The sequence below is a fragment of the Flavobacteriales bacterium genome (genome assembly GCA_016715895.1).
Lineage (GTDB): Bacteria > Bacteroidota > Bacteroidia > Flavobacteriales_F > PHOS-HE28 > PHOS-HE28.
Window position 1 is genome coordinate 1,148,656 of sequence record JADJXH010000004.1, and the last position, 458,657, is coordinate 1,607,312.

The 458,657-nt window shown below is 65.6% G+C and carries 414 protein-coding genes, 4 tRNA genes and 6 pseudogenes (2 of these 424 only partly in view); 183 read left to right on the top strand and 241 right to left on the bottom strand.

The features are described 5' to 3' along the window. The 4 genes from IPM49_13525 to IPM49_13540 form a co-directional block, all read right to left on the bottom strand. Window positions 1-103: the beginning of a methyltransferase domain-containing protein gene (locus tag IPM49_13525; protein MBK9275541.1), read on the bottom strand. It extends 521 nt beyond the left edge of the window; the window shows 103 of its 624 coding nt (coding positions 1-103); its start codon is at window positions 101-103; its stop codon lies beyond the left edge, outside the window. A gap of 158 nt (window positions 104-261) precedes the next feature. Next, window positions 262-501 (bottom strand): type II toxin-antitoxin system HicA family toxin, encoded by a 240-nt coding sequence (locus tag IPM49_13530; protein ID MBK9275542.1) that lies wholly within the window; start codon window positions 499-501, stop codon window positions 262-264. Continuing rightward, a complete protein-coding gene (locus IPM49_13535; GenBank protein MBK9275543.1) occupies window positions 498-704 on the bottom strand; it encodes a 2-oxoisovalerate dehydrogenase in 207 nt (68 codons plus the stop codon). Before IPM49_13535 ends, IPM49_13530 begins: the two co-directional genes overlap by 4 nt. Before the next feature lie 21 nt (window positions 705-725). Then, entirely contained in the window at window positions 726-1,082 is a 357-nt protein-coding gene (locus IPM49_13540; protein MBK9275544.1) for a VOC family protein, read from the bottom strand. Between the two features lie 105 nt (window positions 1,083-1,187). Here IPM49_13540 and IPM49_13545 point away from each other — a divergent pair, with 105 nt between their 5' ends. Beyond that, window positions 1,188-1,589, top strand: a complete 402-nt coding sequence (locus IPM49_13545; protein MBK9275545.1) for a hypothetical protein — start codon at window positions 1,188-1,190, stop codon at window positions 1,587-1,589. Between the two features lie 45 nt (window positions 1,590-1,634). Here the strand turns inward: IPM49_13545 and IPM49_13550 are convergent, their stop codons facing one another. Continuing rightward, entirely contained in the window at window positions 1,635-2,045 is a 411-nt protein-coding gene (locus IPM49_13550; GenBank protein ID MBK9275546.1) for a helix-turn-helix transcriptional regulator, read from the bottom strand. 153 nt (window positions 2,046-2,198) lie between these two features. Here IPM49_13550 and IPM49_13555 point away from each other — a divergent pair, with 153 nt between their 5' ends. The 3 genes from IPM49_13555 (at window position 2,199) to IPM49_13565 (ending at window position 4,298) form a co-directional block, all read left to right on the top strand. Next, entirely contained in the window at window positions 2,199-2,897 is a 699-nt protein-coding gene (locus IPM49_13555; protein MBK9275547.1) for an NAD(P)-binding domain-containing protein, read from the top strand. A gap of 141 nt (window positions 2,898-3,038) precedes the next feature. After that, complete coding sequence (locus tag IPM49_13560; protein ID MBK9275548.1) at window positions 3,039-3,959, top strand: aldehyde dehydrogenase family protein; 921 nt, start codon at window positions 3,039-3,041, stop codon at window positions 3,957-3,959. A gap of 3 nt (window positions 3,960-3,962) precedes the next feature. Next, window positions 3,963-4,298, top strand: coding sequence for a tRNA-binding protein (locus tag IPM49_13565; protein ID MBK9275549.1), 336 nt, complete (start codon window positions 3,963-3,965; stop codon window positions 4,296-4,298). On the opposite strand, the gene IPM49_13570 is transcribed toward IPM49_13565, so the two are convergent. Continuing rightward, window positions 4,299-5,324 (bottom strand): T9SS type A sorting domain-containing protein, encoded by a 1,026-nt coding sequence (locus IPM49_13570; protein MBK9275550.1) that lies wholly within the window; start codon window positions 5,322-5,324, stop codon window positions 4,299-4,301. It lies immediately after the preceding gene. Window positions 5,325-5,429: 105 nt separating this feature from the next. Between IPM49_13570 and IPM49_13575 the strand changes: the two genes are divergently transcribed. Next, window positions 5,430-6,758, top strand: a complete 1,329-nt coding sequence (locus IPM49_13575; protein MBK9275551.1) for a hypothetical protein — start codon at window positions 5,430-5,432, stop codon at window positions 6,756-6,758. Window positions 6,759-6,795: 37 nt separating this feature from the next. Continuing rightward, window positions 6,796-7,224, top strand: a complete 429-nt coding sequence (locus tag IPM49_13580; protein MBK9275552.1) for a DedA family protein — start codon at window positions 6,796-6,798, stop codon at window positions 7,222-7,224. Between the two features lie 4 nt (window positions 7,225-7,228). On the opposite strand, the gene IPM49_13585 is transcribed toward IPM49_13580, so the two are convergent. Beyond that, window positions 7,229-7,981: a TIGR00730 family Rossman fold protein gene (locus tag IPM49_13585; GenBank protein MBK9275553.1), complete on the bottom strand. Its 753-nt coding sequence runs from the start codon at window positions 7,979-7,981 to the stop codon at window positions 7,229-7,231. Between the two features lie 59 nt (window positions 7,982-8,040). On the opposite strand from IPM49_13585, the gene IPM49_13590 reads away from it, so the two are divergent. The 5 genes from IPM49_13590 to IPM49_13610 all read left to right on the top strand — a co-directional run bounded on the left by IPM49_13590 (window position 8,041) and on the right by IPM49_13610 (window position 15,794). Then, window positions 8,041-9,282, top strand: a complete 1,242-nt coding sequence (locus IPM49_13590) for a hypothetical protein (GenBank protein MBK9275554.1) — start codon at window positions 8,041-8,043, stop codon at window positions 9,280-9,282. 141 nt (window positions 9,283-9,423) lie between these two features. Further along, the gene (locus IPM49_13595) at window positions 9,424-9,729 is read left to right on the top strand and encodes a hypothetical protein (protein MBK9275555.1); all 306 of its coding nucleotides are present in this window, start codon (window positions 9,424-9,426) and stop codon (window positions 9,727-9,729) included. 187 nt (window positions 9,730-9,916) lie between these two features. After that, complete coding sequence (locus tag IPM49_13600) at window positions 9,917-11,086, top strand: efflux RND transporter periplasmic adaptor subunit (GenBank protein MBK9275556.1); 1,170 nt, start codon at window positions 9,917-9,919, stop codon at window positions 11,084-11,086. Window positions 11,087-11,109: 23 nt separating this feature from the next. Then, entirely contained in the window at window positions 11,110-14,349 is a 3,240-nt protein-coding gene (locus tag IPM49_13605; GenBank protein ID MBK9275557.1) for an efflux RND transporter permease subunit, read from the top strand. Window positions 14,350-14,363: 14 nt separating this feature from the next. After that, window positions 14,364-15,794, top strand: coding sequence for a TolC family protein (locus IPM49_13610; GenBank protein MBK9275558.1), 1,431 nt, complete (start codon window positions 14,364-14,366; stop codon window positions 15,792-15,794). Between the two features lie 23 nt (window positions 15,795-15,817). Here the strand turns inward: IPM49_13610 and IPM49_13615 are convergent, their stop codons facing one another. From IPM49_13615 to mfd, 3 genes are all read right to left on the bottom strand, one after another. Then, entirely contained in the window at window positions 15,818-16,780 is a 963-nt protein-coding gene (locus tag IPM49_13615; GenBank protein MBK9275559.1) for an NAD(P)-dependent alcohol dehydrogenase, read from the bottom strand. A 408-nt stretch (window positions 16,781-17,188) separates the two neighbouring features. Continuing rightward, window positions 17,189-18,064 carry a hypothetical protein gene (locus IPM49_13620; GenBank protein ID MBK9275560.1) on the bottom strand — a complete coding sequence of 292 codons (876 nt, stop codon included), beginning with the start codon at window positions 18,062-18,064 and terminating at the stop codon, window positions 17,189-17,191. A 56-nt stretch (window positions 18,065-18,120) separates the two neighbouring features. Continuing rightward, window positions 18,121-21,702, bottom strand: coding sequence for a transcription-repair coupling factor (gene mfd, locus IPM49_13625; protein ID MBK9275561.1), 3,582 nt, complete (start codon window positions 21,700-21,702; stop codon window positions 18,121-18,123). Between the two features lie 196 nt (window positions 21,703-21,898). Between mfd and IPM49_13630 the strand changes: the two genes are divergently transcribed. Together IPM49_13630 and IPM49_13635 are read left to right on the top strand one after the other, a co-directional pair. Further along, window positions 21,899-22,198: a hypothetical protein gene (locus IPM49_13630; GenBank protein ID MBK9275562.1), complete on the top strand. Its 300-nt coding sequence runs from the start codon at window positions 21,899-21,901 to the stop codon at window positions 22,196-22,198. A 21-nt stretch (window positions 22,199-22,219) separates the two neighbouring features. Beyond that, entirely contained in the window at window positions 22,220-22,576 is a 357-nt protein-coding gene (locus tag IPM49_13635) for an RNA polymerase sigma factor (protein ID MBK9275563.1), read from the top strand. A 57-nt stretch (window positions 22,577-22,633) separates the two neighbouring features. On the opposite strand, the gene fbp is transcribed toward IPM49_13635, so the two are convergent. Further along, complete coding sequence (gene fbp / locus IPM49_13640; GenBank protein ID MBK9275564.1) at window positions 22,634-23,596, bottom strand: class 1 fructose-bisphosphatase; 963 nt, start codon at window positions 23,594-23,596, stop codon at window positions 22,634-22,636. A 34-nt stretch (window positions 23,597-23,630) separates the two neighbouring features. On the opposite strand from fbp, the gene IPM49_13645 reads away from it, so the two are divergent. The 3 genes from IPM49_13645 to IPM49_13655 all read left to right on the top strand — a co-directional run bounded on the left by IPM49_13645 (window position 23,631) and on the right by IPM49_13655 (window position 25,964). Continuing rightward, complete coding sequence (locus IPM49_13645; GenBank protein MBK9275565.1) at window positions 23,631-24,113, top strand: GNAT family N-acetyltransferase; 483 nt, start codon at window positions 23,631-23,633, stop codon at window positions 24,111-24,113. A 162-nt stretch (window positions 24,114-24,275) separates the two neighbouring features. After that, window positions 24,276-24,638 carry a four helix bundle protein gene (locus tag IPM49_13650; protein ID MBK9275566.1) on the top strand — a complete coding sequence of 121 codons (363 nt, stop codon included), beginning with the start codon at window positions 24,276-24,278 and terminating at the stop codon, window positions 24,636-24,638. Window positions 24,639-24,707: 69 nt separating this feature from the next. Further along, window positions 24,708-25,964 carry an aspartate kinase gene (locus IPM49_13655; GenBank protein MBK9275567.1) on the top strand — a complete coding sequence of 419 codons (1,257 nt, stop codon included), beginning with the start codon at window positions 24,708-24,710 and terminating at the stop codon, window positions 25,962-25,964. Window positions 25,965-25,988: 24 nt separating this feature from the next. On the opposite strand, the gene IPM49_13660 is transcribed toward IPM49_13655, so the two are convergent. The 12 genes from IPM49_13660 to IPM49_13715 form a co-directional block, all read right to left on the bottom strand. Continuing rightward, window positions 25,989-26,885 carry a glycerophosphodiester phosphodiesterase gene (locus IPM49_13660; protein ID MBK9275568.1) on the bottom strand — a complete coding sequence of 299 codons (897 nt, stop codon included), beginning with the start codon at window positions 26,883-26,885 and terminating at the stop codon, window positions 25,989-25,991. After that, window positions 26,872-27,807, bottom strand: a complete 936-nt coding sequence (locus IPM49_13665; GenBank protein ID MBK9275569.1) for a hypothetical protein — start codon at window positions 27,805-27,807, stop codon at window positions 26,872-26,874. Before IPM49_13665 ends, IPM49_13660 begins: the two co-directional genes overlap by 14 nt. 2 nt (window positions 27,808-27,809) lie before the next feature. Beyond that, on the bottom strand, window positions 27,810-29,177 hold the full coding sequence (mgtE, locus tag IPM49_13670; protein MBK9275570.1) for a magnesium transporter: 1,368 nt from the start codon (window positions 29,175-29,177) through the stop codon (window positions 27,810-27,812). A 64-nt stretch (window positions 29,178-29,241) separates the two neighbouring features. Beyond that, entirely contained in the window at window positions 29,242-30,015 is a 774-nt protein-coding gene (rsmA, locus tag IPM49_13675) for a ribosomal RNA small subunit methyltransferase A (GenBank protein ID MBK9275571.1), read from the bottom strand. 12 nt (window positions 30,016-30,027) lie between these two features. Then, window positions 30,028-30,336, bottom strand: coding sequence for a DUF4286 family protein (locus IPM49_13680; GenBank protein ID MBK9275572.1), 309 nt, complete (start codon window positions 30,334-30,336; stop codon window positions 30,028-30,030). Next, complete coding sequence (locus IPM49_13685; GenBank protein MBK9275573.1) at window positions 30,333-32,192, bottom strand: tetratricopeptide repeat protein; 1,860 nt, start codon at window positions 32,190-32,192, stop codon at window positions 30,333-30,335. The genes IPM49_13680 and IPM49_13685 overlap by 4 nt, the downstream gene beginning before the upstream one ends. Beyond that, the gene (locus IPM49_13690) at window positions 32,189-32,740 is read right to left on the bottom strand and encodes a hypothetical protein (GenBank protein MBK9275574.1); all 552 of its coding nucleotides are present in this window, start codon (window positions 32,738-32,740) and stop codon (window positions 32,189-32,191) included. The genes IPM49_13685 and IPM49_13690 overlap by 4 nt, the downstream gene beginning before the upstream one ends. Then, on the bottom strand, window positions 32,737-34,011 hold the full coding sequence (gene serS, locus IPM49_13695; protein ID MBK9275575.1) for a serine--tRNA ligase: 1,275 nt from the start codon (window positions 34,009-34,011) through the stop codon (window positions 32,737-32,739). The genes IPM49_13690 and serS overlap by 4 nt, the downstream gene beginning before the upstream one ends. Before the next feature lie 126 nt (window positions 34,012-34,137). After that, entirely contained in the window at window positions 34,138-34,407 is a 270-nt protein-coding gene (gene rpmA, locus IPM49_13700) for a 50S ribosomal protein L27 (protein MBK9275576.1), read from the bottom strand. A gap of 38 nt (window positions 34,408-34,445) precedes the next feature. After that, a complete protein-coding gene (rplU, locus tag IPM49_13705; protein MBK9275577.1) occupies window positions 34,446-34,973 on the bottom strand; it encodes a 50S ribosomal protein L21 in 528 nt (175 codons plus the stop codon). A 170-nt stretch (window positions 34,974-35,143) separates the two neighbouring features. Then, complete coding sequence (locus IPM49_13710) at window positions 35,144-35,563, bottom strand: four helix bundle protein (protein MBK9275578.1); 420 nt, start codon at window positions 35,561-35,563, stop codon at window positions 35,144-35,146. 169 nt (window positions 35,564-35,732) lie between these two features. Next, window positions 35,733-36,992: a methionine adenosyltransferase gene (locus tag IPM49_13715; GenBank protein ID MBK9275579.1), complete on the bottom strand. Its 1,260-nt coding sequence runs from the start codon at window positions 36,990-36,992 to the stop codon at window positions 35,733-35,735. 160 nt (window positions 36,993-37,152) lie between these two features. Between IPM49_13715 and IPM49_13720 the strand changes: the two genes are divergently transcribed. Continuing rightward, on the top strand, window positions 37,153-37,737 hold the full coding sequence (locus tag IPM49_13720; protein MBK9275580.1) for a hypothetical protein: 585 nt from the start codon (window positions 37,153-37,155) through the stop codon (window positions 37,735-37,737). 13 nt (window positions 37,738-37,750) lie between these two features. On the opposite strand, the gene gldA is transcribed toward IPM49_13720, so the two are convergent. Further along, window positions 37,751-38,659 carry a gliding motility-associated ABC transporter ATP-binding subunit GldA gene (gldA, locus tag IPM49_13725; protein ID MBK9275581.1) on the bottom strand — a complete coding sequence of 303 codons (909 nt, stop codon included), beginning with the start codon at window positions 38,657-38,659 and terminating at the stop codon, window positions 37,751-37,753. A 120-nt stretch (window positions 38,660-38,779) separates the two neighbouring features. Between gldA and rsgA the strand changes: the two genes are divergently transcribed. Genes rsgA through IPM49_13740 form a run of 3 tightly spaced genes read left to right on the top strand, consistent with a single transcriptional unit; the run spans window position 38,780 to window position 41,081 of the window. Further along, a complete protein-coding gene (gene rsgA, locus IPM49_13730) occupies window positions 38,780-39,805 on the top strand; it encodes a ribosome small subunit-dependent GTPase A (protein MBK9275582.1) in 1,026 nt (341 codons plus the stop codon). Window positions 39,806-39,816: 11 nt separating this feature from the next. Continuing rightward, the gene (locus IPM49_13735; protein MBK9275583.1) at window positions 39,817-40,626 is read left to right on the top strand and encodes a 5'-nucleotidase, lipoprotein e(P4) family; all 810 of its coding nucleotides are present in this window, start codon (window positions 39,817-39,819) and stop codon (window positions 40,624-40,626) included. 2 nt (window positions 40,627-40,628) lie between these two features. Continuing rightward, window positions 40,629-41,081 (top strand): D-tyrosyl-tRNA(Tyr) deacylase, encoded by a 453-nt coding sequence (locus tag IPM49_13740; GenBank protein MBK9275584.1) that lies wholly within the window; start codon window positions 40,629-40,631, stop codon window positions 41,079-41,081. On the opposite strand, the gene IPM49_13745 is transcribed toward IPM49_13740, so the two are convergent. Both IPM49_13745 and IPM49_13750 read right to left on the bottom strand, forming a co-directional pair. Further along, window positions 41,071-42,843 carry a hypothetical protein gene (locus IPM49_13745; GenBank protein MBK9275585.1) on the bottom strand — a complete coding sequence of 591 codons (1,773 nt, stop codon included), beginning with the start codon at window positions 42,841-42,843 and terminating at the stop codon, window positions 41,071-41,073. The genes IPM49_13740 and IPM49_13745 overlap by 11 nt on opposite strands. Next, window positions 42,840-43,211, bottom strand: coding sequence for a hypothetical protein (locus IPM49_13750; protein MBK9275586.1), 372 nt, complete (start codon window positions 43,209-43,211; stop codon window positions 42,840-42,842). Before IPM49_13750 ends, IPM49_13745 begins: the two co-directional genes overlap by 4 nt. 37 nt (window positions 43,212-43,248) lie before the next feature. On the opposite strand from IPM49_13750, the gene IPM49_13755 reads away from it, so the two are divergent. Beyond that, the gene (locus tag IPM49_13755) at window positions 43,249-43,578 is read left to right on the top strand and encodes a nucleotide pyrophosphohydrolase (protein ID MBK9275587.1); all 330 of its coding nucleotides are present in this window, start codon (window positions 43,249-43,251) and stop codon (window positions 43,576-43,578) included. Window positions 43,579-43,591: 13 nt separating this feature from the next. On the opposite strand, the gene IPM49_13760 is transcribed toward IPM49_13755, so the two are convergent. From IPM49_13760 to IPM49_13790, 7 genes are all read right to left on the bottom strand, one after another. After that, complete coding sequence (locus tag IPM49_13760) at window positions 43,592-43,966, bottom strand: hypothetical protein (protein ID MBK9275588.1); 375 nt, start codon at window positions 43,964-43,966, stop codon at window positions 43,592-43,594. 3 nt (window positions 43,967-43,969) lie between these two features. Further along, window positions 43,970-44,119, bottom strand: a complete 150-nt coding sequence (locus IPM49_13765; protein MBK9275589.1) for a hypothetical protein — start codon at window positions 44,117-44,119, stop codon at window positions 43,970-43,972. Window positions 44,120-44,123: 4 nt separating this feature from the next. Further along, window positions 44,124-45,206 (bottom strand): SGNH/GDSL hydrolase family protein, encoded by a 1,083-nt coding sequence (locus IPM49_13770; GenBank protein ID MBK9275590.1) that lies wholly within the window; start codon window positions 45,204-45,206, stop codon window positions 44,124-44,126. Between the two features lie 2 nt (window positions 45,207-45,208). Then, window positions 45,209-47,074, bottom strand: coding sequence for a carbamoyltransferase (locus IPM49_13775; protein MBK9275591.1), 1,866 nt, complete (start codon window positions 47,072-47,074; stop codon window positions 45,209-45,211). A gap of 72 nt (window positions 47,075-47,146) precedes the next feature. After that, window positions 47,147-48,148, bottom strand: coding sequence for a hypothetical protein (locus IPM49_13780; protein MBK9275592.1), 1,002 nt, complete (start codon window positions 48,146-48,148; stop codon window positions 47,147-47,149). A gap of 3 nt (window positions 48,149-48,151) precedes the next feature. Next, window positions 48,152-49,426 (bottom strand): 3-deoxy-D-manno-octulosonic acid transferase, encoded by a 1,275-nt coding sequence (locus IPM49_13785; protein MBK9275593.1) that lies wholly within the window; start codon window positions 49,424-49,426, stop codon window positions 48,152-48,154. Beyond that, window positions 49,426-50,187: a hypothetical protein gene (locus IPM49_13790; protein MBK9275594.1), complete on the bottom strand. Its 762-nt coding sequence runs from the start codon at window positions 50,185-50,187 to the stop codon at window positions 49,426-49,428. The genes IPM49_13785 and IPM49_13790 overlap by 1 nt, the downstream gene beginning before the upstream one ends. Window positions 50,188-50,310: 123 nt before the next feature. Between IPM49_13790 and IPM49_13795 the strand changes: the two genes are divergently transcribed. The 9 genes from IPM49_13795 to IPM49_13835 all read left to right on the top strand — a co-directional run bounded on the left by IPM49_13795 (window position 50,311) and on the right by IPM49_13835 (window position 59,789). After that, window positions 50,311-51,438 (top strand): DegT/DnrJ/EryC1/StrS family aminotransferase, encoded by a 1,128-nt coding sequence (locus IPM49_13795; protein MBK9275595.1) that lies wholly within the window; start codon window positions 50,311-50,313, stop codon window positions 51,436-51,438. A 36-nt stretch (window positions 51,439-51,474) separates the two neighbouring features. Beyond that, window positions 51,475-52,809, top strand: coding sequence for a UDP-glucose/GDP-mannose dehydrogenase family protein (locus IPM49_13800; protein MBK9275596.1), 1,335 nt, complete (start codon window positions 51,475-51,477; stop codon window positions 52,807-52,809). 8 nt (window positions 52,810-52,817) lie between these two features. After that, a complete protein-coding gene (locus tag IPM49_13805) occupies window positions 52,818-53,810 on the top strand; it encodes an SDR family oxidoreductase (GenBank protein ID MBK9275597.1) in 993 nt (330 codons plus the stop codon). Between the two features lie 76 nt (window positions 53,811-53,886). Further along, the gene (locus tag IPM49_13810; protein ID MBK9275598.1) at window positions 53,887-54,750 is read left to right on the top strand and encodes an ABC transporter substrate-binding protein; all 864 of its coding nucleotides are present in this window, start codon (window positions 53,887-53,889) and stop codon (window positions 54,748-54,750) included. 115 nt (window positions 54,751-54,865) lie between these two features. After that, window positions 54,866-55,438 (top strand): N-acetyltransferase, encoded by a 573-nt coding sequence (locus IPM49_13815; GenBank protein ID MBK9275599.1) that lies wholly within the window; start codon window positions 54,866-54,868, stop codon window positions 55,436-55,438. Window positions 55,439-55,442: 4 nt separating this feature from the next. Beyond that, a complete protein-coding gene (locus IPM49_13820) occupies window positions 55,443-56,483 on the top strand; it encodes a Gfo/Idh/MocA family oxidoreductase (GenBank protein MBK9275600.1) in 1,041 nt (346 codons plus the stop codon). After that, window positions 56,476-57,765: a nucleotide sugar dehydrogenase gene (locus tag IPM49_13825; protein ID MBK9275601.1), complete on the top strand. Its 1,290-nt coding sequence runs from the start codon at window positions 56,476-56,478 to the stop codon at window positions 57,763-57,765. Before IPM49_13820 ends, IPM49_13825 begins: the two co-directional genes overlap by 8 nt. A gap of 96 nt (window positions 57,766-57,861) precedes the next feature. Further along, complete coding sequence (rfbB, locus tag IPM49_13830) at window positions 57,862-58,959, top strand: dTDP-glucose 4,6-dehydratase (protein MBK9275602.1); 1,098 nt, start codon at window positions 57,862-57,864, stop codon at window positions 58,957-58,959. A gap of 80 nt (window positions 58,960-59,039) precedes the next feature. Beyond that, window positions 59,040-59,789, top strand: coding sequence for a capsular biosynthesis protein (locus IPM49_13835; GenBank protein MBK9275603.1), 750 nt, complete (start codon window positions 59,040-59,042; stop codon window positions 59,787-59,789). Window positions 59,790-59,792: 3 nt separating this feature from the next. Here IPM49_13835 and fabD read toward each other — a convergent pair whose 3' ends face one another. From fabD to IPM49_13855, 4 genes are read right to left on the bottom strand one after another with little or no spacing between them, the layout of a single operon-like run. Then, window positions 59,793-60,683, bottom strand: a complete 891-nt coding sequence (gene fabD, locus IPM49_13840) for an ACP S-malonyltransferase (GenBank protein MBK9275604.1) — start codon at window positions 60,681-60,683, stop codon at window positions 59,793-59,795. 26 nt (window positions 60,684-60,709) lie between these two features. Continuing rightward, a complete protein-coding gene (locus tag IPM49_13845; GenBank protein ID MBK9275605.1) occupies window positions 60,710-61,435 on the bottom strand; it encodes a Bax inhibitor-1/YccA family protein in 726 nt (241 codons plus the stop codon). 2 nt (window positions 61,436-61,437) lie between these two features. Beyond that, window positions 61,438-62,112 carry a GTP cyclohydrolase I FolE gene (gene folE / locus IPM49_13850; protein ID MBK9275606.1) on the bottom strand — a complete coding sequence of 225 codons (675 nt, stop codon included), beginning with the start codon at window positions 62,110-62,112 and terminating at the stop codon, window positions 61,438-61,440. After that, a complete protein-coding gene (locus tag IPM49_13855; protein ID MBK9275607.1) occupies window positions 62,102-62,521 on the bottom strand; it encodes a 6-carboxytetrahydropterin synthase in 420 nt (139 codons plus the stop codon). The genes folE and IPM49_13855 overlap by 11 nt, the downstream gene beginning before the upstream one ends. A gap of 90 nt (window positions 62,522-62,611) precedes the next feature. Between IPM49_13855 and rfaD the strand changes: the two genes are divergently transcribed. Further along, window positions 62,612-63,604, top strand: a complete 993-nt coding sequence (rfaD, locus tag IPM49_13860) for an ADP-glyceromanno-heptose 6-epimerase (protein MBK9275608.1) — start codon at window positions 62,612-62,614, stop codon at window positions 63,602-63,604. Window positions 63,605-63,612: 8 nt separating this feature from the next. On the opposite strand, the gene IPM49_13865 is transcribed toward rfaD, so the two are convergent. After that, window positions 63,613-63,966, bottom strand: a complete 354-nt coding sequence (locus tag IPM49_13865) for a MerR family transcriptional regulator (GenBank protein MBK9275609.1) — start codon at window positions 63,964-63,966, stop codon at window positions 63,613-63,615. Between the two features lie 5 nt (window positions 63,967-63,971). Next, window positions 63,972-64,943: a M23 family metallopeptidase gene (locus IPM49_13870; GenBank protein ID MBK9275610.1), complete on the bottom strand. Its 972-nt coding sequence runs from the start codon at window positions 64,941-64,943 to the stop codon at window positions 63,972-63,974. 89 nt (window positions 64,944-65,032) lie between these two features. Between IPM49_13870 and alaS the strand changes: the two genes are divergently transcribed. After that, the gene (gene alaS, locus IPM49_13875; protein MBK9275611.1) at window positions 65,033-67,639 is read left to right on the top strand and encodes an alanine--tRNA ligase; all 2,607 of its coding nucleotides are present in this window, start codon (window positions 65,033-65,035) and stop codon (window positions 67,637-67,639) included. 105 nt (window positions 67,640-67,744) lie between these two features. Here alaS and IPM49_13880 read toward each other — a convergent pair whose 3' ends face one another. Then, window positions 67,745-68,200, bottom strand: coding sequence for a hypothetical protein (locus IPM49_13880; GenBank protein MBK9275612.1), 456 nt, complete (start codon window positions 68,198-68,200; stop codon window positions 67,745-67,747). A gap of 305 nt (window positions 68,201-68,505) precedes the next feature. Beyond that, complete coding sequence (locus IPM49_13885; GenBank protein MBK9275613.1) at window positions 68,506-69,681, bottom strand: sigma-54-dependent Fis family transcriptional regulator; 1,176 nt, start codon at window positions 69,679-69,681, stop codon at window positions 68,506-68,508. Window positions 69,682-69,839: 158 nt separating this feature from the next. Between IPM49_13885 and IPM49_13890 the strand changes: the two genes are divergently transcribed. Continuing rightward, window positions 69,840-71,288 (top strand): hypothetical protein, encoded by a 1,449-nt coding sequence (locus IPM49_13890; protein ID MBK9275614.1) that lies wholly within the window; start codon window positions 69,840-69,842, stop codon window positions 71,286-71,288. Window positions 71,289-71,320: 32 nt separating this feature from the next. Beyond that, window positions 71,321-72,721, top strand: coding sequence for a hypothetical protein (locus IPM49_13895; protein ID MBK9275615.1), 1,401 nt, complete (start codon window positions 71,321-71,323; stop codon window positions 72,719-72,721). Here the strand turns inward: IPM49_13895 and IPM49_13900 are convergent. Both IPM49_13900 and IPM49_13905 read right to left on the bottom strand, forming a co-directional pair. Further along, on the bottom strand, window positions 72,718-73,611 hold the full coding sequence (locus IPM49_13900) for a pirin family protein (GenBank protein MBK9275616.1): 894 nt from the start codon (window positions 73,609-73,611) through the stop codon (window positions 72,718-72,720). The genes IPM49_13895 and IPM49_13900 overlap by 4 nt on opposite strands. Before the next feature lie 91 nt (window positions 73,612-73,702). Further along, window positions 73,703-74,299 carry a hypothetical protein gene (locus IPM49_13905; protein ID MBK9275617.1) on the bottom strand — a complete coding sequence of 199 codons (597 nt, stop codon included), beginning with the start codon at window positions 74,297-74,299 and terminating at the stop codon, window positions 73,703-73,705. Between the two features lie 77 nt (window positions 74,300-74,376). On the opposite strand from IPM49_13905, the gene IPM49_13910 reads away from it, so the two are divergent. Then, window positions 74,377-76,116, top strand: coding sequence for a hypothetical protein (locus IPM49_13910; protein MBK9275618.1), 1,740 nt, complete (start codon window positions 74,377-74,379; stop codon window positions 76,114-76,116). Window positions 76,117-76,128: 12 nt separating this feature from the next. On the opposite strand, the gene IPM49_13915 is transcribed toward IPM49_13910, so the two are convergent. From IPM49_13915 to IPM49_13940, 6 genes are all read right to left on the bottom strand, one after another. Then, a complete protein-coding gene (locus IPM49_13915) occupies window positions 76,129-77,127 on the bottom strand; it encodes a YitT family protein (protein MBK9275619.1) in 999 nt (332 codons plus the stop codon). Continuing rightward, window positions 77,091-78,035 (bottom strand): hypothetical protein, encoded by a 945-nt coding sequence (locus IPM49_13920; GenBank protein MBK9275620.1) that lies wholly within the window; start codon window positions 78,033-78,035, stop codon window positions 77,091-77,093. The genes IPM49_13915 and IPM49_13920 overlap by 37 nt, the downstream gene beginning before the upstream one ends. A 177-nt stretch (window positions 78,036-78,212) precedes the next feature. Next, entirely contained in the window at window positions 78,213-79,535 is a 1,323-nt protein-coding gene (locus IPM49_13925) for an ABC transporter permease (GenBank protein ID MBK9275621.1), read from the bottom strand. Between the two features lie 13 nt (window positions 79,536-79,548). Next, window positions 79,549-80,484, bottom strand: a complete 936-nt coding sequence (locus IPM49_13930) for an ATP-binding cassette domain-containing protein (GenBank protein MBK9275622.1) — start codon at window positions 80,482-80,484, stop codon at window positions 79,549-79,551. 93 nt (window positions 80,485-80,577) lie between these two features. Continuing rightward, window positions 80,578-81,573 (bottom strand): fatty acid desaturase, encoded by a 996-nt coding sequence (locus IPM49_13935; protein ID MBK9275623.1) that lies wholly within the window; start codon window positions 81,571-81,573, stop codon window positions 80,578-80,580. A 45-nt stretch (window positions 81,574-81,618) separates the two neighbouring features. After that, window positions 81,619-82,491, bottom strand: coding sequence for a lysophospholipid acyltransferase family protein (locus tag IPM49_13940; protein ID MBK9275624.1), 873 nt, complete (start codon window positions 82,489-82,491; stop codon window positions 81,619-81,621). A 69-nt stretch (window positions 82,492-82,560) separates the two neighbouring features. Between IPM49_13940 and IPM49_13945 the strand changes: the two genes are divergently transcribed. Further along, on the top strand, window positions 82,561-84,774 hold the full coding sequence (locus tag IPM49_13945) for a hypothetical protein (protein ID MBK9275625.1): 2,214 nt from the start codon (window positions 82,561-82,563) through the stop codon (window positions 84,772-84,774). Between the two features lie 19 nt (window positions 84,775-84,793). Here the strand turns inward: IPM49_13945 and IPM49_13950 are convergent, their stop codons facing one another. Further along, window positions 84,794-85,636 (bottom strand): T9SS type A sorting domain-containing protein, encoded by an 843-nt coding sequence (locus tag IPM49_13950; GenBank protein MBK9275626.1) that lies wholly within the window; start codon window positions 85,634-85,636, stop codon window positions 84,794-84,796. A 64-nt stretch (window positions 85,637-85,700) separates the two neighbouring features. Further along, entirely contained in the window at window positions 85,701-86,093 is a 393-nt protein-coding gene (locus IPM49_13955; GenBank protein ID MBK9275627.1) for a hypothetical protein, read from the bottom strand. A gap of 104 nt (window positions 86,094-86,197) precedes the next feature. Here IPM49_13955 and IPM49_13960 point away from each other — a divergent pair, with 104 nt between their 5' ends. Genes IPM49_13960 through IPM49_13970 form a run of 3 tightly spaced genes read left to right on the top strand, consistent with a single transcriptional unit; the run spans window position 86,198 to window position 88,716 of the window. Continuing rightward, entirely contained in the window at window positions 86,198-86,968 is a 771-nt protein-coding gene (locus IPM49_13960) for an ABC transporter permease (GenBank protein ID MBK9275628.1), read from the top strand. Next, window positions 86,968-87,729, top strand: a complete 762-nt coding sequence (locus IPM49_13965) for an ATP-binding cassette domain-containing protein (protein ID MBK9275629.1) — start codon at window positions 86,968-86,970, stop codon at window positions 87,727-87,729. Before IPM49_13960 ends, IPM49_13965 begins: the two co-directional genes overlap by 1 nt. Window positions 87,730-87,732: 3 nt before the next feature. Next, the gene (locus tag IPM49_13970) at window positions 87,733-88,716 is read left to right on the top strand and encodes an MCE family protein (GenBank protein ID MBK9275630.1); all 984 of its coding nucleotides are present in this window, start codon (window positions 87,733-87,735) and stop codon (window positions 88,714-88,716) included. Between the two features lie 24 nt (window positions 88,717-88,740). Here IPM49_13970 and IPM49_13975 read toward each other — a convergent pair whose 3' ends face one another. The 4 genes from IPM49_13975 to IPM49_13990 all read right to left on the bottom strand — a co-directional run bounded on the left by IPM49_13975 (window position 88,741) and on the right by IPM49_13990 (window position 93,612). Beyond that, window positions 88,741-90,534 (bottom strand): hypothetical protein, encoded by a 1,794-nt coding sequence (locus IPM49_13975; protein ID MBK9275631.1) that lies wholly within the window; start codon window positions 90,532-90,534, stop codon window positions 88,741-88,743. Window positions 90,535-90,686: 152 nt separating this feature from the next. Further along, window positions 90,687-91,568 (bottom strand): T9SS type A sorting domain-containing protein, encoded by an 882-nt coding sequence (locus IPM49_13980; protein MBK9275632.1) that lies wholly within the window; start codon window positions 91,566-91,568, stop codon window positions 90,687-90,689. A 244-nt stretch (window positions 91,569-91,812) separates the two neighbouring features. Beyond that, window positions 91,813-92,046 carry an ATP synthase F1 subunit epsilon gene (gene atpC / locus IPM49_13985; protein ID MBK9275633.1) on the bottom strand — a complete coding sequence of 78 codons (234 nt, stop codon included), beginning with the start codon at window positions 92,044-92,046 and terminating at the stop codon, window positions 91,813-91,815. A 54-nt stretch (window positions 92,047-92,100) separates the two neighbouring features. Next, window positions 92,101-93,612 carry a F0F1 ATP synthase subunit beta gene (locus IPM49_13990; protein MBK9275634.1) on the bottom strand — a complete coding sequence of 504 codons (1,512 nt, stop codon included), beginning with the start codon at window positions 93,610-93,612 and terminating at the stop codon, window positions 92,101-92,103. Between the two features lie 150 nt (window positions 93,613-93,762). Between IPM49_13990 and IPM49_13995 the strand changes: the two genes are divergently transcribed. The 3 genes from IPM49_13995 to IPM49_14005 are packed head-to-tail and all read left to right on the top strand — an operon-like array spanning window position 93,763 to window position 95,981. After that, the gene (locus IPM49_13995) at window positions 93,763-94,707 is read left to right on the top strand and encodes a bifunctional riboflavin kinase/FAD synthetase (protein ID MBK9275635.1); all 945 of its coding nucleotides are present in this window, start codon (window positions 93,763-93,765) and stop codon (window positions 94,705-94,707) included. A 13-nt stretch (window positions 94,708-94,720) separates the two neighbouring features. Continuing rightward, window positions 94,721-95,389, top strand: coding sequence for a leucine-rich repeat domain-containing protein (locus IPM49_14000; protein ID MBK9275636.1), 669 nt, complete (start codon window positions 94,721-94,723; stop codon window positions 95,387-95,389). 13 nt (window positions 95,390-95,402) lie between these two features. Further along, a complete protein-coding gene (locus IPM49_14005) occupies window positions 95,403-95,981 on the top strand; it encodes a nicotinamide mononucleotide transporter (protein MBK9275637.1) in 579 nt (192 codons plus the stop codon). Window positions 95,982-95,994: 13 nt separating this feature from the next. Here the strand turns inward: IPM49_14005 and IPM49_14010 are convergent, their stop codons facing one another. The 3 genes from IPM49_14010 to IPM49_14020 all read right to left on the bottom strand — a co-directional run bounded on the left by IPM49_14010 (window position 95,995) and on the right by IPM49_14020 (window position 100,749). Next, entirely contained in the window at window positions 95,995-97,371 is a 1,377-nt protein-coding gene (locus tag IPM49_14010) for a carotenoid biosynthesis protein (protein ID MBK9275638.1), read from the bottom strand. Next, complete coding sequence (gene crtI, locus IPM49_14015; protein MBK9275639.1) at window positions 97,371-98,852, bottom strand: phytoene desaturase; 1,482 nt, start codon at window positions 98,850-98,852, stop codon at window positions 97,371-97,373. Before crtI ends, IPM49_14010 begins: the two co-directional genes overlap by 1 nt. A 64-nt stretch (window positions 98,853-98,916) precedes the next feature. Continuing rightward, window positions 98,917-100,749: a T9SS type A sorting domain-containing protein gene (locus IPM49_14020; protein MBK9275640.1), complete on the bottom strand. Its 1,833-nt coding sequence runs from the start codon at window positions 100,747-100,749 to the stop codon at window positions 98,917-98,919. 90 nt (window positions 100,750-100,839) lie between these two features. Between IPM49_14020 and IPM49_14025 the strand changes: the two genes are divergently transcribed. From IPM49_14025 to IPM49_14050, 6 genes are all read left to right on the top strand, one after another. After that, window positions 100,840-101,421, top strand: coding sequence for an ATP-binding protein (locus IPM49_14025; protein MBK9275641.1), 582 nt, complete (start codon window positions 100,840-100,842; stop codon window positions 101,419-101,421). A gap of 20 nt (window positions 101,422-101,441) precedes the next feature. Continuing rightward, window positions 101,442-101,837, top strand: a complete 396-nt coding sequence (locus IPM49_14030) for a nucleotidyltransferase substrate binding protein (protein MBK9275642.1) — start codon at window positions 101,442-101,444, stop codon at window positions 101,835-101,837. Next, complete coding sequence (locus IPM49_14035; GenBank protein ID MBK9275643.1) at window positions 101,830-102,120, top strand: nucleotidyltransferase domain-containing protein; 291 nt, start codon at window positions 101,830-101,832, stop codon at window positions 102,118-102,120. Before IPM49_14030 ends, IPM49_14035 begins: the two co-directional genes overlap by 8 nt. A 178-nt stretch (window positions 102,121-102,298) precedes the next feature. After that, complete coding sequence (locus tag IPM49_14040; GenBank protein MBK9275644.1) at window positions 102,299-104,689, top strand: TonB-dependent receptor; 2,391 nt, start codon at window positions 102,299-102,301, stop codon at window positions 104,687-104,689. Window positions 104,690-105,177: 488 nt separating this feature from the next. Beyond that, window positions 105,178-106,035 (top strand): T9SS type A sorting domain-containing protein, encoded by an 858-nt coding sequence (locus IPM49_14045; protein MBK9275645.1) that lies wholly within the window; start codon window positions 105,178-105,180, stop codon window positions 106,033-106,035. A gap of 159 nt (window positions 106,036-106,194) precedes the next feature. After that, the gene (locus IPM49_14050; protein ID MBK9275646.1) at window positions 106,195-107,514 is read left to right on the top strand and encodes a T9SS type A sorting domain-containing protein; all 1,320 of its coding nucleotides are present in this window, start codon (window positions 106,195-106,197) and stop codon (window positions 107,512-107,514) included. A gap of 6 nt (window positions 107,515-107,520) precedes the next feature. Here the strand turns inward: IPM49_14050 and IPM49_14055 are convergent, their stop codons facing one another. Beyond that, complete coding sequence (locus tag IPM49_14055) at window positions 107,521-109,470, bottom strand: tetratricopeptide repeat protein (GenBank protein ID MBK9275647.1); 1,950 nt, start codon at window positions 109,468-109,470, stop codon at window positions 107,521-107,523. Between the two features lie 101 nt (window positions 109,471-109,571). On the opposite strand from IPM49_14055, the gene IPM49_14060 reads away from it, so the two are divergent. Continuing rightward, window positions 109,572-110,459: a T9SS type A sorting domain-containing protein gene (locus tag IPM49_14060; GenBank protein ID MBK9275648.1), complete on the top strand. Its 888-nt coding sequence runs from the start codon at window positions 109,572-109,574 to the stop codon at window positions 110,457-110,459. Here the strand turns inward: IPM49_14060 and IPM49_14065 are convergent, their stop codons facing one another. Beyond that, window positions 110,460-111,200, bottom strand: a complete 741-nt coding sequence (locus tag IPM49_14065) for a geranylgeranylglyceryl/heptaprenylglyceryl phosphate synthase (GenBank protein ID MBK9275649.1) — start codon at window positions 111,198-111,200, stop codon at window positions 110,460-110,462. Between the two features lie 124 nt (window positions 111,201-111,324). Between IPM49_14065 and IPM49_14070 the strand changes: the two are divergent. Beyond that, window positions 111,325-112,642, top strand: a pseudogene (locus IPM49_14070) (adenosylhomocysteinase). A gap of 126 nt (window positions 112,643-112,768) precedes the next feature. Here the strand turns inward: IPM49_14070 and IPM49_14075 are convergent. After that, window positions 112,769-113,209 carry a hypothetical protein gene (locus tag IPM49_14075; GenBank protein MBK9275650.1) on the bottom strand — a complete coding sequence of 147 codons (441 nt, stop codon included), beginning with the start codon at window positions 113,207-113,209 and terminating at the stop codon, window positions 112,769-112,771. Window positions 113,210-113,254: 45 nt separating this feature from the next. Here IPM49_14075 and IPM49_14080 point away from each other — a divergent pair, with 45 nt between their 5' ends. The 7 genes from IPM49_14080 to IPM49_14110 all read left to right on the top strand — a co-directional run bounded on the left by IPM49_14080 (window position 113,255) and on the right by IPM49_14110 (window position 123,744). Further along, a complete protein-coding gene (locus IPM49_14080; protein ID MBK9275651.1) occupies window positions 113,255-113,539 on the top strand; it encodes a hypothetical protein in 285 nt (94 codons plus the stop codon). 680 nt (window positions 113,540-114,219) lie between these two features. After that, entirely contained in the window at window positions 114,220-117,564 is a 3,345-nt protein-coding gene (locus IPM49_14085) for a TonB-dependent receptor plug domain-containing protein (GenBank protein MBK9275652.1), read from the top strand. Window positions 117,565-117,583: 19 nt separating this feature from the next. Then, window positions 117,584-119,053, top strand: a complete 1,470-nt coding sequence (locus tag IPM49_14090; GenBank protein ID MBK9275653.1) for a hypothetical protein — start codon at window positions 117,584-117,586, stop codon at window positions 119,051-119,053. Next, window positions 119,037-121,688, top strand: coding sequence for a T9SS type A sorting domain-containing protein (locus IPM49_14095; GenBank protein ID MBK9275654.1), 2,652 nt, complete (start codon window positions 119,037-119,039; stop codon window positions 121,686-121,688). Before IPM49_14090 ends, IPM49_14095 begins: the two co-directional genes overlap by 17 nt. A gap of 32 nt (window positions 121,689-121,720) precedes the next feature. After that, on the top strand, window positions 121,721-122,779 hold the full coding sequence (locus tag IPM49_14100) for a PorV/PorQ family protein (protein ID MBK9275655.1): 1,059 nt from the start codon (window positions 121,721-121,723) through the stop codon (window positions 122,777-122,779). 69 nt (window positions 122,780-122,848) lie between these two features. Continuing rightward, complete coding sequence (greA, locus tag IPM49_14105; protein ID MBK9275656.1) at window positions 122,849-123,322, top strand: transcription elongation factor GreA; 474 nt, start codon at window positions 122,849-122,851, stop codon at window positions 123,320-123,322. 32 nt (window positions 123,323-123,354) lie between these two features. Continuing rightward, complete coding sequence (locus IPM49_14110; GenBank protein ID MBK9275657.1) at window positions 123,355-123,744, top strand: HIT family protein; 390 nt, start codon at window positions 123,355-123,357, stop codon at window positions 123,742-123,744. 3 nt (window positions 123,745-123,747) lie between these two features. On the opposite strand, the gene ruvC is transcribed toward IPM49_14110, so the two are convergent. After that, window positions 123,748-124,377 carry a crossover junction endodeoxyribonuclease RuvC gene (ruvC, locus tag IPM49_14115; protein MBK9275658.1) on the bottom strand — a complete coding sequence of 210 codons (630 nt, stop codon included), beginning with the start codon at window positions 124,375-124,377 and terminating at the stop codon, window positions 123,748-123,750. On the opposite strand from ruvC, the gene IPM49_14120 reads away from it, so the two are divergent. From IPM49_14120 to IPM49_14130, 3 genes are read left to right on the top strand one after another with little or no spacing between them, the layout of a single operon-like run. Next, window positions 124,354-125,313 (top strand): flippase-like domain-containing protein, encoded by a 960-nt coding sequence (locus IPM49_14120; protein ID MBK9275659.1) that lies wholly within the window; start codon window positions 124,354-124,356, stop codon window positions 125,311-125,313. The two genes, ruvC and IPM49_14120, sit on opposite strands and share 24 nt — an antisense overlap. Continuing rightward, window positions 125,310-125,816: a glycosyltransferase gene (locus IPM49_14125; GenBank protein MBK9275660.1), complete on the top strand. Its 507-nt coding sequence runs from the start codon at window positions 125,310-125,312 to the stop codon at window positions 125,814-125,816. The genes IPM49_14120 and IPM49_14125 overlap by 4 nt, the downstream gene beginning before the upstream one ends. After that, window positions 125,795-126,445: a glycosyltransferase gene (locus tag IPM49_14130; protein ID MBK9275661.1), complete on the top strand. Its 651-nt coding sequence runs from the start codon at window positions 125,795-125,797 to the stop codon at window positions 126,443-126,445. The genes IPM49_14125 and IPM49_14130 overlap by 22 nt, the downstream gene beginning before the upstream one ends. Before the next feature lie 6 nt (window positions 126,446-126,451). Here the strand turns inward: IPM49_14130 and IPM49_14135 are convergent, their stop codons facing one another. Then, window positions 126,452-126,838: a DUF3127 domain-containing protein gene (locus tag IPM49_14135; GenBank protein ID MBK9275662.1), complete on the bottom strand. Its 387-nt coding sequence runs from the start codon at window positions 126,836-126,838 to the stop codon at window positions 126,452-126,454. A 14-nt stretch (window positions 126,839-126,852) separates the two neighbouring features. Beyond that, complete coding sequence (locus IPM49_14140; GenBank protein MBK9275663.1) at window positions 126,853-127,749, bottom strand: flavin reductase family protein; 897 nt, start codon at window positions 127,747-127,749, stop codon at window positions 126,853-126,855. A 63-nt stretch (window positions 127,750-127,812) separates the two neighbouring features. Here IPM49_14140 and IPM49_14145 point away from each other — a divergent pair. From IPM49_14145 to IPM49_14170, 6 genes are all read left to right on the top strand, one after another. Next, a tRNA-Leu gene (locus IPM49_14145) sits at window positions 127,813-127,894 on the top strand. A 57-nt stretch (window positions 127,895-127,951) separates the two neighbouring features. Further along, window positions 127,952-129,307 (top strand): hypothetical protein, encoded by a 1,356-nt coding sequence (locus tag IPM49_14150; protein ID MBK9275664.1) that lies wholly within the window; start codon window positions 127,952-127,954, stop codon window positions 129,305-129,307. Window positions 129,308-129,345: 38 nt separating this feature from the next. Continuing rightward, window positions 129,346-130,011 carry an ATP-dependent Clp endopeptidase proteolytic subunit ClpP gene (gene clpP / locus IPM49_14155; protein MBK9275665.1) on the top strand — a complete coding sequence of 222 codons (666 nt, stop codon included), beginning with the start codon at window positions 129,346-129,348 and terminating at the stop codon, window positions 130,009-130,011. Window positions 130,012-130,036: 25 nt separating this feature from the next. After that, entirely contained in the window at window positions 130,037-130,705 is a 669-nt protein-coding gene (gene clpP, locus IPM49_14160; GenBank protein ID MBK9275666.1) for an ATP-dependent Clp endopeptidase proteolytic subunit ClpP, read from the top strand. Window positions 130,706-130,800: 95 nt separating this feature from the next. Further along, window positions 130,801-132,042, top strand: a complete 1,242-nt coding sequence (gene clpX / locus IPM49_14165; protein MBK9275667.1) for an ATP-dependent Clp protease ATP-binding subunit ClpX — start codon at window positions 130,801-130,803, stop codon at window positions 132,040-132,042. 50 nt (window positions 132,043-132,092) lie between these two features. Then, a complete protein-coding gene (locus IPM49_14170; GenBank protein MBK9275668.1) occupies window positions 132,093-132,929 on the top strand; it encodes a DUF2911 domain-containing protein in 837 nt (278 codons plus the stop codon). 58 nt (window positions 132,930-132,987) lie between these two features. Here IPM49_14170 and IPM49_14175 read toward each other — a convergent pair whose 3' ends face one another. The 20 genes from IPM49_14175 to IPM49_14270 form a co-directional block, all read right to left on the bottom strand. Next, entirely contained in the window at window positions 132,988-133,713 is a 726-nt protein-coding gene (locus IPM49_14175) for an SDR family oxidoreductase (GenBank protein MBK9275669.1), read from the bottom strand. A gap of 77 nt (window positions 133,714-133,790) precedes the next feature. Further along, a complete protein-coding gene (locus IPM49_14180; protein ID MBK9275670.1) occupies window positions 133,791-135,704 on the bottom strand; it encodes a T9SS type A sorting domain-containing protein in 1,914 nt (637 codons plus the stop codon). A 163-nt stretch (window positions 135,705-135,867) separates the two neighbouring features. Next, window positions 135,868-137,619 (bottom strand): sodium:solute symporter, encoded by a 1,752-nt coding sequence (locus IPM49_14185; GenBank protein ID MBK9275671.1) that lies wholly within the window; start codon window positions 137,617-137,619, stop codon window positions 135,868-135,870. A 72-nt stretch (window positions 137,620-137,691) separates the two neighbouring features. Beyond that, window positions 137,692-138,063 (bottom strand): four helix bundle protein, encoded by a 372-nt coding sequence (locus IPM49_14190; GenBank protein MBK9275672.1) that lies wholly within the window; start codon window positions 138,061-138,063, stop codon window positions 137,692-137,694. Window positions 138,064-138,130: 67 nt separating this feature from the next. After that, window positions 138,131-140,662 (bottom strand): PIG-L family deacetylase, encoded by a 2,532-nt coding sequence (locus tag IPM49_14195; GenBank protein MBK9275673.1) that lies wholly within the window; start codon window positions 140,660-140,662, stop codon window positions 138,131-138,133. Window positions 140,663-140,767: 105 nt separating this feature from the next. Further along, entirely contained in the window at window positions 140,768-141,850 is a 1,083-nt protein-coding gene (locus tag IPM49_14200; protein ID MBK9275674.1) for a DUF2911 domain-containing protein, read from the bottom strand. Between the two features lie 90 nt (window positions 141,851-141,940). Then, the gene (locus tag IPM49_14205) at window positions 141,941-142,717 is read right to left on the bottom strand and encodes a response regulator transcription factor (GenBank protein ID MBK9275675.1); all 777 of its coding nucleotides are present in this window, start codon (window positions 142,715-142,717) and stop codon (window positions 141,941-141,943) included. Continuing rightward, entirely contained in the window at window positions 142,714-143,841 is a 1,128-nt protein-coding gene (locus tag IPM49_14210; protein ID MBK9275676.1) for a histidine kinase, read from the bottom strand. The genes IPM49_14205 and IPM49_14210 overlap by 4 nt, the downstream gene beginning before the upstream one ends. Window positions 143,842-144,036: 195 nt before the next feature. Next, window positions 144,037-144,834 (bottom strand): hypothetical protein, encoded by a 798-nt coding sequence (locus tag IPM49_14215; protein MBK9275677.1) that lies wholly within the window; start codon window positions 144,832-144,834, stop codon window positions 144,037-144,039. Between the two features lie 56 nt (window positions 144,835-144,890). Then, entirely contained in the window at window positions 144,891-145,406 is a 516-nt protein-coding gene (locus tag IPM49_14220; GenBank protein MBK9275678.1) for a dihydrofolate reductase, read from the bottom strand. Beyond that, complete coding sequence (locus IPM49_14225) at window positions 145,403-146,197, bottom strand: thymidylate synthase (protein ID MBK9275679.1); 795 nt, start codon at window positions 146,195-146,197, stop codon at window positions 145,403-145,405. Before IPM49_14225 ends, IPM49_14220 begins: the two co-directional genes overlap by 4 nt. An 11-nt stretch (window positions 146,198-146,208) precedes the next feature. Beyond that, window positions 146,209-147,705 carry a chloride channel protein gene (locus IPM49_14230; protein ID MBK9275680.1) on the bottom strand — a complete coding sequence of 499 codons (1,497 nt, stop codon included), beginning with the start codon at window positions 147,703-147,705 and terminating at the stop codon, window positions 146,209-146,211. Between the two features lie 79 nt (window positions 147,706-147,784). Next, entirely contained in the window at window positions 147,785-149,401 is a 1,617-nt protein-coding gene (locus IPM49_14235) for a hypothetical protein (GenBank protein MBK9275681.1), read from the bottom strand. 41 nt (window positions 149,402-149,442) lie between these two features. After that, window positions 149,443-150,840 (bottom strand): Na+ dependent nucleoside transporter, encoded by a 1,398-nt coding sequence (locus IPM49_14240; protein MBK9275682.1) that lies wholly within the window; start codon window positions 150,838-150,840, stop codon window positions 149,443-149,445. A 4-nt stretch (window positions 150,841-150,844) separates the two neighbouring features. Beyond that, the gene (locus IPM49_14245; protein MBK9275683.1) at window positions 150,845-151,909 is read right to left on the bottom strand and encodes a flippase-like domain-containing protein; all 1,065 of its coding nucleotides are present in this window, start codon (window positions 151,907-151,909) and stop codon (window positions 150,845-150,847) included. Window positions 151,910-151,936: 27 nt separating this feature from the next. Then, window positions 151,937-152,077 carry a hypothetical protein gene (locus tag IPM49_14250; protein ID MBK9275684.1) on the bottom strand — a complete coding sequence of 47 codons (141 nt, stop codon included), beginning with the start codon at window positions 152,075-152,077 and terminating at the stop codon, window positions 151,937-151,939. A 12-nt stretch (window positions 152,078-152,089) separates the two neighbouring features. Further along, window positions 152,090-153,628: a sodium-dependent transporter gene (locus tag IPM49_14255; protein ID MBK9275685.1), complete on the bottom strand. Its 1,539-nt coding sequence runs from the start codon at window positions 153,626-153,628 to the stop codon at window positions 152,090-152,092. Window positions 153,629-153,785: 157 nt separating this feature from the next. Next, window positions 153,786-154,379 (bottom strand): bifunctional nuclease family protein, encoded by a 594-nt coding sequence (locus tag IPM49_14260; protein MBK9275686.1) that lies wholly within the window; start codon window positions 154,377-154,379, stop codon window positions 153,786-153,788. 224 nt (window positions 154,380-154,603) lie between these two features. Next, on the bottom strand, window positions 154,604-155,542 hold the full coding sequence (locus IPM49_14265) for an electron transfer flavoprotein subunit alpha/FixB family protein (protein MBK9275687.1): 939 nt from the start codon (window positions 155,540-155,542) through the stop codon (window positions 154,604-154,606). 97 nt (window positions 155,543-155,639) lie between these two features. Beyond that, window positions 155,640-156,383: an electron transfer flavoprotein subunit beta/FixA family protein gene (locus IPM49_14270; protein MBK9275688.1), complete on the bottom strand. Its 744-nt coding sequence runs from the start codon at window positions 156,381-156,383 to the stop codon at window positions 155,640-155,642. 118 nt (window positions 156,384-156,501) lie between these two features. Between IPM49_14270 and IPM49_14275 the strand changes: the two genes are divergently transcribed. From IPM49_14275 to IPM49_14290, 4 genes are all read left to right on the top strand, one after another. Continuing rightward, window positions 156,502-157,866 carry a LamG domain-containing protein gene (locus tag IPM49_14275; protein MBK9275689.1) on the top strand — a complete coding sequence of 455 codons (1,365 nt, stop codon included), beginning with the start codon at window positions 156,502-156,504 and terminating at the stop codon, window positions 157,864-157,866. 47 nt (window positions 157,867-157,913) lie between these two features. Next, window positions 157,914-158,897: a pyruvate dehydrogenase complex E1 component subunit beta gene (locus IPM49_14280; GenBank protein ID MBK9275690.1), complete on the top strand. Its 984-nt coding sequence runs from the start codon at window positions 157,914-157,916 to the stop codon at window positions 158,895-158,897. Between the two features lie 260 nt (window positions 158,898-159,157). Continuing rightward, the gene (locus tag IPM49_14285; protein ID MBK9275691.1) at window positions 159,158-161,398 is read left to right on the top strand and encodes a sodium-translocating pyrophosphatase; all 2,241 of its coding nucleotides are present in this window, start codon (window positions 159,158-159,160) and stop codon (window positions 161,396-161,398) included. A 62-nt stretch (window positions 161,399-161,460) separates the two neighbouring features. After that, complete coding sequence (locus IPM49_14290) at window positions 161,461-161,871, top strand: hypothetical protein (protein MBK9275692.1); 411 nt, start codon at window positions 161,461-161,463, stop codon at window positions 161,869-161,871. Between the two features lie 9 nt (window positions 161,872-161,880). On the opposite strand, the gene IPM49_14295 is transcribed toward IPM49_14290, so the two are convergent. From IPM49_14295 to IPM49_14305, 3 genes are all read right to left on the bottom strand, one after another. Beyond that, complete coding sequence (locus tag IPM49_14295) at window positions 161,881-162,582, bottom strand: deoxynucleoside kinase (GenBank protein MBK9275693.1); 702 nt, start codon at window positions 162,580-162,582, stop codon at window positions 161,881-161,883. 71 nt (window positions 162,583-162,653) lie between these two features. After that, window positions 162,654-163,478 (bottom strand): hypothetical protein, encoded by an 825-nt coding sequence (locus tag IPM49_14300; GenBank protein MBK9275694.1) that lies wholly within the window; start codon window positions 163,476-163,478, stop codon window positions 162,654-162,656. Beyond that, on the bottom strand, window positions 163,478-164,989 hold the full coding sequence (locus tag IPM49_14305) for a GH3 auxin-responsive promoter family protein (GenBank protein ID MBK9275695.1): 1,512 nt from the start codon (window positions 164,987-164,989) through the stop codon (window positions 163,478-163,480). The genes IPM49_14300 and IPM49_14305 overlap by 1 nt, the downstream gene beginning before the upstream one ends. A 67-nt stretch (window positions 164,990-165,056) precedes the next feature. On the opposite strand from IPM49_14305, the gene IPM49_14310 reads away from it, so the two are divergent. After that, window positions 165,057-165,869: a DUF2797 domain-containing protein gene (locus tag IPM49_14310; GenBank protein MBK9275696.1), complete on the top strand. Its 813-nt coding sequence runs from the start codon at window positions 165,057-165,059 to the stop codon at window positions 165,867-165,869. A gap of 139 nt (window positions 165,870-166,008) precedes the next feature. Here IPM49_14310 and sppA read toward each other — a convergent pair whose 3' ends face one another. Continuing rightward, on the bottom strand, window positions 166,009-167,808 hold the full coding sequence (gene sppA, locus IPM49_14315; protein MBK9275697.1) for a signal peptide peptidase SppA: 1,800 nt from the start codon (window positions 167,806-167,808) through the stop codon (window positions 166,009-166,011). A gap of 116 nt (window positions 167,809-167,924) precedes the next feature. Between sppA and folK the strand changes: the two genes are divergently transcribed. The 3 genes from folK to IPM49_14330 all read left to right on the top strand — a co-directional run bounded on the left by folK (window position 167,925) and on the right by IPM49_14330 (window position 170,845). Continuing rightward, window positions 167,925-168,389 carry a 2-amino-4-hydroxy-6-hydroxymethyldihydropteridine diphosphokinase gene (gene folK, locus IPM49_14320; protein MBK9275698.1) on the top strand — a complete coding sequence of 155 codons (465 nt, stop codon included), beginning with the start codon at window positions 167,925-167,927 and terminating at the stop codon, window positions 168,387-168,389. A gap of 19 nt (window positions 168,390-168,408) precedes the next feature. After that, window positions 168,409-169,038: a deoxynucleoside kinase gene (locus IPM49_14325; GenBank protein MBK9275699.1), complete on the top strand. Its 630-nt coding sequence runs from the start codon at window positions 168,409-168,411 to the stop codon at window positions 169,036-169,038. 103 nt (window positions 169,039-169,141) lie between these two features. Further along, window positions 169,142-170,845, top strand: coding sequence for a hypothetical protein (locus IPM49_14330; GenBank protein MBK9275700.1), 1,704 nt, complete (start codon window positions 169,142-169,144; stop codon window positions 170,843-170,845). Between the two features lie 415 nt (window positions 170,846-171,260). On the opposite strand, the gene IPM49_14335 is transcribed toward IPM49_14330, so the two are convergent. Together IPM49_14335 and IPM49_14340 are read right to left on the bottom strand one after the other, a co-directional pair. After that, a complete protein-coding gene (locus IPM49_14335; protein ID MBK9275701.1) occupies window positions 171,261-172,232 on the bottom strand; it encodes a hypothetical protein in 972 nt (323 codons plus the stop codon). A gap of 138 nt (window positions 172,233-172,370) precedes the next feature. Beyond that, entirely contained in the window at window positions 172,371-172,904 is a 534-nt protein-coding gene (locus tag IPM49_14340) for an RNA methyltransferase (protein ID MBK9275702.1), read from the bottom strand. A gap of 86 nt (window positions 172,905-172,990) precedes the next feature. Between IPM49_14340 and mutS the strand changes: the two genes are divergently transcribed. From mutS to IPM49_14360, 4 genes are all read left to right on the top strand, one after another. Next, window positions 172,991-175,645, top strand: coding sequence for a DNA mismatch repair protein MutS (gene mutS, locus IPM49_14345; GenBank protein MBK9275703.1), 2,655 nt, complete (start codon window positions 172,991-172,993; stop codon window positions 175,643-175,645). A gap of 68 nt (window positions 175,646-175,713) precedes the next feature. After that, window positions 175,714-175,786: transfer RNA gene (locus tag IPM49_14350), tRNA-Gly, on the top strand. Window positions 175,787-175,862: 76 nt separating this feature from the next. Then, window positions 175,863-175,948: transfer RNA gene (locus tag IPM49_14355), tRNA-Leu, on the top strand. 9 nt (window positions 175,949-175,957) lie between these two features. After that, entirely contained in the window at window positions 175,958-176,839 is an 882-nt protein-coding gene (locus IPM49_14360) for a tRNA glutamyl-Q synthetase (GenBank protein MBK9275704.1), read from the top strand. On the opposite strand, the gene IPM49_14365 is transcribed toward IPM49_14360, so the two are convergent. The 7 genes from IPM49_14365 to IPM49_14395 form a co-directional block, all read right to left on the bottom strand. Next, complete coding sequence (locus IPM49_14365) at window positions 176,814-177,587, bottom strand: acyl-CoA desaturase (GenBank protein MBK9275705.1); 774 nt, start codon at window positions 177,585-177,587, stop codon at window positions 176,814-176,816. The genes IPM49_14360 and IPM49_14365 overlap by 26 nt on opposite strands. Window positions 177,588-177,654: 67 nt before the next feature. Beyond that, window positions 177,655-178,266 (bottom strand): hypothetical protein, encoded by a 612-nt coding sequence (locus IPM49_14370; protein MBK9275706.1) that lies wholly within the window; start codon window positions 178,264-178,266, stop codon window positions 177,655-177,657. Window positions 178,267-178,301: 35 nt separating this feature from the next. Further along, a complete protein-coding gene (dnaJ, locus tag IPM49_14375) occupies window positions 178,302-179,432 on the bottom strand; it encodes a molecular chaperone DnaJ (protein ID MBK9275707.1) in 1,131 nt (376 codons plus the stop codon). A gap of 34 nt (window positions 179,433-179,466) precedes the next feature. Further along, complete coding sequence (locus IPM49_14380; GenBank protein MBK9275708.1) at window positions 179,467-180,138, bottom strand: nucleotide exchange factor GrpE; 672 nt, start codon at window positions 180,136-180,138, stop codon at window positions 179,467-179,469. Window positions 180,139-180,242: 104 nt separating this feature from the next. Next, a complete protein-coding gene (locus IPM49_14385) occupies window positions 180,243-180,797 on the bottom strand; it encodes a TlpA family protein disulfide reductase (protein ID MBK9275709.1) in 555 nt (184 codons plus the stop codon). Between the two features lie 130 nt (window positions 180,798-180,927). Next, on the bottom strand, window positions 180,928-182,232 hold the full coding sequence (gene murA, locus IPM49_14390; protein ID MBK9275710.1) for a UDP-N-acetylglucosamine 1-carboxyvinyltransferase: 1,305 nt from the start codon (window positions 182,230-182,232) through the stop codon (window positions 180,928-180,930). A 106-nt stretch (window positions 182,233-182,338) separates the two neighbouring features. Next, on the bottom strand, window positions 182,339-182,998 hold the full coding sequence (locus IPM49_14395) for a DUF4290 domain-containing protein (GenBank protein ID MBK9275711.1): 660 nt from the start codon (window positions 182,996-182,998) through the stop codon (window positions 182,339-182,341). A 158-nt stretch (window positions 182,999-183,156) separates the two neighbouring features. On the opposite strand from IPM49_14395, the gene IPM49_14400 reads away from it, so the two are divergent. Beyond that, complete coding sequence (locus tag IPM49_14400) at window positions 183,157-183,849, top strand: hypothetical protein (GenBank protein MBK9275712.1); 693 nt, start codon at window positions 183,157-183,159, stop codon at window positions 183,847-183,849. 9 nt (window positions 183,850-183,858) lie between these two features. On the opposite strand, the gene IPM49_14405 is transcribed toward IPM49_14400, so the two are convergent. The 38 genes from IPM49_14405 to IPM49_14590 form a co-directional block, all read right to left on the bottom strand. Next, window positions 183,859-186,243 (bottom strand): UvrD-helicase domain-containing protein, encoded by a 2,385-nt coding sequence (locus IPM49_14405; protein MBK9275713.1) that lies wholly within the window; start codon window positions 186,241-186,243, stop codon window positions 183,859-183,861. Window positions 186,244-186,275: 32 nt separating this feature from the next. Beyond that, window positions 186,276-187,091: a hypothetical protein gene (locus tag IPM49_14410; protein ID MBK9275714.1), complete on the bottom strand. Its 816-nt coding sequence runs from the start codon at window positions 187,089-187,091 to the stop codon at window positions 186,276-186,278. 36 nt (window positions 187,092-187,127) lie between these two features. Continuing rightward, window positions 187,128-188,414 (bottom strand): phosphopyruvate hydratase, encoded by a 1,287-nt coding sequence (eno, locus tag IPM49_14415; protein MBK9275715.1) that lies wholly within the window; start codon window positions 188,412-188,414, stop codon window positions 187,128-187,130. A gap of 39 nt (window positions 188,415-188,453) precedes the next feature. Beyond that, window positions 188,454-189,590, bottom strand: a complete 1,137-nt coding sequence (gene carA / locus IPM49_14420; protein ID MBK9275716.1) for a glutamine-hydrolyzing carbamoyl-phosphate synthase small subunit — start codon at window positions 189,588-189,590, stop codon at window positions 188,454-188,456. A 70-nt stretch (window positions 189,591-189,660) separates the two neighbouring features. Further along, window positions 189,661-191,832, bottom strand: a complete 2,172-nt coding sequence (locus IPM49_14425; GenBank protein ID MBK9275717.1) for a PQQ-dependent sugar dehydrogenase — start codon at window positions 191,830-191,832, stop codon at window positions 189,661-189,663. A gap of 127 nt (window positions 191,833-191,959) precedes the next feature. Then, a complete protein-coding gene (gene rplQ, locus IPM49_14430) occupies window positions 191,960-192,451 on the bottom strand; it encodes a 50S ribosomal protein L17 (protein MBK9275718.1) in 492 nt (163 codons plus the stop codon). Between the two features lie 53 nt (window positions 192,452-192,504). Beyond that, window positions 192,505-193,497, bottom strand: a complete 993-nt coding sequence (locus tag IPM49_14435) for a DNA-directed RNA polymerase subunit alpha (GenBank protein ID MBK9275719.1) — start codon at window positions 193,495-193,497, stop codon at window positions 192,505-192,507. 29 nt (window positions 193,498-193,526) lie between these two features. Further along, on the bottom strand, window positions 193,527-194,132 hold the full coding sequence (gene rpsD, locus IPM49_14440) for a 30S ribosomal protein S4 (protein ID MBK9275720.1): 606 nt from the start codon (window positions 194,130-194,132) through the stop codon (window positions 193,527-193,529). Between the two features lie 84 nt (window positions 194,133-194,216). Then, a complete protein-coding gene (gene rpsK, locus IPM49_14445) occupies window positions 194,217-194,624 on the bottom strand; it encodes a 30S ribosomal protein S11 (GenBank protein MBK9275721.1) in 408 nt (135 codons plus the stop codon). Between the two features lie 73 nt (window positions 194,625-194,697). Further along, entirely contained in the window at window positions 194,698-195,075 is a 378-nt protein-coding gene (gene rpsM, locus IPM49_14450) for a 30S ribosomal protein S13 (GenBank protein ID MBK9275722.1), read from the bottom strand. Window positions 195,076-195,088: 13 nt separating this feature from the next. Further along, complete coding sequence (rpmJ, locus tag IPM49_14455) at window positions 195,089-195,205, bottom strand: 50S ribosomal protein L36 (GenBank protein MBK9275723.1); 117 nt, start codon at window positions 195,203-195,205, stop codon at window positions 195,089-195,091. Window positions 195,206-195,216: 11 nt separating this feature from the next. Then, window positions 195,217-195,438 (bottom strand): translation initiation factor IF-1, encoded by a 222-nt coding sequence (infA, locus tag IPM49_14460; GenBank protein MBK9275724.1) that lies wholly within the window; start codon window positions 195,436-195,438, stop codon window positions 195,217-195,219. 57 nt (window positions 195,439-195,495) lie between these two features. Continuing rightward, window positions 195,496-196,323: a type I methionyl aminopeptidase gene (gene map, locus IPM49_14465; GenBank protein MBK9275725.1), complete on the bottom strand. Its 828-nt coding sequence runs from the start codon at window positions 196,321-196,323 to the stop codon at window positions 195,496-195,498. A 3-nt stretch (window positions 196,324-196,326) separates the two neighbouring features. Beyond that, window positions 196,327-197,649, bottom strand: a complete 1,323-nt coding sequence (gene secY, locus IPM49_14470) for a preprotein translocase subunit SecY (protein MBK9275726.1) — start codon at window positions 197,647-197,649, stop codon at window positions 196,327-196,329. Window positions 197,650-197,652: 3 nt separating this feature from the next. Further along, the gene (rplO, locus tag IPM49_14475) at window positions 197,653-198,120 is read right to left on the bottom strand and encodes a 50S ribosomal protein L15 (GenBank protein MBK9275727.1); all 468 of its coding nucleotides are present in this window, start codon (window positions 198,118-198,120) and stop codon (window positions 197,653-197,655) included. 23 nt (window positions 198,121-198,143) lie between these two features. Further along, window positions 198,144-198,326, bottom strand: coding sequence for a 50S ribosomal protein L30 (gene rpmD, locus IPM49_14480; GenBank protein MBK9275728.1), 183 nt, complete (start codon window positions 198,324-198,326; stop codon window positions 198,144-198,146). 21 nt (window positions 198,327-198,347) lie between these two features. Then, window positions 198,348-198,866, bottom strand: coding sequence for a 30S ribosomal protein S5 (gene rpsE / locus IPM49_14485; GenBank protein MBK9275729.1), 519 nt, complete (start codon window positions 198,864-198,866; stop codon window positions 198,348-198,350). Between the two features lie 6 nt (window positions 198,867-198,872). After that, entirely contained in the window at window positions 198,873-199,226 is a 354-nt protein-coding gene (locus IPM49_14490) for a 50S ribosomal protein L18 (GenBank protein ID MBK9275730.1), read from the bottom strand. 8 nt (window positions 199,227-199,234) lie between these two features. Next, a complete protein-coding gene (gene rplF, locus IPM49_14495) occupies window positions 199,235-199,789 on the bottom strand; it encodes a 50S ribosomal protein L6 (protein ID MBK9275731.1) in 555 nt (184 codons plus the stop codon). Window positions 199,790-199,803: 14 nt separating this feature from the next. Then, complete coding sequence (rpsH, locus tag IPM49_14500; GenBank protein MBK9275732.1) at window positions 199,804-200,202, bottom strand: 30S ribosomal protein S8; 399 nt, start codon at window positions 200,200-200,202, stop codon at window positions 199,804-199,806. Window positions 200,203-200,221: 19 nt separating this feature from the next. After that, the gene (gene rpsN / locus IPM49_14505; GenBank protein MBK9275733.1) at window positions 200,222-200,491 is read right to left on the bottom strand and encodes a 30S ribosomal protein S14; all 270 of its coding nucleotides are present in this window, start codon (window positions 200,489-200,491) and stop codon (window positions 200,222-200,224) included. 22 nt (window positions 200,492-200,513) lie between these two features. Beyond that, window positions 200,514-201,071 carry a 50S ribosomal protein L5 gene (gene rplE / locus IPM49_14510; protein MBK9275734.1) on the bottom strand — a complete coding sequence of 186 codons (558 nt, stop codon included), beginning with the start codon at window positions 201,069-201,071 and terminating at the stop codon, window positions 200,514-200,516. Next, on the bottom strand, window positions 201,071-201,394 hold the full coding sequence (rplX, locus tag IPM49_14515) for a 50S ribosomal protein L24 (protein ID MBK9275735.1): 324 nt from the start codon (window positions 201,392-201,394) through the stop codon (window positions 201,071-201,073). Before rplX ends, rplE begins: the two co-directional genes overlap by 1 nt. Before the next feature lie 13 nt (window positions 201,395-201,407). Beyond that, window positions 201,408-201,776: a 50S ribosomal protein L14 gene (gene rplN / locus IPM49_14520; protein MBK9275736.1), complete on the bottom strand. Its 369-nt coding sequence runs from the start codon at window positions 201,774-201,776 to the stop codon at window positions 201,408-201,410. Between the two features lie 12 nt (window positions 201,777-201,788). Beyond that, window positions 201,789-202,043 carry a 30S ribosomal protein S17 gene (gene rpsQ / locus IPM49_14525; GenBank protein ID MBK9275737.1) on the bottom strand — a complete coding sequence of 85 codons (255 nt, stop codon included), beginning with the start codon at window positions 202,041-202,043 and terminating at the stop codon, window positions 201,789-201,791. Window positions 202,044-202,046: 3 nt separating this feature from the next. After that, window positions 202,047-202,256 (bottom strand): 50S ribosomal protein L29, encoded by a 210-nt coding sequence (gene rpmC / locus IPM49_14530; protein ID MBK9275738.1) that lies wholly within the window; start codon window positions 202,254-202,256, stop codon window positions 202,047-202,049. 8 nt (window positions 202,257-202,264) lie between these two features. After that, window positions 202,265-202,687, bottom strand: a complete 423-nt coding sequence (gene rplP / locus IPM49_14535; protein MBK9275739.1) for a 50S ribosomal protein L16 — start codon at window positions 202,685-202,687, stop codon at window positions 202,265-202,267. A gap of 5 nt (window positions 202,688-202,692) precedes the next feature. Further along, the gene (gene rpsC, locus IPM49_14540; GenBank protein ID MBK9275740.1) at window positions 202,693-203,481 is read right to left on the bottom strand and encodes a 30S ribosomal protein S3; all 789 of its coding nucleotides are present in this window, start codon (window positions 203,479-203,481) and stop codon (window positions 202,693-202,695) included. Between the two features lie 17 nt (window positions 203,482-203,498). After that, a complete protein-coding gene (gene rplV, locus IPM49_14545) occupies window positions 203,499-203,897 on the bottom strand; it encodes a 50S ribosomal protein L22 (GenBank protein MBK9275741.1) in 399 nt (132 codons plus the stop codon). 9 nt (window positions 203,898-203,906) lie between these two features. Further along, window positions 203,907-204,173 carry a 30S ribosomal protein S19 gene (rpsS, locus tag IPM49_14550; GenBank protein MBK9275742.1) on the bottom strand — a complete coding sequence of 89 codons (267 nt, stop codon included), beginning with the start codon at window positions 204,171-204,173 and terminating at the stop codon, window positions 203,907-203,909. 9 nt (window positions 204,174-204,182) lie between these two features. Then, on the bottom strand, window positions 204,183-205,022 hold the full coding sequence (gene rplB, locus IPM49_14555) for a 50S ribosomal protein L2 (protein MBK9275743.1): 840 nt from the start codon (window positions 205,020-205,022) through the stop codon (window positions 204,183-204,185). Between the two features lie 22 nt (window positions 205,023-205,044). After that, complete coding sequence (gene rplW, locus IPM49_14560; protein MBK9275744.1) at window positions 205,045-205,338, bottom strand: 50S ribosomal protein L23; 294 nt, start codon at window positions 205,336-205,338, stop codon at window positions 205,045-205,047. Between the two features lie 3 nt (window positions 205,339-205,341). After that, window positions 205,342-205,971 carry a 50S ribosomal protein L4 gene (rplD, locus tag IPM49_14565; GenBank protein MBK9275745.1) on the bottom strand — a complete coding sequence of 210 codons (630 nt, stop codon included), beginning with the start codon at window positions 205,969-205,971 and terminating at the stop codon, window positions 205,342-205,344. 1 nt (window position 205,972) lies between these two features. Beyond that, window positions 205,973-206,590 carry a 50S ribosomal protein L3 gene (gene rplC / locus IPM49_14570; protein MBK9275746.1) on the bottom strand — a complete coding sequence of 206 codons (618 nt, stop codon included), beginning with the start codon at window positions 206,588-206,590 and terminating at the stop codon, window positions 205,973-205,975. Window positions 206,591-206,610: 20 nt separating this feature from the next. Further along, entirely contained in the window at window positions 206,611-206,916 is a 306-nt protein-coding gene (gene rpsJ / locus IPM49_14575; protein ID MBK9275747.1) for a 30S ribosomal protein S10, read from the bottom strand. A gap of 13 nt (window positions 206,917-206,929) precedes the next feature. After that, window positions 206,930-209,035: an elongation factor G gene (gene fusA, locus IPM49_14580; protein MBK9275748.1), complete on the bottom strand. Its 2,106-nt coding sequence runs from the start codon at window positions 209,033-209,035 to the stop codon at window positions 206,930-206,932. A gap of 18 nt (window positions 209,036-209,053) precedes the next feature. Continuing rightward, the gene (gene rpsG / locus IPM49_14585; protein ID MBK9275749.1) at window positions 209,054-209,524 is read right to left on the bottom strand and encodes a 30S ribosomal protein S7; all 471 of its coding nucleotides are present in this window, start codon (window positions 209,522-209,524) and stop codon (window positions 209,054-209,056) included. A 6-nt stretch (window positions 209,525-209,530) separates the two neighbouring features. Beyond that, a complete protein-coding gene (locus tag IPM49_14590; protein MBK9275750.1) occupies window positions 209,531-209,929 on the bottom strand; it encodes a 30S ribosomal protein S12 in 399 nt (132 codons plus the stop codon). Between the two features lie 307 nt (window positions 209,930-210,236). Here IPM49_14590 and IPM49_14595 point away from each other — a divergent pair, with 307 nt between their 5' ends. Then, window positions 210,237-211,205 (top strand): Fic family protein, encoded by a 969-nt coding sequence (locus IPM49_14595; GenBank protein ID MBK9275751.1) that lies wholly within the window; start codon window positions 210,237-210,239, stop codon window positions 211,203-211,205. Between the two features lie 6 nt (window positions 211,206-211,211). Here the strand turns inward: IPM49_14595 and IPM49_14600 are convergent, their stop codons facing one another. After that, window positions 211,212-213,641 carry a M1 family metallopeptidase gene (locus IPM49_14600; GenBank protein MBK9275752.1) on the bottom strand — a complete coding sequence of 810 codons (2,430 nt, stop codon included), beginning with the start codon at window positions 213,639-213,641 and terminating at the stop codon, window positions 211,212-211,214. A 164-nt stretch (window positions 213,642-213,805) separates the two neighbouring features. Here IPM49_14600 and IPM49_14605 point away from each other — a divergent pair, with 164 nt between their 5' ends. Next, complete coding sequence (locus IPM49_14605) at window positions 213,806-215,350, top strand: hypothetical protein (GenBank protein ID MBK9275753.1); 1,545 nt, start codon at window positions 213,806-213,808, stop codon at window positions 215,348-215,350. A gap of 32 nt (window positions 215,351-215,382) precedes the next feature. On the opposite strand, the gene IPM49_14610 is transcribed toward IPM49_14605, so the two are convergent. Together IPM49_14610 and IPM49_14615 are read right to left on the bottom strand one after the other, a co-directional pair. Next, the gene (locus IPM49_14610) at window positions 215,383-217,341 is read right to left on the bottom strand and encodes a histidine kinase (GenBank protein ID MBK9275754.1); all 1,959 of its coding nucleotides are present in this window, start codon (window positions 217,339-217,341) and stop codon (window positions 215,383-215,385) included. A 145-nt stretch (window positions 217,342-217,486) separates the two neighbouring features. Further along, entirely contained in the window at window positions 217,487-218,032 is a 546-nt protein-coding gene (locus tag IPM49_14615) for a hypothetical protein (GenBank protein MBK9275755.1), read from the bottom strand. 54 nt (window positions 218,033-218,086) lie between these two features. On the opposite strand from IPM49_14615, the gene IPM49_14620 reads away from it, so the two are divergent. Next, window positions 218,087-220,174 (top strand): hypothetical protein, encoded by a 2,088-nt coding sequence (locus tag IPM49_14620; protein ID MBK9275756.1) that lies wholly within the window; start codon window positions 218,087-218,089, stop codon window positions 220,172-220,174. A 30-nt stretch (window positions 220,175-220,204) separates the two neighbouring features. Here IPM49_14620 and IPM49_14625 read toward each other — a convergent pair whose 3' ends face one another. Next, entirely contained in the window at window positions 220,205-220,846 is a 642-nt protein-coding gene (locus IPM49_14625; GenBank protein ID MBK9275757.1) for a response regulator transcription factor, read from the bottom strand. Window positions 220,847-220,855: 9 nt separating this feature from the next. Then, window positions 220,856-224,023: a hypothetical protein gene (locus IPM49_14630; protein ID MBK9275758.1), complete on the bottom strand. Its 3,168-nt coding sequence runs from the start codon at window positions 224,021-224,023 to the stop codon at window positions 220,856-220,858. A 247-nt stretch (window positions 224,024-224,270) separates the two neighbouring features. Here IPM49_14630 and IPM49_14635 point away from each other — a divergent pair, with 247 nt between their 5' ends. Together IPM49_14635 and IPM49_14640 are read left to right on the top strand one after the other, a co-directional pair. Further along, the gene (locus tag IPM49_14635; GenBank protein MBK9275759.1) at window positions 224,271-225,980 is read left to right on the top strand and encodes a pre-peptidase C-terminal domain-containing protein; all 1,710 of its coding nucleotides are present in this window, start codon (window positions 224,271-224,273) and stop codon (window positions 225,978-225,980) included. A gap of 100 nt (window positions 225,981-226,080) precedes the next feature. Continuing rightward, complete coding sequence (locus tag IPM49_14640; GenBank protein ID MBK9275760.1) at window positions 226,081-226,521, top strand: KTSC domain-containing protein; 441 nt, start codon at window positions 226,081-226,083, stop codon at window positions 226,519-226,521. Between the two features lie 259 nt (window positions 226,522-226,780). On the opposite strand, the gene IPM49_14645 is transcribed toward IPM49_14640, so the two are convergent. The 11 genes from IPM49_14645 to IPM49_14695 all read right to left on the bottom strand — a co-directional run bounded on the left by IPM49_14645 (window position 226,781) and on the right by IPM49_14695 (window position 249,722). Continuing rightward, window positions 226,781-228,679, bottom strand: coding sequence for a PD40 domain-containing protein (locus tag IPM49_14645; protein ID MBK9275761.1), 1,899 nt, complete (start codon window positions 228,677-228,679; stop codon window positions 226,781-226,783). 2 nt (window positions 228,680-228,681) lie between these two features. Next, window positions 228,682-229,605, bottom strand: coding sequence for a type IX secretion system membrane protein PorP/SprF (locus IPM49_14650; protein ID MBK9275762.1), 924 nt, complete (start codon window positions 229,603-229,605; stop codon window positions 228,682-228,684). A 35-nt stretch (window positions 229,606-229,640) separates the two neighbouring features. Then, on the bottom strand, window positions 229,641-241,973 hold the full coding sequence (locus IPM49_14655) for a choice-of-anchor L domain-containing protein (GenBank protein MBK9275763.1): 12,333 nt from the start codon (window positions 241,971-241,973) through the stop codon (window positions 229,641-229,643). 5 nt (window positions 241,974-241,978) lie between these two features. Then, entirely contained in the window at window positions 241,979-242,341 is a 363-nt protein-coding gene (locus IPM49_14660; GenBank protein MBK9275764.1) for a hypothetical protein, read from the bottom strand. A 138-nt stretch (window positions 242,342-242,479) separates the two neighbouring features. Further along, entirely contained in the window at window positions 242,480-243,199 is a 720-nt protein-coding gene (gene rlmB / locus IPM49_14665; GenBank protein ID MBK9275765.1) for a 23S rRNA (guanosine(2251)-2'-O)-methyltransferase RlmB, read from the bottom strand. A gap of 29 nt (window positions 243,200-243,228) precedes the next feature. Further along, window positions 243,229-244,512 carry a GWxTD domain-containing protein gene (locus IPM49_14670; GenBank protein ID MBK9275766.1) on the bottom strand — a complete coding sequence of 428 codons (1,284 nt, stop codon included), beginning with the start codon at window positions 244,510-244,512 and terminating at the stop codon, window positions 243,229-243,231. Continuing rightward, window positions 244,509-245,909: a DNA recombination protein RmuC gene (gene rmuC / locus IPM49_14675; GenBank protein MBK9275767.1), complete on the bottom strand. Its 1,401-nt coding sequence runs from the start codon at window positions 245,907-245,909 to the stop codon at window positions 244,509-244,511. The genes IPM49_14670 and rmuC overlap by 4 nt, the downstream gene beginning before the upstream one ends. A 27-nt stretch (window positions 245,910-245,936) precedes the next feature. Then, window positions 245,937-246,461, bottom strand: a complete 525-nt coding sequence (locus tag IPM49_14680; GenBank protein MBK9275768.1) for a L,D-transpeptidase — start codon at window positions 246,459-246,461, stop codon at window positions 245,937-245,939. 109 nt (window positions 246,462-246,570) lie between these two features. Further along, window positions 246,571-248,274 (bottom strand): BamA/TamA family outer membrane protein, encoded by a 1,704-nt coding sequence (locus tag IPM49_14685; GenBank protein ID MBK9275769.1) that lies wholly within the window; start codon window positions 248,272-248,274, stop codon window positions 246,571-246,573. A 32-nt stretch (window positions 248,275-248,306) separates the two neighbouring features. Beyond that, window positions 248,307-248,999, bottom strand: a complete 693-nt coding sequence (gene ung, locus IPM49_14690; GenBank protein MBK9275770.1) for a uracil-DNA glycosylase — start codon at window positions 248,997-248,999, stop codon at window positions 248,307-248,309. 315 nt (window positions 249,000-249,314) lie between these two features. Beyond that, window positions 249,315-249,722: an OsmC family protein gene (locus IPM49_14695; GenBank protein ID MBK9275771.1), complete on the bottom strand. Its 408-nt coding sequence runs from the start codon at window positions 249,720-249,722 to the stop codon at window positions 249,315-249,317. A gap of 49 nt (window positions 249,723-249,771) precedes the next feature. Here IPM49_14695 and IPM49_14700 point away from each other — a divergent pair, with 49 nt between their 5' ends. From IPM49_14700 to gap, 4 genes are all read left to right on the top strand, one after another. Further along, entirely contained in the window at window positions 249,772-250,518 is a 747-nt protein-coding gene (locus tag IPM49_14700) for a hypothetical protein (GenBank protein ID MBK9275772.1), read from the top strand. Then, window positions 250,515-251,387, top strand: coding sequence for a lipoyl synthase (lipA, locus tag IPM49_14705; GenBank protein ID MBK9275773.1), 873 nt, complete (start codon window positions 250,515-250,517; stop codon window positions 251,385-251,387). Before IPM49_14700 ends, lipA begins: the two co-directional genes overlap by 4 nt. Before the next feature lie 118 nt (window positions 251,388-251,505). Continuing rightward, window positions 251,506-254,370: a T9SS type A sorting domain-containing protein gene (locus IPM49_14710; protein ID MBK9275774.1), complete on the top strand. Its 2,865-nt coding sequence runs from the start codon at window positions 251,506-251,508 to the stop codon at window positions 254,368-254,370. 85 nt (window positions 254,371-254,455) lie between these two features. Continuing rightward, window positions 254,456-255,454, top strand: coding sequence for a type I glyceraldehyde-3-phosphate dehydrogenase (gene gap / locus IPM49_14715; GenBank protein ID MBK9275775.1), 999 nt, complete (start codon window positions 254,456-254,458; stop codon window positions 255,452-255,454). A gap of 63 nt (window positions 255,455-255,517) precedes the next feature. On the opposite strand, the gene IPM49_14720 is transcribed toward gap, so the two are convergent. From IPM49_14720 to lpxK, 6 genes are all read right to left on the bottom strand, one after another. Next, on the bottom strand, window positions 255,518-256,318 hold the full coding sequence (locus IPM49_14720; GenBank protein ID MBK9275776.1) for a UDP-2,3-diacylglucosamine diphosphatase: 801 nt from the start codon (window positions 256,316-256,318) through the stop codon (window positions 255,518-255,520). An 81-nt stretch (window positions 256,319-256,399) separates the two neighbouring features. Continuing rightward, window positions 256,400-259,447 (bottom strand): M1 family metallopeptidase, encoded by a 3,048-nt coding sequence (locus tag IPM49_14725; protein MBK9275777.1) that lies wholly within the window; start codon window positions 259,445-259,447, stop codon window positions 256,400-256,402. A gap of 23 nt (window positions 259,448-259,470) precedes the next feature. After that, entirely contained in the window at window positions 259,471-260,619 is a 1,149-nt protein-coding gene (locus IPM49_14730; protein ID MBK9275778.1) for a TlpA family protein disulfide reductase, read from the bottom strand. An 11-nt stretch (window positions 260,620-260,630) separates the two neighbouring features. After that, window positions 260,631-262,124 (bottom strand): Asp-tRNA(Asn)/Glu-tRNA(Gln) amidotransferase subunit GatB, encoded by a 1,494-nt coding sequence (gene gatB / locus IPM49_14735; protein ID MBK9275779.1) that lies wholly within the window; start codon window positions 262,122-262,124, stop codon window positions 260,631-260,633. Further along, complete coding sequence (locus tag IPM49_14740) at window positions 262,124-262,936, bottom strand: purine-nucleoside phosphorylase (protein ID MBK9275780.1); 813 nt, start codon at window positions 262,934-262,936, stop codon at window positions 262,124-262,126. The genes gatB and IPM49_14740 overlap by 1 nt, the downstream gene beginning before the upstream one ends. After that, window positions 262,908-263,969 (bottom strand): tetraacyldisaccharide 4'-kinase, encoded by a 1,062-nt coding sequence (lpxK, locus tag IPM49_14745; GenBank protein MBK9275781.1) that lies wholly within the window; start codon window positions 263,967-263,969, stop codon window positions 262,908-262,910. The genes IPM49_14740 and lpxK overlap by 29 nt, the downstream gene beginning before the upstream one ends. A 41-nt stretch (window positions 263,970-264,010) precedes the next feature. Between lpxK and IPM49_14750 the strand changes: the two genes are divergently transcribed. Then, window positions 264,011-265,105, top strand: coding sequence for a Nif3-like dinuclear metal center hexameric protein (locus tag IPM49_14750; protein ID MBK9275782.1), 1,095 nt, complete (start codon window positions 264,011-264,013; stop codon window positions 265,103-265,105). A 2-nt stretch (window positions 265,106-265,107) separates the two neighbouring features. Next, entirely contained in the window at window positions 265,108-265,947 is an 840-nt protein-coding gene (locus IPM49_14755; protein ID MBK9275783.1) for a hypothetical protein, read from the top strand. A gap of 58 nt (window positions 265,948-266,005) precedes the next feature. Here the strand turns inward: IPM49_14755 and IPM49_14760 are convergent, their stop codons facing one another. Continuing rightward, window positions 266,006-267,505, bottom strand: coding sequence for a hypothetical protein (locus IPM49_14760; GenBank protein MBK9275784.1), 1,500 nt, complete (start codon window positions 267,503-267,505; stop codon window positions 266,006-266,008). 3 nt (window positions 267,506-267,508) lie between these two features. Beyond that, on the bottom strand, window positions 267,509-268,489 hold the full coding sequence (locus IPM49_14765; GenBank protein MBK9275785.1) for a hypothetical protein: 981 nt from the start codon (window positions 268,487-268,489) through the stop codon (window positions 267,509-267,511). Between the two features lie 89 nt (window positions 268,490-268,578). Here IPM49_14765 and IPM49_14770 point away from each other — a divergent pair, with 89 nt between their 5' ends. From IPM49_14770 to IPM49_14780, 3 genes are all read left to right on the top strand, one after another. Continuing rightward, window positions 268,579-270,048: a proline--tRNA ligase gene (locus IPM49_14770; GenBank protein MBK9275786.1), complete on the top strand. Its 1,470-nt coding sequence runs from the start codon at window positions 268,579-268,581 to the stop codon at window positions 270,046-270,048. A 68-nt stretch (window positions 270,049-270,116) separates the two neighbouring features. Continuing rightward, complete coding sequence (locus IPM49_14775; GenBank protein MBK9275787.1) at window positions 270,117-270,773, top strand: hypothetical protein; 657 nt, start codon at window positions 270,117-270,119, stop codon at window positions 270,771-270,773. A gap of 71 nt (window positions 270,774-270,844) precedes the next feature. Continuing rightward, a tRNA-Glu gene (locus tag IPM49_14780) sits at window positions 270,845-270,916 on the top strand. 264 nt (window positions 270,917-271,180) lie between these two features. On the opposite strand, the gene IPM49_14785 is transcribed toward IPM49_14780, so the two are convergent. Both IPM49_14785 and IPM49_14790 read right to left on the bottom strand, forming a co-directional pair. Continuing rightward, entirely contained in the window at window positions 271,181-271,681 is a 501-nt protein-coding gene (locus tag IPM49_14785; GenBank protein ID MBK9275788.1) for a hypothetical protein, read from the bottom strand. Window positions 271,682-271,683: 2 nt separating this feature from the next. Continuing rightward, a complete protein-coding gene (locus IPM49_14790) occupies window positions 271,684-271,908 on the bottom strand; it encodes a hypothetical protein (GenBank protein ID MBK9275789.1) in 225 nt (74 codons plus the stop codon). A 151-nt stretch (window positions 271,909-272,059) separates the two neighbouring features. Here IPM49_14790 and IPM49_14795 point away from each other — a divergent pair, with 151 nt between their 5' ends. From IPM49_14795 to IPM49_14830, 8 genes are read left to right on the top strand one after another with little or no spacing between them, the layout of a single operon-like run. Next, a complete protein-coding gene (locus tag IPM49_14795) occupies window positions 272,060-272,860 on the top strand; it encodes a polysaccharide export protein (GenBank protein MBK9275790.1) in 801 nt (266 codons plus the stop codon). Continuing rightward, window positions 272,860-275,208: a polysaccharide biosynthesis tyrosine autokinase gene (locus tag IPM49_14800; GenBank protein MBK9275791.1), complete on the top strand. Its 2,349-nt coding sequence runs from the start codon at window positions 272,860-272,862 to the stop codon at window positions 275,206-275,208. The genes IPM49_14795 and IPM49_14800 overlap by 1 nt, the downstream gene beginning before the upstream one ends. A gap of 13 nt (window positions 275,209-275,221) precedes the next feature. Continuing rightward, window positions 275,222-276,541, top strand: a complete 1,320-nt coding sequence (locus IPM49_14805; GenBank protein ID MBK9275792.1) for a flippase — start codon at window positions 275,222-275,224, stop codon at window positions 276,539-276,541. A 4-nt stretch (window positions 276,542-276,545) separates the two neighbouring features. Further along, entirely contained in the window at window positions 276,546-277,793 is a 1,248-nt protein-coding gene (locus IPM49_14810; GenBank protein MBK9275793.1) for a hypothetical protein, read from the top strand. Between the two features lie 5 nt (window positions 277,794-277,798). Then, window positions 277,799-278,791 (top strand): nucleotide-diphospho-sugar transferase, encoded by a 993-nt coding sequence (locus tag IPM49_14815; GenBank protein MBK9275794.1) that lies wholly within the window; start codon window positions 277,799-277,801, stop codon window positions 278,789-278,791. Between the two features lie 11 nt (window positions 278,792-278,802). Next, a complete protein-coding gene (locus IPM49_14820) occupies window positions 278,803-280,101 on the top strand; it encodes a hypothetical protein (GenBank protein MBK9275795.1) in 1,299 nt (432 codons plus the stop codon). After that, a complete protein-coding gene (locus tag IPM49_14825) occupies window positions 280,089-280,928 on the top strand; it encodes a glycosyltransferase (GenBank protein ID MBK9275796.1) in 840 nt (279 codons plus the stop codon). The genes IPM49_14820 and IPM49_14825 overlap by 13 nt, the downstream gene beginning before the upstream one ends. Before the next feature lie 6 nt (window positions 280,929-280,934). After that, the gene (locus tag IPM49_14830; GenBank protein MBK9275797.1) at window positions 280,935-281,447 is read left to right on the top strand and encodes a serine acetyltransferase; all 513 of its coding nucleotides are present in this window, start codon (window positions 280,935-280,937) and stop codon (window positions 281,445-281,447) included. A 68-nt stretch (window positions 281,448-281,515) separates the two neighbouring features. Here IPM49_14830 and IPM49_14835 read toward each other — a convergent pair whose 3' ends face one another. Next, window positions 281,516-284,242 (bottom strand): right-handed parallel beta-helix repeat-containing protein, encoded by a 2,727-nt coding sequence (locus IPM49_14835; GenBank protein ID MBK9275798.1) that lies wholly within the window; start codon window positions 284,240-284,242, stop codon window positions 281,516-281,518. A 125-nt stretch (window positions 284,243-284,367) separates the two neighbouring features. Between IPM49_14835 and IPM49_14840 the strand changes: the two genes are divergently transcribed. The 13 genes from IPM49_14840 to IPM49_14900 all read left to right on the top strand — a co-directional run bounded on the left by IPM49_14840 (window position 284,368) and on the right by IPM49_14900 (window position 296,125). Beyond that, the gene (locus IPM49_14840; protein ID MBK9275799.1) at window positions 284,368-285,486 is read left to right on the top strand and encodes a glycosyltransferase family 4 protein; all 1,119 of its coding nucleotides are present in this window, start codon (window positions 284,368-284,370) and stop codon (window positions 285,484-285,486) included. 11 nt (window positions 285,487-285,497) lie between these two features. After that, entirely contained in the window at window positions 285,498-286,499 is a 1,002-nt protein-coding gene (locus IPM49_14845) for an NAD(P)-dependent oxidoreductase (GenBank protein ID MBK9275800.1), read from the top strand. 13 nt (window positions 286,500-286,512) lie between these two features. Then, window positions 286,513-287,325 (top strand): WecB/TagA/CpsF family glycosyltransferase, encoded by an 813-nt coding sequence (locus tag IPM49_14850; GenBank protein ID MBK9275801.1) that lies wholly within the window; start codon window positions 286,513-286,515, stop codon window positions 287,323-287,325. A 149-nt stretch (window positions 287,326-287,474) separates the two neighbouring features. Next, a complete protein-coding gene (locus IPM49_14855) occupies window positions 287,475-288,626 on the top strand; it encodes an undecaprenyl-phosphate glucose phosphotransferase (GenBank protein MBK9275802.1) in 1,152 nt (383 codons plus the stop codon). A gap of 69 nt (window positions 288,627-288,695) precedes the next feature. Beyond that, entirely contained in the window at window positions 288,696-288,950 is a 255-nt protein-coding gene (locus IPM49_14860) for a 30S ribosomal protein S20 (GenBank protein MBK9275803.1), read from the top strand. Window positions 288,951-289,015: 65 nt separating this feature from the next. Continuing rightward, the gene (radC, locus tag IPM49_14865; GenBank protein ID MBK9275804.1) at window positions 289,016-289,726 is read left to right on the top strand and encodes a DNA repair protein RadC; all 711 of its coding nucleotides are present in this window, start codon (window positions 289,016-289,018) and stop codon (window positions 289,724-289,726) included. A gap of 2 nt (window positions 289,727-289,728) precedes the next feature. Further along, window positions 289,729-290,883, top strand: a complete 1,155-nt coding sequence (gene wecB, locus IPM49_14870; protein ID MBK9275805.1) for a UDP-N-acetylglucosamine 2-epimerase (non-hydrolyzing) — start codon at window positions 289,729-289,731, stop codon at window positions 290,881-290,883. A 3-nt stretch (window positions 290,884-290,886) separates the two neighbouring features. Continuing rightward, a complete protein-coding gene (locus tag IPM49_14875) occupies window positions 290,887-292,068 on the top strand; it encodes a terpene cyclase/mutase family protein (GenBank protein MBK9275806.1) in 1,182 nt (393 codons plus the stop codon). A 70-nt stretch (window positions 292,069-292,138) separates the two neighbouring features. After that, window positions 292,139-293,377 (top strand): polysaccharide deacetylase family protein, encoded by a 1,239-nt coding sequence (locus IPM49_14880; GenBank protein MBK9275807.1) that lies wholly within the window; start codon window positions 292,139-292,141, stop codon window positions 293,375-293,377. Further along, window positions 293,374-294,291, top strand: a complete 918-nt coding sequence (locus IPM49_14885) for a GNAT family N-acetyltransferase (protein MBK9275808.1) — start codon at window positions 293,374-293,376, stop codon at window positions 294,289-294,291. Before IPM49_14880 ends, IPM49_14885 begins: the two co-directional genes overlap by 4 nt. After that, complete coding sequence (gene upp / locus IPM49_14890; GenBank protein ID MBK9275809.1) at window positions 294,288-294,938, top strand: uracil phosphoribosyltransferase; 651 nt, start codon at window positions 294,288-294,290, stop codon at window positions 294,936-294,938. The genes IPM49_14885 and upp overlap by 4 nt, the downstream gene beginning before the upstream one ends. A gap of 45 nt (window positions 294,939-294,983) precedes the next feature. After that, entirely contained in the window at window positions 294,984-295,424 is a 441-nt protein-coding gene (locus tag IPM49_14895; GenBank protein ID MBK9275810.1) for a hypothetical protein, read from the top strand. Beyond that, window positions 295,424-296,125, top strand: a complete 702-nt coding sequence (locus IPM49_14900; protein MBK9275811.1) for a noncanonical pyrimidine nucleotidase, YjjG family — start codon at window positions 295,424-295,426, stop codon at window positions 296,123-296,125. The genes IPM49_14895 and IPM49_14900 overlap by 1 nt, the downstream gene beginning before the upstream one ends. On the opposite strand, the gene IPM49_14905 is transcribed toward IPM49_14900, so the two are convergent. The 6 genes from IPM49_14905 to rsfS all read right to left on the bottom strand — a co-directional run bounded on the left by IPM49_14905 (window position 296,111) and on the right by rsfS (window position 300,786). After that, window positions 296,111-296,464 carry a hypothetical protein gene (locus tag IPM49_14905; protein ID MBK9275812.1) on the bottom strand — a complete coding sequence of 118 codons (354 nt, stop codon included), beginning with the start codon at window positions 296,462-296,464 and terminating at the stop codon, window positions 296,111-296,113. The two genes, IPM49_14900 and IPM49_14905, sit on opposite strands and share 15 nt — an antisense overlap. A 203-nt stretch (window positions 296,465-296,667) precedes the next feature. Beyond that, on the bottom strand, window positions 296,668-297,333 hold the full coding sequence (locus IPM49_14910; protein ID MBK9275813.1) for a phosphatidylserine decarboxylase family protein: 666 nt from the start codon (window positions 297,331-297,333) through the stop codon (window positions 296,668-296,670). A gap of 42 nt (window positions 297,334-297,375) precedes the next feature. Beyond that, window positions 297,376-298,179 (bottom strand): phosphatidate cytidylyltransferase, encoded by an 804-nt coding sequence (locus IPM49_14915; GenBank protein MBK9275814.1) that lies wholly within the window; start codon window positions 298,177-298,179, stop codon window positions 297,376-297,378. Next, entirely contained in the window at window positions 298,176-298,418 is a 243-nt protein-coding gene (locus IPM49_14920) for a DUF2007 domain-containing protein (GenBank protein ID MBK9275815.1), read from the bottom strand. Before IPM49_14920 ends, IPM49_14915 begins: the two co-directional genes overlap by 4 nt. Next, window positions 298,387-300,393, bottom strand: a complete 2,007-nt coding sequence (gene ftsH, locus IPM49_14925) for an ATP-dependent zinc metalloprotease FtsH (GenBank protein MBK9275816.1) — start codon at window positions 300,391-300,393, stop codon at window positions 298,387-298,389. The genes IPM49_14920 and ftsH overlap by 32 nt, the downstream gene beginning before the upstream one ends. 15 nt (window positions 300,394-300,408) lie before the next feature. Then, a complete protein-coding gene (gene rsfS / locus IPM49_14930; protein ID MBK9275817.1) occupies window positions 300,409-300,786 on the bottom strand; it encodes a ribosome silencing factor in 378 nt (125 codons plus the stop codon). A 79-nt stretch (window positions 300,787-300,865) separates the two neighbouring features. Between rsfS and IPM49_14935 the strand changes: the two genes are divergently transcribed. Together IPM49_14935 and rpmH are read left to right on the top strand one after the other, a co-directional pair. Continuing rightward, window positions 300,866-301,603 (top strand): biotin--[acetyl-CoA-carboxylase] ligase, encoded by a 738-nt coding sequence (locus IPM49_14935; GenBank protein ID MBK9275818.1) that lies wholly within the window; start codon window positions 300,866-300,868, stop codon window positions 301,601-301,603. Window positions 301,604-301,662: 59 nt separating this feature from the next. Continuing rightward, window positions 301,663-301,821, top strand: coding sequence for a 50S ribosomal protein L34 (gene rpmH, locus IPM49_14940; protein MBK9275819.1), 159 nt, complete (start codon window positions 301,663-301,665; stop codon window positions 301,819-301,821). A gap of 59 nt (window positions 301,822-301,880) precedes the next feature. Here rpmH and IPM49_14945 read toward each other — a convergent pair whose 3' ends face one another. The 4 genes from IPM49_14945 to IPM49_14960 form a co-directional block, all read right to left on the bottom strand. Next, complete coding sequence (locus IPM49_14945; protein ID MBK9275820.1) at window positions 301,881-302,708, bottom strand: alpha/beta fold hydrolase; 828 nt, start codon at window positions 302,706-302,708, stop codon at window positions 301,881-301,883. A 27-nt stretch (window positions 302,709-302,735) separates the two neighbouring features. Next, window positions 302,736-303,500 carry a glycosyltransferase gene (locus IPM49_14950; protein ID MBK9275821.1) on the bottom strand — a complete coding sequence of 255 codons (765 nt, stop codon included), beginning with the start codon at window positions 303,498-303,500 and terminating at the stop codon, window positions 302,736-302,738. Further along, window positions 303,501-305,072 (bottom strand): glycosyltransferase family 39 protein, encoded by a 1,572-nt coding sequence (locus IPM49_14955; protein MBK9275822.1) that lies wholly within the window; start codon window positions 305,070-305,072, stop codon window positions 303,501-303,503. Window positions 305,073-305,235: 163 nt separating this feature from the next. Next, a complete protein-coding gene (locus IPM49_14960) occupies window positions 305,236-306,066 on the bottom strand; it encodes a SprB repeat-containing protein (protein MBK9275823.1) in 831 nt (276 codons plus the stop codon). A 364-nt stretch (window positions 306,067-306,430) separates the two neighbouring features. Here IPM49_14960 and carB point away from each other — a divergent pair, with 364 nt between their 5' ends. Next, on the top strand, window positions 306,431-309,241 hold the full coding sequence (gene carB / locus IPM49_14965; GenBank protein ID MBK9275824.1) for a carbamoyl-phosphate synthase large subunit: 2,811 nt from the start codon (window positions 306,431-306,433) through the stop codon (window positions 309,239-309,241). A 140-nt stretch (window positions 309,242-309,381) separates the two neighbouring features. Here the strand turns inward: carB and IPM49_14970 are convergent, their stop codons facing one another. Continuing rightward, window positions 309,382-310,872 (bottom strand): WG repeat-containing protein, encoded by a 1,491-nt coding sequence (locus IPM49_14970; GenBank protein MBK9275825.1) that lies wholly within the window; start codon window positions 310,870-310,872, stop codon window positions 309,382-309,384. A 78-nt stretch (window positions 310,873-310,950) separates the two neighbouring features. On the opposite strand from IPM49_14970, the gene IPM49_14975 reads away from it, so the two are divergent. The 6 genes and pseudogenes from IPM49_14975 to IPM49_15000 all read left to right on the top strand — a co-directional run bounded on the left by IPM49_14975 (window position 310,951) and on the right by IPM49_15000 (window position 315,166). Continuing rightward, entirely contained in the window at window positions 310,951-311,391 is a 441-nt protein-coding gene (locus IPM49_14975; protein MBK9275826.1) for a hypothetical protein, read from the top strand. Window positions 311,392-311,491: 100 nt separating this feature from the next. Next, window positions 311,492-311,926, top strand: a complete 435-nt coding sequence (locus IPM49_14980; protein MBK9275827.1) for a hypothetical protein — start codon at window positions 311,492-311,494, stop codon at window positions 311,924-311,926. Between the two features lie 42 nt (window positions 311,927-311,968). Continuing rightward, window positions 311,969-312,124, top strand: a pseudogene (locus IPM49_14985) (carbamoyl-phosphate synthase large chain). Between the two features lie 302 nt (window positions 312,125-312,426). Beyond that, window positions 312,427-313,467, top strand: a complete 1,041-nt coding sequence (locus IPM49_14990) for a DUF1016 family protein (protein MBK9275828.1) — start codon at window positions 312,427-312,429, stop codon at window positions 313,465-313,467. Next, a pseudogene (locus IPM49_14995) lies at window positions 313,467-313,610 on the top strand (carbamoyl-phosphate synthase large chain). Before IPM49_14990 ends, IPM49_14995 begins: the two are co-directional and overlap by 1 nt. A gap of 484 nt (window positions 313,611-314,094) precedes the next feature. After that, a pseudogene (locus tag IPM49_15000) lies at window positions 314,095-315,166 on the top strand (IS3 family transposase). A gap of 25 nt (window positions 315,167-315,191) precedes the next feature. On the opposite strand, the gene IPM49_15005 reads toward IPM49_15000, so the two are convergent. Together IPM49_15005 and IPM49_15010 are read right to left on the bottom strand one after the other, a co-directional pair. Beyond that, entirely contained in the window at window positions 315,192-316,166 is a 975-nt protein-coding gene (locus IPM49_15005; GenBank protein MBK9275829.1) for an IS630 family transposase, read from the bottom strand. A gap of 872 nt (window positions 316,167-317,038) precedes the next feature. Continuing rightward, entirely contained in the window at window positions 317,039-318,661 is a 1,623-nt protein-coding gene (locus IPM49_15010) for a tetratricopeptide repeat protein (GenBank protein MBK9275830.1), read from the bottom strand. A gap of 78 nt (window positions 318,662-318,739) precedes the next feature. Between IPM49_15010 and IPM49_15015 the strand changes: the two are divergent. Further along, window positions 318,740-319,775, top strand: a pseudogene (locus tag IPM49_15015) (IS630 family transposase). Here IPM49_15015 and IPM49_15020 read toward each other — a convergent pair. Then, window positions 319,763-320,431: a hypothetical protein gene (locus IPM49_15020; protein MBK9275831.1), complete on the bottom strand. Its 669-nt coding sequence runs from the start codon at window positions 320,429-320,431 to the stop codon at window positions 319,763-319,765. The pseudogene IPM49_15015 and the gene IPM49_15020 overlap by 13 nt on opposite strands. A 207-nt stretch (window positions 320,432-320,638) precedes the next feature. Between IPM49_15020 and IPM49_15025 the strand changes: the two genes are divergently transcribed. After that, window positions 320,639-320,776 (top strand): hypothetical protein, encoded by a 138-nt coding sequence (locus IPM49_15025; GenBank protein MBK9275832.1) that lies wholly within the window; start codon window positions 320,639-320,641, stop codon window positions 320,774-320,776. Between the two features lie 110 nt (window positions 320,777-320,886). Here the strand turns inward: IPM49_15025 and IPM49_15030 are convergent, their stop codons facing one another. The 10 genes from IPM49_15030 to IPM49_15075 form a co-directional block, all read right to left on the bottom strand. After that, window positions 320,887-321,783 carry an IS3 family transposase gene (locus tag IPM49_15030; GenBank protein ID MBK9275833.1) on the bottom strand — a complete coding sequence of 299 codons (897 nt, stop codon included), beginning with the start codon at window positions 321,781-321,783 and terminating at the stop codon, window positions 320,887-320,889. A gap of 23 nt (window positions 321,784-321,806) precedes the next feature. Then, on the bottom strand, window positions 321,807-322,073 hold the full coding sequence (locus tag IPM49_15035) for a transposase (protein MBK9275834.1): 267 nt from the start codon (window positions 322,071-322,073) through the stop codon (window positions 321,807-321,809). A 149-nt stretch (window positions 322,074-322,222) separates the two neighbouring features. Further along, entirely contained in the window at window positions 322,223-323,110 is an 888-nt protein-coding gene (locus IPM49_15040) for a hypothetical protein (GenBank protein ID MBK9275835.1), read from the bottom strand. Window positions 323,111-323,269: 159 nt separating this feature from the next. Further along, entirely contained in the window at window positions 323,270-323,767 is a 498-nt protein-coding gene (locus IPM49_15045) for a hypothetical protein (GenBank protein ID MBK9275836.1), read from the bottom strand. A gap of 186 nt (window positions 323,768-323,953) precedes the next feature. Continuing rightward, window positions 323,954-324,292: a n-acetylglutamate synthase gene (locus IPM49_15050; GenBank protein MBK9275837.1), complete on the bottom strand. Its 339-nt coding sequence runs from the start codon at window positions 324,290-324,292 to the stop codon at window positions 323,954-323,956. Between the two features lie 6 nt (window positions 324,293-324,298). Next, window positions 324,299-324,706 (bottom strand): GNAT family N-acetyltransferase, encoded by a 408-nt coding sequence (locus tag IPM49_15055; protein ID MBK9275838.1) that lies wholly within the window; start codon window positions 324,704-324,706, stop codon window positions 324,299-324,301. Further along, window positions 324,687-325,211: a GNAT family N-acetyltransferase gene (locus IPM49_15060; GenBank protein MBK9275839.1), complete on the bottom strand. Its 525-nt coding sequence runs from the start codon at window positions 325,209-325,211 to the stop codon at window positions 324,687-324,689. The genes IPM49_15055 and IPM49_15060 overlap by 20 nt, the downstream gene beginning before the upstream one ends. A gap of 201 nt (window positions 325,212-325,412) precedes the next feature. Then, a complete protein-coding gene (locus IPM49_15065; GenBank protein MBK9275840.1) occupies window positions 325,413-325,643 on the bottom strand; it encodes a type II toxin-antitoxin system HicA family toxin in 231 nt (76 codons plus the stop codon). Further along, entirely contained in the window at window positions 325,640-325,867 is a 228-nt protein-coding gene (locus IPM49_15070) for a type II toxin-antitoxin system HicB family antitoxin (GenBank protein MBK9275841.1), read from the bottom strand. The genes IPM49_15065 and IPM49_15070 overlap by 4 nt, the downstream gene beginning before the upstream one ends. 72 nt (window positions 325,868-325,939) lie before the next feature. After that, window positions 325,940-326,140: a hypothetical protein gene (locus IPM49_15075; protein ID MBK9275842.1), complete on the bottom strand. Its 201-nt coding sequence runs from the start codon at window positions 326,138-326,140 to the stop codon at window positions 325,940-325,942. Between the two features lie 178 nt (window positions 326,141-326,318). On the opposite strand from IPM49_15075, the gene IPM49_15080 reads away from it, so the two are divergent. Next, window positions 326,319-326,558: a hypothetical protein gene (locus IPM49_15080; protein MBK9275843.1), complete on the top strand. Its 240-nt coding sequence runs from the start codon at window positions 326,319-326,321 to the stop codon at window positions 326,556-326,558. Between the two features lie 8 nt (window positions 326,559-326,566). Here IPM49_15080 and IPM49_15085 read toward each other — a convergent pair whose 3' ends face one another. Further along, on the bottom strand, window positions 326,567-327,325 hold the full coding sequence (locus IPM49_15085; GenBank protein ID MBK9275844.1) for a class I SAM-dependent methyltransferase: 759 nt from the start codon (window positions 327,323-327,325) through the stop codon (window positions 326,567-326,569). Between the two features lie 181 nt (window positions 327,326-327,506). Next, complete coding sequence (locus IPM49_15090; GenBank protein ID MBK9275845.1) at window positions 327,507-328,076, bottom strand: DUF4287 domain-containing protein; 570 nt, start codon at window positions 328,074-328,076, stop codon at window positions 327,507-327,509. A gap of 189 nt (window positions 328,077-328,265) precedes the next feature. Between IPM49_15090 and IPM49_15095 the strand changes: the two genes are divergently transcribed. Then, entirely contained in the window at window positions 328,266-329,171 is a 906-nt protein-coding gene (locus IPM49_15095) for a clan AA aspartic protease (protein MBK9275846.1), read from the top strand. A gap of 160 nt (window positions 329,172-329,331) precedes the next feature. Here IPM49_15095 and IPM49_15100 read toward each other — a convergent pair whose 3' ends face one another. Then, window positions 329,332-331,014: a hypothetical protein gene (locus IPM49_15100; protein ID MBK9275847.1), complete on the bottom strand. Its 1,683-nt coding sequence runs from the start codon at window positions 331,012-331,014 to the stop codon at window positions 329,332-329,334. Window positions 331,015-331,118: 104 nt separating this feature from the next. On the opposite strand from IPM49_15100, the gene IPM49_15105 reads away from it, so the two are divergent. Further along, window positions 331,119-331,658: a dihydrofolate reductase gene (locus IPM49_15105; GenBank protein MBK9275848.1), complete on the top strand. Its 540-nt coding sequence runs from the start codon at window positions 331,119-331,121 to the stop codon at window positions 331,656-331,658. A gap of 37 nt (window positions 331,659-331,695) precedes the next feature. Here IPM49_15105 and IPM49_15110 read toward each other — a convergent pair whose 3' ends face one another. Next, window positions 331,696-332,313 carry a DUF4386 domain-containing protein gene (locus IPM49_15110; GenBank protein ID MBK9275849.1) on the bottom strand — a complete coding sequence of 206 codons (618 nt, stop codon included), beginning with the start codon at window positions 332,311-332,313 and terminating at the stop codon, window positions 331,696-331,698. Window positions 332,314-332,524: 211 nt separating this feature from the next. Between IPM49_15110 and IPM49_15115 the strand changes: the two genes are divergently transcribed. Then, window positions 332,525-333,271 carry a hypothetical protein gene (locus IPM49_15115; GenBank protein ID MBK9275850.1) on the top strand — a complete coding sequence of 249 codons (747 nt, stop codon included), beginning with the start codon at window positions 332,525-332,527 and terminating at the stop codon, window positions 333,269-333,271. An 11-nt stretch (window positions 333,272-333,282) separates the two neighbouring features. Here the strand turns inward: IPM49_15115 and IPM49_15120 are convergent, their stop codons facing one another. Further along, window positions 333,283-334,206, bottom strand: coding sequence for a hydrogen peroxide-inducible genes activator (locus tag IPM49_15120; GenBank protein ID MBK9275851.1), 924 nt, complete (start codon window positions 334,204-334,206; stop codon window positions 333,283-333,285). A gap of 163 nt (window positions 334,207-334,369) precedes the next feature. Between IPM49_15120 and katG the strand changes: the two genes are divergently transcribed. Together katG and IPM49_15130 are read left to right on the top strand one after the other, a co-directional pair. Continuing rightward, window positions 334,370-336,622, top strand: a complete 2,253-nt coding sequence (katG, locus tag IPM49_15125; protein ID MBK9275852.1) for a catalase/peroxidase HPI — start codon at window positions 334,370-334,372, stop codon at window positions 336,620-336,622. Window positions 336,623-336,738: 116 nt separating this feature from the next. Beyond that, window positions 336,739-338,322, top strand: a complete 1,584-nt coding sequence (locus tag IPM49_15130; protein ID MBK9275853.1) for a T9SS type A sorting domain-containing protein — start codon at window positions 336,739-336,741, stop codon at window positions 338,320-338,322. A 6-nt stretch (window positions 338,323-338,328) separates the two neighbouring features. Here IPM49_15130 and IPM49_15135 read toward each other — a convergent pair whose 3' ends face one another. The 3 genes from IPM49_15135 to IPM49_15145 form a co-directional block, all read right to left on the bottom strand. After that, window positions 338,329-339,090: a hypothetical protein gene (locus IPM49_15135; protein MBK9275854.1), complete on the bottom strand. Its 762-nt coding sequence runs from the start codon at window positions 339,088-339,090 to the stop codon at window positions 338,329-338,331. Window positions 339,091-339,223: 133 nt separating this feature from the next. After that, a complete protein-coding gene (locus IPM49_15140; protein MBK9275855.1) occupies window positions 339,224-340,396 on the bottom strand; it encodes a DUF11 domain-containing protein in 1,173 nt (390 codons plus the stop codon). A gap of 159 nt (window positions 340,397-340,555) precedes the next feature. Next, entirely contained in the window at window positions 340,556-341,545 is a 990-nt protein-coding gene (locus IPM49_15145; protein MBK9275856.1) for a hypothetical protein, read from the bottom strand. A gap of 118 nt (window positions 341,546-341,663) precedes the next feature. On the opposite strand from IPM49_15145, the gene IPM49_15150 reads away from it, so the two are divergent. The 4 genes from IPM49_15150 to IPM49_15165 all read left to right on the top strand — a co-directional run bounded on the left by IPM49_15150 (window position 341,664) and on the right by IPM49_15165 (window position 344,330). Further along, window positions 341,664-342,275, top strand: coding sequence for an SUMF1/EgtB/PvdO family nonheme iron enzyme (locus tag IPM49_15150; GenBank protein ID MBK9275857.1), 612 nt, complete (start codon window positions 341,664-341,666; stop codon window positions 342,273-342,275). A gap of 101 nt (window positions 342,276-342,376) precedes the next feature. After that, a complete protein-coding gene (locus IPM49_15155; GenBank protein ID MBK9275858.1) occupies window positions 342,377-343,072 on the top strand; it encodes a DUF2490 domain-containing protein in 696 nt (231 codons plus the stop codon). Window positions 343,073-343,092: 20 nt separating this feature from the next. Then, complete coding sequence (locus IPM49_15160; protein ID MBK9275859.1) at window positions 343,093-343,638, top strand: TIGR00730 family Rossman fold protein; 546 nt, start codon at window positions 343,093-343,095, stop codon at window positions 343,636-343,638. Beyond that, window positions 343,635-344,330 carry a DNA alkylation repair protein gene (locus IPM49_15165; GenBank protein MBK9275860.1) on the top strand — a complete coding sequence of 232 codons (696 nt, stop codon included), beginning with the start codon at window positions 343,635-343,637 and terminating at the stop codon, window positions 344,328-344,330. Before IPM49_15160 ends, IPM49_15165 begins: the two co-directional genes overlap by 4 nt. Before the next feature lie 4 nt (window positions 344,331-344,334). Here IPM49_15165 and IPM49_15170 read toward each other — a convergent pair whose 3' ends face one another. Further along, window positions 344,335-346,074, bottom strand: a complete 1,740-nt coding sequence (locus tag IPM49_15170) for a DEAD/DEAH box helicase (protein ID MBK9275861.1) — start codon at window positions 346,072-346,074, stop codon at window positions 344,335-344,337. Between the two features lie 120 nt (window positions 346,075-346,194). On the opposite strand from IPM49_15170, the gene IPM49_15175 reads away from it, so the two are divergent. Genes IPM49_15175 through IPM49_15215 form a run of 9 tightly spaced genes read left to right on the top strand, consistent with a single transcriptional unit; the run spans window position 346,195 to window position 357,194 of the window. After that, window positions 346,195-346,446: a hypothetical protein gene (locus IPM49_15175; protein MBK9275862.1), complete on the top strand. Its 252-nt coding sequence runs from the start codon at window positions 346,195-346,197 to the stop codon at window positions 346,444-346,446. 12 nt (window positions 346,447-346,458) lie between these two features. Then, the gene (locus IPM49_15180) at window positions 346,459-349,272 is read left to right on the top strand and encodes a hypothetical protein (protein ID MBK9275863.1); all 2,814 of its coding nucleotides are present in this window, start codon (window positions 346,459-346,461) and stop codon (window positions 349,270-349,272) included. Then, complete coding sequence (locus IPM49_15185) at window positions 349,269-350,576, top strand: glycosyltransferase family 4 protein (GenBank protein MBK9275864.1); 1,308 nt, start codon at window positions 349,269-349,271, stop codon at window positions 350,574-350,576. The genes IPM49_15180 and IPM49_15185 overlap by 4 nt, the downstream gene beginning before the upstream one ends. A gap of 11 nt (window positions 350,577-350,587) precedes the next feature. After that, window positions 350,588-351,601, top strand: a complete 1,014-nt coding sequence (gene neuB, locus IPM49_15190) for an N-acetylneuraminate synthase (GenBank protein MBK9275865.1) — start codon at window positions 350,588-350,590, stop codon at window positions 351,599-351,601. Window positions 351,602-351,604: 3 nt separating this feature from the next. Then, window positions 351,605-352,888, top strand: a complete 1,284-nt coding sequence (locus tag IPM49_15195; protein MBK9275866.1) for a GNAT family N-acetyltransferase — start codon at window positions 351,605-351,607, stop codon at window positions 352,886-352,888. After that, window positions 352,885-354,351: an aminotransferase class I/II-fold pyridoxal phosphate-dependent enzyme gene (locus IPM49_15200; protein MBK9275867.1), complete on the top strand. Its 1,467-nt coding sequence runs from the start codon at window positions 352,885-352,887 to the stop codon at window positions 354,349-354,351. Before IPM49_15195 ends, IPM49_15200 begins: the two co-directional genes overlap by 4 nt. Further along, the gene (locus IPM49_15205) at window positions 354,348-355,070 is read left to right on the top strand and encodes an acylneuraminate cytidylyltransferase family protein (GenBank protein ID MBK9275868.1); all 723 of its coding nucleotides are present in this window, start codon (window positions 354,348-354,350) and stop codon (window positions 355,068-355,070) included. Before IPM49_15200 ends, IPM49_15205 begins: the two co-directional genes overlap by 4 nt. Beyond that, window positions 355,067-356,419, top strand: coding sequence for a glutamate-1-semialdehyde 2,1-aminomutase (locus IPM49_15210; GenBank protein MBK9275869.1), 1,353 nt, complete (start codon window positions 355,067-355,069; stop codon window positions 356,417-356,419). Before IPM49_15205 ends, IPM49_15210 begins: the two co-directional genes overlap by 4 nt. 1 nt (window position 356,420) lies before the next feature. Further along, a complete protein-coding gene (locus IPM49_15215) occupies window positions 356,421-357,194 on the top strand; it encodes an SDR family oxidoreductase (GenBank protein ID MBK9275870.1) in 774 nt (257 codons plus the stop codon). Here IPM49_15215 and IPM49_15220 read toward each other — a convergent pair whose 3' ends face one another. Both IPM49_15220 and IPM49_15225 read right to left on the bottom strand, forming a co-directional pair. Continuing rightward, window positions 357,195-358,337, bottom strand: coding sequence for a hypothetical protein (locus tag IPM49_15220; GenBank protein ID MBK9275871.1), 1,143 nt, complete (start codon window positions 358,335-358,337; stop codon window positions 357,195-357,197). 6 nt (window positions 358,338-358,343) lie between these two features. After that, a complete protein-coding gene (locus tag IPM49_15225; protein MBK9275872.1) occupies window positions 358,344-359,819 on the bottom strand; it encodes a polysaccharide biosynthesis C-terminal domain-containing protein in 1,476 nt (491 codons plus the stop codon). 61 nt (window positions 359,820-359,880) lie between these two features. Between IPM49_15225 and IPM49_15230 the strand changes: the two genes are divergently transcribed. Together IPM49_15230 and IPM49_15235 are read left to right on the top strand one after the other, a co-directional pair. Further along, window positions 359,881-360,774 carry a class I SAM-dependent methyltransferase gene (locus tag IPM49_15230; protein ID MBK9275873.1) on the top strand — a complete coding sequence of 298 codons (894 nt, stop codon included), beginning with the start codon at window positions 359,881-359,883 and terminating at the stop codon, window positions 360,772-360,774. Continuing rightward, window positions 360,675-362,114 carry a hypothetical protein gene (locus IPM49_15235; protein MBK9275874.1) on the top strand — a complete coding sequence of 480 codons (1,440 nt, stop codon included), beginning with the start codon at window positions 360,675-360,677 and terminating at the stop codon, window positions 362,112-362,114. The genes IPM49_15230 and IPM49_15235 overlap by 100 nt, the downstream gene beginning before the upstream one ends. 8 nt (window positions 362,115-362,122) lie before the next feature. On the opposite strand, the gene IPM49_15240 is transcribed toward IPM49_15235, so the two are convergent. The 5 genes from IPM49_15240 to IPM49_15260 are packed head-to-tail and all read right to left on the bottom strand — an operon-like array spanning window position 362,123 to window position 367,986. Next, complete coding sequence (locus IPM49_15240) at window positions 362,123-362,521, bottom strand: DUF2147 domain-containing protein (GenBank protein ID MBK9275875.1); 399 nt, start codon at window positions 362,519-362,521, stop codon at window positions 362,123-362,125. Window positions 362,522-362,563: 42 nt separating this feature from the next. Then, window positions 362,564-365,758: a M1 family metallopeptidase gene (locus IPM49_15245; protein ID MBK9275876.1), complete on the bottom strand. Its 3,195-nt coding sequence runs from the start codon at window positions 365,756-365,758 to the stop codon at window positions 362,564-362,566. Window positions 365,759-365,779: 21 nt separating this feature from the next. Then, window positions 365,780-366,733: a YihY/virulence factor BrkB family protein gene (locus IPM49_15250; protein ID MBK9275877.1), complete on the bottom strand. Its 954-nt coding sequence runs from the start codon at window positions 366,731-366,733 to the stop codon at window positions 365,780-365,782. Between the two features lie 6 nt (window positions 366,734-366,739). Then, the gene (gene nadC / locus IPM49_15255) at window positions 366,740-367,588 is read right to left on the bottom strand and encodes a carboxylating nicotinate-nucleotide diphosphorylase (GenBank protein ID MBK9275878.1); all 849 of its coding nucleotides are present in this window, start codon (window positions 367,586-367,588) and stop codon (window positions 366,740-366,742) included. Then, window positions 367,585-367,986, bottom strand: a complete 402-nt coding sequence (locus IPM49_15260; GenBank protein ID MBK9275879.1) for a DUF4783 domain-containing protein — start codon at window positions 367,984-367,986, stop codon at window positions 367,585-367,587. Before IPM49_15260 ends, nadC begins: the two co-directional genes overlap by 4 nt. An 89-nt stretch (window positions 367,987-368,075) precedes the next feature. Between IPM49_15260 and IPM49_15265 the strand changes: the two genes are divergently transcribed. Continuing rightward, window positions 368,076-368,537 carry a 23S rRNA (pseudouridine(1915)-N(3))-methyltransferase RlmH gene (locus IPM49_15265; protein MBK9275880.1) on the top strand — a complete coding sequence of 154 codons (462 nt, stop codon included), beginning with the start codon at window positions 368,076-368,078 and terminating at the stop codon, window positions 368,535-368,537. On the opposite strand, the gene IPM49_15270 is transcribed toward IPM49_15265, so the two are convergent. Next, complete coding sequence (locus tag IPM49_15270; protein ID MBK9275881.1) at window positions 368,531-369,412, bottom strand: class I SAM-dependent methyltransferase; 882 nt, start codon at window positions 369,410-369,412, stop codon at window positions 368,531-368,533. The two genes, IPM49_15265 and IPM49_15270, sit on opposite strands and share 7 nt — an antisense overlap. 77 nt (window positions 369,413-369,489) lie before the next feature. Here IPM49_15270 and IPM49_15275 point away from each other — a divergent pair, with 77 nt between their 5' ends. The 3 genes from IPM49_15275 to IPM49_15285 all read left to right on the top strand — a co-directional run bounded on the left by IPM49_15275 (window position 369,490) and on the right by IPM49_15285 (window position 372,930). Continuing rightward, entirely contained in the window at window positions 369,490-370,968 is a 1,479-nt protein-coding gene (locus IPM49_15275) for a hypothetical protein (GenBank protein ID MBK9275882.1), read from the top strand. Continuing rightward, on the top strand, window positions 370,965-372,212 hold the full coding sequence (locus tag IPM49_15280; GenBank protein MBK9275883.1) for a hypothetical protein: 1,248 nt from the start codon (window positions 370,965-370,967) through the stop codon (window positions 372,210-372,212). The genes IPM49_15275 and IPM49_15280 overlap by 4 nt, the downstream gene beginning before the upstream one ends. Before the next feature lie 76 nt (window positions 372,213-372,288). Continuing rightward, window positions 372,289-372,930 (top strand): methyltransferase domain-containing protein, encoded by a 642-nt coding sequence (locus tag IPM49_15285; GenBank protein MBK9275884.1) that lies wholly within the window; start codon window positions 372,289-372,291, stop codon window positions 372,928-372,930. Between the two features lie 6 nt (window positions 372,931-372,936). Here IPM49_15285 and IPM49_15290 read toward each other — a convergent pair whose 3' ends face one another. Genes IPM49_15290 through IPM49_15310 form a run of 5 tightly spaced genes read right to left on the bottom strand, consistent with a single transcriptional unit; the run spans window position 372,937 to window position 378,463 of the window. Further along, the gene (locus tag IPM49_15290; protein ID MBK9275885.1) at window positions 372,937-373,755 is read right to left on the bottom strand and encodes a glycosyltransferase family 2 protein; all 819 of its coding nucleotides are present in this window, start codon (window positions 373,753-373,755) and stop codon (window positions 372,937-372,939) included. Then, window positions 373,752-375,080, bottom strand: a complete 1,329-nt coding sequence (locus tag IPM49_15295) for a glycosyltransferase (protein ID MBK9275886.1) — start codon at window positions 375,078-375,080, stop codon at window positions 373,752-373,754. The genes IPM49_15290 and IPM49_15295 overlap by 4 nt, the downstream gene beginning before the upstream one ends. Next, window positions 375,077-376,222, bottom strand: a complete 1,146-nt coding sequence (locus tag IPM49_15300) for a glycosyltransferase (GenBank protein MBK9275887.1) — start codon at window positions 376,220-376,222, stop codon at window positions 375,077-375,079. The genes IPM49_15295 and IPM49_15300 overlap by 4 nt, the downstream gene beginning before the upstream one ends. A gap of 6 nt (window positions 376,223-376,228) precedes the next feature. Then, complete coding sequence (locus IPM49_15305; protein ID MBK9275888.1) at window positions 376,229-377,020, bottom strand: class I SAM-dependent methyltransferase; 792 nt, start codon at window positions 377,018-377,020, stop codon at window positions 376,229-376,231. Window positions 377,021-377,053: 33 nt separating this feature from the next. Continuing rightward, window positions 377,054-378,463 (bottom strand): lipopolysaccharide biosynthesis protein, encoded by a 1,410-nt coding sequence (locus IPM49_15310; protein ID MBK9275889.1) that lies wholly within the window; start codon window positions 378,461-378,463, stop codon window positions 377,054-377,056. A 70-nt stretch (window positions 378,464-378,533) separates the two neighbouring features. On the opposite strand from IPM49_15310, the gene rdgB reads away from it, so the two are divergent. Next, window positions 378,534-379,109: an RdgB/HAM1 family non-canonical purine NTP pyrophosphatase gene (gene rdgB / locus IPM49_15315; protein ID MBK9275890.1), complete on the top strand. Its 576-nt coding sequence runs from the start codon at window positions 378,534-378,536 to the stop codon at window positions 379,107-379,109. On the opposite strand, the gene IPM49_15320 is transcribed toward rdgB, so the two are convergent. Then, window positions 379,106-380,113 carry a D-alanine--D-alanine ligase gene (locus IPM49_15320; protein ID MBK9275891.1) on the bottom strand — a complete coding sequence of 336 codons (1,008 nt, stop codon included), beginning with the start codon at window positions 380,111-380,113 and terminating at the stop codon, window positions 379,106-379,108. The two genes, rdgB and IPM49_15320, sit on opposite strands and share 4 nt — an antisense overlap. Window positions 380,114-380,201: 88 nt before the next feature. On the opposite strand from IPM49_15320, the gene IPM49_15325 reads away from it, so the two are divergent. Genes IPM49_15325 through IPM49_15335 form a run of 3 tightly spaced genes read left to right on the top strand, consistent with a single transcriptional unit; the run spans window position 380,202 to window position 384,308 of the window. Beyond that, complete coding sequence (locus tag IPM49_15325; GenBank protein ID MBK9275892.1) at window positions 380,202-381,020, top strand: PASTA domain-containing protein; 819 nt, start codon at window positions 380,202-380,204, stop codon at window positions 381,018-381,020. Further along, complete coding sequence (locus tag IPM49_15330; protein ID MBK9275893.1) at window positions 381,007-383,226, top strand: T9SS type A sorting domain-containing protein; 2,220 nt, start codon at window positions 381,007-381,009, stop codon at window positions 383,224-383,226. Before IPM49_15325 ends, IPM49_15330 begins: the two co-directional genes overlap by 14 nt. After that, a complete protein-coding gene (locus IPM49_15335) occupies window positions 383,226-384,308 on the top strand; it encodes an RluA family pseudouridine synthase (GenBank protein MBK9275894.1) in 1,083 nt (360 codons plus the stop codon). The genes IPM49_15330 and IPM49_15335 overlap by 1 nt, the downstream gene beginning before the upstream one ends. Here IPM49_15335 and IPM49_15340 read toward each other — a convergent pair. From IPM49_15340 to IPM49_15370, 7 genes are read right to left on the bottom strand one after another with little or no spacing between them, the layout of a single operon-like run. After that, complete coding sequence (locus IPM49_15340) at window positions 384,298-385,362, bottom strand: AMP-binding protein (GenBank protein MBK9275895.1); 1,065 nt, start codon at window positions 385,360-385,362, stop codon at window positions 384,298-384,300. The two genes, IPM49_15335 and IPM49_15340, sit on opposite strands and share 11 nt — an antisense overlap. Continuing rightward, window positions 385,359-386,408 carry an o-succinylbenzoate synthase gene (locus tag IPM49_15345; protein MBK9275896.1) on the bottom strand — a complete coding sequence of 350 codons (1,050 nt, stop codon included), beginning with the start codon at window positions 386,406-386,408 and terminating at the stop codon, window positions 385,359-385,361. The genes IPM49_15340 and IPM49_15345 overlap by 4 nt, the downstream gene beginning before the upstream one ends. Window positions 386,409-386,410: 2 nt before the next feature. Then, window positions 386,411-387,322: a 1,4-dihydroxy-2-naphthoate polyprenyltransferase gene (locus tag IPM49_15350; protein MBK9275897.1), complete on the bottom strand. Its 912-nt coding sequence runs from the start codon at window positions 387,320-387,322 to the stop codon at window positions 386,411-386,413. Beyond that, window positions 387,319-388,140, bottom strand: coding sequence for a 1,4-dihydroxy-2-naphthoyl-CoA synthase (gene menB, locus IPM49_15355; GenBank protein MBK9275898.1), 822 nt, complete (start codon window positions 388,138-388,140; stop codon window positions 387,319-387,321). The genes IPM49_15350 and menB overlap by 4 nt, the downstream gene beginning before the upstream one ends. A gap of 52 nt (window positions 388,141-388,192) precedes the next feature. After that, complete coding sequence (gene menD, locus IPM49_15360; GenBank protein MBK9275899.1) at window positions 388,193-389,884, bottom strand: 2-succinyl-5-enolpyruvyl-6-hydroxy-3-cyclohexene-1-carboxylic-acid synthase; 1,692 nt, start codon at window positions 389,882-389,884, stop codon at window positions 388,193-388,195. After that, window positions 389,881-391,008: a chorismate-binding protein gene (locus IPM49_15365; protein ID MBK9275900.1), complete on the bottom strand. Its 1,128-nt coding sequence runs from the start codon at window positions 391,006-391,008 to the stop codon at window positions 389,881-389,883. The genes menD and IPM49_15365 overlap by 4 nt, the downstream gene beginning before the upstream one ends. Then, window positions 391,005-391,442 carry a hotdog fold thioesterase gene (locus IPM49_15370; protein MBK9275901.1) on the bottom strand — a complete coding sequence of 146 codons (438 nt, stop codon included), beginning with the start codon at window positions 391,440-391,442 and terminating at the stop codon, window positions 391,005-391,007. The genes IPM49_15365 and IPM49_15370 overlap by 4 nt, the downstream gene beginning before the upstream one ends. A 34-nt stretch (window positions 391,443-391,476) precedes the next feature. On the opposite strand from IPM49_15370, the gene IPM49_15375 reads away from it, so the two are divergent. Both IPM49_15375 and IPM49_15380 read left to right on the top strand, forming a co-directional pair. Further along, a complete protein-coding gene (locus tag IPM49_15375) occupies window positions 391,477-392,175 on the top strand; it encodes a response regulator transcription factor (protein ID MBK9275902.1) in 699 nt (232 codons plus the stop codon). Between the two features lie 320 nt (window positions 392,176-392,495). Further along, complete coding sequence (locus IPM49_15380; protein MBK9275903.1) at window positions 392,496-393,272, top strand: T9SS type A sorting domain-containing protein; 777 nt, start codon at window positions 392,496-392,498, stop codon at window positions 393,270-393,272. Between the two features lie 57 nt (window positions 393,273-393,329). On the opposite strand, the gene IPM49_15385 is transcribed toward IPM49_15380, so the two are convergent. Further along, entirely contained in the window at window positions 393,330-396,017 is a 2,688-nt protein-coding gene (locus IPM49_15385; GenBank protein ID MBK9275904.1) for a PD-(D/E)XK nuclease family protein, read from the bottom strand. Between the two features lie 38 nt (window positions 396,018-396,055). On the opposite strand from IPM49_15385, the gene IPM49_15390 reads away from it, so the two are divergent. Both IPM49_15390 and IPM49_15395 read left to right on the top strand, forming a co-directional pair. Further along, window positions 396,056-396,298, top strand: a complete 243-nt coding sequence (locus IPM49_15390) for a hypothetical protein (protein MBK9275905.1) — start codon at window positions 396,056-396,058, stop codon at window positions 396,296-396,298. Between the two features lie 69 nt (window positions 396,299-396,367). Continuing rightward, window positions 396,368-398,491: a PKD domain-containing protein gene (locus IPM49_15395; protein ID MBK9275906.1), complete on the top strand. Its 2,124-nt coding sequence runs from the start codon at window positions 396,368-396,370 to the stop codon at window positions 398,489-398,491. Here IPM49_15395 and IPM49_15400 read toward each other — a convergent pair. After that, entirely contained in the window at window positions 398,475-398,936 is a 462-nt protein-coding gene (locus IPM49_15400; GenBank protein MBK9275907.1) for a GNAT family N-acetyltransferase, read from the bottom strand. The two genes, IPM49_15395 and IPM49_15400, sit on opposite strands and share 17 nt — an antisense overlap. Continuing rightward, complete coding sequence (locus tag IPM49_15405) at window positions 398,933-402,040, bottom strand: UvrD-helicase domain-containing protein (protein MBK9275908.1); 3,108 nt, start codon at window positions 402,038-402,040, stop codon at window positions 398,933-398,935. The genes IPM49_15400 and IPM49_15405 overlap by 4 nt, the downstream gene beginning before the upstream one ends. Before the next feature lie 294 nt (window positions 402,041-402,334). On the opposite strand from IPM49_15405, the gene IPM49_15410 reads away from it, so the two are divergent. From IPM49_15410 to IPM49_15420, 3 genes are read left to right on the top strand one after another with little or no spacing between them, the layout of a single operon-like run. After that, on the top strand, window positions 402,335-403,087 hold the full coding sequence (locus IPM49_15410; GenBank protein ID MBK9275909.1) for a hypothetical protein: 753 nt from the start codon (window positions 402,335-402,337) through the stop codon (window positions 403,085-403,087). A 26-nt stretch (window positions 403,088-403,113) separates the two neighbouring features. Continuing rightward, a complete protein-coding gene (locus IPM49_15415) occupies window positions 403,114-404,097 on the top strand; it encodes a c-type cytochrome (protein MBK9275910.1) in 984 nt (327 codons plus the stop codon). Beyond that, window positions 404,094-405,230, top strand: a complete 1,137-nt coding sequence (locus IPM49_15420; GenBank protein ID MBK9275911.1) for a cytochrome-c peroxidase — start codon at window positions 404,094-404,096, stop codon at window positions 405,228-405,230. The genes IPM49_15415 and IPM49_15420 overlap by 4 nt, the downstream gene beginning before the upstream one ends. On the opposite strand, the gene IPM49_15425 is transcribed toward IPM49_15420, so the two are convergent. After that, on the bottom strand, window positions 405,231-406,712 hold the full coding sequence (locus IPM49_15425; GenBank protein MBK9275912.1) for an NAD(P)/FAD-dependent oxidoreductase: 1,482 nt from the start codon (window positions 406,710-406,712) through the stop codon (window positions 405,231-405,233). It abuts the gene before it with no gap. A 98-nt stretch (window positions 406,713-406,810) separates the two neighbouring features. On the opposite strand from IPM49_15425, the gene IPM49_15430 reads away from it, so the two are divergent. From IPM49_15430 to IPM49_15440, 3 genes are read left to right on the top strand one after another with little or no spacing between them, the layout of a single operon-like run. Beyond that, entirely contained in the window at window positions 406,811-411,340 is a 4,530-nt protein-coding gene (locus tag IPM49_15430; protein ID MBK9275913.1) for a PKD domain-containing protein, read from the top strand. Between the two features lie 11 nt (window positions 411,341-411,351). After that, window positions 411,352-412,950: a PD40 domain-containing protein gene (locus tag IPM49_15435; protein MBK9275914.1), complete on the top strand. Its 1,599-nt coding sequence runs from the start codon at window positions 411,352-411,354 to the stop codon at window positions 412,948-412,950. After that, complete coding sequence (locus tag IPM49_15440; GenBank protein MBK9275915.1) at window positions 412,940-413,944, top strand: type IX secretion system membrane protein PorP/SprF; 1,005 nt, start codon at window positions 412,940-412,942, stop codon at window positions 413,942-413,944. The genes IPM49_15435 and IPM49_15440 overlap by 11 nt, the downstream gene beginning before the upstream one ends. Window positions 413,945-413,950: 6 nt before the next feature. Here IPM49_15440 and IPM49_15445 read toward each other — a convergent pair whose 3' ends face one another. Genes IPM49_15445 through IPM49_15470 form a run of 6 tightly spaced genes read right to left on the bottom strand, consistent with a single transcriptional unit; the run spans window position 413,951 to window position 420,474 of the window. Further along, window positions 413,951-415,858 carry an ABC-F family ATP-binding cassette domain-containing protein gene (locus IPM49_15445; protein MBK9275916.1) on the bottom strand — a complete coding sequence of 636 codons (1,908 nt, stop codon included), beginning with the start codon at window positions 415,856-415,858 and terminating at the stop codon, window positions 413,951-413,953. Window positions 415,859-415,874: 16 nt separating this feature from the next. Then, entirely contained in the window at window positions 415,875-416,849 is a 975-nt protein-coding gene (locus tag IPM49_15450) for a phytanoyl-CoA dioxygenase family protein (protein ID MBK9275917.1), read from the bottom strand. A 48-nt stretch (window positions 416,850-416,897) separates the two neighbouring features. Then, window positions 416,898-417,548, bottom strand: a complete 651-nt coding sequence (locus tag IPM49_15455; protein MBK9275918.1) for an SCO family protein — start codon at window positions 417,546-417,548, stop codon at window positions 416,898-416,900. 25 nt (window positions 417,549-417,573) lie between these two features. Beyond that, entirely contained in the window at window positions 417,574-418,281 is a 708-nt protein-coding gene (locus IPM49_15460) for a DUF2490 domain-containing protein (protein ID MBK9275919.1), read from the bottom strand. Then, window positions 418,278-418,676 (bottom strand): carboxypeptidase regulatory-like domain-containing protein, encoded by a 399-nt coding sequence (locus IPM49_15465; protein MBK9275920.1) that lies wholly within the window; start codon window positions 418,674-418,676, stop codon window positions 418,278-418,280. Before IPM49_15465 ends, IPM49_15460 begins: the two co-directional genes overlap by 4 nt. A 34-nt stretch (window positions 418,677-418,710) precedes the next feature. Beyond that, window positions 418,711-420,474, bottom strand: a complete 1,764-nt coding sequence (locus IPM49_15470; protein MBK9275921.1) for a long-chain fatty acid--CoA ligase — start codon at window positions 420,472-420,474, stop codon at window positions 418,711-418,713. 102 nt (window positions 420,475-420,576) lie between these two features. Here IPM49_15470 and IPM49_15475 point away from each other — a divergent pair, with 102 nt between their 5' ends. Beyond that, window positions 420,577-421,896, top strand: a complete 1,320-nt coding sequence (locus IPM49_15475; protein MBK9275922.1) for an amidohydrolase family protein — start codon at window positions 420,577-420,579, stop codon at window positions 421,894-421,896. A gap of 6 nt (window positions 421,897-421,902) precedes the next feature. Here IPM49_15475 and IPM49_15480 read toward each other — a convergent pair whose 3' ends face one another. Then, the gene (locus tag IPM49_15480; protein ID MBK9275923.1) at window positions 421,903-422,601 is read right to left on the bottom strand and encodes a DUF4918 family protein; all 699 of its coding nucleotides are present in this window, start codon (window positions 422,599-422,601) and stop codon (window positions 421,903-421,905) included. A gap of 107 nt (window positions 422,602-422,708) precedes the next feature. Between IPM49_15480 and IPM49_15485 the strand changes: the two genes are divergently transcribed. The 5 genes from IPM49_15485 (at window position 422,709) to IPM49_15505 (ending at window position 433,051) form a co-directional block, all read left to right on the top strand. Next, entirely contained in the window at window positions 422,709-424,121 is a 1,413-nt protein-coding gene (locus tag IPM49_15485) for an MBL fold metallo-hydrolase (protein MBK9275924.1), read from the top strand. 343 nt (window positions 424,122-424,464) lie between these two features. Beyond that, window positions 424,465-426,813, top strand: coding sequence for a T9SS type A sorting domain-containing protein (locus tag IPM49_15490; protein MBK9275925.1), 2,349 nt, complete (start codon window positions 424,465-424,467; stop codon window positions 426,811-426,813). A 142-nt stretch (window positions 426,814-426,955) separates the two neighbouring features. Next, complete coding sequence (locus IPM49_15495; GenBank protein MBK9275926.1) at window positions 426,956-427,348, top strand: hypothetical protein; 393 nt, start codon at window positions 426,956-426,958, stop codon at window positions 427,346-427,348. Between the two features lie 95 nt (window positions 427,349-427,443). Further along, window positions 427,444-431,814 (top strand): CusA/CzcA family heavy metal efflux RND transporter, encoded by a 4,371-nt coding sequence (locus IPM49_15500; GenBank protein MBK9275927.1) that lies wholly within the window; start codon window positions 427,444-427,446, stop codon window positions 431,812-431,814. Window positions 431,815-431,827: 13 nt separating this feature from the next. Then, entirely contained in the window at window positions 431,828-433,051 is a 1,224-nt protein-coding gene (locus tag IPM49_15505) for an efflux RND transporter periplasmic adaptor subunit (GenBank protein ID MBK9275928.1), read from the top strand. Here the strand turns inward: IPM49_15505 and IPM49_15510 are convergent. Next, on the bottom strand, window positions 433,006-433,839 hold the full coding sequence (locus tag IPM49_15510) for a DUF2490 domain-containing protein (protein MBK9275929.1): 834 nt from the start codon (window positions 433,837-433,839) through the stop codon (window positions 433,006-433,008). The genes IPM49_15505 and IPM49_15510 overlap by 46 nt on opposite strands. Window positions 433,840-433,916: 77 nt before the next feature. On the opposite strand from IPM49_15510, the gene IPM49_15515 reads away from it, so the two are divergent. After that, a complete protein-coding gene (locus tag IPM49_15515; GenBank protein ID MBK9275930.1) occupies window positions 433,917-434,360 on the top strand; it encodes a 6-carboxytetrahydropterin synthase in 444 nt (147 codons plus the stop codon). Window positions 434,361-435,021: 661 nt separating this feature from the next. On the opposite strand, the gene IPM49_15520 is transcribed toward IPM49_15515, so the two are convergent. Further along, a complete protein-coding gene (locus IPM49_15520) occupies window positions 435,022-435,942 on the bottom strand; it encodes a hypothetical protein (GenBank protein ID MBK9275931.1) in 921 nt (306 codons plus the stop codon). 175 nt (window positions 435,943-436,117) lie between these two features. Beyond that, window positions 436,118-436,735, bottom strand: a complete 618-nt coding sequence (locus tag IPM49_15525) for a fibronectin type III domain-containing protein (GenBank protein MBK9275932.1) — start codon at window positions 436,733-436,735, stop codon at window positions 436,118-436,120. A 695-nt stretch (window positions 436,736-437,430) separates the two neighbouring features. On the opposite strand from IPM49_15525, the gene IPM49_15530 reads away from it, so the two are divergent. The 4 genes from IPM49_15530 (at window position 437,431) to IPM49_15545 (ending at window position 441,582) form a co-directional block, all read left to right on the top strand. Next, window positions 437,431-438,027, top strand: coding sequence for a hypothetical protein (locus tag IPM49_15530; GenBank protein ID MBK9275933.1), 597 nt, complete (start codon window positions 437,431-437,433; stop codon window positions 438,025-438,027). Window positions 438,028-438,363: 336 nt separating this feature from the next. Then, the gene (locus tag IPM49_15535) at window positions 438,364-438,516 is read left to right on the top strand and encodes a hypothetical protein (GenBank protein ID MBK9275934.1); all 153 of its coding nucleotides are present in this window, start codon (window positions 438,364-438,366) and stop codon (window positions 438,514-438,516) included. A gap of 698 nt (window positions 438,517-439,214) precedes the next feature. Further along, on the top strand, window positions 439,215-440,360 hold the full coding sequence (locus IPM49_15540) for an SAM-dependent DNA methyltransferase (protein MBK9275935.1): 1,146 nt from the start codon (window positions 439,215-439,217) through the stop codon (window positions 440,358-440,360). 211 nt (window positions 440,361-440,571) lie between these two features. Beyond that, a complete protein-coding gene (locus tag IPM49_15545) occupies window positions 440,572-441,582 on the top strand; it encodes an IS110 family transposase (GenBank protein ID MBK9275936.1) in 1,011 nt (336 codons plus the stop codon). A gap of 47 nt (window positions 441,583-441,629) precedes the next feature. On the opposite strand, the gene IPM49_15550 is transcribed toward IPM49_15545, so the two are convergent. Together IPM49_15550 and IPM49_15555 are read right to left on the bottom strand one after the other, a co-directional pair. Next, window positions 441,630-442,490 carry a hypothetical protein gene (locus IPM49_15550; GenBank protein ID MBK9275937.1) on the bottom strand — a complete coding sequence of 287 codons (861 nt, stop codon included), beginning with the start codon at window positions 442,488-442,490 and terminating at the stop codon, window positions 441,630-441,632. After that, window positions 442,477-442,764 (bottom strand): helix-turn-helix transcriptional regulator, encoded by a 288-nt coding sequence (locus tag IPM49_15555; protein ID MBK9275938.1) that lies wholly within the window; start codon window positions 442,762-442,764, stop codon window positions 442,477-442,479. The genes IPM49_15550 and IPM49_15555 overlap by 14 nt, the downstream gene beginning before the upstream one ends. A 47-nt stretch (window positions 442,765-442,811) precedes the next feature. Here IPM49_15555 and IPM49_15560 point away from each other — a divergent pair, with 47 nt between their 5' ends. The 3 genes from IPM49_15560 (at window position 442,812) to IPM49_15570 (ending at window position 446,073) form a co-directional block, all read left to right on the top strand. After that, window positions 442,812-443,684 (top strand): Dam family site-specific DNA-(adenine-N6)-methyltransferase, encoded by an 873-nt coding sequence (locus IPM49_15560; GenBank protein ID MBK9275939.1) that lies wholly within the window; start codon window positions 442,812-442,814, stop codon window positions 443,682-443,684. A 9-nt stretch (window positions 443,685-443,693) separates the two neighbouring features. Beyond that, window positions 443,694-444,176, top strand: a complete 483-nt coding sequence (locus IPM49_15565; GenBank protein ID MBK9275940.1) for a hypothetical protein — start codon at window positions 443,694-443,696, stop codon at window positions 444,174-444,176. Between the two features lie 217 nt (window positions 444,177-444,393). Next, entirely contained in the window at window positions 444,394-446,073 is a 1,680-nt protein-coding gene (locus tag IPM49_15570; protein MBK9275941.1) for a DUF262 domain-containing protein, read from the top strand. A 38-nt stretch (window positions 446,074-446,111) separates the two neighbouring features. Here IPM49_15570 and IPM49_15575 read toward each other — a convergent pair whose 3' ends face one another. Then, on the bottom strand, window positions 446,112-446,333 hold the full coding sequence (locus IPM49_15575; protein ID MBK9275942.1) for a hypothetical protein: 222 nt from the start codon (window positions 446,331-446,333) through the stop codon (window positions 446,112-446,114). Window positions 446,334-446,394: 61 nt separating this feature from the next. Here IPM49_15575 and IPM49_15580 point away from each other — a divergent pair, with 61 nt between their 5' ends. Both IPM49_15580 and IPM49_15585 read left to right on the top strand, forming a co-directional pair. Next, window positions 446,395-447,258, top strand: a complete 864-nt coding sequence (locus IPM49_15580) for a hypothetical protein (protein MBK9275943.1) — start codon at window positions 446,395-446,397, stop codon at window positions 447,256-447,258. A 39-nt stretch (window positions 447,259-447,297) separates the two neighbouring features. Beyond that, a pseudogene (locus tag IPM49_15585) lies at window positions 447,298-448,519 on the top strand (IS256 family transposase). Between the two features lie 154 nt (window positions 448,520-448,673). On the opposite strand, the gene IPM49_15590 reads toward IPM49_15585, so the two are convergent. The 7 genes from IPM49_15590 to tgt form a co-directional block, all read right to left on the bottom strand. Beyond that, the gene (locus IPM49_15590) at window positions 448,674-450,155 is read right to left on the bottom strand and encodes an MFS transporter (GenBank protein ID MBK9275944.1); all 1,482 of its coding nucleotides are present in this window, start codon (window positions 450,153-450,155) and stop codon (window positions 448,674-448,676) included. After that, window positions 450,152-451,186 (bottom strand): ACR3 family arsenite efflux transporter, encoded by a 1,035-nt coding sequence (arsB, locus tag IPM49_15595; protein ID MBK9275945.1) that lies wholly within the window; start codon window positions 451,184-451,186, stop codon window positions 450,152-450,154. Before arsB ends, IPM49_15590 begins: the two co-directional genes overlap by 4 nt. Window positions 451,187-451,287: 101 nt before the next feature. Further along, window positions 451,288-451,857: a protein-tyrosine-phosphatase gene (locus IPM49_15600; protein MBK9275946.1), complete on the bottom strand. Its 570-nt coding sequence runs from the start codon at window positions 451,855-451,857 to the stop codon at window positions 451,288-451,290. Window positions 451,858-451,984: 127 nt separating this feature from the next. After that, window positions 451,985-452,905 (bottom strand): arsenite methyltransferase, encoded by a 921-nt coding sequence (locus IPM49_15605; protein MBK9275947.1) that lies wholly within the window; start codon window positions 452,903-452,905, stop codon window positions 451,985-451,987. 81 nt (window positions 452,906-452,986) lie between these two features. Further along, window positions 452,987-453,316: a winged helix-turn-helix transcriptional regulator gene (locus tag IPM49_15610; GenBank protein MBK9275948.1), complete on the bottom strand. Its 330-nt coding sequence runs from the start codon at window positions 453,314-453,316 to the stop codon at window positions 452,987-452,989. A gap of 84 nt (window positions 453,317-453,400) precedes the next feature. Beyond that, window positions 453,401-454,480 (bottom strand): LptF/LptG family permease, encoded by a 1,080-nt coding sequence (locus tag IPM49_15615; GenBank protein MBK9275949.1) that lies wholly within the window; start codon window positions 454,478-454,480, stop codon window positions 453,401-453,403. Between the two features lie 48 nt (window positions 454,481-454,528). After that, entirely contained in the window at window positions 454,529-455,659 is a 1,131-nt protein-coding gene (tgt, locus tag IPM49_15620; protein ID MBK9275950.1) for a tRNA guanosine(34) transglycosylase Tgt, read from the bottom strand. A 119-nt stretch (window positions 455,660-455,778) separates the two neighbouring features. Here tgt and IPM49_15625 point away from each other — a divergent pair, with 119 nt between their 5' ends. Genes IPM49_15625 through rsmG form a run of 3 tightly spaced genes read left to right on the top strand, consistent with a single transcriptional unit; the run spans window position 455,779 to window position 458,143 of the window. Continuing rightward, complete coding sequence (locus IPM49_15625) at window positions 455,779-456,882, top strand: glycosyltransferase (protein ID MBK9275951.1); 1,104 nt, start codon at window positions 455,779-455,781, stop codon at window positions 456,880-456,882. Then, entirely contained in the window at window positions 456,873-457,481 is a 609-nt protein-coding gene (locus IPM49_15630; GenBank protein ID MBK9275952.1) for a sigma-70 family RNA polymerase sigma factor, read from the top strand. The genes IPM49_15625 and IPM49_15630 overlap by 10 nt, the downstream gene beginning before the upstream one ends. A gap of 53 nt (window positions 457,482-457,534) precedes the next feature. Further along, window positions 457,535-458,143, top strand: a complete 609-nt coding sequence (gene rsmG, locus IPM49_15635; protein MBK9275953.1) for a 16S rRNA (guanine(527)-N(7))-methyltransferase RsmG — start codon at window positions 457,535-457,537, stop codon at window positions 458,141-458,143. A 69-nt stretch (window positions 458,144-458,212) separates the two neighbouring features. On the opposite strand, the gene IPM49_15640 is transcribed toward rsmG, so the two are convergent. Beyond that, on the bottom strand, window positions 458,213-458,657 hold the final stretch of the coding sequence (locus IPM49_15640) for an ATP-binding cassette domain-containing protein (GenBank protein ID MBK9275954.1). 1,373 nt of this gene lie beyond the right edge of the window; the window shows 445 of its 1,818 coding nt (coding positions 1,374-1,818); its start codon lies off the right edge, out of view — the gene reads right to left on this strand; it ends in the stop codon at window positions 458,213-458,215.

A 458,657-nucleotide genomic window follows, 5' to 3' on the forward strand; every position in this document is an offset into this window, starting at 1 on the left:
TCAGGAAATGCGCGTTCGGTGGACGATGCGCAAGGACGTGGGCGTGTTCTTGCACCGCCTTGTTCCAGAGCCTTTCCCAATGTTCGCGGTCGTATACCGGCATGTTCTCAACTGCTGATTTGATAGTTCCTTCCATTGGCTGTTCACCCTTTCGGCTCCCACAGCTCGATCTTGTTCCCTTCGGCATCGTACACCCACGCGAAGCGGTCGTAGTCCTGGTCTTGGCGCTTGCGGTCGAAGCGATCACGACCCAGTGGGGCTTCAGAAGAGCAAAGTCAGCAACTCTTCACGCGTCATCTGGTGGTGCGCAGCGATGTCGCTCAGGATGCCGGACAACGTACCGACCTTGATCGGCCGATGGTCCGGAATGGTGACGTGGTGCGTCCCGTTGAGTGAGGTGGTCAACCGGATATGGCTTCCTCTCTGTCGGGTCACCTCGTAACCCAGCTTGCCCAGTGCCTTTATCAGTTCCTGTCCCGTGAGATCGCGCGGGATCCTCATGCGGCGATCACGATCTCTTTCACCATGTGCAGGCGGATCACCTTGGGCATTTGATCGGCCTCGAAGTGCGTGGCCACGGCATCCTTCACGTTCGCTTTCAGCTGCTCCAGGTCATCACCATCCGTGAAGATGGAATGGTCCAGCGCGCGGGCCTCGTAGCCACCTTCCGGCGACTCTTCCACAACGAAGATGATCTCCTTCATGCCCACGAAGTTAGGCACGGGTTATTTCGGCTCCCACAATTCGATCTTGTTCCCCTCCGGGTCGTACACCCACGCGAAGCGGCCGTAGTCCTCGTCCATGCGCTTGGGGTCGATGCGCACGCCGGCCGCCTCGAGCTTCTGCAGCAGACCATCGATGTCCTGCACACGCAGGTTCAGCATGAACTGCTGTTCGTCGCTCCCGAAGTAGTCGGTGTCCTTCTTGAACGGCGAGAACACCGTGGGCCCGGCATCCTGCTGCCAGATCCAGCCGTGCGACTCGTCGTTGATGCCGAAGTGGTCGTTGTACCACTTGGCCAGGGCCTTGTGGTCGTTGGCGCGGAAGAAGAGGCCGCCGATGCCGGTGACGTGTCGGGACATGGGACTGCTGTTGGTACTGCCAAGGTAGGCCAACATGTGCAGCCGGTTCCCGGATGTAGGTTTGTCAGGGAAGAGGGTCCGCGTATCCAAAGGCCCCCGCATTCCATGGAAAAGCGCAGCAAAGACCAGCCTTGGAAATTGAGGACCCCGCCGGGCACGTCCGAGTACACCATGCACGTGGAGGAGAAGGACGGCAGGGAAGTGCTCGTATGCACAGTGGGCAAGACCGTGCTGCTGTATGACATCCGTTGCATCAATGACCTGCACGCCATGCTGAAGAAGCACGGCGACTGGATGGAGCTCGGTGGCGCCGATGAACAGAAGCCCGCAAGAGAGGGCACCGTGGAAGCCTGTGGACGCAGCGAGAAGAACCCGGTGAAAGGCTGGTACGGCCTGAAGAAGGGGCTGCGGGGCCGCTTTGGCGTTTACCTGCCGCCCTTGATGGAAGCGCTTGGCCTGGCCGAACTGACGCACGAGGCCAAGGGGAACCGGATGCGTGCGAAATAGCGGCGGCCGACGCTCGACAGCTTTCTTGCACGTGCGGCGCAGGCACTACACGCGCAACGACTGCCGCGCCTTCTTCTTCACCGGCCGCACCACCTTCTCGATGGTACCGTACTTCTTCCCCATCATGCGGCCCCATGCGGCGATCTCCTCCAGCAGGGGCAGCAGCGTGCGGCCATGCGCCGTCAGTTCGTATTCCACGCGCGGCGGAACCTCGGGGTAAACCGTGCGGCGCACGAGGCCGTCCTGCTCCAGCTGGCGCAACTGCATGGAGAGCATCTTCTCGGTGATGCCCGGGATCAGCCGGCGCAGCTCGCTGAAGCGCTTCTTGTCCTTGCGGAGGTACCACAGCACGATGGTCTTCCACTTGCCGCCGACCAGCTCCATGGTCACGTCCAACGCGCAGTGGTAGAGCTGTTCGTTCATCCGGATCCGGTACTCGTCGCCGTCGATGATCATGATCGTTGAAAAAATGATGTCGGTCCGGTGCCCCTTCCACGCCCCAAGGCCGTTGCCGGCGGTAGGCACTATCCTTTGTGATAGTACTTGTGGAAAGTATATGGACCCGCCATGTTTGCAGTGGCTAAGAAAAGGAAACCAACCCACATTCCCATGAAGATCGGTGTATTCGGAACGGGGGTGGTCGCACAGACCATCGCCGAGAAACTGGACAGCCTGGGGCACACGGTGGTGCTCGGCACACGCAGCGTGGAGCAGAGCATGGCCCGGGCGGACAAGGACGGCTTCGGGCGACCCCCGCTGAAGGACTGGCTGGCCGCGCACCCCACGGTGAAGCTCGGCACCTTCGCCGAGGCGGCCGCGCACGGCGAGCTGCTGGTGAACGCCACCAGCGGGCACGGCTCCATGGAGGCGCTGAAGCACGCCGGCGAGGCGCACCTCAGCGGCAAGGTGATGCTGGACATCGCCAATCCGCTCGACTTCTCGAAGGGCTTTCCCCCGAGCCTCTCGGTGTGCAACACGGACTCGCTGGGCGAGCAGCTGCAGCGCGCCTTCCCGCAGCTCAAGGTGGTGAAGGGCCTCAACACGCTCACCTGCTTCCTGATGGTGGCCCCGCGCCTGCTGCCGGAGGAGCATCACATGTTCCTCTGCGGCAACGATGCCGGCGCCAAGAGCGAGGTGCGTGCCCTGCTGCGTTCCTTCGGCTGGACCGATGCGGAGATGATCGACCTGGGCGACATCACCATGGCGCGCGGCACCGAGCAGCTGCTGCCGATCTGGGTACGGCTGTACGGCACCCTGCAGGACGCCATGTTCAACTTCCGCGTGGTGCGCATGGCGAAACAAGCGTGACCCTTGTGGTGCAGGTCGTGATGCGGTGATCGACAGGCCGTAGCTTTGGCTTCGCAAGCGAACCCGATGGCCAAGACCCTTTCCAAGCCCGCATCTGTAAAGGCTGACCTCAACGGCCACCCCTCGAACGGTTCAGCCAAGATGGCGGATGTGTCCGCAAAGGCCGGCACGGTCAAGGCTGGGCGCCTCCCGGTGATGAAGACCTACAAGATCTTCATCGGGGGCAAGTTCCCGCGCACCGAGAGCGGCCGCTACTACCAGCCCAAGGGGACGGATGGCAAGCCGCTGGCCAACGTGTGCCGCAGCAGCCGCAAGGACGTGCGCGATGCCGTGGTCGCCGCGCGCGGGGCCGTGGGTGGCTGGGCTGGACGCAGCGCCTTCAACCGCGGGCAGATCCTCTACCGCATCGGCGAGATGCTCGAGGGCCGTAGCGCACAGTTCGCGCATGAGCTGGTGCTGCACGGCGCCACGCCCAAGCAGGCCGAGGCCGAGGTGGCCGCCGCCATCGACCGTTGGGTGCATTACGCGGGCTGGTGCGACAAGTACCAGGCGCTCTTCAGCAGCGTGAACCCCACGAACACCAGCCACTTCAACTTCAGTGTGTACGAACCCACCGGTGTGGTGGGCATCCAGTGCGCGGGGAGCAACGGCCTGCTGGAGCTGGTGAGCCTGACCGCCCCGGTGATCGCCGGCGGCAACACGTGCGTGGTGGTGGCCAGCGAGAAGCACCCGCTGGCGGCCGTCACCTTCACCGAGGTGCTCGCCACTAGCGACCTGCCCGGCGGCGTGGTGAACCTGATGACCGGCTTCCGCAGTGAGCTCCTCAAACCGCTCGTGGCGCACATGGACATCAACGCCGTGGTGGTGGCTGATGCGTCGAAGGAGGAGCGCACGATGCTCGACCAGGAGGCCACCTGCAACTTGAAGCGGGTGGTGTACCCGAAGGTGAAGGACTGGATGAGCGAAGAAGCGCAGTCTCCCTACGCCATCCTCGACACCCAGGAGGTGAAGACCACCTGGCATCCGATCGAGAAGGGGCCGGGCGGGGGTGGGGGCTATTGAGCCATGCAGCCCCTTACCTGGCCCGACTTCGAAAAGGTCCACCTCTTTGTGGGCACCGTGCTCGCTGCAGAGGACCTGCCCAATGCCCGCAAGCCGGCTTATGTGCTCACGATCGACTTCGGTCCGCACGGGGTGAAGCGCAGCAGCGCACAGATCACCAGGCACTATACCAAGGAGGAATTGATCGGACGCCAGGTGGTGGCGGTGATCAACTTCCCGCCGAAGCAGATCGGCAGCGTGATGAGCGAGTGCCTCGTCACGGGCTTCCCCGACGCGAACGGCGACATCGTGCTCACGGCGGTGGAGCGCCCGCTGCCGAACGGGGCGCGTTTGGCCTGATCAGCGCATTACCTGAAAGCGAGCTGCAGAGGTTCCGACCTTGACGGTGTAGGTGCCGGGTGCCCAGTCCGCAACGTTCACCGTACTGCGATCCTTGTTCAGGGTGCCGGTCGCGACCGGCTTCCCATGGGCATCGAACACCGTGTATGGCTGTGCAGCACCTGCCGTCAAGTGCAGGGTCACCGCATCGCTCGCTGGTGAAGGATGCACGCGCACTTCCTTCGCCTCTTCCCGTGCGAAGATCGCGGTGTTCAGGTCGAAGGCGTAGGTGAAGATGGTCTGATAGGCGAAGGCGCTGCCACCCTGCCGGTTGGCCACCAGATGGAGGAACCCACCGTCGTAATGCATACCCTGCGGCCGCTGGTCGTTGTCGATGGGCGTGTCCGGCAGCTCGATCCAGCCCAGGTCCTGCTCGTTGGAGAGGTCGTATGCGTAAATGCGTTCCTGGTCGCCGTTCAGGTTGTCCGTGACATAGAGGAGCGTGTCGCCCTTGAGCGCGATGCCGTAGGGTTGTTCGCCCTGGAGCGGCACGGTATCCATCGGGGCGGGGTCGCCCGGCACCCACTTGTAGGCGTAGGCGAACGGATAGGTGTTGAAGTCGGGGAAGTACATGGTGTACCACACGGCATTGCCATCGGCCTCCAGGTCGCCGATGCCGGAGGAGGGGCCGCCGATGACGTTCGGGAAGGTCCAGGAGCCCAGCAGGTCGCCTGCCAGGTCGATCTCGTAGAGGCCGGCGCCGTTGGTGGTGTAGTCCTCGGCGATGAGGTACGAGGTGGGACGGCGGATCAGGCCGTGGTTGAAGTTGAAGGGGGTGGTGAGCTCCCCGAGGATGACCCCGTTGTGGTCGCTGAAGCGGATGTTCCCCGTGAGGTCGCTGCCCAGGAAGATGGTGTCCGTGGTGACATGGATGCCCCAGACGCCGGTGCCCTGGCCGGGGTAGGGGATGCTGTCGACCAGCACCTGGCCCCGAGCGATCGGCAACAGGAGGAAGAGAGGGAACGTGAGGATGAGCGGACGTAGCATGATCGATGGAGTGGAACGTGAAGGTAGCCAGTTCGCTCATGCACAGATCCCGAACCCTGTTCGGGCGGTCGGCGTATACCGCGCACACGACCGGTACACGAAGCCATGATCCGTTCCTTCCTCACGCTCACCTGCAGCATCACGCTGCTGCACCTGCATGCCCAGGTGCCGGCGAACGGCCGCCGCATCGGCTACCTGATGAACACGGCCGAGGACGGGAACATGGGCGCGGCCCTGGGTCTGGCGGAGGCGGCCTGTGTGGAAGGCGCGCACAAGACCATCCTGTGGTCCGCCGTTCAGCCGGCCATCGGGACCTGGGATGCGGGGCAGCTGATGGCCCTGGACATGCTGAACCTGCAGTCGGCGGTGCAGAGTGTGCCGCGCTCGCTGCAGATCGCCGTCACCAACACGGCGCGCAACGAGGTGCCGGCCGAACTGAACGGGTATCCCTACGACCATCCCGCCATGGTGGCGGCGTTCACGGTCTTTCTGGACACGCTCTTCGCCCACATTCCCGACATGCCCCTGGTGTACCTGAACATCGGCATGGAGAGCGACATCATGTGGGGCGGCGAAGCGTTGCAGTACCAGCGGTTCGGAGCCTTCCTGGCGCAGGTGATCCCGCACGCGAAACAGCGGTACCAGGCCCTGCACGGCACGGACCTGAGCGTGGGCACCACCATGACGTGGGCGGGCCTCACCAACCCGGTGAGCGCTACGCTGTGCCAGGGGCTGAACGCACCGCTCGACCACATCAGCCTCACGTACTATGGCGTGGTGTTCGGGTTCACGGTGAAGCCGCCCGCCCAGGTGATCGCGGACTTCGATGCCCTGATGACCCTGTACCCAGGGACCAAGCCGGTGATGGTGCAGGAGTGCGGTTACCCGACGAGCCCGTTCAACGCGAGCAGCGAAGCGTTGCAGAGCGAGTTCATCAGCGCGATGTTCACGGCGTGGGACGACCACTGGAACCGGATCCCCTACCTCTCGGTGAGCATGTTGACGGATGTGGACAGCACCACGGCCCTGGACCTGGCGGCTTACTATGGCCTGACCACCACGCCGTACGTGGAGTTCCACCGCACGCTGGGCTTGCGCACGTGGCCGGGGAGCGGCGCGTTGAAGCCGGCCTACGAGACGCTGCTGTGCGAGCTGCGCGATCGCGGTTTCTGCACCACCACATGCACGGCCTCGCTGCCGGAGGTGCCCGACGCGGACGAGCCGCTGTTCCACCTGATCCTGGACCGTACGGCCGGTACGGTGCGCGTGCAGGTGGAGCGCGGTCCTGTGCGCCGGGTGTCGGTGCACGCCGTTGACGGGCGCATGGTGGCCCGGGGTCGCAGCGGGGAACCGCTGTCGATCGAGGGCCTCTCGCCGGGCGTGCATGTGCTGCGCGTGGAGGGGCTGGGGGCGCGCCGGTTCGTGCTCGACTGAGCCGATCGCCGTTCTTCGCGGCATGGAGCTGGGACCGATGTGGGAAAGCCTGGGGCTGCCGGGCCTGTTCCTGGCAAGCTTCCTGGCGGCCACCATCCTGCCCTTCAGCAGTGAGGCGCTGCTGGCGGCCATGGCGTTGGGCCCGTGGTCGTGGACGGCCCTCTGGCTGACGGCGAGCATCGGCAATACGCTCGGTGGGGTGAGCAGCTATGCGCTCGGGCGCCTGGGCCGTCGGTTCACTGCGCGGGGCGTTTCCGCGGGGGATCGCGATGCGGCATGGGTGGTGCGGACGCGGCGCTGGGGGCCTTGGGCGGCCCTGCTCACCTGGCTGCCCGTGGTGGGCGATGCCATCGCGGTGGCCTTGGGCGTGGTGCGTGCACCGTGGGTGCCCACCGGCGTGCTCATGTTCGTGGGCAAGGCGGCACGCTATGCGGTGCTGCTGGGGGCGCTGCGGTCGGTCGTGTGAGCGCTCAGGCGCGACGGCCGTTCACCCGCTCCTCCAGGAACCACCACTTGGGGGCGTCCTGCCGTTTCCTGGCCTGTTGCCACATCACCACCAACCGGTCCTGGAGCAGGTCGGTGGCCTCCTCCACACTGTCGGCCACGAAGACGAACTCGAGTTCCTTGCGGCCGATGGTCCCCTCCGCCACCATGCGGTCGATCTGGGCCAGCAGGGGCCCCCAGTAGTCGCGGCCGTAGAGCAGGATGGGGAAGTCCTTCACCTTGCCGGTCTGGATGAGGGTGATGGTCTCGAAGAGCTCATCGACCGTGCCGGCGCCCCCGGGCATCACCACGAAGCAGATGCTGTACTTCACCAGCAGCACCTTGCGCACGAAGAAGCGTTCGAAGGTGAGGCTGACATCGAGATAGGGGTTGGCCTTCTGTTCGTGGGGCAGCACGATGTTGCAGCCGATGCTGCGGGCCCCCACATCGCGGGCACCCCGGTTCGCGGCCTCCATGATGCCGGGCCCCCCGCCGGTCATGATGCTGAAGCCCACACGCCCGATGCGCCGGGCCAGTTCGCGGGCCGCCTCGTAGTAGGGATGATCCTCCTGGAAGCGGGCGCTGCCGAAGAAGGTGACGCAGGGCCCCACGAAGTGCAGCTTGCGGAAGCCGCGGATGAACTCGCGCAGGATCGAGACCACGCTCCTGAACTCCCGCCACCGCGAGCGCGGTCCCTCCAGAAAGCGCAGGTCGATGTGCTTGGGGTCCTGGGGGGGCATGGCCGGCGAAGGTAGCCCTGTGGGAAGCTGTGCTATGTTCACGCCCTCATTCACCGCACATGCGCCACACGACCCTCGCCTTCACCCTCCTCGCCACCCTGCCGTTGATCGCCCAGCCCCAGCTCGACAACCCCGGCTTCGAGGCTTGGCAGAACGTGGGTACCGGCACCGAGGAGCCCACGGAATGGAGCTCGGTGAAGACCAGCGATGGCGGTACGCTCATCAACAACCTCGCGCCCCAGATGGTGTGGCAGAGCAACGATGCGCACAGCGGGTCGTATTCGGTGAACATCCGCACGGTGTCGTCCTTTCTGGGGCCGGCCACGGGGCTGCTCACCAACGGCCGCGTGCACGCCGAGCTTCAGGTGGAGAACAGCTATGTGTTCACCGACACGCTCAACGCGGACTGGAGCACGCCCTGCGCCTCGCGGCCCGACAGCCTGATCGGCTGGTACAAGTACACCCCGCAGCCGGGCGACCAGGCGGTGATCGGGGTGCTGATGCATGTGGATGATGCCCGGCTGCCGGCCTTCGGAACGGAGTTGAACTGGGTGGGCGGGGCTGATTGGACCTCGCCGAGCGCGACCGTGGGCGCGTGGACGCGTTTCGCGACGCCCTTCGTGTACACCGACAATCGTGAACCGGAACACATCCTGATGATCATGACCAGCGGGGACAGCACCTCAAGCCAGGTGGGCACGGAGGTCTGGTTCGATGACCTGGCGCTCATCTACAACCTGGCCGCCGTGCCGGATGCGGCGGTGGCCACCGTGACGGCGCAGGACGGGTTCGACCTGAACGTGGCGTACAGCACCGGCGGCGTGCCCACATCCGCCTTGGACTTCACGGCCGAGCTGAGCGATGCGAACGGCGATTTCAGCGCCCCGGTGGCCATCGGCACGCTTAATAGCGACCAGCCGACGGGCGTCATCGCCTGCACCATTCCTGCCGGCACGGTGCCGGGTACCGGATATCGGATCCGCGTCACCACGCCCTCGCCCTACTATGCACCGGTGGATTCGGGCATCGTGGTGGAGGTGAGCACGGGCCTGGCCGCCGCCGGCACCGCGGACGGCCTGAGCGCATGGTGCGATGCCGGAGGGGTGTGGCTGGACCTGCGCGCGAGCGTGCTGCAGGGTGCCCGCTACGAGGTGCTGGATGCGCGGGGAGCCCTGCTGGCCGAAGGCCTGCCGGTGCCCACTTCGCTGACGCACATCGCCCTGGACACCCGCGCAGGCATGGTGCTGGTCCGTGTGATCCACGCGGACGGTGCGGCTTCGATGCGCTTGGTGCGGCCCTGATCGGTGAGGCCCGAAGGCGGTGCCCGCGTGGGCGATGTGCGTACCTGGTCACGGCTTCCCGGCCGTTGAAATGATAATGAACTGTTAACGGCGCAGCGCCAGGAAGGGCGGTGCGGTAGATTCGCGGCCGATCGCGTCGATATGGCCCGCCAACCCCGGATGAACCTGCTGATCGCCTGCATCGTGTTGCTGGCGATGCAGTTCATCCACCCGCCCGCTGCACGGGCCGGTCATGGGGCGCCCATGACGGAGTTGAGCCTCCCCTTGGCGGAGGATGCGTTCGGCGACACCGATCCGGAGGATCCCCTGGGGGCCGAAGGGGCCCTGGTCCTTGCACTTCTGGCGGGGCACTGGTCGGATGGACCCATCGCACCGCGGTCGAGCGACGCGGACAGGCCGGGTTGCGCGCTGCTCCCGGTCGCGGGACTGCAGCCTTCGGCACCCTGATCCCCCTGTTCCGGCCGTGAGCCGGTCCTGGTGCGATGCGTGAGCCGCGCGCACCATGCACGCACCCCGTGTGGCCTGCTTCCACCGCGTGCGCTCCGCATCGCATCGGTCCCGTGGCGTGCGCCTTCCGCACCTCCTTTCGTTCAACGATCACGATCCTCCCATCATGTTGCATGTCTTCGGCCCCATGGGCCCAGCTGTCGCCCTTCGGGGAACCCGGGACCACGGGCTCCCCCTGTTCCCTCTCGCTGTGCGGCGGTCGGTCGCGCACGCCTCCCTCCTGCTGCTGATCGGTTGCGTTCCGCTCCTGGTGGGATGCGGAGGTCATGCGGAGCATCGAGCGCACGAGGGGCACGCGCAGGGCCGCTATCCGGCCACCACCCCCTTGTTCACGGATACGGTGGTCCAGAAGGACTACGTGTGCCAGGTCCATTCCATCCAGCACATCGAGGTGAGGGCACTGGAGAAGGGTTACCTGCAGGACATCCTGGTGGACGAGGGCCAGTTGGTGCGGGAGGGTCAGGTGATGTTCCGGATCAGGCCGGTGCTGTACCAGGCCGAGGTGCAACGGGCCCAGGCGGAGGCCGAGTTCGCCCGCATCGAGTACCGCAACACGCAGGTGCTGGCGGACAGCAACGTGGTATCACCCAATGAGCTGGCCCTGGCCAGGGCCCGGTACGACAAGGCGCTGGCCGAGCTGAACGCGGCCCAGGCGCATCTCGGCTTCACGGAGATCACCGCACCCTTCGCCGGCATCGTAGGTCGATTCCATGTGAGGAAGGGCAGTTTGCTGGATGAAGGCGAGCTGCTCACGGAGCTCTCGGACAACAGTGAGATGTGGGTCTACTTCAACGTGCCGGAGTCCGAGTACCTGGAGTACAGGAAGCGCTCCCTGGCCGGCACCGGCACGAAGGTGGGCCTGTTGATGGCCAATGGCGAGCGCTTCGATCAGGAGGGCGAGATCACCGCCATCGAGAGCGACTTCAACAACACCACGGGCAACATCGCCTTCCGGGCCACCTTCCGCAACCCGCAGGGATTGCTGCGGCACGGGGAGACGGGCAACATCCTGATGGACTCCCGGCTGAAGGGCGTGCTGCTCATCCCGCAGAAGGCCACCTTCGAAGTGCTTGACCACCGCTACGTGTTCAAGCTGGAGGAGGACGGCACGCTGCGCACCACGCGGATCGAGGTGGGGCCGGAACTGCAGCACCTCTTTGTGGTGGAGAAGGGCCTGACCAAGGACGACCGCTTCCTGCTGGAAGGCCTGCGCAAGGTGAAGGACGGCGACAAGCTCGAATGCGAGCTGCTCGCCCCGGATTCGGTGGTCAAGCACCTGGACCTGTACGCCGAGTGACCGGCCGGTAATCTTCTCCGACCATGTTCAAGAACTTCATTCAGCGGCCGGTCTTCGCCATCGTCATCTCGGTACTGATCCTCTTCGTGGGCGGCCTGGCCATGAAGCAGCTGCCCACCGCACAGTTCCCGGAGATCGCGCCCACCACGGTGAACATCTTCATCGCCTACCCCGGGGCCAGCGCGGACGTGCTCACCAAGAGCACCATCATCCAGCTGGAGACGGCCGTCAACGGGGTGCAGGGCATGCGCTACCTGGCCAGCGATGCCACCAGCGCGGGCGAAGGCACCATCCGCGTGATCTTCGAACCAGGTACCGATCCCGATGAGGCCGTGGTGCGCGTGAAGACGCGGGTGGACCAGGTGATGCCCAACCTGCCCCTGCTCGTGCAGCGGGAGGGCGTGATCATCACCCCGGTGCAGCCCAGCATGCTCATGTACGTGAACCTCTACGGCAACGGGGAGGATGCGGACGAGCTGTTCCTGTACAACTACGCGTACACGCAGCTCATCCCGGAGATCCAGCGCATCACCGGTGTGGCGCAGGCGCAGATCCTGGGCAGCCGCAAGTACGCCATGCGCGTGTGGCTGAAGCCCGACCGCATGCGCGCTTACGCCATCAGCGCGGAGGAGGTGATGAAGGCCATGGAGGAGCAGAGCCTCATCGCGCGTCCGGGTCGCCTGGGCCAGAGCTCGGGCATCAATGCGCAATCGCTCGAGTATGTGCTCGTCTACCAGGGCCAGTTCAACAAGCCCGAGCAATACCGGGACATCATCGTCCGCGCCAACGAGGAAGGCGAGCTCATCCGGCTGAAGGACATCGCCGAGGTGGAGCTGGGCAGCGAGTTCTTCGACATCTACTCGAATCTCGACGGTCGTCCCTCAGCGTCGATCATGCTGAAGCAGACGCTGGGCAGCAATGCCAGCGATGTGATCGCGGAGGTGAAGGAGAAGCTCAGGGAGCAGGCCGAGTTCATGCCGCCAGGGGTGGACTACAAGGTGAGCTACGACGTGAGCACCTTCCTGGACGCGTCCATCGAACAGGTGTTGCACACCCTGCGCGATGCCTTCATCCTCGTGGCGCTCGTGGTCTTCATCTTCCTGGGCGACTGGCGCAGTACGCTGATCCCCATCCTGGCCGTCCCCGTGTCCCTGATCGGCGCCTTCTTCGTGATGCAGCTGTTCGACCTGTCGATCAACCTCATCACGCTGTTCGCGCTGGTGCTCGCCATCGGCATCGTGGTGGACAATGCCATCGTGGTGGTGGAGGCCGTGCACGCCAGGATGGAGGCGGATCATTTTCTGACACCGTACGCTGCGGTGAAGCAGGTGATGGGCGAGATCGGCGGCGCCATCATCGCGATCACGCTGGTGATGGTCTCGGTGTTCATCCCCATCTCTTTCATGACCGGACCGGTCGGCGTGTTCTACCGGCAGTTCTCCATCACCATGGCGGGGTCCATCATCATCTCGGCCATCGTGGCCCTCACGCTCACGCCGGTGCTGTGCGCCATGCTCATGAAGCCGCACCACGGCGCGCGGAGGAGGTCCGTACTTGATCGCGGCATCGATGCCTTCAACCGCTGGTTCGAGCGGCTCACCGGCGGGTATGTGGCGGTGCTGAACCGGATCGTCGTCCGCCGGCTGCTCACCTTCGGTCTGCTCGCGGGCTTCTGCGCAGCGATCGTTGTGAGCAACGAGGTGCTGCCGGCGGGTTTCATCCCGAGCGAGGACCAGGGCACCATCTACGCCATCGTGCAAACGCCGCCGGGCTCCACCTTGGAGACCACGAACGAGGTGGCGCGTGAGCTGCAGCGGATCTGCGAGGAGATCCCCGAGGTGGAGTCGGTGTCATCGCTGGCCGGGTACGAGATCATGACGGAAGGGCGCGGCTCCAATGCGGGCACCTGCCTGATCGACCTCAAGCGCTGGGACGAGCGCGACAAGAACGTCAATGAGGTGATGGAGGAGCTGGAGGAGAGGACGAAGGACATCGGCGCGGTGATCGAATTCTTCGAACCGCCCGCGGTGCCCGGCTTCGGCTCGTCCGCCGGCTTCTCGCTGCGCATGCTCGACAAGACGAACGGCACGGACTACCATGAGTTCGAGCGCATCAACAACGAATTCATGGACGCGCTGCGGAAGCGAAAGGAGCTCACCGGCCTGTTCACCTTCTATGCGGCCAACTTTCCACAGTACGAGATGATCATCGACAACGACCTGGCCATGCAGAAGGGCGTGAGCATCGGCAAGGCGGTGGAGAACCTGAACATCCTCATCGGCAGCACCTACGAGCAGGGCTTCATCCGCTTCGGCCGGTTCTTCAAGGTGTACACCCAGGCCGGTCCGGAGTACCGCCGCTACCCGTCCGACCTCACCGGGCTGTTCGTGAAGAACGAGGCGGGGGAGATGGTGCCTTACTCCTCCTTCATGCGCTTCGAGAAACGGCTTGGTCCGAACGAGATCACGCGGTACAACATGTACAACTCGGCCACCATCAGAGGGCTTTCGGTGGAAGGGTACACCAGTGGCGATGCGATCAAGGCGATCCAGGAGGTGGCCCGGGAGACGCTGCCCCGGGGCTACGACATTGCGTGGGAGGGCCTGTCCTATGACGAGGCCCGGCGGGGCAACGAGGCCGTGTACATCTTCATCGTGGTGCTCATCTTCGTGTACCTCGTGCTTGCAGCGCAGTATGAGAGCTTCGTGCTGCCCCTGGTGGTGATCCTCTCCCTGCCGGTCGGCGTGCTCGGATCCTTCCTGATGCTGAAGGCGATGGGCCTGGCGAACGACGTGTACGCGCAGATCGGCATCATCATGCTGATCGGTCTGCTGGGCAAGAACGCGGTGCTGATCGTGGAGTTCGCGGTGCAGAAGCAACGCGCGGGGGCCACCGTGCTGGAGGCCGCCATCGAAGGCTCCAAGGCGCGTTTCCGGCCCATCCTGATGACCTCGTTCGCCTTCGTCGCGGGGCTGATCCCGCTCGTGGTGGCCAGCGGGGCCGGGGCCATCGGCAACCGCACCATCGGGTCATCGGCGCTTGGTGGCATGCTGTTGGGCACCATCATCGGCGTGCTGGTGATCCCAGGTCTCTACTATGTGTTCGCCACGCTGATCAAGGGCCGCAAGCTCATCGGCGACGAACGCGATGAGCCGATGTCCGAGCAGTACGTGCGTCACGCGCAGGAGGAGAGCGAGGCCAAGGAGACCATCCGCACGCTGCGGGACCGGGTGAACGAACTGTTGAAACGCAGGAAGGACTGATGCCGACGCGGACCATGCAACGACCGATCCATTCCCTGCTCGCATCGGGCCTGTTCCTGATGCTTGCGAGCACCTCCTGTGTGCCGGCCCTGAAGGTGCGGGACGTCCGGAAGAACACGCCGGCCACCTACGCGGGAAGTGCCGACACGACGAACAGCGGGTCCCTGCCGAGGGGGCTCCTCTTTGCCGATCCGGACCTGCGGGCGCTGATCGACACGGCTCTGGCGAACAACCAGGAGCTGAACATCCTGTTGCAGGAGGTGGAGGTGCTGCGCAACGAAGCGCGGGCGCGCAAGGGGGAGTATCTGCCCTTCGTGGGCCTCGGGTTGGGCGCCGAGGTCGAGAAGGTCGGCGAATTCACCCGCAACGGCGCCGTGGAGCACAACCTCGACGTGAAGGAGGGAAGGCACTTCCCGGAGCCACTGCCCAACTACGGGGCCGGCCTGCGCGCCAGCTGGGAGCTGGATGTGTGGAAGCGACTGCGCAATGCCCGGAAGGCGGCCACGCTGCGCTACCTCGGCGGGATGGAGGGCCGGAACTTCATGGTGACCAACCTGGTGGCGGAGATCGCGAACAGCTACTATGAGCTTCTCGCCCTGGACAACCAGCTGGAGATCCTGCAGGCCAACATCGCCATCCAGCAGGATGCCTTGGAGGTGGTGAGGCTGGAGAAGCAGGCGGCGAAGGTGACCGAGCTGGCGGTGCGGCGCTTCGAGGCCGAAGTGCTCAAGAACCGGAGCGCGCTGTTCGATGTGCAGCAGCGCATCACGGAGACGGAGAACCGGATCAACTTCCTGGTGGGACGCTATCCGAGGCCGGTGCAACGCCGGAGGGACGCGTTCGCCGGGCTTTCCCCGGCGACCCTGCAGAGTGGGCTTCCGTCGCAGTTGCTCACCAACCGACCGGACATCCGGCAGGCCGAACTGGAGCTGGAGGCGGCGAAGCTGGATGTGAAGGCGGCACGGGCGAGCTTCTACCCGTCCGTGGGGATCCGTGCGGGTGTGGGCTTCAACGCCTTCGACCCGATGCTGCTGCTGGAGTCGCCCGCTTCGCTGATGTACGGCCTTGCCGGCGATCTGGTGACACCCCTGGTGAACCGCAACGCCATCAAGGCGCAGTATGCGAGCGCCAGCGCCCGTCAGTTGCAGGCCGTCAACGCCTACGAGCGCACCCTGCTGAACGCCTATGTCGAAGTGGCGAACCAGCTGTCGAACATCAGGAACCTGCAGGGCAGCTACGACCTTCGCCGGCAGCAGGTGGATGCCCTCAGCAGCTCCATCACGATCTCGAACAACCTGTTCCGCTCGGCCCGGGCCGACTACATGGAGGTGCTGCTCACCCAACGTGAGGCCCTGGAGTCGAAGGTGGAGCTGGTGGAGACGCGCAGGCGGCAGATGAACGCGATGGTGGACATGTACCGCGCGCTGGGCGGGGGGTGGCGGTAGGCCCAGACATGTCGCAGTGGGGGTCAGGGGAGCGTGATCACCACGTTCCCCACTTTCCGTCCGCTCTCCGCCAACGCGTGCGCCTCACGGATCCGCTCCAGTGGGAAGGTGCTGTCGATCACCGGATGGATCTCCTCGCGCTGCCAGAGGTCCGCGAGCAGCTGCATGTCGGCTGCGCTCTCTGCCGCCGTGCCACCGATCACGGTCACCTGCTTGCCGCCCTTGCCGCTGAACGCACGCTTCAGCATCTGTCCGGGCATTTCGGACCCGGTGATGATGGTGCCTTGCGGCTTCACCAACTTCAGGCTGTCCTTGAACGGCAGCTTGCCCACCGTTTCGAAGACCACATCGTAGCGATCGCGGTGGGCGAGGAGGTCATCCTTGGTGTAGTCCAGCACTTCGACGGCGCCGAGCGAGCGCACCAGCTCCACGTTGCGGGTGCTGCACACGCCGGTCACATCCGCACCCATGGCCCGGGCCAGCTGCACGGCCGCGCTGCCCACCGCGCCCGAGGCACCGTAGATGAGCACGCTTTGCCCTTTGCCCACCCTGGCCTTGTGCAGGAAGTGCCGTGCCGTGCCGAAACCGAAGGGGATGGCAGCGGCATCGGTGTAGGACATGCCGTCGGGCATGGGGGCGAAGGCGCCGTTCTCCTTCAGCGCGATGAACTCGGCATGGCCGCCCAGTCCCATGATGCTCGTCCAGCCGAAGAGACGGTCGCCCTTCTTGTACTTGCTCACCGCAACACCAGCTTCCGCCACTTCACCGGCGAACACCACGCCCAGGATTGCCCGGCGAGGTTTGAATGGCCCGAAGACCAGCCGCACGAACCACGGGTTGGCGCTGCGCAACCGCCAATCCGCTGCGTTCACCGCCGAGGCATGGATGCGGATGAGCACTTCGTTCTTCTTCGGCGACGGGTTGGGAACCTCGGCAATGCGGATCACATCGGGACCTCCGTAGGCGGTGGCGAGGGCGGCTTTCATGGGGATGGGCGCCGAAGCAAAGGCGAAGGCGGCTGTCAAAGGTCCAGCGGTCCGGCCATGGTTCCGCCCCGCTCATGGATCGATGGGCTCGTCCATCCCAAGCGGAAAGCTCAGACAGGCACTTGGGTGCCCACCACCCCCTCCATCACCCCCTTCGCCGCGCGCACAGCCTACCCCGCGCTTTTGGCGGGGTTCTTCACGACCTGTCCCACTTTGGCGGGATCCTGTACGCTGATCCGCAGCGTTCCCCATCTTCTCCTTTGATCTTGGACTTCTACGGTTAACTCCCACTGGCGCACGATATCGCACGCAGGACAACCCGCACGTGTCGACGGTCGATCGTGAAGTTCCGCACGTTAACGTACCATGCCACTGGGTGACCATGGTCCGTGGTACGCTTACGCTCTATCAGTGCACAAGTACTCGTCCCATGATCACGGCACCGAGGATCGTCGAGAGCCTCAATGAATAGATGCCGGGTCGATCAAGCGAAATGGTCCGATCGCCATTGATCGAGTGCATGCTCAACTGCCGCCCGGTGGCGTCAAGGACGGCCACGGACCCTACAGTGGCCGTGATCGTGATGGGCTCGCCCGCACGTACCACGGTAGGGCGGATCTCCATTTGGGGCCCAGCGTGCTCGTCGAGCCCCACGCCCAGCGAGCATTGCGCGACCTGTGGGCTCTGCCATGCGATATCCGCATCCTCGTAACACCGAAGGCCCGCGAAGATCTCGCCGTCGCACACGCCATAGAGCCAGGCGAAGGGTGCCACCGCGTTTCCGAGCCGCTCCGTGATGGTGCCTCCGAATCCGAAGCTGGACCATTGTCTGGACCCGACGTCCACCTCAAGGCTGCGCAGCAAGAACCCATCCACCATCACCATGCTCGTATCCAGCACCGTCCAATCCAGGGTATCCTGCTGGCCGAACTGGACGACCGGAGTGGACCACGAATCTCCGATACCCGCGTCCCACCTGAAGACCAGATGATGCTGACCTGTGGCCGATGCGAAGTAGAACAAAGAATCCTGTGATTCCGAAAGGAACATGGCGAGTTGATGGCAACCGAGATACCAGCCCTGGTTGATGTGGAGCGTTCTGCATGTTCGGCCTTCAATGAGCGTGTCGTAGGCCGCCTCGATCACCATCAGGTTGGTATCAGGCCCGCCCCATTGCGATTGCTTGTAATACCATTTCGCACCGATCGGCGCGTATGTGGTCTGCGCAAGCAGCGAGGCGGCGAAGAGCGCGCTGCTGATCACGAGGCTCGGCCTGATGTTCATCGCAAGGTGAAAATACATCAACTGGACGCGGCTCAAGGGTGAACCGCTGCCGCGGATCAGGCTGGAACTCCCACCACCCCCTCCAAGGCCTCCTTCGCTGCGTGCACATTCTTCACATCCTGCACGCTGATCCTCAGCGTTCCCGCCTTCTCGTACACCTTGAAGCGCCTCGGTTGCGCCTGCACCGCCCGCAGCACGGCGTTGAAGCCATCGCCCTCGAAGAACGGATGCTTCTGGTCGGCGATGAAGGTGCCGATGAGCGTGCCTTTCTTCAGCACCATCTTCTCCAGGCCCATGCGTTGTCCCAGCCAGCGGAGGCGGATGGCTTCGAGCAGCTCGTTCACCAGCGGCGGGATGGGACCGAAGCGGTCGGTGACCTCGGCGGTGAACTTCTGCAGCTCGGCTTCATCCTTGATATCGTCCAGGCGGCGGTAGAGGGCGAGGCGTTCGGCGGTCTCGCTCACGTAGCTGTTGGGGATCAGCATGGTGAGGTCGGTCTCGATGATGCAGTCGTCGCTCTGGTCGCGGCGTGAACCGCGGGCGAGGGCATGGCTGCCCTCCTGCGCATCGGCGAAGAGTTCCTTGAAGTGCTGGTCCTTCAGTTCGCGCACGGCCTCCTCCAGGATCTTGTGGTAGGTCTCGAAGCCGATGTCGTTGATGAAGCCGCTCTGCTCCGCGCCGAGCAGGTCGCCCGCACCGCGGATGTCGAGGTCCTTCATCGCGATGTGGATGCCGCTGCCCAGGTCGCTGAACTGTTCGATGGCCTGCAGGCGTTTGCGGCTGAGGTCGGGCAGCAGGTGCGGGCTCGGCGCCAGTAGGTAGCAGTAAGCCTTCTTGTTGCTGCGGCCCACTCGTCCGCGCAGCTGGTGCAGGTCGCTGAGGCCGAAGTTCTGCGCCTCGTTCACGATGATCGTGTTCGCGTTGGGGATGTCGAGGCCGTTCTCCGCGATGGTGGTGCACACGAGCACATCGGTGTTGCCCTCGATGAAGTCCAGCATCACTTCTTCCAGTTGGTGGCCTTCGAGCTGACCGTGACCCACACCCACGCGCGCGCCGGGCACCAGCTTGCGGATCATGTCGGCGATGAATTCGATGTTTTTCACCTTGTCGTGCAGGAAGTACACCTGACCGCCGCGACCGAGCTCGTATTCGATCGCACCACGGATGGTCACTTCGTCGTAAGGCTGCAACAGCGTGGCCACGGGATAGCGGTTGGGCGGCGGCGTGCTGATGATGCTCAGATCGCGCGCGCCCATCAGGCTGAACTGCAAGGTGCGCGGGATGGGCGTGGCGGTGAGCGTGAGCGTGTCCACCGTGGCACGCAGCGTCTTCAACTTGTCCTTCACGTTCACGCCGAACTTCTGCTCCTCGTCGATGATGAGCAGGCCGAGGTCCTTGTACTGCACATCCTTGCTCACCAAGCGGTGCGTGCCGATGAGGATGTCGATCTTGCCTTCCTTGAGGTCTTTCAGGATCTGCGTTTGCTGTGCGCTGGTGCGGAAGCGGTTGATGTAGTCCACGCGCACCGGCAGGCCCTTCATGCGTGCGGAGAAGCTCTTCCAATGTTGCAGCGCGAGGATGGTGGTGGGCACGAGCACGGCCACCTGCTTGCTGTCGCACACCGCCTTGAACGCCGCGCGTATCGCCACTTCCGTCTTGCCGAAGCCCACATCGCCGCAGACCAAGCGATCCATCGGCGTGGGCTTTTCCATGTCGCGTTTCACGTCCTGCGTGGCCTTGTTCTGGTCGGGCGTGTCCTCGTAGATGAAGCTGGCCTCCAGCTCGTGTTGCAGGTAGTTGTCGGGCTGGTACGCGAAGCCGGGCTTGCTCTTGCGTTGCGCGTAGAGCTTGATCAGGTCGAACGCGAGTGCTTTGACCTTCGCTTTCGTTTTCTCCTTCAGGTTCTTCCACGCGGGCGTGCCGAGCTTGCTGATGTTCGGTGCCTTGCCGCTTTCCTCGCCGCTGTACTTGCTGACGCGGTGCAGGCTGTGGATGCCCACGTAGAGGATGTCGCCATCGCGGTATTTCAGGCGGATGGCCTCCTGCTGGCTGCCTCCCGCTTCGATCGTTTCCAGGCCGCTGAACACGCCGATGCCGTGGTCGATGTGCACCACCAGGTCGCCGGGCTTGAGCTGCGTGAGCTCCTTCAGCGTAAGGGCCTGTGCGTTCTTGCGGAAGCCTTCCTTCAGCCGGAAGCGGTGGTAGCGCTCGAAGATCTGGTGGTCGGTGTAGAGCGCCAGCTTGAGCTCGGGATCGATGAAGCCTTCGTGCAGGTCGAGCACCAGCGGCGTGAAGGCCACCTCGTGCTCCATGTCGTTGAAGATGGCGTAGAGGCGTTCGCTCTGCTTGGCGCTGTTGCAGGCGATGAGGTTGGTGTAGCCCGCGTTCTGCTTGTTGTGCAGGTCGCCGCTGAGCACCTTGAACTCTTTGGCGAAGGTGGGTTGGGGGCGTTGTTGGAAGTCGACGGTCGTTTGTGCGCGGTGGTCGGTACCGCGTATCTGCGCGCTTTGCTTGGTGACTGGCGAATGGTCATTGGTGAATGGGCCTGACCCACTGCGGGCATTTTCCCATTCGCCATTCGCCAACTCCCATTCACCACTACCCGCCCAGAACACCTTCCGGAACCCCAATGTCCCCTTGATAAGCTCCGTGTCCGTAGCGAGCAGCTCGGCGGGGGTGGGGTGCTTGTCCTTGTCGGGCAGGCGCTCGTAGGACTCGGCGAGGAGCTTGAGCTGTTTCTTGGCCGCATCGCCGATCGCCTGGATGTCGCGGAGCCAGAGCACGGTGTCCTCCGGCAATTGGGCGAAGAAGGTCTGCTGGCGGGCGGCATCCTCGTCCTGGAGGTCGGGCACGATCACGGCCTCGGCGAGGAACTCGATGGTGAGCTGGTCCTGCGGGTCGAAGCGACGCACGCTCTCCACGGTATCGCCGTAGAGCTCGATGCGGTAGGGCTTGTCGCTGCCGTAGCTGAACACGTCCACGATGCCGCCGCGGATGCTGTACTGGCCTGGCTCGTACACGAACTCCACACGGGCGAAGCCGGTCTCCTCCAGCCATTCCTGTAGGGTGTCGATCGGGAGCTCCTCGTTGCGCCTGACGGCGAGGGTGTTCTTCGCCATCTCCTCCTTGCCGATCACGAGGGGGATGAGGGCTTCGGGGTAGGTGATGATGATGAGTTTGTTGGTGAATGGTGAATGGGAGTTGGTGAATGGGGAATGCGCATCCGCACCATTCGCCATTCGCCATTCACTATTCACCTTCATCAATGCCTCCAGCACCTCCGTGCGCGTCACCCGCTCGCCGTCATGGTGTCCCTCGGGGTCGTAGGCTGAACGCGACGGTGCGGGGTAGAAGAACAGGTCCTCCTCTTTCTTCGCATGGCGCCCGTCCTTGTCCTTGCCACGGAGCGCTTCGAGGTCGTTGAGGAAGTACGCGGCCTCTTCGCGGTCGGTGAGCACGAACACATGCACGCCGCCGCGCTGTTCGATCACCGCGTTGGCGATGAAGGCTTGCGACGAACCGATGGTGCCGGCGATCTGCACGCGGGCGGCCTTCTCGCGCAGGGCATCGGCCACGCGAGCGACGCGGGCGTCTGAGCGGTAGAGGGAGAGGAGGTCGGGGAGGGAGGTGATGGACATGAACGGTGAAAAGCCCGAAACCCGGTGCCGCATGGTGCGGGCATCGGGTCCGAGAAGGTCGCAAAGTTAGGGCTGGTCCTGGGGGATGGCCGCCTTGGCGCCTTCTCCGGTCCATGCACCATTCCTTCCAGTTCATGTCATTTCACCATGGATAATGAAGGCGACCGGTGTCCCTTTGGCCCAGGAACCAACGGCCATGAACACTTCCCTCCACCCCGCACGCTGCACCTCGCTGCAAATGCGGCAAGGCCAAGTCGCCCCCGCCCCGCATCTCCGGGTCACCCACAGCGATGTGAGGACCGGGATCGCCGAGCCGGCCAAGCCCGCCTGCATGGGCGTGGTCGCGGCCACCCGCATGGAGGGGCATGGAACAAGCGCCCCCGTCGTCATGGACATCCAAGCCTACAACCGCGCCGTGGACGATCATTCGGATGCCCTGTATCGCTACGTGGTGAAGCACCTGCGCGACCGCGATGAGGCCAAGGACATCGTCTAGGAGTGCTTCCTGCGGCTGTGGATGCGGTTGGACCAGGTGACCGTGACCGGCGCCCGGAGCTACCTCTTCACCATGGCCCATAACCTCGTGGTGGACCGCACCCGGCGCTGCAAGCGCGTGGGTCGTTATGAACCCGTGCATGAGCAGGTGCTCACCACCCAGCAGCCCAAGGCCGGTCTGGGGGACGCCATTGATCGGGCACTGGCCCAATTGCCCCCGCTCCAGCGCTCGCTCATCCTCCTGCGCGATCGGGAAGGACATTCCTACAACCAGATCGTCTCGATCACCGGACTGGACATGACCCAGGTGAAGGTCTACCTGTTCCGGGCACGCAAGGCCATGCGGGCGCAGCTCGGAACCTTGGAGCAGTGGGTATGAGCCCACGGTCCGCCGTGATGGACAGCGGTCCGTCAAGAAGGATTGAGGCGGGTGGGCTTAGGCTTTCATCGCCGCCTCCACCATGTTCCTGCTGCCGATGTACAAGGGGCAGCGCTGGTGCAGCTCGGTCGGCTTCAGGTCCAGGATGCGGGTGGTGCCATCGGTGGCCATGCCGCCGGCCTGCTCCACGAGGAAGGCGAGCGGGTTCGCCTCGTACAGCAGGCGCAGTTTGCCCTTGGGTGCCTTGGTGGTGCCGGGGTAGAGGTAGATGCCGCCCTTGAGCAGGTTGCGGTGGAAGTCGGCCACCAGGCTGCCGATGTAGCGGGCGCTCATCTTCTTCTGCTTGCAGGCATCGATGTAATTGCGCACGCCATCGCTGAACTCGTACCAGTTGCCCTCGTTGATGGAGTAGATCTTGCCATCGGCGGGCGTCCTCATGTCCGGGTAGCTGAGGCAGAAGGTGCCGATGCTGGGGTCGAGCGTGAAGCCGTTGACGCCGTGGCCGGTGCTGTACACGAGCATGGTGCTGCTGCCGTACACGATGTAGCCGGCCGCCACCTGTGCGCTTCCGGGCTGCAGGAAGTCCTCCAGCGTGGCTTTGGGCCCGGTGCTGATGCGCTTGTAGATGCTGAAGATCGTGCCGATGCTCACGTTCACGTCGATGTTGCTGCTGCCATCGAGCGGGTCCATGGTCACCACGTACTTGCCGCCGTTGTCGAAGTGCACGATGTCGTCGTTCTCCTCGCTGGCCACCGCGCACACCGCGCCCTGGGTGCGCATCATGCGGATGAAGAGGTTGTTGGCGTAGACATCGAGCTTCTGCTGGGCCTCGCCCTGCACGTTCTCGGTGCCTTCCGCGCCGAGGATGTCGGCCATCAGCCCGGCCTTGTTCACCTCGCGGTTCACGATCTTGGCGGCGAGGCGGAAGGCGGTGAGCAGGCTGCTCAGGTCGCCCGAAGCGCCGGGGAACTCGGCCTGGCGTTCGACGATGAACTCGGAGAGGGTCTTGATGTCGGACATGCCGCAAAGATGATGCGCCCTTTCCTTTGCATCCATGCAGATCGTCATTCGCAGGGCCGAGCGCCGTGATGTGCCACAGATGCTGGCTTTGGTGAAGGAGCTGGCCACGTTCGAGAAGGAGCCCGATGCGGTGACCGTCACCGAAGCGGAGATGCTGGATGCCGGCTTCGGGGCGGAACCGGTCTGGTTCGGTTGGGTCGCTGAGCTCGAGGGAGTGATCATCGGCATGGCCGTGTGTTACACGCGCTATTCCACATGGCGGGGCCGCTGCCTGTATCTGGAGGACATCGTGGTGACGGAGGCGGCGCGCGGAAGGCGTGTGGGGGAGAAGTTGTTCAAGGCCTGCGCCGCGTTCGCGCTGGATCAGGGGCATCACCACATGCTCTGGCAGGTGCTCGACTGGAACACGGAGGCCATGCGGTTCTATACCCGGCTGGGCGCGACCTTCGACCCGAAATGGGTGAACGGACGGATGACACGGGAGGAGATGGAGCGGTTGGTTGAAAGTGGGGGATGAATTGGGAGTCCGCTAAGACTGAATGAGTCGTGAGTCCGCTGAGTCGGGAGTCGGATGAGTCGGGAGTCTGCTAGGTGTAGATGAGTCGTGAGTCCACTGAGTCGGATGAGTCGGGAGTCAGGTTCCTTGGTAGGTTCGCCATAACCACAAACACAACTACCCATGGGCAAAGTGCAGGACCTGTTCGCCTATCAGAAGGGCTTCAAGCTTTCGATGGCCATCTTCCACCGAACGAAGAAGTTCCCGAAGGAGGAGCAATACAGCATGACGGATCAGATCCGCCGCAGCTCACGATCGGTGGTAACGAACCTTGCCGAGGCCTACCGTCGCCGTCGCTCGCAGAAGTACTTCGAGGCGAAGCTGAACGACTGTGAGACCGAACTATGCGAGACACAGGTCTGGCTGGACTTTGCACTCGCCTGCGAGTACATCACGGAGAAGGAGTATGATGGTCTTTACAGCCTAGCCGAGGAGGTGGGAAGCCTGCTCAACTTCATGGCCAATAACCCCAAGAAGTTCCTTTAGCAGCTTGGTCAACAGGCTGCGGACGGACGTGCGGACTCAGACGACTTCCGACTCACGACCCATTCAACCATGAAGGTCTTCAAGTTCGGCGGGGCCAGCGTGAAGGACGCGGCCGGTGTGCGCAACGTGGCGAAGGTGCTGGCGCACGTCCCCGGTGACGACCTGCTCATCGTGGTGAGCGCCATGGGGAAGACCACCAATGCCCTGGAGGAGGTGGTGTGGGCCTATGGCGATGGGCGCGATACACGTCCGATGGTGGAGGCTCTGCGCACCATGCATTTCGGTGTGCTGGAGGAGGTGGCCCCGGGCGATCAAGGTGCACGCACGGCCTTGGAGACCTCCTTCCGGGACCTGCATCGCATCCTGGCCCAGCGCTCCAGCGGCAGGGTGGACGAGGACTACGACCAGATCGTCTCCGTTGGCGAGGTGTGGAGCACCCTGGTGGTGAGCGCACACCTGAGGCATGCCGGCCTCACCAACACGTGGTTCGATGCGCGCACCGTGGTGCGCACGGACCACAGCCACCGGGCCGCGAAGGTGGAGTGGCAGGCCAGCGAGAACCTGGCGGCGCGCTACCTGAAGCCGCTGTACCAGGAGAAACCCGGTCGCGTGCTCACCCAGGGCTTCATCGGGCGCACGGCGGACGGGCGGACCACCACGCTGGGACGCGAGGGCTCCGACTTCAGCGCGGCCATCTTCGCCTACCTGCTCGATGCGGAGAGCGTGACCATCTGGAAGGACGTGCCCGGCATGTTCAACGCCGATCCCAAGCGGTTCCCGGACACCAAGCTGCTCAGCCACATCAGCTACCGCGAGGCCATCGAGCTCAGCTACTTCGGGGCCAGCGTGATCCACCCGCGCACGCTGCAGCCGCTGCAGCGCAAGCACATCCCGCTCTATGTGCGGTCGTTCATGGACCTCGGCGCACCCGGCAGTACCATCGACGATCGGAGCGAGAGCGACTCGCTGATCCCCTCCTTCATCGTGAAGCCGAAGCAGTTGCTCATCAGCATCACCCCGCGCGACCTCAGCTTCATCGTGGAGGAGAACCTCAGCGGCATCTTCTGGCTGTTCGCCCGGCACAACGTGCGCATCGACCTGATGCAGAACAGTGCCCTGGCCTTCAGCGTGGTGGTGGACGACACGCCGCGTAGCCGCCAGCTGATCGAGGAGCTGCGGAACGGCTATGAAGTGCGGTATAATGACGGCTGCGAGCTGGTCACCGTAAGGCACTACGATGACGCCACGCTGGCGGCCCTGACGGCCGGAAAGGAGGTGCTCCTGGAGCAGCGGAGCCGCACCACCGCCCGGTTCGTGATGGGCTAGTCGAGCTGGCCTCCGCCCGGTCCTTTACTCCGCCTCCTCCAGGATCCGCAGCACGCGGTCCGGGAAGTCGCTGATGATCCCGTCCACCCCGAGGGCGATCATCCGTCGGATGTCGGCCTCCTCGTTCACTGTCCACACCACCACCTCGATGTTGCGGTCCTGGAGCGCGCGCACGGAGCGGGCGTCCACCAGGTTGAACTGGGGGCTGTAGACGTCAGGCGTGTAGCTGAGCCGGCCGAGCTCCACATCCGGGTCGGTGCCCGCTTCCACCAGCAGGGCGGTGCGCAGGCCGGGGTCCTGGACGTGGACGGCCTCCAGCACGGCGGGGTCGAAGCTCTGCACCAGGCAGTTGGCGCCGAGCTGCAGGTCGCCGAGGGTGCGCAGCACGGCTGCGGCCAGCATGTCCGGCGCCGGTTGATGGGTGCCGTACCAGGCCGGGTCGCTCTTGATCTCGATGTTGTAGGCGATGGGTCCCACGCCCTCGGCGAGCGTGAGCTCCTCGATGGCCGACACCACCTCGGCGAGCGTCGGCTTCACCGCGCGGCGGCTCTCCTGATCGGGGAAATCCGGATGCGTCAGCGAGCCGCAATCGCACGCCTGGGCCTCCGCCAGGGTCATCCGGTGGATGTTGAGCGCCAGGCCCTGCGCCTCCGAGAGGGCTTCGCCGTTCGGCCCGGTGCAGATGCGGTGGTCCATCCAGGGCTCGTGGCTCACGAGCACATGCCCGTCACCGGTGAGCACCACATCCAGCTCGAGCCAGGTGCAGCCCAGCCGGGCGGCGCGTTGGAAGGCGGCGATGGTGTTCTCGGGCTCCAGGCCGCGACAACCGCGGTGGCCGTGCACTTCGGGTGGTTCGGGGGCGGAGGTCATGCAGGCGGAGAGCAGGAGGGCGAGCGCGGGCAGGGCCCTAGGGTTCGGCATGGGGGAAGCGGGTGAGGATCTTGTCGGCGAGCACCGCGGCCATCTTGAAGCGGCCTTCATGGGTGACCCCGGCGATGTGGGGGGTGAGGATCACGCGATCGTGAGCCAGCAAGCGCTCCAACACGGGCGCCTCGGTGCCGGGGTCGAGGCCGGAGAGGTCGGGGCGCTCGAACTCCAGCACATCGAGGGCGGCGCCGAGCACCCGCCCATTGTCGAGCGCATCGAGCAGGGCGGCGGTGTGCACCACGGGGCCGCGGCTCGTGTTCACCAGGCGGATGGGCCTGGCGAAGCCCGAGAGGAACCGGGCGTCGGCGTAGTGATGCGTCTCCCCGGTCAGCGGCAGGTGCAGGCTTACGATGTCGCTCGCGCGCTGCAGGGTGGCAAGGTCACACTGCTCCACGTGAGGCTGGGTGTGACCGCTGCGGTATTTGTCGTGGCCCAGCACGCGCACCCCGAAGCCCTGCAGGCGCTCGGCGAAGGCGAGGCCCATGTGGCCCAGGCCGATGATGCCCACGGTGAGGCCGTGCAGGTCGGTGCCGCGGTTCTCCTCGCGGAGCCACTGGCCCGCATGCACCTGGCGATCGGCGCGCGGCAGGTGCTTCAACAGCGCCAGCGCCAACAGCAGCGTGTGTTCGGCCACACCATCACGGTTGCCTTCGGGGGAGTTGATCACCTCCACGCCGCGGGCCGCACAGGCGGCCGTGTCGATGTTCTCCAGGCCGGAGCCCACGCGCGCCACGAACCGAAGGCCCGGGGCGCGGTCCAGCACGTCCTGGCCCACGCGTCGGCTGCGCACCACGAGGCCATCGCAGTGGTCCAGCACCGGCGCGTCCGGACGCTCGTGCGTGATGCAGGCATGGCCGGCGGCGGTGAGCCGTTCCACGAGCACGGGATGGACCTCATCCAGGAAGTGGATCCGCATGGTCAGTGGAAGAGGCCGTACATGATGTGGCCCACGGAGAAGTAGGTGAGCAGGCCGAAAATGTCGTTGAGCGTGGTGACGAAGGGCCCGGTGGCCAGAGCGGGGTCCACTTTGATGCGGTCGAGCAGCAGGGGGATGAGGGTGCCGAAGAGGGCGGCCGTCAGGATCACCATGCACAGGGCGATGCTGACGGTGTAGCTGAGGGCCTGGCTCTGACGCAGGGCGAGGTTGACCGCGAAGATGAGGGTGCCGCAGATGAGCGCGGTGATGACGGCCACGCGCAGCTCCTTCCACAGGCGGGCGCCCACGCGCATGTTCTGCAGGGTGCCGGCGGCGAGGCCCTGCACCACGATGGCGCTGGATTGCACACCCACGTTGCCGGCGGTGGCGGCGATGAGCGGCATGAAGAAGGCCATCTTCGGATCGATGCGCAGCTCCTCCTCGTAGAGGCCGATGATCTGGGAGCTGAGGACACCGCCGGCCAGGCCGATCAACAGCCAGGGAAGGCGGGCGCGCGTCTGCACCATCGGGCTGTCGGTGGCGTCCACGTCCTCGCTGATGCCGCTGGCGAGCTGATAGTCCTCCGTGGCCTCCTCCTGCATCACGTCCATCACGTCATCGAAGGTGATGCGGCCCACCAGCCTGCCATCCTTGTCCACCACGGGCAGCACCACCACATCGTACTTCTTCATGCGGTTCACCACCTCCTCGGCGTCGGTGTCCACGCGCACGCTCACCACCTCTGTTTCGCAGATGTGCTTGATGAGGGTGCGGGTGCTTTCGGCCGAGAAGAGGAGCTCCTTGAGCGGGAGGATGCCGACGAGGCGCTCGTCCTTGTCCACGACGTACACAGTGTAGACGTGATCCACCTCGCGGGCCTGCTGGCGCATCTCCACGATGGCGCGGGCCACGGTGGCGTCGGCGCGCACGCTGACCAGTTCCTTGGCCATCAGCGCTCCCGCCGTGCCTTCCTGGTAGCGGAGCAGTTCCTCGATGTCGTCGGCCTGCTCCTCATCGTCCAGCAGGTCGAGCACCTCCTTGGCCTTCTCCTCGGGGAGGTCGGCCATCACGTCGGCGGCATCGTCCGAATCGATGTGTCCGATCAGCTTGTCGGCGATCTCCTGGCTGGTAAGGCCTTCGAGGAGGCGTTCGCGGAGGTCCTCGTCGAGCTCCAGGATGGCCTCGGCGGCGGTCTCCTCCTCCAGCAGGCGCAGCACGTAGCGCGCCTCGTCGAGCGTCAGGCGGCCCAGTACGCCCCCGATGTCCGAGGGGTGCAGCTCGCTGAGCACGGCCAGGATGTCCTGGTCGCGCCCCACCTCCACATCGCCTTGGATGCGGTCCAGCAGGCCTTTGGTGAGCTCGAATGACATGCCGGCGGGTGGTCCATGGAAGCCCCGGTGGTGGGGCGTTCAAAGCTACGAAGGGGCCGTGGGCTCAGCAGGTGGGCGTGCCGGCAAGAGCAGCGAGCCCCACGAAGGCCTCCACGGGCAGTTGCTCGGCGCGGCGTGTCGCCAGCTCCGGGGGCAGGCCGCCCTCCAGCCCGGGAAAGTGGCGCAGGGCGTTGGTCAGCGTCTTGCGCCGCTGGTTGAACGCGGCCTTCACCAGGCGGTGGAAGACAGCCTCATCGCAGGCCAGCCGCGCGGTGGCGTTGCGCCGCAGGCGGATCACCGAGCTGCGCACCTTCGGCGGCGGGATGAAGGAGCCGGGCTCCACGTGAAAGAGAAGCTCCACATCGTAGTAGGCCTGCGCCAGCACGCTGGTGATGCCATACACCTTGCTGCCGTGCCCGGCACGGATGCGGTCGGCCACCTCCTTCTGGAACATGCCCACCACCTCCGTGCACCGGTCGCGGTGCTCGATCACCTTGAAGACGATCTGCGTGCTGATGTTGTAGGGGAAGTTGCCGATGACGGCGAAGGGGCCATCGCCCAGCGCGTCCAGGTCGAGCCGCAGGAAGTCGCCCTCGATGAGCCGGAGCTCGGGATGCTGTGCGCGCAGATGGGCCAGGCTCTCGGTGTCCACCTCGATGCCCGTGAGGTCGATGTCCTTGCGCCCGAGCAGGTGGCGGGTGAGGGCGCCCGTACCGGGCCCCACCTCCAGCACGCGGCGGTAGCCGCCATGGTGGGTGAGGGCCTCGGCGATGCGCTGCGCGATGGCGTCCTCCTTCAGGAAGTGCTGGCCCAGGTGTTTCTTGGGGCGGACGTGCATCGGGGGCGCGGGTCAGGCGGTGTGCAGCACTTCCAGCAGGGTGCGGAAGGCGGCGAACCGGCCGGCATAGCGCTTCTGCGTCTCGGCCTGCAGGCGCGGGGCGTGCTCCTCCCGATACCGTTCGTAGGTGGCCATGTCGGCGCAGGTGTACTGCACCGCGTAGGTGAGCCCGCCATCCTCCTCGGCCAGCACGCGCATGATGCGGCTGTCAAGGAACAGTCCCGTGGCCATCACATCGGGCACATGCACGGTATGCATCCACCGCAGCCACTCCTCGGCCACGTCGGCATCGACGTTCACGGTGACGTTGTAGATGATCATTGGGGCGGGGTGGTGCCGCCGTCGGCCGGCTCGGTGTCGGGGGCGTCGCCGCGCAGGCGGCGGAAACGGGCGCGTGCCTCGGGCACGAAGATGCTGCCCGGCTGCTCGAACAGCAGCTTCTCATAGAACTGCATGGCCTTGCCGGGATCCTTCAGCTGCTCCTCGTGCAGGCGGCCCAGTTCGAAGAGGGCGTTGTCCATCAGGATGTCCAGCGGGTGCTCGGCCACGATGCGCTCGAGGTAGGCGGCGGCCTGCGCGAACTCCTTTCGGTCGCGCGCGATGCGGTGGCGCAGGAAGAGCACGTCGTCGGCGATGCCGTCCATCGGGAAGGCCGCGTCCAGGGTGTCGAGCACGTCGACGGCTTCGGCAAAACGCCGCTGGAAGGTGAGCAGGTCGGCCTGGGCGAAGAGGGAGAGCGGCGTGCTGTTGCTGTCGACCCCGATGTGGTCGGTGATCAGCAGGCTGAGCTCCATGGCGTCGTTGGCGATGAGCTTGGAGGTGGAGGCCTTGAGCACATCGAGCTGCCCCTTGGCCCACAGGAAGTCGCCGGCGTAGAAGCTCACCTTCGCGTTGCGCAGGCGGGCCTCGTGGCCCAGCGGGTCGTACTTGAAGTCGAGGTCCACCTGGCTGTAGAGGAGTGAGGCCTCCCAGATGTCGCCGTCGAAGAGGTGCACATCGGCCAGTGCGAGCTTGATGCGTCCGCGGGTGGCGGCATCGATGTCGGGCAGCGCCAGGGCCTGTTCCAGCAGGGCGGAGGCCGCGGCGCGGTCGTTGAGGTAGTAGGCCTGCACGCGGGCGAGGTCCTCCATCAGGTCCACCGTGCCTTTGTTGCGGCCCAGTTCGTCGAGGGTGGACTCATAGCGGGTGCGCAGGGCGGCGAGGTCGGCGGCGGGCGGCTCGGCCATCGCGGTAAGGCGGGCCATCTCCGTGCGCACCTGGCCCATGCGGGCCTTGGCGTACAGCCCATCACGCCGCCCCAGGCCCACCACGTGGTCGTAGCACTTCATGGCGGTGGCGTGCTCGCCGTTGCTCAGGGCGATCTCCGCCAGGTCCATCAGCCGCGTACCGCCCTCGTCGAAGCGTTTGTCCAGGGCCTTGCACTGCACGAAGGCGCCGTCCAGGTCCTTCTGCTGGATGTACATCCAGATCAGCAGTTCCTGGAAGATGGAACGCTCGGGGTTGCGTTGGATCCGGCGCAGGAGCTCGGTGCGCAGGGCCTCGGTGGAGGCGTCGCGGCGGGTGAAGTCCATCGTGCGCGACAGGCCGTTCTGCACCGCCTGGATGTAGCCCTCGTTCACCGCGAGCAGGTCCAGGTAGGCGCTGGTCATCGCGGGCACATCGCCCTTCAGCGCGTACAGGTTGGCGATCTCGAACTGGAAGCCGGGACCGTCCTTCAGGAGGCGCTGGCCGCGTTCGTAGGCCTCCAGGGCCAGGTCGTGCTCGTTGTGCCGGGTGAAGGCGTTGGCCACCTGGCGGATGCTGTTCTGCTCGGGGCGCATGCCGCGCAGCACCTTCTCGAACTGTTGCCGCGCCTTGTCCTCCTCGCCGGCCAGGCGCAGCACCATGCCCAGGTCCACCGCGTAGCGCGGGTCGCTGTCGCGTTTCATCTGCTCGCGGGCCAGTTTCTCGGCGCGCGGCAGGTCCTTCAGGGCCACATAGCTCTTGTAGAGCTGCTCGTAGTAGAAGGGGGTGGGCTGCTTGCGGTAGAGGCGTTCGTAGTACAGAATGGCCTTCTCGTGGTCGCCGGACTGGAAGTATTGGGCGGCCAGCTGCTCATCCGTTCCGTCCTGCGCCACCACAGGTGCGGCGGACGCGGCCAGCAGCAGCGCGAGCAGGAGCGGCAGTGGGCGCATCATGGGGCGGGGTCGGGCGGGGCCAGCAGTTCGGCGATGGCGCGATGTTGGGCCTGCCACTCGCGCCGGCAGGTGCCGGCGCTGCGTGTCACGGTGGTCACCCCCTTCTCCAGCTGGTCCAGCATCAGGCGCTCCTGCTGCAGGTAGGTGGTGCGGGGGCCCTCGGGGAGCCGGTCGCGCCCGATATCGTGGCGCAGGTCGGTGAGCTGGGTGCGGCTGCGCTCCAGCTCCGCGCGCAGTTCGGGGGTCTGCTTGCGCACGCGGCCCAGGGAGCGGTCCATGGCGCGGTAGTAGTTGCCGATGGGCACGGCCTGCTCCTTGGCGAGGGTGTCCTTCAGCAGCTCCTCCAGGGCGGTGCGCTGGCTGCGGAACACCGAGTCCATGCGGTCGTACGTCGCAAGGTCGAGGGTGTCCACCAGCTGCTTCAGGCTGTCCGCACGATGGAGCATCGCATCCACTTCGGCCAGCAGCTCGGGGTGGGCGTTGCGGGTGCAGGCGCCCAGCGCCAGGGTGAACGCGGCCAGGAGGAGGATCGGTGTGCGGGCGTTCATCGGGTGATGCGGTCGAAGCCGGTGTAGGGCTGCAGGGCCTTGGGGATGCGGATGCCCTCCGGCGTCTGGTTGTTCTCCAGTAGGGCGGCCACGATGCGGGCGAGGGCCAGGGCGCTGCCGTTCAAGGTGTGTGCCAGGCGCGGCTTCTTGTCGTCGCCGCGGTAGCGCAGTTTCAGGCGGTTGCTCTGGAAGGCCTCGAAGTTGCTGATGCTGCTCACCTCCAGCCAGCGTTGCTGGGCGGCGCTGAACACCTCCATGTCGTAGGTGAGCGCGCTGGCGAAGCCCATGTCGCCGCCGCAGAGCAGCAGCTGGCGGAAGGGCAGCTCCAGGTCGCGGAGCAGGCCCTTCACGTGCTCGACCATCTCCTCGAGCGCCGCGTAGCTGTCCTCGGGACGTTCCACGCGGACGATCTCCACCTTGTCGAACTGGTGCACGCGGTTGAGGCCCCGCACATGGGCGCCGTAGCTGCCGGCCTCGCGGCGGAAACAGGGGGTGTAGCCCACGTTGCGGATGGGCAGCCGCGCGGCGTCGATGATCTCGTCGCGGTACAGGTTGGTGATGGGCACCTCGGCCGTGGGGATCAGGTAGAGGTCGTCCACCGTGGCGTGGTACATCTGGCCCTCCTTGTCGGGCAGCTGGCCGGTGGCGTAGGCGCTGGCGCCGTTCACCAGGTGCGGCGGGATGATCTCGCGGTAGCCGGCGGCCGTGGCGCGATCAAGGAAGAAGGCGATGAGGGCGCGCTGCAGCCGGGCACCCTGGCCGCTGTACACCGGGAATCCGGCACCGGTGAGCTTCACGCCCAGGTCCATGTGCAGGATGCCGTACTCCTCACCCAGCTCCCAGTGGGGTTTGGCGCCGGGGCCCAGCTCGGGGATGGCGCCCTCCTGCACCACCACCACGTTGTCCTCCGGGGTGCGGCCGGTGGGCACGCGGTCCGCGGGGGCGTTGGGGAGGGTGAGCAGGTGGTCGGTGAGGGCTCGTTCGGCGGACTCCAGGGCTGTGCGCAGCTGGTCCATGCCCTCTTTGAGCGCGGTGCTTCGGGCCTTGGCGTCCTCGGCCTCGGCTTTCTCGCCGGCTTTCATCAGGTCGCCGATGGACCGGCTCAGGGTGTTGATCTCGGCCTGGCGTTCGTCCATGGCCACCTGGGCGGCCCGGCGGGCCTCATCCAGTTGGCGGGCGCGGTCCAGCGCGGCGCGGGCATCGATGTTCCGTTTCGCGAGGCGTCGTTCGGCCTCGTCGGCCTGGTTGCGCAGGAAGGTCAGTTCGAGCATGCGGGCGTTGGACGGTCAGAAGGACAAAGGTAGCGGGTGGGGCTGCGGCGCTGGCCGGACCGCCGGCCCCGGAACGCGAACGACCTCCGGGGTCGCCGGAGGTCGTTCGCAATGGATGGTCGGGGATCAGGCCTTGGCCTTCTCGGCGGGGATCACGCTGACGAAGCTGCGCTCGCCGCGCTTGGTGCGGAACTCCACCACGCCGTCCACGAGGGCGTACAGGGTGTGGTCGACGCCGATGCCGACGTTCTTGCCGGGGTGGTGCTTGGTGCCGCGCTGGCGGACGAGGATGTTGCCGGCCGTGGCCTGCTGGCCGCCGTAGATCTTCACGCCGAGGCGTTTGCTGTGGCTTTCGCGACCGTTGCTTGTGCTGCCTTCACCTTTCTTGTGTGCCATGGCTGGTTAGGGATTGAGCGATGGTGCCTGGGTGGCGCTTAGTTCTTGCTGTCCTTCTTGGGGGTGGCTTTCTTGGCCGCCGCCTTCTTGGCCGGGGCGGCCTTCTTGGCGGGCGCGGCCTTCTTGGCCGGGGCGGCCTTCTTGGCGGGCGCCTTGGCGGCCTTGGGGGCGGCCTCCTTCTTCGCCTTGGGCTCGGCGGCCTTCACGGCCTTCGGGGCGGGTGCCGTGCTCTTGCTGGCGTCGAACTTCTCGCCCTTGCCGAGGATGGCCTCGATCCACAGCTCGGTGATGGCCTGGCGGTGGCCGTTCATCTTCTGGTAGCCCTTGCGGCGCTTCTTCTTGAACACCAGCACGGTGTCGCCCTTGCTGTGCGCCAGCACCTTGGCGGCCACGCGGGCGCCGTCCACGGTGGGGGTGCCCACGCTCACGGTGGAGCCGTTGCTCACCAGCAGCACCTGGTCCAGTTCCACGTGCTTGCCGGCCTCGGCCTCGAGGCGGTGCACCTTCAGCTTCTGGCCGCCCTGCACCTTGTATTGCTGGCCGAGGATGTTGACGATGGCGTACATGTTCTCCGAAATGGGCTGCGAAAGTAGTACGAAATCCAGGATCGATGGGAGCCGGAGTTCGGATGCTTGTTCAATAACTTGAAAATGAGCTGGTTATGTGATGGAGCTGACTGGTCGCTCTCTAGAGGCGAGTGGTGAGTGGCGATCGGGGTAGAGGATGTGAAGTCGTGTCAGCGAAGGAAGTACGGAGTGGTCAGGTTGAACCAAAATCCGAGGAGTGACATAGCACCCGGCAATGTCCTCCAACCGGTTGTCTTCGACTTGATGTAGGTGCGCAGCAGCCGTGCCGTTTCGTCCTGGAGGCTCATCATCCTGTCGATCTGATCATTGGGGAAATACCTCCGTCTCCGGGCGAGGTGGAGCATGGAGCATACCTCGTTGCACGAGCCCTTGGCGATCCACAGATAGCGGAGCTGATGTGCGTTTGTAGGCATCTCATAGCCCTCCGCGATGTTGTTGCAGATGGAAAGGGCAGCCCTGAACAGTTGGTCCTTGAAGCCCCAGTTCCGGTTCTCAGCCAAGGCAATGTCGACCGCTTCGTTCAGGTCCATGGCTTTCTGCCAGGCCTTGGATTCTTCGAAGCTCTTCATGGGAAGGGGAGGTGAGTGACGAGTGGTGAGTGACGAGTGGGCTGGTCGCGAGGGGCGAGTCGTGAAGATCGTGGATCACACGGTGAATACGAAGGCCATCAAATGCGATCGCGAGTGACAGTGGCAGACCCGCCACTCGCCACTCGCGACTCGCTACTTGGGTACCTGCTTACAGCTTGAACGCCTTGCGCACCGCCTCGACGGCGTTGAGCTCCTCCCAGGGGAAGAGCTTCACCTTGATCGTGGCCTTCTGCCCGGCGTTGTTGAAGCTCTTGGTCACCTCCCGGCACTCGCGGCCCATGTGCCCGTAGGCGGCGGTCTCGCTGTAGATGGGGGTGCGCAGCTTGAAGCGCTGCTCGATGAAGTAGGGGCGCATGTCGAACTCCTTCATCCCGCCGATCACCCTGGCGATCTGCCCGTCGCTCATCTTCACCTTGCCGGTGCCATAGGTGTTCACGTAGAAGCCCACGGGCTTCGCCACGCCGATGGCGTAGGCCACCTGCACCAGGCACTCGTCGCACACGCCGGCCGCCACCAGGTGCTTGGCCACGTGGCGCGCGGCATAGGCCGCGCTGCGGTCCACCTTGCTGGGGTCCTTGCCGCTGAAGGCGCCGCCACCGTGGGCGCCCTTGCCGCCGTAGGTGTCCACGATGATCTTGCGGCCCGTGAGGCCGGTGTCGCCATGCGGACCGCCAATCACGAACTTGCCGGTGGGGTTGATGTGGTAGGCGATGTCCTTGCCGAAGAGGGCCTGCACCCGCTTGGGCAGCTTCTTCATCACGCGCGGGATGAGGATCTCGATCACGTCCTTCTTGATGCGGGCCAGCATCTTCGCCTCCTTGTCGAAGTCGTCGTGCTGGGTGCTCACCACGATGGCGTCGATGCGCTTGGGGGTGTGGTCGTCGTTGTACTCGATGGTCACCTGGCTCTTGGCATCGGGGCGCAGGTAGGGCATCTTCGAGTTCTTCTCGCGGCGGATGGCGGCGAGCTCGCGCAGCAGCAGGTGGCTCAGCTCCAGCGGCAGCGGCATGTAGGTGTCGGTGTCGCGGCAGGCGTAGCCGAACATCATGCCCTGGTCGCCGGCTCCCTGCTCCTCGGGCTTCCTGCGTTCCACGCCCTGGTTGATGTCCGGGCTCTGCTCGTGGATGGCGCTGAGCACGCCGCAGCTGTGCGCCTCGAACATGTACTCGCTCTTCGTATAGCCGATGCGGTCGATCACTTCGCGGGCGATCTGCTGCACGTCGAGGTAGGCGTTGCTTTTCACCTCGCCGGCCAGCACCACCTGGCCGGTGGTCACCAGCGTTTCGCAGGCCACCTTGCTGTTGGGGTCGAAGGCGAGGAAGTGGTCGATGAGGGCATCGCTGATCTGGTCGGCGACCTTGTCGGGGTGGCCTTCGCTGACGGACTCGGAGGTGAAGAGGTAGGGCATGGGGCTTGGGTAAGCGGCGGCAAAGAACGGGGTTTCACCGGGATCCGTCGTGCCTCCAGGCGGTCGCGGCTTCAAGGAACGGTTGTTGGTAAGCCCCTGCTGCCGACCGGAACACGGGCCTCCGCCCGACTTCTACTTTTGACCCACCGAACCGATAGCCATGTCAAGGATCCTGCTCACCGCCATCCTGCTGGTGGCCCTCCATCACGGTCCCGTCCACGCGCAAGCCTTCCAGGCGGGCGACAACGCCATCGGTGTGGGGGTCGGGGTGGGAGGGTACTATAATTTCCATCCGTACACCGGGGTTCGGCCTTCCATTGGGTTGTTCTACGACCGAGGTACGGGTGTTCCGGTCGGACCGGGCGTTCTCGGGATCGGCGGTTATTTCAGCTACACCAATCGCCGATCCACGCCGTACTGGACCGGTTACAGGAGCGAATTGGACATCATCTACCACTACTGGAGCCTTGGGCTGCGCGGCACCTATCACTGGAACAGTTGGCATAAGGTGGAGAATTGGGATGTCTACGCCGGGGTCGGTATCGGTGTGACGGCGGAATCATGGTCGGATCGTACCGACTATGGTACCTACATTGGCGATCGGTACAGTTATTCGCCACGCGGGCGATTGCGCTCCTCGCTGTTCGTGGGTACGCGCTACTACTTCACGGACTTCCTGGGCGTGTTCGCCGAGGTGGGCTACGACACGGCCTTCCTCACGGGTGGTCTGCAGCTGAAGTTCTGAGGGTGCCGTCGGCTCACCCCTTGGTGAGCTCCTTGAAGACCTCTTCCAATCCGCGCGTGCTCTTCTGCAGGGTGAGCACCTTGCGGCCATGGTCCACGGCGAACTGGAACACGGCGGGCCGCACGTCCTGATCGCGGGCGTGTCCGATGGCCCAGCGCACGGGGCCTTCCTGGCGGGCCTGCACCACGCCGGGGATGGCCAGCAGCAACCGCATCTCCACGCCGCCATCGAACTCCACCTCCAGCACCTCCAGGTCCCTCTGGGAACTGCGCAGGCGGTCGGCCCGGTCATCGGCCACGATCCGCCCGCGGTCGATGATGATGACCCGTTCGCAGATGGCCTCCACCTCCTGCATGATGTGGGTGCTGAGCAGCACGGTCTTTTCGCGGCCCACGGTGCGGATGAGGCCTCGCACCTCCTCCAGCTGGTTGGGGTCGAGGCCGCTGGTGGGCTCATCGAGGATGAGCACCTGCGGATCGTGGATCAGGGCCTGGGCCAGGCCCACACGCTGGCGGTAGCCCTTGCTGAGGGCGCCGATCCGCTTGTGTTGTTCGCGCTCAAGGCCCACCAGACCGATCATCTCGCGCACACGGGCCTCCTTCCCCTTCAGCCCGTGGATGCCGGCCACGAACTCCAGGTACTCCCGCACATACAGGTCGACATAGAGCGGGTTGTGTTCCGGCAGGTAGCCCACGTTGCGCCGCACCTGCATGCTGGCCGAGCGGATGTCGTGCCCGCACACGCTGGCCTCCCCGCTGGTGGGGGGCAGGTAGCAGGTGAGCACCTTCATCATCGTGCTCTTGCCGGCACCGTTCGGTCCCAGGAAGCCCACCACGCCCGCCTTCGCCAGCTCGAAGCTCACGTCGTCCAGCGCCTTCTGGGGACCGTAGACCTTGGTGATGCCGCGCACGGAGATGGACATGCGGCGAAGGTAGCACCTGCCCATCCCGCGCTGACCTGAGCCATGTGCCCATGTGCTCATGTGCACATGGTCGCATGGGCACATGCGCACACGGGCAACCGAACCCGCCATCTTTGTCCCATGCCCACCGGCCTTGTGATGCGCTCCACCGGCAGCCGCTACCTGGTGCGTGGCGACGACGGCTCGAAGCACGAGTGCGTGGCCAAGGGCAACCTGCGGATCAAGGGGTGGAAGAGCACCAACCCGGTGGCCGTGGGCGATCGGGTGGAGTACAGCCCCCAGGAGGACGCCGATCATCCCGGCGCCATCACCGACCTGCACGACCGACGGAACTACCTGGTGCGCCGCAGTGTGAACCTGAGCCACCACAAGCATGTGATCGCCGCCAACCTGGACCAGGCGCTGCTGATGGTGACCGTGGCGCGACCGCGCACCTCCTTCGGCTTCATCGATCGCTTCCTGGTGACCGCCGAGGCCTATGAAGTGCCGGTGGTGCTGGTGGTGAACAAGGTGGACGACCTGGCCGACGCGGAAATGGAGGACCTGGCCGAACTGGTGGACATCTATCAGCAGGTGGGGTACACGGTGTTGATGACCTCGGCCCGCACGGGGGGCGGTGTGGATGCCGTGCGCGAGCTCCTCGCCGGCAAGGTGACGCTGGTGGCCGGCCACAGCGGGGTGGGGAAGAGCACCCTCATCAACGCCATCGACCCTGCGCTCGACCTCCACACTGCCGTCATCAGTGAGGCCAGCGAGAAGGGCCAGCACACCACCACCTACGCCGAGATGTTCGAATTGGGAGTGGCGAGTGATGAGTTTCGAGTGGCGAGTGCTGCCGGTCCGGAAGCACTCGCCACTCGCCACTCGCCACTCACCTCCTCGATCCCTCCCACGTTCATCATCGACACGCCCGGCATCAAGGGCTTCGGGCTGGTGGACCTGGAGGCCGAGGACATCGGGGACCAGTTCCCCGAGATCTTCCGGCTGAAGAGCGGATGCCGCTTCAACAACTGCATGCACAAGGACGAACCGGGCTGTGCCGTGCGCGCCGCGGTGGAGGCCGGCGAGGTGGCCGAAAGCCGCTACCGCAGCTACCGCGACATGTTGGAGGGCATCGACGAGGAGAGCCCCTACCGACTGGATTGAACCGACCACCGATGCGCGCACCGACCATCCTGTTCCTGGGGCCCGTGCTGGGCCTGTGGGCCTGCACCGCCTCCCGTCCCCTTGCCGGGGATCCCGAGACCGCGACCGCCCGGGAGCTCGTCACGCAGAACGTGAACGCCACCCTCTACCAGAACGCCTCCGCCGAGGTGGCCTGGCTGTATGAACAGGGCTATGCCTTCGCGCGGCTGAAGCTCGACGCCAACCTGAGCGTGCCCGACAGCCTGCCTCCGGCGGTGATCGTGGATGTGGACGAGACCGTGCTGGACAACAGCCCTTATGAACTGGAGAACATCCTTGCGGGGCGCAGCTACAGCCCCAGCACGTGGAAGGCGTGGACCGCGCGGGCCGAGGCGAAGGCCTGCCCGGGTGCGTTGAACTTCCTCACCCATGCGGCCTCGCGCGGCTGTGCCGTGTACTACATCACCAACCGCGATGCCGACGAAAAGGGGGCCACCATCGCGAACCTCGCCCGGCTGGGCTTCCCCATGGCGGACAGCTTGCATGTGCGCACGATGGAAGGCACCAGCGACAAGACCGTGCGGCGGGATGAGGTGCGCCGGGCCCATCGCGTGGTGCTGCTGGTGGGCGACCAGCTCACGGACTTCGAGCAGGTGCTGAAGGACCGCAGCACTGAGATGGGTCTGCCATCCATGTACATGATGTCCGCGCGATTGGCGAAGGACTTCATCCTGCTGCCCAACGCCACTTACGGCTACTGGCGCGATGGCATCACCGGCAAGGGCACGGCGGTGGAGAAGCGCGACCGGGTGCGGACCTTCATCGAGGAACGGACACGCTGAGCATGCGCGCGGTGGTGCAACGGGTGAGCGGTGCGTCGGTGCACATCGGCGGGGCGGAGCATGCGCGCATCGGCCGCGGGCTGCTGGTGCTGCTCGGCGTCGAGGTGGGGGATACGCCGGCCGACGCGGAGTGGTTGTGCGGCAAGATCGCGCGCCTGCGGATCTTCCCCGATGCGGACGGGGTGATGAACCTCGACCTGGTCCAGGTGGGTGGCGAGCTGTTGCTCGTGAGCCAGTTCACCCTGCACGCGAACACGGCGAAGGGCAATCGCCCGAGCTACATCCGCGCGGCGCGGCCTGAAGAGGCCGTTCCGTTGTACCTGCGGGCCAGGCAGCTGCTCACGGAGGCGACGGGACGACCGGTGCGCACCGGTGAGTTCGGCGCCGACATGCAGGTGGAACTGGTGAACGATGGTCCGGTGACCATCCTCATCGACAGCCGGCTCAGGGAGTAAGGGAGCGGTCCACCAGCACGCGGGCGGAGCGGCGGCCGTCGCCTTCGCCCACCACCAGCAGATGCAGGCCTTGGGCATGCCGGTCGAGCACCACCTCGGAGCGCCCCGGTCCGGCCGGGCGGCGCTCGAAGGCCACGGCACGCCCCAGCGCATCGAACACCTGGATCGGCGATCCCTTGCAGGCCACGCTGAAGCGGCCGGTGGATGGGTTGGGCATCACATCCAGCAACGGGGTGGACCATTCGGCGCTCACCGTGGGTCCGGTGGCGATGGTGCCGTCGTGATGGACGATCCGCAGCCGGTAGAAATTGGTGCCCGGTGCGGGCTCCGGGTGTGTCCACGCGTAGCGGGTCTCCTGCGCCGCGGAGCCGGTGGCCTCGACCTCGATCACGGTGGTCCACGCATCGGGCCCTGTGCCATGGTCGATCAGGAAGGAGTGTACCCCTTCCTCGCTGGAGGTCTGCCAGGACAGTGCGATGCCGGCGTCCACCGGATCGGCGGTGAAGCCGGTGAGGGTGATGGGCAGCACGATGGGATCGCAGCTCACCGTGGCCGTGCCGCCGAACTCCAGGGGCACCAGGGTGGTGACGCTGCTCCAGTTGCTGAAGCAGATGATGTACTGCTGCCCGGCGAGCACGTTGAGCGGCGGCTCGAAGTTGCCGGGATCACCGCCAGGCGGCGTGGTGGCTGCGAGACCGGTGCCGCCGAAGGACACGTTGTTCCAGTTGCAGCGGATGGGCGCGAGGGTGTTGGCGGTGATGGCTGCGCAGGCCCCGGGTGTGTACGGGTACATGATCCAGTCATAGAACCCCGCCTGGCTGCCGAGCCCGCCGAAGGTGAACTCCAGCGAGCCCCCGCCGCTCACGTTGATCACCATCCAGGTGCTGTTGAGTTCGTTGTTGCGCAGGCAGCCCCAGTTGTCGCTGCCCCAGGTGCTGTAGGCCAGGTCGCCGAGCAACAGGTCGGGATTGCCCAGCGAGCCGAGCGGCGGGATCTCGTTGAGGCTGCCGATGCCATTGGGGTCGATCTGGAAGGCGTAGTTCGTGCAGATGTTCACGGCCTGGGGGCAGTCGCTGGCCGTCACCGGTCCGCTGTTGACGGTGCAGTTGGTGGTCGGGCTCAGGTCGATCACCTGCTGGCCGATGCTGCCGGTGGCCAGGGTGCCTGTGCCCACCGTGGTGCCACCGCTGTTGGTCAGGGTCCAGGTGGCACCGTTCCATCCATCGCCGAAGGAGTCGAACATCTGCATCACGAAGCAGCCGGTGTCCAGGCAGAGCACCTGTGAACTGGGGGCGAAACCCGTGCCCACGATCTGCACACCGCTCACCAGGTTCCAACTGACCTCGGCGGGGAAGCCACCACCGGTGACCGTCAGGGTGTAGTTGCTGCAGTTCGCTCCGCCGCAACCGCCCCCCAGGTTCACCTGCGCCGTGCCGAAGCTCCCGTTGGCAAGCGTTCCGGAGCTGACGATGGTATTGGCCGGCTGCACGCGCACCACGAAGCTGGCGCCGTTCCAACCGTCTCCGAACAGGTCGTACATATACATCGTGTAGCAGCCGTTGGGCAGGCACACGCTCACGGTCTGCGGGGCAAAGCCGCTCGCCACGGTCACGCCCAGGTCGTTCACCAGTTCCCAGTCGATCTCGAAGTCCCACGTGCCGCCGCCCACGGTGATGGTGTAGGTCGTGCATTGCGCGGACAGCCGCTCAGCTCCGGCTCCCAGCAGGAGCGCGGCCACCAGCAGGGTCCGGAGGGCCTTCATCGGTCGGCAGGGGCTTGTCCGCAGGTGCGGGGGTCGAGGTGGCGGAAGGGCGTGCCATCGATCGGGCCACGCCGATAGCAGCGCAGGCTCATGCCCAATGGCGCGATCACCTGTTCGAGCTGCGCCTGGGTGACGGGGCTTGCGGGGTCCAGGTGGAGGAGCAGGTTGCGCGTGTTGTGGTCCACACGACCCATGTCAACCCCGGGCAACTGGCGGATCAGCACGGCGGCCTGATGGGCGTGTTGCGGGCTGCGCACACCATCCACCACGGCCTGCACCTGATGGCGCCCCTCCTGTGCGGCCACCGGCACGGTGGAGCACAGAACGAGCGCGATCCACACACCTTTGTGAAAAAGTCGGCTGAACATGGCGGTGGAAGATACGGGTTCGGGATCAAAGGGCGGTATGACGATCCGCAGCCTCCAGGCCGAGGTGGACCGATGGATCGGGGCGGTGGGGGTGCGTTACTTCGATCCGCTCACCAACATGGCCATGCTGGCCGAGGAGGTGGGCGAGGTGGCGCGGATCATGGCCCGCCGCTATGGCGAACAGAGCGAGAAGGAGAGCGATCGGGCGAAGGACCTCGGAACGGAGCTGGCCGACGTCCTTTTCGTGGTGCTGTGCCTGGCCAACCAGACCGGCACGGACCTGGACGCGGCGTGGGAACGCCGCATGGCGGAGAAGACCGCGCGCGATGCCGACCGGCACCGGACCAACCCCAAGCTGAAGGGCTGACCGCCCGGGGAACTTACCAGGGTGTCTCCAGGTCCTTGGCCACGTAGGTGTGGTCACGCACGCTCCACACACTGCCGGTGGGCTTGCGCAGGGCCAGGCCATCGGAGCGGCCCATCCGGCGCAACAGCGCGATGGGGGTCAGCAACGCGAAGAACACGGCGCTGAGCAGCACGCGGCCGTTGAACCAGCCCAGGGCGTGAGCGAGCTTCATCCAGCCCTGATGCACCAACCGGGCCACCGGCGGCAGCAGCAGGCCGATGAGGCCGGCGCACACCGCCACCGTCAGCATCCAGGGTTTGTGGAAGATGAGATACAGCACCAGGAAGCCCGTGGTGATGGCCAGCATGCTGGCGTCGGTGCGTTCCTCGGGGCGGGCCGGGGCGCTCATGGCTTAGAACAGGGTGTAGATGAAGGGCGCCACCGCCGATCCGCCGCCGATCACGAGCAGCACGCCCAGCAGGAGCAGCACGATGATCACGGGGGCGAGCCACCACTTTTTGCGGCTCCACAGGAAGCCCCAGAGGTCCTTCAGAAAGTCCATGCGGTCAGTGCGTCAGGTGTTGCGGAAAGCGGGCCGAAAGGTAGCCGGTGAGCCGATCCGCGCACAGGGCGGCGACGGCGGCCGATCCGGCCTGGGTGAAGTGGAACGCATCATAGAAGTGCGCCGGTCCGCCGGGCAGCTCCCGGGCCAGGTCGATCAGCAGCAGGTCCTGTTCGGTGGCCACGGTGCGCGTCACGCTGTTGATGAGGTCGAGGCGTTCGAGCAGGGTGCGGCCATCGGTCCCGGTGAGCAGGGGCAGGTCCTGCAGCCTCCGCGCGAGCGCCGTGTCCATGACGTTGGCGGCGATGCAGGGTTGCGTGAGCAGCACGGGCAGGGCGCCCTGCGTGCGGCACAGCGCGATCAGCTCCTCCAGCCGGGAACTGTAGTTCGGGAGCAGGGCCCTTTCCCGGGATACCTGCAGGCGAGCACTGTCCGGTGCGGTGGGTGCGGGGTCGGCGGAGAGCTCCAGCGCCTGGTGTCCGATACCGGCCTCACGCACACTGCGTGCCTGCCGCCAGGCGCGCCAGGTGCGCACGATGGCGCTGCGTTCGGACCAGGGCACGGTCGTCCGGCGCCATTGTGCGCGGTCGTGCCGGCCCAGGTCGCTTCGTCCCAGTTCGTTGGCGCCCACCAGCAGCAGCACCACGTGCGGGCGCAGCGGAAGCACCAGGTCCTTCAACAGGATGGCGTGGCCGAAGGTGCTGTGGCCGTCCAGCCCGGCGTTGTTCACCCAGACGTCCTGCACTTCCGGGGAAAGGTGCGCACCGAGCAGCGCGGGCCAGTCCTGGCCGTCGCTCAGGTACATGCACTCGGTGGTGCTTCCGCCCACGGCCACGATGCGCAGCAGCCCGGTGGTGTCGTGCGGCAGGTCGGGACCGCGAAGCCCAAGGTGGTTGCGGTGCAGGTGGATCACGGGATCCGTACCGGGTAGCGTGGAGCCGCGGATCACATCGTCCACATCGGTGGGCAGCACGATGCGCTCGCCCTGCACGCGGATGCCCAGCGGGGGCCACAGCCGGAGCAACACCTCGGCGGCGCCCACGGTGAACACCAGCAGCAGCAGGGCGAGCCCGATGCGCCGCGCCATGATCAATCGAGCACGAACTCCTCCTTCCAGTTGTCCGTGCGCTGCCAGGCGGGCTGCTCGGGCTTCAGGAAGAGGTGGTCGCCCACCACCAGGGCGTCCATCTCGGTGCGCATGAAGCAGCGGTAGGCGTCCTCCGGCGTGCACACGATCGGTTCGCCGCGCACATTGAAGCTGGTGTTGACCAGCACGCCCACGCCGGTGCGGGCCTTGAAGGCGCTGATGAGGGCGTGGAAGCGCGGGTTGGTTTCGCGGTGCACGGTCTGCACGCGCGCGCTGAAGTCCACGTGGGTGATGGCCGGCAGGCTGGAGCGTTCGTGGTAGAGCTTCTCGCGGATGCCGAACTGGGGATAGTCCGCCGGCAGCGGCTTCCGCAGGTCGTGCTGCACGGGCCGCACGAGCAGCATGTATGGCGAGCGGGTGTGGATGTCGAAGTAGCGGGGGGCGTCCTCGGCGAGCACGGCGGGGGCGAAGGGGCGGAAGCTCTCGCGGTACTTGATCTTGAGGTTGAGCTTCTTCTGCATCTCGGTGTCGCGCGGATCGCCCAGGATGCTGCGGGCGCCAAGGGCGCGCGGACCGAACTCCATGCGGCCGTTCACCCAGCCCACCACCTTGCCCTCGGCCAGCAGGGCGGCGGTGCGTTCCACCAGTTGCTGTGGGTCGTCGAAGCGGTGGAAGGGGGCGCCGTAGCGGCGCGCGGTGCGCTCCACGTCCTGCGTGGTGATGGCCGGGCCGAGGTAGCCCCCGCGCATGGCATCGGGCTGCTCGGCAGTGTCCCGCGCGGCGCCGTGGTGGATGTGGTGCGCGGCATACGCGGCGCCCAGGGCCCCGCCGGCATCCCCTGCGGCGGGCTGGATGAAGAGGTCCTTGAACAGGCCGCTCTCCAGCAGCTTGCCGTTGGCCACGCAGTTCAGGGCCACGCCACCGGCCAGGCAGAGGTGGTCGCTGCCGGTGAGCCGTTTCGCTTCGCGGGCCATGCGCAGCACCGCCTCCTCGGTCACCTGCTGGATGGCCAGGGCCAGGTCGCAATGGTGCTGGGCCAGCTCGTCCTTCTCGGGCTCGCGGCGGGGGAAGCCGAACAGCTTGGCCCACGCTGCATCATCGGCCATGCGCAGGCCGGTGGCGTAGTCGAAATAGCGCTGGTCGAGCCAGATCGATCCGTCGTCGTGCAGGCGGACCAGCTCCTTGAGGATCACCTCACGGTAGCGGTCCACCTCGGCCGATCCGGCACGGCCGTAAGGTGCCAGGCCCATCAGCTTGTACTCGCCGCTGTTCACGCGGAAGCCGCAGAAGTAGGTGAACGCCGAGTACAGCAGGCCCAGGCTGTGCGGGAAGCGCAGCTCGCGCAGGATGGTCATGTCCTTGCCCTTGCCGTGGCAGATGCTCGCGGTGGCCCATTCGCCCACGCCGTCGATGGTGAGCACGGCGGCATCGGTGTAGGGCGAGGCGTAGTAGGCGCTTGCGGCGTGGCTCAGATGGTGTTCGGGGAAGAGCAGCTTGCGCATCACGGCCCCGGGGTCACCGAAGGCCTTCAGTTCGTCGCGGATGAGCTTCTTCAGGAAGAGCTTCTCCTTCATCCACACGGGCATGCTCATCAGGAAGGAGCGGATGCCCTTGGGGGCGAAGCCGTAGTAGGTCTCCAGCAGGCGCTCGAACTTCAGCAGGGGCTTGTCATAGAAGGCGATGGCGTCCAGGTCCTCCAGGCGAACGCCGGCCTCGTCCAGACAGTAGCGCACGGCGTGGGTGGGGAAGCCGGGGTCGTGCTTCTTGCGGGTGAAGCGTTCCTCCTGGGCGGCGGCGATGATGCGGCCGTCCTGCAGCAGGGCGGCGGCGCTGTCGTGGTAGAAGGCGGAGATGCCGAGGATCCTCATGATGGGGGCGCCAAGGTAGCGGGGCCGGGGGAAGACGAAAGGTCGGCCCGAACGCTGCCTCCGGCGCCGCGCTCAGGGTCGGAGCACCCGGAGCATGTGCGGTGCGGCGTTCGGCGCCTGCACGTGCAGGACGTATACGCCCGCCGGCCGGTCGCTGAGGTCCACCACACCGCCTGCGTGGTGGTGCGCCTGAAGCTCGCGCCCTTGGGCATCGTGGACCGAAAGCGCCTTCGTCCCGGGCGGATCGAGCTGGTAGAGGCCATCGGTGCCCAGCGTGCGAAGGCTCGGGGCCGAAGCCGCTTCGGGGTCGGAGATGGCCGTGGGCACCTGGCCCACGCAAAGGGTCATGTCCCGCGTGACCTGGCCCACGAGCTGTCCGTTCCGCCATTCCGAGCACCGGATGCTCACGTTGTACCGGCCGATCAGCTGTGGATGATCCCACAACAGGGTGCCGGTGAGGGGGTCGACCCAGAACAACGGAGTGCCGGGCGAGACCTGGTCCGCCATGACGTAGCCGGGGATCCCCGTGCATCCGTTCCCCAGGGGCTCCACGAGCTCGAAGGACAAGCTGTCGCCGTCGGCGTCCAGGGCTTCAAGGGCGTGCACCAAGGTGCTGAAGCTGAAGCTCACTTCGTTCTGCAGGGCGGTGAAGCGAACCGAGTTGTTGCCGCCCATCGGTTCGATGACCAGCAGGGTCTGCAGGCAGAAGGGCACATCGGACGAACTCGGGATGTTCAGGATCCCGCCAGTGCGGTTGGGGTCGGTCACGGACAGGAGATAGTTCCCCGGGCCCGAGTAGGTATGCGACCCGGAGTAGACATGGAGTTGCATGTCGCACGCCGAACTCTGCAGCGCGTTGATGCTGATCCGCGGCAGGGTGTCCACGACGCCGTCGCCCATGTCCACAGGCATTTCGGGTCTGTCCGCCGGTGAGCTTGGGTTGATGTACAGATGCAAGGTCACCGTGTATGTGGTGCTGGTCTGCGCCTCCACGTAGAGTTCGCCGCCATAGAGGTGCGTAGCGTGGCTTGCGATCGGGCCGCCGATCAGGGCGAGGAGGAGAAGTGAGCGCATGGATCAGGGGGTAGAGGTGAGCGCAGTGCTGATGGGCTCCACCACACGCGCCGTGGCACCGGCCTGGTCGCGCACAAGGCGTGCGGCGGCCTCCCCGGCGGTGCGGCGGGCTTCGGGATCCGTCAGCAGGCGGTGGAGAACGGCGCGCAGTTCAGCGCTATTGCGCACGGCGAAGCCGCCACCGGCCGCGATCAGGCCATGGGCCTCGGCGAACTTGCCGTGGTGCGGACCGAAGATCACCGGCAGGCCCCAGGCGGCGGGCTCCAGCAGGCTGTGGATGCCCTCCCCGAACCCGCCGCCCACGTAGGCCACATCGCCGTGCCGGTAGAGGCGCGCCAGCAGGCCCATGCGGTCCACCAGCAGGGTGCCGGCCTCTGCGCGGCCCAGCATCGCGGCCACGTTGCCCGTCGGCGTGCGCTCCAGCTCGCTCCAGCGCACCAGGGGCTTGGGGAACCGCGCTTCAGTGGCTTGCAGTCCAGGCACGGAGAGCTCGTGCGGAACGACCAGGCACTTCAGGGGTCGCGGCAGGTCAGCCAACGCCCGCTGCAGCTGCGACTCATCCGCGGGCCAGGTGCTGCCGCACACCAGCACCGGACCTCCGCCGCGGAAGGCGATCGCCGTGGGCAGCTCCTCGTTCGCCTCCACGATGGCGCGCACCCGGTCGAAGCGTGTGTCGCCGCTCACCGTCACGTTCCGGATGCCGATGCCGTTCAGGAGCGCACGCGAGGCCTCATCCTGCACGAAGAGGTGGGTGAAGCCGCGCAGCATGCTTCTCCACGCCGCGCCGTACCAGCGGAAGAAGGGTTGGTCCGGGCGGAAGATGGCGCTCACTAGGAAGGTGGGCACGTGCGCCGCGTGCAGTGCGTCAAGCATGCCCGGCCAGAACTCGTACTTCACCCACAGCGCGGCGGCGGGCCGCACGAGCGCCACCAGCCTTGCGCCGTTGGCGGCGCTGTCCACCGGCAGGTACTCCACGTGGGTGGCCAGGGGCAGGTCCTTGCGGGCCTCGTAGCCGCTGGGGCTGAAGAAGGTGACGAGGATGGGCCGTCCGGGGTGTGCGGCGTGCAGGGCTTCCAGCACGGGTCGGCCCTGCTCGAACTCGCCCACGCTGGCGCAGTGCATCCAGATGCAGCCCTGCAGCTGCGGCGCCTTCGCGGCGAGGCGGTCCCACAGGCCGCGCCGGCCGGTCACCCAGGCGCGGGCCTTGGGATGGAAGGGCGCGGCCAGGTGCACCAGGGCCGTGTAGCACGCCGGTACCAGATGCGCCAGCGACGCCATCAGTAGATGTAGAAGCTGTCCGCCTTGCGCCGGTAGATGGGCACGGTCCAGCCGGCGCGCAGGCCGGTGAGCACGTCGGTGCGGCGGTCGGTCTCGCGGGTGCCCGTGTCGAAGTTCATGGCGCGCAGCGGGGTGGTGAGGCCCACGATCATCTCGAAGGCGATGTGGAAGTTGATGAAGCGGCGGTTGCCCAGGTGCTGGTAGCCGAAGGCGAAGCCGAAGGCCGGGCCGGCGGCCAGGCGGTCATAGCCCTCCAGGTAGTCGCCTTCCAGTTGGGGCACCGTGTTGTTCTGGGTCTCGATGCGGATCTTGTGGCGCATGTAGCCGCCCATCAGTTTCAGCAGGAGGCCGCTGTTGGGATTGGGCCCCACGATGGGCATGATCTTGCCCACCACGGCCATGGCCGTGTAGCCGCGCTGGTAGGTGAAGACGGTGGCGGGCTGGCCGTTCTGGTCGAGCACCTGCCCGGCGGCGTTGCGCACACCGCTCAGCAGGCCGGGCTCCACCACCTTGTTGCCGAAGAGGAAGCCGCCGTCCACGCCCAGGAAGTAGTTGCTGCGCAGCTTCACCACCGCGCTGAGGCCCAGGTTGCTGTTGTGGCCGAAGCGGGTGGACAGCGATCCGCCGGGCACCTGATAGCTGTAGCTCACGGTCACCGGCACCAGCACGATCGAGGAGTCGCGCACGCTGCGTTGCGCGGCCACGGGTGCCACGGCGAGCGCGAGGAGGAAGGGGAGGAGGACGCTGCGGAACGCGGTCATGGACGCGCGAAGGTAGGGTCTTGCGCGGGGTGGCGATGTGCGGCAAGGGCCCGCCGATCGCGGCCCGGCGGCGTGGGCCGATGGCTATCTTCGCCGCCGCGCCTCAGGCGCATCCCCGCATCCATGAAGCCCATCCAGATGGTCGACCTCGTCGGCCAGTACGCCCGCATCAAGCCCGAGGTGGACGCCGCGTTCGAGCGCGTGATCGGGAGCGCCGCCTTCATCAACGGTCCGGAGGTGAAGGCGTTCGAACAGGAACTGGCCGCCTACCTGGGCGCCAGACACGTGATCGGCTGCGCCAACGGCACCGACGCGCTGCAGATCGCCATGATGGCCCTGGACCTGAAGCCGGGTGATGAGGTGATCACCCCCTCGTTCACCTTCGTGGCCACCGTGGAGGTGGTGGCCCTGCTGGGCATCGTGCCGGTGTTCGCCGATGTGCTGCCGGACAGCTTCAACATGGACCCCGAGGACGTGCGCCGCAAGATCACCCCGCGCACCAAGGCCATCGTGCCGGTGCACCTGTTCGGGCAGACGGCGGACATGGACGCCATCATGGCGATCGCGGCGGAGCACGACCTGTTCGTGATCGAGGACAACTGCCAGGCGGTCGGCAGCGACCACCGCTCGGCCGGGGGCGCCGTGCGCAAGAGCGGCACCATCGGCCACATCGGCACCACCAGCTTCTTCCCCAGCAAGAACCTGGGCTGCTATGGCGATGGCGGCGCGCTGTTCACCAATGACGACGCGCTGGCCAAGAAGCTGCGGCGGGTGTGCAACCACGGCAGCGAGGTGCGCTACTACCATGAGGTGGTGGGGGTGAACAGCCGGTTGGACAGCCTGCAGGCCGCCGTGCTGCGCATCAAGCTGCGGCATCTGGACGCCTATGCCGGGGCGCGACAGGCGGCGGCGGCGCACTACGACGCGGCCTTCGCCGGGGTGCCCGGGCTCACGATCCCGGCCCGCAGCGCGTTCAGCACGCACGTGTTCCACCAGTACACGCTCCGGGTGGCCGACGGCCGTCGCGATGCCCTGCGCAAACACCTGGAGGACCGGGGGATACCGGCGATGATCTACTATCCTGTACCCTGTCACCTGCAGAATGCGTACAAGAGCCCCCGCTTCGCGGAAGGGTCGCTGCCGGTGACGGAGCGCCTCGTCCACGAAGTGCTGAGCCTGCCCATGAGCACCGAACTGGACAGCGAACAACTGGAGCACATCACCGGGGCCGTGAAGGCCTTCTTCAACTGAGACGACCGGGCGTCGAGCGCCCCAATCAACCGCCGAATGAACATCGCAGTCGTAGGAACAGGATACGTGGGGCTGGTGACCGGCACCTGCTTCGCCGAGACCGGCAACCACGTGGTGTGCGTGGACATCAACGAGGAGAAGGTGCGCCAGCTGAAGGCCGGCCAGGTGCCCATCTATGAGCCGCACCTCGACGTGCTCTTTGAGCGCAACATCCGGCAGGGCCGCCTACACTTCACCACCGACCTGAAGGAGGCCGTGGCCCAGGCGCAGGTGATCTTCCTGGCCCTGCCCACCCCGCCCGGCGAGGACGGCAGCGCCGACCTGAAGTACGTGCTGGGCGTGGCCGACGACCTGGGCCGCATCATCACGGACTACAAGGTGATCGTGGACAAGAGCACCGTGCCCGTGGGCACCGCCGAGAAGGTGCACGCCGCTCTGGCGAAGAACGCCAAGGAGGAGCTGTTCGATGTGGTGAGCAACCCCGAGTTCCTGCGCGAGGGCTTCGCGGTGGACGACTTCCTGAAGCCGGACCGCGTGGTGGTGGGCACCAGCAGCGAGCGCGCCCGCAAGGTGATGGAGGACCTCTACAAGCCCTTCGTGCGCCAGGGCAACCCCATCATCTTCATGGACGAGCGCAGCGCCGAACTGACCAAGTACGCGGCCAACGCCTTCCTGGCCACCAAGATCACGTTCATGAACGAGATCGCGAACTTCTGCGAGAAGGTGGGCGCCGATGTGGACAAGGTGCGCATCGGCATCGGCACGGACACGCGCATCGGCAAGCGCTTCCTCTTCCCCGGCATCGGCTACGGCGGCAGCTGCTTCCCCAAGGATGTGCAGGCCCTGGCCCACAGCGGCGATGAGGCCGGCTACACCTTCGAGATCATCCGCAGCGTGATGGCCGTGAACGAACGCCAGAAGACGAGTCTGGTGGACAAGGTGAAGGCGCACTACGGCGGCTCGCTCAAGGGGCGGCGCTTCGCCTTGTGGGGCCTGGCCTTCAAGCCGGACACGGACGACATCCGCGAAGCGCCGGCGCTCTACATCATCGAGGGCCTGCTCAAGGAGGGCGCCCAGGTGGCCGCCTTCGATCCGGAGGCCATGCCGAACGTACAGCGCCTGCTGGGCGAGCGCGTCACCTTCGCCGCCGACGAGTACGAGGCCCTGCAGGGCGCCGATGCCCTGCTCATCGCCACCGAGTGGGCCGAGTTCCGCACGCCCGACCTCAAGCGCGTGGGCGAGCTGCTCAAGGAGAAGCTCATCTTCGACGGCCGCAACCTCTACGACCTCGACCACATGCAGGACAACGGCTTCACGTACGTGAGCGTGGGCCGGCAGACCGTCGGGGCGAAGAAGCCGGTGAACGCCTAGGACCCACCATGGCACGCGAACGCGTACTCATCACCGGAGCCGCAGGCTTCCTGGGCTCACACCTCTGCGACCGCTTCATCAAGGAGGGCTTCCATGTCATCGGCATGGACAACCTCATCACCGGCCGGCTCAAGAACATCGAGCACCTCTTCAAGCTGGAGCAGTTCGAGTTCTATCACCACGACGTCTCGAAGTTCGTGCACGTGCCCGGCGAGCTGAAGTACATCCTGCACTTCGCCTCGCCCGCCTCGCCGATCGATTACCTGAAGATCCCCATCCAGACGCTGAAGGTGGGCAGCCTGGGCACTCACAACCTGCTCGGTCTGGCCAAGGCCAAGGGCGCGCGCATCCTGGTGGCCAGCACCAGCGAGGTCTACGGCGACCCGCAGGTGCACCCGCAGACCGAGGACTACTGGGGCCATGTGAACCCCATCGGTCCGCGCGGCGTGTACGATGAGGCCAAGCGCTTCCAAGAGGCCATCACCATGGCCTACCACACCTACCACGGGCTGGAGACGCGCATCGTGCGCATCTTCAATACCTACGGCCCGCGCATGCGCCTCAACGACGGCCGCGTGCTGCCCGCCTTCATCGGCCAGGCCCTGCGTGGCGAGGACCTCACCGTGTTCGGCGATGGTTCACAGACGCGCAGCTTCTGCTACGTGGACGACCTCGTCGAAGGGATCTACCGCCTGCTCCTCAGCGACTACGCCGGTCCGGTGAACGTGGGCAACCCCGGCGAGATCACCATCGCGCAGTTCGCCGAGGAGATCATCAAGCTCACGGGCACCACACAGAAAGTGGTGTACAAACCGCTGCCCAAGGACGACCCCATGCAGCGCCAGCCGGACATCACCCTGGCCCGCAAGCTGCTGGGCTGGGAGCCCAAGGTGAGCCGTGCCGAAGGGCTGAAGATCACCTACGACTACTTCAAGAGCCTCACCCCGGAGGAGCTCAACGAGAAGGAGCACTTCAGCTTCGAGGGTTACGCGCGGAAGTAGTCAAGCTCCAATGCACGAGTCCCAAGCTTCAAGACGCAACATGTTGCGTTGTAGCTTGTGACTTGAACCTTGAGCCTTGGACCTTTCTCTGACCTCTCTCCGCATCGCCGGTGTTCCCGAACCCTACAACCTGCCCTGGCACCTGGCCATGGAGCAGGGGCGGTTCGCACAGGCGGGCATCGATCTGCAGTGGCACACCGTGCCTGAAGGCACCGGCCGCATGTGCCGGATGCTCCGCGACGATGAGCTCGACATGGCCGTGCTGGTCACCGAAGGTGCTGTGCGCGACATCCTGAACGGAGGCCCGCATCGCATCGTGAGCACCTTCGTGGAGAGCCCGTTGCCGTGGGGCGTGCATGTGCCAGCATGGTCCGACCTGCGCGAGCCGGCCCAGCTGAAAGGCGTCCTCTTTGCCATCAGCCGGCCGGGCAGCGGAAGCCACATCATGGCCATGCTCTACGCCGAGCGCCTCGGCTGGCGCCCGGGCCCGGATGACCTGGTGGTGGTGCACAACATGGAGGGCGCGGCCCGGCGCATGGCCGAGGGAAGTCCCGTGATCTTCCTGTGGGAGACCTACGTCACCTCACGCTACGTGGAGACCGGCGTAATGCGCCGCGTGGACGAGGTGCGCGGCGACTGGCCGGGCTTCGTGATCGTGGCGCGTGAGGAGTTCGCCCGCACGCGACCGGACGTCATGCGGGAGGCCCTGGCCGTGCTGGACCGAGCGGTCAGTGGTCTGGACCTGAGCGCGCACACCGTGGAGCTGGTGACGCAGAACGCGGGCTTCCGCGAAGAGCTGGCGCGGGAATGGCTGGGGCATGTGCGGTGGCGGGTGGGGAGGCCCGTTGGCGATGCCTTTCAAGACTTGATCCGTACGCTTAAGCACCTTGGTCTGGTGCACGGGACCGCAGACATTGCGCTCACCCACGAGTTCGCGTGAAGGCCGGCGGCTAACCGACTGAGCATCAGTGGGGCGCCGGTCGTTCGGAAGCGGTACCTTCGCAGCCCTTCCGGCATGCGTCCATGGGCACATGGGCACATGACCACAGGCGCACATGGACTTCTCCGCCCACCCCACCGCCGTCATCGACGAAGGAGCGATCATCGGTGCCGGCACACGCATCTGGCACTTCAGCCACATCATGCCCGGCTGCGAGATCGGGGAGGGCTGCAACATCGGCCAGAACGTGGTGGTGAGCCCCGGCGTGAAGCTGGGCCGCAACGTGAAGGTGCAGAACAACGTGAGCATCTACACCGGGGTGGAATGCGGCGACGACGTGTTCCTGGGCCCCAGCATGGTGTTCACCAACGTGATCAACCCGCGCAGCGCCGTGGCCCGCCGCGACCAATACCTGCGCACGCGGGTGGGGCGGGGGGCCAGCATCGGCGCCAACGCCACCATCGTCTGCGGGCACGACATCGGCGAGTTCGCCTTCATCGGCGCCGGTGCGGTGGTGACGAAGGAAGTGCCCCCGTACGCGCTGGTGGTGGGCAACCCCGCCCGGCGCACCGGCTGGATGAGCGAGCACGGCCACAAGCTGAGCTTCAACGAGGCCGGTGAGGCCATCTGCCCGGAGAGCGGCCAGCGCTATCAACTGAAGGAAGGACGCGTATCGCGCATCGCCTGAACCCATGAGCAGCGGTCCCCACGACAAGGTGCGCTTCGCCGTGATCGGCTGCGGCCACATCGGCAAGCGGCATGCGGAGATGATCCAGCGCGACCCCGAGGGGGAGCTGGTGGCCCTGTGCGATGTGCGTGCGAAGGGCGAGCTCGGCCTCGATGGCCACGACGTACCCTTCTTCTCCGATCCCGAGGCGATGCTGCGCGATGTGCCCGGCATCGATGTGGTGAACGTGTGCAGCCCCAACGGCCTGCATGCGCGCCACAGCCTGCTGGCGCTGGAGCACCGCAAGCACGTGGTGTGCGAGAAGCCCATGGGCCTCAGCAAGGCCGACTGCGAGGCCGTGATCTACAAGGCGCTCCAGATGCACCGCCACGTCTTCGGCGTGATGCAGAACCGCTACAGCCCGCCCAGCCAGTGGATCAAGGGCGTGGTGGACCGCGGGCTGCTGGGCGAGATCTATCTGGTGCAGGTCAACTGTTACTGGAACCGCGACGCGCGCTATTACAAGCCGGGCGGCTGGAAGGGCACCGCGCAGTTCGACGGAGGCACGCTGTTCACCCAGTTCAGCCACTTCATCGACATCCTGTACTGGCTCTTCGGCGACATCACCGACATCCAGGGCCGCTTTGCCGACTTCAACCATGCCGGGCTCACCGAGTTCGAGGACAGCGGGCTGGTGAACTTCCGGTTCCTGAACGGCGGCATGGGATGCCTGAACTACAGCACCAGCGTGTGGGACCGGAACCTGGAGAGCAGCATGACCATCATCGGCTCCAGGGGCAGTGTGAAGATCGGTGGCCAGTACATGGACCAGGTGGAGGTCTGCCACATCCAGGACTACACCATGCCGGAGCTCGCGCCCACCAACCCCGCCAACGACTACGGGGCCTACAAGGGCAGCGCGCAGAACCACCACTACATCATCCGCAACGTGGTGGAGACCATCAAGGGAAGCAACACCATGACCACCAACGCCCTCGAGGGCCTCAAGGTGGTCGAGATCATCGAACGCATCTACGAGAAGAGGGATGAGCAGCAGTCTGTATGACCGCCTTGTGCGGAAGGAGGCCAGGCTGGCCGTGATCGGCCTGGGCTATGTGGGGCTTCCCATCGCGCTGGCCTTCGCGCGGAAGCTGAAGGTCGTGGGCTTCGACATCAACCAGAAGCGCGTGGACATGATGCGCCGCAGCGAGGACCCGAGCAACGAGCTCGCCCCGTCCGAGTTCGAGGGCTGCGACATCCACTTCACCGCCGACATCAACGACCTGAAGGACGTGGAGTTCTTCATCGTGGCGGTGCCCACGCCCATCGACGACCAGAACATCCCCGACCTGCGGCCGCTGCTGGGCGCCACGCGCACGGTGGGGCAGGTGCTCAAGAAGGGCGACCATGTGGTGTACGAGAGCACGGTCTACCCCGGCTGCACCGAGGAGGATTGCGTACCCCTGCTCGAGAGCCTCAGCGGGCTCAAGTTCGTCACCGACTTCAAGGTGGGCTACAGCCCCGAGCGCATCAACCCCGGCGACAAGGAGCACACCCTGGAGCGCATCGTGAAGGTGACCAGCGGCTGCGACGCGGAGAGCGCCGAGACCGTGGCGAAGGTGTACGAACTGGTGGTGAAGGCCGGCGTGCACCGGGCCGCGAGCATCAAGGTGGCCGAGGCGGCCAAGATCATCGAGAACACGCAGCGCGATGTGAACATCGCCCTGATCAACGAGCTTTCGATCATCTTCAACCGGGTGGGCATCAACACCTACGATGTGCTGGAGGCCGCGGGCACCAAATGGAACTTCCTCAAGTTCCAGCCGGGCCTGGTGGGCGGCCACTGCATCGGGGTTGACCCCTACTACCTGGTGTACAAGGCCAAGGAGCTGGGCTACCATGCGCAGATCATCGATGCCGGTCGTTTCGTGAACGACAGCATGGGCGGCTATGTGGCCAAGCAGACGGTGAAGAAGATCATCGCCGCGGGGAAGAACCCCGCCGAGGCCCGGGTGCTGGTGATGGGCGCCACCTTCAAGGAGAACGTCACCGACATCCGCAACAGCAAGGTGGCCGACGTGGTGAAGGAGCTGCAGAGCTTCAGCTGCCATGTGGACGTCACCGACCCGCACGCCGACGGCGACGAGGTGAAGCACGAGTACGGCTACACGCTCGCCGCGGAGATGAAGGGACCCTACGACGCCATCGTGGTGGCCGTGAACCATAGCGAGTATGCGAACAAGGACGAGGCCTGGTTCAAGAGCATGATGACCCCCAAGGGCGTGCTGGTGGACCTCAAGGGCATTTTCCGCAAGGAGATTAAGAGCTTGAACTATTGGAGCCTGTGAGCATGAACCACAGATGGACACAGATTAGGACGGATAGGCTCCAACCCTCCCTGTCGATAGGTCATCCGTGTCCATCCGCGTTCATCCGTGGTTGAAATGGTGCAGACCCGCAACACCTTGTCCGCCGGAGCCACGGAGTGGCAAAGGCGGGTCCTGATCACCGGCGGTGCCGGCTTCATCGGCAGCCATGTGGTGCGCCGGTTCGTCACCCGGTACCCGCAGTACCGCATCATCAACCTGGATGCGCTCACCTACGCGGGCAACCTGGAGAACCTGCGCGACATCGAGCAGGCGCCGAACTACACCTTCGTGAAGGCCGACATCTGCGACGCGGAGGCCGTGGCGAAGGTGTTCGAGGACTTCACCATCGACCGGGTGATCCACCTCGCGGCCGAAAGCCATGTGGACCGCAGCATCACCGATCCGCTCGCCTTCGTGCGCACCAACGTGTTCGGTACGGTGACCTTGCTGAACGCCGCCAAGGAGGCATGGAAAGGCCGCTTCGAAGGCAAGCGCTTCTACCACGTGAGCACCGACGAGGTGTACGGATCGCTTCACGACGGCGGCTTCTTCACGGAGCAGACGCCCTATGATCCGCAGAGTCCCTATAGCGCCAGCAAGGCCAGCAGCGACCACTTCGTGCGCGCCTACGGCAACACGTACAGGCTGCCCTTCGTGGTGAGCAACTGCAGCAACAACTACGGCAGCCACCACTTCCCGGAGAAGTTGATCCCGCTCATGATCAACAACATCCGCAACAACAAACCGCTGCCGGTCTACGGCAAGGGCGAGAATGTGCGCGACTGGCTCTGGGTGGAGGACCACGCCAGCGCCATTGACGCGGTGTTCCACAAGGGCGTGGACGGCGAGACCTACAACATCGGCGGGCATAACGAGTGGAAGAACATCGACCTGGTGCACCTGCTCTGCCGCATCATGGACCGGAAGCTCGGGCGTGCCGAAGGGGAAAGTGCGAAGCTGATCACCTACGTCACCGACCGCGCCGGGCACGACCTGCGCTACGCGATCGATGCCGCCAAGATCGAGCGCGAGCTGGGGTGGCGGCCGAGCATCACCTTCGAGGAGGGCCTGGAGCGCACCGTGGACTGGTACCTGGCCAACACCGAATGGCTGGACCATGTGACGAGCGGCGCCTACCAGCAGTACTACAAGGAGCACTACGCCGCGCGATGAGGGACACCGACGCCCTGGCACCATAGCACCTCGCACCTTCGCACCGCTCCACCCTCGCACGTTCGCACTGCAGTACCCCCATGGGCCTCTTCTCCTCCCTGTTCGGCCCGAAGGCACCCCGGTCGGGACCCGTGGACCTGTCGGCGCTGAAGTGCGACGTGCACAGCCATTTCATCCCGGGCATCGACGATGGGGCACCCACATTGGAGGCGGCCATGGAACTGCTGCGCGCCATGCGCGACCTGGGCTTCACCAAGGTGATCACCACCCCGCACGTGATGAGCGATGGCTACCGGAACACCCCGGAGATCATCCTGGGCGGGCTGGACGCGCTGCGGCGCGAGGTGGCCGCGCAGGGCCTCGAGATCGATGTGGAGGCCGCCGCCGAGTACTACCTGGACCACGAGCTGGAGCAGAAGGTGATGGATCGACAGGTGCTCACCTTTGGGAAGGACCTGCTGCTGTTCGAGCTGCCCTTCATGAGCGAGCCGTCGATCCTGCTGCAGCTGGTCTTCGCCATGCAGACGCAGGGCTACCGGCCGGTGCTGGCCCACCCCGAGCGCTACGGCTTCTGGAACCAGGACCTCTCGCGCTGCGAGCAGCTCAAGGAGCGCGGCGTGATCTTCCAGCTCAACACCATCGCGTTGATGGGCGGCTATGGCCCCTCTGTGCGCAAGCAGGCCGAGAAGTTCATCGACCGGGGCTGGTACGAGCTCATCGGCAGCGACTGCCACCGCATGGACCATGTGCACGCCCTGCGCGACACCCTCACCGAGCCCTACCTGCACAAGCTGGTGGACAGCGGAAAGTTGATGAACGCGGGGTTGTGACGCCTACCCCGCCGCCGTCTCCACCTCCTTGCTCACCTTCTTGAACAGGCCTTGCAGCACGTTGCCGGGGCCCACTTCCACCACCTTGGTGGCGCCATCGGCCAGCATGGCCTGCATGGTCTGGGTCCAGCGCACGGGCGCGGTGAGCTGGGCGATGAGGTTGGCCTTGATGCGGGCGGGGTCGGTGTGGGGCCGGGCGTCCACGTTCTGGTACACCGGGCAGCGCGGGTTCACGATGGGCGTGTAGGCGATGGCGGTCTCCAGTTCCACGCGGGCGGGCTCCATCAGCGGGCTGTGGAAGGCGCCGCCCACGGGCAGCACCAGCGCGCGTTTGGCACCGGCCGCCTTCAGGGCCTCGCAGGCGGCGTTGACCGCCTCGATGGTGCCGCTGATCACCAGCTGGCCCGGGCAGTTGTAGTTGGCGGCCACCACCACGCCCTTGCCGGCCCGGGCCGTGATGTCCGAGCAGATCTCCTCCACCCGGGCATCGTCCATGCCCAGGATGGCGGCCATGGTGCTGGGCTGCAGCTCGCAGGCCTTCTGCATGGCGTTGGCGCGTGCGGCCACCAGCTTCATGCCGTCGGCGAACTCCATGGCCCCGGCGGCCACCAGGGCGCTGAACTCGCCCAGGCTGTGACCCGCCGCCATGGCCGGCCGGAACGCGTCGCCCATCACCTTGGCCTTCACCACGCTGTGCAGGAAGATGGCGGGTTGCGTCACGCTCGTCCGCTTCAGGTCGGCCTCCGTGCCGCTGAACATCACATCGGTGAGCTTGAAGCCCAGGATGTCGTTGGCGTGCTCGAACCAGATGCGCGCGTTGCTGTCGGCATCGTACAGGTCCTTGCCCATGCCGGGGAACTGGCTGCCCTGGCCGGGGAATACGGTGGCGGTCATGCGGATGCGGTTGTGCGGGGTGGGGCTCAGTCCCTGCGGCCGCCGAACAGGCGCAGCAGCATCAGGAACAGGTTGATGAAGTCGAGGTAGAGGCTGAGGGCGCCCATCAGGGCCATCTTCTGCGCGGCCTCGGTGCCGGTGGCCACCACCTCGCCCATGCGCTTGAGCTTCTGCACATCGTAGGCCGTGAGGCCCGTGAACACCACCACGCCGATGATGCTCACCACGTGGTCCAGGGTACTGCTCTCCAACCAGAAGTTCACCAGCGAGGCGATCACGATGCCGATGAGGCCGATCATGAGGATGCTGCCCAGCTTGGTGAGGTCGGTGCGCGTGGTGTAGCCGGCCACGGCCATCACGCCGAACACCACGGCGGACAGGAAGAACACGTTGACGATGGCCGACATGGCGTAGATGATGAAGATGTAGCTGAGGCTGATGCCCATGATGGTGCTGAAGGCCAGGAAGGTGAGCAGCAGGGCCATGCCGCTCATGCGCTGCACCAGGCCGCCCATCAGCAGCACCAGGCCCAGCGGGGCCAGCAGCACCACCCAGCCCAGGAAGGTCTGGCGGCCCGTGGCGGGATCGAAGAGCAGCTGGAACAGGGCCGGGTCGGTGCCGAACCACCACGCCATCACGCCGCTGATCACCAGGGCAAGGGCCATGTAGCTGAACACGTTGGCCAGGAAGGTGCGCACACTGGCGGCGTCCGACGTGCCGATGAGGGGCGGGGTGAAGCTGTGCTGTTCCATGGTCAGTGGAGGTTGGCGCTGGTGAGCTTGATGAACTCCTCGCGGGAGCGGTGATCGGTGAGAAAGATACCGGTGAACGCCGATGTGGTGGTCACCGAGTTCTGCTTCTGGATGCCACGCATCTGCATGCACAGGTGGGCGCACTCCAGCACCACGGCCACCCCGAGGGGACGCAGGGTCTCGTGCACGCAATCGCGGATCTGGTCGGTGAGGCGTTCCTGCACCTGCAGCCGGCGGGCGAAGGCGTCCACCACACGCGGGATCTTGCTGAGGCCGGTGATTCGCCCGTCGGGGATGTAGGCCACGTGGGCCTTGCCGAAGAAGGGCAGCATGTGGTGCTCGCACATGCTGTACACCTCGATGTCCTTCACCAGCACCATCTGGCTGTATGGCTCGGTGAACATCGCGCTGCGCAGGATGGCCGCGGGATCCAGGTCGTAGCCGTGGGTGAGGTATTGCAGTGCCTTCGCCACGCGCTCGGGGGTCTTCTTCAGCCCCTCGCGGTCCGGGTCCTCGCCGATGGCCTTCAGGATGTCGCCATAGTGGCCGCTGATGCGGCGGATGCCCTTCGCGTCGTAGAGGTCGATGCGCTCGTAGCCTTCGCCCTGGGGCTCGTGCTCCCCGTCGGGGGCGGCGTTGCGCTTGCGGGGGGGCTTGGGTGCGGGCTTACGCGCCATGGTATTCCACGTGATTGTTCTCGGTCTCCTGCAGCTTCACGCAATGCAAGCTGGCGCCGGCCTCACGGATGGGCGCCTCCAGCTGCTCCCAGATGGCGATCGCCAGGTTCTCCGTGCTGCTGTACCGCCCCTGCATGAAGGGCACGTCCACGTCCAGGTTGCGATGGTCCACGTACTGGATCACGCGGTCCTTGATGATGCGGCCCAGCAGGCTGAGGTCGATCACGAAACTGGTCTCCGGATCGGGCTCGCCCTTCACGGTCACCCACAGGTCGTAGTTGTGGCCGTGGCCGTTGGGGTTGGCGCATTTGCCGAAGACGGCCAGGTTCTTCTCCAGGGTCCAGTCGGGCCGGGCCAGGCGGTGGCTGGCGCTGAAGCGTTCGCGGCGGGTGATGTGCACGAGGGGCATGCGCGAGGAATGCCGGAGGGCACCGGAATGTTCAGTGCCCGGCGAAGGTAACGAGTGGCGGCCAGGGCGGGCGTGCGTTACTTTGCCGCCATGATCGTGGTGACGGGGGCGGCAGGCTTCATCGGCAGCGCGTTGGTGGGCGACCTGCTCCGGGAAGGCTGGCAGGACATCGTGGCGGTGGACGACTTCAGCCGCGCGGACAAGGCCCCCAACCTGGCCGGGAAGGCGCTCACCGCCAAGGTGGACCGCGACCACTTCTTCACCTGGCTGGAGGAGAACCACCGCTTCGTGCAGTTCATCTTCCACCTGGGCGCCCGCACCGACACCACGGAGTTCGACCGCAGCATCTTCGACCGGCTGAACCTGCACTACAGCCAGCGCATGTGGAAGGCCTGCGTGAAGCACGGCATCCCCCTGGTGTACGCCAGCTCGGCGGCCACCTACGGCGACGGGGCCCTGGGCTACGACGACGTGGATGACACCCTGCCGGCCCGGCTGCACCCGTTGAACCCGTACGGGGAGAGCAAGAACGACTTCGACAAGTGGGCGCTGGAGCAGGCCACAGGTGCCGACGCAGGCGGCAAGCGCAAGCCCTACTTCTGGGCCGGGCTGAAGTTCTTCAACGTCTACGGCCCCAACGAATACCACAAGGGCCGCATGGCCAGCGTGGTCTTCCACGCCTTCAACCAGATCAAGGCATCGGGCGGCATGAAGCTCTTCCGCAGCCACCGGCCCGATTTCAAGGACGGCGAGCAGCTGCGCGATTTCGTGTACGTGAAGGATGTGTGCGCGGTGTGCCGCTTTCTGATGGAGGACCGGCGGCACAGCGGGCTGTACAACCTGGGCAGCGGCACCGCCCGCACCTTCCTGGACCTGGCGCGGGCCACCTTCCGGGCCATGGGTCGTGAGGAGCACATCACCTTCATCGACACGCCCGCCGACATCCGCGACCGCTACCAGTACTTCACCGAAGCGCGGATGGGCAAGCTGGTGCGGGCCGGCTTCGCCCAGCCCTTCACCACGCTGGAGAACGGCATCGCGGACTACGTGGGCAACTACCTGGTACCCGGGAAGTACAGCTGAAGCGGCCCTCAGGCCGGAACCGGCTCGTTGACGTGCTCGCGCAGCTCCAGGAGGGCACGACGCACGACGAGCAGCCGCTCGCGCACCTCGGCGAAACGGTCGGGCGCCTCCTCGGCGGCGCGCAGCTTCTCCTTGGCCCCGTTGAGGGTGAAGCCCTGCTCCTTCACCAGGTGGTGGATGCGCCGCAGCTGGTCGATGTCCTTGTGGGTGTAGAGCCGGTCGCCCTTGCCGTTGCGGCGGGGCCGCAGCGTGCCGAACTCCTTCTCCCAATACCGGATCAGGGAGGTGTTCACCCCCAGTTCCACGGCCACCTCACCGATGGTCCAATACAGCTTCCCGATCGTTCGCTCCTTGTACGGCATGGTCATCAATCCAGCGATTGCCCCGCGTTGCGCGAGATCTCCAGCACGCGGGCGTATTCCTCCGGCGTCAGGTCGTTGAAGAAGTAGTTGGCGGGGTCCACCGGGGCGCCGCCCTTGTGCACTTCGTAGTGCAGGTGGGGACCGGCGCTGAGGCCGGTGTTGCCCACCAGGCCGATGGGGTCGCCGCGTTTCACCTGCTGGCCGGGCCGCACCTTCAGGGTGCTCAGGTGCCCGTAAAGCGTTTTGTAGTCGAAGCCGTGGTCGATGATCACGTGGATGCCATAGCCGTTGGTGGCGTAGTCGGCGAACTCCACCCGTCCATCGCCGGTGGCGTAGATCTCCGTGCCCACCGGTGCGGTGAAGTCCATGCCGGCGTGGAACTTGGCGATCTTGTGGATGGGGTGCAGCCGTTCCCCGAAGCCGCTGCTGATCATGGTGAGGTCGCGGTTGCTGATGGGCTGCACGGCGGGGATGCTGGCGAGCAGCTCCTTCTTGCGGAGGGCCAGGGAGGCCACCTCGTCCAGGCTCTCGCTCTGCACGATCAGCTGGCGGGTGAGGGCGTCCAGTCGCTTTCGGGTGCCCACCACCACCTCGCTGCCCGCGAAGCCCGCCAGGTCGCGGTAGCGGTTCACGCCGCCGCTGCCCGCCCGCCGCATGCTCTCCGGAAGGGGGTCGGCCTCGAAGATCACCCGGTAGATGTTGTCGTCCCGCCGCCGCACATCGCGCAGCACCTCCTCCACCTCGCTCAGCTGGCGGTTCAGCAGCTCGTACTGCGTCAGCAGCTGCTGGTTCTCCCGCTTCAACAGCGCCTCCTTGGGGCTGTCCACGAACTGGTACACCAGAAAGATGCCCAGGAAACCCACCAGCAGACCGGGGGTGAGCGCAAGGAACACCCGGCGCACCTTCTGCCAGGCCGTCAGCCGGATGCGCTCGAAGTTGAGCGTCTGCGGGTTGAACCGGTACTTGTGCTCGGGCATTGGGGGGCGTGAAAATACACAGGATGGCGTGGACACGGGTCCGACCTGTCCGGCCCAAGTGCGACCTTTGCGGCCGCTTTCGCCCCGCCATGCTCACCAGCCAGCAGATCCGCCAGAAGTTCCTCGACCATTTCGCCCAGCGCGGTCACCAGATCGTGCCCAGCGCGCCCATGGTGGTGAAGGATGACCCGACGTTGATGTTCACCAACGCGGGCATGAACCAGTTCAAGGACCTCTTCCTGGGGAACCGCGAAGCGAAGCACAAACGCATCGCCGACACGCAGAAGTGCCTGCGCGTCTCCGGCAAGCACAACGACCTGGAGGAGGTGGGGATCGACACCTACCACCACACGATGTTCGAGATGCTCGGCAACTGGAGCTTCGGCGACTACTTCAAGAAGGAAGCGATCCAGTGGGTGTGGGAGCTGCTGGTGGACGAGTACAAGATCCACACGGCCGACATCTACGTGACCTACTTCGGCGGCGACGAGAAAGATGGGCTGCCCGCCGATGAGGAGACCCGTGAGCTCTGGAAGCAATACCTGCCGGAGGGACGCATCCTGCCCTTCAGCCGGAAGGACAACTTCTGGGAGATGGGCGACACCGGTCCGTGCGGGCCGTGCACCGAGATCCACGTGGACGTGCGCACCGCGGAGGAAAAGGCCCGGAAGCCCGGCCGCGAGCTGGTGAACAACGACCACCCGCAGGTGATCGAGATCTGGAACAACGTGTTCATGCAGTTCGAGCGCAAGGCCGACGGCTCGCTCGTGGAGCTGCCCGCCCAGCACGTGGACACCGGCATGGGCTTCGAGCGCCTGTGCATGGTGCTGCAAGGCAAGCGCAGCAACTACGACACCGATGTGTTCCAACCGCTGATCCAGTCCATCGCGAAGCGGTGCGGCAGGGAGTACGGCAAGGAGGAGAAGGCCGACATCGCCATGCGCGTGATCGCCGACCACCTCCGCGCCATCAGCTTCGCCATCGCGGACGGCCAGCTGCCCAGCAACACCGGCGCGGGCTATGTGATCCGCCGCATCCTGCGCCGTGCCGTGCGTTACGGCTACAGCTTCCTCGGCTTCAACGAGCCCTTCATGCACGAGCTGGTGAAGGCACTGGCCGAGCAGATGGGCGACCAGTTCCCCGAGCTGCGTAAACAGCAGCACCTGATCGAGAGCGTGATGCACGAGGAGGAGAAGGCCTTCCTGCGCACCTTGGAACAAGGCACCAAGCGACTCGAGCAAGCCCTCGCCGAGTCGAAGGGAACGCTGGCCGGCGACCGCGCCTTCGAACTCTTCGACACCTACGGCTTCCCCATCGACCTCACGCAGCTCATGGCGCGCGAGCAGGGGATGAGCGTGGACATGAAGGGCTTCGAGGCCGAGCTGCAGAAGCAGAAGGAACGTTCACGCGCCGCAACGGCCGTCACCACCGGTGATTGGGTGGAACTGGGCAAGGGCGAGACGGCCTTCGTCGGCTACGATGAGCTGAGCACTGAGGCCCGCATCCTCCGCTACCGCAAGGTGAGCGGCAAGGGTGGCGACCAGTTCCAGCTCGTGCTCGACCGCACCCCGTTCTATTCGGAAGGCGGTGGACAGGTGGGCGACCAGGGCTGGCTGATCCAGGGCGCCGACCAGGTCGAAGTGATCGACACCAAGCGCGAGAACCAGCTGATCGTGCACTTCACCAAGGAGCTGCCCAAGGACGTGAGCAAGCCGCTCACCGCGCAGGTGAACACGCAGCGCCGCGGCCTCACCGCGCGCAACCACACGGCCACGCACCTCCTGCACCACGCCCTGCGCAAGCACCTGGGCACGCACGTGGAGCAGAAGGGCTCGCTGGTGGCACCCGACCGCCTGCGCTTCGACATCAGCCACTTCGCCAAGGTGACGCCCGAGGAGCTGGCCACCATCGAGCGTGAGGTGAACGCGATGATCACCGACGACATCGTGTTCGAGGACAAGCGCAACGTACCGATCGCCGAGGCGAAGGCCATGGGCGCCATGGCGCTCTTCGGCGAGAAGTACGGCGACAACGTGCGCGTGGTGAAGTTCGGCCCCAGCATCGAGCTCTGCGGTGGTACGCACGTGCCGCGCACCGGCGTCATCGGTCCCTTCCGCATCGTGAGCGAGAGCGCGCTGGCCGCCGGCATCCGCCGCATCGAGGCCATCACCAGCGTGGAGGCCGAGCGCATGATCAACGAGAAGCTCGCGAAGCTGGAGGCCATCGAGGAACTGCTGAAGCGCCCCGCCGATGTGGTGGCCGCCGTGCAGAAGCTCGCCGAGCAGAACGCCAGCCTCACCAAGGAGCTGGAGAAGGCCGCACGCGAGAAGGTGAAGCGCTATGCCGCCACCATCCCCGCCAAGGCCACGGCCAACAGCAAGGGGGTGAAGGTGCTGGTGGAGCAGCTCGACCTCGATGCCCAGGGCCTGAAGGAACTCGGCTTCACCTTGCGCGAACAGCATGCTGACCTGGCCTTCGTGGCCGGCTCGGTGATCGATGGCAAGCCCCTGCTCGCGGTATCGCTGGGCAAGCAGGTGCTCGAAGCCACGGGCCTGAAGGCCGTCGACATCATCAAGCAGATCGGTCCGCTGATCAAGGGCGGTGGCGGTGGCCAACCCGACTTCGCCACGGCCGGCGGCAAGGAGCCCGGCGGCATGGCCGAGGCGCTGAAGAAGGCGGCGGAGCTGTTGGGGTGAGCGCAGGAAGCGCCTGGATCACCGTTCCGTGATCCGAACTCAGGCGGCGATGCCGCCACGTCCTTCGCAAGGCCGCCGGGCCTGTCCCACGCCTTGCGACCCGCCTTAGGCGAGGCTAGGCCGTGGCCCGAGAGGGCGGCTGGGGGCGGGGGCGGGTCGGCCGTAGACCGGGCCCATGTAGCGGGTCTCGTAGCTCAGGCCCAGGTTCAGGATGTAGAGGCCATTGAGCAGGATCACCAGCACATGGTCCAGGAAGGAGGTCTTGCCAAAGCTCTCGGCCACCTCGATCCACACCTTGGGCAGCAGGTAGAACTGCCCGTAAATGGGGATGAAGAAGAGCCACAGGTGGTTGGCCGGCCGGCCCACGATCTTCAGGAACACGATGAAGTTCCAGATGGGCACGATGGCGGCGTAGCCCGGCTGGCCCGCCTTCTCATACAGCTTCCACTGGGCCACCAAGGCGATGATGCCGAAGAAGACGAGCACATAGTACATGGTGTCGCCCATGCTGGCGTAGAGCGCATCATGCACGCTCATGAAGGCATTGGTGATCGGTTCCATGACGATCGGTTATTGCGGTTTAGCGCCTTCTTCCGAGGCAGGTTCGGAGGTAAGACGGTTCCTGCGCGGGGAGGTTGCCTCTGCAACGATAGCCCGGAAGGGCGGGGGGGCGACATTCGACGAACGGGGGACTATCAACGGCCGGCGGTGCATTCCAGGGGGTGCTGCTGCTGGGGGAACGATGCCGGGAGGGTGATCCGTACCCGGGCCGCACCCCGGACGGGCAACGGCCGGGACCGGCGGGGGAACGGCCCAACGGCGGCGGAAGGACCAGGAGCGTGGTCCGCAGGCCCCGGACCAACCGCTCAGCCCCGCGGGGTGGCGTAGGCTTTCACATCCCCTTCGGTGATCTCCTTGCCGGAGAGGATCACCAGGCGCTCGATCACGTTGCGAAGCTCGCGCACGTTGCCGGTCCAGGGCAGCTTCTGCAGTTCCTTGACGGCCTTGTCGGCGATCTTCTTGGGCGCGATGCCCTGTTCGGTGCAGACCTGCTGGATGAAGTGGTCGGCGAGCAGGGGGATGTCCTCCAGGCGCTCATGGAGGCTGGGCACGTGGATGGGGATCACGCTGAGGCGGTGGAAGAGGTCCTCCCGGAAGCGGCCCTCGGCGATCTCCTTCCTCAGGTCCTTGTTGGTGGCCGCGATCACCCGCACGTCCACCTGCACGTCCTTGTCGCCCCCCACCGGGGTGATGCGGCCTTCCTGCAGGGCCCGGAGCACCTTGGCCTGGGCGGCCAGGGCCATGTCGCCGATCTCGTCCAGGAAGAGCGTGCCCCCGTGCGCCAGCTCGAACTTGCCCTTGCGGTCCTTGATGGCGCTGGTGAAGCTGCCCTTCATGTGGCCGAAGAGCTCGCTCTCGATCAGCTCGCCGGGGATGGCCGCGCAGTTCACCTCGATGTAGGGGCCTTCGGCGCGCTGGCTCTTCTGGTGCAGCAGCCGCGCCACGCCTTCCTTGCCCGCGCCGTTGCCGCCGGTGATCAGCACGCGCGCATCGCTGGGCGCCACCTTGTCGATCATGGCGCGGATCTCCTGCAGCGCCCTGCTCTCGCCCACCATCTGCACGCCATTTCCCTTGGCCTTGCCCACCTTGCTGCGCAGCACCTTGGTCTCCTGCACCAGGCTGTTGCGGTCCAGCGCGTTGCGCACGCTCACCAGGATGCGGTTGATGTCGGGCGGCTTCTGGATGAAGTCGAAGGCCCCTTTCTTCAGGGCGTCCACCGCCGTGTCGATGCTGCCGTGGCCGCTGATCATCACCACCGGCAGGTCGGGGTCGTGGGCCTGCAGCTTGTCCAGCAGCTCCAGGCCGTCCATCTTGGGCATCTTGATGTCGCAGAGCACCAGGTCGAAGCGGTTCTTCTTCGCCTTGTCCAGGCCCGCGGTGCCATCCTCGGCCTCGTCCACCGCGTGCTTCTCGTGCTCCAGGATGTCCTTCAGGGCGGAGCGGATGGCTTTTTCGTCGTCGATGATCAGGATCTTGGCCATGGGAATGGATGCGGGCGTGAAGGTGCGGACTTGACCGGGAACCGGCGCTCCGGTGTGCAACGATGGTGCCGGAACGCGGTTCGGTGGCAACCCTCGGGGACCCGCTCGTCTAGAGGAAGGCTGTCCGGACGGTCCGGATGGCGCAACTTCAGTACAGCATGCATCCACGGTACGCCTTCCTTCTGCTCTTCGGATCGGTCATCGGCCCCCTGGCCCACGCCCAATGCGAGATCACTTGGGCCCATCTCAGCACGGCCTGTGACCTCGGCGGGGTCGGCAAGGTGATCGGGGCGGTGCATTGGACCGGGGGCACGCCCCCCTATTCGGTCGTCATCTCGGGTAACGATCTGTACATCACCATCCATGGCATCGGTGCGTCCCCGGTCTTCATTGACGAGACCATGGGCAATATCACAGACCTCGATGGTGCCACCGCCACGGTTTTTGACTCAGGCTCCTGCTTCGACGTTTCGCCCATGCAGAACCTGGGGAACTATACGGCCATCGCTTCCACCGGCGGCCTTTTCTCGCTCTCCCTGTCCGCCACCAACTGCGCTGCGGGCATTTTCTCCGCCAGCTTCGCCGACAACACGCTGCACGAGGCGAACATCTTCAACGAACCGCTCACCGGCTACACCTATATGCTGCGCAAGGACGGTGCGGTCCTCACCAGCGGCAGCCTCGCCTCGGTGCTGCAGTCCAACCCCGCCCGGCTGGTGTTCAGCGGGCTCACCTACGGGCAGTACGACCTGGAACTGGACCTCTCCACGGGCAGCGGGCAGACGGTTCAATATTGCCCGGCGGATCCGGTGTACAGCTTCTGTGTCCCCAAGGCCAATGACTGCCAGACGAACGTGAAGGTCAAGGTGGCGCTGGCCTCGGTGCTGGGCAGCGGTGGCCTCATGAGCGATGGGCTGCGCACGGCCGGGCTGTTGCCGTTGAGCGAACCCTACTCGGCGCTGGGCTACACTTACGTGGGCGCAGCCCCGGGGCTGACCACACCGGCTCCGCTACTGGCCGTCACCGGCAACGACGCCATCGTGGACTGGGTGGTGCTGGAGCTGCGCACCCCTGCGCCGCCGCACACCGTGGTCGCCTCGCGCCCGGCGCTCCTCCAGCGGGACGGCGATGTGGTGGACCTGGATGGCGACCCCTACGTGAGCTTCCCGGTGGTCGCCGGTTTTTACAAGATCGCGGTGCGGCACCGCAACCACCTGGGGTGCATGTCCGCCGTCAGCTACGGCCTGGACCCCAGTCCCTGCCGCGGCCCGAACCTCATGTTGCCCGCCACGAGCACGTACGGGACCAACGCGCGCAGGCAGATGACCGTGCCCGGTGTGACCGGGAGCCTGATGGGCCTCTGGCCCGGCGAGGCCACCGGCGATGGGGTGGTGAAGTACACCGGCGGCGGCAACGACCGGGACGCCATCCTCGGTGCCATCGGGGGCGGCACGCCCACCAACGCGGTGAACAACGTGTACGACCGCCGCGATGTGAACCTGGACGGGAGCATCAAGTACACCGGATCGAACAACGACCGCGACGTGATCCTGCAGACGATCGGGGGAACGGTGCCCACGGCGACACGAACGCAGCAACTGCCATGAGATCAACGCTCGTCCTTCTTGCCTGTTGGGCCATGCCCTTCACGCTGCGTGCACAGTGCCAGATCGGGTCGTTCACCCTTTCGGCCGATTGCTTTCAGCAAGGTCCTCTGGCGAACATCGAACTGTCCGGAGGCACACCGCCCTATCAGCTCCAGTTCACGGGCATGAACGGGGCTTCGTGGACCACGCAGAGCTTCCAGAACGGACCCTTCAGCACGGGGTTGCCAACGTGGCCGGCCATATTGGAGCCGGACGTTTCGCTTGTGGTCACCGATGCGCTGGGGTGCACGGCGAGCTCGAGCGCTTACTACATCATGCACTTCAGCATGGCACCCAACGTCTGGTTCGAGAACGCATGCGGTGGCAATGCTGTGGATCTGCACTGGAACGGCAGGTTCAGCGTTGCGGGTGCACCGGGCCAAGAATCCCTCTGCGGGTTCGATAGCTACTTGGTCTTGGGCTCGCAAGGCTTCGAAATGACCGGCGGTCTGGCCAGCGATTGGTCCCAACCAGCACCCGACGTGTGGCGCTTCAACACACCGCTTCCTCATGGTGCTTCGTACTCGGTGTGGATCTGGTCCTCTTCGAATTCCAGCGGCTGTTACGATGGCAACAATGTGTTCTACTGCAACGATCCGGGAATCATCACGGTGCCGCAGAACCCAACGAACTGTGGCGTGTACTTTCGCATGCAGGCCGCGCTGGCCGGTGCACTGCCCGGTGGCACACTGATGACCGATGGGCTGCGCGCCGCCAACCTGATCCCGCTCACCGAACCGTATACCGCGCTCGGGTACCAATACGTCGGCATGCCAACGAACCCGGCCATCCCCCCCACCACGCTGGCCGTTACTGGCAACAATGCCGTGGTGGACTGGGTGGTTCTTGAGTTGCGAGCACAGAACGATCCGGGCACGGTGGTCTTTTCCAAAGCGGCCGTGATCCAGCGGGATGGCGATGTGGTGGAGGCGAACGGCACGTCGAACGAGTTGTATGCTCCCGTAGCTGCCGGTGTTTACCATGTCGCCATCCGCCATCGCAACCACCTCGGCATCATGACCGCGCAACCCTACTTCTTGAATCTCGATCCGACCTTCCTTGGCTGGCCGAATTTCAACTTCCGCAACACCTTCCTGCCGGTTCATGGCGTTGATGCGCGCAAGAACGTGGGTTCGGTATATGGCCTCTGGCCCGGCGAGGCCACCGGTGATGGGGTGGTGAAGTACACCGGCGGCGGCAACGACCGGGACGCCATCCTCGGTGCCATCGGGGGCGGCACGCCCACCAACGCGGTGAACAACGTGTACGACCGCCGCGATGTGAACCTGGACGGGAGCATCAAGTACACCGGATCGAACAACGACCGCGACGTGATCCTGCAGACGATCGGAGGTACGGTGCCGACGGCGGTGCGCACGCAGCAACTGCCCTAACGGTCGGTCCGATCCCAGGAGGTGCCCGGAAGCGGGACGGGGTCGTGCTCCCCGTCGATCATGGGGAATCCACCGGCCATCCAGCGCTGCTTGGCCGCTTCCAGGCGCTCCGGGCTGGTGGCCACGAAGTTCCAGTGGATGAAGCGCTCCTCGGGGAAGGGCTCGCCGCCGAAGAGGTATACCGTGCTGCCCGGCGCCAGCTGGAAGCTGCAGCGGGCGCTGTCCTTCGCCACCAGCAGCTGCCGAGGCCCGTGCGCCAGGCCGTCATCGGTCACCGTGCCTTCCAGGATGTACAGGCCGCTCTCACCGAACAGCTGTTCCCCGATGCGGATGGTGGCCCCTTCCGTGGTGCTCACCTCCAACAGATAGAGCGGGCTGTGCACCGGAACGGCCGAACGGTGCCCCATCACCTCGCCGGCGATCAGGCGGAAGCGAGCACCGTCCTGTTCCCAGCTCGGCAGGTCCTTCGCATCGATGTGATGGAAGGAGGGGGCGATGTCCTCCAGCTGCTTCGGCAGGGCCACCCAGATCTGCAGGCCGTGCATCCGCTTGTCGGTGTGGCGCAGTCGCTCCGGCGTGCGTTCGCTGTGGACGATGCCGCTGCCGGCCACCATCCAGTTCACCGCACCGGGGGTGATCTCCACGGCGGTGCCCAGGCTGTCGCGGTGCATCACCGTACCCTCGAAGAGGTAGGTGAGCGTGCTGAGCCCGATGTGCGGATGCGGCCCCACATCGAAGTTCTCGTGCTCGCTCATCGCCACCGGCCCCATGTGGTCGATGAAGATGAAGGGCCCCACCATGCGTTTGCTGTGGAAGGGAAGGAGACGGCCCACGAGGAAGTTGCCGAGGTCGCGGGGACGCTCAGGAATGACGAGGCCGATGTTGGACATGGTGCGGGTGTGGGTCCGAAGGTCGGCGATCCGTTCATCGATGCGCCGCGTCCGCCCTTCGTTCACCCGGTGCACAAGGTGGGGCTGGTCCTCAGTGGACCACGGCGATGCGTGCGCGCCGGATCCCATGAGCATCCTCCACCTCCACCAGGTGGTTCCCCGCAGGCAGGTGTCCGGTCCTAAGGCAGGCCGGACCGATGTGTTGCTGCAAGGCATCCAGCAGGATGCGGCCGTCCACCCCGCGCAAGCGCACCACGGCCGGGGCGCGGACCACGGGGATTTTCACCACATCATCCGCAGGAACAGGGTAGGCACCGACGGATACCGCCTGTCGCGCATGGACCGCGGTCGACGGGTTCGGCGCCACCAGCAGCACCCCCTTCATGCCCATGAAGCCGTGGGGTTCGCAGACGAAGTAGTAGGTGCCGGCGGTGTCGATGGCGAAGGTGCTGTCCTGACCGAGCACGGTTTGGAAGCCTCCGTTCGGGATGGCGAAGTTGAGCAGCCAGTCCGCCTCGCTCACCTGCAGCATGTTGTGCATCTGCTGCGTCTGGAACCGCACGCTGTCCCCCCCCACCATCACCAGGGTATCGGGTTGGAAGTAGTGGTCCAGCCCGCGGATGAGGTGCGCCGTCTGGGCGTGCGCGACCACGCCGAGCAGCAGGGCGGGGAGGGCCAGGGCGCGCACGGTGCAAAGGAACGGTGGGGCCGATGGTTTGGTGCATCCCGCCGTGGAAGCTAGGTTTGTCGACTTCCTTCGATACCATGAAGCACACGCTCCTCCTGGCGCTCGCGGTCGCACCCGCCGTCGCCCTGGCCCAGCCGCAGATGAACAACGCCGATTTTGAGACCTGGCAGAACCTGGGCACCGGCACCGAGGAGCCCACGGACTGGAGCTCGATCAAGACGAGCGATGGGGGCAGCCTCATCAATAGCTTCGCGCCGCAGGTGTGCTGGCGCAGCACGGACTTCCACAGCGGCAGCTATTCCGTACGGTTGAGGACCGTCAGCACCGCCTTTGGTCCGGCGAACGGGACGCTCACCTGCGGGCGGGTGCATGCGGAGTTCGACCTGGATAGCGGTTATGTGTTCACCGATGCGGCGGACGCGCAATGGAACCAGGTGATGACGAGCCGGCCGGACAGCCTGGTGGGCTGGTTCAAGGCCACGCCGCAACCGGGCGATGAGGGCAAGGTGGAGGCCATCCTGCACACCGGCGCGGGCCGCCTACCAGAGAACGGGACGCTGGCCAACTGGGTGGGTCGTGCCCGGTGGATCGCACCCACGGCCACGGTGAGCAGCTGGACCCGCTTCAGCGTGCCCTTCACCTATTACAATGGCGGCACCCCGAGCCACATCCTCATGGTGCTCACCAGCGGCGACAGCCTGGTGACCGTGGTGGACAGCGAGAGCCTGTACGACGACATCGCGCTGATCTACAACGTGACACCCACGCCCAGCGTGAGCAGCATCGCGCTGAACGGCACGGACCCCGGTCTGATCACCGTGAACTACAGCACCAGCGGTGTACCAACTGCTCCCACGCTATTCACCGCTCAGCTCAGCGACAGTAACGGCAGCTTTGCTAACCCGATAGTCCTAGGGTCGGTTGGTAGCCAGTCTGCAACCGGCACTATCAGCAATTGTCTCATCCCGGGCAACACGCCGCCGGGCACGGGCTACCGGATCCGGGTGGTGGCGTCCGGAACTCCGACCAGCGTGAACTACGCCCCCGTGAGCGTGCCGTTCACCATCACCGGCGGAGCCGTGGTGCGCGTGGCGGCCAAGGTCTTCCTCGACGGTCCGTATGTGAGCGGCACCCAGCTGATGAACGACAACCTGCGGAATCTGGGCATCATCCCCACCGTGGAGCCTTACACGGGCATCGGGTACACGCATGTGGGCGGCGGCGCGGAGACCACTTCGGCGCCTGTGCTGGCCGTCACCGGCAACAACGCCATCGTGGACTGGGTGGTGCTGGAGCTGCGCGACAAGAACAACAGCGCCACGGTGCTCCGGACGCGCAGCGCCCTGGTGCAGCGGGACGGCGATGTGGTGGATGTGGACGGCGTGTCGAGCGTGCCGTTCGCGGTGGCCGCGGACAACTACTTCGTGGCGGTGCGCCACCGCAACCACCTGGGATGCATGACGGCCACCAGCATCGCGTTGAGCGGTACGGCGGCCGCGGTGGACTTCACGAACAACGCCACGGCCACCTTCGGCACCAACGCCCGGCGGGTGAACGGTGCGCGCAGCACGCTGTGGACGGGCAACGCCCGGCGCGACAACGTGGTGAAGTACACGGGCAGCAACAACGACCGGGATGTGATCCTCACCGCGATCGGCGGCACGGTGCCCACGGCCACGGTGGCGGGCTATCGCACCGAGGACGTGAACCTGGACGGGACCACGAAATACGCCGGAGGAAGCAACGACCGCGACCTCATCCTGCAGGTGATCGGCGGCACGGTGCCCACGGCCACCAAGCTGGAGCAGTTGCCGTAGCCGGGCGGACGCTCAGTGCTGGAGCGGCCGCTTCTTGATCATGCCGCCGCGGGTGTCCTTCACGGGGCTCATCACCACGAAGGCGTTGGGATCGATCTTCTCGATCTCGGTGAGGATTTTGCTCAGCTCCAGGCGGGTGATCACGCAGTAGATGATCTCCGTGTCGAAGCTTTGGCCGTTCTTGCCGAAGCCGCGCCGTCCCGTGTAGACCGTGAGGCCGCGGCCCATCACCGTGCCGATCATGTGGCGCAGCTCCTCGTGGTGCGGGCTGATGATGGTGAGGCCGGTGTACTCCTCGATGCCTTCGATCACGAAGTCCACCGTCTTGCTCGCGGCGAGGTAGGTCACCATGGCGTACAGGGCCGTTTCCACCCCCAGCAGCCAGGCGGCCACACCGAAGATGATCACGTTGATCATCATGATGATGTCGCCGATGGTGGTGCCGAGCTTCCGGCTGAGCGCCAGGGCGAGCACTTCGGTGCCATCGATCACCGAGCCGCCGCGCACGGCCAGCCCGATGCCGGCACCGAGGAAGAAGCCGCCGAACACGGCCACCAGCAGCTTGTCGTGCGTCACGTCGGGGAAGTGCACCGTGGCGGTGACCAGGGCCAGGCCCGCGATGGCGGCGGTGGTCTTCAAGGCGAATTCGCGGCCGATGGTGCGGTAGGCCACCACCATGAAGGGGGCGTTCACCACCACGAGCAGCAGGGCCAGCGGCAGGCCGGTGAGGTTGACGGTGAGCAGGGCGATGCCGGTGGCACCGCCGTCGATGAAGGCGTTGGGGATCAGGAAGCCCTCCAGGCCGAAGGCGGCGCTGAAGATGCCCAGCGTCATGAACAGCACATCCTTCACCCGCCGGCGGAAGGCCACGCGCAGGGCGTGCAGTCGGCGGGCCCGGCGGTAGCGGCTCCGCTCGCTGCCCACGCTGGAGGGCACGGGCAGCTGGCGGATCAGGGTGTGGCGCGCTGAGGTCTTCACGGCACAAAAGGTAGTCCGTTCAGGACACGCCATGCGGCGCCCTCCTTCAGGGCGAACCGGCTCCAGGCGAGGGCGCGGATGCCACCTGCGGCCAGCACGCGGTCGATCGCCACCAGGCCGTACGCGATGTGGTCCACCCGGTGGGCGGGGAGCCCGGGCACCCGGCTGCGTGCGTCGCGGTCCATGCGCATCAACCCGTCCTTCAACTGCGCGAAGGCCAGGTCGTCGAAGCCAAGGGTGAGCGCCCCCGGAGGCCGTGTGCCACCCCGGGCCTGGGCGATCATGGTGGCCAGGCTGTCGAAGCTGCCCGCGCTGCCGACCAGGACATGGGGCTCGTGACGCTCGATGACGGCCCACAGCGGTTCCAGACGGTCGTCCAGGTGGGCGGCCAGCCGCAGCTCCTCCTCCCAGGTGGGCGGCTCGCTGAAGGGCACGCGTGCGCGCAGGCGGGTGACACCCAGTTCGAAGCTGCGTTTCCACATCAGGGCATGGCGGGTGGCCAGGATGAACTCGATACTGCCGCCACCGATATCCATCACCAGCATGGGCCGGTCGGTGAAGGGTACGGCCAGGCGCACGCCGTCCATGATCAGCTCCGCCTCGGTATCGCCGTCCACGACCTCCACGGTGAGGGAGACCTCGGCCTGCGCACGGCGCAGGAACTCCCCGCGGTTGCGGGCGTTCCGGAGCGCGGAGGTGCCGATGGCGCGGATGCGTTCCACCCCGAGCTCGCGTACCGTGGCCAGATGCGCACGCAGGGCGTCCAGTCCACGCTCCATCGCATCCTCCGCAAGGGTGCCATCCTCGATCCCACGGCCCAGGAACACCGGCAGTTCAGCCGAGCACAGCACGTTCAGGCCACTCTGCGGCGCGCTTGCGGCCACCAGCAGGTTGAAGGTGTTTGTGCCCAGGTCGAGCACCGCGATGGGCGGGTTGTTCATGCGACGTTCAGGTCAGGCGCATGGGCCCATGCTCACACGGGTACATGTTCAGATGGGCGCATGCCCACATGGGCACATGTTCTGATGGGCACATGCCCACATGGGCACATGTTCTGATGGGCACATGCCCACATGGGCACATGTTCTGATGGGCACATGCTCACATGTGCACATGGACTACCCTTTGTAGAACATCCAGCGGCCCATCTCGCGCCAGCTCACCTTCTTGCCGTACATGAGGATGCCGGTGCGGTAGATGCGGCCGGCGAGCCAGGTGGTGAACAGGAAGGTGCCCACGAGCAGCACCATGCTGAGCACGAGCTGCCAGGGGGTCTCCAGCACGCTGCCCATGGCCACACGCACCATCATCACCACGGGGCTGGTGAAGGGGATGATGGAGCCCCAGAACACCAGCGGGCTGCCGGGGTTGGTGATGGCCATCTGCGCGATGAAGATGGCCACGATCATGGGCAGGGTCACGGGGAACATGAATTGCTGCGTGTCGGTCTCGCTGTCCACCGCGCTGCCCACGGCGGCGAAGAGGGAGCTGTAGAGCAGGTATCCGGCCAGGAAGTAAAAGACGAACATGCCCAGCACGAAGGGGATGTTGAGGCGGCTGGCCACCTCCATCACCTTGTTGCGGTCGGGGGCCTGGGCGCCGGCCTCCTTCATCAGTTCGGCCTGCAGTTCGCCGGTCATCTGCTGTTCGGCCAGCACTTCGCGCGGGTCCAGGCGGTCCTTCATCAGCAGGGCGGTGCCTGCGGTCATCAGGGTGGCGGTGAGGGCGATCCAGATGGTGAACTGGGCCAGGCCGACCAGCGCGATGCCGATGATCTTGCCCATCATCAGCTGGAAGGGCTTCACGCTGCTGATGAGCACCTCCACGATGCGGTTGCTCTTCTCCTCCAGCACGCCGCGCATCACCTGCACGGCATAGAGGAAGACGAAGAAGAACATGATGTAGCCGAACCCGAAACCCACGGCGGCCAGCACCTGCTCGTAGCTCTCCTCACCGGCCTTGTCGATGTCGAAGAGCTGCACGTTCAGCGCGGTCTTGATGCGGGCGTAGGTGTCGGGGTCCACCTGGTTCACGCGAAGCTTCTCCCGTTCCAACGTGCGCTCCAGTTCGCTCTGCACCGTGCGCTGCACGTTCATGCTGGGCAGGTCCTTGTAGAAGAGCTGGATGGTGTTGGTCTCCAGGATGGCCTCGTTCACGTCGACCATCAGCGTGTAGGGCGAGGCTTTGAAGGCCGAGTCGCCCAGTTCGTCGTACGCATAGAAGAAGCGCACCTTGTCGGTGTCGCGCAGCTTGCCGGTCACCACGTGGGGCTTGTCCACCACCAGCACCAGGTGCTCGTCGCTCTCCTGCATGCCCAGATAGACCAGGCCCACCATGGTGCCGGCGATCAGCAGCGGGCCCAGGATGGTCATGATCAGGAAGCTCGGTTTCCGCACGCGGGTGATGAACTCGCGCCGGATGATGAGGAGGATCTTGTTCATGGCGTGGGGCGGTTCATTCGGTCATGTCGGCGGGCACGGCACCATGGGCGTGCACGGCGCGGATGAACACGTCGTGCATGCGCGGGATCTCCTCCTGCACGCCGTGCACCTCCACGGCGGGCAGCAGCTGGCGCAGGACGTGGTTCACGGTGGAGTCGTGCAGCAGGCGCACGCGGGCCGTGCTGTACTCCTCGCCCTCGGTGTGTTCCAGCAGCTCGCCGGTGAAGGAGAGGGCGTTGGCGAAGGCGACCTTGTTGCCGGTGTGCTCGATGCGGTAGGTGCGTGTGGCGAACTGCCGGCGGATGTCGCGCACGCGTCCGTCCAGCACCTTGCGGCTGCGGTCGATGAGGGCGATGTGGTCGCAGAGCTCCTCCACGCTGCCCATGTTGTGGGTGCTCAGCATCACGGTGGTGCCCTCGCCGCGCAGGCGCAGGATCTCCTGGCGGACGAGCTCGGCGTTGATGGGGTCGAAGCCGCTGAAGGGCTCGTCGAGGATGAGGAGCTTGGGTGCGTGCAGCACCGTGCTCACGAACTGCACCTTCTGGGCCATGCCCTTGCTGAGCTCCTCCACCTTCTTGTTCCACCAGGCGGTCATCTCCCAGCGCTCGAACCATTCCTTGAGCCGCTTTCGGGCCTCGGCCTTGTGCAGGCCTTTGAGCTGGGCGAGGTAGAGGGCCTGTTCGCCCACCTTCATCTTCTTGTACAGGCCGCGCTCCTCGGGCAGGTACCCGATGTGGGTCACATCCGCCTGGGTCATGGGCCGGCCCTCCAACAGCACCTGTCCCGAATCCGGCGCGGTGATGCGGGTGATGATGCGGATGAGCGAGGTCTTGCCCGCTCCATTGGGGCCCAGCAATCCGAAGATGCCGCCGGTGGGCACGGTGAGGGAGACGTCGTCCAGCGCGGTATGGGCGCCGTAGCGCTTCACGATGTGCTCACAGGTCAGCATGGGTCGTGCGCCGGGGTTGGGTACGGCGACGAAGATAGCCGGGCCGTTCAGCGCGGACCGGGCGGCCCATGGAGACGGGCGGCCGCTCGTGGATCAGGTGGTGGCCATGGCGCGGCGCAGTTCACGCATGGTGAGCATGCGCTGTTGCACCGGGTCCCACACCTTCAGCCGCAGGCACTTCACCACGTCCCACGGCCAGAGGCTGGTGGTCTTGGCGTGCTGCAGCTCGGGGATCGCGGCATGCACCTCGGGCAGGCGGTAGAAGGGGATGCGCGGGTTGAGGTGGTGGATGTGGTGGTAGCCGATGTTGGCCAGGAACCAGCGCATCACCGGGCTCATCTTCATGTGGCTGCTGCTGTCCAGCGCGGCGCTGGCGTACGTCCAGCCCTCCTTGTCGGCGAAGGTGACGCCCGGGAAATTATGCTGGGCGTAGAACAGGTAGGCGCCCAGGCTCAGCACCAGCAGGAAGGGGAGCATGAAGCCGAAGAGGAAGCCGCTCCAGCCGGTGAAGAGCACCAGCACCACGGCGAAGGCCACATGCAGGATCAGCGCGATGATGCTGTCCCAGTGGCGGCCCGTGTTGTTCACCAGGCTGCGGATGCACATGCCGTAGAGGAACATGAAGATGTAACCGAAGGCGATGGTGAGCGGGTGCCGGATGAAGAGGTAGACACGCTGCTCGAACTTCGAGCTTGAGAGGAACTTTTCCGTGGTGACCACCGGGTAGCTGCCGATGCTGCTCGTGTAGAGCTTGCTGTTGTGGGCGTGGTGGTAGTTGTGGCTGCGCTCCCAGATGCTCACGGGGGCGAGCATGAACAGGCCGAAGAGGGTGAAGAAGCCCTTGGCCAGATGGGACTTCTGCAGGATGGCGTGGTGCAGGTAGTCGTGATAGATCACGAACAGCCGGCCGAGGGTGAGGGCCACGAGCAGGCTGCCGAGCGCCCGGCTCCACCAGGGGTCGGTGCCGAACACCACCGTATAGCCTGCGGCCAGCACCACCAGGCTCGTGAACACATGCCACCAGCTCTTCCACCGGATCTCGTGTGCGAAGGGGCGGGTGGCCAGGATGAGGTCCTTTCCGTCGCGCATGGGAACAAAAATAGCCCTCCGGGGCGAGTTGCCGTCGGTCGATCGTCAGTCGGCCGGCCGCTTGTGTTTCCAACGGCGGTGGGACCAGAGCCAGATGGCGGGCCTGCGGCGGATGTCCTGCTCCAGCCGGCGGGTGTGGGCATCGCTGATGAAGCCCTCCGGGGTGGCCCCGGGGTCGGGCACCAGGTCCTCGAAGCGCATCACGTAGCGGCCCCGGGCCTCCCGGTCGATCCCGCAGTACACCACCGGCCGCCCCAGCTTCTGGGCGATCTTCTCCGTACCCCAGAACACCGGGGTGTCCTGGTTCAGGAAGGTGGTCCAATAGGCGCGTTCGGGCGGGGGGGTCTGGTCGGCGATGAAGGCCGTGGCGGTCACCTGGTGCCGGTCCCGCACCATGCACTTCAAGGTGTCGGACATGGGGTAAAGCCCGTTCCCGAGCCGGGTGCGCATGTGCACGATCAAGCGGTCGAAATGCGGGTTCTGCAAGGGATGGTAGATCACGTTCAGGCGGTGCAGGCCGATCTGGCTGAAGCGCGCACCACCCAGTTCCCAGTTGCCCCAGTGGCCCATCACGATGATGATGCTCCGCCCCGCCTCGTGGTGCCGCCGCAGCACCTCCTCGCCCTCGGTGCGCACCAGCCGGTTCACCTGCTCCGGGGTGATGGTCAGGGTCTTCAGGGTCTCCAGCGTCAGGTCGCAGAACCAGCGGTAGAAATCGCGCTCGATGCGGGCCCGGGCGGTTCCATCCAGTTCGGGGAAGCTGTTGCGCAGGTTGGTGCGCACCACGGCGCGCCGATAGCGCAACAGGTGGAAGAGCAGCACAAAGACGCCGTCGCTCAGCAGGTAGAGCAGGGGCATGGGCAGCCACGCCACGGCGTAGATCAGCGGCAGTGCCAGGTAGTAGCCGAGGGCGCCCACGGTGCGAAGATCGGTGCGGGTGGCTGCGGTCGTGGCAACCCTCGGCTATCTTGGCGTCTTCAGGACATCATGCATCGTCTGATTCTGCTTGCTGCGTTGGCGACCCCTGGTCTGGCCCGCGCCGTCACGATCGTCGCGGGTTCTGTTCACCAGCCCACCTGCGGCAGCCCGAGCGGTTCCATCGATGTCTGGGTCTATGGGGGAACGGCCCCATACAGCTACGCCTGGAGCGACGGTCCCACCACCGAGGACCGCACCGGTCTGACGGCCGGTACCTACACGTTGACCGTGACGGATGCGTTGATGGACACCGATACGGAGGTGTTCACGCTCGTCGATCAGCCTGATCTGGGGTGGATCGCAGAGTCCTACCAGATCGATGGCGTGCCCTACCTGCCCTGCCCGGGCCAGGCGAACGGGCGCATCACGCTGCCCTTGTACGCGAACCCGCTCAGCAGCTGGTATGAAGGGTACCCTGGTGTACCGCCCTACTCGGTATACCTGGCCGTGAACGGCGATCCGGTGTTCGAGGCGGGTACGGATGCGGCCGGCAATCCTTGGTATGACGGGCTTGCGGTGGGGGATGAAGTGGAGATCCAGGTCTGGGACAGCGACGGCTGTCAGGGATATGGCAACAGCACCATCCAGGGGCCCGTGCCGGGCGCCGCGGTGTTGGACCATGTGGTGGATGCCTGTGCGGGCGGGGCCAACGGGGTGGCCGTGTTCCAGGTCGATCCCCAGGCAGGTGGCTATCTCGGTCGATTGCGGATCTACGACCAGCAAATGAACCTGTTGGTGGATGAAGCTTTGGGACAGAGCCCGATGCAGGTGACCGGCCTGGCACCTGGGACCTACATACCGGAGATCGTGTACACGATCAACCCGCTGAACTGTCCGGGTGAGCTCCTGCCATCGTTCGTGGTGGGCGACCTGGGCCCCAACTGCGGCCTGCTTTCCGGCAGCCTCTTCATCGACAACGACCAGGATTGCCTGCAGGATGGAAGTGAGGTGGGCGTGCCGTACCGGGTGTTGGAGGTGCAGCCGGGTCCGGAGTACGCCATTACGGACCACGATGGACGGTTCGCGCGCAACCTGCCCAACGGAGCGTACACCGTGCTCCCCCAGGGGACCGGTGTGGACCTGGTCCCCCTCTGCCCGGCCGTTCAGCCGGTCCCCTTCACCGTGGCCACCGATACGGTGTCGCTGGACCTGGCGGACAGCAGCCTGGTGTCCCTTGATGTGGAGGCCTATTCGTGGGCCGGTGCCGCGCGACCCGGCTTCGTGCATCTCGTGCACCTGTCCGCCCGCAACCACAGTACGCAGCTCGCCGGCCCGCTCACCCTGGTCCTGACCCATGATCCGGTGATGACCTTTGTTTCCGCCGTGCCGCCTCCATCCACCGTGAACGGGAACGTGCTGGAGTGGTCGGTGCCCTCGCTCGCCGCCCTGAGCTGGTTCAGCGCGAGCGTGCAGCTGCAGGTACCGCCCGACCCGCTGTTGATCGGGCAGCCCTACACGCATCAAGTGACGGTGGATCAGCAGGTGCCGGATGCCGATCCGGCCAACGATGCCGATGTGGTCGCGGACATCATCACCGGAAGCTACGACCCGAACGACAAGGCGGCCTTCACCAGCTCGGGCACCAGCGAGCAGCACTACCTGATCGACGCGGACACGCACATCGACTACCGCATCCGCTTCCAGAACACCGGCACCGACACGGCCTTCACCGTGGTCATCACGGACACGATCGACGCGTCGCTCGATCTATCGACCTTCGTGCAGGGCCTGGCGTCGCACCCGTTCTCGGTGAGCTTCAAGCCGCATCGGGTGGTGGAGTGGCGCTTCGCGAACATCCTGCTGCCGGACAGCGGCACCAACGAGCCGGCCAGCCACGGCCTGGTCACCTTCCGCATCACGCCCCATCTGCCTGTGACGCCCGGCACGGAACTGCGCAACAACGCGGACATCTTCTTCGACTTCAATCCGCCCATACGCACCAACGATGCGTTGCTGGTGGCGGAGTTCAGCACCGGTCTTCCGGCCGCGATGGAGGAGGCCCTCGGGGTGTTCCCGGTGCCGGCCGACGAGCGCATCACCGTGGTCCCGCCATTGGGGCGGGTCGTGGCCCAGCTGCAGGTGATCGCGGCGGATGGCCGGACGGTGATGCAGGGCGGTCCATCCCCTGAGGTGGACGTCCGCGCCTTGCGGCCCGGGGCCTATGTGGTGATGGTGCGCACGACGGATGGAGGGCTCTGGCGCACCCGGTTCAGCAAGCGGTGACCACCCGGTCGATCCGACCTCAATACTTCACCCAGCGCACCTGCCCGACGCGGCCGTCGGCTGAACGCACGCGCGCCAGATAGAGCCCCGGGGGAAGCGTGGACACATCCACCATCATGGGCATGCCGGATGACGTTCCGGCCGGGAGCGGCATCCGCCGACCCTGCACGTCCACCACCTCCACCGCCACGGGCACACCACCCTCCACGTTCAGGTACACGGTACCCTCGGCCGGGTTGGGGAAGACGCTGGCGTGAAGGCCATTGCGTTCCTCGAGCCCGGTGGACGTGTTCAGGTCGAAGCCGATGTCCTGCCAGGTGGTGCTGGTGGTGTTGCCCGTCACATCGGTGGGGTTCAGCGAATACAGCTTCCGGTCGGTGTTGGTGGTGCCGTAACAGCCGAAGTTGGTCGTGGTGCTGTTGGTGAAGTGGATGTCCACGATCAGGGTCTGTGCGGGGTCGAAGAGGAAGGGCGTTTGCATGGGGATCACGAACCAGTCGCCCGTGGTGCCCGGCGGGATGTCGAAGGTGGCGAGCTGGAGCACGGTGTCCAGCCCGGTGAAGAAGGTGTTGCCCCCGCTGAACGTGGTGGCCGTGGTCTGACCCATGCGCACGAGCAGGGCGCCGAGGGTGTTGCCATTGGCCACGCCGGTGGTGCCGTAGCGGTAGTAGAGCCGGGTGATCTCGCCCGCCACGGCGTTCGTGAGGTCGCCGGGCAGGTAGAGGCTTTGGGTGTGCGGAGCGGTGCCCACGTTACCCAGCAGGAAGGTGCTGTTGCTGGTGCCACAGCACTTCTGCACGGCTTGGGCGTGCGCGTGGATGAGGCTGGCTGCGGCGAGGGCCAGGGTCAGGGTCCGGAGCATCGGCAGGAGGGTTGTTCCGCCAAGGTAGCGGATCCCGCACGCGTGCTTCGGGCCCCGGGCCGGCTCAGAGCTTCTTGATCTCCTTCTCGGTGACCCACTTGTCGCCGAAAAGGCTGTTGTCGAACTTGATGTGGTACTTGTTCTCGCCCACCTCGATCACGGTGGCGGGCTCGGGCACCATGCCGTACTCCACCTCCACCTTGTCGCCCACCTTGAACTTGGTGAGCGCGCCGGACGGAGCTTCGGTGGCGCCGCCCTTGAGGCGGTCGGGGCCCACCCACTCGTTGAAGGTCTCGCTCCAGCCATCATAGCTCACGAAGTACTGGCCGTCCTTCACCTCCAGCACCTTGCCCGGATACCAGGCGCCGGCGGATTCGATCTGCACCTTGTCGCCGGCCCGCTGGGCGATGGCGCCGAGGCTGGACAGCAGGAAGAGGAGGGGAAGCAGGGTACGCATGGGATGGAGGCTGTTCGGGTTACGAGGTCCTAATGTAGTGTGGGGCCGGGCGCACAGGACAAGCGTCATGCCAAAGCCCGGAAAGCGCGCCTTACTTTGTTGACATGGCCGAACGGAACGGGTTCCACGCGCTGGCGGTGGAGGCGGGCGAGCTGGCCGGCTTCGCCGGACGCTTCTTCCGCAACGCCTTCCACGCGCGGTTCGAGTGGCGTGAACTGATGCGGCAGGCCGCGATCAACGGCTATCAGTCCCTGCCGTTGGTGGGCATCACGGCCTTCATCATGGGGCTGGTGCTCACCGTGCAGAGCCGGCCCACGCTGGCGCGCTTCGGGGCGGAGAGCATGCTGCCGGCCATGGTGGCCATCAGCGTGGTGCGCGAGATCGCCCCGGTGATCACCGCGCTGATCTGCGCGGGCAAGATCGGCAGCAGCATGGGGGCCGAGCTGGGCAGCATGAAGGTCACCGAGCAGATCGACGCCATGGAGGTGAGCGGCACCAACCCCTTCCGCTACCTGGCGGTCACCCGCATCTGGAGCACCACGCTGATGCTGCCGGTGCTGGTGGTGCTGGCGGACGCCATCGCCATCTGGGCCAGCTGGGTGGGCGTCAACATCCGCGACACGGTGAGCTGGCCGCTGTTCTACCGCCAGGTGTTCGATTCGCTCGAGTACGGCGACTTCCTGCCCGCCTTCGCCAAGAGCTACCTCTTCGGCTTCGCCATCGGGGTCGTGGGTTGCTTCAAGGGCTTCACCACGGCCAAGGGCACCGAGGGGGTGGGCCGCAGCGCGCACAGCGCGGTGGTGGTGGCCAGCCTGCTCATCTTCATCCTGGACCTCATCGCCGTGCAGATCACCGACCTGCTCGGGCTCACCTGATGGCCGCCACCGACACCCCGCCCGCCGCCGAGCGCGTGATCGCCGTGCGCGACCTGCAGGTCGCCTTCGGCGCCAACAAGGTGCTGCGCGGCTTCGACCTCGACCTGTTCCGTGGCGAGAACGTGATGGTGCTCGGCAAGAGCGGCAGCGGCAAGAGCGTGCTCATCAAGTGCATCGTGCGGCTCCTGATCCCCGATGCCGGCCGCATCGAGGTCCTCGGACAGGATGTGCTGGCGCTCGACCAGGAGCAGCTGGACCACCTGCGCGTGCGCATCGGATTCCTGTTCCAGAGCAGCGCGCTGTACGACAGCATGACGGTGCAGGAGAACCTGGAGTTCCCGCTCCGGCGCCACTGGCTGGCCACCTCGCGCGCGGCCACCGAGGCGTTGGTGGACGAGGTGCTCACCGCCGTGGGCCTGGCGCACACCCGCGCCATGTACCCCAGCGAGCTCAGCGGCGGCATGAAGCGGCGCATCGGCCTGGCACGCACCCTCATCCTCAAGCCGGAGATCGTGCTCTACGATGAGCCCACCACCGGCCTGGACCCGATCACCGGGCGCGAGATCGTGGAGCTCATCCTGCAGCTCCAGCGGCAGTACAACACCAGCAGCATCATCATCTCGCACGACCTCAACGTGGCCAAGCTCGCCGCCAACCGCATCGCGCTGTTGCACGAGGGCCGCAACCGCGTCGAGGGTTCATACACCGACTTCCTGGCCAGCGACGATCCCGTCGTCAAGGAGTTCTTCATCTTCATGTGAGCCATGCCCAGAACCTCCGAACAGTCCCTTCGTCTTGGTCTATTCGTTCTTGCCGGCACCGCGGTGCTCGTCATCGGCCTCTACCTGCTGGGCAGCAAGCGCGACCTGTTCAGCCGCACCATCACGGTGGAGGCCGTGTTCCAGCAGGTGGGCGGTCTGCGGCCGGGCAACAACGTGCGCTACATGGGCATCAACGTGGGCACGGTGAAGGACATCGCCATCACCAGTGACACCACGGTGCGCGTTCGCCTGGCGATCCGTGAGGAGGCGGCCGGGCACATCCGCAGCAACGCCGTGGCCACCGTGGGCACCGACGGCCTCATGGGCAACCGGCTGGTGAACCTGGCACCAGGGGAGGGGGAGGGTGCCCCGCTGGCGGAGGATGTCGTGCTGCCGAGCAGCGTGCCGCTGGACACCGACCTGATGCTGCGCACGTTGGACCGCACCAACGCCAACCTGGCCGCCATCACCGACGATGTGCGGGAGCTGGCCGCCCGCCTCAACACCAAGGGCAACGCGGTGGACCTGCTGGCGGACACGGTGCTGGCGCACGACCTGGGCGCCGCGCTGCGCGAGATCCGCATCGCGGCCGGGCATGCGCGCGCGGCCACCGCGGGCATCGACGCGCTGATGGGCGACGTGCGCGAGGGCAAGGGCGTGCTCGGCACCCTGGTGGGCGACCCGGCCAGCGAACAGCAGGTGCGGGGCCTGCTGGGCAACCTGCGGCAGGTGAGCGACTCCCTGCATGCGGCCACCGAGGGCATCAACCGCTTCGCGGAGGCGTTGAACACACCCGGCGGCATGGCGCACACCTTGACCGCCGACACGCTGCTGACGCTCGACCTGAGGCGGACGCTTTCACGCCTGGACACCGGTTCGGCCCTGCTCAACGAGGACCTGCGGGCGCTGCAGCGCAACTGGTTCTTCCGCGGCTACTTCAAGGACAAGGAGAAGGTGCTGAAGCGCGGCACGCGGACGAGGCCGTGAGGACAGCACCTGTTGTGCGCAAGCCTATGGCAACTGCGCATGGCGGACGGCCGTTGGAACCGTCCCACCGATGTTCTGCAGGATAAGGTCGCGGTCGTTGCTCCCACCGGTATAGCGGACCAGTCCGTTGAGGTTCAGGTCTTCCTGTCCGTACTGCCCGGTAAGGGTCGCGGTCGGCACGGTACCTCCGATGGCGTTGAGGACGAGGTCGCGGTCGTTGCCGATCCCGGTGTACTTCACTTGTCCGTCACCGTTGAGGTCACCTGCCCAAAGCACCAGGGTGTTACCGATCGGTTTGCGGGCGTTGGATCCATAGGTGGGCGTGGTGGCCTGGGTCAGATCGATCGAGGTCGAGGAGGGGCCCAAAGCCAGCGGGCCAAGGGTCATCACAGGCAGATGGTTCCGATGGCAGACGGCCACGTGATACTGCCCCGGTGAGCCCGGAATGGCCAGCTCACTGACGCCGTCCAAGGCGACCACGTCGCCATCACGTTGCAGCAAAGCAGGTACCCGGCTCACCACGATCGCCGGGTCGGAGTCCTCGCGTAGCTCCACAAGCAGCCAATCCACGATGGCATTCACCCCGGTGATGGTCAATACGCCTGGGGGCAGCGTGGCTCCGGCAGCGTAGGTGGGGGGGAGACCAAGTGAGGAGTACGGTTCGCTCTGGGGGAAGGCGGCCAGGCCACGGAGCACATCCAACATGGCACCGCTGCCGGTGTTGTACGGGCCCTCCAACCACACCTTCAGGGAAAGGCGGATCAGGTCACCACTGCAGGTGCAATCCGCGCGTACCACATCGTTCGGGGTTGCGGGGTCCCCATCGTCACAGGCAGCACCGGGCGTGCAATTCGCAGGCGTGAACGCGATGCCATAGTAGAAGGCCTGGCCGGTGGCTTGGTACAGCAGTTCCTCGGGGCTGCCTGCTCCCAGATCGGTCCACTTGACCAGCTTGGAGGGAGCGTTGTGGACCCCGTAGATGACCGGGACGGTATCGTTGAAGTCCACCGCGATCCGGACCAGCCAGTTGCTCGGGGCACAGAACAGGTCATAGGGGTTGGTCCAGACGCTGCCGTTCCACACCATTTTCCGAACACGGTTGGTGCCATAGACAGCGTAGGCCGTGTTCCCGTCCGGGCTGAACTGGACGTCCAACGCATTGGGTACGGGGAACAACGAAGTGGCCGAAGTGGGTGCCGTGGGGGAGCCCTGACCGATCTGCAGCACGCCGTCCGTGCCGGAGTTCGTGCAGGAGTATAGTTGACCGTTGTCGAACCGGAGGCCCCTGGATTCGATCGGGTTGATGACCTGCTGGGTTCCGGGCCCGAACAGGCAGACACCGCTCGATTGCGATCCGGTCCACACATGGCTGTCGTCCACCGCGATCTGCGTCATGGTCTCAGCACTGAACAGCGCATTGGTCGCGTACTCCCGGGTGCAGTTACCGCTTGCATCCATGCGGCCCACCACCCTGGGGACCTGGGCGGAGGAGGTGGAGGTGAGACTTGTGGGGTAGGCCACCGTGGAGGCAAAACCCGTGAAGAAGAGGGCATCTCCGGATGGGGAGCGGGCCAACTGGGAACCCGTGGTCCAGTTCATGGTGCCGACCACGGCGTGCTGCCCTGTGCTCGGCACTTGGAACGTGGCAGTGGGTGTTCCGTCCTTGGCGAACTCCCGGATCAAATAAGGCCCCCCGCTCAGGGAGCCGGTCGTGTATTCAAGGACCGCGATGCGGCCTGGGGTGAAGGACTGGCCTCCGACGATAGTGGCGAGGGTCAGACCCAGGACAGGAGCGAAATACCGCAGGTTCCTGATCATGGGAACAGGTGCTAGGTGATGCCTTGTTGAAGGTTAGACGTGCGGATGGGACAGGGTTGCCACCTTCCTGATGCACGAACGGCGCCCCGAAGGACGCCGTTCGCAGGCCACAGGACCGATGCCGGTCACCGCAGGCCCGGGACCCGTTCGGCTTACGCCTTGGTGAACCGCACCGTACGTCGCTGACCGTTCTGGTCGAGCACCAGCACGTAGGTGCCGGGGTCCAGCCGGCTCACGTCCACCCGCTGAAGGGCCGGGCCGCGGAACCGGCCACCGAGCATGGCCCGCCCGGCCAGATCGGTGATGCGCCAGTCCGCCGCGTAGGCTTCCACGAAGAGGTCCTGCACGCAGGGGTTCGGATAGGCCTGCACGGGAAGGGTGCCGCGTTCGCTCAAGCCCACATCGCCCGGCGCGAAGACCAGCACGGTGCTCCCGTCATCGATCACGATGGGATGAAGCGGTGCCGTGTTCCAAAGGGTGAGCTCGTCCTCGGTGCTGGCCACCTTCGCCAGGTTTCCGAAGATGCCCAGCGGGGTGATGGCCGTTCCATGCCCCGAATAGGTCCACGTCACCGTCCCGGGACCATCGCTGTCCTCGTAAGTGTCGGTCTGGCTCTGGCCGAAGGACATGGGGAATGAGAGGATGCGCTTCGGGTCGATGTAGTAGTTCGGATCGGACGGTACATCGGTGGCCACCACCTCCAACACATTGATGTCGATGGTGAGGTACATGTGGTCGGTGCCCACACCGGTCACGGTCTGCACCCAGGCCCAGTTGGCCGAGGGGTACATGGCGGCGAAGGGCGTGTTGCCCGCGTTGGTGAAATCCAGTGTGCCGATGGGCTGCAGGGTCACGCTGCTCAGGTCCCAGGTCTGGTTCGCGCCGTCCGAGGGCTCGGTGGCCGACCCGGGGCTGGTCACCACGTACATGTCCAGCTGAACGCCGCCCGGCTCGACAAGGGCGGAGACCAGCGTGGGTTGGGCTTGGACGGAGAGGACGGGAAGTAGAAGGAATGCGAGAGTAATGTGTTTCATCAGGTTGTGTTTATTCGTGAAAGGTCGGTCATGGTACATGCATCGGGCAAGCCGGAAGACCGGAGTTCTTCACCGGGTCGTGGTGGTGGACGTCTCAGCCCGTTGCACCGGCGCTGCCAGGATCAGGCCGGGGGGCTCGGGCCAGCTGAAGGCACCGTAGCCGACCTCGGGGTCCCTGAAGCGGGAACGGCGCCCCTGTGGACGCCGTTCACCATCTGTTCCGTGATCCGAGGGGTCCTCGGCCTTATTCGGCCAGCACCAGCACGGTGTTGCGGCTCACCTCCACCACGCCGCCCTTCACGGCGAAGGTCTTCTCGCCCTTGTCCGTGCGAAGCTTCACCTCACCGGCCTTTAGCACGGTGATCAGCGGGGCGTGGTTCTCCAGGAAGCCCATGCTGCCATCCACGCCGGGCACGCCCACGTAGCTGGCCTCGCCCTTGAAGAGCTCCTTGTCGGGGGTGATGATCTCGACTCTCATGTGCTCATGTGCTCATGGGCCCATGTGCACATGTGCACATGGCCACATGGTTCCTCAGGCTTTCGCGGCTTCGGCCAGCATCTTCTTGCCGGCGGCGATCACGTCCTCGATGTTGCCCTTCAGGTTGAAGGCGGCCTCGGGGTACTCGTCCATCTGGCCGTCCAGGATCATGTTGAAGCCCTTGATGGTCTCCTCGATGGGCACCATCACGCCCTTGAGGCCGGTGAACTGCTCGGCCACGAAGAAGGGCTGGCTCAGGAAGCGCTGCACCTTGCGGGCGCGGAACACGCTGAGCTTGTCGTCCTCGCTCAGTTCGTCCATGCCCAGGATGGCGATGATGTCCTGCAGTTCCTTGTAGCGCTGGAGGATGGCCTTCACACGCTGGGCGCAGGTGTAGTGCTCCTCGCCCACGATGGCGGGGGTGAGGATGCGGCTGGTGCTGTCCAGGGGGTCCACCGAGGGGTAGATGCCCAGCTCGGCGATCTTGCGGCTCAGCACCGTGGTGGCGTCGAGGTGGGCGAAGGTGGTGGCGGGGGCGGGGTCGGTGAGGTCATCCGCCGGCACGTACACGGCCTGCACGCTGGTGATGGAGCCGCGCTTGGTGGAGGTGATGCGCTCCTGCATGGCGCCCATCTCGGTGGCCAGGGTGGGCTGGTAACCCACGGCGCTCGGCATCCGGCCCAGCAGGGCGGACACCTCGGAACCCGCCTGCGTGAAGCGGAAGATGTTGTCCACGAAGAAGAGGATGTCGCGGCCGCCGCTCTGCTCGTCGCCATCGCGGAAGTACTCCGCCAGGGTCAGTCCGCTCAGGGCCACGCGGGCGCGGGCGCCGGGCGGCTCGTTCATCTGGCCGAAGATGAAGGTGGCCTGGCTGGTGGCGAGGTCGTCGTAGTTCACCTTGCTCAGGTCCCAGCCGCCCTCCTCCATGCTGTGCTTGAAGCCTTCGCCGTACTTGATGATGCCGGCCTCGATCATCTCGCGGAGCAGGTCGTTGCCCTCGCGGGTGCGCTCGCCCACGCCGGCGAACACGCTGTAGCCGCTGTAGCCCTTGGCGATGTTGTTGATCAGCTCCTGGATCAGCACGGTCTTGCCCACGCCGGCACCACCGAACAGGCCGATCTTGCCGCCCTTGGCGTAGGGCTCGATGAGGTCGATCACCTTGATGCCGGTGAACAGCACCTCGGTGCTGGTGGTGAGCTCCTCGAACTTGGGCGCCTCGCGGTGGATGGGGTAGGTCTTGCCGGTGTTCACCTCCTTCATGCCGTCGATGGCCGCGCCGGTGACGTTGAACAGGCGGCCCTTGATGGCGTCGCCCACGGGCATGCTGATCGGCTGGCCCTGGCCGTGCACCTCGGCGCCGCGGTTGAGGCCATCGGTGCTCTCCATGCTGATGGCGCGCACGGTGTCCTCACCGATCAGCTGCTGGGTCTCCAGCACCAGGATGGTACCGTCCGGGCGGGTGATGTGCAGCGCGTCGTAGATGTTGGGCAGCGAGCTGGCGCCTTCGAAGCGCACGTCGACCACCGGTCCGATGACCTGGACGACCTTTCCGATGTGCTTGGCCATGAGGGGGTTGAGCGGTTGGGAGGGCGATGCCTCCGATTTGCGGCCGCGAAGGTAGGGCTTCCCCCCGGAAGCACCAATGGACGTTCTCAACAGGTGTTGGCGGGGGGATGCGCCGGGCCGTTCCTTCCCCCCTTCCGACCTTCGCCCCCGATGCAGGTGCATACAGACCTCGAGCGGTTCCTGGGCGTGGAACGCCCGGTGCTCACCACGGGCACCTTCGATGGCGTCCATCAAGGTCACCGCGTGATCCTCGACCGCCTCAACCAGGTGGCGCGGCGCGAAGCGGGCAGCTCGGTGCTCTTCACCTTCCACCCGCACCCGCGGATGGTGCTCTTCCCCACGGACAACGACCTGAAGCTGCTGAGCACCCAGAAGGAGAAGATCGCCCTGTTGGAGGCCGCCGGGGTGGACCACCTGCTGGTGATCCCCTTCAGCCGGGCCTTCAGCCGCCTGAAGGCCTTGGAGTACGTGCGCGATGTGCTGGTGGAGGCCATCGGGGTGCACGCCCTCGTGATCGGCCACGACCACCGTTTCGGGCGCAACCGCGAGGGCGACATCCACCTGCTTCGGCAGTTGGGTGAGGTCTACGACTTCCAGGTGGAGGAGATCCCCGCGCACGAGGTGGACCACGTGCAGGTGAGCAGCACCAAGGTGCGGCAGGCCTTGCTGGAAGGGGATGTGCGCACGGCGGCCAGCCTCCTGGGCTACGCCTACACCCTGGGCGGGGTGGTGGTGAAGGGCGACCAGCGCGGCCGCGGCATCGGCTTCCCCACGGCCAACCTGGGCCTGGTGGACCCCTTCAAGCTGGTGCCGGCCAACGGGGTGTATGCCATCACGGCCACCGTGCGCGGCCGGCGGTTCGAGGGCATGCTGAACATCGGCGTGCGCCCCACCGCGGTGCGCGAGGGAGAGCGCACCATCGAGGCCCACCTGTTCGGGTTGGACCAGGAGGTGTACGGCGAACCGATGGAGCTGCAACTGCACGCCCGCCTGCGTGACGAACGCACGTTCCCCGGCCTCGATGCGTTGAAGGAACAGCTTCACCGCGACCGCGAGGCCGCCCAGGCGGCGCTGAACACCCTGCCTGCGTCATAGCTCGAGCATGCCCATGTCCGCCATCCCCGCCATGCATCGCCGCATCCCGCCCGCCGGCCGATGGGCGCGTGTCGCCCGCTTCGTTCTTCGCTCCTGTCTGTTGTTCCTTGTTCCTTGTTCCTTCCCGTCGGCCGCCCACGCCCAGCCGCTGCCCCAGTCCACGCTGGACACGGTGCGCACCTACCGCAGCCTTGAGCGCGCCCTGGCCGAGCCCATGCAGGTCCACCGCCTGGACCTCAGCAAGCAGAAGCTCAAGGCCGTGCCCGAGGAGCTGCGGCGATTGCCCAACCTCAACGCCCTGGACCTGGGTCGCAACAAGCTGAAGGAGCTGCCCCCGTGGTTCACCGACCTGGCCAACCTGCAGGAGCTCACCCTGAGCGGCAACAAGCTGGTGGACTTCCCCGAGGTGATCTGCGGGCTGCGCCACCTGAAGCGGCTGGACATGAGCCGCAACGCGCTCACCGGTCTGCCGGCCTGCCTGGGGCGCCTCCAGGAGCTCAGCAGCCTCGACCTGTGGAGCAACGACCTGGCCACCTTCCCCGAGGAGCTCGAAGGGCTGGAGGCCCTGCGCTACGTGGACCTGCGGGTGATCCAGTTCAGCCCCAAGGAGATGGAGCGCATCGCCGAGCTGTGGCCGCGGGCCAAGATCCAGTTCAGCGCGCCGTGCAACTGCGGCATGTGAGCGAGCGGCGCCCATGAGCCCCTTCACCTGGAGCCTGCTCGAAGCCGTCGCGGCCTGCGGCAACCTCGCCTACACGGTGCTCATGCTCTACGAGCGGCGCATCGGCTGGCTCTTCGGCATCGCGGCTTCCGCCTTGGGCATCGCACTCTTCCTCCATCAGCAGGTGTTCGCACAGGTGGCGCTGAACGCCGTCTACGTGGGCATGGGGCTTTACGGCTGGTGGTCGTGGGGCCGCGGACAGGGCGCCGAACTGCCGATCGTCCGGCGCGGGGGACGCTTCCACGCACGGGCCATCGGCACAGGCTTGCTGGGCACCCTGGTCCTGGCGCTGCTGCTGCGCCTGCTCCCCGGGGCGCAGCACGTGGCACTGGATGGCTTCGCCACGGCCTTCAGCCTGCTCGCCACCTGGATGCTGGCGCGCAAAGTGCTGGAGAACTGGGCCTACTGGATCGTGGCGGATGCCGTGGCCATCGCGCTGTACGCCATGCTGGGCCTGTGGTGGTACGTGGGCCTCTATGCGATCTACGTGGTGCTGTCCGCTTCGGCGCTCCGCCGTTGGCACCGGCAATGGCGGGCGGCACAGGGTCCCTGAACCAGCGGCGGGATCAGTCGGCCCCGTGGCCGGGCACAGGCGGCAGCAGGTCGCCATGCGCGCGGCGGAGCGGCCGTTCGTAGAACGTGACGGTGAGCAGCAGGAAGAACAGCAGGTACATGCTGTCCTCCAGCGGGATGGTGCCGATGCGGATGCCGAGGTTCTCCGCATCGTTGTACCACACCACCGGTTCATCGAGCAGCGTGCCGGTGAGCACCCCGTTCACCAGGATGAAGGGGACCAGGTTCACCGCGTAGGCCAGCAGGAAACGGCCGAGATAGGGGCTGCGCAGCACGAACACGTGGACGGTGAGCAGGGCCGCGGTGCACAGGAAGGTGATCGCCGTGTAGATGCGGTCGATGTACAGGCCGCCGACGAGGGTGAGCACTCCGATGAGGATGATCGCCAGCGGCCGGGCCACCGTCCCCAGCACATCGCGGCGCACGAAATAGCGCATCACCTCGTAGATGAAGGTGCAGGAGTAGGGGACCACCAGGAAGAAGAGCCACTCCTCGATGGGCAGGCCGGCGATGTGCGGCCCGGTGAGGTAGCGCGGGTTGAAGCCCCACACGCCGGTGGCGGTGAAGATGGCATCCCACGCAATGAAGGTGGCGGCCATCACGGCGGTGCCGGTGAACAGGCCGGGCCACTTGCGCCAGTAGCGCACACGCGGTTCGAAGCTGCGCAGCAGCGGGAAGCTCAGCGTGAACAGGTCGAGGGCCAGGTACGTGTACGCCTCGCGGCCCTGCAGCGCACCGATGCCGATGATGCCGGCGAAGAAGAAGAGCTGCGCGCCGAGTACCACCTGGGCCAGCGGGTTCGTGCGCTTCACGGGCAGGGTGAAGTAGGCGGCGAAGAAGATCGCGCTCACCACCCCCCACGCCACGTAGTTGCGCATGGGCACCACCCCGCCGTCCCAATTCCAGAAGCCCAGCTGCATGGCCACGGGTTCGATCACCAGGTCCACGCCCACCATCACCAGGGAGGCCACGGCGATGCGGGCCCAGGTGGGCAGGGCCACACCGGCGATCAGCGGCCCGATGCAGAGCACCAGCAGCAGCCAGTTCACGCCGATCATCAAGGGCGTATCCCAGAGCTTCAGGCCCAACGCATCGCCGTAGTGGTAGTGGCCGAAGATGATCCCCGTGCGCACGCCGGCCATCTCCACCAGGAAGCCGAGCACCAGCACGCCGGCCGCAAAGGCGAGGGTGAGCGCATCAGGTCGCGTGTGCAGCAGCAGCAGCAGGGCGATGATGAGCAGGGTCACCGGTGTGAGCGGCACGAGGTGTTCGGCCCACGGGCTGGCCAGTCCCGCCAGGCCCACGGATTGGAGCACCACGATGATGAAGGTGGCGCGAGGAAGGGTGAACAGGTGGAGCAGCCGGTCCATCACGCGGGGGCGATCGTTGCGGTGGCGATGCGGGCGCTCAGCAGGCTCAGCGGGATCCCCCCGCCGGGATGCACGCTGCCGCCGCAGAAGTGCAGGCCGCGCACCCTCGGGTGGTCGTTGGGGTGGCGCAGGAAGGCCGCCCACGGGCTGTTGCTGCTCGTGCCGTAGATCGACCCCTGATGGCTGAAGGTGGCCGCTTCGATCCCCGCCGGGTCCAGCACCTCCTCCACGGCGATCAGCGGCGCCGGGTCCACCCCCAGGGTGCCCTGCACCTTGGCCAGCACGGTGCGCCGCGCGTGGGCCACGAGGGCCTCGCGGTCCTGGCCGACATACCGTGGCGCATTGATCATCACGAACCAGTTCTCGCACCCGGGTGGCGCGTCCTGCGGGTCCTCCTTGCTGGTGATGTTGATGTAGACCGTGGGGTCGTCGCCCAGGTCCAGCGTGTCGAACAGGTGGTGGAACTCGGTGCGGTGGTCGCGGCTGAACAGGATGTTGTGCAGGCCCAGTTCGGGGAACTTGCGCGTGATGCCCCAGTAGAAGACCAGCGCCGAACTGCTGCGCTCCTGCCGCAAGGTGCGCTCCGGGGCGGGCAGGTCCGGCATCAGCCTTCGGTAGGCCGGTTCCACATCCATGTTGCAGAGCACCACGTCGGCGTCCACGTCAGTACCGTTCACACGTACGCCCGCCACCCGGCGTCGATCGGAGCTGAAGCGGATCCGCTCCACGGGCGCGTTGACGTGATAGCGCACCCCGAGCGCTTCGCCCAGGGCGTGCAGGGCGGTCACGATGCGGCGCATGCCGCCCACGGCGTGGTAGGCTCCGTGGCCATGCTCCAGCCCGGGGATCATCCGCATGATGCCCGGTGTCCGGTACGGATCGCTGCCGTTGTAGGTGGCGTAGCGGTCGAAGAGCTGCACGGCCTTGGGGTGCTTCAGGGCCTGTTCGTTCACGTGGTGCAGGCTTCCGAACAGTTCCTGCGGACGCGCCGCCAGGAGCGCCTGTGACACGCCGCCTTTCCACAGGGTGCTCCATCGATGCAGGGAGTGCTCCAGAAAGGTGCGGCCCGTGCGGTCGAGCAGGGTGGATGCGCGGTGCAGGTACGCCCGAGTGGCTGCGCGGGGCACGCCCAGCACGCGCTCCAGTTCCTCCGCGAGGCGCTCCGGATCGCTCCAGCCGGTCACGCGGGTGCCGTCCTCCCACCAATAGCGGAAGGCGACCTCCAGCCGGCGATGGCTGAAGTGCGGGGCCATGGGCCGGCCGGCGAGCGTGAAGAGCTCCTCCACCAGATGGGGCATGGTGAAGAGCGAAGGGCCCTTGTCGAAGCGGTAGCCGCCGAGCTGGAGTTCCGCCAACTTGCCACCGGGTGTGCCGGCGGCTTCAAAGGCATCCACGCGATAGCCCTTCACCGCAAGCCGCACGGCGGCGGCCAGCCCGGCCACGCCGGTGCCGACCACGATGGCGCGCGCAGGCTTCCCCATGGGCGCAAAGGAACGAACGGGCCCCCGCAGCGGTTCGCGGAGGCCCGTTCGTCGTGCGGTGTGATCAGCGCTTGGTGAACGGCGCGGGTCGCCAGCGTCCATCGGTGCCCACGCTCAGCCAGTACGCGCCCGGGGCCAGGTCGTGCACATCGATGCGTTGACGGTCACCGGCGGCGGCAGTGTGGTCCTTCACCACGCGTCCCGCGCCATCGGTGATGCGCAGCACGGCACCTGCGTCCACGGGTGCAGGCAGGGTCACATCCACCGACGCGTCGGCAGGCACGGGAAAGAGACCCGGCATCGGTCGATCGTCATCCGGCAGCCCCACGCTGAGGTCGGTGATGGCCACGTGCGCGTGCACCATCGCGAAGTCGCCGCCCATCACCAGCGCGTTGCCCAGCACGGCCACCGCATGCACCGGGGCCTCCAGCCAGATCATGGGCTCGGCCGCGTCGGGTGTGCCGAGGAAGCGGCCGATGTGGGTGCCGTCGGTCAGCATCTGGTACAGGCTGAACACACCGCCGAAGTAGATCGCACCGGCATGATGCGCCAGGCTGCTGATGTAGGTGGGGCCCACGCCGGCGGGCATGTACGTGTCGTGGTTCGGAAGAAGCTCCTCCCAGGTGGTGGAGCCCGGTGCCAGCCTTGCCAGACCATATGTGGGTACGATGTTGGCCCAAAGATCACCGGCGGCGTAAAGGGTGTCGTTCACGCTCAGCAGCGCACGCACCGGCGCATCCAGTCCGATGGCGAGGTTCTGCCAGTCGCCGCTGCCGATGGTGGCGCAGCGCACCAGCACAGGCTCGATGGGGGACTCCAACGTGGTGAACGCACCGCCGACCACCAGCTGCCCGTTGTGCGTGGCCAGGGCCATCACCGTGGCATCGAAGGGGCTGCCCACCTGCTCCCAATAACCGTTCACGAGCCGCTTCACCACGTCATCCGTGCCCGCAAAGCCACTGGCCTCGCCTGCGGCGTGCAGCACGCCGTTGTGGACGTGCAGCGCATGCGTGCGCGGGGCCATGCCGGGGAACAGGTTGGCGTAGGACCAGGTGCTTCCGTTCCAGATGGCCAGGTCGGCCTGCTCGTTCTCGAAGGTGCCGCCCAGGTAGATGAGCCCGTTGTGTTCGATCGCGCACGCGGCCGCTCCGCTCACGCCGTTCCCCAGGGCACTGTAGCTGCTGCCGTTCCAAAGGGCCACGCGCGTGGCGGCGGTGCCACCGGCCGTGGTGAAGGCACCGGCCACCAGCAGGTCGCCGGTGCCCAGCGCGAGCAGGGCCGTCACGCTGCTGTCCGTGCCCGTGCCCAGGGTGTTCCAGGGGATGCTCGGCGGATAGCCCGGCTGGATCCAGGCCAGTTCATCGGCGGTGAATCCGTGGTCCGTGGCCCAGCCGGCGATGGGCGTGCCCAGGGTCGGCGATCGCAGCAGGTCGGCCACATAGGCCAGTTCCGCTTCGGCATCGATGTGTTCGGCGAGCGCGCGGTGCCCGCTCTCGATCATCAACTGGCCCACCGCGCATGCGGTGTGGTGCGGGTCGATGAACACCGGGTTGCGGTAGGGCAGCACATGGTTCTGCGGAAAGGTGCGGCCTTCGGCGTACACGCTCAGTGCGTCCAGGAGGCGATGGCGCTGGTCCGCCTGCGCGGCGGAAAGGCCTTCGGGCGAGCGGGTCAGCAGGTGTTCACGCACCAGGCGCAGGTGGGTGGCGATGCGGTCCGCTTCACTGCGGAAGGACACTGTGGCCGCTCCGCCCGCCGGTGAGGGGTCCATCGTCGCCCATTGGCGGTTCACTTCCATCAGGTGTGCGTACAGCGGTGCGCTTCGTTGCGGGGCCAGCTGTGCGTGCAGTGCAAGCGTGCCCAGCAGGAAGATCGGGAGTATGGTGGTCCTGTTCATGGTCGTTCGTCTTGGTCCGTGTTGTCCAATAGAGGGGACGCGCCATGGCATCGCTGCCTGCCCGGTGATGGACCGTTACTTTCACGGCGGATGGAGCTCGTGCGCATCGCCATCGTGGGGCCGGAGAGCAGCGGCAAGACGACGCTGTGTGAAGCGCTGATGCACCATTTCTTCGCCGGTCATGTGACCGAAGGAGCCCGCGAATACCTCGAGGAGCTCGGCCGGCCCTACACCGAGGACGACGTGCTGGAGATGGCCCGTGGTCAGGCGCAGATGCATCAGGATGCACCACTCTTCGCGGCGGAGCACTGGGAAGCGACGGGTGGTGCCGATGGCCTGGGCACCGCGCCGGTGGAACCCGTCTTCTTCGACACCGACACGGTGAACTTCGTCATCTGGTCGCGCGAGAAGTACGGGCGCGTGCATCCGACGATCGAACACCTGGTGGGCGAGGTGCACTACGACTGGCGTCTGCTGTGCCGGCCGGACATCCCCTGGGAGCCCGATCCGCTCCGCGAGAACTCGCATGACCGCGACCGGCTGTTCGAGGTGTGGATGAACGAGCTGCGATCGAGAGGTCTGCCCTTCACGGTGATCGAGGGCGATCGCGCACAGCGGATGGATGTGGCCACCCTGGTGGTGGATGACCTGCTGCGGCGTGCGCGGCGTTGACCCGGTATCTTCGACGGCGCATGGCTTCAGGCAAGCTCGACCTTGGTCCCCTGCGCCGCTCGCTCAGCGCGCTGCGGAAAGTGACCCGCATGGACCTGGAGGACGATGTGGTCCGCGATGCGGCCGTCAAGCGTTTCGAATTCACGTACGAGATGTCGTGGAAGATGATGCGCCGACACCTGCAATGGGCCGGTGCGCAGGACCTGGACTACGTGCCCCGTCGTGAGCTGTTCCGCCTCGCCGCGCGCGCCTCGCTCATCGACGACCCGACCCGGTGGTTCGCCTATCACGAGGCCCGCAACCTCACCAGCCATACCTACGATGAGGTCAGCGCGCGCAAGGTGACCGCGTTGCTCGGCGCCTTCGTGAAGGATACGGCCACGCTCATGCGGAGACTGAAGGAGCATCATGCTTGATCTGCATCCCGATCATCGCGCCGAGGTGCGGCGCATCCTGGCCGAGCGAGTGCCGGGTGCGAAAGCCTGGGCCTTCGGTTCGCGCGCGAAGGGCACGGCACGGCGCTTCAGCGACCTCGACCTGGCCATCGACGCCGGGTCCGAACTGGATCTGGCCACCCTCGCCGATCTGCGCCATGCCTTCCAGGAGAGCGACCTGCCGATGAGCGTGGACCTGCTGGACCTGCGGGCGGTGCGGCCACCGTTCAGGCGGCGCGTCCAGCAGGAACAGGTGCCCATCTGAAGGCTTGGACCACCGGTCGTGCGTACGACCTTACCTTCGCACCGTCGTGCAACGGGGTGCCCCGCCTTCGGGTGGGTGCTGAGATCAGACCCGATGAACCTGCGCAGGTAATGCTGCGAAGGGATCCAGCCCGGAAAGGGGCTTCTCCGCGCCACGACACGCATACCCGGAGAAGCCCATGCACCTCGTCCGCACCTTCTTGCTCTGCGCCACGTTCGCACCGCTGATCACATCGGCCCAGGCGACCGTGCGCGGCACCCTCACCGATGACCAGGGCCAGCCGCTCCCGGGAGCCACCGTGGTGGTCGGTGCCGACCAGCGCTTCGGAACGAGCGCTGATGCACAGGGCCGCTACGTGCTCACCGGCCTGCGCGCAGGACCGGTGCGCTTGCTGTTCGCCCACCTCGGCTTCGCCTCGGTGGACACGGTGCTCACCTTGGACGAAGGCGAGCAGCCCCTGGACCTGGTGCTTGGTCCGCAGGCCCGCCTGCTGCGCGGTGCCGAAGTGGTGGCGATACGCGCCGGTGAGCGCGCCCCGGTGGCCCAGAGCACGCTGACGCGCGACGAGATCCAGCGCATGAACACCGGCGTGGACCTGCCCATCCTGCTCGACCTGCAGCCCAGCGTGGTCACCACCACGGACGCGGGCACGGGCATCGGCTACACCGGCCTGCGCGTGCGCGGCACCGACCCCACGCGCATCAACGTCACCGTCAACGGCGTGCCCATCAACGACGCCGAAAGCCAGGCCGTGTTCTGGGTGAACATGCCCGACCTGGCGAGCAGCGCGCAGGACGTGCAGCTGCAGCGCGGCGTGGGCACCAGCACCAACGGTCCCGGCGCGTTCGGGGCCAGCATCAACCTGCGCACCACCACCGTGAGCGAACGGCCCTTCGGCGAGGTCAGCGCCTTCGGCGGATCGTTCAACACACGCCGGTTCACCGCCCGCGCCGGCACGGGTACCTCCGCCGCCGGCCTCAGCCTCGATGCCCGCCTCAGCCACATCGCCAGCGATGGCTACATCGATCGCGCCACCGCCGACCTCAAGAGCTACTTCGTGCAGGGCGCCTGGGTCGGGAGGAAGCGCAGCCTCCGCTTCATCACCTTCGGCGGGCGCGAGGTCACCTACCAGGCCTGGGCCGGCGTGCCGCGCGAGGTCATCGACACCAACAGGACCTACAACCCTTACACGTACGAGAACGAGGTGGACGACTACCGCCAGACCCACGTCCAGCTGCTCTTCGATCAACAGCTCGGTCAGCGCACCACCATCAACCTCACCGGCTTCCGCGTGGATGGTCGCGGCTTCTTCGAGAGCTTCGAGGACGAGGCGGACCTCGGCTTCTTCGGCATCGGCGACCCGGTGATCGGCGGCGACACGCTCACCAACGGCGACCTGGTGCAACGGCGCTGGCTGGACAACACGCTGCTGGGTGTCAACGCCTCGCTGACGCACACCTTCCGCGCGCACCAGCTCATCGTGGGCGGCAGCTATGCCGACTACCGCGGCGACCATTTCGGCGAGGTCAACTGGGCACGGTTCGCCGGAGGCACCGACATCGGCGACCGCTACTACAGCAACGATGCGCGCAAGCGCGACGCGAACGCCTTCGCGAAGCTCACGTACAGCCTCGGCGACCGCGTGCAGCTGCATGGCGATGTGCAGCTGCGCCAGGTGAACTACGCCTTCCTGGGCTTCGACGACGAGCTGGACAACGTGACGCAGCGCGCCGCCTTCACCTTCTTCAACCCGAAGGCCGGCGTGGACTGGCGCGTGCATGAGGGCGGGCGCTTGTATGCCAGTGTGGCCATCGCCCACCGCGAGCCCAACCGCGACGACTTCACCGAGACCACCCCCGAAAGCCGCCCCACGCACGAGAAGCTCGTCGACACCGAAGCGGGCTACGAGCGCCGCAGCGGCCGCATGGCCTTTGGCCTGAACGCCTACTACATGGACTACACCGACCAGCTGGTGCTCACCGGCGAATTGAACGATGTGGGCGCCGCGCTGCGCACCAACGTGCCGCGGAGCTACCGCGCCGGCCTGGAGCTCACCTGGGCCGCACAGCCCCTTCGCTGGCTGCTGTGGAAGGGCAACGCCACCTGGAGCCGCAACCGCATCCTCGATCTTGTGGAATACGTGGATGACTGGGACACCGGTGGCCAGCAGGCCGTGCGCTACACCGAAACGCCCATCGCCTTCAGCCCGGAGTGGATCGCGGGCAGCGAACTCGCCTTCACCCTGTGGAACCACACGGACCGCGGCCGCGCGGACATCGCGTGGGTGACCAAGTTCGTGGGCGAGCAGTTCCTGGACAACAGCGGCAGCGCGACGCGCAAGCTCGATGCCTATCTCGTGAACGACATGCGCGTCAACGCATCCCTGCACAAGCTCTTCGGCATCCCGATGGTGGAGGTGAACCTCACCGTGCGCAACGTCCTCAACGAGGTGTATGAGAGCAACGGCTGGAGCTACAGCTTCATCGAGGGCGGTGCGCGCCGCGAGCTCGTCGGCCTCTTTCCCCAAGCCCCGATCCATGTGCTGGGCGGGGTGACGGTGCGGTGGTGAGCGGACGGCGGCAGGAAGCTGGTGGCCGGAAGCTGGAGGCTCGGAGCTTGAGGCGAGCGCCTTCCTTGGTCGGCCAGGCTGTACCGTTCGCTGGACATGGGGTGAAACGAGGCTCCAGCGGCGGTCACTCGCCCGCGTTTGCAACACGGGCGACGAGCATGCCATCACTATCCATCAATTCTTGTCACTAGCCCGCGTTTGTAACGCGGGCGGCATAATAAACCCACCCTTTGTCCACCATTGGCTACGTCCGTGACATCGGCCATTGCAACGTTGGCCGGAGCGCACCTATCTTCATATCAGAGAGGATGGTTCCACCAATGGCAATAGCGGTTGTTCGGAACGCGCTGCAAGCACGGCGCAATGCAGCGCCCGCGTTGCAAACGCGGGCGAGTCTGGACTGTCGGGTCCGCATGCATTTAGCGATGGAGACGTACAGATCGGCCCTGAGTATTGTGGTGGTATCCGTTGGTTGCATGTTTCCGACCTTGACCCTGAAAGCCCAGTTCAAGGCATTGCCAGATTCAGCTGTTATCTGGAATTTCCGGATGTACGACACTTGGCAAGGGTTGTTCGATTGGAGAAGAACCTACTTGTTGCCAGGAGCTGTTCCGGACACGACGATAAATGGCCAGGACCATCGGTCATTGACTTGGTACTGGGACACTGGAACATGGCCTGGGGAATTTGGGGGAGGGCTACGGGAGAGTGGATCAGGCCAAGTGTTCTACTATCATCCGAATACGGATCAAGAGCATCTCTTATACGATTTTGACGTTGCTGTGGGCGACTCAGTGCTTGGGGTTTGGATCGCTGGCACTGATCCTGCCAATGGCTTCACGACCACCATGTACGTGACCGGGGTCGATACGATCATTCTAGGCGGCCAAGCAAGAAAAAGGGTTGGTATTCAGAACATTGGTGTGATGGGTGGACCGACAGGGTATTGGTGGATACAAGGAATTGGAGGGTCGGCCGGATTATTGGAAACTGCTGGAGAGCCGACATTAGATGTGGTATATGGACTCGAATGTGTGAGCAGCAACGATACGGTGTGGTGGTCCTGGGGGCCTGTGGGGGCACCCGGGACTTGCTCTCCCAACGGTGTGCCTGAGCACGAGGCCTTCCCGGTGGTTGTGGGCCCGAACCCAGGAACGGGCCGGTACACCTTGTACGGCTCGACGCTTCCAGCCCAGATGATGGTACTGGATCCCCAAGGCCGGGAAGTGCTGAGGACCGGTGCGCACAACATCGACCTTAGCGCTCATCCACCTGGCATGTACACGGTGGTGGTAACTACCGATCAAGGACGGCTGGCGGTGCGCTTGATGCACGATCCACATTAGCGGAGAAGGCGTCAAGGGAGACTACCCTCAAGCCCCGATCCGTGTGCTGGGCGGGGTGACGGTGCGGTGGTGAGCGGCCCGATCATGAGCATGGTAACCAAGGTTATCATGGACCTTGGGCCCTGCCGCCCTACGTTTGTTCACCCAACGACCCCGGCCATGCGCACCAGAACCCTTTTCGTCGCCGCCTCCCTGGCGCCTGCCCTGCTCAGCGCCCAGAGCTTCGATGCCACCATCCTCAGCTACGAGGGCCTCGATCGCACCTGCGATGGAAGCATCACTCCGGTGCTGCGCATCCAGAACACGGGCGGGGAAACGATGACGAGCTGCGACATCGACATCCTGCGGAACGGGCTCGCGGACAACACCTTCAACTGGGTGCTGGCGGTGCCCGCGCTCACTGGCGAGGTGCGCAAACCTGCGCTGCCGACGATCAATGGCCTGCAGCCCGGCGATGAGCTGGAGTTCCGGATCACCACCGTGAACACGCAACCCGATGAGGTGTCAACGGGCAACGTGATCACCCGCACGGTGCAGGGCGAGAGCGTGGAGGGCGACAGCTACCGCGTGCTGGTGGAGGTGCGCACCGATGGCGATCCGCAGGAGACCACCTGGAGCCTGAAGGACGCCACGGGCATGGCCGTGGCCACGGGCGGACCGTACACGAGCGCCGAGGCCGTGGAGCGCAGTTGGGTGGACCTGGATCCCGCCGCGTGCTATGCGCTGCGCGTGGATGACAGCGGAGGCAACGGCATGGACGCACGGGCGCTGCCCGGCTACGTGAAGGTGATCGCCCTGGGCGAGACGCTGATCGACCTGGATGGGGCTTCGTTCACCAGCAGCTACGACGATGCCGTGCGCACCGGCGCGGACGGCTGCGCGGTGACGCAACTGACCAACGCCGACGATGCCACCCCGAGCTGCGGCACGCAGGTCTTCCTCAATGGCACCAGCAGCATCCAGGCCCGCGCCGTGCCCGGCGCCACGCACTACCAGTTCCAGTTCAGCTACGGCACCTACCTGCGGCGCATCGCCTCCAGCACGCCCACGTTGACCTTGAACCCCTGGGCCACCCTGCCGCTGAAGCCGGGCCGCGTCTACACCGTGGAGGTGCGCGTGAGCTTCGACGGTGGTGCCACCTACTGCCCCTTCGGCCCGTCGTGCACCATCCGCACGCGCTACCCGCTCGCGGCATCCCGGGACATGGAACTCGCCGATGGACCGGACGGGTCGGGCTTCAGCCTGTTCCCCAACCCCGCGGAGGGTGCGGTGGTGACCCTGGTCCCGGTGGGCATCGATGGCTCCGCACAGGTGGAGCTGATCGACCTGACGGGCCGTGTCCTTTCCCAGCGCACGTTGATGGTGACGGACGCTGTGCCCCTGTCCTTGGAGCTGGACGAGGTCACCGGGTCCGGGCTGTACCTGGTGCGGTTGACAGCGGGCGGCACCTCGTGGGTGGAGCGATTGATGGTGCGCTGAGCAGCCTCAGGCGCGCTCCACGAAGTACATCCGCAGGTCGCCCTTGCCCTTGGCGTGCACCAGCCCGCGTGCCTCGAAGCGCAGGCCGGGCGTGTCCTTCACCAGCTCGTAGGTGGTGGCGCTGATGTTCACCCGGCCGGGTTCGCCGCTGCTCTCCATGCGGGCCGCGGTGTTCACCGTGTCGCCCCAGATGTCGTAGGCGAACTTGCGCACGCCGACGATGCCGGCGATCACCGGACCGCTGTGCAGCCCGATGCGCATCTCGAAGGCAGGCTTGCCGGCGCGCAGCCGTTCCGTGCGGCGCTGCGCGATGTGGTCGCGCATGTCCAGCGCGGCCAGCACGATGTCCGCAGCGCTTGAGGCCTGGGGGTCGGGCAGCCCGGCGGCGGCCATGTAGGCGTCGCCGATGGTCTTGATCTTCTCCACGTGGTACTTCCCCACGATGGCGTCGAGCCCCTTGAAGCACGCGTCGATCTCGTCCACGAGCTCTGTGGCGCTGAGCTGCTCGCTGAGCTGGGTGAAGCCCTTGAAATCCGTGAACAGCACCGTGGCGTTGGCGTAGGTGCGCGCCTCAGCGCGGCCCTTGGCCTTCAGTTCGGCGGCCACCTCCACCGGCAGGATGTTGTGCAGCAGCTCGTCGCTACGCTCCTTTTCGTGCTCGATGGCCTTCTTGGAGCGCTGGGTGTAGCGCAGGCGATTGAGCAGGGCACCGGCGATCACTAGGGCCAGCAGGATGCCGGCGATGAGCATACCCCTGCGACCGCGCTCATCGGCCATGCGGCGGTCGAAGGCCAGCTGCTGCTCAAAGGTCTCCTTCACCCGGGCCAGGCTGTCGGCGATCTGCTGCTGCTCGAAGTCGCGCACCAGTTCCAACCGCAGCACCTCCCGGCCGTTGTTCACCTTGTCCAGCGTATCGTCGAGCGACAGGAACGACCGCTGGGCCTCGTACGCCCCGCGGTAGTCGCCGGTGAGCGCGAGGGCCCGCATCACGCAATCGGTGCATTCCTTGCGCTGGGCGAGCAGGCCCAGGCTGTCGGCCAGGGCCAGGCCCTGCCGGCAGGCCCGCAGGGCTTCGGCGGACCGGCCTTCCGCCAGGTAGGCCTCGCCTGAGTAGTAGAAGTTGCGGCTCAGCGGGTCCTTGGCATCGAGCTCGATGAACACGGTGCGGGCCGTATCGAAGTGGGCGTGCGCTTCGGCGCTGCGTCCCATCCGCGTGAGCACCTGGCCCAGGTTGTTGTGCGCCTTGCCCCGGTCCATCCGGCTGCCCAGGTCGCGGTAGATGGCGATGGCCTCCTGCAGCTCCCGCACCGCCTTTTCACGCTGCCCGAGGTCGCTGTGCGTGGTGCCGATGCTCACCAAGGCACTGGCGCGGCCCTTCGCGTTGCCGAGTTCGTTGTACAGCGCCGCGCTCCGTTCGTAGTTCTCCAACGCCTTGTCGAACTCGTTCAACCGCTTGTACGTGTTGCCGATGTTGTTGTAGGTGCTGGCCACACCCGCCGTGTTGCCCAGGTCCTGGTCGATGCGCAGGCTCTGGTGGAGCAGCTCCAGCGCGCGGGGCAGGTCGCCGAGGTCCTTGTAGACCGTGCTCATGTTGCTCAGCGCGGCGGCCGTGCGCCCGGGGTCCTTCGACGAGCGGGCCACCTCCAGAGCGCGGTTGAAATGGTCGAGCGCCGCCGGCAGGTCGCTGCGGAGCTTGTAGCCCACGGCCAGCGTGTTGTAAGCGGTGTAGAGCGCCCTGGGTGCTCCGCCGCGACGGGCCAGGTCCAACTGCATCCGCGCCAGCGCGATCCCGCTGTCCGGCTGTTCAAAGACCGCCTTCCACGACAGGCTGGCGATGGCCGTCAGGCGGGCGCTGTCCGGGAGCGCCTCGTTGCGCCACACCTTCCAGAGCGAGTCGGTCTGGGGACGCACGGAGCCCGCCACGAGGCAGAACAGGATCAGCAGGACGTGGCGCATGGAGCGCGGGAAGTTAGAGCGGTGTGAAGGAAGGTCATTCCACTTTGGGCAGCGTTCCTTGTCCGCATGTTGTCCTATGTTCGGACCAACACCACCACATCATGGTACGCGCACTCCACCTGCTGATCGCCGGCCTCATCGTCATCCAGCTCCACGCCCAGTTCGATGCCCTGCCGGATGCGGACGCCGGCTGGACCGTCTCCTTCTGGGTCGGCCCGGGGTATCCGCATGAAGGCTACCACTACACGTATGATGCGGTCTCTCCGGATACCGTGTACAACGGAACGGTCTATAAGAAGCTGCTGCTCGCCACCTCCATCGACGGGTCCATCTACCCTGCGGTGTATGGCGGGGCGCTGTACGACAACGAACTGGGCCAGGTGAGCTACTGGGCGCCTGGCGCTGCCGATCCGGTGCTGCTCTACGACTTTGATGTGATGCCCGGCGACACCCTGTACGATGTTCATGGACTGTATCCGCATGATGTGCGTGTCTTCGCGGTGGATACGGTGACGATCAATGTCACGGAGAGACGGAGGGTGGAGCTGGAGTGCCTCGGCATGACGGGCCCCACGGGGATCCACTGGATCCAGGGCATCGGCTGCACCCAGGGCCTGCTTCAGATGGCGGTGTGCGGCAGCGTTTCCGGCTTGGGCGAGCTGGTGTGCATGACCGCGAGCGACACGGTGCAGTGGGGCCCGAACGTCGGCGGAGTGGGCGATTGCGCGCTCGCCCTGGGGATGGACGACGCGCCGCAGGCGTCATTGGCACTGACGGCGTACCCGGTGCCGGCGGAGGAGCAGCTGTTCGTGAAGGGGGCGAGGGCTGGTGCGCAGCTTGAGGTGTTCGGGCCGGATGGCCGCATCGCCCTGGCATCCACCGCGCCCCAAGGACCGTTGGACATCGGTGCCCTGGTCCCCGGGATCCACCTGCTGCGCGTGACCGATGTGGACGGGGAGGTCCGCACGGCGCGCTTTGTCAAGAAGTGATCAGCCGTGCACCGCTTCGCTCAGGGCGAAGATGAGCTCGGGATCCTGCTCGAAGGCCGTGCCGACGACGATCACGTCCGCTCCGGCCTCGCACAGCTCCCTCGCGGTCGCCCCATCGCGGATGCCACCACCCACGATGATGGGCAGGTCCACGGCCTTGCGGACGGAGGCGATCATCGCCGGGCTCACGGTGCGCCGCGCGCCGCTGCCGGTGTCCAGGTAGATGGTGCGCAGGCCGAGCAGTTCGCCGGCCAGCGCGGTGGCGGCGGCGATGCCGGGCTTGTCGTGCGGAATGGGCGCGGTCTGGCTCACGTAGCTCACGGTGGTGGGTGCGCCGCCGTCCACCAGCATGTAGCCGGTGGGGATGGCCTCGAGGCCCATGGCCTTGATGGTGGGGGCGGCCGTGACGTGGTGGCCGATGAGCAGTTCGGGGTTTCGGCCGCTGATCAGGCTGAGGAAGAGCACCGCATCGGCATGGCGGCTGAGCTGCGCCGGGCTGCCCGGGAACAGCACCACGGGGCTCGTGCTCCAGCGCTTCACCAGGTCCACACAACGGTCGAAGGAGGCCGAGGTGAGCAGGCTGCCGCCCACGAAGAGCAGGTCGGCCCTGGCCATGCAGGCGTTCTGCACGGTGCGCTCCAGCAGGGCCTCGTCCTGCCCGAGATCGGGGTCGATGAGCACGGCCAGGAGCTTGCGCCCGCGAACCTTCGCGTCCTCAAGCTGTTCCACCACGGCGCCCATCGGTGCGAACATAGTCAACAGGGCTGGCCTTCAGCCCTCCGAACCGCTACCTTTGCCGCCGCGAACGGGCCGACCCTCGCACAACCCCGCACCCACGCCTACGCCGGGCTACGGCGAGCAACGCATGAGCACCAAGACCGCTGAACAGTTGAAGTACAAAGTGAAGGACATGGCCCTCGCCGACTGGGGCCGCAAGGAGATCGAGCTGGCCGAGGCCGAAATGCCCGGCCTGATGGCCCTGCGCGCCAAGTACGGCAAGGAGAAGCCGCTGAAGGGAGCCCGCATCGCCGGCTGCCTCCACATGACCATCCAGACCGCCGTGCTGATCGAGACCCTCAAGGAGCTCGGCGCCGAGGTGAGCTGGAGCAGCTGCAACATCTTCAGCACGCAGGACCATGCCGCCGCCGCCATCGCGAAGGCCGGCATCCCGGTCTACGCCTGGAAGGGCATGAACAACGAGGAGTTCGACTGGTGCATCGAGCAGACGCTCTTCGCCTTCGAGGGCGGCCAGCCGCTGAACATGATCCTCGACGACGGTGGCGACCTCACCAACATGGTGTTCGACAAGTACCCCGAGCTGGTCAAGGGCATCCGCGGCCTCAGCGAGGAGACCACCACCGGTGTGCTCCGCCTGAAGGACCGGGAGAAGAACGGCACCCTGGTGATGCCGGCGATCAACGTCAATGACAGCGTCACCAAGAGCAAGTTCGACAACAAGTACGGCTGCAAGGAGAGCGCGGTGGACGCCATCCGCCGCGCCACCGACATCATGATGGCCGGCAAGGTGGCCATCGTGTGCGGCTATGGTGATGTGGGCAAGGGCACGGCCGCTTCACTGCGTGGCGCCGGTGCGCGCGTCATCGTCACCGAGATCGATCCGATCTGCGCCCTGCAGGCCGCCATGGACGGCTTCGAGGTGAAGAAGCTGGTGCCGAACGTGCATCGCGCCGACATCATCATCACCACCACGGGCAACTTCAACATCGTCACCGAGGCCGCCTTCCGGAAGATGAAGGACAAGGCCATCGTGTGCAACATCGGCCACTTCGACAACGAGATCGACATGGCCTGGCTGAACAAGGCCTACGGTCACACCAAGGTGGAGATCCAAGCCGCAGGTGGACAAGTACACGATCGATGGCAGGGACGTGATCATTCTTGCCGAAGGCCGTCTGGTGAACCTGGGCTGTGCCACGGGCCACCCCAGCTTCGTGATGAGCAACAGCTTCACCAACCAGACGCTGGCGCAGATCGAGCTGTGGAAGCACCACGATAAGTACGAGAACAAGGTGTACGTGCTGCCCAAGCACCTCGACGAGATGGTGGCCAGCCTGCATCTGGAGAAGATCGGGGTGGAGCTGGAGGAGCTCACCGAGGAGCAGGCGAGGTACATCGGCGTGCCGAAGAACGGCCCCTTCAAGAGCGATACCTACCGCTACTGATCCATACGATCAACGCGAACGCCCCGGGTCCGTCAGGATACCGGGGCGTTCCATTTCCGGAGGCCACCTTGTTCGGGCCGGATCGCTCCAGCTCCTCACTACCGCACGACACTCCGCCCCTCCCGCTCAGTTGTAGATGCGCAGGATGCTTCCGTTGAACGCCGTGTTGTACCGCTGCAGCCCGAGGGATGCGGGGCCCTGGGTGACGCTGCCGTCCATGATCAGGAAGGCGCTCCCGCAGCAGGTGGTGTCCCGGGCGATCACCTCGGTGTCGTCCACGTGCACGCGGCACAGCTCGGCCGGCTGGTAGGGGCAGTGCCGGTCGAGGGCCACGAACTCCTCCATGCTCTTGCGGTATACGATGATGCCCAGCGAGCCGCCCGTGAGGTAGAGCCAGCCGCCCGGCACGGCCAGGTCGTTGTAGGCCGGGTTGTTCACGTTGATCTGGAAGTCCACCTGCGTAAGGGGCACCCCTCCGCTGGTCTCCTTGCGGCAACCGCTCCCCGCAAGGAGCATCCCAAGGACCAGGACCGAGGCCCCGGTGGCGAGCTTCCACTGTCCACGCATGTGTCAAAGGTAGGGCGGTGGCATGGCCGGTCGTATCCTTGCGGCATGCGCTGGTCGGCTCTGCTCCTGCTGCTCCTGTTGTCGGCCATCCCCGTGGCGGTGCGCGCGCAGGAAGGCATCGGGCAGAAGGAGGCCGAACGCATGCAGGCCCGCAAGGAGAAGGAGGAACGCAAGCAACGGGCGAAGCAGGAGAAGGACGACCGCCGGCGTCACCTGAAGATCCAGGACAAGGCCACGCGGAAACGGATCAGGCAGCATACGAAACGGGCCGACCGGCGCGGGAGCGGGCGTCACCGCGACAGCTGGTTCAGGCGCACATTCACCCGTTGAGCACTTCCGGACCGGTATATCCCGCCCAGGATTCGGTAGGGTGGAGTGGTGTGGAAGCGGATACCTTGCCCCCGGTAAGCCACCGTCATGCGACCGTCAAGCCTCCCCCGATCGGACCTCCCACTTGCCCCCGATGCGTGGAATCCCAAGCTGGACGCGGGTTTCCGAGGATTTGGTGGAAGGCGGATCTTTCTATCTTTACGCCCCCTCGTTGCGCAGTCGTTCCTAACGCTAAACCTACTCGTTGATGGTGAGAAGGGTATTCTCCTCGATCGCCCTTGGTCTGTTCGCTGCGGTGTCCGCCTTTGCACAGGTCGGCGCCGGAAGCCTCAAGGGTAAAGTGGCTGACAAGGTCTCCAAGGAGCCGCTGCCGTTCGTGAACGTGGCCGTGGAGAATCGCGGTACGGTGGTGGCCTCGGGCACCACCGACTTCGACGGCAACTACTTCATCAAGCCCATCGACCCGGGCAGCTATGATGTGGTGGTGACCTACGTGGGTTACCAACCGCTGAAGCAGACCGGCGTGGTGATCAGCGGCAACCAGATCACCTTCCTGGACCTCAACCTCTCCCAGGGCCTTGAGCTCAAGGAGTTCGAGGTGGTGCAGTACCAGGTCCCCCCTGATCCAAAAGGATGGCGGGGCTTCCGGCGGAACGATCACGCGCGAGGACATCGCGCGCATGCCGCAGCGCTCGGCGGCCGCCATCGCCACCACGGTGGCCGGTACCAGCACGGCGGGTACCGATGGCGGCATCAGCATCCGGGGTGCCCGTACGGAGAACACCTATTACTACATCGACGGGGTGAAGGTGCCCGCAGGTGCCGGTACGGGCCTGCCCAAGAGCGCCATCGAGGAGGTGCAGGTGATCACCGGCGGTGTGCCCGCCAACTACGGCGACGTGTCGGGCGGTGTGATCAACATCACCACCCGCGGTCCGAGCCGGAGCTTCTTCGGCGGGGTGGAGTACCTCACCTCGGGCTTCAAGGTCGGCAGCGACATCACCGATATCGTGGGATTGGACAGGTACGCCTTCAATCAGTTGGAGGCCAGCATCAGCGGTCCGCTCTTCTTCAAGAAGGACAGCGTGGGCAACAAGACCCGCCCGCTGCTGGGCTTCTTCCTCAGCGGCCAGTACAGCAACATCGTGGACAACGACCCCAGTTACGTGGGTGACTGGAGGGTGCGGCCCGAGAAGCGGGATGAGCTGCTGGCCAACCCGCTCTCCATCCGCGACATCGCCGGTTCCAATGCGGTGGTGTACAACTCCGACTTCCTGCGCAACGAGGATATCGAGCAGTTGAAGACCCGTCAGAACGCCGGCCGCGTGTCCTATGTGGCCTCGGGCAAGATCGACGTTGCGACCACCGAGAACATCAGCCTCACGCTGGGGGGCAGCGTGGACTACCTGGACCGCCAGAACTTCAACCGGGCGAACTCCCTGCTGAACGCGGACAACAACTTCCGCTACACCGACTTCACCTGGCGGGGATTCCTGCGCTTCGTGCAGCGCTTCCCCAACCGGAGCGGCGAGGATGGCGAGCAGGAGAGCAAGATCAAGAACGCCTTCTACAGCATCCAGCTGGACTACTCGCGCTACACCCAGCGCGTGGAGGATGAGGTGCACCGTGACAAGTTCTTCGACTACGGTTACGTGGGCCGGTTCAACACGTTCCGCGCCCCCACGTATGAGTTCGTGGACACCTTGGGCGCCTTCGTGCACACGGGTTTCCGGGATACGCTGGTCACCTTCGTGCCCAGCGAGACCAACGCGGACGTGGCATCCATCACGTCCCAGTACTTCAACCTGTTCCCTTACGAGGCGTTCAATGTGGCCAACCTGTTCGGTGCCCAAGGTCCTTCCGGTCCGTATGAGGACTTCAATGCCATCCGGGCCGGAAACGGCCTGCTGAACGGGGAGCGGCCGCGCAACCTCTACAACCTGTGGAACAACATCGGCTTCATCGATGATCCGGACGGAGGCGAGTACCGTCGTCGGCAGACGGATCAGTTCCGCCTGACGGCCATGGGTTCGGCCGACATCGGCCAGCACGCCCTGAGCGTGGGCGTGGAGTATGAACAGCTGGTGGACCGCCGCTACAATCTGGCCCCCGCCGGCTTGTGGAACCGTGCCCGCGAACTGGCCAACTTCCACATCCGCAACCTGAACGATGAGTCGCTTTCCAACGCGACCATCACGTATCCCTTGGGAACGGTGCCGTTCTACACCTTCGACCGCCTGGTGGGCAGCGACCAGCCCTTCTTCGACCGCAGCCTGCGCGAGGCGTTGGGCCTTGATCCCAACGGAGCGGACTTCATCGACATCGATGCATTGGACCCCTCGGTCTATTCCCTCGACATGTTCAGTGCGGAGGAGCTGATCAACGACGGGAACGCCTTGGTGACCTTCAGTGGATATGACCACCTGGGCAACCGCATCACGGGTCGCCCCGCCTTCGAGGATTTCTTTGACAAGCGCGATGCCAACGGGAACTTCACCCGGGTGCAGGCACCGTTCGCGCCGATCTACATGGCGGGCTATCTGATGGACAAGTTCGCCTTCGACGACATCATCTTCAACGTGGGTGTGCGGGTGGACCGCTTCGATGCCAACCAGAACACGCTGAAGGACAAGTTCCTCTGGAGGCCGGCCTACACGGCAGGCACCGAGGTGCCCGACAGCGACATCCGCGAGGCGCTCGCCAGTGGTCGTCCGAGCAACATCGGCGACGACTATGTGATCTACGTGGACCGCCTGGTCGACCCGACCCGCATCGTGGGCTATCGCGATGGGAACGTGTGGTACAGTGCGACGGGTGAGGAACTGGCGGACCCCAGCGTGCTGCGCAGCGCCGAAGGCATCGCGCCCTACCTGATCGATTACGAGTCGGACCCGAACGGTGATCTGCCGGGCAGCCGGTTGAAGAAGAACGCGTTCGAGGATTACAAGCCGGCCGTGAACATCATGCCCCGCGTGGCGTTCAGCTTCCCGATCAGCGACGAGGCCTTGTTCTTCGCACACTACGACATCCTCACCCAGCGTCCCACCAGTGCCATCCGGCTTGATCTGCCCGGCCTGGCGTACATCGAGACCACGGGGGACATCATGAACAACCCCTCGCTGAAGCCCAGCAAGACCATCGACTATGAGCTCGGCTTCCAGCAGGTCCTGAGCAAGAGCAGCTCGTTGAAGATCGCGGCCTTCTACCGGGAGCTGAGGGACATGATCGCGATCCGGAACGTGCAGGAGGCCTGGCCGCGCACCTACCGCACCTACGACAACATCGACTTCGGCACGGTCAAGGGCCTCAGCCTCACCTACGACCTGCGCCGCACGGGCAATATCTGGATGAGGGCCAACTACACCCTGCAGTTCGCGGACGGAACGGGCAGCGATCCCAACACCTCGCTGGCCTTGATCAACAGCGGACAGAGCAACCTGCGCGTGATCAACGGGCTGAACTTCGACCAGCGCCACCGCATCCAGATCACCACGGACTTCCGCTACGGCGCAGGCAAGGACTACAATGGACCGATGCTCTTCGGCAAGCCGATCCTCCAACGCACCGGGGTGAACCTGGTGACCATCTTCGGCAGTGGCACGCCGTACAGCAATTCCGCGCAGATCGTGCAGGAAGGTGCCATCGCGGGTGGTCAGGGTTCCTACCGCCTGGACGGCAGCGTGAACGGGGCCCGCCTGCCCTGGCAGTTCACTGCGGACATGCAGCTGGACCGGGATATCCCGCTGAACATGGGCAAGAAGGAGGGTGACAAGGCCAAGGCGGTCGACCTGAACATCTACCTGTTGGTCACCAACCTCTTGAACACGCGGAACATCACCGGGGTGTACCGCGCCACCGGCAGCCCCACGGATGACGGCTACCTCGCCGCCGCACAGTATGCGAACGACATCGCCCTGCAGACCGATCCGCAGAGCTACGCCGACCTGTACAGCCTCAAGGTGAACAACCCGAACAACTTCGGGCAGCCGCGGACGATCCGCCTCGGCCTGCGCCTCAGCTTCTGAACCGAATTCCTTTCCGCACATGAACAGCACGGACCGCATGACCCCCACCAGGATCCTCGCGCTCGCGTCCCTTTTCCTGTTCGGCACGCTGGCCGCCCCGGCACGCGAGTCGCAGGACCGTGGCCCCCAGCAGGGCCGCTCCAACGGCCAGGCCGTGCAGGCCAAGGCCGCCGGCTGCTCGCCGTCCACCGCGCGCGACGAGCTGGACCTCAACAACGTGCGCGCCCTCATCGAAACGGGTGGCAACATGTGGCAGCGCCGCGACGGTGCGGGTGGTCCGGCCTACGAGGTGCCCAAGACCGAGGACCGTTCAGGCCCCGACGCCCTGTTCGCCGGTTCCCTCTGGCTCGGAGGGGTGTCCCCCGACAACCAGCTCAAGCTGGCCGCCGTGCGCTTCCGCCAGGTGGGTAACGACTACTGGCCCGGCCCGCTCACCAACACCGGCGATGCGTCCATCACCGCCGATGTCTGCGTGCAGTACGACAAGACCTGGAAGACGCTCCGCCAGGATGCGGAGCTGCACCGGGCCTTCCACCGCTGTCGTCTGGATCCCGCGTGCGACGAGAACGTGGAATACCCCAACTACGTGATGCCGTCGATCTATGAAGAGTGGCCCGCGCACGGCAACATCGACCTGAACCAGGATTACAACCTGGCGCCCTACGCTGATGAGGATGGCAGCGATGACTACAATCCCGAGGAAGGGGATTACCCGGGTTATGATCTGGACGGGGAGATCGACTGCACCTCCCGCAAGCGCGAGGATGCCATCCCGCTGTTCGGTGACCAGAACATCTGGTGGGTGTTCAACGACAAGGGGAATGCGCACACCGAATCGGGCGGCCTCCCCATCGGCATGGAGATCCGCGCGCAGGCCTTCGCCTTCGCCACGAACGACGCGGTGAACAACATGACCTTCTACAACTACGTGCTCATCAACCAAGGCACACAGACCCTGCTGAACACCTACATGGGGCAGTGGGCGGACGTGGACCTGGGCTGTGCCGACGATGATTATGTGGGATGCGACGTGCAGCGCGGACTGGGCTACGCATACAACGGCGACAACAACGACGAGAACTGCAACGGGAACCCCGGCTATGGCGTGCAACCCCCGGCCATGGGCATCGACTTCTTCGAAGGCCCCTTCCAGGATTACGACGACCTGGACAACCCGGGTCCGGCGACCAACGCGGAGATCTACAACTGCCAGAACGCACGGGACTCACTGGGCATTCCCTACAAGGGGATCGGTATCGGTTACGGGGATGGGGTGGTGGACAACGAACGCTACGGCATGCGGGCCTACCTCTACCACAACAACAACTCCACGGTGACGGGTGATCCGCAGATCGCGATCAACTACTACAACTACCTGCGGGCCATCTGGCGCGACAACTCGCCGAACCTTTACGGCGGCACAGGCCACCAGGCCGATGCCGAGGCCGATCCCAACACCCCCCGCGCGCTACATGTTCCCTGGGGATAGCGACCCCACGGGTTGGGGCACCGACTGTGTCCCCCAGGCCCCGTGGACGGAAGAGACCTCGGGCAACCAGCCCTTCGACCGCCGCTTCATCCAGAGCGCGGGCCCCTTCACCCTGGAGCCGGGTGCGTACAACAACGTGACGGTGGGTGTGGTGTGGGCGCGGGCCACCGGAGGTGGTCCCTTCGAGAGCGTGCAGGAGGTGCGCCGTGCGGACGACAAGGCGCAGGCCCTGTTCGACAACTGCTTCCGCATCCTGAACGGCCCCGACGCTCCGGAGCTGGGCATCGTGGAGCTGGACCGCCAGCTGATCCTCACGATCGAGAACCTTGAGCTGGGCAACAACTTCAACGAGACCTACACCGAGCTGGACCCCACCATCCCGGAGGATGCGCTGGACCGTGAGTACCGCTTCCAAGGGTACCAGGTGTATCAGTTGCGCGATGCCGATGTGAGCGTGGCCGACCTGGGCGACGTGAACCTGGCCCGTCTGGTGTTCCAGTGCGACGTGAAGGACGGTGTGCGGAACATCATCAACTACATCGAGGATCCGGCGATCGCGCTCCCCGTGCCCACCTTGATGGTGACCGGCAGCGACGATGGCATCTCGCACTCCTTCTCGGTCACCGAGGACAAGTTCGCCCAGGGCGACCCGCGGTTGATCAACTTCAAGACGTACTACTTCATGGCGATCGCCTACGGGTACAACAACTACCAGGATTTCAATCCCGACCCGCAGCTGCTCACCGGCCAGGCGCTTCCCTACCTCGCCGGTCGTAAGTCGGCCACCGGGGCGATCAGGGCCTTCTCGGGCATCCCCCATAAGAACACCCCGGAGAACGGTGGCACCGTGCTGAACGCCGAGTACGGCGACCAATTCACCCTGACCCGCCTGGAGGGCGTGGGCAACAACGACCAGCCGGTGATGCTGAACAACAGCACCATCGACCTGATCATGAACGGCCAGCCCTGGCGGCAGGACCAGCTCACCTACGTGCAGGACATGGGTCCGGTGAACATCAAGGTCATCGACCCTCTGGCGGTGAAGCCCGGCAACTTCGAGCTGTGGTTCACGGATTCCATCACCGACGGGGATCTGGATGATGCGGGCTGGATGCTGGTCTATGTGGACGGGCAGGACACCATCCTGAGCGACCGCACGATCGAGGCCCGGAACGAGCAGCTCATTCCGGAGTACGGGCTCTCCGTCACCATCCAGCAGGGCTTCTTCAGCGGCCAGCAGGTCAACTTCACGGACTTCCTGGAGGCGGAGATCACCTATGCCGATCCTTCCATCCCCTGGCTGAGCGGGATCCCCGACGGCGAGGGCGAGGATGCGCTGAACTGGATCCGCGCCGGACTGGCCGAAGGCGATGAGGTGCTCTACCCCGATCGCGTCAGCAAAGGCGACATCGACGAACAGTATGAGAGCGTGCTGGTCCAGGAGTTCGATGGCTTCTCCGGAGGCACATGGGCCCCCTTCGCGTTGGTGGGCGATACCGCCTTCCAACCCGGCGGGCCCAACGTGGCGGCTTCGCTCAGCTTCGCGCAGATCCGTCAGCTGGGCAACACCCTCGTGGTCCTGACCCCGGACCGCAACAAGTGGACCCGCTGCGGGGTGATCGAGATGGAGGACAATCCCGGCCTGGCCGTGGGCAACGCGCAGAAGCATTCCCTGCGGGCCAGCCCGAGCGTGGACAAGTTCGGCCGTCGCAGTGGCACGCCGGGCTGCAATGAGGACGAGGCGACGCTGTTCGGTGCACAGCCCAACGGCATGGGCTGGTTCCCCGGCTATGCCATCGACCTGTTGAGCGGCGAACGCTTGAACATGGCGTTCGGTGAGGCGAGCTTCTGGGGCGGCGCCGGGGGACGCGACATGATCTGGAACCCGAGCGACACCCTGGTCACTCCCCTGGGTTCGCCCGTCTTCGGCGGCCAGCATTGGATCTTCGTGTTCCGCAATGGACAGCGGGAAGAGGCCAACCCGAGCTTCATGCCGCAGTACGACCAGGGCCAGTTCATCTATGACAAGCTGACCTCGGGCACGGTGGCCGACCGCAACCGGGTCTACCGCGCCTGCTCCTGGGTGGGTTCCGCCCTGCGCAACCACGGCTTCGAGTTCCGGTCCATGAACGACGGCCTGATCCCCACGGAGACCCGGATCCGCCTGAACGTGGTGAAGCCCTACGAGACCTACCGGGAACCGTTCGCGGGCTACACCCCGACCATCGCTCCGCAGCTCAACGATGGGTTGCCGCTGTATCGCTTCAACACGGGCGAACGCGCGCCGGTGGTGCAGGATGCCGAGGCGGCGCAGACCGCTTGCGACATGATCGACGTGGTGCCCAATCCGTACTACGGGTTCAGCAGCTATGAGACGAGCCGCCTGGACAACCGGGTCAAGTTCATCAACCTGCCGCAGCGTTGCGACATCTCGATCTACAATGTGAGCGGTACGCTCGTGCGGCGCTACAAGAAGGACAATGCGCTCACCTTCCTGGACTGGGACCTGCGCAACCAGATCAACGTGCCGGTGGCCAGCGGGGTGTACATCTGTCACTTCGAGGTGCCCGGGGTATGTGAACGCGTGGTGAAATGGTTCGGCGTGATGCGCCCCACGGACCTGCAGAACTTCTGATCGGCGGAGTTCAACGAAGCGACGAGAACGACATGAAGACGATGAAGCAACGAGGAACGTCCGCGGCCGCTGCGCTGCTGTTGGCCCTGGTGGCTCTACCCGCGATGGCGGGCAACCCCGACCGGGCCGGATCGGCCGGTGCCGCGCAGCTGCTGATCAACCCATGGGCGCGCAGCGCCGGATGGGGACTGGCCAACACCGCGGCCCTGCGCGGAGTGGAGAGCATGTTCGGCAACGTGGCGGGCCTGGCCCACACGCGCAAGACGGAAGTGGCCTTTTCCACCAGCCGCTGGCTGGAGGGGTCCGGCGTCACGGTGAACAGCTTCGGGCTTGGGCAGCGCGTGGGAAGCACCGGTGCCCTGGGCATCAGCGTGATGTCCATGGGCTTCGGGGAGCTGCCGGTGACCACGACGGACCAGCCCGAAGGCGGTCTCGGCAATTTCCGCGTGAGCTACGCCAACATCGGCGTGGCCTATGCCAAGGGCTTCTCCAACAGCATCTTCGGTGGACTGCTGGTGCGGGTCGTTTCCGAATCCATCGCCGATGCCCGTGCATCGGGTGTGTGCTTCGATGCGGGCATCAACTATGTCACCGGCGAACGCGATCAGGTGCGCTTTGCCATCGCCCTGAAGAACGTGGGGCCCACCATGCGGTTCGACGGCGACGGGATGGCGGTGCAGGGGCTGCTGGTGAGCGGAAGCGATCAGCTCACCCTCGCCAACCGTTCCCAGAAATTCGAGCTTCCATCGATGTTGTCGATCGGTGGTTCCTACGACTTCAAGCTCGGCGAGATGCACCGGTTGACCCCGGCGCTCACCTTCTTCTCCAACTCCTTCACCCGCGATCAGTTCGTGCTGGGGGTGGAGTACGCGTTCCGTCGCATCTTCCACCTTCGCGGGGGCTACCTCTGGGAGGAGAACATCACCAGCGATGAGGACCGTGCCACCGTGTTCACCGGTCCCTCGGGCGGACTCAGCGTGGACCTGCCCTTCGGCAAGGAGAAGCAGAGCGCGATCGCGGTGGACTACGCCTACCGGGCCACCAACCCCTTCAGCGGGGTGCATCAGATCGGCATCCGTGTGAGCCTCTGATCCGGATCACATATCTTTGAAGGAAGGGGACCTCTCGGGGTCCTCTTCTCTTCGAATACCCCATCGACCATGTCCGGTCCGGCCTACTACACCGAGGAGGGCTTCCGCAAGCTCCAGGAGGAACTGCATCACATGCGCACCGTGGAACGCCCCCACATCAGCCAGCAGATCGCGGACGCACGCGACAAGGGCGACCTCAGCGAGAACGCCGAGTACCACGCCGCCAAGGAGGAGCAAGGCCTGCTGGAGGCGCGCATCGCCAAGCTGGAGGAGGTGCTGGCCAATGCCCGCATCATCGATTCCTCCCAGCTCGACGCCTCGCGCGTGTACATCCACTGCAAGGTGGTGGTGCGTCACGTGGACAATGACGCGCGCCGCGAGTTCATCCTCGTGGCCGAGAGCGAGGCCGATATCAAGGTGGGCAAGATCAGCGTGAGCTCGCCCATCGGCAAGGGCCTCTTGGGCAAGAGCAAGGGCGAGGTGGCCGAGATCGTCACCCCCGCCGGCAGCACCCGCTTCGAGATCGTGGAGATCAGCCGCTGACCCGGTCCGCGCCCTTCCATTCCTGTACGACGATGGCCAGCATCTTCACCCGCATCATCCGCGGAGAGATCCCCTGCCACAAGGTGGGGGAGGATGATCGCTTTCTGGCCTTCCTGGACATCGGTCCGTTGCGCGATGGCCACACCCTGGTGGTGCCCAAGCTGGAGGTGGACCGGTTCCTGGATCTGCCGGACGACCTGCTGGCCGGCGTCATGCCGTTCGCGAAGGAGGTGGGGGCGCGCATCCAACGGGTGGTGCCGTGCGACCGCATCGGGCTGTGCGTGATCGGTCTGGAGGTGCCGCACGCTCACCTGCACCTCGTACCGCTGGACCGGATGTCCGACATGGACTTCACACGGCCGAAGCTGCGGCGGACCACCGAGGAGCTGGCCGCCCTCGCGCAGCGCATCCGCGAGGCCTGAGGCTCATCCTTTCACCCGGCCGGGGTTGTTGCGCACGAACTGCGACCATCCGCCGCCGCCGCCGCCGCGACCGGAGCGTGCGGGCATCGGGGCCGCCTGTCCCTGGCTGAACTGATGGCACACGGCCACGGCCAGCGCATCGGTGGCATCCGTGCTGGCCGGTAGTTCGGACACCCCCAGGATGCTGAGGAGCATGGCGGCCACCTGCTCCTTGGTGGCGCCACCGTGGCCGGTGATGCTCTGCTTGATGCGTGTGGGGGCATATTCCCGCACGGCCACCTCCCGCTGGATCGCCGCGGCGATGGCCACGCCCTGGGCCCGGCCGAGCTTCAACATGCTCTGCACGTTCTTGCCGAAGAACTGGGCCTCGATGGCCAGGTCGTCCGGAAGGTGCCGCTCGATCAGTTCCGTGGTGTGCCGGTGGATGGCCTGCAGCTTCAGCGTGTGGTCGTCGCCGGTGGCGAAGCGGATGCTGCCCGCCTCCACGAGCGTGATGCGGGCGCCTTCGGCACGGATCACGCCGAAGCCCATGACGGTCGTTCCGGGGTCGATGCCGAGAATGATGCGCTCGGCCCGGGCCACCCTGCTATTTTTGGCCGTCTTCAGGCCATGGAGCTCATGATCGTTCGACATCCGGTGTGGCGGGCAGGGGCCCGATGGGCGGTCTTCGCGGCCACCCTCGTCTGGCTGGCCCATGCCGCGGCCGGAGCCGAAGGTACGTCCTGGTCGGTGGCCGTGGTGGGCGCATGGGCCTGGGTGATCATCCCGGCCGTGGCCGTACTGGCCGTGGTCAATTGGTGGCTCGAATCCGTCAAGTGGCGGCACCTGATGCGCCCGTTGGTCCGGCTCTCGGGACCCCAGGCGTTCCGCGCCACGATCAGCGGCACCACCCTGGGCCTGGTGACGCCCAACCGGACCGGTGAGTTCCTGGGCCGCATCGCGCACCTGCCGGCGCCCCTGCGCACCCGAGCCGCGCTCGCCTCCCTGCCCGGAAGCATCGCCCAGTTCGCCGTCACCATGGTGGCGGGTGCGCTGGGCGTGTTGGTGCTGTGGGGGCCGGTCTCCGCGCTTCTGCCGGTGCATCCTGCGCTCCTGCTCGTGCCGGCGGCCATCATCGCGGTGCCCTCCGTGCTGCTCGTGCGGCCGGCGCGATTGGCCGGGCTCCTGCTGCACCTGCCCTTCCCCGGCGCCGTGCGGAGAGGCTTGAGCGCCCTCGCCGAAGGGCAGGGCGTTCCCTCCCCGGCCCTCCTCGGCTTGAGCGCCATGCGCTACCTGGTCTTCTCGCTGCAGTTCGTGCTGCTGCTGTGGCTGTTCGCCCCCCAAGTGGCCTGGCCCTACGCATGCGGGGCCGTGCCCGTCATCTTCCTCATCACCACCCTGGTGCCCACGGCCGTGCTCACGGAGCTCGGGGTGCGCGGTTCGGTGGCCGTGGCGGTGCTGGCGCCCTTGCAGGTGGACCCCCTTCCGGTGTTGTCGGCCACCTTCACGCTCTGGCTGGCGAACCTGGCCCTTCCGGCCGTCATCGGCGGCGTGATGCTGGTGGGGCTGCGCCGGAGCACCACGGCATGAGCGGCTGGCTCCTCTGGCTGCTGGCCCTGCTGGGACTGTCCCTGTTCTTCGCCGCGCTGGTCAGGCAATGGACGCACGTGTTCCGCGCGGCGCTGAGCCCGGACCAAGGCCCTGCGGAACCCGTGCACATGAGCGTGCTGGTGCCGGCACGCAACGAGGCCGGGCGCATCACCCTGCTGCTTCAGGACCTGGCCGCGCAGGCACCCGTTCGGCCCGATGAGGTGATCGTGGTGGATGATGCCTCGGAGGACGGCACCCTGGCCCAGGCACGGTCGATGGCCACCCGCTGGCCTGCGCTCCGGGTGTTGTCCTGCAGGGTGCCCACGGCAAGAAAGCGGCGCTGGAGGCGGGCATGGCGGTGGCCGCGCATCCGGTGGTGCTGTTCACGGACGCGGACGTTCGGTCCGGACCCGGGCGGCTTGCCGCCTTCGGCAGGGCCTGGGCGTTCAGCGCCCCCGATCTGCTTCTCGGCCCCGTCTTCGTGCGCGAGGCCCATGGCCTGATGGGCCGCTACCAGCGCGAGGAGCAGGCCGTGCTGCTGGGTGTGAGCGCTGGTAGCGCGCTGAGCGGAACGGCCCTGCTGGCCAACGGGGCGAACCTGGCCGTGCGTCGGTCGGTGTTCGCGGCCATGGGTGGATACGCGGCGGACAGGCACTGGGCCTCGGGTGATGACATGTTCCTCCTGCGGCGTGTGCAGCGGTCCGGTGGACGGATCGCCTTCGTGGCGGAGCCTGCCGCGGCCGTGGAGGTGGAGCCCGCGGCAGGCCTGGCGGATTGGGCGCGGCAGCGCCTTCGCTGGGCCGGCAAGCTGCGGGCCTATCCGGCACCGGGCGCGTTCGCGTTCGGCGCGCTGTCCATCGGTCTGCCCTGGGCCCTGACCTGGTCCACGATCCTGGTCCTCGACCGGCGGCCCGGCGATGACCTGGGCTGGTCGTGGGCCTTGCTGGTGCTGGGGTGGTCCGCCTGGCTGGGACCCGCCCTGGGCCTGGTGCAGGTGGCCAAGGAGCTGCAAGGCCTCCGGCACAGGCCGGTGGGTACCCTCATCGCCCTGCTCGGCATGGCGTTCTCCGCCCCGCTCATCGCGGCGATCGCCCTGGTGCTGCGTCCCCGGTGGAAGGGACGACGGACCTGAACAGCCCTAGAACGGCAGGTCGTCCTCGTCGCCGGCGGGCATGTCCGCCATCGTCGGTGGTGGCGGGGCCTGGAAGCCGCCTGCCGCCGCGGCCGGGGGCGCCGACGCGCCGCTGCGGTCGATCCGGTTGCCGCTCAGGCTCAGGAAGTACTTGGTCACTCCATCGCGGCCCGTCCACTCGCGCCCGTTCACATAACAGGTCACGCTCACCTCATCACCCGGCTTGAAGGGGTCCAGCAGGCCGGTGCGGTCCTGGGTGAATTCGATGGGGATGTGCTGCGGCCGTTGACCGGAGGGTTCGGTGATCACGAGCTCGCGCTTGCGGAAGGAGGGGCTCACCTCCTGGGTCTTGCCGACCACCTTCACGGTGCCGGTGATGGTGACTTGTGCCATGGGACGAAGATGCGTTATCGGTCGTTGAAGGCCAGAACGGTGAGCAGCGCCTGCTCCACCTTGCCGGCCAGGAGAAGCTGGTGCGCGCGGTGATGCAGGGCGGCGCGGAGGTCATCGTTCCGGCCTTGGTGCTGGATGAAGAGGTCGGCGAGCTCGGTGAGCTTGTGCTCGTTCACCCGGGTCTCATCAGGCAGGGCCGTCACGGCGCCGAGGCGTCCGAGGTCGCTGCCGGTGAGCACGGGGCTCTCGCGCACGTCCCGCGGAAGGGCGTCCACCCCGATGCCGATCTCGCGGGCCGGCTGGGGCAGTTCGAACAGGGCCTCCCCGTGGGCCCGCACGTAGAAGTGCCCGCCCATGCGGCCCACCAGATCGATCCGCCGCTGGTCGATGCGGCCGCGGGCGTCGAGCACGGCCTCATCGATGTGCAGGAGCACCACCTCGCAGAGCACCAGGTTGCCCGCCCCGCCGCCGGTGCCGGTCTCGATCACCTGCTTCACCATGCACTCGAACTGCACGGGGCTCTCCTTCACGCGGAAGGGGCGCACCTTCTCGGCAGGCAGCATGGTGAAGCCGGCCTTCTCGAACTCGTTCACCCCGGGCGGGTATTCGGTGCTGGCCAGCGAGGCCTGGTGCACCATGGCGTAGGTGACCACATTGATCACCACCTCGGGGTGGGCCTTCACGTTGTGGTAGCTGTCCTTCGTGCTGTTGTCGCGGCCGCGGCGGGCCGGGCTGAAGATGAGCAGCGGGGGGTTCGCGCCGAAGACGTTGAAGAAGCTGAACGGACTGAGGTTGGGACGGCCGTCAGCGTCGATCGTGCTGGCGAAGGCCACGGGCCGGGGCCCTACGGCTCCCACCAGGTGGGCGTGCAGTTCGGGCACGGCCAGGTCGGCGGGGGCCAGGCGCTTCATCATGGCGGTGGGCGAAGGTAAGGGTACCCCTGATCGGCTACCTTTGCCGCCCTTTTCGGAACCACGGACGTGGCGGAATTGGTAGACGCGCCAGACTTAGGATCTGGTACCGCAAGGTGTGGGGGTTCGAGTCCCCCCGTCCGTACCTGACCGCGCGGCCACGGCCCGCCCGAACGACCCCGTATCCAAAGATCCCATCGCCATGCAGATCGAACGCGAAGAGACCGGCACCCTCACCGCCACCCTGAAGCTCACGCTCTCCCCCGAGGACTATGCCCCCGGCGTGGAGAAGGCCCTCAAGGAGCAACGGAAGAACGCCTCATGGCCCGGGTTCCGACCCGGGCAGGTGCCCATGACCATCGTGAAAAAGCGCGTGGGCAAGGCCGTGCTGGTGAACGAGGTGGAGCGCCTGATCGGCGAACAGCTCAACAGCTACATCCGCGACAACGGCATCCGTGTGCTGGGTCAGCCGCTGCCGAGCAACGGTGGCCTGGAGGCCAACGACTGGGACAACCCGGGTGAGCTTCGCTTCCGGTACGACATGGGGCTGGCTCCGGCGCTGGACGTTGAGCTGGACGCGAAACTGGGCGTGGAGATGCCGGTGGTGAACGTCACGGATGAGCTCGTGGGACGCGAGGTGGCCGACATGCAGCGGCGCTTCGGCCGGCTGGCCACCGTGGAGCAAAGCGCCGGCACGGACATGCTCCTGGGCGACCTCATCGAGCTCGATGCGGCCGGCGCCATCATGCCCGGAGGCCTGATGAACCGCACCACGATCAGCCTGGAGTTCCTCAAGGATGAAGCCGCGCGCGCCCTGCTGACGGGCAAGGCCGTGGGTGACGAGGTGGTGCTGGCGCCGGGATCGATCAGCGATGGCCACGATGACCTGGCGCGCATGTTCAACACGGACCATGAGCGAGTGCACCACCTGGCGGGCCAGGTGCTCTTCCGCGTCGCGGAGATCAAGCGCATGGAGCCTCTTCCGCTCGGCCCTGAGCTCTTCGACCGGGTCTATGGTCAGGGCGCCGTGGCGGATGAGGCCGCGTTCCGCGCCAAGGTGAAGGAGGGCCTGGAGGCCATGTTCCGCCGCGATGGCGAGCGGCTCTTCAAGCGGCTGGTGATGAAGCGGCTGCAGGAGCAGGCGGCCATCGACCTGCCCGATCACTTCCTGAAGCGATGGATCATGGAGACCAGCGAGAAGCCCATCACGCCCGAGCAGCTCGAACAGGGCTACACGGCCTACGCTGACGGGCTCAAGCGGCAGTTGCTCGAGGATCGTGTGGTCGAGAAGTACGGACTGGAGGCCAAGGGGGAGGAGCTGGACGCCTTCGCGAAGCGCTACATCGCCGATCAGTTCGGCCAATATGGCATGCCCGCGCCGGAAGGCGAGGAGATGCAGCGCATGGCCGGCCGTTTGCTGGGCGACCGCGAGCAGCTCAAGCGCATGCGCGACACCATCGTGGACCAGAAGCTCACCGTGCACTTCCGCACCCTGCTCCGACCGCAGGAGCGGCCTGTCAGCTACGAGGAGTTCGTAACCTTGGCCCGGACGGCCTAGCGCACGGCGGCCGCCGCACCACCTTCGCTCCGGCACCGATGCATCCACCCGACGAGTTCCTCAAGTACGCCGTGAAGCATCGCGGCATCCCCGGCACCACGCTGGGCGGTTACATCAACGCCTCGCTCACCCCGTACATCATCGAAGAGCGCAAGTTGAACGTGGCGCAGATGGACGTGTTCAGCCGGCTGATGATGGACCGCATCATCTTCCTGGGCACGGCGGTGGACGACGAGGTGGCCAACATCATCCAGGCCCAGCTGCTGTTCCTGGAGAGCGTGGACGCCAAGAAGGACATCCAGATCTACCTGAACAGCCCGGGCGGGGAGGTGTACGCGGGTCTGGGCATCTACGACACCATGCAGTACATCAACCCGGACGTGGCCACCATCTGCACGGGCATGGCCGCCAGCTTCGGGGCCGTGCTGCTGTGCGCAGGCGCCAAAGGCAAGCGCAGTGCGCTGAAGCACGCGCGGGTGATGATCCACCAGCCGCTGGGCGGCACCCAGGGCCAGGCCTCGGACATGGAGATCGCCATCAACGAGGTGCGGAAGGTGAAGAAGGAGCTCTACACGATCATCAGCGAGCATACGGGTCAGCCGTACGAGCGCATCGAGAAGGACAGCGACCGCGACCACTGGATGACCTCCGCGGAGGCAAAGGAGTACGGCCTCATCGACGAGCTGCTCGTACGGTCGCGCTGAGCACACGAACGAACCCATTGAACGCATGTTCCCCAAGGACGAATTCCTGAAGTATGCGGTGAAGCACCGCGGCATCACCAGCACCGCGCTGGGCGGCTACATCACCAGCTCGATGACCCCCTACATCATCGAGGAGCGCCAGTTGAACGTGGCGCAGATGGACGTGTTCAGCCGGTTGATGATGGACCGCATCATCTTTCTGGGCACGGCCATCAACGACCAGGTGGCCAACATCATCCAGGCCCAGCTGCTGTTCCTGGAGAGCGTGGACGCCAAGAAGGACATCCAGATCTACCTGAACAGCCCGGGCGGTGGGGTGTACGCGGGTCTGGGCATCTATGACACCATGCAGTACATCAATCCGGACGTGGCCACCATCTGCACGGGCATGGCCGCCAGCATGGGTGCGGTGCTGCTGTGCGCAGGCGCCAAGGGCAAACGCAGCGCGCTGAAGCATGCCCGGGTGATGATCCACCAGCCCATGGGCGGTGCCGAAGGTCAGGCCAGCGACATGGAGATCACGGTGAACGAGATCAAGAAGCTCAAGAAGGAGCTGTACGAGATCATCAGCAACCACAGCGGCCAGCCCTTTGAGAAGGTGGAGAAGGACGGCGACCGGGATTACTGGATGATCGCCGAGGAGGCCAAGGCCTACGGCATGATCGACGAACTGCTCGTGAAGCATACCAAGTAAGGCCCTGAACAGCAGCCATATGCGGCGGCCGGGTGCAACTTCACCCGGCCGCCGACGTATCTTGGCCGGGCTGCCCGCGGGCGTTCCCCCTTCCCATGGAGAAGAAAGAGATCAAGTGCTCGTTCTGCGGGCGCGACAAGCAGGACACCAACGTGCTGATCGCCGGCATCACCGGCCACATCTGCGACAGTTGCATCGCGCAGGCGCAGAACATCATCAGCGAAGAGCTCAGCCAACGCTCGCGCACCGAGATCGAGGGCAGCCTCATCCTGCAGCGTCCTGCGGACATCAAGCGGATGCTGGACGAGTACGTGATCGGACAGGATGAGGCCAAGAAGGTGCTGAGCGTGGCGGTGTACAACCACTACAAACGGCTGCTGCAGAAGCCTGCCGCCGGTCACGACGAGGTGGAGATCGAGAAGAGCAACATCATCCTGGTGGGGGAGACGGGCACGGGCAAGACGCTGCTGGCGCGCACGATCGCCCGCATGCTCAATGTGCCCTTCTGCATCGCCGATGCCACCGTGCTCACCGAGGCGGGCTATGTGGGCGAGGACGTGGAGAGCATCCTCAGCCGGCTGCTTCAGGCGGCGGACTACGATGTGAGCAAAGCCGAGCGCGGGATCGTGTTCATCGACGAGATCGACAAGATCAGCCGCAAAAGCGATACGCCCAGCATCACCCGTGATGTGAGCGGCGAGGGTGTGCAGCAGGCCCTGCTGAAGCTCCTGGAGGGCAGCACCGTCAGCGTGCCTCCGCAGGGCGGCCGCAAGCATCCGGAACAGAAGCTCATCCAGGTGGACACGCGCAACATCCTGTTCATCTGCGGCGGTGCGTTCGACGGCATCGCCAAGATCATCGCCCGGCGGGTGAAGAGCACGGCCGTGGGCTACAGCGCCAGCCGCGAGAGCGCGCGCGTGAACGATGAGCACCTGCTCCAGTACGTGAGCCCGCTCGACCTGCGCAGTTACGGCCTCATCCCCGAGCTCATCGGCCGCTTTCCGGTGCTCACCTACCTCGACCCGCTCGACAAGGAGAGCCTGCGGCGCATCCTCACGGAGCCGAAGAACGCGCTCATCAAGCAGTACGTGAAGCTCTTTGAGATGGACAAGGTGAAGCTCGGCTTCGACAAGAAGGTGCTGGACTTCATCGTGGAGAAGGCGATCGAGTACAAGCTGGGCGCCCGCGGCCTGCGGAGCATCTGCGAGGCCATCATGACCGACGCGATGTATGAGATGCCCGGTTCGGGCGAACGTCCCGCCGAACTGCGCGTGACCCTGGGCTATGCCCGCGAGAAGTTCGACCGCTCGCGGATGAGCCAGTTGAAGGTGGCCTGAGGTCCGGGCGGGCCGGGCGGGTTACCTTCGCCCCCCCAACGACCTTTGTCATGCAACGCACCCTTTTGTTCCTCGCGTCGGCGCTCCCCGCTGCGCTCTTTGCCCAACAACTGCCACAGCCAAGCCCGCCCGGCGAGGTGGAGCAGGTCATCGGCCTCACCGAGGTGGAAGTGGACTACTCCCGTCCCAGTGCACGGGGGCGCAAGGTCTTCGGTGACCTCGTGCCCTTCGGCGAGCTGTGGCGCACGGGTGCCAACGCCTGCACGCGCGTGGAGCTCGACGGCCCCGTGACCGTGGGCGGAAAGGTGGTCGCCAAGGGCACCTACTGCCTGTTCACCATCCCCGGCGCCAGTGAGTGGACCTTCATCCTCAACACGGACACCAGCCTGTGGGGCACCGACGGCTACACGGCCGACAAGGACGTGGCCCGGGTGAATGCCAAACCGATGAGCACCACGGATCATGTGGAGACCCTCACGATCGGCTTCGACGGGGTGAGGGACGACAAGGCGATGCTGGAACTGCGCTGGGAGAACACCCGCGTGGGCATCGAGCTGGCCGCTGACGCCACCGAGCAGGCCCTGGCCAACATCAAGGCCACGATGGCCAAGCCCGACCTGAAGGCCGGCAACTACAGCCGGAGCGCCCGCTATTGCGTGGACAAGGGTGTGATGCTGCCCGAGGCACTGGGCTGGGCGGAGAAGGCCGTGTCGATGGACAAGAAATACTGGACGCTGCACACGCTCGCGCTGTGCCAGGCCGCCAATGGCAAGTACAAGGAGGCCGTGGCCACGGCCAACGAGAGCATGGCGATGGCCCAGAAGGAGAATGACCCGAGCTACGTGAAGATGAACAAGGCGCGGATCGAGGAGTGGTCGAAGAAGTGATCGGTTCCCGATCGGATGAAAAAGCCCCGCCGCGGCGGGGCTTTTTCATGCACCCTCGTTACAGCCCCAGGCTCAACAGTCCGCCGTCGGTCACCAGGCAATGCCCGGTGATGAAGGAGGCCTTGTCCATGCAGAGGAAGGCGATGGCGGCGGCGACCTCCGGGGGCTCGCCCACGCGCCTCAGCGGGGTGCGCTGCAGGATGCGTTCAAGTCGTTCCGGTTGCGCCAGCACCGGCGCGGTGAGGGGCGTGCGGATGTACCACGGGGCCACGGCGTTCACGCGGATGCCATCAGCGGCCCACTCCACGGCCAGGCTGCGGGTGAGCTGGAGCAGGGCGGCCTTGCTCAAGGCATAGGCGGCACCGCTGCCCACGTCCACGAAGCCGGCCACGCTGGCCACGTTCACCACGCACGGCGCATGACCCCGCGCCAGGAGCGGGTGCAGTGCGCGCAACAGCTCGGCAGGCCCCAGCAGGTTGGTGCCCACCACCACCTCCTGCTCGGCCGGCCCCAGGTACGTCCAAGGCTTGCGGATGTTCGTGCCCGCGTTGTTCACCAGGATGTCCAGGGCACCCCAACGCCCCTGTACCGCATCAACGATGCGGGCACGGCCTTCCGCGGTGGTGATGTCGGCGGCGATGCACGCGGGGTCTCCGTTGCGGGTCCGGGCCGCAAGCATCACGTCGGCGCCCAGGTCGCGCAACTCCGCCACAGTGGCCGCGCCGATCCCGCGTGTTCCGCCGGTCACCAGCGCGCGTCTGCCGTTCAGGTCCCATCCAGGCATGGCGCGAAGCTAACCGGGGAGGAATGAGAAAGCCCCCGGCCATGGCCGGGGGCTTTCATTCAGGGGAACGACGATCCTTACTGACGGTTCACCAAGCGGGTGGTGGTGCCGGTGGCGTTGCCCACGCGGATGGTGTACATGCCGCTGGCGTAGGCGCCCAGGTCCACGGTGGTGCGGCCGGTGAAGCGGCCGGTCTGCAGGGTCTGGCCCAATGCGTTCAGCACCTCGATGGTGTGGTTCTCCGTGTTGGCGGTGATCACCTGCACCAGCCCGTCGTTGGTCGGGTTGGGGAACATGCTGAACTCCGGACCCTCCACTTCGCTCACGCCGATCGTGGGGTCCATCGCCAGGCGGATGGCGAAGGCGTTGCCGTTGGTGTAGGTGCCCGGCGCGGTGCCCTGGATGTTGATCACGGCAGAGATGCTCGGCTGGGGCACGGTGGCGTCGTCCACCACGGCCACATCGTTGGTGCCGCCGTTGCTGAAGAGCTCCACACCGGCGTAATACGCGCCCGGCTGCATGGTGTAGGGGCTGGAGAAGGTGACCGTGACAACACCGGCGGCCACGTCAGCAGCCGTCAGGGTGTAGTCGAAGCTGGTCACCAGCGGGTTGAACACGTCGTCGTTGTCGAGCACAGGCACCGAGTCGTGGATGCTCGCCACGAGCAGGCCGCCCTCGGTGCTGTTCGCCGTGATGTCCACCGTGATGCCGTACACATCCACGGCCTCATCGATCTTGAAGTAGTTCAGGCAGAACACGTTGTCCGTGGCGTCGGTGAAGGTGGCGGTGCCGATGGCGGAGGTCACTTCGGTGCCGCTGTGGATCCCCAGGCCGTCCAGCGCGTAGGTCAGGTCGTTCAGGGCGAAGGTGCGCTCGGCCGTGTCGTCACTGGGATCATCCTCCAGGGCGTCCTCGTTCGAGGTCACCGTCAGGTTCATGGTGTAGGTGCCTTCGGCCAGGCCACCGGGCAGGGTCACGGCCTCGTCCATCACCACGGTGTCACCCGGGTTCACGGTACCGGCATTGAAGGTGGCGCTGAAGGCGGTGCCACCACCAGGAGCGGTCACCGTGGCGGTCATCACCAGGTTGGTCTGGGGGTTCACGCCGATGTTGCGGAGCTGGCCGCCCAGGAAGAAGGTGTTGGTGAGCTGCGGACGGGGGATGATGCCGAACTCGGTGCCATCACCCGTGTGGGAGACGAAGCCGAAATCCACCACGCGACCATAATCCGGCACATTGCTGAGCGCCAGGTCGTCGATGGCCCAGAAGTATTCCCATCCGCCGAGCCACTGGAAACGCAGGTACACGGTGGCCTGGTTGGCGGCCACGGAGGTGATGTCCAGCGCGATGCCCTGGGGGTTGGCGCTCCAGCGCGAGCACGGGGGTGCGGCGGAACCCGTCAGCAGGCAGGGGAAGGGCACGAAGTCCGTCCAGGTCATCATGTCGGTGCTCACCTGCACCTTCACGTTGGTGGACGCGTCGTAGTCGAACACACCGATCAGGCTCTCGAAGGTGAGCAGCACGGTGGGCTGGCCGCTGCAGTCGATCGCCCCGGTCGTGAGCTCGGTCAGGTGGTCCGCACCCGGGGAGGTGCTGAGACCGCGGTCCGAGTTGGCCCAGAGGTAGCCGTTGGAGGCCGTGCTGGCCCCAAACGTGGAGGAGGGCTGGTAGCCCAGGGCGGCCACCCCAACGGCCGACGGGTCATTGCTCCACACGAAGTACACGCTGTCGGTGCCGAGCGGGGTCAGGTTGTCCTCGTTCGTCCAGCCAGCGGGCACAGCGCCTCCGGAGAAATCCTCGGTCCAGAACGGCACGGCGCGCAGCGCCTCGAAGCTGGGCCGCAGGTGGCTCGGGGCCGGGGTGGTGTACGAACCGGCGGCATGCTGCTTCACGTAGCCCTTGAAGTCGTTCCCGTTGCCGGTGCCGGCCGATTGGGCCATCACAGCAACGGAGCCGACCATCAGGGGAAGGGAGAGGAAAGTCTTCTTCATCTGAGGTTGGTTAGGGGATTAGCGTCCGTTGAGGCCGAAAGGTAACACCGTTCGCGGAAGATCGAACGATCCATCCCGCGCCTGCAGCGGTCAGGAGATCGACCACCCTTGGTCACCTGCCGGTTCTCCGGGTATTCGTCGATCCTCTGGGTGGGTTCGTCGATCAGCTCGGGCGCCGGAAGCCCGGCCCACCCAGGTGGAGAAGGGCCTCCAGTGCCACCGCCAGCACCACCACGATCGCCGGTGCGATGAGGTTGTACCACAGGAAGGCGATCTGGATCTCGGAGAAGTGGATGAACAGGATGACGGCCTGCGCCACCAGTGCCGCGATGAACACCTCCGTGCCGCCCACCCGCTTCAGGAAGAAGGCCACCAGGAAGATGCCCAGGATGGTGCCGTAGAACAATGAGCCGATGATGTTCACCGCCTGGATGAGGTTCTCGAAGAGCGAGAACAGCGCCGCGAAGGCCAGTGCCAGCAGCCCGAAGAGCACCGTGGCCCACTTGGTGGCGCGCACCTGCTCGCCGTCCGTGCGTTCCTTCTTCACCACGTCCACCACGCTGGTGGTCGCCAGCGCGCTCAGTTCCGCACTGGTGCTGCTCATGCCCGCGCTGAAGATCATGGCCAGCAGCAGCCCGATGATCCCGATGGGCATGTGGTCCATGATGAAGGTGATGAAAATGTAGTCCTTGTCGTTGGCCTCGGCGGCGGGGAGGGTGGACTTCAGCTCGGCGCGGTAGGCTTCGCGCAGGCGCTTGTCCTCAGCCAGGGCGGTTGTCAGTTGTTCGTTGTCCGTGGGCTCGCCGGCGCGGTGGGCGGTCACCCATTCATTGGCGGCAATGCTGATCTCGGCGGCATTGGTGGCATGTTGTGCTTGCACCTCGGTAGGTCGACCCATTGGGTCGACGCTACGGGTGTTTCGATCGGGCGTCGCATTTCCATCATCTGATCGTCTGATCATCTGATCATCTGATCGCATCGCCTCCACGTTCGCGCTGTTCCAATGCACCGGCGCTTGATTGAACAGGTAGAACACGAACACCAGCACACCCGTGAGCAGGATGAAGAACTGCATGGGGATCTTCAGCAGCGCGTTCATCCACAGTCCGCGCTGGGCCTGCTGCACGTTCTGCCCGCTCAGGTAGCGCTGCACCTGGCTCTGGTCCGTGCCGAAATAGGCCAGCTGCAGGAAGAAGCCGCCGATGAGGCCGCTCCACAACGTGTACTTGTTGACGGGGTCGAAGCTGGTGTCGATCACCTGGGTCTTGCCGAGGGCACCGGCCAGCTGCAGGCTTTCCACGAAACCGATGTGCTCGCGCAGGTACCACACCACCAGCCCGAAGGCCACGAAGAGCCCGCCGAAGATCACGGCCATCTGCTGCTTGTGCGTCACGCCCACGGCCTTGGCGCCGCCGGTGGTGGTGTAGAGGATCACCAGCGTGCCGATGAAGACGCAGGTCCAGCTGAGCGGCCAGTGCAGCACCTTGCTGAGGATGATGCTGGGCGCGTAGATGGTAATGCCGGCCGCCAGTCCGCGCTGGATGAGGAAGAGTCCCGCGGTGAGCAGCCGCGTGCGCGCATCGAAGCGCTTGCCGATGAACTCGTAGGCGGTGTAGACCTTCCACGTGTAGTAGAGCGGGATGAACACACGGTTGATCACCAGCATGGCCAGTGGCAGTCCGAAGTAGAACTGCACGAAGCCCAGCCCATCGAGGTAGCCCTGACCCGGTGTGCTGAGGAAGGTGATCGCGCTGGCCTGCGTGGCCATCACGCTGAGCCCTACCGCCCACCAACGCTCATCGCCACCGCCGCGCAGGTAGCTCTCGCTGCTGGTCTCCCGCCGCGTGCGCCACACCCCGTAGCCCACGATGAAGCCGAGGGTGCCGAGGAGGATGAGCCAGTCGAGCCAGTGCATCGGGAGGGACGGAATGAAGAATGTAAAATGTAGAATGTAGAAGTGCGAATGTGGCGACCTGCAAGGTCGGCGTCACTTCCTTGGGTTGTTGCGTTCTGCTGTCTTGATGCTGGCGGTGAAGATGGCGACCAGCTCGCCGCACTCTTGGATCAGCCAGGCATGCTCGTTGTTCTTGATGTCCATCATCCCTCTGAGCACCTGCACCCGCAGGTTGTTCTTCGATTCGCGCAGCTCCTTCAGCGCAACGCTCATCTTGTGGATGAAGTCCTTCGGGGATTCAGCCCCTTGTACTTCGCCATAGTGGAGCGCTGGTGCCGTTCCGCTGCGGAGCAATTGCCCGGCGAGATGATTTCCGGACTTGGTGTTAGGCATATTGTCGGTATGCTTCACTACTGCCGCTGCAAACACACAGCATCGCTCCTCGAGATCGTACTTCCTTTCCATACCCCAGCAGTTTGAATTTCTACATTTTACATTCTACATTATACATTCTTCATTCTACATTTTACATTCACTTACCACCCCGAGGTGATATCAGATTGGCGAACAGCCTGTACGCACCCGGAACCCCCGCCGGCAACTGCCGGAAGAAGCTGATGCCTGTGTAGATGAAGCGCCCCTTGCCATGGTCGGTCACGATCAGCGCGCCGTTGAGTGCTTCCTCACCCGGATCGTTCCATGCGATCAGCGGTGTGTAATCCGTGCCGAAGTCGCTGGCGAAGTAGAGGCCGCGTTCCTGCACCCAGCCCTCAAAGTCGGTAACGGAGATGGCGTTCGGCGTGGTGAGCAGCGGGTGCTTGGGCGCGAGGAAGGTGGGTGGCGCTTCCTCCACGGTGACACGACCGCGCGAGATGCTGAACGGCTTCGGGCCCAATGTGGCGGGATCGATCTGGAAATCGCTGGCACCGGAGAAGAAGCGCGGCGTGGTGTTGTACTGCACGATGAGCGTACCGCCTTCCTCTGCATACTTCAGCAGCAGCGGGTGAAGCTCCTTCATGCCCTTGGTGGCGTTGTAGGCGCGGATGCCAGTGACGATGGCGTCGTACTTCTTCAGTTCCTCCAGCTTCGCGGTGGAAGGCTCTATGTACTCGACAACCACACCGAGCTGGTCCATGGCTTGCGGCACCTCATCGCCAGCGCCCTTCACATAGCCCACGCGCTTGGCGGTGGTCTTTACATCCAGTGGCGCCAGCTTCGCTTCGGCGGGTGTGTAGTACACCTGGGGCATGATGTGCGGGTAGTCGATCTCGTGCAGCGTGCGGTCGGCGGTGCCCTTGGGTCCGGTGAAGCTGAACTTGACGGCACCGGGCTTGGCGTTGTCGCCGGGGATCAACTGATAGGTGAAGCTCTGGCGCTCATTGCGCTGGGCGATGTTCACCAGCTTCAGGTCCTTGGTGGTGGCCCAGCCTTCGGGCAGCGTCACGCTCAGTTGACCGGTAAGGCTGTCGGTGAGCGCTTCCACTTCAACGGTGATGGACTGCGGACCGCCACGCGCAATGAGCACATCACTCTTCGGGATCACCGAGGCCACGGGCGTAACGTACACCGGCCGGATGCGCTCGCCTGCCACGCGGTCGACCCATTTGTAGGCGACTATTGGAGCGGAATTGAGAGGGACGTTTTCATAGGACAAACTCAACCGAGCAGAGCGTTGAGCATTCCATGTGGGGTAGCCGATTCGGGAATGATCATTGATCGCGTGCAGGCCTCCGTGGGTTTTGTCAAGCCAATACGGGGATGTCACGCTGCCTAATCGACAGGTGAGCGCCTCCGACCATTGTTGATCGAAAAACGAGGGCACCTCATTTTTCCAGCCATTACAATCGAAGCCTACTTCATACACGGCTACTTTACCGGGGCTGCGATTGATGACACTGAGAGTGGTGGCCACAGAGTCACTGACAGAAACATAAGGGCTAGCCGATAGGGCTTCGGTCACGACACCGGTGCACGCTAAAGCAAGCGTGTTCAGGTCATTCAGCTTGTAACCGAATGGGCTATCGTGGACAATGCAATTGTGCATTGTTTCATTGATCTTTTCGAGCTGCTGTATCGATCCGTATGGTCGAGCCGGTTGAAATGAAGTATTGGCTTCTTGAATCGCATTAGTGATCGCACTACCCCCCTTCACCCTTCCCCACGTCATATCGATCCCCTCAAAAATGTCCTCCGTCTTCGGCCGGTCGCCTTTCACCAGCTTGAGGTACTCCAGCTGCTCCCCGCGCGTTTCCGCCGCGCCGAAGCCCTGGCTCTTGTGCATGCTGCGGCTGCGCCCGGCGATCTCGGTGTAGCTCAGGCCCAGCAGCGGGTCGTAGCCGCCCACGTCCACGCTGAACCAGTCGGGGTCGCTCTTCGCGATCTCGGCCAGGTCCTTCTTCCACCAGGTGCTGCCGTTGAAGAAGAGGCGGCGCGGTTGCCACACTTCCAATCCTTGCTCCAGCTGCTCCGGAAAGGCCTTGGGGTCGCCGGCCAGATCGAAGGCTTCCTCGGCGAGGATGGCGCTGGCCTCGTGGTGGCCGTGCCCTGCGCTGCGGTCGGGCGCGAAGCGGGTGATGATGATGTCCGGCCGGAACATGCGGATCACGCGCACCACATCGCTCAGCACCTCCTGCTTGCCCCATTTCTCAAAGCTCTCGGCCGCGCTCTTGCTGTAGCCGAAGTCCACCGCGCGGGTGAAGAACTGTTCGCCGCCATCGATGCGCCGCGCCTCCATCAGCTCCTGCGTGCGGATGATACCCAGCGCATCGCCCAGCTCGGGACCGATCAGGTTCTGTCCGCCATCGCCGCGGGTAAGGCTGAGGTTGCCGGTGCGCACCTTCTTGCCGTTGGCCAGCCAGGCGATCAGGCGCGTGTTCTCGTCATCGGGATGCGCCACGATGTAGAGCACGCTGCCCAGCACCTGGAGCTTCTGCATGCGGTGCAGGATCTCGGCGGCGTGGGGTTGGGCGGGGGGGCGCTGCGCTGAAAGCTGAAAGCTGAATGCCGAAAGTTGAACGAGGACGACCGCCGAAAGGCGCAGTGCAGGGGACGAGCGGAAACGCATGGCGCCAAGGTATATCGGTGGCCAGCTGCGGCCTGCACCGCACTGGGCGGGTCGAGGCGAGGGGATGCCGCCGGTACGCGCTCGCGAAGAGCCGGTGGCCGGGCCTTAGCGCTTGCTCGCCTCCCAGGGGCTCGTATCCACTCCCATCTTCTGGAGGCACTTCAACGAGTTCGCCCTCACGTTCTCGGGAGGGTTCATGCCCAGGCTTTTCTTGAAGGCCTTGACCGCTGCTGCGGTGTTGCCGGCCATCATGTAGCCTTCGCCCAGGCTGTCATGCACGTTCGGGTCGTCCGCATGGCGTCTGGCGTTCAGCTCGAACATCTTGATCGCCTCATCCAGTTCACCCTGGTTCGCCAGCTGGTAGGCGTAGGTGTTCAGTTGGGCGTTCGTCGCGCCATCGATCATCGCCTTGCGCAGCGCAGCTGCTTCTGCGGTGTTCCCCTGCTCCTCCAGCATCGTGGCCTTCAGGGTCTGATTCTCGAAGTTGGGCTGGCGGGCGATGCTGCGGTCCACCCAGGCCATGGCCTTCTCGGGCGCTATCTGCTCGGCGTGGCAGTAGTGCGCGGCCTCGTACCAGGTCTCCCATCCGAATGCCCCCAATCCGCGCAGCTGCGCGTCGAGCCCGGCGACTATGATGCCGTGCACATCAACGCTGATGCGCATGGGCACCTCGAGCTTCTCCCAGCGCAGCACGAGCGTGCTGGCATCCACCGTCACATCGGTGAATTCATAGGTCACCTGTTTGGTCATCGCACAGGCGCGCGGCGTCACGTCGAAGCGAGCGGCATCCATCTCCTTCTTGTAGAAGTACGATCCCCACGCCGTGTGGTCCTTGCTCAGGATGATGGTCCACTTGTCCTTCTGCGGGATCGCGTGGATGCCGTATGTGCCGGCCGCGAGCGATCGCCCTTCGATGGTGATCGGGTCAGTGCACGTGAAAGTGCTGTTCTCGTTCGCGCCCATGCGCCAGATCTCGCCATAGGGCACGATCTCGCCCCATATCGCACGGCCCTTCACGCTGGGACGGCTGTAACGTACGGTAAGGTCGGTGGTGCCGATGCGCTGGATGACCGTACCCGCTTGGCTTTCCCGTGGAAGGTCCAGCTGTGAATATTGTCCTGTCGAACGGACCGGGGTCAGGACCAGGCTCAGCCCACAAAGGGCGATGGGGAGTAGCATGTTGCGCATGACAAGGGGTTTGCCCCTGAAGCTAGGCGTCCGCTCCATGCCCGGTGCGCTGGTGCATCCGGGCGGTTGAGCACGGGACGGACGGCGGAGCTACACCACTTGCTCCGCCAGCACCTTGGCGATCTGTTCCTTGTAGGAGCGCCCGCTCACGATGCGCTCGTTGTTCGCCATCGTGAAGATGAACTCGTTGTTGCCGCTGTACCGGCTGTTGCGCACGTGGGCCATGTTCACGATGTAGCTGCGATGGATGCGCAGAAAGCGGCCGGGGTCGAGCTCGGTCTCCACGGCGTTCATCGTCATGCGGTGCAGGAAGTGCCGGTCCTTGAGCTGCAGGCAGAGGTAGTTGCCCTCGGCGCGCATGTACACCACGTCGGCCACGTTCACCTTGTGCTCGCGCCCCTTCTCCTTGATGGTGAAGTGCTCGATGAACTCGCTGTTGGCGTGCATATGCTCCCGCACCAGGTCCATCAGCTTGCCGGTGAGGCGGCTGTTCACGTTCATGTCGAGGTGCCGCTTGGCCCGTTCCAGGGAGGTGAAGAAGCGCTCGTCGTCATAAGGCTTCAGCAGGTAGTCCACGGCGTTGACGTCGAAGGCCTTGAGCGCGTATTGGTCGTGGGCGGTGACGAAGACCACGAAGGGCAGGCGTTCACGGGGGATCTGCTGCACCACCTCGAAGCCGTTCATCTGGGGCATCTGCACATCCAGGAAGAGCAGGTCGGGGCGGTGCTTGGCGACCGACTCCAGGGCCTCGTGGCCGTTGCGGCATTCGCCCACCACCTCGATCTCCGGGTCCTGGGCGAGCAGGCGGGCGAGGCGTGCGCGGGCGATGGGCTCGTCGTCCACGATGAGGGTGCGGATGTGTTTCATGATGCTGATCCGTTGTGCTTGAACGGGAGGGTGAGGTGCACGGTGAAGCCTTGGCCGCCGGGGGAGGACACCTGCATGTCCGCCGCATCGCCATAGAGGAGCCGCAGCCGCTCACGGACGTTGCGCAGACCGATGCCGCTGCCTGCCACCGCCCGTTCGACGTCCGTGCAGCCGCGTCCGTTGTCCCGCACGGCGATGTGCAGGCTTCCGTTGCGGCGCTCGGCGGTGACGGCGATGTCCACGCGTTCGCTGGTGAAGCCGGGGCCGTGCTTGATCGCGTTCTCCACCAGCGGTTGCAGGATCATGCTGGGCACCTCGGCGTCGGCACAGGAACTGGGGATGTCGTAGTCCACATGCAGACGGTCCTGGAAGCGCACGGCCTCGATGCCGAGGTAATGGCCGATGTGATCGATCTCGCGGGCGAGCGGCACGCGGTCGCGCTGCTCCTTGTCGAGGGTGATGCGCAGCAGTTGCCCGAGCCGGCTCAGCACGGTGCGGGCGCGACCGGTGTCCTGGTCCATCAATGCGCTCACCGTGTTGAGGGTGTTGAAGAGGAAGTGGGGTTGCAACTGTTTCTTCAGCGCGTTGAGCTGGCTCTTCTGCAGTTCGTTCTGCAGCTTCATGAGCTGGGTCTGTTTCTCGCGCATCATGCGCGCGTTGTCCAGGGCCACCAGCACGCCCATCAGCACGCCGTACTCCATGAAGCGGCTGAGGATGGCGGGGGGCAGCGCGCTGAGGGCCCAGCTGCGCATGCCGGGGTCGCTGAAGTCGAACTCGCCGCGCCAGTGCAGGATGCCGTAGTAGATGCAGGAGGTGGAGGCCTCGTGGAAGGCCGCGATCACCAGGGCCACGCCGAGGTGCAGCAAGAGCACGGGCCCCCAGGGGCGTCCACTGAACGGCCAGCGCTTCAGGATGGTGTAGACGAGCGGGGCGAGCAGGGCCCAGAACAGGAAGTTGAGGTACGGCACGGGGGCCTCGCGCCACCAGCGGAACTCGCCCATGTCCTTCAGCTCCGCGTACACGAAGTGATGCATGTAGGCCTGCAGCAGGAAGAGCGTGGCCATCACCAGGGCGCTCCCCAGCACGATGCGGTAGCTGATCGGCGTGCGCTGGAAGTAGTTCATGGGGCCCTGAACGGATGGGGACAGGGCATACGACCTGTCACCGGATGGCCAAGCTATCCCCACCCCCCGGCGGCACCAACGCGAACGTGATGAACGGCTCCGGAAGGGACGGACAGGGACGAACGGTTGGGATGGCCGGGAACGGAGGAAGGCCCCGAAGGGCCTTCCAAGCGTTCGGTGGGAGGGGGAAGGGACCTAGCCGAACGTGAACGTGAAGCCGTTGACGGTGACCGTGACGGTGCCATCGCAGGAGCCATTGCCGAAGTCGACGTAGCGGGTGGCGAGCCCCTGCGGGGTGATCTCGAGCGTGCCGCTCACCACATGCCAGCAGCCCACCTCCACGCGCAGGGCCTGGGTGATGGTGAGGGTGTAGGGCACGCCGTTGCGGTTGGTGCCGCTGCCGCTTCCGGTGATCAGGTACACATCGTCCCACGGGGTCATCGTCTCCTCGCCCTGGATCCAGGTGCGCACGCGGCTGGCGGTATGGGTGCTGGTCCACGCGTTGTTGGGGGCGGTGATGGTGCCGCTGACGGCGATGCTGAACTGGGTGTGACCATCGCCGTTGGGCCCCAGGTTCGTCACCGTCTTGCTGCCCTCCACCTTGTGGTCGTTCACGTAGTAGTCCTGCGGGGTGATGGTGATCACGGTGCCCACGGCGCGGTAGGGGCCGGTGAAGGTCACGAGGATGCTGCCGCGGCGGGCCCGACCGTCCTGCCAGGTGCAGTTCACCGGTCCGAAGTCGATCAGCATGGTGCGGGGCATCACGGTGGTGTCGATGACGATGGTGTCGATGCAGGCGTCCATCATGCCGCGCACACCGCCCTCTTCGGCGGCCTGATCGGCTTGCTTGAGCATGTCATTGAACATCGATTCGGCAAGGCTGTTGTCGATCGCGGCGGTGTAGTCGTTGTTCACCGGATCGGTGGTCTCCTTGCGGCAGGCGGTGAGGGCCAGCAGGGCAAGGGCGGAGGTGGCGAGCAGGTGGCGCTTCATGTCGGGTGGGTTGGTTCGTCCTTAGGACCGTATAACGGGATCCTGGTTTGATCCGTTCATGCCCGGCCCTCCTCCCGCTCCAGCCGAAGGAAGGTGAACGCGTGGGCATGGCGCTCGTCGGCGGGGTGTTCCTCGCGCCACACCTCGCGCCAGCCGGGACCCAGCGGGGGGAAATGGGTGTCGCCGTCCAATTCGGCGTGCACCCGGGTGAGGTAGATGCGGTCCACCAGTTCCTTGGCCAGGGCCTCGCGGTAGAGCTGGCCGCCGCCGATGAGGAAGGCTTCCTGTTCCCCCAGCCCACGGGCGTGTTCCAAGGCGGCCTCCATGCTGCCCACCACCGCGGCACCGGGCGCGTCGTAGGCCGGGTTGCGGCTCACCACGATGTTGGTGCGGCCTTTGAGCGGGCGGTAACGCGCGGGGATGCTCTCCCAGTTCAGGCGGCCGGTGATGACGCAGTGGCCGCGCGTGGTGCGCTGAAAGAAGGCCATGTCGTCCGGCAGGTGCCAGGGCAGGTCACCCTCGCGGCCGATGACCCCGTTGGCGCTGACGGCGACGATGGCACTGACGATCATACGGCGACCTCGGCCTTGATGTGCGGGTGCGGATCGTAGTCCTTCAGGGTGAAGTGCTCGAAGCGGAAGGCGAAGAGGTCGGTGATGCCGGGGTCCATCTCCATGCGGGGCAGGGGCCGTGGTTCGCGGGTGAGCTGCAGGCGGGCCTGGTCGATGTGGTTGGTGTAGAGGTGCACATCGCCGAAGCTGTGGACGAACTCACCGGGCTTCAGGCCGCAGACCTGGGCCACCATCTGGGTCAGCAACGCGTAGCTGGCGATGTTGAAGGGCACACCGAGGAAGACGTCGGCGCTGCGCTGATAGAGCTGGCAGCTGAGCTTCCCTTCGGCCACGTAGAACTGGAACATGGTGTGGCAGGGGGGCAGGGCCATGCGGTCCACGTCGGCGGGGTTCCAGGCGGTGACGATGAGGCGGCGGCTGTCGGGGTTGCGCTTGATCTGTTCCACCACGTTGGCGATCTGGTCGATCACGCGGCCATCGGGGGTGTGCCAGCTGCGCCACTGGTAGCCGTACACCGGCCCAAGGTCGCCGTTGGCATCGGCCCATTCGTCCCAGATGCGCACGCCGTTGTCGCGCAGGTACTTCACGTTGGTGTCGCCGGCCAGGAACCACAGCAGTTCGTGGATGATGCTCTTGACGTGCAGCTTCTTGGTGGTCACCAGGGGGAAGCCCTCGGCGAGGTCGAAGCGCATCTGGTGGCCGAAGCAACTGAGGGTGCCGGTGCCGGTGCGGTCGTGCTTCTTCACGCCATGGTCCAGGATGCGGCGCAGGAGGTCGTGGTAGGGCTGCATGTGCCGCGAAGTTAGCCCAGGCCGTAACCCGAGGTGGATGAAGGGGGCTCCTCGTCGTTCGGGTCGGGTGCGGGCGGTCGTTTGGTGCCGTTGCGCGCGGACGGTCCGCCGGCGCTGTCCTTGCCGTTGTTGCCCGGCAGCGCGGCGAGAAGCCGGAGCTTCATGCGCTCATAATAGCTTCTGCGGTCGATGCCATGGCTGATGAGGTAGGCCACCATGGCGGCGTACATCAGCTGGAAGATCACGCTGTGGCGGTCGGTCATTTCCAGCACCAGGATGGCACTGGTGAAGGGGGAGCGCGATACCCCGGTGAGGAAGGCGGTCATGCCGGCGAGCACCAGCACGTTGAACTCACCCCGGCTGGGTTCGAACCATTGGGCGATCCATCCCCCGATGGCGGCGCCACCGGCGAGGCTGGGGGCGAAGATGCCGCCTGCCCCGCCCGCGCTGAAGCTCAGCAGTGGCCCAAGCACGCGGGCGATGATGTCGCGCCATCCAGGGTCCACCCGGGCATCGAAGAGGTAGCTTTCCAGAAGGTGTTTTCCGCTGCCCAGGGCGAAGGTGCCCACGAACTTGACCGTGAGGGCGAAGGCGAGCGCGCATCCCACGGCGAAAAGGGCCTGTGCCCCGGGCCCCTTGAGCGATCTGCGCCACTTGTCGAACAGCAGCAGGGCCTTGCAGAACAGCGCTCCGGCGGCTCCGGCGCTGAGGCCGATGGCCAGCACCTTGTACATGAAGCTGAAGCCGACGGGTTCCAGCTTGGGATAGCCCAGAAAGAGATAGGGTCCCAGGATGAGCTGGGCGGTCATGCCGGCCAGGATCACGGCGGTGAGGACGGCGGTACGGAACTGGGCGATGTGGGTGCGGGTGAGCTCCTCCACGGCGAACACGATCCCGCCCAGCGGGGTGTTGAACGCGGCGCTGAGGCCTGCCGCACCACCGGTCACCATCATCACCTTGCGGCTCACCTTGGGCCAGAAGGGAGGAAGCAGCTTGTGCACGGTGCGGTACACGCTGCCGGCGATCTGGAGGGTGGGACCTTCGCGGCCCACGGCACCACCGCCCATCACCATGGCCAGGCTGCTGGCGATCTTCACCAGGATGATGCGGACGTTCAGGAAGCGCCAGCTGCGGTCGGTGGCCTTGTCGTTGGCCACCTCGATGGCGGCCATGAGCTGGGGGATGCCGCTGCCCCCGGCCATGGGGGCGAAGCGCCGCACCAGCCACCAACTGAGGAGGAAGGAGAGCGGTGCGCTCACAAAGATCCAGTCGGGGTGCAGGCCGATGACCCAGGTGTGGACCTCCTCCACCAGGCCGAAGAGCTTGGCGTAGCCCACGGCGATGAGGGCGGTGATCACCGCGGCCACCTGGTAGGGCAGGGTCAGGAGCGTGAGCTCCTTCATGCGGCTGTTCATCACCTTCCGGCCCAGCCAGGCGAAGGACGAGGTCACCTGCCGTTGCAGGCGCTCGATCAGGCGTGAAGGGGAAGGTGGCGGAGCGGACGGCACGCCGCAAAGGTGGCCCGCTTCAGCGCCAGGCCAGCGCAGCGGATGAGGGTGCTACCAACAACGCGGCATGGACAGGGCCTCATTCGGCGCCCACGCGCTGCAGGTCCACCAGCACGTACCGGTAGGTGGTCCCCCGGTCATAGGCCTTCAGCAGGGCGTGTGTCCCGTCATGATCGAACACGGCGGTCATGGGGCAGGCGGCCAGGCCGCCCTCGGGCATCCAGGCGGTGCCCTGGCGCACCACCTCACCGCTGCGGTCGACGCGCACGGCCTTCAGCACGCCGGGCTCGGGCAGCGGGGCCTTGCCGTCGCCTTCGCCTCCGCTGGCCAGGATGCCGGCGAGCCCCTTCGGGGTGTGTCCGTACACCAGGGTGATCCCGTCGGCATCCAGCCGCAGGCCGGCGGACTCGTAGGCCTGACCAGCGGTGGTGAGGTAGGCCCGGTCGAGGGTGCGTTGCCAGCGCACCGTGTCGGTGGCGTCCAGGTAGCTGGCGCGCAGCATGCCGCAGAAGTGCCGCATGGCGATGGCATCGCCCACGGGCAGCTGGAACTCATTGTCCACGAAGGCCTCCAGGAGCACGGTGCCACCATCCCACGCGGGCAGCAGGGTCACCACCTCGTCGGGCAGCTTGGCGCGCACGGAAGCGGCCTTGTTCGGATCGCCGTCCACACTGCCGAAGGCCGTGAGCTTCGCTTTGCGCACGCCGGCCAGGCGCTGATCCACCAGCGGGGTGGGCTTCAGCTTGGGGTCCTGCGGATCGAAGGTGACCACCTGGCCGGGGATGCCGGTGAGGGCGCCGTAGCGCAGGGCCAGGGTGATGCGTCCGTCGGTGCGTTCGCAGAAGCGCGCCGTGCTTACAAAGTCCTTGTCCACCAGCACGTCCTTCACGGTGCGGCCCTGGTCGCTGATGGTGGTGAAGTGCAGCTCGTGGCAGTTCTTGTCGCCCATCTGCTCCTGCTCACAGCGGAACACATAGGCGAGCAGGAGCACGCGGCCGTCGTTGGTAAGCGCCATCTGGTGGATGCGGGCCTGCTCGGCCGGCCAGGGCAGGGTGGCCACGGCGCTCCATTCCTCGCGCAGGTCGCCATCCAGCATGGCCATCCACAGCTGCTTGCCATCCTTGCCCTTGCTGGTGTACATGTTCAGGAGCTGGTGGGCGCCATCGGGGGAGCGGAGCAGGCGTTCGCTGTGCGCGCTGGTGAGGCCGAGGCTGAAGAGGATGGGGTCGGGCAGCGGACGCCGGGCGAGGCTGCTGGCGGGGTCCACGGCCCAGGCGTGGCCGAAGGAGGTGATGCGGCGGAAGCCCGAGAGCGCCAGCGGAGAGCCGCCCACGGTGGCCACGCCGAGGTCGGCGCCCTTCTTGCCGGGGCTCAGGAGCAGCACCTCCATCACGTCGCCGCGCAGCACCGGCATCACGCCGTTCCACTTCACGCCGTCCAGCAGCACGTCCTTCAGCACCACCTCCTCGGCGGGCTTCAGCTGGGCGTCCAGGCGCACCACCTTGTGCGCGGGACCTTCCTCCAGGTAGAGCAGCGCGTGTCCATCGGCGGGCAGCAGCCCGTCCACCACGGCGTGCTGGTCGCCCTGGGCGTTCTTGAAGCTGCGGGTGAAGGGTTCGCCGACGCGTGCGGCGGGCTGGGAGCAGGCCGCCACGGCGATCAACAGGGCGGCGGACAGGAGCAGGATGCGGGTCATGGGAGGAGGACGCAGGGAAGGCGCTCGGGTGGCCGGGGCTCCTAGATCATCATGCCCACGATGGTGGCGCTGAGCAGGCTGGCGAGGGAGCCGCCGAGCAGGGCGCGGAACCCGAACTCGCTGAGCCACTGCCGGCGGCCGGGGGCCAGCGAGCCGATGCCACCGATCTGGATGCCGATGCTGGCGAAGTTGGCGAAGCCGCAGAGCATGTAGGTGGCCATCACGATGCTGCGCTGGTGGGCGAAGGAGCCGGCCGCCTTCAGCTGGGCCAGGCTCTCGTAGCCCACGAATTCGCTGGCGATGAGCTTCTCGCCGACGAGCCGGCCGGCCAGCGTGATGTCCTCGGTGGCCACACCCATCAGCCACATCAGGGGTGCGAAGGTGTAGCCGAGGATGAACTCCAGCGAGAGCCCCTTGAAGTTGCCGTGTGAGATGCCTGCGATCCAGGCGTTCATTCCCGTGGCGGCGCCCACTTTCAGGAACACATAATTGAACAGGGCGATGAAGGAGAAGAACACCAGCAGCATGGCGCCCACGTTGGCGGCGAGCTTGAGGCCTTCGGTGGTGCCATTGGCGATCGCGTCCAGGAAGTTGCTGCCCACCTGGTCCATGCCCACGCGCAGCTGGCTGTCGAAGGCCTCGGTCTGCGGGTAGAGCACCTTGGCCACCACCACGGCGCCGGGGGCGGCCATCACGCTGGCGGTGAGCAGGTGCTTGGCGAAGAAGAGCCGCTGCACGGGATCATCGCCGCCCAGGAATCCCACGTAGGCGGCGAGCACGCCGCCGGCCACCGTGGCCATGCCGGCCACCATCACCAGGAAGATCTCCGACCGGTTCATCTTGTCCAGGTACGCCTTCACCATCAGCGGGGCCTCGGTCTGGCCGAGGAAGATGTTGCCCGCGGTGCTCAGGCTTTCGGCGCCGCTCAACCGCATGGTCCTGTTCAGCGCCCAGGCCAGCGCGTACACCACCTTCTGGATGACGCCGAGGTAGAAGAGCACGCTGGTGAGCGCGCTGAAGAAGATGATGGTGGGCAGGATCTGCAGGGCGAAGATGAATCCGAAGCTCTGCACGTCCATGAGGTCGCGGAACAGAAAGGTGCTGCCGGCCTTGGTAAAGTCGAGCACCTTGACGAACATGCGGCCCACGATGTCGAAGGCGAACTGGACGGCGGGCACGTAGAGCACGGCGAGCGCGAGCAGGAGCTGGAAGGCGAGGCCGATGCCCACCACCTTCCAGTTCACCTGGCCGCGCCGGGCGCTGAACAGCCAGGCGATGGCGATGAGGGCGGCCATGCCGAGCAGGCCGCGGCCGATGCCCATGGCGCTGGGTCCGGTGAGCGGTGCGGGTCCGCCGTTCTGCGCGGCCAGGGGCAGGGCGGTGAGCAGCAGGAGGGCTGGTGCGGCCAGGGAACGCGGGGTGATGCGGTGGGTGAGCATGCGGTCAGGGTTTGCCCAGGTGCAACAGGTTGCGGCGGATCCAGCGCGGCAGGAGGATGGCACCGGCCAGGATGTAGGGGTAGTAGCTGATGAGGCGCCACAGCAGGGCCAGCGCGGGGGCCAGGCCCAGGGGGATGAACATGCCCAGCAGGTCGTTGAACAGGAACTCCGCCAGGCCGCTGCCGCCGGGGGTGGGGCTCACCAGCACCAGGATGCCCATGATCACCTGCTTGCCGAAGAGCAGCAGGTCGTCCACCGGCTGGCCGTCACGGAAGGCGTGCACCAGGCAGTTGACGATGCTGTAGCGGGCGGTCCAGCTGGCGAAGGTGGCCAGGAGGGCGGGCCACCAGTAGCTCCAGCTTTTGCTGCGCAGGCCGGTGGCGGCGGTGATCAGCTGGTCGCCCGTGGTGACGGCGTTGCGGCGCCAGCGCTTCAGGACGGGTATGCTGAAGAGGCCCACGAGCCAGCGCTTCACGATCACCGGGTTGATGAAGAGGGCGTAGGCCACGAAGAGCTTGTAGGCCAGGATGATGATGTAGACGGCCCAGAAGGCGAGGAACACGCTGCTGCCCCACACGCTGGTGCCCACGCCCACGCCGCTGAAGAGCGCGTCCTGCCCCACGAGCAGCACCATCAGCGGGGCCATCACCGCCAGGAAGATGCCGTCCAGGAAGCTGGTGAAGGTGATGACGGTGATGCTGCGCCCGGTGTCGACGCCTTCGCGGCTGAGGATGAAGATGGCGAAGAGGAAACCACCGCCGATGAGCCCGGGCGCCAGCGCCGAGCTGAACTCCCAGAGCATGATCACCACGAAGGTGCGCCACCAGGTGAGGCTCCGGTCGGTGAGGTGGCGGATGCGCACCATGTACGCGTAGTCGCGCACCACCACACTGCCGAAGGCGAGCGCGATCCACAGGGTGCTCACCCAGGTCCAGCGCACACCGTCCAGCGCGCTGAGGTCGCTGCCGCGGAAGATGAGGAAGGCGGTGATGCCCAGGCCGATGAAGACCGGCAGCAGCACCTTGCCCAGGCTGAAGGAGCGGAGGAAGGAACGGACGTCGTCCGACATGCGGCGGGCTTGGGGACGGCGAGGGTCCTAGGGCTCGGGGTCGTTCTCGCTGTAGCTGTCCGGCTCGGGCTTGGGCGGGGTGGTGAGCACCCGGAAGAAGAAGTAGGCCATGAAGCCCGTCACGGTGAGCACGGCGGCGAGCATGAGGATGAGCGCGGAGGTGTTCATGGCGTGCGCGGATCAGACCAGGCCGTGGGCGTGGCGTTTGCGTTTCAGGTAGGCCTTGCGCACCAGCAGGGCGATGCCGAGGTAGAGCCCGAGCAGCAGCAGGCGTGAGGCGTGCAGGTAGGGGCTGGCCGGTGCGGTGATCTTCTCCCAGATGCCCGGAAGGGAGCCCAGGAAGACCACGGCCAGGATCGCCGGGGTCACGTACTTGATGATGAAGCGATAGACCGGAGGCGGCCGCAGGTCGGCGCCCAGGTTGATCTCCGCCCAGCCCTTGTCCATGCCGAACACCCAGGCGAACAGGATCACCTCGAAGAGGGCGAACACCACCAGGCTCACCGTTCCGGCCCAGTAGTCGTACTCGTCGAACACCCCGTGCTCGAAGAACAGCACCGTGGGCAGGCCGAGCACGAGCACCACCAGGCCGAACATCCAGGCGGAGGGGCCGCGCTTCCAGCCGAACTCGTCCTGCAGGAAGCCCATCACCGGGGTGCCCATGGCCAGGCTGCTGGTGATGCCGGCGAAGAAGAGCAGGCCGAACCAGCACACGCCGGCGATGGCCGACAGCCAGGGCCCCCACTGCGTGAACAGGTAGGGGAGGGTCTTGAAACCGAGGCCCAGCCCGCCGGTGGCGGTGAGCTCCTTCACCTTGTCGATGCCCAGGTAGCCGATGGCGATGGGGATGATGATGGCGCCGCCCAGCACCACCTCGACGAACTCGTTCATCCAACCGGCGCTCATGGCGTTCAGGGCGATGTCATCCTTCTTGCGCACATAGCTGGCATAGCACTGGATGCTGCCCATGCCCACGCTGAGGGTGAAGAAGATCTGCCCCGCCGCGGCGAGCCACACGCTGGGCTTCCAGATGCTGCTGTAGTCCGGCGTCCACAGGAAGTTGAGGCCCACCGTGCCGTCGTTCACCGCACCGTGCTCACCGGCTTTCAGGGTCACTCCACGGATGGCCAGGAAGAGGCCGAAGATGATCAGCAGGGGCATGCCCACTTTGGCCATCTTCTCCACCCCGCCACTGAGGCCGCGGCTCAGGATCCACGTGTTCAGCAGCAGGCAGAGCAGCCAGAACCAGATGGCCTCGTACGGGATGCCCGTGGTGCTGACCCCGATATCGACGTAGCTCGTGAAGAAGGCCGCGACCCCGTCGGCGCCCATGTCCAGAAAGGTTCCGGAGATGCTGTGCCAGATGTAGCTCAGCGTCCAGCTCTCCAGGTAGCAGTAGTAGGCCGCCACGGCGATGTTGGTGAAGATGCCGAACACGCCCACGTACTTCCACAGCGCCCGCTTGGGGTCCATGTTGTGCAGGATGAAGGGGGTGCTGTGGTGGCCCGAGCGCCCGCCGAAGCGGCCCATGCTCCATTCGATCCACAGCAGGGGGATGCCCATCAGCAGGAAGCAGACGAGGTAGGGGATGATGAAGGCGCCGCCGCCGTTCTGGATGGCCTGCACGGGGAAGCGCAGGAAGTTGCCCAGCCCCACGGCATTGCCCGCCATGGCCAGGATGAGCCCCACGCGCGAACCCCACGATTCGGTCTTGGACATGCGGTCGTGTTTCGTGGGCGACAAGATAGAAGTTCGGTCCAACGGCGCCCGGTCAGCGTGATCGCACCGCTCCACATTGGCCACCAGCTTCCAGCTCGCGCACTTCTCCACTTCCGCAGCCGGCCTCAGCGGATGCGGGCCCGGATGCCCACGCGCCTCAGTTCGTCTGCTCCCTCCGCTTGATCTCGTCGCGGATCTTGCTGGCGCGCTCGTAATCCTCGTCGTGCAGGGCCTTCTCCAGCAGCTCCTTCAGCTCCTCGATGCTGCTGGCCTTGATGCCCTTGGCGGGTTTGCCGCGCTCCACGGGTTCGGCGGTGCCCTCCTCCTTGCCCTCCTCGCCCTCCTCCACCTTCAGCCCGGCGGCGCCCATGATGAACTCGTACGTGAAGATGGGGCACTGGAAGCGCAGCGCCAGGGCGATGGCATCGCTGCTGCGCGCGTCGATCTCCACTTCATGGCCGTTCTGCTCCAGCACCAGCTTGGCGTGGAAGATGCCCTCCACCAGGTCGTTGATGATCACCTCCTTGAGCCCCACGCCCAGGGTGTCGCTCAGGTTCTTGAACAGGTCGTGGGTGAGGGGGCGGGCCGGCTTGATGTTCTCCACTTGGATGGCGATGGCCTGGGCCTCCACCCCGCCGATGATGATGGGCAGACGCCGCTCGCCCTGTGCCTCCGCAAGGATCAGCGCGTAGGCACCGGCGTGCGTGTGGCTGTAGGTGATGCGCAGGAACTTCAGCTCGACCTTGTCCATCCTCTCCGTGCGGGGCCGTGAAGATAGGGAGGAGCAGCCAGTTGGTAATTCAGGAGCAGGCCGTGGGCCGTTCAACTCGCGGTGGGCCACTGATATTCCCGCGAGGGAGGTGTTCGGGGCGGCCACAGGATGTGCCGCTGTTCGCAATGGCGCACCACCTGCCGGCCCTCACCTACTGCCAACTACCAACTGCCAACTGCCAACTGCCTACTGCCCCATCGACCTCAACGCTCCGCGTTCAGCTTCTTCGCGGCATCGATGAGCTTGGGCAGCACCTCGAAGGCGTCGCCCACGATGCCGTAATCGGCCGCTTTGAAGAAGGGGGCCTCGGGGTCCTTGTTGATCACGCAGATCACCTTGCTCTGGTTCACCCCGGCCAGGTGCTGGATGGCGCCGCTGATGCCGATGGCGATGTAGAGGTTGGGCCGAATGGCCACGCCGGTCTGGCCCACGTGCTCGTGGTGCGGGCGCCAGTGGTCGTCGGCCACCGGGCGGCTGCAGGCCGTGGCGGCGTTCAGCTCGCGGGCCAGCTCCTCGATGGGTCCCCAGTTCTCCGGGCCTTTCATGCCGCGACCGCCGCTCACCACGCGCTCGGCCTCGGGCAGGGGGATACCGGCGCCGGCCTTACGGAGCTCCTTCACGGTCACACGCGCCGCGCCCAGGTCGCCGCCGAACTCCTCCACGGTGGCGGGGCTGCCGCCGGAGGTGATGGGCACGCTGTTGGGGCTCAGGCTCACCACGCGCACGGGGCTGCCCACCTCCACGAAGGCGCGGGCCTTGCCGCTGAACACATTGCGGCGGAAGCGCCCGCCCTCGGGCAGTCCGGTGGCACCGGCCACATGGCCGGCCTTCAGACGCGCGGCCACACGCGGCGCCACGGCCTTGCCGGTGGCGTCGGCCACGCACACGATGGTGGTGGCACCCGTGGCTTCGGTCACCGCACACACCAGCCTGGTGAGCTGCTGGCCGTCCACGGCCTTCACGTTGCGGGCCACGATCACCTTGGAGGCGCCATTGGCGCCAAGCGTCTCGAGTCCTTGGGCATCGCCGAACGTCACGGCGGTCACGGGTCCACCGGCCAGCTGGCTGGCGTAGGTCACCGCCTCCTGGGCGGCCTTGGGGAGTTTCTCCCCCCGGGTGTCGATGAAGACGATCGTGCTCATCTGGGATCTTCGTATTGAGGGCCTGCCCCACGGGCCGGCTTCGCGTTCATTTCTTCGGTTGCTCTCTGCGTCTTTGCGCCTCTGCGGCCTTGTCCGCTCAGATTACCTTGGCCTCGGTGTGCAGCAGCTCGATCAGCTTGCCGGCCTCCTCGGCGGGGATGAGCTTCACCGCGCCCTTGGCCGGCGGCAGCTCGAAGCGCACGGTGGCGGCCAGCGCGGCCTGCCCGGTGGCGGGCACCACGTGCAGGGGTTTGGTGCGCGCGGCCATGATGCCCCGCATGTTGGGGATGCGCTGCTCGGCCATGCCCTTGGCGGCACCCAGGACGCAGGGGAGGGCCACCTCCAGCACCTCCACACCGCCCGGGACGTCGCGTTCCACGGTGGCCGTGCCACCGCTCACCTCCAGCTTGCTGGCCAGGGGCACGTAGGGCAGGTCCAGCAGTTCGGCCACCATGGCGCCCACCTGGCCGCCGTTGTGATCGATGGTCTCCTTGCCGGCCAGCACCAGATCGAAGCCCTTGTCCTTGGCGTAGGCGGCCACTTCCGCAGCCACCTGGTAGGCATCCTCCGGGCGGGCGTCCACACGCACCGCCTCGTCGGCGCCGATGGCCAGGCCTTTGCGGATGGTGGCCTCGGTGTCGGCCGGGCCCACCGTGATGGTGATGACGCTGCCGGTCCCCGCCGCCTCCTTCAGCTCCAGGGCGCGCACCAGCGCGTACCACTCATCGTAGGGGTTCACGATGAAGGTGACGCCGTTGCCGTCGTACTGGGTATTGTCCGCAGTAAAGGCGATGCGGGCGGTGGTGTCGGGCACCTGGCTGATCAGGACGAGGATCTTCATGATCGGGGAACGTTGGCGCCGGGGGATGGTTCGGAGGGAAGCACCCGCGGCGGGGCGCGAAAGTAAGGAGCGACCGATCCATGGGGACGGCTAACTTCCCGCCACGAACCGGAACGATATGCGAACCTTGAGCTTCATCCTGGCCGCGCTGGTGCTGCCCCTGCTGGTGCCTGCGCAATTGGTCATCCAGAACGCTCTGGACTTTGATGGCATCAACGACAAGGCGCAACTGGACAACGCTTCGGCGCTGGTGGCCGGTGCGGCGGGCATGACCCTGGCCTGCCGGGTGAAGCCGCGCAACACCGCGCCGGCCTTCCCCGATCTGGACGGCTTTTGCGGCATCCGCAACAACGTGGATGCGGACCTTTATTTCATCCAGGTAGGGGCGCAAGCGGTGGAGGGGCGGTTCCGGAACAGCGGTGGCGTCGACTTCACGATCACCGCACCGGTGCTCAAAGTGGGCGCCTGGCAGTATCTCGCGCTCACCTACGATGGTGGCACCCTCCGCATGTACCACGATGGCACGGAGGTGGGCAGCATCGCCGCTTCCGGCACCATCACCAACATGGCAGAGCCCCTCTATCTGGGCACCCTGCCCTTCCAGTTCACCGACTTCTTGTTCAATGGCGTTCTGGATGAGGTGATGCTCTGGGAGCGGGCCCTGTCCGCCGAGGAGGTGCGCTGCCTGGTGAGCGCTGCCATCGACTTCACCGACCCGGCCCTGCTCGTCCACTTCGATATGGATCAAGGCACGCCGGGAGGCAACAACACGGCCATCACGGCGGCGATCGACGTGGAGGCCGGGGCCCAGGCGCCGCTCACGGGCTTCGCGCTCAACGGCCCGGGCAGCAACTTCGTTTTCGGGGCCGAGTGGGGCTATGTGCAGGAGCTCACCCTCTGCCAGGGGGAGACCTACGACTTCGGTGGAACCCTGATCGACACCGCAGGCACATTCGTGAACACGTTGCAGGGGGCCGTGTGCGACAGCATCATCACCCTGTTCGTGGACGTGACCCCGGTGGACGTATCGGTGCTCCAGTTGAACGCGAACCTGTTCGCGCAGGCCACCAACGCCACCTTCCAATGGCTCGACTGCGGCAATGGCTTCGCACCGGTGCAGGGTGCCGTGGCCTCGCAGTTCACCGCCACGGCCAATGGCCAGTATGCGGTGCAGGTGACGCAGAACGGGTGCACGGACACCTCGGCCTGCTACGCGGTCACCGGCGTGGGCATCGTGGAGGAGGGGGCCCAGGGCGGGTTGCGGTTGGAAGGCGATCCGGCCGGCGATCAGGTGGTGCTCGTGAGCGGACGATCGACCACGACGACCTACCGGGTGATCGACGCCACGGGCCGGGTGATGCGGCAGGGGAGGCTGGCAGGTGTGCGCACGGTGATCGGGCTCCAAGGCCTGGCGGCCGGTCCCTACATCCTGGCGGTGGACCTGCCGGGGCGGCCGGTGGCGCTGCGCTTCACGCGGCCGTGACCGGGGCGACCCGGCGCGGCCTACTTTTGGGGCCCATTTCCACGTCCATGCGCACCATTCAGTTCCGCGAGGCCCTCAACGAGGCGATGTCCGAGGAGATGCGCCGCGACCCTTCGGTCTTCCTCATGGGCGAGGAGGTGGCCGAGTACGACGGCGCCTACAAGGTGAGCAAGGGCATGCTGGCGGAGTTCGGTCCCCAGCGCGTGATCGACACGCCCATCAGCGAGCTCGGCTTCACGGCCATCGGTGTGGGCGCCGCCATGAACGGCCTGCGCCCCATCGTGGAGTTCATGACCTGGAACTTCGCCATCCTGGCCAGCGACCAGATCATCAACCACGCCGCCAAGATGCTGCAGATGAGCGGTGGCCAGTTCCACATCCCCATCGTGTTCCGCGGGGGTAATGGCAGCGCCGGACAGCTTGCCGCCACGCACAGCCAGAGCTTCGAGGCCTTCTATGCCAACATCCCCGGGCTGAAGGTGGTGACCCCCAGCAACCCTTACGACGCCAAGGGCCTGCTGAAGAGCGCCATCCGCGACGACGATCCCGTGCTGGTGATGGAGAGCGAGCGCATGTACGGCGACAAGGGCGAGGTGCCCGATGGCGAGTACCTCGTGCCCATCGGGTTGGCGCACGTGGCGCGCAAGGGCACCGACGTCACCCTCGTGAGCTTCGGCAAGATGATGAAGGTGGCCCTGGCCGCGGCCGAGGAGCTGGCGAAGGAGGGCGTGAACGCCGAGGTGATCGACCTGCGCACCATCCGCCCGCTTGACACCGCCACCATCCTGGCCAGCGTCCAGAAGACCAATCGCCTGGTGGTGGTCGACGAGAACTTCCCGATGGTGAGCATCGCCAGCGAGGTGGCCTACCGCGTGCAGAAGGACGCCTTCGACTTCCTCGATGCGCCCGTGCTCCGCGTGAACCAGGCCGACACGCCGCTTCCCTTCAGCCCGCCGTTGATCGAGGCCAGCCTGCCCAACCCCGCCCGCGTCATCGCCGCCGTGAAGGAGGTGATGTACCTGCGGAAGTGAGGGGAGTGACGATCGCTCACGCGCAAGGCCTGCGCACGGAGTGGCGAGGAGCGAGTGAGGAGTGACGAGTGCCTGCGCACCTATCCAGCGCGCCGATCGGCGAGTGGATGCCGCCGGCCCGTGTCTTTGGCCCTGGTGGGTATTTCACGCGCCACTCGCTGTTCGCCACTCCGTCAGGACTTTTCTAATTTCGCGGCCCTCTTCCGCCCAGTGGGGATGGAAGGCGCTGACGGACAAGACCATACACAACACAGAACGAGATGGGAGTTGAACTGATGTATTACCTGCCCGTGCTGGGCGTGGTGGGCCTGGTGGTCATGGTGGCCAAGGCCATGTGGGTGAGCAAGCAGGACGCCGGCGATGCCAACATGCAGGAGCTGGCCGGTTACATCGCCAAGGGAGCCAGCGCCTTCCTGAAGGCCGAGTGGAAAGTGCTCGGCATCTTCGCAGTGATCGCCTCGGTGCTGCTGGCCTGGAGCGGTACGCTGGTGGAGCACAGCGACTGGGTGATCGCCGTGGCCTTCCTGATCGGCGCCTTCTTCAGCGCCTTCGCGGGCTGGATCGGCATGAACATCGCCACCAAGGCCAACGTGCGCACCACACAGGCCGCACGCACCAGCCTGGCCAAGGGCCTGCAGGTGAGCTTCAACGGCGGCACCGTGATGGGCCTCGGCGTGAGCGGGCTGGCGGTCGTGGGCCTCAGCGTGCTCTTCATCGTGTTCTACAAGATGTACGTCAGCGGCGCCAGCCCCAACGGCGAGGAGATGATGAAGGCGCTGGAGGTGCTGGCGGGCTTCAGCCTCGGCGCCGAGAGCATCGCGCTCTTCGCCCGTGTGGGCGGTGGCATCTACACCAAGGCCGCCGACGTGGGCGCCGACCTGGTGGGCAAGGTGGAGGCCGGCATCCCCGAGGATGACCCGCGCAACCCGGCCACCGTGGCCGACAACGTGGGCGACAACGTGGGCGATGTGGCCGGCATGGGCGCCGACCTCTTCGGCAGCTACGTGGCCACCATCCTCAGCACCATGGTGCTGGGCCGCGAAGTGGTGAGCGCGGACAACTTCGGCGGCATGGCCCCGATCCTGCTGCCCATCCTGATCGCCGGCCTCGGCATCCTCTTCAGCATCATCGGCACCTTCTTCGTGCGCATCAGCAAGGACACCGACAGCGTGATGGCGGCGCTCAACAAGGGCAACATCGGCTCCATCCTCCTCACGGCCATCGCCAGCTTCTTCGTCATCGGCTGGATGCTGGCGGAGACCATGACCTTCCAGCGGGGCGAAGTGGTGCTGCAGATCGAACGCATGAACGTGTTCTACGCCATCGTGCTCGGCCTGGTGGTGGGCTTTCTGATGAGCTACATCACCGAGTACTACACCGCCATGGGCCGCAAGCCGGTGGACAGCATCGTCCAGAAGAGCGGCACGGGACACGCCACCAACGTCATCGGCGGTCTGGCCGTGGGCATGGAGAGCACCTTCCTGCCGATCCTGGTGCTCGCTGCGGGCATCTTTGGCGCCTTCCAGCTGGCCGGCCTCTACGGCGTGGCCATCGCCGCCGCCGGCATGATGGCCACCACGGCCATGCAGCTCGCCATCGACGCCTTCGGCCCCATCAGCGACAATGCGGGCGGCATCGCGGAGATGAGCGGCCTGCCCAAGGAGGTGCGCGAGCGCACCGACATCCTGGACGCCACCGGCAACACCACGGCCGCCACCGGCAAGGGCTTTGCGATCGCCTCCGCCGCGCTCACCGCCCTGGCGCTCTTCGCGGCCTACGTGGGCCTCGCTGGCATCACGGCCATCGACATCTACAAGGCCGACGTGCTGGCCATGCTCTTCGTGGGCGGCATGATCCCCTTCCTGTTCAGCAGCATGGCCATCAGCGCCGTGGGCAAGGCCGCCATGGACATGGTGAAGGAGGTGCGCCGGCAGTTCCGCGAGATCCCCGGCATCATGGAGGGCAAGGCCAAGCCGGAGTACGAGAAGTGCGTGGCCATCAGCACGCAGGCCAGCATCCGCGAGATGATCCTGCCCGGCGCGCTGGCGCTGCTGAGCCCGGTGATCGTGGGCTTCGCCTTCGGACCCGAGGCGCTCGGTGGCCTGCTGGCCGGTATCACCGTCAGCGGGGTGCTCATGGGCATCTTCCAGAACAACGCCGGTGGCGCCTGGGACAACGCCAAGAAGAGCTTCGAGAAGGGCGTTGTGATCGATGGCCAGACCTACAAGAAGGGCAGCGACCCCCACAAGGCGGCGGTGACCGGCGACACCGTGGGTGATCCGTTCAAGGACACCAGCGGTCCTTCGATGAACATCCTCATCAAGCTCACCTCCATCGTGGCGCTCATCATCGCTCCGCACATCGCGGAAACCGGTCACCACGCCGCTACGCCCGCACCGGTGATGCAGAACATGCCGGCTGGCAGCAGCGATGCCAGCCTGCCCGAAGCGCCATCGAAGGATCACGTGTCCGCCGCGCTCGACCTCGGCCACCGGTTCTGATCGTCCGTCACCTCGAACGAAGAACCCCGGTCCTTGGGCCGGGGTTCTCATTTCCCACGAACATGAACGACCACAACCGGTTCACCGATGACGCGTTCGTCGCGCAATTCACCAACTGCACCCTGGCACCCGCGCTGTTCACGCACGAAGCGCACTTGCGGCTTGGCTGGATCATGGTGCGTTCGCATGGAACTGAGCGAGCCGGTGAGGTCCTCTGCGATATGATCGCACGCTATGCCCGTGCGTTGGGCAGGGCGGAGAAGTTCAACCTTACGATCACGATCGCCTCAACGCGCATGATCGCCCACTTCCTTGCGCGTTCAAGCGCAACGGACTTCGCCTCCTTCATTGCGGAATTTTCCAAGCTCCGCAGCAACTTCCAGGATCTGCTGGACGCGCACTACAGCGGCAGGGTGTATGCAAGCGACCTGGCCGCGACCCGTTTTATTGAGCCGGACCTGCGACCTTTCTGAGCTGAAGGGTCAGCGCTTCTTCGCAGTGGCCTTGGCCGGGGCTTTGGCGGCCGCCTTCGCGGGCTTCGCGTGGCCGTTGGTGGAGGTCGTCTCCGCCGGGAAGAGGCCGTGGATCTCCGCGTCGATGGACTGGATGATCTTCCCCAGGTCGTCCGGCTTCACATGGAAGGCGTTGTCATCCACATCAATGATCAGCAGCTTGCCTTTGTCGTACGTGCTGATCCAGGCCTCGTAGCGCTCGTTGAGGCGCTTGAGGTAGTCGATGCTGATGCCGTTCTCATACTCGCGGCCGCGCTCGGCGATCTGCTTCACGAGGTTGGGCACACTGGCGCGCAGGTAGATCAGCAGGTCGGGGGGCATGATCGCGCTGTCCATGTTCTGGAACAGGCGGAAGTAGTTCTCGAAGTCGCGCGTGGTCATCAGCCCCATCGCGTGCAGGTTGGGGGCGAAGATGAAGGCGTCCTCGTAGATGGTGCGGTCCTGGATCACGCTGCGGCCGCTGCGGCGGATCTCCAGCAGCTGCTCGAAGCGGCTGTTGAGGAAGAAGATCTGGAGGTTGAAGCTCCAGCGCTGCATGTCCTTGTAGAAGTCGAACAGGTAGGGGTTGTTGTCCACGGCCTCCTGCAGCTGGTCCCACTTGTAGTGTTTGGCCAGGAGCTGCGTGAGGGTGGTCTTGCCCGAACCGATGTTGCCGGCGATCGCGATGTGCATGATGAGTCGGTGCTGAAGCGGGATGGCGAAGATATCCGCCTCCTGCTGCGCCATACGCCCTTGTGGAAAAGTCAGGGCGCGGGCAGACGCGCGATCACGATGCGGTCCGGAAGAAGGAGCATCATGCGGCCCTGCTCCACGCGCGCATCGCGCAGCACCTCACCCGCCTGCAGCGGCGGCAGCGGCAGCGGTGTGAGGTCGAGCGCGCGCAGGTCGAACCGTTCGAACCGGCCGGCGCGCACCAGGTAGAGCGAGCGGTGGCGCACCTCGAAGCGCTCCACGTCGGTGAGCGGGATGGTGCGGGCGTAGGTGCCGAAGATGTCGAAGACCAGGATGCCGTGGCGGGGCGAGTTGACGTAGAGCCAGTTGTCCAGCTCCTGCATCTGCACGGGCTCGGGGGTGAGCCCGATGAGCTGGTCGATGCGGCCGGTGGCCGCCACGGGCCGCAGCTGCGCGTCCACACGGATCAGTTCGCCCTCGCGCTGGTCGAAGAACCAGAAGTGGTTCTGCACGCTGGCACAGGCCAGCACCACCTGGGGAAAGCCGCTGCGCGGCAGGTTGATCACACTGCCCTGCAGGCTCAGCGTGTTGTCCAGCATGGCCAGCTGGCCCTGCTCGGCGCTGAAGAGCAGCGGCTTCAGGCTGTAGAACGCATCGAGCACGGCGATGCGGCCGAAGGTCTTCACGCTGTTGCGCAGCCAGCTCTCCCCGCGCGGGTTGAAGAGGGTGAGCTCGTCGCCGCGCAGGGCGTACACGTTCCCCAGCTCATCGGTGGTGAAGGCATCGAACCGGCCTTCGACCACCGCCTCGATCAGGGGTGTGGTCTGGGCGGCGACACGGCCTTGGAGGGCCGGGAGGGCGGCCAGCAGGGCAAGGGCAGGGACCCGGCGCAACATCACGGCACCGGTTGCGGCAACAACTGTTCCAGGTAGCTGCGGTCGTTGGCCAGGCGCGGCACCTTGTGCTGGCCGCCAAGCTTGCCGCGCAGCTTCATCCACTCGTGGAAGGTGCCGGCCGGCACCGCGTGCACCACGGGCCTGGCCAGAAGACGGTCGCCGGTGCGCTTGGCGTCGTAGTCCGAGTTCACCTCCCGCAGCGAGGCGTCCATGGTGGCGATGAAGGCATCAAGGTCCCGGGGGCTGCGCTCGAACTCGATGATCCATTCGTGTCCGCCGCGCCCCGTGGCGCTCTGGTGGATGGGTCCGGCGGTGTATTCGCGGACGATGGCGTCATGCACGCGGCACGCGGCCTCGATGGCGCGGTCGGCGTTCTCCACGATCAGCTCCTCCCCGAAGGCGTTGATGAAGCTGCGCGTACGGCCGCTCACCTGGATGCGGTAGGGGCGCACGCTGGTGAAGCGCACCGTGTCGCCGGGCACGTAGCGCCAGAGACCGGCATTGGTGCTCACCACCAGGGCGTACTGCCGCCCCACCTCCACCTCGTGCAGCAGTTTGGTCTCCGGCCGTTCGCGTCCCACCTGGTCCAGCGGCATGAACTCGAAGAAGATGCCGTAGTCCAGCATCAGCAGCAGGTCGTCCGCGCCGTGCCGGTCCTGGATGGCGAAGTAGCCCTCGCTGGCGTTGTAGCTCTCCAGGTAGTTCATGGTGGGCGAGGGGAACAGCGCGGCGAACTGGTCGCGGTAGGGGCGGAAGCTCACACCGCCGTGCATGAAGAGCTCCAGGTTGGGCCACACCTCCAGCATGTGGCGCTTGCCGGTGAGCTCCAGGATGCGCCGCAGGATCACCAGGGTCCAGCTGGGCACACCGGCGATGCAGCGCACATCCTCGCGCATGGTCTCGCGTGCCATCTGCTCGATCTTCTCCTCCCATTTGTCCATCAGCGCCACCTCGATCGCCGGGGTGCGCCGGAACTCCACCCAGATGGGCAGGTTGCGGATGATGATGGCGCTGAGATCGCCCGCATAAGCGTCAGGCCGGAGCCGCTCGATGGTGCTGCTGCCGCCCACCACCATGCTCATGCCCATGAACAGCTTGCTCTGCGGGAACTGCTCGTAGTGCAGGGCGATCAGGTCCTTGCCGCCCTTGTAGTGGCAGTCCTCCAGCGCCTCGCGCGTCACGGGGATGAACTTGCTGCGGTCCTGGGTGGTGCCGCTGCTCTTGGCGAACCACTTCACGTCCGTGGGCCAGAGCAGGTTCTGTTCCCCCTGCCGCATGCGTTCCACATAGGGGCGCACATCGTTGTAGTCCTGCAGGGGCACCCGCTCGCGGAACGTGTCGGGCTCGCGCACCGTGCCATACTCGTGGCGCTTGCCCCATTCGGTGTGGCGGGCGCTGCGCACCAAGTGGTGGAACACCTCCAGCTGGGCTTCGTGCGGGTTGTCGCGGAAGAGGTTGATCTGCTGCAACCGCTTCTTGATCAGGAAGGAGAACAGCGCGTTGACGGGCATGTCGGGAGCGGATGGGGTCCGTTGGCGCGGCTATCTTGTGCCGAAAAGGTAAGGACCCGCCGCCGACATGCACACCGGACCCCTCCGCAAGCTCAGCGCCACGTTCGTTCAGGGCACCTCCCCACGCGATGGCGAGGTACGCTACAGCATGCGCCTGGCTGCCGATACCATGGACCTCAACACCCGGGTCGGAGCGGCGCTCACGGTGCGCGCCACCGGAGCCAAGACCTGTGTGGTGTGCGGGCGGAGCGTGACGAAGTTCTTCGGCCAGGGCTTCTGCTTCCCGTGCTTCCGCGATGCACCGGAGGCCTCCGAGTGCATCGTGCGGCCCGAGCTGTGCCGCGCCCACCTGGGCGAGGGTCGCGATCCGGCGTGGGAGCGGGAGCACCACGACCAGGAGCACATCGTGTACCTCAGCTACACCGGCGGGGTGAAGGTGGGCGTCACGCGCAGCACGCAGGTGCCGGTGCGCTGGATCGATCAGGGTGCGGTGCGGGCCCTGCCCATCGCGCGAACGCCGCACCGTCAGCTCGCAGGCCTCATTGAAGTGGCCCTCAAGAAGCTGTTCGCGGACCGCACCGACTGGCGGGCCATGCTGCGCCCTGTGGACCCGCCACCCGATGTGTTGCCGGCCGCCCGATCCGGGGCTCTCGCCGCACTGCCGGAAGAGCTCGCGCCCCATGCCCTGTCCGAGGAGGAGGTGTGGACCCTGGCCTATCCCGTGGACCACCTGCCGCCCAAGGTCAAGAGCATCAACCTGGACAAGGAGCCGGAGGTGTCCGGCACCCTGGCCGCCATCAAGGGGCAGTACCTCATCTGGGCCGATGGCCGCGTGCTCAACGTGCGGAACCACAGCGGGTTCCACATCGAACTGGCCTGAACCCGGGATCTTTTTCCGCGGTCACTGCAACCCATCCATCGGCCTCGCCGTACAGAAGGCAGGTTTTGGTCAGTGGACCGATCGTTAGGGCAGTCGAGGGGTCGTTCTTCGGAACGGCCCTTCGCTGTTTTCGGACGGGTCAGTGCACCGCGATGGCGAAGGGCATGCGGGCCTGGATGCCGGTGGCCTGCTTCACGCGCTGCAGTTCGCGGGCCTGGCGCACCACGTCGGGGTCGAGGCCCAGCACCTCGCGCTCCACGTAGGTGGAGGCCTGTGCGTTCAGACTCTTCATGAGGCTTTTGAAGAGGTCCTCCTGCTCGGGGTAGCCCACGGTGCGGTACTCCTCCACGCCGGCCATCCGCGCGGCGGCCGTGATGGCGTCCTCGAGACCGCCCAGCTCGTCCACCAGCCCGACCCGCTTGGCGTCCGTTCCCGTCCACACCCGGCCGCGGCCCACACTGTCCACCTGGGCCACGCTCATCTTGCGGCCTTCGGCCACACGGGCCTTGAAGTCCTCGTAGAAGCGGTCCACCAGCTCCTGGATCAGGGCACGCTCGTCGGCGCGCAGCGGGCGCGACACGTCGAACAGGTCGGCGTAGTGGTTGGTCTTCACACCGTCCACGGTCACGCCGAGGTGCTCGTTCAACAGCTCCTGCATGTTGGGGATGATGCCGAACACGCCGATGCTGCCGGTGATGGTGTTGGGTTCGGCGTAGATGGTGTTGGCGTTGCAACTGATGTAGTAGCCACCGCTGGCGGCCACGTCGCCCATGCTCACCACCACCGGCTTGGCCGCGCGGGCCAGCCCCATCTCCCTCCAGATCACATCGCTGGCCAGGCCGCTGCCGCCGGGGCTGTTCACCCGCAGCACGATGGCCTTCACAGTGCTGTCCTCGCGGGCCTTGCGGATGGCCTCGGACAGCGTTTCGCTGCCGATGCTCTCCTCATCACCCTTGCCGCTGCTGATGCCGCCGGTGGCGTACACCACGGCCACTTTGGCCTTGGCGGTCGCCGAGCCGGTGATCACGTCATCACCCTTCACGCTGGCGCGCTTGTACGTGCCCAGGGACACGAGCTCCAGCTCCTTGCCCTCCTCCACGCCGAAGCGCTTCTTCATCAGGGCCAGCACCTCGTCACGGTACAGGGTGCCGTCCACCAGCCCGAGGCGGTGGGCGTCGGGCGCCTGGCGGATCAGCAGGCTGTCGGCGATCTGGTCCAGCCGGGCCTTATCCATGTGGCGCGAGGTGGCGATGGCTTCGAGGTACTGGTCCCAGATGCCGTCGATCAGGGCGCCCAACTGCTCCTCGTTGGCCGGTGTCATCTCCGTTTCGGTGTACGACTCGCCGAAGCTCTTGTATTTGTTGTTGCTGCCTTTGATGAACTGGATGTCCACCCCGGCCTTGTCGAACAGCCCTTTGAAGAAGGTGAGCTGGGCCTGCAGGCCGCGGAAGTCCAGGTCGCCTTCCGGCACCACGAACACCGAATCGGCCGCGCTGGCCAGGTAGTACGTGCCCTGGGTGAGGAACTCCGAGTGCGCATAGATGGGCTTGCCGCTCGTGGTGCGGAACTCCAGCAGCTTGCGGCGGATCTCCTGCGCGGTGGCGCTGCCGGTGTTCAGCATTGTCGGCTCCAGGAAGATGCCGCTGATGCGCTCGTCGCGGCCGGCCTTGTCGATGCTCTCCAGCAGCTCGTCGAGCCCTGTGCGGCCGGCGCCTTGGAAGGGACCGAAGTCCAGGTCCAGCTCGTCCTTGCGGCCGCGGTCCACGATCTGGTCATCCAGGCGCAGGTGCAGCACGGAGCCCTTCTTCACCGTGGGTGCCTTGTCGCCGAAGGAGGCGCCGGCGGCGGCCACGATGCCGAGCAGCAGCACGAACAGGAGCACGCACACCAGCAGGAAGCCCAGCATGGAGGCGAACACATACTTGAGGAATTGGCCCATGGTCGGAAAGGAGGTTCGTTCGGAGGCCGAAAGTACCCGGCCGTGCGAGCGGCCTGCGCCCGCGATCACACCAGCGGTGGGCGGGGGGGATGGAAGGTGGCCGATACCTTCGCCCCGTGAGCGCCGAGGTGCTGTTGTTGCTGGGGGCCGACCAGGGCGATGTGCGGGCCACCTTCAGCCGCGCCGAACAGGCCATCGCCTCACGCTGCGGCCCGGTGCTCGCCCGCAGCCGCGACCACTGGACCGAGCCATGGGGCTTCGCCGGCCCGTCGCTTTTCCTGAACCGGGCGCTGCTGATCGACACGGTGCTGGGGCCGGACGAGCTGATGGACCATCTGCTCGCCATCGAGCGCGAGCTGGGGCGGTTGCGCGGCAGCGGGGGCTACACCTCGCGCCCCATCGACATCGACATCCTGCTCTGGGGCGCCCAGCGCGTTGACCGGCCGGGGGTGCAGGTGCCGCACCCACGCCTGCATGAGCGCGCCTTCGCGTTGGCCCCCGCCGCCGACCTGCTGCCGCTGGCCGTGCCCCCCGGCCGGGACCGCACCGTGCTGCAGCTGCTGGACGACCTCCGGAGCTGATCGCCCAACTTCGCGCCCCATGCACCACGGCTACATCGCGCTGGAGGGCCTGATCGGCGCGGGCAAGACCACGCTGGCGCGGCGGCTGGCCGAACGCTGGGGCGCCCGCCTGGTGATGGAGGAGTTCGACGACAACCCCTTCCTGCCCCGATTCTACGCCGACCCGCAGCGCTATGCCTTCGCCGTGGAACTGAGCTTCCTCGCGCAGCGGTACCATCAGCTCAAGCGGGCCAGCGAGCAGGACCTCTTCGCCCCGCGCACCGTGGCCGACTACTCCATCGGCAAATCGCTGGTGTTCGCCAGCGCCACGCTCAACCCCGAGGAGAACACGCTCTTCCGCGACCTGTACCGCATCATGTACGGCTCCCTGCCACGCCCCGACCTCATTGTGTACCTGCACCTTCCCCTGGAGCGGGTGCGTGACCGCATCCGCCAACGGGGCCGCAGCTACGAGCAGGACATCCGGCCGGACTACCTGGAGCGGCTGCGCGAGCTGTACATGGACCACCTGCAGAAGACCGACGGGTCGCAGGTGCTGGTGGTGGACCTGGGCGGCCGCGACCTGCTGCACGATGCGGAGGCCTTCGAGGCCTTGTGCGGGCGGCTGGAAGAGCCGCAGGACAGGCCGTTCGACGTGCTGCAGCTCTGATCCACAGGGCGCCGTGGAGAATTGGCCGGATCCGGGCCTTCCGCCCACGGGGGCGTTGTTATGTTTGCGCCCGGAACCTCCTGACCATCAGCATCCCGAACACATGAAGCACGTCCCCCTGCGCGGCGCGGCCCTCCTGGCCGGCTCAGCCCTCGTTCTTGCCGGTTGCGGCGGATTGGGCAAAATGACCAAGTACGCCGAGACCATCAAGTACACGGTCGACCCCAACCCCCTGATCGTCCAGGGCGACAGCGTGGCGGTGAACATCCGGGGCAACTTCCCCGGCAAGTACTTCTACAAGAAGGCCCAGGTGGAGCTCACCCCCGCCATCACCTACGCCGGGGGCGAGACCCCGCTGAAGATGGCCGGCTTCCAGGGCGAGGGCGCTGCCGGCAACTACACCGTGATCCCCTACGAGAGCGGCAAGGACTTCAACTACACCGACAAGGTCGCCTACACGCCCAGCATGGAGACCAGCGAGCTGATGATCAAGATCCTCGGCAAGCAGGGCAAGAAGGAGAAGCCCTTCGATCCGGTGAAGATCGCCGACGGCGTCATCACCACGCCCTACCTGGTGAAGAGCGACGACAAGGTGATCCTGGCCAAGGACGCCTTCCAGCGCATCACCCAGCACAGCCAGGACCTGCAGCTCAACTACAACGTGGCCAGCGACGTGCCCGTGAACGGTGACATGAAGGACGCCGACGTGAAGGCCATGCAGGACTTCCTGAAGGCCAACGCCAAGAACCCGAACGTGGTGATCAAGGGCATGCGCATCGATGCCTACGCTTCGCCGGAAGGGGAGGTGGACATGAACGAGGGCCTCGCCAACAAGCGGGACAAGCATGCCATGCGCTGGCTCCAGGCCGAGCTGGGCCGCAACAAGCTGGCCAAGGGCGACAGCCTGTTCAGCAGCACCAGCCACGGTGAGGACTGGGACGGGTTCGAGCGCGAGATGAAGGCCAGCACCTTCGCGGACAAGGACCTGGTGCTGCGCGTGCTCGGCATGTACCCCGATGTGAACAAGCGCGAGAGCGAGATCAAGAACATGGCGGCCACCTACACGGAGATCCGCGAGACCATCCTGCCCAAACTGCGCCGCAGCGAGGTGAAGCTCAACTACGAGCGCGTGGGCAAGACCGACGAGCAGCTCACGGCCATGAGCCGCACCATGCCGGACAGCCTCACCATCGAGGAACTGCTCTTCGCCGCCACGCTCACCACGGACATGAACGAGCAGCTGCGCATCTACAAGGAGGCCGAGCGCATCTTCCCCACGGACTACCGCGGGGCCAACAACGTGGGCTACATCCACTACCAGCAGAACCGCCTGGCCGAGGCCGAGGCCCAGTTCCAGAAGGCGAACAGCATCCATGATAACCCCATCAGCACCAACAACCTCGGCGCCTGCGCCCGCCTGAAGGGCGACCGCAAGAAGGCCATGGAGCTCTACAAGAAGTCCACCGCCGCCGGTCCGGAGGTGAGCTACAACATGGGCATCGTGCACATCCAGAACGGCGACTACGGCAGCGCCAACAGCAGCTTCGGCGGGGTGAACGACTTCAACAGCGCCCTGGCCAAGCTCCTGAGCGGTGACGCCGCCGGTGCCCAGCGCATGCTGGAGGGCAGCCCGGACAAGGACACCGCCGAGGGCCACTACCTGATGGCCATCTGCGGCGCCCGCCAGAACAACGGCGACATGGTGCGCAACCAGCTGGCCCTGGCCGTGCAGAAGGACGCCAAGCTGGCCGACAAGGCCCGTAAGGACCTCGAGTTCCGCGCCTTCAAGGACAACCTGGGCATCTAAGTCCGAACGCGATCCATCCCAAGCCCCCGGCCTCAGGCCCGGGGGCTTTTTCGTTCGCTCCGGGTCGCACGGGCCGGGAGGACAGGAGTTGCTTCGGGACACGGTCGCCCCAACACCGCGCCTGTCCTCAGCGTGCGATGGCTCCAGCGGGACGGGTGACCCATGAGTTGTGTGGAAGGTCGCCTGTTCGCCCGCGCTTGCCTTGGATCGCTCGTCCGCGCTTGAGGCGTGGATGCGATGATCCAGCTCGCATGAACTGGCTCCCTCGCTTCGTACTCGATCGGTTCCACCTCCACCAGGCCGGGCCTTCCGGCGCAGCCCGCTGCCGAACTGAGTGGAGGCTGGGATCCGCGGTACAGCCGGCGACCGCGGAGCGGCAGGGCATGATGATCCGCGGCACAGCCGCGCACCCGGCTCAGAAGATGATCTTCTGCCGGCGGATGCGGGTGCGGTACTTCTTGCTGCCGCTCTTGTACTTGTACAGCTTGTGATGCACCTGCAGGCGCAGGAACAGGTACGCGTCGTTGTCGCTGCTGTCGCCGCGCTGCTGGCCGGGGCTGGTGGTGAGCTCGTTCACGTTGTCGCCCACACCCAGGCTGGGGTCGGCCATGTACACGCCCACATCGCCGCTCACCGTGCGGATGGCGTCGGGGTCGTAGTACACGGTGCTCACATCGTCGATGTAGTCGGTGAAGGTGGTGGTGTGCTGCAGCTCCAGGCCAACGCTCCACTGCTTGGTGAGCGCCTTTCGGATGCCGAAGCCCATGGGCACGCAGAAACCGAAGTTGCTGTACTCCTGCGCCCCGCCCGGCAGGCCCTGGCCCTCGGTGTGGAGGGGCTTCAGCCGCACCCAGGTGTTGTTGAACTTGCCGCGCGGGTCGAAGTAGAAGCCGCCGACGCCGATGAAGCCGTAGAGCCCCACACGGCTGGCCTTCTGGCCCTTCACGCCGCGCAGGTCGTAGATGTGGCCGAGCTCCTCCTTGAAGGCATGCAGCTCGAACAGCACGCTGAACTCGAACAGATCACTGCGGAAGTTGAGGTTCCGGTTGCGGCGGAAGGTCTCGGCGGTGAGGTTGTCGTTGCCCGCCAGCACGCCGTAGGCCAGCGAGGTGCGCATGGCCATGCGTTCGCGCAGGTAGTACCGCCAGCCCAAGCTGAACGCGGGGCGCGTCTGGCTCACCTCCAGGTCCCAGATGAAGGAGGTGCCGATCTGGTCGCGGCCGCCCAGCTCGCCCAGGAAGTTGGCGGCGCCGAGCCCGATGGTGATCTCGTTGCGGTTGGTCTTCCAGTAGTTCGACTTGCGGAAGTACTGGGCATGAAGGCCGGCGCCCCCAAGGAGGCCCGATAGCAGCAGGACAGTGATGCGAAGCGCGTAGCGTCCCTTCATGCGTGCACCCGGTTTCCGTTCAAATGTATCGGCTGGGACGGAACGGCCAAGTGAGCGGCGGCCGTCCTATCCCCATAGACCTGTTGAACGGCCGAGGGTTGCCTTTCTACGCGGCTCCGCTGAAGGGGTTCTGTTCCGCTACCGGCCGACGAACCACCACAGCACCACGCCGGCGCAGACCGAGACGTTCAGGGAGTGCTTGGCGCCATGCTGGGGGATCACCAGGCAGCCGTCACAGGCCGCGATCACCGCATCGCTCACTCCGTGCAGCTCGTTGCCGAACACCAGGGCCAGCGGGGCCTCCGGTGCATGCACCACCTCCATCAGGGGCACGGCATGCATGGTCTGCTCCACGGCCAGCACCCGGTAGCCGCGGGCCTGCAGGTGGCGGACGGCGTCGGCGGCATCGGGGGCGTGCTCCCAGGGCACGGTGGCGGTGGCGCCCAAGGCGGTCTTCTCGATCTCGCGGTGGGGCGGCAGCGGGGTGAAGCCGCACAGGGTGATCCCCTCGAGGGCGAAGGCATCGGCGGTGCGGAACACCGAACCCACGTTGTGCCGGCTGCGCACATCGTCCAGCACCACACGCACGGGCCGGCGGGGCGTGGCACGGAACTGTTCCGGGGTGGGCCGGCCCAGTTCCTCGAGGTGCAGCTTGCGGTCGCCGGTGGGCATGGATCGTGGATAACCGGAGAGGGTGCGGACAGGTGACGGGCCGTACTTTTCCGGGCTGGCGAAAATAGGAGGCCGGCACGGGCACCATGAGCAAGGCGGGGCGCGGCGGAACGCCGCTGATGCAGCAATACCAACGCATCAAGGGGCAGTACCCCGATGCGGTGCTGCTGTTCCGCGTGGGCGACTTCTACGAGACCTTCGGGGAGGACGCGGTGCGGGCGTCGCAGGTGCTGGGCATCACCCTCACCCGCCGCAACAACGGCGCTGCGGGCGATGTGCCGCTGGCGGGCTTCCCGCACCATGCGCTGGAGACCTACCTGCCCCGCCTGGTGCGGGCCGGCCACCGGGTGGCGGTCTGCGATCAGCTGGAGGACCCGAAGCTGGCCAAGACGGTGGTGGAGCGCGGGGTCACCGAGGTGGTGACGCCCGGGGTGGCCTTCAGCGACCGCGTGGTGGACCACCGCAGCAACAACTGGCTGGCAGCCGTCTGCGCGCACCGCGGCCGCTACGGCGTGGCCTTCCTGGACATCACGACGGGCGAGTTCCTGGTGGGGGAGGAGGAGGCGGAAGGGGTGCGGAAGTTCATGGAGGGCCACGCACCCAGTGAGCTGCTCCACCCTCGCACCGCTGACGATTCCCTGGTGCAGGAGTTCATCGGCCGACAGTACAGCTATGCCCTGGAGGATTGGGTCTTCACCGACGACCTGGCCCGGGAGCGCCTGCTGCGGCAGTTCGGCACCACCAGCCTGAAGGGCTTCGGGGTGGAGGAGCTGCAGCTGGGCCAGCGGGCGGCGGGCGCGGTGCTGCACTACCTGGGCGACACCCGGCACGAGCGGCTGGCGCACATCACCGGACTGGCGCGCCTGCAGCCGGGGGCGCACGTCGGCCTCGACCGGTTCACGCTGCGCAACCTGGAGGTGGTGGCGCCGGTGAACGAAGGGGCCCGGACGCTTTGCGACGTGCTGGACCGCTGCGCCACCCCGATGGGCTCGCGCCTGCTGAAGCGCTGGCTCACCTTCCCGCTGGTGGACCGAGCGGCCATCGACGCGCGCCATGCCGCCGTGGCCCAGGGCGTGGAGGACGCCGCGCTGCTGGAGCGCAGCGGGGCGCACCTGCAGGCCATCGGCGATCTGGAACGGCTGGCGGGCAAGGCCGCCGCCGGGCGCATCACCCCGCGTGAACTGAACCAGCTTCGGCTGGCCCTGGAGGCGGGGCAGGCCCTGCGCCACGATCTGCTGCAGGCGGGAGGGGCCATGGCCGCCGTGGCCGGGGGCATCGATGCCGACACCACCCTGAGCGAGCAGCTGGCGCGGTCCCTGGAGCCCGAGGCCCCGGCCGCGTTGAACAAGGGCGGCGTCATCCGTCCCGGCATCGATGCCGAACTGGATGAGCTCCGGCATGTGAGCGGCCACGCCAAGGACCTGCTTCTGGAGGCGCAGCAGCGTGAAAGCGATCGCACCGGCATCCCCAGCCTCAAGGTGGGCTTCAACAACGTGTTCGGCTACTACCTGGAGGTGCGCAACACGCACAAGGCCAAGGTGCCGCCCGAATGGGTGCGCAAACAGACGCTGGTGGGCGCCGAGCGCTACATCACCGATGAGCTGAAGGCCTTGGAGGAGCGGATCCTGGGGGCCGAGGAGCGCATCCTCGACCTGGAGGCGCGTCGCTTCGCGGAACTGGTGGAGGCGGTCTGCGTGCGGATCCGGCCGGTGCAGACCACCGCCAGCGCCGTCGCGGCCTTTGATGTGCTGCGGGGCTTCGCGCTCACGGCGGCGCGTTGGGGCTACGCCCGGCCGGTGCTCGATGACGGCCGCACGATCGACCTGCGCGACGCGCGCCATCCGGTGATCGAACAGCAGCTGCCGCCTGGAGAGACCTACGTGGCCAACGACCTGCTGCTGGACCCCGAGGAGCGCCAGCTGGTGGTGATCACCGGCCCCAATATGAGCGGAAAATCGGCCCTGCTGCGGCAGACGGCGCTCATCGTGCTGATGGCGCAGGCGGGCAGCTTCGTGCCGGCGTCGGCGGCGCGGATCGGGGTGGTGGACCGGATCTTCACCCGGGTGGGGGCCAGCGACAACCTCAGCACCGGGGAGAGCACCTTCATGGTGGAGATGAACGAGACGGCGAGCATCCTCAACAACCTCACCGCGCGCAGCCTGGTGGTGCTCGACGAGATCGGCCGGGGCACCAGCACCTACGACGGCATCAGCATCGCCTGGGCCATCGCCGAGCATCTGCACGAACACCCCGGCCGGCCGCGCACCCTGTTCGCCACGCACTACCACGAACTGAACGAGATGGCGGCGACCTACCCGCGGATCCGCAATGCCAGTGTGGCGGTGCGCGAGGTGGACGGGCGCGTGCACTTCCTGCGCAAGCTGGTGCCCGGCGGCAGCGACCGCAGCTTCGGCATTCATGTGGCGCGCATGGCCGGCATGCCGCAGAGCGTGGTGCGGCGCGCCGAGAAGGTGCTGGCCCACCTGGAGCGGAGCCATGCCGGCGACCTGGGCGAGCGCGAGGGTGGACTGCCCGCAGCTCCCGGCCGGCGCGCCGTGGAAGGGCTGGACCGCGACCTGCAGCTGAGCTTCTTCCAGTTGGACGACCCCGCGTTGGAAGGCATCCGCGGCCAGCTGGAAGCGCTCGACATCGATACGCTCACACCGGTGGAGGCCCTGCTGAAGCTCAACGAGATCAAGCGGATGGCCGGTGCCCGGTCGGCGCAGCTGCGGAAGGCGTGAACCCCGCATTGCACGGATCGGAGGACCGCCTATATTTGCACCCCCGACCGGCCGTGGACGGGTTTCAAGCGAGAGTAGCTCAGTTGGTAGAGCACGACCTTGCCAAGGTCGGGGTCGCGGGTTCGAGTCCCGTTTCTCGCTCACGATGCCTTCGCCGCCTGGCGGGGGCATCGCTATTTTCGGGAGTTCCCGTCCACCGGCCATGCGCGGTGGCCCCGCCCGGGTGGTGGAACCGGTAGACACGAGGGACTTAAAATCCCTTGGCCCGCAAGGGCCGTGCGGGTTCAAGTCCCGCCCCGGGCACCGACCCTCATGCCCGCATCTTCCGTGTCGCCCGTCCCCGGAAGCACCCGGCTGGCCCCCACGCCCAGCGGTTTCCTCCATGCCGGCAACGCGCTGAACTTCCTGCTCACCCACCAGCTCGCGCGTCGCACCGGCGCCAGCCTGCGGCTGCGCATCGACGACCTCGACGCCGAACGGGAGCGTGCGGCCTACGTGGAGGACATCTTCGACAGCCTGGCCTGGCTGGACATCCATCCCGACGTGGGCCCGCGTGACGCCGTGGACCTGCGCCTGCACGGGTCGCAGCAGCTCCGGATCCCGCGCTACCGGTCGCTCGCCGATGCCCTGCGGGCCGACGATCAGGTCTATGCCTGCCGCTGCTCGCGCCGGCAACGCTCGGTCCTGCAGGCCACCGGGCAGGCCACCTGCCCCTGCCGGACCGCGGGGTTCGACCTGGACGATGAACAGCTCGCGTGGCGGGTGCGGATCCCGGAAGACGAGGAGGTGACCGTGCATGACCTGTTCGGCCCCTCCCGGTCCGAACGGCCCTTCGCCTGGTTGCCGGATCCCGTTGTGCTGCAACGATCACCGGATGGTCGTCCGCGCCGCCCGGCCTACCAGCTGGCCTCCCTGGCGGATGATGTGGACCAGGGGATCACCTTCATCGTGCGCGGCGAGGACCTTTTGCCCAGCACGCTGGTGCAGTTGTACCTGGCGCGGGTGTTGGGACTTGCCGCGTTCACGAACGTGCGGTTCGCACATCATCCGCTGCTCTTGGACGACACCGGGGCCAAGCTCAGCAAATCGGAGGGGGCGACCAGCCTGCGCGCCATGCGCCTTGCGGGTCACGGACCGCAGACCCTGATCGCCCGGGCTGAGGCGATGTTCAGGCAGCTTGCTGCCGGGGCCTGACCTCGGGCACGGGCACGGCGGCCGGCCGGAGCCGGATGATCCGCAGGGCGTTCAGCACGCGGATGATGGGCCAGGTGGGGTCGAACTCCCACCACTTGGCCGCGAAGTTGGCCCGACCGCTGTGCGCATGGTGGTTGTTGTGCAGGCCTTCGCCCATCACGAGCACCTCCACGGGCCACATGTTGCGGCTGGTGTCGCTCACCTCGTAGTTGCGGTAGCCGTACTTGTGCGCGTACCAATTGATGATGGCGCCGTGCAGCGGGCCCATCACGTAGTGAAGCGGCAGCAGCAGGTACCACCAGAAGCTGGGGGCGAAGGCCACATAGAAGGCGGTGTATCCCAGGATCCAGGCGATGCGGGTGGGCCACGCGTCGGCGAACACCTCGAAGGCACGCCACTGGGGCACCCCTTTGGTGAAGCGCTCCTCCACCGGCATCGACCGGTCGAACAGCTGATGGTAGATCGTCTTGGTGCGCCACATCATGCTGAACAGGCTGGGGTCGTACTTCGGGGAGTGCGGGTCCTGCTCGGTGTCCGCGTACGCATGGTGAAGGCGGTGCAGGACCCCGTAGGCGTAAGGGCTCAGGTAGCTGCTGCCCTGGGCGATGAAGGTGAGCACATGGAACGCCTTCTCCCAGAAGGGGCTCATGGTGAACATGTGGTGCGCGGCATAGCGATGCAGGTAGAAGGTCTGCACGAAGAGGCTCAGGTACCAGTGAAGGACGAAGAAGAGGAGGATCGCGGTCATGGTCGGCGCGAAGGTAGCCCGGTGTGAAGGGGCCCCGCGTGAGGGGCGTCAGTCGACGGGGCCCGGATCAGGGAAGTCGGGTCCGGTCGGGCAGGCGATGTCCCAAGGGCCCGGGCAGCAGTTCCTGGTGTTTCACCACGGGGAAGCCGAAGAGCCCGTCGTGGAAGGTGGTGCGGAGCTTTTCGGCGGACCACACCGCCGGGTCGAGCGGGGCCAGCCGCAGCTTGCGCGGGAAGTCGGCGTAGGCATCGCCTTCGAGGTGGAGCAGCAGGCCATCGAGGTCCGCGCGGCGCTCGATGCCGACGATGTGGAGTTCCTCCACCCGTTCGCGGCCCGCCATGCGGTTGAGGCTGAGCACGAGCAGAGCGAGCAGGGGCAGCCCGCCGAAGAGCCCGGCGATGAAGGAGGCCCAGGGGCCGAAGCGGTAGCGCCGGTCGAGCAGCCGGGCCACCACGGCGATGAGGGCCACGAGCGCCCCGAGCAGCCGCAGCCAGCCGTCCACGGTGAGCAGGGTGGGGCCGGCCAGGACGGCTACGCACGGCACGCCGACGAACCAGAGGGGGATCAGGTGGCCCCACCGCAGCCGATGGAACGGGGAGCGTGCGGATGTGGGAGGCGCCGCGCTCTCCACACGCGGGGTGGACCGAGCGCGGGGCGTGGAACGATGCGCGGGTAGCATGGACAGGAGCAAGATAGGCACCCGCCCGCCGCACCTCAATGGCCGAACATCTCGCGCACGCGCTCGAAAAAGCCCTTGTCCTTGTTGGTGGGTCGTGGCTGGAACCCCGGGCTGGTGCGCAGTTTCTCCAGCGCATCCCGTTCGGCCTTGGTGAGGTCGGTGGGTGTCCATACCGCGACGTGGACGAACAGGTCGCCCGCCCCACCGCCGTTCAGGCTGGGCAGCCCCTTGCCACGCAGGCGCAGGGTGTGGTTGCTCTGTGTGCCGGGCTCGATCTTCACCTTGGCGCGGCCCTGCACCAGGGGCACCTCGATGGTGGTGCCGAGCGCGGCGTCGGGCATGCTGATGAAGGCCTCGTGGTGCAGGTGCTGACCGTCGCGCTTCAGTTCGGCATGCGGCTCCTCCTCGATCACAACGAGCAGATCGCCCGGCACACCGCCCGCCGGGGCCTCGTTGCCCATGCCGCTCACGTTGAGCTGCATGCCCTCCTCCACACCGGCGGGGATGCGGATGGGCACCACCACCTCTTCGCGCACCAGGCCATGTTCATCGCTGCCCGGGGCCCGCTTGCTCACGGTCTGTCCGATGCCGCCGCAGGCCGGGCAGGTGCTCACCGTCTGCATGGCGCCCAGGAAGGTGCTCTGGACGCGGGTCACCTGACCGGTGCCTTTGCAGGTGCCGCAGGCGCCGTATTCGCTGCCCTTGCCGCGCACCAGCTTGGTCACCTTGATCTTCTTCTCGGCACCCAGGGCGATCTCCTCCAGGGAGAGCTTGAGGCGGACACGCAGGTTGCTGCCCTTGATGACCCGTCCACCGCGCCCACGGCCTCCGCCGAAGCCTCCGAACGCGCCGCCCCCGAAGGCCTCGCCGAAGATGTCGCCGAAGTGGCTGAAGATGTCGTCCATCGACATGCCACCGGCCTGGCCACCTCCGCCGAAGCCACCGGGGGCCTGGTGGCCGAAGCGGTCGTAACGGGCCTTCTTCTCGGGGTCGCTGAGGATCTCGTAGGCCTCCGCAGCCTCCTTGAACTTCTCCTCGGCGGCCTTGTCGCCGGGGTTCTTGTCGGGGTGGAACTTGATGGCCTGCTTGCGGTAGGCCTTCTTGATCTCGTCGGCGCTCGCGGTGCGGGCCACGCCCAGGACCTCGTAGGGATCGCGCTTGCTCATCGGTGCGGGTGGAGGGTTGCCGGAGGTGCGTGCCTTATTCGCCCACCACCACCTTGGCGTAGCGGATCACCTTGTCGTGCAGGGTATAGCCGTTCTCCACCACGTCCAGCACGCGCCCTTTCAGCTCGGGGCTCGGAGCGGGGGCCTTCGTGATGGCCTCGTGACGGTCCACATCGAAGGGCTGTCCTTTCACCTCGGTCATGGGCTTCACGCCCTGGCTGCCGAGGATGTGGAGGAGCTTGCTCTGGATGAGGTGGAAGCCCTCCTTCATCACGGCCACGTCCTCGGTGCGCGCGTTGTTGGCGATGGCGCGCTCCATGTCGTCCAGCACGGGCAGCACGTTCTTCAGGGCGTTCTCGGCGGCGAACTGGATGAGGTCGAGGCGCTCGCGGGCGGTGCGCTTCCGGAAGTTGTCGAAGTCGGCATTGAGCCGCAGCCATTTGTCCCTCAGGTCGGCCACCTCGGCCTTGGCCTGGTCCAGCTCCGCCTGAAGGGTACTGATGTCCTCGCGGCCATCGGCCTCGGCATCGTGCATCACGTGTTCGGCGGCCGCCTCAGAGGCCGCGGTCAGCGGGTCCTTGCGCGCTTCATCGGCGGCGTCGGCGGGCAGGCCGTGCGAGGTCGGTTTGGCAGAATGTTCCGCCTCGGCGGCGGCTTGGGGACGGTCCGTCATGGGTTTCCGGGCTTTTCCGAAGATGCGGCGCATGGGTCAAGGACGATGCCGGGGGTGGGGTGGGGGACAAAATGACAGGGGCGCCGGCAACGAAAGAGCCCCGCCGTGGCGGGGCCCTCGGGGGTCCTGCTCAAGGATCACAGGCTCTTGACGTACTTGTCGAGCTCCTGGTGCAGGGCCATGCCCCGCAGGTTCTTGCCGATGATCACCCCGTTGGGGTCCACCAGGAAGCTCATGGGGATGCCTGAGACGCCATAGAGGCGCGAGGCCTCCGAGGCCCAGTACTTGAGGTCGCTGACGTGGTACTTCCAGCTCAGCTTGTCCTGCTCGATGGCGCGGCGCCAGGCATCGCGGCTCTTGTCGAGGCTCACGCTGTAGATCTCGAAGCCCTTGCCATCCTTGAACTTGGCGGCGCTGTATTTCTGATAGGCGGCCACCACGTTGGGGTTCTCGCGCCGGCAGGGGCCGCACCAACTGGCCCAGAAGTCGATCAGCACGTACTTGCCGCGCAGCTCGGAGAGTTTGAGGACCTTCGTGCTGTCCACGTTCATGTAGGCCAGCTCGGGCGCCAGATCACCGATGTTGGTGCCCACCTTGGACCCCTTGGCGGCCTTCTGATCCAGGCGCTCGGTGAAGCCGTAGATGGCCAGCAGGGCCACGGCGGAGAGGATCAGCACGCGCAGCTTGTTCATCGCAGGGCGGAGTTTCATGGCACGAAGGTAGGGGAAGGGTGCGGCGTGGTCAGCCAAGACCGTGCCGCGGACCGGAAAGCCCCTGGCCGGTGATGTGCACATGGGCGCAGGTGCTCCTGTGCGCACGGGCTCACATCACCTCGATCCGCGCGCCGATGGCGTTCAGTCGCCCCTCGATGTTCTGGTAACCGCGGCGGATCTGTTCGATGTTGTCGATGGTGCTGATGCCGTCGGCGCTGAGCGCGGCGATCAGCAGCGACACGCCCGCGCGGATGTCGGGGCTGGTCATGCGGATGCCGCGCAGCGGGATCTGGAAGTCGTGGCCGATCACCAGGGCGCGGTGCGGATCGCAGAGCGTGATCTGTGCGCCCATCTCGATGAGCTTGTCCACGAAGAACAGGCGGCTCTCGAACATCTTCTGGTGGATGAGCAAGCTGCCCTTGGCCTGGATGGCGGTGACCAGGACGATGCTGAGCAGGTCGGGTGTGAAGCCGGGCCAGGGCGCATCGGCCACGATCATCTGGCTGCCATCGATGAACCTGGTGATGGTGTAGTGCTCCTGGGCGGGCACGTGGATGTCGTCGCCTTGGCGCACCACGGCGATGCCGAGCCTGCGGAACACATCGGGGATCATGCCCAGGTGGTCGTACCCGGTGTCCTTGATGGTGATCTCGCTGCGCGTCATGGCCGCCAGGCCGATGAAGGAGCCGATCTCGATCATGTCCGGCAGCAGGCGGTGCTCGGTGCCGCCCAGCTCCTTCACGCCATCGATGTGGATCAGGTTGCTCCCGATGCCGGTGATCTTCGCTCCCATGCGCACCAGCATGGTGCAGAGCTGCTGGATGTAGGGCTCGCAGGCGGCGTTGAAGAGGGTGGTGCGGCCCTCGGCGAGCACCGCGGCCATGATGATGTTGGCCGTTCCGGTGACGCTGGCCTCGTCGAGCAGCATGTAGCAGCCGCGGAGCTGCGTGGCCTCGGCGCGGTAGAAACCCTCCCTGGCATCGTACGTGATCTTGGCGCCGAGCCGCTCGAAGCCGTTGAAGTGGGTGTCCATGCGGCGCCGGCCGATCTTGTCACCGCCGGGGCTGGGGATGTAGCCCCGGCCGAAGCGCGCCAGCGCCGGTCCGCAGACCATCACGCTTCCGCGCAGGCTGCCGCCCATGCGCTTGTATTCGGGGTCGAGGAAGAACTCCAGGTCCACGGTCTTCGCGGTGAAGCGGTACGAGCCCGTTCCGAGCGTCTCCACCTGCACGCCCATGGCGCGCAGCAGGTCGATGAGCTTGTTCACGTCCACGATGTCGGGCACGTTGTGGATCGTGACCGGTTCGCTGGTGAGCAGCACGGCGCAGAGGATCTGGAGGGCCTCGTTCTTGGCGCCCTGCGGCACCAGTTCACCCTTCAGGCGGCGCCCCCCTTCAATGCGGAAACTTCCCATGGCATGGCACTTCGTGCTGCGAAGCAAGCGCCTGCGGATGGTGCTGCGCGACCGGCGCGCGGCGTGCTGCTAACAACAGGGGACTGACAACACCTGGCCGGGGGGCTCAGTAGCGACCGCCCTTCTTGTTGCGGTTGCGATGGCGCTTCTTGCCCCGTTTGCGCACCTCGGCCTCGTTGCGCGGGCCGCTGCGCTGGGCCTGCAGCAGGGCATCGGTGCTGGCCAGCTGCTGGTCCTCCTTGAGCTTCACGCGCCCCTTGCTGAGGTCGGCCAGGTCCTTCAGGATCACCCCGTCGGGTACCGTGTCGCGGTTCCAGGTCAGGAACTGGCGCTTCATCAGGTTGGCGATGAGGTGGGCGTACGCATCGCGCTTCTCCCCCGCCTCCAGGGCGGCGCATTGCTCGATCATGCGCTCCACCAGCTTGCCGTAGTGGCCGAAGCGGATGGCCTTCTGCGGATAAGGCACGCGCTCCGGCCTGGTCTCCAGCTCCTCCGGCGAGGGTTTCGGGAAGGGACCGTCCACATCGAGCTTGAACTCGCTCATGATGTAGAGGTGGTCCCACAGGGTGCGGTCCGCGTTCTCGCTGTTGCGCAACTGGGGGTTCAGCCGGCCGATCACCTGGATGATGGCCTTGGCCAGGCGGGTGCGCTCGGCGCGGTCGTCCACGGCCATGCAGTGCTCCACCATGCGCTGTACGTGGCGGCCGTACTCAGGGATGATCAGGCGCGGACGGCGCGTGTTGTAGTCGTAGGCGACGGCGTTCATCGTTCGGAAGGGGCGTGGACCGCACCGGGCGGGTCGCACCGGGGTCAGCGCAAAGGTAGGGGAAGGGCCCTTAGGCCCGGCCACGGTTCGATCCGCTGCCCGCGAACCGATCCCGGCGTCAGGGTGTTACCTTGGACGTTCGAAACATCACACGTACCATGCGCATCCTCATCACGCTCGGACTGGCCACCTGCGTCCTTCACCTGGGGGCCCAGGAATTCGCCCACACCTTCGGTTCCACGAAGGCGGTGCCGGAGACCTTCAGCCTGGACAAGTCCGGCTGTCGCGACAACATGGCGCTGGCGGCGGGCTTCCGCTACACACGACCGCTCGGCGAGCGGTTCGGCCTGGGTTTCGGCGTGGCGCATGAATGGCGCCGTGCCAGTGCCGAACAGGAGACCCCGGACGGTACGGTGCCGCTCAATGAGGTGGAGGGCCGTGGCGTCCTGCTTCAGGTGTTGGGTCAGTACAAGCTGTTCACCTGTGCCAGCAAGTGCGGAGGCACCTTCGGCCTGATGATGGGCGCGGACGTGTCATTGCCCTACCGCACGAATGCCCTGCGGTTCGATGCCAGCGGGTCCGAGCTTTCGAGCGGCCGTGTGGATGCGCCGTTCCAGCCGGGGTTGGCGCTTCGCGCCGGCGTGCGTTACGCGATCCCGTTGTGCCACAGCATGGGCTTCTTCATGGAGCCGCAGGTGGTGTACAAGGCCGTTCTGGACCGCACGGATGAAGCGTTCGTGGAGGGACGGGGCGGAAACCGGCTCGGCGATCGCCTGGGCATGGGGATGCAGGGCGGGGTGTACCTCTCCCTGGCCGGTGGCTGCCCGATGAAGCAGGCCCAGGGCAACTGAGCCGGAGGTTCAGCCCTCGATCACCCGCAGTTTCGCGAACCGCAGAAGCAGTTGCTTCTGTCCCGCGGTGGGGAAGAACACCGTGGCCTTCAGGTCCGGTGCACGACCCTCGATCTTGAGCACCTTGCCCCGGCCGAACCGCTCGTGCTCCACGGTCATGCCTTCGGCGAGCTCGGGCGACGGTTCGCCCAGGCTGCTGGTGGCCTCCAGCGGTGCTCCGCCATCGGAGATGCGCTTCAGGTTCTTGCGCTGCGGCGGTGGAGGGGCCGGTCGGGATGAAGGAACGGGACGCGCCGGAGGGGCTGAGGGTTCGCGACCGGATAACGACCTCCCGCCCGCTTCGGCAGCGGGCCTGTCGAAGGCTCCGGCACGGCTGGCCCAGGGCGGTGCGATGGTCCGGCGCTCGGTGAAGCCCGAAGTAGCGCGGGTGTTGGCCGCGGGCATCTCCAGGTACTTCGGGTCGATCTCGTCGATGAAGCGGCTGGGCTCGCCTGCGGTGAGCTGCCCCCACTTGTAGCGGCTCATGGCGTAGCTCAAGGTGGCGCGGACACGGGCCCGGGTGAGGGCCACGTAGAACAGGCGGCGCTCCTCCTCCAGGTCGGCGCGGGTGGTCACGCTCATCTGGTTGGGGAAGAGCTCCTCCTCCAGCCCCACGATGTGCACATAGGAGAACTCCAGCCCCTTGGCGCTGTGGATGGTCATCAGGCTCACGCGGTCCGTGTCGTTCGGGTCCTCGTTGTCCGCGTCGGTCAGCAGCGCCACATCGATGAGGAAATCGGAAAGGGTGCGTGGCGCATCGGTGCCTTCCTGGGCATCGCTGAAGGCCTTCATGCCGGCGAGCAGTTCCTGGATGTTCTCGTACCGGCTCACGCCTTCGGGGGTCTTGTCGGCGAAGAGGTCGCTGAGCAGGCCGGTGGTGCGTGCGATGTACTCCCCCAGGGCGTGGGCGCTCTGGTCCGCGAGCATGGTGCGGAAGCTGCGGATCATCAGCACGAACTCGGCCAGGCGCTTGCGCATGCCGTCGTGCACATCGAGCTCGCCGAGGTGCGCGTTCAGCAGGTCCCACACGCTGATGGAGCGGTCACCGGCGGCCACCATGAGCTTTTCCACGGTGGTCTGCCCGATGCCGCGCGCGGGGTAGTTTATGATGCGCTTGAGCGCCTCCTCGTCGTTGGGGTTGCAGGTGAGGCGGAAGTAGGCCAGCAGGTCCTTGATCTCCTTCCGCTGGTAGAAGCTGAGCCCGCCATGGATGCGGTAGGGGATGTTGAGCTTGCGCAGGGCCTCCTCCATGCTCCTGCTCTGGGCGTTGGTGCGGTAAAGGATGGCGAACTCCTTGTTGGCCACCTGGCGCTGCATGCGCATCTCGAAGATGCTGTGCGACACGAAGGCACCCTCCTCATTGTCGCTCATGGCCCGGTGCACCAGGATGCGTTCGCCCTCCGGGTTGTCGGTCCAGACCGTCTTGCGGATCTGGTCGCGGTTCTTGTCGATCACCGAGTTGGCGGCGCCGACGATGATCTTGGTGCTGCGGTAGTTCTGTTCGAGCTTGAAGAGGGTGTGGTCCGGATAGTCCTTCCGGAAGTTGAGGATGTTCTGGATGTTGGCGCCGCGGAAGGCATAGATGCTCTGGCTGTCGTCGCCCACCACGGTGAGGTTCTCGTGCCGCGCGGCCAGGGTGCGCACGATGTTGTACTGCGCCAGGTTGGTGTCCTGGTACTCGTCCACCAGGATGTACCGGAAGCGCTGCTGGTACTTCAGCATGGCGTCCGGATGGTCGCGGAAGAGCAGGTTGGTGTTGAAGAGCAGGTCGTCGAAGTCCATGGCCCCGGCGCGGAAACAGCGCTCGGCGTAGGCCTTGTAGAGCTCGCCGAGCCTCGGGCGCATCGCGGCGGCATCGGCGGCCATCAGCTCCGCGTTGTTCAGGTACTCCAGGGGCCCGATGAGGTTGTTCTTGGCGATGCTGATGCGGCCATGGACCTGGTTGGGCTTGTACAGCTTGTCATCCAGCTGCCACTCCTTGAGGATGGTCTTGATCAGCGATCGGCTGTCGTCGGTGTCGTAGATGGTGAAGTCCTTGGGGTAGCCGAGCTTGTCGGCCTCGGCGCGCAGGATGCGGGCGAACACGCTGTGGAAGGTGCCCATCCACAGGTTGGCGGCCTCGCCGCGCCCCACCACCTGGGCGATGCGCTCCTTCATCTCGCGGGCCGCCTTGTTGGTGAAGGTGAGGGCGAGGACGCGGAAGGCATCGACCCCCTTCACGGCGAGGAGGTGGGCGATGCGCACGGTGAGCACGCGGGTCTTTCCCGAGCCGGCACCGGCGATCACGAGGTTGGGCCCATCGGTGTGCACCACCGCGGCGTGCTGTGCCTCGTTGAGTCCCTTGAGGTGTTCCATGGAGGTGCGAAAGGTAGCCCGCCGGGCAGGCTTCACCGCCGGATCAGGAAGGCGACATCCAATGCGTAAAGCGTGCTGCTCCGCATCGCGGTGAGGTCCGTTCCGTGCAGCCACATCAACCCGGTGCCCCATTGTCCGCGTGCGCTCAGGTCCACCCGCTTGCCGATGCGGAAGCCCGCCTGAAGACAGGCCGAGGCGCGCAGGTAGGTGCATGCCCGCACGGCCACGCTGCGGTCCAGGAAGGTGGTCTCGGTGGCGGTGCCGTTCACCTCGTCGGTGCGGATGCCGGTGGCGGTGAGGGCACCCGATCCGGCGTGCCCCAGCTCGGCGACCAGGCCGGGCCGAAGGAAGAAACTGTTGCTGAGGAAGAGGGTCCAATAGGGTCCGCCGCCGATGGCGATCTCCAGCTGCGAGATGGAGTAGAGATACTCGACGGTGCGTGCGGTGTCGCCCAGCAGGCTGTCGGTGTGGAAGAAGAGGTTGAACAGCCGGGGCTGGAGGGCCAGATGCATCGTCCAGCCGTGCTCGCTGTTGCGACCATCGCGAAGGCGGGCCAGGGCGAAGCGCGGACCGAAGCTGCCGCCGATGGCCGTGCTCGAGTACCCGAAGTAGTAGTCGGAGGGCTTTCCGGCGAGCGGAGGAGGGGCCTCGCGGCAGAACTGTGCGAAGCGGTCGAAGCCCATGGGACCGTGGTTCTCCAGCGTGACGCCCATGATGCCCCCGATGGCCCGCAGCTTCAGGGGGCCTTTCACGGGTTCGTGCCAGAAGGCGGAGTCGGCCGGGTCCTGCGCGGATGCGGTGCCCGCACCGAGGAGGACGGCGAGCAGGAAAAGCGATGCGCGCGGCATGGAGCGGCCCGAAGGGGCTCCCGCGAAGGTAGCCGCTCAGCGCCCGAAGCGCAGGGCCTTCCCGGGATAGCGGCCGCTCCTGCTCAACTGCTCCTCGATGCGCAGCAGTTGGTTGTACTTCGCGATCCGGTCGCTGCGGCTGGCGCTGCCCGTCTTGATCATACCGCAGTTGGTGGCCACGGCCAGGTCGGCGATGGTGCTGTCCTCCGTTTCCCCGCTGCGATGGCTCATCACGGCGGAATAGCCGGCGCGGTGGGCCATGTCCACGGCCTCCAGGGTCTCGGTCAAGGTGCCGATCTGGTTCACCTTCACGAGGATGCTGTTGGCGATGCCCTTGTCGATGCCTTCTGCGAGCCGCGCGGTGTTGGTCACGAACAGGTCGTCGCCCACCAGTTGGATGGTTGACCCCACGGCTTCGGTGAGCTTCTTCCAGCCGGCCCAGTCGTCCTCGGCCATGCCGTCCTCGATGCTCACGATGGGATAGCGCTTGCACCAGTCCTTCCAGAAGGCCACCATCTCGTCGCTGGTGAGGCTGTCACCGGTGCTCTCCAGCACGTACCGCTTCTTCTTCGCGTCGTAGAACTCCGTGCTGGCGCAGTCCAGGGCGAGCACGATGTCCTCGCCAGGGCGGTAGCCAGCCTTCTCGATGGCCTGCATCACCACCTTGAGGGCCTCTTCGTTGCTGGGCAGGTCGGGGGCGAAGCCGCCCTCATCGCCCACGTTGGTGGCCAGGCCGCGGGCCTTCAGCACGGCCTTGAGGTGGTGGAACACCTCGGCCCCCATGCGCAGCCCCTGTGCGAAGCTGGTGGCGCCGACGGGCATGATCATGAACTCCTGGACGTCCACCTTGTTGTCCGCGTGGGCACCGCCGTTGAGGATGTTCATCAGAGGCACCGGCAGGGTGCAGGCGTTCGCCCCGCCGACATACCGGTACAGGGGCAGGCCGGCCTGGCTGGCGGCGGCCTTGGCCACGGCCAGGCTCACGCCCAGGATGGCGTTGGCGCCCAGGTTGCTCTTGTTCGGCGTGCCGTCCAGGCCCATCATCGCCTTGTCGATCAAGGCCTGCTGATCCACGGGTGCACCGTGCAGTTCGCTGTTCAGCGTGGTGTTCACATGCTCCACGGCCTTGGTGACACCCTTGCCGAGGTAGCGCTTCTTGTCGCCGTCGCGCAGTTCCACGGCCTCGTGGGCGCCGGTGCTGGCACCGCTGGGGACGGCGGCCCGGCCCATATGGCCCTCATCGGTGAACACCTCCACCTCGATGGTGGGATTGCCGCGTGAATCGAGGATTTCTCGGGCTTGGATCTTGGCGATCAGGCTCATGGGGAAAGCGGAAAGGGAAAGGCGGGATCGGGGCGCGTCCTAAGCGGTCTGGTGAAGGGACCTTGGTACGGGGGAATGCGCCTTCATGTTCGCCACGAAGTCGTCGAAGAGGTAGCGCGCATCGTTGGGGCCGGGGCCGGCCTCCGGGTGGTGTTGCACGCTGAAGACCGGACGGTCCTTCAACCGGATGCCTGCGATGCTGCCGTCGTTGAGGTGCACGTGGGTGATGAGCACGTGCGGATGCGCCTCGGCCTGCGCACGACGGGCCACGAACCCGTGGTTCTGGCTGGTGATCTCGTCGTGCCCGGTCACCAGGTTCTTCACCGGGTGGTTGATGCCACGATGGCCGTGATGCATCTTCTCGGTGCCGATGCCGAGGCTTTCGGCGAGCAGTTGATGCCCCAGGCAGATGCCGAACACGGGCAGGCCGCTGTCGCGGATGGCGGTCACCAGCGCCACGCTGGCGGGCATCGCCGCCGGGTCACCCGGGCCGTTGCTCAACAGGAAGCCACCTGGCCGCCAGGCGAGCATCTCATGCAGCGGGGTGTGCATGGGAAAGACACGCACGAGGCAGCCCCGTTCGGTGAGGCAGCGCAGGATGTTTGTCTTCACCCCGAAGTCCACCAGGGCCACGCGATGGGGCGAGGCCGGGTCGCCGGTCTCGAAGGCCACGGGGGTGGTCACCCGGCTGCTCAGCTCCAGGCCGGCCATGGAGGGCACGGCGGCCAATCGGTCACCCAGGCGCCGGGGGTCGAGTTCGGTGCTGCTGATCAGGGCGTTCTGCGCGCCGTGGTCGCGGATGTGGCGCACCAGCCGGCGGGTATCCACCTCACTGATGCCCACGATGCCGGCCTGCCGCAGGTGGTCCTCCAGCGAGCCGGTCCCACCGGGTCGGCTCCAGACCTCGCTGAATTTCTTGACCACCAGACCGGCGATGGTCACGCGGGCGCTCTCTTCCTCCCCGGCCTTGACGCCATAGTTGCCGATGTGTGGGCTGGCCATCACCATGAGCTGACCGGTGTAGCTGGGGTCGGAGAAGATCTCCTGATACCCGGTCATCCCCGTATTGAAACAGATCTCGCCGGTGGCGATGCCCTGTGCGCCGATGGCGCGGCCCTCGAACAAGGTGCCATCCGCGAGCAACAGGGCGGCCTTGGGGCGTTGGCTGACCAACATCGGGCGTCAAAGATACCGGGCCGGGCCTTCGGCCATCGGGCCTTTTGTCCACACCTGTGGGATCGGGGCCTCAGGGCAGCTGCTCCAGCCGCACGGCGGTAGGGGTCACCCCGCCGATGGTCACCAGCACCAGGTCGCGGTCATTGCGCGAACCGGTGTACTTCACCATCCCGTCCAGGTTCACATCGGCCTGCAGGTAGCCGCTGCTCACGGCGGTGGGGGGCGTGCCACCGATGGACACGAGCACGGCGTCGCGGTCGTTCCCGGCACCCACGTAGCTCACCTTGCCATCAAGGGTGGCGTTGCCGGTCCACAATGTGCGCAGGAGGCCCCGCTCGCGGCGCGGATCGGTGCCGAAGCAGGCGGTGGTCGGGTCGCGCAGGTCAAGCGACAGGGTGGAGGTACCCAGATCGAGCGGGGCGGCCGACATGAGCGCAAGGTGGTTGCGGTGCCTTACAGCGACATGGGCGAAGCGCGCCGGGGCTGTCATGATCAACGGCGACACCCCGTCCAGGGAGACCACCTGGCCGTTCCGTTGCAGGAGGGCGGGTGTGCGGTCGAGCAGCACGGTGGGGTCGGCCGCGTCGCGCAGTTCGATCAGGATCCAGTCCACCACGGCCTCGGGACCACTGTTGCTGAGCGCGCCCGGCGTCAGGGTGGCACCCGGACCTGCGGTGGGGGTGAGGCCGAGGTCGGAATAGGGTTCCGCATCGGGGATCAGCCCCTGCACGCGGAGCTCGTCGCGCATCCAGCCGAGCAGAGGCTCGAAAGGACCATCGAGCAACAGGTCCACGTTCATCTCCATTTCATGCGGCAGCACGGTGATGGGGATGCTCGCACACACCGTGGTGTCCAGCGCGTTCGCCACCTGCAGCTCGGCGATGAAGCTGCCGGGACCGGTGAAGGTGTGCTGCACGGAAGCCCCGGTGGCGGCGGGTTGTCCATCGGACCAAGACCAGGTGTAGATGGGCGTGCCGCCCAAGGGGTCCACGGCCTGCGCGGTGAAGGACACGGTGAGCTGGGGTCCCACGCCCAGGGTCAGATCGGCCTCGGCGCTCACGCATTGGGGGCCGGACGAGGGCGTGTGGATGATCCGCTTCACCGCGCCGGTGAACGCGGGCAGGTCGTAGTAAGAGAGGTAGAAGAGGTCGCCCCCGGGGCCGGGCAGCAGCTGCGTGCAGAAGTTGGCCTGGGTGCCTCCGTAGAGGGTGGTGTCCATGAAGGTCCCTTCGGCCACCACCGCGCCCAAGGCGTCCAGCTGGGCCCACTTCACCCAACCGCGGATGAAGTCGCCGTAGAAATAACGTCCGTTCCAGATGCCGGGGTAGTTGCTCCCACGGTAGGTGGCCCCACCTGTGATGGCCGCGCCCAGGCCCAGGTGCGGGTAGGTGATCAATGGGTCGGTGAAGGCCGGGTCATCACAGGTGCCGTCAGGCAACCGACCAAGCTCGCCGCAAAAGGGCCATCCGAAGTTGGCACCGGGTGTGGCGAGGTGCACGTCCTCCCAGGCCAGCGTATGGTTGTTGGCGCCCACGGTGCCGATGAGGAAGCGGCCGGTCTCCGGGTCCAGGTGACCGCGAAAAGGGTTGCGCAGGCCGCTGCAATAGATGGTCTTGAGCACCCCGTTGGCGTTCAGCGGTCCGGGGGTGGCGTCGGCGAAGGGGTTGTCCTGGGGCGCACTGCCGTCCCAACGGAAGCGGTGCAGCTTGCCGAAGGCACTGGCCATGTCCTGTGCGTTGGCCGGCGTGTAGTCGTCGCCCACGGCCAGCAGGATCGTGGTGTCCGGAAGAAAGGCAAGGGCACCTCCGGTGTGGCAGCACCCCGAATAGACCGGGGTCTCCCAGATCACCGTTTCACTGGCCGTCAACGCGTTGGCTCCGAGGTGTTTGAAGGTGGACAGACGGTTGCGTTGGCCGCCGGTCGAGCGGTACACGAACACCAGTGAATCGGTGGCGAAGAAGGGGCTGATCCAGAGTCCCACCAGGCCATGCTCGGCGCTGTTGTCCACGGGTGCCACCATGTAGGTGGTCAGGCTCACCGGCGCCTGGTCCACCGGGGTGGTGGAGATGCGGATGAGGCCGTCCTTCTGGCCCACGAGCATGCGGCCATCGGGCAGGAAAGCGGCGGCGGTGGGGGCGTTGATGCCGCTGGCGATGGTGGTGACGGCGAAGCCGGGAGGCTGGGCGGTCGTGGCCAGGACGGTGACGAGAAGCGGCGTAAGGAGCAGGAGTCGAAGGGGCATCGGGGCAGGCAGCGGAAGGGGGCGCAAAACTACGTTGCGGAGGAGGCGCGGCCGCCTGCACGGGACGATCATGAACATCGAACGGCGCCCATGGGCGCCGTTCGTGCATGATGCGGGGGCGAGCTGGTCACTCGGCCCTGCCCTCCTCGGCCGTGGGGGCCTCGGCTGCTTTGCCTTCGGCCTTGGTGGCAGCGGCGGGACGCCGGCTGCGGCGGGTCTTCTTCACCTCGGCACCGGCGGGCTTCTCCTTGGTGTACACGCTGTTGAAGTCCACCAGCTCGATCATGGCCATCTCGCTGGCATCGCCGAGCCGGTTGCCCAGCTTGATGATGCGCGTGTAGCCCCCGGGGCGGCTGGCCACCTTCGGTGCCACATCGCGGAACAGGGCCGCGGTGGCCTCCTTGTTCTGCAGGTAGGTGAACACCGTGCGGCGGTTGTGCATGCTGTCGTCCTTGCTGCGCGTGATCAGGGGTTCCACATAGCGGCGCAGGGCCCGGGCCTTGGCCAGCGTGGTGTTGATGCGCTTGTGGGCGATCAGCGAGCAGGCCAGGTTGCTCAGCAGGGCGTCGCGGTGGGCCTTCTTGCGGCTCAGGGCGTTGTTCTTGTTGCCGTGTCTCATGACTCTGTTCTCTTGGTGGTGTTGCAGCGGATGGTGGGGCCACCGCCGCTACCTCACTCCTTGTCCAGTTTGTACTTGCTCACGTTCATGCCGAAGCTCAGGCCCTTGTTCTCCACCAGGTCCTCCAGTTCGGTGAGGCTCTTCTTGCCGAAGTTGCGGAACTTCAACAGGTCGTTCTTGTTGTAGCTCACCAGGTCGCCGAGGGTCTCGATGTCGGCCGCCTTCAGGCAGTTGAGGGCACGCACGCTCAGGTCCATGTCCACCAGCTTGGTCTTCAGAAGCTGGCGCATGTGAAGGCTGGTCTCGTCGAACTCCTCCTCCTGCACGCGCTCCTCGATCTCCAGGCTGATGCGCTCATCGCTGAACAGCATGAAGTGGTGGATGAGGATCTTGGCGGCCTCCTGAAGGGCGTTCTTCGGGGTGATGGAACCGTCGGTGACCACCTCGATGGTGAGCTTCTCGTAGTCGGTCTTCTGCTCCACACGGGTGTTCTCCACGGTGTACTTCACGTTCTTGATGGGCGTGAAGACGCTGTCGATGAAGATGGTGCCCACGGGCGCGGTGCCGGTCTTGTTCTCGTCGGCGGGCACGTATCCGCGGCCCTTTCCGATGGTGAGCTCGATGGTGAGCTTCACGGTGGGTTCCATGTGGCAGATCACATGCTCGGGGTTGAGCACCTGGAATCCGGTGGTGTGCTTGCCGATGTCGCCGGCGGTGAAGGCCTCCTTGCCGGTGATGGTGAAGGACACCTTCTCGGTGCTGACATCCTCTAGCTGGCGGCGGAAGCGCACCTGCTTGAGGTTGAGCACGATCTCGGTGACGTCCTCAATGACGCCCTTGATGGTGCTGAACTCATGGTCCACACCGTCGATGCGGATGGCCGTGATGGCATGTCCTTCGAGACTGCTGAGCAGGATGCGGCGCAGGGCGTTGCCGATGGTGATGCCGTAGCCGGGCTCCAGGGGGCGGAACTCGAAGGAACCGCGCTGGTCGTCACTTTCGATCATCACGACCTTGTCGGGCCGCTGGAAATCAAGGATGGGCATGGTGTGTCCGTTCGGTTTGGGGGAGGTTCTTACTTGGAGTACAGTTCCACGATGAGCTGTTCGCGGATGTTCTCCGGGATCTGGGCGCGCTCGGGCATCGCGATGAGCTTGCCGGAGAGGGTGGAGGGGTTCCACTCGAGCCAGTCGAAGCGCTTGTGCGCGGAGGACACGCTGTTGGTGATGGCCTCCAGGCTGCGGCTCTTCTCGCGCACGGCCACGCTCTGGCCGGGGCGCAGGGAATAGCTGGGCACGTTCACCACCTGCTGGTCCACCGTGATGTGGCCATGGCTCACCAGCTGGCGGGCGGCGCGGCGGGTGGGTGCGATGCCCAGGCGGTACACGGTGTTGTCGAGGCGGGCCTCGCAGAGCTGCAGCAGGGTCTCACCCGTGATGCCCTTCTTGCTCGCGGCCACCCCGAACATCTTCTGGAACTGGCGCTCCAGGATGCCGTAGGTGTACTTCGCCTTCTGCTTCTCGGCGAGCTGGAGCGCGTATTCGCTCTCCTTCTTGCGGCGCTTGGTCGGTCCGTGCTGCCCGGGGCTGTACGGCTTGCGCTCCATCCACTTGTCCTCACCGTAGATGGGTTCCTTGAACTTGCGCGCGATCTTGGTCTGTGGTCCGGTGTAACGTGCCATCTTCTTGGATTTTGGGTGCGGCCTTCGATCTCCCGCACCAACACCGGGGCGCCCGTCAGCGCCCCTACAGGTTGTTGTTAACGATCAAACACGGCGTTTCTTGGGCGGACGGCAGCCGTTGTGTGGCATGGGGGTGATGTCCACGATCTCGGTGACCTCCACGCCGCTGTTGTGCAGGGCACGGATGGCGCTCTCGCGTCCGCCGCCGGGCCCCTTGACGAACACCTTCACCTTGCGCAGGCCCAGCTCGAAGGCCTCGCGTGCGGCCTCCTCCGCGCTCACCTGGCCGGCGTAGGGGGTGTTCTTCTTGCTGCCGCGGAAGCCCTGTTTGCCGGCGCTCGACCAGCTGATCACCTCGCCCTTGTTGTTGGTGAGGCTCACAATGATGTTGTTGAACGTGGCGTGGATGTGGGCCTGTCCGAAGGCCTCCACATGCACGTTCTTCTTCTTTTTCTTGCCGGCGGCGGCGCCTTTGTCCTGCTGCTTTGCCATTGTCGTTCAGTTGTCGGTTGTCCGTTGTCCGTTGTCAGCAGCTGCCTGCCGGCAACGGACAACTGGCAACTGATTACTTCGTTGCTTTCTTCTTGTTGGCCACGGTCTTGCGCTTGCCCTTGCGGGTGCGGCTGTTGGTGCGGGTGCGCTGGCCGCGCACGGGCAGGCCGCTGCGGTGGCGCAGGCCCCTGTAGCTGCCGATGTCCATCAGGCGCTTGATGCTGAGCTGCACCTCACTGCGCAGGGCACCCTCCACCTTGATGTTGTCGTTGATGAACTGGCGGATGCGCGACTGCTCATCGTCGCTCCATTCCTCCACCTGCTTGTCGGGGTCGACCTCCGCGTTGCGGAGGATCTCCAGCGCGCGGCTGCGCCCGATGCCGTAGATGTAGGTGAGCCCGATGGCCCCGCGTTTGTGCTTGGGTAGGTCGATGCCTGCGATACGTGCCATGGTGGTGCGGTTATCAGCCCTGACGCTGCTTGAACTTCGGGTTCTTCTTGTTGATCACATAGAGGCGCCCCTTGCGGCGGACGATCTTGCAGTCCGCCGAGCGCTTCTTGAGGGAGGTCCTGACCTTCATCGGATGGGTGCTTAGCTCTTGTAACGGAAGGTGATCCGGCCTTTGCTGAGGTCGTAGGGGCTCATCTCCACCTTGACCTTGTCGCCGGGGAGGATCCGGATGTAGTGCATGCGCATCTTGCCGCTGATGTGGGCCGTGATCACGTGGCCGTTCTCCAGCTCCACGCGGAACATGGCATTGCTCAGCGCCTCCTTGATGACGCCATCCTGCTCGATGTTCCCCGTCTTGCTCATGCCTTCGTCCGTTCTTCCGTTCCCTGTTCTCGTTGTCGTTCGTTCGTTCTCCTGTTCTTATCCGTTCACCTTCGCCTCATCCAGCTTCACGTATGCGTCGCCCTTGGCCTCCAGCACCGCTTCGATGGCGCTGAAACTTGAGAGGACCTCCGCCTGCCCGGACCTTACGGCCACGGTGTGCTCGAAGTGGGCGCTGGGCCGTCCGTCCTGTGTGACGATCGTCCAGCCATCATCCAACTGGTGCACCTCCTTGGTGCCCATATTGATCATCGGTTCGATGGCGATCACCATGCCGGCGCGCAGCTGCACGCCATGACCGCGGCGCCCGTAGTTGGGCACTTCCGGGGCCTCGTGCAGCTTCTCGCCCACACCATGCCCCACCAGCTCGCGCACCACGCCATACCCGTTGGTCTCCGCGTGATGCTGGATGGCGTACCCGAGGTCGCCGGTGCGGCGTCCGTCCACCGCCTGGGCGATGCCCAGTTGCAGGCATTCCTGGGTGACGCGCAACAGCCGCATCGCGGCAAGGTCCACCTCGCCGATGGCGAAGGTGTAGGCGCTGTCGCCGTAGAAGCTGTTCATCAGCACGCCGCAGTCCACGCTGGCGAGGTCGCCCTCGCGCAGCACGCGGTCGCCCGGCAATCCGTGCACCACTTCCTGGTTCACGCTGATGAGCAGCGTGCTGGGGCAGCCGTACAGGCCCTTGAAGCCGGGCACGGCGCCGTGGTCGCGGATGAAGGTCTCCGCAAGCCGGTCCAGATCGCCGGTGCGGACCCCCGGTCCGATGTTCCTGGCCACTTCGGCCAAGGTCCTCCCAACAAGCAAAGAACTCTCCCTTACCAGTGCGATCTCGGCATCGCTTCGCAGGTTCACGGTCTTCGCCATGACCTATCCCGCCATGCCATAGGCCGCGTTCGTCCGTCCCTTGATCCGACCTGTTTTCATCAGGCCGTCGTAGTGTCTCATCAGCAGGTGGCTTTCGATCTGCTGGAGGGTGTCCAGCAGCACACCCACCATGATCAGCAGCGAGGTTCCACCGAAGAACTGCGCGAAGCCCTGTTTCACGCCGGCCATCTGCGCGAAGGCGGGCAGGATGGCCACCAGGCCGAGGAAGATGGCTCCGGGCAGGGTGATGCGGCTCAGCAGTTCGTCGATGTGGTCGGCGGTCTGCTTGCCGGGCTTCACTCCGGGAATGAAGCCGCCGTTGCGCTTCATGTCATCGGCGAGCTGCACGGGGTTCACGGTGATGGCGGTGTAGAAGTAGGTGAAGATCACCACCATGAACATCAGCATCAGGTTGTAGAAGAGGCCCTGGGCGTTGGCGATGGAGATGAGCCATTGGGGGGGCTCCTCGAAGGCCTGTGCCACGTACATGGGGATCAGCACGATGGCCTGGGCGAAGATGATCGGCATCACCCCCGCCGCGTTCACCTTGAGGGGGATGTAGTTGCGCACACCACCGTACTGCTTGTTGCCCTGCACGCGCTTGGCGAACTGCACGGGGATCCGCCGGGTGCCCTGCACGAGCAGGATGCAGCCGGCGATGATGAGCACCCAGATGACCACCTCGACCAGAAGCAGGACGAGACCGCCGCCTCCGGGGCCCATGCGGCCCACCACCTCCTGGGCGAAGCTCTGCGGGAACTCGGCCAGGATGCCGATCATGATGATCAACGAGATGCCGTTGCCCAGGCCGCGCTCGGTGATCCGCTCACCGAGCCACATCACGAAGAGGGTGCTGCAGGTGAGGATCACGATGCTGGTGAAGAGCCAGAACTGGCTGTCGGGCCGGGCGTCGGCATCGATGGTGGCGTAGATGTAGCCGGGTGCCTGGAAGATGCAGATGAGGATGGTGAGGTAGCGGGTGTACTGGTTGAGCCTCCGACGTCCGCTCTCCTCGCGCTGCATCTTCTGCACGGCGGGCACGGCGATGCCCATGAGCTGCATGATGATGCTGGCGCTGATGTAGGGCATGATGCCCAGGGCGAAGATGCTGGCCCGTGTGAAGGCGCCACCGGTGAAGATCGAGAGGATCTCCACGATGCCACCACCGCCGGTGGAGGCCGAGGCCATCTTCAGGCTGTCCACGCCAGGCAACACGATGTAGCTGCCGATGCGGTAGACCAACAGCAGCCCCAGGGTGATGAGGATGCGCGTGCGCAGTTCCTCGATCCGCCAGATGTTCTTGATCGTGTCGACCAGGTTCTTCATCGCTTATGCCTGCTTCTCCTTCCGCTCGATGATGGTGGCCTTGCCGCCGAGGGCCTCGATGGCGGCGCGCGCGCTGGCGCTGAACGCGTGGGCGGTGACGTCCAGGGCGCCCTTGAGCGTACCGCGGCCGAGCACCTTCAGCTTGTCGTTCTTGGCGATGAGACCGTTGGTGTACAGCACCGTCGGGTCAACGACCTTCAGGCCCTGGGTCTCCACCAGCATCTGCAGGGCGTCCAGATTGATGCCCTTGTACTCCACGCGGGTGGGGTTGGTGAAACCGAACTTGGGCACACGGCGCACGAGGGGCATCTGTCCGCCCTCGAACCCGCGCTTGCGGCTGTAGCCGGCGCGGCTCTGGGCGCCCTTGTGGCCCTTGGTGGAGGTGCCGCCCCGCTTGCTGCCTTCGCCGCGGCCGATGCGCTTCTCCTTCTTGGTGGCCCCTTTGGCGGGCTTCAATTGACTGAGGTCCATGGTGTCTCTCGGGTTCGTTCGGTTCAGGCCTTTTCCTCGACCGTCACCAGATGGTTCACTTTCGCCACCATGCCGCGGATCTGCGGGGTGGCCTCCAGTTCGGCGCGCTTGCCGATGCGGCCCAGGCCGAGGGCCTTGAGGGTGGCCTTCTGCCGGGCGGGGCACTTGATCTGGCTGCCGGTCTGGATGATGATGATCTTGCTCATGGGGGTCGCCCGGGGCGTTCGTTATCCGTTGAACACTTTCTCGACCTTCACCCCGCGCATCTGCGCCACGGTGTTGGCATCGCGCATGTCGGTGAGGGCCTTGATGGTGGCCTTCACCACGTTGTGGGGGTTGCTGGAGCCCTTGCTCTTGGCCAGCACGTCCGTGATGCCCACGCTCTCGAGCACGGCGCGCATGGCACCCCCGGCGATCACGCCGGTACCATGGGCGGCGGGCTTCAGGAGCACCTCGGCGCCGGCGAACTTGCCCTCCTGGGAGTGGGGGATGGTGCCTTTCCGCACGGGCACCTTCACGAGGTTCTTCTTGGCGTCGTCGATGCCCTTGGCGATGGCCTCCTGCACCTCCTTGGCCTTGCCCAGGCCGTGGCCCACCACACCGTTCTCGTTGCCCACCACGACGATGGCGGCGAAGGTGAAGGTGCGGCCACCCTTGGTCACCTTGGTCACGCGGTTCAGCGCCACGAGCCGGTCCTTCAGCTCCAGGTCGCTGCTGCGCACTTTCTTGACGTTAGCTCCTTCCATCGGTGATCAGAATTGGAGACCGGCCTCGCGGGCGGCTTCGGCCAGGGCTTTCACCCGGCCATGGTACACGTAACCGTTGCGGTCGAAGACGACCTGGGAGATGCCGGCGGCCTTGGCCTTCTCGGCGATGGCCATGCCCACCAGACGGGCCTGTTCCACACCGGCCGCGCCGTGGGCCTTCTTGTCCTTGAGGGAGGAGGCGCTGACCAGGGTGCGGCCCGCCTCGTCGCTGATGATCTGTGCGTAGATGTCCACATTGCTGCGGAACACCGATAGGCGGGGGCGCGCGTCGGTGCCGCGCACCTTGCGGCGCACGCGTTCGCGGATGTGGGCCCTGCGTTCGTTGCGTTGGTATGCCATGGCTCTGCTTATTTGCCTGCGGCTTTACCGGCCTTGCGGCGCACCTCTTCGCCCACGAAACGCACACCCTTGCCCTTGTAGGGCTCAGGCTTGCGCAGCGAGCGGATCTTGGCGGCCACCTGGCCGATGAGCTGTTTGTCCGCGCTCTCCAGGCGGATGATGGGGTTCTTGCCCTTCTCCTGGGCGGCGCTCACCTTCACCTCGGCGGGCAGTTCGAAGGTCACCTGGTGGCTGAAGCCCAGCGCGAGCTGGAGCTGCTGCCCCTTGGCTGTGGCGCGGTAGCCCACGCCCACCAGTTCCTGTTCGATCACGTAGCCCTCGCTCACGCCCTTCACCATGTTGGCGATGAGCGCACGGTAGAGGCCGTGCTTGGCGCGGTGGGGTTTGGCGTCGCTAGGACGGGCCACGGTCACCGTGCCGTTGTCGTTCTTCACGGCGATGGCGGGGTCCACCACCTGCACGAGGGTGCCCTTGGGACCCTTGACGGTCACCTGGTTCTTGTCGCTGATGCTGATCTCCACCCCCTTGGGCAGGCTGATCGGCGCTTTTCCGATGCGTGACATGGCTTCTCGTGGGATTAGCTCACGGTGCAGATCACCTCACCACCCACGCCGAGGCTGCGGGCCTCCTTGTCGGTGACGACACCCTTGCTGGTGCTGATGATGGCCACGCCGAGGCCGTTCATCACGCGGGGGAGCTCCTCCACGTGGGCGTACTGGCGCAGACCGGGGCTGCTGACACGGCGGAGCTCCTGGATGGCGTTCTGCCGCGTCTGCGGGTTGTACTTGAGGGCGATCTTGATGATGCCCTGTTTGCCGTCGTCCTCCAGCTTGTAGGACAGGATGTAGCCCTTGTCGTAGAGGATGCGCGTGATGTCCTTCTTGAGGCCGGACGCGGGCACCTCCACCACTTTCTTGCGCGCCAGGATGGCGTTGCGCAGACGGGTCAGGTAATCGGCGATGGGATCGGTGGTCATGGTCGATCGATGCGTTGACTTACCAGCTGGACTTGGTGACGCCGGGGATCTTGCCCTCCAGGGCCATCATGCGCAGCATGTAGCGCGAGATGCCGAAGAGGCGCACATAGCCCTTGGGGCGGCCGGTGATCTGGCAGCGGTTGTGCATGCGCACGTAGCTGGAGTTGGCGGGCAGCTGCTGGAGCTTGTCCCATTCGCCGGCGGCCTTGAGGGCGGCGCGCTTGGCGGCGTATTTCTCCACCATGCGCTTGCGCTTGCGCTCGCGGGCCTTCATGCTTTCCTTGGCCATGGTCTGGTCGGTGTCTGGTCGGTTATTTCTTGTCGGCGAACGGGAACCCGAACTCGCGCAGGAGGGCCTTGGCCTCCGCATCGGTGCGGGCGGTGGTCACGAACGTGATGTCCATGCCGCGGATCTTGGCCACCTTGTCGATGTCGATCTCCGGGAAGATGATCTGCTCCTTCACCCCGAAGGTGAAGTTGCCGCGGCCGTCGAAGCCCTTGGCGGGCACGCCGCGGAAGTCGCGGGTGCGGGGAAGGGCCACGGCGATGAGGCGGTCAAGGAACTCGTACATCTTGTCGCCGCGCAGGGTGACGCGGGCGCCGATGGGCATGCCGCGGCGCAGCTTGAAGTTGCTGATGTCCTTCTTGGAGACGGTGGGCACGGCCTTCTGGCCGCTGATGGTGGTCATCTCCACCACGGCGTTGTCCACGATCTTCTTGTCGCCGACCGCATCGCCCAGGCCCTGGTTGAGGTTGATCTTCACCAGGCGGGGCACCTGCATGGAGCTCTTGTAATTGAACTCCTTCTGCAGGGCGGGGGCCACCTCCTTGACGTACTTGGCTTTGAGCCGGGGGCTGTAGGTGCTCATCACTTGGCGGCTGATCTCTTGGTCTTCACGTAGCGTTCCAGCTTGCCCTCCTTGGTGAGGCGGCGCCCCACGCGGCCGGGCAGGCCGCTCTTGGCGTCGATCAGCATGAGGTTGCTCAGGTGGATCGGGCCCTCCTTGTCCACGATGCCGCCCTGGGGGTTGGCGGTCGTGGGCTTGGAGTGCTTCTTGTTGATGTTAAGGCCTTCCACGAGGGCGGCGTTGCGTTCGCGCATCACTTCCAGCACGCGGCCTTCCTTGCCGCGGTCCTCGCCGGCGATCACCTTCACCAGGTCGCCCTTCTTGATGTGTGTCTTCTTCTGCATGGCGCGGTGTGGGTCAGAGCACCTCGGGTGCCAGGGAGATGATCTTCATGAACTTCTTCTCGCGCAGTTCCTTGGCCACGGGGCCGAAGATGCGGGTGCCCTTCATCTCGCCGGCGGCGTCCAGCAGCACCACCGCATTGTCGTCGAAGCGGATGTAGCTGCCGTCCTTGCGGCGCAGTTCCTTGCGGGTGCGCACCACCACCGCCTTGTGCACGGTGCCTTTCTTGGCGCTGCCGTTGGGCATGGCGGCCTTGATGGACACCACGACGGTGTCACCGATGCGCGCATAACGGCGGGCCGTGCCGCCGAGCACACGGATCACGAGCACCTCCTTGGCGCCGCTGTTGTCGGCCACGTTGAGCCTGGATTCCTGTTGGATCATCGTTCGGGTGCGTTACTTGGCGCGTTCGACCACCTCCACCACGCGCCAGCACTTGTTCTTGCTTATGGGGCGGGTCTCCATGATGCGCACGGTGTCACCGATGTGGGCCTCCTGCTTCTCGTCGTGCGCCATGAACTTGCTGCTGCGCTTGACGAACTTGCCGTACTTGGGGTGCATCACGCGGCGCTCGACGGTCACCACCACGCTCTTGTCCATCTTGTCGCTGGTGACGATGCCGATGCGTTCCTTCCTGAGGTTGCGTTCCATGGCTTAGTTCGATTTGGCGTTCAGTTCGCGGGCGCGCAGCTCGGTGAGCACGCGGGCCACTTCGCGGCGGCGGCTGCGCAGGAGCATGGGGTTCTCCACGGGGCTCACGGCGTGGTCGAAGCGGAGCTTGGCCAGTGCGCTGCGTTCCTCCTGCAGTTTGTCCTGCAGTTCCTGGACGGTAAGGTCCCTGAGGGTGGTGCCTTTCTTCTTCATGGCTTCGCTTATTGGCCGTCGTAGTCCTCGCGCACGACGAACTTGGTCTTGATGGGCAGCTTCTGGGCCGCCAGGCGCAGGGCCTCCTTGGCGGTGGCCATCGGCACACCGTCGGCCTCGAAGATGATGCGTCCGGCGTGCACCACGGCCACCCAGTGGTCCAGGGCGCCTTTGCCCTTACCCATGCGCACCTCGGCGGGCTTGGCGGTCACGGGCTTGTCCGGGAACACCTTGATCCACACCTGGCCTTCGCGCTTCATGTGGCGGGTGAGGGCCACACGGGCGGCCTCGATCTGGCGGCTGGTGAGCCACACGCTTTCCATGGCCTTCAGGCCGAAGGAGCCCAGGCTCACGCGGTGTCCGCGCTGGGCCACGCCCTTCATGCGGCCCTTGTGCATATTGCGGCGCTTGCTGCGCTTCGGTTGCAACATGGCGATCAGTTGTTACTGCGGTTACCTCCTCCACGACGCTCTCCACCCGGCCGGCGGTCACCACCGCCACCGCGACGTTCACCGCCACCGCGGCGTTCGCCCATGGGCCGCGGGCCGCCCGGGCCCTTGGCGCCCTTCTGCTGGCCCACGTTGGGGCTCAGGTCGCGCTTGCCGAAGACCTCACCGCGGCAGATCCAGCACTTCACCCCGATGCGACCCATCTTGGTGTGCGCCTCGCTGATGGCGAAGTCGATGTCGGCGCGCAGGGTGTGCAGGGGCACACGGCCCTCTCGGTAGCTCTCGGTGCGCGCGATCTCGGCCCCGTTGAGGCGGCCGGCGACGGTGAGCTTGATGCCCTCGGCGCCCATGCGCATGGTGCTGGCCACGGCCATCTTCATGGCGCGGCGGAAGCTGATGCGGCCTTCAAGCTGGCGGGCGATGCTGTCGGCCACGAGCTTGGCGTCGAGCTCCGGACGCTTGATCTCGAAGATGTTGAGCTGCACATCCTTGCCGGTGAACTTCTTGAGCTCCTCGCGCAGTTTATCCACCTCGGCGCCGCCCTTGCCGATGATCACGCCGGGGCGGGCGGTGTTGATGGTGACGGTGACGAGCTTCAGGGTGCGCTCGATGATGATCTTGCTGACGCTGGCCTTCTTCAGGCGGGTGATGAGATACTGGCGGATGCGCTCATCCTCGACGATCTTGTCGACGTAGTTGTCGCCGCCGTACCAGTTGCTGTCCCAGCCCTTGATGTAGCCGAGGCGGGAGCCGGTCGGGTGTGCTTTCTGTCCCATGGTCCGAGGGTACGGTCTTAGTTGTTGGCGGTGTCGACGATGAGCGTGACGTGGTTCGAGCGCTTCTTCATGCGGTAGGCACGTCCCTGCGGGGCGGGCAGCATGCGCTTCAGGCCACGGGCCTCGTCCACCATGATGCTGCGCACGATCAGCCCGGCCTCGTCGGCGCGCTGACCCTCGTGCTTGGCCTCCCAGTTGGCGATGGCGCTCCGAAGCAGCTTGTACATCGGCTTGCTGGCATGGCGGGTGCTGAACTGCAGGATGCTCAGCGCCTTTTCCACGCCGAGGCCGCGGATGTTGTCGGCCACCTGGCGCATGCGGCGGGGGCTGGTGGGCACGTTCCGCAGGCGGGCGATGGCCACTTCCTTCATGGCCTCCTTGCGCTTCTCGGCGCTCAGTTTCTTACGCTGTCCCATGGGCTATCACTACTTCTTGTTGCCGGAGTGGCCGCGGAACGTGCGGGTGGGGGCGAATTCGCCCAGCTTGTGGCCCACCATGTTCTCGGTCACGTACACGGGGATGAACTTGTTGCCGTTGTGCACCGCGAGCGTCAGGCCGACGAACTCGGGGGTGATGGTGCTGGAGCGTGACCAGGTCTTCAGAACGGCCTTCTTGCCGGACTTCTGCATGTCGGTGACGCGCTTCGCCAGTTTGTAGTGGACGAACGGCGGTTTCTTGAGGGAGCGGCTCATGACTGGCTATCAGATCGATGCGGCCTTGCTGTTGCGGCGCGCGATGATGAACTTGCTCGAGGTGCGCTTGGGGTGGCGCGTCTTCTTGCCCTTGGCCAGCAGGCCCTTGCGGCTGCGGGGGTGACCGCCGGAGGCACGACCCTCACCACCGCCCATGGGGTGGTCCACCGGGTTCATGGCCACCGCACGGGTGCGGGGACGCCGGCCCTGCCAGCGGCTTCGACCGGCCTTGCCGCTCTTCTGCAGCATGTGCTCGGCGTTGCTCACGCTGCCCACGGTGGCCAGGCAATCGCAGAGCACCATGCGGAGCTCGCCGCTGGGCATCTTCAAGGTGGCGTAGCGGCCCTCACGCGCGCTCAGCTGGGCGAAGGTGCCGGCGCTGCGCGCCAGTGCACCGCCCTTGCCGGGCTGCAGTTCCACGTTGTGCACCAGGGTGCCCAGTGGGATCTCGGCCAGGGGCAGGGTGTTGCCCACCTCGGGGGCCACGCCCTTGCCGCTCAGCACCTGCTGGCCCACCTTCAGGCCGGTGGGGGCGAGCATGTACCGCTTCTCGCCATCGGCGTAGACCAGCAGGGCGATGCGGGCGCTGCGGTTGGGGTCGTACTCGATGGTGCGCACCGTGGCGGGGATGCCGTGCTTGTTGCGCTTGAGGTCGACCGTGCGGAAGCGCTGCTTGTGACCACCGCCGATGTAGCGCATGGTCATCTTGCCCTGATTGTTGCGGCCGCCGCTCTTGTTGCGGCCGGTGGTCAGGCTGGGCTCGGGAACGTTCGTGGTGACGCCCTCGAAATCGGTGATCACCCGGTGGCGGGTGCCGGGGGTGACGGGGTTCAGCTTGCGGATGCCCATGGGTCGTTCGGTGCTGCGCGGATCAGATGCTGCTGTACAGGTCGATGGTCTCGCCGGCCTTGAGGGTGACGATGGCCTTCTTGTAGGAGGCGCTGGACCCGCGCAGGATGTTGGTCTTGGTGTAGCGGGTGCGGTGCTTGCCGCGCACGATCATGGTGCGCACGCTGTCCACCTCCACGCCGTACTGCTTCTTCACCGCATCGCGGATCTGGAGCTTGTTGCTATCGCGGGCCACCACGAAGCCGTAGCGGTTCTCCTTCTCGCCTTGGGCGGTCATCTTCTCCGTGATGATCGGTCGGATGAGGATCTGGCTCATGGCTTACTTGGTGAGGGTGGCCTCCAGGGCGGCGATCGCGTCCTTCACGATCAGCACCTTGTTGGCGTTCATGATGTCGTAGGTGTTCACCTCGCTGGCGATGACAACGCGGGCGCCCTGGATGTTGCGCGCGCTGAGCAGCACGTTCTCATCCTTGGTGGGCAGCACGACGAGCGCCTTGCGGTCATTGAGGCTGAAGGCCTTGAGCATGCCGGCGAAGGCGCTGGTCTTGGGGGCTTTGATGCCGGTGCTGTCGAGCACGGCGATGGCGCCTTCCTTGGCCTTGTATGTGAGGGCGCTGCGGCGGGCCAGGTCCTTCACCTTCTTGTTCAACTTGAAGGAGTAATCGCGAGGCTTGGGGCCGAACACACGGGCGCCGCCCTTGAACAGCGGGCTCTTGATCGAACCCTTGCGGCTGCCGCCTGTGCCTTTCTGGCGGTGCAACTTCTTGGTGCTGCCGCTCACCTCGCTCTTCTCGAGGGTCTTGTGCGTGCCCTGGCGCTTGTTGGCCAGGTGCTGCTTCACGTCCAGCCAGATGGCGTGGTCGTTCGGCTCCACGGCGAAGACCGCGTCGTTGAGCTTGGCCTTCTTGCCGGTGGCCTTGCCGTCGGTGCTGTAGATCTCGAGCTCCATCTTACTTCCAGATGATCACCATGCTGCCCTTGGCACCGGGGATGGCGCCACGCAGCACGAGGAGGTTCTTGTCCTTGTCGATCTTCACCACCTTGAGGTTCTCGGTGGTGTACTGCTCACCGCCCTTGCGGCCGGCCATGCGAAGTCCCTTGAACACGCGGGCGGGGTAGGAGCTTCCCCCCAACGAACCCGGGGCGCGGCTGCGGTCGTGCTGACCGTGAGTGGTCTCGCCCACGCCGTTGAAGCCGTGGCGCTTCACCACACCCTGGAAGCCTTTGCCCTTGCTCTTGCCGGTCACGCTCACGAAGGAGCCTTCCTCGAAGAGGTCGACGCCGACGGTGTCGCCGAGCTTGAGGTCCTGCTCGAACTCCTTGAACTCGTGGGCCTTCACCTTGGGGGTGGTGCCGGCCTTCTTGTAGTGGCCGGCCAGGGCCTTGGTGGCGTTCTTCTCGCCGCGCTCCCCGTAGGCGAGCTGCACGGCCTCGTAGCCGTCCTTCTCGGTGGTCCGCACCTGGGTCACCACGCAGGGACCGGCCTCGATCACGGTGCAGCCCACAAGCTGCCCGTCCGTGTCGTACAGGCTGGTCATTCCGATCTTCTTGCCGATCAAGCCGCTCATTGTGCAGTTCGTTTACTCGGTCAGACCTTGATCTCCACGTCCACGCCGCTGGGGAGCTCCAGTTTCATCAGGGCATCGATCGTCTTGCTGGACGAACTGTAGATGTCCATCAGGCGCTTGTAGCTGCAGAGCTGGAACTGTTCACGGGCCTTCTTGTTGACGTGCGGGCTGCGCAGCACGGTGAAGATGCGCTTATGGGTGGGCAGAGGGATGGGACCGCTCACCACGGCGCCCGTGCTCTTCACGGTCTTCACGATCTTCTCGGCGCTCTTGTCGACGAGGTTGTGATCGTAGGACCTCAGCTTGATGCGGATCTTTTGGGTCATCGCAGTTGGGGGGTCAGGCGGACACTTTGCCACGCACCTTGGCCAGCACGGCCTCGGCGACGTTGTTGGGGGCTTGCTGATAGTGGCTGAACTCCATCGTGCTGCTGGCGCGGCCGGAGCTCAGGGTGCGAAGGCTGGTGACGTAGCCGAACATCTCGCTCAGGGGCACCTTGCCCTTGATGGCCTTGGCGCCGGAGCGGTCCTCCATGCCCTCGATGGTGCCGCGGCGACGGTTGAGGTCACCCACGATATCGCCCATGTTCTCCTCGGGCGTCACCACCTCGATCTTCATGATGGGCTCCATCAGCACGGGCTTGCACTTGGGCACGGCCTCGCGGAAGGCGCTCTTGGCGCAGATCTCGAAGCTCAGCGCGTCGGAGTCCACGTTGTGGAACGAACCGTCGTACAGCGTCACCTTCAGGCTCTCCATGGGGTAGCCGGCGAGCACGCCGTTCTGCAGGCTGGCCTTGAATCCCTTTTCCACGGCGGGGATGAACTCCTTGGGGATCGAGCCGCCCTTGATCTCGTCGATGAACTCCAGCCCGCTCTTCTCCTGATCGGTCTGGGGCTCGATGCGCACGTGGATGTCCGCGAACTTTCCGCGGCCGCCGGTCTGCTTCTTGTAGACCTCGCGGTGCTCCACGGAGCCGCTGATGGCCTCCTTGTACTTCACCTGGGGGGCGCCCTGATTGCACTCGACCTTGAACTCGCGCTTCATGCGGTCCACGATGATCTCCAGGTGCAGCTCGCCCATGCCGCTGATCACGGTCTGACCGGTCTCGTCGTCGGTGTGAACGCGGAAGGTGGGGTCCTCCTCGGCCAGCTTGTACAGGGCGGTCCCCATCTTGTCCATATCGGCCTGGCTCTTGGGCTCCACGGCGATGCCGATCACAGGCTCCGGGAAGCTCATGCTCTCCAGCACGATCGGGTTGCTCTCATCGCACAGGGTGTCGCCGGTGCGGATGTCCTTGAAGCCGACCGCCGCGCCGATGTCGCCCGCTTCGATCACTTCCACGGGGTTCTGCTTGTTGGCGTGCATCTGGAAGATGCGGCTGATGCGCTCCTTGTTGCCGGTGCGCATGTTCTTGACATAGCTGCCGGCGGGCACCGCGCCGCTGTAGCAGCGGAAGAAGGCCAGTCGGCCCACGTAGGGGTCGGTGGCGATCTTGAAGGCCAGGCTGGCCATGGGCTCCTTGGCGTCAGGGCGCCGCACGAGCTCCTCTCCCGTCTCCGGGTTGGTGCCGGTGACGGCGGCGATGTCCATCGGGCTGGGCAGGTAGGCCATCACGGCGTCGAGCATGGTCTGAACGCCCTTGTTCTTGAAGGCGCTTCCACAGAGCACCGGAGTGATGCTCATGTTGATGGTGCTGATGCGCACCGCGTTCATGATCTCGGCCTCGGTGAGGCTGTCCGGGTCGGCGAAGTACTTCTCCATCAGCTTGTCGTCGCTTTCGGCGACGGCCTCGATGAGCTTGTCACGCCACTCCTTCACCGTGTCGACGAGGTCGGCGGGAATGGGCACCTCGCTCCAGGTCATGCCCTGGTCGGCCTCGTTCCACACCATGCCACGGTTGTTGATCAGGTCCACCACCCCTTTGAAGTCCGCCTCGGCCCCGATGGGCACCTGCAGGGGAACGGGGTTGGCTCCGAGGCGCTCGCGGATCTGCTTCACGACGTTGAAGAAGTCCGCACCGCTCCGGTCCATCTTGTTGACGAAGGCCAGACGGGGCACCTGGTACTTGTTGGCCTGGCGCCACACGGTCTCGCTCTGGGGCTCCACGCCGCCCACGGCGCAGAAGAGGGCCACGGCACCGTCGAGCACGCGCAGGCTGCGCTCCACCTCCACGGTGAAGTCCACGTGGCCCGGGGTGTCGATCAGGTTGATCTTGTACTTCTCGCCGCGGTAGTTCCAGCTGGTGGTGGTGGCGGCGCTGGTGATGGTGATGCCGCGCTCCTGTTCCTGCTCCATCCAGTCCATGGTGGCGGCCCCGTCATGCACCTCGCCGATCTTGTGGACCAGGCCGGTGTAGTACAGGATGCGCTCGGACGTGGTGGTCTTGCCGGCATCGATGTGCGCCATGATGCCGATGTTGCGCGTGTATTTGAGGTCGCGGGCCATGTGGCTGTGCTCGTTGGCTTAGAAGCGGAAGTGGCTGAAGGCCTTGTTCGCTTCGGCCATTTTGTGGACTTCTTCTTTCTTTTTGAACGCGGCGCCCTCCTCCTTGCTGGCCGCGAGGATCTCGTTGGCGAGCTTCTGGGCCATGCTGCGCTCATTGCGGCCGCGGCTGTAGCCGATCAGCCATTTCATGGCGAGGCTGCGCTTGCGGTCGTCGCGCACCGGCTGCGGGATCTGGAAGTTGGCACCGCCCACGCGGCGTGTGCGCACCTCGACCTGGGGGGTCACGTTCTGCAGGGCCTTGCGCCACACCTCCAAGCCGTCCTCTCCGCTCTTCTCACCCACGATGTCGATCGCGTTGTAGAAGATGTCGAAGGCCTTGTTCTTCTTCCCCGAGTACATCAGGTTGTTCACGAACTTGGTCACCAGCACATCGCCGAACTTGGGGTCGGGCAGGGTGGTGACGTACCGATTGGTCGTGGTCTTGCGCATGACAGCTTACTTCTTGGCGGCGGGCTTGGCGCCGGGCTTGGGACGTTTGGTGCCGTACTTGGAGCGGCGCTGGTTGCGGCCCTCCACGCCGGCCGTGTCGAGCACGCCGCGTACGATGTGGTACTTCACACCCGGGAGGTCCTTCACACGTCCGCCCCGCACCAGCACGATGCTGTGCTCCTGCAGGTTGTGGCCTTCACCGCCGATGTAGGCGATGACCTCATACCCGTTCACCAAGCGCACCTTGGCCACCTTTCGGAGGGCCGAATTGGGCTTCTTCGGGGTGGTGGTGTACACCTTGGTGCAGACGCCGCGGCGCTGCGGGCAACTGGTCAGTGCGACCGACTTGCTCTTGTACTGCGCCTTTTCGCGCCCCTTGCGGATGAGCTGCTGGATGGTAGGCATCGGCTCGTTTTCTCTTGTCTTTCAGTCGTTTCCGCCCAGTTTGGGCGCGAAAAACGGGCTGCAAAGGTAGATATCCCGGCCTTTCAACCAACTCCTGTTGAAGGAATTTTCCGCACGGGACCCGCATTGGTGCCCGTCACAGGCCCGCGACCCATCGGGTGGATAGTGTGTAACTGTCAGAAAAACAGGGTTTTGTGTATGGCCAGCGCCGGGCTGGTCCTTCTCTTCCCGAGGCCCGCGCTTCGGTCGTCGGCCGGTGCCGTTCGTTGTGCGCGTTTACCTTTGTATGGTATCAAATGATCTTATCGTGATCTCATCCGCGTACACCTTCTACACCTTCCACAGCCGGATGTTGAACCTGCTGACGACCATCCATCACCGGCTGGGCGAAGTGCAGGCCCGGCACCTGCACACGCCGCTTCCCGAGCTGTCCAAGGCCTACCGGGTCAGCGCCGTGCATGCCATGTTGGGCCTGGAGGGCAGCGTGCTGGACCCGCTTCCCGTGGCGGAGCTGGTGAGCCGACCGCTGGAAGGTTTGGACCAGTCCGCCTTGGAGGTGGTGAACACCCACCGGGCCTTGGACCTTCTGCCGACGCTGGACCCGCACGCGATCGGCGACCTCAGGCAGGTGCACGGGGTGCTGATGCATGGCCTGGCCCTCGATGCCGGGCAGTTCCGCACGGGCCCCATGGACGTGCTGTACGGCGATCCCCCGCCCTTGCGCCGGGCACCGGCGGACGATGTTCCCGTACAGGTGGCGGAGCTGCTGCATATCGTGGAGAACGACGACACCCCTCCGGTGATCGTTAGCTGCATGCTGCACTTCGCCCTGGTGTACCTGCGCCCCTTCAGCGCGGGGAACGGTCGCCTGGCGCGGCTGTGGCAGCGTCGCGTGCTCATGCGTCATTGGCCCGTGTTCGCCTACCTGCCCGTGGAGGCCTTCATCCACCGCACGCAGCCGGCCTACTATGCGGCGTTGGAGTATGCGGACCGCCAGGGTGATTGCGGTGGCTTCATCGCGTACATGCTGGAGCGCATCGATGAGGCCCTGGCCGAGCTGCTGGCCATGCCCGATCCCGTGCGCGGCGGGTCCGAACGTGTGGCCATATTCCTGCAACAGGCGCCCGCGAGGTGGTTCCATCGGAAGGACTACCGGTCGCGGTTCCCCGAGCTCAGCACGGCCACGGCCAGCCGCGATCTGCGCGAAGCGGTGGTCCAAGGGCGTTTGGTGCGGAACGGCGACGGCCGCAACGCCCGCTACAGGGAGGCCGGTTGACCGGCATCACCGCACGATCATGCAGCGTCCGACCCCGCGTTCAAGCCCCTGCGGTCCCACGACGGACACCTGAACGGTCTGTGCCGGCAGATCCTCCACGGAGATGTGGGTGAGCGTTTGCACGAGGGCGGCTTCACGGAGGAGGCGACCGGCCTGGTCGCGCAGCCGTACCACAGTTCCGCGGGGCGGATCGCCGGGCCAGGCGATCGTCAGCTGCTCCGAGGTGGGATCCGGCCAGGTCCGCACGCCCGGCATGTCAGGCATCGGCGGCAGACCCACCGCGCTGGTCCGACGCGCCAGGGTGTAGTCACCGGGCTGCAGGCCGTCGGCCTCGATGCGCCCGGTGCGGTCCGTGGGGCTGTTCAGGGTGGTCCGTGTCTGCTGCGGCCAGGGGCTCCAGGGGAAGTGGGCGTTCGGTCGGTGCAGCAGCAGCAAGCTATCCTCGTGGAAAGGCAGTCCGGGCAGGTCTTCCATCAAGCCCACATCCAAACCGCCGGCGCTGCTGGCCCGGCCGTCGTAGTTGATGCGGGCGCGGATCTGCGTGCCGGTGGGAAAGCTGCCATGCACGCGCCACCACCGGTCCGGCGAGAGCATGTAGAGGAAGGGAGGGTCCGTCCATGCATCGGCCGCGGTCCAGTATTGCTCCACCCGCAACGGGGTGGGGGTGGGGATGCTCTGGGCGATGAGCATCACATCGGCCTGCTGGAGGTTCACCGTGCCTGGCGCGTTCAGCGTGTCCTCCACGGCGGTGACGGCCTGGCTGATGCGGTCGTCCGCGTTGAGCAGGACGTCCATCGGCGCGAAAGGCGCGTCCACGGTGAAGGTGGTCTGCGCGCCGCCCAAGGGTACGGGATCGCCCGGGCTCCAGCGATCGCCCGTCGCGCTCACGAAGGTCACTGACATGGGCACATCGGTATAGAGGTGTTGCGCGGCCCTGAGCTTCTGCTCGACATGCACAATGGTGCTGAACACACCGCCCTGGGGCACCACGGTGAAGGAGTCCACTTCGAAGCCGGCCCATCCGGGTTGCAGGATCCAGTCGTCAAAATAGGCCGTGAGGTCCTGCCCGGTGGCGGCGGAGAGGTGGTCGCGCAACTGCGTCGTGGTCACGGGCTGGAAGGCATAGGTGTCCAGGAAGCTCGTGAGCCCGCTGCAGAAGGCCGCATCGCCGAGGTAGCTGCGGAGCGTGTGCAGCACGTCGGCGCCCTTGTTGTAGCTGTGCTCGCCGTAGGTCCACTCCTGCGGCACCTCCGAAAGGGCGTAGTGTTCGCCACCGTCCTCCCAATGACAGCGGCGTAACATGGCGTAGTGGTTGGCGCGCACGGTGTTCCGGTAGCGTCCCGTCCCATGCACCGCTTCCAGGAAGAGGTAGCTGAGGTATTCGGCGAAGCCTTCGTTGATGTACATCTCCTCGGCCCGTGCGCAGGTGACCAGGTCGCCGAACCATTGGTGGGCCAGTTCATGGGCCATGGTGGCCTCGTATTGTGTGGAGCCGTCGGCGATGAAGTCGGGGTAAGTGATGTTGGTGCTGTGCTCCATGGCACCGCGGCTGGCCAGGTGATAGCCGATCCGGTTCCATCGGTAGGCGCCGAAGCAGCTCTCGAACCGATCGAAGGCATCCTGAAGGTGCACGAAGGATGCACGGAGCTGGGCGGTGTCCGCGGGGAGGGCCACGAGGTCAACCGGAACGGTGTCACCGTCGATGCTCGTGAAGGCCAGGTGGACATTGCGGTAGTTGCCGGCGGCCACCGAGGCCAGGTAGCTCGGGATCGGCTCCAGCAGTTCCCATTCGGTGAGGAGGGTGTCCCCGCCGAGCGGGGTGGTGCCCAGCAGGCGGCCGTTGCACCATGCGCTTCGGGGCCCGTTGGTGGTGATGTGGAAGCTGAAGGAGGAGCGCTCCACGAAGTTGTCGAAGCAAGGGAACCAGCTGCGGCCGTAGCTGTGAGGTTGGCTGGTGAAGGCCACGCCCAGGTTGTAGAGGTATTGGCTCTCCAGATAGAAGCCTCCGAAGTTGCTGGGGTCGGTGGCGGGTTCCCCTTGGTAGTGCACGGCGACCTCCACTTCATCCCCGGGACCGTAGGGCTGGCCGAGGTCCACGAGCAGGGTGCCGCCGCTGTGGATGAACCCCAGTCCGAGGCCGTTGGCGTCCAGCACCGAATCGACCGTGAGGTCGATCAGGTCCAGACGGATGGCGTCCACGCCGGGTACGAGCGGAGCGAAGCGCACCACGGTGCGGGCCGAGATGCGATCGTTCGCCCACGCGGTGAGGTCGAGGTGGATGGCGGTATGGAGGATGTCGATGCTGTCACTGCGCTGATCCTGCAGGCCGCTGCGGTGCGGGGGGGCGTCACCCGTTCGTTTGGACTCCAGGCAGGTGGTCTGTGCGGTCGCGGCGGAGAGGGCGATGAAGCTGGCGATCAGGGATGGCAGGCGCATGGGCGGGAGGTGCGAACGAAGGGTCGGGCTGGTCTGTTCCATCCTCGGTGCGGGGTCCTTCGTCACCGCCCAAAGCTAACCGGGCGAAAGCGGACGTTCACATGACCGATGGAGGCTGACGGGATCCCTACATTTGAGAATCAGCCTTGTGATCCCACGGACGCATGAAGCCAAGCACCGAACTGCACGACCTTGTCCGTTCGCTCACCAAGAGCGAGAAGCGCTTCTTCAAGCTGCACAGCACAATGCAGGCCGGCGACAAGAATTACCTGCGGATCTTCGATGCGGTGGACAAGCAGCGCATCTACGATGAGGATGCGCTCAAGCGGCAGTTCGCCAAGGAGACCTTCATCCGGCATTTCCCCTCGGAGAAGAACCATCTGTACAAGCTGATCCTGAAGGCCCTCCGTGCCTATCACGCGGAGAGCACCATCAGCGGGATCCTGAAGCAGGAGATCAAGAACATCGAGATCCTGTACGACAAGGCGCTCTACAAGGAGTGCAACAAGCTGCTGCACCGGGCCAAGCGGATCGCGCGGGAGAACGAGAAGTTCTACTACCTCTTCGAGCTGCTCAACTGGGAGAAGATGCTGCTGGAGGAGGCCTATGAGAGCGGGGAGTTCACCAAGGACCTGGATGCGCTCATCGCCGAGGAGAGCGAGGTGCTGGAGAAGCTGCGGAACCTGGCGGCGTACCACATCCTGTACAGCAAGATCAACTACGTGTTCCGGAGCGGTGGGTATGTGCGCAGCGAGGAGGAGCACGCCATGGTGGAGGAGATCGCCCAGCATCCCTTGATCGTGGGGAAGAACACGGCACTGAGCCATCGCGCGGCCACGATCTGCTACTACACACAGGGGTTCTGTGCCTGGGCCAAGCGCGATTGGCGCACGAGCCTGACGAAGTTCATGCGGGTGAAGGAGATCCTGGACCGGGAGAAGGCCCTGCGTGCCGACCTCGCCAAGCGATACATCCGCACCCTGCACTACATCATCAACGCGCAGATCGAGCTTGGTGAGTTCAAGGGTGCACGGGAGCACATCAAGCTCATGCGGGCCATGACGGACGAACCGGCCTTCGGGGGCATCCAGATCGCCGTGCAGGTCTTCAACGCCAGCTACCTGAGCGAACTGCGGTTGCTGGACCGGATGGGCGAACATGACAAGGCGCTGGAACTGGTTCCGGCCGTGCTGTCGGGCCTTGAGGAGGAGGGGCCGAGGCTGCACAAGGAGCAGGAGCTGGAGTTCTGGTGGGCCCTGAGCTGCGCGTATTTCGGCGCCGGCGAGATGAACAAGGCGCTGTTCTGGCTGAACAAGTTGCTGAACGACACCGAACCCACCCTTCGCCAGGACCTGTTCACCTACGCGCGGCTGTTCAACCTGGTGGTGCACTATGAGCTGGGGAATTTCGACCTGCTCGAGTACATCGTTCGCAGCACGCACCGGTTCCTCAGCAAGCGACAGCGCGCGAACGAGACGGAGACCGTCCTGATCGACCACGTGAAGCGGCTGGCGCGCGCCACGCAGCCGGGGGCCCGGCGTGATCTTCACCGGAGCCTGCACGAGCGGCTCAGCGAACTGATGGAGGACCCGCAGGAGCGACTGGCCCTGAACTACTTCGATTTCATGGCCTGGAGCCTGTCCAAGGTGGAGGGCATCACGTACAGCGAGGCGGTGCGGCGGGGAAAGCGAACGGAGGTCCGGGCCTGACCGCAGCGCGGACGTGCATCGGTCCGCACGGTTCAGGTGGCCGTGAGCAGGGGCATGTCCACCTCCACACGGGTGCCGACATCCAGGTCGACGTACCGGAACCCGGCCTTGCCGCCATGCTGCTTCTGCACCAGGTCGAGCCGGCTGCGCGTGATGGCGGTGCCCAGGCTGGTCTTCTTGATCGGATGCCCCTGCGGGGTGGGGGGCGCCGCCTTCCGGCCCACGCCATCGTCCTGTATGATGTACGTGAGCTGCCCGCCCCGGCGTTCCACCCGCAGGGTGATGTGGCCTTTGCCCTCCCTGCCCGCCATGCCGTGCCAGATGGCGTTCTCCACGAAGGGCTGCACCACGAGGGGGGGCACGAGCACTTCGTCCTGGTCCACCTCGGGGTCCACCTCGACCGAGTAATCGAAGGAACCGCTCCGCTGCCGTTCCAGGTCCATGTAAGCCTTCAGGGTGTCGAGGTCGTCACGCAGGGGTACTTCGGCATGGCGGCTGTTCTCCAGCACGCTGCGCATGACGCGGGCGAACTTGGTGACGAAGCTGCCGGCCCGGTCCGGGTCCTGTTGCTGGATGTACGCGTGGATGGAGTTCAGCGCGTTGAAGATGAAGTGCGGGTTCATCTGGCTGCGCAGGGCCTGGGTCTCCAGCTGTGCGGCCTCACGCTCGAAGCGCTCTTTCCGCCGGCGGCGGTCTGTTCGGAACCAGAGGCCTGCGGCTGCAAGGACCATCAGGGCGGCGCCTGCGGTCATCACCAGATTCCGGCGTTCGCGCTCGACCTGGAGCACCCGGATGCGGGCCTCCTGTTCCAGCTCACGGATCTGATGTTCCTTGCCCTGGGCATCGTAGAGCTCTTGGAATTGGAGCATCAGGCCGCGTTCCTTGACTCCCAGAAGGCGCCGCTCGGTGCGGTAGGCGGAGTCGCGCATCTGCAAAGCCTCCCGATGGGATCCCAATTCACTGTAGGCCTCCGAGAGCGCGGAGACGAGCATGAGGATGCTGGCATCATCCTTGGTCCTACGCAGTGCATCCTGCGCTTCGTACAGGTGTTCGAGAGCGGAATTCCGGTCCCCGCGACGGGCCAGGCACAGGGCCGTTGACGCATGGACCGAGCCGACCAGATAAGGTCCGAGTTCGCCTTGCTCCCTTTCCTTCTCCGCCTCGCGAAGCGCAACGTGGGAGGTCCGTAGCGCACTGTCACATCGCCCCAGATGCACATATGCGCGGATCAGCTTGGCACGCAGCTCGAATTGTCCATGTGTCACATGCATGCGATCGAGATCGGATAACATGTCGCGACCGATGCGCAGCATGAGTTCGTCATCGTGCATCTGTTCGGCGACGTCCATGAGCTTTGCACGGATCCCGAACAGGAACAGCCCGTTCCGCGTGCTTGTGTCCAACGCCTTCTCCAGTTCGACACGCGCCTCGGAGAAACGGCCGAGCTGGAAATAGGACCACCCCAGGGTCTCATTGATGCCCGATCGGGATCTCGCCAAGTTGGCGCGCAGGTCGGGCCTTTCCTGCCACTGCGCCAAAACGGATGGTGACAGCCAACGCTGGGCCTTGGTGGCCCATTGCAGTGCAAGTGGGGGGTTGGTCTCTGCGAACTGCAGGCCTGCGAGGGAAAGTGTCGTGACGAGGCCGATGCTGTCGGCCAGGGCTTCATGTAGCACGAGGGCCCTTTCGAACCGCGTCCTCGCCGAATCCCACCAGGCTCCGGCCTCACCCCGAGCATCGCGCATGAGATCCAGCTCCGCCATCGCCCTCCATGACCTGGCTTCCAGGTCCTTGTTGCTTGCCTTTTGCGCGAGCATCAGGGCCTTGCGATGGTAGTAGGTGCTGGAGTCGATGTTGAACGATCGGTGAGCCTGGGCCAGCCGTATCAGCGTGGACCATCGCTCCACCATGTCCGTTGCAGAGGCCAGCGCGATGCGCAGGCTGTCGACTCTCGACAATGGGGCGCCGGCGCGGATGGATACAGGCAGCATCAGGATCGCGGCGATCGCAATGAGTTTGCGGCATGCGTTCAACATCGAGGGCATCCTTATCGGTGTTTGGTCCAAGATAGCGGCCGGTCCCGATGTGAGGCACGCGAATTAGGACCCTGTGCTCCGGATCGCGGGCCGACCCCGCTCAGCCCCTCCCGTTCCGCCGCAGTTCGTTCCAGTACCGGTGGTGGATGCGCCGGGCCAGGTCCAGCAGATCATCCGTGGTGATGCGGGCGCCGTGGAGTTGGATGGGCCGCTTCTCCTCGAACACACGCCCTTCGTCATCCACCGTATACACGCCGGCATAGGGCGGCAAGGGCATGGGCTGCGGCTTGCGGTACACGTCGCAGGGCATCGCGAAGCAGAAGTAGTTGGGGCGTCTGCAGGTGACCTCGCCGCGTGCATGCCTGTCCAGTTCACGGGCTTCGGAAGAGGTGGGGCGCACGCCTTCCGGCTTTTCCTGAAAGGCCCCGTTCAGCAACATGCCCTGGCTGTGCTTGGGCTTCAACAGGTCGTTGCGCAGGTCGTTGCGGCTCACCTTGATCTCCACCTCGCACACGAACCCTTCACGGGTAACGGTCAGCAGATCGCTCTCCCAGGCGTAGTAGGCCACGTTGGGTGTGATCCATTGGTGCCCGAGGTGTTGGGCGAACAGGCGCATGTGCCAGGCGATGTCGGGGGCGGTCAGCACGTGCACAAGGCTACGAAGCCCATCGGGTTGCGCGGCGCCCCCTACCTTTTCGCCATGCCCGGCAAGCGCATCCTTCTGTGCCTCGCTCTTTCCTGGGCCCTGGCCCCCCTTGGGGCACAGCCTGTGGATGTGGTCGTGGACGAGGTGGACACCCTGATCCGCGGTGCCGAGGTGGTGTCCTTGCGCGAGCTGCGCGAGCTGCTGACGGATGTACCCGGAGTGGGCCATGAGGTGCCGGGCATGGACCTGATGGTGGAGTGCTCTCCGGTGCACACCGTGTTGGATGATGCGTCGAATGCCCTGCGCGATCTTGAGGACAGCACCTGGGCCGCCGTGTCACGCGTGAAGCGGGATGACCTGCGATCCCTGACCGGTGTGCACTGGGTGCGCCTTCACCTCGTCGCACGTCCGGAGCTGAAGGATGCACCCCTTCTTCTGCGTGTGGTCTGCAGGGCCCCGTTCGAGGTGTTCATCAATGGCATGCGGACCAGCGTGATCGATGAGCTGCCGCGGTGGAGCGTCGGTTCCTTGATGCCGCGCTCGGACTCGGTGACCGTGGTCGAGGTGCCCGTGCGCTTCGCGGCCGATGGCAGGGTGGAGGTGATCGCGCTGCGCCTGACGGGAACACCGGGAGACGCCCTTCAGCAACTCGGCTTGCGCGTCACCTTGCACGCGGCGGACCGGGCGTATGCCGTGCAACGAACGACCTTCCACTACGGCATCTTCATCGGCATCAATGCGATCATCCTCGTCCTGTCCCTGCTCATCTGGATGGACGACAAGCGGGATCGGGGCTGGGGCCTGCTGGCGCTGCTATCCCTGGCCTCGGTGCTGGCCACGGTGGCCGAGGTCGGCGGGGAGCAACGCTTGCTGGGGCTCCAGGATGGCACTGCGGGCATGCTCGATGCGATGGCCACCGTGCTTGTGCCCTGGCCCTTCTTCCTGTTGATCATGGTCCTGCGTCATCTCCGTGGCGACGCGGGCGTTCGAGGATCGCGCCGGTTCACCTGGATGGTGATGGCCATGACGGTGACCCTGCTGGCCTTCGTGGCCGCGGTGCAGGCCGGTCTGGCCCACACCACTGAAGGCCTCAGCTTCACCAACACAAGCATCCCCCTGGTGATCGGCGCTCTTCTTGGAGGGCTCGTCATGGCCGTCGGCATGGTTTGGTTCACCATCGAGGTGGTGCGATCAGGGGTCCGTCTGCTGAGGTCCGGAGGATATGAACGCTGGGTGGGTGCCGGCGCGGTGGCCTCGCTGCTGCTCACGCTCGTGCTGCAGATGGGCAGTGAGTTCACCGGCATGGCGTTGAGCGGTTGGTTGTCCACCCTGGCGGATTATTGCGCGTACGTGGCCGTTCCCGTCAGCGTGGCGGTCTATCTCGGCATCCGGTCGGCGCACCACAACCGCCTGGTGGCCCGTCAGCGCGATGAGCTGGATTCGGAGGTGAAGGAGCGCACGGCCGAGCTTCGCACCGAGAAGGAACGGTCCGACGCGTTGTTGCTCAACATCCTGCCCGCCGAGGTGGCGGAGGAATTGAAGGCGAAGGGCGCCGCGGACGCCCGCCACTTCGACAGGGCCACGGTGCTGTTCACGGACTTCCGGGGGTTCACGCAGCTCAGTGAACAGGTGGGGCCGGCCGAGCTGGTGGCGGAGCTCAACGCGTGCTTCAAGGCCTTCGACGCCATCATGGAGCGGCACCGGGTGGAGAAGATCAAGACCATCGGCGATGCCTACATGGCCGCCGGCGGCCTGCCCGATCCGGCGCACGGCTCACCGGCCGATGTGGTGCTTGCGGCGCTGGAGATGCAGGCCTTCATGGTGCGGCACAAGGCCGAACGGGAAGCGCAGGGCCAGCCGTGGTTCGAGATGCGCGTGGGGATCCACAGCGGTCCGGTGGTCGCCGGCATCGTGGGGGTGAAGAAGTTCCAGTACGACATCTGGGGCGATACGGTGAACACGGCTGCGCGCATGGAGAGCAGCGGCGAGGTGGGCCGGGTGAACATCAGCGAGGCGACCCATGCCCTGGTGAAGGAGGTGCCGGGTCTGGTCTTCACCCCGCGCGGGAAGGTGCAGGCCAAGGGCAAAGGGGAGCTGGAGATGTATTTCGTGCACCGCAGTGCCGAGGCGATCTCAGCCTGATGGCAGGCGGGATCGGGAGGTGTGATCGCGCTACACCAGGCCCTCCCGCAATGCCACGCTGATCGCACCGGCCATGCCCTTCACCTGGAGCTTCTCGTAGATGTGGCTCACGTGGGTGTTCACCGTGGCATAGGTGATGCCGCACTCGCCGGCGATCATCTTGTAGCTGTACCCGTCCACCAGGTAGCGCAGGATCTCCAGCTCGCGTTCGGTGAGGTGGAAGTCAACGGACCTCAGGGCGGTGTTGCCGCGTTGCGCGAACAGCTGCAGCACCCTGGCGGCCACCACCGGGGTCATCGGAGCGCCACCCTGGGCCACTTCGATGATGCCATCGATCAGCTTGGTCGGCGTGGTCTGCTTCAGGAGGTAACCGTTCGCCCCGGCGAGGATGGCGTGGAAGATCTTGTCGTTGTCCTCAAAGACCGTCTGCATGAGGATCTTCAGGTCCTTGAACTGTTTTCGGATGAGCGAGACGCCGGTGATCCCATCCACATGCGGCATGTCGATGTCCATGAGCACGACGTCGGGGTCGGTCTCGGCGATGTGCCGGACCACCTGACGACAGTCGGGCCAACTGCCCACGAAGGTCATGCCCTCCGTGGAGTCGATGAGCAGGCGCAGTCCTTCACGCCGTTTGGCGTTGTCATCGAAGATGGCCACCCGGAGGTCCATGATGCGAAGCTATCCGACCTGCTGTCCATCCTGCCTCATTGGTTCCAATGACCTTCTGCCGGAGGTCGGATCGAACCGGAGCTCCACCGTGGTGCCCTGTCCCGCTGCGGAGGTGATGGTCAGGGTCCCGGGCAGTTCGGCGGCGCGCTGGCGCATGTTGATCAGCCCGTTCCCCCCTCCGGGGCTGTGGCTGTTCGAGCCCGGGTCGAACCCGACCCCGTCATCGTTCACGTGCAGCACGATGCATCGGCCATCGCGGGACAGGGTGATCCGCAGGTGCGCGCAGCCGGAATACTTCACGGCGTTGTTCACCGCCTCCTTGAAGATGAGATACAGGTTCTTGCGCTGGGCCATGCCCAGACGCCAGGTCTTCAGGTCCTCCTCCGCCTGGAAGGACAGGGCGCACTCCCGCGCTTCGGTCGCGCCCACGGCAAAGGCCATCATCCGCTTGATCACGCTGGCCATATCGTCGTTGTCCGCGTTCACGGCCCACACGATGTCGTTCATCACCTCCATCACCTGAGTGGTGTTCTCCGTGATGCGACCGAGGATATCGCTGGCTTCCGGTGCCCTGCCCCCCACCTTGCGTTGTGCCACGGTGCTCAGCAGGGATACGCTGCTCAGTGTGGACCCGATCTCGTCGTGCAGGTCCCGTGCGATGCGTTCACGCACACGGACCACTTCCACGGCGCGGTCCAGGCGATAGCGGTAGAACGAATAAACGGTGGCGAGCGCGACAAGCGCGGCGGCGATCCGGAACCACCATGTCCCCCACCACGGAGCATCGATCTCCACCCTGAGGCGGGCCCCGTCCGGGTCCCACACCCCCTTGCTGTTCCGTCCCTGGACCTGGAACGTGTACCCTCCGGGGTCGAGGTTCGTGAACGTCGCCGTACGCTCGGTCCCGGACTCCACCCATTCGTCGCTGAGGCCGAGGAGACGGTATCGGAACGTGTTGCGCATCGGATCGGAGAGGTCCATGCAGCTGAACTCGAACGTCAGCATGCGTTCGTCATACGGGAGCGCGATGGATGATGAAAGGTGGACGGGTCGGTCGAGGACATCCGGATGGCTTGCCTCGCTCACGCGTTTGTTCATCAACCGAAGACCGGAGATCAGGGTCGGTGATGGCTCTTCCGTACCATGGAACCGCTCCGGGTCGAACCAGGTGATGCCCTCCATGCCGCCGAAGAACAACAGGCCGTCAGCGCTTCGTTCGGCACTGTACCGATTGAATTCATTGCCAGCGATCCCGTCGGCCGAGGTGTAGGTCCTGGTGGCTCCGGTGCGGGGATCGAACCGGCTGAGCCCCCTGTTCGTGCTGATCCACAGATGGCCTCTGCGGTCGCTCAGAATGCCGTAGATCACGTTGTTCGGCAGGCCTTCGTCCAGCGAGTACCGCTCACACCGTCCGGTGGCCATGTCCATCTTCGCCATTCCGCTTCCGGCCGTGCCGATCCAGATGTAGCGCTCCGGCGCTTCCGGGTCGAGATGAAGGGAGAACACGACGTTGGAGGGGAGTGACGTGGGATCCCCGGGGATCACTGTGAACCGCCGCCACTCACCGGTCGAGGGCCGAAGGGAAAGCACACCAAGGTCCGAGCCCATCCAGATCGAACCGCCGGGGGCCACCTGCCAGCTGGAGATTCCTCGTCGCGTGCTTCCCTTCACCGGCGCGGGGAAAAGGAAGTGGGCCACGCGTTCCCCGGTCCGTGTGTCAAAGGCCGAAAGGGCGGTGTCCTTGTCGGTCGTTCGGCCCGCTGTGCACACCCATATCGTGTCGCCGACACCGGGGAACACGTTGATGAAGTAGTCGTCCGGGCCCTTGGTCATCGTGGTGATGGACCCGTTCGCGGGATCGAGGCGGTACAGGTGTCGAACGTTCGGCGCACCACGTCGGATGCCGCAGAACCAGAAGCGGCCCTGCGGGTCGCGGACGCATCGTTTCCAATCCGCCTGAAGTCCATGGCTCGCCAATGCTTCCGCCAGCCCGGTGGACCGGAGCGGCCTCACCGGGTCGTTCAGGACCTTGAACTCGTCGGCGTTGACCAGCATCCGGCCCTCCAGATCGCAACTGACGATCTCCGTGCAGCCGACCTCTCCGGTGTCGTCGCTCCATCGATGGAACCGCTCGGCCAAGGGGTCGTACTTCACCAATCCATGGCCCGTGGTGCCACACCACAGGATGCCCATGCGGTCCATGGCCCATGAAGCGAACCACGCCAGGGAGAGGACCCGGCCGTTCTCCAGGACCGGCTGCAGGTAGGCGGTGGTCCGGTCCCGCAGGTCCGTTCTGAACCAGGAACCCTTGCCGGTGAGGCCCCAAAGCCGGTCCTTGTTGTCCAGGAACAGTCGGGACTCCCTGCTCTGCATCTGTTCGATGAGGATGGTGTCCATCGCGGAACGGTCCGCGGCATCGAACACCACGATGCGATGGTCCCAGGAGAGCAGGATGCGGTCCGCCTTGCCGTTGGTCACGAGCTCCGGGAAGAACACATTGTCGTCGTGGGGCCAGGGAATGGGAATGGTGATGCGCTCGGTCATTCGGCCGTCGCTCCAGGAGAACACCCTGAGGTCCTGTTTGCCAAGCAGCCACACATCACCGTTGGCCGCGATCTCCATGTCCCGGAGCCCGGCCGTGCTCACCTCCCCGTATAGGTCGCTGAGCCGCTGAAGCCGTGGAGTTCCGTTGATGGATGCAGCATCGGAAAGCACGATGAACACGGTGCCGAAGAAGCAGTGGATCCAGATGTCGCCGCCCGGATGTTCGGCGATGTGCACGACGGTCGGAACGGTCTGGTCCTCTGCGGACACCGGGACATGCGTGAACCGGCCCGTCGTGGGGTCAAGGACATCCACGCCCTTGCTGTCCGTTCCGATCCAGATCCGCCCGCGCTTGTCCTGCATGAGGCTTGTGACGTGGCTCTCGGAGATGGTCGAGCTGTCCTCCGGATCATGCCGGTAGACCACATGCTCGTACCCGTCGAACCGGTCGAGTCCATCCTTCGTGGCGAACCAGAGGAATCCGGACCGGTCCTGAAGAATGGCCCACACCATGCCCTGTGGCAACCCATCGTCCACGGTGATCAGCTCCGCCGGGACCCTGCGGGCGGGTAACGATGGTTGTTGCGCCACGGCCAGGGTGGCGAGCAGGTATGCGGCGATCGCGAGTCGCATGAATGGCGGAAGTTCGGGATTATCAGGCTGCCCGCGCTGATGCCCTGTACTGTTCCCGCGGCACGCACGTCGTGCCCGATGATCTCCAGGTACCGGCTGGGTTCGCCGGCCATTTCAAGCCCCCGCCTTTGTCATTGGGACCAATGATGCACCAGGCTGAAGGTCATTGAGATGGAGGATGGACACGGCACGGTGGCCGGGGTTCTTTTGCCGCGTGGCTTCACGATCAACACTTGACCCCAATACCATGAGATCACTTCGTACTCCGCTCTTTTCCTTCATCCTGCTGCTCCGCATGTCATCGGTGACCGCTCAATGGACGGATGTGGTGAACAACAACATCAACTTCGAGTTCCGCTCGGACCAGACCAGCTTCACGGGAAGCGACGATGGTTTCCCCACCTACGACGCCGAACCCACCGTGCGCAATGATTTCTGGGTGAGCAGCCTTGGTTGGTACGGATGGGTGTGCTCGAACTGGTCGACATCCTCTGTCCCTTATCAGGGTGACCCGAGCGGCACCTATTTCTGGGGGACCAACCATCCGTTCACCGCGGAATTCCAGATCACGCTCCAGGCGTGGGAATCGGACAATTCGGACCCGTGCAGCTACACCTCCGGTGATGACGATTTCTGGAACGGGAACGCCATCCTTCGGGACGGGAACATCCAGATGCCGATTGTTTACCCGAGCACCGACTTCCGACCGTGCACATGGAACCCGTGGCTGGCCTCTGGCACGGGCTGGATCTTCCCGAACGCCGGGGTCTGGAACCAGATCTGGGCCGAGACATGGCGCTATTCCGCCGGCGATGTGGCCTCCGATCCGCTCAGCTTCGGCACCATCACCGCAGGCCAGACGAAGGCTGACATCAACGCGAACCGCTCTGTTCCCGTGTCCAGCAGTGCACCGCTCCAGTATGGAGATTCCTACGGGGAGTCATCCGCTGACGTGTGGTATTCCTTCACTCTGGATCAGGCTGCCACGGTCACCATCAGCACGGACGATCCGGTGACCGACTTCGATACGAAGGCCTATTTGTTCTACGACTTCGGGAACATGATCGCCTCGGATGACGATGGCGGCACGGGCGCCACCTCGCTCATCTCCACGGCCCTTTGCGCAGGTACCTACAAGGTGTGCGTCGAGGGCTTTTCGTCCAGCACGGGTCTGTTCCGCTTGTCGGTCACGGCGGGACCGCTGGACGCGCTCTCTCTGGCCACAACGAACATCACGCCGGTGAGCTGCGCGGGCGCGACCGATGGGGCCGCCAGCTGGTCGACCGGGGGTGGGGTGGCCCCGTTCGAGTATGTGCTGGACGGGAACAACATCGGTGGAGCGACCTCGGGCGGTTCGCTCGGGTTGGGTGCGCACACCGTGATGGCCGAGGATGCATGCGGATCGACGACCAGCATCACCTTCCAGGTCGACAATGGTGACAGCACCCCGCCGATGGCCGTATGTCTGGGCGCGCTCGCGGTGGATGTGGTCGACCAGCAGACCACCATGCTCGATCCGGCGGAGGTGGACAACGGGAGCACCGATGACTGCGGTCCGGTCAGTCTGAGCGTCTCGCCAACCGGTTTTGATGTGAACGATGTCGGGTTGGTGGATGTGACCCTCACGGTGACCGATGGGAACGGGAACACCAGCACCTGCATCTGTGTGGCCGTGGTCCAGAACGTGACCGCGATCGGGGAGTCCGGCTCTGACGGTCGGATCCTCGCCGTACCCAACCCGACCGATGGTCAGGTACGCCTCGATCTTTCGGCACTTGCGGTCGGCAGCGATACCCGATTGGAGCTTCTGGATGCGCTCGGTCGCTCTGTACAAGGTGTCCGGGCCGTCAGTTCCATCATGGACCTCGATCTGGGGCAGTTGGCCGACGGCGTGTACACGGTGCGGCTCATCGACCCGAACTGGCGGTCATCGACGCGTCTGGTGCTGCGTCGGTGACCGGAAGTGGACCGTACATGGAAGGCCCCGGTCGGCGACCGGGGCCTTCCATGCGTGTTCCGCCGGAAACCCCGACCTTTGCGGCCCGAATTCCCGAGCCATGAAGGAGATCGCTGAAAGCCGCGCCCTGTTGGGGGCCACCGCGGACCTGTCGCTGAAGGAGCTGAACGGCCTTTACAAGAGCCTGATGAAGCAGCACCACCCCGACCGGTTCACGGACGAGGGGGAACGCGCGTCGGCCGAGGCGATGAGCCAGCGGATCATCGCGGCCTATAAGCTGCTCGAGGGGTTGCATCCCGAGACGCGGGCCGCCCGGGCGGAGGAGTTCGAGCGCACCCTCGCGAGCGGCATTGCCGGCTGGAACTACAAGGGGCGGGTGCTCAGCCTCACCTTCGGGGATGGCAGCGAGCATGCCTTCGTGGGTGTGCCGGCCAACACCTACAACAAGTTCGTGGCCACGGATGCGACCCCCCGCTTTGTGCGGCGCCATCTGATAGGTGCTTTCCCGCAGCGTCGCGTCAGCAGCGCGGTGACCGTCTGATCGGGCTTTTCGACCACCGGATCGGCACATGTCGCCCCCTCGCTTATCTTGGGGGCATGCCACGGTCCGCCGCAGGAACACTTCAGTACCGCCGAACTGGCAGGGCGGCGATGGAACGCGTGACCAGGCTGCGCGGGGGTAGGTCGCGGGCAAGGCGTGTGGCCTTGCAGTGGCGTGATGGGGCCGGCGAGCTCCACATCGCCGAGCTGTCAGCGGCCCAGAGCTGGCCGTTCCTGCGGCGTACGGTGATGGCCTGAGCCTATCGGCCGATGGAGGCTTGGTCGGCCTTCACCACCTTGAACTCCGTGCGCCGGTTGGCCTGGTGCTCCTCTTCCGTGCACTTCACGCCATCGCCGCACCCGTTGACCAGCCGCTCCTCGCCGTATCCCATCGCATGGATGCGCACGGGGTCGGCGCCACGACGGATCAGGTAGTTCACCGCGCTGTTCGCGCGCGCGTCGCTCAATACCAGGTTGTACGGCACGCTGCCACGGGCATCGGTGTGGGCGCTGAGCTCGAAGCTCAGGTGCGGATTGTCGTTGATGAGCTGCACCACGCGGTCAAGCTCCTTCGCCGCGTCCAGGCGGATGTCCCATTTGTCGTAGTCGTAGTAGATGTTGTTCAGCACGAAGCTCTGCCCCACCTGGGCGCCTTGCAGTTGGATGCCGTGGTGCAACGTGTCGGAGCGCAGCAGGCCTTTGGTGCTCACCTCGATCGAGCGGGTCAGGTGATCGGCGTGCGCGGCCTTGATGCGGTAATCGGTGTTCGCCTTCAGCGGGAACGAGAAGGCCCCGTTGGGACCGGTGATGGCCGTGACATCCTCGTTCAGCGTGAGGTCGGTCAGCGTCACATGGACGTTCGGCAGGAACAGACCGGAATCGCCCGTCACCTCGCCTTCCACGAAGAAGGTGGGCTCATAGGCCCAGAACACGTACACCTGATCGCTGCCTTCGCGGTTGCTGCTCAGATAGCCGCCCTGTTCGGTGCTGTCGAGCACCAGGCCGAAATCGTCGAACGGCGTGTTCAGGGGGGCGTTGAGGTTGCGCGGCGTGCTCCAGCCTTCGTTCTCCGGATGCGTTTCGAACATGTCCAGCCCCCCCATGTTGCGGTGCGCGGTGGAGGAGAAATACAGCGACTTTCCGTTCACCACGGGGAACAGCTCATTGCCGGGGGTGTTCACCGTGGGTCCGAGGTTCACCGGTGCGGTCCATCCGGCGCCGCGATCCTCGCTCATCCAGATGTCGGTGCCGCCAAGCCCCCCGGGACGGTCGCTCACGAAGTACATCGTGCGCCCATCGGCGCTCAGCGCCGGATGCCCGGTGCTCCAGTCGGGACTGTTGTAGGGGAAGTCGATCAGGTCGCCCCAATGCCCTGCGCTGTCCAGTGTGGCGCGGAACAGCATCAGATGGCTCGTGTTGGCGTCGTCCTTCATGAGCCTGCGCTTCAAATAGTCGCTGCGGGTGAAGTAGAGCGTGCGTCCATCCGGGGAGAGCACGGCCGGCCCTTCGTGATAGGGGCCGTTCACGACGCCGGGGAGCGGTACGGCCTCGGTCCAGGTCACCACCGTGCGCTTGTCCACGGTGTAGAGGTCCATGTATGAGAGTCCGTCCCAGGGATCGGCCTTGGCGGCCGGCGCGGGCCGTTCTCCCACCAGCAGGAGGCCCTTGCCATGGGGCCGTGGACTGAAGGCCGTGGTGAGGCCGGGCAGGGTGAGGCGGTTGACGATGTAGCGGGCGCTGTCCGTGTAGAACAGGGCCACATCGCGCGTGGAGGCGAAGAGGTCCTGTGCACGCCGGTCCTCGGGTGTCTCTTCCAGCACGCGCAGGAAGAGCGCGGCCGCGGCATCGGTGCTCCCCGTGGAGAGCAGCACCTGTCCGTAGTGCAGAGCGGTGTCACCGCTCAGGCGGAGCGTGGCGTCGGCGAGCGTATAGAACTCGCGGGCCCTTTGCGGGTCGTTCTGCCGGAAGAGCGCTTCGGCGAGCCGCACCTGCACGTGGCGGACCGGGGCGGTTCGCAGGGCGCGGTCGAAATGGTGGGAGGCCTTGCGGTATTGCATCAGGTCGAAGGCCTTGTCGCCCTTGTGCAGGTGCAGGCTCGCGCAGGAGGTCAGCAGGGCCGCGCCGGCCAGAAGGAAGGTGTGGCGCACGGTTGGGCTCATGATCAGAAGTAACGGGGTGACTTGATGCGGATGGGGTCCTTGCCAAGGTCGATGCCGAGCATCACCTCATGCGATCCTCCACTGAACCGGCGCAGGCGTGAGGTGGTCATGTCGTAGGCATAACCCACCCGGAACACCGGCGTGATCTGGTATTCGACCATGGCGATGGCGCCGTCGCCGGTGCGGTAGCCAGCGCCCACCCAGAGCCGTTCGCGGAACAGGACGTTGCAGTTGATGTCGGCTTGGGGCGGTGCGGCGGTCTCCACCTTGATGAGCACCGAGGGCTTCAGGTCGATGCTCTCGCTGACGGGGAACACGCGTCCGGCGTGCAGATAGAAGTGGCGCGTGAAGTAATCGTCCACCACGGTGGCGTTCGCCTGGCTCACCTGATCGTCCGCGCTGTAGAGGTTCGGCACGGACAGCCCGACATAGGTGCGCGGGTCGTGCCAGTAGAGGCCGAAGCCGAACTTGCCCACGAGGGCGTTCCTCAGGTTCTGGGCATACACCGCGTCGTCCTCATCCCAGTAGGTGAGTTCGCTGAGGCGTGCTGAGTACACGGAAAGGCCGGCGCGCAGTCCGAAGGCCAGGCGGCTCGATCCACCGGTCCGGATGCTGTAGGCATAGTGCCCCGAGATGTCCAGGTCGCGGCTGATGCCGATCTGGTCGTGGACCACGGAGAGCCCGAGGCCCATGCGGTTGTTCCAGAGCGGACCATCCACGGCGGCCATGCTGGTGCGCGGCGCGCCGGGCATGTTCGTCCATTGCTCACGGTGCAGCAGGCTGCCGCTCACGTACGGATGGCTTCCGGCGTAGGCAGGGTTCAGGAAGAGCCCGTTGAACATGTACTGGCTCACCATCACCTCCTGTTGCGCATGCGCCGATGCGCAGGCGAGCAGGATGAACAGCAGAGGTAGGATGCGGTGCATGGCGGAAGGTGTTTGCGTTCGTTCCGAGTTCGCGTTCATCGGCGCAGGTCCACATAGTTCTGCATGGGTGCGCCGTCCGGGGTCAGCGTGAGCACGACGAAGTAGGTGCCGTTGGGCAGCGGCTCGCCCTGCTGGTTCTCCCCGCTCCAGTCGTTGGTGTATCGCACACGGTCGTACACCACGTTGCCCCATCGGTTGTAGATGATGATGCGGTTGTCCGGATAGGCCTCGAGCCCTTGCACGACATAGCTGTCGTTGCTACCGTCCCCGTTCGGTGTGTAGCCGGTCGGCATCACCACGTCCATGGGCTGGTCGAGCGTGAAGGAGACGGTGATGCTGCAGCCGTTCGCATCGGTGATCGTCACGGTGTACGTGCCGGCGGCGAGCCCTTGCACCGTCGCCCCATCGGCGCTGTTGCTCCAGGCGAAGCTGTACGGTGTCGTGCCGCCATCAGGTGTGATGGTGATGCTGCCGTCGTTGCTTTGGTGACCGCTGAGGTTGTATCCATTGGAGTAGGTCACCACCAGGCTGTCCAGCGTCAGTGTGGCACCATCGTTCACAGTGAACGCGCTGTTCCACGTGCATCCGGCGGCATCGCTCACGGTCACCGTGTAGGTGCCTGCAGCAAGCCCGCTGAGGTCCTCGGACCCGGAGCCCGTGTTCCACACGAAGCTGTAGGGCATCGTGCCGCTGGTCACGCTGAGGTCGATGGAGCCGGACGCGCTGGCCAGGCAGCTGGCATCGGTCACGACAGCCTCTGCGTTCAGGGCCGGTCCGCCCTCCACCTGCACGGGCAGCGTGGCGATGCAGCCGTTCAGGTCCGTGATGGTCACCTCGTAGGTGCCGGCGGTCAGGCCGGCGATGTCCTCGGTCGAGCTGCCATGGGCCCAGGCGAACGTGTAGGGAGCACCGCCGCCCGTGACGCTCACGTCGACGGCGCCGTTGGCCTGGCCGCAGCCGGCCGCGGTGGCTGTGAACGTGGCGTCGATCGCGCTCGCCGCGATGAGGTCGGTGCAGGCCTGTGCCGAGCATCCGTTCGCGTCGGTCACCGTGAGGCAGTAGGTGCCCGCGCCCAGTCCGGCGATGCTGTCGGCAGTGCTGCTGAAGCTGCCCGGACCGGTCCAGAGGTAGGTGTACCCGCCCGCACCACCGCTGGCCAACGCGGTGAGGAGGCCATCGTTGACACCGGCGCAACTGGTGTTGCTGCCGCTCGGGTAGGTGAGGGCGACGGGCTGAGGATCCACCGGGTCGGGCGCCGTGATCACCACGTCCTGCAGGCTGACGCAGCCGTTCATGTCGGTCACGGTCAGGGTGTACGACCCGGCGGCGAGGCCGGTGAGGCTGTCGGCCGTGCTGGCAAAGCCGTTGGGGCCGCTCCAGTTGAGCTGGGCTCCGCCGTTGCCGCCGGTCACGGTGGCGACCAGGAAGGCATCGCCGACCCCGTCGCAGCTCGTGTTGAATCCGTTGTAGCTGCTGATGTCCAGGACCGCCGCAAGTGCGCTATCGGGCTCGGTGAGCGTGATGGTGAGGAGGGTGGCGCATTGGTTCGCATCCGTGATCACCACTTCATAGTCACCGGCGATCACGCCGTTGAGGTCCTCGCTGGAGTAGTTCGTGCTGTCCGGTCCGCGCCAGTCGAAGGTGTACGGCCCTGAGCCTCCGCTGATGGCGAGATCGATGCTGCCGTCGCTTCCGCCCAGGCAGCTGATGTTCGTGCCGCTCGGGAAGGCTTGGGCCGTGAGGCTGCCGTCGATCGGCTGCGCGGGTTCGGTCAACGTGAAGCTCGTGTCGCGTTGACACCCGTTGGCATCGGTCACGGTCAACGTGTAGGTGCCGGCCACGAGGGCGGTGAGCGTGTCCGCACCGCTCGCGGTGAACCCGTTCGGCCCGCTCCAGAGCAGGTCCAGCGGTCCGGACCCTCCTGTGGCCAGCACCGCGATCACCCCGCTGCTGTCACCGGTGCAGGCGATGTTCGTGGTTCCTGTCAGGCTCACGTAGGTGCTGAGCTCGATCGGTGCGCTGGCGGTCATGGTGCTGCTCCAGCTTCCACTGCAGGACCCGGCATCGAGCACGGTCACGCTGTAGGTGCCTCCGACCAGTCCGGAGAGGTCCTCGCTCGAGGCGCTGAACCCACCGGGGCCTGTCCAGGTGTAGGTGTATGGAAGCACCCCGCCGCTCACCTCCAGGTCGATCGTCCCATCACTGCCGCCGTCGCACACGGTGCCGCTGTTGCTCAAGGCGGCCTGTAGCGGCTGGGGCGTTGTGAGCACGGCCTGCTCGGTGGCGATGCAACCATTGGCATCCACGAGGGTCGCTACGTATGTGCCCGCCGCAAGGGCGTTCAGGTCCTCGGTGGCCGCCGTGAACCCGTTGGGGCCGGTCCAGTCGATCTGGTAGGGGGCAAGGCCACCGGTGATGGTGAGGTCGATGCTTCCGTTCGCCGCGCCGCAGCCCACTTGGTAGCCATTGCCTGCATCGCTCAGCACCAGGTCGCCATCGAAGGCGGGTGGTGCGCTCAAGGCGAGGGCCTGCGTCACCGAGCATCCGGCGTCGTCGCTGACGATCAGGGTGTAGGTCCCTGCGGCCAATCCGTTGATGATCGGTGTGGATGCCGTGAAGCCGCCCGGTCCGGTCCACGCATAGTGAAGCGTGCCAAGGCCACCGGTGACGGTACCCGTGATGCTGCCTTCCTCGCTGCCGGCACAGGGTAGGGTGTAGCCACCGCCGAACAGGGCGGCTTGAAGGTCCAGTGTGATCGGTGCCGGTGCCGTGAGCGTGGCGGTGATGGTTCCGGTGCAGCCGTTCATGTCGGTGATCGTCGCCGTGTAATCCCCGGCCCCAAGGCCGCTGGGATCCTCGTCGTTGCTCATGAAGCCGTTCGGTCCGCTCCAGATCACGCTGTACGGCGCCGTGCCACCCTGCGCGGAGAGGTCCAGGGATCCGTCGCTGGCACCATCGCAGCTCACACCGGTGCCACCACCGAACACGCTCGTGGTGATGCTTCCATCCACCGGAGCGGGTGCTGTGAGCGTGACGTTCTCCTGCGCGGTGCAGCCCGCGATGTCGGTCACCTGGATCACGTACGTGCCGGTCGCCAATCCCGTGGGGTCCTGCATCGAGGCACTGAATCCGTTCGGACCGCTCCAGCTCACCGTGTACGGGGCGAGACCTCCTGCGATGGTGGCATCGATGGAACCGGTGGTCGCGCCGTCACAGCTGGTGTTGGCGCCGCCGGGCCAGACACTGGCCAGCAGGCCTACGTTGAGCGGAGGAGGGGCCACGAGCGAGTATTGCTCGAGGTGGCTGCATCCGTTGACGTCGGTGATGATCACGAAGTAGTTGCCCGCCGATACGCCGGCCAGGTCCTCATCCGTGCTGCTGTATCCGTTCGGGCCTGTCCAGCTGTACTGGTAGCCGGGCGTGCCTCCGGTCACCCCGATGTCGAGGGATCCGTTCGAGGCACCTGCACAGCTCACCTGGTAGCCGCCCGGGTAGCCGCTCATCAACGAGCTCACCACGAACATGCCGGGTTCCTGCACGTTCACAGGCTGCGTCAACGCGCAGCCGTTCGCGTCGGTGATGGTGGCGACGTACACGCCGGCGGGTACGTTGGCGATGTCCTCGCTCGACGCACTGAATCCGTTCGGACCGCTCCAGCTGAAGGTCATGGGGGCGATGCCGCCGGTCGGGGTGAGGTCGATGGAGCCATCGGCGTTGCCCTGGCAAAGCGCGTCCTGCACCTGCTGCGTGGTGGTGATGGCCGCCGGCTCGTCAAGCAGGAAGCTCGCCGATGCGGCGCATCCGTTGGCATCGAGCACGCTCACGGTGTAGGTGCCTGCGGAAAGGCCGGAAGGGTCTTCCGCGGTGGCGACGAACGCGTTGGGTCCCGTCCATTGGAAGGTCGCGCCCCCGGCGCCGCCATGGATGTCAAGGTCGATGCTGCCATCGGATCCGCCCGCGCAGGAGATCGCCGTGCCCCCCACTGTGCTGCCGGGGGTGCCGGTGAGCACAAGCGCATCCGGTTCAGTGAGCGTGGTGCTGGCGTTCGCCACGCAGCCGTTCGCGTCGACCACGGTGGCCGTATAGGTACCCGCCGCCAGGTTGCTGATGTCGCTGCCCGTGGCCGTGTATCCGTTCGGGCCGCTCCAGGTGACGGACAAGGGTGCGCTGCCGCCGGAGAGGCTCAGGTCGATGGAGCCGTCGTTCGCGCCATGACAGGAGATGGCATCACCGCTGGCGGTCTGGCTGAGCGCGATGGTGGAGGTGATCGCTGCCGGTTCTTCGAGGACGACGGTCGCCATGTCGGTGCATCCGTTCGCGTCCGTCACGGTCAGGGTATAGGTGCCCGCGGTCAGACCGGAGAGGTCGTCGCTGCCGGACGTGAATCCGTTCGGTCCGGACCAGGCGTAGGAGAACGGCGCGGTGCCACCGAAGACCGTGGCGTCGATGGCGCCGTCCGATCCGCCAGCACAGCTGATCTCGCTGCCGTTGTGCTTGGGAGCGATGGCCACCACGTTGAGCGTGGCCGGTGCGCTCAGGGTCCAGGCCTCTGCCGTGGAGCAGCCGTTCGCGTCGGTCACGGTCACGGTGTAGGTGCCTGCGGCGAGGCTCGTCAGGTCCTCGTCCGTGCTCGTGAAGCCGTTGGGACCGGACCAGGAGAAGGTGTAGGGCGGCGTCGCACCCGATACGCTGAGGGCGATGCTTCCGTCGGTGGCACCCGCGCAGCTCACGCCGGAACCATTGAGGTCGCTCAGGACGGCGGTGATGGTGAAGAGACCGGGTTGCATCACGCTGTAGGTGCGCTGGATGCTGCATCCGTTCGCATCGGTCACGAGCACGGTGTACGCACCGGCCGCCAGCCCGTTCAGGTCGGTCGTGGTGGCGCTGAAGCCGTTGGGCCCTGACCAGCTTGTCAGGTAGGGCGCGATGCCGCCGCTCACGTTCAGGTCGATGGCGCCATCCGCTGCGCCCTGACACGCGGCGGGGCTGATGCCGGCCGTGGCGTCAAGCGCCGCAGGCTCGGTGAGGGTGAAAGGAGCGGTCGTGGTGCAGCCGTTGCCGTCGCTCACCATCAGGGTGTAGGCACCGGCGCTCAGGCCCGTCACATCCTCAAGGCCGGTCTGGTTGCCCCACTGGTCCGACCAGAAGTAGTTGTATGGCCATGTGCCTCCGCTCACCGTCACATCGATGGCTCCATCGTCGCCCCCGTTGCAGGAGACGTTCGTGCCAGAGTGGTCGCTCAGCAGTCCGGTGATCGCGAGCGGCGAGGCCGGTTGCGTGATGGTGACCGGCATCTGCTTCGGGATCGCACAGCCGTTGTTGTCCACGACCGTGGCGGTCCAGGTTCCGGCGGCAAGGCCGGTCGCAAGGGCTCCGGTCTGCACCGGGTTGGTGTTCCAGGTGATGCTGAAGTTCCCGCTGCCGCCCGTCACCTCGATCTCTGCGAAGCCATCGCTGCCGCCATGGCAGCTCACCATGCCGAGGTTCTCCACGTAGGGCACGATGGTGGCGGCGGGCTGTGTGATGGTCACCACGGTGCTGGTGCTGCAGCCGTTCGCATCCTGCACGCTGGCGGTGTAGCTGCCTGCGATGAGGTTGGACGCGGTGCCGCCCGTCTGCACGGGGGTCGAGTTCCATGTGATGGAGTACGGGGCCGTGCCACCCGCGGCGATCACCGTGGCGGAACCGGTGTTGGCCCCATGGCAAAGGACGTCCGTGACCGTGGATGCGGTGAGCGTGAGGGGGGCCGCAGGACCGCCGATGGTCACCGTGGTGGATGCGGTGCATCCGTTGGCGTCCGTCGCTGTCGCCGTCCAGGTCCCTTGTGCGAGGCCGTTGGCCGTGGCACCGAACTGGATCGGCGTGGTGTTCCACGCATACGTGTAAGGGGCGGTGCCGCCCGTGGCGGTCACCGTGGCCTGTCCGTTCGCGCTGCCGAAGCAGCTCTGGTCCGTCATGGATACGGTGGTGAGCCCAAGGGCGACGGCCGGCGCGGTCACCACGGCCTGCGCGGTGGCGGTGCAGCCGTTGGCGTCCGTGGCGGTCACCACGTAGGTGCCGGGGCCCACGTTGTCCAGGGTCGCCCCGGTCTGCACGGGTGCGCTGTTCCAGCTGTAGCTCACGGCGCCCGTGCCACCGGTGGCGGCGGCCTCGGCCGCGCCATCGGTCAGTCCGAAGCAGCTCACTCCGTCCAGCTGGATGATCGAGGTCGCCAACGCGGTGGCCGGTGCATCGATGGTGGCGCTGACCAGTGCGGTGCAGCCGTTGTCGTCGATCACCGTGCACAGGTAGGTGCCGGCGGCGAGCCCCGTGGCCTGTGGTGTGTGCTGCGCGGGCGTCGTGTTCCAGGTGTAGGTGTACGGCGCGGTGCCCAGTGAGGCGGCCACCTCCGCCGCGCCGGTGGCCTGGCCGAAGCAGCCCACATCGGTGGTGGAGATGAGCGTGGCCGCGAGGGTTCCCGCCGGTGCACCGATCGTCGCGTCCACCGTCGTGATGCACCCGTTCGCGTCGGTGACGGTGCAGGTCCACGTGCCGGCGGACAGGTCGGTCGCCGTGGCGCCGGTCTGCACAGGGGTGGTGTTCCAGCTGGTCGCATAAGGGGCGGTGCCTCCGCTGACGTTCACGGTGGCGCTTCCGGTGTTGCCGGCGCAGGCAACGTCCGTGGTGCTGCCGATCACTGCGGTGAGGGAGGCGGCAGGCTGTGTCATCGGAACGCTGGCGCTCCCGGTGCATCCGTTGGCATCGGTCACCGTGCAGGTCCACACGCCGGCGGAAAGCCCGGTGGCCGTGGCCGAGAGCTGTGCCGGCACGGTATTCCAGCTGTACGAATAGGGCGCGGTCCCACCGGTGGCGTTCACTGCGGCGGAGCCGTCGTTGCCGCCATGGCAGCCCACGGCATCGAGCAGGGTGGCGGTGGCGTTCAGCGCAAGCGCCGGTTCACCGATCGTGACGCTCACGGCCGTGGAACAACCGTGGTCATCGGTCACCGTGCAGGTCCAGGGGCCGGCGGCGAGCCCTGTCGCCGTGGCGCTGTTCTGAACAGGCACCGTGTTCCAGGTGTAGGTGTACGGAGCGGTCCCGCCCGTTGCGTTCACGGTGGCGCTTCCGCTGCCGGCTCCAAGGCAGCCGACATCCGTCTGGCTGTCGATCGTCGCGCTCAACGCGGCGGCCGGCTCTCCGATCGCGGCGATGGCCTGGGCGGTGCATCCGTTCGCATCCGTCACCGTCACGGTCCAGTTCCCGGCCGCAAGACCGGCGGCGCTCGCGGAGAGCTGTGCCGGCGCGGTGTTCCAGGTGAACTGATACGGGCCCACACCGCCGGAGACCGTGGCCGTGGCCGAGCCGGTGGCTCCGCCATGGCAGAGGGCATCTGCGGTGGAGGACACCGAAGGAACAAGCATGGCAGGTTCGGTGAGCACCACCGCGGCGTTCGCCAGGCATCCGTTGGCATCCGACACGGTCAGTGCGTACGCTCCGGCTGCAAGTCCACTGATGTCCGGCGTGTTCGCGGTGAAGCCGTTCGGTCCGGTCCACAGCACGCCGATCGGGGCCACGCCGCCCAGGATGGTGGCATCGATGCTGCCATCCATGGCGGCGAAGCAGGACACGCCGAAGCCGTTGCCCAGGTCGGCCGCCACAAGCTGGATCTGCACCGCCGGGGGTGGGCTGAGCGTGTAGGTCTCCGCCGTGGCGCAACCATTGTCGTCCGTGACGGTGAAGGTGTATGTGCCCGTGCTGAGCCCACTGATGTCCTCGGCCGTGCTCGTGAACCCGTTCGGTCCGGTCCATGCGAAGGTGTACGGCGGTGTGGCGCCGCTGACGGTCATGGCGATGCTGCCATCCGCGGCTCCGGGGCAGCTCACATGCGCGCCGCCGGGATAGGTGGTCGCCGCTCCGTTCACGCTGAAGAGCCCGGGTTGGTTCACGTTCCAGCTGCTGGTCCCCACGCAGCCGTTGGCGTCGGTGACGGTGAGCTGGTACACTCCTGCGGCAAGACCGCTGATGTCGGCCGTCGCGGCGGTGAAGCCGCCCGGACCGGTCCAGCCATGCGTGTAGGGAGCGGTGCCGCCGGTGGTGGTGATATCCACGGCGCCGTTGTTCGCGCCCTGACAAGCGGCTGCGGTGATCGTGGCCGTGGTGCCGAGGGCGGCCGCTGGTTGACCCACGGTCCCCTGGGCGCTGCTCACGCAGCCCTGCGCATCGGTCACCGTGCACGTCCAGGTGCCGCTGGAGAGGCTCGTGGCCGTGGTCCCGGACTGCACGGGGCTCGTGTTCCAGCTGTACGAATAGGGCGTTGTTCCACCGGTCGCGCTGACCGTGGCCGTGCCGGTGGCATCGCCGAAGCACGCGGCCGGCGTGGTGAGGTCGATGGAGGCGGCGAGGGCTGCGGCGGGCTCGGTGATGGTCACCGGACCGACGGCCACGCATCCGTTCGCATCGGTCACCGTGCAGGACCAGGTGCCCGCGGGCAGGTTGTTCGCCGTCGCTGCCTGCTGCGCCGGGCTGGTGTTCCATGCATAGGTGTATGGCCCGGTGCCCCCGGATGCGCCGACCGTGGCGCTGCCATTGGAACCGCCGAAGCAGCTCACGGGCATGCTCGTGGTCGTGTTCACGGACAACGGAGCGACGGGCTGCCCGATCGTGGCGCTGACGGTCGTGGTGCATCCATGCGCATCCGTCACCGTGCAGCTCCAGGTGCCTGCGCTGAGGCCCGATGCGGTGGCGGTGTGCTGCGTCGGGCTCGTGTTCCACTCGAAGGTGTAAGGTGCTGTTCCCCCGCTGGCACCGGCCGTGGCGCTTCCCGTAGCACCACCATGGCACGTCACCGCGGTTTGCGCGGTGATGGAAGCGTTCAGCTGAGCGGGTTCGGAAACGGTCCAGCTGGCCGAGAACGAACAACCGTTCGCATCGCTGAGCACCAGGGTGTACACGCCTGCGGCAAGCCCGGTCAGGTCCTCCGCAGTGCTGGCGAACCCGTTCGGTCCGCTCCACGCGTAGCTGGATGCGCCGGTGCCTCCGGAAGCTCCGATCGCGATCGCGCCCGAGGCGTCACCGCGACAGTCGAGGTCGGTCACGGTCGCCGTGGCGCTCAAGGCGGCAGGCTGACCCAGGATCCAGTCCGCGTTCGCCGTGCAGCCATGAGCGTCGGTGACGGTCACCGCGTAGGTGCCGGCGACGAGGCCACCGGCAAGGTCGGCGCTGGTGCTGCTGAAACCGCCCGGACCGGTCCACGCGTAGCTCATCGGTGCCGTGCCGCCGCTGACGGTGAGGTCGATGCTGCCCGTGTTGCCACCGGCACAGCCGGGCGCGATCGTGCTCGCGCTCAGGGCGAGCGCCGCGGTCGGCCCTCCGATGGTGGCGTTCACCGTGGCGGCGAGCGGACATCCGTTCTGATCGCTGATGGTGGCCGTGTAGGTGCCGGCCGCCAGACCGGTCGCCATGAGTCCGTTCTGCGGTGGGACCGTGCTCCAGTTCACCGCATAGCTGCCGCTACCCCCGGTGACGCTCAGCACCGCAGTGCCCTCGAGGTCGCCGAAGCAGTCCTCCGGTGTGGTGCTGAGCAGATCCGCCTGCAGCGGTGCGGCAGGTTGTGTGATGGTGACCTGCGCCGTGGTCGTGCATCCGTTGGCATCGGTCACCGTGCAGGTCCATGTGCCGGCCGCGAGGTTGCTCGCGGAAGCCGTGCTCTGCGCGGGGCTCGTGTTCCACGAATAGGTATAGGGCGCGGTTCCACCGGAAGCGCTCACGGTCGCGTCTCCCGTGTTTTGTCCATGGCACAGGACCGGCGTGCTTGCGGTGAGTACGGCGCTGAGCGCCGCAGCGGGTTGGCCGATGGTCACGTTCACGGCGGTGGTGCACAGGTTCACATCGGTCACCGTGCAGGTCCATGTCCCGGCCGGCAGGTTGAGGGCGGTGGCACCGTTCTGGGCCGGTGTGGTGTTCCAGCTGTAGGCATAGGGTCCCGTGCCTCCGGAGGCGGCCACCGTGGCGCTGCCGCTGGTGTTGCCGTGGCAGAGCACATCGGTGTGCAGTTGCTCCGTGGCGCTCAAGGCGGCGGCCGGCTGGTTGATGGTCACGCTGTGCTGGGCCGTGCAGCCGTTGCCGTCGGTCACCGTGGCGGTCCATGCGCCGGCAGGCAGGTTGATGGCCGTGGCACCGTTCTGTGCCGGAACCGTGTTCCAGGTGATCATATGCGGCGGGGTGCCACCGCTGACCGCCACCGTGGCGCTACCCGTGCTGGCGCCGAAGCAGCGCACATGGGTCACCGTGTTCGTGGTGATGGTGATCGGGCTGGTGGGACCACCGATGCTGGCGGTCGCCGAACCGGTGCATCCGTACCCGTCGCTCACCGTCACCGTCCAGGTCCCGGGGGTGAGCGCGGTGGCCGTGGCGGCGGATTGAGGGGGCGTGGTGTTCCACGCGTAGCTGTAGGGCGGGATGCCGCCGATCGCAGAGGCGGTCGCGCTGCCCGAACCATCGCCGGAACAGACCACGGCCGTGGTCTGGGCGATGGAGGCCACCACGGGGGTCGCTTCCACCAGGGTCACGTTGGAAGACGCTGTGCAGCCGTTCGCATCGGTAACGTTCAGGGTGTACGTGCCGGCCATCAGTCCGGAGAGATCGGCCGATGTGCTGGTGAAGCCGTTCGGCCCGGACCAGCTCGGCGCGTAGGGTCCGGTGCCACCGGTGATCGTGGCATCGATGGCCCCGTCGCTTCCGCCATGGCAGCTGATGTTCTGCCCGAAGGCGAGCACGGCCGGTTCAAGGTCCACCACCAGGATCCCGGGCTCCAGCACGGTGAAGCTCTGGGTGCGCGTGCACGCGGCATCCGTCACGGTCACGGTGTACGTGCCCGCAGAGAGGCCGGTGAGGTCCTGCGTGCTGGCGGTGTAGCCGTTCGGGCCGACCCAGCTGTAGGTGTACGGGGCCACGCCACCGGTGGTGCTCAGGTTGATGGCACCGTTCGACTGGCCGTTGCAAAGCGGCGCGGTGATCACGGCGCTCAGCGCGAGGTTGCTCACGCGCACCTGCCGGCCCACGCTGCGGGTGCAACTGCCATCCGAGATGGTCACCACATAGGTGGTGGTGCTGGTGGGCGAGGCCACGGGGTTCGGACAATTCGTGCAGCTGAGCCCGGTGGAAGGGCTCCAGCTGTAGGCGCTTCCACCGTTGACCTGCAGCGGCCAGGAGCCGCCCGCGCAGATGGTGCCACCGGGCGAAACGGTCGCGAACAAGGTGTCGAGCAGCGGGAAGCTCAGCGAGTCGAGGTTCTGCGCCGGGCAGAAGGGATTGCCCAGGATGAAGAGCAGTTCCTCGGTGTTCTCGTTGAGGCCATCGATCAATGGGTTCACCGCGCGGTCCACGTAGGTCTGGTTCGCGGGGATCACGATGGACTTCGGAAGCAGGGGGTCCACGGGCGGGATGGCCGTGTAGTCCGCACCGTTGGAGGCGCTGCCCTGGATGTAGTACTGGATGCTGAGCGGCGTGGGTTGCGCGAAGGGCCGTTCGAAGCGCACCCAGCCCGGGTTGCATCCCTCCACGAGCTCGGGAGTGCCGTTGGCCGTGAAGGCCTGCATGGTCACGTTGTTGCTCTCGATCTTCTCGATGAAGACACCGGAGTCGTATTTGCGGTCCGACGCGTCGGCGATGATGAGCTTCAGGTGGTAGGTCTGGCACGGGGTCACCGCACTGCGCGCCACCAGGTCCTGTGTGAAGCCGTCGTATTGAATGGTGGCGCCGCCGGCATTGTCGAAGTAGTGGGCGGAGTTGCTGCCGTTGTTGACGGTGTTGATCGTCACCGGCTGGTTGCTGCCGGGTATGAGCGCGATGTTCTTCTCATTGCCCGCATTGGGGTCGCCCACGATGCCGGGACCGCTGATGTAGAACCCGAACACATCGTTGTACTGGGACCCCACCCACTCATTGTACTCCTCGCTGGCGAACACGAAGTTGAACGAGAGGCTGTCCCCGGTGGGGATGATGTCGAACTCGAACTTGCACGCATCCATCGTGGTGCGCCCGGTGACGGCATTGAGGACGGGGTCGCCCGGCGTCCCTTGGGCGAACCAGTTGCCGCCACCACCATTGTTGTTGGGACCGATGGCATCGGTGATGCGCCCGGTGGTGAGGATCACGCCCTCCTCGGCGGAGAGCGCGCTTCCGCTGTAGCTGAACTCGCCGTAGCCCAGGCCGTGACAGGTGATCACCGGGTTGTTGATGGTGACGCCGGGACCGGTGATGCTGGCCGCGAGCTGCTGCAGATCGGTCTGCGCGCTCACCACCAGCTGTGCGCTGGCGGCTGGGGTGATGAGGCACAGTGCCGCGACGAGGAGCGTCGCAGCGGCGGAACGGCGGCGATCGTGGCGCATCGTGCTCATTGGTTGCGGGCATTGGCGCAGCGGGCTTCGACCTGCTGCTGGGTCAGCGTCTCTTCATGGATGCGGGCGCTGGTCACCGTGCGCGCAAGACTCGCGGCGGCGGCGCCGCGCGGATCGATCCCGCTCTGCGGGTCCACGGGAGCGAGCACCAGCAGACCGGCAGGTACACAGGCGTAGGCCAGCTTGACACCGGTACCGTTCTGCAGGTCCTGGGCAAGCGCATCACGTTCCTGTGCCGTGAGGCCGTCCACGCGCAGCGCGAGGATCGTCGCCGGGTTGGACTGTGCCTGCGATCCGATGGCGCTGGTCAGCAGAAAGATGCTGAGCGTCAGGCCTTTGAAGAAGGCGTTCCGTTCCATGGTCCGTTCGTTCACACGAACCTCCGGGATGAGTGGTCCCGGGGTTCGCGGCCCTTTCTACCGGACCATGGGCCGAAAGGTTATCGACCGGTTCCTGCGGATGGTCGACGAGCGGCGGGGACCGACCGCCGAACCGGCTTACCGGGGGGGCGCGTTGCGCGCGATGAGGGCGGCGTAGAGCGCGATGCCGGCCGCCACGCTCACGTTCAGGGAGCCCACCCGGCCGGCCATGGGGATGCGCACCAGGGCATCGGCCAGGCGCAATACCCGGTCGCTCACCCCGGTGTCCTCGGCGCCCAGCACCAGCACCAAGGGTCCGGCGAGGTCGGCTCCCTGGATGTCCACAGCGGCTTTTTCGGTGCAGGCCACGATGCGAAGGCCGTGCGCCTGGGCCACGTGCAGGCCATCCACCAGCATGCGGGTGCGGCACACGGGCAGCCGCATCAGGGCTCCGGCCGAGCTCTTCACCGCATCGGGCCCCAGCCGGGCGGAGCCGCTCGAAGGCACCAGGAGCCCGTGAGCGCCCAGGCATTCGGCGCTGCGGGCCACGGCGCCGACGTTGCGCACATCGGTCACACCGTCCAACGCGACGATCAGCGGTCGCTCCCCACGTTCGTAGGCCATGCTGATCACCTCATCGAGGTCCTGACGGCCCACGGGGCTGACGAAGGCCACCACCCCTTGGTGTTCGCCACGGACCAGCCGGTCCAGCTTCTCGGTCGGGACCATCTGCACCGGCACGCCCTGCCCTTGGGCGGCCTGCCTCACGGTGCGCGGCCCTTCGCCCGTGGCATCGCGTTTCATCAGCACGCGTTCCACCGTGGCGCCCGATCGCAGGGCCTCCAGCACAGGGTGCACGCCGTAGAGGATACCTTCCTTGCCAGCCATCAGTTCTGCAGCACCCGGCCGTTGCGCCAGCTTTCCACGTTGCGGTACCACGCTCCCTTGAGCAAGGGGTCGCGCTCCAGCACCAGGTCATTGTCCGAGAAGGGCGAGCCGCGGCGGATGAAGGTGAAGGTCGTGCTCATCAGGTTGCTCTCATCGCCGTAGATCCACGTCTCCCCGCGTGCGCTGCGGTAGATGGTGGTCGGTGTGCCGAAGATGATGTGCACCAGGCCGCGGTCCGTGCGCCAGCCTTCCACATGGGCGGTGAAGTACCGGTTGGCGCTTTCCACACGCTGGTAGTAGGCGCGGATGGCGGCCCTTGCGCGTTCACGGTCCCCGGCGGCATCCAGCCAGAACCGCTCCACGGCCTGCCGGACGTTCCCGGCGTTGCTGATGCGGTCGAACTCCTGCATGGAGGTGATGTAGCGCAGGGGTGGCACCATGCTCTCCGCATCGGCCACGTAAGGATGACCCTCACCGAGGACGAACACACTGTAGCCTTCGCTCCGGCTGCTGTCCGGGCGCAGGTGATAACAGCCCGGCCGCTTCAGCTCCAGGAGCAGATCGCCCCGCTCATCCACCCGCACGGCGAAGGTCGTATCGGGTCTGAGGTCCAGGTTGGAGGCGCCCTGCTCGGTGAACACCGGGGATGGAAGCCGATGGTCCTGCTGGTAGTGTGCGGCCATCAGGGTCCGGCCTGCGTACCGGGGACAGTGGAGGCGCAGCGAGGTGGGCCCGCCGAAGTGGTCGTCGAAGTAGGGCAGATCGCGGTCCTGCTCCATGGGCAGGAAGTCCTGCCGCACGCTCCCGTTGGCGCGGTCCACGTCGATCAGCACCGTGCTGCGCGTGTTGCGGTTCAGATCATGGGCGGTGATGCGCAGCACGAAACTGCTTCGTTCGTTGCGCCGCAGGTCCATCCGTCCGATCAGTTCATGGTCGCCCCCCTGGCCATCGCCGGCATCCCGCACCAGCGTGCTGGCGCTGTCCAGCAGGGTGCGGGTGTTCCAGTCGCTCAGTGCTTCGTAGGTGACCCGCACGGCGGCGCGGAAGGGCGGGCCGTCCCCGTCACCCTTGTAGAGCAGGTCGCGCGTCCGAAGGCTGAAGAAGATGACCGAGGCCTCGTCGGGCAGATGATGCACCCGGGCCTTGAACTCCAGGCTGGACGATTCCTGGCCGTAGAGGTAGGCCAGGTTGTCAGCACTGCCTGTCCGCGCCGGCGGCCGGCTGCCGCAGGCCGAGAGCAGGGCCGTGGTCACAGCCACGATCGGGGCATGTCGGATCATCATGGTTCCAACAGATCTCGTTCATCCTCGGCCCGTGCGAGCATGGCGGCATTCTGAGCTTTGTTAGTCTTAGCGCCCAGTTGCTTCAGCATCTCCACTTGGCGCACAAGATTGCCCTGACCCTTGCTCAGTTTGCTCATTGCATCATCATAACATTCCTTGGCCACCTTCAACTGGTTGCCCACTTTGATCAGGTCGTCGGTGAAGCCCACGAACTTCTCGTACAACCGGCCGGCACGGTCGGCTATCTCGAGGTGGTTCCGGGCGATGCGCTCATGTTTCCAGATGCCGTGGATGGTGCGCAGGGTGGCCATCAGGGTGCTGTGGGTCACCATCACCACCTGCCGGTCGTACGCTTCCTGAAATATCTCAGGCCGTTCGCGGAGGGCCAGCAGGAAGGCCGGTTCGATGGGCACGAACATGAGGACGAAGTCCACGCTACGCACCCCATAGAGCTTGGTGTAGTCCTTCTCCGAAAGCCCTTTGGCGTGGGCCCGCAGGCTTTCCACATGGAGCTTGAGCAGGCGGTCGCGCTCCGGCCCTTCCGCCGAGGCGGCAAAGCGCTCGTAGTGCAACAGGCTGACCTTGCTGTCGATCACCAGGTGTTTGTCGTCGGGCAGCATCACCACGGCGTCGGGACGCAGGCGGCTCCCATCGGCCAGGGTGGTGCTCTCCTGCATGGAGTATTCCTGCCCCTTCACCAGGCCGGAGCTGCTCAGGAGCTTCTCCAGGATCATCTCCCCCCACGCACCCTGGGCCTGCGCATCGCCCTTCAGCGCACGGGTCAGGTCGTTCGCCTCCTGGCTGAGCCGTTGGTTCTGCTCAACCAGTTTCACGATCTCGCTTTTCAGGGCGAACCGCTGGCGACCTTCCTCGTCGTAGGCCTTCTGCACCTTGTCCTCGAAATCCTTGATCCGCTCCTGAAGGGGTTTGAGCAGGGTGCCCAGCCGCTCCTGCTGTTGTTCATGGAGGGCCTTTCCGCGTTCGGCCAGGAGCTTGTTGGCGATGTTCTCGAACTCGGTGGTCATGCGGGCGTGGAGCTGGTCCACCTCGGCCTTCTGCTCGTTGAGCTTCGCCTGCAGCCCACTGCTGCGCTGTTGTTCACGGGCCAGTTCGGCGTTCACGCGCATCAGCTCGGCGCTCCTGTGACCCAGCTCCTGCTCCCGTGCGTCCAGAGCGGCCTTGTGCTCGGTGCGGAGTTGCGACAGGTGCTCGGTCCGCTGTTTCAGCGCTTCCTCAAGGCCGGCCAGCCGTGTTTCCAGTTGGCTGCGCTGTTGCTCCAGTTCCAAGGCGTGGCGTGCCTCCAAGGCCCGGAGCGCACCCCGCCACCAGGCCCAGAGGATGCCCGCGCCGACCGACAGCCCGAGCAGCAGACCCAGGAGCAGGGACCCCAACGCCATGCGCCGAAGGTACGGCCGAGGCCCGCCTCAGTTGTCCAGGATCACCACCAGGGCGCCTACGGGCACCTGCTCGAACAAGGCCACGATGTCGGCGTTCCCCATGCGGATGCAGCCCAGGGAGGAGGGCCGGCCGAGCGACGCCTCATCACCGGTGCCGTGGAGGTAGATGTACCGGTCATGGCTGTCCACCAGGCCACCGCGATTGGCGCCTTCCTCCAGCCCTTCCAGCCAGAGGATCCGCGAGGTGATCACATCCCGTGCGCTGTCCGCACGGGCCAGGTCGGCCACCTCCCCGGTGGGTCGTCGGTCCTTCAACACGGCACCTGGGGGCAGACCGGCACCGATCTTCTCGGCCACGCGGTGCAGACCCGGCGGGGTGCAATAACTGTCCACGGTGCAGCCGAGCCCGGCCTTGGCGGTGGCGATCCGGTAGGAGCCCTGCATGCGGCCGTCGACCACCAGGAAGAGACGCTGGCGCGTTGCGGAGACGTACAGAATGTGGCCGTTGAGGGGTGTGCCGGGATAGCGGGCCGCCAGGTACTCCAGCAGCATGTCCGCCAGCCCTTGTCGGGGTGGGTCAGTCGCATGAACGGATGGGAGCACCGCCAGGGTCAGGCCGAGCGCTAGGATCCACCGGGCCGGTGCCGGCATCGCGCACGGATCAGAACAGGCTGGTGAAGCCGAAGTGCACCTTGCCATCGCGCAGGTCGAAGGGGTTGTTGAACTGGCTCCCAAGGGCGTAGGTGAGGCTGAAGATACCGGCTTTGGTCTCGAAGTTCGTGCCGATGCCGAACCCGATCGGATCGTCCGCGAGCGTTTCCGGGCGGCTGCGGTCCTCCCACCAGGCCTGGTCCACGAACACGAAGGCATTGCTGTTCTCTTCCAGCAACAACCGGTATTCCAAGGTGCCGATCGCAAAACTGCTCGCGTAGATCGACGCCTCGTCAACCCCGCGCAGGTTGCGGATGCCGCCCAGGCGGTAGAGCTCGTTCAGGAAGAGCCGGTCGTTGATCATGGCTCCGCCCTGGGCCGCCAGCCGCACCGTCCCCCGGCGGCCCAGCGCCCAGTGCACCACCACCTGTCCATCGACCTGCACCTGCAGCGACCTGGAGGTCACCGTGAGTGTATTGTCGTCGGGGTCGGGGACCCGGCTTTCCTTGTTCCCGGCCGATCCCTCCAGGGTGATGGAATGGCCGCGTTGCGGGTTCAGTCGATAGTCGAACCGTTGCCGCTCGATGCCCAGGCCGTAGGTCAACAACTTCACATTGCCCAGCCCGGGCAGCAGCGTGGTGCTTCGCCCCAGTGCGCGGGAGGACTTGCTGTTGACGAACACGCTCATCACATCGCCCTGGCGCAGGGCGAGTTGAAGCGCGCCCCGACCGTTCACCTCCAGGAACGAGGTGTCCCGGCGGAACAGCTTCAGGGACAGGTCGATGCCGAAGGGGGTTTGGAACAGGAAGGGCACGGCGGTGCGCACTTTCAGGTCCTGGGTGCGGTCCTTCAGGCTCCGCCAGTTGAGGTCGATGGACTCGCCGCGGCGCAGGGCGTTGCGCAGCCGCAGGTCCACGTCGCCGGTGAAGGCCACACGCCCGGTGGCGGCATCGGGCAGCACGCCGAGGATGCCGTTGATGGAACTGGCGCGGCGCGGTTCCAGGAAGAGGTAGAGCTTGGTGCGTTCCGGGGCGAAGAGCACGTAAGGTCTCTGCCGCTGGGTCACGAAGGGCAGTTCACGGATGCGACGTTCCAGGGCCAGGATGAGCGACTCGTCGTACGCATCGCCCGGCCGGATCCCGATGTGCTGATGGAGGTAGCGCGGTGAGATCCGCGCGGTCCCTTTCACCACCACGCTGTCGATCCTCACCATCGGCCCCAGGTCCACGTGCAAGGTGGCCAGAAGTCCGTCGCCGGTGGAGCGCAGGCTGTCCAGCCTTACGCTGGCGAACGGATGTCCATGGTCCTCGGCATCGCGGAGCAGGTCGTCCAGCAGCTTCACGGTGCGGTTCGGCGAGATGGGCTTGCCGGCGTGCGCGCGCTCCCTGAACCGGGTGCGGCCGGCCATGTCGTGGGGGATCCCTGAACCCGAGAGCACGGCCCATCGATGGTCGGGCCCGCGGTGCAGGGCGCAGCGCAGGGTGTCGTTAAGCAGGATGCAGGTGTCGAGGGAGGCTTCGAGCGCCCCTTGCGTCCACAGGTTCTTCACCCAGGCCTGAGCCCGAGCCTCGGCTTCAGGAGGCGTGTCGAAACGCTCGGCGCGGAGAGCGCCCTTCGGAACGGGGCCGTCCGCGGTCATCACCAGCACGGTGCGCTGGGCCTCCGCACGGGTAAGGGCGCACAGGCAGCTGGTCAGGAGCAGGGTCCTGAGCATCACCAGGCCGGGCGGGGATGAGCAGGCCCTCATCACGGTCGCCAGTCGATGGGAGGCAGGCCTTGGGCCTGCAGGATCTCATTGGTGGCCGAGAAGTGGCCGCAGCCGATGAAGCCCCGGTGGGCGGACAGCGGACTCGGGTGCGGGGCCTTCAGCACATAGTGCCTCTCCGTGGGGATCAGTGCTTCCTTCTGCTGGGCATGCCGGCCCCAAAGCAGGAACACCAGGCCGCTGCGCTCGGTGGCCAGGGCGCGGATGGCCATGTCGGTGAAGGTCTCCCACCCCCGGCCGTGGTGCGATGCGGCCTGTTCGGCGCGGACCGTGAGGGTGGCGTTGAGCAGGAGCACGCCCTGGTCGGCCCACCGGCCCAGATCGCCATGCCCGGGCCGATCGATGCCGAGATCGCGTTCCAGTTCGGCGAAGATGTTCACCAGGGAGGGTGGCGGGGGGACGCCCTTCGGCACGCTGAAGCAAAGCCCATGGGCCTGACCGGGCCCGTGGTAGGGGTCCTGCCCCAAAATGACGACCCGGACGTCCTCGAACGCCGTTCGTGCGAAGGCATGGAAGATGTCGCGCCCGGCCGGATACACCGTATGACCGGCCCGCTCCGACAGCAGAAAGCCCTTCAGCTCCTGGAAGTAGGGTTTGCCGAACTCCGGTCCGAGCACGCGCGACCACCCGGGGCCGAGCTCGGCGGTGCGTGGGGCTGAGTTGGCCGTGGTCATCGGGTCCGCCAAGATCGCCAACGGATCGTTGAAACTTTTTCCGGGTGGCTCCCGTTCCACGCGATAACTTTGGACGACCTGGATCGTTCTATCTGCGTCCAAGGAACGTAGCAAACGAACGCACAACGATGAAAAAGGTGCTTCTGGTATTGGCGGTGGTGGCGATGGGCGCGGTGCTCTTCAGCTCCTGCGGTTCTAGCCACAGCTGTCCGGCCTACTCCAAGACCCATCCGGTGAAGGCCGAGCGCCCCGCCTGATCTTCCTGAGCACATTCACCGAGCCCGGCCATGAGGACCGGGCTTTCGTGTTCCTTCCTCATCGGTAGGTGAAGCGAAGGACCTGGACAAGGTCCTCCCGCAGGCTCAGGGCCACCGGGCAGGTGCGCGCCACCTCCTCCAGCTCCTCCCGCATCGCAGGGGCCAGGCCCGAGCCGTCCATGGTGATGTCCACCTCGATCCGGGAGACCCGTCGCGGGCCGGCGGCCATGTGCTTGGTCACCTGCGCCGTGAGCCCGCTCAACGGATAACCCTTGTCGCGCGCCCGGATGCCCATCACGGTCATCAGGCAGCAGGCCAGTGCCGTGCTCATCAGGTCGGTCGGGGAGAAGGACTCCCCACGGCCCTGGTTGTCCGGTGGGGCATCGGTGACCAGGGTGACGCCGCTCCGGGTGTGCGTGGCCTCGGTGCGCAGGTCGCCGAGGTAGCGGACTGTGGATGTGCTCATGAACCAGGGTCGGAAAGGTAGCGTTGTCTTCGTAGCTTTGACAGCTTCCATGCGAGGATCGACCCTTCTGTGGCTTTGGCTGCTGCCGGTTGTGCTGGCGGCCCAGCAGACGGTGTACGATGAGACGCGGATCCTGTACAAGAAGGAGGTGCATGGCGGTCTCATGGCCCACGGTGATGGCTGGGGGGTCAACTTCTTTCATGGAAAGCACCGCACTGCACGTTCCCGGCGGATGATCGGCATCGAGATCGTGGGCATGAAGCACCCCAAGGAGATCAAGAGCTTCAACCCGTACTATGAGGATGCCCGCGGTTACTTCTACGGGAAGCTTTACAGTGTCCTGTTGTTCCGGCCCACCTGGGGGCGCAAGGAGCTCATCACCGACAAGCTGCGCAAGAGCGGCGTGGAGGTGAACTACGTGTGGGGCATCGGGCCGTCCATCGCCATGCTCAAGCCGGTGTACCTGCAGATCGGCAAGCCCAGCCTGCCCTACGAGACCATCGCCGTGGAGCGGTACGACCCCGAGGTGCACTATCCTGACGACATCTTCGGTCGGGCCTCCTGGTTCAAGGGCATTGAGGAGTCGCGGTTCCGTGTGGGCGGCTTCGCGCGCTTCGGGCTCAACTTTGAGCACTCCGGCTCTGCGGCGGGCATCAAGGCCCTCGAAGTGGGAGGCACCGTCGACGTGTTCCCGGAGCGCCTGCCCATCATGGCCGAATTGGACGGCGTGGAGAACAAGCAGGTCTTCCTGGAGTTGTACATCAGTGTTCAGTTCGGCAAGAAGTTCGTGCGATGAGCGTGGAGGATAGCGGAGCGCTGGTGCGGCCCACCCGACGCCCCGAGTGGTTGCGGGTGAAGCTGCCCACCGGTGAGAATTACCGGAAGGTCCGGTCCATCGTCAGCGAGCACAAGCTCCACACCATCTGCCAGAGCGGCAACTGCCCCAACATGGGTGAATGCTGGGGCGAGGGCACGGCCACCTTCATGATCCTCGGCAACGTGTGCACGCGCAGCTGCGGGTTCTGTGCCGTGGCCACCGGCCGCCCGGAACCGGTGGACCCGTTCGAGCCGGCGCGTGTGGCGCGCAGCGTGGAGCTGATGGGCGTGAAGCATTGCGTGATCACCAGTGTGGACCGGGACGATCTGGAGGATGGAGGTGCGGATATCTGGGCCCGGACAATCCGGGCCGTCCGGCGTCGCTGTCCAGGTACCACCATGGAGACCCTGATCCCGGATTTCAAAGGGCGCTGGCAGGACCTGGCCGTGGTGCTGGAAGCCGCTCCGGACGTGCTCTCCCACAATCTGGAGACGGTGAGGCGCCTTTCCAAGCAGGTGCGCATCCAGGCGCGCTACGACCGCAGCCTCGAGGTGCTGATGCGGGCGAAGCGGGCAGGGTTACGCACCAAGAGCGGGATCATGCTGGGGTTGGGCGAGACCGACCAGGAGGTGTTGGAGACCATGGACGACCTGCGTGCCGTGGGTACGGATGTGATGACCATCGGGCAGTACCTGCAGCCCACCAAGGACCATCTGCACGTCCAGGAGTTCGTGCATCCCGATCGCTTCGCGCGGTTCAGGGAGGAGGGGCTGGCCCGCGGTTTCCGGTTCGTGGAGAGCGGGCCGCTGGTGCGCTCCAGCTATCACGCCGAGCGCCACGTGGGGTAGGCCGGACCGGTATAGGATCGACGGAATTGTGACCGTGGTGCGCATGGGAACGGAACCGTGCCGACTATCTTTGTGTTCCTTCGACAACGAACCCCAACCGGCCATTCCGACCACTCCCATGACCCGAGCAGTACGCAACGGCCTCCTGGCCACCACCACCGCCATCATCGCCGTCGGCGCCATTTGGATCGGCGATCAAGGGCGTCGTTACACACCTCGCCCTGAAAATGTTGCGGCCAGCAGCGCGCGGGGTGCGATGGAGTACCTCGCCGCCATCCGGGGCAACCTGGCCACAGGTCGCATCGAACCGGGCGACCGCATCGCGATGGAGGCCGCCGTCAATGCCTATGGCGGTCCCAAGAGCGTCGGTCTGGAATGGGTCGAAATGGGCCCTGACAACGTGGGTGGCCGCATCCGTACGGTGCTGGTCGACCCCTCGAACCCCCAGGTGATCTGGTGCGGTGGTGTGTCCGGTGGACTGTACAAGTCGACCAATGGCGCCAACACCTGGGAGAAGATGTCCGCGTTCAATGAGAACCTCTGCATCAGCAGCATCGATATCCTGGGCAATGGTCACCTCTACGTGGCCACCGGGGCCACACCGGAGGGACAGTCGGGGTCTGGCGGCAGCGGGTTCATCGGAGATGGCCTGTTCATGAGCACCGACGGTGGAGCGAGCTTCACGCAGGTGTTCGGGACCAGCACGAACTGGAACACCAATGACGATTGGGCCATTGTGGACAAGATCGTGGCCCATCCCACGGAACCCACCAAGCTGTGGGTGGCCCATAACAACGGATTGACCGTATATGACGAGAGCAACAACAGCCTGACCCCCGCCCCCGGCCTCCCGACCTCCCGGTGCCGCGCACTGGAGGTGAGCACGGACGGGTCCGTCGTGATCTGCAACATCGGCAGCAACTGCTGGTTAAGCCGCGATGGAGGGGCTTCTTTTGAGCAGATGACCCTCGGCAACAACGGCTTCCCCAACAGCCAGATCGGCCGCATGGAGTTCGCCATCTCCCCGGATGACAACAACTACCTGTATTGCATGATCGCCACCGGTGGTGGTCAGATGAACGGGGTGTGGGCCTCCACGGACAAGGGATTCAACTGGTCCCGCATCTGGCCGGCCGGCTTCGGTACGAACGGCGTGCCCGAGCTCGACATCTTCGGCGACAACAGCCAGGGATGGTGGGACAACGTGTTGGCCGTGGTTCCCGGCGAGCCGGACCGGATCTGGCTCGGCGGGGTGTCGCTCTGGACCACCAGCCTCAACGCGCAGCCGGTGCAGCTGGCCCTGGCGTTCGATTTCCCGGGCTGCTTCAATTGCGTGCACGCGGACGTGCACGACATCACCTGGGCTCCGGATGGCCAGACCGCATACGTGGCCTGCGATGGTGGCATCTATGTGAGCCCTGACAAGGGCGGCGTGTTCTACGCGGCAAACCGCTTCCTGAACATCACCCAGTTCTACTCCCTGGCCTATTCGCCCAAGGGCAAGGTGATGGGCGGAACGCAGGACAACGGTACCCAGTACATCCGCCTCAGCGGTGGGACCACGGCGGAGGAGGCGATCGAGGTGAGCGGCGGTGATGGCTTCGACAGCGAGATCTCGCAGATCGACCCCAACATCATGTTCTCCACGGTCTACTTCGGCTCCGTGGCCCGTTCGGCGGATGATGGCACCAACTTCGGTGACTTCTACGATGCACGGGTTCTGGCGCTGGGCACCCCCGGTGAGCTGGGTGGCAACGGCCTCGGGGATTTCTACACGAACATCCGCCTGTACGAGAATTGGAACGATGTGAACAGCCAGGACAGCGTGAGCTGGCTCAACACCACTGGCGACACCCTGTTCTTCGGCGAGACCATCACGTACAAGGGGCGCATGCCCCAGGTCGATCAGTACCACACGATCACGCAGGCGTTCGTGGCTCCCGATGAGGAGCTCCGGCTTCAGGATCGCGTGCAGACCCTCTTCGCCGTCGGCTTCTCCGGGGCACAAGGCGTGTGGGTGACCCGCGATGCCTGCCAGTTCGTCGAGAACCCGCAGTGGTGGAAGGTGGCCAACAGCGCCGGAGGTAATGTGAACGTGCTGGAGTGGTCCGCCGACGGTGACCGGTTGTTCTGGGGTACGTTGGACGGCGAGGTGTTCATGGTGGAAGGCTTCAACAACGCCTATTCCCTGGATCAGGCCGATGTGGAGATCGGCACCACTGTGCAGCTCTCTGCACCGGTCACCTTGATGTCCAGCGCCGCTCCCGTGACCGGGCTCAGCTCCGACCCGAACGACCCCGACCGGCTGCTGGTCACGCAAGGAGGCTATGGTGGTTCGCAAAAGGTGCGCCTCATCACGGGCATCAGCGGTACGCCGACGGTGACGAACAAGTGGAACATGCCGGCCGAGCTGGTGGGCATGCCTGTGTACGACGGTCTGATCCATTACGAGAACCCGGACATCTTCGTGGTCGGCACCGAGTTCGGCGTGATGGCGACGGATGACGGTGGTACCACGTGGACCTTCGAGAACACCGGCCTCGACAAGGTGCCGACCTTCCAGGTGCGCCAGCAGCGCTGGAAGTGGAACACCAACCCGTACGGCCCGGACTACCTCACGAACCAGGGCGTGATCTACGCAGGTACCCACGGACGCGGCGCTTTCCGCAGCGAGACCTTCCTCTCCGTGGCCGACCGCCCCGGGGCGGCGGGAGGCACCTCGGTCATCGGCGACCTGAGCTTCTTCCCGAACCCCGCCCAGGTGCAGGCCACGGTGGTGTTCGATCTGGCCGAGCGGCGCGAAGTGACCATCACGGTCTTCGATCTCAACGGACGCGTGGTGCGCACTCAACGTGCCGCCAGCTTCGGCGCGGGTCGCAATCAGGCGGAGATCGGGGTGAACGACCTCGCCACCGGTACCTACGTGGTGGAGTTGCGATCCGGTTCCGTGAAGCGCACCGGGCGCCTTGTCGTGTCCCGCTGACCCGGCTCCCCATCATGATGAACGGCCTCGGACGAACCTGTCCGGGGCCGTTCATTTGTACGCTCACCCCAACGCTCCCAGGACCATGAGACCTGTCCGTGTCGCCATCAACGGGTTCGGCCGCATCGGCCGCGTCACCGCCCGCCTGCTCCTCCAACGCAAGGATGTGGAGCTGGTCGCGGTCAACGACCTCACGGACAACCGCACCCTGGCCCACCTCTTCAAGTACGATTCCGTGCATGGGGTCAGCTCCGACCCGGTGGACCATGACGAGGACCACCTTGTCCTGGGCGGAAAGGCCATCAAGGCCTTCGCGTCCAAGGATCCGTCCACCCTGCCATGGAAGGAGCTGGGCATCGACGTGGTGATCGAGAGCACCGGACACTTTCTGACGCGGGGGCTCGCCTCGGCCCATCTGAACGCTGGCGCGAAGCGGGTGATCCTCTCCGCTCCGGCGAAGGACGCCGACATCCCCAGTGTGGTCCTGGGCGTGAACGAGCACATCCTCGCGGGGGATGAACCGATCATCAGCAACGCCAGCTGCACCACCAACTGCGCCGCACCCATGATCATGGGCATCCACGACCTGTGTCACATCGAGGATGGTTTCATCACCACGGTGCACAGCTACACGGGCGATCAGCGGTTGCATGACGCGCCGCACAAGGACCTGCGGAGGGCCCGGGCGGCGGCGGTGAGCATGATCCCCACCACCACCGGTGCGGCGAAGGCCATCACGCGCATCTTCCCGGAGCTGGACGGCAGGCTGGGGGGAGGCGGCATCCGCGTACCGGTGCCCGACGGCTCCATCACGGACATCACCTGCATCGTGCGCGACCTGAAGCAGGCCGACGAGATCAACGCGCACTTCAGGCAGCTGGCGGAGGGCAGGCTCAAGGGCATCCTCCGCTACACCGAGGACCCCATCGTGAGCGTGGACATCGTGGGCGATCCGCACAGCTGCATCTTCGACGCACAGCTCACCAGTGTGGTGGGCAACATGGTGAAGGTGATGGGCTGGTACGACAACGAATACGGTTACAGCTCAAGGTTGGTGGACCTGGTGGTGAAGCTGGGAGCCTAGGTGGCCCTTGGCACCGGAGGATCGTCGGTCACCCGGCGCTGGAGGGCTGACCGCCCGAAGCGTTCACGAGGCGGGCCCGCCCGTGATCCGCACGTCCCCCCTCAGCGGCCCGTCACCGGTGCGCTTCATCAGCTTCAGCTCCCGGCCATCGAAGGTGGCGTAGGTGAAGTGGGTGATCCAATCCCCGAGGTTCACGTACCGGGCTCCAGGGGCCACCTCCAGGTCGATGGGCAGATGGCGGTGGCCGAAGATCAGGTGGTCGAAGTGTTCCGTCCGCAACCGTTCACGACAGTAGAGCACGAGCCACTCCTTGTCCTCGCCGAGCCATCTCCGGTCGTTCTCGTAACTCTTCAGGCGGCTGCGACCGCTCCAGAAATCGCCGAGCCAGAGGGCGAAGTTGGGATGCAGGCGGGCGAAGAGCCACTGGCACACCGGATTGCGGAACACGGCCTTGAGGAATTTGTAGCCGTGATCGCCGGGACCGAGCCCATCGCCATGGCCGATCAGGAAGCGCTTGTCGCTCCAGGTGCGCACGATGGGTTCGCGGTGCACCGTCACCCCGGTCTCACCAGGCACGTAATCGAAGATCCACATGTCGTGGTTCCCCAGGTGCAGGTGCACGGGGATCCCCCGATCGGTCAGTTCGGCCATCTTCCCCAGAAGTCGCACATGCCCGCGGGGCACGGCCCTTCGCCACTCGAACCAGAAATCGAAGAGATCGCCCAGGAGGTGGATCTCCGCGGCATCCTTCGCCGCTTCGTCCAGGAAGGCACAGATGCGCCTCTCGCGCTCCAGGCTCGAGGCCGTGTCAGGCACGCCGAGGTGGAAGTCGCTGAGAAAGTGGATCCGCTGGCCGGGTCTCATCCGTGTGCGAAGATCGCCGTGTGGGCGATCGGTTGGTCGAAGCGCCCATGGGGTCCGCACGGATGCGGCCTCGCCATGCGGTCACGGACGGATGGAGCGGATCAGCTCGAAGGGGTTGAGCTTCTCGAGCGCCAGCACGAAGCGGATCCGCTCGGCGAAGTCGACATCACGGAGCGCCAGCTCGTCCGCGATCTCCCGGGTGAAGACCAACGGTACCCAGACCTCGGCCACATCGCGAATGATGCGGATGCCGATGCCGGCCTCGGCGTGCATGCGCCATTTCTCCGTACGACCTGTCGAGGTCACCTCGGTGTATGGAGCGGCACCGGCGCTGGCGTACACGCTGAGCGGAAGGACGAAGGGCATGTCGGCCTCCATGTTCAGCGCGGCGATCCAGCTGTCCGAGGTGCCCTGTGCGGTCGGCACACGGAAGGCGCCCTGGTCCTTGGCCATCTGTTGAGCGGTGTTCCGCCCCACATCCTGTCGGTCCACGAAGAGGTGGTCGAAGGTCATGTCGCTGGAACCCCAGTGCAGCCGCCAGCCCATCTGCCGCTGCATAAGCCTGTCATCCGTACGCAGGAACTGCCCCGTGAACAGGCGGAACACCACGCGGTGCTTCCGGGCGTCGTACACGAAGGCCTGCCGCACCTCCAGGGCCACCCGCGTGAACGCAGCGTGGTGCTGCACATCGAGCCGGACCGAGCGGGGGAGCAGCGGTGTGCGGTCCTGGAGCCGATAGGTGAGTTCATGGTAGATATCCTCGTTCGTGCGGTCGATGGTGAGCGTGTCGCCAACTGGGCCGCTCAGGGTTTCGCGAAGCACCACGGCCCGGTAGCCGATGCTGTGTGAGGCCCGGCGCCGGGCGGGGTCGTTCCGGAGATCGACGGTGAGCTGGGGGGACACCCGCAGGTACCACCGGTCCAGAGGCGCGTCCACGAAGAGCGATGCGCTCTGTGCGGTGACGCCGAGGTGGACGTTGCCGACGGGGCCGCGCTCCAGCCGGTCGTGGTGCCAGAAGAGCCGGGCGCCGCCCACGGGCCGCTCACTGCGGAGGCCGTAGAGCGGTGCAAGGGCCCATTCCACGCGCTGCATGGGGAAGGTGACGTTGTGCAGGGCCAGGCCCGCCATGAACCCGTCGTGGGCGTTCCACGCCATTGCGGGGCTCAGCCAGGTGCTGCGTCGGTCCTCGCGCTCGAGGCCGACGAAAGGCGCCAGCCGCGGAACGGTCCACCGGCGCAGTGGTCCATGCGCGCGTACGCCATTGTTGCGGCGATCGATGTCAAGCGTGCGTTCCTCGGCGTCGATCCGGATGCGGTCCACATCGGGCCAGGGAATGTTCACGGTCTGGTTTCGACGATCGACGATCGGACGCGCGTAGCCGGAGTCGTAACCTGGCCGATGGCCGCGGATAGTGGAACCTCCTTCCACCCAGAAGGTGCCCAGGGAATCGTCTCTGGACCAGGCAGTGACCGGAAAAGGAAATACGCCTTTCGCTGTGGTGCGATACGTAAGCGTGCTGCCCGACTGTTTCACGGCTTTCACATCCACCTTGCGTGTCGAGCCCAGCAGCTGCTCGAAGGCCCACCCCAGGTCCTTTCCGCTCACCCGCTCGAACACCGCGCGCAGGTCCTGGGGCCCTGGGTGCCTGAAGGCCCACTCCTCGAAATAGGCGTGCAGGCAGCGGTCCATGACCTCGGTGCCGAGGTAGGCCTCCAGATGGTCCATCACCAACGACGTCCTCATGTACACCATCGTGCCGTAGTTGGTGGGCGTGAACTGCGTGGAAGGCAGGGTGGAGGACTGGTCCAGGTCGCGTCGGGTGTTCAGGCGCATCGCCAGTTCGCTCTGTGCGCGGTGGGGATCGTGGAAGTGGCGCATGAGCCTGCGTTCCCCGGGGAGGCCCAGCATGCCTTCGGGGCGCGGGTACCGGGCCCGCATGTAGCGCAGCTCCAGATAGCTGTTGAGGCCTTCGTCCATCCACGGGTGGTCGCGCTCGTTGCTGGCCAGCACGCCTTGGAACCAGTTGTGTCCAACTTCGTGGGCGATCACGTTATCCAGGCTCTCGGCACTGCTCATGTTGCCGATGATGGTGATCATGGGATATTCCATGCCGCCACCCGCGCTGATGGTGCCGTCCACCGCGGTGCACGCGGCGTAAGGATAGTCGCCCACGACATGGCTGTAGTGAAGCAGCGCGTCGTTGAGGTAGCTCACGGCGTTCTCCCAGAGCGCTGCGTTGCGGGGTGTGGCGAGGGCCCAGGTGGTCACGGTGCGCCCGCTGGTCGGAAGCACCACCTCGCCCTTGCGCACCACGAACCGTTTGTCGGCGAACCAGGCGAAGTCGTGAACGCTGTCCTGCACGAAGCGGAGCGTCTTCCACACGCTGTCCGAGGGTGGGAAGGCCGCGGTGCCCTTGGGACTTTTCTCCGCAGGGGCGGGCAGAACGGCCAGGGAGTCCATCCAACGGCGTTCCGAGGCGTCCTGGAGCATCCCGGTGGCGCCCACCACATAATTGGCCGGCAGGGTGACGCGCACATCGTAACGGCCGAAGTCGCTGTAGAACTCGCCCTGGGTGAGGTAGGGCATGGGGTGCCATCCTTCCGCATCGAACACCGCGGGTTTCGGATACCACTGCGTGATGTGATAGGCCTGGCCGGTATGGCCGAGCCGCGAGAACCTGCTTTTGGGGACCTTCACGCGGAAGGGCGTGGAGATGGTGATGGAGCTGCCCGTGGGCAGCGGAGCGGGCAGCTTCACCCAGCCGATGTCCGCATGCTGCGGATGGTACCCCCAGGCCAGGGGGCTGTCCTCCGCACGGAAGTCCAGGCTGTCGATGCGGCCGCGGTCCTCCTCGCGGGCGAAGTGGAGATCGAGCTCACCGGCCTCGTCCAGTTGGTGGCACAGGGCCGTGTTCCGGTCGGCGTAGGCGTTGGGCCACAGATGCAGCCAGAGCGTATCGAGCGCGGTGGGGCTGTTGTTGTGATAGGTGAAGCGCGCCTCGCCGCGCAGTACATGGCCTTGGTCGTCCAGCCGCACGTCGATCGCATGGTCCACGCGTTGCTGGAAGGTGCGCTGACCGGGCGCGCTGAACGGCAGCGCGAGCACCGGGAGAAGGAGCGCGGTGCGCATGGGGACGCGCGTTCAGCCCCGTGTCAGCCGCCGAAGAGCTCGCTGAGGCGCCGTTCGAGCATCGCTCCGCGCAGGTTCTTGTCGATCACCTTTCCCTCGCGGTCCACCAGCACGGTGAAGGGGATGCTGCTGACGCCATACTCCTGCGCTGCGGCGTTGTTCCAGAAGCCAAGGTCGCTCACGTGCTGCCAGGGAAGTCCGTCCTGCTGGATGGCGGCCACCCACGCCTCCTTGGTGCGGTCCAGGCTCACCCCGAGGATCTCGAATCCTTTGCCATGGAAGCGGTCGTAGACCTTCTTCACGTTGGGGTTCTCCATGCGGCAGGGTTTGCACCAGCTGGCCCAGAAGTCGATGAGGACCACCTTGCCGCGCAGGTCGCTCAGCTTGACGGTGCGCCCGTCTGGTGTCTGCTGGGCGATCTCGGGGGCCATGCTGCCCACGGGGATGAGGTTGCTCAGGCGCTGCATCTCGGCCTCCTGCTGCTTCATGGCCTGTGCCTGTTTCTCCATGCGGTCCACCTGGTCCCGGAACGCGGTGAAGAAGCCGGAGCGGGCCATGGGGCCGCGGAGTTGATCCCGGACCAGCTTGTAGGCATCCATGTCCTGCTGCATCTTGAGCTTGCTCACGGCGCTCAACTGAAGGGGCGAGCCTGGATGTCCGTTGATGGCGTCCTTGCAGAGGGTGTAGTACGCGTTGTTCACCTCGTTGAGCAGGCTCACCGTGGTGCTGTCGCCAGCGCCCTGGGCCATCAGCTTGCGGAGCGAATCAATGCGCTGCTCGTGCACCGTGGCGGCGCGGTAGAACGCGTGCAGGTCCTCGGTGTGCTTCGAGCCGTTCAACGCCGAGGGCCGGTCCAGTTCACCGGCCCTGGCCTGCACGCTCAGGGTTTCAGCGCTGTCCAGTGCGATGATCAACGCATCGCGATCGTCAAGTGCGATGCGGTAAAAATCCAGCGGAAGGGCCGGCACATGCAGCGTGCCCTTGCCGTCGGCGGAGAGCACCACCGAGTCCACGCGGACCGGTCTGTTGTTCTCGAAGCGGTCGAAGAACACGGTGCGGCCACCCGCGCCTTCGATGGCCAGATCGATGGAGCGGCCACCACCACCGCCGGAGCAGGCGGCGAGCGCGAGGACGAGGATGGGAAGGGAGGAATGGCGGAACATGCGGTTCATCACGAAAGGGGTCAGGAGGTCGGTTCACGTTCAAGCAGCTCGCGCACCACGGTGCTGGCCGACCGGGGATCGGCCTTGCCCTTGGTCGCCTTCATCACTTCACCCATGAAGAGGCCGAGGAGGCCCTTGTTGCCCTTGCGGTAGGCCTCCACCTTGTCGGGGTATCGCTCCATGGCCTGCCGCATGGCCGACTCCACGGCGCTGTCATCGCGCTGCTGGAGCAGGTCGTGGGCTTCGGCCAGGCGGTGCGTCGTCGTGTCCGGCCGGTCGAGCATCAGGGGGAAGAGCCGCTGGGAGGCCGTGCTGTGGCTCACCTGCCCACCGTCGATCAGGGCGATGAGCTCGGCGATGCGATGGGGCGGCAGGGGGAACGCGTCGATGCCTTGACCCTGGGCGTTGCACCAGGCGCGCACATCGCCCATCATCCAATTGGCCGCGGCCTTGGTGTTGGGGCAGGAGGCCAGCACCTCCTCGAAGTAGAGGGCGGTGGCCTTGTCGTCGGTGAGCACGCCGGCGTCGTAGGCGCTGAGCCCCAGCTCGCCGGTGTAGCGCGCCCGCAGTTCGCGGGGCAGTGGGGGCATGGCCGCACGCACCCGCTCCCGGTGTTCCTGGGTCACCCGCAGGGGGGCCAGATCGGGCTCGGGGAAGTACCGGTAGTCATGTGCCAGCTCCTTGCTCCGCAGGCCGGCGGTGACACCACGGGCCGCATCGAAGGTGCGCGTCTCCATGTGGATGGTGCCGCCGGCGTCCAGCACCTCGCTCTGCCGCTGGGCCTCGTGCTCGATGGCGCGCATCACGTTGCGGAAGCTGTTGAGGTTCTTCACCTCGCAACGCGTGCCGAAGGTGGTCGCGCCCTTCGGACGAACGCTGATGTTGGCATCGCAGCGCAGGCTGCCCTCCTCCATGTTGCCATCGCAGATGTCCAGATAGCGCACCAGCCGGCGGATCTCCACCAGATAGTCATAGGCCTCCTGCGCGCTGCGGATGTCGGGCTCGCTCACGATCTCCACCAGCGGCACCCCCGCCCGGTTCAGGTCCACCAGCGTGTTGAAGGGGTCCACATCATGGATGCTCTTACCGGCATCCTCCTCCATGTGGATGCGGGTGATCCCGATCCGCTTCTCACCGCCCTCGACCGGGATCATCACATGGCCCTGGGTGCAGATCGGCGTGGTGTCCTGCGTGATCTGGTAGCCCTTGGGGAGGTCGGGGTAGAAGTAGTTCTTGCGGGCGAAGTGCATGCGCTCCGCGATGGTGCATCCGGTGGCGAGGCCCAGGCGGATGGCATGGTCCACCACCGCGCGGTTGAGCACCGGAAGGGTGCCGGGATGGCCCAGGGTCACCACGCTCACGTTGGTGTTGGGGTGGTCGCCGTAGGCGTTGGCATCGCTGCTGTACGCCTTGCTGGCCGTGAGCAGCTGGGCGTGCACCTCCAGGCCCACCACGAGCTCGTAGCGTTCGCTCCAGTGCGGGGCGCCGGTGGGGAGGCTGTCCTTGCGGTCCATCAGCTGCCGGCGATCAATTCACGCATGATGAGGGTGAGCTTGGGCTCGGCGCCTTCGGCCACGCGCTGCACCATCTCGTGGGTGGTCTTCTCGATGCGTCCCTTCACGCCCATGTCGGTGATCACGCTCATGGCGAAACAGGGCAGGCCCATGTGGCGTGCGGCGATCACCTCCGGAACGGTGCTCATGCCCACGGCGTCGCCGCCGATGACGCGCACGTAGTGGTACTCGGCCGGGGTCTCCAGGGTGGGCCCGGTGAGGCCCACGTAGCAGCCCTCGCGCAGCGCGATCCCGTGGGCTTCGGCGATGGCCCTGGCGCGGGCGATCAGGTTGCGATCGTACGGTTCGCTCATGTCCGGGAAGCGCGTGCCCAGCGCATCCAGGTTGGGCCCGATGAGGGGGTTGGGGAAGAGGCAGATGTGGTCGTTCAGCACCATCAGGTCGCCGACCTCGAAGTCGGGGTTCACGCCCCCGCAGGCATTGCTGACGAAGAGCCGACGGATGCCGAGCTGCTTGAACACCCGCACAGGGAGCACCACTTCGGGCATGCTCCATCCTTCGTAGAAGTGGAAACGGCCCTGCATGGCCACCACGGGTTTGCCGCCCAGCGTGCCGAAGAGCAGGCGGCCGGGGTGGCCCTGCACGGTGCTCACCGGGAACTCGGGGATCTCGCCGTAGGGGATGCTGTGCGCCACCTGGATCTCGCGCCCCAGGCCGCTGAGGCCGGTGCCGAGGATGATGCCGGTCTCCGGCACGAAGCCGCCGGTGGCCTTCTTCAGGTGGTCAGCGATGCGCTGGATGCGTTCCAACATGGCGGCGGAGCAGCTCGGCGAAGCGTTCGGGTTCGTTGAGGATCACGGTCCGCATGCCGATCGTGGCCAGGGGAAGGCCCTGAAGGGGACCGCCGGGGATCAGCGGCCTCAGCCGGACGGCGTCCTTCTCCGTGGTGATCAGCAGGTTCGGAGCGGGCGCGAAGGTATCGAATCGCCTCGCCAGCCGGGCCAGGTCGCTGGCCGTGAAGGCATGGTGATCGGGGAAGGCGATGTGCTCCACCGGACCGAACAAGCTCCGCACATGCTTCACGAAGGGCTCCGGCCGGGCGATGCCGGTGACCACCAGCGCACCGGTCCGTAGCCCGTGCGGGCGGTCCAACGCATGGCCGTCCAGCGCGCGCGGCGGCTCGTAGGCGATCCCCGCGAAGAACAGCTCCTGGTCGGGCCGCAGGTGGAGGCGCTTCCGCCACACCGCCTGCTCATCCGCCGCGGGCCGTTCCATGCATTTGGTCACCACCACGATCTGCGTCGATCGGGCCCGCGAGCGCAGGTCGCGCAGGGTGCCCACCGGCACGAGGGCATCGTCACAATAGGGCCGCTGCGCCGTGGTGAGCAGGACGTTCATCCCGGCGTCCAGCCTCCGGTGCTGCAGGGCATCGTCCAGCACCACGGCCTTCACGCCGGGCACCTGCGCCTGGATCTCCCCGATGGCCCGCACCCGGTCCGCCCCTACGAACACGCGGACATCGGGGAACTTCCGCTTCACCTGGAGGGGTTCGTCCCCGCTTTGGGCCGCGGTCTGGTCAGCGTGCACCTCATGGATGTCGGTGCCGCGGCGGCCGTAGCCCCGGCTCAGTGTGGCGAGCGGGCGCTGGTCCTCCAGGGTGCGCAGGACCAGTTCCAGCATGGGGGTCTTGCCCGTTCCGCCCAGCGCGAGGTTGCCGATGGCGATCGTGGGGACCGTGGGGCGCACGCTCCGCAGCAGTCCCCGGTCGTAGAGCGCGTGGCGCAAGCGGAGGGCCGCGGCAACAGGCCAGGCGAGCGGGGTGAGCAGGAGGCGGAAAGGGTCCATGGTTACTTTGCTGCGGACCCGCCCCAGCGGGAACGCCAAAGATGAAGATCAAGCAACTCACCGGCGCACTGGAGGCCTGGGCCCCCCGCTCCCTCCAGGAGGAATACGACAACAGCGGCCTTCACGTCGGTGATCCCGAGGCGGATGTGAACGCCGCGCTGGTCTGCCTCGATTGCACCGAGCAGGTCGTGGAGGAAGCTGCGGCCAAGGGCTGCGGGTTGATCATCAGCCACCATCCGGTGATCTTCCGCGGGTTGAAGAGCCTGGTGCCGCGCGGTCCGGTGGAACGCACGGTGTTGGCCGCCATCCGACGGGACATCGCGCTCTACGCCATCCACACCAACCTGGACAACGTGATCGATGGGGTGAACGGCGAGATCGCCGACGCGCTCGGTCTGGGACATCGGCGGGTGCTGCTGCCCAGACCCGATCAGTTGAGCAAGCTGGTCGTCTTTGTGCCGCATGCGCACGCCGAGGCGGTCCGTGCTGCCCTGTTCCGGGCCGGAGCCGGCCGCATCGGGGCATACGACGAGTGCAGCTTCAACCTGGAGGGGCAGGGCACCTTCAGGCCGGGGGAGGGTAGCAACGCCTTCGTGGGAGAGCGCGGTTCAAGACACCATGAGCCGGAGACCCGGGTGGAGGTGGTGCTGCCACGCACGGCCGAGGAGGAGGTGGTGGCCGCCATGAAGGCCGCGCATCCGTACGAGGAGGTGGCCTTCGACCTGGTCCCGCTGGGCAATCCGCACCCCGCTATCGGCAGTGGCCTGCTGGGCGAATGGGAGCGGGCCATGGACGAGCGGGACTTCCTGGCCCACATCAAGGAGGTCTTCGGGCAGCGCGTTGTGCGCCACTCGCCGGTCGCCGGGCTGCCGATCCGCCGCGTGGCGCTCTGCGGGGGTGCGGGGGCATTCCTCATCGGCCGGGCGCTGGCCGCCGGTGCCGATGCGTTCATCACCGCAGACCTCAAGTACCACGACTATTTCCAAGCGGACGGGCGGGTGCTGCTGGCCGACGTGGGGCACTACGGCAGCGAGCAGTTCACCATGCGGCTGATCCAGCGCAGGTTAGGGGAAGTTTTCCCTACCTTTGCGGTCCGTTTGACGGAAACCGTCACCGATCCCATCCACTATTCCTGAACATGGCCAAGACCGACGTGAAGACCGCGGCGAAGAGCGAGGGCACGGCCGCCGTGAAGAACGGCGCCGCCCGGGCACCCCATGCCGCCGGCAAGGCGGAGATCACCGTCGCCGAGAAGCTGGTGGACCTGTACCGCATGCAGGTCATCGACGCCCAGGTGGACCGCATCCGCACCCAGCGCGGCGAACTGCCGCTGGAAGTGCAGGACCTGGAGGATGAGGTGGCCGGTCTGAACACCCGCCTGTCCAAGCTCGAGGAGGAGCTGAAGGAGCTGGAGAACAACGTGGCGGACCGCCAGAATATGATCAAGGACGCCAAGGCGTCGATCAAGAAGTACGAGGCGCAGCAGAGCAAGGTGCGCAACAACCGCGAGTACGACAGCCTCAGCAAGGAGATCGAGTTCCAGAACCTGGAGATCCAGCTGGCCGAGAAGCGCATCAAGGAGACCAAGGCGCAGATCGATGCCAAGAAACTGGTGGTGGAGGAGAGCGCCAGCCTGGTGAAGGAGCGCCAGAAGGACCTGGATCACAAGAAGAAGGAGCTCGACGACATCATCGCCGAGACCGAAAAGGACGAGAAGGCCCTGCTGAAGAAAGCCGCTGAGGTGGCCGGCCATGTGGAGGAGCGGTTGCTCAGTGCCTACCGCCGCATCCGGGGCAACGCCCGCAACGGGTTGGCGGTGGTGGCCGTGGAGCGCGGCAGCTGCGGGGGGTGCTTCAACAGCATCCCGCCCCAGCGCCAGTTGGACATCAGCAGCCACAAGAAGATCATCGTATGCGAGCACTGCGGCCGCATCCTCGTGGATGACTACGTGGTGGAGCGCGTGAAGGGCGAGCAGTAAGCCCGAACGAAACGTTCATCAAAGGGCTGCCTCCAGGGGCGGCCCTTCATCGTTCCGCTCAGGGCCTGAACGCCACGGTGAACAGGGCCCGGTAGACCGTCAGCTCCTCCCGCACAGGGTCCACCAGCGTGGGATCGTACATGCTATATCCACCGGTACTACGGTCGTAGGCCAGGGCCAGGTCGAAGGAAAGCCGGGTGCCACGGAAGCCACCTCCCAGCGAATACCGGGTGCGGCCATCGCCGTGCCGGAGGTCGCCCGCAGCGAAGGGATCGGTCCAGTACGCGAAGCCACCCCGCAGGAAGGCCGGTCCCAGGCGCCATTCCGTGCCTACGCGGAACGCGTGCACGCCCTTCACCACCTGCTGGATGGTGCGGTTCTCGAAGGCGAAGTCGTAGCTGTCCGAAAGGGCGTTCGCCCGACGCAGGCGCGTGGCCCGCTGGTCACTGTACTCGTAATCCGCGCTCACCGCACCGCTTCGTCCCACGATACCCGCCACGGAGAGCAGGGCGCGCCAGGGGCCCTGAACCCGGTACTGGAAGCTGCCATCGGGACTGTCGTACGCATAGCTGTCGCCGGCCCGGAAATGGGTGGTCATCGTGGTGCTGTACACGTCGGTCATCCAGAAGTAGGAGGGGCTGTGCACCGAGGCTCCGATGCGTAGATGGTCGCCAACGCGCCCCAGCACGCCGAACTTCAGGTCCACACCACTGCCGCGCATCACCAGCCGCTCCTCGTAGGTGAAGCGGTCCAGCGAGTCCGTGGCCGCCAGCATGGTCTCGGAATGGGTGGTGAGCCGCTCATACCGGGTGCCGAGGATGCCCAGGGCTCCGCCGATGAAGATGCGGTCGTCCAGCCCTGCGGAATAGTAGAAGGACGTGTTGCTGTTGGCCCCTGCCGTGCTGATGGCATGGTCCTGTCGGGTGGGGCCCAGGCCCGAACCGCCGCCGTAGATCTGGTAGGCCGCGGGGTCGCCGGCCAGGGTGTCGATGGCGAAGGTCTGCCACGCCAGGTCCGCGGTGAACGGATACCCACCGGCCAGCGCGTCGTACCGCGTGCCATTGGCCTCGTTGACGAATTGCTGCAACAAGGTGGAGGACACGTTCTCACCCCGTACCGCGCGTTCCCAGTGGTGCGTGGCGGTGCGGTCGAAGACCACACCGAAGCTGCGGCTCTTCCATCGGCTTTCGTCCTTCGTGGCGTGCAGGGCCATGGCCAGGTTGCTGAAGTGTGCCCGCTGGTCGGTGTTGGAGGTGCTCGTTCCGAGCAGACTTCCCCGGGCGTCATTCACTTCCAGGGCCGGCGTGGCGGAGAACTCGCTGGTCGAGTAGAGCGCCATGCCGGCCGGGTTGGCCCACAGAGCGCCGGGGTCGGCGCCCAGCGCCCCGAAGGCGCCGCCCAGGCCCAGACTGCGGGCGGTGCCTTCCGGACGCATGGAGACGATGCGCAGGGCGTCATCCTCGTTCTGAGCAGTTGCCGGGACTGAGACGAGCAGGACCAGCGCGACAAGGACCGACCGTTGCGGCCGGATGCCGCGGGCGGAAGCAAGGCTTCTCATGGGTCAGCGACGTCCGCCGCCCGAGCGGGACGGTGCAGGTGAGGAGAAGCCACCACCGCGTGTACCCCGCTCCATGCCGCCACGGGAGGGGGAGGGTTCCATGGACGGCCGCGCGGGCCGGCTGGTCGGTTCCTGACGACCGCCCCGGCCGGCGGGGTCGATGCGCGATGGGCGGTCCGTGCCGCTCGGACGGCTTTGCGGACGCGCGCTCGGCTCGGCCGGAACGGTCCTCGTCGGCCGGTGTTCAAGGCGGGCACGTTGTTCAGGCTGTCCGCGCAGCCCCACAGGATTGTACACCGGGGCGCGGTTCCCACCGGCGATCGTGCCGCCACCCCCCATGCTTCCGCGATGGGCCACCACACTGCGATGGCTGCCGGTACCGTCCCAGATGACCACGGGCTGATAGCAGCCCCAACAGTTGCCATAATAGCCGGTGTAGGGCCCCCAGCCGTTGTTCCAACCGTACGGGGAGCAGCTCCAGCAGGAGCCCCAGCCGTTGTTCCAGCCCCATCCGCTATTCCAGCCCCATCCGCTGTTCCATCCCCAGGCCCCATAGCCGCTCTGCCAGCTGTTGTTCCAATAGGGGTCGTTCCAGCCCGGCGAACCCCAGCCGGTCCCCATGCCCATGCCCCAGCCGTTGCCCCAGGTGCCCATCCCCACGCCCATGCCGAAGCCGAAACGCCCGTAGTTGTAGTAGTACGGGTCATTGTAGGTCATGTCGTAGTAGTTCCGCGGGTCCGTGTAGCGCTGGCTCTCGGCGGCGTTGTAGTAGTCCGCTTCTTCGCTCTTCGACTGCCCCGCTGCGGCAGCAGGCGCGGGCTCCTCGGTAGGTGCGGCGGCCACGATGACGGGGGTGCTGGACGGCCGATCATACACGCCGTCGTGCGTGGCCGCGGTGTCCAAGGCGCCGCTGCAGGCCTGCAGCAAAAGGGCGGTCAGCAGGGCCGTTGGGGCTGTGCGGAGGGGCTGAAGGGGTCGGTCCATGGTGCTGGGATAACGCCTGGGAGGGCGGCTTCGTTGTGTACTTTTGGCCGCCTCGTATGCATCAAAAATAATACCACCCGGCGGCCCTCATGGCGGATATCCTGACGAAGCGTGCGGACGACCACGCCCAATGGTACAATGACCTGGTGCTGAAGGCCGATATGGCCGAGCACAGCGACGTGCGCGGCTGCATGGTGATCAAGCCCCACGGCTACGCCATCTGGGAGAAGATGCAGCGGGCCCTGGACGGCATGTTCAAGGAGACCGGGCACGTCAATGCCTACTTCCCGCTCTTCATTCCCAAGAGCTACCTGGCCAAGGAGGCCAGCCACGTGGAGGGCTTCGCCAAGGAATGCGCCGTGGTGACGCACTACCGCCTGAAGAGCGACCCCGTGCACGGTGTGGTGGTGGACCCCGAAGCCAAGCTGGAGGAGGAGCTCATCGTGCGCCCCACCAGTGAGACCATCATCTGGAACACCTACCGGGGCTGGATCAAGAGCTACCGCGACCTGCCGCTGCTGATCAACCAGTGGGCCAATGTGGTGCGTTGGGAGATGCGGACGCGCCTGTTCCTGCGCACGGCCGAGTTCCTCTGGCAGGAGGGCCACACGGCCCACGCCACCAAGCAGGAGGCGATCGAGGAGACCGAGCGCATGCTGGAGGTCTATCGGCGCTTCGCCGAGGAGTGGCTGGCCATGCCGGTGATCAAGGGCGTGAAGACCGCCAGTGAGCGCTTCGCAGGGGCGGAGGAGACCTACTGCATCGAGGCCATGATGCAGGACGGCAAGGCGCTGCAGGCGGGCACTTCCCACTTCCTGGGCCAGAACTTCGCCAAGGCCTTCGATGTGCTGTTCACCAACAAGGAGAACAAGCAGGAGCATGTGTGGGCCACCAGCTGGGGTGTAAGCACACGGTTGATGGGCGCGCTGATCATGACCCACAGCGACGACAACGGCCTGGTGCTTCCTCCGAAGCTCGCCCCCGTCCAGGTGGTCATCGTGCCGATCGCCAAGAGCGCCGAGCAACTGAACGCGATCGGCGCGTTCGTGGCACCCATGATCGCGGCGATGCGCGCCAAGGGCATCACCGTGAAGTTCGACGACGACGACACGAAGAAGCCCGGCTGGAAATTCGCCGAGCATGAGCTCAAGGGGGTTCCGGTGCGCATCGCGGTGGGCCCGAGGGACATGGAGAACGGCACGGTGGAGGTGGCCCGGAGGGATACGCTGGAGAAGCAGGTGATGCAGACCACGGACCTGGCCGAGAAGGTGGACCATCTGCTTGCGCACATCCAGGACAACCTCTACCAGAAGGCGCTCGCCATGCGGGAGCGCTACACCCGGGCGGTGGACACCTACGAGGAGTTCAAGGCGGCCATCGAGCAGGGCGGGTTCATCTTGGCGCATTGGGATGGTACCGCCGAGACCGAGGAACGGATCAAGGACGAGACCAAGGCGACCATCCGCTGCATCCCGATGGACGGGGAGGCGGCCCCGGGCGCCTGCATGGTCACCGGTCGCCCCAGCAACCGACGCGTGCTCTTCGCCCGAGCCTACTGATGAGCCCAAGGAGAACCACCCCGCCCCCTGCGCCGGCCGCACCTGACCCGCGCGCCTTGATCCTCCGCATGCTGCAGCACAAGAGCGGCATGAAGCAGGATGTCTATCACCGCATCCTGACCCTCTTTCGTGAGCTGAAGGAGGTGCTGCAGGAGGTGGCCGATGACCTTGAGCACGAAATGCTCCAGCAGGACAAGCGGGTGAGCGTGCAGTACCGGGACAAGGGTGAGATGACCTGTGAGCTGAAGGTGGCCGGTGACACGGTGATCTTCCACATGCACACCAACGTCTTCAGGCTGGACCAGGGGCACAGCCTCTGGAAGACAAGCTACCTGGAGGAGGATGAGCAGCGCGGTTATTTCGGCGTCATCAACGTCTACAATTTCCTGAGCGACTCCTTCAAGTACAACCGCGAGCGTGACCTGGGCTACCTCGTCAGCCGCCTCTTCCTGAACAAGGACGGCCACTTCTTCGTGCAGGGCAAGCGCCAGCTCGGGTTCCTGTACAACGACCTGGCGGGCAATCGCATGGACCGGGAGGTGTTGAAGCAGGTGGTCTATTCCACGATCATCTATGTGCTGGACTTCGACCTCCTGACCCCGCCTTACGACCAGGTGAACCAGGTGACGGTGAGCGAGATGAACGAGATCAACGCGGGTCTTCAGTTGTCCACCGGCAAGCGGCTTGGCTTCCGGTTCCAAGCGGATGTGGACGACCTCACCTGATCTTGCACAGATCGGAGCATGTCTTATCTTTGCCCGCCCTTTCGGAGCCCTTTCCGATCGGTTGACATCGTGGCCCGTTCGTCTAGGGGTTAGGACGCGTCCCTTTCACGGATGAAACAGGGGTTCGATTCCCCTACGGGCTACCTAGGACCCCGGTTAATGACCTGTATAACAGGAAGTTAGCTGGGGTCCGTTCTTTTTGCGTGGTCGCAGAGGTTGTCGGTTTTCCCGATTCGCGCGCACCCTACTGACCCGCGCCACCCCTGTCCCCACGGGATATCCACTTGAATCCCGTGCCTGCGGCTGGCCTTGTTCAGCAGCAGGTCGCAGGCATCGTGCCGGGGTTCCGTCTAGCCTATATTATGTAGGCGATTGGAGTTCATGGAACAAGTAAGGACCTCTAATACTCAAAAGCCTGCGGCACGTATAAGGCTATCCGCTGCCCTCCTTAGCGAATCACGTTGGTGGGCTCTATGCAGTGAGTCCATTTGATATTTAAGGTACTCAATCCTGAATTCTTCTTCTGATCTAGTTAAGGCGGTATCTTTCGTATCTACGAAACGTTTATCGAATAGTCCATAGACCGTTACCATACTAATTTGCATTGGTTCGATTCCATTGCAGTATATCCTTGCAATCGCTCTACCTGTTTTTCGAGCACCATTGTTGCCGTTATATGTGGCGTTACCTTCTAACAGAATGATGTTATTCTCTGCCATAGCAGCAAGGCCAGATTTTGGTATTTTCCAAACAAAAACAGGGTCAGTATTGGTATTAAAATGTTTGATCATTTCATTCTCAACCATATTCACTACACTTTTATCATCGCAGGATGTCGTGCCGCATGACGCCATATTGATTCCGAAGGCAACGATCAACAGCGGCCGAACAGGATGGGTCGTTTTCATGGTCATGGGCTAAGGTCGTGGAGGTTGATGAACCGCAGCAGACGTTCGTAACGGTCCCCGGTGGTGAAGGGAACGGCAGCGGCGATCGCGTCGCCGTCGTCGAATAGCTCGACCTTCACAAAGTAAGACCCTATCGCGTAGAAGTTGCTCCGGCCTTGGGTGTCAAACGCCCCGGTGAGATATTCCCCGTGCTGCCATAGGGAGGTCGCGCGACCGTCCATCTTCAAGGCGTTGAACCCATTATGGGCACCGGGTGATCCCGCGCCGCGTCGAGCGCAACCTCCGCAACGTTGCGCTCGTATCTTTGACGCTTGTCCGTCAAGGACTTGCCTTCCGAGCGGGGATCGTTGTCCCTGCGGGAGGCGGTCTTCGGACCGCATGCGCATGAAGGAGTTCAAGAGGATGGGATGGGGGCTGCTCGCCACCGTTGTGCTGCTTACGGGATGCGTCGGAGGGCGCAGGAACATCAACTACCTGCAGGACGGATCGATGACCCCGGGGGCGGCCAAGCTGTTCGAGAACCGCAAGTTCGAATACCGCATCCAGGTGAACGATGTGCTGAGCATCCGTGTACTGGGGCTCGATGAGGCCACCCACCGCTTCTTCAATGTGGAGAGCCAGAACGGGTTCCAGGGGGTGAACGACGCGGCGCTGTACGTGAACGGCTTCTCCGTGGACAAGAACGGGCAGGTGCAGCTGCCCACGGTGGGGCGCATCAAGGTGCAGGGCCTCACGGTCGGCGAGGCGCAGGACCTGGTGCAGCGCAAGATCAACGAGTATTTCACGAACGCCACGGTGATCCTGAAGCTGGTGAGCTTCCGGATCAGCGTCCTGGGCGATGTGCGCAACCCGGGCATGTACTTCATCTACAACAACCAGATCACCATCCTGGATGCGCTGGCCATGGCCGGCGGCCCCAACGAGTACGGGGACAAGAGCAAGGTGACCCTGATGCGCCAGAGCGACCGGGGTGTGCAGGCCCTGTATGTCGACCTTTCAGGCACCGAGGTCCTGGCCAGTGAGTACTACTACCTGCTCCCGAACGACGTGGTGTACGTGCCCACGTTGAAGGCCCGCGCCGGGCGGATGAACCTGGAGCTGCTGTCGGTGCTCTTCGGCGCGATCAGCGCCCTGGCCCTGGTGGCCAACGTGTTCATCCTCAACCAGAACAACAACTGATGGCGGCACAGACCGGTACGGGGGACACCATCGACCTGCGGGCCATCTTCAGGAAGATCGCGGCCAAGTGGTGGCTGTTCCTGATCACCCTCACGCTGTCGGGTGCCGCAGCGGTCGCCTACCTCAAGACCACCCCGAAGCAGTTCCTGGTCAGCGCCACCATGCTGATGGGGGAGAAGAGCCGCAACAGTTTCGGAGGCGGACAGGACGAGTTCCTCAAGGGGATGTCCTTCCTGCGCAGCGGTGGCGACATCGAGGACCACATCGCGATCCTGACCTCGAGGTCGAACGTGGAGAAGACGCTCAAACGCCTCGATTTCGGCATCTCCTTCTATGAGGAGCGCCGGTTCCTGAAGCAGGAGCGCTATGACTATCCGCCGTTCAAGATCACCCTCGACACGGCCTCCCTGCAGATCACCGGGATCCCCATCCATGTGTCGGTGGACCTGGCGGCCGGCACCTATCGGGTGAGCGCGAAAGGGAAGAACGTGCGCTTGTACAACGTGAAGCGCCAGGAGGTGGTGAGCGAGTACCTGGAACTGGTGGACCTCGACCAGACGGCCAAGGTGGGCGAACCTTTCGTGGGGGACAAGCTCAGCTTCAAGATCGAGTTCCCCGAGGACCGGCGCTATGATCCGGAGAGCGACTACTACTTCTACATCAACAGCCTGGAGGGCCTGACCAAGCTCTACAAGGGCATCACCTTCGCCGAGCCGGCCAGCGACAACAGCAACATCGTGCAGCTGAGCGTGGTGGGCGAGGTGGTGAGCAAGGAACGGAACTACCTGAACAAGCTGATGGAGACCTACATCGAGGGCGAGCTGTACAAGCAGCAGCAGAAGGGTCTCAAGACGATCAATTTCATCGACAACCAGATCGGCACGGTGAGCGACTCGCTGCGGCAGGTGGAGAGCAGCATGGAGAGCTTCCGGGGCAGCAGCGGCGGCATGATGAGCGCGGGCACCACCAGCGACGCACTGTTCCAGGAGCGTTCGCGCCTGGAGGACGAGCGCAGTGCCGTGACACAGAAGCGCCAGTACTGCCTCACCATCCTCAGCAAGCTGCGGAGCGCCGAGGACTTCCGCAATGTGGCGGCCCCCTCGAGCTCGGGCATCGACGACCCGGTGCTCAACAACCTGGTGATCCAGCTCACGCAGCTGTACGCGGACCTCGCGGCGCAGAACCTGAGCACCGTGCGCAGCAACCCGACCATCATCGCGATGGAGCGGAAGATCCAGAACATCAAGAGCTCGCTGATCGAGACGGCGGAGGGGCTGGTGAGCCAGGCCGACATCAGCATCGCCGAACTGAACCGGCGCCTGGGCTCGATCAACTACCAGTTCAACCAGCTGCCCGAGAACGAGCGCCGCCTGGTGAACATCGAGCGGAAGTTCAAGCTGAGCGACAACCTCTACAACTACCTGATGGAGAAGCGCGCCGAGGCGGGCATCGCCATCGCCAGCGACCAGGTGGACAAGAACGTGGTCGACGACGCGCGCATGAGCGGGTTCGGTCCGGTGGCGCCGGACAAGAAGACCGTGCTGGGCGGTGCCATGATGCTGGGGCTGCTCCTTCCGCTGGGTTTCATCCTGGTCCGCGACTTCCTCAACGACCGCATCGAGCATCTGGACGAGCTCAAGCGGGTGAGCCCGATCCCTGTTCTGGCCACCATCCCGGGCGGGAAGCGCAAGCGCGTGCTACCCAGCGAGCCGAAGTCGCTGCTGGCAGAGTCGTTCCGCACGGCCCGCATCAACCTGCAGTACCTCAATGCCAACGCGGCCAGGCAGGTGATCGGGTTCACCTCCAGCACCAGCGGGGAGGGCAAGACCTTCTGTGCCGTGAACCTGGCGAGCGTGATGGCCATGAGCGGGCAGCGCACGCTGATCATCGACGCGGACATGCGGCGGCCGCGCCTGGAGGAGACCCTCGAGCTGACGGCCGGCCAGGGATTGAGCAACTACCTGATCGGCGAGTGCCAGCTGGGCGACATCATCCGGCGCAGCGACATCGAGGGCCTGGACGTGATCACCGCCGGCCCCGTGCCGCCCAATCCGCTCGAACTTGTGGAGATGCCCCGCATGGCCGAGCTTTTCCAGCAGCTGCGCGGCCGGTACGACCAGATCATCGTCGATGCCTCCCCGATGGGCCTGGTGAGCGAGTACGTGATCCTGGCTCGCCACATCGACGTCACGCTCTACGTGGTGCGGCAGAACCGGACACACCGCAAGGCTCTCCGCATCATCAACGAGATGTACGCGGAGAAGAAGGTGGGCCGGATCGACCTGCTGCTCAACGATGTGAAGGCCGGCGAGGGCTACGGCGACGGTTACGGGTACTACACCAAATAGGCCCGCCGGACGCATGCTGCGCACCGAGGGGTTCCGCAAGTACCTGGGCAACACCTCCTGGCTCTTCGGCGAGCAGGTGGTCCGGCTCGTGGTCGTGCTCGTCACCGGCATCTATGTGGCCCGCTACCTGGGCGATGCCCTCTTCGGCCAGCTGAACTACGCCACAGGCTTCGTGGGCATGTTCTTCGCGCTGAGCGCCATGGGCGTCGACCAGATCATCGTGCGCGACCTGGTGCAGCGACCCGAACGGCGTGATGAGCTGCTCGGTACCGCCGCCTTCATCAAGCTCGTGGGTTCGGTGCTGCTGCTCGCCGTGGTGCTGGCCGCGAGCTTCATCAAGGGGATGGACGCCCTTACGGCCACGCTGGTGTTGGTCATCGCCGGCGCCGAGCTGCTGCGTCCGTTCAGCGTGATCGAGCATCACTTCATGGCCCGGGTGGATGCCAGGAGCTCCGTGCGGGTCCAGTTCGCGCAGGTGCTGCTCAGCGCGGTGTTCAAGCTCTCCCTCATCGCCCTTCAGGCTCCCTTGATCTGGTTCGCCTGGGTGTATGTGCTGGAGACCTTCGTGCTCGCTGTGGGATATTCACTGGCCCTGGCCCGGGACGGCGGAAGCTGGAGGACCTGGAAGGTGTCCGCTCCCACCCTCCGCTACCTGGTGAGCGAGAGCTGGCCCATGCTGGTGTACGGCGTCGCCCTGTACATCCAGGCCAAGATCGACCAGGTGATGATCGGGGACATGCTGGCCTCCACCATGGGGCAGGAGGCGGCCTACGCCGAGGTGGGCCAGTACTCCGTGGCACTGAAGATGATCGAGGCCATGGGCTTCCTGCCTGTGATCGTGCAGAAAAGCCTGGCCCCGGCCATCACGCGGGCAAAGGTGCAGGACCCGGCCTTGTACGCGGACCGCCTGCTGAACCAGTACCGGTTGATGTTCCTGATGTTCCTGGTGACCTCCGTGCCGTTGTACTTCCTGGCGAAGCCCCTGATCGTGTGGTTGTACGGGGAGGCCTTCGCACCGGCGGGCACGCTGTTGTCGCTCTTCGCCATCCGCCTGTTCTTCACGAACATGGGGGTCGCCAAGGCGAGCTTCATCACCAACGAGGGCCTGTTCCGGTACTCGTTGCTCACGGCCTTGGTAGGGGCCGGCCTCAACATCGCCATCAACTATTTCCTGATCCCTCCGTTCAAGTCCATCGGCGCGATCTGGGCCACGATCGGTTCGTTCCTGGTCAGCATCTTCCTCCTGGACCTGCTGTTCCCCCGCACCCGGGTGAACTTCCGTTGGATGGTGCAGGGCATGGCCACCTTCTGGCGGTTCCACCGCGCCACCTGAGCCCATGGACCGCCACCTGGTTCCCATCAGACCGAAGCTGTTCGCCGAGCGTTCCTGCCCGAGGTGCGGTGCAGGTGAGCCTGAGGCGCTCGGCGTGGTGGTGCCTGGCGTGCACGTGCTGGGCGATTATCGCTGCCGGTCCTGCGGGTACACCTTCCTGCACGACCTTCCCGTGGGCTTCGCTGTCGACCACGATGTGGCCATCGGGCGGGAGGACGGAACGCTCCATGATGCGAAGGGGGCGGAGGAGTGGGTGTGGGGCCCCTTGTTGGAGGGATTCAGGAGCCCTTCGGACCGCGAGCTGCGCATCGAACGGCGTGTCCTGCGTCCTGGGAAGCGTGTGGTGATCCTCAACACCCTGGATTTCCTCTACGGCCACGTACTGCTGAAGCTGTGGAACGCGCAGCACTATCTGGACACGAACAAGGACCTCGGCCTGGTGCTCATCCTGCCGAAGAGCTTCTCCTGGATGGTGCCCGAGGGCACCGCTGAGGTGTGGGAGGTGGACCTGCGGTTGAGCGAGGCACATGGATGGTACCGGTCCATCGACCGCTTCGTGCAGGAACGCCTGGGCGACTACGACGAGGTGTACTTCGGCAAGGGCTATGCCCACCCGGACAAGAGCACGATCGACATCGAGCGGTTCTGCGGGGTGGCGCCCTTCGATCCGGACCGGTTCGATACGGCCCCGCGACACATCACCTTCGTTCTGCGGGACGATCGGCTCTGGTACCGGTCGAGGATGATGCGCTACGCTCATCGGGTGCTCCGTCGCCTGGGCCTTCAGCATGCCGCCGGTCCCTTCTTCGTGGCGGATCAGGAGCGCATGGCCAGAGCGTCACTTCGGCGCATCCGGTCGCGCTATCCCGATGTGCAGGCCACCTTCGTGGGGCTTGGCGATCCCGCCGCGGAGCGTGAGGGGGTGAAGGACCTGCGCACCCGGCGCATGACGGTCGAGGTGGAGCGGGCCTGGTGCCGGGCCTACGCGGCAAGCCAGTTCGTGATCGGTGTCCATGGCTCCAACATGCTGCTGCCCACCGCGCTGGCCGGTGGCTGCATCGAGGTGCTCCCGTACGACCGGTATCGCAACATCGTGCAGGATGTGGCCGTGCGGCAGCGCGACGTGATGCAGCTCTTCCTGTACCGGTTCGTGGACGAGTACGCCTCCCCGGCCGCCGTGGCCCGCCATGCGATCTCCATGTTCGCGGACCACCGGGTCTTCCACCGCAACAACCGCATCAACATCTATTGACCGCGATGCCCGAACAGCAACAGCCATCGCCGCTCACCACGCCGGTCCTGCTCATCGCCTTCAACCGGATCGGCCCCACGCGCCAGGTGTTCAACGCCATCCGTGCGGCGCGCCCCACCCGGCTGTACATGGCCTGCGACGGTCCGCGGAACGCGGAAGAGACCGTGCGATGTGAGGAGGTGCGCGCGCTTGCCCGCGAAGTGGACTGGCCCTGCGAGCTGCACACGCGCTTCAATGAGCGCAACCTTGGTCTCCGCAAGGGCGTGAGCAGCGCCATCGCCTGGTTCTTCGAGCATGAGCCGGAGGGCATCGTGCTGGAAGATGACACACTGCCCGTGCCCACCTTCTTCCCATTCTGCCAGGAGCTGCTGGAGCGCTACCGGGAGGATGAACGGATCTGGGTCATCATGGGCAATAACCTCATGGACGACTGGCCGGGCGGCACGGAAGGCTCCTACTACTTCAGCGCGCACGGGTATGGCGCGCCCTGGGGCTGGGCGAGCTGGCGCCGTGTCTGGGCCCATTACGATGTGGACATGGGGGGGTGGCCGGAACTGAAGCGAAGCCCTCTGCTGAAGGATTTCTTCCTGGACCGGCGCGAGGAGGAGGATGTGCACAGCATGTTCGATTACGTGCACAGCGGCCGGATGAACTCGTGGTCGTACCAGCTTGACATCACCCGGGTGATGAACCACGGCCTCAACATCATCCCGGCGGTGAACCTGATCCGGAACATCGGCTTCGGCGCGGACGGCACGCACACGGTGGACCTGTCCGACCCCAGGAACAAGGATACGGCGCGCGATATCCCGTTCCCGCTGAGGCATCCCCGGTTCATGATGCTGGATGCGCGGCGCGACCGTGCATATTTCCGGCGCTTCATCGGCAGCACACCGTCTTACCGGTTCAAGCGATCGCTGAAGACCCTGCTGGGCGGTCCCGATGGCCCCTTGCTGAAGGCCTTGTCGGGCATCAAGGCTAAGTTAGGCGGGCGATAGGCCAGCGCCCGATGATCCGCAAACGCGACCTCGTCGACCTGTTGTTCCTGATCGGCTTCGCCGTCTACGGGTTCGGCAACTACATCGGCATGAAGCAGGGCCTGTCCAAGGGCCTGATCGTGTCCAACCTGCCGTTCCTCGCCATCGTGGTCTTCTACCTCATCGACGCGGTGTACCGGCAGCGGGTGCGCTACATGCTCTCGGGCACCTACTGGCTGTGCCTGCTCTACATCCTCACCCTGGCCATGTCCATGATGGTGGGCCTCAGGGGCGGCATTCCCGGCCTCAACGCCGGCAATGTGCTGCTGTCCATCCTGTTGTTCACGGTGCCCTTCCATGCCGCGGTGGTGGTGCAGTTCTACCATCGCGACGATGAGGGTTTCGACTACTCCATGCTGCTGCTGCGTTCGTTGGGCCTGCTGATCCTGATCAACATCCTGGGCTACGCCGCGGGCATCCGCTCCTTCGGCCACAGCTTCGAGGGGCGGGCCAACTTCCCGTTCATCCGGGGCATCTACACGGGCGCGCACGTGCTCTCCGTCATCACCTTGATGCTGCTGTTCCAACTGCGCGACCTGTCGCGCCGGCCGGTCACGGTGGCCCTGGTCATCGGTGCCATCCTCCTGAACCTGGCGATGATGGTGAGCATCAACAGCCGCCTGTCCTTGATGATCTTCCTGCTCCTCGCGGTGCTCTTCCTCACGCGTGCGATCAAGGTGGCGCGGGGCCTGTACACCATCTCGCTCTTCACGATGCCGTTGTTGTTGAGCTTCTCCCTCCTGGTGTACCAGGTCCTCAGCCTGCCCTTCTTCCAGGCGATCCTGCAGCGCGTGAGCAAGGAGGACGTGACCACCTTCAACGGGCGCAGCTACATCTGGAACGCCGTGGCCGATTGGGCGTGGAGCGACCGTACCGGCCTTCTCTTCGGCAACGGGTACAAGGGGCACTACAAGCTGCACATGCTCGATTTCGTCGCCAAGCTCTGGGGCGAGAAGCACGCCTACAACCTGCACTCGCACAGCACCTTCACGGAAGTGGTGGTGGGGCAGGGTGTCTTCGGGGTCGTCCTGCTCTACATCATCCTCTGGAGGGGCTTCAAGCACTACCGTCGCGAATACCTGATGCGCACGGACCAGGCGCCGATCTTCGCCGGCCTGGTGTACATCCTCTTCATCTGGCAGATCGACATCTTCTGTTACGGCGTGGACATCGGGCATGCGATCCTCTTCTGCATGATGGCACCGCTGGCGCTTCGTCCCGACGCGATCACCCGCCGGACACGATCATTGGAAGGCGCATGGATGGACTGAACGCACCCCTCGAAGGCGGTCGCCGGGTCCGGGGCGAGGCCGTCGGCCGGCCCGGAGCTCCGCTCGTGAGCATCGTCACCGTGGTCTACAATGGTGCGGCCACCCTGGAGCGCACCATCCGGAGCGTGCTGGATCAGGGCCATCCGGCGATCGAGCATGTCGTCGTGGACGGGGGCAGCACGGACGGCACCTTGGACCTCCTTCGTCGCTACGACGACCGGCTGGCCTACTGGGTGAGCGCGAAGGACCGGGGCATCTACGATGCCATGAACAAGGGCGTGGCGCTGTGCACCGGTGAATGGGTGGGCCTGATCAATGCGGACGACTGGTATGCCGCGGACGCGGTGGATCAGGTCGTGGCAGCGGTGAAGGACCGGCCCGAGGTCAACATCGTCCATGGGGACATCCTCATCCACTATCCGGGCGGGGTCAGCAAGGTGAAGCATGCACGGCTGAACGGCTTCCTGCTGAAGCATTGGGAGATGGTGCTGAACCACCCCACCTTCTTCGTCCGGCGCAGCTATTATGAGGGAAGGTCGTTCGACCCGGAGCTCCGGGTGAGCGGCGATCATCAGTGGACCCTGCGCGCATGGCTGGAGGATCCAGGGCAGTTCCTGTACCTGCCCCGTGTGCTGGCCCACTTCACCGCGGGAGGTGCCAGCATGACGATCCCTTTGCGCAAGGTCCTGCGGGAGGGCGCCCGCGTGAGCCGGTCGGTGGGGATGGGCCCGCTGGGCGTGTTCACCGGCCAGGTCGTCCGCACCACGCTCTACCTGCCCCAGCTCCTGAAGCTCAAGCTCAACCAGTACCTTGGCCGGCGTCGTTGAGCACGCATGGCGGGACATTGGAACATCGCACAGGATTGGGCGGCCAACCGCGGCAATCCCAAGGGGCGCCTGGTGATGCTGCTGTTCCGCACAGCGCATCTGCTGCGGCGGAGCACGCTCACCTTCGTGCTTTTCCTCCCGTACTTCCTGCTCTATCGGGTCCTGGTCGAGTGGGTGCTCTGCATCGAGCTGCCCTGGAAGACGCGCATCGGCCCGGGCTTCCGCATCGACCACGGCCAGGCCTTGGTGGTGAACGACCACACCGTGTTCGGTGCGGGTTGCACGGTGCGCAACAGCACCACCATCGGGAACAAGCGAATGCCCGATGGCACCTACAGCGCCAGCCCGCGCTTTGGTGACCGGGTGGACATCGGTGCGAACGCGGTGATCATCGGTCCGGTCACTGTGGGCGATGATGTCGCGATCGGTGCAGGTGCCGTGGTGGTGAAGGATGTTCCCGCCGGGTATGTCGCCGTGGGGAATCCGGCGCGCATCCTGCCTCGGCGCCGACCTGCCTGAACGCCCGACCCCCGGTCCAGTGGACCAGGGGCCGGGCTTGGTGTATGGCGGGGATGCCGGTGATGGTGCTAGCGCACCACGAGCTTCTGTTCCGTCCGTGTGCGGCCATCGTCCACGCTCAGCACGTATGTGCCGGGCCGTACATCCGTGGGCACGTGCCGGGGCCCGGCGGTGCTCATGCGGTCGTACCAGACGGTGCGGCCGCTGAGGTCCATGAGCCGCAGCTCGGCCGCGCCGGTGGTCGTGAGGTGGAGCAGGCCTCCGGCTTCCACTGGGTTGGGGTAGGCCATGGGGGGCTCGACCTCGGTGGTCGCCCCAGGCGCGAACCCGGTGCTCAGTCCGCAGAGGATGTCATCCTCGCGCACCAGCACGATGGATCGGTAGGGCTGCACGGTGATGCTCCCGCTGTGCAGGTTGCCCTGGACATCGCTCCAGCAGCCGTCCAGGTTGAAGGTCTGCGCGGTGGGCTGGTCGTTCACCAGCAATTGCTGGCGGTCGAGCGGGTCCAGCGGTGTCACGTCCACCCGGTGCAGTTCCACGTTGTCCAGCCAGTAGGTGCTCTCGGTGTAATGGTTGGTGAAGGTGCAGTTGCCCTGGTCGGTAAGGTCGCTTTGGAAGAACATCGTGACATCGCGGCGCACGGGGCTGAAGGGGACGAAGCGGCTGGCGACCATCTGGGGGCCTGTCTGCTGCGTGAGGCCCTTGAAACCGGCCTTCACCTCGCCCTGCATGGTGCTCTGGATGCTGAAGCGCAAGCGGTACCACTGTCCGTTCTGCACATTGGCCAGCTGGTCGTGTTTCAGGGTGAACTCGTTGTAGGTGTTGTTGTTGGCGAAGTGCACCTTGAGGGCGCCGTTGTCCAACTGCCCGTAGTCGTGGGTGATCTGGCCCTGGCTTGGCCAGCCGCTCCATCCGTTCACGTCGTAGGCGAAGCCGCCATTGGGCACGAGGTTCGCGCTGAGCACGTCGGCCACCTCGTAGGCGCTCATGGTCTTGGGGCTGCGCAGCGAGTTCGCATCCTCGCCCCGCTCGGCCTGCCAGCGCTCCAGGCTGAAGTACTTCATCACACCGGCGAAGGTGTTGAACTGGAGGATGCTGCGGTCGTTGTAGGGGTTGAAGTAGTAGTTGTTGTTGAACGTGCCATAGTCCACCCAGTTGGCCGAGTACACATGGTACTGGCGCATGCAGAGCTGGTCCTCGGCCAGGGCGTACATCACGTTGCCGGTGTACACGTCATTGAACGCGGGCACATGGTACGGTGCGGTGGCCCCGGGGCCGTTGTAGTTGCTGAAGTCGGAGATGGAGAGCTGCACCGTGTTGTTGAACAGGATGTTGTCCTTGATCTGGTTGCCGGTGCTCACCATGGTGTGGTCCACGTGGATGCCGCTGCCCAGGCAGTTGGCCACCGTGTTGTGCTGCACCAGGGTGTTCTTGATGCTGATGTTCCCGAAGTAGATGCCGTGGCAGATGGGTTCGTAGTTGCTGAAGTTCGGGGCCGAGCTCTCCAGGTCGCCGGAGATGTCCATCACGATATTGTCCCGGATGATCATGCCATCCGCATTGTCGAAGGCGATGCCGCCACCGTCGTTGAGGATGGCCAGCGCATGGCGCACCACGTTGCGTTCCACCAGGGCGTTGCGCTCCACCACCATGCCCACGTAGCCGATGTTCTCGAAGCGATTGTCGGTCACCACAATGCCCTGGCCGGTGAGGCGGAGGCCGAAGTAGCCCCAGTTGTTCTCGCCCAGCCCGGGTTGGAGGGCCACGTCCTCGAACACGCAGTGCGTCACCGAGCTGTTGTCGTCCATCAAGTAGATCCCGGTGGCATAGGTGCGCTGCACGTTCAGGTGGTGGAAGTCCTGGTCGCCGCCGGTGCTCAGAACGGCCTGATGGGTGTCGCTGAAGCTGCAGTGCGCGGCCTCGAGCTGGGTGGTGCCGCTCAGGCGCAGGCTGGCTCCGGTCTGGTGGCGGAAGGCGATGTGCTCCACCAGGATGTGGTGGCGCTGCCAGCTCACCGAGATCCCATGGTCGGTCACGCTCGCTTCCACCAGCTGGGCGTTCGGGTCGGCGTTGTTGGGGCACCACAGGTAGAGCTGCCCGTTGGCCACATCGTGGAACCACTCCCCGGGGGCGTCGAGTTCGCTGAGCTTGTTGCGGAGGAAGTAGCCCCAGTGGTCGTCGCCGATGTTGTTGCCGGTGCTCGTGTGGGTGAGGGTGGTGCCCGAGTGCGCGGTCACACGTGCCGTATCGTAGCTCCAGTTGGTGGTGCGCATCACCATCGTGGCGCCGGTCCAATACCCGGTGGGCTGGGTGAGGGCGGCGTCCTGCGTGGTGGTGGCGGTGCCCAGGTCGTTGCGCAGCCAGCCCGTGTTCGGGTAGCGTGCCAGGGTCTGCAGCTGCCCGTTCACGTACAGGTGCTTCATGGCCTGGGTGAACGGCGCGCGCCAGATGTTGCCGCTGTGCACCGTCCAGCCTGTCACCGGCACGCTGCCGCTGATCACCGGATCGGCACCGGTGCCGTAGGCGCCGATGGTGATGCGGTTGCCCGCCGTGCCGCTGGCCGTGACCGTCAGCTTGCCACGGTACACGCCCCCGCGCTGAAAGAGCACCTGGTCGCCCGGCTGCAATTGGCCGGCGATCTGGTTCACCCGGGCGATGCTCTGCCAGGCCTGCGCTGGGCTCGTTCCCGCATTGGCGTCGTTCCCGGTGGGTGACACGTGGTAAGTGGCCGCCGGCAGTTGGAGCGCCAGCAAGATCAGCAGAGGCAGAACGAGGTGTAGGGGTCGGTTGCGCATGATCGTATCGTTCGAACCGTTCAACCCCGGGGATCGGGCGCTGGTTGGGTTCTTTCGACGGATCCGCCGTTCGAGCCCATGGATCCCTGTCCGTGGCCGTCCGGGGCGGATACCTTTGGCCGCCGATGACCGGCCGCCCGATCCATGTGCTCGTCGTGGGGCAGACCCCACCGCCCTTCGGAGGACAGGCCGTGATGATCCAGGCCATGTTGGAGGGACATTATCAGGGCGTGGTGCTCCACCATGTGCGCATGGCCTTCTCGGAGGACATGGAAAGCGTCGGGCGCTTCCGGCCGCGCAAGCTGTGGGTGCTCTTCACCACGGTGCTCGCCGTCTGGCGTGCGCGCATCATCCACCGTACCCCGGTGCTGTACTACCCGCCGAGCGGCCCCAACAAGGTGCCCGTCCTGCGTGACCTGATCCTGCTCGGTGCCGTCCGTTGGATGTTCCGTCGCACGGTGTTCCATTTCCACGCCAGCGGTGTTTCCGGTTTCGCCCCGCAGCTTCCCGCTGTCCTGCGTCCCTTGTTCCGGCTGGCCTACAGGCGCCCGGATCTGGCCATCCGGACGGCGCAGCAGAACCCCGATGACGGGGCCGTGTTGCAGGCGCGCCGGTCCATCGTGGTGCCCAACGGGGTGCAGGACGCGCGCGGCACGGTGGCCGAGCGAACGGCCGGGCCGGACGAGCCGCTCGTCATCCTGTTCACCGGGGTTCTCATCGCCAGCAAGGGGGTGATGGTGCTCCTTGAGGCCTTCCACCGCCTTCGGGAGCAGGGTGTGAACGCACGCCTTGAACTGATGGGCAAATGGGGTGATGCGTCGTTCCAGGCGCACTGTGACCGGTTCGTGGCACGTCACGGGCTTGCGGACCGGGTGCGGTTCCTCGGCGTGAAGCGTGATGCGGAGAAGCTTGCGCACTTCGCCGGCTGCGACATCTTCTGCTTTCCCTCGCACTTCGAGGCGGAGAGCTTCGGGTTGGTGCTCGCCGAGGCCATGCAGTTCGCGAAGCCGGTGGTGAGCACACGGTGGCGCGGGATCCCGTCGGTGGTGGAGGAGGGCGTGAACGGCTTCCTGGTGCCGGTGGAGGACCCCGCCGCGGTGGCCGACCGATTGGCCCGCCTGTCGGCCGATCCCGCGTTGCGGCGCACCATGGGCGAGGCGGGCCGGCGCATCTTTGAACAGCGGTTCACGTTAGAACGCTTCCACCAGCGCATGGAAGAGGCCTTCCTCAGCCTGCGCCCCTAGTGCGAACGACCATGCGCGTCCTTGTCACCGGCGGGTCCGGGTTTATCGGCACCAACCTCATGGAACGTCTGATCGATGCCGGTGAGGAGGTGCTCAACGTGGACTGGAACCCGCCGCTCAACCCCGGCCAGCGGGTCCTGTGGCGCGAGCTCGACATCATGGACGAGGAGGCGCTCGCCCGGGCGTTCGCCGAATTCCGGCCGACGCACGTGGTGCATCTGGCCGCCCGCACCGATACCGAGGAGCAGCACGACCTGAACGCCTATGTGCAGAACCACGAGGGCACCCGCCGCCTGCTGAACGCGGTGAAGGCCTGCCCATCGGTGGAGCGGCTCATCGTCACCAGCACCCAGTTCGTCTGCGAGGCCGGTCATCAACCCAAGGACGACCTGGACTTCAAGCCGTTCACCCTGTACGGGGAATCCAAGCGGCTCACCGAGATGGTCACGCGCGAAGCGCGGCTGTCGTGCACCTGGACCATCATCCGCCCCACCACCATCTGGGGGCCCTGGAGCCTTCGTTACCGGGATGTGATGTTCAAGGTGATGCGCAAGGGGCTCTATTTCCATCCCTCGCGGCGGAAGGTGATCCGCTCCTACGGCTACGTGGGCAATGTGGTGTGGCAGATCGACCGCATCCTGCGGCTTCCGGCCGAACGCATGAACGGACGTGTGTTCTACGTCGGGGATCCACCCTTCGACCTGCGCATCTGGGTGGAGGCCATCTCCAAGGCGCTCACCGGACGGCCGGTGCGGTACATACCCATCTGGGCGGTCCGCGCCCTGGCGGTCACCGGTGATGTGCTCAGAACGGTGGGTCTGCCGTTCCCGATCACCAGCGGACGCTTCCGGTCGATGACCAGCGACTACATCACGCCGATGGACCGTACGATCGAGGCCCTCGGCCCTGCGCCGTTCACGCTGGAGGAGGGCGTGAAGGCGATGGTGGCATGGTACGATGGCGGCAGTGAACACATCGCCCATCCGGTGCGAAAAGTGGTGGGCCATGGCTGAGCGCGTCCCGATCATGCCGGGCGCGTTGCCGAAACGGGAGGTGGTGGGCACAGGCATCACGCTCGGGAGCTTCGATGCCCATGTGCGGATGATCACCACGCTCGGTGCCGCTCAGCGCTCGTCGTACGTGTGCTGTGTGAACGCGCACATGGCCGTGGAGGCGGCGCGCGATCCCGGGTTCCGAGCGGTGGTGAACGGAGCCGACCTGGCCACGGCCGATGGCATGCCCGTGCTGCGTTGCCTGCAGTGGTTCGGTGGTGAACGGCAGGAGCGGGTGGCGGGCAACGACCTGATGCCCGCGCTGATGGAACAGGCTGCCGCGCAGGGGCTCTCCGTATTCCTCTATGGCGGGCGTGACGAGGTCTTGCATCGGATCCGCGAGAGGGTCGCGCGCGAACTGCCCACGCTGCGCATCGCCGGAGCGGTCGCACCACCGTTCCGACCGTTGAGCGACGCCGAACTGCAGGCCGACGCCGACCGCATCAATGCCTCCGGGGCGCACCTCGTGCTGGTGTCCTTGGGCTGCCCCAAGCAGGAACGGTGGATGGCCGCCATGCGTCCACGGGTCCGGGCGGTGATGCTGGGCCTTGGAGGCGCGTTCCTGCTTTATGCCGGTGTGGACACCCGTGCGCCGAAGTGGATGCGCGAGCTGTCCCTCGAATGGCTCTATCGCCTGGCCCTGGAACCCGGCCGTCTTTGGAAGCGCTACCTGGTGACCAACACCCTGTTCCTGGGCCTTGCCATGAAGGCGGCCTGGTTCCGCATCACAGGACGGCGTTCCGGGCGTGTCGCTGCCCGGGCGGAAGCAACGGCGCTCGCTGGATGAGCGTCGTCCCGTCGGTCGGAGCGTGAACGGGCGGGCTGCTTTCGACGAATTAAAGGATTTCTTCGACAAAACTTGACAGCGGATGGTGCCTGGTCTAGCTTTGACCTCCCTTTACGACCGGCCAGGAAGCGACCAGGCGAATCCCACGAATGATCGACGGTAACCCGCCCCTGCGCATGGAAGCGAACGACCCCGGCAAACTGACCGCCCGCCCTGAAGGCATGGGCGACCTGGCGGCTTTGCTGCGGTCCAAGCGGTTGTCCCTTCAACAGGTCGGCTCGGGCCTGAGCAAGGTGCTCACCCTGGAGCCCCTCACCTCCGTGAAGGACCTCATCATCGTGGGCGAGGGTCCTGCGGCAGAGGAGATCTTCCAGTATTGCCAGGACCAGACCGTGCGGGGCTACCGGTTCCGCGGGCTCTTCAACGACCAGGAGGTGCGAGGCCCCTTGGGTGCGCATCGAATGGGCGATGTGGAGGCCGCCAAGGCCTTTGCGGTGCAGAACCGCATCGACATCGTGTACTGCGCCCTGCCGGGCACGCGCAGGGCCGACATCACGGACCTGATGGAGTTCTGTGAGCGCAACACCATCCGGTTCCGGGTGATCCCCAGTGTGGACAGTTTCATCCCGGTGGTGCAGACCACCGACCTGGAGTTCCATGGGTCCGTGCCGGTGAGCAAGCTGCGGCGCGAGCCGCTGGACCACCGGGCCAACCGGGCGTGGAAGCGCACCTTCGACATCGTCTTCTCGAGCCTGGTCATCCTGTTGGTCTTCAGCTGGCTGTTCCCCATCCTGGCCCTTCTGGTGAAGCTCTCCTCCCCTGGGCCGGTGTTCTTCCGCCAGCAGCGCCTGGGACGGGACAACAAGGAGTTCGCCTGCTGGAAGTTCCGGTCGATGCGGGTGAACGCGGAGGCGGACACCAAGCAGGCCACCAAGAACGATCCACGCGTGACCCGCGTGGGGGCCTTCCTGCGCAAGAGCAACCTGGACGAGATGCCGCAGTTCTTCAACGTCCTGATGGGGCAGATGAGCGTGGTGGGGCCTCGTCCCCACCCCCTGAGGCTCAACGACCAGTATCGGGACATCATCGACAAGTACATGGTGCGGCATTTCGTGCGTCCCGGCATCACCGGCTGGGCGCAGGTGAACGGGTTCCGCGGGGAGACCCGCACGCCGGAGCTGATGGAACGGCGCATCGAGCTGGACGTGTGGTACCTGGAGAACTGGAGCTTCTGGCTGGACGTTCGGATCGTGGTGAAGACCGTCACCAACATGCTCGGAAAGGACCCCAACGCCTACTGAGGCGCCGGTGGTCTTGTGGAACCGGTGGGAAGCACTATATTTGCCGTCCTTTTCAGAGCCTGAACAGCCATGGCGAACCATAAGTCGGCCCTCAAGCGGGTGCGTCAGACCGAGACCCGCAACGAGCGCAATCGCTACCAGCACAAGACCACGCGCAATGCCGTGCGCAAGCTGCGCAGCACCACCGACAAGAAGGCCGCCACGGCCCTTCTGCCGGAGGTGAGCGCGATGCTGGACAAGCTGGCCAAGCGCAGCGTGATCCATAAGAACAAGGCGGCCAACCTGAAGTCCTCCCTGGCCACGCACGTGAACAAGCTGAAGTGACCCGTGCGGTCACCGTTGCACCGGTGAAGGTCCTCCGAACGGGGACCTTTGCTTTTTTTTAACCCATGGCCGACGAGCAGCGTTCCACCCCGGGCCGGCTCACCATCCGCGAATGGGCCAGCGACGACCGGCCTCGTGAGCGGCTGCTGAGCCATGGCGCCGGTGCCTTGAGCGATGCCGAGCTCCTGGCCATCCTGATCCGGTCGGGTACCGTACAGGCCAGCGCGCTCGATCTGGCCCGCCAGGTGCTGGTGCTCGCGGGCAACGACCTCGGCAGGCTCGGCCGCTTGAGCGTGGCCCAGCTCATGCAGGTCAAAGGGCTCGGCGAGGCCAAGGCCATCAGTATCGCGGCCGCGCTGGAGCTGGGCCGTCGTCGACGCGATGCGAGCCCCGAACAGCGGACGAGGATCACCACCAGTGCGGTGGCGTTCGAGCTGCTGCATCCGCTGATGGCGGACCTGATGCACGAGGAGTTCTGGCTGCTCCTGCTCGACCGTGGCAACGCCGTCACCGGCAAGGTGCGCGTGAGCCAGGGCGGCATGCACGGCACCGTCGCCGACCCGAAGGTCATCTTCCGCGAGGCGATCGACCGCCGGGCCGCAGGGGTGGTGCTCGCCCACAACCACCCGAGCGGGCGCGCCATCCCCAGCGAAGAGGACGTCCGCCTCACCCGCAAGCTCGTTGAGGGCGGGCGGCTGCTGGACATCGCCGTGCACGACCATCTCATCATCACCGCCACCGGCTACTACAGCTTTGCCGACAACGGCTCGCTCTGACCATGTCCGCGCCGCTCGAGATCCTGACGGTGGTGGGGGCAAGGCCCCAGCTGGTGAAGGCGGCGGTGCTGGCCCGATGCATCGCCGATCGGTTCTCCGCGCGGCTCCGTCAGCGCATCCTCCACACCGGTCAGCACTACGATCCCGCGCTCTCCGATGTGTTCTTCCACGACCTGGGGCTGTCGGCGCCGGACATCTCACTCGGCGTGGGCGCGGCCTCCATCCCTGTGCAGACCGCGCGCATGCTGGAGGGCATTGCGGGTGCGATCGGTGAACAGCGTCCCGACCTCGTGCTGGTGTTCGGTGATACCACCAGCACCCTGGCCGGAGCACTGGCCGGGGCCCAGTGCGGGGTGCCGGTGGCCCACGTGGAGGCGGGCCTGCGTGCGCACGATCGCAGCATGCCGGAGGAGCTCAACCGCATCGTGGCCGATCGGCTTTCCACCTGGTTGTTCTGCCCCACGGAGACCTCGGTGACCAACCTGGGCGCTGAGGGCATCCGTGATACCGCGGGTGCGGCCCATGACCCCGACGCGCCGGCAGTGCGGCTGGTGGGCGACCTTCTTTGCGACCATGTACTGGGCACGCTCCCACGGGCTGAAGCACGTTCTGAAGCGCTGCGCTCCATGGGGCTGCGCCCGGACGGATACCTGCTGGCCACGGTGCACCGCGCCGCGAACAGCAACGATGTGGACCGGCTCTCCGGGATCGTCGAGGGCCTGCGCATGTCCGCCCGGGCCACGGGCCTGCCGGTGGTGTGGCCCCTTCATCCGCGTGTGCGGCAGCTGCTCGACAGCCCCGCGCACGCCGGTGTCAATGAACGATTGCGGCAGAGCCCGGAACTGCGGGTGGTGGCCCCACAAGGCCCCCTGGACATGCTGGCCCTTACCCGGCATGCGGCCGTGGTGATCACCGATTCCGGTGGATTGCAGAAGGAGGCCGCCATCCTGCGACGGCCCTGCGTGGTGCTCCGCGACCGCACGGAATGGGTGGAGCTTGTGAGCTCCGGAAGAGCCACGCTGGCGGATGCGGACCCCGGCCGGATCGCCGCCGCGGCGCAAGCGGGTATCGGGCTGCACCTCGCCGATCCGTCCGGTCTGTACGGGGATGGTGATTCCGCAGGCCGCATCTGTTCCATCCTGCTCGGTGAGCGCTGAACCATGCTGCGCAGTCTGGCCGACTACCTCCACTGCTGGGCGCGTCTGCTGGCGGATGCGGACGGGCGGAAGCTGATCCAGGCGCATGCCCGACCGCTCCCCGTTACCGAAGCACCTTCGCCTGAGGACATCGAGCGGGCGCTTGGCGACGCGATGGATTGGGTGGCCCGGGCGCAGGACCACAGCGGGGACGGAGGAATGGGCAGCCTTCATCTGGTGCGCGGCTGGGGACGCACGTACCCGGAGACCACGGGTTATCTCATCCCCACGGTCCTGGCCGCAGGTGAACGCCTGGGACGGCCGGACCTTTTCGATCGGGCCGCCCGTGCGGCCGATACCCTGCTCACGCTTCAGCACGCGGATGGGGGTTGGCAGGGTGGACGCGTGGGTGAGCGCCGTCCATCGGTGGTGTTCAATTCCGCGCAGGTCGTGCGCGGCATGCTCGCCATGCATGCACGGACCGGTGAACCGCGCTTTCTGGATGCGGCCGTGCGTGGGGGCGCCTGGATCATCAGTGTGCAGGAGGCGGACGGCAGCTGGTCACGTCACAACTTCATGGGCGCGGCGCGCGTGTATGACAGCTATGTGGACGCACCGTTGTTGATGCTGCACCGCATCACCGGTGATCCCGCGATGAAGGAGGCCGCGCTGCGGAACCTGGCTTGGGTGGAGGGGCGGCAGGCCGCCAACGGCTGGTTCGCCGATGCGGACAACACCGAGAAGCACAACGAACGGCCCATCATCCACACCCTGGCCTACACGATGGACGGGCTGGCCGAATGCGGAGCGCTCCTGGACGATGACCGATGGACGGCGATGGCCGAGGCTGCGGCGCGGCCCCTGTGCGATCGCTTCCTGGAGCACGGTGTCCTGCATGGCCGGTACGACCGGTCATGGAACGGCAGCGAGGCCTTCATCACCACGGGTGGGGCCCAGCTTGCGGTGGTCTGGCAGCGGCTGGCGCACCTTGGCAAGGCTGGCCTGTTCGCCGATGCCGCGGCGCGGATGCGCGGGCTGCTGATGACCCTCCAGTCCCGCGGCGCGGAAGGGCCGACCGATGGCCGTGGGGCTCTCACCGGCTCCTATCCCCTCTGGGGCCGGTACGAGAAGTTCGCCTGCCCGAACTGGGCCACCAAGTACCTGGCCGACGCCCTACTTTGTGCCGACGGTCGCACGTTCTGTTGAACCCGCCGCCCGCCCTTCGCACATGCTGCTCGTCCACCTGGAGCACCCATCGCCGCGCGCTCATTGGATCGTGGAACATACGATCGGGCGGATGCTGGGCATGCCGCTCCGGATCACCAGCGACGCGACGGCATTCCGGGAAGCTGCAGGTCCCCGGCTGAGCTATGGATCCTCGCCGATGGCCGGCGCCCTGCATGTTCCCTGGTCCGGTGCGCTGCACCAGCTGCCCGCGCAGGACCCCCCGGTGGCCCTGGTGGACGGCATGCCCGCACTGTTCCCGGTGGGTCACGCCTTCGACCTGTTCGCCGCCGCGTTCTTCCTGCTCGCCCTGGTGGATGAGCATCGTTGCCAGGCGCGCGATGCGCACGACCGCATCCCGACCGAAGCCCTGTTCACGGTGCGGAGCGGTCTGGCCGATGCGCCCTGGGTCGATCGTTGGGTACTGGCGCTTGGTGAGCGGTTGCAGCGCTCCCATCCAACGCTGCGGTCCGCGCGCGCCTTTCGACATGTCGTCACCGTGGATGTGGACAACGTGCTGCGGTATGCCGGCCGGCCCTGGACGCGGGCGCTGGGCGCCACGGCGAAGGACCTGCTGCACCTGCGCCCGGGGGCTGCGCTGGAGCGGTGGATGGTGCGCTCCGGCCTGCTGCGCGATCCCTTCCTGCGTGGCCTCGACCTTGTGGAGCGGCATGTGGCGGACACCAGCGGCGCGATCCTCTTCCTGCTGTTGCGCGGCGATGGCCCGCATGACCACGCCGTGGAACCTGACCGGTGGCCGGCCGGGTTGCACCGCTTCCTGCGGCATGACACGGGCCTGCGCATCGGACTGCACCCATCCTATGCGACCAGCACCGATCCCGGGCGCCTGGAGACCGAGGTGTCGATCTACGAACGGCGGCTGCAGCCGCGGACACTGATCAGCCGGCAGCACTTCCTGCGCTGGCGCCTGCCCGACACCTTGCGGCGGCTTGCGGCCGCCGGGTTCGCCGAGGAGCACAGCCTCGGCTTCGCGGACCGCCCCGGTTTCCGCGCGGCCACCTGTACGCCGTTCCCTTGGTACGATGTGGAGCGCGACCAGCCCACCCCGCTCATGCTGTGGCCCTTCGCCGCGATGGACAGTGCCCTGATCGAGCGATGCGGGCTTGATCCGGCCGGAGCGACGGCGGCCATGCGGGCGATGAGCGACGAGGTGCGTGCGGTGCAGGGCACCTTCGTGAGCGTATGGCACGACCGCTACCTCAGTGGTCACCGCGAGTTCGCGCGATGGCCTTCGGTGTTCGAGGAGGTGGTGAAGCATGCAAGGCCATGATCAGGTACTTGCGGCACGACCGGATCGACAAGGCGGCCTGGGACGCGCTGCTCGATCGCTGCACGGGTCCGGTGTGGTACGCCCGCAGCGCCGTGCTCGATGCGGCATGTCCGGGCTGGGAAGCCCTCTGGGACGACGAACGCGGTGCGCTGATGCCGCTGACACACCACCGCAAATGGGGCATCCCGTACCTGTACCAGCCGTTCCCGCTCCAGCAGCTCGGCGTGTTCGCGGCGACCGATGATGCGCTGCGGAACGGAGAATTCCTTAGGGCCCTGCCCGCACGCTTCCGCCTGGCGGACATCTACCTCACCAATGCCGCCGTGGAAGGAGCGGGCCGGGGCTGGCGCTTCACCACGCGACAGGATCAGCTGGTGCCGATGGACCGCCCGATCGCCGCCATCCGCAAGGGATACAGCAGCAATCATCAGCGCAGTCTGCGACGTGCGGAGGCGGCCGGACTGGAGCTCGATGCCACCATGGGTACGGAGGCCTTTATGGACTTCCTGACCACGGCCCCCCAATGGCCCGCGTGGAAGGTGGGCGCCCGGCAACAAGGCTCCCTGCGGAGGCTGCTGCAGGTGATCCACCAGCGGGGCGAGGGCGTCTGTGTGGCGGTGCTTCACGCGGGGCGTCCGGTGGCGGCCGGTTGTTTCGTGCACCATGGCGACCGTACCCTCTTCCTCAAGGGCCTTGCGCTGCCGGAGGCCCGGTCGCTGAACGCGATGCACCTGCTGATCGACCGCATGCTGGAACAGCGGGCGGGCAGTGCGCGCTGGATGGACCTGGCGGGCAGCAGTGACCCGGCGCTGGCCCGGTTCTACGCGGGCTTCGGCGCGGTGACCACCCTATATTTACACGCCTTGCTGCGACGCTTCCCCGTCAGCCTGCGAGGTCAATCCGAACAGGCATGATCGTCGAACTGGGCAAGGAGCGCACGGTGGTGAACCAGTACCTCGCGGAAATGCGGGATGTGGAGGTGCAGCGCGATCCGATGCGTTTCCGTCACAACCTCGAACGCCTGGGCATGGTGTTCGGCTACGAGCTCAGCAGAACGCTGGAGTATGAGGAGCGCGAGGTGACCACCCCACTGGGTCTGGCCCGGGTGCCGGTGTTGCGCGAGCAGCCGGTCCTGGCCACCATCCTGCGGGCGGGCCTTCCGCTGCACCAGGGCATGCTGTCGGTGTTCGATCGGGCGGACAACGCCTTCATCAGTGCGTACCGGAAACATCGCAAGGGCGAGGAGGGTTTTGATATCGAAGTGGAGTACCTCAGCAGCCCTACGCTGGATGACCGTGTATTGGTGCTCTGCGACCCGATGCTGGCCACCGGCCAGAGCATGCTGCTGGTGTACAAGGCCCTGCTGCGTCTGGGGCGCCCGAAGGCCCTGCACGTGGTGTCCGTGATCGCGAGCAGTGAGGGTGTGGAGTACATCCGCAAGCACCTGCCCTCGGGCACACGCATCTGGATCGGCGCCATCGACGAGGAGATGACGGCGCAGGCCTACATCGTGCCCGGTCTGGGTGATGCGGGTGATCTGGCCTACGGTCGAAAGGTCTGAGGCGTGCACGATGCGGCACAGATAGCGGTGGTGGTCGCCTGGGGCATGTTGAAGATGCTGGTGGCGGCCGGTTTCGGGGTGGGCTTCGGATTCACGTTCCTGGAGACCTTCCTGTGGACCGCCGTGGGGGGCTGCCTGGGCGTGCTGGTGTTCTACCGCCTCAGCGAGCGCCTCACCGAATGGTCGCGCGAACGCTGGCTCAAGGGGCGGGAGCGCGCCCGTGCGCGCGGGGTCGCGCTGGGTCGGATCTTCACCCGGCGCAACCGCTGGATCATCCGGCTGAAGCACGTCAGCGGCTACCTGGGGGTGGCCGCGCTCACCCCGCTGGTGCTCACCATACCGGTGGGCAGCATCCTGGCCGCGCGCTTCTTCCACCACGACCGACGCATGGTGCCCGCCCTGCTCGTCTCCGTGGTGGTGCAGGCCCTTGGCGTATCCGCCGCGCTCACCGGCGTGGTGGGTGGCATCACCCGGGCCCTGCCGTGATGCGCTACCGCCACATCTTCTTCGACCTGGACCACACCCTGTGGGACTTCCGTAGGAACTCACGGGCCACGCTGCGCGAACTGCATGCGGAGCTCGGGCTTGTGGAACATGGCATCGACGATGCGGACGAGCTCATCGAGGCCTACGAGGAGGTGAACGCGGGCCTTTGGCGTCGCTATGAGGAGGGCCGCATCCCCAAGGAGGTGCTGCGCGTGCTGCGCTTCCGCAACACCCTCGGCCGGTTCGGGGTGCGCGACGAGCGGCTGGCGCACCGGCTGGCCACCGACTACCTGGACCGCTGCCCGCGCAAGCCCGCCCTGCACGCCGGCGTCCGCCCGCTGCTGGACGATCTCGCGGCGGACCGTTCCCTTCACATCATCACCAACGGCTTCCAGGAGGTGCAGCGGATCAAGCTGCTGAGCAGCGGCATCGCGGAGCACTTCGATGTGGTGCTCACCAGTGAACAGGCCGGTGCGGCCAAGCCGGACCCGCGCATTTTCCGTCGTGCCCTGGCCCTGGCGGGGGCCAGGGCGGAGGAGAGCCTGATGGTGGGCGATGACGCGCGGAACGACACGGGCGGCGCGCGCGCTGCAGGCCTCGATCAGGCGCACTTCATCGGGGATCCGGACACGGAGCCGGACGCGGAGGCCACCTTCCGCTTCGCCCACTTCGCCGAGCTTCACCGCCTACTGCGCGGATAGCGCGTCAGGCTCGAAGAAGTACGTCACCGTGACGTCGCGGCCGTTGATGTGGCTGTACTTCCTGAAGCGGATCGAGTCCGTTCCGAGCCGCAGGCCCTGGTAGTCGATCTCCCCCTTCATGCCATGGGTGGTGAAGAGCACGCTGTCACCCGTCAGACGGACCGCCGACCGATGCACGGCGCTGTTGCCACCGGTGGGGGTGGAGGGCACAAGGAGCACCTTCAGCCCGTCGGCATCCTTGGCCATGCCGGCGGTATGCATCACGTAGCCTTCCGGGAAGAAGCGCATCACGTAGCCCACGCCGCCCAGCCGGGCGCGGTACACGCCGTCCACGCGCACGGCGCCCTCGGGCAGCGGAGTCAGAGGATAGTCTATCGTCCGGTGTCTCTCCGAATTCTCTGGATCTGGAGGGGTTTCAGGAGTACTTTCCGACTGCTTATCACTACCAAGTTTGATGTCGATATCAACATCTCCACCGTCACCTGCACAAGCAGAAAATAGAATAGCGCAGGCGAAGAATGCCAGTTCCTGATGATTCATGGTCATGCGTTGGGGAAGCGGGCGATCACGGTGGTGGAGCCCTGCACGGTGTCGCCCAGGGCCACCTTCACCTGCGAGCCCAGCGGCAGGAAGACATCCACGCGCGAGCCGAACTTGATGAAGCCGAACTCACGGCCCTGATCGGCGTTGGCACCGGCCGTGCTGTAGGTGCAGATGCGGCGCGCGAGCGCCCCGGCGATCTGCCGGAAGAGCACCTCGCCATGCCGTGCGTGGCGCACCACCACGGTGCTGCGCTCGTTCTCCGTGCTGCTCTTCGGGTGCCAGGCCACCAGGTATTTGCCGGGGTGGTAGCGCGCATAGCTCACGATGCCGGCCACGGGGTACCAGTTCACATGCACGTTCAGCGGGCTCATGAAGATGCTCACCTGCAGGCGGCGGTCGTTGAAGTGCTCGGGCTCGTGCACCTCCTCGATGGCCACCACCCGGCCATCGGCCGGCGACACGATGGCGCCTTCGTCCACGGTGATGGTGCGCCGCGGTACGCGGAAGAACCAGAGCACGATGAGGAAGACGAGGACGAGCGGTGCGGCGATGGCGATGCGTAGCGCGGCCGGCGCCGAGTCCCACTGCATCAACCCATAGAGGGCGAAGCACAGGACGGCGGTGGCCAGCAGCAGGGTGGCGGTGCCTTCGCGGTGGATGCCCATGGGAGCGTGGCGGCCAAATATAGGAGGGGCGGTCCTCCGTCCTCAGGCGATGGCCTGCAGGTAGACCCAGGTGGCGGGCATGGCCAGCAGGAATCCGTCGAAGCGGTCGAGGATGCCGCCGTGCCCGGGTAGGAGGGTCCCGGAGTCCTTCACACCGGCGGCGCGCTTGAAGGCCGATTCCAGCAGGTCGCCCAGGGTTCCCGTGATGGTCACCACCACGGCCAGGACCAGCCAGTCGGCGAGGTCCAGGGTGGTCCAGAACCGGGCGATGATCCAGGCGGCCAGCAGGGTGAAGGCCACGCCGCCCAGAAGGCCCTCGATGGTCTTTTTGGGCGATACGCGGGGGAACAGGGGATGGCGGCCGATGAGCCGACCCACGACGTATGCGCCCGTGTCACTGGTCCACAGCAGCACCATGAAGCCCAGGAACAGCTCCCAACCCCGGGCCACCACCAGGGGCACCAGGCCGAAGGGCAGGGCCACGTAGATCAGCACGAACACCTGGCCGGCGAGCTCCTGCACGGGGGCGTCGCCACGGCGGAAGAGGGTGAGGCCCATGGTGAGGAGCACGAGCAGGAAGGCGGTGAGGAGCACGAAGCCCACGCGCCAGTCGGAGATGATGGGGGCCACGCCGACCACAAGGAAGAGGCAACCGGCCAGCACCCGGGTCCAGAACACGGGCGGTGCGTCGTTCGTGCGCCAGGTGAGGCGGTGCAGTTCGCCGGCGGCGATGAGGGCCACGGGCAGGAAGAGGAGCAGGGTGGTGAAGGGTCCGGCGAGGGCAGCGCCCACCGTGGCGGCGATGTAGACCAGCCCGGTGAGGCTGCGCACGAGCACCTCGTTCACGGCGCGGGGTTCTGCAGCAGGTGAAGGGCCTCGAGGACACGGGTGCGGTCCACCAGCACGCACACCTCGCCCATCATGGGGTAGGCGCTGGGGCTGCGGTCCAGCAGCACGGCCGGGATGCCTTCGGCCTCCAGGCGGCCGAGCACCAGTTCGGCCTCGGAGCGCTGGGCCGCGGCATGGACCACGGTCCAGACCGGGGCCGGGCCATCAGGCCTCCCGGTGCGCGGCAGGGGGTGCATCGGAGGGTGCTTCCGGCGTCTTGGCCGGGCTGCCGTGGCCGTTCACTGCGGGCGGTGCGGGGCGCTCGAAGGGGCGCTGGCCGAAGATCTTCTCCAGGTCCTCCTTGAAGATCACCTCCTTGTCCAGCAGCTGGCCGGCCAGGGCGGTGAGCTTGTCCTTGCTTTCGGTGAGGATCCGCTTGGCCCGCTGGTACTGGCCCTCCACGATCTTGCTCACCTCCTCGTCGATCACCTGGGCGGTGCGTTCGCTGTACGGCTTGCCGAAACCGTACTCGTTCTGGCCGCTGCTGTCGTAGTAGCTGATGTTGCCCACCCGGTCGTTCAGGCCGAACATGGTCACCATGGCATAGGCCTGCTTGGTCACCTTTTCCAGGTCGCTGAGCGCTCCGGTGCTCACCTGGCCGAACATCACCTCCTCGGCCGCGCGTCCGCCGAGGGCGGCGCAGATCTCGTCGAGCATCTGTTCGGTGGTGGTGAGGTGGCGTTCCTCGGGCAGGTACCAGGCGGCGCCCAGGGAACGGCCGCGCGGCACGATGGTCACCTTCACCAGGGGGGAGGCGTGCTCCACCAGCCAGCTCACGGTGGCGTGGCCGGCCTCGTGGTAGGCGATGGCCTTCTTCTCGTCGGTGGTGATGATCTTGTTCTTCTTCTCCAGGCCGCCGATCACGCGGTCCACGGCGTCCAGGAAGTCCTGGCGGTCGATGGTCTTCTTCTTCTTGCGGGCGGCGATGAGGGCGGCCTCGTTGCAGATGTTGGCGATGTCGGCGCCGCTGAACCCCGGGGTCTGCTTGGCGAGGAACTCCACGTCCACCGTGGTGTCCAGCTTCAGGGGCTTGAGGTGCACCTTGAAGATGGCCATGCGCCCGTTGAGGTCGGGCATGTCCACGAAGATCTGGCGGTCGAAGCGGCCGGGGCGCAGCAGGGCGCGGTCGAGCACGTCGGCGCGGTTGGTGGCGCCAATGAGGATCACCCCGCTGTTGGTGCCGAAGCCGTCCATCTCGGTGAGCAGCTGGTTGAGCGTGTTCTCGCGCTCGTCGTTGGCGCCCATGCTGATGCTGCGTCCACGCGCCCGGCCGATGGCGTCGATCTCGTCGATGAAGATGATGGCCGGGGCCTTCTCCTTGGCCTGCTTGAAGAGGTCGCGCACGCGGCTGGCGCCCACGCCCACGAACATCTCCACGAAGTCCGATCCGCTAAGGCTGAAGAAGGGCACATTGGCCTCGCCGGCGATGGCCTTGGCCAGCAGGGTCTTGCCGGTGCCCGGCGGGCCCACCAGCAGCGCACCCTTGGGGATCTTCGCGCCCAGGTCGGTGTATTTCTTGGGGTTCTTCAGGAAGTCCACGATCTCCTGCAGTTCCTCCTTGGCCTCGTCCAGTCCGGCCACGTCGTTGAAGGTGATGTTGGTGCTCTTGCCGCCCTCGAAGAGCTGGGCGCGGCTCTTGCCGATGTTGAAGATCTGGCCGCCCGGTCCGGCGCCGCCCCCGATGCGGCGCATCACGAACATCCAGATGGCGATCATGATCCCCAGGAAGAGCACCCACTGCAGGATCTCCCGGCCCCAGTTGTCCTGGTGCTTGAAGCTGTACCGGACCTTCTGCTCGGCGTAGTCCTTCTTGAGCTCCTCCTGGAACGCGTCGATGCTGCCGATGTTGAAGGCGTAGTGAGGTCCGGCCACGTTGCTGCCGCTCATCACGTTGCCCCGGATTCGGTCCTTGTGCGGTGGGTTGGCCAGGCGGTCCTTCTTGATGTACACCTGGGCCACCTCGTCGTTGATCACCACCACGCGGTCCACATCCCCGGCGGCCACGAAGGCGCTGTATTCGGTGGGTTCGATCTCCACCATGCCACCGCTCATGGTGAAGAGGTTGATCGACAGGATCACCACGATGATGATGCCGTAGATCCAGTAGAAGTTGAAGGAGCGCTTGGGGCGGTCCTTCTCGTTCCGGGGGCGTTCGTTGTTGGGTTGTTCCACGGTTCGGTCTGTTCGTCAGGCCACGTTGTCGTAGCGTTGGCTGGCGGCATCGGCCCACAGGTGCTCCAGGCCGTAGTGTTCACGTTTGGCGCGGTGGAAGATGTGCACCACCACGTCCACGAAGTCCAGCAGCACCCATTCGGCGTTGCGCAGGCCTTCGGTGTGCCAGGGGCGTTCACCGGCCTTCTCCCGGGCGAACTTCTCCACCGAGCCGGCGATGGCCTCCACCTGTGTGTCCGAGTCGCCGTGGCACACAACGAACTGGTCGCACACCCGGTTCGGCATGCCCCGCAGATCGATGCGCACGATGTCCCTGCCTTTCACCTCCTGGATGCCCTGGATCACGGCCTCCACCAAGCGGGCGCTGTTCCCCGCGCCCTGCGCTTTCTTCATCCGGTGTATCTTGGTCGTTCAAAGGTAGCAAGTTCCCCTGCCGCCGCCGATGGCCGCAGGATGCCTGTTCCCTGGGGCCATGATCGGGTCGGCACGCATCGAACTGGCGACCGTCGACAGCACCAACAAGCATGCTGCCGATCTGCTGCACCTGACGGAAGTGCAGCACGGCACCGTCATCCTGGCCCATGAGCAGACCGGAGGGCGGGGGCAGCGCGACCGCCAGTGGCGCAGCCAGCCGGGGCTCGACCTCACCTTCAGCGTGGTGCTGCGGCCTGACGGGCTCGATGCGGGGCACCAGTTCGTGCTGGCCCAGTTCACGGCGCTGGCCGTGCGCGATGCCTTGCAGCGCATCGGCGTGCAGGAGGTGATGGTGAAGTGGCCCAACGACGTGCTGGTGGGACCGCGCAAGGTGGCGGGCATCCTCATCCAGAACGAGATCCAGGGCGGGCGGGTGCGGCATTCGGTGGCGGGCATCGGCCTCAACGTGAACAGCGACGGCGACGTGGAGGGGGCGCTGGCCACCAGCGTGCGGCTCGAATTGGGCCGTGCCGTGGACGCCGGGGCCCTGCTCACCGGGTTGCTGGACAGGCTGGAGCTGCGGTGGCGGCAGGCGATGGGCCACCGGCCGGGCCTGGAGGCCGACTACCGCGACGCGCTCTGGGGGCGGGGCCGCTGGCTGCCCATGGAGCTGGACGGCGCGCCGATCGAGGCCCGACCGCTGGAGGTGGATGCCGAAGGGCGCCTGCTCGTGGAGCTGCAAGGGGGGGCGGTGGCCCCCTTCGGACTGGACCGCCTGCGCTTCGGTCCGCGGTAAGGGCTTGCCGGATCGGCCGGAAGGACTATTTTTGCGCCCCCAACAGACGACCCGTAGCCATGAAACGCACGTACCAGCCCAGCCGACGCAAGCGCGCCAACAAGCACGGGTTCCGCAAGCGCATGAGCACCGCCGCCGGCCGTGCCGTGCTCGCCAGCCGCCGCAAGGCGGGCCGCAAGAAGCTCACCGTGAGCGACGAGGCCAAGGGCAAGAAGTAAGCCGACCCACCGGGCCCGCCCGGTTCCGGATCGAGGGGGCTGCGGCCCCCTTTTCCGTTTCAGGCCCAGCGCAACTGCCCGGGGATGGGGTCCAGCACCGGGGGCGCCATCACCAGGTGGCCGCGCTCGTGCACGTGCAGGTGGATGCGCGCGGGATCGCGCTTCGCGAAGGCCTGGCCCCAGGGCAGGCGGATCACCCTGTCGAAGCGGCCCAGGTGCAGGTGGGCGTGCAGGTCGTGGGACCGCAGGTGGCGCACCACCGCCGAAAGGTCCGGCTCGATGGCCCGCAGGCTCAGCCACACATCATGCACCAGCTGGCGCTTGGCGGGGTTGTCCGTGTGCTGGGTGAGGAACTGGTGGAACTTGTTGCTGATGAGGCCGGTGCGGTGCACGGTGTCCACCACGCGGAACCAGCCCTCGGGACGGTGCAGAAACCGGTGGTAGAGCCGGCGGCCCACCCGGTAGCGGCTCAGGGCGCGGTACCAGGGATTGCGCACCAGGCCGTCCGGGGCGAAGAGCAGCAGGCCGGCGCTGCGTTCGGGCAGCTGCTCCAGCAGGCTCAGGGCCATGCGGCCGCCCAGGCTGAAGCCCGCGCACCACGCCCGCCGGATGCCGTGCGCGTCCAGGTAGGCCTCCATCAGGTCGCGCCACTCCTCCGGCCGCAGGGGGTGGTCCACCGGGCGGCCGGGCGGGAAACGGCTGCCCCCGTGGAACCACAGGTCGAAGGCGTGCAGCGTCACCCGGTCGCCCCAGGCGGCCACCGCCGGGTCGAAGTCGCGCACCGAGCCGCCGTAGCCGTGGAAGGCCAGCACATGCACCGGCCCGGATCCGCTCACCCGGTGGGCGATGGACAGGGGGCCGTGGGTGAAGAGCCGGTCGCCGGCCATGGGGCGAAGATCGGTGGGGGCGCCGGATCAGGCCTTGACGCTGCGCGCCAGGCCGCGCTGGTGCTCCCTGTGGATGAGGAAGAGGTCGATCCACAGGCGGAAGGCATAGCCGGCCTCCACTTTGGACCGCCCCCGGTCGATCCATTCCGTCAACGGCACCTCGGTCATGCGCGTCATGGCGCCCTCCCTTCCGTGCAGGAGGATGAAGCGGGAGAACAGTTCCACGTCGAAGAGCCAGCGCGAGAGGAATGGAGCGTCGAACAGGACGGCGGCGATCTCCCGCGTGAACAGTTTGCACCCGCACTGGGTGTCGTAGACGCGCAGATCGAGGATGCCCGAGATGAAGGTGGCGATGATGCGCCCCACCACGTGCCGCCGCCATTTCCGTTCGATGGTGGACCCCACCCGGGCGATGCGCGACCCGAAGCAGAAGCTCACCCCGCCGGCCAGATGCTGCCGCATCGCGTAGCACTCCTCCGGGGACACGGCCAGGTCAGCATCCAGGAAGGCGATGTGGCGCGGGTCGTAGCGCGCAGCACAGGCCAGCACACCTTGCCGCACGGCCTCCGCCTTGCCCCGGTTCTGGTCCAGCGTCACAACGGCCACACGGTCCGGGTGTTCGGTCCGCAGGCCTTCCAGGAGCTGCGCCGTCCCATCCGTGGAGCCATCGTCCACGAAGCAGAGGAGGGCGTCGGGGTGTGCCGGGATGAAGCGGCGGATCCTCTCCACGGGCAGGCGATCGCCCTCGTTGTAGCAGGGTATCACGATGCCGATCCCGATCGCGGTGTCCATTCACTTCAAGGTGTACACCTCGCTGATGGTGCTGTTCAGGATCCTGATCCGGTGGGTGCTGAGGCGTGCCGGGTCCTCCACAAGGTCGCCAAGGTCCACATGATCGTGCGCCCGGTGGTTGGTGATGAAGTGATCCGCTTCCTCCACGGGTACGATGCGGATGCGCGCGCGCTGCGCAGCGGTCAGCAGCATCAGGTTGTACTCTCCCGGCGAGCTTGCCACGGCCACGTTGATCACCGGTGCCGGATCGGTGGCCAGGATGTGTTCGAGCGCCTGCTTGTAGGACGTGCCCCAGTAGTCCATCTCGAAGCGTTCGCGGACCTCCTCCGGACGTTCGCTCGGCACCAGCGCGTTGAAGTACACATGCTCGAACGGGTGGCGGTTGACCATCAGGGCGAGCGTGGCCACGAATGAGCATGCACACAAGGCCATGACCACCTTCCGCGCCGTGGCGGACCGGCTCGACAGGACCCACAGCCCGTGCACGGCCAGCAGCACGAACGGGGCGTAGATGAAGAAGAGCTGCCGCCAGCTGTCGTACAGCACCGAACGGAGGGCCACCACGGCCACCACGGGCACCAGCCAGTAGGCCAGGAACACCAGCGTGAACCGCCGTTCAGGATGGAGCAGCACGGCGCGGGGGGCGCGGAGGACGGCCACCAGCGTGGCCACCACCCCCGCGGCTCCGGCCAGCAGGTAGGGCAGGGGGTTGGAGATGGTGAACCACACGGGGATGTAGTCCCAGCCCAGCTCCGTGGCCTTCACGGTGGCCCCGTTGAACAGCACGGAGCCGGTCCACCGGAACTTGGACATGTTGGTGAAGGCCGTGACGAAATGCTCCACCGGGTCCGTCCACAGGTAGGGCCAGGAGGCGTAGAGCGTGCCCACGGACGTGACCAGCAGCAGGCCGGCCAGGCCCAGGGACCGCGTGATGCGGCGTGCGGCCCAACCATCCACCGCGAGCAGGACCAGGGCGAACGCGGGCAGCAGCACGCCCATGATCCGGATGTTGATGAGCAGACCCGACGCCACGCCCAGCCACGCAAAGGCGGCCGCCGTGCCCAGCTGAAAGGCGCGCACGAGCAGGTGGAGGCCGATCATCGTCATCGAGAGGAAGGGGATGTCCTTCGTGTTGAAGAACGAATGCGGATACAGCACGGGGTGCAGCACCAGAAGGAGAAAGCCGACCGTGGCCAGCAGCCGGTCGTGGTAAAGCCGCTGCACGAGCCGGAAGCAGGCCAGCGCGCCCAGCAGGAAGAACAGGTGCGTCACCAGGTGCCGCATGAGGTAGACGGCGCGCGTGTCGTCCAGGCCGAGCACCTTTTCCAGCGCGATCAGCGGCAGCTCAAAGGCCACGCCGTAGTCACGGTTGCGGAAGCGCAGCAGCGCATCGTCCCCGCGCGCCACGTAGGCGTAGGACACCTCGCCGATGTCCCGCTGGGCCGGCTCGTCCCACGACAGGCCGAAGTCGGGCCACTGCGGCAGCGCCACCACGAAAGCCACCGCGAAGAGGACCAGACCGAGGCCGGTGCCGCGCCGGGCGGTGGGATGGGTGGTCGCGGGGATGCGCATGGTCGGTCGGTACGCCGCTGCCCGGGGGGCCTTCCGGCAGCCCGCATCCTCCGGGGAGCGAGATGCGCGAGGCGGCTAAAAGTAGACCCCGTGCGGCAACCGGCCGGGCCACGTCGGTGCTGGGGAAGGCGATGCCGGCAGCGTGCTGCACCCCCGGTGGGGTTCAGTCCCGGACGAAGCGCTGACGCGCCACCACGTCGTTACCGTTGGAGATGAGCAGCACATAGCATCCTCCCGCCCCCAGTGTCGAGCCCGGCAGCGGCATGGTGTTCCTGCCTGCGGGCACGGTCATCTTCATGGGGTTCAGGATCGAGCGGCCGGCGAGGTCCACGATGGTGAACTCCAGCGTTCCGGATGTCGCAAGGTCGGTCTGGATGGTCACCGGCCCGTACGATCCGGAACCGGGCAGTACGGCGATCCCCATCTCTCCGGCGGTGATGTCCGCCACGGAGGTGGCGTCCACCAGCGATACGCTCAGGGTCGCCGAACAGGCTTTGGAATCCGTCACCGTCACCGAGTACAGACCGGGCGCCAACCCGCTCAGGTCCTCCCCGGTGGATCCGTTGCTCCACGCGTAGGAGAACGGCGGGGTTCCTCCGCTCACGGTGAGGTTGATGCTGCCCCCTGTGCCGATCGGATCGGTGTGCGTCTCGGCCAGGGTGATCGCCGGACCGGACTGGATCCCGAACCCGGTCTGGTCGCCCAGACCGCCTTGCGTATCGAGGAACACCGTATAGCCGTCCGGGGCCAGACCGGTCAGGTCATGTTGCGCCGTCGCGCCGCTCGTGTACTGCTGCGACCAGATGAGCGAGAAGGCGCCATTGAACACGGATAGTGTCCACGTACTGCCCGTGAAGGTGCCGTTCACGGTGCAGCTGCCGGAGTTGTTGCATCCGGCGGGTTGCGCGTTGGTCACCCAGCAGGTCTGCGCTTGTACACAGGGCGCGAGACCGAGGGTGGCCATGATCATCAAATGGGTCGCGGTTGTTCTCATGTACTGTGGTTGTGGATAGGTGCGGGCAAGGTTAGGCGGGGCGATCCGGGCCCGCATCGTTGGTTCCAATGGATCCTCCGGTGCGCGAGCCACCCAGGGACCGGCACCGGTCGTATCAGCGACCGTCGTCCTGCCTACCTCCGCCGGAACGGACAGAAGCGTGCAGGGCCCACGCCCATGTGACGACCCTGCCCCGTCCACGTTGTTCAGGAGGGGGCACGCATGGGCTCGACCTGTTCCGCCCGGCAGGAGGCGCCATGCGCGCACGACCAATTCTTCTCCACGATCCCCGCGGCTTTTCCACGATCCCGGTCCCGCGCACCGCCCGTGGGTAGCTTTGTGCTCCGGTACCCAGCTACCGGACATGCCCAAAGACACCTCCATCAAGTCGGTCCTGATCATTGGTTCGGGCCCGATCGTCATCGGCCAGGCCTGCGAGTTCGACTACTCCGGCAGCCAGGCTTCCCGCTCCCTCCGCAACGAAGGCATCGAGGTCACGCTGATCAACAGCAACCCGGCCACCATCATGACCGACCCGGTCACGGCCGACAACGTGTACCTGAAGCCGCTCACCACCGAGAGCATCGAGGAGATCCTCAGGAAGCACAAGATCGACGCCGTGCTGCCCACCATGGGCGGACAGACCGCGCTCAACCTCGCCATCGAGTGCGAGAAGCTCGGCATCTGGAAGGAGCACAACGTGCGCATGATCGGCGTGGACACCAAGGCCATCGACATCACCGAGAACCGCGAGCAGTTCCGCCTGCTGATGGAGCGCATCGGCGTGCCCATGGCGCCCAGCAGGACCGTCACCAGCTTCCTCGAGGGCAAGAAGGTGGCGCAGGAGTTCGGCTTCCCGCTGGTGATCCGCGCCAGCTACACGCTCGGCGGTGCCGGCGCCAGCTTCGTGAAGGACCCCGCCGAGTTCGACAAGCTGCTGAAGCACGGCCTGCAGATCAGCCCCATCCACGAGGTGATGATCGACAAGGCGCTGCTCGGCTGGAAGGAGTACGAGCTGGAGCTGCTGCGCGACAAGGACGACAACGTCACCATCATCTGCTCCATCGAGAACTTCGATCCGATGGGCATCCACACCGGCGACAGCATCACCGTGGCGCCGGCCATGACCCTCAGCGACCGCACCTACCAGCGCATGCGCACCGAGGCCATCAAGATGATGCGCGCCATCGGCGACTTCGCGGGCGGCTGCAACGTGCAGTTCGCGGTGAGCCCCGATGAGAAGGAGGAGATCTACGCCATCGAGATCAACCCGCGCGTGAGCCGCAGCAGCGCGCTCGCCAGCAAGGCCACGGGCTACCCCATCGCCAAGATCGCCAGCAAGCTCGCCATCGGCTACCGCCTGGATGAACTGGAGAACCCCATCACCGGCACCAGCGCCTTCTTCGAGCCCACGCTCGATTACGTGATCGTGAAGGTGCCGCGTTGGAACTTCGACAAGTTCGAGGGCAGCGACCGCCGCCTGGGCGTGCAGATGAAGAGCGTCGGCGAAACGATGGGCATCGGTCGCAGCTTCCAGGAGGCGCTGCAGAAGGCCTGCCAGAGCCTCGAGATCCGCCGCAACGGCCTGGGGGCCGACGGCAAGGAGACCACCGATGCCAACGTGCTGCTGGAGAGCCTGGCCAACCCCAGCTGGCACCGCCTCTTCCATGTCTACGACGCCATCAAGCTCGGCATCCCCTTCAAGAAGATCCAGGAGCTCACCCACATCGACCTCTGGTTCCTGAAGCAGATCGAGGACATGATCCTCACCGAGAAGGAGGTCGAGAAGTACACGCTCGACAGCATCCCGCGCGACCTGCTCTTCGAGGCCAAGCAGAAGGGCTACGCCGACCGGCAGATCGCCCACCTGCTGCGCTGCCTGGAGAGCGAGGTGTACCGCAAGCGGCAGGAGCTCGGCATCAAGCGCGTGTACAAGCTGGTGGACACCTGCGCCGGCGAGTTCCCCGCGCGCACGCCGTACTACTATAGCACCTTCGAGGAGGAGAACGAGAGCGTGCGCAGCGACCGCAAGAAGGTCGTGGTGCTCGGCAGCGGCCCCAACCGCATCGGCCAGGGCATCGAGTTCGACTACTGCTGTGTGCATGGCGTGCTCGCCGCCAAGGAGCTCGGCTACGAGACCATCATGATCAACTGCAACCCGGAGACGGTGAGCACCGACTTCGACACGGCCGACAAGCTCTACTTCGAGCCCGTGTTCTGGGAGCACATCTACGACATCATCCAGCACGAACAGCCCGAGGGCGTCATCGTGCAGCTCGGCGGGCAGACCGCGCTGAAGATCGCCGAGAAGCTGGAGAAGTACGGCATCCGGATCATCGGCACCAGCTTCGCCGCGCTGGACATCGCCGAGGACCGCGAGCGCTTCAGCAGCCTGCTGCGCGACCTGGACATCCCGTACCCGAAGTTCGGCGCGGTGCGCACGGCGGAGGAGGCCGTGAAGCTGGCCAAGGAGCTGGGGTTCCCGCTGCTGGTGCGCCCCAGCTACGTGCTCGGCGGCCAGAAGATGAAGATCGTGATCAACGAGGAGGAGCTCGTGGACCAGGTGCTCGACATCCTGCGCTTGATGCCCGACAACAAGATCCTCATCGACCACTTCCTCGACGGCGCCATCGAAGCGGAGAGCGATTCCATCTGCGACGGCGAGATGGTGCGCATCATCGGCATCATGGAGCACATCGAGCCCGCCGGCATTCACAGCGGCGACAGCAACGCCGTGCTCCCGCCCTTCGACCTCAGCGAGAAGGTGATCCAGCAGATCCGCGAGCACACGCACAAGATCGCGCTGGCCCTGCACACCGTGGGCCTGGTGAACATCCAGTTCGCCATCAAGGACGAGGTGGTGTACGTGATCGAGGCCAACCCGCGCGCCAGCCGCACGGTGCCTTTCATCGCCAAGGCCTACGGCGAACCCTACGTGAATTGGGCGACGAAAGTCATGCTTGGTGCGAAGTTGAAAGACTTCGCCTTCAAACCCAGGTTGGACGGGTATGCCATCAAAGTCCCGGTGTTCTCGTTCGACAAGTTCCCTAATGTCGACAAGTCACTCGGGCCTGAAATGAAGTCAACGGGTGAAGCGATCTACTTCATCAAGGACTTGAAGGATCCGTTCTTCCGGCAGGTGTATGGGGAGAGGTCGATGTATCTGAGTAGGTAGATCATTAGGGCGTGCCCCCGGCTAAAATGCAGCCGGGGTCCGGCTTTCCGCTGCAAGTCCGCACTCGTCGTTCCTCCTCGCTTGCGGGCTTTCCGCTGCGATCCGTCACGCAAGATGCCTGGACGGAGCCGTCCCGCCTGTCACCACTTCTCTTTTGGCTTCTTAGCGATTGGGAAGTAGCCGCACCGGTCCACGAATCCTTCGATGTTCTCTTTGCCAGATGAGCCGCCATAGGCAATCGTGGTGCGCGCGAGCCTGCTCGATGGATCATAAAGACCCAGATCGGAATAAACTGGAGGAATGACCCATTTGCCGTCTGCATCCACATATCCAACCCGACGGTTGGAACCACCTCCCCGCTGCGCGTAGGGTCTAGTATCAGAGGCATTCCATCTGTGTTCGACTTCTACCCGATAAACCGTGTTTTTCTTGTTGACCGACCAGCCGGGTGTAGGGCTGAATGGTAGTTGATCCGCATCGTTGCATGTTGCACTACAACGTAGCCAGGAGTCTATGACCTCCTTGCGGAAGTTCTCGCCATAAACAAAGTAGGTATCAGTGCCTGATTCGAAGGATGAGGCCTTGACCATAGATAGCTCATCCTTTGTTATACTTGAAATACGGCCGAAGGCGAAAGACTTGAACTCATGAACAATGTTGGCACTACGATCGATGATAGCAAATGAGCCTTCGGTCGAGGCAAAAGAGAAACCATTGGCGACAAGTGTAGGTTCCCTTGCGTAAGATTGAGTACCTGCTTGCGTACCCGTGCTGTCAATCAGAACCCACCTCACAGAGCCGTCGTCTGTGCGCTGTCCCATCCAAACCAGTCCGTTCCTGAATTTGCACGGGCCAGGATTCATTACGTACACATCCTCCTTATAGTGTGGTTGAATCACAATCAATCCCGACCAGTTGACATATCCAACCAGTTGCGATGAGGCAAATGGGGAGTTTTGGGCCTCAGGTATGGCTGGTTTGGATTCTTTGTACTCGACCACGATTCGCGCATAGTCACTCATGAGAAAGTCTTTCGCGATGACCCAATACCGGCCGCCTTTCCCGTAAATGCTCGAAGCGTCTGTTAGATGGCTATCTGTATACCTGTAGCCCTTCGCATGCCAAGGGTGCTGTGGCGTCAATATACCCTTGACTTTGGCCTTTGTTGGTGCGTTTCTGACCGAGCCATCCTTGAAAAGGACCCGGTAGTCATCGAAGGTCTTCGGACCTATGCCGCATCGACCATGTTCATTGAACTCAAGATTCGGGGAATCAAATTGACAGGGAAAAATAAGCTCTAGGTCGGTATTTACGAAGCCGGACATTTTACTCACGGGATCAGTTACCACAAGCATACCATTGATGAATCCCTTCTTGGAGGGATAATAAGGTCCATCATAGTCGATGACCAGCTTGCCGGTCTGGTCGATCAATGCTGTACGACCATTCTTCTCAATGACGGCATAGCCATACTGCATGTCGTAGAACTTATCGACATCCAAGAACACTGTCCGGTCATCAGTCGCTTGCACAGGGCCGCTTTGCGCGTGCAGCCCTATGCTGCGTAAACACAGCAGTGCGATGAACAGTAGGAATAAGTAGCCTAAGGGATGCTGGGGGGAATTGGACATGGGTGCTACAGGTTGGTGGTTGCCTTCCGGAGGATGATGCGCTCAATGCGTCAGCCAAACTAATTATCGTGCCGAACATTGAACCCCCCTTTTGACCTCAGCGAGAAAGTGATCCAGCAGATCCGCGAGCACACGCACAAGATCGCGCTGGCCTTGCACACCGTGGGCCTGGTGAACATCCAGTTCGCCATCAAGGACGAGGTGGTGTACGTGATCGAAGCCAACCCGCGCGCAAGCCGCACGGTGCCCTTCATCGCCAAGGCTTACGGCGAGCCCTACGTCAACTGGGCCACCAAGGTGATGCTCGGCGCCAAGCTCAAGGACTTCCAGTTCAAGCCGCGGCTGGATGGGTATGCGATCGAAGTACCCGTGTTCAGTTTCGACAAGTTCCCCAACGTGGACAAGAGCCTGGGGCCTGAAATGAAGAGCACCGGCGAGGCTATCTATTTCATCAAAGACTTGAAGGACCCTTTCTTCCGCCAAGTCTATGGTGAACGATCAATGTACCTCAGCCGATGATCGCTACCGATAGCCGGGAAGGGGTAGCTTGCCCCGCACTTGATGCGGGGTTCTTCCGGCAGGTGTATGGGGAGAGGAGTAGGTACTTAAGTAGATAGCCATGCGTGCGACACAGCTCGTGTGTATCTGCCTGTTTTTCGCCTGCGGTGATCGCCCACACAGCGCGGCGTTGCGACTCGATGTTTTCGATGAAGTCCCGAAGAACATAGAAGGTTGCGGTGATCACTACACCTACGATAGCGTGGAGTACGATGCAGCGAAGTGCATCTTCCTTTCCAAGCTTGACGGTCAGACCGGTTTCGCGCTGATCATGATCAATGGCGTCGAGGAGCGTCTCGACTGGTCGCAAGCAGAAAGCCGGGAGCTATCATCGGAGAGATATCTGTCCGTGTTCAGGAACGAAACCTACACCGTCCGGCTCACCACTACAGTTGGTAAACCGTACGACGAAGGCTCGTTCAACACGGGAACGCTTACGATCGAAGGTCCCGGTGGAAGCGACACTGTGAATGTGCATGGTGAGAGCGGTTGCTAGGCCCACTCGATTCATTAGTACTTCACCTTATGATCGTACATTGAACCCATGTTCAGCTTCGATAAGTTCCCGAACGTGGACAAGAGCCTGGGGCCTGAGATGAAGAGCACGGGAGAAGCGATCTACTTCATCAAGGACCTCAAAGACCCCTTCTTCAGACAGGTCTACGGCGAACGGTCATTGTACTTGTCACGATGAGCGGTCACCCCGAACGGAGTGAAGGGGCGTTCTGTCACTGCGAGGCCCGGCTCTGCGGGCCGTGGCAGAGGCAGGTGTATGGGGAGAGGAGCATGTACTAGCAGGTAGCTTGAATTGTCCCAACAGCTTGTTGGACAATTGGCCGCTCAGCGGTGGTCGCAATTGTGCAACAGCTGTTGCGCAATTGATCCGAGGTTGATCGGTAAGGCTTGCAGGCATTGGGTCGGAGCGCTTCCGGTCGTTCGCGGAAGCCATGGTTCCGGTGCGCCGGTTATCTTGGTTGCATGCCCGTGAAGAAAGTCATGAAGAAGCGGAGGTCGGCTTCCGTGGCCGTGCTGCCGAAGAACTACACGGCGGTGCTGGAGGCGGTGAAGGCGCGCATCCGGGCAGCACAGCTCAAGGCGGCGCTTGCGGTCAATCATGAACTGGTCATGCTCTATTGGCACATCGGCAGGGAGGTCCTCGAACGACAGGAGAAGGAAGGCTGGGGCAGCAAGGTGGTGGAGCGCCTGGCGAAGGACCTGCACAAGGAGTTCCCGGGCATGGGCGGCTTCTCGCGCTCGAACCTCCTGTACATGCGTTCGTTCGCCGAGGCCTATCCGGATGGTTCAATTGTCCAACAGCTTGTTGGACAAATTCCATGGGGCCACAATGTGCTGTTGCTCACCAAGCTGAAGAAGCCCGAACACCGGCTCTGGTACGCGCAGGCCACCATCGCCAATGGTTGGAGCCGTGCAGTGCTCGATGCGCAGGTGGCCACGCATGCCCATCGGCGGCAGGGGAAGGCCATCACCAACTTCAAGCGTACGCTCCCCGCCGAACGCTCGGACCTCGCGCAACAGACCCTGAAGGACCCCTACACCTTCGAGTTCCTCAACATCGCCGCTGATACGCGCGAGCGCGATCTGGAGCAGGCGCTGGTGGACCACATCCAGAAGGTGTTGCTGGAACTGGGCGCAGGCTTCGCCTTCGTGGGCCGGCAGGTGCCGCTGAAGGTGGGCCGCAAGGACTACTACCTCGATCTGTTGTTCTACCACCTGAAGCTGCGTTGCTATGTTGTGGTGGAGTTGAAGATGGAAGCCTTCGAGCCGGAGCACGCGGGCAAGATGAACTTCTACCTCACCGCCGTGGATGCCCAGCTGCGGCACCCGGACGACAAACCCTCCATCGGCTTGCTGCTCTGCAAGGACAACGACAAGCTCGTGGTGGAGTATGCGCTGCGCGACGTGGCCAAGCCCATCGGCGTGGCCGAATGGCGAACGCGGTTGGTGGCTACCTTGCCGAAGAACCTGCGCGGGGCACTGCCCAGCGTGAAGGACATCGAACGCGAGCTTAGCGAATGAACATGGACAAGTTCCCGAACGTGGACAAGAGCCTGGGGCCTGAGATGAAGAGCACCGGCGAAGCGATCTACTTCATCAAGGACCTCAAAGACCCCTTCTTCCGGCAGGTGTATGGGGAGAGGAGTATGCAATTGAGCAGGTAGCCCACCCTGAGTTTGTCGAAGGGTTGGGCGTGCCGGCGCTTCAATGCAGCGCCGTCGCGTGCTACGCTATAACCGGACTTGTCAGGGCCAGCATCCACGGCGCTGCGGGGGCTTCCTCCGGTCGCCTCCTCGCTGCTCGTGGCTGCAAGGCCCTTCCTGCGCCGGGCTGTTGCTTCGCCCGCTCACGCGGTCGATCCATTGCGTGCATCCCATTCCATCCAGTACCTGCCGCGAGTCATGTACTCATCTTTCAGCAAGATGCTCCTGGTTATTGATCCGGCATTCATGATCTGGACTCAGGCTGCGTAACGAACGGTGTCTTTCTGGAACAGTGCGATGATGCGCTTGGGGTGTCGCTGGAGGTGTAAGCTTCCCCATTGTTCGGCCAGGTGATAGTGGAGGTCAGGCGGTTTTCCCCGGCCCCTTCAAAGGCCTGGGGAAAACCGGCTGACCGGTCGGGGGCTACCTTCAACCGATCGTAGCCATGAGAAAGACCAAGTTCACCGAGCATCAGATCGTCGCGATGCTCAAGCAGCATGAGGCTGGTGCCAAGGTGGCCGACATCTGTCGGGAACACGGCATCAGCAACGCCACGTTCTACCAGTGGAAGGCGAAGTATGGCGGCATGGATGCCAGCCAGCTCAAGCTGGTGAAGGAACTCCAAGAGGAGAACAGCCGCCTGAAACGCATGTATGCGGAGCTGAGCATGATGCACGACTCCCTCAAGCAGGTGGTGGAAAAGAAGTGGGGGGTCTGACGAGAAGCGCGAGATCGTGCAGGCCCTTATCACCGAGCATGGACACACCCAGCGGCAAGCGTGCCGCATGGTGGGTCTTGCTCGCAGTACCGCGCAATACCGCAAGCATCCGCCCGACGACACGATGGTGATCGGCGCATTGGACGACCTGGTGACCAAGCATCCGGCCATTGGGGTGTGGCAGTGCCATCACCGCATACGCTTGATGGGTCATGTGTGGAACTTCAAACGTGTCTACCGGGTGTACACCGGCATGGGGCTCAACATCCGTCGGCGGACCAAGAAGCGCCTGCCTGCACGCGTGAAACAGGCCTTGTTCCAGCCACAGGCCCCCGACCAGGTATGGAGCATCGACTTCATGCACGACACCTTGTGGGATGGCCGCACCTACCGCATGCTCAACGTCCTGGACGACTACAACCGCGAAGTGCTGGCCATGGAAGTGGACACTTCTTTGCCTGCCTTGCGTGTGATCCGCGTGCTTGAACGCCTGAAGGAACAACGCTCACTGCCGGCCATGATCCGCGTGGACAACGGGCCGGAGTTCATCAGTGCCAAGCTTGACCACTGGTGCCGAGAGCACAAGATCACCCTCACCTACATCCAGCCCGGCAAGCCCACCCAGAACGCTTACGTGGAGCGTCTCAATGGCAGCATACGCCGTGAGCTCCTCGGCGCCTACGTCTTCCGCACACTCGAAGAAGTGCGCTTGCGCACCACCGAGTGGATGTACGACTACAACCATCTTCGGCCTCACAAAGCACTCGGTTACCGGCCACCTGTGCTCATCCATCCCTAACAACAAATGCCCCTGAGACCTCCAGTTATCGCTGGCCCGACTTCAGGGGAAGCTTACAGAGGGAACGCAGGAAGCGTGATGTGAAGAGTTCAAGCTGCCCCTTCTTGCGTGCTGGAGCGTGCTTGGTGACGGCATCCTTCAGCGCTGCGTTCGCTACTTCCACCGGGTTGAGTTCGGGCGAATAACTCGGCAGGTGGAAGACCTCGATGCTCTCCAGATGCTCCTCGAGCCATTCCTTGACCGGCTTGCTGTGGTGGACCCTGAGGTTGTCCAAGATCAGGAACACCTTGTTGTCGCTATCCTTGACCAGTCTTCTCAGAAAGCCGATCAGGATGCTGCTGTTCAGTGCGCCCTTGAAGACCATCCAGCGCATTTCCCCGCGATTGGTCACCGTGGAGATCACCGAACAGCCGTGGCGGTTGTGGTTCACCCTGACCACGGGAGTGTGGCCTCGCAGGGAGTAGCTGCGCCCGCGAACGTCATCACTGCGCAGACCGGTCTCATCGCCCCAGTGGATCACGGCACCTTCAGCCTTGGCACGTGCACGGATGGCCGGATAATCCTCGTGCAGCCACTTGCGCACCGCCTCCGGTCGCTGCTCGTAGGCCTTGCGCAGTGGCTTCTGCGGCGTAAATCCCCAGCGCTCCAGATAGAGCCCCACACTGCGTATGGCCAGCTTGCGGTCGTAGCGCCGCTCGATCAGCTCGCGCACCGCTTGCCGGTTCCACAACGCATAAGGCATTTTCAACTGATCGGGCGTTCTGTCACGGATCAGCCGTTGTGTCTCCTTCTCCTGCTCACTTGTCAGGATGCGTCCCTTGCCCACCGGGCGACCGGTCTTCCACACACGAATGGCCTTCCAGCCACCGGCCTTGTACCGTTGCCAGGCTTCGTTCACCGTGTTGCGGGACATGCCACAGAGTTCGGCTGTTTCCTTCAGGCCCATGCCCTTGAGCCTGCATTGCACCGCCTGCCTACGACGCTCATTGAGCTCGGGCATCGACAGCTTCCTGGAGTCGTTCTCGCGCATGCCTCGGCAAGATCCACAGATCGTGCCGATCGTCCGCTATATCGATGCCGGATCAATAGGTCATAGACTCTTGAGCATCGGGCCAAGTCATAGTAAGTGCCCCAATATTTAAAGTAGTCCTCAGAGCTTCGTTGGACGATTGTTTCATCCACTTCTAGTATCTGGCGAAAGCGAGATTTTCGATCTGCCTCAATGTCTTCGAATACGGGAAGGTGAAGCTGAAACGGATACTCTCCGCTATCTAATCTCAGATGCTGATAGTGTCGTGCAATCATTGTTAGAATCAACTCGTAGTTGTCCTCTATGCCATTGGATACGATTGAATCGATTGTCACCTCACAGTCCTTGAACACGATTCGTAGTTCGTCAATGGACACCTTTTCCTGTGTGTTCTTCGCTCGAAGGCGCCTTACGGCGGAGAGTAGCGGTTTAAGGAAGAGTGCAGCCACACCGGCTTTCAGCAAGTCGAACGCTACCCCCTCAGCAATGAACTTCGCTACATCGGAGAGTTTAATGTTTGCGATGACCTCAATCGACAAATCGTAAAGCCCGCCGCAGTCACCGGATCGACCATGAACTACAGCTACGTAATCTCTTGAGAGATCATCCTCGAACTCCGCAATCCCTTCGAGAGGGATTATTTGGTCTTCCGGAATCGGGAGTGCCCAATACAGGACTTTGACGGCTATTGTGGTCTGCTTATGAGCCATGTTGCACAAGTGGATGTGAGCGAAAGGTAGCCCTGGTCTAGCTACTGCCGGGTGTTTTCTACACCCCCCTCACTGTCGCATGTGTTCCGCGCGGGTGGGCATGCGCGTGAGCAGGCATGCCACTTGTGGCATTCAATCCCCGGACTTCTCCAGAGCCCTCACCTTCGGATGATACGCCGGAAAGCAGGCTTTATAGATGCGCAATGCCTCTTGGAAGTGCCTGGAGGCTTCGGCATGGTTCGCCGAGCGCAGATCGATCTCTCCAAGTGCCTGGTGGATATCACCCAACTGGTCATGGTCCTTGCCCAAGAACTTTTCGGTGGTCGGTAAGGCGCTGAGCAGCAGATCGCGCGCTTCGAAATAGCGGCGTTTCTTGATGTGCAGTTCCGCCTGATTGATCAGCACGCGCGCCGTGAACGGGTGCTCCTGGCCGTATATCGCGATGCATGTATTGTAGGCCTGCATCAACAAAGAATCCGCCGTCGCGAGATGCGACTGCGCCATCGCCACCAGAGCCTGGCCGTTCAACGCCTGTGCGTATGTGGTTGTCCGCATGGCTTTGTGACGTTCGCAGGCGTTGAGGGTGATCGAATAGCGCTCTTGAGCCTTGCGCAGGTCGTTCAGGCAGTAGTTGGCATAGGCAGCCGTATTGAGCACGGACGCCTGGCTCGGAAAGATCTCCGGCAACGAATCGACCACCATAGCCAACGCGCTGTCGGCAAGAGTACTGGCCAAGGATGCCTCAGCAAGGTCGAGCAAGACGTCGGCAAGGCCTGCTATCGAGCTTGGCATCCGGTTGGAGCTGTTTGAACTGGAGGCCAGGTCGAGACTTGCTTCGTATTCCTTACGGGCAGATGGGTAATGCCCTTGCAGATGGTGGATCTCGGCACTGAGTTGAAGCAGACCAACCTCGATGGAGGGGTTCGAACGTGTTCCCGCGAGGATGCGCTGACCTTGTGTGACCAACTTCCTGGCGGAACCGTAGTCCGCCAGCGCGGTCTTTACATGTCCCCAAGAGAGGTACGCGATCGCCTTTGCGGCTTCGTTGTGTTGCAACGATGAGAGGCACGCCACGGCTTCTTCGAATGTCGTGTCCGCGGACCGGAAAGCTTCCTGCCGGAACTGCAATGCGCCCTTCATGAGCAGTGTTTCGCAGCGCAGCGAGCTGTCCGTATGAGCGGCCGTTTCGCAGGGCGAGAGGACGCGCTCGGCCAGTACCAGGCTGTCCGTCGCGATCAGGTTCTTTACGAGTTGCAGCCTGAACCTGATCCACCGGGTGTCCCTGCTCTTGTTCGCGGTATCGGCCTCCGTGTAACCGATCGCCGCTCGGATGAGGTAGTTGGCGTACGGCCACTCGTTGCGCATGGAGAGCGACCGCGACCAGTCTGAGAGTATCTGTGCGGCCTCTGGATCAAGGTTGTCCTTGACCTCCACATATACTTTCAATGCGCTGTTGTATAGAGAATCCGATAAGTCATAATCGCCCAACGCAGCAGCTGAGCGAGCGAGGTAGCTGAGCGACCATGCGCGCTCCTCGTTCCAGTAGCCCTCACGACCCTTGATGACGTTCAGGACGCTGTCCGCCTTGAAGTAGTGCTCGTAGGCGGTTTTCGGATCGGATGCTCCCTCTGCATTTTCGGCGAGGCAGTGGTACGCGTTGTAGAGGTTGTCGTAGGTGAGGCTGATCTTCCAGAGTTCGGCTTGTTGCTGTTCGGCCTGCATCGCGTGTATGACGGAATCCAAGTTGAACCGCATCCCATCACCGAGGTCCATTTTATTGATCCGGCATCGATATAGCGGACGATCGGCACGATCTGTGGATCTTGCCGAGGCATGCGCGAGAACGACTCCAGGAAGCTGTCGATGCCCGAGCTCAATGAGCGTCGTAGGCAGGCGGTGCAATGCAGGCTCAAGGGCATGGGCCTGAAGGAAACAGCCGAACTCTGTGGCATGTCCCGCAACACGGTGAACGAAGCCTGGCAACGGTACAAGGCCGGTGGCTGGAAGGCCATTCGTGTGTGGAAGACCGGTCGCCCGGTGGGCAAGGGACGCATCCTGACAAGTGAGCAGGAGAAGGAGACACAACGGCTGATCCGTGACAGAACGCCCGATCAGTTGAAAATGCCTTATGCGTTGTGGAACCGGCAAGCGGTGCGCGAGCTGATCGAGCGGCGCTACGACCGCAAGCTGGCCATACGCAGTGTGGGGCTCTATCTGGAGCGCTGGGGATTTACGCCGCAGAAGCCACTGCGCAAGGCCTACGAGCAGCGACCGGAGGCGGTGCGCAAGTGGCTGCACGAGGATTATCCGGCCATCCGTGCACGTGCCAAGGCTGAAGGTGCCGTGATCCACTGGGGCGATGAGACCGGTCTGCGCAGTGATGACGTTCGCGGGCGCAGCTACTCCCTGCGAGGCCACACTCCCGTGGTCAGGGTGAACCACAACCGCCACGGCTGTTCGGTGATCTCCACGGTGACCAATCGCGGGGAAATGCGCTGGATGGTCTTCAAGGGCGCACTGAACAGCAGCATCCTGATCGGCTTTCTGAGAAGACTGGTCAAGGATAGCGACAACAAGGTGTTCCCTGATCTTGGACAACCTCAGGGTCCACCACAGCAAGCCGGTCAAGGAATGGCTCGAGGAGCATCTGGAGAGCATCGAGGTCTTCCACCTGCCGAGTTATTCGCCCGAACTCAACCCGGTGGAAGTAGCGAACGCAGCGCTGAAGGATGCCGTCACCAAGCACGCTCCAGCACGCAAGAAGGGGCAGCTTGAACTCTTCACATCACGCTTCCTGCGTTCCCTCCAGCGACACCCCAAGCGCATCATCGCACTGTTCCAGAAAGACACCGTTCGTTACGCAGCCTGAGTCCAGATCATGAATGCCGGATCAATAATGGTCGTGTGCTTCCCCTCGGGTTCAAGATGGTCCGGTCCGAAGAGCCAAACCCGGCCTTCGCGATTCGCGCGCTCAGCATGGAGCACTGCCTGTTCGCATTCCCCCTTCGCATACGCCTCCTCGTACGCCTCGAACTCCTCGACCATGTGCATGTTGGCGATCAACCTCTCGTTCCCCCGGTTGAGCGTGATGATGACCGAGCGGTAGATGGCGACAGGCTGGAGGTAGGAAAGGAAGCCCAATGCCCCGAAGAGAATGGCCGATTGGATGATCAAGGGCCGGGTCGGTTCGATCTTCTGCTTGCGCTTGACGCCCCAGCGTACCAGCAGGAGTATCAGCAAGGCGCCGTTCACGGCCGGAAGTACTTTGAAGACGATGTCCTGCCGCGCATAGGTTGCGAAGGGCAGCGCGACCATGGAAGCGGAGAATGCGACACCGGCGCTTATCGCTAACCATGCAGGAGTATCGGCGGTCGGTCTCAGCAGACGATAGCCCCAAACGAGGTAGGCTAGGGCCAATGCGAAGGAAGCGATAGCGAAGAGTGCGTTTGTCAGCGGCAGCCCCGCCATTCTTCCGATGAGCAGCACCAGCAGGACGAGCAGCAGGATCTTCTCGAGTTTCTTCATATGTTGGGGAACCGCAGAGCAATGTAACTCGCTTGCATCGCCACTGTGTTGACCTCATTATCGCAAGTGTTCCGATCGCGCAGCGGAGCAAGCCCGGTCGGGCCACTTGTGACCTGATGGATGCCGTGGCTTGATCATCGTCACGGCTGTTCGCCGGTCTGCGACCGGCCCCGCCGATCTCAGGGCCGATCGAACAGGCGATGAACGATGATCGCGCGGTACGTGAACGACCTGCACGAGAACCCGGTGAAGGCGGGCGATGTAGAGCTTGCCGAGGACGAGGTGTCCTGCTCAGGGCCGGCGATGGCCGGGAAGCCGGGCTTGTTGAAGGTGGAAGAGTTGTGAGGGCGCGGTCACCGTTCCTCCGCCGGAGCTGCAGCGGAGGCGTGAGTCTGCGTGTGAAGTCTTCCTTGCTGGGTGTGGTGGTCACAAATGGTCCTGTAAGCACCCCCCTTTTAGGCGCAGTGCATTGTAAAGGTACTTCTAGGTGTGGTGGTGTTGTGGATGTCCTGTTGAACTGTGGGGAACTCCGCGCGTGAGCCTGTGTAGTGGGCAGGGAGTTGTCCACATTTCAACAGGAACGCACGGGGCGAGAGGCGGAGCAGCGAACCGTGCGGGCGCACATGGTTGTAGCGCCACATCCACTCCTGGGACATTTGCCGGACCTGTTCGAGGGACTCGAAGATCCAGGCATCCAGCACTTCTGTCCGGTATGTCCTGTTGAAGCGCTCGATCAGGCCGTTCTGCATGGGCCTGCCAGGCTGGATATAGGCGAACTCGATCTCCTTGGCCGCAGCCCATTCCTTCATGGCCTGCGCGATGAACTCCGGCCCGTTGTCCATGCGCAGGCGTTCGGGCTTGCCGCGCCACTCGATGAGTTGTTCGAGCTCCCTGATCACCCGAGGGGCTGGCAGGGATGTGTCCACCGCGATGCACAAGGCCTCCCGGTTGAAGTCGTCCATCACGTTGAAGGTCCTGTACTTGCGGCCGGTGGACAGCGCATCGTGCATGAAGTCCATGCTCCAGGTAATGTTCGGCCCGATGGGCAGCACGATCGGGTCCTTCACCCGCTCGGGGACACGGCGCTTGGTGCGTTTGCGCTGGGGCAACTTGCACTCCTTGTAGATCCGATGCAGACGCTTCTTGTTGGCCTTGCAGCCCTCGTTGCGCATGTGGATCCGTATCAACGAGAAGCCCCACTGCGCCTCGCTCTCCGCCACCCGCATCATGTGTTCGATCACCTCCGCATCGTTCTTCTCCTTGGGCACGTAGCGGTACACGCTCGCGCTCAAGTCCAACAGCTTGCAGGCCCGGCGTTCGCTGTACTGGCGCTGTTCGACCAGTCGGCGCACGATCTCTCGCTTATCGTCCGGGCCTACAACTTTCCCTCGATGATCTCCTTGAGCACTTGGCGGTCCATCTGCGCCTCAGTGTACATCTTCTCCAGCCGGGCATACTTGGCCTTCAGCTCCTTGAACTCCTTGAGCTGGTTGGCGTCCAGGCCGCTGTACTTGGCCTTCCACTGGTAGAACGTGGGCTGGCTCACACCGTGCTCCCGGCACAGGTCCGCCACCTTCTTGCCCGCCTCATGCTCGCGCAGCATCCCAACGATCTGCGCCTCGGTGAATCTGCTCTTCTTCATCCTGATCAAGGTTAGGTGTTTCTACTTTCACCTGCACCTGTTTCAGGGGGTGCTTACAGTCCCGCCTGTTCAGACGGATCAACGGCAGGGCGGGAACACTTGCGACAAGGAGGACGACCCTACGGCCAACATGATGGTTTCGAAGGTCCCTAATCGCGCTTGATGAAGTGGCTCGATATTACATCCATGCGCTTGCAATACTTGTAGTACTGTTCCTTTGAAAGGATGGAAGTCAGGAGTAGGTCATGGATCTCCGCAGTTGGCTTATTCTTCTGCTCCAACATGAGAAGGTGAGCCACCAGCATGTCATAGAAAATGGGCATGTAGTATTCCATGAAATTGCGGTCCTTCTTGTAGATGTTCATCTCGAAGTCCTTGAAGTAGAACTCGTCGAACTGATAGTAGGGCTTGCCGTTGATCAGGGGCAATAGCGGTGCGTACTCTTCGATCCCGTTCCAGTTCGGGCCGCGCATTGCCTTCAGGTAGCTTGATAGCTGCGACCCTAGCTCGTCGACGAACACCAAGAAGAACACGGCCTTTTCCTTCTCGTCCTTGAACCCCAGTGCATCAAGGTCCCAGTTCCTCTTGGAATAGTTGAAGGGACGATTCTTGTTGATGACCGATACGAAAAGGCTCGAGTAGTACGCGCTTATCTGTTCGTGCCGGCTGACATCCTTCTTCAAATAGGTTTGAGCGACAATGGTGTTATCCTCCGGGTTCGCCTCATACATGTTGTAGTTTACCCTGATGATCGTATGGAAGATCTTCAAGGTAGCTGAATCCGGGCAAGACAAGTACTCTCTTTCGATGATGCGGTTGTTCGGTTTGGCAGCCTCTTGTATGAAGGCCGCAACGTGTTCGAACTTGGTTCCTTGATACTTGGCGATCAAGGCGGCATCCTCGGAACCTGATAAACCGTGGTTCGTGCGGTAGAACTTGGCGAGTGTAACGATCTCTTGAACATCGTTCAACTGCTGGCCGAAAGCTCCCAAAGTCAGGAGCGTTAGACCAGTCGATATCGCGAGCGCTTTACTCATCGGTTGCGGAATAATGTTCCGTTTGCGTTGTGAGGATCAAGATATGTCCATTCTGGACCACCGCAGGGTGTCCGCCCAAACCTCCGCCGGGCCTTTCGCGCTCGCGAGGTTTTTACGAGGCGATGGCGACGACCCTGCAAACCGAGCAATCATCAGATCTCACTTCAACCTGATGGACGCAACAATGCTGGGAATGGCACTGGCCAGTTGTCCGGATGGTTGTACGAAGGAGAACATATGCAGCCGATCGGTCTTAGTGGCTACCACCCAGAGCTCAACGTCCTGACCGTTCGCTGAGAGTCGTACGCGCCTCGCCTTATGCCCATCCAGTTTCTCTCGGGTCAGCTCATACGGCATAGCACCGACCTGCACTTGCTTCCTGACATACTCGTCAAACGCCTTGTTCTCGTCAAAGCTCCTTCGCTCGCTATTGATGATGACCATGGGGGTCGTGGCGGCGCAAACGAGCACGGCTTTTGAGCCTGGTATGGATGGCTTCTGCCATTGCGGGTCGCAAGGCAGATCGATCTTGAAGCCAAGGCTGTCGTTGGTGTATTCGATCAGTTCAATTGCCGGTGAGCTTTGCTGAGCGGCGCTTGATCCTGCAAAGGCGAGAAGGACACTCGACAACAGATATGCTCGAACCGGGTGCTTCATAGGTGGCAATCTAGACCACCGCAGGGTGTTCTCCCAAACCTACGCCGGGTCTGTCGCGCATGCGGGACGCCTCTGCTGCTGCGGGACAGACACAGCGACCCGAAGCCGTGCCTTGCGGCCCCGAACCTATGCGGCTTTGGGTCCGTTCGGGTTCTCCGCATGATCACACGGGATCCGCGCACCACCTCATTGTTCCTCGAGAACCGACGCCCCTTTCGTGCGGTCCCCCGAGGTCCATTCCCACGATTCGTGCAGGCGGATCTTTCCGTTGGGGAGTACTTCGGGCGTGGACCGGCAGATGCCGGTCATCAGTTCGCCGCGGTCGTTGACCTGGTGGTACCGCATGTCGATGCGGCCCTCTTCGTCCACGAGACCGATCAGGTGCCCCTGTTGGATCCTGCCGCCGGAATAGGCGGAGGTGAGGATGTGGCCGACCTGACGATACAGGAAGACCGTTTCGTCCGAGGTCTCGCCGTTGTCCGTGTTCGAGATGGGCCGGAAGACCCTTCCATCATAGTTGATCATGGCGGTTCATTGGAGGTCCTCGACCCGGTCGAGCACGTAACACTGCGGCCATTGCGTCAGGCCGATCTTGGGGTAGTAGGCCTCCGCCTTGGGGGCGGAGAGCAGGATGAGCCTGGCCTTGGGGGCGGCTTCCTTGGTGCGTCTGATCAGCTCCCTCCCGATCCCGGTCCGCTGGTGATCGCGATGGACGGCCAGGTCGGACAGGTAGGTGCAGTAGTCGAAGTCGGTCAATGAGCGGGCAATGCCGACCAGGAGCCCGTTCTCACGAGCGGTCACGATCAGGTTGGCGTGTTGGACCATCTTGGAGAGGGTCGCGTGATCGTCCACCGGTCTTCGTTCTCCGAGGGTGGAGTTCACCAGGACCTCCCGGAACTCCTCCACGGACAGGGTTGGTTCAATGCGATAGTCGATCATTCCGATCCGTGTTCAGGTCCAACAGGTAGATCCAGTATTGCTTGTCGTACCGCGTGAGGCTGCGGACGACCTTGAACCCGAAGCCTTCGTAGATGTGCCGGGCGGCATCCATGAATTCCGAGGTGTGCAAGGCGATGTATCGCTCCCCGGTGCGGTGCGCGTGGTCGATGCACATCGTGGTCAGGCGTTTGGCGATCCCGTTCCCGGTGTATTCCGGGTCCACGCCCACCATGCGGATGTAGCTCCATGCGGCATCGAACAGGTCCATGGGCCGACCGTTCGGCAGCAGAAAGGCCATGCCGACGATCTCCGTGTCACGTTCGCACACAAAACACGTCGAGGTACGGATCAACTGCGCGTACGTGTCCGGAGCGGCCATGAACGCATGGAACTTCTCCCAATTGGCCGGCGTTAAGGCGGACCGGTACTGTCCATAGGATCGGAGCCCCAACGCGTGCAAGGCCGCGGCATCGGCAAGAGTGCCCGTCCGGTAGGTCAGCGTCATGGGGTCCATTCGGTCCGCCTGTGCGATCGCGTGTTCATTAGTTGGCCGATCACAGGGCTGGGTAAGGTAGAACGGACCGTCCCCCACCGGCCGTGGCCTGTCTCACCGCAGGGTGCGCATCTGAGCGTAGCCTATAGCTATGCTTGAGAAGAACAGGAGCGTAGTAGCCTTTGGCCCTTTCGGCGCATTAGGGCTCCGAGATCAATCGTTCAACGCCGCCACGAGGGCATCGGGCGTCATCTGGATCTCGTTGAGGATCTTGCGGATCAAAGGACGGCTGATGTCCTGACCCTTATGATGTGGGAGCGTGGTGTAGCGCCCATCCGCGTGCCGGTAGAAGACATGGCTTCCTTTCTGTCGCACCACCACGAAGCCCCACTTGAGCAAGATGCGTTCGAAGGTCCGCGCATCCACGATGGGCAGTTTGCTCATACCGCGATGGAGAACGATTGCAGGCCGACGAACTCGGGCAGTGCTTCGATCTCTTCCTTGGTCATCTCCTCGAAGCACAGTTCCACCACCTCCTTCAGGTTCGTTTGCAGTTCATCCAAGCTTCTGGCCTGGGTGTGCGCACCCGGGATGCTGGGCACCATGCCGATGTAGAGCCCTGTCTCGGGATCGCGCTCGATGTGTGCCGTGAGTTGGATGTTGCGCATGGCAGTGCTTTGCTCAAAGATAGTCTTTCAACCACCGTAGGGCATCCGAACTGCCGCGCGCAACCGCAGCTCTCACCCCACCACCGCCTCCTGCTCGCCAGCCTCCATCACCGGCCGCACGGCATCCATCACCGCGTTCCACGCCTCGGGCGGCGCGTTCTTCAGCTGAACGAAGAGCGCGCGGTTCTCCGCGCGTGATCGTACTGGCACAATGTATTTGATCGAGGCGAGCAGCACGGGGAATTCCACCTGCTGCACGATGCGGTCGACCACCGGAGGTGTCCCACCAAAGCTCCGCCGGGTCTGTCGCGCTGTTTCGGCCTTGAGCCGGGAAGGCGTCGACCCGGCGGCTCGGAGCCGTGATCACCACAGCAACGTCTCAGGTTCCTGCCGCGCATCGATGATGTCAAGCATGTTCTGGTGCCCTGACTTTGGTCAACATTCGATCGCCATGGATAACGCCCTCAAGAAGCTCGACCTGATCCAGCGCTTGATGCAGGTATGGGACGAGGCCGCCTTGCAGGGCATCGCGAAGACCATTGAAGAGGAGGTGCCGGAAGCGGATGTGGACATGAGCGAAGAGGACTGGGCGGAGCTGGAGCGCCGCCGGGCGGAGCACCTGCGCGGCAAAGGGAGGTCCTACACCAAGGAGGAGGCCATGAGCGTGCTGCACGCAGCTCGGTTCAGGTGATGCGCGCCTCACGCAGCACCCTGGTAAGTGGATACCAGCACCCGGTCCTTGATCGTGGTCTGGTACTCCACAAGGGTGTTGTGCGTGACGGTGCGCCAGGTCTTGCCTTCCTCGCTCTTCATGTAGGCCTCGTAGTCCGGCACGCCGGGGAAGCCCACATTGTCCGCCACCACCACGGAGCCTTTGCGCAGCCATCCTTCCTGCACGATGCGCATGAGGTCGGGCATGTAGTGCTTCTTGTCGTGGTCGATGAATGCGAACTCGAGGCTGCCGGGGCCGAAACCGAACGTGTGCTTCAGCGCTGCGACGGTCTTGCCCTCGTCACCAAGCACGCCATGCACCACGGTGACCCGATCATTGACACCTGCCTGCGCGAGTATGCGGTCTGCCACATGCTTGTTCGCCGCATTGAACTCGAGGGATACGATGCGCGCCTGCGGCGCGGCCAGGGCCATGCGTAGCGCGCTGTATCCGCAATAGGTGCCGATCTCCAGGATGAGCCTGGGCGCCGCGTTGGCCAGTGCAGCATCAAGGATGGCGCCCTTCTCATCGCCCACGTTCATCAGAAAGCTCTCACCCCAGGCGAATTCATCGATCACGCGGATGACATCACGGGCATCGCCTTTGCGCGCGGTGGACAGCACCTTCTGCGCCAGCTTCTCTTCCCGGCCATCGCCCACCTGCCAGGTCTTGAGCAGTTGGGGCATGCCCAGCATCATGCGCAGGAAGGACCAACTGAAGAATGGATTGCCTCGGCGTTGTGACATGGGTGTAAGTCTTTGATCCAGGCCAAAGTTGATCGAAAGTGGTGAATGGGATGCGTCCGAGATCAACGTGGGTCACCATCAACGGACGTTCGCCGTGGCGTTCATTGAAAGCCATGTGAACTGACCGCATCTGCGCCAGCGGATGTCAGCGCGCGGAGCACCATCTTCGGGATCGCTTCGCTCATCCGGCGCGCTCGTACGCTTCGCGCAGCCAGCCGATCAGCTCCTTGTCCACCTCCCTGACATGGGCGATGCGCACGCGGTGGCTCACCATCGTGTTGAAGCTGCCGCTGGCCTCCAACCGGCCCTTCGGTCCGGTGCCCTTCAGGTTGATGCCCACGTCGAAGCGGTCGGCCGTGCTGGGCTGCAGGATGGCGAACTGCTTCTTGCGGCGCACGCTCACGTAAGCCTTCATCGGCAGCAGTTCCACATCCTTGCCGAATCCCATCAGGGCGTGCGCGAGCGCATCGTGGATCGGACGCAGCGCGGCCTTGGCACCCTTGTACTGTGCATCCACCAGTGATCCCCGGTCGTCCATGGTGGAGGCTGCGCTCTTGCTGAGCATCAGTGCCACCAGGTTGGCGTACCCGTGACCCAGCCCATGCTCGTTCTTCAGGAAGCTCACGCGCTCCCCGTGCTTCGCGAAGCCCTTGGAGGCGAGGAGTGCCATCCACTCCTCGAGGCTCTTCCCGGTCTTCTCCTGCAGATTGGCGATCATGCTGCGCGTGGCAGCGTCGAGTTCAGCGGCCATGTGTATGGGAGTTCCTAATGATCATGACAAACCTAAACCGACCACCGTTGCTTTGCGCCTGCGTACAGCCGGCGGCTACGCTGAAGGCAGTAAAGCGACGATCTCAGGATCACCTCCCGGATCGCTCTGCTGCCTTCCATGGGCATGTCCGCCAATGTGTGGAGTGCAGGCCTGGAGTATCTTCATCCGGTGCGCCTCCCGTCCATCATCATCACCACGTTCCTCGTCCTCGTCGCAAGCGCGCAGGAGGCGTTGGTGGAGCTGCCGATGACCAGGCGCAGCAAGCTCCTCTTCATCGCGGTGTACCTGAACGATGATCCGGTGCCCTTGAACGTGCTCTTCGATTCGGGCGCGGGCGTGACGGTGGTGGACGATCGGGTGGCACGGGAGCGCGGGCTGCTGCTGACGGACTCGCTCTCCATCGGCACTTCGGGGAGGCCTGTGCAGGCGGCACACAGTCCGAACAACAGCCTTCGCCTGGGCGAACGTTTCGCGTTGGACAGCGTGGAGCTTTTCCTGATGGACCTTGGGCATCTGAGCGCACACTACAAGGTCCCGATCGATGCGATCCTGGGTGTGGACCTGCTGAGCCGCGCCGTGGTGTGTACGGACCTGGATGCGATGCGCATGCGCGTCCACGACGCGCGTACCTATGTGCACAGCGGCGGCACCGCAGGCATCACGGCCACCGAACTCGACTCGGGTACCTACGGCTTCCCGATGCAGGTGGTGCCCGATGGGCGGAAGGACCCCGTAGAGGTGATGGTGAAGCTGGACACCGGAGCGGACAACCACCTCACCTTCTACAACCACGCGGTGGTGGCGCACGGGCTGATGCGTCCCGGCAAGCGGTATCGGGGCACGTCCGGTTTCGGTGCGGAGCCCACCGTCACGCACAACCGCCATGGCAAGCTGGCCAGTGCCGGCGTGCAAGGCCGTAGCTGGCGGAATGTGCCCGTGGTGTACCAGGTGGATCCGGTGAACGCGGCTTCACGACATGCCTGCGACGGTCTCATCGGCCAGGGGCTGCTGAACGAATTCACCATCACCTACCACTTCCCGGCGGGCCTGGTGTACCTGGAGCCGAGGAGGTGAGGTCAAGCCGGCCGACCAGCAGTGCGGGCTCCATCCTCCCGCACGCTGAAGAACGCCGGCATCCTGCCACGGGCCCTCCACGCGCGTGTTCCCATCCATCAGCAGCGGGTGGGCGCTGGTGCTGAGCGGTGTGTCGCGCAGGGTGGCCGTGCGCTTCGCTTCACTGCTTCACGAACCGAACAACGCGCGGTGGCGCATCGCCGGTGCGCAGGAGGTAGGGGCCGGGCGGCAGGGCGCTGATGTCGAGCGTGCTGTACGGTCCGCTGAGGGTGCCCCGCAGCAGCGTGCGGCCGGGCGGGTCGAGGATGAGGTACGGCACGGCGCGGGTTCCTTCTGTGCGGTGCACGATGAGGTGGTCCGTGGCGGGGTTGGGGAACAGCCGCATCGGCTCGTTCGCCGCGTCCGCGATGGCCGTGCTGAAGTCGCCGAACTTCAGCACGAACGCATCATCCAGGCCGGCGGATGCGCGGAGCACTTCGCCGACGCCGGGGTCGAAGTCGACCGTATCCGCGAAGCGACCACCGACGGCGAAGGATCCATCCGTCATGATGGCGAGGGCGTTCCCGCGGTCGTCGCCGGCGCCGCCGAAGGTGAGGGCGCTGAGGAGCGCTCCTGTGGGGTCGAGCCGGAGGACGAACGCGTCGGTGCCGCCGAGGGAAAGCGCAGGGGCGCTGCCCGGGCCGGGGTCGAGGTCGGCGGTGCCGGAGAAGAAGCCGGTGAGGAAGAGCTGGTCGGCCGTATCGGCGACGAGCGCATAGCCGCGGTCCTCACCGGTGGAGCCGATGCGTGCGGCCCAGAGGTGGGCGCCGGCGGCATCGAAGGCGGTGACGAAGGCATCGATGCTCCCAGCGGCGGACAGTTGGTCCACGGCCGCATCGGGGTCGAAGTCGACGCTGTTGGCGAAATGGCCGGCGACGTGCACCTCACCGAGGCTGTTGATCGCGACGGACCGTCCGGCATCCTCGCTGGAGAGGCCGCCGAAGCCCTTTGCCCAGAGGAACGCGCCGTTGGCATCCAGCTTCGACACGAAGACGTCCAGGCCACCGACGGAGGTCAGTGTGGCCACGCCCGCGCCCGGGTCGAGGTCGGCGTCCTGGGCGTAGGTGCCCGTGGTGACCACGTTCCCTTGATCGTCGACGGCAATGGCCTCGGCGATGTCCATGCCGGGGCCGCCCATGGTCGCCGCCCACAGGAAGGCGCCGTCGGGATCGAGCTTCAGGACGAAGATGTCGTTCCCGCCGGCGGAGGTGAGGAAGTTCGAGCCGGGGCCGGGGTCGAAGTCGATCGTTCCCGAGAAGTACCCGGCGACGTGGATGTTGGATGCGGCGTCAAGCGCGATGGCGCGTCCGTTCTCCAAGGTGGCTCCGCCGATGACGTGCGCCCAGAGGAAGTTGCCCGTTGGGTCGAGCTTGAGGATGAGGACATCGAGGATCCCGGCCGGACCGATGAGGAAACTGCCCGGGCCCGGGTCCGCATCGAACGGACTTTGGATGTAGCCGGTGATGTACGCGTTGCCCGCCGCATCGGCCGTGATGCTGGTGGCCACTTCCTGGGCGATGCCGCCGAAGGCGTATCCATAGATCAGGTCACCTGTGGGGGTCAATTTCTGGATGAAGAAGTCGGTGGATCCATTGGTGGAGTCGGCCAGCTCGGCGGGCCCCGGATCAAGGTCGAGCAGACCGGTGAAGGACCCCGCGATGTACACGTTGCCCGAAAGGTCAGTGGCGATGCACTCGGTGCGGTCCACGCCGACATCGCCCAGGGTGGACACCCATTGGAAGGGTTGCGCGGGACAGGTGCACGTGAATGCGCAGCAGAGCAGTGCGGCGAGGAGCGTTCGCATGTATGGGATGAGCTGTGGATCGTTCACGAAGGATGAAGATAGGTGGCGTGGGCGGACCGGATGACGGTGTACCGTCCGTCCCGCGTCCCCACGATCTTTGCGTCATGCCCACCATCTGCTCGGTCTTCTGCGGCCTCAGCCTCGATGGCTTCATCGCCCGTCCCGATGGCGCGCTTGATTTCCTGGAAGGCGACGGCAGCGCTGCCATGGGCGACCACGGCTACGAGGCCTTCATGGCCGGTATCGACGCCATCGTGATGGGACGGAACACCTTCGAGGTGGTGCTGGGCTTCGAGCAATGGCCGTATACGAGGAAGGCCTTCGTGCTCAGCAGTGGCAAGGTGGATCTGTCCGTTGCGCATGCACGCGGTGCCGATGTGGAGCTGCTCAACGCCACGCCCGAGGAGGTGGTGCGCCAGCTGACCGAGCGCGGCCACAAGAGCCTCTACATCGACGGTGGTGCCACCATCCAACGCTTCCTGCGGGCGGGCCTCATCGACCGGCTGATCGTCACCCATGTGCCGGTGCTCATCGGCCAGGGCATCCGGCTCTTCGGTCCGTTGGAGAAGGACATCCCCTTGAAGCTGGTGGAGAGCCGCAACGTTCCGGGCGGGCTGGTGCAGAGCGAATACGTGCGGCGGTGAGGCGGCCCAAGTGTCGATCGCACCGGACCGTCACTTTTCAGGCGGGTTCCTTCCCGCCCTTCACCAGCAGCCATACGGCAAAGGCCATTTCGCCCAGGATGCTGGGAACGGCCACCAGCATGAGGAAGGTCTCCGCATGCACCGCGTAGTTGGGCAGCAGGAAGTGTGCGCAGGTGTCCACCGCGTACATGATGCCCGCGATGGCGAGGAAGAGGGCGATGAAGCGCGGCCGCCCAAGGATGCGGGCCAGCAGCAGCAGGTGGAAGCCGAAGAAGAAGAGGCCGATCAGCCAGATGGTGTTGAAGACCTCCACCTGATGCAGAACGGCCTCGGCGGTGGTCTCCTGCAAGGCGAACGGCAATGCGAAGACGGCCACGGCCATGATGGCGGCGTGCATCATGCGGAAGAGCATGGCAGGCAAGGAGAGGGCGTGGTCCTTGAAGAGCACGTACAGCGCCCAGGCGACCACCACATCGAACACCACGGTGACCATGAACGCGATGATGCCCGCACGCACCAGCATGTGCTGGCCGGTGACCGCCGCCACCGGGTCGGCCTTGATGCGCTCGAGCATCATGAAGTTGGCGAAGATGGCCGCGAAGAAGATGATCCAGTAGCTGATGCCGGCGAGGATGGAAAGGCTCCGGTGCGTCATGATGAGCTGCGGTATCGGGGTTGTGCATCGGCCGCGCTGAACGCATCACCGATGGACCGACCCGACCGAGCGGATGCGGGATGCCGCTCTGGGACCGCCACGCGGTCCGGGGTGAACGAAGGCGCGGGTCAGGTCGTGCTCGCGCCGGTATCGGGTGCAAGATAGCCCGGCCGCCCCAAGGGCGCGAACGCCGATCTTGCGGCAGCGATCGATGACCATGCAGGGGCGTATCACCAAGCTCGTCCAGGCGACGTACTTCGACGATGAGGGCATCCGGATACGGAGGCATTACCTCACCATGGGCGACCGGCAGCTGAAGCTGGAGCTGCGGGAGTCCGCGCGGTTGGGTCTGACCGTTGGTGACGAGGTGATCCTGGAGCTGGCCGCTGACGGTGTCATGGTCACCTCGATCTACAACAGGCACACGGACCAAGGGCACGGAACGCGGTGGAAGCGGTTGAAGCGTTCGCTCGGTCCCTGGGCCGGGACGCGCGTGATCCGCGGTACCGTGAAGCACAAGGAGCGCAACCGGTCGCGGGACGACCTGTCGCGCGAGGGCTACCACACGGTGGTGTACTTCGTGATCGAACTGGAGGACGGCGAGCGCTTTCTGGTGGACGAACGCGCGGGAACGCCCGTACGGCCTGGCCATCGCGTGGAAGCGTTGGTCGGGCGCGGTGGCCGGGATGAGTTCGACACCCTGGCCTTCCGCGACCTCACAGCGGGCACGGACAGCATGCCTTCCCCGTGGCCGGCACGGGTGGCGTTGATCGCGAGCCTGGTCACGGTCGGCTTCCTGGTCCAGGTGGTGCGCACGCACGCCATGGATGGTGCGCGCTGGTCCATGCTCCTGTTGGTCCTCGCGGTCCCCGGCGGACTGTGGTGGATGTTCGCCACCAAGCGGTGGGAGGCGCGTCGGGCGCTGGCCAGGCTGGACGAAGTGGGCCTCGGGTCGTGATCGGTCGTTGATCACCCGACCACCGGCACCACCTCCTTCTCCACGCTCCTGAACCGTTTCGGCACCGATGCGGTGATCGCTTCCGCCAGGGCGTCGAGGGCCTTGCGCCGCACGAAGGGTCTGCGCACCACGAGCACCACCTCACGCACGGGCTCGGGCGCCTCGAAGCGGCGCACGTTGCGTTCGTCCCCGCGCACGCTCAGCTCGGGGACGAGCGTGAGCCCGTTGCCGCTGACCACCATCCGCTTGAGCGTTTCGATGCTGCCGGTGCTGTAGTGGATGTTGCGGTGGCCGGCCGCGCTGGGCTGCTGGCACACGCTGAGCACCTGGTCGCGCAGGCAATGGCCCTCGCTCAGCACCCACAGCGGGGCCTTGCGCAGGTCCTTGGCGGCGATCCGCTTTCGCTTCAGCAGGGCATGGCCATCGGGCAGGTAAACGAGAAAGGGCTCGTGGAAGAGCGTGATCGCTTCGAGGTCGTCGTCATCAACTGGTCCCGCCAGGATGCCGATGTCGAGCTGGCCGCTGCGCAGGCCCTTGAGGATGCGGCTGGTCCTGCGCTCATCGATGGAGAGCCCCGCCTCGGGATGCGCGTCGGCGAAGCGTTCCAGGAAGAGCGGCAGCAGGTAGGGCGCGAGCGTGGGGAGGATGCCGATGCGGTAGGTGCCCGAGGTGCCGGTGCGGAGCTCCTTCACCAGGTCGCGGAACTGGCCCGCCTCGCGCAGCACAACGCGCGCCTGATCGATCAGCAGCACGCCCTCGACCGTGGGTCGGGCCGGCTGGACCTTCCGCTGGAAGAGGGTGACGCCGAGCTCATCCTCCAGCTTGCGCACCATCATGGTGAGCGTGGGCTGGGTGACGTGGCACTGGCGCGCGGCCTTGCTGAACTGGCCGCTGTCGGCCACGGCCACGATGTACTGGAGCTGCTGGAGGGTCATTAGACATGGTCGATAACGGCATCGAAACTATCGAAACGCTCGATGATGATCGTCAGGCTAGCTTCGCCCTCCACGCCGGACCTTGCCGGCGATCAGGAACGACCGGACGACCGAACCCTGCGAAGGCCGCCCTTGGGCTTTCGCGCCGATAAACCCAACGCCCATGTCACACGAACATCATCACCATGGCGCCCCGCTGGAGGGCGTCACCCCACAGTCCACCGGCAAGTGCCCCGTGATGCACGGCGCCCAAGCCCTTCCGGTGGCCGGACGCGGCCGCCGCAACAAGGACTGGTGGCCCGAGCAGCTCGACCTGAGCATCCTGCACCAGCACCAGAAGGTGAGCAACCCGCTGGATCCGGATTTCAACTACCGCGAGGCCTTCTCAAAGCTGGATCTGAAGGCGGTGAAGGCCGACCTCACCAAATTGATGACCGACTCGCAGGAGTGGTGGCCGGCCGACTGGGGTCACTACGGCGGCCTCATGATCCGCATGACCTGGCACGCCGCGGGCACCTACCGCACCGCCGATGGTCGCGGTGGCGCCGGCAATGGCAACCAGCGCTTCGCCCCGCTGAACAGCTGGCCCGACAACGGCAACCTGGACAAGGCGCGCCGCCTGCTGTGGCCCATCAAGCAGAAGTACGGCAACAGCCTCAGTTGGGCCGACCTGCTCGTCCTGGCCGGCAACGTGGCCATGGAGAGCATGGGCTTCAAGACCTTCGGCTTCGGCGGTGGTCGCGAGGACATCTTCGCGCCGGAGGAGGACATCTACTGGGGCAGCGAGGGCGAGTGGCTCGCCACCAGCGACAAGCCCAACAGCCGCTACAGCGGGGAGCGCAACCTGGAGAACCCGCTGGCTGCCGTGCAGATGGGCCTCATTTACGTGAACCCGCAGGGTCCCGATGGCAACCCTGACCCTGTGGCCAGCGGCAAGGACGTGCGCGAGACCTTCAAGCGCATGGCCATGAACGACGAGGAGACCGTGGCGCTCACCGCCGGCGGCCACACCTTCGGCAAGATGCACGGCGCCGGACCGGAGTCGCATGTGGGTCCCGCACCCGAAGGCGCGGCCATCGAGGAGCAGGGCTTCGGCTGGAAGAACTCCATGGGCAGTGGCAAGGGCAAGGACACCATCACCAGCGGCTTGGAGGGCGCGTGGAAGCCGAACCCCACCAAGTGGGACAACGGCTACTTCGACATGCTCTTCGGCTATGAGTGGGAACTGGTGAAGAGCCCCGCCGGTGGCTGGCAGTGGCTGGCCAAGGACGTGAAGCCCGAGCACATGATCCCGGATGCGCACGACCCCAACGTGAAGCACCGCCCTGCGATGACCACGGCGGACCTTTCGCTCCGCTTCGACCCGATCTATGAACCCATCGCGCGCCGCTTCCACAAGGACCCGCAGGCCTTCGCCGACGCCTTCGCCCGCGCCTGGTTCAAGCTCACGCACCGCGACATGGGTCCCAAGAGCCTCTACCTCGGTCCCGAAGTGCCGAAGGAGGACCTCATCTGGCAGGACCCGGTTCCCGCCGGCACCAAGCTGGCCGATGCGGACGTGGCGGCCCTGAAGAGCAGCATCCTCGCCAGCGGCCTCAGCGTGAGCGAGCTGGTGGCCACGGCCTGGGCCAGCGCCAGCACCTTCCGTGGCAGCGACAAGCGCGGCGGTGCCAACGGTGCCCGCGTACGCCTCGCTCCGCAGAAGTTCTGGGAGGTGAACGACCCCGCGCAGCTCGGCAAAGTGCTCAGCGCGCTGGAGAAGATCCAAGCCGACTTCAAGGCCAGCGGAAAGCAGGTGTCCATCGCCGACCTGATCGTGCTGGGTGGCTGTGCTGCGGTGGAGAAGGCCGCCAAGGATGCAGGCTTCAACGTGACGGTGCCCTTCACCAGCGGCCGCGGTGACGCCAGCCAGGAGCAGACCGACGTGGAGAGCTTCGCCGTGATGGAGCCCCAGGCCGACGGCTTCCGCAACTACCAGAAGAAGCTCTACAGCATCCCTGCCGAGGAGATGCTCGTGGACCGCGCCCAACTGCTCACCCTGAGCGCGCCGGAGATGACGGTGCTCGTGGGCGGCCTTCGCGTGTTGGGCGCCAACAGCGGCGGCAGCAAGCACGGCGTGTTCACCAGCAAGCCCGGCCAGCTCACCAACGACTTCTTCGTGAACCTGCTCGACATGGGCACGACCTGGACCGCCCTCAGCAACGGCCACACCGGCACCTACGAAGGCCGCGACCGCAGGAGCGGTGCGCTGAAGTGGACCGGCACCCGCGTGGACCTGGTCTTCGGCAGCAACTCGCAGCTGCGCGCCATCGCCGAGGTGTACGCCCAGAACGACAGCAAGGAGAAGTTCGTGAAGGACTTCGTGAAGGCCTGGGCGAAGGTCATGGACCTGGACCGCTTCGACCTGAAGAAGTAGGCATCAGGAGAGCCTGCACGCGAAGTGGGCGGTCCAAGCGGGCCGCCCTCTTCCTTTCCAGGGATGCGCCGGGGCGAGCCGGTCCGCGAGGACCGGCTCATTACCTTGTCCATCCGATGTGTTCCGTCCGGTCCACCGCTGCAGGCGGCATGCTGTGCCTCCTGGCGGCGTTCGCGAGCCTCCGGACCGCAGGTCAGCCGGTGTTCACCTCGTACGCACACTACGGCTATTCCGGTGGGCAGGTCAACGCGGTGATCGAAGCCACCAACGGGGACCTGGTCATCGCCGGGAACGGCACAGAGCCGAACAACTCCGATCAGTTCGCGGTCCGCTTCTCATCCACCGGTTCCCTGGTCTGGGGCCTGACGTACACCGGTGGTACTGGCTGGTCCGGGTACATCACCGATGCCGTGGCCGATCCGGATGGTGGCGTGATCCTGCTCGGTCATGTGCGCGAAACGGCGACGCAGCGGATGCACCTGTCGCTCTTCAAGCTCGATGCGGCCGGGGTCGTGCTGTGGAGCCATCGCTATCGCGCCTACGACCCCGATGAGACGGTGACCGGCCGCAGCGTGCGCCGGGACGCGGATGGCGCGCTCCACCTGCTGGGCTCCACTGGTGATCCGGCCACACGGGACCTGTTCATCATGAAGGTGGACAGCGCTGGCGGCCTGCTGTGGACGCGGGCCTTTGGCTACTCCGGTCCGGATGAGGCCAGGGACCTTGTGCTGATCCCCGGTGGTGGATACGCCATCGCTGCGGCCACCAAGTACGAGCTTTCGCGCGTCGCGCTCCTCGACACGATGTGTGCTGTGATCCAGGACCGGGTGTGGGTGCTCCCCGATACGACCCTCACGATCCACAGCCTGCAGCGGGGTGCGGATGGCCGCTTCTCCTGGACCGGTTCGTACATGGACTCCACCTTCTACCGCGGCGCGTTCCACATGGTGCTGGACAGCCTGGGCGGTGCCGTGGCCGCGCAGGCCTACCGCGACGCTGCTGGAAGCGAGCTGTGGATGTACGATCATGTGCAGCTGCCCGATGGGGACCGCTTCCTTGTCGGTGAGCAGGTGAGCGCGTCGGGCGATGATGAAGCGACCCCGCTGATCCGGCTCGACGCGACGGGAGGAGTGGTGTCCAGCGCGTACAGCGGCGGTCACCAGGAGCTGAGCCGCTGCATCATCACTACCTCCGACGGTGGGATCGCCTGCGGGGAGACGCGCAGAACGGACGACAATGTGCACCAGGCGTTCCAGGTGAAGAAGGTGGATGCGAACGGCGTACCCGCCTGCGATCTGCTTCCGCTCACACTGATCCGAACGGACCACCTGCCTGATACGCTGTCGTTCCCACTGGAAGCCCTCGGGCCGAAACCGATGCTGCGGCTCGATCGCCCGCTCACCACCTGGCCCTTGAACAACTTCGTCGATGGCTGTTCCACGATCGGCATCCAGGATCCGCAACGGGGTTCCGGGATCAGGGTGTTCCCGAACCCCGCGTGCGATCGGGTGATGCTCAACGGCATCACAAGCGCGGGCACCGTTCGGATGTATGACATGCAGGGCCGAATGGTCCTGGAGCAAAGCCTTGATGCTTCCGCCGCAGTGGACGTTCGGTCGCTTGCAGAAGGATGCTATGCGCTGCGGATCGCGACGGCCGCCGGCGAGCGCGCCAGCGTGGTGGTCATCGCCCGTCCCTGAAGCGCCTCACTCCTTGGAGAAGCGCAGTGTACGTCCGGCGCCGGTGAGGGCGTAGGTACCGGATGCCAATCCGGAGACGTCGATCGTGCGAAGGGGTGCACGTTCGGTGCCGATGAGCGTGCGGATGATCCGTCCGTCAGGGCCGATCAGGGTCAGCGGTCCAACGCCCGGTCCGGGCCACTGGATGGAGAGGCGATCGGTGCACGGGTTGGGGAAGAGCAGCGGACCGGCCTCGGTGGCGGATGGGGCTCCGACCCCGTTCGTACCGCTCACCACCACGGTGAAGTCGTTGAAGTTGCCGTACTGAAAAGCGCCGCACGGACCGTAGCCGTTGGTGTTCGTATCCAGGAATCCGTCGGAGCCCCAAGGGGCGATCACGCGCATGCGGTAGGTGCCGGCCGGCGTGTTGGCGGGCAGGGTGATGGAGAAGGAGTAGGTGTAGCTGGGCGATCCGCCGACGTAGCTGTAGTACAGGTTCTCCGTGTCCTCGAAGGCGCCGTTGTTGTCCAGGTCCACCCACACGGCGCAGCCGGTCCAGTTGCCGCTGGTCACCGTCATCGGCTCCGCGACGCCGGGGGTGAGGACCGTGCTGAGGTTGGTGAAGTCGCTGGTGAAGCAGTCGCTTCCGGCCGTCCAGTTGATGGTGCCCAGCGTGAGGCTCTGGTTCTGCCAGCTGAAGCAGCCGTTGGCGAAGGATGGCGAGCAGTATTGCGCGTGAGCGTGGACCGCGCAACAGAGCAGGAGGAGGGTGGTGGTGCGGTGCATCATGGGTGTCCGGTAGGTGAGGTGAAGGTAGCCGCAGGAACGGATCGCACCGGGCGGATGCTCGCGTACGAAACGAACAAGCCCGGGTGGAACGCGTGTCCATCACCCGGGCTTGAGCGCGGTGAGCGCGGGCTCCTCACTCCACCACGAAGCGCGCGCTGTGCACCCTTCCTTCGGTGCTGTAGAGGTTCAGGACATACAGGCCATGTGCCAGGCCCTGCAACGGCACCGTCAGTCGGCCGCGCGTGATGGCCAGGCCCTGATGCTGCAGGATGCGACCGTCCAGCCCGGCAATGGACAAGCCGGAGACCTCCAGGTCGGCGGGCAGGAGCACCTCGATGCGGTCGCGCGCCGGGTTGGGATGGATGACGACATCGCCCGTGCGCGCAGGTTCAGGCACCGCAGTGGGCGCGGTGACCACCACGGTGGCGTCCGGGGTGCGGATGGGCGGATTGAAGTCGAAGAAGATGTCGGCCACGTTGGTGATGGTGGTGCCGACCACCGGAACGTGGTCGGGCGCGATGCGGAAGGCGAAGAGGCCCTGGCTGGCGGCCATGTTGGTGCCGCTGTCGGGCAGCAGGATGTTGCTGAAGGTGACGCGGAGCACGCCTTGTGCGCTCAGTTGGTAGGTGTAGGGATGGGAGGCGCCGAGCACCGTGAAGCTGGCCACGGAGAACAGCTCGGGCAGCGTGTCGGTGAGCACCACGGTGAAGGCGGTGTCGTTGCCGGTGTTCTGGAAGCGGATGGTGTAGTCCAGGTAGCTGTCCTCGGCGGGGTAGTACTCCGTGTCGCTCAGGCCGCTGCTGGTGCGCACGAGCTTGTCGTTGGGGTCGTAGGCGCCGGTGATGGTGCGCGTGACGGTGCTGCTGTTGTTGCTCACGTCCACCTCGGCGCTGTCGTGGGTCACGGTGACCACCGCACCGAGCTGTGTGCCGATGAGCTGTGGGTCGGGCGGCAGGGAGGCTTCGATCTGGAAGGACCAATAGGTCAAGGGTTCCAGGCCGTCGGACACGCTCCAGGTCAACGTGTTGCCGATGTAGCTAGTGGGGGTCGGTTGGACGCTGGACACGGTCAGCAGGCCGGGCAGAGCGCAGGTGACCGTGAACCCTGCGCTATTGGATGCCGAGAGGTTGATCGCCGATCCCACGAGCGTGGTGGCGAAACCCGGGCGCAGCGGGCCGATCTCGGCGAAGGCCGCCAGGTCGAGCATGTCGTTGGTGGTGCCGTTCAGCGAAAGGGTCCAGGTCTTGATCGCGGAGGTATCCACATCGATCGTCACCGGAAATGCCGCCGCGGACGGGGTGTTCACCGTGATACTTCCGAGCGGGGCGAGGCCGCAGCCGGACGTGAGGTCTACGAACGAGCCGGCGAGATGGGCCACCGATCGGGGCTGACCGATGGGTTCACGGACCGCGATGAGGCTGTCGTTCTTGGCGGCCAGGGTGTACCAGCTGCCGTTGTCGTTCGCCTACCAGCTGTTCATGCTGTACCCGTCGGACGTGAACTGAAGCAGGCGCGAAGCATGCTTGCCCAGGATGGTGCCGTCCGGGAGTTCCACTGCTTCTTCAGGCCACCAGCTTTCCCGGCGCCACAGCAATTGCCCGGCGGCATCGATGCGGAACAGCGCTCCGGTCGCGCTCACCCCGCAGAGCAGGTGGTCACCATTGGACAAGGCCAGTGCGTCCGTCACATACCCACTGGCGTAGGGAGCCTGGGCACGCCGGGCCACCTGCACCGCACCGCTGGCATCCGCGATGAAATACCCGAACGCTCCAGCGGAGAACAACACGCTGTCCCCGAAGTAACCGTGGAACCAGCTTCCGTCCGGGTGGATCGCGGAAACCCCGCGCTGGTGGATCAGGTCGTGATCCACGTACATCCGGCAGGAGACCGGCATGCCGTTCGGATCCAGCGTGACGTGATGCAGCTGCCGCTCGTTCCGGAATTGCCACGCATATCCACCGGCGGCCAGCGCAGCGATCTCGACGGCGCGATGCCCGCGGAAGTCGAAGCCCCCCAGCGCGTTGGTCGTGTCCAGCAGCATGTAGATCCGCGACCACTGCACCTGACCGCTCGCGTCCAGCTTCACCAGATATTGGTTGTGGTACCTGGGTATGGGTGTTCCATGGTCGAGGTCGCCGCAAACCACCACGCCCCCATCCAGGGTGGCCGCCACCTGTGCGCTGACCATGCTGATGTCCGGGTTGGTGGGCAACAAGTGTTTGAACCAGAGCATGGTGCCGGCTGCGTCAATGCGGCTCACGTTGACCCCGCGGGAAAATTCAACACCGTTCGGAAGCATCGGCATTCCTACCGTAACCAGGCCGCTGGACAGGAACGCCACCTCGCTGGTGCGGGCGTTCCGCTGGAGCGGATCGAAGCCGAGGTCGCTCTGTACACATTGGGCGTGCGTGGCGATCGCAACGAGAGATGCGGTGAGCGTTTGAACAGTACGCATGGTGGTCGGATCGTTCATCGAAAGTACCTGGGGTGGCGTTCGATCATGGCTGGACGCGATGGACTTTTCCACAGGCACCCGATCGGCTGCGACCGGATCCGGTGCGATCTTGCGGCCCATGCGTCCCCTGATCCTGACCGCAGCCCTGTTCGGTGCTTCCGCGCTGGTGGCACAGTCCTTCACCGCGGTCCCTGCAGGCCGGGTGCGCGTGGGCGATCTGCTGGTGAACAAGGACAGCTGCACCATCGACGTCGCGGCGTTCGCCATCAGTGCCCCGGTGTCGGTGGAGGAGTATCGCGCCTTCGTGACCCATTTCGCCAAGGGTGCCGGTGCGCGGCAGGGTGCGGCGGGAGCTGCTGCGGTGAACCTCACCTGGGTGGAGGCGGCTGCTTATTGCCAATGGCTCAGCCAGCGTGATGCCGCCCAGGGCTTCAGCTATCGGCTGCCCGCGTTGGGCGAGTGGCTCCTGGCCCGGCAGCAGGGCCTCATCCCAGCGGACGGTCCGGGATGCTGGTTGATCACCGCCAAGGACGACAGCGGCCTCACCTGCCAGCGCTTCGGTTACGCCTATCCCTGCACCGAGGGCGATCCCTTCGCCCGGCGGCGCAAGATGGTGGCCTTCGGTGACCCGACCGCACATCCGGCATACGGGGTGCACGAGGACCGCTGGGACTTCATCGCGTATCCGGATATCGGGTTCAGGGTGGTGCGTGAGGCGGTGCGGAGATGACCGTGACCGTTCCGCAGGACGTCGAAGTTCCGATGATGCCCTTCAGTGACCGCGGTTCGAGGACGGGGTGAACCGATCACCGTGTCGGGTGTTCATCCGCCATGCTTCGCGCGCTCCTCCTCCTGATGGTCGCCTGGCCCGTCCTTCATGTCGTCGCTCAGGAGCGTGTGGAGCCTCGCCGTTCCGGGCAGCTCTGGCTGGAGGGCGGTGTGGTGGGCGGTGCGCCGGGCTTTCTGGAGGGCTGGTTGGGAAAGGACCAGGCCAAGCGGTTCCGGTTCGCCGGGGAGCTGGGCTACCGCACCGGTGACGAGCTGGCGCGCGGCCGACAGTTCATCCTGGAGGGGCAGGTCCGCTACAAGCTGCATCGCCTGGTGGATGTGGCCGTGGAACAGCGTTTCGCCGCGAGGGTGCGCGACCGCGACCGCCACCGCTTCGGGCTCTTCGCGCAGGTGGGCGACCGCGTGGGCCGGTTCGACCTGGGATACCGGCTGAGCTACCAGCACAGCTTCGGATCGGAGGGGCTGCGTCGGCACATGGTCCGCAACCGGTTCGACGTGGGCTATGACATCCGCGGGTTCCGCTTCGACCCGGAGCTGATGGTGGAGTTCTTCAGCGAGCTGGGTCGCGAGGGGCGGCGCCACGACGCCACGCGCTTCCGGCTGGGCACCACCTGGCGGCCGGCCAAGGCGCACACCATCGGCGTCGCGGTGGTGCACGATCGGGAGCATGGGCGCCGCCGGCCCGACCAGCGCTGGATCCTGAGCCTGTCCTACACCCTCGATCTCCGCAAGCTGTAGCCTCCGCTTACTTTGGCCGCATGGTGCATGTCGCCGTGTTCTGCGGGGCCTCCAGTGGACATGATCCGCACTATGCCGAAGTGGCCGCCCAGGTGGGCACGGGCCTTGCCCGCCGCGGCCTGGGCGTGGTGTACGGCGGAGGCCATGTGGGCCTGATGGGCGCCGTGGCCGATGCGGCGATGGCCGCCGGTGGCCGCGTGGTGGGCGTCATCCCGGGCTTCATGACCGAGCGCGAGCTGGCGCACGAGCGGGTCAGCGAGCTCATCACCGTGAAGGACATGCACGAGCGCAAGCTGGTGATGCACGAACGCAGCCAGGCGGTGATGGCGCTGCCGGGCGGCTTCGGCACGCTGGACGAACTGTTCGAGCTGCTCACCTGGCGCCAGCTGGGCCTGCACGCCAAGCCCATGGGCCTGCTGAACGTGAACGGCTTCTACACGCCGCTGCTGGAGCAGATGGCACGCATGGAGCGCGACGGTTTCCTGCATGGCAGCACCCGCGTGCTGGCGCATGACGCGGTGGAGCCGCTGATCGACCTGCTGCTGGCGAACATCATCCGCCCATGAGAAGCGAGGGCCGACGCGTGGCGCTGCATCCATGGTTGAGGCCGCTCGCTGCCTTGTTCGAGGCGCACCGCTGTTCCGCGAACGCCGCGGCCATGGAGGCCTACATGAAGCACATCGCGCCCTTCTTCGGCATCAAGGCCCCGGACCGGCGGGCCCTGGTGAAGGCGCACCTGGCGGATCATGGAACGCCCTCATCGGAGGACCTGCAGGCGATCGCCCGCTCCGCCTTCGCGCAGCCCGAGCGCGAATGGCACCACACGGCCCTGGACCTGCTGATGAAGCAGGCGAAGCGGCTCACCCCGGACGACCTGCCGTTCCTGGAGGAGCTCATCACCACGAAGAGCTGGTGGGACACGGTGGACGCGCTGGCGGTGCATGTCGTCGGCACGATCCTGAAGCGGCATCCGAAGGCGATCGCGCGATGGAACGAACGCTGGATCGCCGGCCCGGACCTGTGGTTGAACCGCACGGCCATCCTGTTCCAGAACCGGTGGAAGGAGGACACGGACCGCGCCCTGCTGTTCGGCAACATCGCGCGTCACGCGGATCATCGCGACTTCTTCATCCGCAAGGCCATCGGGTGGGCGCTGCGCGAACTGGCGACCACCGATCCGGCGGCGGTGAAGGCCTTCGTGGCCCGGCAGCCCCTATCGGCGCTCAGCCGTCGGGAGGCCTTGCGCAAGCTCGGGTGATCGATCACCACTTCCGCGAGCCGCCCTTCGCCGCGTAGGGCTTGGAGCCGCGGTGGGGCTTCTTGGGACCGTACCCCTGGCGTGGGCCCTCGTTGCGGCGGGGCTTGTCGCCGCCGCCCTGTGCGCCCTGCGCCTCGTCCACCCGCACCTTGCGGCCGCGGTGGTCGGCGCCCTTGAACGCGTTGAACACCTGGTCGAACCATGCGGGCTCGATGTCGATGAAGGAGTACACGTCCTTGATCAGCATGCGGCCGATGTGCTCGCCGCCGATGCCGCTCACCCCGCAGATGTAGCCGAGCATGCGGCCCTTGTCGAAGCCGTCCGCGCTGCCCAGGTTGATGAAGAGCTGGCGACCGGTGGCGAAGCGCTCGCGCGAGCTCTGTCGCTCGGGGCGGGCGCTATGGTCCTTGCGGCTCATGTCGATGTTGAGGTCGTAGGCCTCGCGGAACTGGTCCAGGATGCGGGCGAAGGTGACGCTCATGAAGCGCTGCAGCAGCGCGTCGCGGTCGAGGTCCTTCAACTCCTCCTGGGCCACGGCCATCAGGTCGGCCAGGGCCTCATGCTCCACATCGGCCTCCTTGAGCCGGCGCAGGAAGGAGCGCAGCTGGGCCCGTCCGATGTCGGCGCCGCCGGGCACGCGCACGTAGGTGAAGTGCGTGTTCAGCATCCGCTCCAGCTGCCGCACCTTGGGCACGTCGCGCACGCCGAGGATGCTCAGCGAGATGCCGGTGCGTCCGGCGCGGGCGGTGCGGCCGCTGCGGTGGGTGTAGCTCTCGGCCTCGCCCGGCAGGTCGTAGTGGATCACGTGCGTCACATCGTTCACGTCGATGCCGCGCGCGGCGACGTCGGTGGCGATGAGCAGCTGCAGGGTGCGTGCCCGGTAGCGGCCCATCACGTGGTCGCGCTGCGCCTGGCTGAGGTCGCCGTGGATGGCATCGGCCACATAGCCTTCCTTCACCAGCTGGGTGGCGAGGTCCTGGGTCTCGTGCTTGGTGCGGCAGAACACGATGGCGAACAGGTCGGGGTCGGCGTCCACGAAGCGTTTCAGCGCGCCGTAGCGGTCGCGGGCGTGCACCACGCAGTACTGGTGCTGGATGGCCGAGGCCGTCACGTTGCGTTCGCCCACCTGGACCTCCTCACTGTTGCGCATGTAGCGCTTGGCGATGTGGCGCACCTCGCTGCCCATGGTGGCGCTGAAGAGCCAGGTGCGCTTGTCGGAGGGCGTGTTGCTGAGGATGTCGGTGAGGTCCTCCTGAAAGCCCATGTTGAGCATCTCATCGGCCTCGTCGAGCACCACGGTGGACACGTGGGAGAGGTCGACGGCCTCGCGGCCGAGGAGGTCGAGCAGGCGGCCCGGGGTGGCCACCACCACATGGGTGCCACGCTGGATGGCCCGCATCTGCTCGCGGATGTTGGCCCCGCCGTAGACGGCCACGGGACGCACGCCGTTGAGCTCCGAGGCGAAGCGCTCCAGGTCACCGGTGATCTGCACGCACAGCTCGCGCGTGGGCGCCAGCACGAGGGCCTGCACGCGCCGGTGCGCGGGATCGATGTGCTGCAGCAGGGGCAGGCCGAAGGCGGCGGTCTTGCCCGTACCGGTCTGGGCCAGCACCACCACATCGTGGTCGCTGTTCAGCAGCAGGGGGATGGCGCGTTCCTGGACGGGGGTGGGGGTGTGGAAGTCCAGCGTGCGCAACGCGGACAGAAGCTCGGGCCGGAGACCCAGCGCATCGAAGGAGGACATGGGGAGGGTGGGGTTCGCCATCGGCCGTGCAACGCCGGAACGGGGCATGCGGACGAACGGCGCCGCGAAGGTACGGCACCGGGCCCGGAGGCCAAGGCGGTCCGGCTATCTTTGGCCGCCATGACCGGCCTGCTGCTGTTGAGCGCCACCGGCACCCTGCGGATCATCCTGATCCTGGTGGTGCTGTGGCTGGCCCTGCGCCTGGTGCTGCGCATGCAGCAGGCCCGCCAGGGCCGCCCGCCCGGCACCCACTGGGCCGCGCGCGACGAGCGCCCCCGCGGTGACGTGCGCGTGGAACGGGCCGATGATCGCCGCGGCGCCCCGCACAACGGCGGCCGCATCGAGGACGCCGACTACGAAGAGATCCGCTGACCCCCCGAACCGATGAAGGACCTGAGGAAATGGCTGCCGATCGGGCTGGCCGTGCTGCTGTTCATCGCCCTGCCGCTCGCCTACTTCAGCCCCCTGCTGGAGGGCAAACGCATGGTGCAGGGCGACCAACGCAACTGGCTGGGCGGCGCGCAGGAGATCATCGAGCACCGCGACGCCCACGACGGCGAGGAACCGCTGTGGACCGGCAGCATGTTCAGCGGCATGCCCGCCTACCAGATCAGCGTGGTGTGGAAGGGCGACGTGCTCAAGTGGGTGGACCGGCTCTTCCATGGCTTCCTGCCGCATCCGGCGGGCAGCGTCTTCCTCTACCTCATCGGCATGTTCATCCTGCTCTCCATGCTGGGTGTGGACCGCGGGGTGGCCGTGGTGGGCGCGCTGGCCTATGCCTTCTCGTCGTACTTCATCATCATCTTCGAGGCGGGCCACAACACCAAGGCCACCGCCATCGGCTACATGCCGCTGGTGCTGGGGGCCACCTGGGCGCTCTTCCGCGGGGCCAGGCTCCCGGCCGCGGCCCTGCTGGCGCTCTTCCTGGGGCTGGAGGTCCATGCCAACCACCTGCAGGTCACCTACTACCTGGCCATGGTGCTGCTGCTGTTCGCGCTGGCGGAGGCGCTCCGCTTCATCCGTGAAGGGCGTGCGATCGACCTGCTCGGCCGGGCCGGCCTGGGGCTGCTGGCCGTGGTGCTGGCCGTGATGGCCAATGCGGGTGTGCTGTGGGGAACCGCCGAGTACGGCACCTACACCACCCGCGGGCCCAGCGAGCTCACCATCGGTCCCGACGGGGAGAGCGCGGCCGACATCCGCACCAAGGGGCTTGACCGCGATTACGTGACGGCCTGGAGCTACGGCAAGCAGGAGACCTTCACCTTCCTGGTGCCCAACGCGAAGGGCGGCGATTCCGGTTCGCTCATCACCACCCGCGAGGAGCTGGCGGCCATCACCGATCCCGAGCTCAAGCGCTACCTCAACGAGGTGTATGGCGGCGGCGGCTACGTGAACAGCTATTGGGGCGATCAGAGCTTCACCAGCGGACCGGTCTACCTCGGTGCTCTGGTGGTGCTGCTCCTGCTGCTGATGCTGGCCCGCACGGAAGGCCTGGCGCGCTGGTGGGTGCTCGCGTCGCTGCCGCTCATCGGCGTGCTCATCTCCATCACCTCACCGATGCTGGCCGCAGTGTTGGTCCTGGCCTACCTGCTGGCCGGCCTGGTGCTCTGGCGCGAGCCGCTGCCCTATGCGCTCTTCAGCGGGCTGTTCCTCACGCTGCTGCTCAGCTGGGGCCGCAACTGGATGCCGCTCACCGACTTCTTTCTGGACCACGTGCCGGGCTACGCCAAGTTCCGCGCGGTCACCATCATCCTGGTGATCGTGGAGCTGGCCGCCCCCGTGCTGGCCGTGCTGTACCTGGACAAGGTGGTGAAGGAGGGACGTTGGGACCGTGCGCGGGAGCGTGCCTTCCTGGTCACGGCGGGCGTGCTGGCCCTGCTGATGGTCCTCTTCGCGGTGATGCCCGGCACCTTCACCGACCTGGTGAGCGATGCCGAGCGCGCACGCTTCAGTGCCCAGGCCGAGACCGGTGACGTGGGCAGCCTGCAGGCCGCCGTCGACGCGCTCAAGGAGCACCGGGCCGGCATCGTGGCGGCGGATGCCTGGCGCGGGCTCTTCTTCATCGTGGCCGGCGGCGCGCTGCTGTTCCTGTTCGGCCGGGGGCGCGTGCCCAAGATGGCGCTGCTCGCAGGCCTCGGTGCGCTCGTGCTGCTCGACCTTTGGGCGGTGGACAAGCGCTTCGTGAACAACGAGAAGGACGGCGGCCGCTACCGCATGTGGGAGGAGCCCGCGGCCAACGCATTGCCCTTCAAACCGACCGCGGCGGACCTGGCCATCCTGCAGCAGGAGGAGAACGCCGCTTCACGGGCCGACGCCGAAGCCACCGTGACCCGCCTCAAGGCGCGCAAGCAGGGCAACAAGGGGCGCGACCGCATGGTGAGCAAGGAGGAGGAGACGCTCGCCCGTTTCGCCGCGCTGCGGCGCAACAGCCACTTCCGCGTGCTCACCTTCCAGAACCCGTTCAACGACAGCCGCGTGAGCTACTTCCACAAGAGCGTGGGCGGCTACCACGGGGCCAAGCTGAAGCGCTACCAGGACCTCATCGAGTTCCACCTGGGGCCCGAGATGGCCGCCATCGGAGGGGCCTTCGGCGAGGGTGCCACCATGACCTCCGTGAACGCGGTGCTGGCCCGGCAGAACGTGATCAACATGCTCAACACGCGCTACCTCATCACCGACCCCGCGCGACCGGCCCTGCTCAACGTCAACGCCTACGGTCCGGCCTGGTTCGTGAACGAGGTGCGCTGGGTGAAGGACGCCGATGCGGAGATCACGGCGCTGGGCGAAGTGGGCCCGGACGCGGTGGCCGTGGTGGATGAACGCTGGCGCGCGGCGCTGGGCGATGCGGCCATCACGCCGGACCCCTCGGCCTCCGTGACGCTCGATAGCTACGCGGCCAACGCCCTGCGCTACACGGTGCGCAGCGCGAACGGCGGGGTGGTGGTGTTCAGCGAGATCTGGTACGGGCCCGACTGGCAGGCCACGCTCGATGGTCAGCCGGTGGAGCACGTGCGCGCCGACTACCTGCTGCGCGCGATGCGGGTGCCGGCCGGCGAGCATGTGGTGGAGTTCCGCGTGGCTAGCCGGTCATACACCCTGGGCAACACGCTGAGCCTGGCCGGTGGCCTGCTGATCATCCTGGCGGCGGCTGGTGCGGGCTTCGCGGCCTGGCGCAAGGCGCGGGCCGCCGACGCATGACACCCGTCCTCTTCATCACCTACTACTGGCCACCGAGCGGTGGTGCGGGGGTGCAGCGCGGGCTCAAGTTCGTGAAGTACCTGCCGCAGCACGGTATCCACCCCATCGTGCTCACGGTCGATCCCGCGCAGGCGAGCTACCCCGCGTTGGACCCCTCGCTCGAGGCCGAAGTGCCCGCAGGGGTGGCCGTGGTGCGCACCCCTTCGTTCGAGCCGCTGCGCCTGCTCGCCGCGCTGAGTGGAAAAGGCGCGGTGCCCCATGCCGGCTTCGCCACCGGAGGGAGGGAGGGCGCGATGAAGCGCGCCATGCGGTGGGTGCGCGGCAACTGGATGATCCCCGACGCGCGCCGGGGCTGGGTGCGCCATGCCGTGAAGGCCGCCATCCCCCTCATCGAACGCGAAGGCATCGGCACGGTGCTGATCTCCTCGCCACCGCACAGCAGCCAGCTGATCGGCCTCCGCCTCAAGGAACGCTTCCCCCACCTGCGCTGGATCGCCGACCTGCGCGACCCCTGGACGGACATCTATTTCGCCCGCGAACTGATGAAGGGCCGGCGCGCGCAGCGGCTGGACGGTGCATACGAGGCCGCGGTGCTGGAGCAGGCCGATGCGGTGGTGGTGGTGGGGCCGTCCATGCGCTCGGCCTTCGTGCAACGCTATGGCCACGGCGTGGAGCCCCGGCTGCACGTGATCCCCAACGGCTACGATGCGGACGACCTGAAGGGCATCGCCCGCCACCCGCTGCCCGGCGACCGGCTGCGCATCACCTATGTGGGCACCATGGCCGGCAGCTATGCGCCGCAGGCCTTTTTCACCGCCGCAGCGGAAGCGCTCAAGCGTTCGCCGTTGCCCATCGAGCTGCGCTTCATCGGGCAGGTGGGCCAGGCGGTGCGCGAGGCTGCCGCACGGGCCGGCGTGCTCGACCGCTGCATGTGGAACGCGCCCGTGAAGCATGCGAAGGCCTTGGAGGAGATGGCGGCCGCGCACGTGCTGCTGCTCGTCATCCCCGAGGGCCCGGGCGATGAGCGCATTCTCACCGGCAAGCTCTTCGAGTACCTCGCCGTGGAGCGCCCCGTTCTGGGACTGGGCCCGGTGGAAGGGGATGCCGCGCGGATCATCGCCGAATGCCGGGCAGGTGCCTTCTTCACCCGGGATCAGGTGACCGCGATGGCCGACTGGATGGTCGCCCGCGCCGAAGCGGTGAAGGCCGGCGTGGACCACGGCGTCACCGGCGGGCAGCATGCGCGCTACGAGCGCCGGCGGGCCACCGCGGCGCTCGCCGCGCTCATCCACGCGGCAGGATAACTTCGGCCCCGATGGCCCGCACCTACATCATCGCCGAGGCCGGCGTGAACCACAACGGCAGCCTGGAGCTGGCGTTCCGCCTGGTCGACGAGGCGAAGGCCGCCGGTGCGGACTGTGTGAAGTTCCAGACCTTCAAGGCCGAGCGCATCGTCACGGCCAGCTCGCCCAAGGCGAACTACCAGCTGGAGGTCACCGACCGCGCCGAAAGCCAGTTCGACATGCTGCGCAAGCTGGAGCTGGACCGCGAGGCCTTCGCGCGCATCCAGGACCGTTGCCGCCAGGTGGGCATCGACTTCATGAGCACGCCCTACAACCCGGAGGATGCGGAGCTGCTGAACGGGCTGGGCGTGGACGCCTTCAAGATCGCCAGCGGGCAGGTGGTGGAGCTGCCCTTCCTGCGGCAGGTGGCGCGCTACGGCCGCCGCATGATCGTGAGCACCGGCATGGCGGACATGCAGGAGGTGCGCGAGGCGGTCGACGCCATTCGCGGCACGGGCAACAGCGACCTCTTCATCCTGCAGTGCAACACGGACTACCCCTCGCGCGTGGAGGACGTCAACCTGCGCGCCATGCTCACCATGCGCGACGAGCTCGGGGTGCGCGTGGGTTACAGCGACCATGTGCCGGACAACTACGCCTGCTTCGCGGCAGTGGCGCTGGGCGCGGAGATGATCGAGAAGCACTTCACACTGGACAACGCCATGCCTGGTCCGGACCACAGCAGCAGCCTGGAGCCTGCGGCCTTCCGCGAACTGGTGAAGGGCATCCGGGCGGTGGAACTGAGCCTGGGCGACGGCATCAAACGGCCGGGTGAACGCGAACGCGCGAACACCTACGGCATGCGCCGCAGCCTGGTGGCCGCGCGTGAGCTGCCGGCGGACCATGTGCTGTCGGAGGCCGACCTGGGTTTCAAGCGGCCCGCGAACGGCCTCTCCCCGAAGCATCTGGACGCCGTGGTGGGGCGACGGCTGGCGCGCCCTCTCCGCATGGATGAAGCGCTCACCTGGGACCACCTGCACCCCTGAGCCATGGGCCAGCGCCGCATCGGTCCCGACGACGCCCGCCTCCTTCAGGCCTTCCTGGACGGTGCCGGCGACGCGCTCCGCAGCTTCCGCTATTTCGCGAAGCGCACCCCGGAGGTGCTCCACCAGCACGCCTGCACCTGGCTGTGGATGGAAGGGGAGGAGCCCGTCGCCTACGGTCATCTCGACCGCGAGGACGGCGTGGTGTGGCTGGGCATCGCGGTGCAGGAGCGGCACTGGGGTCGCGGCTTCGGTGCGCACATGATGCGGCTGCTGCTGGACAGTGCGCGGGGCATGGGCATCACGGCCCTGAAGCTTGCGGTGGACGCGGACAACCACACCGCCATCCGGCTGTACGAGCGCTATGGTCTCGTACAGGCCGGGACGGGTGAAGGCATCCTCTTTCTCACCTGCGACCTCACCCCGAAGCGCGAGGCGGTGATGAGCTCGCTGGCGTTCGCAGGCATGGCGCCGGAGGCCATGATCGCCGAGGCCGATCGCGAGTTCATGGCGTTGGAGTTCAGCAGCGGCATGCCGTTCCACCCGGACATGACGGAACTGTTCCGCACCGCGCCCATGCGCCGCTTCGCACACAACTACTTCCCCGCACCGGCCGATCCCTTCGTGCTGAACCTCGGCAGCGCGGACGATGGCATCCGCGATCGCAGCATCGCCCATTGCGTGCAGGGCATGGAACTGAGCCATGCGGTGGGCGCGCCCTTCTTCTCGGTGCACGCCGGTTTCTGCGTGGACCCGCGTCCCAGCGAGCTCGGTCGACGATTGGAACAGGTGGCGCGGATCGACAGGGCGCTGCACTGGGCACGCTTCACCGAGGCGGTGCGGCAGGTGCTGGCGCGCACGCGGGATCTGCCCACGGGTCTGCTGATCGAGAACAACGTGCTGGCCCCGGTGAACCGCTATGCCGACGGCACCAACCCCCTGCTCTGCGTGGACCAGGAGGAGCAGCTGCGCCTCCTCGCGGATGTCCGGGATGCACGGCTGGGTCTGCTGCTCGACACGGCCCACCTGAAGGTCAGCGCCCGCACGCTGGGCTTCGATCCGGTGGCCGCGGCCACCGCACTGCTGCCTGCGGTGCGCTGCGTGCATCACAGCGACAACGGCGGCGAGGTGGACGACAACCAGGGCTTCGGAGCGGACTACTGGTTCCTGCCGCTGATGGACCGTTCGGGGCATGCCGTGCATGTGCTGGAGACACGGAAGACGCCGCCTTCCGAACTTCGCCGCATGGAGCGGCTGCTCTTTCCCGAACGCGACCGACCATCCCGATGAACGACACCCTTGCCGACCTGCTGATCCGCGACGACCGGAGCGTGCGCGATGCGCTGGCCGTGATCGACCGCAACGCGCAGGGCATCTGCTTCGCCGTGGACGGTGATGGGCGCCTTACCGGGGTGCTCACCGATGGCGACATCCGGCGTTCGCTCCTGGCCGACGGCTCCCTGGACCGGCCGGTGGCCGAGGTGATGCAGCGGAGCTTCACCGCCCTGCCGGTGGACACGCCCGCCGAGCACATCCAGGCCCGGCTCAACGGCACCGTGCGGCACATCCCGCTGATCGACGCGCAGGGCGTGCCCGTTGACTTCGCCAGCCTGCGCCGCACGCACCGCATCCAGGTGATGGCGCCACAGCTCGACGGCAACGAGCTCAACTACGTCACCGACTGCCTGCGCACGGGCTGGATCAGCTCGCAGGGCGCCTACGTGAAGCGCTTCGAGACCGGGTTCGCGGAACGCTGCGCCATGCCGCACGCCCTGGCCGTGAGCAACGGCACGGTGGCCATCCACCTGGCTCTGGTGGCGCTGGGCATCGGGGAGGGGGACGAGGTCATCGTGCCCGACCTCACCTTCGCCGCCAGCATCAACACCATCCTTCACGCCGGCGCCACGCCCGTGATCGCCGATGTGCACCCGGTGACCTGGACGCTCGATCCCGCCGAGGTGGAACGCTTGATCACACCGCGCACCAAGGCCATCATGCCGGTGCACCTCTACGGCCATCCCTGCCACATGGACGAGCTGATGGCCATCGCGCGCAGGCATGGGCTGTTGGTTGTGGAGGATTGCGCCGAGGCGCTTGGTGCGCTCTACAAGGGACGGCCGGTGGGCAGCTTTGGCGATGCGGCCACCTTCAGCTTCTTCGGCAACAAGACCATCACCACCGGCGAGGGGGGCATGACGCTCTTCCGCGATGCGGCAGTGGCCGCCCGGGCCACGATGCTGCGCGACCACGGCATGGACAAGCAGCGCCGCTACTGGCACCTGGAGGTCGGCTACAACTACCGGATGACCAACGTGCAGGCGGCGATCGGCGTGGCGCAGCTCGAGCGGCTGGATGCCTTCGTGCAGGCCAAGCGCGACCTGGCCACGGTGTACACCAAAGGCCTGGAGACCATCGGCGGCCTCGGCGCGCCGCCCGAGGAGCCCTGGGCGTTCAATGGGTTCTGGTTGTACAGCTGCCTCATAGGCGACGACTTCGGCCTCGGCCGCGACGAGGTGATGGACCGCATGGCGCGCAACGGCATCGAGACCCGACCGTTGTTCCACCCCCTGCATGTGATGCCGCCGTACGGCCGGTACGTGCGCCCCGGACAGCGCTTCCCCGTGAGCGAACGCCTCTCACGAGCGGGGCTCAGCCTGCCCAGCAGCGTCACCATCACCCGGGCCGAACAGGAGCGCGTGCTGGAGGTCCTGAACACCATCAAGCACACCCGGCAGCTCCACGCCCAGGCATGAGGGTGCTCTACCTGATCCCGGCGCGCGGCGGCAGCAAGGGGCTGCCCGGCAAGAACGTGCGTCCGCTCCTGGGCCGGCCGCTGATCGCCTGGTCGGTGGCGGCCGCACTGGAGGCGGCGCGCACCCGGCCCGGGCGTGTGGTGGTGAGCACCGATGATGCGGTCATCGCGGAAGCCGCCCGCAGCGCCGGCGCCGAAGTGCCTTTCATCCGCCCTGCCGAACTGGCCTCCGACACGGCCTCGTCCATGGATGTGGTGATCCATGCGCTGGATCACGTGGAGGCCGCCGGCGAGCACGTCGACCTGGTCTGCATGCTGGAGCCCACCTCGCCCCAACGCACCGCGGCGGACGTGCTCGCCGCCATGGACCGGCTGTTGTCCACACCCGATGCGGAGAGCATCGTGGGCGTGTGCCGAACGGAAGGCGGACACCCCGCCTTCCTGGCCCGCATGACCGGTGCCCACTTCATCCGGCCCTACGAGGGGGATCGCTTCGTCTTCAAACGGCGGCAGGAGATCGATGACGTGTACTTCTTCGAGGGCAGCATGTACATCGCACGCACCGCCTCGTTGCGCGAACGGCGCAGCTTCTACCACGAGCGCACGCTGGGCCATGTCATGCCCAAGTGGAAGTCGTTCGAGGTGGACGACCTCACCGACCTCACGATCATCGAGGCGCTGATGAAGGCCAGGCAGGAAGGAACGATCGACGACCGATGAACTGGAGCGACCGACTGCATGCCGCGATCCCCGGAGGTGCGCACACCTACAGCCGGGGCGACGACCAATACCCGTCCAACGCGCCGCCCATCCTGAGCCACGGCAAGGGGGCTTACGTGTGGGACCCCGACGGCCGCCGCTTCCTCGACTACGGCATGGGGCTGCGCGCGGTGACCCTGGGGTATGCCGATGAGCGCGTGAACGCGGCGGCCATCGCCGAGATCGGCAAGGGCAACAACCTCACACGGCCCTCCGTCACCGAGCTCGAGGCGGCCGAAGGCATGCTTTCGCTCTTCCCGTGGGCGGGCATGGTGAAGTTCGCCAAGAACGGCAGCATCGTCACCACCGCCGCCGTGAAGCTCGCGCGCGCCTTCACGGGCCGCACCCACGTGGCCATCCCGGCCGGGCAGCCGTTCTTCACCTACGATGATTGGTTCATCGGCAGCACGCCCATGGACCGCGGGATCCCGGTGGAGCACAAGGCGCTCACGCTGAAGTTCGACTACAACGACATCGCCTCCCTCGAGCGCCTCTTCATCGAGCATCCCGGCCGCATAGCCTGCGTGCTCATGGAGCCGGCCACCTCACTTTCCCCCTGTCCTTCCTCCTGCGGCGGGCTGCTCGATCCCTGCTCCTGCGCGGGATGCCCGCAGCGTTCGCTCAACTTCCTGCATCAGGTGAAGGCCCTCTGCGCGAAGCACGGTGCCGTGTTCGTGCTGGACGAGATGATCACCGGGTTCCGCTGGGACCTGCGGGGTGCCATGAAGGTCTACGACGTCGAACCGGACCTCGCCACCTTCGGGAAGGGCATTGCCAACGGGTTCGCGCTGGCGGCGCTCATCGGCCGGCGCGAGATCATGGAGCTGGGCGGCATCCGGGAGGCCGGCGCCGAGCGTGTCTTCCTCATCAGCACCACCCACGGCTCCGAGATGTCGGCCTTCGGGGCGTTCAATCGCACGGTGGAGATCTACCGGAGCGAGGACATCACCGGCCACCTGTGGCGCTACGGTCGGCGTCTGATCGAGGGCCTCAATGCGCTGGCGGCCGAGGCGGGTGTGGCGTCGCACTTCGAGGCGCACGGCTTTGGCTGCTCTCCCTATTACACCACCCGTGATGCCGAAGGACAGGTCTCCCTGCCCTTCCGCACCCTTTGGAGCCAGGAGATGATCAAGGGCGGCGTGCTGATGCCCTGGGTGGCGCTTTCCGCCGCGCATGGTGATGCGGAGCTGGACCTCACCCTCACGGCCGCGCGCAAGGCCTTCGCCGTGTACGCCGCCGCGCTCGGTGATGGCCTCGACAAGCACCTCGTGGGCCCTTCCGTGAAGCCGGTCTTCCGAAAACTCAACTGAGATGGGCCTGCTGGACGGCAAAGTGGTGGTCATCACGGGCGGCGCCGGGCGGCTGGGCCGGGTGTTCACCGAGGCCGTGGTGGGTGCCGGCGGTCGGGTGGTGGTGGCGGAAGTGATGAACGAACGCACGGCGGCCGTCATCGAGGCCCTCCGCTCCGCGCATGGCGATGCCGTGGAGGGCATGGCCTGCGACATCACCGATGCGGACTCGCTGGACCGGCTCATCGCCGGATCGGTGCAGCGCTTCGGCCGCATCGATGCCCTGGTGAACAACGCTTACCCGCGCAACGGCGCCTACGGAAGGCGGTACGAGGAGGTCACCTACGCCGACTTCGTGGAGAACGTGGGCATGCACGCAGGCGGCTACTTCCTCGCATCGCAGCGCTTCATCGCGCATTTCCAGCGGCAGGGGCACGGCAACATCGTCAACATGGCCAGCATCTACGGGGTGGTGGCCCCGCGCTTCGAGGTGTACGCCGGCACGGACATGACGATGCCGGTGGAGTACGCCGTGATCAAGAGCGGGGTGCTGATGCTCACGCGCTACATCGCCGCCCACTGCGCGGGGATGGGCATCCGCTGCAACGCCATCAGTCCGGGCGGCATCCGCGACGGACAGCCGGAGGCCTTCCTGGAACGCTACCGGGATCATGCGCTCACTAAGGGCATGCTCGATGCGCAGGACGTCGCGGGCACCCTGCTGTTCCTGCTCAGCGACCTTTCCGGGTACATCAACGGGCAGAACCTCGTGGTGGACGACGGCTGGACGCTGTGATCAGTAGGGCACGCAGCGCTCGGCGAAGACCTGTTCGATGAGGGGTTTCATCTGCCCGAACAGGCGCTTGTACATCGGCGGTGCGTTCCGGGTATATCGCTCCAGGAAGGACGTTGAATAGTGGTAGGTGATCCGTTCGCTGGGGTAGAGTACGGATAAGTAGAAGCAGGCCGTGGAGACCAGTGCATACACATGAGATACATGCGGCGCCCACGCTGCGAAGGAAACCTCTGCGGCTATCCCGAAGTGCGTTTCATTCAACAGATGATGCCTGATACCGCGCTCGTTCAAGCGAGCGATCGTTCGTTCGATCGACAAGCGGGATTGACGCGGGTGTGGTTTTAGGACGAAGTATTGGTCTTTCTCATCACCCAGGTCCTCGATGATCCTGTCCATGTAGTCCGCCCAGAACCGATCCGGTACCTGGTACATATCCACGGCCTCAAGCAGCACGAACACGATCGGCGATGAAACCGGTACCGGCACCTTGGCCGGATAGTGATCCGGCTTGAGCAGCATTTCAGCGATACCGGCGAAATCGACACCCAGGTCAAGCTCATGGACCAGGGTCGCGTCCCTACCTCGGGCGGTGAGGTATTTCCGGAAGGGACGTGCGAACAGGACATGAAGGCTTCCGGGTACCGCTCCGGGTGTATTCCAGTAGATGTAGTCACCCTGGCCATGCTCGAAGTAGCTGACCTCCGCATCCGGTCGGAGGATCCGAAGCGAACGGAGGATCTGACATTCGGTATGTACGTGAAGGGATACGCTCATCCCAGGTGGAGTGGCAGGAAGCTCCTCAGCCAGTCGTTGCATGATGCGACGGTCCGAACGGTGCTGATAGCGCTGGAGGAGGAGGCCGTAGAGCGGACGGATGAAAGCGGCCTCCTTCCATTTTCGGATCATCCGCCGAAGGAGGCCGGGTCTGAACGAATGCTCTTCAGAGGCCTCCGCTGACAGATTGGTGATCCGTGTCCATTCGTGAAGCCCGGCCGCCCTTCGGATAGCGTCGATGACACTTGAACGACGCACGCCCAGGTCGACGATGAGGTGGTCAAGGTGACCCGGCAGGTGCGTCCTCTTCGCATAAAGGGTGAGGAGCAGCGCGCTAAGGTGCGATGTGCAGACAAAGACACGAAGCATGACGATTCACTGGATGCGTGACCAACGAAGCGGGAATTGATCCAGCCACCCGCCACCAAGCCTGAATAGCGTAAGCGCTGCCAGGTACAACCCGCTCGCCACCAAGGTCCGGATCAGGATCCGCCAAACCGGGTGGATGTCGATGTCGAACAGGCCGAGCGTCGCCCAGAGTGTGCCGATGATCACGACGATGTACAGCGAGCTGCGTGTGAACGGCTGCATGCGATAGTGACGGCGGATGAACTCGAACTTCAATCCGTTGTAGAGCATACTGGCCAAGCAGGAGGAGATCGCGGCGCCCAAAGCCCCGTAGCGAGGGACCAGTAACACGTTGCCCACGAGCGTGGCGACCAGCAGTGTCACCATGAACACCGAGCCGTAGATATACCGGTCAGAATTTGTGAGGATGGGGTGGTTCACTCCCGTGGCCATGTTCACCAGCGCTCCAAGAGCGATGACCATGGTGATGATGGCACCATCGGCGTAACCCTCGGGAAGGAAACCGAGCGCATCCTTCACGTTCAGCACCACAAGAAGGAACATGAGCCCGCCGAGCAGTAGGAAGCCATGAGCGGAACGGTAGTAGATGCGCTGGACCGCCGAAAGGTCGTTCGTGGCCAACGCATGGGAGATCGCAGGACTGGCGATGCGCTCCGAGGCTGTCAAGGGGATCTCAATGACCAGACCGATGAAAGCCGCCACGCTGTACACTGCCACCTCGCTCACTGCGATCTGGCCAACGAAGATCGAGTCGATGTATTTAATGGTGACGGAGTTGATCGATGTGAAGGTGATGATCGAGGCGTATCGGAGTATGGCGCGAAGACCGATCGCACGGTCGATGTGGCCGAGGTCGGGCCGGAGCCTTGGCTTGTCCACCGTGAGGATGTACGCGAGCAGCAGAGCGGCCTGAACGGTATAGGTGAGCACGAACAGGTAGAGGAAGGTTCCGCCGCCGAAGAGCCCCAAGGAATACATGACGATGACGGCGATGAACATCAGGCGAAGCACGATGTCGTTCACCACCGTGGGGAATACCGACCTCAGGAGCGCCAAGCAATAGGCATTGAAGCCCAGCACAAGTGTGTACGACGCCGACAGGATGAGCACATGTGGAAGATGGCGTGAGAAGATGCCGCTTTCCGTGCCGTACAGCTCCTCCAGGAACGGGCTGGCCAGGAACAGTGCGAATGTTCCGACCAACAAGGTGATGGCCATGTACATGACAAGGAAGCCGAAGAACCCGCGATGCCCGCTTTCCGGATGGTGTAGCCTCGGCAGGTAACGAACGGTCACCGAGCTGATCCCGAAGGAGAGCAGGCTGGCGACCACCGAGGCGAACGAGAGGATGAGCCGGGTGAGGCCAAGCTCCTCCTTCGTCAAGAGAACGGGCTGAACATACAGCAGACTCACCGCGCCGATCAATGTGCCGGCATAGACCACGAGCGTGTTGCGGATCCCCTGCCTCTTTACCTCACCCATGCGCTTCGTTGATCGGACGAAAGTAGCGTGGAGGCACTGCCCAGCTGTTTACTTTGCCGGCATGGCCAAACCCACCCATGCCCTCTTTGATGAACTGGTCCGAATGGGGCTGATCGGCGAGGATACGCTGGTACGATTCCATCCATCTGTGCGCGACAGGTCGGATGTGGAGGTCTGGCGCTGTGAACGAAGCGGGGTCATTCTCCTCGACCGGATCGACCACATCGGCACGGACTATTATCCGGAACAGGAGGGGCTGACCTATTGGGACCCCAAGGGCAGGGCTCAGGGGCTGGTGGCCACCCGGGAGGATGACATGCGTCGGGCGCGCCAGCTATCTGACCATGTCGCAGGTCGAAGCTATGTGGACATAGGTACCGGTCTTGGTGGGGTGCTGGACCTTGTGAGGCCCATCGCGGCCAAGGTCGCCGCCGTGGAGCCCCAAGCAGAGGCCGCTTCAATGCTCCGGGAGCTGGGATATGCCGTTCATGCCAGCGCTGAAGAGCTATCCGGATCGGGTGAGCGGTTCGATCTGGCATCGCTGTTCCATGTGTTCGAACATATGACCTGTCCGCTGAAGGAGCTTCAGGCCATCCACGCACTGCTGGTCCCGGGAGGAAAGGTCGTGGTTGAGGTTCCGCACGCCGGGGACGCGCTGATCACCCGCTTTGCATGCATGCCCTTCCGGAACTTCACCTTCTGGAGCGAGCACCTGGTGCTGCATACTAGGGTCAGTCTGGCTCGCTACCTGGAATTGGCCGGATTCACGGACGTACAGGTGTCCGGGGTCCAGCGATATCCGCTTGCGAATCATCTTTTCTGGTTATCGCAGGGAGCACCTGGCGGCCAGGCGCGATGGCCGGATCTGAGGTCGGGACCCGTGGAAGAGGCCTATGCGGCCCTGTTGGACAAGGCCGACCTGACCGATACGCTTGTCGCGATCGGGACGAAGTAGTTCAGTCGTTAGCTTTGGGGAAAAGAGCGGTCATGCGTTCTCCCATCATTGCTTGTGCCCTGGGGTTTTCCATCGGTGCCGTATCACAGAATTATTCATGGGTCGGTACATATGCCGGAGATGGCTCACCCGGCCTTGTGAACGGAGCGGTCGATGTGGCCAGGTTCCATGCACCCTATGGCATCGCGATCGACGATAGCGCAGGGGTGATGTATGTGGCGGACGCGCAGAACCACTGCATCCGTCGGATCCAGAACGGTGGTGTGACCACCTTGGCGGGAAGCGGTTCACAAGGCGACCAGGATGGACAAGGTGCGAACGCCAGGTTCTATGTGCCGACAGGTGTTTACTACCATGATGGACATGTATACGTCACGGACAATGGCAATCACAAGGTCAAGCGGATCGATCAACAGGGCAACGTGGTGACCATCGCCGGTACAGGTGCACCGGGTACGACGAACGGCCCGGGCAGCATCGCCAAGTTCTATAATCCCGTAGAAGTTGCCGTGCGGCATGATGGTGTGGTGTTCGTGTCCGATTATGGGAACCACACGATCCGAAAGATCGAGAATGGCGTGGTCTCCACGTTCGCTGGTAATCCCGGGAATTCAGGCGACCAACTGGGTACAGGCATCAACGCGCGGTTCAACCGCCCCACAGGTATCGCATTCGATACCCTCGAAATTCTCTATGTCGCGGACCAAATGAACCACAAGGTGAAAGTGATCTCATCGACCGGTGTGGTCAGTCTGTTGGCCGGAAATGGCAATCAGGCGAGCGTGGATGGCCTGGGTCCTGCCGCTTCGTTCACACGACCGACATACATGGCGTGGGATCCGACCGGTGGTCTGATGGTGGCCGAATGGATGGGCAACCTGATCCGAAGGATCACCCTTCAGGGTTCGGTCACCACCGTTGCAGGAACAGGGCAGGTCGGCTACTTTGACGGACCTGTATTGGATGCCATGTTCAATGCACCATATGGGATCGCGGTGGACACAAGGGGAAATGCCTACATCGGTGACAAGGAGAATCATGTCGTCCGGTACCTTGCAAAGGAGGGCGAAAGCCTGCTCAACCTCTCCGACCTCTCCACCACCACCCCCCTCATCCTCCACCCCAACCCCGCCAGCTCCATGGCCACGGTGCGATGGTCGGGCCCTTCCGCCCCTGCGACCGCGGAGCTGATCGATGCCCGGGGCGCCCGCGTACAGGCCGATGTGCGGCGCTTCGCCGATCGTGTGGAACTGGATGTCGCCGCGCTTCCGGCCGGGCTCTACACGGTGCGACTGAGCGGCGACGCGCTGGTGGGTACGGCCCGGTTGGTGCGTGACTGAGCCTGCGCTCAACGACCGGTGGCCCGCACCCAGGTCTGCGTGCGGTACAGGAAGGCGATGTAGCCCCGCACCTTCAGGGTGCCGTCCTCCACCCACAGCTTGCAGCTGTACTCCTTGCCGTTCTCCGGGTCCAGGATGGTGCCATCCTCCCACGCATCGCCGTCAGCCACCATGTCGCGGATCACCTCCAGGCCCAGGATGAGCTGGTTCTTGTGGTCCCCGGGGCAGAGGTCGCACACCGCATCCAGCTTCGACCTGTCGTACAGGTCCACGATGCGGCCGTAGGCCTTGCCGTTGCGCACCGTGATCTCCACCACGCTGCGCGGCTTTCCGGTGACGTCATCCACGGATGACCAGCGCCCGGTGATGTCGTTGGCGGAGCGCGGGGGCTGGGCGGCCGCGGGCATGGCGACCGCCAACAGGCACGGAAGGAGGAGCGCACGCATGGGTCAAAAGGTACGGCCGATGCCCACGACATAGCGGAAGGCGACGTGGTCGGTCCCGCTCACCGGGATGGAGGAGAGCACAAGCGGCATGTCGAAGCGGAGGGTGAGCGGTTCAAGGTCCACCAGCGGGCCCCAGCGCTTGATGGTGAGGGCGGCGCCCAGGCCGGCATCGGCGCGGGGGGTGGCCAGCTCCAGGCGCTGTGCATCGCCATCGGTGCGGCGGTAGCCCATGCTGCCCACATCGCCGAAGAGGTACACGTCCAGGTGCAGGTACCGGTGCAGGCCCCTGGGGCGGAAACGGACCAGCCCGTCGAGATCGAGCTCGGCGTTGAGCGCCATGCCGGTATTGCCGCGGTAGGTGAGCACCTGGGCGCCATCGGCGGTGGTCTCCGGGGCCAGATAGCCCGCATAGCCGCGCAGGTTGAGCCCGCCGCCGTGGTGGAAATGGCCCACTTCCGCGCCATAGGCGCCCGTCCAGTCGTTCGGCACCGGACCGATGCTGCGGGTGAACTTGTTCTCCATCAGTTCCTCGGGTGCCGCGCCGTTGAGGTAGAGCCCCGTCTCCACGTTGTTGGTCCCGGTGCCGTATTGGGCCAGCCCGCGCAGGTGCAGGTCGAGCCCGGCGAAGCGCAGCGTGTTGCGGGTGGTGATGCGCACATGGGCGCCCTGGTCCACCGAGCCCGCCACGGGTTGTCGCAGGCGCAGCTCCGCGCGGCCGCGCAGCGGACCGGCGCGGTAACTGCGGTCCACGGTGAGGTCCAGCAGGCCGGAGAGCGCGTTCAAGGTCCACTCGTCGGGGTACAGCAGGTAGGTGAGGTCGCTGGTGTCCCGCCGGATCATGTAGCGCATGTCGGCGCTCACGGTGGTGCGTTCGTCCGGTATGGTCCAGCTGGCGCCGCCGCCGTACAGCTCCAGGCCGTCCAAGTGCCGGGCCTGCACGCGGACGCTGGAGCCCTTCAACAGGCGCGTGGTGCCGGTGCTGTAGCGCAGCACGTAGGAGAGGGCGTCGTGGCGGGTGTCCACACCGCCGTCGGGCAGGGCCTGGCCCAGGCCGGTGTTCACCCAGGCGGACAGCCTCACTTGATGCGTATGGCGGAAGTAGCTGCCGTGGAGGTGGGCGCCCACTTTGAGGCCGTCGAAGCCGTTCCACCACAGGTCCGGTCGACCGAAGGCCTCGTAGTGGCGGCGGTCGGGCGGGTTGCGCACGTGGTGATCGAAGGCGATGCTCACGGCTCGCGGCAGGCTGTTGTCCGGCTGGTAGGCGTCGGCCAGGCGCAGGCTGGTGTCGATGCGGACGGAGGCGATGCCCGTGGGGATGTCCACGCGGGCCACATACGTGCGCCGGAGCCTGTCCCAGCCGGTCCAGCGCGGCAGCACGGTGGCCGTGGTCGGCTTCGTATACCAGCTGGTGGGAATGTGGAAATCGTGCACCGTTCCGTCGCGCGCGGTCACCTGCAGGTCGATGGGCATGGCGATGCCACCGCGCCGCCGCAAGCGGATGGTCTGCCCTTCGCTGCGCATGCGGCGTGTGATCCCGCACACCCGGTAGTCCACCAGCTTGTCCGTCGTCAGCCAGGCATCGAAGAAGGGGTTGAGGTCCACGCCGGTGCTGCGCACGAAGCTCTGCCGCATGTCGGCCACGGTGGGGTGGCAGAGGTACCATTGCCGGAAGTAGTGCTGCAGGGCGGCGAGGAACACGCTGTCGCCGAGCAGGTACTGCAGGTTGTACAGCATGGTGGCCGTCTTGTAGTAGACGTGTCCGTAGCCGCCGCCGCGCCCTTCCACCGGACCGAAGCCATCGCTGTGCGTGTCGATGGGCGGCAGTTCGTTGCGGACGGCATCGCGCATGTATCCGCGGTACACCTCGGATTCGCGCACAAGTTCCGGCCGGGTGAAGCGGGACACGTAGCGCCCTCTGGGCGCGTCCTCCACCAGCGTGTCGCCGTCGATGTGCTCCAGGCCCCAGCTGGTGAGGAACTGGGTGAAGCCCTCATCCAGTAGGGCGCGGTAAGTCTCGTTGTTGCCCACCATCCCATAGAACCAGTTGTGGCCCACCTCATGCACCAGCAGGCCGCGGTACTCAGGGTCGCGCCCACCATCGAGCGTCAGCATGGGGTATTCCATGCCGTCGCGCGCATCGGCCACCACCATCTTGGGGTACACATAGGGGCCGATGTCGCGGCTGAAGGTCTCGATGATGCGCGCGGTGTAGCCCGCGGCGTTCTGCCAGCCGGCGGCGTGGGGTTCCTGGGCCAGCGCGATGCACTGCACGCCGTTCCACCAGGCCTCGCCGATGCGGTAGGTGGGGTCGGCGGTGAAGGCGAAGTCGTGCACGTTCTCCGCGTGGTAGCGCCAGCGTTTGCGGCGTCCGGGTTCGTAGGGCGTCACCACGCTCGGGGCTTCGTTCCAGGGTTTGCCGGCGAAGCGGGCCAGGTCGAGCCGCTCGCGGAGTTCGCGGGGCAGCACCTCGTCGCGGTTCTGCAGCCAGCCGGTGGCCTCCACCACCATGTCGTTGGGCATGTCCAGGGTGACGTCGAAGGTGCCGAAGTCGCCATAGAGCTCGTGCCCCAGGTGTTGCTGTGTGTCCCAGCCCATATGGGCATCGTACACGGCGATGCGGGGATACCAGTGCACGCCGTCGTAGTGCTTGAAGCCCCAGGCGTTGAAGAGCTTCATGCGCCGCTGCACGTCCATGCCGTAGTGGGTGGTGAAGGCCATGGTGAAGGTGATGCGGCCGCCGGGCGGAAGCGGTTCGGGCAGCCAGGCCTTGAGCATGGTGTTGTCCAGCTCGGTGCGCAGGTCGATGGCGCCCGTGCGCAGGTAGGCCAGGGTGGTGCCATGCTCCACGGTGTCACCACGTGTGGGGCGCCCGTGCTCCATCAGGTCGGCGTGCGAGCCGGCGTTGTAGGCGTTCTGGTAGAGGTGGAAGAAGACGTGGCGCAGCGTGTCCGGGCTGTTGTTCCAGTACAGCAAGGTGCCCTCGCCCTCGATGCGGTCGGCCACCTCGTCCAGCCGTGCGCGCAGGGTGTAGTGCACGTCCTGCTGCCAGTAGGCCTCGTGCGGGGGGCGGTTGCGCCAGTAGTGGGGGTTGTCGGCGTTGCGGTAGGTGTTGGGCGGGTGCAGGGCGTCGAAGCGCTGCGCCAGGGCCGGGGCGAGCAGGCACAGGAGCGCCAGGGGCGTCAGGGACCGGTGCGTCACGCTCCGAAAGTACCGGATCGCTCAGGGACGGCGGACAGGCCGCAGTTCCGTGCTGTGCACGTGCCGGGCGCGCGAGATGCTGATGTTGAGCTCGTAGCCCACCAGCAGGGCGATCATGTTGAGGTAGATCCAGAACTGCACCGCGAGGATGGCGCCGATGGAGCCATAGAGGGCGTTGTAGTCGGTGATGTTGCCGAAGATGAAGGCCAGGGCCTGCGAGAGGACCAGGATGAGGACAAGGGCCAGGATGGCGCCGGGGGTGATCAGGCGGAAGCGCCTGCTGGTGGGGTCGCCGGCGTTGTACAGCAGGGCGATCATGGTGAGCACGAGCAGGGTGCTGATGCCCCATTTGGCGGCGAAGAGCCCGGCCACCTCGAACCATCCGGTGACCAGGCCGTGCGTTTCCAGCCAGGCGATCACCGTGTTGCTGAAGGTGAGCACCGGGATGGCGATCACCACCAGGATGGTGAGGGCGAGCAGCAGGCCGAGGCTCAGCAGCCGCTGCTTGAGGGCGCTGTGCCAGTGGGTGAGGTTGGTGCTGCCGCTGAAGCCGTGGAGGATGGCATCGATGCTGTTGCTGGCGAGGTAGACGCCCACCACGAAGCTCACCGAGAGCAGGGTGCCGTGCTTCTTCACCACGAGGTCGTGCAGGGTGCCCTCGATGAACCGGTAGACCTCCAGCGGGAGCATCTCCTGGAAGGTGGCGAGCAGCTTCACCTGGAAGTCGGCGATGGGGATGAAGGGGATGAGGGTGAGGAGCACGATCACCGCGGGGAAGAAGGCGACGAACAGCTTGAAGGCGATGGCGGAGGCGCGGGTTTCCAGGCGGCCGGTGGCCAGGGCCAGGAAGAAGAAGCGCGAGATGGCGTAGAGGCTGAAACCACCGAAGCCGGGCAGGCGCACGCGCTTGGCCCAGCGCACCAGCTCGCGGAAGGGCCGCGAGAACAGGAGCTTCCGTTTGAGGCGCTCCACCATGGCGGGTCAGAGGGCTTTGAGGCTCAGGTCGAGGCTGGTGGCGCTGTGGGTGAGCGCCCCCACGGAGATGAAGTCCACGCCGCAATCGGCGTAGGCCCGGGCATTGGTGAGGGTGATGCCGCCGGAGGCCTCGGTCCGGTGGCGTCCCGCAATGCGTGCGACGGCGGCGCGCAGGTCGTCGGTCCCGAAGTTGTCCAGCATGATGCGGTCGGCACCGCCATGGGCCAGGATCTCCTCCACTTCGCGGAGCGTGCGGGCCTCCACCTCGATGGGGATCGCCAGCGCATGCAGATGCAGGTAGTCGCGCGCCGCCCCCAGCGCGGGGCCGATCCCACCCGCGAAGTCCACATGGTTGTCCTTGATGAGGATCATGTCGTACAGGCCGTGCCGGTGGTTCTCACCGCCCCCGATGCGCACGGCCCACTTTTCCAGGGCGCGCAGGGTGGGGGTGGTCTTGCGTGTGTCCAGCACGCGGCATCCGGTGCCCTCCAGGGCGTCCACGAAACGGCGGGTGAGGGTGGCGATGCCGCTGAGGCGTTGCATGAAGTTGAGGAGCACACGCTCGGTGGAGAGCAGGGCATGCACCGGTCCGGAGAGGGTGAAGGCCACATCGCCGGCCTTCACGTGGGCACCGTCCTCCAGCAGGGGGCGCAGGTGCAGGTCGGGGTGGGCCCTGGCACAGATGGCGCGGGCCAGTTCGACCCCGGCGAGCACACCGTCCTGCTTCACCAACAGCCGCATCCCTCCACGGGCCCCGGGGGGGATGGTGCTGCGCGTGGTATGGTCGCCGTCACCGATGTCCTCCGCGAGGGCCGCGGCGATCAGGGCGTCGGTTCCTGGAGGGAGCACGGTCAGTGGTCGCTTCGGCCCGCCTCGATGCGCAACTGCTTGACCTGCAGCAGGTCGTTGGTGCGTTTCAGGAAGAAGGTCACGCGGAAATGGCCGGTGCGGGTGCGCAGGATGCCGATGTAGTACTGATCGCCCAGCTTGCTCTGGCCCTGGTGCTCCACCACCATGCCCACGGGCGGGTTCTCATCGAAGAAGCGCCGCAGGATCTGCTCGGCCTGGGCCTTGCTGTACACGTCGCTGGAGCCCCCCACCGTGAGGTCGATGTTGGGGATGAAGTGCTGGGCCAGCTCCTTGGAGTTGCCTGTGCCGAGGGCGGCCACCACACGGTCCTTCACGGCGTCCTGTGCCAGCCCGGGCAGGGCGTGCACGGCGATCGCAAGGGCCAGGGAAAGGTGCTTCAACATGTCCGGCGGTTCAGGATGATGCGGCCAATTTCGCAAACATCGGGCCAGTGTGGCATCTTCGGGCCGTCGTACTTGTCAACATCCGCGGCATGCGCATCCGTATGGTCATGGTGGGCCGCAACGCGCCCGGTCCGGTCACCGACGCCTTCGAAGAGATGCTCGGCCGGCTCCAGCGGTCGTTCCCGGTGGAGCAGGTGGTGGTGGCCGATCCGCCCGGCACCGATCCGGAACGGAAACGGCGCGAGGGCACCGACCGGTTGTTGAAAGCCCTGGAGAAGGACAGCCTTGTGGTGCTGCTCGACGAACGCGGCGAGGCCCTCGGCTCCACGGCGTTCGCCACGCGCCTGGGACGTTGGCGCGACCAGGGAACACGCCAGGTGGCCTTCGTCATCGGCGGAGCCTACGGGGTGGATGACCGCCTGCGCGCCCGCGCCTCGCAGGTCATCGCCCTTTCGCCCATGACCTTCACCCACCAGATGGTGCGGCTGGTGCTGGCCGAGCAGCTGTACCGTGCGTCGGAGATCCTGCGCGGAAGCGGCTACCATCACTGAGGCGGCCGCTCGTAGACGGCCTTGATCGTGTCGCCCACCTTCAGCAGATCGAGCGTCCGATCGGCCAGCCGCTTCACGGCACGGTTGAGGACGTTGCGCTCCAGGCGTTCGCGCAGGTCCTCCTGCACGGCCGAGGCGCTCCTGCGGCGCGAGGGGTCCTGGGACCCGCGGGTGAGCACGCGCTGGATGCTCACCCCGGTGGTGCGCACCCATCGCGGGCGCAGGCCGCACCGTTCGGCGAGCCGGGTGAGGGTGCGCGGCGTGAAGTAGTTGAGGTGCTCGGGGTAGTTCACTACGTTCCAGGCGCGGCCCGCGAGGAAGCGGCCTGTCGAGCGGTAGTTGGGCGTGGTGATGTACACCGCGCCACCGGGCCGCAGCAGGGATGCCATGCGCCGCAGCTCCGCACCGGGGTCGGTGAGGTGCTCCATCACCTCGAAGGAGCAGACCACGTCGAAGGAGGCCGCCGGATAGTTCGCAGGGTCGAGCGGACCTTCAATGATGGCGATGCCGCGGGAGCGGCACGAGGCGAGCGCCCGCTGGCCGAACTCCGTGCCATGCACCTCCCAGCCTTTCAGGCGGGCGCGCTCCAGGAAGATGCCGGCCCCGCAACCCACATCAAGCATGCGCCCGGTGCGCCGGTAGCGGGCGAAGGCCTCCACCAGTTCATCGTATCGCTTGATGGTGACCGGGGAGAGGTGCTCATGCACCGGATAGTCGCCGTAGTAGGCGGCGAGCTCCTCCATGGTGGGCTCCAGCCCGGTGAACACCATGCCGCAGGCCCCGCAACGCACCAGATGGTCCTTCGCGCGCTCGACGATCGGCCGGTGATCGATGGCCCCGCAGACGGGACAGGGGCGTGGGCCGCGCTTGGGCATGGGCGCAAACGTAGCACCCGATCGGCGCTCGCTCCGTGGGGCGGATGGCATGCAGGGCCAATGCCGACCTTTGGCGCATGTCGTTGGTGTGGATCTACTACTACGGCGATGTGGACATCTCCTACTGGGAGTACCTGGTGGGGTCCATCTACCTGGTGGTGATCTATGTCTACTTCTCGCGGGCCAAGACGATGGCCATCAAGAAGCATCCCGAGTACAAGCATCTGCTCTGGGGCTTCTTCGCCAAGATGATCGGCGGGCTGGGGTTCAGCCTCATCTACTTCTACTACTACAAGGGGGGGGACACGATCATGTACTTCTACTCGGCGGTGGCGATGAGCAACATGTTCAAGCTGGACCCGATGACGTACTTCGACATCGTGACCGGCCCGAACAGCCCGGAGAACCTGGCCCGGTTCAGCATGGAGACGGGCTATCCGTACGGCTACATGTACTTCGACCCCCGGGCCTACTTCGTCATCCGGTTGATCAGCCCGCTGGTGATCATCACCTTCAACAGCTACCTCATCACCACGGTGCTGCTGGCCAGCATGTCCTATGTGGGCATCTGGAAGTGCTTCCGCACGTTCGTGGCCATGTTCCCGTCGCTGACGGACAAGTTCGCCGTGGCCTTCCTGTACATGCCCTCGGTGGTGTTCTGGGGGTCGGGCATCATGAAGGACACCTTCACCATGAGCGCGGTGTGCTGGTGGATCCACTGCTTCGTGCAGTTCTTCTTCAAGCGAAGGTCGATGGCCGGCAACTTCATCGGCATGGTGCTGGCGGCCATCATCCTCGTGGTGATGAAGCCGTACATCTTCATGTCCATCTTCCCGGTGTCGATGATCTGGCTGATGTTCAACCGGGTGGCGCGCATGAAGAACGCGCTGATCCGCTTCGTGGTGCTCCCCCTCGCCCTGGCCACCATGCTTGTGCTCTCGGTGACGGTGCTCAGCTGGCTCGGGGACAACCTGGACAAGTTCTCCCTGGACAAGGTGGTGGATACCGTGATGGTGCTGCAGACGGACATGTCGCGGGCCGAACAATATGGCAGCAACTACTTCGATGTGGGACCGATGGACGGCACCCTGGGCAGCCTGCTCTCCAAGTTCCCCGTGGCCACCAATGCGGCGCTGTTCCGTCCCTACCTCTGGGAGTCCCGCTCGGTGGTGGTGGCCCTCAGCGCATTGGAGAACATGTGGCTGCTCGGCCTGACGGTGTTGATGCTCTGGCGCACCAGGGTGCTGTTCTTCCTGCGCTGCGTGGGGGGCAACCCGGTGGTGCTGATGTGCTTCGTGTTCACCCTGCTCTTCGGCTTCGCGATCGGCATCTCCACCCCGAACTTCGGCGCCCTGGTCCGCTTCAAGATCCCGCTGATCCCGCTGATGGTCTCCGCCCTTTTCATCATCGGCTACCTGAACCGCGAACGGCTGTGGGCGAAGATGCACAACCGGGTGTTCGACCTCAAGAAGTACCGCACGGGCGAGACCGGGGCCGAGGGATTGATGAACAAGGAGGCGCTGGCCAAACGGAAGCGCACCGTACAACGGGCATGAGGAAGGCATCAGGGAACCGGGCCTGCGCGCTGGTGGTCAGCATCCAGAGCATCCGCGATCCGCTGATGTCCACACTGATGCTGGACTATGCACTGCGGCTGCAGGAGCGGGGCGGGGGACCGGACATCCTGCTCGTGACCGAGGAGCCGGGCCCCACGATGCTGGAGCCCGGGCTGGCCGAACGGATGCGCCGTGCACGCATCACGTGGCGGCCGCTCCGCTACGATATCAAGGGCGCGCAGTTCCTGCAGCGCATCCGCAACATCGCCCGGCTGGCCTGGTGGTCCTGGCGGTTCACGCGCGGCTATGCGGAGCGCACGGTGGTGGGCTTCCTGTCCATGGCCAGCGCCTATGCCACGCTGGTGCGGCCCTTCGGCTTCCAGCGTCTGGTGGTGGTCAATTTCGAGCCGCACAGCCAGTACATGCGCGAGCTGGGGTTGTGGTCCGAGCGGTCGATGAAGTACCGCGTGGTGCGCTGGTCCGAGGACCTCGAGGTCCGGAAGGCCGATGTGATCGTGGCGCCGGCGACGGCGGTGATGGAGCATGTGCGCGCCATCCGCCCCGATGTGGAGATGCACCTGCAGGCCGTCACCATCGATGTGCCGGCGAACGCTCGGAACCCCGCCGCCGGCGCGGAGGTCCGTCGTCGCCTTGCGCTGGAGGGCCGCACGGTGCTGCTCTACATCGGCAAGTTCCAGGGCATCTACTACAGCGAGGCGGAGTACGTGGCCTTCATGCGCACCGCGTGCGCGGCCGATCCCACGGTGCATCACCTCATCATCACCCATGAGGAGCACCGGGCCGCGTTGCTCCAGGCACCGGGCTGGTCCGACGTGGAGGCCCGCACCACCGTGCTGGGGCCCATGGCGCCCGAGGACTTGCGTCCATACCTCTCGGCGGCCGACCTGGGCGTCATCGCCGTGCCGCCCACCCCGTCCCAGCGCTTCCGGTCGCCGGTGAAGACCGCCCTGTATTGGGCGGCGGGCGTGCCGATCCTGATCCCCGAAGGCGTGGCCGATGACTGGTGGATCGCGCGGGATGAAGCCGTCGGCATCGTGGTGCGCGATCTTCCGACCATGACGGAGGAGGACCTCAGGGCCGGCCTCGCCCGTCTTCGCTCCACGCCGGAGGACATGTGGCGTGCACGTTGCGTGGAGGTGGCCATGCGCCTGCGCGATACCGGTCACATGGTGGACCTGCTCGCCCGGCTGATCCCCGTTCCACCGCGGAGGCCGGGTCCGTGATGCGCATCGCGCCGCGGCTATCTTTGGCCGCAGCGTGGCCTCCCGGCCGTCCGGCACGCAACGAATCCCGCTCCATATGGCGAACGCCCGCCGCAGGCTCATCGACCGGTACAAGGTGCAGCTCACCATTTCGGCGCTCATCCGCAACGCCGGATGGCAGGTGCGCCGTGTCCCGGCCGGTAAACGCTTCCTCGATGTGGGCTGTGGCACCAACACCCATGCGGAGTTCGTCAATCTGGACTACATCTGGAACCCGGGCATCGACGTCTGTTGGGATATCGTTCGACAGGCCTATCCGTTCCCCGATGCGCGCTTCGACGGCATCTACACGGAGCACTGCCTGGAGCACATCCCGCTGGAGGCCTGCGAGCGGAACCTGCGTGAGTTCCATCGCATGCTCAGGCCCGGGGGGCGCGTGCGCATCGTGGTCCCCGATGGCGAGATGCTGATCGACATCTACAAGGACCGCAGGAACGGCGGTTCGCGGCGCATGCCGCACGAGGACGGCTACGACACGATGATGCAGTGCATCAACGGCGTGTTCCGCAATCATGGTCATCAGTTCATCTACGACCTGGAGACCATGCGGCTGCTGCTGGAGCGGAGCGGCTTCCGGAACGTGGAGCGGATGGCCTACAAGCAGGGCCACGATCCGGCCCTGATCAACGATTCGGAGGTGCGGAGCCGTGAATCGCTGTACGTGGAGGCCGTGAAGTGACCGGGCTCAGCGCAACAGGGCCAGCACCGCGCTCAGGTATCGACCCCGCTGCCGGTACGAGCCGGCCATCATCCGCTTGCGCTTGATCGCGTAGGTCATCAGTTCCGCAGCCGAGGCGAGGCCCCTGCGACGCAGTTCCCGACCGATCCAGATCATGGAACGCTCCATGCCTTCCAGGTTGGTGGTCATCGAGCTGTGCCCCGTGCGCCGGTAGAGCAGGATGTTCTCCGTGGTGAACCCGTACCGCCTGCCCTTGCAGAAACAGAGGAAGTAGAACAGGTCCTCCGCGTGCGTGATGCCCTCCTCGAAACGGAGCCTCCGATCAAGCTCCCAGCGCAGCATCCAGCTCGGACCCATGAAGCAGCGGCCGCTGAAGGTGACGAGCTCATGGAACACATTGTCCGTGTGCTTCGGCATGAACACACGAAGCTCGTTCTCCAATCGGGCGTCCATCACCCGCACCCGGCCGTCCACCATGCCCAGAGCGGGATCCCTGCGGAACTCGGCCACGCGTGCCTCCAGGCTCCGGGGAGGCAGCACATCGTCGGCGTCCAGGAAGCAGAGGTAGGTGCCGCGGGCCACGTCAAGCGCCATGTTCCGCGCGCTCCCGATGCCCCCGTTGGATTTGTGCATGATGGTGATGCGCGGGTCTCGAAGGTCCTTGATGAGCGTAGCGGTCCCATCCGTGCTGCCGTCGTCCACGATGATCAGTTCCCAGTCGGTCAGGGTCTGTTCCAGCACCGAGCGCACCGCCTCGCCGATGTAGCGCTCCACGTTGTACGCGGGCATCACGATGCTGACGATCGGTCCCTTGCGTGCGGTCATGGAAGGGCGATGCGTTGCACGATGCGCGCGAAGCGTGCCGCGATGCGCTCGATGTGCAGGTCCAGGATGAATGCCCTGTCGGGCCTCAGCACGCACCGGCCCTCGAGCAGTTCGATGATGCGCTCCGCCGCGGTCGCTGGATCGTCCGGCGGGCAGTCGATGGAGAGCCCGGTGCGCGCGAGCAGGTCGCGCTGGGCGCCTTCGCACACGAAGGCCAGCATCGGCTTCACCTGGGCGACGTACTCGAACGTCTTGCCCGCGATGCTGTAGTCCCGTCCCCCCACCACCTTGGAGGACGTGATCAGCAGGGCGTCACAGGAGGCCTGGAACCGGATGGAAGCGTCGTGGTCCACGCGCCCGTGCAGCTTCACCTTGCCTTCCAGGCCGTGCTCCTTCACCATGTCGGTGAGCCAGCCCGGCACGTCGCCGACGAACTCGACATGGAGGAGGTCATAGAGGTCCGGTCGGCGCCTCCGCAGTTCCTGCAGCGCGCTGAAGAAGGCCCAGGGCGACCGGTAGCGCCAGTCCTCCCGTCGTGGGGCGTACTGCGGCCACTGCCACGGCTTCTTGCGCCACCAGGGCTTGAACATCAGATCGCGCTGATAGGGCGTGTAGTAGAAGCTGCCGACATAGCCGATGGTGAACGGTCGCTGCGGTGTGGCGGGCGGCAGCTGGATCCCGTCCGGCACCACCGGCGGGGGCTGGTCGTAGCCGTTGGTCACCAGATGGAAGCGCTCGGCCGGCACCATGGGGTGCAGGGCCTGCAGGTCGGCGATGGTCTGCGGGGAGGTGACGGTGATGGCGTCGGCCGCCCGCAATACGCGCCGCTCGTGCGCTTTGCGCCAGAGGAAGTGCAGGCGGCTCACGTAGGGGGTGATCAGCCAGAGGCTCCACGCATCCCGCAGGTCCACCAGCAGCGGCAGCTTCAGGTGGCGGGCCACCTCCACCCCGAGTGCGCCGGTGCTGAACGGGGGGATGGAGATGATCACGGCCTTCAGGTCGTGATCACGGGCGGCCTGCTCTGCAGCGGCCAGCAGATGCCGCCGCCAGCGCCGCCCCTCGGGATCGAGCGTGTTCAGGTAGTACGAGCCGCGGATCCGGTCCATCCAGGTGGGCGGGTCCACCGCCGTGCGGATGATCACGGCATGCCCATCGAGCCCGGCCACCTCCTTGTCCAGTGCGGCCCCGCGATGCGCGGCAGGCTCGGGGGTGATCACCACCGGGGTGATGCCCGAGCGGTGCAGGTGCTTCACGAACTTGAACGGACGGTGCGAACCGCCGATGTTGAGCGGCGGGAACTGATGGGTGATGAACAGGACCTTCATCGCGGGGTCGCGTTCGTTCCGTGATGCCCGGCCACGGACCGCAGCACGGTCGCATACCGTTCGGCCACCGATCGCGCGTCCACCAGGGGTCTGATGGTTCCCGCAAGCACGGCGGGGTCCAGGGCCAGCAGGCGGTCCCAGTCGCGGTCGATGGCCGCGGCCCAGGCCTCGGGGTTGTTCTCGGGCATGGGAAGGCCCAGCGCCGGGGTGAGGTATTCGCGAATGCCGCCCACGAGCGAGGCCACCACGGGTGTGCCGCAGCAGAGCGCCTCGGCGCACACGGCCGAGAAGGTCTCGTAGTCGGTGGCATGTAGAAGGGCATGGGACCGTCGCATCTCCTCCGCAGCGGCTTCCGGCGCGGCCTGTCCGATGAGGGTCACGTGGTCCTCCATCCCGGTGCGCACGATGGCCTCCTCGATGGCCGGAAGCTCGGCGCCCCCGCCGGCGATGCGCAACCGCGCATCCCGGCCGCGGGCGCGCAACAACGCGATGGCCTCCACCAGCAGCACCGGTCGTTTCGGATGGCGCCAGGTGGCGATCGCGAAGAACCGACCGGGCTCCCGCCTGGCGCCGCCCGGGCTGAAGAGCGCCGTGTCCACCGCATTGGCCACCACGTGCACGGGTGGATGGGGCGGCCCGGCGAAGGTGAGGATGTCGTCCGCGAGCGCCCGCGACACGGTGATCAGCGGCACGCCCAGGTGGAAGATGCGCCGGATGCGGTCCAGGCCCTTGGCCCCCGACTTGAAGCCGAGCCGGTAGATGCTCCAGTGCTCGGTGATCACCATCGGCCGGCGCATCACGCGGCGCAGCAGGCCCAGGCGCGCGCAGTTCGGGTAGGCGATGTGGAAGTTGATGACGTCGATGCGCCGCCGGCGATCACGCGTGAGCCAGGCCCAGAGGATGAGCGCGGTGGCCATCCATTCCACCAGCAGCCACCGCCGCATGGGCGTGCTGATGATCAGCGTGCGGTCCGCCTTCAGGCTGCGGCGATGCAGCGACCAGCGGTCGCCCTGTCGCACATCCAGCTGCCACACGGTGTTCGAGCACAGCGGGTCCAGGGCGCGCACATGCCGCTCAATGAACGGCGTCTCGAACGGCTTGAGGTGGTTGGGATACCAGCCCACGATGTGCAGGACGTGCATGCGGGCTCAGGCTTGCGGAACGCACACCATGATCTCCGCGGAGACCCCTTCACGGCGCAGCCGGACAAGGAGGAGCTCGAGCGGATACACCGCGGCCGCCAGGGCTCCGCCCAGGCCCGGATGCAGCTTGCACACACGCATCACGAGCCCCCACCAGCGGTGCAGCAGCGGCGAGTTGGAGTCCAGCGGCCGGTTCAGCAGGTGGAACACGGGATGACGTTGCACCACGCGCAGCCCGTTCCGCTCCAGGGCCGCGGTGTAGGTGGCCAGCGATCGGGTGGTGAAGTGCTCCTGCTTGTGGTCCTGCCCGTGCACGAAGATGTCCGAGAGGAAGAGCACGCCGCCCGGCTTGAGCAGCCGCTTCAGGTTGGCGAGCGCCTGCTCCAGCCTGGCGTCATCCACCACATGGAACAACACGTCCATGCAGGTGATGGCGTCGAAACGTTCCTGGGGCAGAGCGGCGCTGTCACTGATGTCCATGCGCAGCACACGGACGTCCGGCATCGCCTGGGAGAGGCGTTCCACGGCGGTGGTGGTGAGGTCGCTGCCCACGATGTGCGCGGCGCCCAGCGATCGCCACGCGTCGAGGTACTGGCCGGTACCGGAGCCGACGTCCAGCACATCGATGCCTTTGATGCGGGGCAGGTGGGTGCGGGCCACACGGGCGAAGACCGCCTGGCGCACCCGGTACATCCACCGGTTGAACGGTTCACCAAGGCCGAGATAGCCCACGCCGGTGAGCCCGGTGTTCGTGCGCAAACGCTTTTCCCAGTAAGCCTCCGGGTCGAACTGCCCCATGTGGCCAAAGATAGACGCGCCTTTCAACGGGCCTCAGCCGCCGTAGATGGGGAACCAGCTCCCCAGCAGCACGAAGCGAAGGGCGGCCATGGCGGCGGCGGCCACCGCCAGCAGGGCGGCATACTTCAGCGTGATCCGGAGGCCGGCCAGCCCCACGGAGGACAGCAGTTGCGTGGACAGCACCATGTAGCCCGCCATGCTCACCAGGGCATAGCTGAGCATGATGGCCCCCGAGCCCAGGCCCATGAAGCCCACCACGGCCATGGCCGCCACACGGGCCACGGTGAGCACCACCTGGAACACGAGGTTCACATGCTCGCGGCGCTGCACGTTGAACAGCGAGACCATCGGGTCGCTCAGCAGGCGGAAGAAGAAGAACCCCCCCATGTAGGCGGTGAACACGCCCGCGTCGCGCCACGGGCCGCCGAAGAGCAGGGCGAAGGCTGCGTCGGCGAAGAAGGTCAGCAGCAGGAAGGGCAGGATCCCCACGCCATAGAGCCGCTTGTACAGGCCGAGCGTGATGCGGCGGAGCTCGTCGGTGCGATCGCTCAGTTCAGAGGCCTTCTGCATGTACACGGTGCTGAAGGAGAACCCGAAGAGGCGCAGCGGGATCAGCAGCAGGCTCGCCCCGAGCGAGAAATGCCCCACGGCGGCCAGGTCGCTGCTGAGCGCGAACACCGGCAGTTGCAACCCCAGGCTCGCCACCCAGCGCTCGGGGAAGACCATCAGCGGATAGCGGCGGTACTCGCGCAGGGTGCTGCGCATGCGGCCCCAGTTCCACCCGGTGAACACCTCGCGCATGCCATGCTTCATCAGCGGACGCACGTACACGGGGATGATGGCCGTGCGCACGACGGCATCGCCCAGGATCAGCCCCAGCGCGCGGGTGCTGCTCACCACGCCGTACAGCAGGTTGAACAGGCGCGTGCTGAGGTCCAGGGTGGCCCCGGTGAAGGCGCTCACCTTGAAGAGCTTGGCGCGGGTGAGCCACTGGGTGAAATAGACGCTGAGCGCGTAGAGCAGCGCGGCCGGACCGACGAAGTGCACCCAGCCGCCCAGCGCGCTCCAGCTCGGCACCAGCGCATAGAAGTGCTCCGCAAAGAGCGCGGCGATCGCCGTCAGGGCGCAGATGCCCAGCGCCGTGGTGAGGTTGATGCGGAACAGGTCGCGGAAGGTCTCCTCGTCGCGGGGAAGGACGTAGGCGGTGGACAGGCCCATGTCCGCCACGTACGACAGATTCATCATCAGCGCCATGAAGATGCCGTACACCCCGTAGGCCTCGGGTCCGTAGATGCGGCCCAGCAGCGGCGTCAGAACCAGCTGGCTGGCCATCGCCAGCGCGTTGCCGGAGAAGACCTGGAACGAGTGCCGGGCGAAGCTGCCTTCGGTGCGGATGCGGCGCAGGTCCTGGCGGAACTGGTGGACGGCGCGACGAAGGGGCACTGCGAGGAGCTGGTGCGGCCAAAGGTAACCGGGCGGGTCGGGCCGTTCAGGGGATGTGCATCTTCGCCCGATGGAACTTGTGCTGTGCACCCGCAATCCGGGCAAGGTGGCCGAGCTGGCCGCCCTGCTTCCTTCCACCTGCCGCGTGCTCGGCCCCGACGAGGTGGGCGTGACCGGGGAGCTGCCGGAGACCGGTGACACCCTGGAGGCCAACGCCGTGCAGAAGGCCCGCTGGGTGCACGACCGCTGCGGACTGCCCTGCATCGCGGATGACACCGGCCTGGAGGTGGACGCGTTGAACGGTGCTCCGGGCGTGCACAGTGCGCGCTACGCCGGGGAGGACCGTGATCCGCGGGCGAACATGCGCAAGCTGCTGCATGCCCTGGAGGGGCGCGGTGACCGCACGGCGCGCTTCCGCACGGTGATCGCCCTCATCGAGGACGGCAGGGAGCATCTGTTCCACGGCGTGGTCGAGGGGCGCATCCTTACGGCTCCGCGGGGCACGGGCGGCTTCGGCTATGATCCCCTCTTCGCGCCGGAAGGGGAGGAGCGCAGCTTCGCTGAAATGACGTCGGAGGAGAAGAACCGCATCAGCCACCGCGCCCGGGCCACGGCCGCCCTGCTCGACCACCTGCGCGGCCGCTAGTGCCGGTCGAGGCACTCCTCGAGGAGGCCGTTCACCGCCGCAGGCACGCCCAGTCCGCTCGCCTCCAGCATCTTGGGGAAGATGCTCGCCTCGCTGAACCCCGGTGTGGTGTTCACCTCGATGGTGACCAGCGCGTTCTCCATGGCCTCCTCCCCGCCGCTCCAGAAATGGTCCACCCGCACCATGCCGCGCAGGTCCAGCGCGGTGTAGATGGCCACGGACCGCTGCTGCACCAGGGCTGTCACGGCCGGGCTGAGGGGGGCGGGCACGATCTCCTCGGTGTCGGTGGCGTGGTACTTGGCCTCGTAATCGAAGAACTCGCGCGGGGTGCGGATCTCGCACACGGGTAGCGCCTGCACGCGACCGTTGAGCCGGATCACACCGCAGGTGAGCTCGCGACCGGTCACCGCGGCCTCCACCATCACGCGCGCGCATTCGCGGAAGGCCGTCGTCAGGGCGGCGGGCAGGTCGTCAGGCCGTTTCACCTTGGTGACCCCCAGGCTGCTGCCGCTCTCGTCGGGCTTCACGAAGCACGGATAGCCGATGCCTTCCGGGAGCACGGGCCGGTCGCCCACCAGGTCGCGGTGCCACAGCACCGAAGGCGACACGCGGAACCCGAGCTGCCGCAGCAGGGCGGTGGTGCCGTACTTGCTGAAGCTCAGCGCCATGGGCAGCACCCCGCCGGTCTGGTAGGGCACGCCCAGCATGTCCAGATAGCCCTGCAACTTGCCGTCCTCACCGGGCGGGCCATGGATGGCGATGAGGGCCACGGCGAAGCGTTCGAGCCCGTTCCCGCGGTCCAGGCGGAAGCCGGCGCGGTCGAAGGGCAGCGCCGATCCATCAGCACACTCGCAGCTCCATCCATCGCGCGTGATGGTGACGAAGAACGGATCGAAGCGGGCGCTGTCAATGGCCGAGAGCATGCGCTGCGCGCTCTGGTGGCTGATCACCGATTCGCCGGAATAGCCGCCGCGCACCACGGCGATGGGGGGACGGGGGTCCATGGCGGGCGAAGGTAGCTGGGGCCTTATCACCCCGGGTTGAAGGGCTATCTTCGCCGCGCTCCGCGCGGCTCACGGCCGCGCCCTCGCGATGCGCCGCGCCCTGCCGTTCCTCCTGCCCGTGCTCGTCAGCGCCCTGCTCCTCCTGGGCGGCTGGTCCTGGGTGCGCCACTACACGCGACATGGCGTGGTGGTGGAGGTGCCCGACCTCGCACGGCTCTCGGTGGCCGAGGCCAAGGCCGCCGTCGGTCCGCTGGGCCTCCACGTGGAAGTGGTGGACTCCGTGCACACCGATGCGGCACCGAAGGGCTCCGTGGTGGACCAGGACCCCGATGCCGGGGCCGGGGTGAAGCCCGACCGCACGGTATACCTGATCGTGAACGCCACACGGCCCAAGCTGATCGACATGCCGGCGCTGGTGGACCTCAGCAAACGGCAGGCGATCAGCGTGGCGGAGATCGTGGGCCTGAAGGTGGCCGAACTGCGGTACCGCCCCGACGCATGCGTGGACTGCGTGGTGGACCAGTTGCATCAAGCGCGCACCATCATTGCTGGCACCGGCATTGAGCGGGGGGCCTCCATCGTGCTCGTGCTGGGCAGCGGGGAGGGTGGTGAGCGCGTCCCAGTTCCGGACCTCACCGGCTGGACCTATGCCGAGGTGGCCGCGATCCTCAACATGGCCTCATTGAACCTCGGCGCCGTGGTGGTCTGTGAAGGTTGCAATACCCGTGCGGATTCCACGTTGGCGAGGGTGTTCAGGCAGTCGCCACAGGCCACCGAGAGCAACAGCATCAGCATGGGCGGTCTCGTGGACATCTGGCTCACCACCGACACGGCCGGACTGGGTGCACTGCGCGACCTGCCCGATACCACCATCCACGAACCGAACGCCCCGGATGCGGAACCGTGACCTTGTCCTCTTTGGCGCCGTACTGCTCGCCACCACCACTCTGGCGCAGCAGGAGGCCCTCTTCCCGCTGAACGGGCAATCGCGCCCGGAGAACGAACGCGCGCTGCAACGTGCCGCGGAGAACACGTTCTACATCTACGAGAACGCCACCCAGCAGCTGCCGCTGATGGATGATTTCTCCATTGACCGCACGCGCCACCTCAACGCCGCGCCCGATGATCCAGGCGTCACGCTCACCGATGTGGTGTACCGCATCGCCGTGGGCGGCGTGTCCACGTCGGACATGGCCTTCTATGCCGACACCACCTTCCATTTTTACACGGACACGGTGGGGGTGGACAGCACCTGGCGCGAGGCGAACCCCTTCATCACCATCGAGCTCTTCGATCTGTCGACCTATCCGTCCACCTCCATCACGCAGTCCGCCTGGCCGCCTTACACCATCTACGACACGCTCACCGATCCGTTCAGCGACACGCTGGCCGTGCCGGCGGCCGACCTGCTCCAGGATTCGCTGGAGGTGTACACCGTGCCGGCCGACCCGCGCACCTACGAACAGAACGGGGTGGACGTACCCCTGATCCTATGGGCCGACGATGACGCGCACATCAACGGCACCTATCCGATCGATCCCCCCACCATCGGTGTGGCCACCTTCGACGGCGTGGACCGCACGGGCCTGCCGTACGTCACCAACTCACCCACCGCCTACGGCATCAACGACCACCTCACCTCGGTGCCCATCAACATGGCCTATCCGCCGGGCGATTCCATCTACCTGAGCTTCTTCCATCAGCCCATGGGGCGGAGCGGCGACACGGAGGTGCAGACGCAGGACAGCCTGGTGCTGGAGTTCTACGCGCCGGACGACGATGCGTGGATCCGCCGGTGGAGCACGCCGTACACGGCGCTCGCACCCTTCGAGCAGGTGATGCTGCCCATCACGGACTTCCGCTTCCTGAAGCCCGACTTCCGGTTCCGCTTCCTGAACTATGGTACGCGCAGCGGTGCGCTGGACCACTGGCACATCGACTACGTGCGGCTGGCCCGCCAACGCGCCTACGACGACACCTTGTTGGTGGATGTGGCCTGGGTGTACCCCGGCAACACCCTGCTGAACACCTACACCGCGGTGCCCTTCACGCACTTCAGCAATACCCCCGCCGCGTTCATGGCGCCCTCGGTGGACCTGCTGCAGAAGAACCTGGCGGACCAGGACCGCTTCATCACCTGGGAGGCCAGCTCGGGGCTTGATGGCGGAGCGCCGGTGGCCACCTTCGGAGCGGGCAGCAACATCATCAACAACGCGAACAGCACCTTCACAAGCACGCACACGGTGGCGCCATTCGCCTACGATCCGTCGCTCAGCACCGGTGCGGCGTTCTGGCGCAACACCTTCGCCATCGATGTCACCCCGGACATCAACCGCTACAACGACACCATGCGGTTCGTGCAGGAACTGAGCAACTACTACGCGCTGGACGATGGCAGTGCGGAGGCGGGCTATGGGCTCACCAACGCACCGGGCGGCAAGGTGGCCGTGCGCTTCGACATGCAGCAGGCCGATTCGCTGCGGGCCGTGCGGATCTACTTCGATCCCATCTTCTTCCCGGCCAGCCCGGAGAACGCCAGCTTCCTCCTCACGGTCTGGAGCTCGCTCAGCCCGGAGACCATCATCCATCAGAACTTCAGCTTCAGCGACCCGGACTACAGGCCGCACGGGCTCAACAAGTTCGTGGAGTATCCGCTGGATTCCACCATCTGGGTGCCGTCCACCTTTTACGTCGGCTTCGTGCAGACCACGGCCACCTTCATGAACGTGGGCTTCGACAAGAACACGAACAGCCAGTCCAGGATCTTCTACAACACCACGGGTTCGTTCACCAACACCACGCAGGAGGGTTCGCTGATGATCCGGCCGGTGTTGGTGGCGGATGTGGATCCGTTCGCCGGGGTGGAGGATGCGCCGGACGAGGAGCTCGGCCTGTGGCCCAATCCGGCCGCGAACGACCTGTGGGTGCGCCTGGACGGGGCCGTGGGCAGCGTGGAACTGTGGGACGCCACCGGACGCCTGCTGCTTCGCGAGCCGTACCGGAGCGATGCGCCCATCGACCTGGCCGGGGCGGCGCCCGGTCCCTACATCGTCCGGATCGTGGATCCCCATGGCCTGGTGCTCGGGCATGCCCGCTTGATGGTGCAACGGTGATGGCGGGCACGGACGTGTTGGAGCCCGAGGGCGGCGAGGAGCAGGAGCTCTACGAGCACCATCGCATCGTGTGCGATCCGGGGCAGACCTTGCTGCGGCTGGACAAGTTCCTCTTCGACCGCCTTGCCAACACCTCACGCAACCGTATCCAGGTGGCCGCGCGCGCCGGCAATGTGCGCGTGAACGACCGGCCGGCGAAGCCCAGCCAGAAGGTGAAGCCCGGCGACGTCGTCAGCATCGTGCTGCCCTACCCCCAGCGGGAGGTGGAGCTTCAGCCGGAGGACATCCCGCTGAAGGTGCTGTACGAGGACGAGCACGTGGTGGTGATCGACAAGCCGGCGGGGCTGGTGGTGCACCCGGGCCATGGCAACTGGACCGGCACGCTGGTGAACGCGCTGCTGTTCCACTTCGGGCGGCTTCCGGCGGTGCCGGGTGCGGAGATCCCCCGTCCCGGGTTGGTGCACCGGCTGGACAAGGACACGAGCGGGGTGATGGTGGTGGGCAAGAACGAGGAGGCCTTGACGCACCTCGCCCGGCAGTTCTTCGAGCGCACGAGCGACCGCCGGTACCAGGCGCTGGTGTGGGGCGACTTCGCGGAGGACGAGGGCGTGATCGAGGCCCACATCGGCCGCAGTCCCAAGGACCGCACGGTGCAGTACGTCTTCCCGGAGGGCGACCAGGGCAAGCCCGCCCTCACGCGCTGGCGGGTGATCGAACGATTCCGCTACGTCACCCTGGTGGAGTGCAAGCTGGAGACCGGTCGCACCCACCAGGTCCGGGTGCACATGCAGTGGACCGGTCACCCCCTATTCAGCGATGCGGCCTATGGCGGGGATCGCGTGCTGAAGGGCACCACCTTCACCAAGTACCGGCAGTTCGTGGAGAACTGCTTCGCGCTGCTGCCCCGCCAGGCGCTGCATGCGCGCACGCTGGAATTCGATCATCCCGCCACGGGTGCGCGCATGCGCTTCGAGAGCCCGCTGCCCGCCGACATGGAGGCGGTGCTGGCGAAGTGGCGCACCTACACCGGGGCGCGTCCGATGGAGGAGGAGACCGCGGAGGACGAGGGGCTCAACGCCTGATCTTGCCGCTGACGGTGCGCTCCAGGCGGGGCAGGGTGCGGATGTGCCGCGGCATCTCGTGCGGATGCAGCACATGCAGCAGCCGGGCCATCACTGCGGGCACCACCTCCTGCTGCGGTCGGTCCGTTTCGATGGTCAGCACCACGGCCTGGCCGAGCAGCGCGTCCGGTGTGCCGCTGAAGTAGTGCGGCTCATCGATCAGCGCGGCCGTGCGGGCCTCCAGCTGTTCGGGATGCACCTTGCGGCCCCCGCTCAGGATCACGTTGTCGTGGCGACCCATCCAGCGGAAGTGCGTGTCGTCCACCAGTTCCACCAGATCGTTGGTCACCTGCTGGAAGGTGCTGAGGTGCGGCGTGTAGATCACCAGACAGCCGCGCGGATCGCGCGCGAAGTGGCAATCGCCCACGGCCGTGAACACCGGCGAAGCGTCCGGTCCGTTGAGGCGGCGCACCGCCACATGGGTCACGGTCTCCGTGCTGCCATAGCCCAGGAACACCTCGGTCCGCAGGTCGGACAGGCGGCGCTCCAGTGCCTCGCTCACGGGCCCTCCGCCCAGCAGCACCGTGTGGAACTGGTCCTCCACGCGCGCACGGTCCTCGTCCAGGGCGCGCGCCAACTGCAGCGGCACCATGGCGGCGAAGCGGAACCGGTCGTGCCGCTCGAGCTTCTCCAGCACGCTGCCGCGCGCGCTGACGACATGCAGGTCGAGCCCCAGCACGAAGGCCCGGACGAGCATCAGCTTGCCGGCGACGAAGGCGCCGGGCAGGCAGTGCAGCACACGGTCGCCCGCACCCAGGCCGAACACGCGTCCGGTCAGTTCCGCGCTGGCCACCAGGTCCTCCACCGGCAGGGTGATCCGCTTGGGCGGCCCCGTGGTGCCGCTGGTGGTGGCCTCGAGCCCTTCGCCGCGCATCAGCTCAAGCACCGTGGCACGCAGGGCCTGTGCACCCTCCGGATCGTCGTCATGGCGCGCCACCAGCGCATCGGCCCAGCGCCGCAGGGCGTCGCCCTCAAGCGTCGTGCCGTCCACCGTGAGCCGCGTGAAGGGGTTCACCGCAATGAACTGAGGTCCCACTCCACCTCCGGCCGGTAGCGCAGCAGGCCGCGCTCGGCGAGCAGGGGCGAGGGGATGTAGTTGGCATAGACCTTCCCGGTGCCGAGGCCCTGGGCGAGGGCGGGGTTGAGCGTGGCCGTGTACTGGGCGATGGCGTTGAGGCCGATGCTGCTCTCCAGCGCCGAGGTGATCCACCAGCCGATGCCGCGCGCCTTCGCCCGATCGATCCACTCCTGCGTGGCCGCCCAGCCCCCCACGAGGCTCGGCTTGATCACGATGAACTGCGGACGCAGATTGTCCAACAGGTCCACCTTGGCGTCGTGCGTGTTGTGGCCGATGAGGTCCTCGTCCAGCGCGATGGGGATCGGCGTGTCCGCGCAGAGCTCGGCCATCACCTCGTACTGACCGGGCGGCACGGGCTGCTCGATGCTGTGCACCTGAAGATCGGCCAGGCGCTTCAGCACATCCGGGGCCTGCACCGCCGTGAAGGCACCGTTGGCATCGACGCGCAGGGTGATGTCCGCGGGACTGTATTCCGCACGCACCGCCTCGAGCAGCTCCAATTCGTCGTCAATGCCGATGGCGCCGATCTTCATTTTCACCGTGGTGAAGCCACCGTCGAGCTGCTCGCGGATGCGCTGCTTCATGGTGGCCTTGTCGCCCATCCACACCAGTCCATTGATGGGGATGGCCTGGCGGCCGAGCGTGAACGCGGAGGGGAACAAGGTCTTGGTGCCGCCCACCTCCAGGTCCTTCAGGCATTGTTCCACGGCGAAGCGCACACTGGGCACGTCCACCAGGTCGCCGTTCAGCCGGCGTTCCCAATCGCTGGTCTCCATGCACAGCTCCAGCAGCTTGGTGCGCACGTCGGCGGGGAACTCCCTGCTGTGGCCGGGGAAGAGCGCGGCCTCGCCGATGCCCAGCACCTCGGGCCGGTCGCGATGCCAGGCGATGAGGTACCACACGGTGCGCGCGGTGATGGTGCCCTTGCTGGTGCCCAGCTCGAAATGGGGCTCCAGGGTGCGTTCGATCCAGCGGGCGCGCAGCATCACGCAAGGATAAGGCCCAGCGAGAAGAGGAGTGCCGTGAGGAAGGTGGACATCGCCAACACCTTCAGTTGGGGATCGAGGTCACGCGGTTCGGTAGTGGACCACACGCGCTTCAAGTGGATCAGGAACACAGGTGTGGTCAGAAGAAAGAGCCAGCTGGTCCACCCGGCGTTCAGGAACGCGGTGAAGACGGTCAGGCAGAGCACCGCACCCAGAACGAGCGATGTGTGGTAGATGCGCGCAGTGGCACTGCCCATCCGCACCACCAGCGTCCGCTTGCCGCTCGTGGCGTCGTTCTGGATGTCGCGCATGTTGTTCACGTTGAGCACACCGGTGCTGAGCAAGCCGAAGGCGATGGCGGGAGCTAGAACCATAGGCTCGAACATGCGTGTATGCAAGTAGAACGTACCACACACACCCACCACACCAAAGAACAGGAACACGCTGATGTCACCCAGGCCCGCGTAGCCGTAAGGGTTGCTCCCGAAGGTGTACTTCACCGCCGCCCCCATCGCCGCAAGGCCGAGCAGCAGGAAGAGCAGCGTCTGCATCGTGAGGCCCAGTGCCACCGTGATCAGCGTGCAGCCGCTCACGAAGGCCAGCAGGCCGCAGATGATCATCGCGCGCTTCATCTGCGCGGGCGTGATCGCCCCGCTCTGCACGGCCCGCTGCGGACCTATGCGGTCCTGGTTGTCGGTACCGTGCTGGTGGTCGCCGAGGTCGTTCGCCAGGTTGCTGAGGATCTGGAGGAGGATCGCAGTCGACAAAGCGAGGACCAGTATGACCGGTTTGAGTTCGGTCGCATGGCAGCTGATCCAGCCCCAGTCGCTCGCCAACGCGCTCCCCACGATGATGCTGCTCACCGCCAGGGGCAGGGTGCGTAGGCGAAAGGCGTGGAGCCAGTGCTTCACGGGAACTTCGGGAACTTCTGGAAGTCCGGTGGGCGTTTTTCCAGGAACGCGTTGCGGCCCTCCTGCGCCTCGTCCATCAGGTAGTACATGAGCGTTGCATCGCCGGCGAACTCCATCAAGCCTCGCTGGCCATCGAGCTCCGCGTTCAAGCCGCGCTTGATCATGCGCAGTGCGAGCGGGCTACGTTGCATCATGATCCTGCACCATTCCACCGTGGTGTCTTCCAGCTCGGCCAGCGGCACCACCTTGTTCACCATGCCCATGTCGAGCGCCTCCAGCGCGGTGTATTGCAGGCAGAGGAACCAGATCTCACGCGCCTTCTTCTGGCCCACGTGGCGGGCCAGGTAGTTGCTGCCGAAGCCCGCGTCGAAGCTGCCCACCTTGGGGCCGGTCTGCCCGAAACGCGCGTGGTCCGCGGCGATGGTGAGGTCGCACACCACGTGCAGCACATGTCCCCCGCCGATGGCGTAGCCGTTCACCATGGCCACCACGGGCTTGGGCAGCTCGCGGATGCGCTTGTGCAGGTCGAGCACGTTGAGGCGCGGCACACCGTCGGTGCCGATGTAGCCGCCCCGCCCTTTCACGTTCTGGTCGCCGCCGCTGCAGAAGGCCTTGTCGCCCGCACCCGTGAGCACCACCACGCCGATGTTCGGGTCCTCACGCGCGATGTCCATCGCGTCGATCATCTCCTTGTTCGTGTCCGGACGGAAGGCGTTGTACACCTCCGGCCGGTCGATCGTGATCTTGGCGATGCCTTCGAAGAACTCGAATCGGATGTCCGTGTACTCCTTGATGGGGGTCCAGTTGCGGGTGCTCATGCGAATGCGGGTGGACCGCAGCGACGCGACGGACGCAAGGGCTGCGAAACGGTCATGACGTGCGGAGTTGGATGAAGTAGTTGCGCAGCACCTTCGGCGAAGTGAGCGCGTCGGTGGTGATGTGCAGCACGGCGGGGCGCTCATGCTGCGCGTACAGCTTGTCCAGTCCGGCCTCGAGGGAAGCCTGGTCGCTCGCGTGGAAGTAGGGCAGGTCGAAGCTCTTCACGAGCGCCTCGATGCTGCGTGTATGCGGCGCCTCGAACCAGGGCAGCAGTTCAGCGTCCTTGTCCGGCCCGTCGATGTATCGGAAGATGTTGCCGCCGCCGTTGTCGATCACGATCACGTTCAACAACGGGGACAGGCAGTTGTTCCAGAACGCGTTGCTGTCGTAGCAGAAGGCGGTGTCGCCGGTGATCAACGTGGTGAGCCTCTTCGTGGCGAAGGCGGCACCCACCGCCGTGCTGTTGCAGCCGTCGATGCCGCTGGTGCCGCGGTTGCTGAACCAGCGGAGGCCGCGAACACGGTCGAAGAGCTGCACGTAACGGGCCGGCGTGCTGTTGGCCACATGCACATCGCTGTCGCCGGGGATCCGGTCGATGAGCGTGTTGAAGACGGTGAGGTCGCAGAAGGGCGCCTCGCTCACCAGGCGGTTGTGGAGGCCACGTGTGCGCTCATCCACCATGCGCCAGGCCTCGCCGTAGATGCTCTCGTTGGGCTGCGCCCCGTTCATGATCTGCGCGAAGAAGATCTCGGGGTTCACCGCGATGTCGTGCGTGAGGCTCTGGTAGGTGTCGTAATGCCGCTGGCCGGCATCCACGTTCCAGTGCTGCTGCGGCCGCCACTTGCGCAACAGCGTCTTGATGCGCTTGCTCACCACCGCGCCGCCGAAGGTTATCAGCAGGTCGGGCTTCAGGTCGTTCTCGTTCGCTGCATGAACACCCTCGATCGCGCGGTCGATGCATGTGATGAAGGCGGTGTCGTCCAGGTTGCTGGTGGCCTCGGTGTGCACGGTGACCTGCGGTAGCGACGCGAGACGCTTCAACTGCGCCTTCAGCCCTTCGCTCCACACGCCCTGTCCGGCGAGCACCATCACCTTCCTGCAGGCGCTCACCTGGCCGATGAGCCAGCGGGCATGGTCCGGCAGGATGAAGGGCTCGGTCATCACCGGGGCGATCAAGTTGGACAGGCGTCCCGCCTGTCCCTCGTCCATCTGGCCGTACAGTGGTTCTGCGAAGGGCACGTTCACATGCACCGGGCCGGGCACGGGCAGCAGCGTGGCGTCGATGGCCTCGTTGATCAGGCGGCCGCAATGCCAGCGGGCGAGCTCGTCGCTCGTGAGGCGTGGCAGCTGCACGCTGCGCTTCATGTGCAGCGCGAGCACGCCCTGCTGGCGGATGGCCTGGCCTTCGCCCTGGTCCACCCACTCCTCGGGGCGGTCGGCGGTGATCACAAGCAGCGGCACGTGTTGGTAGAAGGCCTCCGCGATCGCGGGACCGTAGTTGAGCACGGCGCTGCCGCTGGTGCAGATGAGGGCCACGGGCGCGTGCAGCTGCTGCGCCATGCCGAGGGCGAAGAAGGCTGCGCTGCGTTCATCGATCAGCTGAAGGCAGATGATGTCGGGGTGCCTGTTGAAGGCGATCACCAGTGGCGCGCTGCGCGAACCGGGGCTGATGACGGCATGGCGGACTCCCTTGGCGGCACAGAGCCGGGCGAGCTCTGCGGCGGCGAAGTGGTCGGAGGTCATCGGGCCGGCGAAGATACCCGGGCGGTGTGCAGCGACCGGATGGCCGCGGTCCACGCCGCCGCCTTCGCTTCGGTCTCGCGCCACTCCGCCTCCGGCTCGGAACCGTCGGTGACCCCGGCGCCCACGTGCAGGGCCACGGCCTCGTCGAAGGCCTCCAGGCACCGGATGTTCACGAAGACCTCCGTGCGGCCGTCCGCGTTCCACGGACCCCAGAACCCGGTGTACAGGCCGCGTTCGGGCCCGTCGTGGGCGGCGATGAAGGCGTTCGCGGCCTGGCGGGGGGTCCCGCACACGGCGGGGGTGGGGTGCACGGCCACCAGCACTTCATCGAGCGAGCGGTTCCCGAGGTCGGCCTCCACCTCGGTGCGCAGGTGGCTCACGCCGCCGGCCTCCACCGGGTGCGGCCCCCGGAGCGCGATCCGCGGCAGGCCGAGCTCGATCAGGCGGCCCACGATCTCCCGCGTCACGAGCGCCTGTTCGCGCCGCTCCTTGGGGCTCCAGTCCTCGGCATTGGCAGGGGCATCGGAACGGGGTCGTGTGCCCGCCAGGGCATCCAGGCCCACCAGCTCATCCTCGGCCGTCAGCAACCGCTCCGGTGATGCACCCAGCCAGGTGCCGTGCTCCGCGGTGTTCAACAGGGCCACGAAGGCATGGGGCATGCGGTCCAGCGCGTCCTCGAACAAGGTGGCCAGGTGGGCCCGTTCCAGCGGCATGGTCACCGTGCGCGAGACCACCACCTTGTCCAGGGAGCCTGCGGCGATGGAGGCTTTGGCGCTCCGAACGAGGTCCTCGAACGCCGAACGGTCGGCATCATGAGGCATCGGGCGTCCGGTGCCCGGTGTGCCCACGCAGCTGTGAAGGGGGTCCAGCGACACGGGCAGCTCGCCGAAGGTCAGTTCCACGTCATTGCGCACGAAGTAGGTGACCTGGGGATCGTACGTGAACGGCGCCACCAGGAAGACCTCGTTGAGGCGGCCGAGATAGGCGGCGTCCACGGGCTCCAGTTCGGGGTTGCGTTGCGCCCACAGGGTCACCGGTCCATTGGGTACGCGGAACGCCGCGAAGGTGAACCGACGTTCGAGGCAAAGACTGAGGGCCTGGTGCAGGGGGCTGGTCGTGCTCATGCGGAGGGCGTTGAGGTGGCGGCGGGCAGCACCACGTTGGTCAGTCTGCACACGGCACAGAGCGCGCCGGCGGCGTTGCGCACCCGGATGTCCCACACATGGGTGGTGCGCCCCAGGTGCAGGGCTTCCGCCGTGGCGGTCACCCGGCCTTCACGCACACCTTTCAGATGGTTGGCGTTCACCTCGATGCCCACCACCTGGCGGCCTTCGGGCATCACAAGGAGGGCGGAAGCGACGCTGCCCAGCGTTTCGGCCAGCGCTGCGGTGGCGCCGCCATGGAGCAGGCCCATGGGTTGCACGGTGCGGGCGTCCACCGGCATGGAGGCCGTGAGGCGTCCATCCGCATCCACGCCGAACCGGATGTCGAGGTGCTCCGAAAGCGTTCCTGCGCGCAGGAGATCGGCCTTTCCGACGTGTTCCGCGGTGAAACGCATGGGCCAAAGGTACCGGTGCCGAACTTTGCGCCCGATGCAAAAAGCCGCCAAGCCCCGGGTGTTGCTCGTGGAGGATGAGGAGAGCCTGCGCCATACCCTGCGCCTGAACCTGGAGATGGAAGGCTACCATGTCACCACCGCATCCACGGGTCCGGAGGCCTTGGAGCGGTTGCGGGGCGCCCGGTTCGACGCAGCCGTGATGGATGTGATGCTGCCCGGGATGGACGGGTTCAGCGTGTGTGAGAAGGCCCGCTTGGAGGGCGACCGGACGCCGGTGCTCTTTCTGACGGCACGCACCGCAACGGCCGACCGCGTGCGGGGGCTGCGCACGGGTGACGATCACCTGGGCAAGCCGTTCGACCTGGAGGAGTTGATGCTGCGCGTGGCCAAGCTGGTGGCCCGGTCGGACGAGCGCCCACCCGCCGCGCTCCCGGATAAGGTCCGCTTCGGGCCCAACGAGGTCGACCTGGTGGCCTTCGAGGCCCGCGGGGTGGGGGGGGCGCGGACCCTTTCCCAACGCGAAGTGATGTTGCTGCGCCTGCTGATCGAACATGCCGGCGAGGTGGTCTCCCGGGAGGATATCCTCCACAAGGTCTGGGGCTATGATGTGTTCCCCACCACCCGGACCATCGACAACTTCATCGTGGCCTTCCGCAAGCTGTTCGAGCCCGACCCACGGAACCCGGTGCATTTCCTGAGCATTCGCGGCGTGGGGTACAAATTCATGTACTGAGGTCCGGGGGGCAGGCAACCCTCCGCAGGGGCCCGCGTCTTGAAGATGTCAGCGGGAAATTCTTCCACCCCTGACGTTGGTTCCATCCTATTCCTTGCAGGTTTACCGCGCAGGGGCCCACAACGGGCCCCTGTTCGGTTTTCCGGCCGTGCGTTCCGGTTGTTTCGTCGGCCGTTCGTCACCGGTCGACGTGATCGGACCCCGAACCGAACGCCTGGGCTTGCGCGAGGCATCCCGATCGCCTTACTTTCGTCTCGTCCATGGGACCGGCGGTATCCGGTCGCCGAGGTCCAGAACACCACTTTGAACTCCGCATGCGCATGAGCACCACTACCCTTCGTTCCACCGGCCTGGCCTTGATGCTGGGCGCCGCCGCGATGGTCCAGGCCCAGAGCCCGGTCGATATCGGCCTGTTCGCCAACAACGGCCAGTTGGAGGTCCGCGTCCGCCCCACGGCGGATTTCGACGGCATCTTCAGTTCCGTGGTCTTCACGCTGCGCTGGGACCGCAGTGCGAACGTTCAGTTGGGAGAAGCCACCCAGCCGGAAGGTCCGCGCACCTACATCCCCATCGCCCCCTCCGGCGGCGTGCGCGAGAGCGGTTCGTACAACTATCAGGTGTATGCGGGTTTCGGTTTCGAGGCGATCCGCAACACCGGCGCCACCTGGGAAGGTGGCCGCGAATACACCGTGCTGAGCATCCCCTTCACCGGTGAGGCGGCCGTGGAACTGCTGAACGACAGCTGGACGGGTGAAACGCTGAACAATGCCGACTACTACCTGTCCCTGGGTGGTGTGGATCGCACCGGCACCATCTATCAGAAGTCGATCAACGCCAGCGAGCTCGACGGCGCGGTCACCATCCTTCCGAACCCCAATGACGGTCAGTTCGTCTTCTCCTTCCTGGTGGCCACACCGTCGGACATCCAGGTGGAGGTGGTGAACACCCTCGGCCAGAGCGTCTTCACCGACCTGCTGCGCGGCTTCGAGGGCACCTACCGCAAGGAGATGGACCTGCGCACCTCCAGCAACGGCATCTACTACCTGAAAATCACGCGCAACGGCACCACCGACGTGCACAAGATCGTGTACCGCTGACCGGTCCACGGACCTCATGGGCAAAGGGTGCTTCGGCACCCTTTGTTCGTTCCGGGCTCAGGCGCGGCAGATGGTGCAGTAGGCGCTCTTGGGCCGATGGCCGAACATCGTGGTCGGATCGAAGAGCGTCCGGATGAGCGCGCCCAGCGCTTCCTCGATCAGCGGAGCGTCCTCCCTTCGGATCACGGAGCTGCCGTTCAGGATCAAGGGAAGCCCCGCAGCGGCCTCGCTGCTGCGCAGGGGCCGCAGTTCGGCGGTCACCGAAGCGCACCCGGGATCGTGCGCGAGCCACAGCCAGGAATACGTGAGGAGCTGAACGGCCTTGCCATGATCGGCGGTGAGCGGACCAGGGAGGTCGAGCTTGAGGTCCTTCGGGTCCACGCGACCGGTCTTCAGGTCCACCAGGTGCACATGCCCGGCACGCCGGTCGATCCGGTCCACCCGGCCGTGCAGCCGCACCGGATGGGTCTGGCCATGCGCGGTGGCGGGCAGTTCTGCCGACAGCCGGGTCTCCAGGCCGACCAGCTCGATGGCGCTGCCGCTGCGGATGGTGGACGCCTCATGGCGCACCGCGCGCTCGATGGCCTGACGGGCCATACTGAGCTGAAGCAGCACCGGGCCTTCTGTCGCGTTCAACCCAGCGGGCAGGGCGGCCTCCAGGGCGTGCAAAGCCGCGGGCAGGGCGGCAAGCAGGGCGTCCGGGTCGATGAGGGCGCCCACGAAGGGGCCATAGAGGGATTCGAAGGTGGCATGCACCAGGGTGCCCAGCTCATTGTCGCCCAGGGCCGCGCCGGGCGCCGGTTCCTCGCTGACACCCCATCCGTGGCGGAACACGAAGTTCAGCGGGCAGGTCAGCAGGTCGGTGAGCGCCGTCGGGCTCAGGCCCCGTTCGGCCTTGCGCTGGAAGTGTTGCCGCAGCTCGGGCGTGAGCGGCAGCCGCAAGGAGGCATCGGACCGGACGGCCATGGCCGGACGAAGGCTGGAAGCCCGCAGGATGCCGGGCAGTTCATGCTCGAGCTGAAGGACGAAGCGACTGCGCTCCTGCTCCACATCGCCGCCCGAAACGTGCAGCAGTGTGATCTCCCGGGCGTGATGGAGCAGCCGCATGAAGGTGTGCGCGACCACGGCGTCGGTATCGGCCCGCAGGGGCAGGCCGAGGGCATGGCGCAGCTCACCGGGGATGAAGCTCTGCGGGGGGTCGGCCGGGGGAAGGTTTCCTTCATTGGCACCCACGATGATCACACGGGCATGGTCCGTGGCGCGCGACTCGAGCATGCCCATCACCTGCAGGCCGGCCATGGGTTCTCCGCGGAGATCCACGCGGGCCTGCCGCAGCAGGCGTTCCTCCAGACCGAGCGCACCATCCCGGCCGGGCCGGTCGCCGCTCCAAGCCAGGGCGGTCGCCGCCTGGTCGTGCACCAACGCGATGCGGCGGGCCTGTTCCTGCACGAACGGGTCCGGGTTCGCCAGGATCACGGCCTCCACCAGGGCGGAGCGGGCGTGGCCCTCCTCCAGGGTGAGCGCCCGGTGAAGGGCCGCCGGGAGCTCGCCCTCAAGCCCTCGCAGGATGTCATCCACGGCCAGCTGCGAACGACGTTCGTTCCGTGACCACGTGCGGAGATGGGCGATGGGGCCCGCATCGGCCCAGGCGGGGTGCTCGAGGAAGGCCGACAGATCGCGGGAGCGCAGGGTGGGTCCTGAACGGCCGTTGCGCAGCCGGGCATGCAGCACGAACAGACCGTGGAGCGGCAACTGGGTCAGCGGCAGGCCCATGGTGACGTTCACCGGCGCGCAGGATGCCGGAAGCAGGCTGAGGAAGGGCAGCAGGGCGTGCGGGTCGGCGAGCAGCACACAGGTGCGGGCCCGCTCCTCCTCGCTCAGCTCGATCACCTGGTGCACCGCGGCATGCACCATGGCCATGGCATTGGGCAGGGCGATGGTGTGCACGGCGGGGGGATCGGCGGAGATGCGCGTGCTGACGGGCACTTCGCCCGGCCCGTGGCGTGCGATGGCGTCCCGGAGGGCACGGCCCGCCTCCTGCAGGGGATCGTTGAGGTAGTGGGCGTCGGCATCCCAGGCGAAGCGGGCCACGCCGCGCTGCCGCAGGGCATCCATCACGCGGTGCATCGCCGGGGACAGGGCGTTGAGTCCGGCGAACCACACCTGTGTCCAGGGGAGGGGCCGGGCCGCGTGCGGAACGAGCGAGGCCGCCATGCGCGCGACGAGCCCGCGGGTGCCGACGCGCTCGGGCAGGAGGCGTTCCTCCAGGCCCCGGTGCAGCGCGGCGTGGTGCGCCCAATGGTGTGCCAGTCGCGTTTGGCCTTCGCTCAGGGAGCCACCCCGGAAGCTCCACGCGTCGATCTCCTCGATGTGCCGCAGGTCGCGATAGGCCACATCGCGGTCCAACAGGTGCTCGTCCACCTCGTTCATGTCGTGCAGGGCGGTGGGCGCCCAGCCCAGAAAGGTGTGGAGGTCGTCGGCGGCCGGGCCCTTCAGGTCGCGATGCACCGCATACAGCTCAAGCAGCGTGAGGTGAACAGGTTGTTCACGCAGGCCGGACAGCCGCTCCAGGAAACCGTCCGGGGTCAGCAGTTGGGGGCTCCAGAGCGGGCCGCCATGCGCGCGGGCCAGGTGCCGTTGGAGATGCAAGCCTGCGCGCCGGCTGGGCAGCACCACGGCCACGCGCGCGAGATCGGCGCCATGATCGTGGAGGAGCCGCTCGGCCAGCAGGCGCAGGAATGCCATGGGGGTGTGCAAATTAGCGGAGCGTTCGGCGACCCGGCATGCACATCGACTTTCCCCAGTACCGGCGTTCGGCCCATGGCACGAACTACTATCGCATCGAAGCGGAGGACCGCTTCGAGGAGCTGCAGCTCATCGGGAGCAGGGTGCTTCGGCATCGGGTGGAGGCCCGTGCCTATCCCGAACGCGTGCGGGTGATGGAGATGCTGGAGGGTGCTGACGGGGCTTATCTGCCCGTGGCCGCGAGCGAGTACGAGGCCCTTGCCTCGCGTTCGCTCGATTGATCGCCGTTCCTCGTCCGGTCGCTGGTCCGAACAACCGGGGGGCTTACCTTGTCGTCATTCCCTCGGATGATGCGTACGCTCGTGCTGATCGGGATGGTGTGGCAGGCCCTGCCGGCCCTGGCCACGCACATCATCGGTGGCGAGCTGTACTACGTGCATCAGGGGGGCGACAGCTACCTCTTCACCCTGCAGCTGTACCGGGACTGCGGCCCCAACAACGTGAACGGCACCGGTTTCGACGCGCAGGCCGAGCTGGGCATCTTCGACGCATCGGGCACCTACCTGTTCTCGGAGTTCATTCCGTTCCCCGGATCCACGCCGGTGCCGGTGGTGCTCAACAACCCCTGCCTCACCGCGCCGCCCACCATCTGCGTGGAGGAGGCCGAGTACAGCATTGTGTTGGACCTCCCGCCCATCCCGGGTGGTTACGTCGTGAGCTACCAACGCTGCTGCCGCACGCCCAGTATCCTCAACGTGGCCAACCCGGGCGATGAGGGGCTCACCTGCACCGTGGCGGTGCCCGATGTCAACCAGACCGGGGCCAACTCGAGCCCGGTGTTCAACGCATATCCGCCGATCGCCCTTTGCGTGGGGCAGAACATGGTCTTCGACCATTCGGCGACGGACCCCGATGGCGATCTGCTGGTGTACGAGCTGTGCACCCCGTTCACCGGTGGTGACCCCTTCAACCCGATGCCCACCCCGCCTGCCGGGCCGCCGTACACGCCGGTGCTCTGGGCACCGGGGTATTCGCAGGCCTATCAGATGGATGCGAACCCACCGTTGGCCGTGGATCCCGTGACGGGTCTGCTGACCGTGACGCCCAGCCAGATGGGCAGCTACGTCGTAGGGGTGTGCGTGAAGGAGTACCGGGCGGGCGTGCTGCTCAGCGAGGTGAGGCGCGATTTCCGCTTCGATGCGGTGCCCTGCGTGGTCACCATCCTCAGCTCCATCCAGCAGCAGCAGGTCTTTTGTGATGGCTACCTGGTGAACATGGTGAACCAGAGCATCGGTGGCAGCAGTTACCTGTGGGACTTCGGCGATCCGAACAGCAGCACCGACACCAGCAGCCAGTTCGCCCCCTCATACACTTACGGCGACACGGGCGTGTACAACGTGATGCTGATCGTGAACCCCGGATGGCCCTGCGCCGACACTTCCTTCGCATCGTTCGAGATCTATCCTCCCCTGCAACCGGGGTTCACACCGCCACCCATCCAATGCCTTGGCGGCGGACCGGTGCCCCTCACCGTCACCGGCAACTTCACCCCCCAGGCGGGGGTCCTCTGGGACCTGGGGCCGGGTGGATCGCCGCAACAGATGAACGGCCCCTCCATCGCCGCCACCTTCGTGCAACCGGGTGACCAGGTGGTCACCGTCACGCTCACGGACCACGGCTGCACCGACAGTTACACGGACACGGTGAAGGTGTTCCCGCCTCCGGTGCCTTCGTTCACCACGGACACGATGGGCTGCCTGCCCCTGGAGGTACGCTTCGACAACCTCAGCACGGCGTGGACCCCCATGACCTACGCGTGGGACCTCGGCGATGGCACCTCGAGCACGGACAGCCTGCCTGTGCACACGTACACGGTGGAGGGCTTGTACGATGTGGAGCTCACGGTGATGACGGACAGCGGCTGCATCGACACGGTGAGCCTGTTGCGGCCATCGGCCGTCAAGGTGTGGGTTCCGCCCACGGCGGGACTGTACACCAGCACACCGGTGGTGGATGTGCTCGATCCCGATGTGACGATCAACGACGCCTCTGTGGATGCGGACAGCTGGCTGTACACGGTGGAGGGGAACACCTTCACCACGCCCAGCTTCACGTACGCCTTCCAGGAGGCGGGCACCTTCGAGGTGGTGCAGGTGGTGACGAGCGGGTTGGGCTGTCGCGATACCACGAGCATCCGCGTGATCGTCACCGGATCGCTGTTCCATGCCCCGAACGCGTTCACTCCGGATGGGGATGGCCTGAACGACCTCTGGCTGCCGGTGGTGATCGGTGCGCGGGAGTACGACCTGGCCATCTTCGACCGTTGGGGCACGCGCCTCTTCCACACGCAGGACCCCAAGGCAGGCTGGGATGGCGCCGGACTGCCGATCGGGGTGTACACCTACAAGGCGTGGCTGGCCGAGCACGGCCCGGAGCGCTACGAGTTCGTCGGTTCCATCACGCTGGTGCGCTGAGGCGCATCGCGATGTGGGGAATGCCGTCCAGGTCGAAGACATCACCCTGACGTTGGTAGCCATGCGCAGCGTAAAAGCGCTCCAAGTGGGCCTGCGCGGACATGCGACTGTCGATCTTTCCGTAGGTGTGCCTGAGCACGGCGATCACTTCACGCATGAGCTCATGGCCGAGGCCGGTGCCGCGGTGGCCGCTGTCCACCACCACACGTCCCACGGCAGGCAGGCCATCCTCGCCTGGCGGAAGGATGCGCGCGTAGGCCACCACCCGGTCCGACGCATCCCGGCCGATCACGTGCAGGGCACCCTGATCGCGGTCGTCCAGTTCGGGGTACGGGCAGTTCTGCTCCACCACGAACACGTCGGTGCGCAGGCGCAGCAGCGCGTACAGGGTGTCCACATCGAGCGCGTTGAACGGGTGTGTCCGCCAGGTGACCGTGGTGTTCATGCGATGGGTTCGAGGGTTCCGGTGGCGAGGTAGAGCAGTGCCCCGTGCACGGGCGAACCGGTCACTGTGCGCAGCACGTCCATGTACCCGCGCACCTGCTCGGCGTGTGCGGGGTGCGGATGCCCGGTCTTGATGTCGAGCACCCCCCAGCCGTGTGCGGTGCGTACCAGCCGGTCCGGACGGGCACTGCGCCCCTCGCCAAGGATCAGCGGTGTTTCCGTGAGCACGTCGAGCCCGGGTCCGAACCACGGAGCGAGGTCCGATCGGTCCAGCAAGGCCGCGAGGCGGGGCTGCCAGTGGTCACGCTCGTCGGGCCGCAGGTCGCCGCAGGCCACCGCTGCGACCAACGCCGCCTCCATGTCGGCCGCAGTGCGCACCTGTGCCAGCAGGTGGTGAAGGGCTTCGCCGGTCATCCGCCGGTCATCCGCGCCGATCGGGTCGTGATCGCGCACCGTGTCGCGCACCAGCAGCTGGACACCACCGCCGGGCGGAAGCGGTCGCAGCACCGGATCGTGGGTCTCAGGGCGGGATGCTGCGCTGGCCGTGGTCCGATCCCCGATGGTGAGCCCCGTTGCCAGCGCGCCGCCCATCGCCACCAGGTGCTCCAGCAGGGCCTTGGTGAGGGTGTCGCCGTGGCTCTGCGGAACGGCCGCGTACAGGCGCTGTTCGGGGCGGGTGAAGGCCACGTACAGCAGATCGAGCGCGTCCAGGTCCTGCATCGCCAGCTCGTCCGCCACGGCGGGCAGATCGGGGGCTTTGCGGCCCTTGAAGGTGAGCCGGGCGGTGGGAAGCTCCGGTGCCAGGCCGCCGGGGCTGGTCCACACGCTGGTGCTCGTGCGTCCCCCGCCGGACATCCTGGTGAAGGGCACGAGGACCACGGGGAACTGCAGGCCCTTGGCCTTGTGGATGGTCATCACCTGGATGGCGTCCAGCCCGGCGGGGGCGGTGATGGAACGGCCGGCGTAACCGCGTTCCCAGTGCTCCAGGAAGCCCGCAGGGTCGTGGCCGTGGGCCTGCTGGTGTTCGCGCACCGCCTCGAGGAGCGCGTTCAGGAAGGCATCGGCAGCAGGGTCAAGGCCGCAGCGCTCCACATGGCCCAGCACCCGGTCCAGCAGGGTGGCGGCCGCTCGCGTGCCGGGGGGCAGGCAGGTGCGCAGGCGCTGCAGTGCGGTGCCGGGTCCTGTGTCCGCGGGAGGGTTCATCCGTTCCAGTGGCAGCACGCCGGCCTCCACGGCCGCAGCCAGGGCCTGCAGGGCCGTGTGGTCGTCCGCACGCACATCCAGACGCAGCAGCGCCAGCACCAGGTCGACCGCGGCATCGCCCTTCAGCCGCAGACCGTCGGGACTGATCACCGCGTACCCCGCCCGGCTCAGGGCGCGGGCGACCTGCGAGCCCTGTGTGCCGGACCTCACGAGCACGGCGATGTCTCCTGCGCGGTGCCCATCCTCCACGCATTCGGCCACGCCACGCAGCAGCCAGGCCTCGGTCCAAGGCACATCCTCCGTGTCGTCCTTGGTGGGCGGCACCACGTCCAGGCGCACGAATCCGCCCGGTGGCTTGCGTGCCGTCTGCGCCTGCTCGTCGTAGATGGGGCGCAGGGCCTCGGGCAGCAGCTCGCGCAGCCGGTCGAAGAGCGTGTTGTTGAACGCCACGATGGTGGCCGAGGAGCGGTGGTTGTCGCGCAGCGGTTCGATGGGCGCGGCGGAGGCCTTCAGGAACGCCTCGCGGCGGACCCCGTCGGCCAGTTGGTCGCGTCCATGCAGCGCAGGCAGCGCCTTGAACTGACGGACCTCTCCATTGCGCCAGCGGTAGATGGCCTGCTTGGCGTCGCCCACCAGCAGCACCGAGCCTCCGTTGGCCAGGGCGTTCTCGGCCAGCGGGAGCAGCGCATGCCATTGCATCACCGAGGTGTCCTGGAACTCGTCGATGAGGAAGTGCTGGAAGCGTTGGCCCAGCCGCTCGTACAGGAAGGGGACCGGCTCCTCGCGCACCACCCGTTCCACCGCACGGGTGAGGTCCTGGAAGAAGGTGACCCCATCCTCGTCCTTGGCGGTGCGCAGCGCGTCGGCCAGGGCGCGCATGCCGCCCAGCGCCATCAGGTCGCGGCGGATCAGGATCCGCAGCCAGTGGGCCGTGAAGCGGCCTTCCTCCTGCCAGCGCTGGACGGTGGTGAGGGTGCGTTCCAGAAGCGGGGCGAGGCGCTTCAACTCCTCCTGCGCGGCGGCCGTCGCTTTGCTGCTCCACCACACGCCGGTGGCCAGTGGCTTTGTTGCGTTCGTTCCCACCTCGATCGGATCATCCTTGAAGTCGGACAGCTTGGTCAGGACCGACCGGAACCCCGATCTCGTGTGCGCGAGATCCTCGAGCTCCAGGTGAGCTGCCGCCAGTGCGTCCAGGGCGGCGCGGCCCAGCATGCGGGCTTCCCGGCGGAACGCGTGAATGGCGGCACGCAGGGCGGCATCCGTGCGGAGCAAGGCCTCTGCGCTCACGGTGGACAGCTGTTCCAGGTGGCGCACGGCCTCCTCGTCATCGAGCATCTTCGCCAGTTCGGAGAAAGGTGCCGAAGGGTTCCACCGTGCCTCATCCTCCACCAAACGGCTGCACGCCGCCACCAGCACTTCAGTGAGCGCGGGGTCGCGGCCGGCGGCCTCCAGCAGCAGATCCACGGCACGGTCCCGGTACCAGTCCTGGTCGGTGGTCATGCGCAGCTCGTGGTCCAGTTGAAGGTCGCGCGCGAAGGGGCGCACCAGCCGCCGTACAAAGGCGTCGATGGTGGTGATGGACAGGTCGGACCAGTGGTGCAGCATGTGATGCAGCACGGCGGCGGCCCCGATGGCCGCGGCCTTGGGATCCAGGCCATGCTCGGTGCGGAGCGCCTGCAACAGGTCGGCGATGCGCGCATCGTCGTGGGCGCCATCGGCCAGCAGGCGGAGGTAGTGCAGCACACGCTCCTTCATCTCCCCGGCGGCCTTGTTGGTGAAGGTGAGGGCGAGGATGCCGCGGTAGGCGGTGGGCCGGTCGGGGCGGAGGGCCAGCACGAGGTAGCGCTTCACCAGGGCGTGGGTCTTGCCGGAGCCGGCGGAACTGTGCAGCACCTGCAGCATGGGGCTCGAAGGTAGAGGGCCGCCTTCGCCAAGGCTGCGGCGAGCCAGGAGGAAAGCAGCAGGAGGAAAGCGGGAACAGAAAAGCTGGAACAGGAAAGCGGAACCAAGGGAGCACCATGGCGGTCACCTTGAGCGGACCACGCCATCACTTGAACCGTTCGGGCGGTCCGACCGTTGGCTTGGTGATCACAGGAACGTGACCGAACTCACCCTGGCCGGCCCGGCCGGGTCGTACCTTTGGGGGTCAGGCAACGGACCAACGCCTGAACGCATCCTTTCACCAGAACCCATCCCATGCGAACCCTGCTTCGTTCCATCGCGCCATTGACCGCCTCGGTCGCAATGCTGGCCGGCTGCCACAAGCCCTACACGGTGGATGGCCCCGAAGGCTACGTCCGGTTGAAGGTGGAGGCCACCTGGCAGGGGCAGCCGCTCCAGGCCGGAGAAGTGCATCTGAACGTGAGCAACTACCGCACCCAAGTGGAGGTGTTGAAGCTCTACCTGGCCGAGGTGCGACTCACCGGACCCGGTGGAGCATCCGCCCTGACCGACATCGCCCTGTTCGATGCGTTGAACGGTGGTGATGCGTTCGTCTACGCCGCCGAGGCCGGCACCTACAGTGGCTTGCACTTCGGCCTGGGTGTGCCGGTCGACCTCAACACCTCGGACCCTGTGCTCTACCCCGTGGGTCACCCGTTAAGCGTGAGCAACGGCACCTATTGGACCTGGGCCACCGGTTACCGGTTCGTGATGCTGGACGGACGTTACGATACCGATCCCAACGGCACGGGCACCCCCATGAGCCTGTTCTCCATCCACACCGGTATGGCGCCCTGCTACCGGGTGAGCGATCGCGACTTCGCGGCTCCGTTCACCGTGGCAGGGGGCGACACCACGGACCTCGTCCTGCGCTTTGCAGTGGACGAGTTCTTCCACAACCCGATCGACACGATCGATCTGGCGGTGGACCACCAGGCGCACGGGGATAACATGCCTCTTGCCCTGCGGTTCACGGACAACGTGCTCAACAGCATCGTGGTGGAGTGAAGGGTCGGCTGGCGATAGCGGTGCTGATGGTCGGGCTGGCGGGCTGCCGCAAGGATGAACTGCTGCAGCAGGACGGTCCGGTGGAGCCCTTCATCCTCGACCTGCCTGCCTGGATGCCTGCCCCACCGGTGCCGGCGGACAATCCGCTCACCAGGCCCAGCGTGGAACTGGGCAGGCACCTGTTCTTCGAGCCGCGCTTGTCGCGCACCGGCACCTTGAGCTGCGCCGGTTGCCACTTCACGGACCGGGCGTTCAGCGACACGGTGGCCTTGAGCCTCGGGGTGGCCCAGCAGCCCGGGCTGCGCAATTCGCCCACGCTCGCCAATGTGGCCTACCACCCGGCGCTCTTCCGCGACGGCGGCGTGCCCACCTTGGAGCTGCAGGTGCTGGCGCCCATCCACGACGACCTGGAGATGGACCACAGCATCCTCACCGTGGCCGAAGACCTGCGCGATGTGGAGCCCTACCGGAGCCTGAGCCAGCAGGCCTATGGCCGTCCGCTCGATCCCTACGTCATCACCCGGGCCATCGCCAACTACGAGCGCACACTGATCAGCGGCTGGTCGCGCTTCGACCGCTACCTGTATCAGGGCGAGACCACGGCGCTCACCGAAAGCGAGGTGCGCGGCTGGGAGCTGTTCTCCGGCCCGGTGATGGGCTGCACGGCCTGCCATGGAGGCTTCGACCTCAGCGATCACAGCTACCGCAACGTGGGCCAGTACAGCACCTACGCGGACCCCGGCCGGGCGCGGATCTCCCTCGACCCGGCCGACGAGGGCAAGTTCAAGGTGCCGACGCTGCGCAACATCGCGCTCACCGCCCCGTACATGCACGACGGGGCCATGGCCACGTTGGGTGAGGTGGTGGATCACTTCGCCTCCGGTGGCGTGGCGCACCCCAACAAGGATCCGCTGATGACGCCTTTCACCCTCACGGCCCAGGAGCGTGCCGACCTGCTGGCCTTCCTGAACGCCCTGACGGACGAACGCAGCCTCGATCAAGTGCCATGATCGGAACACGCACCCGCATCCTTGCCGCCATCGCCTTCGGGGTGATGGCCATCGCCAGTTGCCGCAAGCCCGGACCGGACCCGCCATCGGGAGGTGGGGGCGGCGGCGGCAACGGGCCCGTCTACGACCCCACGCCCTATCCGCTGGTGACGCCCGCGAACTTCCCGCCGATGGTGATCCCGGCCGACAACCCGATCACGGTGAAGGGCGTGGAACTGGGCCGCTACCTGTTCTACGAGGAGCGCTTGAGCGGCGACAACACACAAAGCTGTTCGAGCTGCCATGCCCCGGCCACGGCCTTCAGCGATGGACCGAACGCCTTCAGCACGGGCATCGACGGCATTGAAGGTCGACGCAACAGCATGGCGCTGATGAACCTCGGTTGGGAGACGAGCTTCTTCTGGGACGGGCGCGAGGCCACCCTGGAGGAGCAGATCCTGCAACCGGTGATCGACCCGATCGAGATGCACGAGACATGGCCCAATGCCGTGGCGAAGCTGCAGGCGGACAGCGCGTACCGGGCGCTCTTCATCCAGGCCTTCAACACCGAGGTGATCGACAGCACCTTGGTGGCCAAGGCCATGGCCCAGTTCCTGCGCACGATGATCAGCGCCAACTCGAAGGTGGACAAGGTGGCGCGCGGCGAGGCGGTGTTCACGCAGCAGGAGCAGCGCGGCTTCATCCTCACCCAGTTGGAGGGTGGCGATCCAGCAGATGGCCAAGGTGGCCAATGGGGCGCGGACTGTTTCCACTGCCACACCCAGGTGGGCGGACTCTTCACCAACGGCCAGTTCGAGAACAACGGCCTGGATTCCATCTTCACGGACCTGGGGCGATACGAGGTGACCGGTGACCCCCTGGACCGCGCCAAGTTCAAGGTGCCCACCCTGCGGAACGTGGCCTTGTCGGGGCCCTATATGCACGATGGTCGGTTCCAGACCCTGGAGGAGGTGATCGAGCACTACAACTCGGGCGGGATCCCCTCGGAGACCATCAGCCCCTTCATGAAGCACACGCAGGGCGGGTTGCAGCTACCAGCGGCGGACAAGGCGGCGTTGGTGGCCTTCCTTAATGCGCTGACGGACCACGACTTCGTGAACGACCCGCGTTTCCAGGATCCGGGCACCCCGTGATCAGGCGGCCTGCTCCACGGCGGCGGGTGGTCGCCAGGTGCGGCTCTGCATGCGATCGGCGAAGACCTCGGGCTTGAAGATGCTGGTGCCCATCAGGATGCGTGCGCATTCCTGAACCCCCTCGATGATGCTGGGGTGGGGATGCACGAGCTCGGCCAGGTGCTGGATGCCCTGACCCATGTGCATGAGCAGGGCCACGGCCTCGATGGCGCTGGAGGCGTGCTCGCCCACCGCGCGCATGCCCAGGATGCGCATGTGCTCGTCGTCCGTGACGATGACCTTGAAGAAGCCCTGGGTGCGGCGCATGGCGATGGCGCGGGCCAGGCAGCTGTAGTCGATGCGGGCCACCCGGTGCGCGATGCCCTGCCGGCGGCATTCCTGTTCGTTGAGCCCCACCCCGGCCACTTCCGGATCGAGGAACATGATCGTGCTGACCTGTCCGTAGCTGATCGGCGCGGGGCGGCGGCCGGCGATGAGCTCGGCGGCATGCCGGCCCTCCAGCTCGCCGAGGTTCACCAGCATGTTGCTCCCGGTGGCGTCGCCCACGACCAGGATGTGCTCCTGAGCGGTGCGGATGCCGTCCACGGCCAGTGCGCCGGTGCGCGGATCCACCGCGAGGCCGGCCAGGTCCAGGCCCAGGCCCTGCAGGCTGGGTGAACGGCCCACGGACAGCAGCGCCTTCTCCACGGTGACACGCTCGGTGGTGCCGTCGGCGTAGCTCAGGTCATACTCCACGCCGTGGGGCATCGCCTCCAGACGCTCCAGCTTGGCGGATCGGTGGATCACCACGCCGTTGCGCTCCAGATTGCCGGCCACCAGCTCGCTGATGTCGGCGTCCTCGAACGGCAGGATGCGCTCGGTGCGGTCGATGAGGTGCACACGCGTGCGTCCCAGGTGGCTGAGGATGGTGGCGAACTCGCAGCCGATGACCCCGGCGCCCACGATGACGATGCTCTCCGGCAGCTCCTCGAGCTGGAAGATGCCGTCGCTGGTGAGGATGCGTTGTTCGTCCGCGGCCAGTCCGGGCAGCGAGCGTGGCTTGGATCCGGTGGCGATCACCACATGGTCCGCCTCGATCACCCGGCGCTGGCCGGCCAGGTCGATGGCCACGTGGTGCGGCCCGATGAAGGATGCGTTGCCGCGGGCGTGCTGGAACAGGCGGCCCTGGCCCTCCAGCAGCTGCATGTGGCAGGCGTAGAGGTACTTGCGCTCGAACACCGCCTCATTCACCGCGCGGGTGATGCCCGACCACGACGGTTGGAAGGGCGGGATGCCGCGGGTGCGCACCATGGCGTTGGTGCCGGCCACGCGCTGGGCGATCTCCCACAGCGTCTTGGACATCAGCGCCCCGTTGTAGATGCCGGTGCCTCCGATACGGTCCTTCTCCACCAGCAGGGTGCGCAGGCCAAGGTCGATGGCGCGCATGGCGGCCGCGTATCCGGCGGGGCCGCCACCGATGACGCACAGGTCGTATCGTTCCATGAGGGAGGGGTGGTGGTCGATGCCCGTTGTACGCCGGTCGAAGGCCAGGGTTCGCGGGTATCCTTCGCCCGGTGGTCGCCGTAGGAAGGGGCGGAATGATGCGGACCAAGAGGAGCTTCGTGCGCGTGGCCGGCCTGCTGGCGGCCCTGTCCCTGGCGGGCCGGGGTCAGGCGCAGTGCCCGCAGCTCTACGACTACTGGGGCAACCCGAGCGACACCGCCGAGTGGTACAGCTGTTCGGGCGGTCCCTTCACGCTGGTGATCGCCTCCCCGCAGAACATCGTCGGCGGCTTCACCATCAACTGGGGCGACGGCAGCCCGCTCCATGTGGGCGGTACGTTGATCGCGCCGGCCACCGTGACGCACGTCTATGCCCCGGCCGTGGCCGAGTACACGGTCACCTTCACGGAGCTGGTGAGCGGATGCGTGGTCACCGGCACGGTGATCATGGAGGAGAGCACGAGCGCATCGATCCAGATCCCTGTGGGCGGCCTCACGCAGGTGTGCGCCCCACAGGCGGTCGATTTCATCAACTCCAGCACCAACGTCTCGCCCAACACGGTGTTCACCTGGGACTTCGGCGATGCGAGCACACAGCTGGTGTACGACCACACCAATCTGGGGCAGACGGTGACGCACACCTACATGCCGGGCACGGTAAGCTGCGAGACCACGGTGCGGCTCTACGCGGAGAACGCGTGCAACACCCTGCAGGGCGGACCGAGCGTGGCCACCTTCAATCCGATCCGGGTGTGGGACATCGACAGTGCACAGATCGCCCCGAGCGCGACGCTGTTGTGCTGGCCGGACCGCACGGTGACCTTCCTGAACGTCACCGACCGCAACTGCCTGCAGCAGGGCAATATCTATCAGCGTTTCGAGTACTGGAACTTCGGCGACTATTGGGGCCAGGGCCAGGACTCGATCATCGACTGGGCGCCCTGGCCGCCCACGTTCCCGCGCACCATCGAGTACCCTGGCATCGGCACCTACGAGGTGATGCTGCTGGACAGCAACTATTGCGGGATCGACACGGCCTATGTGCAGATCACCATCGTGCCTCCCCCCAACGTCGCGCTCAGCGCCACACCGGACACGGTATGTGCCGGGGGCACCATCGCCTTCGACGAGACCACGGGGGGCGGGGCCAACTTCTTCGAGTGGGATTTCGGCACGGGCGCCGGGTTTCAATGGACGGGCGCCGGCGACCAGACGCACACCTACGGGTCACCGGGCACCTTCGTGGTCTCCTACGCCGCCAGCATCCAGGGCGCCACGGCGGGCTGTGCCGACACCGCATCCGTGACCGTCGTGGTGCTGCCGAGCCCCACCGCGGACTTCACCGTGGACCAGGACGCCGCCTGCGATTCGCTCACCGTGGCCTTCACCAACACCTCGGTGAACGCGGTGAGCCATGTGTGGGACCTGGGTGACGGCACGGTCATCACCGCCTTCGAGCCCCCGCCGCATTTCTACGGCACGCCGGGCACCTACACGGTGACGCTGACGGTGACCAACGCCGACGGCTGCCAGGACACCCACACGCACGACATCCATGTGTACGCCCCGCCAAGCGTGCAGATCGGGGCGCAGAACGTATGCGAAGGTGTGGCAGCGCAGTTCTCGGACCAGACGGTGACCGAACCGGGCAACCCGGTGACGCAGTGGGCCTGGGACTTCGGGGATGGCAGCACCTCCACACTTGAGGATCCGACGCACCTGTATGCAGGCAATGGCGGCTATACGGTGACACTGACGGTGACCACGCCGTATTGCGGAGGCACGGGCTTCCAGAACGTGCTGGTGGAGGCCCTGCCCACGGCGGCGTTCCTGCCGGTGCCGAGCATCGGTTGTTCGCCGCTGGACGTCCAGTTCACCAACACCAGCACCGGTGCAGTGAGCTATGCCTGGGACTTCGGGGATGGCGGCACCAGCACGGCCACCGCACCGCTGCACACCTTCATCAATGCGGGTCCCACCGATGTGGTGGACACCGTGACGCTGATCGCGAGCACCTTGTTCGGTTGTGCGGACACGGCCACCGCACTGATCACCGTGGCGCCTCCGGTGGTGGCCGGGTTCACGCACAACGGGCTGCCGGGCTGTGCGCCGCTCGATGTGCAGTTCACCAACACCAGCACCGGAGCGGGCTCCTATGCATGGAACTTCGGTGACGGGGGCACGAGCACGGCCGTGTCGCCGTCGCACCAGTACGTGAACAACACGCTTTTCCTGCAGACGAACACTGTGCAGCTGATCGCCACCTCGGCCGCAGGCTGCGTGGATACGGCCACGGCCACGCTGCTGGTGTACCCGATGCCCCAGTTCACGTTCGTGACGCAGCCGGACAGCGGCTGCTCCCCGCTCACGGTCACCTTCCCCACCATTGTCGGTGCGGTGAGCCACCAATGGGACTTCGGTGACGGCAGCACAGGGACCGGGGCCTCGCCGACGCACACCTACCTCAACACCACATCCGCCCCGGTCACCTACCCGGTGACGATGATCGGGGCCAATGCCTTCGGCTGTGTGGACACCACCTACGACCAGGTCACGGTGTTCCCCGTGCCTTCGGCGGCGTTCACGACCGACCTGCAGCAGGGCTGCCACCCGCTCACCGCACAGCTCACCAACACGAGCCTGGGTGCGGTGGACTACGCGTGGACCTATGGCGACGGCAGCCTGTCGGACACCACCGCCGCCGTGCACCCGCATACGTGGTCGAACTTCCAGGGCACGCCCCAGACGTACACCATCGGGTTGACGGCCACGAACGTGCATGGATGCAGTGCGGTGGCCAGCGGCCAGGTGCAGGTGTTCCCGGCGGTGATCGCCCAGTTCACGGCGGACACGGTGGGCTGCTCGCCCTTCGACCCGGACCTCGCCAACCTTTCCATCGGGGCCACGAGCTACTTCTGGACCTTCGGTGACGGCGGGGCGAGTTCACTGGCGAGCCCGGCGCACACCTACCTCAATCAGGGGCTGAACGACGTGGTCTTCACCCCCACGCTGGTGGCCACCTCCTCCTATGGCTGCAGCGATACGGCCCAAGTGGATGTGCTGGTGCATCCGGCTCCGATCGCCCAGTTCGTCCCCAGCGCTCTCGCGGGCTGCCAGCCCTTCCCGGTGAGCGTGCAGGACCTCTCCATCGGGGCCCTCTCGGTGACCTGGACCTGGGGCGATGGCACGCAGCAGAGCGGGGCACCGGGCAACGCCACGCACACCTATGCCCATGCCGACAGTGTACCGGTATCCTTCACCATCACCCAGGTGGGCACCAGCGTGCACGGTTGCACCGATACCGCGCAGGCGGCGGTGCAGGTGTACCCTGCCGTGACGGCCGCGTTCACCGCCCCGGCCGATGGCTGTTCGCCGCTCGCCTATGCCCCGGTGAGCACGAGCACAGGGGCATCGAGCTACCTGTGGGACATGGGCGACGGCGTCACGCTCGTGGGCACTGCCCCCACGCACACCTATGTGAACGGCACACCCGCGAACCAGACCTGGACGGTGACGCTCACGGCCACATCCGCCTGGGGCTGCACGGATACGGCCCAGCAGACCGTGACGGTGCATCCATCACCGACGGCCCAGTTCCAGGCCACGCCGTTCACGCAGCAGTTCCCGGCATCCACGGTCACCCTGATCAACAACACAGGCCCGGGACCATGGACGCACTCGTGGAGCATGGGGGATGGCGGAACGCTCACCGGGCAGCAGCCGGGTGCGTACACCTATGCGAGCTGGGGGCAGTTCACCATCATGCTGGTGGTGACCGACAACGTGTGCAGTGACACGGCGACGCAGGTGGTGACCATCGAGCCGCCGTATCCGACCGCCGCGTTCATTGGATCGGGCGAGGGCTGTGCGCCGCTCACGGTGCAGTTCACGAACACCTCCCTGCTCGGCGAAGGCTACCTGTGGAACTTCGGCGACGGCGGTTCGAGCACGGCGGACAACCCGGTGTACACCTACACGCTGCCGGGCACCTACACCGTGATGCTCACGGCCTATGGTCCTGGCGGTACGGTGAACACCGCCGTGCACGTGGATTCGATCGTGGTGCGACCCAGCGCCACCGCCTACTTCGTGCTTCAGCCTGAAGAGGTGGTGGTGCCGGGACAGCCGGTGTATTGCTACAACCTGAGCGGTAACGCGGACAGTTACTGGTGGGACTTTGGTGATGGCACAACAAGCTCGGTGCTGAACCCGGTGCACACCTACACGGACCCGGGCAGCTACACCGTGAGCCTGATCGCCAACAACGCCTGGAACTGCCCGGACACCTTCGTGGTGGCCGATGCGGTGACCGGCATCGCCTCCGGTGCCATCGCCTTCCCGAACGCGTTCACCCCGAACAGCGACGGGCCCACGGATGGCCTGTATGACCCGAACTCGATGAGCAACGACTTCTTCTTCCCCGTGCAGGAGGGTGTGGAGGACTACCACCTCCAGGTCTTCAACCGCTGGGGCGAGCTCGTCTTCGAGACGTTCGATGTGAAGCAGGGCTGGGACGGTTTCTACCGGGGCCAGCCCGCCAAGCAGGACGTGTACGCCTGGAAGGCGCGTGCCCGCTTCAGCGACGGCCGCGAAGAGACCTTGAAAGGCGATGTGACCCTCATCCGATGAACCTTGAACGCATGCGCGAACGCTACCTGATCCCCGTATTGCTGCTCTCGACCGCCCCGCTCACCACATGGGGCCAGGCCAACTACACCCGTGTGCACAACCGCATGCTGGACGAGGCCAAGATGTTGCTGGCCGTGGAGGACCATGTGGAGGCGGCCAAGATCTACCGGCGGCTGGAGAACGTGGACACCACCTTCGCCGAGGTGGCGCACGAACTGGGGCTGTGCTACGCCCAGATCCCCGGAGCACGCCACAAGGCCGCGCCGCTCTTCGAACGGGCGTTGCGGAACGGGCACCCTGAAGCGCTCTACCACCTTGGGCTCGCGCGGCACCGCCAGGAGCGCTTCGACGAGGCCATCGATCTGCTCAACCGCTACAAGGCCACCAAGCACAGGCTGGTCGACGATGCCGAGGTGGACCGGTCGGTCGCCATCTGCCGCAACGCCAAGGCACTGGTGCGCACCCCGGTGGACCTGACGGTGCGAAACCTCGGCGCGCTGATCAACTCCCCGGCGCACGACTACTGCCCGCTGGTGACCGCCGACGGGAACACGATGTACTTCACCTCGCGCCGCGAGGGGACCACCGGCGGCCTGAAGGACCCGAACGGCCAGTGGTTCGAGGACATCTACATGGCGCGGCGCGTGGACGAGGTCTGGTCGAACGCTGTGAACGCCGGCGTACCGCTGAACACCGCCCTTCAGGACGCCACGGTGGGTCTGTCCGCCGATGGCACCAGCATGATCATCTACCGCACGGGTCAGGGCCTGGTGAGCGGCGACCTGTTCGAGAGCAAGCGGTCGGTGGCCCTGTGGAACATGCCGGAGCTGATGACCGAGCGCATCAACAGCGAGCACCACGAACCGAGCGCCACCCTGAGCCCGGACGGTGAGGAGATCTACTTCACGAGCGACCGGCCCGGCGGTTTCGGAGGCCGCGACCTGTACCGGATCCGCCGCCTGCCGAACGGGGAATGGAGCCTGCCGCTGAACCTGGGTCCCACCATCAACACGCCGTTCGATGAGGACGCGCCCTTTCTGCACAGCGATGGGTCCACGCTCTTCTTCAGCTCGAACGGACATGGCACGATGGGCGGATACGACATCTTCAAGAGCGTGATGCTGGACCACGACCAATGCAGCTGGGGTGATCCGGAGAACATGGGCTACCCGTTGAACACGGTGAACGACGACATCTATTTCTGCCTGAGCGAGGACGGCACCACCGGTTATTTCTCCTCGGAGCGGCCCGGTGGACTGGGCGCACAGGACATTTACCAGGTCATCTTCCCCAGCAGCCAGCTGGAGTTCTTCATTGTGCGCGGCATCGTGGCGGACCATCGCGACGAGCCCTTGCGGGCGCGGATCGTGGTGGAGGACGAGGCGCGTGAGGAGATCGTCGGGGTCTACAACACCAACGCGTCCACCGGCCGCTACCTGATGGTGCTGAAGCCCGGCGAGCGGTACCATCTGCGCACCGAGGCCGAGGGCCATGCGGTGGTGGAGGAGGTGTTTACGGCGACCGCACCCGACCACGGTCGCGAGATCAGCAAGGAGACCCAGCTGCTGCCCCTGGAGCAGGTGGAAGGCATGACCCGGAATGAGCGGTAAGCGATCCACGCTGCTGGCCCTTCTGATGGGTACTGCGGCCTGCGCACTTGCGCAGGACCCGCAGTTCACCCAGTTCTACGCCATGCCCACCTACGTGAGCCCGGCCTTTGCCGGCACGGGGTTGCAAAGCCGGTTCGGGCTGGCCTGGCGCGACCAGTGGCCCAGCATCCCGGGCGCCTTCGTGAGCTACAACGCCGCGTGGGACCACTACATGCAGAACCTCAACAGCGGGGTCGGTCTGCTGATGACGCATGACCGGGCCGGCACGGGCGCTCTGCGGTACACCAGCGTGGCGGCCCAGTACGCCTATGAGATCGAGCTCAAGCGCAAGGTGTTCATCCGGCCGGCGATGCAGTTCGGCTTCGTGAACCACGCGGTGGACCTCAGCAAGCTCACGTTCGGCGACCAGCTGGCCCGCGGTGGTGCGGTGCCCACCCAGGAGTATGCCGATGGACGCAGCATCCGCTACGGCGACATCGGTGCGGGCGTGCTCTTCTTCACCCCGAAGCTCTGGCTGGGCGCCTCGATGCACCACCTCAACGAGCCCAACCAGTCGCTGCTGTTGAACGAAAGCAAGGTGCCGCGGAAGTTCAGCCTGCACGGCGGCTACCGCATGCGCATCCTGGGCCGGGTGATCAAGGAGCACGCCGAGCATGTGGTGCTGGCGTTCAACTACCGGGCCCAGGGCCGCTACGACCAGCTGGACATCGGCGCGTACTACGAGCGTGAGCCCTTCTTCGCCGGGTTGTTGTACCGGGGGATCCCGGTGTTCAAGGCCTATGCGCCGGGCTATGGCAACACCGATGCGCTGGCCGTTCTTCTGGGCTTCGTGGTGAAGGACCTGCGGGTGGGCTACAGCTACGACCTCACGCTCTCCCGCCTGGCCGGGCGCACCGGCGGTGCGCACGAGATCACCCTCGGGTACGAACTGGCCGACCGTCGCCGGAAGCGGTCCGTCGCCAAGAGGCGGGTGGTTCCATGCGCCAAGTTCTGAGCGGGATCATCCCGCGCGCTCGGAGAGCTCCAGCCATCGGTCCGTCATCCGGTCCAGGTCCTTGATGGCCTTCTCCAGTTCGATGCTGTGGGCCATCATCGCATGATGGTCGGTGCCACCGGCGGCCATGATGGCGAGCAGTTCCGCCTTGCGGGCCTCCAGCTTGGGCATCTCCTTGTCGATGCGCTGCAGTTCAAGGCGTTCGGCGTAGGTGAGCTTCTTCACACCGGCGGGGGCGTCCGGCCTGGGGGCCTCCGCATCCTGTCCCTTCCGCCGGCCTTTGTCGGCCTTCGCCTTCTCCTCGTTCGCCCGGGCCTCGCGCTCGGCCTCGCGCAGCTCCGTGTAGCTGCCCACCCATTCGGTGATCAGGCCGTCGCCCTTGAACACCAGGAGCTTGGTGCACAGCTTGTCCATGAAGAAGCGATCGTGGCTCACGATCAGCTGGCACGCGTCGAGGTCCATGAGGAAATCCTCCAGCGCGTTCAGGGTGGGGATGTCGAGGTCGTTGGTCGGCTCATCGAGGATGAGCACGTTGGGGTTGCGCATCAGGACGGTGCACAGGTAGAGGCGCCGGCGCTCACCCCCGCTGAGCGTGTCGATGCGCTGGTACTGCTGTTCCTTGTCGAAGAGGAAGCGTTCCAGGAGCTGTGAGGCGCTCAGGGTGCGGCCCTTGTTGAGGGGGATCACCTCGGCGATGTCGCGCACGGCCTCGATGATGCGCTGGTCCTCCTTGAAGGGTGGCATCAGTTGTCCGAAGGTGCCCAGCACCACGGTGTCGCCGATGCTCACCGTGCCCTGGTCGGGGCGCATGCGGCCCACGAGCAGTTCGATGAAGGTGCTCTTCCCGATGCCGTTGGGGCCCACGATGCCGACGCGGTCGCCGCGCTTGAGCGAATAGCTGAAGTGCGATACGATGGGCCGGTAGGACCCCGGCTTTTCCGGTGAACCGAACGCCTTGGTGAGGTTGCGGGCCTCGATGACCTTGCCGCCGAGGCGGTCGGTCTTCACCTCCAGCTTCACCTCGTCGCGGTCGAAGCGGCGCGTTGCCGCGGCCTTGATGTCCTCGAACTTGTCCAGCCGGCTCTTGCTCTTGGTGCCGCGGGCGCGGGGCATCTTGCGCACCCATTCGAGCTCGCGTTTCATCAGGCCCCGCAGGTGCTGCTGGGTGGCTTCGCGCACCTCTTCGGCCAGGGCCTTCTTCTCCAGGTACCAGGTGTAGTTGCCCTTGTAGCGGGTGAAGGTGCCGAACTCCATCTCGATGATCTCGTCGCAGACGTTGTCCAGGAAGTAGCGGTCGTGGGTCACCAGCAACAGGGTGGTGCCGGGCTTGTTGAGCTCCTCCTCCAGCTGCTCGATCATGGTGAGGTCGAGGTGGTTGGTGGGCTCGTCCAGGATGAGCACATCGGGCATGTCGATGAGCACCTTGGCCATGGCCAGGCGCTTCTGCTGTCCACCGCTCAGCGTGTTCACGGATTGCTCCAGGTCGTGCAGGCCGAAGCGGTGGGCGAGGGCCTTCACGCGGGCCTCATGGTCCCAGGCCTTCAGTTCCTCCATGCGGTCGATGGCCTGCTGCAGCGCCCTGCCCTCCGCGTGCTGGGCCAGCGCATGTTCATACGCCTTGATCGCCGCGCTCACGGGGTCGTCGCGGTCCAGCATCTCGTCCACCACGCTGCGGGCGCTGGTCATCAGCACGTTCTGGTCGAGGTAGCCGGTGCGGATGCCCTTGTTGAAGGTGACGATGCCGCTGTCGGGCTTCTCCACGCCGGCGATGCACTTCAACAGGGTGCTCTTGCCCGTCCCGTTGCGCGCCACGATGGCGGTCTTCTGGCCCTTCTCCAGGCCGAAGCTCACGTTCTCGAACAGCTGGCGGGGGCCGTAGCGTTTGCCGAGCTTCTCGACGGAAAGGACGTTCATGGGATCGGTCGCCGGCTCAGTGGTCCTCGTCGATGATGGCCACGCGCTGCGTGAGCTCGTGGTAGCAGAGGACGTCCTCGGCGAAGTAGTGCACGGCCATGCTCTTGCGGCTGGCGTTGGGGGTGGTCATCTTCTTGCCGCCGTGCAGCAGGTTCGCATGCCAGATGAGCACGTCACCCGGACGCGCATGGAACTCATGCGGGGTGAAGCGGCCGTCCTCGATGCTGCGCTGCACGGCCGCTTCATAGTGCGCGTAGGCGTCCTCGCCGATGGTGAAGCGCCCGCCGCCATGGTCGAACCCGTCGTTGAGCAGGTAGGGCAGCTTGTGGCTGCCGGGGAAGTACATCAGGGGGCCGTTGTCGGCGGTGATGGGCTCCAGGGCCACCCAGGCGGCCGCCAGGTAGCCCAGGGGGTAGGTGGTCATGTGGATGCTGTCCGAGTGTGCGGCCTGTTCGCTGCCGGTCTGGAAGTTGATCGTCTGGAACACGTGCATGCGGCGGCCGAGCAGCAGGTCGAGGACGTCGAGGATGCGGCGGTCGGAGGCCATGGCCTTGATGGCCGGGCTCTGCCGGAAGGCGAACATCACCTTGCGACCGGTGAAGTTGAAGTCCACCGCGCCGGTATCGATGAGCTGCTGGAGCTCGCTGTTCACGCGTTCGACCTCCGCGGTGCTGAACACGCCGCGCAGGATGAGGTAACCCTTGTCGGGCCAGTCGATCACGCCCTGCCGAAGTGGTTCGGGCAGGGCCTGCACACGGGGGTCGGCCAGGAGGCGTGCCTGGGCATCGGGCCGGTCCAGCCAGGGGATCTCACCGGGGCGCCGGGGCATGTCGCTGCTGGAGACCGGCAGCAGGGGGCTGCGCACCACGCCGTAGTGGCGGTACATGCGCCGCGCATGGCCGAGCCGCCGGTAGTTCAGCAGGTTCAGCAGCACATAGTTCGCCTTGATGGTGCGAAGCCTGCCGTAGTATCGATCGAGCCACTTGCGCATGGGGGTCGCCTGAAGCGGCGGCAAAGGTAGGCCGGTCCACCGCGCCGGTCAGGGCGTTTCAGCCAGCAACTTCCGCAGGTCGGCGATCAGGCGGTCCACGTCGGCGGTGCTGGTGCCATCATAGAAGCCGCGGATGCGGTGCTGCGGGTCCACCAGCACGAAGTTCTCCGTGTGCACGAAGTCGTCCGGACCGCCATCGCCCTGGTCCAGTGCGGCGAAGTAGCTGCGACGGGCGAGGGCGTAGATCTGCCGGCGGTCGCCGGTGAGGAAGTACCAGCGGCCGGGCAGTGCGCCATGGCGTTGGGCATACTCGGCGAGCACGGGCACACTGTCCATTTCCGGGGTCACCGAATGGCTGAGCAGCGCCACGCGCGGCTCCTCGCGGTAGGCCTCCTGCACACGGGCCATCTGCATGCTCATCTTGGGGCAGATGGTGGCGCAGGTGGTGAAGAAGAAGTCGGCCACCACGATGCGGCCCTCGAGACCGGCGAGCCGCAGGGTGTCGCCCGCCTGGTCCACCAGGGCGAAATCGCTGATGTGGTGCTCGCCCTCCGCGCGGCGCACGGCGGGGTCCACCAGGCGGGGATCGAGCTGGGCGGGGTGGAAGACGGGCAGGCGGTCGTCGCCGCGGAGCAGGAAATAGCCGGCCACGACGGCGATCAGGAAGATGGCCGCGAAGAGGACGAGCCGGACGAGCAGCGGACGGCCGCGGTCGGGATCGGGTTCAGTTGAGCTCAAGGGTGTAGCTGAGGGCGTAGATGAAGCGGTATGACGGAGCGTAAACGTAACGCTCCCGGTCGTGCATCACGGTGATGCCCACCTCATGCTTCTTGCCGGGGCGCCAGGTGGTGCCGATGGAGTACCGGGTGCCGATGTAGCGCCAGCCGAGGTTCCCGGCCCAGGTGAAGAACTCCACGGACACCTCGGGGTCCAGCTTCCATTTGCGGATGTCGTAGACCATTCCGAGGCGGTTGCGGAGCTGGTCGCGCACCTCGCCAGGGTCCAGGAACTCATGCTGGTAGCGGAACCGGTATTCCGCTGTGAAGCGCCCCAGGTCCTGGGAGGACTGCACCTGCACCGAGGTGCGCTGGCTGTTGCGCCGGTCGGCGCCGCGGAAGCTGAAGCGATGTTCGAGGTTCACGCGCAGCAGGTCGTGGAACTTGTAGCGGGCGCCCAGGTCGAGGTAGACCTGCCGGCCTCCGCTGAGGTTCTCGTCGCTGCGATAGCCCGCTTCCACGCCCATGCGAAAGCGCTTGTTGAAGTCCGGCTCCTTCACCCGGGTGTTGTTGCGGAAGGGACGGAACTGCACGCCGATCGAGCCCCAGGCCTCGCTGAGCAGGCGGGGGCGCAGGGGCGAACGCTCCTGGGCGGCCGTGTTCACCGCTGGCAGCACCAGGGCCAGGGCGCAGAGCAGGCGCAGCACGTGTATCACCAGACCTCCACGGTGATGAGGGGCACGTCCACGGCGTCCCGGTTGCCACCGATCTCCACTGTGCGTGACACCAGCTCCACACCGCTCTCGCAGTCGTTGGGGCACTCGCTGTAAGTGAAGATGGTATAGCTGCCCGGTCGCAGCCAGCGGAACTCGTACTCGCCGGAGGGTCCGGTGCGGGTGTCGTCGTCGTAGAAGGAACCGTCACCGTAGCGGATGTACACGCGGTACTCGGGGATGTAGTACGCATCCCCCGTGGGTTGGCCGGTGTTGTCGTTGTAGCCCACGGCGTAGACCTGTCCGCGGATGAGGGCCTTGCCACCCTCCCCGGGCTCCTTGGAGCAGGCGGAAAGCAGGGTGAGGCAGGCGAGCAGGAAGGGGGGGGCGGCGCGCATGCCGCGATGTTAAGCGATCGTAAAGGACCGGCGTTCAGCTGCCGGCGTAAAGGTCCTCCACTTCCCGCGCGTACTTGGCCAGGATGGGCTTGCGGCGCAGCTTGAGGGTGGGGGTGAGCTCCCCGCCGTCGACGGTCCATTCGGCGGTGAGCAGGGCGATCTTCTTCACCTGCTCCCACTGGCCCAGGCCCTGGTTGGCCTTCTCCACCTCGGCCATGATGCGGTCGTGGATGCGGGGCTCACGCACCACACTTGCACGGTCGCCGTAGGGGATGCTCTTCAGGGCGCAGTAGTCCTGCAGGAAGCCGAAGTTGGGCACAATGAGGGCGGCGGGGAACTTGCGGGCCTCCCCGATCACCATCACCTGTTCCACGAAGCGGGAGGCCTTGAGCTTGTTCTCCATCACCTGGGGGGCCACGTACTTGCCACCGCTGGTCTTGAAGATCTCCTTCTTGCGGTCGGTGATGCGCAGGAAGCCCTCCTTGGTGATCTCGCCGATGTCGCCGGTGTGGAGCCAGCCTTCGGCGTCGATGGCCTCGGCCGTGAGCGCGGGCTCCTTGTAATAGCCCTGCATGATGTTGGGGCCCTGCACGAGGATCTCGCCGTCGCCGGCGATGCGCACATGCACCCCGGGGATGGGCCGTCCCACGGTGCCGAAGCGAAGGCCGTCGTTCCGCAGGTCGTTCACGCTCACCACGGGGCTGCTCTCGGTGAGGCCGTAGCCCTCCATGACGGCGATGCCGGCGGCGTTGAACACACGGGCCAGGCGGGGCTGCAGGGCGGCGCTGCCGCTGGCCACCACGCGCACCTTGCCGCCCAGGGCGGCCTGCCACTTGCTGAAGATGAGCCTGCGCGCCACGGCCAGCTGCAGGTCGTACCACGGACCACGCCCGTGCACCTCGTAGCGGTGGCCCAGGTCCAGGGCCCAGAAGAAGAGCTTCCGCTTGATGCCGGTGAGCGTCTCGCCCTTGGCCACGATCTTGTCGTAGATCTTCTCCAGCAGGCGCGGCACGGCGGTGAACACGTCGGGCGCCACCTCGCGGATGCGATCGCCCAGGTCGTCCAGCGACTCCTGGAAGTGGATGCTGACCCCGGTGTACATGTAGAGGTACATCAGCATCCGCTCGTAGATGTGCGACAGGGGCAGGAAGCTGATGGCGCGCGCGTGGTGGTCCACCGGGAACCGGGTGGTGCTGGCGATGGCGTTGCTGAGGATGTTGTGGTGGGTGAGCATCACCCCCTTGGGCCGTCCGGTGGTGCCGCTGGTGTAGATGATGGTGGCCAGGTCATCGGCCTTCACGCGGTCCTTGTAGGCCTGCAGCGCGGGTCGGTCGTCCTCGCGGGCCAGGGCGGGCAGCTCGGACCAGTGGCGGGCACCGTCCACGCGTTCGAAGGTGAAGAGGTGTTCCAGGGCGGGGGCGGTGGTCATGGCCGCCAGCGCCTTGGCGTGGATCTCGGCGTTGGCGCTGAAGCACACGCGGCTGCCGCTGTGCATCAGTACATAGGCGTAGTCCTCGGCGCTGCTGGTGGGGTAGATGGGCACACCGATGGCGCCGATGCGCAGCACGGCCTGGTCCACCAGGCACCATTCGCTCCGGTTGCCGCTGGCGATGGCCACGGTATCGCCGGGTTTCACCCCCAGGGCCATGAGCCCGAGGGCGATCCGTTCGGCGGTGTCGATCAGCTCCTGCGTGCTGTAGCCCCGCCATTGGCCGCCCTCCTTGGTGGCGATGGCCTTGTCCTTGGGGAAGCGGAGGAGCTGGTGCTCGGGGACGTCGAAGAGGCGGGTGACGGTCATGAGGGGTGTGCCTGTGGTCCCGAAGATCGCACAAAACGGACGCGGATCCCGTTCGCCGCTGCTGCGGCCTACCTTCCGTCCGGCTTCCATGCCGTTCCCCTGATGATGCGACACATGCGTCCGTTGGTCCCGATCTGCTGCCTGCTCCTCGCTCCCCTGTGCCTCCGCGCCCAGGACAGCCTGCTCATCACCAACGTCCGCATCTTCACCGGCACCTCGCCGGAGCTGAAGGCGGGCGCCGTCCTGGTGGTGGACGGGAAGATCGCACAGGTGGGTTCCGGACCCAACCCCACGCAGGGCATGGTCGTGCTTGATGGCGGCGGCCGCACGCTGATGCCGGGGCTGATCGATGCGCACGTGCACCTCACCCTGGCGGCCATCCCCATGGTGGCGGCCATGACGGCGCCCTCTTCGTACGTGCACCATGTGAGCGGCAGGGAGGCCGAGGCCACGCTGATGCGCGGCTTCACCACCGTGCGCGATGTGGGCGGCCCCACGATGGGACTGAAGATGGCCGTGGACCAGGGCCTGCTGAAGGGGCCGCGCATCTATCCCAGTGGCGCCATGATCTCGCAGACCGGGGGGCATGGCGACTTCCGCATGCCGCACGAGATCGTGGACGGCTGTGGCTCGTCGCCCGCGCTCATCGAGAAGGAGGGCATCGCCATGATCGCGGATGGGCCCGATGCGGTGCGCCAACGCGTTCGTGAGCAGCTGGCGCTGGGGGCTTCGCAGATCAAGCTGATGGCCGGTGGCGGCGTGTCCTCGCTGTACGACCCGTTGGACGTGACCCAATACACCCCGGAGGAGTTCCGCGTGGCGGTGGAGGCGGCGGAGAACTGGGGCACCTATGTCACCGTGCATGCCTACACGCCGCGGGCCATCCGCTTTGCGGTGGAGAACGGGGTGAAGTGCATCGAGCACGGGCAGCTGGCCGACGAGGAGGTGGTGAAGCTGATGGCCGCCAAAGGGGTGTGGTGGAGCCTGCAGCCCTTCCTGGACGACGAGCATGCCAACCCCAAGACCGGCGAATCGCGGAAGAAGCAGCTGATGGTGGCCGAGGGCACCGACCGCGCCTATGCCCTGGCGAAGCAGTACAAGGTGCGGACCGCCTGGGGCACCGATGTGATGCACAGCCCTGGCGGTGCGACGCACCAGGGGGCGCAGCTGGTGAAGATGACCCGCTGGTACACGCCCTTCGAGGTGCTGAAGATGGCCACGGCCGACAACGGCGAACTGATGAAGCTCTCCGGTGCGCGCGATCCCTATCCCGGCAGGCTGGGCGTGATCGAACCCGGCGCCTGGGCCGACCTGCTGCTGGTGAACGGCGACCCCCTGCGCGACCTGGAGCTGCTGGCCGATCCGGAGCGCAACCTCACGGTGATCATCAAGAACGGGAAGGTGGTGAAGGACATCCGGTGAGGCCGCTCACCCCACCTCGGCCAGGGCCTTCAGGTACTTGTCGACATAGACCTCGATGCTCCGCGCCTTGTACTGCATCACATAGCGCGGGTGCTCCAGCGCGATGATGCGGTCGAAGAGGCCCAGGCGTTCGTTCAGCTTGCTGAAGTAGGTCGCGTTCCTGCCGGTGCCGATGCAGAGGACGGTGTCGGTGCGCATGCCGCAGCCCACCAGCGTGCGCAGCCAGTTCTTCACGAAGGGGGTCACGGCCTTTTCCAGCGCCTTGTCGTCGTAGTAGTTCAGGTTGATGGCCGTGCCGTTGGGACCGTCCGTCACGAAGCCCAGCGGGCAGATGGCATGCACGTAGACCCGGCCGGTGAAGGCTTCGGCCCCGCCCGCCGCACGGATCATGCGGTAGAAGAAGTCGCTGCTTGGCTCGTGCGTGCGCAGGCCGTGCACGGGGATGCCCAGGTCGCTTTCGCAGCGCTTGGTGTCGGTGAAGGACAGGCCCGTGCTGCCGGCGCCCAGTCGGCCGGGGTTGATGCCGAGCATGAGCGTGCGCGGCCGGTCGTCGCTGTAGTACTTGATGTGGAAGGCGGTGACGATGCGGCGCACCTCATCAGCGTTCGGGCCGTTGAAGGGGTCGAGCACCCCCACGCCGGGCGGCAGCGTCACCCCGTCCAGGCTGAGGTCCATCACGTGGCGGAGCAGGCGGTCGGCGAGCATGGGCAAAAGGTAGTGCGGGAGGGTGACCATTGTCACTGGAACCGGGCCCGGGCCGGCCGCAGCTTTGCATCACCATCCCATCCCGGGTGGCCCAACGATCCCGCACCATGACCATCAAACAGATCTATACCGGGTGCATCGCCCACGCAGCGTACTACCTGGAGAGCAATGGCGAGGCGGCCATCTTCGACCCGCTCCGCGAAGTACAACCCTACATCGACCGCGCCACGGCGGACAAGGCGAAGATCAAGTACGTGTTCGAGACGCACTTCCACGCCGACTTCGTGAGCGGACACCTCGACCTGGCGAAGAAGACGGGCGCCACCATCGTGTACGGCCCCACCGCCAAGCCGGGCTTTGCGGCGCATGTGGCCACGGACGGCGAGGTGTTCCAGGTGGGCAGGGCGAAGGTGAAGGCGATCCACACGCCCGGCCATACCATGGAGAGCACCACCTACCTGGTGATCGATGAGAGCGGCAGGGAGCACGGCATCATCACCGGCGACACGCTCTTCATCGGCGATGTGGGACGCCCCGACCTGGCCCAGCATGTGATCGCGGACCTCACGGAGGACAAGCTCGCGGGGCACCTCTACGACTCGCTGCGCAACAAGATCATGCCGTTGAGCGATGACCTGATCGTGTACCCCAACCACGGGGCCGGCAGTGCGTGCGGCAAGATGATGAGCAAGGAGACCACGGATACCCTGGGCAACCAGAAGCGGACCAACTATGCGCTCAACCCGGCGCTCACCAAGGACGAGTTCAAGAAGGCGCTGCTCACCGGCCTGACGCCGCCGCCGGGCTACTTCCCCAAGAACGTGCTCATGAACATCCAGGGCTATGAGAGCCTGGACACCGTGATGGAGCGCGGCAAGCGTGCGCTAAGCGTGCACGACTTCGAGGTCGTGGCCAATGAGGAGCGCCCGTTGGTGCTGGATACGCGTCCAGCGGCCGAGTTCGCGAAGGGCTTTGTCCCCAACAGCATCAACATCGGGCTGGACAGCAACTTCGCCATGTGGGTGGGTGAGATGATCCCGGACATCAAGCAGGCGATCCTCCTGGTCACCGAGCCGGGCAAGGAGGAGGAGAGCATCATCCGCCTCAGCCGGGTGGGCTACGACCACACCATCGGCTATCTCGCCGGCGGGTTCGACGCTTGGAAGGCCGCGGGCAAGGAGGTGGACACGGTGTCGCGCATCAGTGCCGGGGAGTTCGCCAAGCGCCAGATCACCAAGCCGCTCGTGTTCGACGTGCGCAAGAAGAGCGAGTATGACAGCGAGCACGTGGAAGGCGCCATCAACGTGCCGCTCAACCGGATCAACGAGCACCTCGCCGAGTTCCCGAAAGACAAGCCCTTCATCCTGCACTGCGCCGGCGGCTACCGGAGCATGATCGCCGCCAGCATCCTGAAGCAGCGCGGGTGGGACGACTTCGTGGACGTGGAGACCGGCTTCAACGGCATCAAGAAGGCCGGCGTGAAGGTGACGGAGTACGTGTGCCCGACCACCTTGCTCTGAGCGGTCCTTGAACGCATGAGAAGCCCCGGTCGGAAGGCCGGGGCTTCCCCGTTCCCGGAGGCCTAGGTGCACGACGCAGGGCCCGCATCGTTCCCCGCGCCGGGATGAGCGCCGCCAGGCGGCACCGACCCGGATGGCGGACCGTTCTACCCCCGTCCGAGGCATGTGTACCGCAGCGGTCGTGAACGGATGGGAGTGCGGACAACAGCCAGCGAAGCCGTTCCCTCAACAGGACATCCGCTCGCTCGGATGGACCGGTGCGCACGGTCGCCGCACCACACTTTCGTGGCCCAGAACCCAGCACCCCATGGACCGTTCAGCTGCGCAGGCATCTTCCCTTGTCATGTTCCTCCTTCTCACCGTCCCACAGGCCGACGGGCAGCATGAGGGGTTCATGGCCAACCATGGCCAAGTGCGCGATCAGGACCTGGAACCTGTGCCCCAGGTGCAGTACATGCTCGCGCGGCCCGGCCTCAACGTGCGGCTTCAGCGTGATGGGATCACCTATGATACCTACACGGTGGAGGATCGAACGACCACGGATCCAGAGCCGTTGGATGAGAGCTCCGGACGGACCTTCCGCTTTCATCGCATCGACCTGCGCTTCGTGAACAGTGATCCTCATGTCGTCCTGGAGCCCGGTGGCGTGAGCGAGGAGTATTTGAACTTCTACTCGGAAGCCATCGGTGAGGGAGGCGCGACCGATGTCCGCCACTGCTCCACGGTGACCTACACCGCTCCCTGGCCGGGTGTCGATGTGCGCTGCATGCTGGAGGATGATCGGTTCAAGTACGAGGTCATCGTGCATCCCGGAGGCCGGTTGAGCGATGTGCGCTTCAAGGTTGACGGTGCGGGACTGTCCCTGGACACCGACGGTGCGCTGGTGTTCGCGTGGGAGGAAGGACGGATGCGGGAGGTGCTGCCGGTGAGCTGGACCGAGGAGAACGGCCGGAAGACCCGCGCGGATGTGCGATACCGGGTCCATGAGGATGGCTCGTTCGGATTCGTTCGTGCGGATGATCGGCCAGGGACATTGGTGATCGATCCCGTACCCGTGGTGAGCTGGAGCACCTTCTACGGCGGAAGCCAATCGGACAATGTCGCTGGTGTGGCGAACGACCCATCGGGCAACGTCTACGCTACGGGCGAGACTTATTCGCCCAACAACATCGCCACCACCGGTGCGTTCGACCAGTTCTTTTCGGGTTTCCCCGGAGCGATGCTCGTGAAGTTCAATGCGAACGGCATCCGCCAGTGGGCCACCTATTTCGGCAATGATGGCGGGAAGCCCTGTCGTGCGGTCACCTGCTCGGCGAACTCCACCAGCGTGGCGATCGCCGGGTACACGAAGAACTCGGGCCTGGGCACCGCAGGCACCTTTCAACCCGCCCTCGGCGGAACGGTGGACGGGTTCATCGCCCGCTTCAGCAGCTCCGGTGCGTTGCAATGGTGCACCTACTATGGTGGCCCCGCGTACGATCTGATCCATGACATCTCCTTGAACGGAAGCGGCGTGAGCACCGTGGTCGGAAGCACCGATAACGCCAGCGGGATGGCCACCACGGGCGACATCACCTTCGGCGGCGGAACGGATGCCTTCGTGGCCCGCTTCGACGATGCCGGCGGGCGGATATGGAGCACGTACATCGGCGGCACCCAGAGCGATGAGGCCTTGGGAGTGAATGTGCGTACGTTCCTGGGAAGCACGTCGATCATCGTTTCGGGCACGACATCGTCACCTGCGGGGGTGGCCACCACCGGTGCGTGGGACACCGCCTTGGGAGGCTCGTCCGATGCCTTCCTGGCGCGATTGAGCGTCTCCGGCCAGATGCAGTGGTGCACCTATTTCGGCGGTCCGGGCGCAGAGACCGGGACCAGTGCGGCGTTCCTCGCCTTGGACCGCATCGCGCTTGTGGGGCGCACCACATCCACCACCGGGCTGGGAACGTCCGGCGTGGCTCAATCCACTCCGGGATACATCGGCGGCAGCGTGGGCGATGGCTATCTGGCCTCCTTCTCGATCAGCGGCACACGCCAATGGGCCACCTACGTCGGCAGTTACTATACCGCGGTCGACGACCTTGTCAATGATGTGGTGGGCACCAGCGATGGCACCGCGATCATCACCGGCGGTGCAGGTGGATCGCTGGGCACGTCCGGTTCGTGGGACCCTACGTGGAACGGTTCGCAGGATGCCTTCGTGGGCGCCTATTCCAGCAGCGGGGCGAAGCTCTGGTTGGGGTACATCGGCGGCGACCAGACCGACCAGGGCGCGGCGGTGAGCCTGCGTACCAGTGGTTCGGACGTCAGCATCATCGTGGGAGGGTCCACGTTCTCAGAGACCAACGTGGCCACCAATCCTTCGCATCAGTCATCGATCGGCGGATCACAGGATGGGTTCGTGACCAGGCTCAACTGGAACACGGCCAGCGGAATGGTGACCATGGAGGATCCGGCCACGGCCGGATCCGGGGCGCGCTTCGTTGTGGATCTAAACACGGTCCACGTGGAGGACCTGCCGCAAGGGGCATCCGGAACATCGACGGTGCAGGTGTTCGACATGCAGGGGCGGCACCTTGGGACCGCACGAGGCGCGAACGGCGTATCGTTCAACGGCCTTGGGGCGGGTGTCTATCTGTTCGTGGTCGATGATGGTGCGCACCGGTCCACGGCGCGCGTCGTCGTTCCATGAGCAACGTCCGGACCTCCGGCGGACGCGCACGATCGGCCGCACCGCCCATCGCCATGCCCACGAGCCACATGCTCTGCAGTGGACCCATGAACTGATGGTGGTCAGCGGTGCGCCAAGTTCCGCGCACCTACCTTTGCCACGCATGTCCCCCTGGCTCCGCATCGCCCTCGTTCTCTGGCTCCAGGCGCATCTGTTGAGCCCGGAGCTGGGTCGGTTGCCCATGCTCTTCCTCCACTTTGCCGACCACCTTCAGCAGGAGCAGGGCCTCACGTTCGCCGGTTACCTGGTGAAGCATTACGCCGGTGATGGCCACGAGGAGAGCGATCGCGGCGAGCACGGCTCACTACCGTATCACCACCATCATCACGGCATGATGGCCGACCAGTGCACCACCAAGGTCATCACCTCCGAGGCGGTGGCGTTGGTGAGCTTTCCGCTGTCCATGGCGGACCGTGACCAGCCGCTGTCCGGGCCGATGGCGCCCATGCGCGGCCATGTGGGTGGGCTGTTGAGGCCTCCCCGCCCGGTGGCCTGATCCCAGGCCGCACCTTCCTGTTCCTGCTGGTCCGGCCGGACCGATGAACCGCCACATGCGGTGCACCGGTGCCTTCCACACATATCCGCATCCCCATGCTGGACCGCATCATCGCATTCTCCATCAGGCAGAAGCTCATCGTGGGACTTCTCGTCCTCGGCCTCATCGGCTATGGCGCCTACAACGTCACCCAGTTGCCGATCGACGCCGTGCCGGACATCACCAACAACCAGGTGCAGGTGATCACCGTGAGCCCCGCGCTGGGTGCCGGGGACATCGAACGCCTCATCACCTTCCCCATCGAGCAGGCCACGCGCAACGTGCCGGGCATCATCGAACAGCGCAGCTTCAGCCGCTTCGGCTTGTCGCTCGTCACCATCGTGTTCGACGACGCCACGGATGTGTACTGGGCCCGTCAGCAGGTCACCGAGCGCCTCACCCAGCTCGCCATCCCCGAGGGCTTGGGGAGACCGGAGCTCGGGCCGGTATCGAGCGGACTGGGCGAGATCTTCCAGTACGTGGTAAGGCCCAAGCCCGGCTACGAAGGCCGATACGACGCCACCGAACTGCGCACCATCCAGGACTGGATCGTGCGGCGTCAGCTCATCGGCACCGAAGGGGTCGCCGACGTGAGCAGTTTCGGCGGCAAGCTGAAGCAGGTCGAGATCGCCGTGGACCCTGAGCGGCTCGGTGCCATGGGCATCACCATCGCGGATGTGTTCGATGCCGTGGCCCGCAACAACGCCAACACCGGCGGGGCGTATATCGAGACCGGTCCATCCATGCTCTTCATCCGGACGGAAGGCCTGCTGGAGGATATGGAGGCCATCCGCACCATCCAGGTGAAGGTGCTGCCCGATCACACCCCGGTGCTGCTGCACGATGTGGCCGAAGTGCGCCTGGGCACAGCCACCCGCTACGGTGCGATGGTCTACAACAACGAAGGCGAAGCGGCCGGTGCGGTGGTGATGATGCTGAAGGGGGCCAACTCCAGCGAGGTCATCAAGAAGGTGAAGGAGCGGATCGCGCAGATCGAAAAGACACTGCCTGAAGGTGTGATGATCGAGCCCTTCCTGGACCGCACCAAGATGGTGAACAACGCCATCCACACGGTGGAGACGAACCTGATGGAAGGCGCGCTGATCGTGGTGTTGATCCTGGTCTTCTTCCTGGCCAACCTGCGGGCGGGCCTGGTGGTGGCCTCCGTGATCCCGCTGGCCATGCTCTTCGCCATCATCCTGATGAACCTGTTCGGTGTGAGCGGCAACCTGATGAGCCTGGGCGCACTGGACTTCGGGCTGATCGTGGACGGCGCGGTGATCATTGTCGAGGCCGTACTGCACCGGCTCCATGGCCACGGGCATGGCTTGGGAACGGGCAGGCTCGATCAGCAGCGGATGGATGAGGTGGTGCGCGGTTCGGCAAGCCGCATGATGAACTCGGCGATGTTCGGGCAGGTGATCATCCTCATCGTGTACCTGCCCATCCTCTCCTTGTCGGGCATCGAAGGCAAGATGTTCAAGCCCATGGCGCAGACCGTGGCCTTCGCCGTGCTGGGCGCTGCGATCCTCTCGCTGACCTACGTGCCGATGATGAGCGCGCTCTTCCTCAGCAAGAAGCTGGACCCGCCCGCCACGTGGACCGACCGCATGATGGAGCGCCTCGGGCACGCCTACCGAACCTGGCTCAACAAGGCGATCGGGAAGCCCTTGCGGCTGGTGGTGGCTGCCGTGGTGCTGCTGGTGGTGGCCGGGGGCATCATGGCCTCCATGGGGGGTGAGTTCATCCCCGAGCTGGAGGAGGGCGACTTCGCGATCGACACGCGCCTGCTCACCGGCAGCTCGCTTACCAACACCGTGGAGACCTGCCAGAAGGCGGCGGGCATGCTGAAGGCACAGTATCCCGAAGTGGAGAAGGTGGTGGCCAAGATCGGCAGCGGCGAGATCCCCACCGATCCCATGCCCATCGAAGCGGCGGACATGATGGTGATCCTGAAACCCAAGAAGGACTGGACCAGCGCGAAGACCTTCGATGAACTGGCCGAGAAGATGGGAAGCACCCTGAGCGTGTTGCCCGGTGTCACCTTCGGATTCCAATACCCTGTGCAGATGCGCTTCAATGAACTGATGACCGGCGCACGCCAGGACGTGGTGTGCAAGATCTACGGCGAGGACCTTGATACGCTCGCGGCGTATGCCCACAAGCTGGGTGAACTGGTGAGCAGCGTGGAGGGCGCCAAGGACCTCTACGTGGAAAGCGTGGGCGGGCTGCCGCAGATCATCGTGACCCACGACCGTGCCGCGCTGGCCCGTTTCGGGCTGGACGTGGAAGCGGTGAACGATGTGGTGCGTACGGCCTTCGCGGGAAGCGTGGCCGGACAAGTGTTCGAAGGCGAACGCCGCTTCGACCTGGTGGTGCGCGCCCGTTCGCAAAGCCGGTCGGACCTGAGCGATGTGCAACGCCTATTGGTGCCCACGCCCATGGGCAAGCCCGTGCCGCTCTCCCTGCTCGCCCATGTGCGGATCGAGGACGGTCCCAACCAGGTGCAACGCGAGGATGCCAAGCGCCGGATCACCGTCGGCTTCAACGTGCGCGGCCGCGATGTGCAATCGATCGTGGAAGAGCTGCAGGGCAAGGTGGATGCCCGGTTGAAGTTGCCCGTCGGCTATTACACCACCTACGGCGGAGCCTTCGAGAACCTGGTGGAGGCGAAGCAACGGCTGAGCGTGGTGGTACCGCTGGCGCTGCTGCTGATCCTGCTGCTGCTCTACTTCGCCTTCGGCAGCCTGAAGCTGAGCCTGCTGGTGTTCAGCGCCGTACCGCTATCCGCGATCGGTGGCGTGTTCGCCTTGGCCGGACGTGGCATGCCGTTCAGCATCTCAGCGGGCGTGGGCTTCATCGCACTCTTCGGGGTGGCGGTGCTCAACGGCATCGTGCTCATCAGCGAGTTCGAGCACCTGCGGAAGGAAGGCATGACCGACATCCGGGAGCGCATCCGCACCGGCACGGCCAATCGCCTGCGCCCCGTGCTCATGACCGCGAGCGTGGCCTCGCTCGGCTTCCTGCCCATGGCCCTGAGCAACGGCGCCGGTGCGGAGGTGCAACGCCCGCTGGCCACCGTGGTCATCGGGGGCCTCATCACCGCCACCTTCCTCACGCTCTTCGTGCTGCCTTCGCTCTACATGCTGACCTTCCGCGAACGAAGGAACGGCACCTCCAAGGGGAAGGCTGCGGCTGCGGCGATGATCATCCTCGCGTGGGTCGGTGCACCCATGTCCACCCACGCGCAATCGACCGTGCAGCCCATCACCTTGGAACAGGCGGTGGACAGCGCCATGCGCAACAACCTCTACCTGAAGGGCGCCGCGTTGCGCAGCGAGGCGGAGGACGAGTTGATCGGCACCGCCTGGGACCTGCCCCGCACCAACGTCGACTTCGAGTACGGTCAGATCAACACCAACGTGAACGACGACCGCATCGGCCTTTCGCAGAGCCTCGCCTTCCCCACGGTCTATACCCAGCGGCGGAAGATGCTGAAGCACACCGCCGCCGGTGTCCGCTGGGAACAGGCGCTCCGCGAGCGTGAGGTGCGCATCCAGGTGAGGCAGGCCTACCACGAGGTGCTCGTGCTCAGTGAACAGGTCAGGCTGCTGCGCGAGGCCGACAGCATCTACACGGCGGCCACCGCGGGCGAGGAACAGCGTTTCGACCTGGGTTCCAGCAATACCATGATGCGCGCCACGGCCCGCACCCAGGCCATGTTGATGCGTGCCCGGTCGCAGCAGGTGAACGCTGAACTGGAACAGACCCGGACGCGGCTGGCCCAACTGCTGAACACCAAGGCCGACCTGCGTCCCGAAGCCATGCCCCTGAAGCTTGTGGCCACGATGATCCCGGGTGACTCCGCCGTGCTGGACCATCCGCTGGTGCGTGCTGCGAACGAACAGGCCGCCGCCGCCGATGCGCGCTGGAGGATGGAGCGGTCCATCCTGCTCCCGGACCTGACCCTGGGCGTGGCCTCGATGACGCTCAACCAGTCGCCTTCGGTACCCGATGGCGCGTTGATCTACGGCAGCGGCGATCGCTTCACCATGGTGCGTGCGGGGATCGGCGTGCCGCTCTTCTTCGGTGCCCAGAGCGCCCGCAACAAGTCGGCGCGGATCGGCGTGGACCGGGCGAACAGCGAGACCGAGGCGCTCACGCAGGAGATCCGCACCCAGCTGCAGCAAGCCCGCCAACGCTACACGGCGCAGATGGCCCGCGTGGAGACCCTGGAACAGGGTGCAACGGAGGAGGCCGAACACCTGCGTCGGTCCGCCGAGGAGGCCTACTGCAACGGCCAGATCGACCGCATCGAATGGAGCCTGCTCACCGGCCAGTCCATCAACCTGTCCATGGAATACCTCAATGCCCTGCAGGCCCTCGGCCGCGCCAGCATCGAGCTCAACGCCTTCAACGAATTCTAAGCACCCGCAGATCATGCGTCAACACATTTCAATTTCGCCGGGTCGACCCATCACGACTCCGTCTGGACCGATCATCGGTCGACCCGGTGGGTCGATCGTACAGGTGCCCTTCATCGGCACCATCGCCATCCTGATGGCATTTACGTCCTGCACGACGACCGAACCACCTGCGGACCCCACCGCCGCACCTGCTTCGGTGACCAACGTCACCCTCACACCGGAACAGCTGAAGAACGCCGGCATCGTGACCGGCAAGGCCGAACGCCGCTCGCTGGGCGTGCTGATGCCCGTGCAGGGCGTGGTGGACGTTCCGCCCCAGAACCTCGTGAGCGTGAGCGCACCGCTCGGTGGCTACCTGCGCAGCACCGACCTGCTCCCCGGCATGGAGGTCCACAAAGGCCGGACGCTGGCCATCCTGGAGGACCCGCGTTTCATCCAACTGCAGCAGGACTACCTCGTGACAGAAGGCCGGGTGAAGCTGCTGCGGCAGGACTTCGAGCGACAGAAGGCGCTGAACGCCACCAAGACGACGAGCGACAAGGTGTTCCAAGAGGTGACCGCCGAACTGAACACACAACAGGTCACCCTGCGCTCGCTGGCGGAACAGCTGCGGCTGATCGGTGTGGACCCGTCAGCGCTCACTGCGGAGAGCATCTCGCGCAGCGTGGCCCTGCGTTCGCCCATTCATGGGTGGGTGAGCAGCGTGAACGTGAACATCGGCCGCTACGTGCAACCAACGGACGTGCTGTTCGAGCTGGTGGACCCCAAGGACATCCACCTCGCGCTGACCGTCTTCGAGAAGGATCTTCCCAACGTGCGGATCGGTCAGGAAGTGCATGCGCGCCCCACCGCCCACCCCAACGATGAGTACGAGGCCGAGGTGATCCTGGTGGGCCGCAGCCTCGATGCCGATCGCAGCGCGGTCGTCCACTGCCACTTCACAAGGACGCCGAAGGACCTGGTCCCCGGCATGGCCATGAGCGCCACGCTGGAGAGCCGGACCGATACCGTGTGGTGCGTGCCCGAGGGGGCCGTGGTGCGCAGCGGTGATGGGCAGGCCGTGTTCATCGCAAATACCGATGGCAGCTTTACCATGATGCCGGTGACGACCGGCGCCCAGGAGTACGGCTATTTCGAGCTGGTGGACCCTTCCGCCGTGCTCCGTGAACGGCCGGTGGTGGTGAAGGGCGCCTACAGCCTGCTCTCCGCTTTGAAGAACAGCGGGGAAGAGGAATAGGTGGATGCCTGCGGGGCGCGCTTCACCTTCCGCAGGTCCAGGTTGCACACCACGGCCAGGTGCAGCGTGCTGTTCAGCTCGATGAGGTCCGCACCGCCGGCCGCGCCCGGCCGTTGGATGGTCTGGTACAGGTAGCCCAGCAGCACGCTCACCGGCCTGTTCACCTGGTAGCCGAGCAGCAGCGAGATGCGGTTCTGCTGGATCAGGTCCAGCCGCTCGCTGTCGCCGAAGTTCAGGAACACCTCATCGTACAGGTTGGCGGTGAAGGTGCCGGGCTCTGCGGTGGGGCGGTTCAGCGGCACGGTCACCCATACGCGGTAGCGGAAGCGGCTCTGGTACACATACCGGTCGAACGCGGCCGCGTTCGGGTCATCCGGCGACGGCACCATGCGGGCGATGAAGCGCTCTTCCATGCGGAAGCGGTGCTGCAGGCCCACGCGGCCGATGGGCTGGGTGAGCTGCACCTGCTGGTAGAGGTGGTGCTCGTGGTTGGCGAAGCGGATAGGGAAGGTGCCGTAGCTGTAGTTCTCGTAATAGCTGTAGCCCTGGGTGAGCAGCACCTGGTCGTGGAGGTGGAAGTTGACCGCAGGCCGCAGCAGCAGTTGCTGCGCGTGCTCGCCCAACCCGGCCCGGCGCCAGTGGCCCTCGGTGTGCACGCTCCACCGCGCGGCCAGCCGGTGGTCGCCCCAGTGCGAGAACCAGAGGTTGGCATTCGGGCTGGTGACGCGCTGGGCCGAGGCCGCGAGGCCGAACGGACCGAGGGAAAGGAGGAGCAGGAGGCGCCGCATCGCGGTGCGAAGGAACGGCGGACCGCGACCGCTTGCGATCTTCGCGGGCCCCAACGGGCATCCTTCGTCCGGAACCCATGAGCATCCACCATGTCGTGCGCGTCACCAAGCGCTTCACCTTCGAGATGGCCCATGCGCTGCGCTGCCACGATGGCCAGTGCGCGAACATCCACGGCCATAGCTATGTGCTCGACATCACCATCGCCGGCACCCCCGCCCACACTCCCGGCCACCCCAAGGACGGCATGGTGATCGATTTCGCCGACCTGAAGCGCCTGGTGAAGCCCATCGTGGACCGCTACGACCACGCGCTCTTTCTGCATGAGAGCGAGCGCGAGGCGGTGCGCACCGATGCCCCGCTGTTCGGCCGGGTGATCTTCACACCGGTCCAGCCCACCTGCGAGAACATCCTCCTGGCCATCGTGGAGGAGCTGGCACCGCAGATGCCGTCCGGGGTGGTGTTGGCGGCGGCCCGCCTGCAGGAGACGGCCACCAGCTGGGCGGAGTGGGAGGCGCGCTGAGGACGCACGGGCCCCCGGGGCGTCATCGACGGCGCAACTCCGATGCCGGAGCGATCTCCACTCCCTTCAACGTCATCGCGAGGCGGGTTTTGGCGCCGAAGCGATCTCCCCGGTAGAGAACTGATCACTGGCCAGGGAGATCGCCACGCATCCCTTCGGGCTGCTCACGATGACGGTTGGGAAATGCTCCGCGCTCTTCCAGACACGTCATCGCGAGACCGGCTCTGCGGGCGAAGCGATCTCCCCTTCCACGTCGTCTTCGCGAGCCCGGCTCTGCGGGCGAAGCGATCTCCCCGGTAGAGAACTGATCACTGGCCAGGGAGATCGCCACGCATCCCTTCGGGCTGCTCACGATGACGGTTGGGAAATGCTCCGCGCTCTTCCAGACACGTCATCGCGAGACCGGCTTTGCGGGCGAAGCGATCTCCCTTTCCACGTCGTCATCGCGACTCTACCCGCACGCCATGAACCCCCCTCCTGCGCGTGGATCGCTCCACGCGCCGTGCAAGGAGGGGTTGGGGGAGGTGCCAACTCAGTCACGCCGTATTCTTCATGAAAGCGGAAACCACCCCGTACCCCTCCTTGTGCGGAGCAGCGAGCGTTCGCTGCTCAGGAGGGGGCTTGTACGCGTCCTGTACCCGTCCGGATCAGGGCGAGATCGTCACGCCGGCCCTGCGGGTCCGGTGGGCCGCAGCCGCCGGCCGCGCGCATGGTCCAGCACGTACCGGCCCATGAACAGCAGGAGGGCCAGCGCGATGAGGCTGTTCTCCACCCAATGCTCCAGCGGATGCACCCAGATCTCCTTGAAGAGGCCCCAGCGGCCGGCCACCTCCACGAAGTTCCAGAAGATCACCACCGTGGGCACGGCATAGCGCACCGCGTGGTCGAACGCGTGGATGCGGAGCAGGCGCGCGATCAGCCAGGCCGACCACGCCAGCGAGCCGAAGGCCACCAGCCAGGTGAGGGGATGCCGATCGCCGGCCAGGCCCGGGTCGTACGCCAGCAAGAGCAGCAGGTAGAAGGTCCAGATGATCATCACCGTCTCGATGAAGGTGACCAGCGCCACCGGTCGTCCTGCGCCGGACCCGCTGCGCGCACCGGCCGGCCGGTTCACCCGCAGCAGGCGCTGGAACCACAGGAAGAGGGTGCAGCGCGTGGTGGTGAACAGGAAGAAGAGCAGCATGCACCCCAGGAGGCCGAGGGAGGACACCATCACGAGATACTCCGGCCGGGTGGCCACCTCATCGCCATCCATCAGGGGGGCCACGCCGTGCTTTTCCGCGATCCATACGAAGGAGAACTCCACCCAGCCGGTCCAGACCAGGATGCCCGCGACCAGGCCGAGCAGGGTGGCGCTCAGCGCGTTCCGGTTCAGACGTACGCCCAGCAGCAGCAGCAGGGCGCCGAGCCCGCCCAAGGTGCCCGCTCCCACCAGCTTGGAGGCCCCCAGCACCGCTTCGTTCAACACCATCAGCGCGTGGCCGATGGGCATGAAGAGCAGCACGATCACGAAGGCCAGCGCGCCCGTCAGGCGTCCGCCCTTCACCACCTTCCTGCTTGTTCCTTCTGGTCCTGTGCGCATGCGCCGCGTGTCACTGTGTCGGGCTGCGAAGGTGAAGGCGCGGTCAGGGCGGGGCAATACCCCAATTGCGGTAGGCGCGGTCAGCGACCGCCGGCAGCGTTGAACGACCGCCCCAAACGACAAAGCCCCCGGGGATCCCCAGGGGCCATGTCCAACAGGCGAAGAAGGGTGGCGCTCAGGCGGCGCGGCGGCCGCTCACTTCGCTCGCCGGGCCCTCGCCCACGCGGCCCAGGGCCGTCACGCGGAACGAGTAGAACTTGCCCGGGGTGAGGTCCGTGATCCGCGTACGGGTGCGGCTGCTCACGGCCACCACGCTCCAGGCCTGCGGGTCGCTCGGGTCGGTGTCGCAGATGTACACCTGGTACATCCGCGCATCCTCCACCGGCTTCCAGTTCAGGTTGAGGCACCCCTCAAAGTCGCTCAGGCGCACTTCCAGCCCCATCGGCGCCTCCAGCTTGGTGCTGGGTTCGGGCCGTTTGGCCAGCTCAAAGCCGCTGCTCAGCGCCTTCTCCACATCCCCGCCGGCCACGTTGTTCACGTAGCGCGCCAGGTTCACCAGGTGCTCGCGCAGCACGTTGGTCAGCGCATTGCGCACGGCAATGTCCGCGATCGCACGGCTCTCGGCCTGCGCCACGGCTGCCACCAGGGCTTCACGCGCCGCGGTCACCGTGGCGATCGAGGGGTTCGGGGTGGGGAAGTGGGCGTTGCCCGAGAGCATGCCCTCCACATATTCCGCCTTGGCGATCAGCGCCTCCGCGTTCAATCCCGTGGTACCTGCCTTGATCAGTTTCATGGTATGGCGTGTGTTCGTGTTCCGTCCGACTTCAAGAGCTTCCGGTTTCCTTCGGCCTCGGCCCATCCGCCCGGGGGCTGATCCGGCTGGCCGGGGGTTTCAACGGGCCTGTACCCCGGCACGGATCGCGACCGCTGTTGAAAACCTCGCCGACCCCGCTACCGCCTAGGCGAAAAAATTTTCGTGCACCCCTCCGTTTTAACACAAACACGGGCGTGATGATCCCGATAAGGTCCGTGGTTGGAGAGAACATGCGCAGGAAAACTCTTTTCACGGGCATGTCCGCCGGCATCACGCGCAGGTCCCCGGTCATCACGCGCATGTTCCCGATCATCATGCGCATGTTCCCGATCATCACGGGCAGGTGAACCGCGTTCCTCCGCAGGTCGGCCCTCATCACGCCCGTGTGCCCGATCCACCTGCGCGTGTGGCCGATGTTCCTGCGCTGATCCGGGATCCTACCGGGCCGATGCGCCGCGTGCACGCGCCGGTCCGCGCCCATCCCGCCCAGGTGCATGGCCTGCCCGGGGGCGTGCGCCGGGCACCGGTGAAGGGGGGCGCCCGGACGGGTTGCATGGGCCACTGGCGTATTCCATATGGAATAGGAAGGAAGGCGAATTGGACGATCGCTGTGGAAAAGTGGGGCCCGGCCCCCGCACCCTCGGCTCATCGGCGCCCTTAGGTTTTCGGTTGGCGTGGAGAGCCCCGGCCACATCGGTCTGGAACTGCCCTGCCGGCGGCGCCCGCCGGCCGACAGCCTGCTGCTGGTGATGGTGGACGGCCGCCCGGTGTACACCGCCGGCCCCTGCGCCGGGCGCCTGTGCCCGCCCCGCCGCCTGGTGCGCGCCGTGCGCGCGCTGCTGCGCGGCCATGTGCAGGCCGTGCGCGCCCAGGCCGACCGGCTGGCCCTGCGCCAACCCCAGGAGGCCCGTGAGCTGGTCGGGCGCGCCCGCGACTGGGCCCAGGACGTTCAGCGCCGCGTGCTGGCCCCCCACCGCCTGCGCACCGATGGCGGCGACCGCTTCCAGGCCTTCCCGCTGCCCAACGCCGTGCGCCACCAGCTGCTGCGCCAGCAGGGCACCCCCGATGCCGCCGGCGTGCAGGTGGCCCTGGTGGTGCCCATCACCCCCTGCATGCGCCTGCTGGACAAAGTGGCCGTGTACCTCCGCGCCCCCCGCCGTTGCCCCCGCACCGGCCGCCGCACCCGCCCCACCGGCCACTGGCAGCCCGTGCCCCCGGCCCATGTGCAGGCCCAACTCGTGGGGCACCACGTGGTGGTGGTGGTCAGCTAGGGCAGGGGGGCCGCCGCAGGCGGAGTGGGTTGGAGGTATTCAGGCCACAGGCCCCAGGCCGCTTGGCTGCGCCACCTAGTGCCTTTAGCCTTGAGCCTTGTTCCGGCCGCCGGAGGCGGAGTGGCATGGAGGTATACAGGCCCCAGGCCTTTTGGCTGCGCCACCTAGTGCCTTGTGCCTTGAGGCTTGATGCTTGAGCCTTGAGGCTTGTGCCTTGATGCTTGAGCCTTGACGCTTGTGCCTTGAACCTTGATGCTTGAGCCTTTCCCTCGGGCCTGCAGACCAACCCACCCAGGGCCTCCGGCCACCTGGGGCCCCAGTCCTTGACCACCTTTCGTGCGCCTTCTCCAACAACTGCTCTCCGACCTGCTCAACCACTTCTTCCACGACCCGGAGAAGCCACACGCGCTGTGGGGCTGGTGGACGATCGCGGGGATGTTGGGATTGATGTCGGGGCCGTTCTGGCTGCGGCCGGGTGCGGAGGCGTGATCGTAGGTCGACGGGCGGAAGTGCAGGTGAACCACTGCTCACACCGTGGAACTCATGACAGGTAGAAGTCGTTCCTGAATAGCCGGGAACTGCTGCCAAGAGCACGTGCGCACCGCGGTTCGACCTCCCGAGTCTTTGGATAAGCTGCAGGAGGACACACGGGTAGGTCCATGAGTTGGGCGGTCCGTGCATTGTTGATCGATCGTGGATAGAAAATACTTGCACCGTCGGCAAGTTCTTCAAACCCCTGCCACCGCAAGGAACCGGAGCGTGTGAACAACTTCGGAAACAAAGCCGAAGGCGATCCTTGTAGCGGGCTTCAGCGGGTTCCACCTTTGTAAAGCCCGACACCAGAAATGGTCGAAGGGACCGCGGCAACGGTCCCTTCAGTTGGGCGACGGACGGGTGCTCACTGGCCTCATGAACCAGCCGAGCATCGAGGGTGAAGGCCTCAACGTCGCGATACGGGAAGTCGGTCACGGCAGGCGCCTGCTGGTCTCATTCGCCAACCAGGTGTCGAGGTTAGCAGCCTCAATGTCGTGGCCTTCTTCGGTTTCCAAGTCGAAGGTATTGGCTCCGGCTATTCGGCATCCCAGAACCTGGCCCGCTCCTTTTGAACAGGGAGATGTGCGCAGCGAGCGACAGTGCCTGATTCCCAGTCCCTTCAATCGTGCATTTTTTCCCATTAGCTTGAACCCGTGACCATCCCCGACTACCTCTCCGCCCTCGCCAAGCTCCACGCCAGCGGCCGCGCCACCGAGCACAGCTATCGGGGCGACCTCCAACAGCTGCTGTCCTCCCTCTGCTCAGGCATCACGGTCACCAACGAACCCCAGCGCATCGCCTGCGGCGCACCGGACTACATCCTGACCAAGAAGGACATCCCCGTCGGCTACATCGAGGCCAAGGACATCGGGGTGGACATGGACAGCAAGAGCCTCAAGGAGCAGTTCGACCGCTACCGGGGCTCATTGGACAACCTCATCATCACCGACTACCTCGAGTTCCGCTTCTACCGCAACGGTGAGCCCACCAGCACCGTGCGCATCGGGGAGGTGAGCGGCGGCAAGGTGAAGCCCCTGCCTGCGGCCTTCGACCCCTTCACCGCGCTCATCGCCGACTTCGTGGCGTGGCAGGGGCAGACCATCACCAGCCCCAAGAAGCTCGCGGGCATGATGGCCGGCAAGGCCCGCCTGCTGGCCGATGTGATCGAGAAGGCCGTGACCAGCGACGAGGAGAGCCGCGCCAACACCGACCTGAAGGACCAGCTCGAAGCCTTCAAGCACATCCTCATCCACGACATCACGCCCAAGGCCTTCGCCGACCTCTACGCGCAGACCATCGCCTACGGCATGTTCGCCGCGCGGCTGCACGACCCCAGCCTGGACAGCTTCAACCGGATGGAGGCGGCCGTGCTCATCCCCAAGAGCAACCCCTTCCTGCGCAAGCTCTTCCACAGCATCAGCGGGCCCGACCTGGACGACCGCATCGTGTGGATCGTGGATGCGCTGGCCGACATCTTCCGCGCCACCGACATCGCCAGATTGCTCAGCGGCTTCGGCAAGGGCAGCGGCCGCGAGGATGCCTTCATGCACTTCTACGAGGACTTCCTCGCGCAATACGACCCCAAGCTGCGCAAGAGCCGCGGCGTGTGGTACACCCCCGATGCCGTGGTGCGCTTCATCGTGCGCGCGGTGGATGACATCCTGAGCAAGGTTGGGCGTGCCCCTCGCAAAAGCCTCGGGTCGCGCTTTCCGCTCTTACTCCTCGCTCCTTCGGCGCTGCGGGGTACCCGCTCCAACTCTACACTTGGACGCTTGGAAGATGAAGCATCTTCGAAGTGAACAATTCCTCCGAAGGAGGCTGAGCAGGATCACAGGTGAACCAGTCCGCTGCGAAGGTGTGATGACCTATAGCGATTATCGGTACCTGCGGTCCCTCAGGTCTGAGGCTTGGATAGAATGTGAGGCTCACGGCCTACTAGAGTTGTCAAGTTCAGGACCCGATGCTCAGCGCTCCCCCAGGGGATCGTGTGTCACCCAAAAGTAAACGAACATGAAGCACTGGATCGGGATCGACGTGAGCAAGGCGACCTTGGATGTGGCCTTGTTGGATGAACGCGGGACACTGGCCGCAGAGATCAAGGTGGAGAACACCACCAGGAGCGTGAAGGCGCTACTGCGCCGATGGACCAAGGAGTTCACACTGGTCAAAGGAGAATACCTGGTGTGCCTGGAGCCCACGGGCTACTACGGCCATGCGCTGCTGGAAGTGTTGGTGGAATTGGAGATCCCCACCTGGCTTGCTCATCCCAACGACATCAAGCAGAGCATTGGCATGACCCGGGGGAAGAGCGACCGGGTAGATGCGCTCAGGATCGCCGACTACGCCCGTCGCTTCCAGGACAAGTCACGGTTGTTCACGGCTGACCAGCTGAAGATGAACAAGCTCAAGCAGCTCTTGAGCAAGCGCCAGAACTACGTGATGCGCAAGACCATGCACCAGCGGCAGATCAAGGACATGAACAAGCTCATGGACAAAGACCTGCGCGGGCCGTTCACCCGGTTCGACAAGGCACAGATCAAAGCGCTGGACAAGGTGATCAAGGAACTGGAAGGCATGATCGAAGACACCATCAACGCGGAGCCCGAGTTGAGCAAGCGCTTCGAGCTGCTGAGGTCTGTGGAAGGCGTTGGGCTCATCCTGGGCTCACATCTGCTGGCCCTCACCGACGGCTTCACGCGGTTCACCTCACCGCGACAGCTAGCTTGCCATGCCGGATGCGCACCCTTCGAGAACAGGTCGGGCACCAGCATCAGAGGGCGCACCCGCGTATCGCACAATGCCAACCACACGCTCAAGGCCCTGCTGCATGTCTCGGTGGTCGGGCTCATCCGGTTCCCCGGTGAGTTCCGCGCTTACTATGACCGCAAAGTGGCTGAGGGCAAACACAAGATGCTCGTCTTCAACGCCATGCGCAACAAGCTCATCCACCGTGTCTGTGCAGTGATCCGGAAGGGAGTACCCTACGAGATACGAACACCCCTTGCAAACGTCATAGAATAATCGCTCACGCAATGCACGCACAAACTGGCCGCACCACTGCGCTTTGACTAGTAGTCGGGTCTAGTATGCAGGGCTTCATTATTAGCCCACTCATTCGCAAGGACCGGAATGCGCTCAACCACTTCGCGACCGAATATCGCTTCGGATACGACGCCCATATGAAGCATGTCTATGATACGGCACAGGTAAGACTTGCCCTTTATCCACCAAGTGAAGTGGTCGTCTACCACGAGCACGTGGTCAACGGACCGGTTCAATGATTCGCGCACCTCACGCAATTCAAGCCCATCAAGCAAGCTCTCGTAGACACCATCTGCCACCCGGCTCCCGAAAGTCTTGGTGTAGTAGTACTCCTTGATTTCCCACATGGCGATTGGTTCCGTAGTACCCGGAAAAGCACCGTCTACTCGGCGGGATAAGGTCCTATGCACATGGCCGTCACTAACGAAGGTGATTAGCTCTCCTGGGTTGTGGGCGCAAGGTTTGCCTTGTAGGTGCGCCTCAAGGAGTGCGTTCACCATTCCGGTGAGGATAAGGGGTTGCTTTTTCTCGCCCTTCTGCTTGTTCATCGGAACGGGCCATGTTGGACTATGCATGGCTCGCAAATCGGCATACAAGGCTTGTGCCTCTTCCAATCTCATCAGGCTGTGCTGCACTTGATTGTTCAGCACATCGGCCCGATGTTGGAAGTAATCCAAGAGAAGCTGACCCTGTGCCATGATCCCGTGCCTAGACACCACCTTGTCCTTACGCAGACCCCGCTTTTCCAACACCCCAACGATTTCATCTATGGTTGGGACGCGAATGGTCTTGGTCTTCTTCATGGTATAGCCAACCTCTTGGCTAACCAATTTGACCGCCGCCCAGAAGTCTAGGCCTTGATGCCGGAAGCGTTCATTTGCGCGCATTGAGAAGAGCTTCGTACTGAGTAACTATTTCCACAAGCGTTAAACCCGTTGCGTGGGCAATCGCGCGCAGCTCAGGTACGTCCAAGCTTCTGTCCCCGTTCTCCACCTTGCTCACGAATGATTGAGGTTTGCCAAGTTTCTCGGCAAGCTCCTCTTGGGTTAACCCTGCCACCTCGCGGCTCTGTCGCACTACTTGGGCAAGGGCTCTGTAATCGCGTTTGACAGTTGATTGACTCACAGGGGCAAAGTAGACGCACGATTGTTGATATCCCATTTCGGGATATGGCGGAGTCAGGTCGCGTAGAGGGTATGTTTGTCCTCATGCAGTTGATGATGGGAACGGAGGTGGGGTTGTATGCGCCACCACGAACGCAGTTGTTGAAGTGGATTGGGAACAAGCAGAAGTTTGCGCGCGAGATCGCGAACTACTTCCCCAGTGACTTTGAACGGTTCGTTGAGCCATTCCTTGGGAGCGGCGCAATTATGGCTACTGTAGCGCCAGACCACGGCGTCGGTTCGGATGCGTTCGCGCCACTGATTCAGATTTGGACTGCGCTATCCGAGCAGCCCAGACAATTAGTGCAGTGGTACGCTAATCGGTACAATCTGATTGAACAGGTTGGTAAGGAGGAGGCTTATGCGCAAGTCCTTCGGTCCTACAACGAGAATCCGAACGGCGCGGATCTTCTTTTCCTTTCGAGGACGTGTTATGGGGGAGTAGTCCGGTTTCGAAAACGCGATGGCTTTATGTCCACACCATGCGGCGCTCACGCTCCGATCACCCCAAAGGCCTTCCGAGCACGTGTTGAGGAATGGGGTGACAGAATGAGGAATGTCCAGTTCATTCATCGGGACTACAGAGAAGCCTTTGCCGATGCCCGCGAGGGAGACTTTATCTATTGTGACCCGCCTTACTCACATAGCCAGACTATTCTCTACGGGGCACAAACCTTCCGACTTGCTGAATTATTGCAGTGTATTGAAGAGGCACGTTCAAGGGGTGCCCGAGTTGCTCTGAGCATTGATGGGAACAAGAAGTCGGGCAGCGTAATGTGTGCCCTGGACATTCCAGAAGGCTTGTTTGCTCGCGAGATCTTTGTCAATTGTGGTCGGTCTATGCTCCGGCGGTTTCAATTGGAGGGCAGTACGCTCGAAACAGAGTTAGTTGCTGATAGGCTGTTGCTGACCTATTAATATCGCTGTTTGGTAGCCGTGCTGTACGATTCGGCCTACCGCGCCAAGTACAAGGAGTTCCTCAAGAGCGACTTCCCGCGCATTCCCTTCCCCACGGATGCCAAGAAGTTCCGCGCCTTGGTGAAGCTGGGCGCCCGCCTGAGGCAACTGCACCTGCTGGAAGATCCGGCGGTGGAGCAGTTCATTACCAAGTACCCCGCCGCGGGCGACAACACGGTGAGCCGCAAGATGACGGCGAAGAGCCCCGGCTTCGAGGCCACCGGCAAGGGCCTGGGCCGTGTATGGATCAACGACCAGCAGTACTTCGCCGACGTGCCCGAGGTGGCCTGGAGCTTCTACATCGGTGGCTACCAGCCCGCCCAGAAGTGGTTGAAGGACCGCGTGGGGCGGCAGCTTACTTTCGATGACATCCGCCACTACCAGCGCATGATCGTGGCGCTGACGGAGACGGGGCGGGTGATGGAGGAGGTGGATAAGGTGGGGGTGGTGTGAACGGATGTAGAGATGATCCGGAGCAACACCGATGATGTTCACCGCCCTGCTCCCCACGAATGTGCTCACCATTACCGGCCACTTCTAAGGCAAGTGAATCCCCAGGCACCTGAACGAACTGTAGGCGCGGCTGGAGTCGCTGGCGGCGTGGGGTGGGTCGCTGAGAGAGGGGGATAGGAAATTCCCTTCTCAGGGTAGCTTTGCATACACGACGACCATGACCGGCATTCAGGATACCAAAAGCAACACCTATCGGCAACTGTTCGGTAACGGGCTCACCTATGTGATACCCAAATTCCAACGTGATTACTCTTGGACTTCCGAGCAGTGGGATGACCTCTGGCAGGACATCCAGTCAGTGTTGCGTGGTGACGAGCCCGGGCATTACATGGGCTACCTGGTGTTGCAGACCGAGAACAACAAGGTGTTCAAAGTGATTGACGGGCAGCAACGGCTCACCACCTTGAGCATCCTGATCTTGGCCGTGCTCAAGAGCCTGCACGGCCTAATTGAAAGCGGTGTGGACCCGGACCGCAACAAGCGGCGCATGGAGGCGCTGCGGAACTCCTACATCGGCTATCTGGACCCGGTTACCCTTGTGGCGTCCAACAAGATCCATTTGAACCGGAACAACGACGACTACTACAGGACTTACTTGGTACCGTTGGACCAGCTGAAGATCCGCAACACGAATGCTTCCGAAAAGTTGATGCGCCAGTGCTTCAATTGGTTCCATGATCGGTTGCGTAGGGAGTACACCACTGGTGAGGCCTTGGCCGGACTGGTGGATACCATCGTGGACAAGCTCGTGTTCACGGTGATTACAGTGGGGGACGACTTGAACGCCTTCAAGGTGTTCGAGACGCTGAACGCACGGGGTGTGCAGCTCTCCGCTGCAGACCTGCTGAAGAATTACTTGTTCTCCGTGGTGGACACCGAAGGCAGTCATACATCCGAGTTGCGGGAGATTGAAGAGCTGTGGGCGCAAGTGATGAGCACGCTCGGCGATCAGCGCTTCGAGGAATTCCTGCGGGTCTACTGGAATAGCCGTCGGAAAAATGTGCGCAAGAACGAGCTGTTCAAGGTCATTCGGAAACACATCCGGCACAAGGGCGAAGCCTTTGCGTTGCTTCGGGACCTGCGCCGCACGGCCGATCTGTTCATGGCTTTACGCAACCCGGAAGATGAGCTCTGGAAGGCCGACCGGCCTATACAATACCACCTGGAGGAGTTGCGCATGTTCCAAGTGCGCCAGCATCTGCCCTTGCTGATGTCCGCTCACGAATCCCTGGACAAGGCTGGCTTCCACAAGGTCCTGGAGGCCTGCAGTGTCATCTCCTTGCGCTACAATGTGATCGGCGGTTTGAACCCGAACGAACAGGATCGGGTTTATAACGATGCTGCCTTGCGGATCCACAAGGAAAAGCAGTTTGCCTTAAGCTGGTTGCAGGAGGTCTATCCGGACGATGAAAGTTTCGAGACGACCTTCTCCAACGTCGCCTTCAAAGACACCTCTAGGAACAACAAGATCGTCCGTTATCTGCTGGCCTCTGTCGAGCGGAGGAAGCACCAAACAGAGGTGGATCCCTTTGGTGAGAGCATGTCCATCGAGCATGTCATGCCAAGATCGGCCGTCGAGGACTGGGGAATCGACGATGACGTCTACGAGAGGTGCGTCTTCAGGCTGGGAAACCTGACGCTGTTGGAGGCATCACGAAATAAGGATGCCAGTTCGAAGCTCTACACGGAAAAGCGTGGTCTCTATGAGGGCAGCACATTCGGGATAACCCGGGCCATCGCCGAGCATTACTCCGAGTGGGGTGAGGAGCAGATCTCCAAACGTCAGAAGCAGCTTGCTAAGCAGGCCCGGGATATTTGGTCGCTTCGGATGAGCTGAACAAAGCAGGATACATTACTACTGCAGGGTGATCTGCATTACCACCTGCGCGCCCCATCGCTTCCAGCATCAGCAGGGATGGCGCGTTGATCGCCCACGCCGAACAGGATGCCTACCTTTGGGTGCATGAATGCGAACAGCGCACCGATGAGATCCTTTCCCGGCTTCCGGCCGATTGGGGCATCGATGTAGCCAACTTGCGCCAACGGCTGCAGGACCGGCTCTTCGATCCGCAGCGCCTTCCCGCCGTTCTGGACCATTTCCACGCCTTGTTGGCCCAATGTTGACCCCACGCCTGCGCCGGGCTTCGGCGCCGAACCCATGAGCAGCTTCTATTCCATCGTCCATGCCGGGATCAATCCCGTGGCCGGCGACAAGCTGGCCGTGGGGCTTTTCATGCGCGGTGCGCAAGGGCCTCGTTTCGCCTGGAGCCGCAACAGGGTGGGCGTGGTGCGCGACCTGTTGGGGCGCGATGCCCACCGCATGCTGGTGGTGAACCTGAAGGCGCTGGCCCGGGAGACCCAGGCGGATGCGAAGTTTAGCGCCGGGCTGTTCAGCCAAGTGGAGGCCGGAGAGCTGGCAGGGCAGTTGTTGCAGGAGCCCTACTTCGAGTACCTGAGCCGATACAGCCGTAATCTGCTCACCTTCGGACCGGTCACACGCATTGAAGTGGAAGCGGATGAAGCACGGTTCGCAGCCCTCTTCAAGCTGCTGGTGGATGATCACGAGCCAAGTAGCAAACCGGCCACCTCGGACATTGATGAAGTGCGGGAAGGTTTGCGCGCACGCACCGCTCAGCGGCTGGCATGGGAGGTAACGCTCACGCAGGCACGCTTGCCCGGTCTGCTCATGCCTGCGGTCACCATCGGCTTCCACGGCCGCAACGAATTGGACGTGATCGGCGAGGTGGTGGACTTTGAGCGGCCCAACTACCATTTGGAGAACCAGTTGTACGAGCTGAACGATGTGCAGCGCGCCATCAGTGCGAACAAGCAGCTGGGCAAGGCCTACGTGGTGGGCGATGAGCCGGATGCGAACACGCATGCGAAGCAACATGCCACGTGGAAGGCGTTCCGCGCACAGAGCCGATACACTGTGGTGCCAAGCAATGAGGTAAAGGAGGTGGAGAATTATATGGAGGAGCACAACGTGCGGCCGGTGGAATTGAACGAGACTGTTCAGTAAAGTGTGTCAGGCCGGATTGCGAACTTCAACACCTGACCCATGGAGGACAAGACGGACAAGTTCGATTACGAAGCCTTCGAGAAGGAGGCCATGAAGCAATTGCTACTGGGCAAGCCCTTGAGCGGCAGCGATGGGGTGCTGACCCCGCTGGTGAAGCGACTGATGGAGGCCTCGCTACGGGGCGAGCTGAGCGCTCACCTGGCCGAGGAGCCGCCTGGAGGTAACCGGCGCAACGGACATGGGCGCAAGCGGGTGAAGACCGCCCACGGAGAGGTGGAGATCGCCACGCCGCGCGACCGTGAGGGAACCTTCGACCCGGTGCTGCTGCCCAAGCGCGAGCGCGTGCTGAACGCCGAGCTGGACATGAAGATCATCAAGCTCTACGGGCTTGGGATGAGCCAGCGCGACATAAGCGACCATGTGCGGGACCTGTACGGCATCGAGGTGAGCGAGGCCACGATCAGCGCGGTGACCGACCAGGTGATCGCCGATGTACAGACCTGGCGGCAGCGGCCCTGGAGGCGCGCTACGCGATCGTGTGGCTCGATGCCATCCACTTCAAGGTGAAGCAGGAAGGGCGCGTGGTGAACAAGGCCGTATACACCGCCTTGGGCGTTGGCCCCGATGGCCACAAGGACCTGCTGGGCCTGTACGTGGGGCAGAGCGAAGGGGCCAAGTTCTGGCTGGGCGTGCTGGGCGACCTGCGCCAACGCGGCGTGGAGGACATGCTGATCGCATGCATCGACAACCTGAGCGGCTTCTCCGACGCGATCTCCTTGGTGTACCCACAGAGCGATATCCAGCTCTGCATCGTGCACCAGGTGCGCAATACCCTGAAGTACATCAGCTACAAGCACTACAAGGAGGTGGTCAAGGACATGCGGGCCATCTACCGGGCCCCTGGTGAGCAGCAAGCGCTGCATGCCCTGGAGGTCTTCAGCGACAAATGGGGGAACGCTACCCGCAGGCGGTGAGCTCCTGGCACACCAACTGGCCGCTGCTGGCCAGCCAGTACCGCTACAGCGAGCGCATCCGGCGGCTCATCTACACCACCAATCCCATCGAGGGCTTCCACGCTCAGCTGCGCAAGTACACCAAGACCAAGCGCGTCTTCGACAACGACATGGCCCTGCTCAAGCTGCTCTATCTGGCCCAGCAGCGCATCGTGGAGAAAATGGCCGCCAAGCCCATCTTCGCTTGGAGGGAGATAGCCGCCGAGCTACGCCTGCTCTTCGGCCCACGCTTCGATCCACAGGCGATCAACACCGATCAACAGGTTCTGAGTCTCCCCCGGACCCCCTCGTTCAAAACCCAACAACATCAACATCATCAGCAATAACGATGATGACACACTTTATCTAACAGACCCAATTGAACGGATAATTTCGTTCGGCCTTCACCGATGGCCACCTTCCTCACCGCCACCCCACCATCCCCCCGCACAACCACCACGTCCTTCCAAAACCCATGTCCCGCAGCACCTGTGCGGCCTGAGCACTTCTTCCGCCGCCCGTGGCGCACACGGTGATGATGCGTTCACGGGGCGACCAGCTGCGCGCCCGCTCCAGCAGCTCGGTCAGCGGGATGTTGATCGCGTGCGGAAGATGTCCGCTGGCATACTCTTCTGGACTGCGCACATCCACCACGCGCACACCGGGGCTGTTCAGCAGCGGCTTCAGGTCCTCTGGTTCCAGGCATTCGCGTTCGCTGGGCATGCGCAGCCACACGAGCAGACCGCTGAGCACCGTGACCACGCCGATGGCGAGGATGGAGGCCGTGATGCCGAAGCGATCCGCGATGAGGCCGGTGAGCAGTGCGCCGATCGCGTAGCCCAGGTCGCGCCACAGGCGGAACACGCCCACGGCCTCGCTGCGCTGTTGCGGATGCGTGTGCGCGGCGATCACCGCGAGGAAAGTCGGGTACACGAGCGCCGTGCCCAGGCCCAGCGCGGCACTGAGCGCGATGAAGGCGCCTTGTGCGTGCACGACCGGCAGGCCGAGGATGGCGATGCCTTGCAGCACCATGCCGATGATGAGCAAGGAGCGGCGGTTCACATGGTCCGCCAGCTTGCCGGTGAAGAGCTGGCCGAGGCCCCACACGGCGGGGTACACGGCGGCGATGAGGCCGATGCGCTCGGGGCCGAGGCCCTCGTGCAGCAGCAGCACGGGCAGCAGGCCCCACAGCATGCCGTCGTTCAGGTTGTTCACCAGTCCGGCCTGGGTGACAGGGCCCAGCGTGCGGTGCGTAAGGCTGGTCTCCACGAACACGCGCTTCAGCTTGGGGAGGACGCTGGTGGCGCCCTCAGCGGCCACGTGGTGCACGGTGTCCTTCACCCAGAGCAGCGTGAGCAACAGACCGATGACCGCGATGCCGATGCCCACTTGGAAGGGCACCGGCCGTGGACCGTGATGTGCGGCCAGGTAGCCGGTGAGAAAGGCCATGCCGCCCACGGCGAGGTAACCGGCGAACTCGTTGAGGCCCATGGCCAGGCCGCGGTCCTTCTCGCCCACGAGGTCCATCTTCATCACCACCGTGCTGCTCCACGCGAAGCCCTGGTGGATGCCCAGCAGGATGTTGGCCGCCACCACCCACGCCCAGGCATCGGCGTGGATGAGCAGGAAGGGCACGGGCAGTGCGTGGCTCCAGCCGATCACCAACAAGGCTTTGCGGCCGTAGCGTCCGGCGAGCCGGCCGGTGAAGTAGTTGGCCAGCGCCTTGCTGATGCCGAAGGCCATGATGAAGCTGAGCGCAGCGGCATGGGAGGCGATGCCGAACTCCGCTTCCGCCAGCAGCGGCAGCACGGTGCGCTCGATGCCCACCATGCCGCCCACGAAGGCGTTGACGATGACGAGCAGGGTGAACTGCTTCCAGTTGGCGCGGAGGCCGAGGGTGGTCATGTGTATCGCCAACGCTTCGCGATCCGCACCAAGTGCAACATGATGGGCACTTCGATAAGTACACCCACCACGGTCACCAATGCGGCACCGCTGTTCAATCCGAAGAGCGCGATGGCCACGGCCACCGAGAGTTCGAAGAAGTTGCTGGCCCCGATCATGCTGGCCGGTGCGCAGGTGCGGTAGTTCAGTCCCAGCCAGCGGCCGCCCTTCCAGCTGAGGAGGAAGATGAAGTAGGTCTGCAGCGTGAGGGGGATGGCGATGAGCAGGATGTCGAAGGGCTTGGCCAGGATCTTCTGGCCCTGGAAGGCGAAGAGCAGCACCAGCGTGAGCAGCAGCGCGGTGATGGAGAGCGGCTTCAGCGCGGGCAGGAAGCGGGTCTTGAACCAGGCCTCACCCTTGCTGCGCATCAGCCAGCGGTGGGTGAGGTAGCCCGCCACCAGCGGGATCACCACGAAGACGATGACCGAGGTGCTGAGCACCTCCCACGGGATGCTGATGCCCGAGATGCCCAGCAGCAGCTGCACGATGGGGATGAAGAGCACCAGCAGGATGAGGTCGTTCACGCTCACCTGCACCAGCGTGTAGTTGGGGTCGCCACCGCTGAGGTAGCTCCACACGAAGACCATGGCGGTGCAAGGCGCGGCGCCCAGCAGGATGGCCCCGGCGATGTACTCCTGCGCCAGCTCGGGCGTGATCCAGGCCGCGTAGAGGGTGGTGAAGAAGATCCACGCGAAGAAGGCCATGGTGAAGGGCTTGATGAGCCAGTTGACCACCACGGTGAGGCCGAGCCCCTTCAGTTGCGGACCTATCCTGCGAACGCTATCAAAGTCCACCTGCACCATCATGGGGTAGATCATCAGCCAGATGAGGAGGGCCACAGGGATGTTCACCGTGTTCACCTCCAGGTCGGCGATGACCTGCATGCCGCTGCCGGCCACCTGGCCCAGCGCGAGGCCTGCCGCGATGCAGAGCAGCACCCAGGCGGTGAGGTACTTCTCGAAGAAGCCGATGGTGGGAGCGGTCTGGGACATTGATCAGTTCAGTTCAACCACGGATGAACACAGATGGACACGGATGGGGGAGGCAGAGGCGGTAGTTCATCTGTGTGGATCAGTGTCCATCCGTGGTTGTCCTATCGCGCCGCTTGCTGCATCACGTACCACAGTTCCGCCGCGATCTGAAGGCAGCGTTCATCGTAGCGCGCGGCCTCCTCGGGCGTGCCATCGGCCTCCTTGGGGTCGTTGTAGGGCAGGCTGATGCGGTCCAAGGCACCGAACACGATGGGGCAATTCTTGTCCGCCTCCGAGCAGGTCATCACCGCGCAGAATTCCTTCTGTGGATTGGCGGGGTCGTTGTACACCTTGCTCCAGCAGCGTTCCGCGGCATGGTCCTTCGCGAACGACACCTCGACCACCGGGTTCTTCCCTTCGGGCTTCACCACCTGGAATCCTGCGCGCTCCACCGCCGCCACGGCACGCGGGTTGAAGGCCGTGGCCTCCGTGCCGCCGCTGTGGGTGCGCACATGGTCCTGGGCGAAGGTCCACGCGGCGGTCGCGGCCCACAGTTGGCTCAGGTGGCTGCGCCGGCTGTTGTGCGTGCAGATGAAGGTGAGGTCGGCCGTGGCGCCGGCGGCCTTGCGCTCCTTCACGAAGGCCGCGATGAGGTCGAGGCGCTCCTTGCGCTCGGCAGGGATGGCGGCCATGGCGGGTACCACGCGTTCGTCCACGTAGCGGTGCAGGTCGGGGTGCAGGGCGCGGTCCATGGGTGTGTCAGGCGTGAGCAGGGATAGGAGGAGCGTGGGGAACAGCATGTTGATCGGGGTGTTGGGGTCAGCAGCAGCCCGATCCCAGGTCGCAACCGGGCAGGGCGTGCACACCTTCGGGGTTGGCGGGGGTGAGGTCCTTCAGGGCCTGCTTTTGCCCTTTGGGCGCGCAGCAGTCCACGCTGCTCTTGCGGGCGAACACCGTGATGCTGAAGATGCCCGTGCCGCTGGCCTTGAAGGTGACGAGCTCTTCGGCGTTCAGGTAGTTCGAGAGGATATCGTCCGGCACCACGATGGGCTTGCGCTTCTGCACGGTGATATCCTCGAAGCCCAGCTCGCGGATGATGCCGAGGTATTCGCTTTCCTGCAGGGCGCCGCTCACACAGCCGGCGTACATCTCCGCAGCGCCTTGGATCGCGGGGGGCAGTTCGCCCACCAGCACCACATCGCTGATGCTGAAGTGCCCGCCGGGCTTCAACACGCGCAGCACCTCGCTGAAGGCCTTCCGCTTGTCGGGCACCAGGTTCAGCACGCAGTTGCTCACCACCACGTCCACCATGCAGGCGGAAAGGGGCAGCGCCTCGATGTCGCCCTGGCGGAACTCCACGTTCTGGTGGTCCAGCTTGCGGGCGTTCTCCCTGGCCTTGGCGATCATCTCGGGGGTGAAGTCCACGCCGATCACGCGGCCGTCCTCGCCGGTCTCGTGGCGCGCCACGAAGCAGTCGTTGCCGGCACCGCTGCCCAGGTCGAGCACGGTGTCGCCTTTCTTGATGCCTGCGAACTGCGTGGGCAGCCCGCAGCCCAGACCCAGGTCGGCGTCCGGGTTGTAGCCTGCCACTCGGGTGTAATCATCGGTCATGATGGTGTACACCTCGGTGCTGCAGCCCCCGGCGCCGCAGCAGCTGCTGGCGTTGGTGGCCTTGTCCTGGCGGGCGATCTCGGCGTACTTGGCGCGGACGAGGTCCTTGGTCTCTTGTGCGGTGTTCATGGCGTTATTGGTTGTTGGGGCGAGGTTCACCTTGCCCATGCATTTGTTCGTGAACTCGGGCGAGGTGAACCTCGCCCGCACTCAGCAGCAGCTGTCGATGGGTGTGTAGGTGGCGAAGAGCTTGGCGAAGGCGGCCTCCGCCCTGGCCCAGGCTTTGGGTTCGATACAGTAGCACACGCTGGTGCCTTCCACGGTCCCCTTGATCAGGCCGGCGTCCTTCAGCTCCCGCAGATGCTGGCTGATGGTGGCCTGGGCAAGCCCCAGTTCCTCCACCAGGCTCCCGCAGATGCAGGTGTTCTCCTTCAGCATGTACTGCAGGATGGCGATGCGCGCGGGGTGGCCCAGCACCCTGGCCCAGGTGGCCAGCTGGTTCTGCTGCGCGGTGAAGAGGTCGGCCTTGGTAACGCCCATGGAGGATCGTGAATAGATCGCAATATTACGATGAAAAGGAGATCATCGGTAAATGCCGATGAACGGATCGTGATGGACCGTTGGCTACTTGGGGGCCGTGCGGTACAGCCACACGCCCACCGCGCCGAAGATCAGGTTGGGCAGCCACACGGCGAACAGCGGGTCCAGCCCGGCGTTGGTGGCGGCCACGGTGGTGATCTTGCTGCTGAAGATGTAGAGCAGCACGAGCAGCACGCCGAGGGCGAGGTGCACGCCGGTGCCGCCGCGCACCTTGCGGCTGCTGATGCTCACGCCGATGAGGGTGAACACATAGGTGGCGAAGGGGGCGGAGGTGCGCTGGTGCTTTTCGATCAGGTAGAAGGCGGTGGTGTCGCTGCCGCGCATGCGCTCCTCGGCCACGAAGCGGTCCAGCTCGGCGGTGGTCATGCTCATGGCGTTCTCGTTGCGCTGGCCGAGGTCCTTGGGCACCAGGGGGATCAGGGTGTCCATCACGCTGCCCTGCCGGAGGCTGCCGCCGGTGCTGTCGATCTCCTGCAGGGTCCAGTCCTCCACACGCCAGCGCCCCGTCAGGCTGTCGTAGATGGCGCGCTCGCTCATCAGCTTGCGGGTGAGGCGGCCGTCCGCCCAGTGCTCCAGGCTGAAGCGGTAGCCGGTGCGCTTCTGGGCGTTGAAGCTCTCCACGTAGGCGATGGTGCCCGGCGCGATCTCGCGGTGGATGTTCTTGCCCTTCACCTGGAAGGCCACGCGGATGTGCTCCTCCTCGAAGGCCAGGCGCTCCTTGTTGGCCGCCGGCAGCACCAGGTGGTTGGCGGCCAGGGCCAGCAGCATCAGGAAGGTGGCCGACAGGAAGTAGGGCCACATGAGGCGCGGGAAGCTGATGCCGCTGCTGAGGGCCGCGATCACCTCGCTGCGGTGCGCCAGCCGGCTGGTGAACAGGATCACCGCCAGGAAGATGAGCAGACCGCTGAAGAAGTTGGCGTAGTAGATCACGAAGTTGACGTAGTACTCCCGCACGATCTCGCCCACGCCGGCGCTCATCTTGGCGAAGTCCTCCGTCTTCTCGCTGATGTCGAACACCACGGCGATGGCCATGATGAGCACCAGGATGAAGAAGAAGGTGCCCAGGAACTGGCGGATGATGTAGCGGTCGAAGAGGCGGAGCATGGCGTCCTTCGTTCGGTCAGCACATCGGCCCTTCGGCGGCGTTGTCCATCACAGGCGTTGCTTGAGGGCGGGCAGCAGGGCGTTCTTCCAGCCGGTGAAGCTACCGTCCAGGATGCGCGTGCGGGCCTCCCGCATCAACGCGATGTAGAAGCCCAGGTTGTGCAGGCTGGCGATCTGCTGGCCCAGCATCTCGTTGCTGGCGAACAGGTGGCGCACGAAGGCCCGGCTGTAGGCGGTGTCCACCCAGCTGTGCCCGTCGGGGTCCAGGGCGCCGTGGTGGTCGGCCCACTGCCGGTTCTTGATCTGCAGCACCCCCTGGCGGGTGAAGAGCATGCCGTTGCGGCCGTTGCGGGTGGGCATCACGCAGTCGAACATGTCCACTCCGCGGGCCATGTTCTCCAGCAGGTTCCACGGGGTGCCCACACCCATCAGGTAGCGCGGCCGATCGGCGGGCAGGATGCCGCAGCACAGCTCGGCCATGGCGTACATCTCCTCCTCGGGCTCGCCCACGCTGAGGCCCCCGATGGCGTTGCCCACGGCGCCCTGCTCCGCCACATGCTCGGCGCTCTGCTTCCGCAGGTCGGGGAAGGTGCTGCCCTGCACGATGGGGAAGAGCGCCTGCTCGTGGCCGTACTTCGGTCCGGTGCTGGTGAAGCGCGCGATGCAGCGGGCCAGCCAGCGGTGCGTGCGGTGCATGCTGTCGGTGGCGTACTTCAGGTCGCAGGGCCAGGGGGTGCACTCGTCGAAGGCCATGCAGATGTCGGCACCGATGCTGCGCTGGATGTCCATCACGCCCTCCGGGGTGAAGAGGTGGCGGCTGCCGTCGATGTGGCTCTGGAACTTCACCCCCTCCTCGGTGATCTTGCGGATGTCGCTGAGGGAGTGCACCTGGAAGCCGCCGCTGTCGGTGAGGATGGGCCGGTCCCACCCGTTGAAGCGGTGCAGGCCCCCCGCATGCTCCAGCACCTCCGTACCGGGCCGCAGGTACAGGTGGTAGGTGTTGCTCAGCATGATGGGCGCGTCCAGGTCGTTCCGCAGCTCGCGCGGGTGGACGGCCTTCACGGCGCCGAGGGTGCCCACGGGCATGAAGACGGGGGTGGGGATGGGGCCGTGGTCGGTGTGGAGCACCCCGGCACGGGCGTGGCCGGCCGGATCGGTGCGGAGAAGCTCGAAATGCACGGGGCAAAGATGGGACGGCCCGGGCGGGCGGCACTTGCCCCCGGAAGCCTGTTCATAACCGGCCCCGGGCGGTCCGGAGGCGTGCGGAGGCGCCCGGTAGCTTCGCTGCCATCCTGTCCATGGTCCAGATGCTCGTGTTCGCGATGGGCGGTGCGCTCGCCGTGCTGCTGTGCTATCACGCGTTCATCTTCAGCAGGCTGGCCTTCCGCCGCCAGGTGGTGACGCCCGACCGCGACCTGCCGGTGAGCGTGGTGATCTGCGCACGCAACGAGGCGCCCGCCCTGGAGAAGCTCGTTCCCGAGCTCATGGAGCAGGACCACCGCGAGTTCGAGGTGGTGGTGGTGAACGACCGCAGCCAGGACCTCACCGGCGAGGTGCTCGAGTGGATGAAGCCGCGCTTCCCCCGGCTGCGCGTGGTCAATATCCAGGCCGATGAGAAGTTCAGCTACGGCAAGAAGATCGCCGTGGGCGTGGGCGTTCGGGCCGCCAAGCATCCGCACATCCTGCTCACCGACGCCGATTGCCGCCCTGTGGGGCCCGACTGGATCAGCTGCATGGCCAGCGGGTTCAGTGAGCGCCGCCACATCGTCATCGGCCACAGCCCCTCCGAGGTGAGGCCCGGGCTCACCAACCTGCTGGAGCGGTTCGACGGCATCACCAAGGCCGTGCAGTTCATCGCCTTCGCCAAGGCCGGCCTGCCCTACATGGGCGTGGGCCGCAACCTGGGCTACACGCACGAGGTCTTCTTCAACGCCAAGGGCCCGCGGCGCCACCACCATCTCATGAGCGGCGACGACGACCTGTTCATCAACGAGGTGGCGCGTGCGCGCAACACGTCGGCGGTGGCGGACCCGCGCACCTTCATGGTCACGCGGGCCACGGAGGGGCTGGCCACCTGGATCCGGCGCAAGCGCCGCCACTACACCACGGCGCGCTACTACCGCTTCGGGCACCAGCTGCTGCTCACCCTGCTGCCCCTGGCGCGCCTTGTGTTCTGGGTCGCCTGTGCGGCCCTGTTCGCCCTGGGTGCCGTGCGCGAGGCCGGTGCGGGCCTCGCCGTGAAGGTCGGCGCCTTCCTCCCCGTCACCCTGCTGGCCATGCGCCGGCTGGGGGCCGGCCCTTTGCTGCTCACCCTGGCCCTCCCCCTGGAATGGCTGTTCTTAGTTTTGGAACCGCTGATCTACCTCAGCACCCTGGTCATCAAGCCCCGCCGATGGAAGTGAACGAGAACCTCTCCGAGAAGGCGCGTTACGACTACGTGCTCGTGCGCCGCGCCGTGGACAAGGGCGACCAGAAGGCGTACGCCGAGCTGATGAGCCGCTATCGCGACTCCATCTACTTCATGTTGTTGAAGATGATCAACAACAAGGACGATGCGGAGGACCTCACCATCGAGGCCTTCGGCAAGGCCTTCAACCGGCTCAAGCAGTACACGCCCAACTACGCCTTCAGCACCTGGCTGTTCAAGATCGCGTCGAACAACTGCATCGACTGGATCCGCAAGCAGAAGAAGAAGACCCTCTCCATCGACAACCCCATCGGCACCGACGACGGGGACGAGATGACGATCGAGATCCGCAGCCACGGCCCCGACCCGGCCGATGTGGTGATCCGCGACCAGAAGAGCGCGGTGATGCGCGAGGTGGTGGACAAGCTCAAGCCCCGCTACCGCACCCTCATCGAGCTGCGCTATTACAAGGAGTACAGCTACGAGGAGATCGCCGACGAGCTCGACCTTCCCCTGGGCACCGTCAAGGCGCAGCTTTTCCGCGCCCGCGAGTTCCTCATGAACATGCTGAACAACAGCAAGGAGGCCATCTGAGGGGCATGTGCCCATGTGCACATGTGCACATGAGCACATGGTCGCATGCGCACATGACCGAACTGCTCACCAAGTACTTCCCCGAGCTCACGGCGCAACAGCGTGACCGGTTCGCGCGCATGGGCCCGTTGTACGCCGACTGGAACGAGCGCGTGAACCTGGTCTCGCGGAAGGACATCGAGCACCTCTACGAACGGCACATCCTGCACGCGCTCGGCATCGCCAAGGTGGTCCAGTTCAAGAAAGGGACACGGATCGTGGACGTGGGCACCGGCGGCGGCTTCCCCCTCATCCCGCTGGCCGTCCTCTTCCCGGACTGCGTCCTTCACGGCATCGACGGCATCGGCAAGAAGATCGCGGCCGTGCAGGGCATCATCCAGGGCCTGGGCCTCACCAATTGCACCGCCGAGCAGGTGCGCAGCACCGGGCACCGGCAGCGCTACGACGTCATTGTCAGCCGCGCGGTCAGCGCGCTGCCCGAGTTCATCCGCGACACGAAGCACCTGGTCGTCCAAGGCGCCGGACGGCTCTATACCCTGAAGGGGGGCGATCTGGCCGATGAACTGCTCCCGGTCAGGCAGCGCTATCGCGTGCACGAGCTGTCACGCGTCTTCGAGGAGGAGTTCTTCGCCACCAAGAAGGTGGTTCAAGTGGAAATGTGAAAGTGGAAAGCTGAAAGTTGAAACGGGGGCCTTTTCAACTTTCAGCTTTCATATTTCAGCTTTGAACATTCAGCTTTCCATCTGCAGTCGGCTCAGGCTGTGGTACAGCCCGTCCACGTCGGCGATCAGCTCGCCATGGGTGCCGCTTTCGGCGATCACGCCCTTGTCCAGCACCAGGATCCGGTCCGCATCGCGGATGGTGCTGAGGCGGTGCGCGATCACCAGGCTCGTGCGGCCCTTCATCAGCTGCTCGAGCGCTTCCTGCACCAGGCGTTCGCTCTCGCTGTCCAGCGCGCTGGTGGCCTCGTCCAGGATCAGGATGGCGGGGTCCTTCAGCACGGCGCGGGCGATGGCGATGCGCTGGCGCTGCCCGCCGCTGAGCTGGATGCCGCGTTCGCCCACCACGGTGGCATAGCCCTCGGGGAAGGCGGCGATGAAGTCGTGCGCGTTGGCGCGGCGGGCCGCGGCCTCCACCTCGGCATCGGTGGCATCGGGACGGCCGTAGGCGATGTTC

Bases quoted from the DNA above. Each gene is read 5' to 3' on its own strand.
- IPM49_15610 (MBK9275948.1), bottom strand. From the start codon at position 453,316: ATGGGCGTTACCAAGGCCGACCTCTTCACCGCGCAGCAGAACCAGCTG.
- IPM49_15295 (MBK9275886.1), bottom strand. From the start codon at position 375,080: ATGAAGGTCCTGTTCATCACCCATCAGTTCCCGCCGCTCAACATCGGC.
- rplV (MBK9275741.1), bottom strand. From the start codon at position 203,897: ATGGGACAGCGTAAGAAACTGAGCGCCGAGAAGCGCAAGGAGGCCATG.
- IPM49_14260 (MBK9275686.1), bottom strand. From the start codon at position 154,379: ATGGACAAGGTCGAGCTGAAGTTCCTGCGCATCACCTACAGCCACACG.
- IPM49_15590 (MBK9275944.1), bottom strand. From the start codon at position 450,155: ATGACCACCCTCGGCCTCCGCGCCAACTGGAAGCAGTTCACCCTGCTC.
- IPM49_15445 (MBK9275916.1), bottom strand. From the start codon at position 415,858: ATGAACGTCCTTTCCGTCGAGAAGCTCGGCAAACGCTACGGCCCCCGC.
- IPM49_14775 (MBK9275787.1), top strand. From the start codon at position 270,117: ATGCTGCAGCACAAGAGCGGCATGAAGCAGGATGTCTATCACCGCATC.
- IPM49_15090 (MBK9275845.1), bottom strand. From the start codon at position 328,076: ATGGCCGCTGAACTCGACGCTGCCACGCGCAGCATGATCGCCAATCTG.
- IPM49_13780 (MBK9275592.1), bottom strand. From the start codon at position 48,148: ATGCGCTCACTTCTCCTCCTCGCCCTGATCGGCGGCCCGATCGCAAGC.
- rmuC (MBK9275767.1), bottom strand. From the start codon at position 245,909: ATGGCGTTGGGGTCCCTGCTCCTGGGTCTGCTGCTCGGGCTGTCGGTC.
- IPM49_14380 (MBK9275708.1), bottom strand. From the start codon at position 180,138: ATGCGCCGCATCTTCGGAAAAGCCCGGAAACCCATGACGGACCGTCCC.
- IPM49_14625 (MBK9275757.1), bottom strand. From the start codon at position 220,846: ATGGACCTCCGGGTGGCCATCTTCGATGACAACGCCAAACGGCGTGAA.
- rpmC (MBK9275738.1), bottom strand. From the start codon at position 202,256: ATGAAGAAGAAAGGCACCACCCTCAGGGACCTTACCGTCCAGGAACTG.
- IPM49_14720 (MBK9275776.1), bottom strand. From the start codon at position 256,318: ATGAGACCCGGCCAGCGGATCCACTTTCTCAGCGACTTCCACCTCGGC.
- IPM49_14645 (MBK9275761.1), bottom strand. From the start codon at position 228,679: ATGAGCCCAACCGTGCGCCACACCTTCCTTCTGGCCGGCGCGGCCCTG.
- folE (MBK9275606.1), bottom strand. From the start codon at position 62,112: ATGGCGCGTAAGCCCGCACCCAAGCCCCCCCGCAAGCGCAACGCCGCC.
- IPM49_14635 (MBK9275759.1), top strand. From the start codon at position 224,271: ATGAGATCACTTCGTACTCCGCTCTTTTCCTTCATCCTGCTGCTCCGC.
- IPM49_15525 (MBK9275932.1), bottom strand. From the start codon at position 436,735: ATGAAACTGATCAAGGCAGGTACCACGGGATTGAACGCGGAGGCGCTG.
- IPM49_13935 (MBK9275623.1), bottom strand. From the start codon at position 81,573: ATGCGCGACGGAAAGGACCTCATCCTGGCCACCCGCCCCTTCGCACAC.
- IPM49_15235 (MBK9275874.1), top strand. From the start codon at position 360,675: ATGGCCGGATCTGAGGTCGGGACCCGTGGAAGAGGCCTATGCGGCCCT.
- rplF (MBK9275731.1), bottom strand. From the start codon at position 199,789: ATGTCACGCATCGGAAAAGCGCCGATCAGCCTGCCCAAGGGGGTGGAG.
- IPM49_13605 (MBK9275557.1), top strand. From the start codon at position 11,110: ATGTTCAAGAACTTCATTCAGCGGCCGGTCTTCGCCATCGTCATCTCG.
- murA (MBK9275710.1), bottom strand. From the start codon at position 182,232: ATGGGAAGTTTCCGCATTGAAGGGGGGCGCCGCCTGAAGGGTGAACTG.
- IPM49_14600 (MBK9275752.1), bottom strand. From the start codon at position 213,641: ATGCGCCTGCCATCCCTGATCGCCAGCTTCATCGCCCTCTCCGCCGCG.
- IPM49_13635 (MBK9275563.1), top strand. From the start codon at position 22,220: ATGCGGTTGGACCAGGTGACCGTGACCGGCGCCCGGAGCTACCTCTTC.
- IPM49_15045 (MBK9275836.1), bottom strand. From the start codon at position 323,767: ATGAAGCACCCGGTTCGAGCATATCTGTTGTCGAGTGTCCTTCTCGCC.
- IPM49_14875 (MBK9275806.1), top strand. From the start codon at position 290,887: ATGCTGCGCAGTCTGGCCGACTACCTCCACTGCTGGGCGCGTCTGCTG.
- IPM49_13910 (MBK9275618.1), top strand. From the start codon at position 74,377: ATGAAGCACACGCTCCTCCTGGCGCTCGCGGTCGCACCCGCCGTCGCC.
- IPM49_14120 (MBK9275659.1), top strand. From the start codon at position 124,354: ATGGAGCTCATGATCGTTCGACATCCGGTGTGGCGGGCAGGGGCCCGA.
- IPM49_14855 (MBK9275802.1), top strand. From the start codon at position 287,475: ATGATCGACGGTAACCCGCCCCTGCGCATGGAAGCGAACGACCCCGGC.
- IPM49_14700 (MBK9275772.1), top strand. From the start codon at position 249,772: ATGCGAGGATCGACCCTTCTGTGGCTTTGGCTGCTGCCGGTTGTGCTG.
- IPM49_15110 (MBK9275849.1), bottom strand. From the start codon at position 332,313: ATGACGCACCGGAGCCTTTCCATCCTCGCCGGCATCAGCTACTGGATC.
- IPM49_13915 (MBK9275619.1), bottom strand. From the start codon at position 77,127: ATGGCGTGTCCTGAACGGACTACCTTTTGTGCCGTGAAGACCTCAGCG.
- map (MBK9275725.1), bottom strand. From the start codon at position 196,323: ATGGCGAAGACCGTGAACCTGCGAAGCGATGCCGAGATCGCACTGGTA.
- carB (MBK9275824.1), top strand. From the start codon at position 306,431: ATGCCCAAAGACACCTCCATCAAGTCGGTCCTGATCATTGGTTCGGGC.
- IPM49_13755 (MBK9275587.1), top strand. From the start codon at position 43,249: ATGACGATCCGCAGCCTCCAGGCCGAGGTGGACCGATGGATCGGGGCG.
- fusA (MBK9275748.1), bottom strand. From the start codon at position 209,035: ATGGCCCGCGACCTCAAATACACGCGCAACATCGGCATCATGGCGCAC.
- neuB (MBK9275865.1), top strand. From the start codon at position 350,588: ATGGCCCGCACCTACATCATCGCCGAGGCCGGCGTGAACCACAACGGC.
- rpsE (MBK9275729.1), bottom strand. From the start codon at position 198,866: ATGGAAGGAGCTAACGTCAAGAAAGTGCGCAGCAGCGACCTGGAGCTG.
- IPM49_14685 (MBK9275769.1), bottom strand. From the start codon at position 248,274: ATGCTCAGGACCCTGCTCCTGACCAGCTGCCTGTGCGCCCTTACCCGT.
- rpmD (MBK9275728.1), bottom strand. From the start codon at position 198,326: ATGAGCAAGATCATCATCATCCAGACCGGCAGCCAGATCAAGTGCCCC.
- IPM49_15490 (MBK9275925.1), top strand. From the start codon at position 424,465: ATGTTCCTCCTTCTCACCGTCCCACAGGCCGACGGGCAGCATGAGGGG.
- IPM49_15475 (MBK9275922.1), top strand. From the start codon at position 420,577: ATGATGCGACACATGCGTCCGTTGGTCCCGATCTGCTGCCTGCTCCTC.
- IPM49_15035 (MBK9275834.1), bottom strand. From the start codon at position 322,073: ATGAAGAAGAGCAGATTCACCGAGGCGCAGATCGTTGGGATGCTGCGC.
- IPM49_13550 (MBK9275546.1), bottom strand. From the start codon at position 2,045: ATGATCATCGACGGCGACGAGTACCGGATCCGGATGAACGAACAGCTC.
- IPM49_15145 (MBK9275856.1), bottom strand. From the start codon at position 341,545: ATGCGTACTGTTCAAACGCTCACCGCATCTCTCGTTGCGATCGCCACG.
- rplB (MBK9275743.1), bottom strand. From the start codon at position 205,022: ATGGGCATCCGCAAGCTGAACCCCGTCACCCCCGGCACCCGCCACCGG.
- IPM49_14140 (MBK9275663.1), bottom strand. From the start codon at position 127,749: ATGAAGCGCCTGGCCCCCGCCGACCTGGCCGTGCCCGAACTGCACGCC.
- IPM49_13790 (MBK9275594.1), bottom strand. From the start codon at position 50,187: ATGACCGCGTTCCGCAGCGTCCTCCTCCCCTTCCTCCTCGCGCTCGCC.
- IPM49_15320 (MBK9275891.1), bottom strand. From the start codon at position 380,113: ATGGACCCCCGTCCCCCCATCGCCGTGGTGCGCGGCGGCTATTCCGGC.
- IPM49_14065 (MBK9275649.1), bottom strand. From the start codon at position 111,200: ATGGGCGCCGTGGTGGAACAGCTTGAGGACGCGAAGGTTCGCGGGCGC.
- IPM49_14220 (MBK9275678.1), bottom strand. From the start codon at position 145,406: ATGATCGTCAGTGCCATCGTCGCCGTCAGCGCCAACGGGGTCATCGGC.
- IPM49_13560 (MBK9275548.1), top strand. From the start codon at position 3,039: ATGGCGGATGTGTCCGCAAAGGCCGGCACGGTCAAGGCTGGGCGCCTC.
- IPM49_15485 (MBK9275924.1), top strand. From the start codon at position 422,709: ATGACCATCAAACAGATCTATACCGGGTGCATCGCCCACGCAGCGTAC.
- IPM49_15385 (MBK9275904.1), bottom strand. From the start codon at position 396,017: ATGGCATTCCTGCGCCTGCTGGCCGAGCGGCTCCTCCACGATCATGGC.
- IPM49_14760 (MBK9275784.1), bottom strand. From the start codon at position 267,505: ATGAGAAGCCTTGCTTCCGCCCGCGGCATCCGGCCGCAACGGTCGGTC.
- IPM49_15465 (MBK9275920.1), bottom strand. From the start codon at position 418,676: ATGCGCGCCGCCCCCCCCTTCCTGCTCGCCTGCCTCACCCTGCTTTCC.
- IPM49_13665 (MBK9275569.1), bottom strand. From the start codon at position 27,807: ATGCGGATCCACTTCCTGGATGAGGTCCATCCCGTGCTCGTGGAACGG.
- IPM49_14240 (MBK9275682.1), bottom strand. From the start codon at position 150,840: ATGCTCACCCACCGCATCACCCCGCGTTCCCTGGCCGCACCAGCCCTC.
- IPM49_13805 (MBK9275597.1), top strand. From the start codon at position 52,818: ATGGCACGCGAACGCGTACTCATCACCGGAGCCGCAGGCTTCCTGGGC.
- IPM49_14795 (MBK9275790.1), top strand. From the start codon at position 272,060: ATGCGCATGAAGGAGTTCAAGAGGATGGGATGGGGGCTGCTCGCCACC.
- IPM49_15400 (MBK9275907.1), bottom strand. From the start codon at position 398,936: ATGAACACCACGGTCACCTGGCGGACACACCCGTTCAACGCGCTCGAT.
- IPM49_15470 (MBK9275921.1), bottom strand. From the start codon at position 420,474: ATGACCGTCACCCGCCTCTTCGACGTCCCCGAGCACCAGCTCCTCCGC.
- IPM49_14815 (MBK9275794.1), top strand. From the start codon at position 277,799: ATGCCCGAACAGCAACAGCCATCGCCGCTCACCACGCCGGTCCTGCTC.
- IPM49_14200 (MBK9275674.1), bottom strand. From the start codon at position 141,850: ATGCGCAACATGCTACTCCCCATCGCCCTTTGTGGGCTGAGCCTGGTC.
- IPM49_14835 (MBK9275798.1), bottom strand. From the start codon at position 284,242: ATGCGCAACCGACCCCTACACCTCGTTCTGCCTCTGCTGATCTTGCTG.
- IPM49_15575 (MBK9275942.1), bottom strand. From the start codon at position 446,333: ATGGTCCAGAACGGCGGGAAGGCGCTGCGGATCGAAGAGCCGGTCCTG.
- IPM49_13590 (MBK9275554.1), top strand. From the start codon at position 8,041: ATGCGCCACACGACCCTCGCCTTCACCCTCCTCGCCACCCTGCCGTTG.
- secY (MBK9275726.1), bottom strand. From the start codon at position 197,649: ATGAAGAACCTGGTCGACACGATCAAGAACATCTGGCGGATCGAGGAA.
- IPM49_15450 (MBK9275917.1), bottom strand. From the start codon at position 416,849: ATGCGCAAGTGGCTCGATCGATACTACGGCAGGCTTCGCACCATCAAG.
- IPM49_15600 (MBK9275946.1), bottom strand. From the start codon at position 451,857: ATGGCCGCCATCCCTGCCGAGCGCAAGGAGCGCCTCGACCTCATCGCG.
- menD (MBK9275899.1), bottom strand. From the start codon at position 389,884: ATGACCTCCGACCACTTCGCCGCCGCAGAGCTCGCCCGGCTCTGTGCC.
- IPM49_14895 (MBK9275810.1), top strand. From the start codon at position 294,984: ATGTTGAAGATGCTGGTGGCGGCCGGTTTCGGGGTGGGCTTCGGATTC.
- IPM49_14365 (MBK9275705.1), bottom strand. From the start codon at position 177,587: ATGACCGCGATCCTCCTCTTCTTCGTCCTTCACTGGTACCTGAGCCTC.
- IPM49_13775 (MBK9275591.1), bottom strand. From the start codon at position 47,074: ATGAGGATCCTCGGCATCTCCGCCTTCTACCACGACAGCGCCGCCGCC.
- IPM49_15290 (MBK9275885.1), bottom strand. From the start codon at position 373,755: ATGACCGCACGCAAGGGACCGATCGTCAGCATCGTGATGCCCGCGTAC.
- menB (MBK9275898.1), bottom strand. From the start codon at position 388,140: ATGAGCACCCGCAACTGGACCCCCATCAAGGAGTACACGGACATCCGA.
- infA (MBK9275724.1), bottom strand. From the start codon at position 195,438: ATGAGCAAGACGGGGAACATCGAGCAGGATGGCGTCATCAAGGAGGCG.
- IPM49_13575 (MBK9275551.1), top strand. From the start codon at position 5,430: ATGATCCGTTCCTTCCTCACGCTCACCTGCAGCATCACGCTGCTGCAC.
- eno (MBK9275715.1), bottom strand. From the start codon at position 188,414: ATGAGCCTGATCGCCAAGATCCAAGCCCGAGAAATCCTCGATTCACGC.
- IPM49_13545 (MBK9275545.1), top strand. From the start codon at position 1,188: ATGGAAAAGCGCAGCAAAGACCAGCCTTGGAAATTGAGGACCCCGCCG.
- rsmA (MBK9275571.1), bottom strand. From the start codon at position 30,015: ATGCACGTCCGCCCCAAGAAACACCTGGGCCAGCACTTCCTGAAGGAG.
- IPM49_14710 (MBK9275774.1), top strand. From the start codon at position 251,506: ATGACCCGAGCAGTACGCAACGGCCTCCTGGCCACCACCACCGCCATC.
- IPM49_13855 (MBK9275607.1), bottom strand. From the start codon at position 62,521: ATGCCCCTCGTGCACATCACCCGCCGCGAACGCTTCAGCGCCAGCCAC.
- IPM49_13565 (MBK9275549.1), top strand. From the start codon at position 3,963: ATGCAGCCCCTTACCTGGCCCGACTTCGAAAAGGTCCACCTCTTTGTG.
- IPM49_14110 (MBK9275657.1), top strand. From the start codon at position 123,355: ATGGCCAGCATCTTCACCCGCATCATCCGCGGAGAGATCCCCTGCCAC.
- mutS (MBK9275703.1), top strand. From the start codon at position 172,991: ATGAGCAAGGCGGGGCGCGGCGGAACGCCGCTGATGCAGCAATACCAA.
- IPM49_14970 (MBK9275825.1), bottom strand. From the start codon at position 310,872: ATGTCCAATTCCCCCCAGCATCCCTTAGGCTACTTATTCCTACTGTTC.
- IPM49_14035 (MBK9275643.1), top strand. From the start codon at position 101,830: ATGCTTGATCTGCATCCCGATCATCGCGCCGAGGTGCGGCGCATCCTG.
- IPM49_15415 (MBK9275910.1), top strand. From the start codon at position 403,114: ATGGTCGGGCTGGCGGGCTGCCGCAAGGATGAACTGCTGCAGCAGGAC.
- rfbB (MBK9275602.1), top strand. From the start codon at position 57,862: ATGGTGCAGACCCGCAACACCTTGTCCGCCGGAGCCACGGAGTGGCAA.
- IPM49_13765 (MBK9275589.1), bottom strand. From the start codon at position 44,119: ATGGACTTTCTGAAGGACCTCTGGGGCTTCCTGTGGAGCCGCAAAAAG.
- IPM49_13990 (MBK9275634.1), bottom strand. From the start codon at position 93,612: ATGGCCAAGCACATCGGAAAGGTCGTCCAGGTCATCGGACCGGTGGTC.
- IPM49_14285 (MBK9275691.1), top strand. From the start codon at position 159,158: ATGGGAGTTGAACTGATGTATTACCTGCCCGTGCTGGGCGTGGTGGGC.
- IPM49_15115 (MBK9275850.1), top strand. From the start codon at position 332,525: ATGACCATGCAGGGGCGTATCACCAAGCTCGTCCAGGCGACGTACTTC.
- IPM49_15420 (MBK9275911.1), top strand. From the start codon at position 404,094: ATGATCGGAACACGCACCCGCATCCTTGCCGCCATCGCCTTCGGGGTG.
- IPM49_15425 (MBK9275912.1), bottom strand. From the start codon at position 406,712: ATGGAACGATACGACCTGTGCGTCATCGGTGGCGGCCCCGCCGGATAC.
- IPM49_14830 (MBK9275797.1), top strand. From the start codon at position 280,935: ATGGCGGGACATTGGAACATCGCACAGGATTGGGCGGCCAACCGCGGC.
- IPM49_14340 (MBK9275702.1), bottom strand. From the start codon at position 172,904: ATGCCCACCGGCGACCGCAAGCTGCACCTCGAGGAACTGGGCCGGCCC.
- IPM49_15270 (MBK9275881.1), bottom strand. From the start codon at position 369,412: ATGCCCAAGCGCGGCCCACGCCCCTGTCCCGTCTGCGGGGCCATCGAT.
- serS (MBK9275575.1), bottom strand. From the start codon at position 34,011: ATGCTCGAACTGACCTTCCTGCGCAACCAGGCCGACGAGGCCGAACGA.
- IPM49_15170 (MBK9275861.1), bottom strand. From the start codon at position 346,074: ATGTCCTCCTTCGATGCGCTGGGTCTCCGGCCCGAGCTTCTGTCCGCG.
- IPM49_15120 (MBK9275851.1), bottom strand. From the start codon at position 334,206: ATGACCCTCCAGCAGCTCCAGTACATCGTGGCCGTGGCCGACAGCGGC.
- IPM49_15495 (MBK9275926.1), top strand. From the start codon at position 426,956: ATGTCCCCCTGGCTCCGCATCGCCCTCGTTCTCTGGCTCCAGGCGCAT.
- IPM49_15510 (MBK9275929.1), bottom strand. From the start codon at position 433,839: ATGCGGCGCCTCCTGCTCCTCCTTTCCCTCGGTCCGTTCGGCCTCGCG.
- IPM49_14590 (MBK9275750.1), bottom strand. From the start codon at position 209,929: ATGCCTACCATCCAGCAGCTCATCCGCAAGGGGCGCGAAAAGGCGCAG.
- IPM49_14400 (MBK9275712.1), top strand. From the start codon at position 183,157: ATGCGCATCCTCATCACGCTCGGACTGGCCACCTGCGTCCTTCACCTG.
- IPM49_15480 (MBK9275923.1), bottom strand. From the start codon at position 422,601: ATGCTCGCCGACCGCCTGCTCCGCCACGTGATGGACCTCAGCCTGGAC.
- IPM49_15020 (MBK9275831.1), bottom strand. From the start codon at position 320,431: ATGAAGAAACTCGAGAAGATCCTGCTGCTCGTCCTGCTGGTGCTGCTC.
- IPM49_13970 (MBK9275630.1), top strand. From the start codon at position 87,733: ATGCCCAGAACCTCCGAACAGTCCCTTCGTCTTGGTCTATTCGTTCTT.
- IPM49_13800 (MBK9275596.1), top strand. From the start codon at position 51,475: ATGAACATCGCAGTCGTAGGAACAGGATACGTGGGGCTGGTGACCGGC.
- IPM49_14885 (MBK9275808.1), top strand. From the start codon at position 293,374: ATGATCAGGTACTTGCGGCACGACCGGATCGACAAGGCGGCCTGGGAC.
- IPM49_14670 (MBK9275766.1), bottom strand. From the start codon at position 244,512: ATGATGATCCGACATGCCCCGATCGTGGCTGTGACCACGGCCCTGCTC.
- IPM49_15050 (MBK9275837.1), bottom strand. From the start codon at position 324,292: ATGATCAACTATGATGGAAGGGTCTTCCGGCCCATCTCGAACACGGAC.
- IPM49_13975 (MBK9275631.1), bottom strand. From the start codon at position 90,534: ATGATCAGGAACCTGCGGTATTTCGCTCCTGTCCTGGGTCTGACCCTC.
- IPM49_15220 (MBK9275871.1), bottom strand. From the start codon at position 358,337: ATGCTTCGTGTCTTTGTCTGCACATCGCACCTTAGCGCGCTGCTCCTC.
- IPM49_14920 (MBK9275815.1), bottom strand. From the start codon at position 298,418: ATGCACCCCCTGCCGCGCACCGGGAGGCCTGATGGCCCGGCCCCGGTC.
- IPM49_14945 (MBK9275820.1), bottom strand. From the start codon at position 302,708: ATGGCCGGCGACCGGCTCTTCACCCACGGCCCCCTGTCCATCGCCCAC.
- IPM49_15560 (MBK9275939.1), top strand. From the start codon at position 442,812: ATGCAGTTGATGATGGGAACGGAGGTGGGGTTGTATGCGCCACCACGA.
- upp (MBK9275809.1), top strand. From the start codon at position 294,288: ATGATCGTCGAACTGGGCAAGGAGCGCACGGTGGTGAACCAGTACCTC.
- wecB (MBK9275805.1), top strand. From the start codon at position 289,729: ATGTCCGCGCCGCTCGAGATCCTGACGGTGGTGGGGGCAAGGCCCCAG.
- IPM49_15410 (MBK9275909.1), top strand. From the start codon at position 402,335: ATGCGAACCCTGCTTCGTTCCATCGCGCCATTGACCGCCTCGGTCGCA.
- IPM49_15305 (MBK9275888.1), bottom strand. From the start codon at position 377,020: ATGGGGCAGTTCGACCCGGAGGCTTACTGGGAAAAGCGTTTGCGCACG.
- IPM49_13820 (MBK9275600.1), top strand. From the start codon at position 55,443: ATGAGCAGCGGTCCCCACGACAAGGTGCGCTTCGCCGTGATCGGCTGC.
- IPM49_13595 (MBK9275555.1), top strand. From the start codon at position 9,424: ATGGCCCGCCAACCCCGGATGAACCTGCTGATCGCCTGCATCGTGTTG.
- IPM49_14175 (MBK9275669.1), bottom strand. From the start codon at position 133,713: ATGCCTGGATGGGACCTGAACGGCAGACGCGCGCTGGTGACCGGCGGA.
- IPM49_15390 (MBK9275905.1), top strand. From the start codon at position 396,056: ATGCACATCGACTTTCCCCAGTACCGGCGTTCGGCCCATGGCACGAAC.
- IPM49_15155 (MBK9275858.1), top strand. From the start codon at position 342,377: ATGCTTCGCGCGCTCCTCCTCCTGATGGTCGCCTGGCCCGTCCTTCAT.
- IPM49_15330 (MBK9275893.1), top strand. From the start codon at position 381,007: ATGCGGAACCGTGACCTTGTCCTCTTTGGCGCCGTACTGCTCGCCACC.
- rpsQ (MBK9275737.1), bottom strand. From the start codon at position 202,043: ATGGAACGCAACCTCAGGAAGGAACGCATCGGCATCGTCACCAGCGAC.
- rpmJ (MBK9275723.1), bottom strand. From the start codon at position 195,205: ATGAAGGTCAGGACCTCCCTCAAGAAGCGCTCGGCGGACTGCAAGATC.
- IPM49_14730 (MBK9275778.1), bottom strand. From the start codon at position 260,619: ATGAACCGCATGTTCCGCCATTCCTCCCTTCCCATCCTCGTCCTCGCG.
- IPM49_14695 (MBK9275771.1), bottom strand. From the start codon at position 249,722: ATGAGCACATCCACAGTCCGCTACCTCGGCGACCTGCGCACCGAGGCC.
- IPM49_13685 (MBK9275573.1), bottom strand. From the start codon at position 32,192: ATGATGCGCCCACTGCCGCTCCTGCTCGCGCTGCTGCTGGCCGCGTCC.
- IPM49_13760 (MBK9275588.1), bottom strand. From the start codon at position 43,966: ATGAGCGCCCCGGCCCGCCCCGAGGAACGCACCGACGCCAGCATGCTG.
- IPM49_14755 (MBK9275783.1), top strand. From the start codon at position 265,108: ATGGCCAAGACCGACGTGAAGACCGCGGCGAAGAGCGAGGGCACGGCC.
- IPM49_14655 (MBK9275763.1), bottom strand. From the start codon at position 241,973: ATGCGCCACGATCGCCGCCGTTCCGCCGCTGCGACGCTCCTCGTCGCG.
- rplD (MBK9275745.1), bottom strand. From the start codon at position 205,971: ATGGAGCTCGAGATCTACAGCACCGACGGCAAGGCCACCGGCAAGAAG.
- rpsK (MBK9275721.1), bottom strand. From the start codon at position 194,624: ATGGCAAAGCAGCAGGACAAAGGCGCCGCCGCCGGCAAGAAAAAGAAG.
- rplP (MBK9275739.1), bottom strand. From the start codon at position 202,687: ATGTTGCAACCGAAGCGCAGCAAGCGCCGCAATATGCACAAGGGCCGC.
- IPM49_14650 (MBK9275762.1), bottom strand. From the start codon at position 229,605: ATGCACCGCATCCTACCTCTGCTGTTCATCCTGCTCGCCTGCGCATCG.
- IPM49_15025 (MBK9275832.1), top strand. From the start codon at position 320,639: ATGATCGCGCGGTACGTGAACGACCTGCACGAGAACCCGGTGAAGGCG.
- IPM49_14370 (MBK9275706.1), bottom strand. From the start codon at position 178,266: ATGCTACCCGCGCATCGTTCCACGCCCCGCGCTCGGTCCACCCCGCGT.
- IPM49_14300 (MBK9275694.1), bottom strand. From the start codon at position 163,478: ATGTTGCGCCGGGTCCCTGCCCTTGCCCTGCTGGCCGCCCTCCCGGCC.
- IPM49_15395 (MBK9275906.1), top strand. From the start codon at position 396,368: ATGCGTACGCTCGTGCTGATCGGGATGGTGTGGCAGGCCCTGCCGGCC.
- IPM49_14425 (MBK9275717.1), bottom strand. From the start codon at position 191,832: ATGCCCCTTCGACTCCTGCTCCTTACGCCGCTTCTCGTCACCGTCCTG.
- IPM49_13585 (MBK9275553.1), bottom strand. From the start codon at position 7,981: ATGCCCCCCCAGGACCCCAAGCACATCGACCTGCGCTTTCTGGAGGGA.
- IPM49_13620 (MBK9275560.1), bottom strand. From the start codon at position 18,064: ATGAACATCAGGCCGAGCCTCGTGATCAGCAGCGCGCTCTTCGCCGCC.
- IPM49_13600 (MBK9275556.1), top strand. From the start codon at position 9,917: ATGGGCCCAGCTGTCGCCCTTCGGGGAACCCGGGACCACGGGCTCCCC.
- IPM49_15130 (MBK9275853.1), top strand. From the start codon at position 336,739: ATGTGTTCCGTCCGGTCCACCGCTGCAGGCGGCATGCTGTGCCTCCTG.
- rdgB (MBK9275890.1), top strand. From the start codon at position 378,534: ATGGAACTTGTGCTGTGCACCCGCAATCCGGGCAAGGTGGCCGAGCTG.
- IPM49_15370 (MBK9275901.1), bottom strand. From the start codon at position 391,442: ATGCGTTTCACCGCGGAACACGTCGGAAAGGCCGATCTCCTGCGCGCA.
- IPM49_13660 (MBK9275568.1), bottom strand. From the start codon at position 26,885: ATGCCGAACCCTAGGGCCCTGCCCGCGCTCGCCCTCCTGCTCTCCGCC.
- IPM49_15300 (MBK9275887.1), bottom strand. From the start codon at position 376,222: ATGCACGTCCTGCACATCGTGGGCTGGTATCCCAACCACCTCAAGCCG.
- lipA (MBK9275773.1), top strand. From the start codon at position 250,515: ATGAGCGTGGAGGATAGCGGAGCGCTGGTGCGGCCCACCCGACGCCCC.
- IPM49_13785 (MBK9275593.1), bottom strand. From the start codon at position 49,426: ATGGCGTCGCTGGCGCATCTGGTACCGGCGTGCTACACGGCCCTGGTG.
- IPM49_14385 (MBK9275709.1), bottom strand. From the start codon at position 180,797: ATGAACAAGCTGCGCGTGCTGATCCTCTCCGCCGTGGCCCTGCTGGCC.
- IPM49_13815 (MBK9275599.1), top strand. From the start codon at position 54,866: ATGGACTTCTCCGCCCACCCCACCGCCGTCATCGACGAAGGAGCGATC.
- IPM49_13750 (MBK9275586.1), bottom strand. From the start codon at position 43,211: ATGTTCAGCCGACTTTTTCACAAAGGTGTGTGGATCGCGCTCGTTCTG.
- IPM49_13900 (MBK9275616.1), bottom strand. From the start codon at position 73,611: ATGTCCAACATCGGCCTCGTCATTCCTGAGCGTCCCCGCGACCTCGGC.
- IPM49_15615 (MBK9275949.1), bottom strand. From the start codon at position 454,480: ATGCTCCGCCTCTTCGACCGCTACATCATCCGCCAGTTCCTGGGCACC.
- dnaJ (MBK9275707.1), bottom strand. From the start codon at position 179,432: ATGAGCAAGCGCGATCCCTACGAGGTCCTGGGCGTGGCCCGCACCGCG.
- ruvC (MBK9275658.1), bottom strand. From the start codon at position 124,377: ATGTCGAACGATCATGAGCTCCATGGCCTGAAGACGGCCAAAAATAGC.
- IPM49_14180 (MBK9275670.1), bottom strand. From the start codon at position 135,704: ATGAAGAAGACTTTCCTCTCCCTTCCCCTGATGGTCGGCTCCGTTGCT.
- arsB (MBK9275945.1), bottom strand. From the start codon at position 451,186: ATGTCCCAGACCGCTCCCACCATCGGCTTCTTCGAGAAGTACCTCACC.
- IPM49_15200 (MBK9275867.1), top strand. From the start codon at position 352,885: ATGAACGACACCCTTGCCGACCTGCTGATCCGCGACGACCGGAGCGTG.
- IPM49_15545 (MBK9275936.1), top strand. From the start codon at position 440,572: ATGAAGCACTGGATCGGGATCGACGTGAGCAAGGCGACCTTGGATGTG.
- rplX (MBK9275735.1), bottom strand. From the start codon at position 201,394: ATGCAGAAGAAGACACACATCAAGAAGGGCGACCTGGTGAAGGTGATC.
- IPM49_14010 (MBK9275638.1), bottom strand. From the start codon at position 97,371: ATGGACCGGCTGCTCCACCTGTTCACCCTTCCTCGCGCCACCTTCATC.
- IPM49_14935 (MBK9275818.1), top strand. From the start codon at position 300,866: ATGATCGGGTCGGCACGCATCGAACTGGCGACCGTCGACAGCACCAAC.
- IPM49_15105 (MBK9275848.1), top strand. From the start codon at position 331,119: ATGCCCACCATCTGCTCGGTCTTCTGCGGCCTCAGCCTCGATGGCTTC.
- IPM49_14805 (MBK9275792.1), top strand. From the start codon at position 275,222: ATGCTGCGCACCGAGGGGTTCCGCAAGTACCTGGGCAACACCTCCTGG.
- katG (MBK9275852.1), top strand. From the start codon at position 334,370: ATGTCACACGAACATCATCACCATGGCGCCCCGCTGGAGGGCGTCACC.
- IPM49_14765 (MBK9275785.1), bottom strand. From the start codon at position 268,489: ATGGACCGACCCCTTCAGCCCCTCCGCACAGCCCCAACGGCCCTGCTG.
- IPM49_14210 (MBK9275676.1), bottom strand. From the start codon at position 143,841: ATGAACTACTTCCAGCGCACGCCGATCAGCTACCGCATCGTGCTGGGG.
- IPM49_15285 (MBK9275884.1), top strand. From the start codon at position 372,289: ATGGCGAACGCCCGCCGCAGGCTCATCGACCGGTACAAGGTGCAGCTC.
- IPM49_14630 (MBK9275758.1), bottom strand. From the start codon at position 224,023: ATGCGACTCGCGATCGCCGCATACCTGCTCGCCACCCTGGCCGTGGCG.
- IPM49_14270 (MBK9275688.1), bottom strand. From the start codon at position 156,383: ATGAAGATCCTCGTCCTGATCAGCCAGGTGCCCGACACCACCGCCCGC.
- clpP (MBK9275666.1), top strand. From the start codon at position 130,037: ATGTTCCCCAAGGACGAATTCCTGAAGTATGCGGTGAAGCACCGCGGC.
- IPM49_15260 (MBK9275879.1), bottom strand. From the start codon at position 367,986: ATGTTGAAGCACCTTTCCCTGGCCCTTGCGATCGCCGTGCACGCCCTG.
- IPM49_13690 (MBK9275574.1), bottom strand. From the start codon at position 32,740: ATGAACGCCCGCACACCGATCCTCCTCCTGGCCGCGTTCACCCTGGCG.
- crtI (MBK9275639.1), bottom strand. From the start codon at position 98,852: ATGGGGAAGCCTGCGCGCGCCATCGTGGTCGGCACCGGCGTGGCCGGG.
- IPM49_13745 (MBK9275585.1), bottom strand. From the start codon at position 42,843: ATGAAGGCCCTCCGGACCCTGCTGGTGGCCGCGCTCCTGCTGGGAGCC.
- IPM49_14100 (MBK9275655.1), top strand. From the start codon at position 121,721: ATGAAGACGATGAAGCAACGAGGAACGTCCGCGGCCGCTGCGCTGCTG.
- IPM49_15440 (MBK9275915.1), top strand. From the start codon at position 412,940: ATGAGCGGTAAGCGATCCACGCTGCTGGCCCTTCTGATGGGTACTGCG.
- rpsM (MBK9275722.1), bottom strand. From the start codon at position 195,075: ATGGCACGTATCGCAGGCATCGACCTACCCAAGCACAAACGCGGGGCC.
- IPM49_14395 (MBK9275711.1), bottom strand. From the start codon at position 182,998: ATGAACGCCGTCGCCTACGACTACAACACGCGCCGTCCGCGCCTGATC.
- IPM49_14235 (MBK9275681.1), bottom strand. From the start codon at position 149,401: ATGACCCGCATCCTGCTCCTGTCCGCCGCCCTGTTGATCGCCGTGGCG.
- IPM49_14810 (MBK9275793.1), top strand. From the start codon at position 276,546: ATGGACCGCCACCTGGTTCCCATCAGACCGAAGCTGTTCGCCGAGCGT.
- IPM49_14245 (MBK9275683.1), bottom strand. From the start codon at position 151,909: ATGTCGGACGACGTCCGTTCCTTCCTCCGCTCCTTCAGCCTGGGCAAG.
- IPM49_15150 (MBK9275857.1), top strand. From the start codon at position 341,664: ATGCGTCCCCTGATCCTGACCGCAGCCCTGTTCGGTGCTTCCGCGCTG.
- IPM49_14800 (MBK9275791.1), top strand. From the start codon at position 272,860: ATGGCGGCACAGACCGGTACGGGGGACACCATCGACCTGCGGGCCATC.
- IPM49_13880 (MBK9275612.1), bottom strand. From the start codon at position 68,200: ATGGAACCGATCACCAATGCCTTCATGAGCGTGCATGATGCGCTCTAC.
- ung (MBK9275770.1), bottom strand. From the start codon at position 248,999: ATGACCACGGCCAACTCAGCCCCACGCACCGCCGAGCTCGGCCCCGGG.
- IPM49_13535 (MBK9275543.1), bottom strand. From the start codon at position 704: ATGAAGGAGATCATCTTCGTTGTGGAAGAGTCGCCGGAAGGTGGCTAC.
- IPM49_14680 (MBK9275768.1), bottom strand. From the start codon at position 246,461: ATGCTGCTGGAGTACCTGGCGGCCCGCTATCCCGGCACACCCCTCAAC.
- IPM49_14610 (MBK9275754.1), bottom strand. From the start codon at position 217,341: ATGCTGCCTGTATCCATCCGCGCCGGCGCCCCATTGTCGAGAGTCGAC.
- IPM49_14225 (MBK9275679.1), bottom strand. From the start codon at position 146,197: ATGCAGCCCTACCACGACCTCCTGCGCCGCATCCTGGACCATGGCGTG.
- rpsC (MBK9275740.1), bottom strand. From the start codon at position 203,481: ATGGGACAGAAAGCACACCCGACCGGCTCCCGCCTCGGCTACATCAAG.
- IPM49_14325 (MBK9275699.1), top strand. From the start codon at position 168,409: ATGCACCACGGCTACATCGCGCTGGAGGGCCTGATCGGCGCGGGCAAG.
- IPM49_14435 (MBK9275719.1), bottom strand. From the start codon at position 193,497: ATGCCCATCCTTGATTTCCAGCGGCCCGACAAGGTCGTGATGATCGAA.
- rplE (MBK9275734.1), bottom strand. From the start codon at position 201,071: ATGAGCACCTACAGCCCCCGGCTCAAAGCCAAGTACGTCAAGGAGGTG.
- IPM49_14980 (MBK9275827.1), top strand. From the start codon at position 311,492: ATGCGTGCGACACAGCTCGTGTGTATCTGCCTGTTTTTCGCCTGCGGT.
- IPM49_14190 (MBK9275672.1), bottom strand. From the start codon at position 138,063: ATGGAAAGGAAGTACGATCTCGAGGAGCGATGCTGTGTGTTTGCAGCG.
- IPM49_15055 (MBK9275838.1), bottom strand. From the start codon at position 324,706: ATGATCGACTATCGCATTGAACCAACCCTGTCCGTGGAGGAGTTCCGG.
- IPM49_14305 (MBK9275695.1), bottom strand. From the start codon at position 164,989: ATGCCCGTCAACGCGCTGTTCTCCTTCCTGATCAAGAAGCGGTTGCAG.
- IPM49_14605 (MBK9275753.1), top strand. From the start codon at position 213,806: ATGAAGCCAAGCACCGAACTGCACGACCTTGTCCGTTCGCTCACCAAG.
- rpsJ (MBK9275747.1), bottom strand. From the start codon at position 206,916: ATGACCCAAAAGATCCGCATCAAGCTGAGGTCCTACGATCACAACCTC.
- IPM49_15325 (MBK9275892.1), top strand. From the start codon at position 380,202: ATGCGCCGCGCCCTGCCGTTCCTCCTGCCCGTGCTCGTCAGCGCCCTG.
- IPM49_13540 (MBK9275544.1), bottom strand. From the start codon at position 1,082: ATGTCCCGACACGTCACCGGCATCGGCGGCCTCTTCTTCCGCGCCAAC.
- IPM49_13890 (MBK9275614.1), top strand. From the start codon at position 69,840: ATGCATCCACGGTACGCCTTCCTTCTGCTCTTCGGATCGGTCATCGGC.
- IPM49_14055 (MBK9275647.1), bottom strand. From the start codon at position 109,470: ATGCGCCACGTCCTGCTGATCCTGTTCTGCCTCGTGGCGGGCTCCGTG.
- IPM49_15550 (MBK9275937.1), bottom strand. From the start codon at position 442,490: ATGCGCGCAAATGAACGCTTCCGGCATCAAGGCCTAGACTTCTGGGCG.
- IPM49_14750 (MBK9275782.1), top strand. From the start codon at position 264,011: ATGAAGATCAAGCAACTCACCGGCGCACTGGAGGCCTGGGCCCCCCGC.
- IPM49_14410 (MBK9275714.1), bottom strand. From the start codon at position 187,091: ATGCCGCGCGCATCGCTTTTCCTGCTCGCCGTCCTCCTCGGTGCGGGC.
- rpmA (MBK9275576.1), bottom strand. From the start codon at position 34,407: ATGGCACACAAGAAAGGTGAAGGCAGCACAAGCAACGGTCGCGAAAGC.
- IPM49_15230 (MBK9275873.1), top strand. From the start codon at position 359,881: ATGGCCAAACCCACCCATGCCCTCTTTGATGAACTGGTCCGAATGGGG.
- IPM49_15580 (MBK9275943.1), top strand. From the start codon at position 446,395: ATGAGCAGCTTCTATTCCATCGTCCATGCCGGGATCAATCCCGTGGCC.
- rpsG (MBK9275749.1), bottom strand. From the start codon at position 209,524: ATGCGCAAGACCACGACCAATCGGTACGTCACCACCCTGCCCGACCCC.
- IPM49_15555 (MBK9275938.1), bottom strand. From the start codon at position 442,764: ATGGGATATCAACAATCGTGCGTCTACTTTGCCCCTGTGAGTCAATCA.
- IPM49_14960 (MBK9275823.1), bottom strand. From the start codon at position 306,066: ATGAGAACAACCGCGACCCATTTGATGATCATGGCCACCCTCGGTCTC.
- IPM49_13960 (MBK9275628.1), top strand. From the start codon at position 86,198: ATGGCCGAACGGAACGGGTTCCACGCGCTGGCGGTGGAGGCGGGCGAG.
- IPM49_14910 (MBK9275813.1), bottom strand. From the start codon at position 297,333: ATGGGCATCCACCGCGAAGGCACCGCCACCCTGCTGCTGGCCACCGCC.
- rplQ (MBK9275718.1), bottom strand. From the start codon at position 192,451: ATGAGACACGGCAACAAGAACAACGCCCTGAGCCGCAAGAAGGCCCAC.
- IPM49_15250 (MBK9275877.1), bottom strand. From the start codon at position 366,733: ATGGTGGAGCGCCTCAAACGGAAGCTCCTGTTCTCGCGGCCCTTCCGC.
- IPM49_15060 (MBK9275839.1), bottom strand. From the start codon at position 325,211: ATGACGCTGACCTACCGGACGGGCACTCTTGCCGATGCCGCGGCCTTG.
- IPM49_14090 (MBK9275653.1), top strand. From the start codon at position 117,584: ATGAACAGCACGGACCGCATGACCCCCACCAGGATCCTCGCGCTCGCG.
- IPM49_15240 (MBK9275875.1), bottom strand. From the start codon at position 362,521: ATGCCCGCGGCCGCCCAGCCCCCGCGCTCCGCCAACGACATCACCGGG.
- IPM49_13655 (MBK9275567.1), top strand. From the start codon at position 24,708: ATGAAGGTCTTCAAGTTCGGCGGGGCCAGCGTGAAGGACGCGGCCGGT.
- IPM49_14640 (MBK9275760.1), top strand. From the start codon at position 226,081: ATGAAGGAGATCGCTGAAAGCCGCGCCCTGTTGGGGGCCACCGCGGAC.
- IPM49_14020 (MBK9275640.1), bottom strand. From the start codon at position 100,749: ATGAACAGGACCACCATACTCCCGATCTTCCTGCTGGGCACGCTTGCA.
- IPM49_14845 (MBK9275800.1), top strand. From the start codon at position 285,498: ATGCGCGTCCTTGTCACCGGCGGGTCCGGGTTTATCGGCACCAACCTC.
- IPM49_14950 (MBK9275821.1), bottom strand. From the start codon at position 303,500: ATGGACACCGCGATCGGGATCGGCATCGTGATACCCTGCTACAACGAG.
- IPM49_14335 (MBK9275701.1), bottom strand. From the start codon at position 172,232: ATGAAGGGACGCTACGCGCTTCGCATCACTGTCCTGCTGCTATCGGGC.
- IPM49_13580 (MBK9275552.1), top strand. From the start codon at position 6,796: ATGTGGGAAAGCCTGGGGCTGCCGGGCCTGTTCCTGGCAAGCTTCCTG.
- IPM49_15205 (MBK9275868.1), top strand. From the start codon at position 354,348: ATGAGGGTGCTCTACCTGATCCCGGCGCGCGGCGGCAGCAAGGGGCTG.
- rsfS (MBK9275817.1), bottom strand. From the start codon at position 300,786: ATGAAGAAAGCGCAGGGCGCGGGGAACAGCGCCCGCTTGGTGGAGGCC.
- IPM49_15100 (MBK9275847.1), bottom strand. From the start codon at position 331,014: ATGCGAACGCTCCTCGCCGCACTGCTCTGCTGCGCATTCACGTGCACC.
- IPM49_14195 (MBK9275673.1), bottom strand. From the start codon at position 140,662: ATGCGTTTCCGCTCGTCCCCTGCACTGCGCCTTTCGGCGGTCGTCCTC.
- IPM49_14620 (MBK9275756.1), top strand. From the start codon at position 218,087: ATGCCCGGCAAGCGCATCCTTCTGTGCCTCGCTCTTTCCTGGGCCCTG.
- IPM49_13930 (MBK9275622.1), bottom strand. From the start codon at position 80,484: ATGCTGACCTGTGAGCACATCGTGAAGCGCTACGGCGCCCATACCGCG.
- mfd (MBK9275561.1), bottom strand. From the start codon at position 21,702: ATGTCCATCACCTCCCTCCCCGACCTCCTCTCCCTCTACCGCTCAGAC.
- IPM49_14290 (MBK9275692.1), top strand. From the start codon at position 161,461: ATGAACGACCACAACCGGTTCACCGATGACGCGTTCGTCGCGCAATTC.
- IPM49_15010 (MBK9275830.1), bottom strand. From the start codon at position 318,661: ATGCGGTTCAACTTGGATTCCGTCATACACGCGATGCAGGCCGAACAG.
- IPM49_15165 (MBK9275860.1), top strand. From the start codon at position 343,635: ATGAGAAGCGAGGGCCGACGCGTGGCGCTGCATCCATGGTTGAGGCCG.
- greA (MBK9275656.1), top strand. From the start codon at position 122,849: ATGTCCGGTCCGGCCTACTACACCGAGGAGGGCTTCCGCAAGCTCCAG.
- IPM49_13715 (MBK9275579.1), bottom strand. From the start codon at position 36,992: ATGCCCTACCTCTTCACCTCCGAGTCCGTCAGCGAAGGCCACCCCGAC.
- IPM49_15175 (MBK9275862.1), top strand. From the start codon at position 346,195: ATGACCGGCCTGCTGCTGTTGAGCGCCACCGGCACCCTGCGGATCATC.
- IPM49_13925 (MBK9275621.1), bottom strand. From the start codon at position 79,535: ATGAACAAGATCCTCCTCATCATCCGGCGCGAGTTCATCACCCGCGTG.
- IPM49_14860 (MBK9275803.1), top strand. From the start codon at position 288,696: ATGGCGAACCATAAGTCGGCCCTCAAGCGGGTGCGTCAGACCGAGACC.
- IPM49_15625 (MBK9275951.1), top strand. From the start codon at position 455,779: ATGGTCCAGATGCTCGTGTTCGCGATGGGCGGTGCGCTCGCCGTGCTG.
- IPM49_13615 (MBK9275559.1), bottom strand. From the start codon at position 16,780: ATGAAAGCCGCCCTCGCCACCGCCTACGGAGGTCCCGATGTGATCCGC.
- IPM49_13770 (MBK9275590.1), bottom strand. From the start codon at position 45,206: ATGGCGCGGCGCATCGGGCTCGCCCTGCTGCTGCTGGTGTTCACCGTG.
- IPM49_14215 (MBK9275677.1), bottom strand. From the start codon at position 144,834: ATGAAGCGCCACCTGCTCGCCACCTCCGCCCTTGCCCTGCTGGCCCTC.
- rfaD (MBK9275608.1), top strand. From the start codon at position 62,612: ATGATCGTGGTGACGGGGGCGGCAGGCTTCATCGGCAGCGCGTTGGTG.
- IPM49_13995 (MBK9275635.1), top strand. From the start codon at position 93,763: ATGCAGGTGCATACAGACCTCGAGCGGTTCCTGGGCGTGGAACGCCCG.
- IPM49_13885 (MBK9275613.1), bottom strand. From the start codon at position 69,681: ATGGCCAAGATCCTGATCATCGACGACGAAAAAGCCATCCGCTCCGCC.
- IPM49_15430 (MBK9275913.1), top strand. From the start codon at position 406,811: ATGCGGACCAAGAGGAGCTTCGTGCGCGTGGCCGGCCTGCTGGCGGCC.
- IPM49_14150 (MBK9275664.1), top strand. From the start codon at position 127,952: ATGCAGATCGAACGCGAAGAGACCGGCACCCTCACCGCCACCCTGAAG.
- IPM49_15265 (MBK9275880.1), top strand. From the start codon at position 368,076: ATGCGCATCCGTATGGTCATGGTGGGCCGCAACGCGCCCGGTCCGGTC.
- IPM49_15040 (MBK9275835.1), bottom strand. From the start codon at position 323,110: ATGAGTAAAGCGCTCGCGATATCGACTGGTCTAACGCTCCTGACTTTG.
- IPM49_14740 (MBK9275780.1), bottom strand. From the start codon at position 262,936: ATGTTGGAACGCATCCAGCGCATCGCTGACCACCTGAAGAAGGCCACC.
- IPM49_15605 (MBK9275947.1), bottom strand. From the start codon at position 452,905: ATGAACACCGCACAAGAGACCAAGGACCTCGTCCGCGCCAAGTACGCC.
- IPM49_14255 (MBK9275685.1), bottom strand. From the start codon at position 153,628: ATGTCCAAGACCGAATCGTGGGGTTCGCGCGTGGGGCTCATCCTGGCC.
- IPM49_15065 (MBK9275840.1), bottom strand. From the start codon at position 325,643: ATGAGCAAACTGCCCATCGTGGATGCGCGGACCTTCGAACGCATCTTG.
- IPM49_14660 (MBK9275764.1), bottom strand. From the start codon at position 242,341: ATGGAACGGAACGCCTTCTTCAAAGGCCTGACGCTCAGCATCTTTCTG.
- IPM49_14295 (MBK9275693.1), bottom strand. From the start codon at position 162,582: ATGCACATCGCGATCGCCGGCAACATCGGTTCGGGCAAGACCACCCTC.
- IPM49_13950 (MBK9275626.1), bottom strand. From the start codon at position 85,636: ATGCTCCGGACCCTGACCCTGGCCCTCGCCGCAGCCAGCCTCATCCAC.
- IPM49_13740 (MBK9275584.1), top strand. From the start codon at position 40,629: ATGCGCGCGGTGGTGCAACGGGTGAGCGGTGCGTCGGTGCACATCGGC.
- IPM49_13570 (MBK9275550.1), bottom strand. From the start codon at position 5,324: ATGCTACGTCCGCTCATCCTCACGTTCCCTCTCTTCCTCCTGTTGCCG.
- IPM49_14250 (MBK9275684.1), bottom strand. From the start codon at position 152,077: ATGAACACCTCCGCGCTCATCCTCATGCTCGCCGCCGTGCTCACCGTG.
- rplU (MBK9275577.1), bottom strand. From the start codon at position 34,973: ATGTACGCCATCGTCAACATCCTCGGCCAGCAATACAAGGTGCAGGGC.
- IPM49_13795 (MBK9275595.1), top strand. From the start codon at position 50,311: ATGAAGCCCATCCAGATGGTCGACCTCGTCGGCCAGTACGCCCGCATC.
- IPM49_14135 (MBK9275662.1), bottom strand. From the start codon at position 126,838: ATGGCACAAGTCACCATCACCGGCACCGTGAAGGTGGTCGGCAAGACC.
- IPM49_15630 (MBK9275952.1), top strand. From the start codon at position 456,873: ATGGAAGTGAACGAGAACCTCTCCGAGAAGGCGCGTTACGACTACGTG.
- rplN (MBK9275736.1), bottom strand. From the start codon at position 201,776: ATGATCCAACAGGAATCCAGGCTCAACGTGGCCGACAACAGCGGCGCC.
- rpsH (MBK9275732.1), bottom strand. From the start codon at position 200,202: ATGACCACCGATCCCATCGCCGATTACCTGACCCGTCTGCGCAACGCC.
- IPM49_15280 (MBK9275883.1), top strand. From the start codon at position 370,965: ATGAGGAAGGCATCAGGGAACCGGGCCTGCGCGCTGGTGGTCAGCATC.
- IPM49_15070 (MBK9275841.1), bottom strand. From the start codon at position 325,867: ATGCGCAACATCCAACTCACGGCACACATCGAGCGCGATCCCGAGACA.
- IPM49_13945 (MBK9275625.1), top strand. From the start codon at position 82,561: ATGCATCGTCTGATTCTGCTTGCTGCGTTGGCGACCCCTGGTCTGGCC.
- IPM49_15210 (MBK9275869.1), top strand. From the start codon at position 355,067: ATGAACTGGAGCGACCGACTGCATGCCGCGATCCCCGGAGGTGCGCAC.
- IPM49_13845 (MBK9275605.1), bottom strand. From the start codon at position 61,435: ATGGAACAGCACAGCTTCACCCCGCCCCTCATCGGCACGTCGGACGCC.
- IPM49_14405 (MBK9275713.1), bottom strand. From the start codon at position 186,243: ATGGAACACCTCAAGGGACTCAACGAGGCACAGCACGCCGCGGTGGTG.
- IPM49_14770 (MBK9275786.1), top strand. From the start codon at position 268,579: ATGGCGGATATCCTGACGAAGCGTGCGGACGACCACGCCCAATGGTAC.
- IPM49_13650 (MBK9275566.1), top strand. From the start codon at position 24,276: ATGGGCAAAGTGCAGGACCTGTTCGCCTATCAGAAGGGCTTCAAGCTT.
- IPM49_13835 (MBK9275603.1), top strand. From the start codon at position 59,040: ATGGGCCTCTTCTCCTCCCTGTTCGGCCCGAAGGCACCCCGGTCGGGA.
- IPM49_14785 (MBK9275788.1), bottom strand. From the start codon at position 271,681: ATGAAAACGACCCATCCTGTTCGGCCGCTGTTGATCGTTGCCTTCGGA.
- carA (MBK9275716.1), bottom strand. From the start codon at position 189,590: ATGTTGGTCAGCCAACGCCCCAAGGCCGCCCTGTTGCTCGCGGATGGC.
- mgtE (MBK9275570.1), bottom strand. From the start codon at position 29,177: ATGTCATTCGAGCTCACCAAAGGCCTGCTGGACCGCATCCAAGGCGAT.
- IPM49_13555 (MBK9275547.1), top strand. From the start codon at position 2,199: ATGAAGATCGGTGTATTCGGAACGGGGGTGGTCGCACAGACCATCGCC.
- IPM49_15335 (MBK9275894.1), top strand. From the start codon at position 383,226: ATGGCGGGCACGGACGTGTTGGAGCCCGAGGGCGGCGAGGAGCAGGAG.
- IPM49_15160 (MBK9275859.1), top strand. From the start codon at position 343,093: ATGGTGCATGTCGCCGTGTTCTGCGGGGCCTCCAGTGGACATGATCCG.
- IPM49_13630 (MBK9275562.1), top strand. From the start codon at position 21,899: ATGAACACTTCCCTCCACCCCGCACGCTGCACCTCGCTGCAAATGCGG.
- atpC (MBK9275633.1), bottom strand. From the start codon at position 92,046: ATGAGAGTCGAGATCATCACCCCCGACAAGGAGCTCTTCAAGGGCGAG.
- IPM49_14085 (MBK9275652.1), top strand. From the start codon at position 114,220: ATGCCGCAGCGCTCGGCGGCCGCCATCGCCACCACGGTGGCCGGTACC.
- IPM49_14900 (MBK9275811.1), top strand. From the start codon at position 295,424: ATGCGCTACCGCCACATCTTCTTCGACCTGGACCACACCCTGTGGGAC.
- IPM49_14955 (MBK9275822.1), bottom strand. From the start codon at position 305,072: ATGCGCATCCCCGCGACCACCCATCCCACCGCCCGGCGCGGCACCGGC.
- IPM49_14205 (MBK9275675.1), bottom strand. From the start codon at position 142,717: ATGAAACACATCCGCACCCTCATCGTGGACGACGAGCCCATCGCCCGC.
- IPM49_14850 (MBK9275801.1), top strand. From the start codon at position 286,513: ATGCCGGGCGCGTTGCCGAAACGGGAGGTGGTGGGCACAGGCATCACG.
- IPM49_15225 (MBK9275872.1), bottom strand. From the start codon at position 359,819: ATGGGTGAGGTAAAGAGGCAGGGGATCCGCAACACGCTCGTGGTCTAT.
- IPM49_14265 (MBK9275687.1), bottom strand. From the start codon at position 155,542: ATGAGCACGATCGTCTTCATCGACACCCGGGGGGAGAAACTCCCCAAG.
- rpsN (MBK9275733.1), bottom strand. From the start codon at position 200,491: ATGGCCAAGGAAAGCATGAAGGCCCGCGAGCGCAAGCGCAAGCGCATG.
- IPM49_14990 (MBK9275828.1), top strand. From the start codon at position 312,427: ATGAAGAAGCGGAGGTCGGCTTCCGTGGCCGTGCTGCCGAAGAACTAC.
- rsgA (MBK9275582.1), top strand. From the start codon at position 38,780: ATGCCCACCGGCCTTGTGATGCGCTCCACCGGCAGCCGCTACCTGGTG.
- IPM49_14825 (MBK9275796.1), top strand. From the start codon at position 280,089: ATGGATGGACTGAACGCACCCCTCGAAGGCGGTCGCCGGGTCCGGGGC.
- IPM49_14005 (MBK9275637.1), top strand. From the start codon at position 95,403: ATGAGCCCCTTCACCTGGAGCCTGCTCGAAGCCGTCGCGGCCTGCGGC.
- lpxK (MBK9275781.1), bottom strand. From the start codon at position 263,969: ATGGACCCTTTCCGCCTCCTGCTCACCCCGCTCGCCTGGCCTGTTGCC.
- IPM49_14185 (MBK9275671.1), bottom strand. From the start codon at position 137,619: ATGCACTGGCTCGACTGGCTCATCCTCCTCGGCACCCTCGGCTTCATC.
- IPM49_14080 (MBK9275651.1), top strand. From the start codon at position 113,255: ATGCGCTGGTCGGCTCTGCTCCTGCTGCTCCTGTTGTCGGCCATCCCC.
- IPM49_15195 (MBK9275866.1), top strand. From the start codon at position 351,605: ATGGGCCAGCGCCGCATCGGTCCCGACGACGCCCGCCTCCTTCAGGCC.
- IPM49_15365 (MBK9275900.1), bottom strand. From the start codon at position 391,008: ATGAGCACGACCAGCCCCCTGCACCAGGCCCTCAGTCTTTGCCTCGAA.
- IPM49_14125 (MBK9275660.1), top strand. From the start codon at position 125,310: ATGAGCGGCTGGCTCCTCTGGCTGCTGGCCCTGCTGGGACTGTCCCTG.
- IPM49_15185 (MBK9275864.1), top strand. From the start codon at position 349,269: ATGACACCCGTCCTCTTCATCACCTACTACTGGCCACCGAGCGGTGGT.
- rplO (MBK9275727.1), bottom strand. From the start codon at position 198,120: ATGGACCTCAGTCAATTGAAGCCCGCCAAAGGGGCCACCAAGAAGGAG.
- fabD (MBK9275604.1), bottom strand. From the start codon at position 60,683: ATGACCGCCACCGTATTCCCCGGCCAGGGCAGCCAGTTCCCCGGCATG.
- IPM49_14820 (MBK9275795.1), top strand. From the start codon at position 278,803: ATGATCCGCAAACGCGACCTCGTCGACCTGTTGTTCCTGATCGGCTTC.
- alaS (MBK9275611.1), top strand. From the start codon at position 65,033: ATGCTCACCAGCCAGCAGATCCGCCAGAAGTTCCTCGACCATTTCGCC.
- rplW (MBK9275744.1), bottom strand. From the start codon at position 205,338: ATGAGCCAGATCCTCATCCGACCGATCATCACGGAGAAGATGACCGCC.
- IPM49_14280 (MBK9275690.1), top strand. From the start codon at position 157,914: ATGCGCACCATTCAGTTCCGCGAGGCCCTCAACGAGGCGATGTCCGAG.
- IPM49_13735 (MBK9275583.1), top strand. From the start codon at position 39,817: ATGCGCGCACCGACCATCCTGTTCCTGGGGCCCGTGCTGGGCCTGTGG.
- IPM49_14025 (MBK9275641.1), top strand. From the start codon at position 100,840: ATGGAGCTCGTGCGCATCGCCATCGTGGGGCCGGAGAGCAGCGGCAAG.
- IPM49_14040 (MBK9275644.1), top strand. From the start codon at position 102,299: ATGCACCTCGTCCGCACCTTCTTGCTCTGCGCCACGTTCGCACCGCTG.
- clpP (MBK9275665.1), top strand. From the start codon at position 129,346: ATGCATCCACCCGACGAGTTCCTCAAGTACGCCGTGAAGCATCGCGGC.
- IPM49_14050 (MBK9275646.1), top strand. From the start codon at position 106,195: ATGCGCACCAGAACCCTTTTCGTCGCCGCCTCCCTGGCGCCTGCCCTG.
- rpmH (MBK9275819.1), top strand. From the start codon at position 301,663: ATGAAACGCACGTACCAGCCCAGCCGACGCAAGCGCGCCAACAAGCAC.
- IPM49_15500 (MBK9275927.1), top strand. From the start codon at position 427,444: ATGCTGGACCGCATCATCGCATTCTCCATCAGGCAGAAGCTCATCGTG.
- IPM49_13610 (MBK9275558.1), top strand. From the start codon at position 14,364: ATGCAACGACCGATCCATTCCCTGCTCGCATCGGGCCTGTTCCTGATG.
- IPM49_13895 (MBK9275615.1), top strand. From the start codon at position 71,321: ATGCCCTTCACGCTGCGTGCACAGTGCCAGATCGGGTCGTTCACCCTT.
- IPM49_14490 (MBK9275730.1), bottom strand. From the start codon at position 199,226: ATGGCATACCAACGCAACGAACGCAGGGCCCACATCCGCGAACGCGTG.
- IPM49_14000 (MBK9275636.1), top strand. From the start codon at position 94,721: ATGTCCGCCATCCCCGCCATGCATCGCCGCATCCCGCCCGCCGGCCGA.
- IPM49_15375 (MBK9275902.1), top strand. From the start codon at position 391,477: ATGCAAAAAGCCGCCAAGCCCCGGGTGTTGCTCGTGGAGGATGAGGAG.
- IPM49_14725 (MBK9275777.1), bottom strand. From the start codon at position 259,447: ATGCGCACCGCGCTCCTTCTCCCGGTGCTCGCGCTGCCGTTCAGCGCG.
- IPM49_13980 (MBK9275632.1), bottom strand. From the start codon at position 91,568: ATGAAACACATTACTCTCGCATTCCTTCTACTTCCCGTCCTCTCCGTC.
- IPM49_13710 (MBK9275578.1), bottom strand. From the start codon at position 35,563: ATGAAGAGCTTCGAAGAATCCAAGGCCTGGCAGAAAGCCATGGACCTG.
- rpsD (MBK9275720.1), bottom strand. From the start codon at position 194,132: ATGGCACGTTACACCGGACCACAGACCAAGATCGCGCGCAAGTTCAAG.
- IPM49_14360 (MBK9275704.1), top strand. From the start codon at position 175,958: ATGCCCGCATCTTCCGTGTCGCCCGTCCCCGGAAGCACCCGGCTGGCC.
- IPM49_15135 (MBK9275854.1), bottom strand. From the start codon at position 339,090: ATGATGCACCGCACCACCACCCTCCTCCTGCTCTGTTGCGCGGTCCAC.
- IPM49_14030 (MBK9275642.1), top strand. From the start codon at position 101,442: ATGGCTTCAGGCAAGCTCGACCTTGGTCCCCTGCGCCGCTCGCTCAGC.
- clpX (MBK9275667.1), top strand. From the start codon at position 130,801: ATGGAGAAGAAAGAGATCAAGTGCTCGTTCTGCGGGCGCGACAAGCAG.
- IPM49_15435 (MBK9275914.1), top strand. From the start codon at position 411,352: ATGCGCGAACGCTACCTGATCCCCGTATTGCTGCTCTCGACCGCCCCG.
- IPM49_15180 (MBK9275863.1), top strand. From the start codon at position 346,459: ATGAAGGACCTGAGGAAATGGCTGCCGATCGGGCTGGCCGTGCTGCTG.
- IPM49_13720 (MBK9275580.1), top strand. From the start codon at position 37,153: ATGTCAAGGATCCTGCTCACCGCCATCCTGCTGGTGGCCCTCCATCAC.
- IPM49_15380 (MBK9275903.1), top strand. From the start codon at position 392,496: ATGAGCACCACTACCCTTCGTTCCACCGGCCTGGCCTTGATGCTGGGC.
- IPM49_14075 (MBK9275650.1), bottom strand. From the start codon at position 113,209: ATGCGTGGACAGTGGAAGCTCGCCACCGGGGCCTCGGTCCTGGTCCTT.
- IPM49_13920 (MBK9275620.1), bottom strand. From the start codon at position 78,035: ATGAACAACCCGCCCATCGCGGTGCTCGACCTGGGCACAAACACCTTC.
- IPM49_15505 (MBK9275928.1), top strand. From the start codon at position 431,828: ATGCGTCAACACATTTCAATTTCGCCGGGTCGACCCATCACGACTCCG.
- IPM49_14060 (MBK9275648.1), top strand. From the start codon at position 109,572: ATGGTACGCGCACTCCACCTGCTGATCGCCGGCCTCATCGTCATCCAG.
- rplC (MBK9275746.1), bottom strand. From the start codon at position 206,590: ATGAGCGGCTTGATCGGCAAGAAGATCGGAATGACCAGCCTGTACGAC.
- IPM49_15275 (MBK9275882.1), top strand. From the start codon at position 369,490: ATGTCGTTGGTGTGGATCTACTACTACGGCGATGTGGACATCTCCTAC.
- IPM49_15515 (MBK9275930.1), top strand. From the start codon at position 433,917: ATGAGCATCCACCATGTCGTGCGCGTCACCAAGCGCTTCACCTTCGAG.
- IPM49_15405 (MBK9275908.1), bottom strand. From the start codon at position 402,040: ATGCTGCAGGTGCTGCACAGTTCCGCCGGCTCCGGCAAGACCCACGCC.
- rsmG (MBK9275953.1), top strand. From the start codon at position 457,535: ATGACCGAACTGCTCACCAAGTACTTCCCCGAGCTCACGGCGCAACAG.
- sppA (MBK9275697.1), bottom strand. From the start codon at position 167,808: ATGGGCCAATTCCTCAAGTATGTGTTCGCCTCCATGCTGGGCTTCCTG.
- IPM49_14275 (MBK9275689.1), top strand. From the start codon at position 156,502: ATGCGAACCTTGAGCTTCATCCTGGCCGCGCTGGTGCTGCCCCTGCTG.
- gatB (MBK9275779.1), bottom strand. From the start codon at position 262,124: ATGGACCGCAAGGACAGCCTCCCCACCGGCGCCCCGCACTGGAGCGAA.
- IPM49_13680 (MBK9275572.1), bottom strand. From the start codon at position 30,336: ATGATCATCTACAACGTCACCGTGAACGTCGATGCCGACGTGGCCGAG.
- IPM49_15520 (MBK9275931.1), bottom strand. From the start codon at position 435,942: ATGCGCACAGGACCAGAAGGAACAAGCAGGAAGGTGGTGAAGGGCGGA.
- IPM49_13530 (MBK9275542.1), bottom strand. From the start codon at position 501: ATGAGGATCCCGCGCGATCTCACGGGACAGGAACTGATAAAGGCACTG.
- IPM49_14840 (MBK9275799.1), top strand. From the start codon at position 284,368: ATGACCGGCCGCCCGATCCATGTGCTCGTCGTGGGGCAGACCCCACCG.
- IPM49_13870 (MBK9275610.1), bottom strand. From the start codon at position 64,943: ATGCCCGAGCACAAGTACCGGTTCAACCCGCAGACGCTCAACTTCGAG.
- IPM49_14095 (MBK9275654.1), top strand. From the start codon at position 119,037: ATGTTCCCTGGGGATAGCGACCCCACGGGTTGGGGCACCGACTGTGTC.
- radC (MBK9275804.1), top strand. From the start codon at position 289,016: ATGGCCGACGAGCAGCGTTCCACCCCGGGCCGGCTCACCATCCGCGAA.
- rpsS (MBK9275742.1), bottom strand. From the start codon at position 204,173: ATGAGCCGCTCCCTCAAGAAACCGCCGTTCGTCCACTACAAACTGGCG.
- IPM49_14170 (MBK9275668.1), top strand. From the start codon at position 132,093: ATGCAACGCACCCTTTTGTTCCTCGCGTCGGCGCTCCCCGCTGCGCTC.
- IPM49_15215 (MBK9275870.1), top strand. From the start codon at position 356,421: ATGGGCCTGCTGGACGGCAAAGTGGTGGTCATCACGGGCGGCGCCGGG.
- IPM49_15570 (MBK9275941.1), top strand. From the start codon at position 444,394: ATGACCGGCATTCAGGATACCAAAAGCAACACCTATCGGCAACTGTTC.
- IPM49_13865 (MBK9275609.1), bottom strand. From the start codon at position 63,966: ATGCCGTACAAGGAGCGAACGATCGGGAAGCTGTATTGGACCATCGGT.
- fbp (MBK9275564.1), bottom strand. From the start codon at position 23,596: ATGTCCGACATCAAGACCCTCTCCGAGTTCATCGTCGAACGCCAGGCC.
- IPM49_13645 (MBK9275565.1), top strand. From the start codon at position 23,631: ATGCAGATCGTCATTCGCAGGGCCGAGCGCCGTGATGTGCCACAGATG.
- IPM49_15080 (MBK9275843.1), top strand. From the start codon at position 326,319: ATGGATAACGCCCTCAAGAAGCTCGACCTGATCCAGCGCTTGATGCAG.
- gap (MBK9275775.1), top strand. From the start codon at position 254,456: ATGAGACCTGTCCGTGTCGCCATCAACGGGTTCGGCCGCATCGGCCGC.
- gldA (MBK9275581.1), bottom strand. From the start codon at position 38,659: ATGTCCATCTCCGTGCGCGGCATCACCAAGGTCTACGGTCCCCAGAAG.
- IPM49_13955 (MBK9275627.1), bottom strand. From the start codon at position 86,093: ATGCGTACCCTGCTTCCCCTCCTCTTCCTGCTGTCCAGCCTCGGCGCC.
- IPM49_14330 (MBK9275700.1), top strand. From the start codon at position 169,142: ATGAAGCACGTCCCCCTGCGCGGCGCGGCCCTCCTGGCCGGCTCAGCC.
- IPM49_15085 (MBK9275844.1), bottom strand. From the start codon at position 327,325: ATGTCACAACGCCGAGGCAATCCATTCTTCAGTTGGTCCTTCCTGCGC.
- IPM49_15005 (MBK9275829.1), bottom strand. From the start codon at position 316,166: ATGCCCGAGCTCAATGAGCGTCGTAGGCAGGCGGTGCAATGCAGGCTC.
- IPM49_14310 (MBK9275696.1), top strand. From the start codon at position 165,057: ATGCACACCGGACCCCTCCGCAAGCTCAGCGCCACGTTCGTTCAGGGC.
- IPM49_13965 (MBK9275629.1), top strand. From the start codon at position 86,968: ATGGCCGCCACCGACACCCCGCCCGCCGCCGAGCGCGTGATCGCCGTG.